Annotated in this window: 411 protein-coding genes, 1 tRNA gene, 1 pseudogene and 3 riboswitches (2 of these 416 running past the window's edge); of the genes and pseudogenes, 172 read left to right on the top strand and 241 right to left on the bottom strand. The window is 72.1% G+C overall.

What is annotated here, in order from left to right; translation table 11 throughout:
• The 6 genes from OG534_RS28230 to OG534_RS28205 all read right to left on the bottom strand — a co-directional run.
• A protein-coding gene (locus OG534_RS28230; RefSeq protein WP_326591699.1) for a hypothetical protein crosses the window boundary here: on the bottom strand, nt 1-123 show its start. It extends 291 nt beyond the left edge of the window; the window shows 123 of its 414 coding nt (coding positions 1-123); it begins with the start codon at nt 121-123; its stop codon lies off the left edge, out of view.
• A gap of 7 nt (nt 124-130) precedes the next feature.
• Nucleotides 131-316 carry a hypothetical protein gene (locus OG534_RS28225; protein ID WP_326591698.1) on the bottom strand — a complete coding sequence of 62 codons (186 nt, stop codon included), beginning with the start codon at nt 314-316 and terminating at the stop codon, nt 131-133.
• 16 nt (nt 317-332) lie between these two features.
• Nucleotides 333-767, bottom strand: coding sequence for an Asp23/Gls24 family envelope stress response protein (locus OG534_RS28220; protein ID WP_326591697.1), 435 nt, complete (start codon nt 765-767; stop codon nt 333-335).
• Nucleotides 768-975: 208 nt separating this feature from the next.
• On the bottom strand, nt 976-1,755 hold the full coding sequence (locus OG534_RS28215; RefSeq protein ID WP_326591696.1) for an enoyl-CoA hydratase/isomerase family protein: 780 nt from the start codon (nt 1,753-1,755) through the stop codon (nt 976-978).
• 157 nt (nt 1,756-1,912) lie between these two features.
• Entirely contained in the window at nt 1,913-2,134 is a 222-nt protein-coding gene (locus OG534_RS28210) for a helix-turn-helix domain-containing protein (RefSeq protein WP_030010789.1), read from the bottom strand.
• A gap of 395 nt (nt 2,135-2,529) precedes the next feature.
• On the bottom strand, nt 2,530-4,128 hold the full coding sequence (locus tag OG534_RS28205) for an ABC-F family ATP-binding cassette domain-containing protein (protein ID WP_326591693.1): 1,599 nt from the start codon (nt 4,126-4,128) through the stop codon (nt 2,530-2,532).
• 285 nt (nt 4,129-4,413) lie between these two features.
• Here OG534_RS28205 and ypfJ point away from each other — a divergent pair, with 285 nt between their 5' ends.
• Together ypfJ and OG534_RS28195 are read left to right on the top strand one after the other, a co-directional pair.
• The gene (ypfJ, locus tag OG534_RS28200; RefSeq protein ID WP_326591691.1) at nt 4,414-5,304 is read left to right on the top strand and encodes a KPN_02809 family neutral zinc metallopeptidase; all 891 of its coding nucleotides are present in this window, start codon (nt 4,414-4,416) and stop codon (nt 5,302-5,304) included.
• A 63-nt stretch (nt 5,305-5,367) separates the two neighbouring features.
• The gene (locus tag OG534_RS28195; protein ID WP_326591690.1) at nt 5,368-5,763 is read left to right on the top strand and encodes a VOC family protein; all 396 of its coding nucleotides are present in this window, start codon (nt 5,368-5,370) and stop codon (nt 5,761-5,763) included.
• A 33-nt stretch (nt 5,764-5,796) separates the two neighbouring features.
• Here the strand turns inward: OG534_RS28195 and OG534_RS28190 are convergent, their stop codons facing one another.
• Both OG534_RS28190 and OG534_RS28185 read right to left on the bottom strand, forming a co-directional pair.
• Nucleotides 5,797-7,320 (bottom strand): hypothetical protein, encoded by a 1,524-nt coding sequence (locus OG534_RS28190; protein WP_442807160.1) that lies wholly within the window; start codon nt 7,318-7,320, stop codon nt 5,797-5,799.
• Nucleotides 7,321-7,463: 143 nt separating this feature from the next.
• A complete protein-coding gene (locus tag OG534_RS28185; protein WP_326591689.1) occupies nt 7,464-8,594 on the bottom strand; it encodes an alpha/beta hydrolase in 1,131 nt (376 codons plus the stop codon).
• Between the two features lie 309 nt (nt 8,595-8,903).
• Here OG534_RS28185 and OG534_RS28180 point away from each other — a divergent pair, with 309 nt between their 5' ends.
• The 7 genes from OG534_RS28180 (at nt 8,904) to OG534_RS28150 (ending at nt 17,665) form a co-directional block, all read left to right on the top strand.
• Nucleotides 8,904-10,193 carry an inorganic phosphate transporter gene (locus tag OG534_RS28180; RefSeq protein WP_326591687.1) on the top strand — a complete coding sequence of 430 codons (1,290 nt, stop codon included), beginning with the start codon at nt 8,904-8,906 and terminating at the stop codon, nt 10,191-10,193.
• 26 nt (nt 10,194-10,219) lie between these two features.
• Complete coding sequence (locus OG534_RS28175) at nt 10,220-10,441, top strand: hypothetical protein (protein ID WP_326591686.1); 222 nt, start codon at nt 10,220-10,222, stop codon at nt 10,439-10,441.
• Between the two features lie 111 nt (nt 10,442-10,552).
• Nucleotides 10,553-10,706, top strand: a riboswitch (cobalamin riboswitch).
• A gap of 37 nt (nt 10,707-10,743) precedes the next feature.
• Complete coding sequence (locus tag OG534_RS28170) at nt 10,744-11,721, top strand: cobalamin biosynthesis protein (RefSeq protein ID WP_326591685.1); 978 nt, start codon at nt 10,744-10,746, stop codon at nt 11,719-11,721.
• A complete protein-coding gene (locus tag OG534_RS28165) occupies nt 11,718-13,238 on the top strand; it encodes a cobyric acid synthase (protein WP_326591684.1) in 1,521 nt (506 codons plus the stop codon). The genes OG534_RS28170 and OG534_RS28165 overlap by 4 nt, the downstream gene beginning before the upstream one ends.
• Before the next feature lie 274 nt (nt 13,239-13,512).
• Entirely contained in the window at nt 13,513-15,657 is a 2,145-nt protein-coding gene (locus OG534_RS28160; protein ID WP_326591682.1) for a putative cobaltochelatase, read from the top strand.
• Nucleotides 15,657-16,256 (top strand): cob(I)yrinic acid a,c-diamide adenosyltransferase, encoded by a 600-nt coding sequence (gene cobO, locus OG534_RS28155; RefSeq protein ID WP_326591681.1) that lies wholly within the window; start codon nt 15,657-15,659, stop codon nt 16,254-16,256. The genes OG534_RS28160 and cobO overlap by 1 nt, the downstream gene beginning before the upstream one ends.
• Nucleotides 16,250-17,665, top strand: a complete 1,416-nt coding sequence (locus tag OG534_RS28150) for a cobyrinate a,c-diamide synthase (protein ID WP_326591679.1) — start codon at nt 16,250-16,252, stop codon at nt 17,663-17,665. The genes cobO and OG534_RS28150 overlap by 7 nt, the downstream gene beginning before the upstream one ends.
• A 20-nt stretch (nt 17,666-17,685) precedes the next feature.
• Here the strand turns inward: OG534_RS28150 and OG534_RS28145 are convergent, their stop codons facing one another.
• Nucleotides 17,686-18,411: a ZIP family metal transporter gene (locus OG534_RS28145; protein WP_326591677.1), complete on the bottom strand. Its 726-nt coding sequence runs from the start codon at nt 18,409-18,411 to the stop codon at nt 17,686-17,688.
• A gap of 127 nt (nt 18,412-18,538) precedes the next feature.
• On the opposite strand from OG534_RS28145, the gene cobC reads away from it, so the two are divergent.
• Nucleotides 18,539-19,960 (top strand): Rv2231c family pyridoxal phosphate-dependent protein CobC, encoded by a 1,422-nt coding sequence (gene cobC, locus OG534_RS28140; protein ID WP_326591675.1) that lies wholly within the window; start codon nt 18,539-18,541, stop codon nt 19,958-19,960.
• Between the two features lie 132 nt (nt 19,961-20,092).
• On the top strand, nt 20,093-21,322 hold the full coding sequence (locus tag OG534_RS28135; RefSeq protein WP_326591674.1) for a CapA family protein: 1,230 nt from the start codon (nt 20,093-20,095) through the stop codon (nt 21,320-21,322).
• A 64-nt stretch (nt 21,323-21,386) separates the two neighbouring features.
• Here the strand turns inward: OG534_RS28135 and OG534_RS28130 are convergent, their stop codons facing one another.
• The 11 genes and pseudogenes from OG534_RS28130 to OG534_RS28080 all read right to left on the bottom strand — a co-directional run bounded on the left by OG534_RS28130 (nt 21,387) and on the right by OG534_RS28080 (nt 32,205).
• Nucleotides 21,387-22,346, bottom strand: a complete 960-nt coding sequence (locus OG534_RS28130) for an SCO1860 family LAETG-anchored protein (protein WP_326591673.1) — start codon at nt 22,344-22,346, stop codon at nt 21,387-21,389.
• A 283-nt stretch (nt 22,347-22,629) separates the two neighbouring features.
• A complete protein-coding gene (locus OG534_RS28125) occupies nt 22,630-23,715 on the bottom strand; it encodes an amidohydrolase family protein (protein ID WP_326591671.1) in 1,086 nt (361 codons plus the stop codon).
• 178 nt (nt 23,716-23,893) lie between these two features.
• On the bottom strand, nt 23,894-24,955 hold the full coding sequence (locus OG534_RS28120) for an aminotransferase class V-fold PLP-dependent enzyme (RefSeq protein WP_326591670.1): 1,062 nt from the start codon (nt 24,953-24,955) through the stop codon (nt 23,894-23,896).
• 70 nt (nt 24,956-25,025) lie between these two features.
• Nucleotides 25,026-25,733, bottom strand: a complete 708-nt coding sequence (locus OG534_RS28115) for a DsbA family oxidoreductase (RefSeq protein ID WP_326591668.1) — start codon at nt 25,731-25,733, stop codon at nt 25,026-25,028.
• A gap of 176 nt (nt 25,734-25,909) precedes the next feature.
• Nucleotides 25,910-26,116, bottom strand: coding sequence for an antitoxin (locus OG534_RS28110; RefSeq protein ID WP_326593903.1), 207 nt, complete (start codon nt 26,114-26,116; stop codon nt 25,910-25,912).
• Nucleotides 26,117-26,302: 186 nt separating this feature from the next.
• Nucleotides 26,303-26,713 (bottom strand): annotated as a pseudogene (locus OG534_RS28105) (GNAT family N-acetyltransferase); the annotation flags it as partial.
• Nucleotides 26,714-26,805: 92 nt separating this feature from the next.
• Nucleotides 26,806-28,254: a peptidoglycan D,D-transpeptidase FtsI family protein gene (locus OG534_RS28100; protein ID WP_326591666.1), complete on the bottom strand. Its 1,449-nt coding sequence runs from the start codon at nt 28,252-28,254 to the stop codon at nt 26,806-26,808.
• A gap of 62 nt (nt 28,255-28,316) precedes the next feature.
• On the bottom strand, nt 28,317-29,000 hold the full coding sequence (locus OG534_RS28095) for a response regulator transcription factor (RefSeq protein WP_326591665.1): 684 nt from the start codon (nt 28,998-29,000) through the stop codon (nt 28,317-28,319).
• The gene (locus tag OG534_RS28090; RefSeq protein WP_326591663.1) at nt 28,997-30,319 is read right to left on the bottom strand and encodes a sensor histidine kinase; all 1,323 of its coding nucleotides are present in this window, start codon (nt 30,317-30,319) and stop codon (nt 28,997-28,999) included. The genes OG534_RS28095 and OG534_RS28090 overlap by 4 nt, the downstream gene beginning before the upstream one ends.
• Nucleotides 30,319-31,302, bottom strand: coding sequence for a hypothetical protein (locus tag OG534_RS28085; RefSeq protein ID WP_326591661.1), 984 nt, complete (start codon nt 31,300-31,302; stop codon nt 30,319-30,321). The genes OG534_RS28090 and OG534_RS28085 overlap by 1 nt, the downstream gene beginning before the upstream one ends.
• A 120-nt stretch (nt 31,303-31,422) precedes the next feature.
• Entirely contained in the window at nt 31,423-32,205 is a 783-nt protein-coding gene (locus OG534_RS28080) for an IclR family transcriptional regulator (protein WP_326591660.1), read from the bottom strand.
• Between the two features lie 127 nt (nt 32,206-32,332).
• Here OG534_RS28080 and OG534_RS28075 point away from each other — a divergent pair, with 127 nt between their 5' ends.
• From OG534_RS28075 to OG534_RS28065, 3 genes are all read left to right on the top strand, one after another.
• Nucleotides 32,333-33,856 (top strand): aldehyde dehydrogenase (NADP(+)), encoded by a 1,524-nt coding sequence (locus OG534_RS28075; RefSeq protein WP_326591658.1) that lies wholly within the window; start codon nt 32,333-32,335, stop codon nt 33,854-33,856.
• A 199-nt stretch (nt 33,857-34,055) separates the two neighbouring features.
• Nucleotides 34,056-35,315: a TerD family protein gene (locus OG534_RS28070; protein WP_326591656.1), complete on the top strand. Its 1,260-nt coding sequence runs from the start codon at nt 34,056-34,058 to the stop codon at nt 35,313-35,315.
• Between the two features lie 102 nt (nt 35,316-35,417).
• Entirely contained in the window at nt 35,418-35,594 is a 177-nt protein-coding gene (locus tag OG534_RS28065) for a hypothetical protein (RefSeq protein WP_326591654.1), read from the top strand.
• 47 nt (nt 35,595-35,641) lie between these two features.
• Here the strand turns inward: OG534_RS28065 and OG534_RS28060 are convergent, their stop codons facing one another.
• Nucleotides 35,642-37,081, bottom strand: coding sequence for an alkaline phosphatase PhoX (locus tag OG534_RS28060; protein ID WP_326591652.1), 1,440 nt, complete (start codon nt 37,079-37,081; stop codon nt 35,642-35,644).
• Nucleotides 37,082-37,265: 184 nt separating this feature from the next.
• Nucleotides 37,266-38,825, bottom strand: coding sequence for a hypothetical protein (locus OG534_RS28055; RefSeq protein WP_326591650.1), 1,560 nt, complete (start codon nt 38,823-38,825; stop codon nt 37,266-37,268).
• A gap of 373 nt (nt 38,826-39,198) precedes the next feature.
• Here OG534_RS28055 and OG534_RS28050 point away from each other — a divergent pair, with 373 nt between their 5' ends.
• The 4 genes from OG534_RS28050 to OG534_RS28035 all read left to right on the top strand — a co-directional run bounded on the left by OG534_RS28050 (nt 39,199) and on the right by OG534_RS28035 (nt 42,520).
• Entirely contained in the window at nt 39,199-41,040 is a 1,842-nt protein-coding gene (locus tag OG534_RS28050) for an endonuclease/exonuclease/phosphatase family protein (protein ID WP_326591649.1), read from the top strand.
• Nucleotides 41,041-41,107: 67 nt separating this feature from the next.
• Nucleotides 41,108-41,581 (top strand): GNAT family N-acetyltransferase, encoded by a 474-nt coding sequence (locus OG534_RS28045; protein ID WP_326591648.1) that lies wholly within the window; start codon nt 41,108-41,110, stop codon nt 41,579-41,581.
• Between the two features lie 144 nt (nt 41,582-41,725).
• On the top strand, nt 41,726-41,980 hold the full coding sequence (locus OG534_RS28040) for a hypothetical protein (protein ID WP_326591646.1): 255 nt from the start codon (nt 41,726-41,728) through the stop codon (nt 41,978-41,980).
• Between the two features lie 81 nt (nt 41,981-42,061).
• Nucleotides 42,062-42,520 (top strand): hypothetical protein, encoded by a 459-nt coding sequence (locus OG534_RS28035; RefSeq protein ID WP_326591645.1) that lies wholly within the window; start codon nt 42,062-42,064, stop codon nt 42,518-42,520.
• A gap of 251 nt (nt 42,521-42,771) precedes the next feature.
• Here OG534_RS28035 and dapD read toward each other — a convergent pair whose 3' ends face one another.
• Both dapD and OG534_RS28025 read right to left on the bottom strand, forming a co-directional pair.
• Nucleotides 42,772-43,752 carry a 2,3,4,5-tetrahydropyridine-2,6-dicarboxylate N-succinyltransferase gene (gene dapD / locus OG534_RS28030; RefSeq protein WP_326591644.1) on the bottom strand — a complete coding sequence of 327 codons (981 nt, stop codon included), beginning with the start codon at nt 43,750-43,752 and terminating at the stop codon, nt 42,772-42,774.
• 9 nt (nt 43,753-43,761) lie between these two features.
• A complete protein-coding gene (locus OG534_RS28025) occupies nt 43,762-45,021 on the bottom strand; it encodes an MFS transporter (RefSeq protein ID WP_326591643.1) in 1,260 nt (419 codons plus the stop codon).
• A gap of 76 nt (nt 45,022-45,097) precedes the next feature.
• On the opposite strand from OG534_RS28025, the gene OG534_RS28020 reads away from it, so the two are divergent.
• Nucleotides 45,098-45,973, top strand: coding sequence for a winged helix-turn-helix transcriptional regulator (locus OG534_RS28020; protein WP_326591641.1), 876 nt, complete (start codon nt 45,098-45,100; stop codon nt 45,971-45,973).
• A gap of 327 nt (nt 45,974-46,300) precedes the next feature.
• Here OG534_RS28020 and OG534_RS28015 read toward each other — a convergent pair whose 3' ends face one another.
• Both OG534_RS28015 and OG534_RS28010 read right to left on the bottom strand, forming a co-directional pair.
• Nucleotides 46,301-46,852: a TetR/AcrR family transcriptional regulator gene (locus OG534_RS28015; protein ID WP_326591640.1), complete on the bottom strand. Its 552-nt coding sequence runs from the start codon at nt 46,850-46,852 to the stop codon at nt 46,301-46,303.
• Nucleotides 46,852-47,172, bottom strand: a complete 321-nt coding sequence (locus tag OG534_RS28010; RefSeq protein WP_326591639.1) for a DMT family transporter — start codon at nt 47,170-47,172, stop codon at nt 46,852-46,854. The genes OG534_RS28015 and OG534_RS28010 overlap by 1 nt, the downstream gene beginning before the upstream one ends.
• A gap of 147 nt (nt 47,173-47,319) precedes the next feature.
• Here OG534_RS28010 and OG534_RS28005 point away from each other — a divergent pair, with 147 nt between their 5' ends.
• Complete coding sequence (locus tag OG534_RS28005) at nt 47,320-48,174, top strand: hypothetical protein (protein ID WP_326591637.1); 855 nt, start codon at nt 47,320-47,322, stop codon at nt 48,172-48,174.
• 151 nt (nt 48,175-48,325) lie between these two features.
• Here the strand turns inward: OG534_RS28005 and OG534_RS28000 are convergent, their stop codons facing one another.
• The 8 genes from OG534_RS28000 to OG534_RS27965 all read right to left on the bottom strand — a co-directional run bounded on the left by OG534_RS28000 (nt 48,326) and on the right by OG534_RS27965 (nt 54,928).
• Entirely contained in the window at nt 48,326-48,670 is a 345-nt protein-coding gene (locus OG534_RS28000; RefSeq protein ID WP_215020285.1) for a metal-sulfur cluster assembly factor, read from the bottom strand.
• Nucleotides 48,667-49,128: a Fe-S cluster assembly sulfur transfer protein SufU gene (gene sufU, locus OG534_RS27995; protein ID WP_326591635.1), complete on the bottom strand. Its 462-nt coding sequence runs from the start codon at nt 49,126-49,128 to the stop codon at nt 48,667-48,669. Before sufU ends, OG534_RS28000 begins: the two co-directional genes overlap by 4 nt.
• A gap of 26 nt (nt 49,129-49,154) precedes the next feature.
• A complete protein-coding gene (locus OG534_RS27990; protein ID WP_326591634.1) occupies nt 49,155-50,411 on the bottom strand; it encodes a cysteine desulfurase in 1,257 nt (418 codons plus the stop codon).
• Nucleotides 50,408-51,172, bottom strand: a complete 765-nt coding sequence (sufC, locus tag OG534_RS27985; protein WP_326591633.1) for a Fe-S cluster assembly ATPase SufC — start codon at nt 51,170-51,172, stop codon at nt 50,408-50,410. Before sufC ends, OG534_RS27990 begins: the two co-directional genes overlap by 4 nt.
• A 7-nt stretch (nt 51,173-51,179) precedes the next feature.
• Complete coding sequence (locus OG534_RS27980) at nt 51,180-51,497, bottom strand: bifunctional 3-phenylpropionate/cinnamic acid dioxygenase ferredoxin subunit (RefSeq protein ID WP_326591632.1); 318 nt, start codon at nt 51,495-51,497, stop codon at nt 51,180-51,182.
• On the bottom strand, nt 51,497-52,675 hold the full coding sequence (gene sufD, locus OG534_RS27975) for a Fe-S cluster assembly protein SufD (RefSeq protein ID WP_326591630.1): 1,179 nt from the start codon (nt 52,673-52,675) through the stop codon (nt 51,497-51,499). The genes OG534_RS27980 and sufD overlap by 1 nt, the downstream gene beginning before the upstream one ends.
• 79 nt (nt 52,676-52,754) lie before the next feature.
• Entirely contained in the window at nt 52,755-54,170 is a 1,416-nt protein-coding gene (sufB, locus tag OG534_RS27970; protein ID WP_326591628.1) for a Fe-S cluster assembly protein SufB, read from the bottom strand.
• Entirely contained in the window at nt 54,167-54,928 is a 762-nt protein-coding gene (locus OG534_RS27965; RefSeq protein WP_326591627.1) for a helix-turn-helix transcriptional regulator, read from the bottom strand. The genes sufB and OG534_RS27965 overlap by 4 nt, the downstream gene beginning before the upstream one ends.
• A gap of 409 nt (nt 54,929-55,337) precedes the next feature.
• Between OG534_RS27965 and OG534_RS27960 the strand changes: the two genes are divergently transcribed.
• The 4 genes from OG534_RS27960 (at nt 55,338) to OG534_RS27945 (ending at nt 59,224) form a co-directional block, all read left to right on the top strand.
• Nucleotides 55,338-56,264, top strand: a complete 927-nt coding sequence (locus tag OG534_RS27960; protein WP_326591626.1) for an ABC transporter ATP-binding protein — start codon at nt 55,338-55,340, stop codon at nt 56,262-56,264.
• Nucleotides 56,261-57,028, top strand: coding sequence for an ABC transporter permease (locus tag OG534_RS27955; protein ID WP_326591624.1), 768 nt, complete (start codon nt 56,261-56,263; stop codon nt 57,026-57,028). The genes OG534_RS27960 and OG534_RS27955 overlap by 4 nt, the downstream gene beginning before the upstream one ends.
• 68 nt (nt 57,029-57,096) lie before the next feature.
• The gene (locus OG534_RS27950) at nt 57,097-58,230 is read left to right on the top strand and encodes a hypothetical protein (RefSeq protein WP_326591622.1); all 1,134 of its coding nucleotides are present in this window, start codon (nt 57,097-57,099) and stop codon (nt 58,228-58,230) included.
• 4 nt (nt 58,231-58,234) lie between these two features.
• Complete coding sequence (locus tag OG534_RS27945; RefSeq protein ID WP_326591620.1) at nt 58,235-59,224, top strand: COX15/CtaA family protein; 990 nt, start codon at nt 58,235-58,237, stop codon at nt 59,222-59,224.
• A 28-nt stretch (nt 59,225-59,252) separates the two neighbouring features.
• Here the strand turns inward: OG534_RS27945 and OG534_RS27940 are convergent, their stop codons facing one another.
• From OG534_RS27940 to OG534_RS27930, 3 genes are all read right to left on the bottom strand, one after another.
• Nucleotides 59,253-60,365: an amidohydrolase family protein gene (locus OG534_RS27940; protein ID WP_326591619.1), complete on the bottom strand. Its 1,113-nt coding sequence runs from the start codon at nt 60,363-60,365 to the stop codon at nt 59,253-59,255.
• A 151-nt stretch (nt 60,366-60,516) separates the two neighbouring features.
• The gene (locus OG534_RS27935; protein ID WP_326591617.1) at nt 60,517-60,876 is read right to left on the bottom strand and encodes a hypothetical protein; all 360 of its coding nucleotides are present in this window, start codon (nt 60,874-60,876) and stop codon (nt 60,517-60,519) included.
• 24 nt (nt 60,877-60,900) lie between these two features.
• Complete coding sequence (locus OG534_RS27930) at nt 60,901-61,848, bottom strand: heme o synthase (protein ID WP_326593901.1); 948 nt, start codon at nt 61,846-61,848, stop codon at nt 60,901-60,903.
• A gap of 327 nt (nt 61,849-62,175) precedes the next feature.
• On the opposite strand from OG534_RS27930, the gene tkt reads away from it, so the two are divergent.
• From tkt to pgl, 5 genes are all read left to right on the top strand, one after another.
• On the top strand, nt 62,176-64,263 hold the full coding sequence (gene tkt / locus OG534_RS27925) for a transketolase (RefSeq protein ID WP_326591616.1): 2,088 nt from the start codon (nt 62,176-62,178) through the stop codon (nt 64,261-64,263).
• A 36-nt stretch (nt 64,264-64,299) separates the two neighbouring features.
• Nucleotides 64,300-65,418: a transaldolase gene (gene tal / locus OG534_RS27920; protein WP_326591615.1), complete on the top strand. Its 1,119-nt coding sequence runs from the start codon at nt 64,300-64,302 to the stop codon at nt 65,416-65,418.
• Nucleotides 65,419-65,423: 5 nt separating this feature from the next.
• Nucleotides 65,424-66,950, top strand: coding sequence for a glucose-6-phosphate dehydrogenase (gene zwf / locus OG534_RS27915; protein WP_326591614.1), 1,527 nt, complete (start codon nt 65,424-65,426; stop codon nt 66,948-66,950).
• Complete coding sequence (gene opcA / locus OG534_RS27910) at nt 66,947-68,014, top strand: glucose-6-phosphate dehydrogenase assembly protein OpcA (RefSeq protein ID WP_326591613.1); 1,068 nt, start codon at nt 66,947-66,949, stop codon at nt 68,012-68,014. The genes zwf and opcA overlap by 4 nt, the downstream gene beginning before the upstream one ends.
• Before the next feature lie 210 nt (nt 68,015-68,224).
• Nucleotides 68,225-69,004 carry a 6-phosphogluconolactonase gene (pgl, locus tag OG534_RS27905; protein ID WP_326591611.1) on the top strand — a complete coding sequence of 260 codons (780 nt, stop codon included), beginning with the start codon at nt 68,225-68,227 and terminating at the stop codon, nt 69,002-69,004.
• Between the two features lie 63 nt (nt 69,005-69,067).
• Here pgl and pgi read toward each other — a convergent pair whose 3' ends face one another.
• From pgi to OG534_RS27840, 13 genes are all read right to left on the bottom strand, one after another.
• The gene (pgi, locus tag OG534_RS27900; RefSeq protein ID WP_326593899.1) at nt 69,068-70,723 is read right to left on the bottom strand and encodes a glucose-6-phosphate isomerase; all 1,656 of its coding nucleotides are present in this window, start codon (nt 70,721-70,723) and stop codon (nt 69,068-69,070) included.
• A 150-nt stretch (nt 70,724-70,873) separates the two neighbouring features.
• Nucleotides 70,874-71,209, bottom strand: coding sequence for an RNA polymerase-binding protein RbpA (locus OG534_RS27895; protein WP_010352468.1), 336 nt, complete (start codon nt 71,207-71,209; stop codon nt 70,874-70,876).
• 181 nt (nt 71,210-71,390) lie between these two features.
• The gene (secG, locus tag OG534_RS27890; protein WP_069919772.1) at nt 71,391-71,621 is read right to left on the bottom strand and encodes a preprotein translocase subunit SecG; all 231 of its coding nucleotides are present in this window, start codon (nt 71,619-71,621) and stop codon (nt 71,391-71,393) included.
• Between the two features lie 128 nt (nt 71,622-71,749).
• Nucleotides 71,750-72,526, bottom strand: coding sequence for a triose-phosphate isomerase (tpiA, locus tag OG534_RS27885; protein ID WP_326593897.1), 777 nt, complete (start codon nt 72,524-72,526; stop codon nt 71,750-71,752).
• A gap of 18 nt (nt 72,527-72,544) precedes the next feature.
• The gene (locus OG534_RS27880) at nt 72,545-73,759 is read right to left on the bottom strand and encodes a phosphoglycerate kinase (protein WP_326591609.1); all 1,215 of its coding nucleotides are present in this window, start codon (nt 73,757-73,759) and stop codon (nt 72,545-72,547) included.
• Nucleotides 73,760-73,891: 132 nt separating this feature from the next.
• Nucleotides 73,892-74,899, bottom strand: coding sequence for a type I glyceraldehyde-3-phosphate dehydrogenase (gap, locus tag OG534_RS27875; protein WP_326591608.1), 1,008 nt, complete (start codon nt 74,897-74,899; stop codon nt 73,892-73,894).
• A gap of 209 nt (nt 74,900-75,108) precedes the next feature.
• The gene (locus OG534_RS27870; RefSeq protein ID WP_326591607.1) at nt 75,109-78,066 is read right to left on the bottom strand and encodes a M14 family metallopeptidase; all 2,958 of its coding nucleotides are present in this window, start codon (nt 78,064-78,066) and stop codon (nt 75,109-75,111) included.
• 138 nt (nt 78,067-78,204) lie between these two features.
• A complete protein-coding gene (gene whiA, locus OG534_RS27865) occupies nt 78,205-79,200 on the bottom strand; it encodes a DNA-binding protein WhiA (protein WP_030009075.1) in 996 nt (331 codons plus the stop codon).
• A complete protein-coding gene (locus OG534_RS27860; protein WP_326591596.1) occupies nt 79,191-80,255 on the bottom strand; it encodes a gluconeogenesis factor YvcK family protein in 1,065 nt (354 codons plus the stop codon). The genes whiA and OG534_RS27860 overlap by 10 nt, the downstream gene beginning before the upstream one ends.
• Nucleotides 80,252-81,199, bottom strand: a complete 948-nt coding sequence (gene rapZ, locus OG534_RS27855) for an RNase adapter RapZ (RefSeq protein ID WP_030720410.1) — start codon at nt 81,197-81,199, stop codon at nt 80,252-80,254. The genes OG534_RS27860 and rapZ overlap by 4 nt, the downstream gene beginning before the upstream one ends.
• A complete protein-coding gene (uvrC, locus tag OG534_RS27850; RefSeq protein WP_326591595.1) occupies nt 81,196-83,202 on the bottom strand; it encodes an excinuclease ABC subunit UvrC in 2,007 nt (668 codons plus the stop codon). The genes rapZ and uvrC overlap by 4 nt, the downstream gene beginning before the upstream one ends.
• A 303-nt stretch (nt 83,203-83,505) precedes the next feature.
• Nucleotides 83,506-84,279, bottom strand: a complete 774-nt coding sequence (locus OG534_RS27845; RefSeq protein WP_326593895.1) for a hypothetical protein — start codon at nt 84,277-84,279, stop codon at nt 83,506-83,508.
• A 5-nt stretch (nt 84,280-84,284) separates the two neighbouring features.
• Nucleotides 84,285-84,884, bottom strand: a complete 600-nt coding sequence (locus OG534_RS27840; protein WP_326591594.1) for a papain-like cysteine protease family protein — start codon at nt 84,882-84,884, stop codon at nt 84,285-84,287.
• A 237-nt stretch (nt 84,885-85,121) separates the two neighbouring features.
• Between OG534_RS27840 and OG534_RS27835 the strand changes: the two genes are divergently transcribed.
• On the top strand, nt 85,122-86,054 hold the full coding sequence (locus tag OG534_RS27835; protein WP_326591593.1) for a hypothetical protein: 933 nt from the start codon (nt 85,122-85,124) through the stop codon (nt 86,052-86,054).
• An 88-nt stretch (nt 86,055-86,142) separates the two neighbouring features.
• On the opposite strand, the gene OG534_RS27830 is transcribed toward OG534_RS27835, so the two are convergent.
• The gene (locus tag OG534_RS27830) at nt 86,143-86,574 is read right to left on the bottom strand and encodes a Rieske (2Fe-2S) protein (protein WP_326591591.1); all 432 of its coding nucleotides are present in this window, start codon (nt 86,572-86,574) and stop codon (nt 86,143-86,145) included.
• Between the two features lie 123 nt (nt 86,575-86,697).
• Here OG534_RS27830 and OG534_RS27825 point away from each other — a divergent pair, with 123 nt between their 5' ends.
• The gene (locus OG534_RS27825; RefSeq protein ID WP_326591590.1) at nt 86,698-87,582 is read left to right on the top strand and encodes a carbohydrate kinase family protein; all 885 of its coding nucleotides are present in this window, start codon (nt 86,698-86,700) and stop codon (nt 87,580-87,582) included.
• A 4-nt stretch (nt 87,583-87,586) separates the two neighbouring features.
• Here OG534_RS27825 and OG534_RS27820 read toward each other — a convergent pair whose 3' ends face one another.
• Nucleotides 87,587-88,192 carry a TetR/AcrR family transcriptional regulator gene (locus OG534_RS27820; RefSeq protein ID WP_326591588.1) on the bottom strand — a complete coding sequence of 202 codons (606 nt, stop codon included), beginning with the start codon at nt 88,190-88,192 and terminating at the stop codon, nt 87,587-87,589.
• 91 nt (nt 88,193-88,283) lie between these two features.
• Here OG534_RS27820 and OG534_RS27815 point away from each other — a divergent pair, with 91 nt between their 5' ends.
• On the top strand, nt 88,284-88,934 hold the full coding sequence (locus OG534_RS27815) for an NAD(P)-dependent oxidoreductase (RefSeq protein WP_326591587.1): 651 nt from the start codon (nt 88,284-88,286) through the stop codon (nt 88,932-88,934).
• A gap of 140 nt (nt 88,935-89,074) precedes the next feature.
• Here the strand turns inward: OG534_RS27815 and uvrA are convergent, their stop codons facing one another.
• Nucleotides 89,075-92,083: an excinuclease ABC subunit UvrA gene (gene uvrA / locus OG534_RS27810; protein WP_442807159.1), complete on the bottom strand. Its 3,009-nt coding sequence runs from the start codon at nt 92,081-92,083 to the stop codon at nt 89,075-89,077.
• 173 nt (nt 92,084-92,256) lie between these two features.
• On the opposite strand from uvrA, the gene OG534_RS27805 reads away from it, so the two are divergent.
• From OG534_RS27805 to OG534_RS27795, 3 genes are all read left to right on the top strand, one after another.
• Nucleotides 92,257-92,952, top strand: coding sequence for a maleylpyruvate isomerase family mycothiol-dependent enzyme (locus OG534_RS27805; RefSeq protein ID WP_326591585.1), 696 nt, complete (start codon nt 92,257-92,259; stop codon nt 92,950-92,952).
• A 9-nt stretch (nt 92,953-92,961) separates the two neighbouring features.
• Nucleotides 92,962-93,618, top strand: a complete 657-nt coding sequence (locus OG534_RS27800; RefSeq protein ID WP_326591583.1) for an MBL fold metallo-hydrolase — start codon at nt 92,962-92,964, stop codon at nt 93,616-93,618.
• 222 nt (nt 93,619-93,840) lie between these two features.
• Nucleotides 93,841-95,157 carry an MFS transporter gene (locus OG534_RS27795; protein WP_326593893.1) on the top strand — a complete coding sequence of 439 codons (1,317 nt, stop codon included), beginning with the start codon at nt 93,841-93,843 and terminating at the stop codon, nt 95,155-95,157.
• Nucleotides 95,158-95,171: 14 nt separating this feature from the next.
• Here the strand turns inward: OG534_RS27795 and OG534_RS27790 are convergent, their stop codons facing one another.
• From OG534_RS27790 to uvrB, 4 genes are all read right to left on the bottom strand, one after another.
• On the bottom strand, nt 95,172-96,155 hold the full coding sequence (locus tag OG534_RS27790; protein ID WP_326591582.1) for a TerC family protein: 984 nt from the start codon (nt 96,153-96,155) through the stop codon (nt 95,172-95,174).
• A gap of 235 nt (nt 96,156-96,390) precedes the next feature.
• Entirely contained in the window at nt 96,391-98,370 is a 1,980-nt protein-coding gene (locus tag OG534_RS27785) for a TerD family protein (protein ID WP_326591581.1), read from the bottom strand.
• 45 nt (nt 98,371-98,415) lie between these two features.
• Complete coding sequence (locus OG534_RS27780) at nt 98,416-98,994, bottom strand: TerD family protein (RefSeq protein WP_030762430.1); 579 nt, start codon at nt 98,992-98,994, stop codon at nt 98,416-98,418.
• 90 nt (nt 98,995-99,084) lie between these two features.
• Nucleotides 99,085-101,229, bottom strand: coding sequence for an excinuclease ABC subunit UvrB (uvrB, locus tag OG534_RS27775; protein ID WP_326591580.1), 2,145 nt, complete (start codon nt 101,227-101,229; stop codon nt 99,085-99,087).
• A 245-nt stretch (nt 101,230-101,474) separates the two neighbouring features.
• Here uvrB and OG534_RS27770 point away from each other — a divergent pair, with 245 nt between their 5' ends.
• From OG534_RS27770 to OG534_RS27760, 3 genes are all read left to right on the top strand, one after another.
• Nucleotides 101,475-102,377 (top strand): glycerophosphodiester phosphodiesterase, encoded by a 903-nt coding sequence (locus OG534_RS27770; protein ID WP_326591579.1) that lies wholly within the window; start codon nt 101,475-101,477, stop codon nt 102,375-102,377.
• Nucleotides 102,378-102,517: 140 nt separating this feature from the next.
• Entirely contained in the window at nt 102,518-103,081 is a 564-nt protein-coding gene (locus tag OG534_RS27765; RefSeq protein WP_326591578.1) for a methylated-DNA--[protein]-cysteine S-methyltransferase, read from the top strand.
• 216 nt (nt 103,082-103,297) lie between these two features.
• Complete coding sequence (locus tag OG534_RS27760) at nt 103,298-104,626, top strand: MFS transporter (RefSeq protein ID WP_442807158.1); 1,329 nt, start codon at nt 103,298-103,300, stop codon at nt 104,624-104,626.
• On the opposite strand, the gene OG534_RS27755 is transcribed toward OG534_RS27760, so the two are convergent.
• Both OG534_RS27755 and OG534_RS27750 read right to left on the bottom strand, forming a co-directional pair.
• Entirely contained in the window at nt 104,616-105,014 is a 399-nt protein-coding gene (locus OG534_RS27755) for a cupin domain-containing protein (protein WP_326591577.1), read from the bottom strand. The genes OG534_RS27760 and OG534_RS27755 overlap by 11 nt on opposite strands.
• Before the next feature lie 73 nt (nt 105,015-105,087).
• Nucleotides 105,088-105,873, bottom strand: a complete 786-nt coding sequence (locus OG534_RS27750) for a class I SAM-dependent methyltransferase (protein ID WP_326591576.1) — start codon at nt 105,871-105,873, stop codon at nt 105,088-105,090.
• Nucleotides 105,874-105,955: 82 nt separating this feature from the next.
• On the opposite strand from OG534_RS27750, the gene OG534_RS27745 reads away from it, so the two are divergent.
• The gene (locus OG534_RS27745) at nt 105,956-106,888 is read left to right on the top strand and encodes a pseudouridine-5'-phosphate glycosidase (RefSeq protein ID WP_326591575.1); all 933 of its coding nucleotides are present in this window, start codon (nt 105,956-105,958) and stop codon (nt 106,886-106,888) included.
• On the top strand, nt 106,885-107,784 hold the full coding sequence (locus OG534_RS27740; protein ID WP_326591574.1) for a carbohydrate kinase family protein: 900 nt from the start codon (nt 106,885-106,887) through the stop codon (nt 107,782-107,784). Before OG534_RS27745 ends, OG534_RS27740 begins: the two co-directional genes overlap by 4 nt.
• Before the next feature lie 263 nt (nt 107,785-108,047).
• Here OG534_RS27740 and OG534_RS27735 read toward each other — a convergent pair whose 3' ends face one another.
• Nucleotides 108,048-108,698: a uridine kinase gene (locus OG534_RS27735; protein ID WP_326591573.1), complete on the bottom strand. Its 651-nt coding sequence runs from the start codon at nt 108,696-108,698 to the stop codon at nt 108,048-108,050.
• A gap of 94 nt (nt 108,699-108,792) precedes the next feature.
• Here OG534_RS27735 and OG534_RS27730 point away from each other — a divergent pair, with 94 nt between their 5' ends.
• A complete protein-coding gene (locus OG534_RS27730) occupies nt 108,793-110,238 on the top strand; it encodes a WGR domain-containing protein (protein WP_326591571.1) in 1,446 nt (481 codons plus the stop codon).
• Between the two features lie 30 nt (nt 110,239-110,268).
• On the opposite strand, the gene OG534_RS27725 is transcribed toward OG534_RS27730, so the two are convergent.
• Nucleotides 110,269-110,640 (bottom strand): cupin domain-containing protein, encoded by a 372-nt coding sequence (locus OG534_RS27725; protein ID WP_326591570.1) that lies wholly within the window; start codon nt 110,638-110,640, stop codon nt 110,269-110,271.
• 139 nt (nt 110,641-110,779) lie between these two features.
• Here OG534_RS27725 and OG534_RS27720 point away from each other — a divergent pair, with 139 nt between their 5' ends.
• Together OG534_RS27720 and OG534_RS27715 are read left to right on the top strand one after the other, a co-directional pair.
• Nucleotides 110,780-111,439, top strand: coding sequence for a DUF2293 domain-containing protein (locus OG534_RS27720; RefSeq protein WP_326591569.1), 660 nt, complete (start codon nt 110,780-110,782; stop codon nt 111,437-111,439).
• A 137-nt stretch (nt 111,440-111,576) separates the two neighbouring features.
• Nucleotides 111,577-112,644, top strand: coding sequence for a S1C family serine protease (locus OG534_RS27715; protein ID WP_326591568.1), 1,068 nt, complete (start codon nt 111,577-111,579; stop codon nt 112,642-112,644).
• A 91-nt stretch (nt 112,645-112,735) separates the two neighbouring features.
• On the opposite strand, the gene OG534_RS27710 is transcribed toward OG534_RS27715, so the two are convergent.
• A complete protein-coding gene (locus OG534_RS27710) occupies nt 112,736-113,401 on the bottom strand; it encodes a chaplin (protein ID WP_326591566.1) in 666 nt (221 codons plus the stop codon).
• A 197-nt stretch (nt 113,402-113,598) separates the two neighbouring features.
• On the opposite strand from OG534_RS27710, the gene OG534_RS27705 reads away from it, so the two are divergent.
• Complete coding sequence (locus OG534_RS27705; protein ID WP_326591565.1) at nt 113,599-114,147, top strand: hypothetical protein; 549 nt, start codon at nt 113,599-113,601, stop codon at nt 114,145-114,147.
• Here the strand turns inward: OG534_RS27705 and OG534_RS27700 are convergent.
• The 3 genes from OG534_RS27700 to OG534_RS27690 form a co-directional block, all read right to left on the bottom strand.
• Nucleotides 114,128-115,333 (bottom strand): SWIM zinc finger family protein, encoded by a 1,206-nt coding sequence (locus OG534_RS27700; RefSeq protein ID WP_326591563.1) that lies wholly within the window; start codon nt 115,331-115,333, stop codon nt 114,128-114,130. The genes OG534_RS27705 and OG534_RS27700 overlap by 20 nt on opposite strands.
• Nucleotides 115,330-118,146: a DEAD/DEAH box helicase gene (locus tag OG534_RS27695; RefSeq protein ID WP_326593889.1), complete on the bottom strand. Its 2,817-nt coding sequence runs from the start codon at nt 118,144-118,146 to the stop codon at nt 115,330-115,332. Before OG534_RS27695 ends, OG534_RS27700 begins: the two co-directional genes overlap by 4 nt.
• A 170-nt stretch (nt 118,147-118,316) precedes the next feature.
• The gene (locus OG534_RS27690; protein WP_326591561.1) at nt 118,317-119,642 is read right to left on the bottom strand and encodes a helix-turn-helix domain-containing protein; all 1,326 of its coding nucleotides are present in this window, start codon (nt 119,640-119,642) and stop codon (nt 118,317-118,319) included.
• Between the two features lie 200 nt (nt 119,643-119,842).
• On the opposite strand from OG534_RS27690, the gene OG534_RS27685 reads away from it, so the two are divergent.
• Together OG534_RS27685 and OG534_RS27680 are read left to right on the top strand one after the other, a co-directional pair.
• Nucleotides 119,843-120,460, top strand: a complete 618-nt coding sequence (locus OG534_RS27685; RefSeq protein WP_326591560.1) for a hypothetical protein — start codon at nt 119,843-119,845, stop codon at nt 120,458-120,460.
• A gap of 46 nt (nt 120,461-120,506) precedes the next feature.
• The gene (locus OG534_RS27680; RefSeq protein WP_326591558.1) at nt 120,507-120,767 is read left to right on the top strand and encodes a DUF6343 family protein; all 261 of its coding nucleotides are present in this window, start codon (nt 120,507-120,509) and stop codon (nt 120,765-120,767) included.
• Between the two features lie 25 nt (nt 120,768-120,792).
• On the opposite strand, the gene OG534_RS27675 is transcribed toward OG534_RS27680, so the two are convergent.
• The 4 genes from OG534_RS27675 to rpsA form a co-directional block, all read right to left on the bottom strand.
• Nucleotides 120,793-121,179: a tetratricopeptide repeat protein gene (locus OG534_RS27675; protein ID WP_326591557.1), complete on the bottom strand. Its 387-nt coding sequence runs from the start codon at nt 121,177-121,179 to the stop codon at nt 120,793-120,795.
• Between the two features lie 192 nt (nt 121,180-121,371).
• Entirely contained in the window at nt 121,372-121,980 is a 609-nt protein-coding gene (coaE, locus tag OG534_RS27670; protein WP_326591556.1) for a dephospho-CoA kinase, read from the bottom strand.
• A 76-nt stretch (nt 121,981-122,056) separates the two neighbouring features.
• Nucleotides 122,057-122,995, bottom strand: a complete 939-nt coding sequence (locus OG534_RS27665) for a PAC2 family protein (RefSeq protein ID WP_326591555.1) — start codon at nt 122,993-122,995, stop codon at nt 122,057-122,059.
• A 277-nt stretch (nt 122,996-123,272) separates the two neighbouring features.
• The gene (rpsA, locus tag OG534_RS27660; protein WP_326591553.1) at nt 123,273-124,784 is read right to left on the bottom strand and encodes a 30S ribosomal protein S1; all 1,512 of its coding nucleotides are present in this window, start codon (nt 124,782-124,784) and stop codon (nt 123,273-123,275) included.
• 350 nt (nt 124,785-125,134) lie between these two features.
• On the opposite strand from rpsA, the gene OG534_RS27655 reads away from it, so the two are divergent.
• Both OG534_RS27655 and OG534_RS27650 read left to right on the top strand, forming a co-directional pair.
• Nucleotides 125,135-125,983 carry a class I SAM-dependent methyltransferase gene (locus OG534_RS27655; RefSeq protein WP_326591551.1) on the top strand — a complete coding sequence of 283 codons (849 nt, stop codon included), beginning with the start codon at nt 125,135-125,137 and terminating at the stop codon, nt 125,981-125,983.
• A 4-nt stretch (nt 125,984-125,987) separates the two neighbouring features.
• Nucleotides 125,988-128,699: an ATP-dependent RNA helicase gene (locus OG534_RS27650; RefSeq protein WP_326591549.1), complete on the top strand. Its 2,712-nt coding sequence runs from the start codon at nt 125,988-125,990 to the stop codon at nt 128,697-128,699.
• Here OG534_RS27650 and OG534_RS27645 read toward each other — a convergent pair.
• Together OG534_RS27645 and OG534_RS27640 are read right to left on the bottom strand one after the other, a co-directional pair.
• A complete protein-coding gene (locus OG534_RS27645) occupies nt 128,689-129,681 on the bottom strand; it encodes a DUF3068 domain-containing protein (RefSeq protein ID WP_326591548.1) in 993 nt (330 codons plus the stop codon). The two genes, OG534_RS27650 and OG534_RS27645, sit on opposite strands and share 11 nt — an antisense overlap.
• Before the next feature lie 13 nt (nt 129,682-129,694).
• The gene (locus OG534_RS27640; RefSeq protein ID WP_150256957.1) at nt 129,695-129,835 is read right to left on the bottom strand and encodes an SPW_0924 family protein; all 141 of its coding nucleotides are present in this window, start codon (nt 129,833-129,835) and stop codon (nt 129,695-129,697) included.
• 209 nt (nt 129,836-130,044) lie between these two features.
• Here OG534_RS27640 and OG534_RS27635 point away from each other — a divergent pair, with 209 nt between their 5' ends.
• Nucleotides 130,045-131,046 (top strand): hypothetical protein, encoded by a 1,002-nt coding sequence (locus tag OG534_RS27635; protein ID WP_326591545.1) that lies wholly within the window; start codon nt 130,045-130,047, stop codon nt 131,044-131,046.
• 44 nt (nt 131,047-131,090) lie between these two features.
• On the opposite strand, the gene OG534_RS27630 is transcribed toward OG534_RS27635, so the two are convergent.
• Nucleotides 131,091-132,419 carry a lytic transglycosylase domain-containing protein gene (locus OG534_RS27630; protein WP_326591543.1) on the bottom strand — a complete coding sequence of 443 codons (1,329 nt, stop codon included), beginning with the start codon at nt 132,417-132,419 and terminating at the stop codon, nt 131,091-131,093.
• A 193-nt stretch (nt 132,420-132,612) separates the two neighbouring features.
• On the opposite strand from OG534_RS27630, the gene OG534_RS27625 reads away from it, so the two are divergent.
• Nucleotides 132,613-133,473: a DUF4184 family protein gene (locus OG534_RS27625; protein ID WP_326591542.1), complete on the top strand. Its 861-nt coding sequence runs from the start codon at nt 132,613-132,615 to the stop codon at nt 133,471-133,473.
• Between the two features lie 33 nt (nt 133,474-133,506).
• Here the strand turns inward: OG534_RS27625 and polA are convergent, their stop codons facing one another.
• Nucleotides 133,507-136,227, bottom strand: coding sequence for a DNA polymerase I (polA, locus tag OG534_RS27620; RefSeq protein ID WP_326591541.1), 2,721 nt, complete (start codon nt 136,225-136,227; stop codon nt 133,507-133,509).
• A 198-nt stretch (nt 136,228-136,425) separates the two neighbouring features.
• Between polA and OG534_RS27615 the strand changes: the two genes are divergently transcribed.
• The 8 genes from OG534_RS27615 to OG534_RS27580 all read left to right on the top strand — a co-directional run bounded on the left by OG534_RS27615 (nt 136,426) and on the right by OG534_RS27580 (nt 146,189).
• Complete coding sequence (locus tag OG534_RS27615) at nt 136,426-138,696, top strand: FdhF/YdeP family oxidoreductase (protein WP_326591540.1); 2,271 nt, start codon at nt 136,426-136,428, stop codon at nt 138,694-138,696.
• Between the two features lie 54 nt (nt 138,697-138,750).
• Nucleotides 138,751-139,263 (top strand): hotdog fold thioesterase, encoded by a 513-nt coding sequence (locus OG534_RS27610; RefSeq protein ID WP_326591539.1) that lies wholly within the window; start codon nt 138,751-138,753, stop codon nt 139,261-139,263.
• A gap of 177 nt (nt 139,264-139,440) precedes the next feature.
• A complete protein-coding gene (locus OG534_RS27605; RefSeq protein ID WP_326591537.1) occupies nt 139,441-139,839 on the top strand; it encodes a hypothetical protein in 399 nt (132 codons plus the stop codon).
• Between the two features lie 539 nt (nt 139,840-140,378).
• Entirely contained in the window at nt 140,379-141,611 is a 1,233-nt protein-coding gene (locus tag OG534_RS27600; protein WP_326591536.1) for a branched-chain amino acid ABC transporter substrate-binding protein, read from the top strand.
• A gap of 108 nt (nt 141,612-141,719) precedes the next feature.
• Entirely contained in the window at nt 141,720-142,652 is a 933-nt protein-coding gene (locus OG534_RS27595) for a branched-chain amino acid ABC transporter permease (protein WP_326591535.1), read from the top strand.
• 5 nt (nt 142,653-142,657) lie between these two features.
• The gene (locus OG534_RS27590) at nt 142,658-144,382 is read left to right on the top strand and encodes a branched-chain amino acid ABC transporter permease (protein WP_326593887.1); all 1,725 of its coding nucleotides are present in this window, start codon (nt 142,658-142,660) and stop codon (nt 144,380-144,382) included.
• A gap of 5 nt (nt 144,383-144,387) precedes the next feature.
• Complete coding sequence (locus tag OG534_RS27585; protein WP_326591534.1) at nt 144,388-145,476, top strand: ABC transporter ATP-binding protein; 1,089 nt, start codon at nt 144,388-144,390, stop codon at nt 145,474-145,476.
• Nucleotides 145,473-146,189, top strand: coding sequence for an ABC transporter ATP-binding protein (locus tag OG534_RS27580; protein ID WP_326591533.1), 717 nt, complete (start codon nt 145,473-145,475; stop codon nt 146,187-146,189). The genes OG534_RS27585 and OG534_RS27580 overlap by 4 nt, the downstream gene beginning before the upstream one ends.
• Nucleotides 146,190-146,260: 71 nt before the next feature.
• On the opposite strand, the gene OG534_RS27575 is transcribed toward OG534_RS27580, so the two are convergent.
• Entirely contained in the window at nt 146,261-146,914 is a 654-nt protein-coding gene (locus tag OG534_RS27575; protein WP_326591531.1) for an ANTAR domain-containing response regulator, read from the bottom strand.
• Between the two features lie 99 nt (nt 146,915-147,013).
• Between OG534_RS27575 and OG534_RS27570 the strand changes: the two genes are divergently transcribed.
• The 3 genes from OG534_RS27570 (at nt 147,014) to OG534_RS27560 (ending at nt 148,558) form a co-directional block, all read left to right on the top strand.
• Nucleotides 147,014-147,086, top strand: a tRNA-Leu gene (locus OG534_RS27570).
• Nucleotides 147,087-147,215: 129 nt separating this feature from the next.
• Complete coding sequence (locus OG534_RS27565) at nt 147,216-147,962, top strand: helix-turn-helix domain-containing protein (protein ID WP_326593886.1); 747 nt, start codon at nt 147,216-147,218, stop codon at nt 147,960-147,962.
• Nucleotides 147,963-147,991: 29 nt separating this feature from the next.
• Nucleotides 147,992-148,558 (top strand): GNAT family N-acetyltransferase, encoded by a 567-nt coding sequence (locus tag OG534_RS27560; protein ID WP_326591529.1) that lies wholly within the window; start codon nt 147,992-147,994, stop codon nt 148,556-148,558.
• Nucleotides 148,559-148,783: 225 nt separating this feature from the next.
• On the opposite strand, the gene OG534_RS27555 is transcribed toward OG534_RS27560, so the two are convergent.
• Nucleotides 148,784-149,272, bottom strand: a complete 489-nt coding sequence (locus OG534_RS27555) for an SCO4225 family membrane protein (protein ID WP_326591528.1) — start codon at nt 149,270-149,272, stop codon at nt 148,784-148,786.
• Between the two features lie 96 nt (nt 149,273-149,368).
• Nucleotides 149,369-149,824: a MarR family transcriptional regulator gene (locus tag OG534_RS27550; protein WP_326591527.1), complete on the bottom strand. Its 456-nt coding sequence runs from the start codon at nt 149,822-149,824 to the stop codon at nt 149,369-149,371.
• A 62-nt stretch (nt 149,825-149,886) separates the two neighbouring features.
• On the opposite strand from OG534_RS27550, the gene OG534_RS27545 reads away from it, so the two are divergent.
• On the top strand, nt 149,887-150,138 hold the full coding sequence (locus tag OG534_RS27545; protein ID WP_326591526.1) for an EF-hand domain-containing protein: 252 nt from the start codon (nt 149,887-149,889) through the stop codon (nt 150,136-150,138).
• A 323-nt stretch (nt 150,139-150,461) separates the two neighbouring features.
• On the opposite strand, the gene pyk is transcribed toward OG534_RS27545, so the two are convergent.
• On the bottom strand, nt 150,462-151,889 hold the full coding sequence (gene pyk, locus OG534_RS27540; RefSeq protein ID WP_326591525.1) for a pyruvate kinase: 1,428 nt from the start codon (nt 151,887-151,889) through the stop codon (nt 150,462-150,464).
• 171 nt (nt 151,890-152,060) lie between these two features.
• A complete protein-coding gene (locus tag OG534_RS27535; protein ID WP_326591524.1) occupies nt 152,061-152,762 on the bottom strand; it encodes an SIMPL domain-containing protein in 702 nt (233 codons plus the stop codon).
• A gap of 128 nt (nt 152,763-152,890) precedes the next feature.
• Here OG534_RS27535 and OG534_RS27530 point away from each other — a divergent pair, with 128 nt between their 5' ends.
• Nucleotides 152,891-154,690 (top strand): bifunctional metallophosphatase/5'-nucleotidase, encoded by a 1,800-nt coding sequence (locus OG534_RS27530; RefSeq protein ID WP_326593884.1) that lies wholly within the window; start codon nt 152,891-152,893, stop codon nt 154,688-154,690.
• A gap of 109 nt (nt 154,691-154,799) precedes the next feature.
• On the opposite strand, the gene OG534_RS27525 is transcribed toward OG534_RS27530, so the two are convergent.
• The 5 genes from OG534_RS27525 to OG534_RS27505 form a co-directional block, all read right to left on the bottom strand.
• Nucleotides 154,800-155,387, bottom strand: a complete 588-nt coding sequence (locus OG534_RS27525) for a DUF1963 domain-containing protein (protein ID WP_326591522.1) — start codon at nt 155,385-155,387, stop codon at nt 154,800-154,802.
• An 82-nt stretch (nt 155,388-155,469) separates the two neighbouring features.
• On the bottom strand, nt 155,470-156,879 hold the full coding sequence (locus OG534_RS27520) for a lysine N(6)-hydroxylase/L-ornithine N(5)-oxygenase family protein (protein ID WP_326591520.1): 1,410 nt from the start codon (nt 156,877-156,879) through the stop codon (nt 155,470-155,472).
• The gene (locus OG534_RS27515; protein WP_326591519.1) at nt 156,876-158,264 is read right to left on the bottom strand and encodes a pyridoxal phosphate-dependent decarboxylase family protein; all 1,389 of its coding nucleotides are present in this window, start codon (nt 158,262-158,264) and stop codon (nt 156,876-156,878) included. The genes OG534_RS27520 and OG534_RS27515 overlap by 4 nt, the downstream gene beginning before the upstream one ends.
• 307 nt (nt 158,265-158,571) lie before the next feature.
• A complete protein-coding gene (gene pepN, locus OG534_RS27510; protein WP_326591517.1) occupies nt 158,572-161,157 on the bottom strand; it encodes an aminopeptidase N in 2,586 nt (861 codons plus the stop codon).
• Between the two features lie 37 nt (nt 161,158-161,194).
• Nucleotides 161,195-161,548 carry a chorismate mutase gene (locus OG534_RS27505; RefSeq protein WP_326591515.1) on the bottom strand — a complete coding sequence of 118 codons (354 nt, stop codon included), beginning with the start codon at nt 161,546-161,548 and terminating at the stop codon, nt 161,195-161,197.
• 181 nt (nt 161,549-161,729) lie between these two features.
• Here OG534_RS27505 and OG534_RS27500 point away from each other — a divergent pair, with 181 nt between their 5' ends.
• Nucleotides 161,730-162,149 carry a hypothetical protein gene (locus OG534_RS27500; protein ID WP_326591513.1) on the top strand — a complete coding sequence of 140 codons (420 nt, stop codon included), beginning with the start codon at nt 161,730-161,732 and terminating at the stop codon, nt 162,147-162,149.
• On the top strand, nt 162,146-162,571 hold the full coding sequence (locus OG534_RS27495; RefSeq protein WP_326591511.1) for a transcriptional regulator: 426 nt from the start codon (nt 162,146-162,148) through the stop codon (nt 162,569-162,571). Before OG534_RS27500 ends, OG534_RS27495 begins: the two co-directional genes overlap by 4 nt.
• Before the next feature lie 63 nt (nt 162,572-162,634).
• Here the strand turns inward: OG534_RS27495 and OG534_RS27490 are convergent, their stop codons facing one another.
• The 3 genes from OG534_RS27490 to OG534_RS27480 form a co-directional block, all read right to left on the bottom strand.
• Nucleotides 162,635-163,783, bottom strand: coding sequence for a sensor histidine kinase (locus tag OG534_RS27490; RefSeq protein ID WP_326591510.1), 1,149 nt, complete (start codon nt 163,781-163,783; stop codon nt 162,635-162,637).
• A 346-nt stretch (nt 163,784-164,129) separates the two neighbouring features.
• Nucleotides 164,130-164,783, bottom strand: coding sequence for a response regulator transcription factor (locus tag OG534_RS27485; RefSeq protein WP_326591508.1), 654 nt, complete (start codon nt 164,781-164,783; stop codon nt 164,130-164,132).
• Nucleotides 164,784-165,021: 238 nt separating this feature from the next.
• Nucleotides 165,022-165,777, bottom strand: coding sequence for a serine protease (locus OG534_RS27480; RefSeq protein ID WP_374778253.1), 756 nt, complete (start codon nt 165,775-165,777; stop codon nt 165,022-165,024).
• 173 nt (nt 165,778-165,950) lie between these two features.
• Here OG534_RS27480 and OG534_RS27475 point away from each other — a divergent pair, with 173 nt between their 5' ends.
• Together OG534_RS27475 and OG534_RS27470 are read left to right on the top strand one after the other, a co-directional pair.
• Complete coding sequence (locus tag OG534_RS27475; protein WP_326591504.1) at nt 165,951-166,895, top strand: hypothetical protein; 945 nt, start codon at nt 165,951-165,953, stop codon at nt 166,893-166,895.
• A 113-nt stretch (nt 166,896-167,008) separates the two neighbouring features.
• Nucleotides 167,009-167,695: an HAD family acid phosphatase gene (locus OG534_RS27470; protein ID WP_326591503.1), complete on the top strand. Its 687-nt coding sequence runs from the start codon at nt 167,009-167,011 to the stop codon at nt 167,693-167,695.
• Nucleotides 167,696-167,996: 301 nt separating this feature from the next.
• Here the strand turns inward: OG534_RS27470 and OG534_RS27465 are convergent, their stop codons facing one another.
• The 3 genes from OG534_RS27465 to OG534_RS27455 form a co-directional block, all read right to left on the bottom strand.
• The gene (locus tag OG534_RS27465; protein WP_326591502.1) at nt 167,997-168,440 is read right to left on the bottom strand and encodes a VOC family protein; all 444 of its coding nucleotides are present in this window, start codon (nt 168,438-168,440) and stop codon (nt 167,997-167,999) included.
• Nucleotides 168,441-168,657: 217 nt separating this feature from the next.
• Entirely contained in the window at nt 168,658-169,569 is a 912-nt protein-coding gene (locus tag OG534_RS27460) for an SDR family oxidoreductase (protein ID WP_326591500.1), read from the bottom strand.
• A gap of 1 nt (nt 169,570) precedes the next feature.
• Nucleotides 169,571-170,335 (bottom strand): SDR family oxidoreductase, encoded by a 765-nt coding sequence (locus OG534_RS27455; protein WP_326591499.1) that lies wholly within the window; start codon nt 170,333-170,335, stop codon nt 169,571-169,573.
• Nucleotides 170,336-170,391: 56 nt separating this feature from the next.
• Here OG534_RS27455 and OG534_RS27450 point away from each other — a divergent pair, with 56 nt between their 5' ends.
• Genes OG534_RS27450 through OG534_RS27430 form a run of 5 tightly spaced genes read left to right on the top strand, consistent with a single transcriptional unit; the run spans nt 170,392 to nt 174,803 of the window.
• Nucleotides 170,392-171,141 carry an enoyl-CoA hydratase family protein gene (locus OG534_RS27450; RefSeq protein ID WP_326591498.1) on the top strand — a complete coding sequence of 250 codons (750 nt, stop codon included), beginning with the start codon at nt 170,392-170,394 and terminating at the stop codon, nt 171,139-171,141.
• Nucleotides 171,138-172,007: a CoA transferase subunit A gene (locus OG534_RS27445; RefSeq protein ID WP_326591497.1), complete on the top strand. Its 870-nt coding sequence runs from the start codon at nt 171,138-171,140 to the stop codon at nt 172,005-172,007. Before OG534_RS27450 ends, OG534_RS27445 begins: the two co-directional genes overlap by 4 nt.
• On the top strand, nt 172,004-172,744 hold the full coding sequence (locus tag OG534_RS27440; protein WP_326591495.1) for a CoA-transferase subunit beta: 741 nt from the start codon (nt 172,004-172,006) through the stop codon (nt 172,742-172,744). Before OG534_RS27445 ends, OG534_RS27440 begins: the two co-directional genes overlap by 4 nt.
• A 4-nt stretch (nt 172,745-172,748) precedes the next feature.
• Complete coding sequence (locus OG534_RS27435) at nt 172,749-173,840, top strand: NAD(P)H-dependent flavin oxidoreductase (RefSeq protein ID WP_326591494.1); 1,092 nt, start codon at nt 172,749-172,751, stop codon at nt 173,838-173,840.
• 27 nt (nt 173,841-173,867) lie between these two features.
• Entirely contained in the window at nt 173,868-174,803 is a 936-nt protein-coding gene (locus OG534_RS27430; RefSeq protein ID WP_326591491.1) for a tyrosine-protein phosphatase, read from the top strand.
• A 128-nt stretch (nt 174,804-174,931) separates the two neighbouring features.
• On the opposite strand, the gene OG534_RS27425 is transcribed toward OG534_RS27430, so the two are convergent.
• From OG534_RS27425 to OG534_RS27405, 5 genes are all read right to left on the bottom strand, one after another.
• On the bottom strand, nt 174,932-176,626 hold the full coding sequence (locus OG534_RS27425; RefSeq protein ID WP_326591490.1) for a DEAD/DEAH box helicase: 1,695 nt from the start codon (nt 176,624-176,626) through the stop codon (nt 174,932-174,934).
• 102 nt (nt 176,627-176,728) lie between these two features.
• Nucleotides 176,729-176,935 (bottom strand): cold-shock protein, encoded by a 207-nt coding sequence (locus tag OG534_RS27420; RefSeq protein WP_030707191.1) that lies wholly within the window; start codon nt 176,933-176,935, stop codon nt 176,729-176,731.
• A gap of 309 nt (nt 176,936-177,244) precedes the next feature.
• Nucleotides 177,245-178,402 (bottom strand): acetyl-CoA C-acetyltransferase, encoded by a 1,158-nt coding sequence (locus OG534_RS27415; protein WP_326591486.1) that lies wholly within the window; start codon nt 178,400-178,402, stop codon nt 177,245-177,247.
• A 27-nt stretch (nt 178,403-178,429) separates the two neighbouring features.
• The gene (locus OG534_RS27410; RefSeq protein ID WP_326591485.1) at nt 178,430-179,056 is read right to left on the bottom strand and encodes a TetR/AcrR family transcriptional regulator; all 627 of its coding nucleotides are present in this window, start codon (nt 179,054-179,056) and stop codon (nt 178,430-178,432) included.
• 15 nt (nt 179,057-179,071) lie between these two features.
• A complete protein-coding gene (locus tag OG534_RS27405; protein ID WP_326591484.1) occupies nt 179,072-179,854 on the bottom strand; it encodes an SDR family oxidoreductase in 783 nt (260 codons plus the stop codon).
• A gap of 260 nt (nt 179,855-180,114) precedes the next feature.
• Here OG534_RS27405 and OG534_RS27400 point away from each other — a divergent pair, with 260 nt between their 5' ends.
• Together OG534_RS27400 and OG534_RS27395 are read left to right on the top strand one after the other, a co-directional pair.
• Complete coding sequence (locus OG534_RS27400) at nt 180,115-181,260, top strand: acyl-CoA dehydrogenase family protein (protein ID WP_326593882.1); 1,146 nt, start codon at nt 180,115-180,117, stop codon at nt 181,258-181,260.
• Nucleotides 181,260-182,276: an acyl-CoA dehydrogenase family protein gene (locus OG534_RS27395; RefSeq protein WP_326591483.1), complete on the top strand. Its 1,017-nt coding sequence runs from the start codon at nt 181,260-181,262 to the stop codon at nt 182,274-182,276. The genes OG534_RS27400 and OG534_RS27395 overlap by 1 nt, the downstream gene beginning before the upstream one ends.
• 58 nt (nt 182,277-182,334) lie before the next feature.
• Here the strand turns inward: OG534_RS27395 and OG534_RS27390 are convergent, their stop codons facing one another.
• Entirely contained in the window at nt 182,335-183,060 is a 726-nt protein-coding gene (locus OG534_RS27390) for a class I SAM-dependent methyltransferase (RefSeq protein WP_326591482.1), read from the bottom strand.
• 72 nt (nt 183,061-183,132) lie between these two features.
• Here OG534_RS27390 and OG534_RS27385 point away from each other — a divergent pair, with 72 nt between their 5' ends.
• A complete protein-coding gene (locus tag OG534_RS27385; protein ID WP_326591481.1) occupies nt 183,133-183,567 on the top strand; it encodes a hypothetical protein in 435 nt (144 codons plus the stop codon).
• A 171-nt stretch (nt 183,568-183,738) separates the two neighbouring features.
• On the opposite strand, the gene OG534_RS27380 is transcribed toward OG534_RS27385, so the two are convergent.
• The 3 genes from OG534_RS27380 to OG534_RS27370 are packed head-to-tail and all read right to left on the bottom strand — an operon-like array spanning nt 183,739 to nt 186,086.
• A complete protein-coding gene (locus tag OG534_RS27380; RefSeq protein WP_326591480.1) occupies nt 183,739-184,290 on the bottom strand; it encodes a hypothetical protein in 552 nt (183 codons plus the stop codon).
• Between the two features lie 7 nt (nt 184,291-184,297).
• Nucleotides 184,298-185,335, bottom strand: a complete 1,038-nt coding sequence (locus OG534_RS27375; RefSeq protein ID WP_326591478.1) for an alpha/beta hydrolase — start codon at nt 185,333-185,335, stop codon at nt 184,298-184,300.
• 7 nt (nt 185,336-185,342) lie between these two features.
• Nucleotides 185,343-186,086: a glucose 1-dehydrogenase gene (locus OG534_RS27370; protein WP_326591476.1), complete on the bottom strand. Its 744-nt coding sequence runs from the start codon at nt 186,084-186,086 to the stop codon at nt 185,343-185,345.
• 110 nt (nt 186,087-186,196) lie between these two features.
• Between OG534_RS27370 and OG534_RS27365 the strand changes: the two genes are divergently transcribed.
• From OG534_RS27365 to OG534_RS27330, 8 genes are all read left to right on the top strand, one after another.
• A complete protein-coding gene (locus tag OG534_RS27365; RefSeq protein WP_326591474.1) occupies nt 186,197-186,802 on the top strand; it encodes a PadR family transcriptional regulator in 606 nt (201 codons plus the stop codon).
• Between the two features lie 191 nt (nt 186,803-186,993).
• Nucleotides 186,994-187,722 (top strand): vWA domain-containing protein, encoded by a 729-nt coding sequence (locus OG534_RS27360; RefSeq protein ID WP_326591472.1) that lies wholly within the window; start codon nt 186,994-186,996, stop codon nt 187,720-187,722.
• A 35-nt stretch (nt 187,723-187,757) separates the two neighbouring features.
• Nucleotides 187,758-188,297, top strand: coding sequence for a pyridoxamine 5'-phosphate oxidase family protein (locus OG534_RS27355; RefSeq protein WP_326591470.1), 540 nt, complete (start codon nt 187,758-187,760; stop codon nt 188,295-188,297).
• A 95-nt stretch (nt 188,298-188,392) separates the two neighbouring features.
• Nucleotides 188,393-188,965, top strand: coding sequence for a hypothetical protein (locus OG534_RS27350; RefSeq protein WP_326591469.1), 573 nt, complete (start codon nt 188,393-188,395; stop codon nt 188,963-188,965).
• A 25-nt stretch (nt 188,966-188,990) separates the two neighbouring features.
• Nucleotides 188,991-189,566, top strand: coding sequence for a hypothetical protein (locus OG534_RS27345; protein WP_326591468.1), 576 nt, complete (start codon nt 188,991-188,993; stop codon nt 189,564-189,566).
• A gap of 245 nt (nt 189,567-189,811) precedes the next feature.
• Nucleotides 189,812-190,027: a DUF6243 family protein gene (locus tag OG534_RS27340; protein WP_326591467.1), complete on the top strand. Its 216-nt coding sequence runs from the start codon at nt 189,812-189,814 to the stop codon at nt 190,025-190,027.
• 209 nt (nt 190,028-190,236) lie between these two features.
• The gene (locus OG534_RS27335) at nt 190,237-190,527 is read left to right on the top strand and encodes a hypothetical protein (RefSeq protein WP_326591465.1); all 291 of its coding nucleotides are present in this window, start codon (nt 190,237-190,239) and stop codon (nt 190,525-190,527) included.
• A 118-nt stretch (nt 190,528-190,645) separates the two neighbouring features.
• Nucleotides 190,646-191,080 carry a hypothetical protein gene (locus OG534_RS27330; protein ID WP_326591463.1) on the top strand — a complete coding sequence of 145 codons (435 nt, stop codon included), beginning with the start codon at nt 190,646-190,648 and terminating at the stop codon, nt 191,078-191,080.
• Nucleotides 191,081-191,093: 13 nt separating this feature from the next.
• On the opposite strand, the gene OG534_RS27325 is transcribed toward OG534_RS27330, so the two are convergent.
• The 5 genes from OG534_RS27325 to OG534_RS27305 all read right to left on the bottom strand — a co-directional run bounded on the left by OG534_RS27325 (nt 191,094) and on the right by OG534_RS27305 (nt 199,434).
• Nucleotides 191,094-191,294, bottom strand: a complete 201-nt coding sequence (locus OG534_RS27325) for a DUF397 domain-containing protein (RefSeq protein WP_326591461.1) — start codon at nt 191,292-191,294, stop codon at nt 191,094-191,096.
• The gene (locus OG534_RS27320) at nt 191,279-192,118 is read right to left on the bottom strand and encodes a helix-turn-helix domain-containing protein (protein ID WP_326591459.1); all 840 of its coding nucleotides are present in this window, start codon (nt 192,116-192,118) and stop codon (nt 191,279-191,281) included. Before OG534_RS27320 ends, OG534_RS27325 begins: the two co-directional genes overlap by 16 nt.
• Nucleotides 192,119-192,336: 218 nt before the next feature.
• Nucleotides 192,337-193,797 carry a glutamate synthase subunit beta gene (locus OG534_RS27315; RefSeq protein WP_326591457.1) on the bottom strand — a complete coding sequence of 487 codons (1,461 nt, stop codon included), beginning with the start codon at nt 193,795-193,797 and terminating at the stop codon, nt 192,337-192,339.
• Nucleotides 193,790-198,331: a glutamate synthase large subunit gene (gene gltB, locus OG534_RS27310; RefSeq protein WP_326593880.1), complete on the bottom strand. Its 4,542-nt coding sequence runs from the start codon at nt 198,329-198,331 to the stop codon at nt 193,790-193,792. The genes OG534_RS27315 and gltB overlap by 8 nt, the downstream gene beginning before the upstream one ends.
• 371 nt (nt 198,332-198,702) lie before the next feature.
• Nucleotides 198,703-199,434 carry a VIT1/CCC1 transporter family protein gene (locus OG534_RS27305; RefSeq protein WP_326591455.1) on the bottom strand — a complete coding sequence of 244 codons (732 nt, stop codon included), beginning with the start codon at nt 199,432-199,434 and terminating at the stop codon, nt 198,703-198,705.
• A gap of 247 nt (nt 199,435-199,681) precedes the next feature.
• Between OG534_RS27305 and OG534_RS27300 the strand changes: the two genes are divergently transcribed.
• From OG534_RS27300 to OG534_RS27270, 7 genes are read left to right on the top strand one after another with little or no spacing between them, the layout of a single operon-like run.
• Nucleotides 199,682-200,668: an ADP-ribosylglycohydrolase family protein gene (locus tag OG534_RS27300; RefSeq protein ID WP_326591453.1), complete on the top strand. Its 987-nt coding sequence runs from the start codon at nt 199,682-199,684 to the stop codon at nt 200,666-200,668.
• A complete protein-coding gene (locus OG534_RS27295; protein ID WP_442807157.1) occupies nt 200,665-202,689 on the top strand; it encodes an ADP-ribosylglycohydrolase family protein in 2,025 nt (674 codons plus the stop codon). Before OG534_RS27300 ends, OG534_RS27295 begins: the two co-directional genes overlap by 4 nt.
• A complete protein-coding gene (locus OG534_RS27290; protein ID WP_326591451.1) occupies nt 202,686-203,831 on the top strand; it encodes an ADP-ribosylglycohydrolase family protein in 1,146 nt (381 codons plus the stop codon). The genes OG534_RS27295 and OG534_RS27290 overlap by 4 nt, the downstream gene beginning before the upstream one ends.
• Nucleotides 203,828-205,543, top strand: coding sequence for an ADP-ribosylglycohydrolase family protein (locus OG534_RS27285; RefSeq protein ID WP_326591449.1), 1,716 nt, complete (start codon nt 203,828-203,830; stop codon nt 205,541-205,543). Before OG534_RS27290 ends, OG534_RS27285 begins: the two co-directional genes overlap by 4 nt.
• On the top strand, nt 205,540-206,451 hold the full coding sequence (gene rbsK, locus OG534_RS27280; RefSeq protein ID WP_326591447.1) for a ribokinase: 912 nt from the start codon (nt 205,540-205,542) through the stop codon (nt 206,449-206,451). Before OG534_RS27285 ends, rbsK begins: the two co-directional genes overlap by 4 nt.
• Nucleotides 206,451-207,641, top strand: coding sequence for a CaiB/BaiF CoA transferase family protein (locus OG534_RS27275; protein ID WP_326591445.1), 1,191 nt, complete (start codon nt 206,451-206,453; stop codon nt 207,639-207,641). Before rbsK ends, OG534_RS27275 begins: the two co-directional genes overlap by 1 nt.
• Nucleotides 207,638-208,453, top strand: a complete 816-nt coding sequence (locus tag OG534_RS27270; RefSeq protein ID WP_326591443.1) for an HpcH/HpaI aldolase/citrate lyase family protein — start codon at nt 207,638-207,640, stop codon at nt 208,451-208,453. The genes OG534_RS27275 and OG534_RS27270 overlap by 4 nt, the downstream gene beginning before the upstream one ends.
• A gap of 218 nt (nt 208,454-208,671) precedes the next feature.
• Here the strand turns inward: OG534_RS27270 and lgt are convergent, their stop codons facing one another.
• From lgt to hisI, 11 genes are all read right to left on the bottom strand, one after another.
• On the bottom strand, nt 208,672-209,673 hold the full coding sequence (lgt, locus tag OG534_RS27265) for a prolipoprotein diacylglyceryl transferase (protein WP_326591441.1): 1,002 nt from the start codon (nt 209,671-209,673) through the stop codon (nt 208,672-208,674).
• An 87-nt stretch (nt 209,674-209,760) separates the two neighbouring features.
• The gene (locus OG534_RS27260) at nt 209,761-210,753 is read right to left on the bottom strand and encodes a DsbA family protein (protein WP_326591439.1); all 993 of its coding nucleotides are present in this window, start codon (nt 210,751-210,753) and stop codon (nt 209,761-209,763) included.
• 110 nt (nt 210,754-210,863) lie between these two features.
• A complete protein-coding gene (gene trpA / locus OG534_RS27255) occupies nt 210,864-211,694 on the bottom strand; it encodes a tryptophan synthase subunit alpha (protein ID WP_326591437.1) in 831 nt (276 codons plus the stop codon).
• Nucleotides 211,691-212,938 (bottom strand): tryptophan synthase subunit beta, encoded by a 1,248-nt coding sequence (trpB, locus tag OG534_RS27250; protein ID WP_326591435.1) that lies wholly within the window; start codon nt 212,936-212,938, stop codon nt 211,691-211,693. Before trpB ends, trpA begins: the two co-directional genes overlap by 4 nt.
• A 205-nt stretch (nt 212,939-213,143) precedes the next feature.
• Nucleotides 213,144-213,368 carry a tryptophan biosynthesis modulator TrpM gene (trpM, locus tag OG534_RS27245; protein WP_326591433.1) on the bottom strand — a complete coding sequence of 75 codons (225 nt, stop codon included), beginning with the start codon at nt 213,366-213,368 and terminating at the stop codon, nt 213,144-213,146.
• A gap of 9 nt (nt 213,369-213,377) precedes the next feature.
• On the bottom strand, nt 213,378-214,187 hold the full coding sequence (gene trpC, locus OG534_RS27240) for an indole-3-glycerol phosphate synthase TrpC (protein WP_326591432.1): 810 nt from the start codon (nt 214,185-214,187) through the stop codon (nt 213,378-213,380).
• 172 nt (nt 214,188-214,359) lie between these two features.
• A complete protein-coding gene (locus OG534_RS27235) occupies nt 214,360-214,830 on the bottom strand; it encodes a DUF2752 domain-containing protein (RefSeq protein ID WP_326591430.1) in 471 nt (156 codons plus the stop codon).
• Between the two features lie 67 nt (nt 214,831-214,897).
• The gene (locus OG534_RS27230; RefSeq protein WP_326591429.1) at nt 214,898-215,149 is read right to left on the bottom strand and encodes an HGxxPAAW family protein; all 252 of its coding nucleotides are present in this window, start codon (nt 215,147-215,149) and stop codon (nt 214,898-214,900) included.
• Between the two features lie 112 nt (nt 215,150-215,261).
• Nucleotides 215,262-215,984 (bottom strand): TIGR02234 family membrane protein, encoded by a 723-nt coding sequence (locus tag OG534_RS27225; protein ID WP_326591428.1) that lies wholly within the window; start codon nt 215,982-215,984, stop codon nt 215,262-215,264.
• 14 nt (nt 215,985-215,998) lie between these two features.
• A complete protein-coding gene (locus OG534_RS27220) occupies nt 215,999-217,489 on the bottom strand; it encodes an anthranilate synthase component I (RefSeq protein WP_326591427.1) in 1,491 nt (496 codons plus the stop codon).
• Between the two features lie 15 nt (nt 217,490-217,504).
• Entirely contained in the window at nt 217,505-217,873 is a 369-nt protein-coding gene (hisI, locus tag OG534_RS27215) for a phosphoribosyl-AMP cyclohydrolase (RefSeq protein ID WP_326591426.1), read from the bottom strand.
• Between the two features lie 91 nt (nt 217,874-217,964).
• On the opposite strand from hisI, the gene OG534_RS27210 reads away from it, so the two are divergent.
• A complete protein-coding gene (locus tag OG534_RS27210; RefSeq protein ID WP_326591424.1) occupies nt 217,965-218,597 on the top strand; it encodes a TIGR03085 family metal-binding protein in 633 nt (210 codons plus the stop codon).
• Between the two features lie 542 nt (nt 218,598-219,139).
• Here OG534_RS27210 and hisF read toward each other — a convergent pair.
• Genes hisF through hisD form a run of 8 tightly spaced genes read right to left on the bottom strand, consistent with a single transcriptional unit; the run spans nt 219,140 to nt 224,856 of the window.
• Nucleotides 219,140-219,895, bottom strand: a complete 756-nt coding sequence (gene hisF, locus OG534_RS27205) for an imidazole glycerol phosphate synthase subunit HisF (protein ID WP_326591423.1) — start codon at nt 219,893-219,895, stop codon at nt 219,140-219,142.
• Nucleotides 219,892-220,281, bottom strand: coding sequence for a RidA family protein (locus OG534_RS27200; protein WP_326591421.1), 390 nt, complete (start codon nt 220,279-220,281; stop codon nt 219,892-219,894). The genes hisF and OG534_RS27200 overlap by 4 nt, the downstream gene beginning before the upstream one ends.
• Nucleotides 220,278-221,015, bottom strand: coding sequence for a bifunctional 1-(5-phosphoribosyl)-5-((5-phosphoribosylamino)methylideneamino)imidazole-4-carboxamide isomerase/phosphoribosylanthranilate isomerase PriA (gene priA / locus OG534_RS27195; protein ID WP_326591419.1), 738 nt, complete (start codon nt 221,013-221,015; stop codon nt 220,278-220,280). The genes OG534_RS27200 and priA overlap by 4 nt, the downstream gene beginning before the upstream one ends.
• Nucleotides 221,015-221,665, bottom strand: coding sequence for an imidazole glycerol phosphate synthase subunit HisH (gene hisH / locus OG534_RS27190; RefSeq protein ID WP_326591417.1), 651 nt, complete (start codon nt 221,663-221,665; stop codon nt 221,015-221,017). Before hisH ends, priA begins: the two co-directional genes overlap by 1 nt.
• A complete protein-coding gene (locus OG534_RS27185; RefSeq protein ID WP_326591416.1) occupies nt 221,662-221,829 on the bottom strand; it encodes a hypothetical protein in 168 nt (55 codons plus the stop codon). The genes hisH and OG534_RS27185 overlap by 4 nt, the downstream gene beginning before the upstream one ends.
• 2 nt (nt 221,830-221,831) lie before the next feature.
• A complete protein-coding gene (hisB, locus tag OG534_RS27180; protein ID WP_326591415.1) occupies nt 221,832-222,425 on the bottom strand; it encodes an imidazoleglycerol-phosphate dehydratase HisB in 594 nt (197 codons plus the stop codon).
• Nucleotides 222,422-223,537 (bottom strand): histidinol-phosphate transaminase, encoded by a 1,116-nt coding sequence (locus OG534_RS27175; RefSeq protein ID WP_326591414.1) that lies wholly within the window; start codon nt 223,535-223,537, stop codon nt 222,422-222,424. The genes hisB and OG534_RS27175 overlap by 4 nt, the downstream gene beginning before the upstream one ends.
• A complete protein-coding gene (gene hisD / locus OG534_RS27170; RefSeq protein WP_326591413.1) occupies nt 223,534-224,856 on the bottom strand; it encodes a histidinol dehydrogenase in 1,323 nt (440 codons plus the stop codon). Before hisD ends, OG534_RS27175 begins: the two co-directional genes overlap by 4 nt.
• 147 nt (nt 224,857-225,003) lie before the next feature.
• Here hisD and OG534_RS27165 point away from each other — a divergent pair, with 147 nt between their 5' ends.
• From OG534_RS27165 to ybaK, 3 genes are read left to right on the top strand one after another with little or no spacing between them, the layout of a single operon-like run.
• Nucleotides 225,004-226,599, top strand: a complete 1,596-nt coding sequence (locus OG534_RS27165; protein ID WP_326591412.1) for an oxidoreductase — start codon at nt 225,004-225,006, stop codon at nt 226,597-226,599.
• 31 nt (nt 226,600-226,630) lie between these two features.
• Nucleotides 226,631-227,368, top strand: a complete 738-nt coding sequence (locus OG534_RS27160; RefSeq protein WP_326591411.1) for an LON peptidase substrate-binding domain-containing protein — start codon at nt 226,631-226,633, stop codon at nt 227,366-227,368.
• Nucleotides 227,369-227,402: 34 nt separating this feature from the next.
• Nucleotides 227,403-227,897 carry a Cys-tRNA(Pro) deacylase gene (gene ybaK / locus OG534_RS27155; RefSeq protein WP_326591410.1) on the top strand — a complete coding sequence of 165 codons (495 nt, stop codon included), beginning with the start codon at nt 227,403-227,405 and terminating at the stop codon, nt 227,895-227,897.
• Between the two features lie 423 nt (nt 227,898-228,320).
• On the opposite strand, the gene OG534_RS27150 is transcribed toward ybaK, so the two are convergent.
• The 4 genes from OG534_RS27150 to OG534_RS27135 are packed head-to-tail and all read right to left on the bottom strand — an operon-like array spanning nt 228,321 to nt 232,177.
• A complete protein-coding gene (locus tag OG534_RS27150) occupies nt 228,321-228,974 on the bottom strand; it encodes a hypothetical protein (RefSeq protein WP_326591409.1) in 654 nt (217 codons plus the stop codon).
• Between the two features lie 47 nt (nt 228,975-229,021).
• Nucleotides 229,022-229,807, bottom strand: coding sequence for an ABC transporter permease (locus OG534_RS27145; RefSeq protein WP_326591408.1), 786 nt, complete (start codon nt 229,805-229,807; stop codon nt 229,022-229,024).
• The gene (locus OG534_RS27140) at nt 229,804-230,841 is read right to left on the bottom strand and encodes an ABC transporter ATP-binding protein (protein WP_326591407.1); all 1,038 of its coding nucleotides are present in this window, start codon (nt 230,839-230,841) and stop codon (nt 229,804-229,806) included. Before OG534_RS27140 ends, OG534_RS27145 begins: the two co-directional genes overlap by 4 nt.
• Nucleotides 230,842-230,869: 28 nt before the next feature.
• On the bottom strand, nt 230,870-232,177 hold the full coding sequence (locus OG534_RS27135) for an NYN domain-containing protein (protein ID WP_326591406.1): 1,308 nt from the start codon (nt 232,175-232,177) through the stop codon (nt 230,870-230,872).
• Between the two features lie 222 nt (nt 232,178-232,399).
• Between OG534_RS27135 and OG534_RS27130 the strand changes: the two genes are divergently transcribed.
• Nucleotides 232,400-232,561 carry a hypothetical protein gene (locus tag OG534_RS27130; RefSeq protein WP_326591405.1) on the top strand — a complete coding sequence of 54 codons (162 nt, stop codon included), beginning with the start codon at nt 232,400-232,402 and terminating at the stop codon, nt 232,559-232,561.
• A 76-nt stretch (nt 232,562-232,637) separates the two neighbouring features.
• On the opposite strand, the gene dnaE is transcribed toward OG534_RS27130, so the two are convergent.
• Nucleotides 232,638-236,183, bottom strand: a complete 3,546-nt coding sequence (gene dnaE, locus OG534_RS27125; RefSeq protein ID WP_326591404.1) for a DNA polymerase III subunit alpha — start codon at nt 236,181-236,183, stop codon at nt 232,638-232,640.
• 195 nt (nt 236,184-236,378) lie between these two features.
• On the opposite strand from dnaE, the gene OG534_RS27120 reads away from it, so the two are divergent.
• The 5 genes from OG534_RS27120 (at nt 236,379) to OG534_RS27100 (ending at nt 242,319) form a co-directional block, all read left to right on the top strand.
• Complete coding sequence (locus OG534_RS27120) at nt 236,379-237,704, top strand: DUF2252 domain-containing protein (protein ID WP_326591403.1); 1,326 nt, start codon at nt 236,379-236,381, stop codon at nt 237,702-237,704.
• A gap of 99 nt (nt 237,705-237,803) precedes the next feature.
• Nucleotides 237,804-238,493 carry a hypothetical protein gene (locus OG534_RS27115; protein ID WP_326591402.1) on the top strand — a complete coding sequence of 230 codons (690 nt, stop codon included), beginning with the start codon at nt 237,804-237,806 and terminating at the stop codon, nt 238,491-238,493.
• Nucleotides 238,494-238,541: 48 nt separating this feature from the next.
• The gene (locus OG534_RS27110) at nt 238,542-239,336 is read left to right on the top strand and encodes a DsbA family protein (RefSeq protein WP_326591401.1); all 795 of its coding nucleotides are present in this window, start codon (nt 238,542-238,544) and stop codon (nt 239,334-239,336) included.
• A gap of 130 nt (nt 239,337-239,466) precedes the next feature.
• A complete protein-coding gene (locus OG534_RS27105) occupies nt 239,467-241,134 on the top strand; it encodes an alkaline phosphatase D family protein (RefSeq protein WP_326591400.1) in 1,668 nt (555 codons plus the stop codon).
• 234 nt (nt 241,135-241,368) lie between these two features.
• Nucleotides 241,369-242,319, top strand: a complete 951-nt coding sequence (locus tag OG534_RS27100) for a zinc metalloprotease (RefSeq protein ID WP_326593878.1) — start codon at nt 241,369-241,371, stop codon at nt 242,317-242,319.
• Nucleotides 242,320-242,420: 101 nt separating this feature from the next.
• Here OG534_RS27100 and OG534_RS27095 read toward each other — a convergent pair whose 3' ends face one another.
• Nucleotides 242,421-242,990 (bottom strand): dienelactone hydrolase family protein, encoded by a 570-nt coding sequence (locus OG534_RS27095; protein WP_326591399.1) that lies wholly within the window; start codon nt 242,988-242,990, stop codon nt 242,421-242,423.
• A 36-nt stretch (nt 242,991-243,026) separates the two neighbouring features.
• On the opposite strand from OG534_RS27095, the gene OG534_RS27090 reads away from it, so the two are divergent.
• Complete coding sequence (locus OG534_RS27090; protein ID WP_326593877.1) at nt 243,027-244,070, top strand: mechanosensitive ion channel family protein; 1,044 nt, start codon at nt 243,027-243,029, stop codon at nt 244,068-244,070.
• A 271-nt stretch (nt 244,071-244,341) separates the two neighbouring features.
• Here the strand turns inward: OG534_RS27090 and OG534_RS27085 are convergent, their stop codons facing one another.
• Complete coding sequence (locus OG534_RS27085; RefSeq protein ID WP_326591398.1) at nt 244,342-244,932, bottom strand: TetR/AcrR family transcriptional regulator; 591 nt, start codon at nt 244,930-244,932, stop codon at nt 244,342-244,344.
• 63 nt (nt 244,933-244,995) lie between these two features.
• Between OG534_RS27085 and OG534_RS27080 the strand changes: the two genes are divergently transcribed.
• Nucleotides 244,996-245,490, top strand: a complete 495-nt coding sequence (locus tag OG534_RS27080) for an SRPBCC family protein (RefSeq protein ID WP_326591397.1) — start codon at nt 244,996-244,998, stop codon at nt 245,488-245,490.
• Here the strand turns inward: OG534_RS27080 and OG534_RS27075 are convergent.
• The 5 genes from OG534_RS27075 to OG534_RS27055 all read right to left on the bottom strand — a co-directional run bounded on the left by OG534_RS27075 (nt 245,487) and on the right by OG534_RS27055 (nt 250,220).
• Entirely contained in the window at nt 245,487-247,079 is a 1,593-nt protein-coding gene (locus OG534_RS27075; RefSeq protein ID WP_326591396.1) for a Na+/H+ antiporter, read from the bottom strand. The genes OG534_RS27080 and OG534_RS27075 overlap by 4 nt on opposite strands.
• Before the next feature lie 131 nt (nt 247,080-247,210).
• A complete protein-coding gene (locus OG534_RS27070; RefSeq protein WP_326591395.1) occupies nt 247,211-247,687 on the bottom strand; it encodes a GNAT family N-acetyltransferase in 477 nt (158 codons plus the stop codon).
• Complete coding sequence (locus tag OG534_RS27065) at nt 247,684-248,625, bottom strand: RluA family pseudouridine synthase (protein WP_326591394.1); 942 nt, start codon at nt 248,623-248,625, stop codon at nt 247,684-247,686. Before OG534_RS27065 ends, OG534_RS27070 begins: the two co-directional genes overlap by 4 nt.
• 41 nt (nt 248,626-248,666) lie before the next feature.
• Complete coding sequence (lspA, locus tag OG534_RS27060) at nt 248,667-249,227, bottom strand: signal peptidase II (RefSeq protein ID WP_398565775.1); 561 nt, start codon at nt 249,225-249,227, stop codon at nt 248,667-248,669.
• Nucleotides 249,228-249,392: 165 nt separating this feature from the next.
• Nucleotides 249,393-250,220, bottom strand: a complete 828-nt coding sequence (locus OG534_RS27055) for a TraR/DksA family transcriptional regulator (protein ID WP_326591393.1) — start codon at nt 250,218-250,220, stop codon at nt 249,393-249,395.
• A 606-nt stretch (nt 250,221-250,826) separates the two neighbouring features.
• Between OG534_RS27055 and ileS the strand changes: the two genes are divergently transcribed.
• A complete protein-coding gene (ileS, locus tag OG534_RS27050; protein WP_326591392.1) occupies nt 250,827-253,973 on the top strand; it encodes an isoleucine--tRNA ligase in 3,147 nt (1,048 codons plus the stop codon).
• A 461-nt stretch (nt 253,974-254,434) separates the two neighbouring features.
• On the opposite strand, the gene OG534_RS27045 is transcribed toward ileS, so the two are convergent.
• The 16 genes from OG534_RS27045 to rsmH all read right to left on the bottom strand — a co-directional run bounded on the left by OG534_RS27045 (nt 254,435) and on the right by rsmH (nt 272,708).
• Nucleotides 254,435-255,652, bottom strand: a complete 1,218-nt coding sequence (locus OG534_RS27045) for a DivIVA domain-containing protein (protein ID WP_326591391.1) — start codon at nt 255,650-255,652, stop codon at nt 254,435-254,437.
• An 82-nt stretch (nt 255,653-255,734) separates the two neighbouring features.
• Nucleotides 255,735-256,031 (bottom strand): YggT family protein, encoded by a 297-nt coding sequence (locus OG534_RS27040; protein WP_326591389.1) that lies wholly within the window; start codon nt 256,029-256,031, stop codon nt 255,735-255,737.
• Between the two features lie 60 nt (nt 256,032-256,091).
• Nucleotides 256,092-256,709 carry a cell division protein SepF gene (locus tag OG534_RS27035; protein WP_326591387.1) on the bottom strand — a complete coding sequence of 206 codons (618 nt, stop codon included), beginning with the start codon at nt 256,707-256,709 and terminating at the stop codon, nt 256,092-256,094.
• A gap of 149 nt (nt 256,710-256,858) precedes the next feature.
• A complete protein-coding gene (locus OG534_RS27030) occupies nt 256,859-257,578 on the bottom strand; it encodes a YggS family pyridoxal phosphate-dependent enzyme (protein WP_326591386.1) in 720 nt (239 codons plus the stop codon).
• Nucleotides 257,579-257,581: 3 nt separating this feature from the next.
• Nucleotides 257,582-258,313, bottom strand: a complete 732-nt coding sequence (pgeF, locus tag OG534_RS27025; RefSeq protein ID WP_326591384.1) for a peptidoglycan editing factor PgeF — start codon at nt 258,311-258,313, stop codon at nt 257,582-257,584.
• Nucleotides 258,310-259,515, bottom strand: coding sequence for a cell division protein FtsZ (gene ftsZ / locus OG534_RS27020; protein ID WP_326591382.1), 1,206 nt, complete (start codon nt 259,513-259,515; stop codon nt 258,310-258,312). Before ftsZ ends, pgeF begins: the two co-directional genes overlap by 4 nt.
• A 279-nt stretch (nt 259,516-259,794) precedes the next feature.
• Nucleotides 259,795-260,694: a cell division protein FtsQ/DivIB gene (locus OG534_RS27015; RefSeq protein ID WP_442807156.1), complete on the bottom strand. Its 900-nt coding sequence runs from the start codon at nt 260,692-260,694 to the stop codon at nt 259,795-259,797.
• A gap of 32 nt (nt 260,695-260,726) precedes the next feature.
• The gene (gene murG, locus OG534_RS27010; protein ID WP_326591380.1) at nt 260,727-261,821 is read right to left on the bottom strand and encodes an undecaprenyldiphospho-muramoylpentapeptide beta-N-acetylglucosaminyltransferase; all 1,095 of its coding nucleotides are present in this window, start codon (nt 261,819-261,821) and stop codon (nt 260,727-260,729) included.
• Nucleotides 261,822-261,827: 6 nt separating this feature from the next.
• On the bottom strand, nt 261,828-263,189 hold the full coding sequence (gene ftsW / locus OG534_RS27005) for a putative lipid II flippase FtsW (RefSeq protein ID WP_326591379.1): 1,362 nt from the start codon (nt 263,187-263,189) through the stop codon (nt 261,828-261,830).
• A gap of 70 nt (nt 263,190-263,259) precedes the next feature.
• Complete coding sequence (murD, locus tag OG534_RS27000; RefSeq protein WP_326591378.1) at nt 263,260-264,699, bottom strand: UDP-N-acetylmuramoyl-L-alanine--D-glutamate ligase; 1,440 nt, start codon at nt 264,697-264,699, stop codon at nt 263,260-263,262.
• Nucleotides 264,681-265,751 (bottom strand): phospho-N-acetylmuramoyl-pentapeptide-transferase, encoded by a 1,071-nt coding sequence (mraY, locus tag OG534_RS26995; protein ID WP_326591376.1) that lies wholly within the window; start codon nt 265,749-265,751, stop codon nt 264,681-264,683. Before mraY ends, murD begins: the two co-directional genes overlap by 19 nt.
• Nucleotides 265,748-267,178, bottom strand: a complete 1,431-nt coding sequence (locus OG534_RS26990) for a UDP-N-acetylmuramoyl-tripeptide--D-alanyl-D-alanine ligase (protein ID WP_326591374.1) — start codon at nt 267,176-267,178, stop codon at nt 265,748-265,750. Before OG534_RS26990 ends, mraY begins: the two co-directional genes overlap by 4 nt.
• Nucleotides 267,175-268,920 carry a UDP-N-acetylmuramoyl-L-alanyl-D-glutamate--2,6-diaminopimelate ligase gene (locus OG534_RS26985; RefSeq protein WP_326591373.1) on the bottom strand — a complete coding sequence of 582 codons (1,746 nt, stop codon included), beginning with the start codon at nt 268,918-268,920 and terminating at the stop codon, nt 267,175-267,177. The genes OG534_RS26990 and OG534_RS26985 overlap by 4 nt, the downstream gene beginning before the upstream one ends.
• A gap of 45 nt (nt 268,921-268,965) precedes the next feature.
• On the bottom strand, nt 268,966-270,975 hold the full coding sequence (locus tag OG534_RS26980; protein WP_326591371.1) for a peptidoglycan D,D-transpeptidase FtsI family protein: 2,010 nt from the start codon (nt 270,973-270,975) through the stop codon (nt 268,966-268,968).
• A 282-nt stretch (nt 270,976-271,257) separates the two neighbouring features.
• Nucleotides 271,258-271,782, bottom strand: coding sequence for a hypothetical protein (locus OG534_RS26975; RefSeq protein ID WP_326591370.1), 525 nt, complete (start codon nt 271,780-271,782; stop codon nt 271,258-271,260).
• Nucleotides 271,779-272,708: a 16S rRNA (cytosine(1402)-N(4))-methyltransferase RsmH gene (gene rsmH / locus OG534_RS26970; RefSeq protein ID WP_398565796.1), complete on the bottom strand. Its 930-nt coding sequence runs from the start codon at nt 272,706-272,708 to the stop codon at nt 271,779-271,781. The genes OG534_RS26975 and rsmH overlap by 4 nt, the downstream gene beginning before the upstream one ends.
• 365 nt (nt 272,709-273,073) lie before the next feature.
• Between rsmH and OG534_RS26965 the strand changes: the two genes are divergently transcribed.
• The 4 genes from OG534_RS26965 (at nt 273,074) to OG534_RS26950 (ending at nt 278,619) form a co-directional block, all read left to right on the top strand.
• Nucleotides 273,074-273,688 carry a beta-class carbonic anhydrase gene (locus OG534_RS26965; RefSeq protein WP_374773579.1) on the top strand — a complete coding sequence of 205 codons (615 nt, stop codon included), beginning with the start codon at nt 273,074-273,076 and terminating at the stop codon, nt 273,686-273,688.
• Between the two features lie 136 nt (nt 273,689-273,824).
• Nucleotides 273,825-274,835, top strand: a complete 1,011-nt coding sequence (locus tag OG534_RS26960; protein WP_326591366.1) for an AAA family ATPase — start codon at nt 273,825-273,827, stop codon at nt 274,833-274,835.
• Nucleotides 274,835-276,208: a DUF58 domain-containing protein gene (locus OG534_RS26955; protein ID WP_326591364.1), complete on the top strand. Its 1,374-nt coding sequence runs from the start codon at nt 274,835-274,837 to the stop codon at nt 276,206-276,208. Before OG534_RS26960 ends, OG534_RS26955 begins: the two co-directional genes overlap by 1 nt.
• Nucleotides 276,205-278,619 (top strand): transglutaminase family protein, encoded by a 2,415-nt coding sequence (locus OG534_RS26950; RefSeq protein ID WP_326591363.1) that lies wholly within the window; start codon nt 276,205-276,207, stop codon nt 278,617-278,619. The genes OG534_RS26955 and OG534_RS26950 overlap by 4 nt, the downstream gene beginning before the upstream one ends.
• A 430-nt stretch (nt 278,620-279,049) precedes the next feature.
• Here OG534_RS26950 and OG534_RS26945 read toward each other — a convergent pair whose 3' ends face one another.
• The 3 genes from OG534_RS26945 to OG534_RS26935 are packed head-to-tail and all read right to left on the bottom strand — an operon-like array spanning nt 279,050 to nt 282,802.
• Complete coding sequence (locus OG534_RS26945) at nt 279,050-279,682, bottom strand: TetR/AcrR family transcriptional regulator (RefSeq protein ID WP_326591362.1); 633 nt, start codon at nt 279,680-279,682, stop codon at nt 279,050-279,052.
• Between the two features lie 29 nt (nt 279,683-279,711).
• Nucleotides 279,712-281,805, bottom strand: a complete 2,094-nt coding sequence (locus OG534_RS26940; RefSeq protein WP_326591360.1) for a YhgE/Pip domain-containing protein — start codon at nt 281,803-281,805, stop codon at nt 279,712-279,714.
• The gene (locus OG534_RS26935; RefSeq protein WP_326591358.1) at nt 281,777-282,802 is read right to left on the bottom strand and encodes an ATP-binding cassette domain-containing protein; all 1,026 of its coding nucleotides are present in this window, start codon (nt 282,800-282,802) and stop codon (nt 281,777-281,779) included. Before OG534_RS26935 ends, OG534_RS26940 begins: the two co-directional genes overlap by 29 nt.
• Before the next feature lie 172 nt (nt 282,803-282,974).
• Here OG534_RS26935 and OG534_RS26930 point away from each other — a divergent pair, with 172 nt between their 5' ends.
• The 5 genes from OG534_RS26930 to OG534_RS26910 all read left to right on the top strand — a co-directional run bounded on the left by OG534_RS26930 (nt 282,975) and on the right by OG534_RS26910 (nt 287,159).
• Complete coding sequence (locus OG534_RS26930; protein ID WP_326591357.1) at nt 282,975-283,466, top strand: SAV_6107 family HEPN domain-containing protein; 492 nt, start codon at nt 282,975-282,977, stop codon at nt 283,464-283,466.
• Between the two features lie 73 nt (nt 283,467-283,539).
• Nucleotides 283,540-284,298 (top strand): methyltransferase, encoded by a 759-nt coding sequence (locus OG534_RS26925; protein WP_326591356.1) that lies wholly within the window; start codon nt 283,540-283,542, stop codon nt 284,296-284,298.
• 291 nt (nt 284,299-284,589) lie between these two features.
• Nucleotides 284,590-284,991, top strand: a complete 402-nt coding sequence (locus OG534_RS26920; protein ID WP_030663992.1) for a DUF3040 domain-containing protein — start codon at nt 284,590-284,592, stop codon at nt 284,989-284,991.
• 85 nt (nt 284,992-285,076) lie between these two features.
• Nucleotides 285,077-285,703 (top strand): DUF4126 domain-containing protein, encoded by a 627-nt coding sequence (locus tag OG534_RS26915; RefSeq protein ID WP_326591352.1) that lies wholly within the window; start codon nt 285,077-285,079, stop codon nt 285,701-285,703.
• A gap of 37 nt (nt 285,704-285,740) precedes the next feature.
• Nucleotides 285,741-287,159: a phytoene desaturase family protein gene (locus OG534_RS26910; RefSeq protein ID WP_326591350.1), complete on the top strand. Its 1,419-nt coding sequence runs from the start codon at nt 285,741-285,743 to the stop codon at nt 287,157-287,159.
• A 26-nt stretch (nt 287,160-287,185) separates the two neighbouring features.
• Here the strand turns inward: OG534_RS26910 and OG534_RS26905 are convergent, their stop codons facing one another.
• The 5 genes from OG534_RS26905 to OG534_RS26885 all read right to left on the bottom strand — a co-directional run bounded on the left by OG534_RS26905 (nt 287,186) and on the right by OG534_RS26885 (nt 291,668).
• Nucleotides 287,186-288,046 carry a hypothetical protein gene (locus OG534_RS26905; RefSeq protein WP_326591348.1) on the bottom strand — a complete coding sequence of 287 codons (861 nt, stop codon included), beginning with the start codon at nt 288,044-288,046 and terminating at the stop codon, nt 287,186-287,188.
• 50 nt (nt 288,047-288,096) lie between these two features.
• Complete coding sequence (metF, locus tag OG534_RS26900; RefSeq protein WP_326591346.1) at nt 288,097-289,011, bottom strand: methylenetetrahydrofolate reductase [NAD(P)H]; 915 nt, start codon at nt 289,009-289,011, stop codon at nt 288,097-288,099.
• Between the two features lie 170 nt (nt 289,012-289,181).
• Complete coding sequence (thiE, locus tag OG534_RS26895) at nt 289,182-289,817, bottom strand: thiamine phosphate synthase (RefSeq protein WP_326591344.1); 636 nt, start codon at nt 289,815-289,817, stop codon at nt 289,182-289,184.
• A 74-nt stretch (nt 289,818-289,891) separates the two neighbouring features.
• Nucleotides 289,892-290,257 (bottom strand): Rv2175c family DNA-binding protein, encoded by a 366-nt coding sequence (locus tag OG534_RS26890; RefSeq protein WP_326591343.1) that lies wholly within the window; start codon nt 290,255-290,257, stop codon nt 289,892-289,894.
• Between the two features lie 190 nt (nt 290,258-290,447).
• Nucleotides 290,448-291,668 carry an NAD(P)/FAD-dependent oxidoreductase gene (locus OG534_RS26885; protein ID WP_326591341.1) on the bottom strand — a complete coding sequence of 407 codons (1,221 nt, stop codon included), beginning with the start codon at nt 291,666-291,668 and terminating at the stop codon, nt 290,448-290,450.
• An 81-nt stretch (nt 291,669-291,749) separates the two neighbouring features.
• Nucleotides 291,750-291,861, top strand: a riboswitch (TPP riboswitch).
• On the opposite strand from OG534_RS26885, the gene thiO reads away from it, so the two are divergent.
• The 6 genes from thiO (at nt 291,859) to OG534_RS26855 (ending at nt 297,705) form a co-directional block, all read left to right on the top strand.
• Entirely contained in the window at nt 291,859-293,037 is a 1,179-nt protein-coding gene (thiO, locus tag OG534_RS26880) for a glycine oxidase ThiO (protein WP_326591339.1), read from the top strand. Its footprint overlaps the riboswitch before it by 3 nt.
• Nucleotides 293,034-293,234, top strand: a complete 201-nt coding sequence (thiS, locus tag OG534_RS26875; RefSeq protein WP_326591336.1) for a sulfur carrier protein ThiS — start codon at nt 293,034-293,036, stop codon at nt 293,232-293,234. Before thiO ends, thiS begins: the two co-directional genes overlap by 4 nt.
• A 5-nt stretch (nt 293,235-293,239) precedes the next feature.
• Nucleotides 293,240-294,034 (top strand): thiazole synthase, encoded by a 795-nt coding sequence (locus OG534_RS26870; RefSeq protein ID WP_326591334.1) that lies wholly within the window; start codon nt 293,240-293,242, stop codon nt 294,032-294,034.
• 248 nt (nt 294,035-294,282) lie between these two features.
• Nucleotides 294,283-296,208 (top strand): Stk1 family PASTA domain-containing Ser/Thr kinase, encoded by a 1,926-nt coding sequence (gene pknB / locus OG534_RS26865; RefSeq protein WP_326591333.1) that lies wholly within the window; start codon nt 294,283-294,285, stop codon nt 296,206-296,208.
• Nucleotides 296,209-296,214: 6 nt separating this feature from the next.
• Nucleotides 296,215-297,075, top strand: a complete 861-nt coding sequence (locus OG534_RS26860) for a deoxyribonuclease IV (RefSeq protein WP_326591332.1) — start codon at nt 296,215-296,217, stop codon at nt 297,073-297,075.
• Nucleotides 297,076-297,165: 90 nt separating this feature from the next.
• Nucleotides 297,166-297,705 (top strand): DUF4396 domain-containing protein, encoded by a 540-nt coding sequence (locus OG534_RS26855; RefSeq protein ID WP_326591330.1) that lies wholly within the window; start codon nt 297,166-297,168, stop codon nt 297,703-297,705.
• 7 nt (nt 297,706-297,712) lie between these two features.
• Here the strand turns inward: OG534_RS26855 and OG534_RS26850 are convergent, their stop codons facing one another.
• A complete protein-coding gene (locus OG534_RS26850; protein ID WP_326591328.1) occupies nt 297,713-298,345 on the bottom strand; it encodes a sulfite oxidase-like oxidoreductase in 633 nt (210 codons plus the stop codon).
• A gap of 173 nt (nt 298,346-298,518) precedes the next feature.
• On the opposite strand from OG534_RS26850, the gene bfr reads away from it, so the two are divergent.
• Nucleotides 298,519-298,995 carry a bacterioferritin gene (gene bfr / locus OG534_RS26845; protein ID WP_030010525.1) on the top strand — a complete coding sequence of 159 codons (477 nt, stop codon included), beginning with the start codon at nt 298,519-298,521 and terminating at the stop codon, nt 298,993-298,995.
• 61 nt (nt 298,996-299,056) lie between these two features.
• On the opposite strand, the gene OG534_RS26840 is transcribed toward bfr, so the two are convergent.
• The gene (locus tag OG534_RS26840; protein WP_326591325.1) at nt 299,057-299,314 is read right to left on the bottom strand and encodes a (2Fe-2S)-binding protein; all 258 of its coding nucleotides are present in this window, start codon (nt 299,312-299,314) and stop codon (nt 299,057-299,059) included.
• A 165-nt stretch (nt 299,315-299,479) separates the two neighbouring features.
• A complete protein-coding gene (locus tag OG534_RS26835; protein WP_326591324.1) occupies nt 299,480-300,835 on the bottom strand; it encodes a class II 3-deoxy-7-phosphoheptulonate synthase in 1,356 nt (451 codons plus the stop codon).
• Nucleotides 300,836-301,175: 340 nt separating this feature from the next.
• Here OG534_RS26835 and OG534_RS26830 point away from each other — a divergent pair, with 340 nt between their 5' ends.
• Entirely contained in the window at nt 301,176-303,080 is a 1,905-nt protein-coding gene (locus tag OG534_RS26830; RefSeq protein WP_326591323.1) for a chorismate-binding protein, read from the top strand.
• Nucleotides 303,081-303,086: 6 nt separating this feature from the next.
• Here the strand turns inward: OG534_RS26830 and OG534_RS26825 are convergent, their stop codons facing one another.
• The 6 genes from OG534_RS26825 to OG534_RS26800 form a co-directional block, all read right to left on the bottom strand.
• Complete coding sequence (locus OG534_RS26825; RefSeq protein WP_326591322.1) at nt 303,087-303,395, bottom strand: hypothetical protein; 309 nt, start codon at nt 303,393-303,395, stop codon at nt 303,087-303,089.
• Nucleotides 303,396-303,493: 98 nt separating this feature from the next.
• Complete coding sequence (locus tag OG534_RS26820; RefSeq protein WP_326591321.1) at nt 303,494-304,492, bottom strand: 2-hydroxyacid dehydrogenase; 999 nt, start codon at nt 304,490-304,492, stop codon at nt 303,494-303,496.
• A gap of 66 nt (nt 304,493-304,558) precedes the next feature.
• Complete coding sequence (locus tag OG534_RS26815) at nt 304,559-305,587, bottom strand: 6-phosphofructokinase (protein ID WP_326591320.1); 1,029 nt, start codon at nt 305,585-305,587, stop codon at nt 304,559-304,561.
• Nucleotides 305,588-305,743: 156 nt separating this feature from the next.
• A complete protein-coding gene (locus OG534_RS26810; RefSeq protein WP_326593873.1) occupies nt 305,744-306,388 on the bottom strand; it encodes a response regulator transcription factor in 645 nt (214 codons plus the stop codon).
• 50 nt (nt 306,389-306,438) lie between these two features.
• A complete protein-coding gene (gene macS, locus OG534_RS26805; protein ID WP_326591319.1) occupies nt 306,439-307,656 on the bottom strand; it encodes a MacS family sensor histidine kinase in 1,218 nt (405 codons plus the stop codon).
• Between the two features lie 34 nt (nt 307,657-307,690).
• Nucleotides 307,691-308,440, bottom strand: coding sequence for a lysophospholipid acyltransferase family protein (locus tag OG534_RS26800; protein ID WP_326593872.1), 750 nt, complete (start codon nt 308,438-308,440; stop codon nt 307,691-307,693).
• A 170-nt stretch (nt 308,441-308,610) separates the two neighbouring features.
• On the opposite strand from OG534_RS26800, the gene OG534_RS26795 reads away from it, so the two are divergent.
• The gene (locus tag OG534_RS26795) at nt 308,611-309,390 is read left to right on the top strand and encodes an alpha/beta hydrolase (RefSeq protein WP_326593870.1); all 780 of its coding nucleotides are present in this window, start codon (nt 308,611-308,613) and stop codon (nt 309,388-309,390) included.
• The gene (locus tag OG534_RS26790; RefSeq protein ID WP_326591317.1) at nt 309,383-309,991 is read left to right on the top strand and encodes a hypothetical protein; all 609 of its coding nucleotides are present in this window, start codon (nt 309,383-309,385) and stop codon (nt 309,989-309,991) included. The genes OG534_RS26795 and OG534_RS26790 overlap by 8 nt, the downstream gene beginning before the upstream one ends.
• Before the next feature lie 115 nt (nt 309,992-310,106).
• On the opposite strand, the gene OG534_RS26785 is transcribed toward OG534_RS26790, so the two are convergent.
• The 6 genes from OG534_RS26785 to OG534_RS26760 all read right to left on the bottom strand — a co-directional run bounded on the left by OG534_RS26785 (nt 310,107) and on the right by OG534_RS26760 (nt 315,127).
• Complete coding sequence (locus OG534_RS26785) at nt 310,107-310,856, bottom strand: endonuclease/exonuclease/phosphatase family protein (RefSeq protein WP_326591315.1); 750 nt, start codon at nt 310,854-310,856, stop codon at nt 310,107-310,109.
• Between the two features lie 70 nt (nt 310,857-310,926).
• On the bottom strand, nt 310,927-311,868 hold the full coding sequence (locus tag OG534_RS26780; protein ID WP_326591314.1) for an ROK family glucokinase: 942 nt from the start codon (nt 311,866-311,868) through the stop codon (nt 310,927-310,929).
• A gap of 61 nt (nt 311,869-311,929) precedes the next feature.
• Nucleotides 311,930-312,394, bottom strand: coding sequence for a DUF5304 domain-containing protein (locus OG534_RS26775; protein ID WP_326591313.1), 465 nt, complete (start codon nt 312,392-312,394; stop codon nt 311,930-311,932).
• 76 nt (nt 312,395-312,470) lie between these two features.
• Nucleotides 312,471-313,610, bottom strand: a complete 1,140-nt coding sequence (locus OG534_RS26770; RefSeq protein WP_326591312.1) for an ArsA family ATPase — start codon at nt 313,608-313,610, stop codon at nt 312,471-312,473.
• A 98-nt stretch (nt 313,611-313,708) separates the two neighbouring features.
• Nucleotides 313,709-314,149 (bottom strand): SRPBCC family protein, encoded by a 441-nt coding sequence (locus OG534_RS26765; RefSeq protein ID WP_326591310.1) that lies wholly within the window; start codon nt 314,147-314,149, stop codon nt 313,709-313,711.
• 162 nt (nt 314,150-314,311) lie between these two features.
• Nucleotides 314,312-315,127, bottom strand: coding sequence for a metallophosphoesterase family protein (locus OG534_RS26760; protein WP_326591308.1), 816 nt, complete (start codon nt 315,125-315,127; stop codon nt 314,312-314,314).
• Nucleotides 315,128-315,369: 242 nt separating this feature from the next.
• Between OG534_RS26760 and OG534_RS26755 the strand changes: the two genes are divergently transcribed.
• Complete coding sequence (locus OG534_RS26755) at nt 315,370-317,169, top strand: AMP-dependent synthetase/ligase (RefSeq protein WP_326591306.1); 1,800 nt, start codon at nt 315,370-315,372, stop codon at nt 317,167-317,169.
• A 9-nt stretch (nt 317,170-317,178) separates the two neighbouring features.
• On the opposite strand, the gene OG534_RS26750 is transcribed toward OG534_RS26755, so the two are convergent.
• The 7 genes from OG534_RS26750 to OG534_RS26720 all read right to left on the bottom strand — a co-directional run bounded on the left by OG534_RS26750 (nt 317,179) and on the right by OG534_RS26720 (nt 325,658).
• Nucleotides 317,179-318,795 (bottom strand): GMC oxidoreductase, encoded by a 1,617-nt coding sequence (locus tag OG534_RS26750; protein ID WP_326591305.1) that lies wholly within the window; start codon nt 318,793-318,795, stop codon nt 317,179-317,181.
• A gap of 302 nt (nt 318,796-319,097) precedes the next feature.
• The gene (locus OG534_RS26745; RefSeq protein ID WP_326591303.1) at nt 319,098-320,240 is read right to left on the bottom strand and encodes a glycosyltransferase family 4 protein; all 1,143 of its coding nucleotides are present in this window, start codon (nt 320,238-320,240) and stop codon (nt 319,098-319,100) included.
• A gap of 20 nt (nt 320,241-320,260) precedes the next feature.
• A complete protein-coding gene (locus tag OG534_RS26740) occupies nt 320,261-321,397 on the bottom strand; it encodes a hypothetical protein (RefSeq protein ID WP_326591302.1) in 1,137 nt (378 codons plus the stop codon).
• Between the two features lie 30 nt (nt 321,398-321,427).
• Nucleotides 321,428-322,489, bottom strand: a complete 1,062-nt coding sequence (locus OG534_RS26735; RefSeq protein ID WP_326591301.1) for a C40 family peptidase — start codon at nt 322,487-322,489, stop codon at nt 321,428-321,430.
• Between the two features lie 246 nt (nt 322,490-322,735).
• Nucleotides 322,736-323,761 (bottom strand): C40 family peptidase, encoded by a 1,026-nt coding sequence (locus tag OG534_RS26730; protein WP_326591300.1) that lies wholly within the window; start codon nt 323,759-323,761, stop codon nt 322,736-322,738.
• 252 nt (nt 323,762-324,013) lie between these two features.
• Nucleotides 324,014-325,378: an NYN domain-containing protein gene (locus OG534_RS26725; RefSeq protein WP_326593868.1), complete on the bottom strand. Its 1,365-nt coding sequence runs from the start codon at nt 325,376-325,378 to the stop codon at nt 324,014-324,016.
• Nucleotides 325,379-325,418: 40 nt separating this feature from the next.
• Complete coding sequence (locus tag OG534_RS26720) at nt 325,419-325,658, bottom strand: hypothetical protein (RefSeq protein ID WP_008738811.1); 240 nt, start codon at nt 325,656-325,658, stop codon at nt 325,419-325,421.
• A gap of 136 nt (nt 325,659-325,794) precedes the next feature.
• Here OG534_RS26720 and OG534_RS26715 point away from each other — a divergent pair, with 136 nt between their 5' ends.
• Nucleotides 325,795-326,520: a rhomboid family intramembrane serine protease gene (locus OG534_RS26715; RefSeq protein WP_326591297.1), complete on the top strand. Its 726-nt coding sequence runs from the start codon at nt 325,795-325,797 to the stop codon at nt 326,518-326,520.
• The gene (locus OG534_RS26710; protein ID WP_008738815.1) at nt 326,517-326,798 is read left to right on the top strand and encodes an Lrp/AsnC family transcriptional regulator; all 282 of its coding nucleotides are present in this window, start codon (nt 326,517-326,519) and stop codon (nt 326,796-326,798) included. The genes OG534_RS26715 and OG534_RS26710 overlap by 4 nt, the downstream gene beginning before the upstream one ends.
• Nucleotides 326,799-327,564: 766 nt before the next feature.
• Here the strand turns inward: OG534_RS26710 and OG534_RS26705 are convergent.
• The 7 genes from OG534_RS26705 to ctaE form a co-directional block, all read right to left on the bottom strand.
• Nucleotides 327,565-328,146, bottom strand: a complete 582-nt coding sequence (locus OG534_RS26705) for a ferredoxin (RefSeq protein ID WP_326591295.1) — start codon at nt 328,144-328,146, stop codon at nt 327,565-327,567.
• A 13-nt stretch (nt 328,147-328,159) separates the two neighbouring features.
• Complete coding sequence (locus OG534_RS26700; RefSeq protein WP_326591294.1) at nt 328,160-329,551, bottom strand: aminotransferase class V-fold PLP-dependent enzyme; 1,392 nt, start codon at nt 329,549-329,551, stop codon at nt 328,160-328,162.
• 224 nt (nt 329,552-329,775) lie between these two features.
• Nucleotides 329,776-329,892, bottom strand: a riboswitch (SAM riboswitch).
• A gap of 97 nt (nt 329,893-329,989) precedes the next feature.
• Nucleotides 329,990-331,054: an anthranilate phosphoribosyltransferase gene (gene trpD / locus OG534_RS26695; RefSeq protein ID WP_326591292.1), complete on the bottom strand. Its 1,065-nt coding sequence runs from the start codon at nt 331,052-331,054 to the stop codon at nt 329,990-329,992.
• Between the two features lie 177 nt (nt 331,055-331,231).
• Nucleotides 331,232-332,857 carry a cytochrome bc1 complex cytochrome b subunit gene (gene qcrB / locus OG534_RS26690; protein ID WP_326591291.1) on the bottom strand — a complete coding sequence of 542 codons (1,626 nt, stop codon included), beginning with the start codon at nt 332,855-332,857 and terminating at the stop codon, nt 331,232-331,234.
• On the bottom strand, nt 332,854-333,912 hold the full coding sequence (gene qcrA, locus OG534_RS26685; RefSeq protein WP_326591289.1) for a cytochrome bc1 complex Rieske iron-sulfur subunit: 1,059 nt from the start codon (nt 333,910-333,912) through the stop codon (nt 332,854-332,856). The genes qcrB and qcrA overlap by 4 nt, the downstream gene beginning before the upstream one ends.
• Nucleotides 333,909-334,718: a cytochrome bc1 complex diheme cytochrome c subunit gene (gene qcrC / locus OG534_RS26680; RefSeq protein WP_326591287.1), complete on the bottom strand. Its 810-nt coding sequence runs from the start codon at nt 334,716-334,718 to the stop codon at nt 333,909-333,911. Before qcrC ends, qcrA begins: the two co-directional genes overlap by 4 nt.
• Nucleotides 334,719-334,794: 76 nt before the next feature.
• Complete coding sequence (gene ctaE / locus OG534_RS26675; RefSeq protein WP_326591285.1) at nt 334,795-335,415, bottom strand: aa3-type cytochrome oxidase subunit III; 621 nt, start codon at nt 335,413-335,415, stop codon at nt 334,795-334,797.
• Between the two features lie 199 nt (nt 335,416-335,614).
• Between ctaE and OG534_RS26670 the strand changes: the two genes are divergently transcribed.
• A complete protein-coding gene (locus OG534_RS26670) occupies nt 335,615-336,019 on the top strand; it encodes a hypothetical protein (RefSeq protein ID WP_326591283.1) in 405 nt (134 codons plus the stop codon).
• A gap of 69 nt (nt 336,020-336,088) precedes the next feature.
• On the opposite strand, the gene OG534_RS26665 is transcribed toward OG534_RS26670, so the two are convergent.
• From OG534_RS26665 to ctaC, 4 genes are all read right to left on the bottom strand, one after another.
• On the bottom strand, nt 336,089-337,333 hold the full coding sequence (locus OG534_RS26665; protein ID WP_326591282.1) for a L,D-transpeptidase: 1,245 nt from the start codon (nt 337,331-337,333) through the stop codon (nt 336,089-336,091).
• Nucleotides 337,334-337,456: 123 nt separating this feature from the next.
• The gene (locus tag OG534_RS26660; protein ID WP_326591281.1) at nt 337,457-337,855 is read right to left on the bottom strand and encodes a cytochrome c oxidase subunit 4; all 399 of its coding nucleotides are present in this window, start codon (nt 337,853-337,855) and stop codon (nt 337,457-337,459) included.
• Nucleotides 337,852-339,585 carry an aa3-type cytochrome oxidase subunit I gene (ctaD, locus tag OG534_RS26655; protein WP_326591280.1) on the bottom strand — a complete coding sequence of 578 codons (1,734 nt, stop codon included), beginning with the start codon at nt 339,583-339,585 and terminating at the stop codon, nt 337,852-337,854. Before ctaD ends, OG534_RS26660 begins: the two co-directional genes overlap by 4 nt.
• On the bottom strand, nt 339,582-340,553 hold the full coding sequence (gene ctaC, locus OG534_RS26650) for an aa3-type cytochrome oxidase subunit II (protein ID WP_326591279.1): 972 nt from the start codon (nt 340,551-340,553) through the stop codon (nt 339,582-339,584). Before ctaC ends, ctaD begins: the two co-directional genes overlap by 4 nt.
• Before the next feature lie 283 nt (nt 340,554-340,836).
• Here ctaC and OG534_RS26645 point away from each other — a divergent pair, with 283 nt between their 5' ends.
• A complete protein-coding gene (locus OG534_RS26645; RefSeq protein WP_326591278.1) occupies nt 340,837-342,216 on the top strand; it encodes a cysteine desulfurase/sulfurtransferase TusA family protein in 1,380 nt (459 codons plus the stop codon).
• Nucleotides 342,217-342,394: 178 nt separating this feature from the next.
• On the opposite strand, the gene OG534_RS26640 is transcribed toward OG534_RS26645, so the two are convergent.
• Complete coding sequence (locus tag OG534_RS26640) at nt 342,395-343,369, bottom strand: carbohydrate kinase family protein (protein WP_326591277.1); 975 nt, start codon at nt 343,367-343,369, stop codon at nt 342,395-342,397.
• A 131-nt stretch (nt 343,370-343,500) separates the two neighbouring features.
• Between OG534_RS26640 and OG534_RS26635 the strand changes: the two genes are divergently transcribed.
• Both OG534_RS26635 and OG534_RS26630 read left to right on the top strand, forming a co-directional pair.
• Nucleotides 343,501-343,740, top strand: coding sequence for a hypothetical protein (locus OG534_RS26635; RefSeq protein WP_326591276.1), 240 nt, complete (start codon nt 343,501-343,503; stop codon nt 343,738-343,740).
• Nucleotides 343,741-343,811: 71 nt separating this feature from the next.
• A complete protein-coding gene (locus tag OG534_RS26630; RefSeq protein ID WP_326591275.1) occupies nt 343,812-345,257 on the top strand; it encodes a hypothetical protein in 1,446 nt (481 codons plus the stop codon).
• Nucleotides 345,258-345,351: 94 nt separating this feature from the next.
• On the opposite strand, the gene erpA is transcribed toward OG534_RS26630, so the two are convergent.
• Nucleotides 345,352-345,708: an iron-sulfur cluster insertion protein ErpA gene (gene erpA, locus OG534_RS26625; protein WP_008738845.1), complete on the bottom strand. Its 357-nt coding sequence runs from the start codon at nt 345,706-345,708 to the stop codon at nt 345,352-345,354.
• Between the two features lie 293 nt (nt 345,709-346,001).
• Between erpA and nadA the strand changes: the two genes are divergently transcribed.
• Entirely contained in the window at nt 346,002-347,189 is a 1,188-nt protein-coding gene (gene nadA, locus OG534_RS26620; protein WP_326591272.1) for a quinolinate synthase NadA, read from the top strand.
• Nucleotides 347,190-347,293: 104 nt separating this feature from the next.
• Here nadA and OG534_RS26615 read toward each other — a convergent pair whose 3' ends face one another.
• From OG534_RS26615 to cobS, 3 genes are all read right to left on the bottom strand, one after another.
• Complete coding sequence (locus OG534_RS26615) at nt 347,294-350,443, bottom strand: efflux RND transporter permease subunit (protein WP_326591271.1); 3,150 nt, start codon at nt 350,441-350,443, stop codon at nt 347,294-347,296.
• A gap of 137 nt (nt 350,444-350,580) precedes the next feature.
• Complete coding sequence (locus OG534_RS26610; protein ID WP_374778264.1) at nt 350,581-351,264, bottom strand: response regulator; 684 nt, start codon at nt 351,262-351,264, stop codon at nt 350,581-350,583.
• A gap of 103 nt (nt 351,265-351,367) precedes the next feature.
• Nucleotides 351,368-352,189 (bottom strand): adenosylcobinamide-GDP ribazoletransferase, encoded by an 822-nt coding sequence (gene cobS, locus OG534_RS26605; RefSeq protein ID WP_326591268.1) that lies wholly within the window; start codon nt 352,187-352,189, stop codon nt 351,368-351,370.
• 70 nt (nt 352,190-352,259) lie between these two features.
• Here cobS and OG534_RS26600 point away from each other — a divergent pair, with 70 nt between their 5' ends.
• Nucleotides 352,260-353,033 carry a hypothetical protein gene (locus OG534_RS26600; protein ID WP_326591267.1) on the top strand — a complete coding sequence of 258 codons (774 nt, stop codon included), beginning with the start codon at nt 352,260-352,262 and terminating at the stop codon, nt 353,031-353,033.
• A gap of 132 nt (nt 353,034-353,165) precedes the next feature.
• Here the strand turns inward: OG534_RS26600 and pspAA are convergent, their stop codons facing one another.
• Nucleotides 353,166-353,444, bottom strand: a complete 279-nt coding sequence (gene pspAA, locus OG534_RS26595; RefSeq protein ID WP_326591265.1) for a PspA-associated protein PspAA — start codon at nt 353,442-353,444, stop codon at nt 353,166-353,168.
• A 13-nt stretch (nt 353,445-353,457) separates the two neighbouring features.
• Entirely contained in the window at nt 353,458-354,252 is a 795-nt protein-coding gene (locus OG534_RS26590; RefSeq protein ID WP_078658699.1) for a PspA/IM30 family protein, read from the bottom strand.
• Between the two features lie 262 nt (nt 354,253-354,514).
• Between OG534_RS26590 and OG534_RS26585 the strand changes: the two genes are divergently transcribed.
• Both OG534_RS26585 and OG534_RS26580 read left to right on the top strand, forming a co-directional pair.
• Complete coding sequence (locus OG534_RS26585; RefSeq protein WP_326591259.1) at nt 354,515-355,123, top strand: DUF3043 domain-containing protein; 609 nt, start codon at nt 354,515-354,517, stop codon at nt 355,121-355,123.
• A gap of 65 nt (nt 355,124-355,188) precedes the next feature.
• Nucleotides 355,189-355,932 (top strand): class I SAM-dependent methyltransferase, encoded by a 744-nt coding sequence (locus tag OG534_RS26580; RefSeq protein WP_442807246.1) that lies wholly within the window; start codon nt 355,189-355,191, stop codon nt 355,930-355,932.
• Between the two features lie 112 nt (nt 355,933-356,044).
• On the opposite strand, the gene OG534_RS26575 is transcribed toward OG534_RS26580, so the two are convergent.
• Nucleotides 356,045-356,257, bottom strand: a complete 213-nt coding sequence (locus OG534_RS26575) for a hypothetical protein (RefSeq protein WP_326591256.1) — start codon at nt 356,255-356,257, stop codon at nt 356,045-356,047.
• A 104-nt stretch (nt 356,258-356,361) separates the two neighbouring features.
• Between OG534_RS26575 and OG534_RS26570 the strand changes: the two genes are divergently transcribed.
• The 6 genes from OG534_RS26570 to OG534_RS26545 all read left to right on the top strand — a co-directional run bounded on the left by OG534_RS26570 (nt 356,362) and on the right by OG534_RS26545 (nt 363,556).
• Nucleotides 356,362-357,567: a bifunctional adenosylcobinamide kinase/adenosylcobinamide-phosphate guanylyltransferase gene (locus tag OG534_RS26570; protein ID WP_326591255.1), complete on the top strand. Its 1,206-nt coding sequence runs from the start codon at nt 356,362-356,364 to the stop codon at nt 357,565-357,567.
• A gap of 13 nt (nt 357,568-357,580) precedes the next feature.
• The gene (locus OG534_RS26565; protein ID WP_326591254.1) at nt 357,581-358,519 is read left to right on the top strand and encodes a DMT family transporter; all 939 of its coding nucleotides are present in this window, start codon (nt 357,581-357,583) and stop codon (nt 358,517-358,519) included.
• A 76-nt stretch (nt 358,520-358,595) separates the two neighbouring features.
• The gene (gene cobT / locus OG534_RS26560; protein ID WP_326591253.1) at nt 358,596-359,660 is read left to right on the top strand and encodes a nicotinate-nucleotide--dimethylbenzimidazole phosphoribosyltransferase; all 1,065 of its coding nucleotides are present in this window, start codon (nt 358,596-358,598) and stop codon (nt 359,658-359,660) included.
• 84 nt (nt 359,661-359,744) lie between these two features.
• Nucleotides 359,745-361,610, top strand: a complete 1,866-nt coding sequence (locus OG534_RS26555; protein ID WP_326591252.1) for a phosphatidylglycerol lysyltransferase domain-containing protein — start codon at nt 359,745-359,747, stop codon at nt 361,608-361,610.
• A gap of 53 nt (nt 361,611-361,663) precedes the next feature.
• Nucleotides 361,664-362,308, top strand: a complete 645-nt coding sequence (locus OG534_RS26550; RefSeq protein WP_326591251.1) for a hypothetical protein — start codon at nt 361,664-361,666, stop codon at nt 362,306-362,308.
• A gap of 72 nt (nt 362,309-362,380) precedes the next feature.
• Nucleotides 362,381-363,556: a sensor histidine kinase gene (locus tag OG534_RS26545; protein WP_326593866.1), complete on the top strand. Its 1,176-nt coding sequence runs from the start codon at nt 362,381-362,383 to the stop codon at nt 363,554-363,556.
• Nucleotides 363,557-363,858: 302 nt separating this feature from the next.
• On the opposite strand, the gene OG534_RS26540 is transcribed toward OG534_RS26545, so the two are convergent.
• From OG534_RS26540 to OG534_RS26500, 9 genes are all read right to left on the bottom strand, one after another.
• Nucleotides 363,859-364,854, bottom strand: coding sequence for an aldo/keto reductase (locus OG534_RS26540; protein WP_326591250.1), 996 nt, complete (start codon nt 364,852-364,854; stop codon nt 363,859-363,861).
• 118 nt (nt 364,855-364,972) lie between these two features.
• Nucleotides 364,973-366,232 (bottom strand): MFS transporter, encoded by a 1,260-nt coding sequence (locus OG534_RS26535; RefSeq protein WP_326591249.1) that lies wholly within the window; start codon nt 366,230-366,232, stop codon nt 364,973-364,975.
• 241 nt (nt 366,233-366,473) lie between these two features.
• On the bottom strand, nt 366,474-367,553 hold the full coding sequence (locus OG534_RS26530) for a 3-oxoacyl-ACP synthase III family protein (protein ID WP_326591248.1): 1,080 nt from the start codon (nt 367,551-367,553) through the stop codon (nt 366,474-366,476).
• The gene (locus OG534_RS26525) at nt 367,550-368,254 is read right to left on the bottom strand and encodes an HAD family hydrolase (RefSeq protein WP_326591247.1); all 705 of its coding nucleotides are present in this window, start codon (nt 368,252-368,254) and stop codon (nt 367,550-367,552) included. The genes OG534_RS26530 and OG534_RS26525 overlap by 4 nt, the downstream gene beginning before the upstream one ends.
• A gap of 77 nt (nt 368,255-368,331) precedes the next feature.
• On the bottom strand, nt 368,332-369,126 hold the full coding sequence (locus OG534_RS26520) for a carboxymuconolactone decarboxylase family protein (protein WP_326591246.1): 795 nt from the start codon (nt 369,124-369,126) through the stop codon (nt 368,332-368,334).
• Between the two features lie 103 nt (nt 369,127-369,229).
• On the bottom strand, nt 369,230-369,448 hold the full coding sequence (locus tag OG534_RS26515; RefSeq protein ID WP_326591245.1) for a tautomerase family protein: 219 nt from the start codon (nt 369,446-369,448) through the stop codon (nt 369,230-369,232).
• Between the two features lie 17 nt (nt 369,449-369,465).
• Entirely contained in the window at nt 369,466-370,317 is an 852-nt protein-coding gene (locus OG534_RS26510; RefSeq protein ID WP_326591244.1) for a hypothetical protein, read from the bottom strand.
• A 76-nt stretch (nt 370,318-370,393) separates the two neighbouring features.
• Nucleotides 370,394-371,011, bottom strand: coding sequence for a hypothetical protein (locus OG534_RS26505; protein ID WP_326591242.1), 618 nt, complete (start codon nt 371,009-371,011; stop codon nt 370,394-370,396).
• Between the two features lie 92 nt (nt 371,012-371,103).
• Nucleotides 371,104-371,712 carry an AfsA-related hotdog domain-containing protein gene (locus tag OG534_RS26500; protein WP_326591241.1) on the bottom strand — a complete coding sequence of 203 codons (609 nt, stop codon included), beginning with the start codon at nt 371,710-371,712 and terminating at the stop codon, nt 371,104-371,106.
• A 433-nt stretch (nt 371,713-372,145) separates the two neighbouring features.
• On the opposite strand from OG534_RS26500, the gene OG534_RS26495 reads away from it, so the two are divergent.
• The gene (locus tag OG534_RS26495) at nt 372,146-372,763 is read left to right on the top strand and encodes a TetR/AcrR family transcriptional regulator (RefSeq protein WP_326591239.1); all 618 of its coding nucleotides are present in this window, start codon (nt 372,146-372,148) and stop codon (nt 372,761-372,763) included.
• A gap of 100 nt (nt 372,764-372,863) precedes the next feature.
• Here the strand turns inward: OG534_RS26495 and OG534_RS26490 are convergent, their stop codons facing one another.
• From OG534_RS26490 to OG534_RS26470, 5 genes are all read right to left on the bottom strand, one after another.
• Nucleotides 372,864-373,700, bottom strand: coding sequence for an endo alpha-1,4 polygalactosaminidase (locus OG534_RS26490; RefSeq protein WP_326591238.1), 837 nt, complete (start codon nt 373,698-373,700; stop codon nt 372,864-372,866).
• On the bottom strand, nt 373,697-374,395 hold the full coding sequence (locus tag OG534_RS26485) for a spherulation-specific family 4 protein (protein WP_326591237.1): 699 nt from the start codon (nt 374,393-374,395) through the stop codon (nt 373,697-373,699). Before OG534_RS26485 ends, OG534_RS26490 begins: the two co-directional genes overlap by 4 nt.
• Nucleotides 374,392-375,954: a hypothetical protein gene (locus OG534_RS26480; protein WP_326591236.1), complete on the bottom strand. Its 1,563-nt coding sequence runs from the start codon at nt 375,952-375,954 to the stop codon at nt 374,392-374,394. Before OG534_RS26480 ends, OG534_RS26485 begins: the two co-directional genes overlap by 4 nt.
• Entirely contained in the window at nt 375,951-377,477 is a 1,527-nt protein-coding gene (gene pelF, locus OG534_RS26475) for a GT4 family glycosyltransferase PelF (protein WP_326591235.1), read from the bottom strand. Before pelF ends, OG534_RS26480 begins: the two co-directional genes overlap by 4 nt.
• Before the next feature lie 93 nt (nt 377,478-377,570).
• A complete protein-coding gene (locus OG534_RS26470; RefSeq protein ID WP_326591234.1) occupies nt 377,571-379,598 on the bottom strand; it encodes a hypothetical protein in 2,028 nt (675 codons plus the stop codon).
• Nucleotides 379,599-379,943: 345 nt separating this feature from the next.
• Here OG534_RS26470 and OG534_RS26465 point away from each other — a divergent pair, with 345 nt between their 5' ends.
• The 6 genes from OG534_RS26465 to OG534_RS26440 all read left to right on the top strand — a co-directional run bounded on the left by OG534_RS26465 (nt 379,944) and on the right by OG534_RS26440 (nt 389,292).
• On the top strand, nt 379,944-381,482 hold the full coding sequence (locus OG534_RS26465; RefSeq protein ID WP_326591233.1) for a leucyl aminopeptidase: 1,539 nt from the start codon (nt 379,944-379,946) through the stop codon (nt 381,480-381,482).
• 286 nt (nt 381,483-381,768) lie between these two features.
• Entirely contained in the window at nt 381,769-383,157 is a 1,389-nt protein-coding gene (gene lpdA, locus OG534_RS26460; protein ID WP_326591231.1) for a dihydrolipoyl dehydrogenase, read from the top strand.
• A 53-nt stretch (nt 383,158-383,210) separates the two neighbouring features.
• Nucleotides 383,211-384,986 (top strand): 2-oxoglutarate dehydrogenase, E2 component, dihydrolipoamide succinyltransferase, encoded by a 1,776-nt coding sequence (sucB, locus tag OG534_RS26455; protein WP_326591230.1) that lies wholly within the window; start codon nt 383,211-383,213, stop codon nt 384,984-384,986.
• A gap of 133 nt (nt 384,987-385,119) precedes the next feature.
• Nucleotides 385,120-385,743 (top strand): GntR family transcriptional regulator, encoded by a 624-nt coding sequence (locus OG534_RS26450; RefSeq protein ID WP_326593864.1) that lies wholly within the window; start codon nt 385,120-385,122, stop codon nt 385,741-385,743.
• A 220-nt stretch (nt 385,744-385,963) separates the two neighbouring features.
• Nucleotides 385,964-388,660 (top strand): pyruvate dehydrogenase (acetyl-transferring), homodimeric type, encoded by a 2,697-nt coding sequence (aceE, locus tag OG534_RS26445; RefSeq protein ID WP_326591228.1) that lies wholly within the window; start codon nt 385,964-385,966, stop codon nt 388,658-388,660.
• 113 nt (nt 388,661-388,773) lie between these two features.
• Nucleotides 388,774-389,292 (top strand): DUF4240 domain-containing protein, encoded by a 519-nt coding sequence (locus OG534_RS26440; RefSeq protein WP_326591226.1) that lies wholly within the window; start codon nt 388,774-388,776, stop codon nt 389,290-389,292.
• On the opposite strand, the gene OG534_RS26435 is transcribed toward OG534_RS26440, so the two are convergent.
• Entirely contained in the window at nt 389,293-390,063 is a 771-nt protein-coding gene (locus tag OG534_RS26435; protein ID WP_326591225.1) for an SDR family NAD(P)-dependent oxidoreductase, read from the bottom strand.
• Nucleotides 390,064-390,150: 87 nt separating this feature from the next.
• On the opposite strand from OG534_RS26435, the gene OG534_RS26430 reads away from it, so the two are divergent.
• A complete protein-coding gene (locus OG534_RS26430; protein WP_326591223.1) occupies nt 390,151-390,804 on the top strand; it encodes a TetR/AcrR family transcriptional regulator in 654 nt (217 codons plus the stop codon).
• Between the two features lie 58 nt (nt 390,805-390,862).
• Here OG534_RS26430 and OG534_RS26425 read toward each other — a convergent pair whose 3' ends face one another.
• Nucleotides 390,863-391,501 carry a hypothetical protein gene (locus OG534_RS26425; RefSeq protein ID WP_326591221.1) on the bottom strand — a complete coding sequence of 213 codons (639 nt, stop codon included), beginning with the start codon at nt 391,499-391,501 and terminating at the stop codon, nt 390,863-390,865.
• 189 nt (nt 391,502-391,690) lie between these two features.
• Nucleotides 391,691-393,100: a type I glutamate--ammonia ligase gene (gene glnA, locus OG534_RS26420; RefSeq protein ID WP_326591219.1), complete on the bottom strand. Its 1,410-nt coding sequence runs from the start codon at nt 393,098-393,100 to the stop codon at nt 391,691-391,693.
• 184 nt (nt 393,101-393,284) lie between these two features.
• Between glnA and OG534_RS26415 the strand changes: the two genes are divergently transcribed.
• On the top strand, nt 393,285-393,752 hold the full coding sequence (locus OG534_RS26415; RefSeq protein WP_326591217.1) for an RDD family protein: 468 nt from the start codon (nt 393,285-393,287) through the stop codon (nt 393,750-393,752).
• Nucleotides 393,753-393,848: 96 nt separating this feature from the next.
• Here the strand turns inward: OG534_RS26415 and OG534_RS26410 are convergent, their stop codons facing one another.
• The 5 genes from OG534_RS26410 to OG534_RS26390 form a co-directional block, all read right to left on the bottom strand.
• Entirely contained in the window at nt 393,849-394,547 is a 699-nt protein-coding gene (locus tag OG534_RS26410) for a DUF4191 domain-containing protein (protein WP_326591216.1), read from the bottom strand.
• 10 nt (nt 394,548-394,557) lie between these two features.
• The gene (locus tag OG534_RS26405; RefSeq protein ID WP_030707544.1) at nt 394,558-394,755 is read right to left on the bottom strand and encodes an SCO2195 family GlnR-regulated protein; all 198 of its coding nucleotides are present in this window, start codon (nt 394,753-394,755) and stop codon (nt 394,558-394,560) included.
• Nucleotides 394,756-394,964: 209 nt separating this feature from the next.
• Nucleotides 394,965-395,912 carry a lipoyl synthase gene (gene lipA / locus OG534_RS26400; protein WP_326591214.1) on the bottom strand — a complete coding sequence of 316 codons (948 nt, stop codon included), beginning with the start codon at nt 395,910-395,912 and terminating at the stop codon, nt 394,965-394,967.
• Nucleotides 395,913-396,022: 110 nt separating this feature from the next.
• Nucleotides 396,023-396,823: a lipoyl(octanoyl) transferase LipB gene (lipB, locus tag OG534_RS26395; protein ID WP_326591213.1), complete on the bottom strand. Its 801-nt coding sequence runs from the start codon at nt 396,821-396,823 to the stop codon at nt 396,023-396,025.
• 110 nt (nt 396,824-396,933) lie between these two features.
• Nucleotides 396,934-397,230, bottom strand: a complete 297-nt coding sequence (locus tag OG534_RS26390) for a hypothetical protein (protein WP_326591211.1) — start codon at nt 397,228-397,230, stop codon at nt 396,934-396,936.
• Between the two features lie 173 nt (nt 397,231-397,403).
• On the opposite strand from OG534_RS26390, the gene OG534_RS26385 reads away from it, so the two are divergent.
• A complete protein-coding gene (locus OG534_RS26385; RefSeq protein WP_326591210.1) occupies nt 397,404-398,843 on the top strand; it encodes a regulator in 1,440 nt (479 codons plus the stop codon).
• Nucleotides 398,844-398,940: 97 nt separating this feature from the next.
• Nucleotides 398,941-399,342, top strand: coding sequence for a hypothetical protein (locus OG534_RS26380; protein WP_326591208.1), 402 nt, complete (start codon nt 398,941-398,943; stop codon nt 399,340-399,342).
• A 123-nt stretch (nt 399,343-399,465) separates the two neighbouring features.
• Here the strand turns inward: OG534_RS26380 and OG534_RS26375 are convergent, their stop codons facing one another.
• The 3 genes from OG534_RS26375 to OG534_RS26365 form a co-directional block, all read right to left on the bottom strand.
• A complete protein-coding gene (locus tag OG534_RS26375; protein WP_326591207.1) occupies nt 399,466-400,737 on the bottom strand; it encodes an NAD(P)/FAD-dependent oxidoreductase in 1,272 nt (423 codons plus the stop codon).
• Nucleotides 400,738-400,893: 156 nt separating this feature from the next.
• Nucleotides 400,894-401,781 (bottom strand): TIGR01777 family oxidoreductase, encoded by an 888-nt coding sequence (locus tag OG534_RS26370; RefSeq protein ID WP_326591206.1) that lies wholly within the window; start codon nt 401,779-401,781, stop codon nt 400,894-400,896.
• Between the two features lie 259 nt (nt 401,782-402,040).
• Entirely contained in the window at nt 402,041-402,760 is a 720-nt protein-coding gene (locus OG534_RS26365) for a VIT1/CCC1 transporter family protein (protein ID WP_442807245.1), read from the bottom strand.
• 137 nt (nt 402,761-402,897) lie between these two features.
• Here OG534_RS26365 and OG534_RS26360 point away from each other — a divergent pair, with 137 nt between their 5' ends.
• Nucleotides 402,898-403,983: a PP2C family protein-serine/threonine phosphatase gene (locus OG534_RS26360; protein ID WP_326591205.1), complete on the top strand. Its 1,086-nt coding sequence runs from the start codon at nt 402,898-402,900 to the stop codon at nt 403,981-403,983.
• A gap of 115 nt (nt 403,984-404,098) precedes the next feature.
• Here OG534_RS26360 and OG534_RS26355 read toward each other — a convergent pair whose 3' ends face one another.
• Nucleotides 404,099-404,350 carry a hypothetical protein gene (locus OG534_RS26355; RefSeq protein WP_326591204.1) on the bottom strand — a complete coding sequence of 84 codons (252 nt, stop codon included), beginning with the start codon at nt 404,348-404,350 and terminating at the stop codon, nt 404,099-404,101.
• 106 nt (nt 404,351-404,456) lie between these two features.
• Here OG534_RS26355 and OG534_RS26350 point away from each other — a divergent pair, with 106 nt between their 5' ends.
• Nucleotides 404,457-404,840 carry an ArsC/Spx/MgsR family protein gene (locus OG534_RS26350; protein WP_326591203.1) on the top strand — a complete coding sequence of 128 codons (384 nt, stop codon included), beginning with the start codon at nt 404,457-404,459 and terminating at the stop codon, nt 404,838-404,840.
• A gap of 46 nt (nt 404,841-404,886) precedes the next feature.
• Here the strand turns inward: OG534_RS26350 and OG534_RS26345 are convergent, their stop codons facing one another.
• The gene (locus tag OG534_RS26345; protein WP_326591202.1) at nt 404,887-405,753 is read right to left on the bottom strand and encodes a class I SAM-dependent methyltransferase; all 867 of its coding nucleotides are present in this window, start codon (nt 405,751-405,753) and stop codon (nt 404,887-404,889) included.
• 208 nt (nt 405,754-405,961) lie between these two features.
• On the opposite strand from OG534_RS26345, the gene OG534_RS26340 reads away from it, so the two are divergent.
• The 3 genes from OG534_RS26340 to OG534_RS26330 all read left to right on the top strand — a co-directional run bounded on the left by OG534_RS26340 (nt 405,962) and on the right by OG534_RS26330 (nt 408,576).
• Nucleotides 405,962-406,396, top strand: a complete 435-nt coding sequence (locus OG534_RS26340; RefSeq protein ID WP_326591200.1) for a MarR family winged helix-turn-helix transcriptional regulator — start codon at nt 405,962-405,964, stop codon at nt 406,394-406,396.
• Between the two features lie 77 nt (nt 406,397-406,473).
• Nucleotides 406,474-407,829, top strand: a complete 1,356-nt coding sequence (gene pdxR / locus OG534_RS26335) for a MocR-like pyridoxine biosynthesis transcription factor PdxR (protein WP_442807244.1) — start codon at nt 406,474-406,476, stop codon at nt 407,827-407,829.
• A gap of 216 nt (nt 407,830-408,045) precedes the next feature.
• Nucleotides 408,046-408,576 carry a hypothetical protein gene (locus OG534_RS26330; protein ID WP_326591198.1) on the top strand — a complete coding sequence of 177 codons (531 nt, stop codon included), beginning with the start codon at nt 408,046-408,048 and terminating at the stop codon, nt 408,574-408,576.
• A 64-nt stretch (nt 408,577-408,640) separates the two neighbouring features.
• Here the strand turns inward: OG534_RS26330 and OG534_RS26325 are convergent, their stop codons facing one another.
• Complete coding sequence (locus OG534_RS26325; protein WP_326593856.1) at nt 408,641-409,558, bottom strand: Gfo/Idh/MocA family protein; 918 nt, start codon at nt 409,556-409,558, stop codon at nt 408,641-408,643.
• Nucleotides 409,559-409,770: 212 nt separating this feature from the next.
• On the opposite strand from OG534_RS26325, the gene glnII reads away from it, so the two are divergent.
• Together glnII and OG534_RS26315 are read left to right on the top strand one after the other, a co-directional pair.
• On the top strand, nt 409,771-410,790 hold the full coding sequence (gene glnII, locus OG534_RS26320; RefSeq protein ID WP_326591197.1) for a glutamine synthetase: 1,020 nt from the start codon (nt 409,771-409,773) through the stop codon (nt 410,788-410,790).
• Between the two features lie 471 nt (nt 410,791-411,261).
• Complete coding sequence (locus OG534_RS26315) at nt 411,262-411,858, top strand: winged helix-turn-helix domain-containing protein (protein ID WP_326591196.1); 597 nt, start codon at nt 411,262-411,264, stop codon at nt 411,856-411,858.
• Nucleotides 411,859-411,956: 98 nt separating this feature from the next.
• Here the strand turns inward: OG534_RS26315 and OG534_RS26310 are convergent, their stop codons facing one another.
• Together OG534_RS26310 and OG534_RS26305 are read right to left on the bottom strand one after the other, a co-directional pair.
• Nucleotides 411,957-413,495, bottom strand: a complete 1,539-nt coding sequence (locus OG534_RS26310; protein ID WP_326591194.1) for a PepSY-associated TM helix domain-containing protein — start codon at nt 413,493-413,495, stop codon at nt 411,957-411,959.
• A 64-nt stretch (nt 413,496-413,559) separates the two neighbouring features.
• The gene (locus tag OG534_RS26305; protein WP_326591193.1) at nt 413,560-414,198 is read right to left on the bottom strand and encodes a hypothetical protein; all 639 of its coding nucleotides are present in this window, start codon (nt 414,196-414,198) and stop codon (nt 413,560-413,562) included.
• A gap of 203 nt (nt 414,199-414,401) precedes the next feature.
• Between OG534_RS26305 and OG534_RS26300 the strand changes: the two genes are divergently transcribed.
• The 8 genes from OG534_RS26300 to OG534_RS26265 all read left to right on the top strand — a co-directional run bounded on the left by OG534_RS26300 (nt 414,402) and on the right by OG534_RS26265 (nt 422,999).
• Nucleotides 414,402-414,989, top strand: a complete 588-nt coding sequence (locus OG534_RS26300; protein ID WP_326591192.1) for a rhomboid-like protein — start codon at nt 414,402-414,404, stop codon at nt 414,987-414,989.
• 143 nt (nt 414,990-415,132) lie between these two features.
• A complete protein-coding gene (locus OG534_RS26295; RefSeq protein ID WP_326591190.1) occupies nt 415,133-415,930 on the top strand; it encodes a tyrosine-protein phosphatase in 798 nt (265 codons plus the stop codon).
• Nucleotides 415,931-416,001: 71 nt separating this feature from the next.
• Nucleotides 416,002-417,942: a hypothetical protein gene (locus tag OG534_RS26290; RefSeq protein ID WP_326593854.1), complete on the top strand. Its 1,941-nt coding sequence runs from the start codon at nt 416,002-416,004 to the stop codon at nt 417,940-417,942.
• Nucleotides 417,943-418,122: 180 nt separating this feature from the next.
• Nucleotides 418,123-419,547 (top strand): hypothetical protein, encoded by a 1,425-nt coding sequence (locus OG534_RS26285; RefSeq protein WP_326591188.1) that lies wholly within the window; start codon nt 418,123-418,125, stop codon nt 419,545-419,547.
• A 180-nt stretch (nt 419,548-419,727) separates the two neighbouring features.
• Complete coding sequence (locus OG534_RS26280) at nt 419,728-420,624, top strand: metal-dependent hydrolase (protein ID WP_326591186.1); 897 nt, start codon at nt 419,728-419,730, stop codon at nt 420,622-420,624.
• Nucleotides 420,621-421,667, top strand: a complete 1,047-nt coding sequence (locus OG534_RS26275; RefSeq protein ID WP_326591184.1) for a PDR/VanB family oxidoreductase — start codon at nt 420,621-420,623, stop codon at nt 421,665-421,667. Before OG534_RS26280 ends, OG534_RS26275 begins: the two co-directional genes overlap by 4 nt.
• Before the next feature lie 23 nt (nt 421,668-421,690).
• Entirely contained in the window at nt 421,691-422,407 is a 717-nt protein-coding gene (locus tag OG534_RS26270; protein ID WP_326591183.1) for a TetR/AcrR family transcriptional regulator, read from the top strand.
• A 55-nt stretch (nt 422,408-422,462) separates the two neighbouring features.
• A complete protein-coding gene (locus OG534_RS26265; RefSeq protein ID WP_326591182.1) occupies nt 422,463-422,999 on the top strand; it encodes a GNAT family N-acetyltransferase in 537 nt (178 codons plus the stop codon).
• Here the strand turns inward: OG534_RS26265 and pulA are convergent.
• Together pulA and OG534_RS26255 are read right to left on the bottom strand one after the other, a co-directional pair.
• A complete protein-coding gene (pulA, locus tag OG534_RS26260) occupies nt 422,986-428,331 on the bottom strand; it encodes a pullulanase-type alpha-1,6-glucosidase (protein ID WP_326591180.1) in 5,346 nt (1,781 codons plus the stop codon). The genes OG534_RS26265 and pulA overlap by 14 nt on opposite strands.
• Before the next feature lie 134 nt (nt 428,332-428,465).
• Nucleotides 428,466-430,223 (bottom strand): carbohydrate-binding module family 20 domain-containing protein, encoded by a 1,758-nt coding sequence (locus OG534_RS26255; RefSeq protein WP_326591178.1) that lies wholly within the window; start codon nt 430,221-430,223, stop codon nt 428,466-428,468.
• A gap of 197 nt (nt 430,224-430,420) precedes the next feature.
• On the opposite strand from OG534_RS26255, the gene cutA reads away from it, so the two are divergent.
• The gene (gene cutA / locus OG534_RS26250; RefSeq protein WP_326591177.1) at nt 430,421-430,729 is read left to right on the top strand and encodes a divalent-cation tolerance protein CutA; all 309 of its coding nucleotides are present in this window, start codon (nt 430,421-430,423) and stop codon (nt 430,727-430,729) included.
• Between the two features lie 1,160 nt (nt 430,730-431,889).
• Here cutA and OG534_RS26245 read toward each other — a convergent pair.
• The 5 genes from OG534_RS26245 to OG534_RS26225 are packed head-to-tail and all read right to left on the bottom strand — an operon-like array spanning nt 431,890 to nt 437,744.
• A complete protein-coding gene (locus tag OG534_RS26245) occupies nt 431,890-432,891 on the bottom strand; it encodes a LacI family DNA-binding transcriptional regulator (RefSeq protein WP_326591176.1) in 1,002 nt (333 codons plus the stop codon).
• Nucleotides 432,888-434,537 carry a glycoside hydrolase family 13 protein gene (locus OG534_RS26240; RefSeq protein WP_326593852.1) on the bottom strand — a complete coding sequence of 550 codons (1,650 nt, stop codon included), beginning with the start codon at nt 434,535-434,537 and terminating at the stop codon, nt 432,888-432,890. The genes OG534_RS26245 and OG534_RS26240 overlap by 4 nt, the downstream gene beginning before the upstream one ends.
• Before the next feature lie 51 nt (nt 434,538-434,588).
• Nucleotides 434,589-435,431, bottom strand: a complete 843-nt coding sequence (locus tag OG534_RS26235) for a sugar ABC transporter permease (protein WP_326591175.1) — start codon at nt 435,429-435,431, stop codon at nt 434,589-434,591.
• Between the two features lie 2 nt (nt 435,432-435,433).
• The gene (locus OG534_RS26230) at nt 435,434-436,462 is read right to left on the bottom strand and encodes a carbohydrate ABC transporter permease (protein WP_326591174.1); all 1,029 of its coding nucleotides are present in this window, start codon (nt 436,460-436,462) and stop codon (nt 435,434-435,436) included.
• Nucleotides 436,463-436,469: 7 nt separating this feature from the next.
• Complete coding sequence (locus OG534_RS26225) at nt 436,470-437,744, bottom strand: extracellular solute-binding protein (RefSeq protein WP_326591173.1); 1,275 nt, start codon at nt 437,742-437,744, stop codon at nt 436,470-436,472.
• A 222-nt stretch (nt 437,745-437,966) separates the two neighbouring features.
• Between OG534_RS26225 and OG534_RS26220 the strand changes: the two genes are divergently transcribed.
• The 3 genes from OG534_RS26220 (at nt 437,967) to OG534_RS26210 (ending at nt 442,485) form a co-directional block, all read left to right on the top strand.
• Nucleotides 437,967-440,423, top strand: a complete 2,457-nt coding sequence (locus OG534_RS26220; protein ID WP_326591172.1) for an alpha-amylase family glycosyl hydrolase — start codon at nt 437,967-437,969, stop codon at nt 440,421-440,423.
• Nucleotides 440,424-440,449: 26 nt separating this feature from the next.
• Nucleotides 440,450-441,481 (top strand): LacI family DNA-binding transcriptional regulator, encoded by a 1,032-nt coding sequence (locus OG534_RS26215; protein WP_326591171.1) that lies wholly within the window; start codon nt 440,450-440,452, stop codon nt 441,479-441,481.
• A 113-nt stretch (nt 441,482-441,594) separates the two neighbouring features.
• Nucleotides 441,595-442,485 carry a phosphatase PAP2 family protein gene (locus tag OG534_RS26210; RefSeq protein WP_326591170.1) on the top strand — a complete coding sequence of 297 codons (891 nt, stop codon included), beginning with the start codon at nt 441,595-441,597 and terminating at the stop codon, nt 442,483-442,485.
• A gap of 20 nt (nt 442,486-442,505) precedes the next feature.
• Here OG534_RS26210 and OG534_RS26205 read toward each other — a convergent pair whose 3' ends face one another.
• Together OG534_RS26205 and OG534_RS26200 are read right to left on the bottom strand one after the other, a co-directional pair.
• Complete coding sequence (locus OG534_RS26205; protein ID WP_326591169.1) at nt 442,506-442,937, bottom strand: GNAT family N-acetyltransferase; 432 nt, start codon at nt 442,935-442,937, stop codon at nt 442,506-442,508.
• Between the two features lie 73 nt (nt 442,938-443,010).
• Nucleotides 443,011-443,508: a GNAT family N-acetyltransferase gene (locus OG534_RS26200; RefSeq protein WP_326591167.1), complete on the bottom strand. Its 498-nt coding sequence runs from the start codon at nt 443,506-443,508 to the stop codon at nt 443,011-443,013.
• A gap of 483 nt (nt 443,509-443,991) precedes the next feature.
• Between OG534_RS26200 and OG534_RS26195 the strand changes: the two genes are divergently transcribed.
• Entirely contained in the window at nt 443,992-444,759 is a 768-nt protein-coding gene (locus OG534_RS26195) for a CAP domain-containing protein (protein WP_326591165.1), read from the top strand.
• A 34-nt stretch (nt 444,760-444,793) separates the two neighbouring features.
• Here the strand turns inward: OG534_RS26195 and OG534_RS26190 are convergent, their stop codons facing one another.
• Entirely contained in the window at nt 444,794-447,826 is a 3,033-nt protein-coding gene (locus tag OG534_RS26190) for a bifunctional [glutamine synthetase] adenylyltransferase/[glutamine synthetase]-adenylyl-L-tyrosine phosphorylase (protein ID WP_326591163.1), read from the bottom strand.
• A gap of 471 nt (nt 447,827-448,297) precedes the next feature.
• On the opposite strand from OG534_RS26190, the gene OG534_RS26185 reads away from it, so the two are divergent.
• Entirely contained in the window at nt 448,298-450,385 is a 2,088-nt protein-coding gene (locus OG534_RS26185) for a PIG-L family deacetylase (RefSeq protein ID WP_326591162.1), read from the top strand.
• 38 nt (nt 450,386-450,423) lie between these two features.
• Here the strand turns inward: OG534_RS26185 and OG534_RS26180 are convergent, their stop codons facing one another.
• Nucleotides 450,424-451,206 carry a hypothetical protein gene (locus tag OG534_RS26180; RefSeq protein WP_326591161.1) on the bottom strand — a complete coding sequence of 261 codons (783 nt, stop codon included), beginning with the start codon at nt 451,204-451,206 and terminating at the stop codon, nt 450,424-450,426.
• Nucleotides 451,207-451,550: 344 nt separating this feature from the next.
• Between OG534_RS26180 and OG534_RS26175 the strand changes: the two genes are divergently transcribed.
• On the top strand, nt 451,551-452,534 hold the full coding sequence (locus OG534_RS26175) for an alpha/beta fold hydrolase (RefSeq protein ID WP_326593850.1): 984 nt from the start codon (nt 451,551-451,553) through the stop codon (nt 452,532-452,534).
• Between the two features lie 119 nt (nt 452,535-452,653).
• On the opposite strand, the gene OG534_RS26170 is transcribed toward OG534_RS26175, so the two are convergent.
• A protein-coding gene (locus OG534_RS26170) for a glutamine synthetase family protein (RefSeq protein ID WP_326591159.1) crosses the window boundary here: on the bottom strand, nt 452,654-453,069 show its 3' portion. It continues 946 nt past the right edge of the window; only the last 416 of its 1,362 coding nucleotides appear in the window; the start codon falls outside the window, past its right edge — the gene reads right to left on this strand; it ends in the stop codon at nt 452,654-452,656.

Raw genomic sequence — 453,069 nt, 5'->3', positions numbered from 1 at the left:
CCGGTCGGCGATGCGGGTGGCCCCGCGGTCCGCGGCGGCCACCCGGGGCGCGACGGCCCGGGGCGGCGGGGGGACCCCGGGCGGGGTCGCCGGTGGCGGGGTGGCCGGTGGCGGGGTGTTCATCGGCGCCTCACCCGCGCCGGTCGTCGCGGCGGCGGAACAGGTCCCCGGCTTCCAGGTCCCCGTCGAGGAAGCGCCCGGCGACGAACCCGATCGTGCCGAGGGCCGCCACCAGGAGGAAGGCTCCGAACCCGCCGAAGTAACCGGCGAACGCCAGGGCCATGCCGGCGAAGAGGCCGGCGATCGCCATGCTCATTGCGGGCTCCTCTCGGCTACTGGAGACGGGACTCCGGCTCCTCGTCGGGCTCGTCGGGCAGCTTGACGTCGCCGACGGCGATGTTGACCTCGACGACCTCCAGGCCGGTCATCCGCTCCACCGCCGAGATGACGTTCTCACGGACCGCACGGGCCACGTCGCGGATCGACACGCCGTAGTCGACGACGATCTCCAGGTCGAGGGCCGTCTGTACCTCGCCGACCTCGGCCTTGACCCCGCGGCTGACACCGGCCTTGCCGCCGCCGGGCACCCGGTCGCGGACGGCCCCGAACGTACGGGAGAGCCCGCTGCCGCTGCCCATGGCGTGGACGCCGACCACCTCGCGGGCGGCCAGTCCGGCGATCTTCTCGACCACCCCGTCGGCGATGGTGGTGCGCCCCCGCTCGGCGGGCTCCCTGGCGGAGCCGCCGCCTGCGCTGGATTCGGTCATGGCGTGTCCCTTCCCTGCGTGCGGACTCACTCGACACCACGGTAAGCGCGGAAGGGCGGCCACGCGTGAGGACTACGCCGGTCGGCACAAATCCACCCCTCAGGCGTTTGAGGAGCGGAGGTCCGGGGGCCGGCCCCCGCAGCGGCGCCGCCGCCGGGCTCGGACAGTTCGCCCGACGGAGCCCCGGCGACGGCGGCGCGGCCGCGGGTCAGTCCGAGAGGCCCGCCAGGTCCCGCAGGCGGCGGGCCTGGGCGGCGCGCTCGGCGGTGCGCTGGTCGTCGTACGGACGGGACGGCGCGGCGCGCAGCAGCGCCTTGGTCTCGATCACGGCGTCGCGCGGCGGAGCCAGCAGGGCGCTGGTGAGGTCCTGCACGGCGGCGTCGAGCTCGTCCGCCGCGACCACCAGGTTCGCGAGGCCGACCCGCTCCGCCTCCTCGGCATGCACGAAGCGGCCCGTCGCGCAGATCTCGAGCGCGCGGGCGTAACCGACCAGGGAGGTCAGGGGCTGGGTACCGGCCAGGTCGGGGACCAGGCCCAGGCTGGTCTCGCGCATGGCGAACTGCACGTCGTCCGCGACCACGCGCAGGTCGCACGCGAGCGCGAGCTGGAAGCCGGCGCCGATCGCGTGCCCCTGCACGGCGGCGACGGAGATGATGTCGTTGCGCCTCCACCAGGTGAATGCCTCCTGGTACTCGGCGATCGTGGAGTCGAGCAGTTCGTCCGAACCGCGTGCCAGATCGAGGAAGGACGGCTCGCCCTCGAAACCTTCGGGGGTGAACGCCTGCCGGTCGAGCCCTGCGGAGAAGGACTTGCCCTCACCGCGCAGCACGACGACCCGAACGGTGCCCGGCAACAACCTCCCGGCCTCGGCCAAAGCCCGCCAGAGCGCGGGGGATTGGGCATTTCGCTTGGCCGGATTGGTCAGTGTCACCGTGGCGACCGTGTCGTCGACGGTGAGTCGTACGCCGTCCTTGTCGAGCAGAGCCATCCGTATGCCTCCGGTGTGCAGTCGGCCGCAAGCTCGGCCTAAGTGACTGCACAGTAACCACCCAGTCGACCAAAGGGCCGACCGGGGGTCACCGAAGGAAACGTCGGATCATGTGAGCCTTGGAGCCGTTGACGCGTTGGAACCGATGGGACCGGGGTCAGGCCGTAGCCGCCTTCTTGCCACGTGTCGCGCCTCCGCGGCCACGCAGTGAAACCCCGGACTCACTGAGCATCCGGTGGACGAATCCATAGGACCGGCCGGTCTCTTCGGCCAGCGCCCGGATACTCGCACCGGAGTCGTACTTCTTCTTCAGGTCTGCCGCGAGCTTGTCGCGCGCGGCGCCGGTTACCCGGCTGCCCTTCTTCAGAGTCTCGGCCACCCGTGCCTCCTCATGGGAAGTGCGCTCTGGACTTCTCATGATCACCCCTCCCACGCTTCCTGGCCACCCATTCAGCAAGGTCGGTACGGCGGCATTTCTCGAGCAGTGGACGGCCGAGCAGAACGGAATCTTCTCTTCCGCCGCATGACTTCCGTCACACTCCACCGCTCGCGCCGGGAATCGCCAGGTCAGAGGCCGGACGGTGGAAAACGAAAGGCCCCGGCCGCGCACCTTCACTGGTGCGGCCGGGGCCCTCGAACGACGTGCAACGGTACGAGACCGTCTCACTCAGATGATGGATCACCCCTGAGCCGAATGATCCATAAGGAATTGGATCAGGGCCGCGGCGCAGCCGCAGGGCGGCCGGAGCGGGGACCGGCCGGGCCCCGCCGGGGTCAGGCGAGGGCGACCAGGTCCCGGTAGTCCGGTCCCCACAGGTCCTCGACACCGTCCGGGAGCAGGATGATCCGCTCCGGCTCCAGCGCCTCGACGGCGCCCTCGTCGTGCGTGACGAGGATGACCGCGCCCTTGTACGTGCGCAGCGCGCCCAGGATCTCCTCGCGGCTGGCCGGGTCGAGGTTGTTCGTGGGCTCGTCGAGGAGCAGCACGTTGGCCGAGGAGACGACCAGCGTGGCGAGGGCGAGACGGGTCTTCTCGCCACCGGAGAGCACCCCGGCGGGCTTGTCCACGTCGTCGCCGGAGAAGAGGAAGGAGCCGAGCGTCTTGCGGACGGCGACCAGGTCCAGGTCGGGCGCGGAGGAGCGCATGTTCTCCAGGACCGTGCGCTCCGGGTCCAGGGTCTCGTGCTCCTGGGCGTAGTAGCCGAGCTTGAGGCCGTGTCCCGGGGTGACCTGGCCGGTGTCGGGCTTCTCCGTGCCCGACAGCAGGCGCAGCAGGGTGGTCTTGCCGGCGCCGTTGAGGCCGAGGATGACGACGCGGGAGCCCTTGTCGATGGCCAGGTCGACGTCGGTGAAGATCTCCAGCGAGCCGTACGACTTGGAGAGGCCCTCGGCGGTCAGCGGGGTCTTGCCGCAGGGCGCCGGGTCGGGGAAGCGCAGCTTGGCGACCTTGTCGGAGATGCGGACGGCGTCCAGGCCCGCGAGCAGCCGGTCGGCACGCTTGGCCATGTTCTGCGCGGCGACGGTCTTGGTCGCCTTGGCACGCATCTTGTCGGCCTGCGAGTTCAGGGCCGCGGCCTTCTTCTCCGCGTTCTGGCGCTCGCGCTTGCGGCGCTTCTCGTCGGCCTCGCGCTGCTGCTGGTAAAGCTTCCAGCCCATGTTGTAGACGTCGATCTGGGCGCGGTTGGCGTCCAGGTAGAAGACCTTGTTGACGACGGTCTCGACCAGGTCGACATCGTGGGAGATCACGATGAAGCCGCCGCGGTAGTTCTTCAGGTAGTCGCGCAGCCAGACGATGGAGTCGGCGTCGAGGTGGTTCGTCGGCTCGTCGAGGAGCAGGGTGTCGGCGTCCGAGAAGAGGATCCGGGCCAGCTCGACGCGGCGGCGCTGGCCGCCGGAGAGGGTGTGCAGCGGCTGGCCGAGCACCCGGTCGGGCAGGCCGAGGGCGGCGGAGATGGTCGCGGCCTCGGACTCGGCGGCGTACCCGCCCTTGGTGAGGAACTCGGTCTCCTGGCGCTCGTACTGGCGCAGCGCCTTCTCCCGGGTGCCGCCGCTGCCGTTGGCGATGCGCTCCTCGTTCATGCGCATCTTCTTGATCAGGACGTCGAGGCCGCGGGCGGACAGGATCCGGTCGCTGGCGAGGACCTCGAGGTCGCCGGTCCGCGGGTCCTGCGGGAGGTAGCCGACCTCGCCCGAGCGGGCGATGGAGCCGGCGGCGGGCTGGCCCTCGCCCGCGAGGCACTTGGTGAGGGTGGTCTTGCCCGCTCCGTTGCGGCCGACCAGGCCGATGCGGTCGCCCTTGGCGACACGGAAGGAGGCGGACTCGATGAGGATGCGGGCGCCGGCGCGCAGCTCGATGCCGGTGGCGGTGATCACGGAAATACTCCAGGGCGGGTCGGGACGGCGGAAGAGGGGGCAGGACGCGAAGCTTCGACGCCGCTAATCCGCGAGGAGATTTGCCATGAGAGACATTCTACCGGGGGTGCGCAACTACTTTCCGGGCCGCCGGTCCGCCCTCGCGACACCCGGGGGCGGTCGCGCGTGTCCCTCGTTCGGCTCAGGGATCCCCCCGGAGGGCCGGGGCGCAGATCGTAATGAATGGGTTGATACTCGCCGCAGGGGACGTGGCTCCTTGGTTCCACGGATGGACGGCGGTGCGGGATGCAGTTCGACGACGACGCCAATCTGGACACGTCCGAGGTCAAGGATCTGCGCGGCAGCCGCATCCCCGGCGGGCGGGCCACGATCGGCGGCGGCATCGTCGGGCTGATCGCGCTGGTCATGGGCCTGCTGTTCGGTGTGGGACCGGAGCAGCTGGGGCTGTCCCCCGGCGACCCGGAGCCGGCGCCCGTCTCGTCCTCCCTCAACCAGGTGGAGCAGGCCTGCAAGAAGGGGAGGGACGCGAACGCCCGGGAGGACTGCCGGCTGGTGGCGGTGGTCAACAGCACCCAGGACTTCTGGCGGCAGGAGTTCACCCGGCGCGGAGGCACCTACAGCCCGGCGACGACGCTCTTCTTCCAGAACCGCGTGAACACCGGCTGCGGGGCGGCCACCTCGGCGGTCGGGCCCTTCTACTGTCCCGCCGACCGGCGGGTCTACCTGGACCTGGCGTTCTACGACGACCTGCGCACGAAGTTCGGCGCGACCGGCGGCCCCTTCGCCCAGGCCTACGTCATCGCCCATGAGTACGGGCACCACATCCAGAACCTGACCGGGACGCTCCAGCGGGCCCAGGACGGGCGGCAGGGCGCGGCCAGCAACGCCGTCAAGGTCGAACTGCAGGCGGACTGCTACGCCGGGGTGTGGGCGCACCACGCGACGAGGACCCCCGACGAGTCCACCGGCTGGCCGCTGATCACCTCGCTCACCGACGAGGACATCAGGGACGGGCTGGACGCGGCGGCCGCGGTCGGCGACGACCGGATCCAGGAGAAGATCCAGGGCCGGGTCAACCCGGAGTCCTGGACGCACGGTTCGGCCGAGCAGCGCCAGCAGTGGTTCTACCAGGGCTACCGGACCGGCGACATGGCCCAGTGCAACACCTTCCGCTGACTGTCGGCGGCGCCTGCCATGCTGGTGTGACGCGGGTCACCGTCACGAGAGGGAGTGATCGTCATGGCAGGCGTTCCGTCCATCTGCCCCACCCTGGTCTACCGCGACGCGAAGGCGGCCATCAAGCTGCTGACCGAGGCCTTCGGGTTCAGCCAGGTCGCGGTGTACGAGGGCGAGAACGGCTCGGTGACGCACGCGGAGCTGGCGTACGGCAACGGCATGGTGATGCTGGGCAGCAAGGGCACCGGCGGGGTCTTCGACAAGGCCATGGAGGGCGCGGGCCCCTCGGGGGTCTATGTCGTGGTCGACGACGTGGACGCCCACCACCGGCGGGCCGTGGAGCACGGCGTGGAGATCCTGATGGAGCCCACCGACCAGGACTACGGCTCCCGCGACTACATGGCCCGGGACGGCGAGGGCAACATCTGGAGCTTCGGGACGTACGCGCCGCAGGTCTGAAGACCCGCGGCGCGTACGCGCGTAGCGCGGGCGTCAGGCGCCGCCGGTGTGGACCTGGAAGGCGGCCCGGCGGACCGCCTTGGCCAGGGCCGGGTCGGGGTGGGCCGCGGCCAGTGCGACCAGGACCTGCACGGTGCGCGGATGACCGACCGCGCGGACCTCGTCCAGCAGCCGGGGGACGGTCGTCCGCACGGCCGAGTCCAGGTGGCGGGCCAGCAGGTCGGCCTCGCCGTGGTCGGCGATGGCGGCCGCGGTGTCCACCCAGAGCCAGGTCGACTCCTCCGCGGTGAGCACGTCCTGCGCCTCGTCGGGGTCGATCCCGTCGTGCTCGGCGAGCCAGAGCAGGGCGTAGGGGCGCAGGGCGGGCTCGCGTACGGCGGCGCGCACCTCGGGCTCGGCGGGGGCGCCGACCACGCGCAGCGCCTCGAAGGCGAGGCCGCGCAGCAGGGCGTCCTCGCCGCGGGCCGCCTGCAGGAGCTCGGCCACGGCGTGGCCGACGGGCCGGGCGGCGAGCCAGGCCTGGTACTCGGCGCGGGCCGGACCGGGGGTGAGCCGCGCGCAGCCGTGCAGCATGGCGGCGGCGGACTGCTCGATGTTCCCGGCGGGGCTCTGCGCCGCGACGCAGATCTGCTCCAGCTTGACCCAGACGGCCCAGCTGCCGAGCGGGGTGAGCGTGGCCCGGGCTGGGCCGAGGGTGACGGCGTCCACGGCGGCGAGACCGCCGAGGGCCCAGCGCAGCAGCCGGGCGAGCGGGACGGGACGGGCCTCGGCGGAACCGGGGACCGCGGACGGTTCGGCGAGGGCTCCCTGCTCGGCGGGAGCCGGGTTTTCGGGTTCGGCCGGGTCTTCCGGTTCGGCCGGGGCTCCCGGTTCGGCGTCGGGGGCCGTTCCCTCGGCCGCGGGCTCCGCGTCGTAGGGGATCTCGCACCGCTCGTCGCGCAGCTCGGTGACGCGCTGGCCCAGCAGGTCGAGCAGGTCGGGGACGGTCACCGCGCCCGCGGAGAGCTGGAGCAGGGAGAGGAGCTGGGGCATCGCCTCGACGACCTCGGCGACGGCCGCGGGGGCGATGTCGGCGGGGGCGGGGTGGACCAGCGACCAGGCGTCGAAGAGGGCGACCCAGCCGCGCAGGACGGCGGTGTCGTCGCGGTCCCATGCGCGCAGCCGCCAGCCCGGCCGGGCGTGGCCGCCGTGCACCTCGACCAGGCCGGCGAGGCGGGCCCGGTCCCAGCCGACCCGGATCTGGCCGTGCGTCAGGCCCAGTTCCGCGGCGGCGCGTTCGACGTCGGAGGGCGCCAGGGCGCCCGTGGGGGCGGGCCGGCCGCCGTCTCCGGCGCCGAGGTTGCGCTCGGCCCAGCGGGTCAGGCGTACGGCATCGGCGAGCGAGGCCCGGGCCCGGTTCGCGAGGTCGGCCGTGGCGGGCGTGCCCGCCGGGGGGCGCGGGGCGGGACGGGTACGCCGGTCGGTCACCGCCTTGCGGGCCGCGGCGACCGACCGCGGGGAGACGAGTCGGAGTCTGGAGTCGCGAGCCAACTGCTCATCAGGCTTTCGGGACGTCACGGAAGCAGTCTCGCCCGTCACTGGCCGAAAGCCCAAACGGAATGAACGCTTGCCGCCGATCGCCCGTGGTGCAGACCGGGACAACACGCCCGCAGGACCCGGTCCGTCACACGGCCTTCACATGACGGGCGCTCACATGAGGCTCACATGAGGGGGGTGAGGAAGCGGCGCAGGGCCTCCTCGTATCCGGCCGGGCCGGCGTTCCACATCGCACCGTGCCCGGCTCCGGGCACGGTGTGCAGGGTGACGAGATCGGGGCGGGCCGCGGCCAGCCTGCGGGAGGGGCCCCAGGGGGCGAGCGAGTCGTCCGGGCCGTGGAAGATCAGTACGGGGACGCGCAGCGCGCCGGGGTCCGCGCCCGGCGGCCGGTGGTCGGCGCGCAGTCCCGCGCGGCCCTCGGCGGCCCGGACCGCCAGCGGCAGCACCACGGCCGGGGTACGGCGGGCCGCGGCGAGCCCGCGCAGGGTGGTGTGCCAGTCGAGTACCGGCGAGTCCAGCACCAGCCCGGAGATCCGGTCGGCCAGCGCCGAGCGCTCGGCGGCGTGCAGGGCCATGGCGGCGCCGGTGGACCAGCCGTGCAGGACCACGCGCCGGGCGCCGTAGCGCACGGCGTAGCGGATGGCGGCGTCCAGGTCCCGCCACTCCGATTCGCCGAGGTGGCCGAGGCCGTCCGGGGAGGCGGGGGCGCCGAGGTCGCCGCGGTAGCCGAGGTCCAGGACGGGCAGCCGGTGGCGGTGCAGGAAGGGCATGACCACCATCGGGTGCTCGCGGCTGCCGCCGAGCCCGTGCACGGTGATCACCCAGGTGTCCCGGACCCCGGGCAGGAACCAGGCGGGGAGCGCGCCGAGCTCTCCGGGGACGTCCACGTCGGCGTGGTCGAGCCCGAGGGCGGTGCGGGGGTCGCCGACGTACACCTGGGGGGTGAGGGTGACCCGGGTCCCGGGGGCGAGGGTGCCGTGGGTGACGGAGAGGAGCTCCCGTACGACGGTGTCCGGGTCGTGCTCGGCGTCCGGGAGCACGGGCCCGACGACGGCGTGCACGCCCGGCGCGACCAGGCCGTACGTACCGGGGCGCAGGGAGGTGAGCGAGCGGGTCAGCGCGACCCGGCCGGGGGCGGTGGAGTGGATGCTCAGCCGCGGCCCGCCGGGGAGCGGACGGCCGGGTTCGGGCCGCAGGGCCGCGTCGGCGGCGTACCGGCCGACCGCGACGGCGGCCGCGCCGGCGCCCAGGAGAGCGGTGGTGACGGCTGCTGCCGTCGCTGTCGCGGTTCGCACCGCTCCAGTGTCTGCGCCCGGGCTCGGGCGGGCCACCGGAGGGGATCCCTCCGCCAGCGCCGGGAGAGGGGTGATCTAGGTCTCTTCAGGGGCTCCGGGCGCAGGGCCGGATGCGGCGCCGGGCCACCCGGAGGGGTTCATTCACCCGGCTTTGACGTGCATTAATGCTGATTTCTACGACAGAATCAGGACGAATGTCGCGATGGGGCCCCGTGCCCGTACACCGCTCCGCCCGCGCCAGTTCACCTTCCGTTCACCCAGGTTGCCTACGGTCGCCGAGCCACTGACGTCAAACAGAAGCCTGGGTAAATGGAGCACATAACGCTTCTCCTCGGGATCGTGATCATCACCGCTCTCGTGTTCGACTTCACGAACGGTTTTCACGACACGGCCAACGCGATGGCCACCACCATCTCGACCGGCGCCCTCAAGCCCAAGACGGCGGTGGCCATGTCCGCCGTGCTCAACCTCGTCGGCGCGTTCATGTCCGTGGAGGTCGCCAAGACGATCTCCAAGGGCCTGGTCAACGAGGACGGCATCCAGCCAGAAGTGATCTTCGCGGCCCTCGTCGGCGCGATCCTCTGGAACCTCGTCACCTGGCTGGTCGGCCTCCCCTCCAGCTCCTCGCACGCCCTGATGGGCGGCCTCATCGGCGCCGCGGTCGCCTCCGCCGGCATCGGCGCGGTCAACGGCAGCGTCATCGTCACCAAGGTGCTCATCCCCGCGATCGCCGCCCCGCTGGTGGCCGGCATCGCCGCGTACCTGGCCGCCAAGGTCACCTACAAGATGGGCGGCAAGGTCGGCGACAAGACCTCCGCCAAGGGCTACCGCGCCGGTCAGATCGCCTCGGCCGGCCTCGTCTCCCTCGCGCACGGAACCAACGACGCGCAGAAGACGATGGGCATCATCACCCTGGCCCTCATCGCCGGCGGTGCGATCGCCCCCGACTCGAACCCGCCGGTGTGGGTCATCGTCTCGGCCGGTGTGGCCATCGCGATGGGCACCTACCTGGGCGGCTGGCGCATCATCCGCACCATGGGCAAGGGCCTGACCGACCTGCAGCCGCAGCAGGGCTTCGCCGCCCAGACCTCGGCCGCGTCCGTCATCCTCGCCTCCTCCACCCTGGGCTTCTCGCTCTCCACCACCCACTCGTGCTCCGGTGCGGTCATGGGTGCGGGCCTGGGCCGCAAGGGCGGTGTGGTCCGCTGGTCCACCGCGACCCGCATGTTCGTCGCCTGGGGCCTGACCCTGCCGGCCGCCGCGCTGGTCTCGGCCGGTGCCGAGCTGGTCATGCGCACGGGTGACATCGGCATCGCCGCCGTCACCGTCTTCCTGGTCGGCTCCTGCCTCGCCATCTGGCTCATCTCGCGCCGCCAGGTCGTCGACCACAGCAACGTCAACGACGTGGAGCCGGTCGACGCCCACGAGCCGGGTGTCGTCACCACGGCGATCGCGGCCGTCACCGTCCCGCCGACCGTCGCCGCGGCCGGCACGACGGTCGCAGCCGCCGGTACGACCGCCGCGGTCACGGACGACGCCCTCAAGGCCACCATCCCGGCCGCGACGACGACCCCGGCGGCTCCGGCCGCCGCGGTCTGACCGAGACACACAGAGGAAACGGCAGTATGAAGATCGACTGGGAAGCGCTCGGCTCCGTCTTCGGGGTCAGCCTCTTCGCCACCGTCGCCCTCGTGGCCCTGTTCACGCTGGGCCTGATGGGCCTGTCCAAGCACGAGGCCGCGACCGAGCAGGGCGGCGCCGCCACCCTGGCCCGCAGCGGCGCGTACCTCTGCTTCACGCTCGTCGCGGCCGCCGTGACGTACGGGATCTACCTGATCGTCGCCTGATCCCCCGCCGTACGGCGGGCCGGGCGCGAAGGCTCCCTCCGGGTTTCTCCCGGGGGGAGCTTTCGCATCTCCCGCCCCTGCAGCGCCGCAGGTCAACGGCGAGTTGACGGGCGTTCTCGGTGCGTGGTGGACTGCCCGAGCCAATACGGCGGCATGGAGAGGAAGTCCGGTGCGAATCCGGCGCGGTCCCGCCACTGTCACCGGGGAGCGCACGCCGCGCGTGCGTCCCGGGAGCCAGGAACTCTCGCCGCCGGACACGTCGAACCAGGGCGCGGACCCTGAGTGAGGACATACCTGCCACCATGCGTGCCGATCGCGTGTTCGCGTACGGCGCCACGGCGGGCCTGATCGGCGACCGGATCCTCGGTGATCCCCGCCGAGGGCACCCCGTGGCCGCCTTCGGGCGGGCCGCCGCCGCCGTCGAGCGCTCCCTGTGGCGCGACGACCGCGCCCGGGGCCTCCTGCACACCCTGGTGTGCGCCGGGGGCGCGGCCGCCGTCGGTGCGCTGGGCGCCCGCGCCGTGCGCTCCCGGCCCGCTGCCGCCCGTATCACCCTGACCGCCGCCGCCACCTGGGCCGTCGTGGGCGGCACCTCGCTGGGCCGCGAGGCCCGCGCCATCGGCGGGGCGCTCGCCGCAGGGGACACCGAGGTGGCCCGGGAGCGGCTGCCCCACCTGTGCGGGCGCGACCCGCAAGCCCTGGACGGGCAGCAGATGGCCCGCGCGGTCGTGGAGTCCGTCGCCGAGAACACCTCCGACGCGGTCGTCGGGGCCCTGGTGTGGGGCGCCGTCGCCGGCGTCCCGGGCCTGCTGGCCTTCCGCGCCGTGAACACCCTGGACGCGATGGTCGGCCACAAGTCCCCCCGCTACCTGCGCTACGGCTGGGCCTCCGCCCGGCTCGACGACCTGGCGGGCTGGCCTGGGGCCCGGCTGACGGCGGCCGCCGCCGTACTGGCCGGACCCGACCGGCGGGGAGCCGTACGGGCCTGGCGCTCGGACGCCGCCGCGCACCCCAGCCCGAACGCCGGACCCGTCGAGGCCTCCTTCGCCGGGGCGCTCGGCGTCAGACTGGGCGGGACCCTGGCGTACGGCGGCCGGGTCGAGCACCGTGCCGTGCTGAACGGCGAGAAGGGGCGGCCGGTGGAGGTCGCGGACATCGAGCGGGCGGTCCGGCTGTCGCAGCAGGTGACCTGGCTGGCCCTGGGGACCTGTGTGGCCGCCCGGCTGCTGGTCTCCCGACTGCTGATCCCCCGTACGACCAAGAGAGGGCGGCGCGCATGAGCGGCGCGAAGCGCGGCGGCGGTCTGCTGGTCGCGGGCACCACGTCGGACGCCGGCAAGAGCGTGGTCACGGCGGGCATCTGCCGCTGGCTGAGCCGCCAAGGCGTGAAGGTGGCGCCCTTCAAGGCGCAGAACATGTCGCTGAACTCGTTCGTCACGCGGGAGGGCGCCGAGATCGGGCGCGCCCAGGCGATGCAGGCCCAGGCGGCCCGCGTGGAGCCGACGGCGCTGATGAACCCGGTGCTGCTCAAGCCCGGCAGCGACCGCAGCAGCCAGGTGGTGCTGCTGGGAAAGCCCGTGGGCGAGATGAGCGCGCGCGGCTACCACGGCGGGCGCCAGGAGCAGCTGCTCGGCATCGTCACGGACTGCCTGGAGCAGCTGCGGGGCACGTATGACGCCGTGATCTGCGAGGGAGCGGGGAGTCCGGCCGAGATCAACCTGCGCCGGACCGACATCGTGAACATGGGGATCGCGCGGGCCGCGCGGTTCCCGGTGGTCGTGGTGGGCGACATCGACCGGGGCGGGGTCTTCGCGTCCTTCTTCGGGACGACCGCACTGCTCTCCCCCGAGGACCAGTCGCTGATCGCGGGGTACATGGTCAACAAGTTCCGCGGCGACGTGTCGCTGCTGGAGCCGGGCATGGAGATGCTGCGCGGCCTGACCGGGCGGGCGACCTACGGGGTGCTGCCGTTCCGGCACGGGCTGGGCATCGACGAAGAGGACGGCCTGCGGGTCTCCCTGCGGGGCGCGGTACGGGAATCCGTGGTGGCGCCGCCCGTGGGCGAGGACGTGCTGCGGGTCGCCGTGTGCGCGGTGCCGCTGATGTCGAACTTCACGGACGTCGACGCGCTCGCGGCGGAGCCGGGGGTCGTGGTGCGGTTCGTGGACCGGGCCGAGGAACTGGCCGACGCGGACCTGGTCGTCGTCCCCGGCACCCGGGGCACGGTGAAGGCACTGGCGTGGCTGCGCGAACGCGGACTCGCGGACGCGCTGGCGCGGCGGGCCTCCGAGGGGCGGCCGGTCCTGGGTATCTGCGGCGGGTTCCAGGTTCTGGGCGAGCACATCGAGGACGAGGTCGAATCGCGGGCCGGGGCGGTGGACGGCCTCGGGCTGCTGCCCGTACGGGTGCGCTTCGCGCCGGAGAAGACCCTGGCCCGGCCGGTGGGCTCGGCGCTGGGCGAGGCCGTGACGGGCTACGAGATCCACCACGGGGTCGCGCAGGTCCTGGGCGGGGAGCCCTTCCTCGACGGCTGCCGCGTCGGATCGGTGTGGGGCACCCACTGGCACGGCTCGCTGGAGTCGGACGGCTTCCGCCGGGCGTTCCTGCGGGAGGTCGCGGCGGCGGCGGGGCGGCGGTTCGTGCCGGCGCCGGACACGTCGTTCGAGGCGCTGCGCGAGCAGCAGCTCGACCTGCTGGGCGACCTGATCGAGGAGCACGCGGACACGGATGCGCTGCTGCGGCTGATCGAGGCCGGCGCCCCGTCGGGCCTCCCCTTCCTCCCACCGGGCGCGCCGTGAGGGGCCGCGCCCTGCGGGGCTGTTCCCCTACCCGCCCTTTCTCCGTTTCCCGGGCCCTGCCCGGACCCGCGCCTCAATCGCCGGCGGGGCTCGACAACCAGCCTCGCCTGAGGCGCGGGGCGCGGGGCGGAGCCCCGGTCTTCCAGCCTCGCCGGCGTTTGAGGCGCGGGGTCCGGGACGGGGCCCCGGCGACGGCGCCGCACTCGCCCACGGCTCCGCGCAGAGCATCCGGCCAGGCCCCTGCCACGGTCCGCATCCAAGGAGTGAGCAACACATGAGCACGCCCTATCCGTTCACCGCAGTGGTCGGCCAGACCGACCTGCGGCTGGCGCTCCTGCTCAACGCCGTGAGCCCCGCGGTCGGTGGTGTGCTCGTGCGCGGCGAGAAGGGGACCGCCAAGTCCACCGCCGTGCGCGCGCTGTCGACCCTGCTGCCGCAGGTCGACGTCGTACCCGGGTGCCGGTTCTCCTGCGCGCCCGGCGCGCCGGACCCGGCCTGCCCGGACGGCCCGCACGAGCCCGGCCCCGGCGGCGCCCGGCCCGCCCGCATGGTGGAGCTGCCCGTCGGCGCCTCCGAGGACCGCCTCGTCGGCGCCCTCGACATCGAACGGGCCCTCGCCGAAGGCGTGAAGGCCTTCGAGCCCGGGCTGCTCGCGGACGCCCACCGCGGGATCCTCTACGTCGACGAGGTCAACCTCCTCCACGACCACCTGATCGACCTGCTGCTCGACGCCGCGGCGATGGGCGCCTCGTACGTGGAGCGCGAGGGCGTCTCCGTACGCCACGCCGCCCGCTTCCTGCTCGTCGGCACGATGAACCCCGAGGAGGGCGAGCTGCGGCCGCAGCTGCTCGACCGCTTCGGGCTGACCGTCGAGGTCGCCGCCTCCCGCGAGCCCGCCCTGCGGGTCGAGGTGGTGCGCCGCCGGCTCGCGTACGAGGACGATCCCGCGGGCTTCGCCGACCGCTGGGCCGGTGACGAGAACGAGGTCCGTGCCCGGGTGGTGGCCGCGCGGGCGCTGCTCCCGCAGGTCCGGCTCGGGGACACCGCGCTGCTGCAGATCGCCGCGACCTGCGCCGGCTTCGAGGTCGACGGCATGCGGGCCGACATCGTGATGGCGCGGACCGCGACCGCCCTGGCCGCCTGGGCCGGGCGGAGCGCCGTGCTGAAGGAGGACGTGCGGCAGGCCGCGCTGCTGGCCCTCCCCCACCGCCGGCGCCGCAATCCCTTCGACGCGCCGGGCCTGGACGAGGACCGGCTGGACGAGATCCTCGACCAGTTCCCCGACGAGGAGCCGGAGCGCGAGCCCGACCCGGAGCCGGAGCCCGACCCGGACCCGAACCCGGACCCCGAGGGCCCGGATGGTGACGGCGACGGCGACGGCGACGGCCCCGACGGCGGCGGCGGGGTGCCCCCGCAGGGCGGCGGCCCGCAGGACGCGAACGCCCCGGCCGAGCCCGCCGAGACCACCGAGGCCCCCTCGGACGCCCCCGAGGCCCCGCAGCCCTCCGCGCAGGAGGCCGGCGGGCCCGAACAGGCCGCCGTACGGGCCGCCGAGCCGTTCCGTACCAAGATGCTGAGCGTGCCGGGGCTCGGCGAGGGCGCGGCCGGACGGCGTTCGCGCGCCCGCACCGCCCACGGCCGGACCACCGGCGCCCAGCGCCCCCGCGGCCACCTCACGAAGCTGCACCTGGCGGCCACCGTGCACGCGGCCGCCCCGCACCAGAAGGCGCGCGGCCGCAACGGGCGCGGTCTGGTGATCCGCAAGGACGACCTGCGCCAGGCCCGGCGGGAGGGCCGCGAGGGCAACCTCGTCCTCTTCGTCGTCGACGCCTCCGGCTCGATGGCCGCCCGGCAGCGCATGAGCGCGGTCAAGGGCGCCGTGCTGTCGCTGCTCCTGGACGCCTACCAGCGCCGGGACAAGGTCGGCCTGATCACCTTCCGGGGTGCCACGGCCGAGCTGGCGCTGCCGCCGACGTCCTCGGTGGACGCGGCCGCGGCCCGGCTGGAGCAGCTGCCGACGGGCGGCCGCACCCCGCTGGCCGCCGGGCTGCTGAAGGCCCACGAGGTGCTGCGGATCGAGCGGCTGCGGGATCCCTCGCGCCGGCCGCTGCTCGTGGTCGTCACCGACGGGCGGGCCACCTCGGCCGGGACCGCGACGGGCCGGTCGGACGGCACCCCGCGGGAGCTCGCGGGGCGCAGCGCGCGGCTGCTGCAGGCCGGGGGCGTCGCCTCCGTGGTCGTGGACTGCGAATCGGGGCCGGTCCGGCTGGGGCTGGCCGGGGTCCTGGCCGCCGATCTCGGCGGGCCCGCCGTCTCGCTCGACGGGCTGCGGGCCGACTCGCTGGCCGGACTCGTGAAGAACGTACGTACCGCCGTGACATCCAGTGCATCACCCCACAGCAACAGGAGGGCCGCGTAATGCCGCAGGGACAGCCGTCCGTCGTTCCGGACGACGGACTCACGACGCGCCAGCGCCGCAACCGTCCGCTCGTCTTCGTCCACACCGGTCCCGGCAAGGGCAAGTCCACGGCGGCCTTCGGGCTGGCGCTGCGCGCCTGGAACCAGGGCTGGTCGATCGGGGTGTTCCAGTTCGTCAAGTCGGCGAAGTGGAAAGTCGGCGAGGAGAACGCGCTCAAGGTGCTCGGCGCCTCCGGCGAGGGCGGCGCGGTCGCCTGGCACAAGATGGGCGAGGGCTGGTCCTGGGTGCAGAGGGACGCGCAGCTCGACAACGAGCAGGCGGCCAAGGAGGGCTGGGAGCAGGTCAAGCGCGATCTGGCCGCCGAGACGCACAAGCTGTACGTGCTCGACGAGTTCGCCTACCCGATGCACTGGGGCTGGATCGACGTCGACGAGGTCATCGAGGTGCTGCGGAGCCGTCCCGGCACCCAGCACGTGGTGATCACGGGCCGCAACGCGCCGGAGAAGCTGGTGGAGTTCGCGGACCTCGTCACCGAGATGACCAAGGTCAAGCACCCGATGGACACCGGCCAGAAGGGCCAGAAGGGCATCGAGTGGTGACCTCGTTCAACGTTCCCCGGCTGGTCATCGCCGCGCCGTCGTCCGGCAGCGGCAAGACCACCGTGGCCACGGGCCTGATGGCGGCCTTCGCGGAGCGCGGCCTCGCCGTGTCCCCGCACAAGGCCGGGCCCGACTACATCGACCCCGGCTACCACGCGCTGGCCACCGGCCGGCCGGGGCGCAACCTCGACGCCTTCATGTGCGGGCCGGAGCTGGTCGCTCCGCTGTTCGCGCACGGGGCGGCCGGGTGCGACCTCGCCGTGGTCGAGGGTGTGATGGGGCTCTACGACGGGGCCGCGGGCCGGGGTGAACTGGCGTCGACGGCGCAGGTCGCGAAGTTGCTGCGGGCGCCGGTGGTGCTGGTGGTCGACGCCTCCTCGCAGTCGCGGTCGGTGGCGGCGCTGGTGCACGGCTTCGCGTCCTTCGACCCGCAGGTGCGGCTGGGGGGCGTGATCCTGAACAAGGTCGGCTCCGACCGGCACGAGGTGATGCTGCGGGAGGCCCTGGAGGAAGCGGGGATGCCGGTGCTCGGCGTCCTGCGGCGGGCTCCGCAGGTGGCCACGCCGTCGCGGCACCTGGGGCTGGTTCCGGTGGCCGAGCGGCGTGCGGATGCGCTGGCCGCGGTGTCGGCGCTGGCCGATCAGGTCCGCCGCGGGTGCGACCTTGACGCGCTCATGGCGCTGGCCCGCACGGCCCCGGCGCTGGCCTGTGAGGTCTGGTCTGCGACGACTGCGCTGACGCGCGGCCGGGGCGCCGCCCCGGACCCCGCTCCTCAAACGCCGGAGGGGCTGAACTCTTCAGCCTCACCGGTCATCGCCGTCGCCGGCGGGCCCGCGTTCACGTTCTCCTACGCCGAGCACGCGGAGCTGCTCACCGCCGCCGGGGCCGAGGTCGTCACCTTCGACCCGCTCGGGGACGAGTCGCTCCCCGACGGCACCACCGGCCTGGTGATCGGCGGCGGCTTCCCCGAGGTGTACGCGCCCGAGCTGTCCGCCAACGAACCGCTCCGCAAGGCCGTCGCCGACTTCGCCGCGGCCGGCGGCCCGGTGGCCGCCGAGTGCGCCGGGCTGCTGTACCTCGGGCGGTCGCTCGACGGGAAGCCCATGTGCGGGGTGCTCGACGCCGACGCGCGGATGTCGGAGCGCCTCACCCTGGGCTACCGCGAGGCGGTGGCGGTGTCCGACAGCGCGCTCGCGCGGGCCGGGACCCGGCTGCGCGGGCACGAGTTCCACCGGACGGTGATCGAGCCGGGCGCCGGTGTCACGCCGGCCTGGGGGTTCACGCACCCGGAACGCCGGGTCGAGGGCTTCGTCCAGCAGGGTGTGCACGCCAGTTACCTGCACACGCACTGGGCGGCCGAGCCGTCCGTCGCCCGCCGTTTCACGGAAGCCGCGGCAGCACGGCGGTGACCCCCGTCCGCCGGCCGCGGTCATTCCGCGATGCCCACCACCAGCCAGATCCCGGCCACCCCGCCCACCGTGCACATCAGCGTGGACAGGGCGGGGTGCTTGTGGTGCGCCTCGGGCAGGATCTCGGCGGCCGCGAGGTACAGCAGGGCGCCGCCGAAGAAGGCCAGGTAGGCGCCGAGGGGTTCCTCCGGAAGGGTGAACAGCAAAGTGGACGCCGCGCCCACGACCGGGGCGACGGCGTCCGCGAAGAGCATCATCACGGCCTTGCGGCGGTCGTTCCCGTAGAGGCGGGTGAGCGTGTACGTGTTGAACCCGTCGGCGAAGTCGTGGGTGATGACGGCCAGCGCCACGGCCACGCCCATCCCGCCGCCGATCTGGAAGGCCGCGCCCAGGGCCACGCCGTCGGCGAGGCTGTGGCCGACCATCGCCGCGGCGGCGGTGAGTCCGACCTGGGGGACGCGGACGCCGTCCTCGGCGCCGTGTGCGGCCTGGCGGACGGCCAGCAGCCGTTCCACGACGTGCGCGACCAGGAATCCGGCCACGAAGAGCAGCAGGGCGAGCGGGACGCCGAAGATCTCGTCGCCCGCCGCGTGGAGCGCCTCCGGGAGCAGGTCGAGGCCGACGACGCCGAGCATCAGCCCGCCGGCCAGGCCCAGCACGAGGTGGCGGCGGTCGGTGACGCGCTGCGCCGTCCATCCGCCCGCCAGGGTCATCAGGAACGCGCCCAACGCCACGATCACGGCCATGTGCCCCTGAATACAGACTCCTCGCTCCGCGCGCACATCCCCACGCGGGCGGCGGGCGTCGCATCGTTGACGACAGACCGGTGCCGGTGACGTGCCGGTGGCCGTGACTACGGAGGGAGGCCCCCCGGTGGGCGAGTACACGACACAGCTGGTGGTCGGGGTCGGCGGACGCGCGGGGGTTTCCGTCGCGGAGGTCTGCGCCCTGGTCGAGGAGACGCTGCGGGGGGCCGGGCTGGCCGCGGAGGCGGTGACGGCGCTGGCCACCGTGGACGCGAAGACGGGAGAGCCGGGGATCGCGGGCGCGGCGAAACGATTCGGCGTGCCCCTGCTCGGCTACTCCCCCGAAGAGTTGGCCGCCGTCACCGTGCCGCACCCCTCGGAGGCGGCGCGCGCCGCGGCCGGGACCCCCTCGGTGGCGGAGGCCGCGGCCCTCGCGGGCGGCGGGGAACTCCTCGTGCCCAAGCGCCGGTCGGTGTCGGCGACCTGCGCGGTGGCCGTGGCGCAGGCCCACGACCTGCGCCACCACGGGGACGTGGAAGTGATCGACACGGGCTCCGCGCTGGTGGACCTCGCGGTCAACGTCCGTGCGGGCACGCCCCCGGAGTGGCTCAAGCAGCGGATCGCCGCCTCCCTCGGGGATCTCGCCGCGTACCCCGACGGGCGACGGGCCCGGGCGGCGGTGGCGGCCCGGCACGGGCTGCCGGTCGAGCGGGTGCTGCTGACCGCCGGGGCCGCGGAGGCCTTCGTACTGATCGCGCGGGCGCTGGGCGCCGTACGGCCGGTCGTGGTCCACCCGCAGTTCACCGAGCCGGAGGCGGCGCTGCGGGACGCGGGGCACCGGGTGGAGCGGGTGGTGCTGCGGGCGGCGGACGGGTTCCGGCTGGACCCGGCGGACGTGCCCGAGGACGCGGACCTCGTGGTGATCGGCAACCCGACCAACCCGACGTCCGTCCTGCACCCGGCGGCAGCGCTGGCGGCGCTGGCCCGGCCGGGCCGGATCCTGGTGGTGGACGAGGCGTTCATGGACGCCGTTCCGGGCGAGCGGGAGGCGCTGGCCGGGCGGATGGACCTGCCGGGGCTGGTGGTGCTGCGGAGCCTGACGAAGACCTGGGGGCTGGCGGGGCTGCGGATCGGCTACGTGCTGGCCGAGCCCGAGGTGATCGCGAAGCTGGCGGCCGCGCAGCCGCTGTGGCCGGTGTCGACCCCGGCGCTGGTGGCGGCCGAGGCCTGTGTGGCTCCGGAGGCGCTGGCCGAGGCGGAGGAGGCGGCGCGGCGGATCGCCGTGGACCGGGCGCACCTGCTGGCCGGGCTCACGGAGTTCGACGAGGTGACGGTCGCCGGAGTGGCGCAGGGGCCGTTCGTCCTGATCCGGGTGACGGGCGCCGCGGAGGTCCGTACCCGGCTGCGCGCCCTCGGCTTCGCCGTCCGCCGCGGGGACACCTTCCCCGGGCTGGACCGCTCCTGGCTCCGGCTGGCGGTGCGCGACCGGGCGACGACGGGCCGGCTGCTCCAGGCCTTGGACCACGCCCTCGCCCTGGGGGCGCGCTGACCTGCACAACTGCGGCCTGACCTGCGCATTTTCCGCTGACTGGGGTCGCCGCCCCGGGCGGGCCCGCCTACCATGGCCACGGGGCGGGCCGTTGGGGATCCCCGCACCAGTGCTCGGCATCGGGGGTTGGGAATGAAGGCATCCGCCAAAATCGGCGCGTCGCTGGCCGGGCTGGCCGTCGTGGGCGGTGGGATCTACGCCGCGCCGCAGCTGTTCGACCGCGGCTCCGCGCCGGCCGCGGAGCAGCGGCTCCGGGCCAAGCCGGAGCAGAGCACGTCCGCCCCTCCGGCGAGCGCCGCCCCCGCCGGGCAGCCCTTCACCCTGGTGGCGACCGGCGACATCATCCCGTACCCCTCGATCATCCAGCGGTCGGCGGACGACGCCGACGAGGCCGGTGCGTACGACTTCCGGAAGATACTCGCCGGGGTCAAACCCCTGGTCTCCGCCGCCGACCTGGCGATATGCCACCACGAGATACCGTACGGGCGCCCCGGCGGCCCCTACACCGGCTATCCCCTGTTCAAGGCCCCGCACCAGCTCGCGGACGCCCTCAAGGACGCCGGGTACGACGGCTGTTCCACCGCCTCGAACCACACCCTGGACGACGGCTACGAGGGTCTCGCCCGCACCCTGGAGCACCTCGACCGGGTCGGCATCCCGCACGTGGGCTCGGCCCGCAGCGCGGAGGAGGCCAAGGCCCCGGCCCTGCTCGCGGCCGGCGGTGCGAAGGTCGCCCAGCTGTCGTACACGTACGGCACGAACGGCATCCCGCTCCCCCAGGACAAGCCGTGGGCCGTCAACCTGATCGACAAGGACCGGATCATCGCCGACGCCCGCGCCGCCCGGGCCGGCGGCGCGAACGTGGTGGTGCTCAGCGTCCACTGGGGCACCGAGTGGCAGACGGCGCCCGACGAGCAGCAGAAGGAACTGGCGCAGGCGCTGACCGCCTCCCGCTCCGCCGACGGCCTCCCCGACATCGATCTGATCATCGGCACGCACAACCACGTGCCGCAGCCCTACGAGAAGATCAACGGCACCTGGGTGGTCTTCGGCATGGGCGACCAGGTCGCCAGCTTCGTACCAGCCGACAAACTGCGCGGCAACCAGTCCTCGGTCCCCCGCTTCACCTTCGCCCCGGCGGCGGACCGTCCGGGCCGCTGGGAGGTGGTGAAGGCCGAATACCTCACGCAGTACTCGGACATGGGGCCGCCGTTCCGCGTCGTCTGCGCCTCCTGCGCGGCCTCCGACACCACGCTCCCGGCCGGCAGGCGCAGCGAGTACGCCCGGATCGACCAGCAGGTCACCGAGGCCGTGATGTCACGTGGTGCGGGCGGGCAGGGGCTGCAGCACGCCACCCGTTGAGCACTCCCCTCCGTGTGCTCGCTGGGCGGCCGTGCCGACGGCGGCCCGGGTGCGCCCGTCGGCCCTACGAGGCCCGGCCCCGGCGGGTCAGGAGGAGCGCGGCCCCGCCGATGCCGAGCAGGGTCAGTGCCCCGCCCGCGATGTAGGCGGACATCGAACCGCCGCCGGTCTCGGCCAGGTTGGCGTCGGCGGTGATGCCGGATCCGGTGCCGGTGCTGGTACCGGTACCGGCCCCCGTGCCCGTCTCGGTACCGGTCGCGGTCTGGGGCTTGACGTCCGGCTTCGCGGGCGCGGTCGCGCTCGGCGCCGGACCGGCCGGGGACTCGCAGTGCGCCTCGGCGAGCACGATCTCGCCCTCCACCTCCGCCACGTTCAGCTTCAGCGGGTTGACCGACACCTTCAGGCGGAGCGCGGCCGCGGCGGCCGTGGCGGAGGTGGTCTGGGTACCGGACAGCTCCAGGCTGACCAGGCCCACGCCCGGGACCTCGACCTTGGTGGGGCCGCCGGCCGACAGGGTGACCTTCTTGCCGAGCGCCGTCACCTTCCCGAGGACGTTCGCGCTGGCCACCGGCTTCTTGCCCGCCTCGCAGACGGCCTTGGAGGTGACCTTCTCCACCTCGACGAGGGAGAGCAGCGGCAGCCCGGGCACGTGGACGGAGGCCTTGGCGAGGTTCGCCTCGGCCTCGGCACGGGTCTTGTCCGCGGTCGCCCTGGAGGTGGCCACGTCGGCGCGCAGGATGCTGACCGGCTTGTTTCCCTCGACCCCGTCCAGGGTGACGGTCAGCGCCGTCTTCTCGGCCGTCGCCGGGGCGCTGACCTCGTTGAGGGTCGCCTTCAGCGGGACGTCCACGGTCTTGTTGAGCAGGCCCACGTCCAGTCCGGCGCGCAGGACGACGGCGCCCGCCTTGCCCTCGCCCCCGGACCCGCCGCCTCCCGTGGCGAGGGCGGGCGGGGCGGTGAGCAGGGCGACCGCTCCCGTCGCGAGCAGGATGGCCGCGGGCATGCGGAAGGTGTTGCTGTTCAAGGTGGTGGAACCCCCGGGGAGATGGGTGCCGTCGCGCCGCCAATGGGGGACATTGCGCGCGCCGACGGCCTCGACCCCGGAATCTTTACGCACTGTGGGTGAAGGGGTGGCAACCTGACGTGAGTTCACCCCAAAGGGTGGTTTCCACGCACATATTCGAATCATCGCGCCTCACAAAGAACGCGAGTTCTCTCCTTTCACGAACAACCGGCCCGCGCGGTCGTTCTCAACGACCGACGGGCCGCCGATGTCACGCGCCGTCAACAGGACGCCGGTGCGCGGCTCAGGCCCGGACCGCGCCGTTCACGACGACCCGCAGCGGCTGCGCCAGCGCGCGTACGTCGGCCCGCGGATCGGAGCCGTAGACCACGAGGTCCGCGGGCGCCCCCTCGGTCAGCCCGGGCCTGCCGAGCCATTCACGGGCCGCCCAGGCCGTCGCCGAGAGGGCCTGGAGCGGCGGGATCCCGGCCTTCACCAGCTCCTCGACCTCCGCCGCGACCAGGCCGTGCGGCAGGGAACCGCCCGCGTCGGTGCCGACGTAGACCGGGACGCCCGCGTCGTAGGCGGACCGGACGGTGTCGTAGCGCCTCTCGTGGAGTCGTCGCATGTGCGCCGACCAGCGCGGGAACTTCGCCTCGCCGCCCGCCGCCAGCTTCGGGAACGTCGCGATGTTGACGAGCGTGGGGACGATCGCGACCCCGCGCTCGGCGAACAGCGGGATGGTGTCCTCGGTGAGGCCGGTGGCGTGTTCGACGCAGTCGATGCCCGCCTCGACCAGGTCGCGCAGCGAGTCCTCGGCGAAGCAGTGCGCCGTGACCCGGGCCCCGAGCCGGTGCGCCTCGGCGATGGCCGCCTCCACCTCGGCGCGCGGCCAGCAGGCCGTCAGGTCGCCGGCGTCGCGGTCGATCCAGTCGCCGACCAGCTTCACCCAGCCGTCGCCGCGCCGCGCCTCGCGGCCGACGTACTCGACGAGGTCCGCGGGCTCGATCTCGTGGGCGTAGTTGCGGATGTAGCGGCGGATGCGCGCGATGTGCCGGCCGGCCCGGATGATCTTCGGCAGGTCCTCGCGGTCGTCGATCCAGCGGGTGTCGGAGGGCGACCCGGCGTCGCGGATGAGGAGGGTGCCGGCGTCGCGGTCGGTGAGGGCCTGGCGCTCGGCGGTCGCGGCGTCGACCGGCCCGTGGGCGTCCAGCCCCACGTGGCAGTGCGCGTCGACCAGACCCGGCAGGGCCCACCCGGTCACCGTGGTGACCTCGCGGGCGCCGGGCGGACGCTCGTAGGAGACCCTCCCGCCGACCACCCAGAGCTCGTCGCGGACCTCGTCGGGCCCGACCAGCACCCGCCCCTTCACGTGCAGCACATCGCTCATGTCGGCACTGTACGTGCGGGCGCGGGCGGCGCCCCGGGGCGGGGCGCCGCCCGCGCGCGAGGGGGGTCCTGGTCGGGCGCGAGGGGCGGGCCGGATCGAGCGCGAGGGGGGCCGGGGGCCGGGTCGGGGGTGCGGCCCCCTCGGTCGGGGGCCGGGTCGGGCCCGCGGCCCGGTCGGGTCAGGGCGTGGACAGGGCGTCGAGCAGCCGGTCCACGTCCGCCTCGGTGGTGTAGAGGTGGAACGAGGCCCGCAGGAGGCCCGCGCGGGCCGAGGTGGCGATGCCCGCGGCCTGCAGGGCGGGCTGGCGGTCGGCAAGGCCGGGCACCGAGACGATGGCGGCCTCGCCGGGCACGGGCTCGTGGCCGAGGCGGGCGAGCCCGGCCCGGTAGCGGGCGGCCAGGGCGGTGTCGTGGGCGTGGACGGTCTCGATGCCGATGCGCTCCAGGAGCCGCAGCGAGGCCTCGGCCGCGTGGTAGGCGAGGAAGGCCGGGGACTCGTCGAACCGCCGGGCCCCGTGGGCCAGTTCCGGCATGGGGCCGTAGGTGGCGTCCCACATGGACTGCGCCGCCACCCATCCGGCGTGCAGCGGGGTCAGCGTGTGCTGGGCCTCCTGCGACACGGTCAGGTACGAGGCCCCGCGGGCGCCGAGCAGCCACTTGTAGCCCGCGGTGACCGTGTACTCGTACGGCGACGCGTCGAAGGGGAGCCAGCCCGCCGCCTGGGTCGCGTCCACCAGCATCCGGGCCCCGTGCGCGGTGGTCGCCGCACGCACCGCGGACAGGTCGGCCATCCGTCCGTCCGCGGACTGCACGGCGCTCAGCGAGACGAGGGCGGTGTCCGGACCGACGGCCTCGGCGACGGATTCGAGCGGCGCGAAGCGGACCTTGAGGTCGCCCCGCACCACGAACGGGTTGATCACGGAGGCGAAGTCGCCCTCCGGGCAGAGCACTTCGGCGCCGGGCGGGAGCGACGCCGCGATCAGGCCGACGTGGGTGGAGACGGCCGAGCCGACGGCCACCCGGTCGGTGTCGACCCCGACCAGGCGGGCGAAGGCGGCCCGGGCGCCGGTCACCCGGTCGAAGTCGCCGAATCCGGCGGGGATCCCGGCCCCCGCCGCCTCGGCCAGCTCCCGTACGGCGGCGACGGCGGCACGCGGGAGCACCCCGCAGTTGGCGGTGTTGAGGTAGGTGGTGGAGTGGGCGAACTCGGCACGGGTCGCATCGGCGAGCGGAAGATCCATGCGTTCAACTCTGCGCCAGGAACGACCCAAAGTCCATTGCCTGGTTTTGCGCGCCCACTCCAAGTCATCCTTATGCCTGCGGGACGGCGCACGCCCCGTCGGGCTCGCACGCCTCGGCGGCGGCGGCCGGTTCCTCGACTTCGCGCCCGGCCCACGCCTGCTCCAGGGCCCGGGTGAACACCTCGGCCGGCTGGCCGCCGGAGATGCCGTAGCGGCGGTCGAGGACGAAGAACGGCACGGCGTTCGCGCCCAGCTCGGCGGCCTCGCGCTCGTCGGCCCGGACCTGGCCGGCGTAGGCGGAGTCGTCGGCGAGGACGGCGCGGGCCTCGGCCTCGTCCAGCCCTGCCTCGACGGCGAGGGCGACCAGCACCTCCGGGTCGAAGACGGAGCGCTCCTCGCCGAAGTTGGCCCGGTAGGCGAGGTCGAGCAGCTCCTCCTGCCGCCCGCGGGCGTCGGCGAGGTGCAGCAGCCGGTGGATGTCGAAGGTGTTGCCGTGGTCGCGGCCCTCGGTCCGGTACTCCAGCCCCTCCGCGCGGGCACTGGCGGCGACGTGCTCCTCCATGCCGCGCGCCTCGTCGAGGGTCCGGCCGTACTTCTTGGCAAGCATCTCCAGGACCGGGGCGGTGACGCCCTTGGCGCTGCCCGGGTCGAGCTCGAAGGACCGGAAGACGACCTCCACCTCGTCGCGGTGCGCGAAGTCGGCCAGCCCCTTGGTGAAGCGGGCCTTGCCGATGTAGCACCAGGGGCAGGCGATGTCGCTCCAGATCTCGACGCGCATGATCCTTCTTCTCTCCGGGTTCGGGGGGATAAAACGGTTTGTGGTTCAACCTTCCCCGGCCCCGTCTCATTCCCCGGACTCATGCCCCGGACGCGGCAGGCGGGGACCGCACCACACCTCGGCAATCGTCCTGAAGCGCGTTGCGGTCCCCGCAGGGCCACCCGAGGCCGGGCCGTCTACGGCTGGGGCGGGCGCTCGCCTCCGGTGGGGGGCGGGGGCTGGTTCCCGATCTGCTCGTTGAGCTTCTGTTGCGCCGTGTCCACCTGGCTCTGGTACTTGTTCTGGGTCTTCGCGTCGAAGGCGTCTCCGGCCTTCTCGACGCCTTGGCGGGCCTGGTCCGGGTGTCCCTTGATCAGGCCTTTGAGCTTGTCGAGCATGGACATGAACGGTCCTTTCCCGGGATTGCCTGTCGCTCCCAGCTTCACCGCGAACGGCCGTGCGTGCACCCGGAGAGGCCGCGCGCCCGCGTGGGCGCCTCGTTCCGCCCCGGACGCGGCGGGCGTGGGGCCGACCTGGAGCCAGAGGGTGCGGTGGGTGCCCGAGCGGGGGGTGGCAGGGTCGGGGCGCCAGCCGTGGGTGGCGTAGAAGGCCTGGGCGCGGAGGTTGTGCTCGTAGACCTCCAGGCGGACCCGGCGGATTCCGGCGCGGCGCCAGGCGTCCAGGCAGGCGGCGTGCAGGGCGGCGCCTGTGCCGCGGCGCCAGTGGACCGGGTCGACGTGGAGCTGGGTGAGGGTGGTCTCGCCGTCCTGCGTGCGGAAGGCGGCGACCCCGGTGATCTCGCCTTCCTGCTCCGCGCAGAGCACCCCGCCCTCGGCGGCGTCGCGGGCGACGGCCCGGGACCAGCCCTCGCGGGTCCGGTGGAGTTCGGCCCCACCCGCGTAGGCCTGCTCGGGGATGTGGCCCGTGTAGTAGGTGGCGCGGGCCCGGGCGTGAAGGGCGGCGATGGCGTCGAGATCGGCGGGGTGCGCGGTCCTGATCACGGGAGGGGGAACGCGCCGGGAGCCTCGCCGGTTCCCGGCGCGTGGGGCGCGGCGCGTGGGGCGCGGCGCGTGGGGCGCGGCGCCTGGCGCGGCTACCTCTTCAGCCACGCCTCCATCATCTTCTGGGCGATGGGGGCGGCCAGCTTGCCGCCGCCGATCTCGGAGCGGTCGGTGTCGGAGTTCTCGATCACCACGGCGACGGCGATCTGCTTGCCGTTCAGCTTGCCGTACGAGGTGAACCAGGCCAGCGGCGCAAGGCTGTTGTTCACACCGCGCTGGGCCGTACCGGTCTTGCCGCCCACCTCGGCGCCCGGCACCTGGGCCGGCTTGCCGCCGCCCTCGGTGGCGACCGTGCGCATCGCGTCCCGGATCATCGAGGCGGTCTTGTCGCTCATGACCTGCTGGGACTTCGGGTTCTTGAAGCTCTCCAGCACGTCGCCGTTGGCGTCGGTGACCTCGGAGACCATGTGCGGGGCGACGAGCTTGCCGCCGTTCTGGATCGCGGCCGTCACCATCGCCATCTGGAGCGGGGTGGCCTGCACGTCGAACTGGCCGATGCCCGTCTGCGCGACCTGGTCGATCGACATCTTCTTCGACGGGTACTTGCTCGGCGGGTTGGTGCGGACCGGCGTGTCGATCTGCACGTTGAAGCCGAGCTTCTCGGCCGTCGCACGCATCTTGTCCTGGCCGAGCTTGGACGCGAGTTCCGCGAACACGTTGTTGCAGGACAGCCGCAGGGCGGTGCGCACCGAGACGTTGTTGCAGGCCGCGGAGCCCGCCTCGCTGGGCAGCGGGGTGCGGGTGCCGGGGATCGTGTACGGGTCGGCGATGCCGGTCTGCCGGTCGATGTCGGTGACAAGGCCGTTCTCGATCGCCGCGGCGAGGGTGACCAGCTTGAAGGTGGAGCCGGGTGCCTGGGGCTTGCGCAGGGCCACGTTCTCCATGGCCTTGCCCTTGTCGGCGGAGAGCTGGGTCCAGGCCTCCAGGTCGTTGGCTCCGGCGATGGTGCCCGGGTCGAAGGAGGGGTTGTTCACCACGGCGAGGATCTCGCCGGTCACGGGGTCGAGGGCCACGGCGGCGCCCTGCTTGCCCTGCAGGGCGTCGTAGGCGGCCTTCTGCACGTCCTTGTCGATGGTGGTCAGGACGTTGCCGGGGTCGGCCCGCTTGTTGGTGAGCATGTCCATCACGGTCTTCAGCCGGCTGTCTGAGCCGTTGAGGACGTTCTTGTAGATGCCCTCCAGCAGGGTGGTGCCGTACGCCTGGGAGCTGTACCCGGTGATGGGTGCGTAGAGCGGGCCGTCGACATAGGTCCGCTTGTAGCCGAAGTCCTTGCCGCCCGTCTTCACCGAGCCGGTGATCGCCTCCCCGCCCACGATGATGTTGCCCAGCGGGTTCTCGTACTGCCCGATGAGGTTCCGGCGGTTGTGCTTGTCGTCTGCGAGGGCCTGGCCTTGGTATGCCTGCACCCAGGTGACGCGGACCAGCAGGGCCAGCACCAGGAGCAGACAGAAGACCGACGCACGCCTGATCGTTTTGTTCATCCCCCAGAAGGACGCCCCAGCGGCCCCGGCCGTTCCGCTCTGCCCCGATTGTGGCCGGGTTCTCAGCCTTTTTTCATGACGAAGCCCCCCTCGTAGGCCGCGATGACGGCCTGGGTGCGGTCGCGGGAACCGGTCTTGGTGAGGACCGCCGCGACATGGGTCTTGACCGTCTGCGGTCCGACGCCGAGACGCTCGCTCATCTCGTGGTTCGACAGTCCGGTGGCCATCAGGCGCAGTACGTCGGCCTCGCGGTCGGTGAGCCGGCGCACCCAGGGTGCCGTGGCGGGCGCGGAGGCGGCCGCGTGCGCGGCGGCGAGGGAGCGGACGGCGGCCGGGAAGAGCAGGGAGTCACCGCGGGCGACGAGCCGGACGGCGCCGATCAGCTCGTCGGGGTCGGCCCGCTTGAGGAGGAAGCCCGCGGCTCCCGCGCGCAGTGCGTCGTAGATGTAGGAGTCGTTCTCGAAGGTGGTGACGACCACGATCCGGGGCGGGTCGGCCATGGTGGCGAGGATCTGCTCGGTGGCCCGGATGCCGTCGATCTCGGGCATCCGGACGTCCATCAGCACCACGTCGGGGGCCAGCGAGCGGACCAGCGGGACCGCCTCGGCCCCGGTGGCCGCCTCACCGACGACCTCCAGATCGGCTTCGGCCTCCAGGATGACCCGCAGGGCGGTGCGGACCATCCGCTCGTCGTCGCAGAGCACGATGCGCAGCGGCCGGCGGCCGGCCGGGGCGGGCCCGGTCATCGGTCACCTCCGGCGAGCGGGAGGACGGCCCGCAGCCGCCACCGGTCCTCGTGCGGACCGGCCTCGACGCTCCCGCCGAGCAGTGCGGCCCGTTCCGCGGAGCCGCGCAGCCCGCGGCCCCCGGTGGTGCGCGGCTCCCGGTCCTCGGGGGCGGCGGGCGGATTGGTCATGGTGATCTCCAGTTCACGGGGTTGGTCACAGGGTCGGTCACGGAGTCGGTCACGGTCTGTGCTGTCGTGGCCGGCCCGGACGCGGATCCGCAGGTCCACCGGGCCGGTGCCGTGGCGCAGGGCGTTGCTCAGGCCCTCCTGGACGATCCGGTACGCCTCGCGGGAGACGATCGCCGGGAGTGCTGCCCAGTCCCCGACGGCTCCGGGCTCCTGGTGCACGGTGATGGCGGTGCCGGCGGCCCGGGTGCGGGCCAGCAGCCCGTCGAGGTCGGCAGCGAGGGTCGGCGCGGGCGCGGCGTCCGGCCGGGCCGGGTCCCCGTCCCGCAGCAGCCCCAGTACGGCGTCCAGCTCGCCCACCGTCCGTCGGGTGGTGTCCTCGATCGCGGCCAGCGCCTCCCGTACGAAGTCGGGGTCGCGCTCCACCATCCGCCGGGCGGCGGCCGCCTGCAGGGTGACGGCGCTCAGGGCGTGCCCGACCGCGTCGTGCAGCTCCCGGGCCAGCCGGTTGCGCACGGCCAGGTCGGCGGCCCGCTCCTCGGCCGCGGCCAGCCGGTCCGCCGCCGTCGGCCCGAGCAGGACGGGCGCCGTCCGGGCCAGCAGCACCCCGGCCCCGGCGGCGCACAGGGCGAGCGCGGCCAGCAGACCGATCCCGAGCACGGGGGCCACATACGGCTCGGCCCTGGTGGAGAACCAGCCCAGGCCGAGCTCGGTGGCCCGCGGTCCGCTCACGAACGGCAGCGCGATCAGCACCACCGCCATGGGCGGGACCGCCAGGGTCATCCCGCTGACCAGCGCACCGACCCCCAGGTGCAGGGTCCACCAGGCGGAGGTCCTCCCCCGGGCGGCCCAGGACAGCGCGGGCCCTTCGGCGAGCCGCTCCCCCGGTACCCCGCACAGGGCCCGGACCGCGCTCACCGACAGCGGCCGGACCAGCCCGAACACCGCGGTGGCCGCGGCGAGGGGCAGGGCCGCCGCGTAGGCGGCGAGGGTCAGCGGGAAGGAGCTGAAGGCATTGGCCCCGCCGGCCGCCACCCCGACCCCCACCTGGGCGAGCAGGAAGTACGGCATCAGCAGCGCCCCGCCGAGGATCAGGTGGATCCAGCGCAGCCGGGCCCGCGCCCCCAGCAGCCTGGCCGGAGCGTCGCGCATCAGCCCTCTCGGCGGGATATGAGGTAGCGGGTGAGGACGGCGGCGGCGAGAGCTCCGGTGATCACCTGGCCAGCGTAGATCAACACGACCGTCGCGGAGGGCCCGTCGCCGCGGTCCAACTGCGGGCCCAGCGAGGCCAAGAGCAGCCAGAGGCCCCACGTCAGCGTCGCCCCCGCTCCGACCCAGGCGAGGCCGAGCGGCCATCGCGCCCGGAGCGTCCCGCCGCGGGCCAGGGACAGGACTCCGGCTCCGGCGGCCAGCGCGCACATCCCGTGGGCCGCGGACACCACGCCGGTCTCCGCGGAGTACGCGGCCACCTGCTCGGCACCCACCCCGGCGGTGCCGCCGAAGGCCCAGTACGCGTACACCGCGGCCATGACCGCCGAGGCCGAGGCCGCGGCTGCCGCCACCACCCCCGTGGACGACGGCAGCCGCTCTCCCAGCACGCCCTGCCACCGCCGGCCCCAGCGCTCCCGCGCATAGGGCACGAACAGTCCGGCCAGGGCGAGTCCTTGGACCGTGAAGCCCGTGTACACGACGATGAAGACCCAGGAGTCCAGGAAGGGCTCCCGCGCGGCCGACGCTTCCGGGCCGGACCCGAAGCCCAGTGCCCGTACGAGCAGTTGGCCCGGGAACCCGAGCAGGATCGGGGTCAGCAGGCCGGTGGCGGTGAACACCGGGACGGTCAGCAGCAGGGCCGGCACCCGCATGCCCCAGGGTCTGGTGAGCACCAGCACGAGCAGGATCACGCAGGCGTCCATGGCCAGCGTGACGGCATTGGCCACCGTGAGGAACAGGCCCGGCTCGCTCAGCACGCTGCCGGCCGGTATTCCGATCTGACGCCCGGCCAGCCAGGCGGTCTTGAGCGCCAGATAGGGCGCGGTGGCGGCCAGGGCCACCGCAGACAGGATCCGCTGCCCGGTCCCCGGCCCGGAGCTCTGGGAGGGCGGCGCGTACGTCGTGTGAACGGCTCGTGTGGTCATGACCCAACGGTCCCGTGCGCGCCGCCCCGCCACCTCCCCCTCACAGGGGAACCCGCTCCCCCGGCCGGGGGAGGAACCGCTCCCTCCGCCGATCCGCATGCGGCACCCGCACGCGCATGCTCACATCCGGCGCGTCACCACAGACAGCCGGTCCCGCGCCTCGAACAGCGCCGCCTTGATGACCTGTTCGTGCCCCGCCGTCAGCCGGGCCACCGGCACCGAGCAGCTCACCGCGTCCCGGGCCGGCGTCCGGTACGGCACGGCCACCCCGAAGCAGCGCAGCCCGAGCGTGTTCTCCTCCCGGTCCACCGCGTAGCCCTGCTCCCGCACCAGCGCGAGCTCCTCGATGAGCACCTCCCGGTCGGTGAGGGTGTGTTCGGTGACCGCCTCCAGCCGCCGCGGCAGCAGCCTGCGCACCTCTTCGTCCGTGTGCGTGGCCAGCAGCGCCTTGCCGAGCGCCGTCGAGTGCACGGGCAGCCGCCGCCCGACCCGGGTGAAGGGCCGCAGGTAGTGCTGGGACTGCCGGGTGGCGAGGTAGACCACGCTCGTGCCGTCCATCCGGGCCAGGTGGATGGTCTCCGTCGTGTCGTCCGAGAGCCGGTCCAGGGTGGGCCGGGCGGCGGCGACGACCTCGTCGCCGTCGATGTACGAACTGCCGACCAGCAGGGCCCGTACGCCGATGCCGTAGCGCGTGCCCGTCGCGTCCGTCTCCACCCACCCCAGGTTCACCAGCGTGCGCAGCAGCATGTAGAGGCTGGACTTGGGCAGGGAGAGGTCGTTCTGGATGTCGGCCAGGCTGTGCAGCCCCGGCCGCGCGGCGAAGTGCTCCAGCAGCAGCACGGTCCGCACCGCCGATTTGACCGGCGCCGCCGCAACCGGGATCCCCGACTCGGTCGTCGTCATACGCCTGCTTCCCCTCTGGTCGCCTCTTGTCACGCGCAGGACGCGGAAATAGAGTCCGCAGCAGATGTGATCATTCATCCACCGGAACCGCGTTCAGAATACTGAACGATCCAGGAGGCAGTGGGCCATGACAACGACACCAGTCTGGAGTGTGGACCCCCGCACCGGGAAGCAGCGCGAACAGGTTGCGGTGGAGGCCACATCCCTGGAGGTGGACGAAGCCGTACGGGCGGCCCACGCCACCCGCGGCCCGCTCGCCGACGCCACCGCCCGCGCCGCCTTCCTGCGCGCCGCGGCCACCCTGCTGGACGAGGCCGCCGCCCACGTCATCGAGGCCGCCGACGCCGAGACCGCGCTCGGCCCGGGCCGGCTCACGGGCGAACTGGCCCGCACCACCGGCCAGCTGCGCGCCTTCGCCGACGCCGTGGACGAGGGGGCCTACCTCGACGTCCGGATCGACCGCGCCGACCCCTCCCTCAGCCCGCCCCGCCCCGAACTGCGCCGCTACAAGGTCCCGCTCGGCGTGGTCGCGGTCTACGCCGCCTCCAACTTCCCGCTCGCCTTCTCCGTCCCGGGCGGGGACACCGCGAGCGCGCTGGCCGCCGGCTGTCCGGTGGTCGTCAAGGCGCACCCCGACCACCCCGCCACCTCCGAGCTGTGCGTCTCGCTGCTGCGCCGTGCGGCGGTGAGCGTCGGGCTCCCGGCCGAAGTCGTCGGCGTGGTGCACGGGTTCGACGCCGGTCTGGAGCTGATCCGCCACCCGCTGGTGGCCGCCGCCGGATTCACCGGTTCCATCCGGGGCGGGCGGGCCCTGTTCGACGCGGCCGCCGCCCGGCCCGTCCCCATCCCCTTCCACGGCGAACTGGGCTCGCTCAACCCCGTCGTGGTCACCCCGGCCGCGGCCGCCGAGCGCGCCGAGGAGATCGGCAGCGGGCTCGCGGGCTCGGTCACCCTCGGCGTCGGCCAGTTCTGCGTGAAGCCCGGCCTGGTGCTGGTCCCCGTGGGCGCGGACGGCGACCGGGTCACCGGCGCGCTCACCAAGGCGCTCGGGGAGACCGAGCCGGGGGTGCTGCTCGACCACCGGATGCGGGAGAACTTCGTCTCCGGCGTGCGCGAGCGGGCCGCGCTGCCCGGCGTCGAGGCGCCCGTCACCCCGGGTTCCGGCGGCGAGCACACCGTCGGCGCGGGCTACCTGACCGTGCCCGCCGGGAGCCTCCTCGACGGCGGCGCGTACGACCTCCTCCTGGAGGAGTGCTTCGGCCCGGTGACCGTCGTCGTGCGGTACGCCGACCAGGGCGAGGCCGGCGCGGTCCTCGGGCGGCTGGGCGGGAACCTGAGCGCCACCCTCCAGTTGTCGGCCGCCGAGAGCGACGGCGCGCCGGGCCCGGCCGCCGAGTTGATCGGGCAGGTCACGGAGCTGGCGGGGCGGATCGTGGTCAACGGCTGGCCGACCGGGGTCGCGGTGGCGCCGGCCCAGCACCACGGCGGCCCGTACCCGGCGGCGACCTCGCACTCCACCTCGGTGGGCGGGACCGCGATCGAGCGCTGGCTGCGGCCGGTGGCGTACCAGTCGGTGCCGGACGCGCTCCTTCCGGCGGAGCTTCGGGAGGCCAACCCGCTGGGGCTGCCGCGGCGCGTGACGGGCGGCTGAGCGCGGCCCGCACGCCGCGCGGCCGGGAGCCCCGGGCCGGGAGAACGGCCGGGAGCCCGGGCCGCGCGGGCCGGGCAGGCCGGGCAGGCCGGGCAGGCCGGGCAGGCCGGGCGGAGCCGAACGGGTGCACGTACGCCCGGTGCATAAATCTCCGGCGAGGGTAAGGGAACGGCAAAGCCCCTCCGCTCGTTCTCCGGGCATGACCGCTATGACCCCTGGATCCAACCTGCCGCTCAATGCCGTCCGCGTGACGGTGGACGTGGCTGCGCCGGTGCGACTCGACGTATCGGCCCTGCTCCTCACGGCGGACGGCAAGGTGCGTTCCGACGCCGACTTCATCTTCTTCAACCAGCCCTCCGGTCCCGGTGTCGGTTACCGGTCCGGCGGGGGTTCGGCACCGGACTCGATCACCGTGGACACCGGCGCGCTGCCCCCGGGCATCGAGCGGATCGTGGTCACGGCCAGCCCCGACGCCGCCGGGCAGTCGTTCCAGGGCATCGAGCCCACCGGCACCGTGCGCAACGCCGACGGCGGCGCGGTGATCGCCTCCTTCACCCCGCCGCAGCTGGGCGCCGAGACCGCGCTCGTCATCGTCGAGATCTACCAGCGCGGCGGCGTGTGGAAGGTGCGCGCGGTCGGCCAGGGGTACGCCAACGGCCTCGCGGGCATCGCCACCGACTTCGGGGTCTCCGTCGAGGAGGAGGCGGCTCCCGCGGCCGCCCCCGTCGCCCCGCCCGCACCTCAGGCCCCGCCCGCGCCCCCGGCCCCGCCGGTCTCCTACCCGGCCTCCCCCTGGCTCGGCGGCGCGACGACGCCCACCCCGGCCGCACCGGTCCCCGCCGCGGCACCCGCCGCGCCCGCCGCCGCAGCAGCCGGCACCGGGAAGATCAACCTCGACAAGGGCCGGGTCACCCTCCAGAAGAACCAGACCGTCTCCCTGGTCAAGGGCGGCCGCCCGCTGCTCTCCCAGGTCAAGATGGGCCTGGGCTGGGAGCCCGCGTTCCGCGGCCGCGACATCGACCTCGACGCCTCCGTCATCGCGTACGGCCCCAACCGCAACCACATCGACAGCTGCTACTTCGGCAAGCTGTCGATCCTGGGCGGCGCCGTCAAGCACTCGGGGGACAACCTCACCGGTGAGGGCGCGGGCGACGACGAGGTGATCGTCGTGGACCTCGGCCGGATCCCCGCCGACGCCACTGGCCTGGTCTTCACGGTCAACTCCTTCTCCGGCCAGAAGTTCACCGAGGTGGCCAAGGCCTACTGCCGTCTGATCGACGCGGCGAGCGGCGAGGAGCTGGTGCGCTTCGACCTCACCTCCGCCGAGCCCCAGACCGGCGTGATGATGGCGAAGCTGATCAAACAGTTCTCCGGCGAGTGGGAGATGACCGCCATGGGCGACTTTGTGAAGTCGCGCACAGTGCGCGGCATGGTCAAGCCGGCCTCGCAGGCACTCTGAGCAGGTGGGCGGGCACGTCCAGCCACCGGGGCGGATCGCGGGTGATGGATGCCACGCGTAATCCGTAGGTGGCTGTCAGTGCCCGCCCGTAGCCTTGGAGGCATGTACGAGACGCTCACACCCGCCGGGCCCGCCCGCCCGTCCGCCGCCGAGGCGAACGAGGCGATACGGCACCTGGTCGAGACCCGGGTGGACGGCGAGTGGCCGTCGCAGGCGTATGAGTTCCTGCTGGCGGAGTGGGCCGAGGCCTCGCGCGCGGAGGTCTCCCCGGCCCAGTGACGGCGTGAGGGCGCGTCTGCGGCGTCCGTGCGCGCGCCTCGGCGGCGTCAGTGTCCGCGCCGCCACGGCCCGGTGACGGCCAGCATGATGCCCGGGTCCTGGATGTTGACATACAGCGTGCGCCCGTCCGGGGAGAAGCAGACACCCGTGAACTCGGAGTACTCCGGCTCCTGCGGCGACCCCACGTTCAGCTCGTTGCGCGCCAGCGGATAGGTACGGCCCGAAGCGGTCGCGCCGAACAGGTGCTGCAGCCCCGAGCCGTCCTCCGCGAGGATCAGCCCGCCGTACGGGGACACGGTGATGTTGTCGGGGCCGTCGTAGCCGCCGCCCGTCGACGGGTCCGCGTTGACCCCGATGAGGACGGTCAGCCGGATGGTGCGCCGCTTGGGGTCGTAGAACCAGACCTGGCCGTCGTGCGCCGCGCCCGGGCTCTCCTCACGGGCGAAGGAGGAGACGAAGTACGCGCCGCCGTCCGCCCACCACATGCCCTCCAGCTTGCGCCCCCGCGTCACCACGCCGTCCGCGAACTGCTTGCGCACCGGCACGGTCCGGGCGTCGCGGTCGGCCACGTCCACCCAGTCGACCCCGTAGACGGTGCCGATCTTCGTCGCGCGCGAGAGGTCGTCGACGAACCGGCCCAGGCGGTCGGTGCACTTGGCGGCCTGGAGCACGCCGGCGTCGGCGGCGAGCGTACGGAGCCTGCCGCGCCCGTGGCGGAAGCCGCGGGGCGGGGTCCAGCGGTAGAGCAGCCCGTTGGGGCCGGAGGCGTCCTCGGTCAGGTACGCGTGGCCCTGCCGCGGGTCGATGACCACGGCTTCGTGGTCGTAGCGCCCGAACGCCTTGACGGGCCGCGGGTCGCGGTTGGCGCGGCGGTCGTGCGGGTCGACCTCGAAGACGTAGCCGTGGTCCTTGGTCATGCCGTTCTTGCCGGCGAGGTCGGAGTTCTCCTCGCAGGTCAGCCAGGTGTCCCAGGGGGTGGCGCCGCCCGCGCAGTTGGTCGACGTACCGGCGATGCCCACCCATTCGGCGACCTCGCCGCCGCGCCGGACCTCGACGACCGTGCAGCCGCCGGCCGCGGCCGGGTCGTAGACGAGGCCCTCGGTGAGCGGGACGGGGTGGGCCCAGCCCTCCCGCTTGCCCTTGAGCTCGTGGTTGTTGACGAGGAGCGTGACCCCGCGGTGGCCCTCGAAGGCGGCGGTCCCGTCGTGGTTGGAGGGGGTGCTCTCGCCGGACACGAGCTTGGTGACACCGCTGTGCGTGATCACGCGGTACGTGAATCCGGCCGGGAGGGCCAGGATTCCGGCCGGGTCGGGGACGAGGGGGCCGTAGCCGGGCTCGCAGGGCCGCCCGTGCTCGTCGCGGGCCGTACCGTCGTCGGCCGCCAGCGCCCCCGGGGCGGTGGCGAGGGCGCCGACCGTCCCGGTGAGCGCGACGCCCGCGCCGGCGAGGACGGTACGGGCGGTGAAGTCTCTACGGCTGAGCGGCATCGGGTCTCCAGGGGTGGGGAGGTGGTGCGCCTGTCGTGCGGTCGTCGGCGCACACGCTCTCGCCCGCACGTGAACGGCGGCTGAACTACCCACCACGAGGAACCGGCCCCTTGCCCGTGGCCGGAATGGCCAACTCCGGCCCAGGAAACGGCGCATTGTCGCCACCCGCCCGGGGCCGCTCCGCTCACGGCCGGCGGGAGCGCGCCTTGAACGCGGCCTTGCGGGCCTCCTTCGCCGCCTTCCGGTCCGGGTGCAATCGGCCCATCGCCTCCAGGACGTGGGCCGTCGCCGGGTGCTCCACGCGCCACACCTGGTCGAAGAACCCCGCGTGATGAGCGGTCAGGGTCTCCATCAGGAGCGGCAGCTCCTGCGTCTCCCCGTCGGCGGCGAGCTGCGCCGCGATCGTGTCGACGGTCAGCCAGAACACCATCTCCGGGTCCGGCGCCGGTACGTCGCGCAGACCGCGCTCCGCCAGCCAGACCCGGGCGAGCCCGCCGAGCTCCGGGTCGTCCAGCACCGAGCGGACCGCCGGCTCGGCCTCCGGCCCGGCCGACGCCAGGGCCTGCTGGCACCGCAGCCGGCGCAGCGGGCCGCCCTCGTCGTCCCCGCGGGCGGCGGCCAGCAGTTCCGCGGCCGCGGCGGGCAGTTCACGGCCGGCCAGCCACTGTTCGATCTCGGCCTGCGCCGCGCCCTCGGAGTAGAAGGCGACCGCGTCGAGCAGGGCGTCGGCGCCCTTGCCGGCCAGTTCACCGACGGCGGGCGCGTCGACGCCGGCCTCCAGCATCCGGGCCCGGACCCCGTACAGGCCGAGCGGGGTCAGACGGACCATGCCGTAGCGGGAGACGTCCTCGTCGTCCCGGGCGTCCCCGCCGTCGCGGCCGGCCGAGCCGCCGGCGGTGGCCTCCTCGTCGGCGGCCTCCGCCATCAGCTCCTCGTCGACCGGCCGGAATTCGACCAGTCCGATCGGCTCCAGCTGCCGGAACTGGTCGTCGAGGCGCATCATCGCATCCGAGATCTGCTCCAGCACGGCGTCGGTCGGCTCGCCCATGCCGTCGGGCACGACCATCGAGGCGGCGAGCACCGGTAGCGGAACCGGTCCGTCCGCAGCCCTGCCCTCGGAGACGGTGAGCAGGTAGAGGTTGGCGAGGACCTCGTCGAGGAAGTCCGCCTCGCGGCCCGGGTTCCAGTCCAGCCGGCCGAAGTCGATCTCGCCCCCCGCGTCCAGGGCGTCGACGAGTCCGTCGAGGTCGGGGACCGCCGCGTCGGCGAGCACCGCGTCCAGGGCCGCGAGCCAGAGGTCGAGCACGTCGCCGGGCGCACCGCGCGTCACCAGCGCCAGGTCCTCACCGGGCGCGGCCGTGCCGAACTGCTCCTCGCCGCCCTCCCCGCCGCCCTCCCCGTCGGACGTGCCGTCGGCCGCCCCGCCGTCCGTCCGACCGGCCACCCCGCCGTCCTCCTCCGGCTCGGTCACATCGACCAGGCCGGTGTCCACCGCCACCCGCCAGGCCTGGCTCGCGTACCCGGCGGATTCCGCGTCGGCGGCGTCGAGGCCGAGCACCGCGGCGGCCTCGGGCAGCTGGGCGGCGACCAGTTCGCCGCCGATGCCGACGCGGGTGTCGGGTCCGGCCCAGCGGGCGAGTCGTACGGCGCGCGCGAACAGCGGGGCGCCGAGGGCGTCGCGGGCGAGTTCCGCGTCGGAGTGCAGCCGTACCGGCGGCAGTGTGGGATGCGACTCAGCGGACATGGGGCGGTTCTCCTCGCGGACGCGGTAGGGGCATGCCGGCACGGACCGGCCGGCCGGCCGACGGGCCCGTCAGAAGCGCCCGGATTCCGGCGACATGGCCGACATGACGGGCAGGGCGGGCATGCCAGATGTGGCGCAGACGACAGGTGTGGCCGTTGTACGGCGTCCCAGCGTAGACGCATATCGGGCGCCTCCGGCGGGGCATCTCCTTTGGTTCATCCCACAGTCGTCTGCCGTATTCCCTGGAGGGCTTGACAACTTTGCGGGCCACACAGGAAATTGACGCGCGTAGATGTCTCGGGGGCGGCACGCCACCCGCAGATCTCGCTGCCACACCCCCACCTTCCTCTCTCCCACACCGGAGTCACTGACCATGCGCTCCTCGCATCCCCGTTCCGCCGCCGTCGCGGCCCTCGTCGCCACTGCTCTGGCCACCGGCCTGCTCGCGGGCTCCGCCGACGCGGCCGAGGGCGACGCGTCCGCCGGTTCGGTACGCATCCACGACATCCAGGGCACCACCCGGATATCCCCGCTCAACGGCAAGCAGGTCACCGATGTCGAGGGCATCGTGACGGGCGTGCGCACCTACGGCTCGCGCGGCTTCTGGATCCAGGACCCGGACGCCGACGACAGCGACGCCACGAGCGAAGGCGTGTTCGTCTTCACCAACTCGGTCCCGACCGTCGCCGTGGGCGACGCGGTCAAGGTCTCCGGCACGGTCGGCGAGTACATCCCCGGCGGCCTGACCTCCGGCAACCAGTCGGTGACCCAGATCTCCAAGCCGACGGTGACCGTGGCCTCCTCCGGCAACGCACTGCCCGAGGCCGCCGCGATCAACGAGTACACGGTGCCCGCCGAGTACGCCCCGGCCGGCGACCCGGCCGCCGCCGGCAGCATCAACGGCCTCGCCCTGGAGCCCTCGCGCTACGCCCTGGACTTCTACGAGTCCCTGGAGGGCATGAACGTCCGCATCGGCACCTCGCGCGTGGTCGGCGCCACCGACCCGTACTCGGAGCTGTGGGTCACGGTGAAGGGCTGGGAGAACGCCGCCAAGCGCGGCGGCACGGTCTACGGCTCCTACGAGTCCCAGAACACCGGCCGCCTGCAGATCCAGCAGCTCGCGCCCATCGCGCAGCAGCCCTTCCCGGTGGCCAACGTCGGCGACAAGCTGACCGGCACCACCGAGGGCCCGCTGGACTTCAACCAGTTCGGCGGCTACACGCTGGTGGCCCGGACCCTCGGCACCGTCAAGGCGGGCACCCTCGCCCCCGAGAAGACCAAGCCGCAGGCCGAGCAGGAGCTCGCGGTGGCCACGTACAACGTCGAGAACCTCGACCCGACCGACCCGCAGGAGAAGTTCGACGCGCTGGCCAAGGCCGTCGTCGAGAACCTGGCCTCCCCCGACGTCCTCGCCCTGGAGGAGATCCAGGACGACAACGGCGCCAAGAACGACGGCACCGTCTCGGCGGAGCAGACGCTGACGAAGTTCACCACGGCGATCACGGCGGCGGGCGGCCCGGCCTACCAGTGGCGGACCATCAACCCCGAGGACAAGAAGGACGGCGGCGAGCCCGGCGGCAACATCCGCCAGGTGTTCCTCTTCAACCCGGCGCGCGTCTCCTTCACCGAGCGCGCCCCGGGTGACGCGGTGACGGCGACCGGTGTGGTCAAGGAGAACGGCAAGACCCACCTGACCCGCTCCCCCGGCCGCATCGACCCCGCGAACCCGGCGTGGGCGGACAGCCGCAAGCCCCTCGCGGGCGAGTTCGTCTTCCGCGGCAAGACGGTCTTCGTGATCGCCAACCACTTCGGCTCCAAGGGCGGCGACGAGGGCCTGACCTCGCACCACCAGCCGCCGGTGCGCAAGTCGGAGGAGAAGCGACTGCTCCAGGCGCAGGCCGTGAACGGCTTCGTGAAGGAGATCCTGGCGGCGGACAAGAACGCCAACGTCCTGGTCCTCGGCGACATCAACGACTTCGAGTTCTCGGCGACGACGGACGCGCTGGCGGACGGCGGGGCGCTGTACCCGGCGATCAAGTCGCTGCCGAAGTCGGAGCGTTACTCGTACGTCTTCCAGGGCAACGCGCAGGTGCTGGACCAGATCCTGACCAGCCCGGCGATCAAGAAGTTCACGTACGACAGCGTGCACATCAACGCGGAGTTCGCGGACCAGAACAGCGACCACGACCCGCAGGTGCTGCGCTTCCGCCCGTAGTCCCCGGGTCCGGAGCAGCAGGGGGTCCGGCCGCCGTCCCGGCCGGGCCCCCTGCCACAATTTCGCCATGATCTTCCGCGTCGCCACACGCCGGGACCTGCCGGCCGTACTCGCCCTGCTCGCCGACGAGGACCCGGTCCTCGACCCGGCCTCGATGCCAGTCGGCGAGGAGCACGAGCGGGCCTTCGCCGCGATCGAGTCGGACGCCCGCAACGAGATGCTGGTCCTCACGGACGGGTCCGGGGACGCTGCTGCGGGCGGGGGCGTCCTCGGCTGCCTCCAGCTCACGTACATCCCGGGCCTGGGCCAGAACGGCCAGGAGCGGGCGCTGGTGGAGGCCGTACGGGTCCGCGCGGACCGGCGGGGCGAGGGGCTCGGCGCGGAACTCATGCGGCTGGCCGTCGAGCGGGCCCGCGGCCGCGGCTGCGGCCTGGTCCAGCTGACCAGCAGCAAGCGCCGCACGGCGGCCCACCGCTTCTACGAGCGCCTGGGCTTCGCACGCAGCCACGAGGGCTTCAAGCTGCCGCTGGAGCGGCCGTGACGGGCCGGCACCGGGCAAGATGGGGACTTTGGACCCTGGCGTGACGCTCGCCACATCTCTACCGAATCGACCGGTTGTGGTGTTGAGTGTCTGCACGCCCGATCTTGCCCCGGCTCGCACCACCCGCATCCCTGGAGGATCCTGGTGTTCCCCTCGATCTCCCTCGCCCAGGAAATCGGCCTCGCCGTCCTGTTCGTGGCAGCGCTCGTCTGGGTGGCCGGTCTGGGCCACATGCTGTGGGACAGCCGCTTCCCCCAGCCGGAGCCCGGCACCCACGAGGGCCTGCCGATGATCCCGGCCCAGCGCACCTCCGCCGCGCACCCGATGGAGTCGGTACAGCTGACCGAGGCGGAGGAACAGGCCTTCGCGGGCCTGATCCGCACGATCCCCCTCCACTGAGCGTCTGCCCGGCGCACGGGTCCGAGCCGGCGGCCGAAGCGCAGCCCCGGGCGACAACGGCCGGGGAAGCGAGGTGCCCTGATGACGGTCTTCCAGTGCCGTGCCTGCCACCGCGCGGTGACTCCGCCCGTCACCGAGCGGTCCCTGCCGGACCCGGACAGGGACGAAGAGTGGTACCGGCCGAAGGCGTCTGCCACGGACGCGGACGGCCACACCGACGAACCGATCGTGCGCATGACTCCCGGGACCTTCGCGGTCGACCCCGAGCCGTCCGGCCCCCCGTACGTTCTGGACGGTTCGTCCGGCCTGCTCGTCGAGTCCGGGCCGAGCGGCACCATCGTGCTCAACCCCGGCGACGGCATCGGCCTGGAGGCGCACCCGGACCTCGCGATGCGCCGCGGCTACTGCTGCGGGATGGACGGCGAATGGGGCCCCAACCTGGTGTGCACGTGCGGCGCGGTCATCGCCACCGTCTACTCGGACTGCTACCAGGTCCAGGAGCTGAGGCTGCAACCCGACGCCGTCGAGCGCTGCGACTGACGGCCCGCAAATCCCGCGCCCGGACCGGCTGACCATCCGGGTCCGGCTCCGCGGCGAGACGGTCGTCTGGTCCGACCTCGTGTACCCCGGCGCCGGCAACGCGGTGGTCGAGGAGGTCCGCTTCCGCCGGGACCAGTACCCGGGCGAAGTCGAGCGGGCCTACGCGGCGCTGCACAGCCCGCCCTGACCGCACCCGAGCGCCCTCCCGGGCCACGGCGGGTCCGGGGGGCGCTCGGAGACGGATCCGACCGTCAGTTGTTGCTGTGCAGGACCTCGTTCAGGCCGCCCCAGGTCGCCTTGTACGGGCGGGCCTCGACGGTGCCGGTGACCGAGTTGCGGCGGAAGAGGATGTTGTTGGCGCCGGAGAGCTCCAGGGCCTTGACGATCTGGCCGTCCGGGAGGGTGACGCGGGTGCCCGCGGTCACGTACAGGCCAGCCTCGACGACGCACTCGTCGCCCAGCGCGATGCCGACGCCCGCCTCGGCCCCGACCAGGGTGCGCTCGCCGATCGAGATGATCTGCTTGCCGCCGCCCGAGAGGGTGCCCATGGTGGAGGCGCCGCCGCCGATGTCCGAGCCGTCGCCGACCACGACGCCCGCGGAGATGCGGCCCTCGACCATAGAGGTGCCGAGGGTGCCGGCGTTGAAGTTGACGAAGCCCTCGTGCATGACGGTGGTGCCCTCGGCGAGGTGCGCGCCGAGGCGGACGCGGTCCGCGTCGGCGATGCGCACGCCCTTGGGGGCGACGTAGTCCGTCATCCGCGGGAACTTGTCGATCGAGGTGACCTGGAGGTGCAGGCCCTCGGCGCGCGCGTTGAGGCGGACGGTCTCGACCTGGTCGACCGCGACCGGGCCCAGAGAGGTCCAGGCGACGTTGGTCAGCAGGCCGAAGACGCCGTCGAGGTTCTGGCCGTGCGGCTTGACCAGGCGGTGGCTGAGCAGGTGCAGGCGCAGGTACGCGTCGTGCGCGTCCAGCGGCTTGTCCTCCAGGGAGGCGATGACCGTGCGGACGGCTACGACCTCGACGCCGCGGACCCCGTCCGTGCGGATCGCCTTGGCCGCGGCGGCGCCGAGGAGCTCCACGGCCTGCTCGGCGGTGAGGCGCTCGGTGCCGGCCGGGCCGGGCTCGGCGACCAGCTCGGGGGCGGGGAACCAGGTGTCGAGGACGGTGCCGTCGGCGGTGAGGGTGGCAAGTCCGGCGGCGACGGCGCCGGTGGTACGCGTAGCAGTCATATCCGAAACCTAACCGGCGACGGCCTTCGGTTGCGAACCGGTCTCATGTGCCGGCGCGCGCCGGCCCTGCCGGGCGTGCGCCCACAGGACGGCCCCGCCCGCCCCCGCCGCCAGCACCGCGCACAGCGGCCACAGCAGCCCCGGCGCGGCGGAGTACAGCGCTCCGCCCAGCGACGGGCCGAGGACGACCCCGCTGACCGAGACCCCCGCGTACAGGCTCTGGAACCGCCCGATGGCGTGCTCCGGCGCCTCGTCGGCCACGTAGGCGGTGGCGGTGGTCTTGTAGAGGATCTCCCCGAGGCTCAGCAGCACCATCATCACCACGGCGGTCGCGATCCCGGCCCCGAGCAGCAGCGCCCCGTACGCGGCCCCGACCAGCACCAGCCCGGTGCCGACGACCGCCAACGCCGGCCGCTTGCGCAGCGCGACGGCGGCGGGCAGCTCCAGCAGCAGGATCACCCCTCCGTTGAGCGCGATGACGAGCCCGAAGGCACGCGCGTCCAGGCCGTGGTCGGCGAGGAAGACGGGGAAGGTCGAGTACTGCTGGCGGTAGACGACGTCGGCCACCAGGATCGCGCCGAGCAGCACCAACAGGGCGGGCCGGGCCCGCAGTTCGCGCCAGACGCCGTGTCCGCCGCGGCCCCGACCCCCGTCCGGGGCCGAGGCGGGCACGGCGGTCTTGCGGGTGGCGCCGCGTGCCGGGACGACCCGAGCGGTCCAGAAGGCGAAGAAGAGGGTGCCGATGCCGTCGCCGACGAAGAGCCAGTCGTAGGAGAAGCCGGTGGCGACGAGTGCGCCCAGCGGCGGCCCGAGGGTGAATCCGCCGTTGGAGGCGCAGCGTACGACGGCGAAGGCCTGGCGGCGGGCCCCCTCCGGGACGGTGACCGCGATCAGTGCGGAGTTGGCGGCCCGGATCACGCCGGCGGTGTACTCGGCCACCGGCAGGGCCGCGCAGAGCAGCGGGGTGGGCAGCAGCGGGAGCGCCATCAGGGCGAGGCCGCCCAGCGTGGCGGCTGCGAGGAGCACGCGGCGGTGGCCGAAGCGGTCGCCGTACCAGCCGCCGGTGAAGTTGCCGACGACCAGGCCGATTCCGGCGATTCCGCTGACGAGGCCCGCCTCGGCGGCGCTGAGGCCGCGCGGGCCGGTCAGGTAGAGGAAGACGAAGACGAAGGTGAAGCTGACGACGGCATTGACGAAGACCCCCGCAGCCAGCAGCCACACGACCCTCGGTATGTCCTTGAACCCCTGCAGCACACCCGTGTCCCCCACATCCGATGAGTAAGTTCCTTTTGGGAACGGACTATGTCAGCATGACAGCCTTGGGTCAACGGACAAAGGAGCTCCCATGGCCCAGCGCACACACCTCGGCGACGCGGACTGCGCCATCGCCCAGGCCCTCGACGTGGTGGGCGACTGGTGGACGCTGCTGATCGTGCGCGACGCCGCGCGCGGCCTGCACCGCTTCGACGAGCTCCAGCGCGAGCTGGGCATGTCCCGCAAGGTGCTGGCGGAGCGGCTGAAGCTGCTCGTCGAGGCCGGAGTGCTGTCGCGCGAGCCGTACCAGGAGCGCCCGGTGCGGCACGAGTACCGGCTGACCCCGCGCGGGCGGGGGCTGCTCCCCGTCCTGGTCGCCCTCCAGGACTGGGGAGACACCTGGATCCTGGGAGAGGGAGAGATGACCGCGACGACGGACGAGGCCTCGCGGGAGGCGGAACGGGTGCACGCGCTGCGGGGCACGCGGGTGCCGCGGCTGCTGCTGCCGGACCGTTTCGGCGAGCTGAGCGACCCGGTGGCGCAGACCCCGTTCACGGTCCTGTACTGCTTCCCGGGCGCGTACGCGCGGGCCGAGTCCTACCCGCCCGGCTGGGCCGGGATCCCGGGCGCCAAGGGCTGTACGTTCGAGTCGTGCACGTACCGCGATCAGCTCGCGGAGTTCACCGCGGCCGGCGCCACCGTGCACGGGGTGTCGACCCAGCGGCCGGACGAGCAGCGGGAGTTCGCGGAGCACGAGCGGTTGCGGTTCCCGCTGCTCTCGGACGCGGATCTGGCGCTGACGGCGGCGCTGCGGTTGCCGACGTTCCGTGCGGCGGGGGTGAGCCGGATCAAGCGGCTGACCCTGGTCATCGACCGTGAGCGCACGGTGCGCGAGGTGATCTATCCGATCCGGGACATCGAGGCGAGTGTGCGGGGGGCTTTGGCGGCCGTGCGCTCCGCGGGTTAGCGGGGCGCGGGCCGCAGGCCGCAGGCCGCCGCTGCGCGGAGCCTCCTCCCCGCCCCGCCCTTTCCCCATCCCCCGGACTCCGTCCGGGGGGACCCCCAGCCGGGCTCCGCCCGGACCCGGTCCTCAAACGCCGGACGGCTCAAAGAACGGGCCCTGCCCGGACCCGGTCCTCAAACGCCGGACGGCTGGAAGAGCGGGCCCTGGCCCTCGGACGCCCAACGGCTGGAAGAGCAGGCCCTGGCCCTCGGGCGCCCGACGGCTAAAAGAGCGGGCCCTGGCCCTCGGGTGCCCGACAGCTGGAAGAGTGGGCGCCGGGCGGGGTGGAGGTCAGCACGGCCGCAGTACCCGTCCCAGGATCTCGCGGGCGTGCGGCTCGTCGTAGGTGGCGTCCGTCAGCAGGACCTGGAGGCTGATGCCGTCCATGACCGCCACCAGCGCCCGCGCCGTCACCGGGTCGGTCCGCGGGGTGAGCGCCGCGGCCATGGCCTCGCACCATTCCGCCGCCACCGGCCGCAGCGCCGGGCGGCGCAGTGCCGCGAGGTAGAGCTCGTACTCCAGCTCCACCCGGCCGCGGTCCGCCGCCAGGAACTCCCCCAGCAGGCGGGCCAGCGCCCCCGCGAGGTCCGCCTCCGGATCCGCCAGTGCCGCCGACTCGACCACCGCCTGCGCGAAGCCCTCGTTGGCCTGCCGCAGCGCCGCGACCAGCAGGTCGTCCAGCGTCTTGAAGTGGTAGGTCGTCGAACCCAGCGGTACGTCGGCCTCCGCGGCCGCGCTGCGGTGGCTCAGCCCCGCGATGCCCTTGGCGCCCACCACCCGGATCGCCGCGTCGATGATCCGCTGGCGCCGGTCCGGGTCGTAGCGCCGCACACCGGGGGGCATCAGTGCGCGCCGCCGAGGTTCAGCAGGACCACTCCGCCGATCACCAGGGCGATCCCGGCGATCTTCGCGGCCGTCGCCGCCTCCCCCATGAACACGATGCCTATGGCGGCGATCGCCGCGGTGCCGACGCCCGCCCATATCGCGTACGCCGTGCCGACCGACATCGACTTCAGCGTCTGGGCGAGCAGCGTGAAGGCGATGACGTAGCCCAGCAGGGTGCCCAGCGAGGGCCACAGCTTCGTGAAACCGTCGCTGTACTTCATCGCGGTGGTTCCGGCGACCTCGGCGGCGATGGCCGCGGCAAGCAGTACGTAAGGCATGCGTACAAGAGTACACATCGATGCGTACACCCGTACACAAGCCGTTCCCACCCCGTGCCACACGCCGACACCCGCACGACCCGGGACTCCTGCGCTCCGCGCCGCTACCCTGTCCGCCTCCTCGGGAGACGAAGGGGCGGCCCGCGCATGGCGCAGCATTGGACCCACCAGGGCGGCGGCTGGCTGCCGCCGCCCGCTCCGCGTCCGGGCGTGGTGCCGCTGCGCCCCCTCGGGCCGGGGGAGATCCTCGGCGGCACCCTCACCGCCCTGCGCCGCTACGGCGGCCGACTGCTCGGCGCACTGCTCCTCGGCCAGGTCGGCGCACTGCTGGGCACCCTGCTCCTGATCGCCGCGGCCGCCGGGGCAGCCGCCCTCGCCTCCCCCACCCCTACGGCCGGCAGCCGGGCCTTCGTCCACGCCCTCGTCCCGGCCACGGCCCTGTTCCTGCTGGTCTGCTGGGCGCTGGCCGGCGCACTGGCCGCGGCCCTGCTCCGGCCCGCCGTCCTCGGGCGCCGCGTCACCGCGCTCGGGCTGCTGCGCGCCGCGCTGCCCCGCACCCCGGCCGTGCTCGGCGCCCACCTGCTGGGCCTGCTCGCCGCCGCGGGCCCGGCCTGCGGCGCCCTCGCCGCGGGACTTCCGCCGCTCGCGGCGCTGCCGCTCGCCCCGGTCGCCCTCTGGCTCGGCGTGCTCTTCGCCCTGGCACCCACGGCCGCCGGGTACGAGGGGCTCGGCCCCGTCGCGGCCCTGCGCCGGTCGGCCGGGCTGGTGCGCGGGGCCTGGTGGCGGACCCTGGGGGTCACGGTTCCGGCGGGGGCGCTCGCGGTGGGGGCCGCGTACGCCCTCCAGCAGTGGTTCGGCATCCTCGGCGCCCTGCTCGCGCCGGCGCTGCTGCTGACCTTCCCCCAGCTGAGCGCCGGCCTGCTCTACGCCGACCGGCGGCTCCGCCGTGAGCACCCCGCCGGGCCCCTCTCGGCGGATCCCCTGATCACAGGTTGCCCTTGATCAAAGGTTGCCCCTGATCACGGGTCACCCCTGACCGCGGCCTCCGCCCCGGCGATCCCGTCCCGACGTTCCCGTCCCGGCGGTCCCGCGGCGGAAAACGCCGAGGGCCCCCGGCACACATGTGCCGGGGGCCCTCGCAAGCAGGCGGTGATCAGACGTTGAAGCCGAGCGCGCGGAGCTGCTCACGGCCGTCGTCCGTGATCTTGTCCGGGCCCCACGGCGGCATCCAGACCCAGTTGATGCGCAGTTCGTTGACGATGCCGTCCGTCGCCGACTTCGCCTGGTCCTCGATGACGTCCGTCAGCGGGCAGGCCGCCGAGGTGAGCGTCATGTCGAGGGTGGCGATGTTCGCATCGTCGACGTGGATGCCGTAGATCAGGCCCAGGTTGACGACGTCGATGCCCAGCTCGGGGTCGACCACGTCGTAGAGGGCCTCGCGGACCTCTTCCTCGGTGGCCGGCTTGATCGACGCCTCGGGCGTCGCGTTCTCGGTCATGCCGTCTTCCTCTCCGCGTCGCCCAGAGCCTGGGCGGTCGCGTCCTTCCACGCCATCCAACTCAGCAGAGCACACTTCACGCGGGCCGGGTACTTGGAGACGCCGACGAACGCGACCGCGTCCTCCAGCACCTCCTCCATGGCCTCGTCGGGCTCGATCTTGCCCTTGGACTGCATCATCTCCAAGAACACGCCCTGGATCTTCTGCGCCTCGGCCAGGTTCTTGCCGACCAGCAGCTCGTTCAGTACGGACGCGCTGGCCTGGCTGATGGAGCAGCCCTGGCCCTCGTACGAGACATCGGTCAGCGTCTCGCCGTCGTACTTCACGCGCAGCGTGATCTCGTCGCCGCACGTCGGATTGACGTGGTGCACCTCGGCATCGCCGTCGCGCAGGCCACGCCCGTGCGGGTGCTTGTAGTGGTCCAGGATCAGTTCCTGGTACATCGAATCCAGCTTCACTGCGTCCCTCGTCCTCGTCGCCCTGGTCAGCCGAAGAAGTTCCGTACGTGCTCCAGCCCGTCGACGAGTGCGTCGACCTCGGCGGGAGAGGAGTACAGGTAGAAAGACGCTCGCGTCGTCGCGGGAATTCCGTACCGCAGGCAGACCGGGCGCGCGCAGTGGTGTCCCACGCGGACCGCGATGCCCTGCTCGTCCAGCACCTGGCCGACGTCGTGCGGGTGGATGTCGCCGAGCACGAAGGAGATCGCGGCGCCGCGGTCCTCGGCCGTCGTCGGGCCGATGATGCGCAGGTCGGGCACCTCGAGGAGGCGCTTGACCGCGTACTCGGTGATCGCGTGCTCGTGCGCGGCGATCTTGTCCATGCCGATCGCGGACAGGTAGTCCACGGCCGCGCCGAGGCCGACGGCCTGGGCGATCGGGGGCGTACCCGCCTCGAACTTGTGGGGCGCCGGGGCGTAGGTCGAGGCGTGCATCGACACGGTCTCGATCATCTCGCCGCCACCGAGGAACGGAGGCAGGTCTTCCAGGAGCTCCTGGCGGCCCCAGAGGACGCCGATGCCGGTCGGGCCGCACATCTTGTGGCCGGTGAAGGCCACGAAGTCGGCGCCGAGCGCCTGCACGTCGAGCGGCATGTGCGGAGCGGCCTGGGAGGCGTCGATCAGCACCAGGGCGCCGACGTCCTGGGCGCGCCGGACGATCGCCTCGACCGGGTTGATCGTGCCCATGATGTTGGAGACCAGCGTGAAGGAGACGATCTTCGTCTTCTCCGTGATGACCTCTTCGATGTTGGACAGGTCGAGCCGGCCGTCGTCGGTGAGGCCGAACCACTTCAGCTTCGCGCCGGTGCGCTGCGAGAGCAGCTGCCACGGCACGATGTTGGAGTGGTGCTCCATCTCCGTGATGGCGATCTCGGTCTCACGGTCGACCCGGTAGGGCTCGTCCGCCCAGCCGAGCATGTTCGCGACCAGGTTGAGCGACTCCGAGGCGTTCTTGGTGAAGATCACCTCGTCGCGGCTCGGCGCGTTGATGAAGGCGGCGACCTTGTCGCGAGCGCCCTCGTACAGCGCCGTGGCCTCCTCGGCGAGCACGTGCACGCCACGGTGGACGTTGGCGTTGTGCTGCTCGTAGTACTCGTTCAGCGCGTCGAGTACCTGGCGCGGCTTCTGCGAAGTCGCCGCGTTGTCCAGGTAAACGATCTTCTTCCCGTCGTGGACCACACGATCCAGCAGGGGGAAGTCCTTGCGGATCGCCTCGATGTCGAGGAGGCCAGGCAGCTGTGTCACGCGGTCGCGCCACCCTTCACATACTTGTCGTAACCCTCGGCCTCCAGCTGGTCGGCGAGCTCGGCGCCACCGGACTCGGCGATACGGCCGTTCGCGAACACGTGCACGAAGTCGGGCTTGATGTAGCGCAGGATGCGCGTGTAGTGGGTGATCAGCAGGGTGCCGACCTCACCGGTCTCGCGGACGCGGTTGACGCCCTCCGAGACGACGCGCAGCGCGTCGACGTCGAGACCGGAGTCGGTCTCGTCGAGGATCGCGATCTTCGGCTTGAGAAGCTCCAGCTGCAGGATCTCGTGGCGCTTCTTCTCACCGCCGGAGAAGCCCTCGTTGACGTTGCGCTCGGCGAAGGCCGGGTCCATCTGGAGCTGCTCCATCGCGGACTTGACCTCCTTCACCCAGGTGCGCAGCTTCGGAGCCTCACCGCGGATGGCGGTGGCCGAGGTGCGCAGGAAGTTGGAGACCGAGACGCCGGGGACCTCGACCGGGTACTGCATGGCGAGGAACAGGCCGGCGCGGGCACGCTCGTCGACGGACATCTCCAGGACGTCTTCGCCGTCGAGGGTCACGGTGCCACCGGTGATGGTGTACTTCGGGTGACCGGCGAGCGAGTACGCCAGGGTGGACTTGCCGGAGCCGTTCGGACCCATGATGGCGTGCGTCTCACCCTGCTTGACGGTGAGGTCGACGCCCTTGAGGATCTCGCGGGCGCCGTTCTCGGCCTCGACGGAGACGTGCAGGTCGTGGATTTCAAGCGTTGCCATGGATACCTCAGGACTCCTGGGTGAGGGAGACGAGCACGTCGTCCCCTTCGATCTTTACGGGGTATACGGGGACGGGGCGCGTCGCGGGCAGGCCCGAGGGCTTGCCGGTGCGCAGGTCGAAGGCCGACCCGTGCAGCCAGCACTCGATCATGCAGTCGTCGACCTCGCCCTCCGAGAGCGAGACGTTCGCGTGCGAGCAGATGTCGTTGATCGCGAACACCTCCCCCTCGGTGGAGACGATGGACACCGGCGTGCCGTCGAGTTCCACCCGCTTCGGGGTGTTCTCCTCCAGCTCGCTCAGCGCGCAGACCTTGACGTAATTCATCAGACGGAACCCTGGAGCTCGGTCTCGATCTTGGTGAGCAGGCGCTCCTCGATGTCCGGGACACCGATCTGCTGGACGAGCTCGGCGAAGAAGCCGCGGACGACCAGGCGGCGGGCCTCGCCGGCCGGGATGCCGCGGGCCTGCAGGTAGAAGAGCTGCTCGTCGTCGAAGCGGCCGGTCGCCGAGGCGTGGCCGGCGCCGACGATCTCGCCGGTCTCGATCTCCAGGTTCGGCACCGAGTCGACCCGCGCGCCGTCCGTCAGGACGAGGTTGCGGTTCATCTCGTAGGTGTCGGTGCCCTCGGCGGTCTTCTCGATGAGCACGTCACCGATCCACACCGCGTGGGCGTCCTGGCCCTGCAGGGCGCCCTTGTAGACCACGTTCGACTTGCAGTGCGGGGCACTGTGGTCGACCAGGAGGCGGTGCTCCTGGTGCTGGCCGGCGTCGGTGAAGTACAGGCCGAAGAGCTCGGCCTCGCCGCCGGGGCCCGCGTAGGTCACGCGGGGGTGCAGGCGGACGAGGTCGCCGCCGAAGGTGACCACGATCGACTTGAAGGTCGCGTCACGGCCGACCAGCGCGTTGTGCTGGGAGACGTGGACGGCGGTGTCGTCCCAGTCCTGCACCGACACGACGGTGAGCTTGGCGCCGTCGCCGACCAGGAAGTCGACGTTGGCGGCGCGCACGCCGTCACCGGTGTGGTCGATGACGACGACGGCCTCGGCGAAGGCCTGCACGTCGAAGACGGTGTGGCCGAAGGTGGTGCCGCCCTCACCGTGCAGCGTGACGCGCACCGGCTCGGTCAGGACCGCCTCCTTGGGCACGGTGACGACCGTGGCCTTGGCGAAGGACGAGAACGCCTGGGCGGCGACCCGGTCCACCGGGGTGCCGGCCTTGCCGATGCGCGCGTCGCCGCGCTCCACCGACTCGACCGTGACGCCCTCGGGCGCGTCGATCTGGGCCTTCATGGTGCCGTTGGCGACCGCGGTGCCGTCGTGCAGGCCCTTCAGGCGGGCGAGCGGGGTGAACCGCCACTCCTCCTCGCGCCCGTGGGGCACGGGGAAGTCCGCCACGTCGAAGGACGGGGGTGCACTCATCCGGGTGGCGACGGTGGACTCGGCGGCCACCGCGATCGCGCCGGCGGTGGTCGAACCCGCCGGAATGTTCTGAGCCTCAGCCATGGCTGTCGTCTTGCTCGCTCTCTTAGAAGAACACGGTCTACGTCAATGAATGTGCTGCGGGACGGGCAGCCGGCCGGGACTAGCCGACCGAGCCCTCCATCTGCAGCTCGATCAGCCGGTTCAGCTCCAGGGCGTACTCCATGGGCAGCTCGCGCGCGATGGGCTCGACGAAGCCGCGCACGATCATGGCCATGGCCTCGAACTCCGTCAGACCGCGGCTCATCAGGTAGAAGAGCTGGTCGTCGGAGACCTTGGAGACCGTGGCCTCGTGGCCCATGGAGACGTCGTCCTCGCGCACGTCCACGTACGGGTACGTGTCCGAGCGGGAGATGGTGTCGACCAGGAGCGCGTCACACAGCACGTTGGACTTCGAGCCGTGCGCGCCCTCGCCGATCTCGACCAGGCCGCGGTACGAGGTGCGGCCTCCGCCTCGTGCCACCGACTTGGAGACGATGTTCGAGGAGGTGTTCGGCGCCATGTGGACCATCTTGGAGCCGGCGTCCTGGTGCTGGCCCTCGCCCGCGAAGGCGATGGACAGGGTCTCGCCCTTGGCGTGCTCGCCCATCAGGTAGACGGCCGGGTACTTCATGGTGACCTTCGAACCGATGTTGCCGTCGACCCACTCCATGGTCGCGCCCTCGTACGCCACGGCGCGCTTGGTGACCAGGTTGTAGACGTTGTTCGACCAGTTCTGGATCGTCGTGTAGCGGCAGCGGCCGCCCTTCTTCACGATGATCTCGACCACGGCGCTGTGCAGCGAGTCCGAGGAGTAGATCGGGGCGGTGCAGCCCTCGACGTAGTGGACGTAGGCGTCCTCGTCGACGATGATCAGCGTCCGCTCGAACTGGCCCATGTTCTCCGTGTTGATACGGAAGTAGGCCTGGAGCGGGATGTCGACCTTCACGCCCTTGGGGACGTAGATGAAGGAGCCGCCGGACCACACCGCGGTGTTCAGCGACGCGAACTTGTTGTCGCCGACCGGGATGACCGTGCCGAAGTACTCCTGGAAGAGCTCCGGGTGCTCCTTGAGCGCGGTGTCCGTGTCGAGGAAGATGACGCCCTGCTCCTCCAGGTCCTCACGGATCTGGTGGTAGACGACCTCGGACTCGTACTGGGCCGCGACACCGGCGACGAGGCGCTGCTTCTCCGCCTCGGGGATGCCGAGCTTGTCGTACGTGTTCTTGATGTCCTCGGGCAGGTCCTCCCACGAAGCGGCCTGCTTCTCGGTGGAACGCACGAAGTACTTGATGTTGTCGAAGTCGATGCCCGAGAGGTCGGAGCCCCAGTTCGGCATGGGCTTCTTGTCGAACAGCTTGAGGCCCTTGAGACGGAGCTTCAGCATCCACTCCGGCTCGGACTTCTTCGACGAGATGTCGCGGACGACATCCTCGGACAGGCCCCGCTTGGCGGCGGCACCCGCCGCGTCGGAGTCGGCCCAGCCGTATTCGTAGGTGCCCAGGCCATCGAGCTCAGGGTGAGCAGTCTCCGTGGTCATGCGGGGTTCCTCCCGGCCGTACTTGCAGATACTGATGTGTCGGTCTGTGTGGTGCTCGCGCTTCGCGGAATGAACGTCGTGCACACCCCGTCGCCGTGGGCGATCGTGGCGAGGCGCTGCACGTGCGTCCCGAGCAGGCGTGAGAAGACCTCGGTCTCCGCCTCGCAGAGCTGCGGGAACTGTTCGGCCACGTGCGCGACCGGACAGTGGTGCTGGCAGAGCTGTTCACCGCTGTGCGGACCGGGAGCGCTCTTCGCCGTAGCAGCGTACCCGTCGACGGTCAACGCCTTGGCCAGGGCCTCCGCACGGCCTTCGGGCGCGGCCGCGTCGACCGCTTCCCGGTAGGCCCGCGCCTGCGTCTCCATCCGTGACCGGGCGAAGGCGGCGACCGCCGCCTCGCCCTGGGCGCCGCCGCCGACGGACTGCGCGATCCAGCGCAGGGCGTCCGCGGCGAGCGTGTCGTAGGACTGATCGAAGGCGTCGCGGCCGCAGTCGGTGAGCGCGAAGACCTTGGCGGGCCGACCCCGGGTCCGTGCGCCGTACACACGCTGCTCACGGGCTTCGACCACGTCGTCGGTGACGAGCGTGTCGAGGTGGCGGCGGACGGCGGCCTGGGTGAGGCCGAGGCGCTGGGCGAGGTCGGCGACGGTGGACGGACCGTGGTCCAGGATCGAGCGCGCCACTCGGTTGCGGGTTGACCGCTCCCCGGTGGCGAGCTCCCCCTGGGGGGTCTCGTTGTGCCGTTCGCCGTATTTCACAACGCCATTGTTGCGTAATTAACCGAGCAGCGACAAGCCGTGATGGACGCCACTCCTGGTGGCCTCCATCACTAAGGGTTACCTAATTTATCGACGCAGAGTTATTCGGAGGGGTGTGCTCCGCTATCTCACCGAGCACCTCCGGGGAACCGTTTCACGGCTCCCACCAGCACCGTTTCACGCTCGGCCTTTCCCTGCGGGCCGGCCGTCGAGTTCCGAAAAGGATCACGGAAACCGAACGGCCCACACAGGGCCACCGGACTGAAAAGAGTCATATTCTCGTCGCGGTGTTCGAATCCGACGGTGATCCCGCCCCTCCGGGCGGTACGAAAAGCAAGAGCGAACCGGCCGGTAACCCCGCGACCCCGGGACCCGCACCCCCTCCCCCGGCTCCGTAGACTCACCCCCCATGAGCAACGACCCCGCCGTGGAGATCCGCGGACTGGTGAAGCGGTACGGCACCAAGACAGCGGTGGACGGCCTGGACCTCACCGTCCCCACGGCATCCGTCACGGCCGTCCTCGGTCCCAACGGCGCGGGCAAGACGACCACGGTGGAGACCTGCGAGGGCTACCGCCGCCCCGACGCCGGCACCGTCCGCGTCCTCGGCCTCGACCCGGTGGCCCGGGCCGAGGCCCTGCGCCCGCGGATCGGCGTGATGCTCCAGTCCGGAGGCGTCTACTCCGGAGCCCGCGCCGTCGAGATGCTGCGCCACATGGCCAAGCTGTACGCCGACCCGCTCGACGTCGGCACCCTGGTGGAACGCCTCGGACTCGGCGGCTGCGGCCGCACCCCCTACCGCCGGCTCTCCGGCGGCCAGCAGCAGCGCCTGGCCCTGGCCATGGCCGTGGTGGGCCGCCCCGAGCTGGTCTTCCTTGACGAGCCCACCGCCGGCCTGGACCCGCAGGCCCGCCGCGCGACCTGGGACCTCGTACGGGAGCTGCGCACCGACGGGGTCACCGTCGTCCTCACCACGCACCACATGGACGAGGCCGAGCAGCTCGCGGACGAGGTCGCCATCGTGGACGCGGGCCGGGTCATCGTCCACGGCAGCCCCGAGCAGCTGTGCCGGGGCGGCGCCGAGAACACCCTGCGCTTCACCGGCCGCCCCTCCCTCGACCTGGCCTCACTGCTGAAGGCGCTGCCCGACGGCACCCAGGCCGCCGAGCTCACCGCGGGCGTCTACCGGCTCACCGGCGACGTGGACCCGCAGCTGCTGGCCACCGTCGCCTCCTGGTGCGCGCAGCACGGGGTGATGCCGGACAGCCTCTCGGTGGAGCGGCACACCCTCGAAGACGTCTTTCTGGAACTCACGGGCAAGGAGCTGCGCGCATGAGCGCCGGTACGTTCACCCCCAGCCCGGGGGCCGCGCCCGTGTCCCGCATGATCCTCGCGCAGACGGCGCTGGAAACCCGGATGCTGCTGCGCAACGGGGAGCAGCTGCTGCTGACCGTGATCATCCCGGCGCTGCTGCTGACCCTCTTCTCCGCGGTCGACATCATCGACACGGGGGCGGAGAAGTCCGTGGACTTCCTCGCGCCGGGCATCCTGGCGCTCGCCGTGATGTCCACCGCGTTCACCGGCCAGGCCATCGCCACCGGCTTCGACCGCCGCTACGGGGTCCTCAAGCGGCTCGGCGCCTCCCCGCTGCCGCGCTGGGCACTGATGGCCGCCAAGACCCTGTCCGTGCTGGTCACCGAGGTGCTGCAGATCGCGCTGCTGACGGTGATCGCCTTCGCGCTCGGCTGGTCCCCGCAGGGGAACCCGCTGTCGGTCGCCGCGCTGATCCTGCTGGGCACCGCCGCGTTCTCGGGGCTGGGGCTGCTGATGGCGGGCACCCTGAAGGCCGAGATGACCCTGGCCGCCGCCAACCTGGTGTTCCTGCTGCTGCTGGTCGGCGGCGGGGTGATCGTGCCGCTGGAGAAGTTCCCGGGCGCCGTGCAGTCAGTCCTGGGAATCCTGCCCATCTCGGCCCTCTCCGACGGGCTGCGCGAGGTGCTCCAGCACGGGGCCGCGCTGCCGTGGGGCGACGTGGCCGTCCTGGCGGGCTGGGCCGCACTCGGCCTGGGCGCCGCCGCACGGCTCTTCCGCTGGGAATGAAACCCTTTCCCTTGCGGTGACCTTGCCGCGAGGATGGGCGCCTCCACACATGAAGCCGGGGGGCGGACATGGTGCAGCGGGAGGCCGTTCTACGGCTGGACGACCAATGGGCGCGGGTGCGGGCGGGGGACGCGCACGCGGCGCCGGAGGAGCGCGATCAGCTCCTCGACGAGCTGATCGGCGCCCTGCGCGCCCTCACGGACGACCCGCGGTGCACCGCGCTGCTCGGGCTGCGCCTCGCCGACCGGGCCGCCCTGCGCTTCGCGGCGGGGGACCGCGCGAGCGCCCTCGCCACGATCGAGGAGGGGCTGCGCAGCTCCGAGCGCGCGGCCGTGCACTCTCCCGAGTTCGCCCGCTGGTACGCCCGCGGGCTGATCAACCACGGGGTGTGGCTGGCCTGGCCGCTGAGCGACGGGACCCGGCTGCCGAAGCACCCGCTGGGCCCGGCCGCCGGCGACGGGCCGAGCGCCATGGAACGGGCGGCCGGCGAGCGGGCCCGTGATCTGACCCGGACCGCGGTGGAGGTGTGGGCGGGCCTGGACCAGCAGGATCCGGTCAACCGGCGGGGCCTCGCCCAGGCCAAGGTGTTCCTCGGGGACCGCCTCGCCGAACTGGGGTTCGCCGAGGACGCGGTGGCCTGGGCCGTGGACGCCGAGGCCGACTTCCGGCAGCTGCTGCTCGCGTACCCCGGCGCACAGGAGTCGGAGGAGGCCGAGGAGGCCCTCGACCACATCGGCCGTCAGCTGGAACTGCGCCTGCGCTTCCTGGCCTTCGACTCGCTGGTCAGCCTGCGCACTCGGGGGCTGCTGCCCGAACGGCTGCTGCCGCAGGCCGTGGTGGCCGCCCGCATCCAGGGGGTGGAGGAGGCCGACATCGCGGCCCGGCTGCGCCTCGGCGCCGAGCAGGTGGGGACGATGCTGGAGGTCACGCCCTGGCTCGCGGTGTGGCGCTTCGAGGTGCGCGGTCCTGACGGACTGTGGAACGTACTCCAGCATCCCTGGCACAGCGCCACAGAAGTGAGAAACAGGACAGCCGAGGACGTAGCGGGCGAATTGATCCGCGGGTTCGTCGGCTCGGCGGACTGCCCGGGCGAGGGCGGCCCTTGGCGCGTCTTCCTGTGGTGGCACGCCGAGGGCGATCCCGAGGGGGCCAGGTTCCGGTGGGTCGCGGGCCCCGACGCCCCCGTGGCCACCCCCTCGTGAAACTTTGCACAAGGGGCCGCCTACCATAGGGGCCGTGTTGAACCCCCTCGCCTTCATCGCCAGCCGCTGGACTCCGTCACCCCGGATCGTCCGGCGGGCCGCGCTCGCCGCGCTCGTCATGAGCGTGGCCATCGTCGTCACCGGCGGCGCGGTGCGGCTGACCGGATCCGGTCTCGGCTGCGACACCTGGCCCAAGTGCACCGACGACAGCCTGATCGCGACGCAGGCCCAGGGCTTCCACGGCGCCATCGAGTTCGGCAACCGGATGCTGACGTACGTGCTCAGCGCGGCCGTCGGCTGGGTCATCCTCGCGGCGCGCTCGGCCGACCCGTGGCGGCACGCGCTGACGAAGCTCGGCTGGCTCCAGTTCGTCATCGTGATGGCCAACGCCGTGCTCGGCGGCATCACCGTCATGACGGGCCTCAACCCGTACAGCGTCGCCGGGCACTTCCTGCTCGCCACCGCGCTGATCGCGGTGACGACCGTCACCTGGCAGCGCACCGGCGAGGGCGACACCGCCCCCCGCCCGCGCGTACCGGGCCCGGTCCGCAAGCTCTCGTGGGCACTGGTCGCCACCACCCTCGTGCTGATCGCGGCGGGCACGGTGGTCACCGGCGCCGGACCGCACGCCGGCGACAGCAGCGAGATCAAGCGGATGCCGCTCGACTGGGCGGCCACCGCACATGTGCACGCCATCGCCGCCTGGCTCGTGTGTGCGCTGGCCGTCGCGATGTGGCTGGTGCTGCGCGTGGTCGACGCCCCCGTCGACACCCGGGCGCGCGCCCGCGATCTGCTGATCGTGCTGCTCGCCCAGGGCGGCATCGGCTACGTGCAGTTCTTCTCCGACCTGCCCGAGGTCCTGGTCGCCGCGCACATGCTGGGCTCCTGCCTGGTGTGGATCGCCGTGCTCCGGGTCGCGCTGAGCCTGCGCGAGCGGCCGGCCCAGCAGGCGGGGATCCCGGCCCAGGGCGACCCGCAGCTCTCCACGGTCTGAGCCTCCCGACCCGCCTGGGCGGTCCGCCCTAGGGCCTGTCCAGGCGGTAGACGCGGCGGGCGTTGCCCGCCGCGACCATGGCGGCCACGCGCTCCGCGTCCCGCCAGGACCAGGACCCCTCGGCGACCCAGCCGCCCAGCACCCGGCCCAGCGCCTCCCGGAACACCAGTGCGCCCACCGCGTGCAGTTCCGGCAGCCGCCGGCCGCCGCTGGAGAACAGCAGCTTCCCGAACGGCGCGAGCTCCAGCAGCTCGGCCAGCACCGCCGCGGCTCCCGCCCCGGTGCGCCCGAGGGCCGCTCCGGTGTCGGCGTAGACGTGCGGGAAGGCCGCCGCGAGCTGCGCCGCGTGCCGGTGCCGGTGCGGATGTCCGCCGAGCAGCACCAGTCGCGTGCCCAGGCCCGCGGTGGCCCGTACGAACTCCGTCAGCGGGGCGGGATCCCCCGCGCCCGTGTGCAGCTGGAGCGGCAGCCCGGACGCCACCGCGCTCCACAGCAGGTGCCGCAGGAGTACGGGGTCCCGCACGGCCCCGCCCCTCGCCCTCCCGGCCAGCCACCGTCCGGCCGCCCCGCGCACCTCACCGGGGCCGGGCGGTTCGGGCGAGGTGGCCGGACCGTCCGGATGGTCGAAGGGCGTGGTGCGGTCGAAGGCCGTGGCGCACGTGAAGGCCGCGGCTCCGGCGGCGGCGTGGTGGACGGCCTCGGCGAGATTGGCGAGGAACGCGGCCACCGTCCCGGAGGTGTCGGCGACCTGCTCGGCCAGCAACTCCAGCCGGACCGTCTCAAAGGCCTCGGCGTCCCCGGCGAGCGCCAGCTCCTTGGGGCCGGTGAGGTCCCCGGCCACCCCGGTGTCGACCAGGTAGGCGGCGACGCGGGATCCCCTCAGCAGCCGCCGCGCGGTCTCGGCCGCGCCCAGCTCGCGCCGCCGGGCCAGATAGCGCACGGGCGTGGCGTGCGGCTCCAGCCCCAGCAGCGGCGGGCACCAGCGGCGCACCGCGAAACCGGTCTGGGTGTCGAAGAAGGTGGTGCCCGCGGCGGGCGGGCCGGCGGAGCGGACCAGCTGGGCCTCGAAGGTGCCCAGGCCCAGCTCCGTACGGAGTACTCCGTGGCAGTACTGGTCCACCAGGGGCGGCGTTTCGATCATCCGGGCATCCCGTTTGCGGACGTGAGGAAGGGGCTTCCACACGTCCTAACGGGTGAGCGGGGTGTGAGGTGTTGCTCGCGCTGTTGACCGAGACGGCACCCCGGGTCCCCCGGGGCGCCTCGAGCACCAACGAAACGGCTCCCGGAGGAGGTCAGGCCGCCGGGTTCGCGGTGCCGCCGAGCTGGATGCCGGCCATCCGCGACCACTCGTACGGGCCGGTCCGCACGCGCGCGGCGAACTCCCCGTCGAACTCCTCGTGGAGGGTCAGCCCGGCCTTCTCCGCGGCCAGCTGCGCCACCGCGAAGGTGGGGGCCACCAGGTCGCCCCAGCCGCCGTCCGTGCCCACGAGCACGATCCGGGTGCCGGCCTGGCCGATGTGGGCGAGCTGGCCCTCGGCGCCGCCGTGCTCCTTGGCGAACGCGCCGATCTGCTTGGCCAGCTTGGCCGCCGTACGGTCCTGCTTCTTGTCCGCGGCGCCTGCGGCGGCCGCGGTCTCTGCGGTGTCTCCCATGGAAGCCATGCTACCGGCGAGTAATCAACGGAGGAAGGGATCCACGGCCACCGCCACGAACAGCAGCGACACATAGGTGATCGACCAGTGGAACAGCCGCATCTCCTTGAGCTTCGCGCCCGTCAGGCCCGCCTTGGCCCGTGCGTGCAGCGCGTGCGCCTCCCACAGCCACCAGCCGCCCGAGACCAGCGCGACCGTGGTGTAGAACCAGCCGGTGTACCCGAGCGGGGTCAGCAGCAGCGAGACCGCCACCATCACCCAGCTGTAGAGGACGATCTGGCGCGCCACGGGCCGGTTGCCGGCCACGACCGGGAGCATCGGCACGCCGGCCCGCGCGTAGTCGTCCTTCACCTTCATCGACAGCGGCCAGTAGTGCGGCGGCGTCCAGAAGAAGATGACGAGGAAGAGGATGACCGCGGCCCAGGAGAGCTCGTTGGTGACCGACGACCAGCCGATGAGCACCGGCATGCAGCCCGCGATGCCGCCCCAGACGATGTTCTGGGCGGTGCGCCGCTTCAACAGCATCGTGTAGACCACGACGTAGAAGAGGAGTGCACCGAGCGACAGCGCCGCCGACAGCCAGTTGACCAGCAGTCCGAAGAACAGGGTGGAGACCACCGCGAGGGTCAGGCCGAAGGCCAGGCACTCCCCCGGGCTGACCATGCCGGTCACCAGCGGACGCTGCGAGGTGCGGTCCATCAGTGCGTCGATGTCGCGGTCGATGTACATGTTCAGCGCGTTGGCGCCGCCCGCGGACAAGTAACCGCCGAAGCAGGTCACGAGGACCAGCCACAGCGACGGCACGCCCTGTTCGGCGAGGAACATCACCGGCACTGTGGTGATCAGCAGAAGTTCGATGATCCGCGGCTTGGTCAATGCCACGAAAGCCATGACGCGGGTCCCGAACGGCCGGTGACCGGGGCTCGTCCCGAGCACCCCCGCTGGACGGGATTCGACGGCCGTCACGCACACCCCTGAGAGAGAATCCAGCAAGCTCCGACTCGGACCACCCAGAACATGAAGGCCCGGTTAAGGCTTGCGCGTACCACGCCACTCTAGACGTTGCACTTGCGTCGCCCCGCGCCGGGGTCGCTTCGTGTTGGGCCGATCGGACCGTGCATACATACGGGGGACCGCTCCCGCCGGGCCCGCGTGAGCGGGTGAACAGGCATCGGCGGCGCGGTGACGGACTGGCTGCACTCGAATAGCTGCACGCCGTTGCAGGGGTAGGCTCGGAATCGCCGGTGCACCGTTCGTCACCGGGATACAAAAACATGTGGAGAGGAGCCCTGACCCACGGTGAGCACCAAGCCGACCACCACAGAGCTCGAGTGGACCGAACTGGACCAGCGGGCCGTCGACACCGCCCGCATCCTGGCCGCTGACGCGGTCCAGAAGGTCGGAAACGGCCACCCCGGTACGGCGATGAGCCTGGCCCCCGCCGCGTACACCCTCTTCCAGAAGGTGATGCGGCACGACCCGGCGGACCCCGAGTGGGTGGGCCGCGACCGTTTCGTGCTCTCTGCGGGGCACTCGTCCCTGACGCTCTACACCCAGCTCTACCTCGGCGGGTTCGGGCTCGAGCTGGACGACCTGAAGGCCTTCCGCACCTGGGGCTCCAAGACCCCGGGTCACCCGGAGTACGGCCACACCGCCGGCGTGGAGACCACGACCGGCCCCCTCGGCCAGGGCATCGCCAACGCGGTGGGCATGGCCATGGCCGCCCGCTACGAGCGCGGCCTGTTCGACCCGGAGGCCGCCACCGGCGCCTCCCCGTTCGACCACATGATCTACGCGATCGCGGGCGACGGCTGCCTCCAGGAGGGCATTTCCCACGAGGCGTCCGCGCTGGCCGGCCACCAGAAGCTCGGCAACCTGGTGCTGCTGTGGGACGACAACCACATCTCCATCGAGGGTGACACGGAGACGGCAGTCTCCGAGGACACCCTGAAGCGCTACGAGGCGTACGGCTGGCACGTCCAGCGCGTCGAGCAGCAGGAGAACGGCGACCTCGACCCGAAGGCGCTGTTCGCCGCCCTCCAGGCCGCCAAGGCCGAGACGGGACGCCCGTCCTTCATCGCGGCCCGCTCGATCATCGCCTGGCCGGCCCCGCACGCCCAGAACACCGAGGCCGCGCACGGTTCCGCGCTCGGCGACGACGAGGTCGCGGCCACCAAGCGCGTCCTCGGCTTCGACCCGGAGCAGACCTTCGAGGTCTCCGACGAGGTCATCGCGCACACCCGCAAGGCGCTCGACCGCGGCCGCGAGGCCAAGGCCGCCTGGGAGAAGGACTACTCCGCCTGGCGCACCGCCAACCCGGAGCGCGCCGCCGAGTTCGACCGCATCAACGCCAACGAGCTGCCCGCGGGCTGGGAGGACAAGCTCCCCGTCTTCGAGGCCGGCAAGGGTGTCGCCACCCGCGCCGCCTCCGGCAAGGTGCTCTCGGCGCTCGGCGCGGTCATCCCGGAGCTGTGGGGCGGCTCGGCCGACCTGGCCGGCTCCAACAACACCACCATCGACAAGGACTCCTCGTTCCTGCCGGTGGGCAACCCGCTGCCGGAGGCCGACCCGTACGGCCGCACCATCCACTTCGGCATCCGCGAGCACGCCATGGCCGCGACCATGAACGGCATCGCCCTGCACGGCCACACCCGCATCTACGGCGGCACCTTCCTGGTGTTCTCCGACTACATGCGCAACGCCGTCCGCCTCTCCGCGCTGATGCACGTGCCGGTCACCTACGTGTGGACGCACGACTCCATCGGTCTCGGCGAGGACGGCCCGACCCACCAGCCGGTCGAGCACCTGGCCTCGCTGCGCGCCATCCCGGGCCTGAACGTCGTCCGCCCGGCCGACGCGAACGAGACCGCCGTCGCCTGGCGCGAGATCCTGCGCCGCCACACCAGGGTCTTCGGCAAGGGTGCCCCGCACGGTCTGGCCCTCACCCGCCAGGGCGTGCCGACCTACGAGCGCAACGAGGACGCCGCCAAGGGCGGGTACGTGCTCTTCGAGGCCGAGGGCGGTCCCGCCCAGGTCGTGCTCATCGGCACCGGCTCCGAGGTGCACCTCGCCGTCGAGGCCCGCGAGCAGCTGCAGGCCGAGGGCGTCCCCACCCGCGTCGTCTCCATGCCGTCCGTCGAGTGGTTCGAGGAGCAGTCCCAGGAGTACAAGGACAGCGTCCTGCCCTCCTCGGTGAAGGCCCGCGTCGCGGTCGAGGCCGGCATCGGCCTGACCTGGCACCGGTACGTCGGCGACGCCGGCCGGATCGTGTCGCTGGAGCACTTCGGCGCCTCCGCCGACGCCAAGGTGCTGTTCCGCGAGTTCGGCTTCACCGCCGAGGCCGTGGCCGCCGCCGCCAAGGACTCCCTCGCCGCCGCCGCGCGCTGACGCCGGTCCGGAACCACAAGTAGGAGATGTAATCCCATGACAGACGCACTCAAGCGCCTCTCCGACGAAGGCGTGGCGATCTGGCTGGACGACCTGTCCCGCAAGCGCATCACGTCCGGCAACCTGGCCGAGCTCATCGACCAGTCGCACGTGGTCGGTGTCACCACCAACCCGGCGATCTTCCAGAAGGCGATCAGCGGCGGCGAGGGCTACGAGCAGCAGCTCACCGACCTCGCGACCCGCAAGGTCACCGTCGAAGAGGCCCTGCGCATGATCACCACGGCGGACGTCCGCGACGCCGCCGACATCCTGCGCCCGGTCTACGACCGCACCGACGGCCAGGACGGCCGCGTGTCGATCGAGGTCGACCCGCGCCTGGCGCACAACACGCCGGCGACCATCGCCGAGGCCAAGCAGCTGGCCTGGCTGGTGGACCGCCCGAACACGCTCATCAAGATCCCGGCGACCAAGGCCGGCCTGCCGGCGATCACCGAGGTCATCGGCCGGGGCATCAGCGTCAACGTCACGCTGATCTTCTCGCTGGAGCGCTACCGCGAGGTCATGGACGCGTACCTGGCGGGTCTGGAGAAGGCCAAGGCCGCCGGCCTGGACCTCTCCCTGATCCACTCGGTCGCCTCCTTCTTCGTGTCCCGCGTGGACAGCGAGATCGACAAGCGCCTGGACGCGGTCGGCACCGACGAGGCCAAGGCCCTCAAGGGCAAGGCGGCGCTCGCGAACGCCCGTCTGGCCTACGAGGCGTACGAGGAGGTCTTCTCCTCGGACCGCTGGACCGCCCTGGAGCGGGTCGGAGCCAACAAGCAGCGTGCGCTGTGGGCCTCGACGGGCGTCAAGGACCCGGCGTACAAGGACACCCTGTACGTGGACGACCTGGTCGCCCCGAACACGGTGAACACCATGCCGGAGGCCACGCTGGAGGCCGCCGCGGACCACGGTCAGATCACCGGTGACACCGTGCGCGGCACCTACGAGCAGGCCCGCGCCGAGCTCGACGCGGTCGCGAAGCTGGGCATTTCGTACGACGATGTCGTGCAGCTGCTCGAAGACGAGGGCGTCGAGAAGTTCGCGGCGTCCTGGAACGACCTGCTGAAGTCGACCGAGGCGGAGCTTGAGCGCCTTGCCCCCACGGAGGCCTGAACACTTTGTCTGTTAACGGAGCGAACCCGCTTCGTGACGCACAGGACCGGCGGCTCCCGCGCATCGCGGGGCCGTCCGGCCTGGTCATTTTCGGCGTTACGGGTGACCTGTCGCGCAAGAAGCTGATGCCTGCCGTCTACGACCTGGCCAACCGCGGCCTGCTGCCACCGGGCTTCTCCCTGATCGGCTTCGCCCGCCGGGAGTGGGAGCACGAGGACTTCGCGACGGAGGTGTACGAGGCCGTCAAGCAGCACTCGCGCACGCCGTTCCGCGAGGAGGTCTGGCAGCAGCTGGTGCAGGGCTGCCGGTTCGTCCAGGGCGACTTCGACGACGACGCGGCCTTCGAGACCCTGAAGGCCACCATCGAGGAGCTGGACAAGGCACAGGGCACGGGCGGCAACTTCGCCTTCTACCTGTCGGTCCCGCCCAAGTTCTTCCCCAAGGTGGTCCAGCAGCTCAAGGACCACGGGCTGGCGCAGAAGGAGGGCTCCTGGCGGCGTGCCGTCATCGAGAAGCCCTTCGGACACGACCTGAAGAGCGCCGAGGAACTCAACAAGGTCGTCCACGAGGTCTTCCCGCGTGACGAGGTCTTCCGGATCGACCACTACCTCGGCAAGGAGACCGTCCAGAACATCCTGGCGCTCCGCTTCGCCAACACCATGTTCGAGCCGATCTGGAACCGGTCGTACGTCGACCACGTGCAGATCACCATGGCCGAGGACATCGGCATCGGCGGCCGGGCCGGGTACTACGACGGCATCGGCGCGGCCCGTGACGTGATCCAGAACCACCTGCTGCAGCTGCTCGCGCTCACCGCGATGGAGGAGCCCGGCTCCTTCCACCCGAAGGCGCTGGTGGCGGAGAAGCTGAAGGTCCTGACGGCGGTGCAGCTGCCGGAGGACCTGGGCAAGCACACCGTGCGCGGCCAGTACGCGGCGGCGTGGCAGGGCGGCGAGAAGGTCGTCGGGTACCTCGAAGAGGACGGCATCGACCCCAAGTCGAAGACCGACACCTACGCGGCCGTCCGGCTGGAGATCAACAACCGCCGCTGGGCGGGCGTCCCGTTCTACCTGCGGACCGGCAAGCGCCTGGGCCGCCGGGTGACCGAGATCGCCGTGGTCTTCAAGCGGGCGCCGTACCTGCCGTTCGAGTCGGGCGCGACCGAGGAGCTGGGGCAGAACGCCCTGGTCATCCGGGTCCAGCCGGACGAGGGCGTGACGGTGCGCTTCGGTTCCAAGGTTCCGGGCACCTCCATGGAGGTCCGGGACGTCACGATGGACTTCGCCTACGGCGAGTCCTTCACGGAGTCGAGCCCCGAGGCGTACGAGCGGCTCATCCTCGACGTGCTCCTCGGCGACGCGAACCTCTTCCCGCGTCACCAGGAGGTCGAGCTGTCCTGGAACATCCTCGACCCGATCGAGGAGTACTGGGACAAGCACGGCAAGCCCGCTCAGTACCCGTCGGGCACCTGGGGGCCGGTCGAGGCGGACGAGATGCTCGCACGAGACGGACGGAGCTGGCGCCGGCCATGAAGATCGACCTCACGGAGACCAACTCCAGCAAGATCAATGCCGCGATGGTGCAGGCACGCCGGGACATCGGCACGCCGGCCATCGGCATGGTCCTCACGCTGGTGATCGTGACCGACGAGGAGAACGCGTACGACGCGCTCAAGTCGGCGAACGACGCGTCCCACGAACACCCCTCGCGGATCGTCGTCGTCATCAAGCGGGCCAGCCGCTCGCCGCGCAGCCGCCGCGAGGCCCGGCTCGACGCGGAAGTCCGCGTCGGGGCGGACTCCGGCAGCGGTGAGACGGTCGTGCTCCGCCTTCACGGCGAGCTGGTCGACCACGCCCAGTCGGTGGTTCTCCCGCTGCTCCTGCCGGACGCCCCCGTGGTCGTCTGGTGGCCGGGCGGTCCGCCCACGGACCTGGCGGGCGATCCGCTGGGCACGCTGGGTCAGCGCCGGATCACGGACACGTACTCCTGCGAGGAACCGATCGGGACGCTCGCCTCGCGGGCGGCGGCGTACGCCCCCGGGGACACCGACCTGGCGTGGACCCGGATCACCCCGTGGCGCTCGATGCTGGCGGCCGCGCTCGACCAGCAGTCCCTGTCGGTCGCCTCGGCGACCGTCGAGGGCGAGGACGAGAACCCGAGCTGCGAACTGCTGGCCATGTGGCTCGCGGACCGGCTGGGGGTCCCCGTCGAGCGCACGCTGTCGTCGGGTCCCGGCCTGACGGCCGTACGTCTGGTCACCAAGGACGGCGACATCGTCCTGGACCGGGCGGACGGGGCGCTGGCCACGCTGTGCATGCCGGGTCAGCCCGACCGTGCGGTGGCGCTCAAGCGGCGCGACACGGCCGAGCTGCTGGCGGAGGAGCTGCGCCGGCTGGACCCGGACAACACGTACGAGTCCGCGCTGAAGTTCGGCGTGGCGAGGCTGGAGCAGTCGTCGGCCCAGGCTCCGGCCCCGGCTTCGGCCAAGGCTCCGAAGCCGGCCAAGGAGTCCCCGGCCGCGGCCGCGGAGGCTCCGGCTCCGGCTCCGGCCGCGAAGCCGGCGCCCAAGCCGGCGAAGAAGTCCGCGGCCAAGTAACGGGACCCTGCGGGGCTCAAACGCCGGACGGGCTGAAAGACCAGCCTCGCCGGCGTTTGAGGCCCGGGGTCCGGGGCGGAGCCCCGCTCTTTCAGCCTCGCCGGCGTTTGAGGCGCGGGTCCGGGCAGCGCCCGGGAGAGGCTCCGCGCAGCGGCACCCGCACCCGCAGCACCGCACCCCGAACTACACAGAAGGCGGCAGCACATGGGTATGACGACTCCCCAGGTCGTCGTCCACCGGGACAAGGAACTGATGGCCCAGGCCACCGCGGCCCGGCTCATCACCAAGATCGTGGACGCGCAGGCGGCCCGCGGCAGCGCGTCCGTGGTCCTCACCGGCGGACGCAACGGCAACGGCCTCCTCGCGGCCCTGGCCACCGCCCCGGCGCGCGACGCGATCGACTGGCCCCGCCTCGACCTGTGGTGGGGCGACGAGCGGTACGTCCCCGCCGACGACCCCGACCGCAACCACACCCAGGCCCGCGAGGCCCTCCTGGACTCGGTCCCGGTGGACCCCGCCCGCGTCCACGTGATGCCGGCCTCGGACGGCCCGTACGGGGCCGACGTGGACGCAGCCGCGGCGGCCTACGCGGCCGAGCTGGCGAAGGCGGCCGGCCCCGAGGATCACGGCCCGGTCCCCACCTTCGACGTGCTGATGCTGGGCGTCGGCCCGGACACGCACGTGGCCTCGCTCTTCCCGGAGCACCCGGCGGCCCGCGAGACCGATCGGACGGTGGTGGGCGTCCACGGCGCCCCGAAGCCCCCGCCCACGCGGATCTCGCTGACTCTCCCGGCGATCCGGGCGGCCCGTGAGGTCTGGCTCCTGGCCGCGGGCGAGGACAAGGCCGGCGCGGTGTCCCTCGCCCTCGGGGGCGCGGGCGAGGTCCAGGCCCCTGCGGCGGCCGCCTACGGCCGCTCCCGCACCCTGTGGCTCCTGGACCGCGCTGCGGCGGCCAAGCTCCCGTCCGGGATGTATCCCCCGGCCTCCTGACCACTGCGACGCGAAGGGCCCGCCCTCCCCCGGGGAGAGCGGGCCCTTCGCGTTCCCGCGAGGTCAGCTCCGGCCGCGCAGCCCCCGGTAGGTGGCGACGAGGGCCTTCGTCGAGGCGTCCAGGCCCGGCACGTCCGCGCCCTCGGTCAGCGCGGGCTCGATGCGCTTGGCGAGCACCTTGCCGAGTTCGACGCCCCACTGGTCGAAGGAGTCGATGTTCCACACCGCGCCCTGGACGAACACCTTGTGCTCGTACAGTGCGATCAGCTGGCCCAGCACGCCCGGGGTGAGCTCGGTCGCCAGGATGGTGGTCGTCGGGTGGTTCCCGTGGAAGGTCTTGTGCGGGACCAGCGACTCCGGGGCCCCCTCGGCGCGCACCTCGTCCGCAGTCTTGCCGAAGGCCAGCGCCTGGGTCTGGGCGAAGAAGTTGGCCATCAGCAGGTCGTGCTGGGCCGCCGGAGCCGCTTCCAGCTCGGCCACCGGCCGGGCGAAGCCGATGAAGTCCGCGGGGATCACCTTCGTCCCCTGGTGGATCAGCTGGTAGTAGGCGTGCTGCCCGTTGGTGCCGGGCGTGCCCCAGACCACCGGACCGGTCTGCCACTCCACCGGATCGCCGTCCCGGTCCACGGACTTGCCGTTCGACTCCATGTCCAGCTGCTGCAAGTACGCCGTGAAACGCGAGAGGTAGTGGCTGTACGGGAGCACCGCGTGCGACTGCGCGTCGAAGAAGGCGCCGTACCAGACCCCCAACAGGCCCAGCAGCAGCGGCGCGTTCTCCTCCGCGGGCGCCCTGCGGAAGTGCTCGTCCATCAGGTGGAAGCCGTCCAGCATCTGCCGGAAGGCCTCCGGACCGATCGCGATCATGAGCGAGAGACCGATGGCCGAGTCGAAGGAGTAGCGTCCGCCGACCCAGTCCCAGAACTCGAACATGTTGGCCGGATCGATGCCGAAGTCGGTGACCTTCTCGGCGTTCGTCGACAGCGCCACGAAGTGCCGTGCCACGGCGGCCTGTTCGCCGCCCAGCCCGGCGAGCAGCCAGCCGCGCGCCGAGGTGGCGTTGGTGATGGTCTCGATGGTGGTGAACGTCTTGGAGGCGATGATGAACAGCGTCTCGGCCGGGTCCAGGTCCCGTACGGCCTCGTGCAGGTCCGCGCCGTCGACGTTGGACACGAAGCGCACGGTCAGGGCGCGGTCGGCGAAGGCGCGCAGGGCCTCGTACGCCATGGCCGGACCCAGGTCGGAGCCGCCGATGCCGATGTTGACGACGTTCTTGATGCGCTTGCCGGTGAAGCCGGTCCACTCCCCCGACCTGATCCGGTCGGAGAAGGCCGCCATCGTGTCGAGGACGGCGTGCACGCCGGGGACGACGTCCTCGCCGTCCACCTCGACCACGGTCCCGCTCGGCGCGCGCAGGGCGGTGTGCAGGACCGCCCGGTCCTCGGTCGTGTTGATCTTCTCGCCGCGGAACATCGCCTCGCGCAGCTCGGCCACGCCGGTGGCGGCGGCCAGCTCGCGCAGCAGTGCGAGCGTCTCGTCGGTCACGAGCTGCTTCGAGTAGTCGATGTGCAGGTCCCCGACCCGCAGGGTGTAGCCGGCGCCGCGCCCGGGGTTCTCCTCGAACAGCTCCCGCAGATGCGTCTGCCCGAACTGCTCCCGGTGCTTCCCGAGTGCCAGCCACTCGGGCGTCCGGTTGAGCTTCGTACCGCTGCCTGCCTTCATCTCGGCCATCAACCCACTTCTTCCGTCCTGTCGTGCCCCGCCGTTCTCCAACTTAAGGGATCACAAGCGGCACAACGCGCACAAAGAGGCCCGGCCCCACAGGAGAACCTCCTGTGGGGCCGGGCCTCACGTCACACACGTCGGGTGGCGTCAGATCTCGCCGCGGAGCTTGGCGAGCGCCTCTGCGAGGATCGCCTCGCCGTCGGCGTCCGAGCGCCGTTCCCGTACGTACGCCAGGTGCGTCTTGTACGGCTCGGTGCGCGGCGGCGCGGGCGGGTTGTCCCGGTCCTGGCCGGCCGGGAACCCGCAGCGCGGGCAGTCCCAGGTGTCCGGCACCTGCGCGTCGCTGGCGAAGCTCGGCTGCGTCTCGTGCCCGTTCGAGCACCAGAAGGAGATGCGCAGGCGGGGCGCGGACTCGCCGCGCTCCGCCTCACCCATCGGCCCCGCTCCGACCCGGCTACCACGGATCGCGTTGCCACTTGCCACGGTCGTAACTCCCTGCGTGATGGTGCCGCGGAGTATGAGTGGATATTCCGCCGCGGAGCGCCCAAGTCTACGTAAGGCCCAACGCACGTCCAGTGAGCGGAGTTACTGATTCCACGCCTGAACGCCGGACCTCATGATAGGCCGGGCAGTGCCGACCGGACTGCCGGAATGGCGAGAACGGTCAGCTGCTCGACTTCATCATCAGGCCGAGCGCGACGATGCACGCGAACCAGAGCAGACCGACGACGACGGTGATGCGGTCCAGGTTGCGCTCCGCGACGGAGGAGCCGCCGACCGACGACTGCATGCCGCCGCCGAACATGTCGGAAAGGCCGCCGCCCTTGCCCTTGTGCATCAGCACGAGCAGCATCAGCAGGGCGCTGAAGACGATCAGGGCGATCGAGAACCCCATAATCACGGCTGATTCCTACTTTCTGGCTTTTCAGGCTTTCCGGCTTTGCGAGATGGCGCGGGGGCCAGCGGCTGGTGGTCCAGCCTCTGGCCCCCGCAAGGGTACGACGGATCCGCCCTACCGCATACTCACTGGTCGCGGAAGCGGACGATCTTGACGAACTCGTCCGCGTCCAGCGCCGCGCCGCCGATCAGGGCGCCGTCGACGTCGGGCTGGGCCATGATCGCCGCGATGTTCCCGGACTTCACGGAGCCGCCGTACTGGATGCGGACCTTGTCGGCCAGCTCCTGGGAGTACAGCTCCGCGAGACGGCCGCGGATCGCCCCGCAGACCTCCTGGGCGTCGTCGGGGGTGGCGACCTCGCCGGTCCCGATGGCCCACACGGGCTCGTACGCGATCACGATGGACTCGACCTGCTCGGCCGGGACATCCTTGAGGCCGCCGTCGAGCTGGGCCAGCGTGTACGGGACCTGCTCGCCGGCCTTGCGGACGTCCAGGCCCTCGCCGACGCACAGGATCGGGGTGAGCCCGTGCTTGAAGGCGGCCTTGACCTTGGTGTTGCAGATCTCGTCGTTCTCAGCGTGGTACTGGCGGCGCTCGCTGTGGCCGACGGCCACGTACGTGCACTTCAGCTTCGACAGCATCGGGCCGGAGATCTCGCCGGTGTAGGCACCGGAATCGTGCGCCGAGATGTCCTGGGCGCCGTACTTGATCTTCAGCTTGTCGCCGTCGACCAGGGTCTGGACCGAGCGCAGGTCGACGAAGGGCGGCAGGACCGCGACCTCGACGGCGTCGTAGTCCTTGTCGGCGAGGGCGAAGGCGAGCTTCTGGACGTGGGCGATGGCCTCGAGGTGGTTGAGGTTCATCTTCCAGTTGCCCGCCATCAGCGGGGTACGGCCGTTCACGGCATCAGTCATCGGGGTTCAGCCCTCCAGGGCGGCGAGGCCGGGGAGCGTCTTGCCCTCGAGGTATTCGAGGGAGGCGCCGCCACCGGTCGAGATGTGGCCGAATGCATTCTCGTCGAAGCCCAGGATGCGGACCGCGGCGGCGCTGTCGCCACCGCCGACGACGGTGAAGGCGCTGCTGTCGAGCAGGCCCCGCGCGATGGCCGAGGTGCCTCCGGCGTAGTCGGGGTGCTCGAAGACGCCGACCGGGCCGTTCCAGAAGACGGTCTTGGCATCGGCGATCTTCGACGCGTACAGCTCGCGCGTCCTGGGGCCGATGTCCAGACCCTCCTTGTCGGCGGGGATCTTGTCCGCGTCGACGGTGTCGGGGTTCGCCGGGGTCTTGCCCTTGAGGTCCGGGAACTCCGCGGAGACCAGCACGTCGACCGGCAGGACCAGCTCGACGCCGGTGTCCTCGGCGCGCTTCATGTACTCCTTGACGACCTCCACCTGGTCCTTCTGGAGCAGGGAGATGCCGACCTCGTAGCCCTTGGCGTGGAGGAAGGTGTAGGCCATGCCGCCGCCGATGAGGATGCGGTCGGCCTTGCCGAGCAGCTCGTCGATGACGGCCAGTTTGTCGGAGACCTTGGCGCCGCCGAGGACGACGACGTACGGGCGCTCGACCTCGGCGGTGAGCTTCTTCAGGACGCCGACCTCGGTGGCGATGAGGCCGCCGGCCGCGTGCGGCAGGCGGGCGGGGAGGTCGAAGACGGAGGCGTGCTTGCGGTGGACGGCTCCGAAACCGTCGCCGACGTAGACGTCGGCGAGCTCCGCGAGCTGGTCCGCGAAGGCGCCGCGCTCGGCGTCGTCCTTCGAGGTCTCACCGGCGTTGAAGCGAAGGTTCTCGATGACGGCGACCTTGCCGTCGGTGAGGGCCGCGACGGTCTCCTTGGCGGAGGCCCCGACGGTGTCGGTGGCGAACGCGACGTCCGTACCGAGCAGTTCGCCGAGGCGGGCGGCGGCCGGGGCGAGCGAGAAGGCCGGCTCCGCGCCGGTCCCCTTGGGGCGGCCCAGGTGCGAGGCCACGATGACGCGGGCGCCGGCGGCGGCGAGCTTCGCGATCGTGGGCTGGACGGCGCGGATGCGGCCGTCGTCGGTGATGGTGCCCTCGTCCAGCGGGACGTTCAGGTCCGCGCGGACGAAGACCCGCTTGCCCTTGACGCCTTCGGCGAGCAGTTCATCGATCGTCTTCATGTGTTCCTGCTCCTTTGTGTCCTTCACTCGAAGGGCGAGGAAGGGAGAACGAGGCAAGCAACAGGGCCCGTGCGGCGCATCGTCGCGCTGCTCGGACCCTGTGCTCACATCGTGGTGCCTTGCCCTGCGTGCTTAGAGCTGACCGCCGACGAAGACGGTGAGGTCGACGAGACGGTTGGAGTAGCCCCACTCGTTGTCGTACCAGCCGACGACCTTGACCTGCGTTCCGTCCTGAACCATGGTCAGGGAGGAGTCGAAGGTGCAGGACGCGGGCCAGTTCACGATGTCGGAAGAGACGATCGCGTCCTCGGTGTAGTCGAGGATGCCCTTGAGCTGACCCTCGGAGGCCTTCTGGAAGGCCGCGTTGATCTCTTCCACGGTGGTTTCGCGGGAGAGCTCCAGCACGAGGTCGGTGACCGAGCCGGTCGGGACCGGGACGCGCATCGCGATGCCGTCCAGCTTGCCCTTGAGCTGCGGAAGAACCAGCGCGGTGGCCTTGGCGGCACCGGTGGAGGTCGGGATGATGTTCTCGGCGGCGGCGCGGGCGCGACGCAGGTCCGAGTGCGGGAAGTCCAGGATGCGCTGGTCGTTCGTGTACGCGTGGACCGTCGTCATCATGCCCTTGACGATGCCGAAGTTCTCGTCCAGGACCTTGGCCATCGGCGCCACGCAGTTGGTGGTGCAGGAGGCGTTGGAGATGACGTGGTGGTTGGCCGCGTCGTACTTGTCGTGGTTGACGCCCATCACGATGGTGATGTCCTCGTCCTTGGCCGGAGCCGAGATGAGGACCTTCTTCGCGCCGGCGGCGATGTGCTTGGCGGCGTCGGCCTTCTTCGTGAAGATGCCGGTCGACTCGATGACGATGTCGGCGCCCAGCTCACCCCAGGGGAGGTTCGCGGGGTCGCGCTCGGCGAAGGTCTTGAACGTCTGGCCGCCGACGGTGATGCTGTTGTCGGTGTGGCTGACCTCGTGCTTCAGGCGGCCCAGAATGGTGTCGTACTTGAGCAGATGCACCAGGGTCGCGTTGTCAGTCAGGTCGTTGACACCGACGATCTCGATGTCCGCTCCCTGCTCCAGGAGCGCCCGGAAATAGTTACGGCCAATTCGGCCAAAACCGTTGATGCCTACGCGGATCGTCACGAACCGATCTCCTCGTTGGTGCGCCGGTAAGAGCGCCGGCGAGCTGTATGGGATGTCCCCGACCGCTTACGACCCTACCTCTCCGTGAGCTTCTGGGTGACATCGGTCGGGGCCTGACACGCCCCGGGGTCCCGTTCCTGACGCTCCGGAACCGGACCCCGGGGACCTTGGCCCCCGTCACTCAGGGTGAGTGACGGAGGGGCCTCTGATCAGCGGTTCAGCGTGCGGAGCGCCTTACCGACGAGTAGGTTGCGGTCCGCCGCCGCGGGCATGTGCTCGAGGCCGAAGCCCAGGAGCACCGTGTCACGCGTAGTGACCGCCGCATAGGACTTGAACAACTCCCCGGAACGGGACCAGTCGCCGGGAACATCAGGGCTTCCGGCAGGTGACCCCTGGGCCGCCCAGACCCCGAGGGAGGTTTCGAACCCCTCGACGGCCTGGTCCGCGCCGCCGACGGACAGGCGCGCCTCGTCCGCGAAGACGCCGCGGCCGCCCGAGCCCGGGTCGGTGATGTAGGAGAGCGAGACCTCGACGGTCTTGCCCGCGTACGCGCTCAGGTCGAAGGAGACCTGCTTCCAGCCGCCGGAGGAACCGGTGAAGCTGTTCCACGCGCCGCTGGTGCCCTGCGGGGTGCAGCCGCCGCTGTCCAGGGTGAGGTAGCGGCGCAGGAACGGGTGGCCGTTCATGAAGAATCCGGCCGCGCACTCCTCCGGAACCGTGGTGCTGCTCAGGCCGCCCGTGTCGGGCAGGGTGGTCCAGTCGTCGCCGCCCGCCGTACGGGCTTCCAGCGCGGCGTGGTCGTAGCCCTCCTCGGTGTTCCAGTTGAGCGCGAGCTTGAGCTTCGGCTGGTCGGCCGCGGTGACACCGGTGAGGTCGAGGGTGCGGACCAGCCGCTTCCAGTCGTCGTCGGTGTGCAGCGCCGAGGCCATCTGGGCCCCGGCGTAGGGGGCGTACGGGTTCACGACCCCGCTGAACCGGCCGCCCTGGGCGCTCTTGAACTGCGGGAACTGCGCGGGCGCCAGGGTCTCCGAGGTCACGGTGTACCCGCCGGGGGCGTTGAGCGGGTTGCCCGCGGCGTCGCCGATGCCGCCCGTCGCCCCGTTCAGGGCGCCGGCGCCGGTGAAGCCGGTGGCTCCGGGCGTGCTCGTGCGACCGTACGCGCCGAGCCAGTACTGGCTGAAGTCGTTGGTCACGGCGCGGCCGACCTGGGCGTTGCCGCCCGCCAGCTCACCGGCCTCGATCAACTTGCCGCCCTCGTTGAGGAAGTCGCGCACCGCCAGCTGCGTGTCGCCGCCGGGGGTCTTGGCGCCGGTGTAGTGGACGGCCGTACGGAAGTGGGAGAGCACCCCGAGGTGGTGCGGGGCGCCCTGGACGGCGACGTCCCAGACCGCCGCGGACCTGCCGTTGGCGCGCAGGGCGTCGACGTAGGTCCGTGCGTGCTGGGCCGGGGCCCCCTCCTCCGCGATCACCAGCACGTCCGCGCGCGGCCGCTCGGCCACCGTGTACGTGAAGCGCTCGCTGGAGACCTGCCTGCCGGAGCGGTCGCGGCCGGTGAACCAGACCTCGACCTTGTCGCCCGGCTTCGCGCCCTCGACCTCGGCGCGGTACTCGTCGAACCAGTTGTTGTCCTCGCCGCCGTAGACGTCGCCGCCCTTCCAGGCTTCGAGGTCCTCGTCGTGCGTGCGGCCGCCGTTGATCCTGTAGTTGAGCTCCTTGTCCTTCAGCGCCTTGCGGGCCGTGACGGAAACCCTCTGGTCCTCGCCGCGGGCCGCGTAGGAGGTGGTGAAGGAGTCCGGGGTGAAGTCGGCGGCGCTCAGGCCCACGGAGGACGCCGGGCGGTCCGGGTGCGCGGCACTCTCGCCGACCGCGAGGGCGAAGGGGACGTTCTTGGCGAACTCCGCCTGGATGAGCTTCTCGTCGTCCGGGAAGTTGAAGCCGGAGGCGCAGTCCTCGGGCCTCCACGGGTCGTTCGGGTCGATCGCCGAGGCGGTCTGACAGGTGGTCATCTCCGGCGTGAACATCATGATGCCGTTGACGTTGGCGCCGTGGCCGTCGGCCTCGCCGTTGGTGGTGTAGAGCTCCGAGGAGACCTGCGGGTAGTAGCCCGGGATGGCGGGGTTCTCCGGGGTGCCGGCGAGCGCCTTGTAGGCGACGTCGTCGGGGGTGGGGGTGGCCACCTGCCAGCCGACGCCGTAGAGGATCAGCTCGGCGGCCGAGTGGTAGTTGATCGCGTACTCGAAGCCGATGCGCTTCTGGAAGGCGTCGAGGGCGCGGGTCTCGGGCTCGGAGGAGGCGCTCGGGCCGCGGTAGGTCTCGCTCGCCTGGTTCGGCGAGGAACCCTCGTTGTCGTAGCCCCACTTGTAGGCGAAGTTCCGGTTGAGGTCGACGCCGTCGCCGGGGCCGGACGTGCCGTCGCCGTTGTTGTCGCGCAGGTTCTTGCGCCACAGCCGCTGCCCGTCGGAGGCGTGCGTGTAGTCGTACCCGTCCGGGTTGGCGGAGAGCAGGAACCACAGCTCGCTGGAGTCCACCAGCTTGGTGACCCGCGGGTCCTTGCCGTAGTTGTCGAGCGTGTGGTGCATCAGCCGCCGGGTCATCTCGGGGGTGATCCACTCACGGGCGTGCTGGTTGGACATGTAGAGGACGGACGGCTTGTCGCCGTCCCGGGTCTTCTTGGCGTTCTTGGTGACCTTGAGGGCGAGGATGTCCTTGCCGTGGACGGTCTTGCCGATGGAGACGACCTTGGTGAGCCCCGGGTTCTCCTGGGCGGTCCGCAGGATCTCCTCCTGGAGTCCGCCCTTGCCGCTGTACGGGCGGAACACCCCGTCGCCGGCGGCCTTGGCACGGGCCAGGCCCTGGGCCGGGACCTTGCGCTCGGCGAGCTTCACGCCCTGGGCGGCGAGGTCCGCCGCCTGGCCGCCGGTGAGGAAGAGCTCGACGCGTGCGGTCCCCGTCTCCGGGGCGCGCTCGGTGAGCTCGTGGGCGTCCTGGCCGGCGGCGAGAACGAGCGGGACCTGTTCCCGGGTGATGTCGGCGTCGTAGACCCGTACCTCGTCCGCCGCGGGTGCTGCGGGGCCGGGCCGGGCCTGGGCCGCCGCGGGTAGGGCGGCGAGTGTGGTTGCGAAGACGAGTGCGCTTGCGGCGAGGATCGATCTCGCGCGGTGCCTCATATGCCCCCCTGGGCGTCGTCTGCCACGAAAGCCTTCGGACGCCAGACTCAAGACCGGCCCATGCTCATGTCAATGGGGCGTACGGCGAAGGGGCCCTCACGAGTGATCGTGGGGGCCCCTTTGCCGTACAGGGATCGGCTATCCGGCCATGTTGTCGGCCATCTCCTCGCTGAGGTCGAGGTTCGACTCGGTGCCCGGGATGCCGAGGTCCTGGGCCCGCTTGTCGGCCATCGCCAGCAGGCGGCGGATCCGGCCCGCGACCGCGTCCTTGGTCAGCGGCGGGTCGGCGAGCGCGCCCAGCTCCTCCAGCGAGGCCTGCTTGTGCTCCATGCGCAGCCGGCCGGCCGCGGCGAGGTGCTCGGGGACCTCCTCGCCGAGGATCTCCAGCGCGCGCTGCACTCGGGCTCCGGCGGCCACCGCGGCCCGCGCCGAGCGGCGCAGGTTGGCGTCGTCGAAGTTGGCGAGGCGGTTGGCGGTGGCGCGCACCTCGCGCCGCATCCGCCGCTCCTCCCAGGCCAGCACCGACTCGTGCGCGCCGAGCCGGGTCAGCAGGGCGCCGATCGCGTCGCCGTCGCGGACCACGACCCGGTCGACGCCGCGCACCTCGCGCGCCTTCGCGGCGATGGAGAGCCTGCGGGCGGCGCCCACCAGGGCCAGGGCGGCCTCCGGGCCGGGGCAGGTGACCTCCAGGGAGGACGACCGGCCCGGCTCGGTGAGCGAGCCGTGGGCCAGGAAGGCGCCGCGCCACGCCGCCTCGGCGTCACAGGTGGCCCCGGAGACCACCTGCGGGGGAAGACCCCGGATGGGCCGTCCGCGGCCGTCCACGAGGCCCGTCTGGCGCGCCAGCTGATCACCGCCGGCCACGACGCGGACCACGTAGCGGCTGCCGCGGCGCAGTCCGCCGGGGGCCATCACCACCAGGTCCGAGGAATGGCCGAAGATCTCCAGGATGTCCTTGCGCAGACGTCTGGCGGCGATCCCGGTGTCCAGCTCCGCCTCGATGACGATGCGGCCGCTCACCAGGTGCAGCCCGCCGGCGAACCGAAGGATCGCCGAGACCTCCGCCTTCCTGCAGCAGGTCCGGGTGACGGGCAGGCGGGAGATCTCATCCTTCACCGCAGGCGTCATCGCCATGGGCCGATCCTTCCATGCATCCGAAAAATACGGTCGTACGCGGCGGCCAGCAGCTCCGGATCGTGCTTCGGAGAGCCGTCCTGCCTGGCCACGGGCGCCAGCTCGACCGCGGCACCGAACCGTTTCGCGGCATCGGCGAGGGACTCGCGGTCGGGCACGGCGGCCTCGTCGGCCAGCACCACGTCCAGGGCGAGTTTAGGGGCGTGTCGGGCCAAAACCTCCAAATGACGCTGCGGAGAGAAGCCCTCTGTTTCTCCGGGCTGCGGCGCGAGGTTCAGCGAGAGGACCCGCCGGGCCTTCGTCTCGACCAGCGCGTCCAGCAGTTCCGGCACCAGCAGGTGCGGGATGACGGAGGAGAACCAGGACCCCGGGCCGAGGACCACCCAGTCGGCGTCCAGGACCGCCGCGACGGCCTCCGGCACGGCCGGCGGGTCGCCCGGCACGACCTGCACGGAGAGCACCTCGCCCGGGGTCAGCGCCACCGTGGCCTGCCCGCGGACGGTGTCCACGTCCTCGGGGCGGGCCGGGTCGTGCCCCCTGACCAGGGCCTGGAGCTCCAGGGGCACCGCCGACATCGGCAGGACGCGGCCTTGTGCCCCGAGCAGCCTGCCGACCAGGTCGAGGGCCTGGACGGGGTCGCCGAGCTGTTCCCACAGGGCGACGATCAGCAGGTTGCCGACGGCGTGCCCGTGCAGGTCGCCCTCGGACTGGAAGCGGTGCTGGATGACCCGGGCCCAGGTCTGGCCCCAGTCGTCGTCCCCGCACAGCGCGGCCAGCGCCTTGCGCAGATCGCCGGGCGGCAGCACGCCGAGCTCCTCCCGGAGCCGGCCGCTGGAGCCGCCGTCGTCGGCGACGGTGACCACGGCGGTGAGGTCACCGGTGATCCGGCGCAGGGCGGCGAGGGAGGCCGACAGGCCCTGGCCGCCGCCGAGCGCCACCACCTTGGGCGTGGCGCCGCGCCGGCGGCCGGAGCGGCCGGAGCGGCCCACTCCGTCCTCGCCCCGTCCCGGGGTGAGGCGGCGCAGGCGGCTCAGCCGCGGGGTCCGTGCGGTCACTCGCGCCCCATGTCCCGGTGGACTACGACGGTCTCGACTCCCTCGGAGGCGAGGCGGGCGGCGAGCTTCTCGGACATGGCCACGCTGCGGTGCTTGCCGCCCGTGCACCCGACCGCGATGGTCACGTACCGCTTGCCCTCGCGGCGGTAGCCGGTGGCGATGAGCTGGAGCAGCTCGGTGTAGCGGTCGAGGAACTCCTTGGCGCCGGGCTGGCTGAAGACGTACCCCGACACCTCCTCGTTGAGCCCGGTGAAGGGGCGCAGCTCCGGCACCCAGTGCGGGTTGGGGATGAAGCGGCAGTCGACGACGAGGTCGGCGTCGACGGGGAGGCCGTACTTGTAGCCGAAGGACATGACGGTGGCCCGCAGCTCGGGCTCCTCGTCCCCGGCGAACTGGGCGTCCATCTTCGCGCGCAGCTCGTGCACGTTCAGGCTGGAGGTGTCGATCACCAGGTCGGCGTCGCCGCGCAGCTCGCGCAGCAGGTCGCGCTCGGCGGCGATGCCGTCGGTGATGCGCCCGTCGCCCTGGAGCGGGTGCGGGCGGCGGACCGACTCGAAGCGGCGGACCAGCGCGTCGTCGGAGGACTCCAGGAAGACGATGCGGCGGGTGACGCCCTTGCTGTCGAGGTCGGCGAGCGACTCGCGCAGGGCATCGAAGAACTGCCGGCCGCGGACGTCGACGACGACGGCGATGCGCGCCACGTTGCCCTGGGAGCGGGCGCCGAGCTCCACCATGGTCGGGATCAGGGCCGGCGGGAGGTTGTCGACGACGAACCAGCCGAGGTCCTCCAGACACTTGGCCGCCGTACTGCGGCCGGCCCCGGACATACCGGAGATGATCACCAGCTCGGGGATGGCCGCCTCGGCGGTCTCGCCGGGCTCCACTGTCGTGCCCGTACTCACCTGTGCTCCGTCTCGGTCGTGCGTGGTCTCGTGCTCGGTCATTGCTCGGTCCCCCGTTCGGACGATGCTCCCGCGGGCGCGGGGGTCTCATCCTCAATGATCTCTCCTGTCGCCGTGTTGACGGCAGGACCAGCGGGAACCGCCTGGGCGAGGGCCGCGGCCACCGTCTCGGCCGTCTTCCGGCCTATGCCCGGGACCTCGCAGATCTGGTCGATTGTCGCCTGTCTCAGCTTCTTCACCGAACCGAAGTGCTTGATCAGGGCCTGCTTGCGGCTCTCGCCGAGGCCGGGCACCACGTCCAGCGGGCCGGACTTCAAGCGCTTGCCGCGCTTGTTGCGCTGGTACTGGATGGCGAACCGGTGGGCTTCGTCACGCACCCGCTGGAGCAGGTAGAGGCCCTCGCTGGTGCGGGGCAGCACGACGGGGTCGTCCTCGCCGGGCAGCCAGACCTCCTCCAGGCGCTTGGCCAGGCCGCACACGGCGACGTCGTCGACCCCGAGCTCCTCCAGGGCGCGCTTGGCGGCGGCGACCTGCGGCTGCCCGCCGTCGACCACGATGAGCTGGGGCGGGTACGCGAAGCGCTTGGGGCGCCCGTCGTCCTCCTCCGGGGCCTGGCCGTCCTCGGCCTCCCACTCGCCCGTCTTCAGCTTCTCCTGGAGGTAGCGGCGGAAGCGCCGGGAGACCACCTCGTGCATGGAGCGGACGTCGTCCTGCCCCTCGAAGGACTTGATCTGGAAGCGCCGGTACTCGCCCTTGCGGGCCAGCCCGTCCTCGAAGACCACCATCGAGGCGACGACGTCGTCGCCCTGGAGGTGGGAGATGTCGAAGCACTCGATGCGCAGCGGGGCGCTGTCGAGCTCCAGGGCCTGTGCGATCTCCTCCAGGGCCCGCGAGCGGGTGGTGAGGTCGCTGGCGCGCCTGGTCTTGTGCAGGGCGAGGGACTGCAGCGCGTTGCGGTGGACGGTCTCCATCAGGGCCTTCTTGTCGCCGCGCTGCGGTATCCGCAGGCTGACCTGGGACCCCCGGCGGTCGGCGAGCCACTGGTTCAGCGCGGGCGTGTCCTCGGGGAGCGCCGGGACCAGCACCTCCTTGGGGACCGCCTCGCCCTTCTCCTCGCCGTACAGCTGCTGGAGGGCGTGCTCGACGAGCCCGGCCGTGTCGACGGCCTCGACCTTGTCGGTGACCCAGCCGCGCTGGCCGCGGACCCGGCCGCCGCGGACGTGGAAGATCTGCACCGCGGCCTCGAGCTCGTCCTCGGCGACCGCGATCAGGTCGGCGTCGGTGGCGTCGGCGAGCACCACGGCGTTCTTCTCCATGGCCCGGCGCAGCGCCCCGATGTCGTCGCGCAGCCGGGCGGCCTTCTCGTACTCCATGTCCTCGGCCGCGATGTGCATCTCCTTCTCCAGCCGGGAGAGGTAGGTGCCGGTGCGGCCGGCCATGAAGTCGCAGAAGTCCTCGGCCAGTTCGCGGTGCTCCTCGGGGGTGACCCGGCCGACGCAGGGCGCGGAGCACTTGCCGATGTAGCCGAGCAGGCAAGGCCGGCCGATCTGGGCGGAGCGCTTGAACACTCCCGCGGAGCACGTCCGTACCGGGAACACCCGCAGCATCAGGTCGACGGTCTCGCGGATGGCCCAGGCGTGCCCGTACGGACCGAAGTAGCGCACGCCCTTCTTCTTGGGCCCGCGCATGACCTGGACCCGCGGGTACTCCTCATTGAGGGTGACGGCGAGCGAGGGGTAGCTCTTGTCGTCCCGGTACTTGACGTTGAACCGGGGGTCGAACTCCTTGATCCACGAGTACTCCAGCTGGAGCGCCTCGACCTCGGTGGAGACCACGGTCCACTCGACGGAGGCGGCCGTGGTCACCATGGTGGCGGTACGGGGATGCAGGCCGGCGACGTCCTGGAAGTAGCTGGCCAGGCGCTGGCGCAGGCTCTTGGCCTTCCCGACGTAGATCACCCGGCGGTGCTCGTCACGGAACTTGTAGACCCCCGGGGAGTCGGGGATCTGTCCCGGCTTGGGGCGGTAACTGGAAGGGTCGGCCATGCCAACCACCCTACTTGCGCGGGCTGACAACGGACCGTACGCCTCCGGCGCGGTGTGCGGGCTTGCCGGGGACCCCCCTACGGCGCTCCGCGCCCCGCCTCAAGCGCCGGCGGGGCTGGGATTCAGCCCCGCCGGCGCTTGAGGCGCGGGGTCCGGGCAGGGCGGAGCCCCCCAACCAGCCCCGCCGGCGTTTGAGGCGCGGGGTCCGGGGCGGAGCCCCGGGAAACGGTGAAAGGGCGGGGTGGGGGAAGGCCCTGCAGGGCCCGGCACCTGGCGGGGAGCCGGGCCCTGCGGGGGCAATGGCTACGCGACGGCGGGCCGGCGGCGCCGCAGGGCCGACACCCCGGCAGCACCCAGCGCGAGCGCCACACCGACGGCCGCCATGGCCACCGGAGCCCCGGAGTCCTGCGGGCCGGGCTCCGCGTAACCACCCGCCACGCCCCCTTCGGCATAGGCGGAGCCGGGAAGCTTGTCCCCGTACGCCGCCCCGACCCGGGCCCGGTAGGCGTTCAGCGTGGTGCCCCCGGCGCCGACGGCCCGCACCGCGTCCTCGTCCAGCGGCAGCACCCGGCTCGGCCCGGCCACGTACCAGGCGTCGATCTGCGGTTCCCGGAAGACCGTCCCGCCGGGCAGTCTCTCGGCGCCCAGCCGCGCGTAACGGAATTCGTCGTCGCCGGTGGCGATGTTCACGACCTGCCAGCCGGCCTCCGTCTTCGCCGTCCACAGGGCGGCCTGCTGCCCGTCGGAGGAGACCGCCTTGCTGGCGAGGAACTCCAGGCGGGCGACGGACGCGCCCGCCTTGCCCGCGACGAAGTCCGGGGAGAGGTGGTGGACCGGTATCGCCTCGCCCTCGATGCGGGGCCGCGCGGCGGCCGGGGAGAGCCGGCCCTCCCGGGCGAAGAAGCGGGAGAGGGTGGCCAGGGTGTCGGGGGCGGCAGCCGCCTGCGCGGCGGCGGCCCTGGTCTCGGCGGTGGCGGCCTGGGGCTGGGGCACGGGGGCCGCGGACGCCTGCGGGGCGAGCCCGAGGAGGGCGGTGGCGGCGAGGACCGCGCCGGCGGTGGTGGCGCGCAGCGTCATGGCGGTCACGCCCCGATCCGGTAGAGCGAGTGGGTCCAGGAGAAGGTGTTGTTGTTGACGTACCAGGCGTGCGAGGCCCAGTTGTAGCGGTCGCTGGAGGGCCAGGGGTCTCCCCAGTAGACCCAGTTGCTCGCGGTGTCGTAGCCGTAGACGACGTGCATGTGGCCGCCGCCGCCCGACCACTGGATCCGGGTCTCGATCGGGCGGTTGGCGTTGATCTCGGTCTGGACGGTGGAGTACTGGAGCCAGCCGTTCACGTACGAGCCGGGGTTGATGCCCGCCCAGCGCAGCCCGGTCTGGACGTTGCCGAGAGTGGCCTGGTTGTTGGGGCAGTCGGTGCCCTGCTGGCGGTTGAAGGCGGCGTTGCAGAACTGGTTCTGGCTGTAGGTGCGGCCGAACCAGGTGGCGATGGTGTTGCCGCCCGCGGCCCAGCACCAGTTGGTCTTGGCCTGCGCCTGCATGGTGATGTTCAGCCGCTTGGAGGCGAGGGCTGCGCTCGCGGTGTCCGAGCCGGCATCGGCGGCGGTGGCGGTGCCGGCGGACAGGGCGAGGAGCAGGACGGTGAGGAGGGCGGCCGGGGAAAGCCGCCGGTTTCGGTTGCGCATCGCGTTCCTCCCGAGGTGGGGAGTGGGGGGGTGGAGGAGCGCGTCCGGACGCTGTGGAGGAGCATCGGGGAGTTGTCGCGATCAGGTCAACACGCTTCAATACGCGGTGACATCGCAGTGTGAACGGTGGGGCTGTGGTGTGAACGGTTGCTGCCGTTTCACCTGGTCCCCCGGAACCGCCGCCGCGATCCTCCGCGCCGGCGCGTGGCGCGTGTGAACGTTCACAGAGGAGTCGCCATGCGGCCGACGGGGGACACGGCGGAACTCGGCCGTCTGCTGCGCGGCGGCCCCTTCCACCTCGCCCTGCGCGCCGCCCTCGCCGCGCGCGGACTCCCCCTGCACCGGGTGCAGCACCGGCTCGCGGCCCAGGGCATCAAGGTCGGTGTCACCAGCCTCAGTTACTGGCAGCAGGGCGCCCGACGGCCGCGCAAGGCGGAGTCGCTGAGGGCCGTCACCGCCCTGGAGCAGATCCTGGAGCTGCCCGGCGGCGCCCTCGTGCGCCTGCTGGCCGCCCCGGAGCCGGACTCCGGGCCCGCCCGTCCGGCCACCCGCCCGTACCGGGCCCTGTTCAGCATGGGCGGGACGGTGGAGCGGCTGCTGGACGGGATGGAGCTCCCGCCGGACGGCGGACTGCACTCGGTCGGGCACCACGAGCGGGTCCGCATCGGACCGGCGGGCGAGATGCGGGTCCGCGAGTCGCAGCAGATCGTCCGGGCGCACCGCGACGGGGTCGACCGCTACCTCGCCGTCCACCACGGCGACCCGGGCTGCGACGTGTCCCGGATGCGCGTGACGGCGTACGAGAACTGCCGCACGGGCCGGGTGCGGTGCCATCCGGAGGGCGGGGTGGTGGTCGCGGAGCTGCTCTTCGACGCACGGCTGCGGCGCGGGGACACGTACGTCTTCGGCTACGGCATCGAGGACGGCACCGGCGCCCGCAGCAGCGAGTACGTGCGCGGCTTCAGCTACGCGGGCGGCCAGTACATGCTCCAGGTCCGCTTCGACGAGGCGGCCCTGCCGGTGCGCTGCCGGCGCTTCGCCCGCACCGGTCCCGAGGCCCCGCGCACCGCCGTCGCGGACCTGACGCCGAGCGGCCGGCACCGGGCGGTGCACCTGGTGGAGCAGGCGGTCCGGCGCGGGATCCTCGGGATCGCCTGGGACTGGGACTGAGTCCCGGGAGGGCGGTCGGTCGGGGGCGGGCGGTCGGGCGGTCGGGCGGTCGGGGGCGGGCGGTCGGGCCGCCCGCCGGTCGGGCGGGTCAGCCCGCGACGAGCCTGCCGTTCTCCGCCTTGACCGGGACGGCGGGCAGCGGGTCGGTGGCGGGCCCCTTGAGGACCTTGCCGGTGGTCACGTCGAAGCGGCTGCCGTGGCAGGGGCAGTTGCCCTCGCCTTCGACGATCTTGTCCAGGACGCAGCCGGCGTGCGTGCACTGGGCGCTGAACGCCGCGTACCGGCCCTCCGCCGGGCAGCTGACGATCAGCTTCTTCTCCCGGTAGAGCTTCGCGCCGCCCACCGGGACGTCGGCCGCGGCGCCCAGGTCCACCGGTGCGGTCGGGGTCGCGGGGGTGTTGCCCCCGCTGTTGGTCGCCGTGGAGCAGGCCGCGAGCGTCACCGCGCCGCCGGCGGCCCCGGCGAGCGCGGCGGCGCCCTTGAGGACGGTACGGCGGGCGGCTGACTGCGGCGCGGGCATGCGGTTCTCCTGAGGTGCGGGCACGGTGGGGCGGGGGCGCGGGCGGGCGGGCGCGGGCCGGAGCCCGGCCGGGTCACCGGCCCACCCGACGATACCGCCGTCGCATGGGGTAGCTTCCCCCGCGTGATCGTCGTCGGCGGAGAAGCCCTCATCGACCTGGTGCCCGTGGACCGGCCGCCCGGCGCCCTGCTGCCCCGGCCGGGCGGAGGACCGTACAACACCGCGCTCGCCCTCGGGCGGCTCGGCGCGCAGGTGGCCTTCTGCTCCCGGGTGTCGGCGGACGGCTTCGGGGAGAGCCTGCTGGCCGGGCTGCGGGCGGCCGGGGTGGACGTGTCCATGGTCCAGCGCGGACCGGAGCCGACCACCCTCGCCGTGCCCTCGCTGGCCCCGGACGGCTCGGCCTCGTACGGCTTCTACGTCGAGGGCACGGCGGACCGGCTGTTCACCCTGCCGCCCGCCCTCCCGGACGGCGTACGGGCCCTCGCGCTCGGCACCTGCTCCCTGGTCCTGGAACCGGGCGCGAGCGCGTACGAGGCCCTGCTGCGCCGGGAGTCACGGCGCGGGCTGCTGACCCTCCTGGACCCCAACATCCGGCCGGCGCTGATCGCGGACCCGGCGGCGTACCGCGCGCGCTTCCTGGACCGGCTGCTGCCGCACACGAGCATCCTCAAGCTGTCTGAGGAGGACGCGGCCTGGCTGGGCGGCCGGGTCTCCGACTGGCTGGCGGCCGGGCCGTCGGCGGTGGTGCTGACCCGGGGCGCGGCGGGCCTGACGGTCTGGACGCGGGAGGGCGCGGAGTACTCGGCGGCGGCCCGCCCGGTCGTGGTGGCCGACACGATCGGGGCGGGCGACACCGTCAACGCCGCCCTGCTGCACCGGCTCGCCGACGGCCCGGACGGGCCGGGCGGGCCGGTGGACTGGCCGGACGTCTTGGCCTACGCCGCCCGCGCGGCGGCCCTGACCTGCACCCGGGCGGGCGCGGAGCCGCCGTACGCGGCGGAGCTCTGACGCTTCAGCGCAGCGCGGCCCAGACGGTCCGGGCCACGGCCGGGGCGAACTCCTCGACCGGCTGGACCACTTGGGCGCCGGAGAAGTGCAGGAAGAAGGCCCGCTGGAAGCAGGCGCCGAGCAGCAGGGCCGCGGCGGCCCGCGGATCGGCGTCGGGCCGCAGCCGGCCGGCGTCGCGCTCGCGCCGCAGCCGCCCGGCGAGCGCGTCGAGGACCAGATGCGGGCCGGCCCCGATCTCCTGGACACCCTCGCGGTGGCGGGTGAGCAGGGCGGGCTCGGCAAAGAGCGAGGCGGCCATGGGCATGGCGTCGGCGTAGAAGAGCGAGGCGTGCAGGGCGACGGCGGCGAGCCCCTCCTCGACCCCCAGCTCCCCCGGTTCGGCCTGCAGGGCCGCCATGAGCGGGCCCGCGTTGGGGGTGCGCTCCATCAGCACGCGGACGAACAGCTCCTCCTTGTTCGCGAAGTGCTTGTAGAGCGCCGCCTCCGAGCAGCCGGCCTCGCGGGCGATGGCCTTGGTGGTGGCGTTGGCCAGGCCGCTGGTGCGCATCAGCTTCTCGGCGGCGTCGAGCAGACGCTCCGGGGTGGGGCGGCTTGACTTCGAGGTGAGCATTCACTCACCCTAGCGCGAGAAGGGGGTGAGTAAACACTCACCCACCTCACCCACCTCTCGTTCCGCTTCTTCTTCGGCCCTGGGGGCAACCATGAAGATCACGGTGTTCGGAGCCACGGGCGGCGTCGGCCGCGAAGTCGTGCGGCAGGCACTCGACGCGGGGCACGAGGTGACCGCGGTGGTACGGAACCCGGCGCGGCTGGACGTCCCGGCCCACGACCGCCTGCAGGTGGCCGTCATCGCCGACCTGACGGACGTGGACGCGCTCGTCCCCGTCCTGGCGGGCCGGTCGGCGGTGATCTCCGCCCTCGGCGCGGCCGGCAACAAGCAGGCCAAGGCGGCTCCGGTCACGGGCCCGGCGGTACGGGCCATCCTCGCGGCGATGGACCGGGCGGGCGTGTCCCGCCTCTCGGCGGTCAGCGCGGCCCCGGTCGGCCCGTTGCCGGACGGCGAGAGCCTGGTCACCCGCGCGGTGGTCTACCCGCTGCTGCGCAGGTTCCTGCGCGACCTCTACGCGGACCTCGCGGTCATGGAGGCGGAGATGGGCGCGAGCGGGGCCCAGTGGACGGTCATCCGCCCGCCGATGCTCCGCAACAAGCCCCGCACCGGCACCTACCGCCGCGCGATCGACGCCAATGTCCGCGGCGGCCACGCCATCCCCCGCGCGGACGTCGCGGACGCCCTCCTGACCACCCTGACCGACCCGGCCTACACCGGCCGCGCGGTGGGGGTGGCCTCCTAACGCGCTCCGCGCCCGCGCCTCAAACGCCGGCGGGGCTGAATGTTCAGCCCCGCCGGCGTTTGAGGCGCGGGAGTCCGGGGGCAGAGCCCCCGGCAGCGGCGCCGCAGACGAACACGGCACCGCCCCGCCCAGCGCAGCGATCACGCCTTGCGGGCCCGCGTCGCCTTCTTCGCCGGTGCGGCAGCCTTCTTCGCAGCGGCCGCGGCCTTCTTCGCCGGAGCCGCAGCGGCGGCCTTCTTCGCCGCGCCCGCCTTCTTGGCCGGCGTCCGCGCCGCCGGCGTCCCGTCGGAGACACGGTCCGCGCCCAGGATGTCCCGCAGGAACTTGCCCGTGTGGCTCGCGCCCACCGACGCGACCTGCTCGGGCGTGCCCTCGGCCACCACCAGGCCGCCGCCGTAACCACCCTCGGGGCCCATGTCGATGACCCAGTCCGCGGTCTTGATGACGTCGAGGTTGTGCTCGATGACGATCACCGAGTTCCCCTTGTCCACCAGCCCCGACAGCACCTTGATCAGCTTCGAGATGTCCTCGAAGTGCAGACCCGTCGTCGGCTCGTCCAGCACGTACACCGTCCGGCCCGTCGACCGCTTCTGGAGCTCGGAGGCGAGCTTCACGCGCTGCGCCTCACCGCCCGACAGGGTCGGCGCGGACTGCCCGAGGCGGACGTAGCCCAGCCCGACCTCGTTCAGCGTCTTCAGGTGGCGCGCGATCGTCGGCACCGCCTCGAAGAAGCCCAGCGCCTCCTCGATCGGCATGTTCAGGACTTCCGCGATGGACTTGCCCTTGTAGTGGACCTCCAGCGTCTCCCGGTTGTACCGGGCGCCGTGGCACACCTCGCACGGGACGTAGACGTCCGGCAGGAAGTTCATCTCGATCTTGATCGTGCCGTCGCCGGAGCAGTTCTCGCACCGGCCGCCCTTCACGTTGAAGGAGAAGCGGCCCGGCAGGTAGCCGCGCACCTTCGCCTCCATCGTCTCCGCGAAGAGCCTGCGGACGTGGTCGAAGACGCCGGTGTACGTCGCCGGGTTGGACCGGGGGGTCCGGCCGATCGGCGACTGGTCGACGTGCACGACCTTGTCGACGAGCTCGTCCCCCTCCACCCGCGTGTGCCGCCCCGGCACCGAGCGGGCGCCGTTCAGCTCGCGCGCCAGGTGCGTGTAGAGGATGTCGTTGACCAGCGTCGACTTGCCCGAGCCCGACACACCGGTCACGGCCGTGAGCACGCCCAGCGGGAAGGACACGTCGATGTCCCGCAGGTTGTTCTCCTTGGCGCCGTGGACGGTGAGCCTGCGCTCCCCGTTCACGGGCCGGCGGACGTCCGGCAGCGCGATGGACTTCTTGCCGGACAGGTACTGCCCGGTCACCGACTCGGGGTTGTTCAGCAGGTCCTTCAGCGAACCGCTGTGCACCACCTTGCCGCCGTGCTCGCCCGCGCCCGGGCCGATGTCCACGACCCAGTCGGCGACCTTGATGGTGTCCTCGTCGTGCTCGACGACGATGAGCGTGTTGCCCATGTCCCGCAGCCGCACCAGCGTCTCGATCAGCCGGTGGTTGTCGCGCTGGTGCAGGCCGATGGAGGGCTCGTCCAGCACGTACAGCACGCCGACCAGGCCGGAGCCGATCTGCGTGGCGAGCCGGATGCGCTGGGCCTCGCCGCCCGACAGGGTGCCGGCGGCGCGGTTGAGCGAGAGGTAGTCGAGGCCGACGTCCACGAGGAAGCGGAGCCGCTCGTTGACCTCCTTGAGGACCCGCTCGGCGATCTTCTTGTCGCGGGCGTCGAGGCGCATCCGCCCAAGGAAGTCCGCGCACTCGCTGATCGACATGGCGGCGACCTCGGCGATGGACTTCTCCATCACCGTCACGGCGAGCACGATCGGCTTGAGCCGCGTGCCCTGACAGGTCGGGCAGGGCACTTCGCGCATGTAGCCCTCGAAGCGCTCGCGGCTGGCGTCGCTCTCCGACTCCGCGTGCCGCCGCTTGACGAACGGCACGGCGCCCTCGAAGGCCGTCGTGTACGCCCGCTCCCGCCCGTACCGGTTGCGGTAGCGGACCTCGATCTGCGTCTTGTGCCCGTGGAGCAGGGCCTTCTTCGCGCGCACCGGCAGCCCGGCCCACGGGATGTCGGTCCGGAAGCCGAGTTCCCCGGCGAGCGCGCCGATCAGCCGCTGGAAGTAGTCCTTGGTGTGGCCGAGCGACCACGGCGAGACGGCGCCCTCGTCGAGGGACTTCTCCTCGTCCGGGACGATCAGGTCGGGGTCGACCTCCATGCGCGTGCCGATGCCGGTGCACTCGGGGCAGGCGCCGAAGGGCGAGTTGAAGGAGAAGGAGCGCGGCTCCAGCTCCTCGAAGGAGAGGTCGTCATAGGGGCAGTAGAGGTGCTCGGAGTACATCCGCTCACGCTCGGGGTCGTCCTCGGCGAGGTCGACGAAGTCCAGGATCACCATGCCGCCGGAGAGGCCGAGGGCCGTCTCCACGGAGTCGGTGAGCCGGCGCTTGGCGCTGTCCTTGACGGTGAGGCGGTCGATGACCACCTCGATGGTGTGCTTCTCCTGCTTCTTCAGCGTGGGCGGCTCGGAGAGCTGGATGGTCTCCCCGTCCACCCGCGCCCGGCTGTAGCCCTTGGTCTGGAGGTCGGAGAAGAGGTCGACGAACTCGCCCTTGCGCTCGCGCACCAGCGGCGAGAGCACCTGGAAGCGGCTGCCCTCGGGGAGCGCGAGCACCTTGTCGACGATCGCCTGCGGCGACTGGCGCGAGATGGGGCGGCGGCACTCGGGGCAGTGCGGCTTGCCGATGCGGGCGAAGAGGAGGCGGAGGTAGTCGTAGACCTCGGTGATGGTGCCCACGGTCGAGCGCGGGTTGCGCGAGGTCGACTTCTGGTCGATCGAGACGGCCGGGGAAAGGCCCTCGATGAAGTCGACGTCGGGCTTGTCCATCTGCCCGAGGAACTGGCGGGCGTACGACGAGAGCGACTCGACGTAGCGGCGCTGGCCCTCGGCGAAGATCGTGTCGAAGGCCAGGGAGGACTTGCCCGACCCGGAGAGTCCGGTGAAGACGATGAGCGAATCGCGGGGCAGGTCGAGCGAGACATTCTTGAGGTTGTGCTCGCGAGCGCCACGAACGATGAGACGGTCGGTCACGCCGGTCCGCACCTTTCTTGAGAGAGCGGGGGCACGGGCCCCCGTCCCAGGGTATGGGGGGCGCCACTGCAGTGGAGATGAGTCTGAACTTCGAGCGTATAGCACGCACATTCGATTTACGGCACTCCGCAGACCTCTTCACCCGATCGTGTGGCCGGAGGCCCGAAACCACTAGGCTCGGCGTCATGACTGATCATGTGCACGACCTGCGATCTGTACGTGAAGCCACGGACCGGCTGCTGACCGCGGTCGCGAAACTGGACAACGCGAGCCTGTCCGAGGAGTCACACCTCCCCGGCTGGAGCCGTGGCCACATCCTGGCCCACCTCGCGCGCAACGCGGACGCCCTCGTGAACGTCTTCGAGGCGCGCCCGATGTACGAGAGCGCCTCCGCGCGCGACGCGGACATCGCACGCGACGCCGGCCGGCCTCTGGAAGAACACCTGACGGACCTCCGTGATTCCGCGACCCGCTTCCTCGCCACCACCGAGCCCGACCAGGACTGGTCACGCACCGTGGAGCTGCGCAACGGCGTCACCGACCTCGCCGCCAACGTGCCCTTCCGCCGCTGGGTCGAGGTCGACCTGCACCACGTCGACCTGGACATCGGTTACGAGCTCTCCGACCTCCCCGAGGAGTTCACCGACCGCGAGATCGCCTTCCTCGCCGACCGCTGGTCCGGGCGTCCGGAGGTGCCGCCGGTGACCCTGAACGCCTCCTACGGCGGCCAGGTCTGGCACACCGGCGGCACCGAGGGCACCCCCGTGGTCCTCGAGGGCCCCAAGGACGAACTGCTCGGCTGGCTGGCCGGACGCGGTCTCAAGGGCGCCCACCTCGCCGTCATGGCCGGCGACGGCCTGCCCGAGCTCCCCCCGCTCTAGGATCAAGACATGACGTACACCGGAGAGGTCAAGGTCGGCGGTCCGGCCGACGTGCACGAGCTCGCGGACCTGATGATTTCCAAGGTCGCGGTGGGTTCCATGAACAACAACGCGTACCTGCTGCGCTGCCGCGCGACCGACGAGCAGCTGCTCATCGACGCCGCCGCCGAGGCGGGCACCCTGCTGAGCCTGATCGGGGACGACGGCATCGCCTCCGTCGTCACCACCCACCGGCACGGCGACCACTGGGGCGCCCTCGCCGAGGTGGTCGCGGCGACCGGCGCGCGGACCTACGCCGGCGCCCTCGACGCCGAGGGCATCCCGGTGGCGACCGACGTCCCGGTCGCGGACGGGGACACCGTGCGCGTCGGACGGGTCGAGCTGACCGCGCGGCACCTGGTCGGCCACACCCCCGGCTCGATCGCCCTGATCTACGACGACCCGCACGGCCACGCGCACGTGTTCACGGGCGACTGCCTCTTCCCGGGCGGCGTCGGCAACACCTCGGGCGACGCGAAGGCCTTCACGAGCCTGCTCGACGACGTCGAGCACAAGCTCTTCGGACAGCTGTCGGACGAGACCTGGGTCTACCCGGGCCACGGCGACGACACCACGCTCGGCGCCGAGCGTCCGCACCTCGCCGAATGGCGCGAGCGCGGCTGGTAGGCACCACAACGCGTCAACATGGGTACGCGGCGCACTCCTTCCGGTCGTTGACGGCCGAACGCACGTCCCCGGGGCCGGGGAGCGGGTATTTGGTGCAGCATGCACCAGGACCCCTCCCCGCCCCTCGCGTCCTCCCCCACGCCTTCCCCCACCCCCCTCACCCCCCTCCTCCCCGACTCCGCCGCCCGGCCCGGCGAGGACGGCGGCGGCGCCCGCCCCGGCATGCTGCGGCTGGCCTCGGCCTCGCTCGCCGGGACCGCCATCGAGTTCTACGACTTCTTCGTCTACGGAACGGCCGCGGCCCTCGTCCTCGGCCCGCTCTTCTTCCCCTCCTTCTCCCCGCTCGCCGGAACGCTCGCCGCCTTCGGCACCTTCGGCGTCGGCTTCCTGGCCCGCCCGCTGGGCTCGGCGGTGTTCGGCCACATCGGCGACCGCTACGGCCGGCGCCCGGTCCTGCTCGGCTCCCTGCTGCTGACCGGCCTCGCCACGGTCGCCATCGGCTTCGTCCCGACGTACGCGTCGATCGGCACGGCCGCGCCGGTCCTGCTGCTCCTGTTGCGCTTCCTGCAGGGTCTCGGGCTCGGCGGCGAGTGGGGCGGCGCGGTGCTGCTGACCGCGGAGCACGCCCCCGAGGGGCGCCGCGGGCTGTGGTCGAGCTTCCCGCAGATCGGCCCGGCGGTGGGTTTCCTGCTGGCCAACGGCCTGGTGCTGGCGCTGTCCGCGTCGCTGACCGACGCCCAGTTCACCTCGTGGGGGTGGAGGGTGCCGTTCTGGGCGGCCGGGCTGCTGGCGCTGGCCGGGCTGTGGCTGCGCCGCTCGGTGGAGGAGACCCCGCAGTTCCGGGCGCTCGCCGAGACCGGGCGTCGGGCCGAGGCCCCGCTGGCCGAGGTGATCCGGGGCCACTGGCGGCTGCTCCTGCTGACCGGCGGGGCGCTCGCCGTGGGGTACGCCGTCTTCTACGCGGTCACCACCTGGTCCCTCGCGTACGCCACCGAGCACCTCGGGGTGGGCCGCACGACGATGCTGGCCTGCATCATGGCCGCGGTCGCGCTCAAGGGCCTGGTGACCCCGCTGATGGCGGTGCTCGGCGACCGCTACGGGCGCCGGCCGCTGTGCCTGGCCGGCTGCGCGATCTGCGTCGTGTGGATGTTCCCGCTGGTGGCGCTGTTGCGGACGGCCGACCCGCTGCTGATGACGCTGGGCTTCACCGGGGCGCTGCTGGGCATGGTGACGATGTTCTCGGTGGTGGGCGCGTACCTGCCGGAGCTGTACGCCCCGCGGATCCGCTGCACGGGCGCGGCCGTCGGCTACAACCTCGGCGGTGTGCTGGGCGGGGCGCTGACCCCGATCGTGGCGACGGCGCTGGCGGACGGCTCCGGTCCGCCGTGGGGCGTCGCGCTGTACCTGAGTGGGATCGCCCTGGTCAGCCTGGGCTGTTTCGCCCTGCTGCCGGAAACCAATCCGCTGGTCGTGCGCAAGCGGGCGGACGCGGTCCGGGCAACGGAGACGGGGGCGGCCGAAGCGGCCGCCCCCGTGTAGATCCGTAGCCGGGGTTACGCGTCGATGCGCTCCGGGCGGGCGGCGGCCTCGGCCGCCGCCTGCTTCTTCGAGGCGATCAGGCTGGTGATCGTGGTGATGACCAGGACACCGCAGATGACGCCGAGGGAGACCGGGATCGAGATCACCGGGACGTGCATGCCGGTCTCGTGCAGGGCGTGCAGCACCAGCTTGACGCCGATGAAGCCGAGGATGACCGACAGGCCGTAGCTGAGGTGGACCAGCTTCTTCAGCAGGCCGCCGATGAGGAAGTACAGCTGGCGCAGACCCATCAGGGCGAAGGCGTTGGCCGTGAAGACGATGTAGGGGTCCTGGGTGAGGCCGAAGATCGCGGGGATCGAGTCCAGGGCGAACAGGACGTCGGTGGTGCCGATGGCGAGCATGACGACCATCAGCGGGGTCAGCACGCGCTTGCCGTTGTTCTGGATGAAGAGCTTGGTGCCGTGGTACTTGTCGGCGACGCCGAACTTCTTCTCGACGGACTTGAGGAGGCGGTTCTCCTCGAACTCCTCTTCCTCCTCGTCCTTGCGGGCCTCCTGGACCAGCTTCCACGCGGTGTAGATCAGGAAGGCGCCGAAGATGAAGAAGACCCAGGAGAAGCTGGCGATGATCGCGGCGCCGGCGGCGATGAAGACCGCGCGGAGCACGAGGGCTATCAGCACGCCGACGAGCAGCACCCGCTGCTGGAGGTGGGAGGGCACCGCGAACTTCGCCATGATGAGGACGAAGACGAAGAGGTTGTCGACGCTCAGGGACTTCTCGGTGATGAAGCCGGCGAAGAACTCCTGGGAGGCCTGGCCGTTGCCGAAGAACCACAGGCCGAGCCCGAAGAGCGCGGCGAGGACGATCCAGACGACCGTCCAGATGCCCGCTTCCTTGATCGATACGTCGTGCGGTTTGCGGCCGATGAAGAAATCGGCGCCGATGAGCAGGGACAGACCAAGAATGGTCGCGACCCACAGGGCCCAGGAAACTTCCATGGTGAACACGCCTCCGGCGGATGGCTCAGCACTTCGTCAGCGTCATCGCTGCCGGAGGTCTCTTCCACCCGGGCGGCCTGGAGGCCGTGGGCCGACGCCCCGGGACCACTGCGCTCTTGACCGCAGTGGTCCGTATTGACGGGTACGCCGTAGCAGGAAAGCAGGAATACTCCCCTCCGCACACATGAGCATACCCGTCCAGGGCCCACAAGGTAAAGAGAGTCCCAAAGAATGGTCACGGGCGGGTAGTGCGCCGGGCCTCCGCCACCCGGTCCAGTGCCTGGTCGAGGACCCTGCTGCCCTGCGGCGGCAGGTCCGGTTCGAAGGTCCAGGCGTGGTGCACCCAGGGGTCGGCGAGGTGGTTGTCCGCCACCGGCGACAGCCGCATCAGGGAACGCCACAGCGGGTCGAGGAGCGGCCCGTAGGCCGAGGCCTCGTCGCGGTCCGCGACCATCAGCAGGTGCACGCCGACCGCCGCGCCCTCGTCGGCGAGGTAGCGCAGCTGGGTCACGGCACGGTCGTCGAAGCCGTGCGGGAAATCGTGCACGATCAGCAGCTGCTCGGCCGTGTCCACGTCCGGGGGCAGGTCCTCGGGAGCGCCGGCCCGCAGCGCCATCTGTACGAGGTCCACCCGCCGGGTCAGCCGCGCGAGGGTCTGGGTGACCCCCGCGGCCCCTGCGGCGGGCGGCCCGGCCAGCACCCCGGCGCGCACGAGGGGCGCCAGGGAGGCGGATCCGGCGCCGGCGGCGTCGATGACGTGGACGGAGAACCGGTCGGCGGGGTGGACCGCGAGCAGCCGCACCGCGTACGCGACGGCCATGTCCATGGCGGCCCGGCGCAGCTTGTCGGTGTCCATGGCCATCGCGGCCTCGGAACCGGTGCGGCCGTTGTCGATCCACAGTCCGCGCTCCAGCGGGACCCGGACCAGCATGGGGATGCGCAGATCGGGCCGCTCGGGCAGGTGCAGGTCTCCCAGGCGCAGCGCGAGCGGGCTCTCCTCCGGCATGCGGTGACCGTGCCAGACGGGATTGTCCCAGCGGGCGTACGAGGCTGGCAGCGCCGGCTCGACGACCTGCGACTCGGCGATCAGCTGGACGAGGTCCCGGTCCAGGACGGCCTGGGCCTGCGCGACGAGCTCCTCGCGGCGGGCCCGTGCGGTGTCGCGGGCGGCGTTCCCGGAACCGCCGAGGCGGTGGCGCGGGTCGGAGAGGGCCTCGTCGAGCTCGCGGTCCATGCGGGCGTCGGCGAACTCGACGGCGCTGCGGTAGGCGGCGACCGTGCGGGCCAGGTCCTCGAACATGCCCCAGACCTGGTTGTAGAGCCGCTCCTCCATGGACCAGCCGCTGGCGTCCCCCGCGACGGGCCGCGGGGGCTGTCCGGGCTCCTGGGCCGCGGCCGCCCGCGGTGCGGGCTCGGGCGGCTCGGTGCTGGTGCGGCGGCGCCGCGGGTGGGCGTAGCTGATGGTGGGCGACGCGTCCGGCGAGTCGCCGCCGGGCGGGGACGCGGGTACGGGTGCGGGCCCGGGCGTGCCGGCGTACGGAACCCCGGAGACCGGGACCTGGTCCGGCGGCTCGGGAGTGGGGGCGGGGGCCTGGGCCGGGGTCTGCGGGGCGCGCAGGTCGCCGACCAGGCTCGGCATGGCCGCGGGCGTGCCGACGGCCGCGCCGGCTCCGGCGACCGTGCGCAGGGCGTCGGCGGCCAGCGCCGCGGCGGCCGGTGCGGCCAGCCCGCCGTCGGTCAGCAGGGCGCCGAGGCCCTCGGCGTAGCCCTGGCCCACGGCGCGGACCTTCCAGGCACCCTGGCGCCGGTACAGCTCCAGGGCGACCACGGCGGTCTCGACGTCGAGTCCGGTCAGGGTGTACCCGGCGAGCTCGGCGCCCTCCGGGTCGGCCACGGCCACGTAGGAGGCCGGGACCGCGCCGAAGCGCACCGGTCCGCCGGGCGGCAGGACGAGCAGCACGCCGACCCGGTGGACGTCCGCGGCGACCGCGTCGAGGTCGACGGCGAAGGTGTGCCGGTCGGCGAGCTCCCCCGGCGAGCGGACGCCGGGGAGGGACCTGGCGCCGGGGTGGGCCAGGATCCCGTCGCCGGAGAACCGGCCCTGTTCGTCGGCGAGCGAGGCCAGGGCGAGCACGGGTGTGCCCGCCGAGACCCTGATCTCCACCCGGCTCTGGGACACGGGGTGGTTCTGCCCCCGGACCAGTTCGGCCGTCATCGTGCAGCCCCTCCCCGTGCCTTCTTCTTCTCTTTTCCGGTACTGCTACAGGTGCGGCAGGATCGCCGGCATGAGGTCCTGGAAGGTGCGGCCGTTGGCCGGGTTCCCGAGGGCCGTCATCTGCCAGCCGGCGCCCGCGCGGGACACCTTCGCCATGATCTGCGCGGTGTACTGACCGCCGCCGTCGAGGGTGTAGCGGGCCAGCTCCTGGCCGTTGGTCTCGTCGACGATGCGGCAGAACGCGTTCTGCACTTCCTGGAACGTCTGGCCGGTGAAGGAGTTCACCGTGAAGACGATCTGGTCGATGTGCACCGGCACGCGCTGGAGGTCGACGAGGATCGCCTCGTCGTCCCCGCCCTGGCCGACGCCGCCGACGAGGTTGTCGCCGGTGTGGCGCACCGAGCCGTCGTCGCTCTGCAGGTGCCGGAAGAAGACGACGTCCACGGGCTGCTTGTCGGCGAAGAGCACCGCCGACGCGTCGAGGTCGATCTCCCGCGTCCGGGAGCCGAACAGTCCGCGGCGCTTCGCCGCCTGCCAGCCGAGGCCCATCCGGACCGCGGTCAGCGTGCCCCCGTCCGCCTTCTGCAGACTGATGGCCTGACCCTTGGTCATGTTGACCGTCACGAGCTGTCCCCTCTCCATGGCCCGCCCCATTAACGGGCGCGCAGCGTGTACCTGCGGCGCTGTGACCCAACCCTACTGACAGGCTTCGGCTCAGGCGAGGCCCGCTTCCTTCATCTGCCGCAACTCCTTCTTCAGCTCGCCCACCTCGTCCCGGATCCGGGCCGCGACCTCGAACTGGAGCTCCGCGGCCGCCCCGCGCATGCGCTCGGTCATCTGCTCGATGAGCGCGGCCAGTTCTGCGGCGGGCCGGTCGGTGAGCACCTCGGCCGCCTTGGCGCCCTTGGCACCCCTGGCCGCCTTGGCCCCGGACGCCTTGCCGCCCAGCGCCGGCACCGGCGCCTTGAGGGCCTTGCCGTCCTTCGTCTGCCGATAGCCCGTGCCGAGGAGCTGCTCGGTGTCCAGCTCCTCGCGGGCGATGGTCGCGACGATGTCGTTGATCTTCTTGCGCAGCGGCTGCGGGTCGATCCCGTGCGCGGTGTTGTAGGCGACCTGCTTCTCCCGGCGGCGGTTGGTCTCGTCGATCGCCTGGGCCATCGCCGGGGTGATGGTGTCCGCGTACATGTGGACCTGGCCCGAGACGTTGCGCGCCGCGCGGCCGATGGTCTGGATGAGCGAGGTCCCGGAGCGCAGGAAGCCCTGCTTGTCGGCGTCGAGGATCGCCACCAGGGACACCTCGGGCAGGTCGAGGCCCTCGCGCAGCAGGTTGATGCCGACCAGGACGTCGTACTCGCCGGAGCGCAGCTCGCGCAGCAGCTCGATGCGGCGCAGGGTGTCCACGTCGCTGTGCAGGTAGCGGACCTGGATGCCGAGCTCCAGGAAGTAGTCCGTCAGGTCCTCGGACATCTTCTTGGTGAGGGTGGTGACCAGGACGCGCTCGTCCTTCTCCACCCGCTCCCGGATCTCGTGCACCAGGTCGTCGATCTGGCCCTCGGTGGGCTTGACCACGACCTCGGGGTCGATGAGGCCGGTGGGGCGGATGATCTGCTCGACGAAGCCGTCGCCGCGCGAGAGCTCGTACTTGCCCGGGGTCGCCGACAGGTAGACGGTCTGGCCGATCCGCTGCTGGAACTCCTCCCACTTCAGCGGCCGGTTGTCGAGGGCCGACGGCAGCCGGAAGCCGTGGTCGACGAGGGTCCGCTTGCGGGAGGCGTCGCCCTCGTACATGGCGCCGATCTGCGGCACGGTGACGTGCGACTCGTCGATGACCAGGAGGAAGTCCTCCGGGAAGTAGTCGATGAGGGTGTTGGGCGCGGAACCGCGCTCGCGGTCGTCCATGTGCAGCGAGTAGTTCTCGATGCCGGAGCAGGACCCGATCTGCCGCATCATCTCCAGGTCGTACGTGGTGCGCATGCGCAGACGCTGCGCCTCCAGCATCTTGCCCTGCTTCTCCAGCTCGGCGAGGCGCCCGGCCAGCTCGGCCTCGATGCCGGTGATCGCCTTCTCCATGCGCTCCGGACCGGCGACGTAGTGGCTGGCGGGGAAGACGTACAGATCGCGGTCCTGGCTGATGACCTCGCCGGTCAGCGGGTGCAGGGTGGAGAGGGCCTCGATCTCGTCGCCGAACATCTCGATGCGGACGGCCAGTTCCTCGTAGACCGGGAAGATCTCGATGGTGTCGCCGCGCACCCGGAAGGTGCCCCGGGTGAAGGCCACGTCGTTGCGGGTGTACTGGATGTCCACGAAGCGGCGCAGCAGCTGGTCCCGGTCGATCTCCTCGCCGATCTTGAGGGAGACCATCCGGTCGACGTATTCCTGCGGGGTGCCGAGGCCGTAGATGCAGGACACGGAGGCGACGACGATCACGTCCCGCCGGGTCAGCAGCGAGTTGGTCGCGGAGTGGCGCAGCCGCTCCACCTCCTCGTTGATCGAGGAGTCCTTCTCGATGTACGTGTCCGACTGCGGTACGTACGCCTCGGGCTGGTAGTAGTCGTAGTACGAGACGAAGTACTCGACGGCGTTGTTCGGCAGGAGCTCGCGGAACTCGTTCGCCAGCTGGGCGGCGAGGGTCTTGTTCGGCGCCATGACCAGGGTGGGGCGCTGAAGCTTCTCGATCATCCAGGCAGTGGTCGCCGACTTGCCGGTGCCGGTCGCACCCAGCAGGACGACATCCTTCTCACCTGCGCGGATGCGCTTCTCCAGGTCGGCGATGGCCGCCGGCTGGTCGCCGCTGGGCTGGTAGGGGCTGACGACCTCGAAAGGCGCCACCGTGCGTTCGATCTTCGATACGGGCCGCATGAGTCAACCGTACGACCCCCCACTGACACTCACGCACCGCGCGCCTCCTCGGCGTGCTCCCGGCCCGCGCAGGGGCTCCCGCCGGGCTCGGGGCCGCCGTCATTCGTTCTGGTCCGTTTGTCGTAGTTCGGTGGCGGCTCGGTGATCTTCAACCCCATGATCGCCGTGAAGTGCATCGCCACAACGTCTGCCGCTCCGCACCCGTCTGACGCAGGAACAGGGCTCACGACCCGAGGAGAACGCACATGTACGTCCGACCCGCCGCCGCGGCCGCCGCCGCATTCCTGGGCTTCACACTCACCCTGCTGGGCGGAACGGCCTCGTACGCCGCCACCGGTCCCGGGTCCACCACCGGATCGGCGGCCCTGGGGAGCCCCGTCGTGTACGCCCACCGGGGGGCCTCGGCGTACGCCCCGGAGAACACCCTCGAGGCCGTCGACCTGGCGATGCGGCTGGGCTTCGACTGGGTCGAGAACGACGTGCAGCGCACCAAGGACGGCGAGCTGGTGGTGATCCACGACGACACCCTGGCCCGCACCACCGACGTCGAGGAGCTCTTCCCCGACCGCAAGCCCTGGAAGGTCCAGGACTTCACGGCGGCCGAGATCGCCCGGCTGGACGCGGGCAGCTGGTTCGGCGAGGAGTACGCGGGCGCCTTCGTGCCGACCCTGCGGGAGTACCTCGACCGGGTGCAGCGCAACCAGCAGCGGCTGCTGCTGGAGATCAAGAAGCCGGAGCTCTACCCGGGGATCGAGGAGCAGACCCTGAAGGTGCTGGGCGAGGCGGGCTGGCTCGACGAGCGCCGCGTGACGCAGCGCCTGGTGGTGCAGAGCTTCAGCGCCGACTGCGTGCGCATCGTGCACAGGCTGCGCCCGGACCTGGTGACGGCCTTCCTGGGCACCCCGACCGTGGCGGACCTGCCGCGGTACGCGGAGTTCACCGACCGGATCAACCCGTGGCACACCACGATCTCGGCCGACTGGGTCGCGGCGGTGCACGGTCTGCTCGGCGCCCACGGCAAGGCCATGGAGGTGGACACCTGGATCGTGGACGACGCGGCGACCGCCCGGAAGGTGCAGGCCATGGGGGTGGACGGGATCATCACCAACGCCCCGGACGTGGTCCAGGAGGCAGTCGGCGGCTTCTGAGCCGGCCGCGGGCGCCGCCGGTGTCGTGGGCACGGCCGGCGGGACCGGCTGCGGCCAGCTCGATCGGGGCGATCGGGGCGATCGGGGCGATCGGGGCGATCGGCGGCGGGGTTGTCAGGGGGGAGCCGTACGGTGGGGGCGTGGACAGCACCGAGCGGCCCCGCGGGCCGCACCTCGAATGGACCGTCGTCGCCAGCGACATCGGTCCCCTCCTCCTGGCCGCGACCCCGGACGGCCTGGTCCGGGTCGAGTTCCATGCCGAGCCGGACCGGGTCGACCGGATGATCGGCCCGCTCGTCTCGCGGCTCGGCGCCGACGCCCTGCGGCCCGCGCCGGGCGAGGAAGTGCTCCTCGCCGAGCCGATACGCCAGCTCGCCGCGTACTTCGCCGGTTCGCTGCGGCGCTTCGAGCTGCCGCTGGACTGGCGCCTCAGCTCCGGTTTCAACCGGCAGGTGCTCCAGGAGCTCGACCGGTCCGTGCCGTACGGCTCGGTCGTCGGCTACGGGGAACTGGCCGCCCGGGCCGGACAGCCCGGCGCCGCCCAGGCCGTGGGCAACGCGATGGGGTCGAATCCGCTGCCGCTGGTGGTGGCCTGCCACCGGGTCGTGGAGAACGACGGGGGCATCGGCGGGTTCGGCGGGGGCGTGGAGACGAAGCGACAGCTGCTCGCACTGGAGGGCGTGCTGCCGCAGCCGCTGTTCTGAACAGCGCCCGTGTGCTGAACGGTGCCCCTGTGCCGAACCGTGGCCCTGTGCCGAACGGCGGCCTGACCTGCGGTCACCGCCGGGACACCGTCACCTTCCGCCGGGCAGTAAGGGGTGGCACACTGCGGCGGTGACTACTGCTGCCGCCGCACCCGGCCTCACCGCGTCCGCGTCCCCCGCGCCCCGTGTCACGCACCCGCGCGAGCGGGGCACGGCGTGACCGCCTCGCCCGGCAAGGACCGGCCGGCGGCGCCGCTCGGCCTTCCGGAACTGGCCCGGCTGCAGCGGCGCACCTCCCGGGTCCTCATCGCCGGCCAGGTCCTCGGCGGCCTGGGCGTGCCCATCAGCATCGCCCTGGCCCCCGTGCTCGCCACCGAGGTCAGCGGCACCGAGGCCATGTCCGGCCTCGCCTCCACCGCCTCGGTGATCGGCACCGCCGTGGTCTCGCTGCCGCTCGCCGCCCTGATGACCGCGCGCGGCCGACGCCCCGGGCTGGTCCTGGCCTACGCGATCGGGGCCGCCGGAGCGGGCCTCGTCGTGCTCGCCGCCACGATCGGGAACTTCCCGCTGCTGCTGCTCGGCATGGCCGCCTTCGGCGCCGCCTCCTCCGCCAACCTGCAGGCCCGGTTCGCCGCCGCGGACCTCGCCGCCCCGGACCGCCGGGCCCGGGCGATCTCCGTCGTCGTGTGGGCGTCCACCATCGGCGCGGTGCTCGGCCCCAACCTGTCCGCCCCGGCCAGCCGCAGCTTCGCCGGGACCTCCATACCCGAGACGGCGGGCCCCTTCGTATGGGCCGCTGCCGTCTTCCTGCTCACCGGCACGCTGATCGCCGTACTCCTGCGCCCGGACCCGCTGCTGACGGCCCGGGCACTCGCCGCACCCGAGGAGCAGACCCGCGAGAGCCGCTCGATGCGCGCCGGATTCACCGCCGTTAAGGCCTCGCCGCGGGCCCGGCTCGCCCTCGTCACCGTCGCCGTGTCCCACACCACCATGGTCTCGATCATGGTGATGACCCCGATGGACCTGGACCACCACGGGGCCGGCCTGGAGCTCATCGGGCTCGTGATCAGCGGTCACATCGCGGGCATGTTCGCCTTCTCGCCCGTGATGGGGTGGCTCGCCGACCGGCTCGGACGGCTGTCCGTGATCGGCCTGGCCGCGGGACTGCTGTCGGTCGCCGCGCTGCTCGCCGGGACGGCCGGGCCCAGCCACGGGCAGAGCACGCTCGGCCTCTTCCTCCTCGGCCTCGGCTGGTCCGCCGGGATGGTGTCCGGCTCGGCGCTGCTGACCGACTCGGTGCCGCAGCCCGCACGGGCCGCCGTACAGGGCCTGAGCGACCTCACGATGAACACGGCCGCGGGCGTGGGCGGCGCGGCCGCCGGCCTGATCATGGCCCAAGCGGGCTACGGCTGGCTGAACGCCGTCGGCGCCGCGCTGCTGCTGCCGATGGCCGCGCTCGCACTGTTCACGGCGCGCCGCCATCCCGTGCCCGCCCCGGCCGCCGCCGTGGTCGCCGCGCCTGCCACGAAGGGCGTCAGTAGCTGATGTGGTAGGCCTTGCGCAGCGTCTCGTGCACGGTCCAGGTCGTCTTGTCGCCCTCCCGGAGCACGCACGCCGAGCCGGGCCCCAGCTCCAGGGTCCCGCCGCCCTCGACCTCGACGGTGGCGCGGCCGCTGACCACGACGAACAGCTCGTTGGCCTCGATGTCGGTGACCACGCCGGGGGTGATCTGCCAGATCCCGCGCACCTGCTTGCCGTCGGCCGACTCCCAGAGCACCTTGCCCGTCACGACGGGGTCGCCGGAGACGATCTGCTCGGGGGCGAGGTCGTCGGCCTCCAGCTCGACGTCCGCGACGGAGAAGGAGAAGGAGGCGGGGCCGAGGTCGGGGGCGGGGGCGGGGGCTGGGACGGCGGAGTGATCGCTGGTGCTCATGGCGCGCCAGCCTAGTGCGGCCCGCCCGCGCGGCGCGGTGACCACAGCGTCCAGGAACGGCCCGGCGGACGAGTCACCCTGTCCAGCGCCCGGGTCCGGCCGGGCGCCTGGCGGCGAGGACCGGCTGGTGGAATCCGGTGTCGGCCGGTGCGTGCCAGAGCGGGTCAGCGAAGCCGGCCTGTCCGGCGTACTGCGCCGTCTCCTCCTCCGCGAGCGCCCAGTACGTCGCGGTCGACGTCCGCGTGGTCCAGGTGTCGCCGGTCGGCAGCAGCTGGAAGAGCTCCAGGTCGTACCGCTCCCCGTCGGGGTGCCAGTGCCACAGCTGGAAGGTGACGGTCCGGCCCTCGGGGCCCGTGCGGACGTGCGGGGCCTCGCTCTGCGGCCTGGCCCGGCGCAGTTCCCCGTACGGGCGGGTGGAGAGCAGCAGCAGGCCGCCGGGGCGCAGCACCCGCAGGGTTTCGGCCAGCGCCGCGCGCACGTCCCGGGCGGTCAGCAGGTGCGGCAGGGCGTTGTCGGCGCAGACCACGGCGGCGAAGGAGGCGTCCGCGAAGGGCAGGGCCCGCATGTCCGCGGCGGCGACGGGCAGGGCGATCCCCCGCGCCTCGGCCTCGCGGGCGGCGCGGGCGGCGGAGACGGGGCTGAGGTCGGTCCCGGTGACCCGGTGGCCCAGCAGGGCGAGGCCCAGCGCCTGGGTGCCGATGCCGCAGGCGTTGTCGAGGACCGTGTGCGGCCCCGGGCCCAGCGCGGCCGTGAGCAGGGCGTCGAGGGCCCGCCCCTGACGGCGGATGCTCGCGTCCCAGTCGGCGTACATGAGGTCGTAGCGCTCGGCCAGCTCGTCGTAGAAGCCCCGCGTGTCCATGAGGGAACGCTACTCGGACAGGTTGGGACGGGTGTGGCGGGAGTGCGTTTGGGGGCGTCAATCCCGTGCCATGGATGGGGACATGTCACAGCACACAACATCTGAGGTCCCGGTCCTGTCGGACGAGGTACGCGAGGCACTCGCCCGGGGCAAGCCCGTGGTGGCCCTGGAGTCGACGATCCTCGCGCACGGCCTGCCCCGCCCCCGCAACCTGGAGGTGGGCCTGGAACTGGAGGCGCTGGTCCGCGCGGAGGGTGCTGTTCCGGCGACGATCGCGGTCGTGGACGGGGTGGCGTACGCGGGCCTGGACAAGTCGCGGCTGGAGCGGATCGCGGGCGGCGACGGCGTGCGCAAGCTCGGCCACCGGGATCTGGCACCCGCGCTGGCGGCAGGGGCGACCGGGGCGACGACGGTGTCCGCGACGGCCTTCCTGGCCGCCCGGGCGGGCCTGCGGGTCTTCGCCACGGGCGGGCTGGGCGGCGTACACCGGGAGTGGGCGCAGACGCAGGACGAGTCGGCGGACCTCTCGCTGCTGGCGCGGACGCGGATCACCGTGGTGTGCGCGGGGGTGAAGTCGATCCTGGACGTACCGGCCACGCTGCAGCGGCTGGAGACGCTGGGGGTGGGGGTGCTCGGGTACGGGACGGGGCGCTTCCCCGGGTTCTACCTGGCCGATTCCGGTGAGCCGGTGGACTGGACCGTGCACCGGCCCGAGGAGGTGGCGGCGGTGATGGCGGCCCAGGACGCGCTGGGCGGACCGGAGTCGGCGCTGCTGGTGGCCAATCCGGTGGCGCAGGACCTGCAGCTGGATCCGGAACTGCACGACCGGGTGCTGGCCGAGGCGCTCACCGCATGCCGCGAGCAGGGGATCACGGGGCAGGCGGTGACCCCGTTCCTGCTGGGGTTCCTGGTACGGGCGACGGACGGGGCCTCGCTGGAGGCGAACCTGGCGGCGGTGCGCGGCAACGTACGGCTCGGAGCCCGGATCGCGGGGGCCTGGGCGGCGCGCGCATGACCGCGGCCGGCGCGCTGCTCGTCGTCGGGGACGTGGTGACGGACGTGGTGGCGATACATCCGGAGCCACTCGCTCCGGCCACCGACACCGCAGCCCGCATCCGGACCCTGCCGGGCGGCGCCGGGGCCAACGCGGCGTGCTGGGCGGCCCGTACGGGGACGGCGGAGGTACGCCTCCTGGCGCGGGTGGGCGCCGAATCGGCGCGGTGGCACGAACGGGCGCTGGTGGACGCGGGGGTGCGGCCGCGGCTGGTGATCGACCCGGAGGAGCCGACCGGGACGGTGGTCGCGCTGGTCGGCAAGGACGCGGAACGGACCTTCCTGACGGACAGCGGGGCCTCGTTGCGGCTGTGCCCCGCCGACTGGGCCCCCTCCCTGCTGGACGGGGCGGCTCACCTCCACCTGTCGGGCTACCTGTTCTTCGCCGACAGCAGCCGGGAGCTGGCCATGGTCGCGCTGCGGGCGGCCCGGACGCGGGGCGTGCCGGTGAGCGTGGACCCCGCCTCGGCCGGATTCCTGGTCACGCTGGGGCCGCAGCGCTTCCTCGACGCCGTGGCGGGGGCGTCCGTCCTGCTGCCCAATGAGGACGAGGCCCGGCTGCTGGCCGGGCTGCCGGAGCCGGCGGGGGTGGCCCGGGCGGCGGCGGAGCTGAGCCGGCGGGTGCCGCTGGTGGTGGTCACCCTGGGCGCGGGCGGGGCGCTGGTCGCCGAACGGGGCCGGATCACCGCCGAGGTCGAGGCGGAGCCGGTCGAAGCGGTGGACTCCACGGGCGCCGGCGACGCCTTCACCGGCGCCTTCCTGGCGGCCCGCCTGGACGGCGCAACCCCCGCGGAAGCCACCCGCACGGGCTGCCAAGCCGCAGCCCAGGCCATAACCCACCCGGGCGGCCGCCCATAACCCCACCCCACCGGCCCACCCAACACAACCTCCAGCCCCACCGGCCCTCCTCCAGCCCCGGCGGCGCTTGAGGCGCGGGTCCGGGCAACGCCCCAACCTCTCAGCCCCGCCGGCGTTTGAGGCGCGGGGTCCGGGGCGGAGCCCCGATCTTCAAGCCTCGCCGGCGTTTGAGGCGCGGGTCCGGGCAGCGCCCGGGAAACGGAGAAAGGGCGGGGCGGGGACCAGCTCCGCGCAGCGGCACCCGCACCCCGCACAAGTGATCCTCACCGCCCCCGGATCCCGGTCCAGGCGGGATGCCTGGGATCGTCGGCCCGCACCACCACATCCGCGACCGCCCCCGGATCCACCTCGGCCTCGTAGCGCGCGAACGCCGGCACCGTCCACCCCGCAGCCTCCTCAGTCCTCCGCACCAACGCCCCCTCCGACAGCCGGATGTGAACGCTCAAGTCAAAGGGAAACCACTGCCCCAGCAGCAACGGCCCGTGCACGAGCAGCACACCTCCGGCCGGAAGTTCGACGTACGGGCTGCGGGTCGCCCGGTCGGTCACCGGGTCCCAGAGGTCCGGCAGCACCCGCCCGCTGCCACCGGGATCCGTCGGCCCGAACACCTCCCGCCAGAGCGCGGCCGTGTCGTACCAGCCGCCCAGGTACGTGTCCACGTCCTCGCGGCCGAACTCGAAGCGGAGGGAGGCCGGCCGCAGAAAGCCGTCGGCCGGCACCACCAGGACCGGGCGCCCGCGCAGCCGCAGCGCCTCGGCGAGCCGCCCGGCGAGCACGCCGGTGCCGGCGGCGGGCGCTCCGTCCACGCCGACACGCTGCCAACCGCCCTGCCCGGCGGCGGCGTTCCCGGGGTCGCCGAGGTGACCGGCGAGCCGCTCGGCCATCCGCTGCCATGTGATCGCTTCCCACTGCACCGGCCCATTGTCAGTGGTCGGCCCTAACGTTTTTCACGAGGGATCACCGGCGGAAAGGGAGCCGGCGGCCCTGCCTTTTGGGGAGGGGTTTGTCATGGCTCGGGAGACGACGTACCTGGAGCTGTCGCAGGATGGCGGCGGGGCGCACAAGTTCTACGAGGTGACCGTGGACGGCACGGCCGTCTCCGTGCGGTACGGACGCATCGGCGCGGACGGCCAGCTGACGGTCTCCTCGTTCCCGACCGCCGAGAAGGCCCGGGCGGCCGCCGCCAAGAAGGTCGGGGAGAAGGTACGCAAGGGGTACGCCCCGGCCGTGCAGGGGCAGCGCGCCGCCCGGTCGGTGACCCGCCGCCAGGTGACCTCGGCGCCGTCGACGGCCCGCGCGGTGGCTCCGGTGCTGTGGCGTTTCCGTACCGGCTCCGCGGCCTTCGGGATCCATGTGGACGAGGACCGCTGCTGGGTCGGCAACCAGGCCGGCGACGTCTACACGCTGAGCCACGGCGGCGAGGTGCTGGCCCGGTATTCGCTGCCGGACGGGGTGAAGTGCCTGGTGGCGGACGACTTCTGGATATACGCGGGCTGTGACGACGGCACGGTGTACGACCTGTCGTCGAAGGTTCCCTTCGGGGCCTACACGATCGCGGCGGATGTGGACATCTACTGGCTCGACATCCACGAGGGCGTTCTGAATGTCTCCGACGCGGGTGGCGGCCTGACCGTCATCGACCACGAGGACGAGCACCAGTGGTCGCGCAAGTCCGGCGGAACGGGCGCCTGGATGGTCCGGGCGGACGAGCGCGCCGTCTTCCACGGGCACAGCGGCGGTGTGACGGCCTATGCCGCGGACGGCACCGGGCAGTTGTGGCACACCAGGACCCCCGGCGGGGTGCTGTTCGGCTGGCAGGAGGACCACGCGGTGTATGCGGGCACGGTCCGCAACTCCGTGCAGCGGCTGTCGAAGGCCACCGGCGCGATAGAGGTCTCCTACGCGTGTGACGCCGCGGTGTACTCGTGCGCGACCTCGCCCGACGGACGGCACGTCTTCGCCGCGGACTCCTCCTCCTCGGTCTACTGCTTCGACGCCGACGGGCGGCGGCTGTGGAAGCTGGGGACCGGCGGCGGGTCGGCGCTGTCCATGCAGTACCTGGACGAGCGGCTGTACCTCGTCACCACCGACGGTTCGCTGGTCTGCGTGGATGCGAGCGAGCAGGCGATCGCGTCGGCCCAGCAGGGCTCGGTCCCGGCGCCGGTGGACGTGAAGTCGGCCGCGGCGCTGCCGGTGTTCACCCCGGCCGCGTCGGCCGCGGCGGTGGCGACGGTTTCGATGGCCTCGGCGCCGGCGGGCGGTGTGGTGGTGGAGTGCGTCCAGCAGGGCGGCCGGATGCGGGTCCACGTGGTGTCGGGCGGCTTCGAGCCCTCGTGGAACGTGCAGTTCCCGCGCGGGATCCGGGAGGCGGGCGCCCGGTACGTGGTCGACGGTCTGCACGCCGCCTCAGGGGGCTTCTACCGGGTCCGCGGGGAAATACGCCGACTGGTGTGAGCAGGCAGGGCCGGCCTCCCCGGCCGGGGCTCAGTGGGTGTGCTCCTCGCAGATCTCCGAGGTGACACCGGGCGGGGCGGGGGCCGGTATGGAGAAGGGGATTCCGTCGGGGAGTTCGGGGGTCACGTGCAGCACGACCGGCTCGGTGCCGAGGTTGTGGCCCAGGTGGATGTGCCGGATACCCGCGGGTTCCACGAAGGTGGTCCCGGCCGTGTGCACCTCGACGGTGCGGTCGTGCAGCACCCGGGTGAGGGTCCCCGCCAGGACGACGGCCTCCAGCCGGACCCGGTGGAAGTGCCATCCGGTACAGCCGCCCGGCGGGATGACTATCTCCCTGCCCGACGGAACCATGACGAAGCACGCCCCTGCGGGCCGTGCCGTCGTCGCCTGCCGTCCACCCATGTGCCCTCCTCGGTGGACCGGCGCCCGGTCCATCGCCCCACCGTAGAAGGGTGACAGGACATCCCGGAAGAGTCGATGAAACATCAACCTCCCTTCCCCACCAGGTGATATGAGGCCCATACAGCGGTATCACACCTGTATGAGCCTGGTGGTGTTCGCATCTCTGAAGCAGATCCACTGCGCGGAGTGCCGGCAGGGCCCGCTCCGGCACCTCGTGCGCGAGTCCGGTGTGCCGCGCTGTCTCGACTGCGCGGATCTCGGACATCTGGTCTACCTCCCGCGCGGGGATGCCGCGCTCACCCGCCGTTCCCGCGAGGCCAGTTCGCTCTCCGCGGTCGTCGTCCACTTCAACAGGCGCCGCCGCCGCTACGAACGCCTGGGGCTCCTCGTCGAGGACGCCGCCCTGGCCCACGCGGAGCGCGCCTGTCTCGCGGACTCCGAGGCGCGGGCGCGCCGCCGGGAGCGCGACCGGCTGCGGCGCGCGGCCGAGGACACCCGGTTCACGGCTGCCTTCGCCGCCGAGATAGTGCGGCTGTTCCCCGGGTGTCCCGCCGACCGGGCCGTGGCGATCGCCACCCATGCCTCGGTGCGCGGCAGCGGCCGGGTGGGCCGCACCGCGGCCGGCCGGGCCCTGGACGAACTGGCGGTCTCGGTCGCGGTCCGGGCGGCGGTGCGGCACACCGACACCGAGTACGACGCGCTGCTGATGGCGGGAGTCCCCCGGTTCGCGGCCCGCGCCCGGCTGGCCGCGCGGATCGACGCCATCCTCGACGAGTGGCGTACGACGCCCCGCTCCTAGACCCCGGGGCTCTTTCCGATCAGGCGTCGCCAGGACACCCGGGGGCCTCGGGGCTACGGTGAAAAGAGAGGCGCACCAGCGCCGAGAAGAGATCTGCGTCAGGAGGGGGACCCGGCCCGTCCTGAAGGGGGTCCGCCATGCGTGCGCACATCAGTCTCCTCGCAGCGTCGGCCCTCCTCGTCTCGGTGTGCGGGGCCACCGGTGCGACAGCGAGCGAGCCCGCTCCGGGCGACGCCGAGCAGGCCAAGTCCGCCGTGGTCCGGGTCATGAGCAACTCCGCGTCCGGCACCGGCTTTGTCTACGACGCCGGCGGCGGACTGATCGCCACCACCGCATACGTCATCGCGGGGGAAGGCGGTCTGAAAGTGGCCGTGGCCGGCGGGGCTCCCGTCTCCGCCCGGTTGCTGGGCAGTGACCTGTGCCAGGACCTGGCCGTACTCAAACTGACCCCTCCGCAAACGGGCCTGAAGGGCTTGCGGCTCGGGGACAGTGATCTGCTGTTCGGCGGTGACCCCATCACCTCGCTCGGCTACCCGGATGCGGGCACCCCCGGAGCGGATGCGGTCGCCGTCTCCGGTGCGGCGTACGAGACCGCCGCCGATGTCGGTCACCTGTCCACCCCCGACTACCCTGCCCTGATCCACCATTCCGTGGCCACGAAACCCGGAGACACCGGAGGGCCGGTGCTGAACAAGGACGGCGAAGTGGTCGGCGTCAACACGGGGACATGGATAGACGAGCAGCACCCCACGGGTGAAAAACGCCGCGTGGCCGAGGCCATCAGCAGCAACCAGGTGAAGTCCGAACTGCCGGGCCTGGCGGCCGGCTCGACGAAGAACGATCCCGGATGGTGGCTCGGAGCGGTGTCGGATCCGAGCCTTCCACAGCAGGCCGTGTCCGCCGAGATCGACAAGAGCGCGCTGCAGGCCGCGCACAAGCGGCTTCAGAGCGAGGGGACGGACGGCCTGTTCGTCTTCGATGTCCGCAAGGGCTCTCCGGCCGAGAAGGCCGGGGTCCGGCAAGGGGCCGTGATCACGACGGTGAACGGGGAGGGCGTTTCCACCGTCCCCGAGCTGTGCGAGATCCTCGAACCCGCCTCGCCCGGCGAGCGGCTGAGCCTTCAGGGGGTGTACTCAGGAGTCGGCGCGGGTGACCACCGTTTCGGTGACGCGTGGACCGCCGACGTGCAGCTGGCAGGCTCGTAGCGCGATCGTGCTCGGCCCACACCTGCCCCCCCGTCCGCCCCGGACGAGCCCGTGTGGGCCGCGACCCTGCCGCCATGTGCGCCCTGACGCCTCAGTTGAGACGGAAGCGGCGGTAGAGGAGAGCTCCGCCGAGCAGCAGCGCTCCGCCGCCGGGCAGGAGGTAGCCGATGCCGTCGGCCCCGGTGTGGGCGAGGGCCTCGGTGTGCCGGGGCGGGGCCGGCCGCGCCTGCGGAGCCACGGGCTGCTCCACGACGGGCGGCTCGACCACGGGCGGCTTGACCACGGGCGGCTCGACGACGGGCGGCTCGACGACGGGCGGCTGGACGGGCTTGGGACCGCTGGGCTCCTCACCGTTGACGGACGTGTTGCCGTGGGAGGAGTTCCCGACGCCGACGACGCTCACGGCATTGCCGCTGATGTTCAGCGGAAGTTCGACCGGAAGCTGCAGCCCGTTGCCGGACAGCACCCCGGGGGAATCCTTTCCGTGTGCGTCCGCCACGGCGCCTCCGCCGTTTCTGGCTCCTGACGTCGACGGACCCGTGGACTTCTTTCCGGAATGCCCGCCGCCACCCCCCGGCGCCTCGTTGACACAGCGGTTGCCGGCGGCGGAGTTGAGTACGCCGATCACGCTCACGGTGTTCCCGCACGCGTTCACCGGGACGTGCACGGGCAGCTGCACCAGGTTCCCGGACAGCAGCCCCGGCGAGCGTTCGGCCCGGCCATCCGCGTCCGCGTCGGCGTGGGCGAATCCGCTCACACCCGCGACCGCCAGTCCACCTCCCGCAACCACCGCCGCGATCAAGCCATTCCGACGACTGTGACGCATCACAGCTTCCCTGCCTTCCGGAGGAGTATGCGGGCGCTGCACCCGCACCGGAGATAACGCGGTAAACCCATTCGGGTTATAGGGCCGGTGGACATTTCACTCAATCGTGTACGGGGTACTGCTACTTCATGACTGATCGCCCTCTGCTCCTCCTCGACGTGGACGGCCCCCTCAATCCCTTCCGGTCTCCCCTCGCCGGCCTGCGCGGGTACCGGAGCCACCGGATGCGACCGGACATCTGGCTCTCCTACCGCGACCCGGAGTCCCGCAGCGCCCGGCGCGGCACGCGGGTCCGCCTCCATCCGTCCCACGGGGCCCGGCTGCTGGCCCTGCCCTTCGAACTCGCCTGGGCCACCGCCTGGACGCACCAGGCCAACACGTTGATCGCCCCGCACATCGGGCTGCCCGGCGACCTGTCCGTCGTCGAATGGCCGGAACTCTTCGCCGAAGACCCCGAGGGCCTCTCGTGGAAGACCCGCCACCTCCACCACTGGGCGGCCGGCCGCCCCTTCGCCTGGGTCGACGACATGATCACCCCCCGCGACCGGGCCTGGGTCGCCGCCCACCACCCGGCCCCTGCCCTCCTCCTGCGCATCCACCCGCGCCACGGCCTGCGCGACCGCGACTTCACGACATTGACCCGCTGGGCCTCCGGGCTCAGCGCAGCAGGGCGGTGACCGGGTCCGGGGAGGGGCGGCCCGTGGGCCACCAGTCCTCGTCGTCCGGGCGGGACTCGTAGGCGTACCAGAGCGCGTCGCGGCCGAGCCGGAGCTGGCGGGTGTGTGCCGTGAGGCGGTTGCGTTCGGGGCGGAAGGAGCCCTGGGCGGCGGCCAGGAGCAGCGGGCGGGCCCGGTCGAAGGGGCCCGCCGGGGGATCCCAGGGCTCTTCCAGGGCGGCCAGGGCGGGGCGGCCGCCCTGGCGCCAGGCCGCGGCGGCCCGGGCGAGGTCGGTGGTGGTGCGGCCGGTGGCGCGGGCCAGATCCCGGTAGAGGGTGCGGGCCGCGCCCGTCAGGCCTGCCGTGGCGTGCGCGGACGCCAGCCGGACGGCGTCCTGCCAGACGGTGAGCCCGGCGATCGGGTCCTCGCCGGTGGTGAGGAGCGCGAGGGCGCGGGCGGCCGCGTCGGAGGCGAGCTGGTCGAGGGCGAGCGGGTCCGGGGCCGCCGGGTCGGCCGGGTAGGCGGGCGGCAGGCCCGCGGCGGCGGGCGCGGGGAGCGGCGCGGGCAGCAGCGGCAGACCGGTGCGGGCGAGCGCCGCCCGGGCCGGGACGCCGGGGAAGTCCTGCGCCGCGTCGGGCTGTTCGCGCGCGGCGTGGGCGGCATTGCGGCGGGTGAGCTCGTCCAGGAGCTCCCGCTCCCCCCGGCCGCGCAGGAGCAGCAGGACGAAGGGGTCCTCGTCGAGGAGGCGGGCCGCCCGGTAGCAGAGGGCCGCCGCGTGCTTGCACGGCGGACGCCCGACGTCCGGGCAGGAGCAGTGCGGGACGAGCTCGCCCGCGCCGGGCAGGACGTTCTGCGCGAGCGACTGCGGAACCTCCCGCTCCAGCAGGGCGGCGAGCGCCGCGGGGTCGGCCGCCACCGCCTCCAGCAGTTCGCTCCACTCCGCGTCCGCGAAGACGGGCAGGGTCAGCTCGGTGCGGTACGGGCGGGGCCGGCTGCCCCGGACGTACGCCACGATCCGGCCCGGGGTGACGGTCACCGCGTCGACGTGCCCCTGCTCGGCATACGCACGGCCCCGGGCCAGGCGGGCCGTGTCGTGGGAGACCTCCTCCAAGGCCGACACCCAGGCCCGGCCCCACCAGCTCACCGCCGCGACCCCGGCGGGCACCGTCTCGAAGGTGCGGCGGCGGTCGTCCCGCGCGGTGATCACGCGGGCCTCCGCAGGGAGACGAGGTCGGCCAGCTCGCGGTCGGTCAGCTCGGTCAGCGCCGACTCGCCGGAGCCGAGGACGGCGTCGGCCAGGGCCCGCTTCGCCTCCAGCATCTCCGCGATCCGGTCCTCGACGGTGCCCTCGGCGATGATCCGGTGGACCTGCACGGGCTGGGTCTGGCCGATCCGGTAGGCGCGGTCGGTGGCCTGCTCCTCGACGGCGGGGTTCCACCAGCGGTCGAAGTGGATGACGTGGCCGGCCCGGGTGAGGTTCAGCCCGGTGCCCGCCGCCTTCAGGGACAGCAGGAAGACCGGGACCTCACCGGCCTGGAAGCGGTCGACGAGCTCCTCGCGGCGCGGCACGGGCGTCCCGCCGTGCAGCAGCTGGTGGGAGATGCCCCGGGCCGACAGGTGGCGTTCGATGAGGCGGGCCATCGTCACGTACTGGGTGAAGACCAGCACCGAGCCGCCCTCGGCCAGGATCGTGTCGAGCAGCTCGTCCAGCAGGGCGAGCTTCCCCGAGCGGTGCGCGATCCGGGGCTGCTCCTCCTTCAGGTACTGCGCCGGGTGGTTGCAGATCTGCTTGAGCGAGGCCAGCAGCTTCATGATCATGCCGCGGCGTTCCATGCCCTCGCTCGACTCGATCACGGCCATCGCCTCGTCCACCGCGGCCTGGTAGAGCGAGACCTGCTCCCGGGTGAGCGAGACCGGGTGGTCGGTCTCCGTCTTCGGCGGCAGCTCGGGCGCGATGCCGGGGTCGGACTTCTTGCGGCGCAGCAGGAACGGCCGGACGAGCGCGGACAGCCGGGCGACCGCCGCCTCATTGCCTCCGTCCTCCTCCTGCTGGTGTTCCACCGGGCGGGCGTGGCGGGCCCGGAACGCGGTGAGCGGACCGAGCAGCCCCGGCGTGGTCCAGTCGAGCAGCGCCCACAGCTCGGAGAGGTTGTTCTCCACCGGGGTACCGGTCAGCGCCACCCGGGCCGGCGCCGGAACCGTGCGCAGCGCCTTCGCGGTCGCCGAATGCGGGTTCTTGACGTGCTGTGCCTCGTCGGCGACGACCATGCCCCAGCTCTGTTCGGCGAGCAGGGGGGCGCTGGCGCGCATCGTCCCGTACGTGGTGAGGACGAAACCGCCCGCGCTGGACGTCAGGTCCTCGATGCTGCGGCTGCCGCCGTGGAAGCGGCGCACGGGCGTGCCGGGGGCGAACTTCTCGATCTCCCGCTGCCAGTTGCCGAGGAGGGACGCGGGACACACCACGAGCGTCGGCTCGGGCCGGTCCCGGTGCAGGTGCAGCGCGATCAGCGTGACGGTCTTGCCCAGGCCCATGTCGTCGGCGAGGCAGCCGCCGAGGCCGAGGGAGGTCATCAGATCCAGCCAGGCCAGGCCGCGCGCCTGGTAGTCGCGCAGGGTGGCCTTGAGCGCGGCGGGCTGCGGCAGCGGGGCCAGCTCCCCCGTCAGCCGCTCCCGCAGGGCGGCCAGCGCCCCCACCGGCACCACCTCGACGGGCAGGCCGTCGACCTCGGCCGTCCCCGACAGCGCGGTCGCCAGCGCGTCCACCGGATCCAGCACGCCCAGCTCCCGCTTGCGCGCCTTGCGCACCAGCTCCGGGTCGACCCGCACCCACTGGTCCCGCAGCCGTACGACGGGCCGGTGGGCCTGGGCCAGCGCGTCCATCTCCCCCGGGGTGAGCCGGTCGCCGCCCAGCGCCAGCTCCCAGGAGAAGGCGAAGAGGTGCTCGGCGTCGAAGAAGGCGGTCCCGTCGGTCGCCGAACCGGGCGCGGTGGACCGTACGACGGCGGTCGCGGACAGCGTACGGGCGAGCTCGCGCGGCCAGTGGACCAGGACCCCGGCGGCCGCCAGCCGGCTCGCGACCACCCCCAGCAGGTCTTCGAGCTCCGGGTCGGACAGGGCGAGGGCGTCGGGCACGGGCTGGTCCAGCAGGCGCAGCAGGGGCGGCCAGACCCGCGCGGCCCGGCGCAGCGCGAGCACGGCGTCGATCCGGGCGCGCGGGCCGAACCCGGCCGCTGCCGTGCCCGCCCACAGCTGCCCGGCATCGGTGACCAGGGTCGGATCGGCCAGGCTGTGCACCTGGACGACGGCGGCCCCGGCCCGCCGAGTGTCCTCCCCCTCGGCCTCGTCGAAGAGGCGGAAGGAGGACAGGTCGAGCCGCAGCGATATCCCCACGCCGGTGTCGGAGCCGGCCGCGACCTGCGCGGCCCAGGCCTCCATCCCGGGCACCCGCTGCGCCTCCCGCGCGGCGAACGGCCGCCCGGCGGCCACGGCCGCGGCCGGGGTGCGGGGCAGTCCGTCGGCGACGGCGTCGAGGAACGCGCGGACCAGCGCCTCCGGTTCGGGCAGCTGGAGCGGACGGCGGCCGGCCAGGGGCGTCGCGTACCCCTCGTACGGCAGCGCGGCGGCGACCGCGCGCAGGTGGTCGATGTCGGTGGCGTCGAGCGGCCCGGCGCGCCAGGCGTCGACGCCCTCCGGGGTGAGGCCGGGGAGCAGCCGGCCGCGGGCGGCCAGGGTCAGCGCCTGCACGGCGGCGGTGCCCCAGGCGCGGGTGGCGCCGTGCGCGGCGGGGCTGCGGGGCGCCTGCGCGAGCAGGGTCAGGGCGGAGGCGACGGAGAAGCTCACCGCGGGCACGGTCCGGCTGCGGACCCCGTCGCCGTGCGGTCCTACGACGGTGAGCGGTCCCGGCGTGCCGATGTCGGGCAGGGCATCGCCGTCGGGGGCCCAGAAGGCGACGCGCCCCTCGCGGGGCACGGCGGCGGGCAGGAAGACGGCGGCATGGCGCAGCAGTGCGGATGCCTGCAGCGGTGGCTGCGGCCATGGCCGCGGCCGTGGCTGCGACTGTCCCGTCACGGTGTCCCCCTCCCCCGTCGATGTCCCTGATGTTCCTGATGTCCCTGCGGATCCGTCGGTCCTCTCTGCCGACGAGTCTAGGCGGGGCCACCGACAACGCCGCTGACCTGCGGATCAACGGATCAGCGGGCCCAGCGGCCCTGTTCCAGCGCGTAGCCGTACACGGGCCGGCCGGTGGCCGCGCTCGTGCGCAACGGCCGGCCGCCGTCGTCGATGCGGAGGGTGCCCGAGCCGGACGGCCCGGTCCAGCGCAGGTCGAGGGACCAGTCGCAGTCGCAGCCCGTGGTGACCGCCTCCACCCGCAGGACGACCGGCTCGGCCGCCGAGACCCTCAGCGGGAACGAGGGGGCCGGCAGCGCCTTCCCGGCGTCGTTCCCGGCGACGGGGCGGGCCAGCGGGCGCGGCGCGTCCAGGTTGACGGCGAACACGGCCGGGGTGAGCCCGCCGCCGCAGCCCTGCGACATCTGGTAGACGTTCCAGGCCGGCGGGGTGCGGCGCGCGGCCACGCGGACCTCCATGTCCTCCAGGACCACGGCGCCCCCGCCCGTGCCGTGCAGGGTGACCTCCACGATCTGGGTCCCGGCGTGCACGGCGCGCTGGGCCGACGCCCAGGCGGGCGCGTCCGCCTCCACGGGCGGCGGGGGCACCGAGCCGGGGCCCCGCTCGGCCAGGTACGCGTGATCGCAGCCCGCGGCCCACACGTGTGTCCGTACCGCAGCCTTCAGGGGCACCACCGGAGCGGCATGCGGAGCCGAGGCCGTGGCAGTGGCCGTGACCGGCGGCGACGCGGCGGGCGGGACGGGCCCCGGGGCCGATCCGCCGCCCGGCGCCGTCGGTTGCGGCGCACCCGTCGCCGTCGCTACCGGGGCGGAGGCCGGTCCGGATCCCGGCGCCGACGGGGCCGTCGGGCCCGCCCCGGCCCCCGCTCCGGTGCGCGGCGCACGGAGCTCCGGGCCGGCCACCGCCAGCAGCGCCACGGCGACCGCGCCCGCCGTCGCTCCCGCGGCGGCTACGACGACCGCGCGCCGCCGGTACCAGGGCCCGCGGGGCAGCGGGCCGGGCCCGGGCCGGGACCCCACGGCAGCGGCAGGCTCCGGCGCCGGCGCCACGACCACGACCGGCTCCGGCTCTGGCTCCGGCTCCGGCTCCGGCTCCAACACCGCCTGCGTCTCAAGTGCCGGCGCTGGCGCGGGCTCACCCCCCGCGCGCCGCCGGGCATCCGCCAGCAGCCACGCCCGGTGCAGGTCCACCGCCTCCGCCGGCGACCCCCCACAGGCCCGCGCGAAGCGGTCCACCACCGCGAACTCCGCCGGCAGCGCGTCCCCGTTGCAGTACCGGTGCAGCGTCGACGTGCTCGTGTGCAACCGACGCGCCAGCGCGCCGTAACTCAGCCCGGCCCGCTCCTTCAGCTCCCGCATCAGCCGTGCGAAATTCTCGGCCTCGCCCACGGCGTCCCCCGTCCCGCGTTCCGTGACTGCGTTCCATGCATGAGGTGTTCCCCCAGGTGACAGCGCGTACGGCCGTTCCAGTGTCCCGGATTCGCCGCAATCCGTGGCCCGCCGCACCGTCCGGGGAACAGGCTGAGGGAGCTCACCGAGCCGAACGCGCTCGTCAGGCACACCACAGCATCCAACGGGGAGAACCGACCATGTTCCGACGCTCCGACACCGCCGCCACCCTCGCCACCGCCCTCGTCGCGACGGCCACCGCCCTCGTCCTCACCACCTCGACCTCCGCCGCGGCCGCCACCGCGCCGGGGTTCCTCAGCGGCACCGACCTGCCGCCGCACCCCAGCTCGCCCTGGTACGCCGGCGCGGTCACCAAGGGGCTGCCCGAGTTCGCGCCGTTCTGCCTGGAGGGCGCGCTTCCGGCGACGGGCAGCTGGCACCGCGACTTCGGCACCGAGTTCGACACCGGCGCCGTGCAGGTCTCCGTACGGTCCGCCTCGCCCTCCGCGGCCGCCAAGCTCGTCGGCACCCTGGAGCGCAAGGTCGCGGCGTGCGCCGCCGACTGGCTGCGGACGACCCCGGGCGGTACGGCCTCCTGGCAGGACTACGGGACGCTCCCCGTCGAGGAGGGCGCGCACGTCTACGGGGTCCACACCTCGATTCCCGACTCCGAACCCGGCGTGCACCTCTTCGGCATCGGGCGCGACGGCGCCACCGTGACCGTCGTGAAGTGGGGCGAGATGGGCAACCTGTCCCACGCTCCGGTCGCCGACTTCAAGAAGACGACCACGAAGGCCGTGAACAAGCTCAACCCGTGACCTGCCGGAGTGGGACCATGGACGTGAGACGTGAGAGGCGATGTCCATGCGTTCGGGGAACGAGCCGGTGACCGCGCGAAGCCCGCTGCGGCTGCGGTTCTGGCTGGGCGTCTGGGGGCTGATCTGGGCCGTCGGCGGGACGGCCGTCTTCTCACTGGCGGGCCGTCCCGGATGGGCGGCCGCCTGCGGGGCACTGGCGGTCGTCGTGACCGTGGACCTGTTCATGGTCCTGCGCCACATCCACCAGGGGCCGCACTACCAGCCCGGCCCGGACGTCCCGCCGTACGAACCGCCGCGCCCCCATTGAGCCGGTGGGCTGGTAGGCGCGTCGATCAGGCCTGGTCGTCGAAGCGGGCCGCCGCCAGGTAGTCCGGCTGCGGATCGAGGGCGGCGGCCAGGCGGAAGTGCTTGCGGGCCTGCTCGGGCCGGCCCGCGCGCTCATGGGTGCGGGCCAGCGCGAAGTGGGCGAAGGCATTGTCCGGCTCGCGCTCCAGCACCAGCTCGAACTCCAGCTCCGCCGGGCGCAGTTGGGCCGAGGCGAAGAAGGCCCGGGCCCGCAGCAGCCGCGCCGCCGTGTTCTCCGGGTGGGCGGCTATGACGGAGTCGAGCAGCTTGACCGCGCCGCGCGGGTCACGTGCGGCGAGCAGGTGCTCGGCGGCCCGGTAGTCGATGACGTGTGTTTCCGGGCTGGCCGGGGTGGGGCGCGTGGTCTCGGACACGGTCGAAATCCTTCCCTCTACGGGCGCGTTCAACGCCCCCGCCCCACCCCCTATTCCGTGCACACGTCAGACGTCGAGCGCGAGACGCGAAACGCGGGACGTCGGACACCAGACGTCAGACGTCAGGCGTCAGGCGTCAGGCGTCAGGCGTCAGGCGTCAGGCGTCAGGCGTCAGGCGTCAGGCGTCAGGCGTCAGGCGGCGCCGCCCGCCGCCCGCGCGGTGAGTTCCTCCCACACCTTGCGCACCTGCGGCTCCAGCGCCTCCAGCGGCCCGTCGTTGTCGATCACGAGGGTCGCCACCGCGAGCCGCTGCTCGCGCGAGGCCTGCGCGGCCATCCGCGCCCGCGCCTCCTCCTCGGCCATCCCGCGCAGCGCGGTCAGTCGCGCCAGCTGCGTCTGCGGTGCCGCGTCCACCACGACCACCAGGTCGTACAGCGGCGCCAGGCCGTTCTCGGTGAGCAGCGGTACGTCGTGCACCACGATCGCGCCGGCCCCCGCGGCGGCTTCCAGCTCGGCCGACCGGGCCCCGACCAGCGGGTGCACGATCGCGTTGAGCGTCTGGAGCTTCGCCGGGTCCGCGAACACGATGGACCCCAGCTTTGGCCGGTCCAGCGTCCCCTCGGCGGTCAGCACCGACTCGCCGAAGGCCGCCATGATGGCCGCGAGCCCCGGCGTACCGGGCTCCACGACCTCGCGCGCGATCCGATCGGCGTCGACGACGATCGCCCCGTACCCCGCCAGCAGTCGCGAGACCTCGCTCTTGCCGGCACCGATTCCGCCCGTCAGGCCTACTTTCAGCATGCCCCACAGCTTAGGCCCCCGAGCCCGACCTTTGGCCCTGGGTTCCACCCCGAGACCCGAGGCCTGAGACCGGACCTCAGCCCTCGCCCTCACGCTCCGCGAGGAAGCGCTCGAACTCGCGCCCCAGCTCGTCCGCCGACGGAAGCTCCGCCGGCTCGGCGATCATGTTGCCCCGCGTCTCGGCTCCGGCGACCGCGTCGTACTGGTGCTCCAGCCCCTGCACCAGGCCGATCAGCTCCTCGTCGCCCTCCCGGATCTGCCGGTCGATCTCCGTCTGCGTGCGGTGCGCCTCGGTGCGCAGCGCGTGCGCCACGGCCGGCAGCACCAGCCCGGTCGCCGCGGTGATCGCCTCCAGCACCGTCAGCGCGGCGTCCGGGTACGGGGAACGCGCGACGTAGTGCGGTACGTGTGCGGCGACGCCCAGCACGTCGTGCCCGGCCTGCCCCAGCCGGAACTCCACCAGGGACTCCGCGCTGCCCGGCACCTGCGCCTCGTCGAAGGGGCTGCGGTGGCCCGGCATGAGGTCGGTCCGGTTGCCGTGCGGGGTGATGCCCACGGGGCGGGTGTGCGGGACGCCCATCGGGATGCCGTGGAAGTTGACCGAGAGCCGGACCCCGAGGCGCTCGACGATCTGCCGGACGGCAACGGAGAAGCGCTCCCACTCCACATCCGGCTCCGGGCCGGACAGCAGCAGGAAGGGCGCTCCGGTGGCGTCCTGGACGAGCCGGACCTCCAGCCTCGGCTCCTCGAACTCCGTCCACCGGTCGCGCTGGAAGGTCAGCAGCGGGCGGCGCGCCCGGTAGTCCACCAGCCGGTCCGCGTCGAAGCGCGCGACCACCTGGTGGGGCAGGGTGTCCAGGAGCCGTTCGACGATCTGCTCCCCGGCCTCACCCGCGTCGATGTACCCCTCGAAGTGGTACAGCATGACCAGCCCGGCCGAGTCCTGGGCAACCGCCAGATCGGCCACCGCCAGGCCCTTGGCGTCCCATTCGTACAAACCCTGTGGATCAAGCACCGACACCACTCCTCCTCGCCGTGTTCTCTGCCAAGAACGTCCAAGGCCACGCCGCCATTCCCCAGTTGGCCGCATTCACCGGAATCAACGGATCAAGGGACAAACACAGCATCACGGGACGCTGCGGCATCACGGGACAACCCAGGGCCCGAGGCGCGACGGCGCGGCATCGGTGGTGACAAAACGCGGTAAGGCCCGCCCCCCGAAGGGGACGGGCCTTACCGTTCAACGCAGTTCAGCTCTGCTCACACCGGAGTGCGATGCGCGCTGCGATCGATCAGCTCTGGCCGCCGGCCAGCTTCTCGCGGAGCGCGGCCAGGGCCTCGTCCGACGCCAGGGCGCCAGAGGTCTCGTCCGACTCCGAGGAGTAGGAACCACCCGAGATGCCCGCACCGGCGTTGCCACCACTGGCGGCCGGGGCGGCAGCACCCTCGGCAGCAGCGGCCTCGTCGGCCTCGCGGCTCTTGATGACCTGAGCCTGGTGCTGCTCGAAGCGCTGCTGCGCCTCGGCGTACTGGGTCTCCCAGGCCTCGCGCTGCTTGTCGAAGCCCTCGAGCCAGTCGTTGGTCTCGGGGTCGAAGCCCTCGGGGTAGATGTAGTTGCCCTGGTCGTCGTAAGACGCGGCCATGCCGTACAGGGTCGGGTCGAACTCGACCGACGCCGGGTCGGCACCGAAGGACTCGTTGGCCTGCTTCAGCGACAGCGAGATCCGGCGACGCTCAAGGTCGATGTCGATGACCTTGACGAAGATCTCGTCGTTGACCTGGACGACCTGCTCCGGGATCTCCACGTGGCGCTCGGCCAGCTCGGAGATGTGGACCAGACCCTCGATGCCCTCGTCCACGCGGACGAACGCACCGAACGGAACCAGCTTGGTGACCTTACCCGGGACGACCTGACCGATCTGGTGGGTCCGGGCGAACTGCTGCCACGGGTCCTCCTGCGTCGCCTTCAGCGACAGGGAGACACGCTCGCGGTCCATGTCAACGTCGAGAACCTCGACGGTGACCTCCTGGCCGACCTCGACAACCTCGGACGGGTGGTCGATGTGCTTCCAGGACAGCTCGGAGACGTGCACGAGACCGTCGACGCCGCCCAGGTCCACGAAGGCACCGAAGTTGACGATCGAGGAAACGACGCCGGAGCGGACCTGACCCTTCTGCAGGGTGGTGAGGAACGTCTGGCGAACCTCGGACTGGGTCTGCTCGAGCCAGGCGCGGCGGGACAGGACCACGTTGTTGCGGTTCTTGTCCAGCTCGATGATCTTCGCCTCGAGCTCCTTGCCCACGTAGGGCTGGAGGTCGCGGACGCGACGCATCTCGACGAGAGAGGCCGGCAGGAAGCCGCGGAGGCCGATGTCGAGGATGAGACCACCCTTGACGACCTCGATGACGGTACCGGTGACGATGCCGTCTTCTTCCTTGATCTTCTCGATGGTGCCCCAGGCACGCTCGTACTGAGCGCGCTTCTTCGAGAGGATCAGGCGGCCTTCCTTGTCCTCCTTCTGGAGAACCAGGGCCTCGATCTCGTCGCCGACCTTGACGACCTCGTTCGGGTCGACGTCGTGCTTGATCGAGAGCTCGCGGCTCGGGATGACACCTTCGGTCTTGTAACCGATGTCGAGGAGAACCTCGTCCCGGTCAACCTTGACGATGACGCCGTCGACGATGTCGCCATCGTTGAAGTACTTGATCGTCTCGTCGATGGCCGCGAGGAACGCGTCCGCGTCGCCGATGTCGTTGACCGCAACCTGCGGAGTGGTGGCGGTGGTCTCGGTGCTGCTCGTCATGTGGGAAAGGGCTCCGGTTACGGACAGAAAGTCGTAGGTACTGCTACGCCGGGAGCCCTTATCGGCATCTGCCGAAGCCGGACAGCCAAGGAGACCCCCATTCCGCAGATGCGGAGGGGCCTCGAAAACCGAGGGGACCTCAACAAATACAAGCGCAGCCTGCTAGGTCTGAGGAGCACAGGCTCGCAGCGCAACTTGTAGCATACGGGGGCAGCCGGACAGGGTCAATGCGCGAAGGCGCACACCCCGGGCGGATCGCCGCATAACCGGCACAATTTCTGGGCGGGAGCACCTTCATGACGCTTCCTGCCACATTCCGAAGACACTCGCAGACTACGACGACGGGCCCCATGAACCAAGAGGACTACGCCTCCGAAGACGCAAACGGAGCCGATCCGGGCTCCGTGGAAGACGCCCAGGCCACACGGCGTGACGCGGGGGAAGCGGAGAGCAGCCGGGCGAGCCGCGGATGGTGGGACCGCAACGCCGACGAGTACCAGAGCGAGCACGGCGCCTTCCTCGGCGACGACCGCTTCGTCTGGGGCCCCGAAGGACTGGACGAGGCGGACGCGGCCCTCCTCGGCCCCGCCGCCTCCCTCAAGGACAAGGACGTCCTGGAGATCGGCGCCGGCGCCGCCCAGTGCTCGCGCTGGCTGGCCGCCCGGGGCGCCCGCCCGGTCGCCCTCGACCTCTCCCACCGCCAGCTCCAGCACGCCCTGCGCATCGGCGACGACGTCCCCCTGGTCGAGGCCGACGCCGGGCGGCTCCCCTTCCGGGACGGCTCCTTCGACCTCGCCTGCTCCGCCTACGGCGCCGTCCCCTTCGTCGCCGACCCCGTCACCGTCATGCGCGAGGTGCACCGCGTCCTGCGCCCCGGCGGCCGCTGGGTCTTCTCCGTCACCCACCCCGTCCGCTGGGCCTTCCCCGACGAGCCCGGCCCCGAGGGGCTGTCCGTCGCCGCCTCCTACTTCGACCGCACCCCGTACGTGGAGCAGGACGAGGAGGGGCGCGCGGTGTACGTCGAGCACCACCGCACCCTCGGCGACCGGGTCCGCGACGTGGTGGCGGGCGGATTCCGCCTGCTCGACCTGGTCGAGCCGGAGTGGCCCGAGTGGAACCACCAGGAGTGGGGCGGCTGGTCCCCGCTGCGCGGCAACCTGATCCCCGGTACGGCGATCTTCGTGTGCGAGAGGGACTGATCCCTTGATACGCCAGGCCGCCCTCGACTCCCTTCCCGTACGGGAGGCCGTGCCCGCGCTCGTCTCCGCACTGGACGACCACGGCACCGCGGTGCTCTGCGCCCCGCCCGGCACCGGCAAGACCACCCTGGTGCCGCTGGTGCTCGCGGGTCTCGTGGGCGGCGGGCCGCGCCGCCGGGTCGTCGTCGCCGAGCCCCGGCGGATCGCCGCCCGGGCCGCCGCGCGGCGGATGGCCTGGCTGCTGGGCGAGCAGGTCGGCGGCTCGGTGGGCTTCACGGTGCGCGGCGAGCGGGTGGCCGGCCCCGGCACGGTGGTGGAGGTGGTGACCACCGGAGTGCTGCTCCAGCGGCTCCAGCGCGACCAGGAGCTGGCCGGCGTGGACGTGGTCGTCCTGGACGAGTGCCACGAGCGGCACCTGGACGCGGACACGGTCGCCGCCTTCCTCCTCGACGTACGGGAGAACCTGCGCCCCGAGCTGCGGCTCGTGGCGGCCTCGGCGACGACCGACGCCGCCGCGTGGGCCCGGGTCCTGGGTCACGGGGGCCCGGGTGACGCGCCGGTGGTGGAGGCCGCGGGGGTCTCGTACCCGGTGGAGACCGTCTGGGCCCCGCCGGCCCGCCCGGTGCGGCCCCCGCACGGGATGCGGGTCGATCCGGCGCAGCTGACCCACGTGGCCTCGGTCGTGCGGCGGGCCCTGGCGGAGCGCGAGGGCGACGTCCTGTGCTTCCTGCCCGGAGTCGGGGAGATCGCCCGGGTCGCCGGGCAGCTGGGCGGGGTGGACGCGGAGGTGCTCCAGGTCCACGGCCGGGCCCCGGCCGCCGTGCAGGACGCGGCGCTGACGGCCTCGGACCACCGCCGGGTGATCCTCGCGACGGCCGTCGCGGAGTCGAGCCTGACCGTCCCCGGGGTGCGCGTGGTGGTGGACTCGGGGCTGGCCCGCGAGCCGCGCGTGGACCATGCGCGGGGGCTGGGCGCGCTGGCGACCGTACGGGCGTCCCGCGCGGCCGGGCGCCAGCGGGCGGGACGGGCCGGGCGCGAGGCGCCCGGCGCGGTGTACCGCTGCTGGACGGAGGCGGAGGACGGCCGGCTGCCCGCGTTCCCGTCGCCGGAGATCCGCATCGCCGACCTGGCGCAGTTCGCCCTGCAGGCCGCGTGCTGGGGCGACCCGGACGCGGCCGGGCTGGCGCTGCCGGACCCGCCGCCGGCGGGAGCCATGGCGGCGGCGCGCGAGGTGCTGGTGGCCGTCGGCGCGGTGGACGCGGCCGGGCGGCCCACCGCGCGGGGGCTGCGGATGGCCCGGCTGGGGCTGCACCCGCGGCTGGCGCGTGCGCTGCTGGACGGCACGGCCGCGCTCGGTGCCCGCCGGGCGGCGGAGGTGGTGGCCCTGCTGAGCGAGGAGCCGCCGCGGGAGTACGGGGACGACCTGGCCGCGGCCTGGCGCCGGGCCCGCGCGGGGGGCGACGGCTACGTGTCCCGCTGGCGGGCGGAGGCCAGGCGCTTGGAGCGCGCCGCCGCGGAACGAAACCCTGCTGGGCTCTCCCCCACCCCGCCCCTTCCCGAAACTGTGGGCTCCGCCCCCAGCCCCCCGTCCCGGGGCTCCGCCCCGGACCCGGCGGGGGCTGTCTTTTCAGCCTCGCCGGCGTTTGAGGCGCGGGGTCCGGGGCGGAGCCCCGGTCTTTCAGCCTCGCCGGCGTTTGAGGCGCGGGGTCCGGGGCGGAGCCCCGGCAGCGGCGCGGCACCCGACGATGGCGCCGCCGGGCTGATCGCGGCCCTCGCGTTCCCCGAGCGGGTCGCCAAGGCCAAGGGCGAGGGGGCCTTCCTCATGGCCTCCGGCACCGCGGCCGAGCTCGGCGACGGCTCGGGCCTGCGCCGCGCACCCTGGCTGGCCGTCGCCGTCGCCGACCGCGCCCCCCACTCCGCCTCCGCACGGGTCCGGCTGGCCGCCGTCATCGACGAGGAGACCGCCCGGGCCGCCGCCGCACACCTCCGCACGGACACCGAGGAGGTGCACTGGGAGGACGGCGACGTGGTCGCCCGCGCGGCGCAGCGGCTCGGGGCGATCGAGCTGGCCGTACGGCCCCTGCGCACCCCCGACCCGGCGCTCGTGCGGGCCGCCCTGCTCGACGGGCTGCGCGACGAGGGCCTCGGCCTGCTGCGCTGGTCCCCGGACGCGCAGGCGCTGCGGGCCCGGCTGGGCTTCCTGCACCGGACGCTCGGCGGCGCGTGGCCCGCCGTGGAAGAGGACGGCACGCTGCTGGACCGGGCCGACGACTGGCTGGAGCCCGAGCTGTCGCGGGCCCGGCGTCGCGCGGACCTCGGGCGGATCGACGCCGGGCAGGCCCTGAACCGGCTGCTGCCGTGGGCGACCGGTGAGGCCGCCCGGCTGGACGAGCTGGCTCCGGAGCGCCTCGAAGTGCCCAGCGGATCCCGGATCCGGGTGGACTACTCCGCCGAGCAGCCGGTGCTCGCGGTGAAGCTCCAGGAGCTGTTCGGGCTGGCCGAGACACCGCGCGTGGCGGGCGTACCGGTGCTGGTGCACCTGCTGTCGCCCGCCGGCAGGCCCGCGGCCGTCACCGCCGACCTGGCCTCCTTCTGGCAGGGCGGCTACCGCGCCGTCCGCGCCGAGCTGCGCGGCCGCTACCCCAAACACCCCTGGCCGGAGGACCCGGCGACCGCCGAGCCCACCCGCCACACCAACGCCCGGCTCAGACGCTGATCCCTTCCCCCTGCCCTTGCCCTTCCTCCCGCACGCGGCGGCCGCGGGCCTCCAGCCACAGCGCCAGCCCCAGCAGCGCGAGCCCGCCGGTCCCCAGGCCGATCGGCGCGTAGGTGTGCAGCGCGAGGACCTTCATGCGGTTCGACTTGACCAGCTCGACCGTGTAGTCGGAGTAGTCCTCGCGCATCGTCACGTGCCCGGCGAAGGCGGTCAGCTTGCCGTCGGGGCCGCCCGCCGCGATGCCGCCGCGCATCTCCTGCTGGATGTCCTGCTCGGCGTTGACCGGCGCCCCCGTCACCGGGTCGACCCAGAACCTCACCTTGGCGGTGTACCAGAGGGTGGTGCCGGTGGCCGCCTCGATCGTCGCCGGGTCGATGCCCTCGATCGGCATCTTCTTCGGCATCGCGACCTTGGTCCACGGGATGGTCTGCTCAAAGTAGTAGACGTCCATGCCCTTGAACGTGCGCGGCCCGACGTAGTGGATCGGCGAGGAGGTGCGGGTCTGCGCGTCGAAGTACAGGTAGTCGCGCGGCTCGGTGAAGAACGGCCACTTGAACTCGATGCCCTCGCGCTTGACCGGGTCCCCGTCGACCATCTCCCCGGTGGCGTGCACCGGGTCCTGGGTGTGCGCGTCGAAGATGTAGCGCTCGGGGATCTGGGAGACCATCTTGCCGTCGGGGCCGATGATGTAGGACAGCGTGTCCCAGACCACGACGTCCTTGCCGGCGCTCGACTCGATCTCCTTCGACGCCTCCACGTTGCCCTTGAGGGTCTGGACGATCGTGACCTTGTCGACCTTCTTCGGCTGCATGCCGCCGGTGTAGTCGAGGAGGGTCGCGTCCTTCGCCTCCAGGACCATCTCCTGGTACTGGCTCGGCGGGATCTTGGCGAGACGGGGGTACGCGTACCAGCGCAGCAGCGGTGCGAGGGCCGCGCAGAACACGGCGAGGGCAAGCAGGACGAGGCTCGCTCTGCGTCGCATGGCCGGGCCTCCTCTACTTTCCGGGCGCGGGGGGCGCGGTGGTGAGCAGGGGCTTGGGTGAGGTCTCGCCTTCGGGCACCCCGAACGCCGTGATGGCGAACACGAGGGCCAGCGCGGCCGCGAGGCCGATGGCGGCGGCGACGAATGCGCGCATGCCGGGGCTCCGAAATCTGATGAGGCGTCAGAGATGGGGCACCGTAGCAACGCGGGGGCGAGATGAGAACCGTTCGAGCCGCAGATCACCGCTGGGCCGCCTGGGGGGACCTCGGCGTCCGCCGGCACACCCACCGTCGCGTTGCGCACGGCGGGACGCCCACCCCATGGAACACTGATCAGCAACAGACTGTAATCAAATGATTACACATGGCGATCGGAGAAGTGATGCACAGACGTCAGCTCAAGGCCGTGGCCCTGGCTGTGCCGTTCGTGGCCGCGCTCAGTCTCGGCAGCACCGCGGGCGCGACCTCCCTGGCGGCCATTCCGTGCGACGTCACCGCCCTCAACAACGCGATCATCGCCGCGAACAACAACACCGGACCGCACACCATCCGGCTCGCACCCAAATGCGTCTACAACGTCCTCACTCCCGCGTCGACCGGCGGTCTCGGCCCCAACGCCCTGCCCCTGATCACGGGCACCGTCACGCTGCTGGGGAACAAGACCACCATCCGACGGGATCCCGACGCGACCGAGGGCTTCCGCATCGCTCAGATCGACGGCCCCGGCGGGCGCCTGACCGTCGAGGGTGTCACCGCGACCGGCGGCGGCTATCTCGACTACGCCGGCACCTACCTGCCCACGGACGGAGGGACGCTCATCCTCAAGCACAGCACCGTGACCAACAGCACGGCGAACCAGGGGGGCGCCATCTTCGTGAACCAGAGCAGCACCCTTGAGATGTACAACAGCGTCGTGCGGGACAGTGCTGCCCAGCGGGGTGGTGCCATCTACAACGGGCCGGGAAGCACCACCCTGCTGCAGAAGACCAAACTGGTGCGAAACCAGGCCACGGAGCTGGGGGGCGGCCTCTTCACCGCCGGGGTCTCCACGACCATCAAGAACTCGCACATCGACGACAACCGCGCCTTCCAGCAGGGCGGCGGAATCTACAACGACCGCGCTCCGCTGAACATCTCCTCGACGACCATCGCGGACAACCGCGCGGGCCAAACGGGTGGCGGCATCGCCAATGACGGCACCACCACGCTGACGGACACAAAGGTGCGGCGCAACATCGCGCTCAACGGCGGCGGCGTCTGGCAAGGACCCTCTGGCGGCTCCCTGACCCTCGTCAGGAGCCGGATCGTCGAGAACACGCCCAACAACTGCCGGCCCGTCGGGTCGATTCCCGGCTGCACGAACTGACCCCAGCCTCGATCCGCGAGCCGGCTTGATCCACAAGACACGGCTTAGGTGTGCTGCCCGGGGGTCGGCCGGGGCACCGCCGGGGTGGAGGACGGCGACGCGGCAGGCTTCGGCGTGCGTGACGAGCCAGGCGTCGGGGTCGGCGTGGGTGTGAGCGTGGGCGTCGGGGTCGGCGAGGGCTTCGGGTCCGGCGTCGGGGTCGACGTAGGGGTCGGGGTCGGGGTCGGGGTCGGCGTAGGCGTCGGGGTCGGCGTAGGCGTAGGCGTAGGCGTCGGGGTGGGCTTCGGGTCCGGCGTAGGCGTAGGCGTCGGGGTGGGCTTCGGGTCCGGCGTCGGCGTGGGCGTCGGGGTCGGGTCCGGCGTAGGCGTAGGCGTCGGGGTGGGCTTCGGGTCCGGCGTAGGCGTAGGCGTCGGAGTCGGCTCCGGCGTCGGGGTTGGCTTCGGAGTCGGCTCCGGCGTCGGGGTTGGCTTCGGGGTGGAACTCGGGGGCTGCGGCGTGGGTGTGCCCGGTCCCGTACCGGGCCGGTCCGGGATCTCGTGCGTCCCCTTCAGGTAGTACGTGAACCAGGACCGCACCGTGCGCAGGTACTCGGCCGATCGGTTGTAGGAGAGCACGGCCCGGTCCAGGTCCGCGTCCACCCGCAGGTCGCGGCTGCCCGCGCACAGGTAACGCCCGGCCGCGAGGGCCGCGTCGTACACGTTGTTGGGGTTGCGCCGCCCGTCGCCGTCCGCGTCCTGGCCCCACGCCGCCCACGTGGAGGGGATGAACTGCATCGGCCCGACCGCCCGGTCGTAGCTGGTGTCGCCGTCGTAGGCGCCGCCGTCCGTGTCCGAGATGTTCGCGAAGCCGTTGCCGTCGAGGACGGGCCCCAGGATCGGCCGCAGGGTGGTCCCGGCCGCGTCGACCCGGCCGCCGCGCGCCTGCCCGGACTCCACCTTGCCGATCGCCGCGAGGAGTTGCCAGCGCAGGCCGCAGCCGGGGTCGCTCTGCCCCACCGTCCGCTCCGCGCGCAGGTACGCCGCGAGCACGGTCGCCGGTATCCCCTGCGCGCCTTCCACCGGTGCGGTCCCGGCCGCGGCCGGCGCCACGTCCGGCGTCGCCGGGGCCTGTGGCGGCGTCGGCTGCGCCTCGTCCGGCAGCACGGCCGGCGGCTGCGGGCTCACGAGCGGCGGGAGTTCGGTGAAGTAGGCGGAGTCCCCGCCGGGCGCGTCCGCCGGGACGGGCTGCGGACCGGCCTCGCCGGCCGTGGCCGCCCGGTCGGTGTGCCCACCCGCCGGACCCTGCGAGGCGGTCACCGCGGCGACCACCAGTGCGGAGATCACGGCGGCCGTCGCTCCCCTGCGCAGCCTGCGTCCGATTATTCGAGCCGACATGAGCCGGACCCCTCCCCCTCGACGTCCGCGTGACCCTATGTCAACTCCCTGCAAGGGGCACGGACGATGGGCCGGAATTCACCACATCGCCACGTCCGCGCGCAGGTCACGCATACTGTCGGGACCCTTCGGGCGCATTGGCCCGAAGTAAGGAACATCCACGGGAACGTCCACGGAAACCAGGAGAGGTGCCATGCCGTTCACTCTCAGCCATGCGGCTGCCGTACTTCCGGCCGTCCGCCGGACGGGGCGCGCACGGGGCCCCCTGGTCGCCTCCGCACTGGTCCTCGGCTCGTTCGCGCCGGACACCTTCTACTTCACTGACGCGATCGTCGAGGGCGTCATGGCGTACGGGAGCTTCACGCACTCCCTGGCGGGGGTGTTCACGCTGGACGCCGTGCTCACCGCCGTCCTCGTGGGGTGCTGGCTGCTGCTGCGCGAGCCGCTGATCGCGCTCCTGCCGCGCGGCCGGCAGGGCAGGGTCCACGCCTTCGTACGGGGCGAGGAGTGGCGCGGGCGTCGCCGACTGCCCGCGCTCGCCGCCTGGTTCTACGTATCGGCGGTCGCCGGTTCCCTCACCCACGTGGTGTGGGACAGCTTCACGCACATCGACCGCTGGGGAACGAACGCGCTGCCGGAGCTCGGCGAGCCGCTCGCCTTCGGCCTGCCCCTCTACTCGTACCTCCAGTACGGCAGTTCGGCGGTCGCGGCCTGCGCGCTGCTCTGGTTCACGGCGACCGCGCTGCGCCGCCTTCCCGACTCCGCGGCCCCCGCCTCGGTGCCGGTGCTCGGCCGCGCGGAGGTCTGGGGCGCGATCGCCCTCGTCGCGGTGTGCGTGGCGGCCGGGGTCACGATGCGCGTGATCCGCTTCTACACCTTCTTCGACCGGATCCGTACGCCGTTCGACATCATCCCGACGGTCTGCTTCGGCGCGGGCGCCGGCCTCGCCGTGGCCCTGCTTCTGTACGGGGTCCTCGTACGCCTGCTCCACCGCCGCGACCGCGACCGTGACCGCACGGACGAGGAAACGCGAACGCCCGTCCCCACCGCCTGACTTACGGCGGGGACGGGCGTGCGCGTACGCGGGTCAGTGCGCGGCGGACTCCCAGTCCGGGCCGACGCCCACGGACACGTCCAGCGCGGCCCGGAGCTCGACGGCGGCGCCCATCTCGCGGCGCACCAGCTCCTCGACCCGCTCGCGCTCGCCCGGGGCGATCTCCAGCACGATTTCGTCGTGGACCTGGAGCAGCATCCGCGACCGCAGGCCGGCCTCGGCGATCGCCTTGTCCACGCGCAGCATCGCGACCTTGACGATGTCGGCGGCGGTGCCCTGGATCGGGGCGTTGAGCGCCATCCGCTCGGCGGCCTCGCGGCGCTGGCGGTTGTCGCTGTTGAGGTCGGGCAGGTACCGGCGGCGGCCGAAGACCGTCGCCGTGTATCCGGTGGCCCGGGCCTCGTCCACGACGCGCTGCAGGTACTCGCGGACCCCGCCGAACCGCTCGAAGAACGTCTCCATCAGGCCGCGCGCCTCGGCGGGCTCGATGTTCAGCTGCTGGGCGAGGCCGAAGGCGGAGAGCCCGTACGCGAGGCCGTACGACATGGCCTTGATCTTGCGGCGCATCTCGGCGTCGACCGCGGACCGCTCCACCCCGAACACCTGGGAGGCGACGGTGGTGTGCAGGTCCTCGCCGGTCGCGAACGCCTCGATCAGACCCTCGTCCTCGGAGAGGTGGGCCATGACGCGCAGCTCGATCTGGCTGTAGTCGGCCGTCATGAGGGACTCGAAGCCCTCGCCGACGACGAAGCCGCGGCGGATGGCGCGCCCCTCGTCGGTGCGCACCGGCACGTTCTGCAGGTTGGGGTCGGTGGAGGACAGCCGGCCGGTCGCGGCGACGGTCTGGCTGAAGCTGGTGTGCACCCGGCCGTCGGCGGCGATGGTCTTGACCAGACCCTCGACGGTGACGCGCAGCTTGGCCTGCTCACGGTGGCGGAGCATGATCACCGGCAGTTCGTGGTCCGTCTGCGTGGCCAGCCAGGCCAGCGCGTCCGCGTCCGTGGTGTAGCCGGTCTTGGTCTTCTTCGTCTTCGGCAGGTCCAGCTCGCCGAAGAAGACCTCCTGCAGCTGCTTGGGCGAACCGAGGTTGAACTCGTGGCCGACCGCCGCGTGCGCCTCCTTCACCGCCTGCTGCACGGCGCCGGCGAACTGCTGCTCCATGGCCTCCAGGTGGTCGCGGTCGGCGGCGATGCCCGACCGCTCCATCCGGGCGAGGAGCTCGGACGTCGGCAGCTCCATGTCGTGCAGCAGCTCCGCGGCACCGACCTCGGCGAGCTTGTCGGTGAAGGCGTCGCCCAGGTCCAGCACCGCGCGGGCCTGCCCCATCAGCGCCTCGGCCTCGGCCGTGTCGTCGGCGCCGAAGGCCAGCTGGCCGTCGGCGGCGGCGGGCGCCAGCTCCCGGTGCAGGTACTCCATGGACAGGGCGTCCAGGTCGAAGGACCGGCGGCCCGGCTTGACCAGGTAGGCGGCGAGCGCGGTGTCCATGGCGACACCCGCGAGGCTCCAGCCGTGCTCGGGGAAGACCCGCATCAGGCCCTTGGCGTTGTGCACCACCTTGGGCTTGGCCGGGTCGGCGGCCCAGGCCGCGAAGGCCCGCTCGTCGGCCTCGTCCAGCTCGGCGGGCGTGAACCATGCGGCGGCGCCAGCGGCCGCAGCGAGCCCGATCTCGCTGATGCTGCCCTGGCCCAGGGCCCAGCTGTCGACGGTCGCGATGCCCAGCGGCCCGCCCGCGTGGCTCTCCAGCCACGGCGCCAGCTCGCCCGTGCCCAGCACGGACCCGTCCAGCTCGACACTGGCCGCGGGAGCCGGGGCGGGCTCCTCGGCGGCGCCCGGGTCCACGGCGAGCAGCCGCTCGCGCAGCGAGGCGTTGCGGATCTCCAGCACGTCGAGCACACCGAGCATGGCGGTCCGGTCGTACGCGACGCGGGCCAGGTCGGCGGGGGCCTTGGGCAGTTCCACGTCCTTGACCATCTCGGTCAGGACCCGGTTGAGCTTGACGGCCTCCAGGTGGTCCCGGAAGTTCTGCCCGGCCTTGCCCTTGACCTCCTCGGCACGCTCCACGAGCTCCGCGAACGACCCGAACTGGGTGATCCACTTGGCTGCGGTCTTCTCGCCGACGCCCGGGATGCCCGGCAGATTGTCGGACGGGTCGCCGCGCAGCGCCGCGAAGTCCGGGTACTGCTGCGGGGTGAGCCCGTACTTCTCCTCGACCTTCTCCGGCGTGAACCGGGTGAGCTCGGAGACGCCCTTCGTCGGATACAGCACGGTGGTGTGCTCGGACACCAGCTGGAAGGAGTCCCGGTCGCCGGTGACGATCAGCACGTCGAAGCCGGCGGCCTCCGCCTGCGTCGCCAGCGTCGCGATCACGTCGTCGGCCTCGAAGCCGTCGACGGCGAACCGCGGCACGTGCATCGTGTCGAGCAGCTCGCCGATCAGCTCCACCTGCCCCTTGAACTCGTCGGGGGTCTTGGAGCGGTTCGCCTTGTACTCGGGGAACTCGGTCGACCGCCACGTCTTGCGGGACACGTCGAACGCCACCGCGAAGTGCGTGGGCGCCTCGTCGCGCAGCGTGTTCGCCAGCATCGACGCGAAGCCGTAGATGGCGTTGGTCGGCTGGCCCGTCGCGGTCGTGAAGTTCTCCGCGGGCAGCGCGAAGAACGCCCGGTACGCCAGGGAGTGCCCGTCCATGAGCATCAGGCGGGGGCGGTCCGCTGCGGTCGTCTGGTCGGTCTTCTTCGATGCTGAATCTGCCACGCCCCGATCCTAGGCGCCCCCACCGACAATTCCGGCCCGTCGCCTCCCCCGGCGCATCCACCCCATCGGACGCCCCCGGCGCACCCGCCCAGGGCCGGTGAGCCCCGGACCGCTCTCCCCTCGTTCCGTGGTCCGTGCAAGGATCGAAGGACGCGGCCACACGTGCTGCATACGTACGCACGCTCGAAGGGGAGCGCGATGGCGACCAAGCCGCCCACAGGCGATCCGATACAGGACGCACCGCAGGTCACACCGCCCAAGCACGCGGCCGCCGGCCTGCCGGCGATCGGGCACACCCTGCGGATCGCCCAGCAGCAGATGGGCGTGGCCCGCACCGCCCGCACGCTCCTCAAGGTCAACCAGAAGGACGGCTTCGACTGCCCCGGCTGCGCCTGGCCCGAGGGCGACAAGCGGCACACCGCCGAATTCTGCGAGAACGGCGCCAAGGCCGTCGCCGAGGAGGCCACGCTGCGCCGGGTCACCCCGGAGTTCTTCGCCGCGCACCCCCTCGCCGACCTGGCCACGCGCTCCGGGTACTGGCTGGGCCAGCAGGGCCGCATCACCCAGCCCGTGTATCTGGCGGAAGGCGCCGACCGGTACGAGGCGGTCAGCTGGGAGCGGGCCTTCTCGATCATCGCCGAGGAGCTGACCGCCCTCGCCTCCCCCGACGAGGCCCTCTTCTACACCTCGGGCCGTACCAGCAACGAGGCCGCGTTCCTCTTCCAGCTCTTCGCCCGCGAGTTCGGCACCAACAACCTGCCCGACTGCTCCAACATGTGCCACGAGTCCTCGGGCTCCGCGCTGAACGAGACCATCGGCATCGGCAAGGGCAGCGTCTCCCTCGAAGACCTCCACCAGGCCGACCTGATCATCGTCGCCGGGCAGAACCCGGGCACCAACCACCCGCGCATGCTCTCCGCCCTGGAACAGGCCAAGTCCGCCGGCGCGAAGATCATCTCGGTGAATCCGCTGCCCGAGGCCGGCATGGAGCGCTTCAAGAACCCGCAGACCCCCCTCGGCATGCTCAGGGGCACCGCCCTCAACGACCTGTTCCTGCAGATCCGCATCGGCGGCGACCAGGCCCTCTTCCGCCTCCTGAACAAGCTGGTCATCGAGGCGGGCGGCGCCACCGACGAGGCCTTCATCCGCGAGCACACCCACGGCTACGAGGAATTCGCGGCCACCGCCGAGGAAGCCGGCTGGGAGGAGACCCTCACCGCGACGGGCCTGACCCGGCCCGAGATCGAGCGCGCCCTCGCCCTGATCCTGGCCTCCGAGCGCACCATCGTCTGCTGGGCCATGGGCCTCACCCAGCACAAGCACGCCGTCGCCACCATCCGCGAGGTCGTCAACCTCCTCCTGCTGCGCGGCAACATCGGCCGCCCCGGCGCCGGCGTCTGCCCGGTCCGCGGCCACTCCAACGTGCAGGGCGACCGCACCATGGGGATCTTCGAACGCCCCGCGCCCGCCTTCCTCGACGCCCTCGACAAGGAATTCGGGATCACCTCGCCGCGCGGGCACGGCTACGACGTGGTCCGCTCCATCCAGGCGATGCGCGACGGCAAGGCCAAGGTCCTCTTCGCCATGGGCGGCAACTTCGTCGGCGCCACCCCCGACACCGAGGTCACCGAGGCCGCGATCCGCCGCACTGCCCTGACCGTGCACGTGTCCACCAAGCTGAACCGCTCCCACGCGGTCACCGGCCGGCGCGCCCTGATCCTGCCCACCCTCGGCCGCACCGACAAGGACGTGCAGGCGGGCGGCAAGCAGTTCGTGACCGTCGAGGACTCCATGGGCATGGTCCACGCCTCCCGCGGCAACCTCGCCCCCGCGAGCCCCCACCTGCTCTCCGAGCCCGCGATCGTGGCCCGGCTGGCCCGCGCCGTCCTCGGCCCCGCCTCCACCACCCCGTGGGAGGACTTCGAGCGCGACTACGCCTCGATCCGCGACCGGATCGCCCGCGTGATCCCCGGTTTCGAGGACTTCAACACCAAGGTGGCCCGGCCCGGCGGCTTCCAGCTCCCGCACGCCCCGCGCGACGAGCGCCGCTTCCCCACGAAGACCGGCAAGGCCAACTTCACCGCCGCACCCGTGGAGTACCCCCGCGTGCCGCAGGGACGGCTGCTCCTGCAGACCCTGCGCAGCCACGACCAGTACAACACCACGATCTACGGCCTCGACGACCGCTACCGCGGCATCACCGGCGGCCGCCGCGTCGTCATGGTCAACCCCGCGGACGCCGCGGAGCTGGGCCTGGCCGACGGCTCGTACACGGACCTGGTCAGCGAGTGGAAGGACGGCGTGGAGCGGCGGGCGCCCGGCTTCCGCGTCGTGCACTACCCGACCGCCCGCGGCTGCGCGGCCGCGTACTACCCCGAGACCAACGTGCTGGTCCCGCTGGACTCCACCGCCGACACCAGCAACACCCCCGCGAGCAAGTCCGTCGTCGTGCGGTTCGAGCCCGCCTGATAGAACGACCTCAGCACAAGCAGGTTAACGAGCGTTGACGAACGGAGCCGGCCCATGGGTCAGCAGCACGCTGTGAAGTTTCCGCAGGACGTACTCGACGAGTACGCGGCCCTGGGCATCGACCTGCCCGCGCTGTTCTCGGCGGGCGACCTCGGCGAGCGGATGGACATCCGCATACTGGAAGCCTCGGCCGAGCGGGTCGTGGCCACCATGCCGGTCATGGGCAACACCCAGCCCTACGGACTGCTCCACGGCGGCGCCTCCGCCGTACTGGCCGAGACCCTCGGCTCCATCGGCGCGATGATGCACGGCGGCATCACCAAGATCGCCGTCGGCGTCGACCTGAACTGCACCCACCACCGGGGCGTGCGCTCCGGCACGGTGACCGGCGTCGCCACCCCCGTGCACCGCGGCCGCTCCACCACCACCTACGAGATCGTGGTCAGCGACGAGCAGGACCGGCGCGTGTGCACCGCCCGCCTGACCTGCCTGCTGCGCGACGTCGACCAGGTGGCCGGCGCCCCCGCCGGGGCCTCCGAGGCCCCTGAGGGCCCCGCGGGAGCCTGACGCGGGCCGCGACGCCCCCCACCCGACAGGCCCGGATCCCGCCCCCAGGGCGGCGGATCCGGGCCTGCGCCCGTTCTCGGACCGGTCCGTACCCGGCAACCGCCCGGAATCCGCCAGTCCGCACGCTTCCCCGCGCCATCTGTTGTGTCACCGATGGTGACCGCCTACCGTCCCCCCATGGGGACCATGCCTCGCACGGCCCGGTACGCCGCCCACATCCTCCTCGCGGCGCTCGCCCTGACCGGATGCTCGTCCTCCGCGCCACCCTCCGCGGCGGACTCCGGGACCCCTTCCGCCACCCCCTCGTCGCCCGCGCAGATCTGCACGGCCCTCGTGTCCTACTGGGCGAAGGAGACCCTCAAGGGCTCCCGGTGGGCCGGTCTCGACTGGGAGCAGAAGGGTCTGTCGAACGGCCAGTACGCGATCCACGAGGACGCCGTCGCCGCGGGACGCGCCGAGGAGCGAACTGGCGGGCGGGACAAGGCACTTGAGCTGATCGACCGGTTCACGGCCCGGCGCTGCGCCGAAGAGGCCGGTGCGACCGGGAACGCAGAGATCCAGCCACCCCCGACGTGACCCGGGTCACCGCATTCCCGTGCGCACTGTCCGCCTTCCGGGCAGACCCGCCCGTCCGGCCGAAGCGCAGGTCGGAGGCCATGTCGGCCCCACCACAAGATCCATCTGGCGAGAACACACCGCCCCGAACATTACTTAAAGTAATGGCGATGTCGTATGGAATCCGCCTTTTCCCTCGAGAAGGGCAACCCGGAGGATTCCTTCGGATACACAGGGCCACATTCGGCTCAATTTGATCTAAGACAGGTGCATGGAGGCTTCAAGCCCCTTAGGCGAACAGGTAATTCTCAGGATGCGGACACTATTCGCCGTCACAAATGTCCGGCTTGTCCACACTCCCGCCACACATTCTTGGCCTTGGCATAACAAGAGCGTCACATCATCCATTTGCCGCTCCCCGTGCTCGCCACCTCGGGCCTAGAGTCACGGCCAGTCACCGCGCCTCAGAGCGCAATCAGCACGGCCGTGGACCTCCCAGTGCGGCCCGGCGACTTAACGGCACCTCGACAGAGGGAGCCGCGCCAGGGAAAGGAAGAATCGTGCGACACCGTTCTTTGCTCGTCCTCACCACCGTGATCACCACGGGAGCACTGACCCTCACCGCTTGCGGATCGCGCGACGGAGGCACCAAGGACAACGGCGGCGGCAAGAAGACCGTCGTCGTCATCGGCGTCGACGCCCCGCTCACCGGTTCGCTCTCCGCGCTCGGTCAGGGCATCAAGAACTCCGTCGACCTCGCGGCCAAGACGGCCAACAAGAACAACGAGGTCCCGGGCATAGAGTTCAAGGTCGAGGCCCTCGACGACCAGGCGGTCCCCGCCTCCGGTCAGGCCAACGCCACCAAGCTCGTCGGCAACAAGGACGTCATCGGCGTCGTCGGCCCGCTGAACTCCGGCGTCGCCCAGCAGATGCAGGGCGTCTTCGCCTCCGCCAAGCTGGCGCAGGTCTCGCCCGCCAACACCAACCCCTCGCTCAGCCAGGGCGACAACTGGGGCAAGGGCGAGTTCAAGCGGCCCTTCGACACCTACTTCCGCACCGCCGCCACCGACGTGGTCCAGGGCAAGTTCGCCGCCCAGTACCTCTTCAGGGACGCCGGCAAGAAGAAGGTCTTCATCGTCGACGACAAGCAGACCTACGGCGCCGGCCTCGCCGCGATCTTCGCCGACGAGTTCAAGAAGCTCGGCGGCGAGGTCGCCGGCACCGACCACGTCACCGTGAAGGAGACCGACTTCTCCTCCACCGCCGACAAGGTCAAGTCCTCCGGCGCCGACTCCGTCTACTTCGGCGGCCAGTACCCCGAGGGCGGCCTGCTCGCCGACCAGATCAAGAAGACCGGCGCCACCATCCCCCTCATGGGCGGCGACGGCATCCAGGACCCCGCCTTCATCAGCGCCTCCGGTGAGGCCAACGAGGGCGACCTGGCCACCTCCATCGGCTACCCGGTCGAGAAGCTCGACACCGCCAAGAAGTTCATCGAGGACTACAAGGCCGAGGGCTACAAGGACCCGTACGCCGCCTACGGTGGCTACTCCTACGACGCCGGCTGGGCCGTCATCCAGGCCGTCAAGGCCGTCGCCGCCGCCAACGGCGGCAAGCTCCCCGACAACGGCCGCGCCGCGGTCGTCGAGGCGCTCGCCAAGGTCTCCTTCGATGGCGTGACCGGCAAGGTCGCCTTCGACCAGTACGGCGACACCACCAACAAGCAGCTCACGGTCTACAAGGTCGAGGGCGGCAAGTGGATCGACGTCAAGAGCGACACCTTCAACCAGTAAGCCCGTAGCACCCAGCACCACCCGTAACACCTGAACCAACGCCGCGCGAGGGCGCAAACAGCGCCCTCGCGCGGAGTCTTATCCGACACGCTCATCGGAGGCCCTGCGGTGCACGAACTGCCGCAACAGCTGGCCAACGGCCTGGCCCTCGGTGCTCTCTATGGCCTCATCGCCATCGGGTACACCATGGTCTACGGCATCGTCCAGCTCATCAACTTCGCCCACGGCGAGATCTTCATGATCGGCGGCTTCGGCGCGCTCACCGCCTACGCCATCCTCCCGACCGGCACCTCCCTGCTGATCGCGATACCCGTCATGATCGTCGGAGGTGCAATAACCTCCGTCGCCGTGGCCTGCGCAGCCGAACGCTTCGCCTACCGCCCCCTGCGCAGCGCCCCCCGGCTCGCACCCCTCATCACCGCAATCGGCCTCTCGATCGCGCTCCAGCAGCTCGTCTGGCAGTTCTACCCGGACGCCAAGAAGGCCGTCAGCTTCCCCGAGTTCACGGGCCCGGCCTTCAAGATCAGCGACACCCTGGCGATCCAGCGCGCGGACCTCTTCGTCCTCATCCTCGCCCCGCTCTGCATGCTCGCCCTCGGCGTCTTCGTCCAGAAGAGCCGCAGCGGCCGCGCCATGCAGGCCACCGCGCAGGACCCCGACACCGCAAAGCTGATGGGCATCAACACCGACCGCATCATCGTCATGGCCTTCGCCATCGGTGCCGCGTTCGCCGCCGTCGCAGCCGTCGCCTACGGCGTCGACAAGGGCCAGATCAACTTCGAGATGGGCTTCATCCTCGGCCTCAAGGCCTTCACCGCAGCCGTCCTCGGCGGCATCGGCAACATCTACGGAGCCATGGTCGGCGGCGTCGTCCTCGGACTCGCCGAAGCCCTCTCGATCGCCTACATCGAAGAGATCCCCGGCATGTCGCAGCTCGGCGGTGGAGCCTGGTCCAACGTCTGGGCGTTCGTCCTCCTCATCGTCGTCCTCCTCGTGCGGCCCCAAGGCCTGCTCGGCCAGCGCGTCACGGATCGGGCGTGAGAACCATGACCACCAACACCACCCCGCAGACCGACACGGTGAAGCAGGGCCCCGCCCCCACCACGCTCCTCTACGCGGTCATCGCCGGCAGCCTCCTGGCCATCGTCAGCGCCTACCTCGCGTGGACCTGGACCGCCGACTTCCCCGGCGACCTGACCTACTACGGCAGCCCCGCCGGCCTCCAGATGATCACCCTCGTCGGAGCCGCCCTCACCGCCGCCCACGCGCTCTCCGCGCTCGGCGTCAAGGGCTTCCGCTGGCTCACCCCCGCCGGCTCCCGCAAGGCCATCTGGTTCCTGGCCCTCGGCAACCTCGCCGCCACCTGGTTCACGGTCCTCGCGATCTGCGTCGTCCTCGGCGGAGTCGTCAACCTCGAACCCGGCGCCTACGTCGCCCTCGTCGGCTCGCTCATCCCGGCACTCGCCGCGTACAAGCTCCCCGACGACACCCGCAAGGCCGCGGCCCCCGCCAAGGAGCTCCCCTCCTGGGCCGAAATCCTCATCATCACCGCCGTCTTCGCCCTCGGCCTCTTCGTCATCACCTTCGGCATCGACACCGATGACAAGGAACCGCAGCTCTTCGTCGCCTACCTGATCACCGTCGGCTTCGCAGCCCTCGCCCTGACCAAGTCCGGCCTCAAGGACCGCCTCGGCCTCATCACCGCGAAGAACCGCCAGGTCACCCTCATCGGGACCGCGGCCGCGGCGATCGCCTTCCCCTTCATCCAGCAGAGCGGCGACACCTACACGCTCATCGCGGTCAACATCCTGATCTTCGCGACCGTCGCCCTCGGCCTCAACATCGTCGTCGGCCTCGCCGGCCTCCTCGACCTCGGTTACGTCGCCTTCCTCGGCGTCGGCGCCTACGCCGCCGCCCTGGTCTCCGGCAGCACCGCCTCCGCCTTCGGCATCCACCTCCCCTTCTGGGCAGCGGTCATCGTCGGCGCCGTCGTCTCGCTCGTCTTCGGCGTCGTCATCGGCGCGCCGACCCTCCGCCTGCGCGGCGACTACCTCGCCATCGTCACCCTCGGCTTCGGAGAAATCTTCCGCATCGCCATGGGCAACCTCGACGGCACCTCCGGCCCCGACATCACCAACGGCCCCAACGGCATCCCCAACATCCCCCACCTCGAAATCCTCGGGTGGAACTTCGGGGAATCCCACGTGGTCCTCGGTGTCACCCTCGGCGCCTACGCCAACTACTACTTCCTGATGCTGCTCGTCATGGCACTGGTCGTCGTGGTCTTCGCCCGTGCCGGCAACAGCCGCATCGGCCGCGCCTGGGTCGCCATCCGCGAGGACGAGACCGCCGCCGAAGCCATGGGCATCAACGGCTTCAAGGTCAAGCTCATCGCCTTCGCCCTCGGCGCCACCCTCGCCGGCCTCGCCGGCACCGTCCAGGCACACGTCAACACCACGGTCGTCCCCGAGAACTACGTCTTCGCCGGGCCCGTCCCGCCGAACTCCGCGTTCCTCCTCGCCGCCGTCATCCTCGGCGGCATGGGCACCATCCGCGGCCCCATCCTCGGCGCCGCACTCCTCTTCCTGATCCCGGCGAAGCTGGCCTTCCTCCAGGACTACCAGCTCCTCGCCTTCGGCATCGCCCTCATCCTGCTCATGCGCTTCCGCCCCGAAGGCCTCATCGCCAACAAGCGCGCGCAGCTCGAGTACCACGACGACACCGCTGACCAGGCCCCCGCGGACCTGGCCACCGCCAAGGCGGGGGCGTGAACATCATGACGACCACCACAGACACCACCACGAAGACCACGGTTCTCGAAGCCAAGGGCGTCACCATGCGCTTCGGCGGCCTCACCGCCGTCAAGGGCGTCGACCTCCAGGTCAACGCGGGCGAGATCGTCGGACTCATCGGCCCCAACGGCGCCGGCAAGACGACCTTCTTCAACTGCCTCACCGGGCTGTACGTCCCCACCGAGGGATCCGTCAGCTACAAGGGCACGGTCCTGCCGCCGAAGCCCCACAAGGTCACCGAGGCCGGCATCGCCCGCACCTTCCAGAACATCCGGCTCTTCCACAACATGACCGTGCTGGAGAACGTCCTCGTCGGACGCCACACCCGCACCAAGGAAGGCCTCTGGTCCGCCCTGCTGCGCGGCCCCGGCTTCAAGAAGGCCGAAGCCGCCAGCGAAGCGCGCGCCATGGAACTCCTCGAGTTCATCGGGCTGGAGAACAAGGCCCAGCACCTGGCCAAGAACCTCCCCTACGGCGAACAGCGCAAGCTGGAGATCGCCCGCGCCCTCGCCAGCGACCCCGGCCTCATCCTCCTGGACGAGCCCACCGCCGGCATGAACCCGCAGGAAACCCGCGCTGCCGAAGAACTCATCTTCGCCATCCGCGACATGGGCATCGCCGTACTCGTCATCGAGCACGACATGCGCTTCATCTTCAACCTCTGCGACCGCGTCGCCTGCCTCGTCCAGGGCGAGAAGCTCATCGAGGGCACCGCGTCCGAGGTCCAGGGCGACGAGCGCGTCATCGCCGCCTACCTGGGCGAGCCCTTCGAGGGCGACCCGGGCGCCGCCGAGGACGCCGAGGTCGTGGCCGCGGAAGTCGCCGCGGCTGCCACGTCCACCGCCGCGGACGCCGAGGCTGAGGTCGAGACTGAGGCCGAGGCTGAGGCCGAGGCCGAGGCTGAGGCCGAGGCTGAGGCGGACGCCGAGGCCGACGCGGACGCCGAGCCCGAGGCGGACGCCGACACCCCGGCCGACGCCGACGCGGACACGGACGCCGACACGGACGCCGACGCCGACGCGGACACGGACAGCACCACCAGCACCACCAGCACGGAAGGAGAGGCCAAGTGACCGCACTGCTCAAGGTCGAGGACCTCAAGGTCGCCTACGGCAAGATCGAAGCCGTCAAGGGAATCTCCTTCGAAGTCAACGAAGGCGAAATCGTCTGCCTCGTCGGCACCAACGGCGCCGGCAAGACGACCACCCTGCGCACCCTCTCCGGGCTCCTCAAGCCCAAGAGCGGCAGCATCACCTTCGACGGCCAGCCCCTCGCCGCCGTCCCCGCCCACAAGATCGTCTCCCTGGGCCTCGCCCACTCCCCCGAGGGACGGCACATCTTCCCCCGGCTGACGATCGCCGAAAACCTCCAGCTCGGCGCCTTCCTGCGCACCGACAAGGAGGGCATCGAGAAGGACGTCCAGCGCGCCTACGAGATGTTCCCCATCCTGGGCGAACGCCGCAAGCAGGCCGCCGGCACCCTCTCGGGCGGTGAGCAGCAGATGCTCGCCATGGGCCGCGCGCTCATGTCCCAGCCCAAGCTGCTCATGCTGGACGAGCCCTCCATGGGCCTCTCGCCGCTGATGATGCAGAAGATCATGGCGACCATCAAGGAGCTCAAGGCCGCGGGCATGACGATCCTGCTCGTCGAGCAGAACGCCCAGGCGGCGCTCTCGCTCTCCGACACGGCGCACGTCATGGAGATCGGCAAGATCGTCCTCTCCGGCACCGGCCGGGACCTCCTCCACAACGAGGACGTCCGCAAGGCCTACCTCGGCGAAGACTGATCCGAAAACGTGTGAGGCCCGCCTCCCCTCGGGGGGAGGCGGGCCTCACGCATGTCCTGGCCTGCTTGCCGCTACTTGCCGCTGTCCTTCTTCTTCGCCTCGGCGTCCTCGATGACCACCTCGGCGACCTGCTGCATGGACATCCGACGGTCCATGGACGACTTCTGGATCCAGCGGAACGCGGCCGGCTCCGTCAGCCCGTACTGCGTCTGCAGGATGCTCTTCGCCCGGTCCACCAGCTTGCGGGTCTCCAGCCGCTGGGACAGGTCCGCGACCTCCTGCTCCAGCGCACGCAGCTCGGCGAAGCGGGAGACGGCCATCTCGATGGCGGGCACCACGTCGCTCTTGCTGAACGGCTTCACGAGGTACGCCATGGCCCCGGCGTCCCGGGCCCGCTCGACGAGGTCGCGCTGCGAGAACGCGGTGAGCATGAGCACGGGGGCGATGGACTCCTCCGCGATCTTCTCGGCCGCGGAGATCCCGTCCAGGACCGGCATCTTCACGTCGAGGATGACCAGGTCGGGCCGGTGCTCACGCGCGAGCTCCACGGCCGTCTGGCCGTCACCGGCCTCGCCGACGACGGAGTAGCCCTCTTCTTCGAGCATCTCTTTGAGGTCGAGACGGATGAGCGCCTCGTCCTCGGCGATGACGACGCGGGTCGTCAGCGGCGGAACGTGCGGCTGGTCGGCGTCGGGCGTGGGCGTCGACTCGTGCTCGGCGGTCACGGGGGCTCCTTGTTGCAAGGCGATTCAGCTCCCCCGAGCCTACCTAGCTCCTGTATGTTTGTGACACGGAGGGTCTTCGGTATCCTTCGTTTCGAAGGGGCCCCGGTAGCCCAGCGGTAGAGGCAATGGATTCAAAACCCATTCAGCGTCGGTTCGAATCCGACCCGGGGTACTTCTCCTTCAATTTCAAGGTCGCAAAGCGAATTCTGCGATCTTCACTCGTCACGGTGAACGAAGCTTCGAATTGCGGCCAACCGGACGAACGACCGCGAGGCTCCCGGGTGTGGAGCACAATCCTTCGATACGCGAAGAAGCAGTCCTGCTGTTACGCCGAGGCGTGACCAACAGAGTCGTGGCCGAGCATTTGGGCGTCCCCCGGGGCACTGTGGGCTGGTGGCGACATCAGGACCGGAAGCACCGGGGCGAGATCTACGAGCAGCCGACCGACTGTCCGAGGTGTACGGGCCGGGAACCCGATCAGCCTGCGTATGCCTACCTCCTGGGCCTCTACCTCGGCGACGGCCACATCATCTCGAAGTACAAGCAGCACCACCTGTCCATCTTCTGCGACGCCTCACGGCCAGGACTCATCGACGCCGCCGAGGAAGCGATGCATCTCGTCATGCCCCAGCCCAAAGTGGGCCGACGCCACCGACAGGGCTGCGTGGAGGTCAAGTCGTACACGTGGCACTGGACGTGCCTGTTCCCGCAGCACGGGCCGGGCAAGAAGCACGAGCGGCGCATCACCCTGGAGGACTGGCAGCGGGTGATCGTCGATGCCCACCCCTGGGAGTTCCTCCGCGGGCTCATCCACTCCGACGGGTGCCGGACCATCAACTGGACCGTCCGCAACGGCAAGCGGTACGAGTACCCCCGGTACTTCTTCACCAACAAGTCGGACGACATCCGGAAACTGTGCACGGACACGCTCACCAAGGTCGGCGTCCGGTGGACGATCCTGGCGCGGGGCAGCGACCCGTTCAACGTCTCCATCGCCCGACGGGAGTCCGTCGCGCTGATGGACGCCCACATCGGGCCCAAGTACTAGGCAGGTTCCGGCCTGCCTAAGCTGCCACCGTGAACGAGACGACACACGACATACGGATCAGGCCGGGCGGCCCGGACGACGCGGCGGCGATTCTGGGGATGCTCGACTCCGCGGTGGCCTGGATGAACGCGCGCGGCAATACCGAGCAGTGGGGCACGGTTCCGTATTCGGAGAGGCCCGGTGGGGTGGAGCGGGTCGGGCGGTACACGACCGAGAACGCCCCGTACATCGCGGAGTTGGACGGGGTGCCGGTCGGCGCGCTGGTGCTGGATTCCGGGCCGAGCCCCCAGATGCCGATCGCGCCGGCCGGGGAGCCGGAGCGGTACGTGCGGCTGCTGGTGTCCGATCGGCGGTACGCGGGTCTGGGCGTCGGGGCGGCGCTGCTGGTTCACGCGGCCGAGGAGACCCGGCGGGCCGGGGTGGGGCTGTTGCGGGTGGATTGCTGGGCGGGTGGTGGCGGCGGCCTGGTCGCGTTCTACGAGCGCAACGGGTTCGCCCCCACCGAGGCGTTCCTGGACGGGGAGTGGCCGGGTCAGGTGCTGGCCCGGCGGGTCGGCCAGGGATTGTCCGGCACCCCGTACGCGAGCCGGTGCTGAACCAGTCACGTGATCCGCCGGGCAGGACCTGGCGGGTCGTCTGCCGGGCTGCAGGGGCGGTCCAGGATGCGTTGATGCAGCCCTCCGGTCCCGGCCGACGGTGAACGCCGCCCTGCGCTCCGAAGGAGCTGATCCCGCCACTGGTGGGGGGATGGCCGTGTACGGCCGCGCGACGTGGTGGACAAGGTCCTCAAGGGCGCGCGCAGGCACCCTGAGCTATGCCTGTCAGGGGGCCTGCCGGCGGTGTGCGAGGAGGCCGGTCAGGCCGCGTACCAGCGCCCAGAGCGCCGTGGCGTTGACCAGGGCGCAGGCCAGGATGACACCGTAGAACCCGAACCCCAGCCACATGTCGGACAGTTCGGCGCCGGGCAGGTCGTACGCTCCCGAGTCGGTCGGGAGCGGCCCCTCGGGCACGGGCACGGGCTCGGGTGTCTCCCCGGGCAGGGGCTCGGGCGCGGGCTCGGGCTCGGGCGGCGGCACGGGGCCCGTGTGGGCGGGCGGGGTGATCTCCGGCGTCCCGACCGTTTCGGGATCGGGCACGACCAGGCTCAGGGCCAGGAGGCTGAGGGGTGCGGTGGCCAGCATCGGCCAGATGCCGGCGAATCCGGCGTCCCCGGTCCGGACGAGCACGTCCACCCAGACCAACAGCCCGATCACCACGGCCAGGTAGACAGCCGGAATCCACACTTCAAGTCTTGACCGACGTCGTCTCACGACTTCTCCCCGTTCGTCCGACAGCCAGTATCGGAACGGTGGGGCCGGCGCGCCTGAGTACGACTACTCAGGCTTCGGGCGGGCCGGGCGGGGGGTCTAGGGGAGGTCGCCGGAGCCGCCGAGGTTGGCTACGAGGCGGCGTAGGACGTCGATGGTGGTGGCGTACTCGGCGTCGGAGATGCCCTGTCGCATGCGTGTGTGGATGTGGGCGTTGCGGTCGTGGGCGCGGGTGCGGCCGGCTTCGCCTGCTTCGGTGAGGGTGAGGCGGTTGTCGGTCTCGGTGATCCAGCCGCGGGTGGTGAGGTCGTCGTAGAGGGCTTCGAAGTCGGTGTTCTGGTCGTCGAAGGGGGCGAGTTTGGTGGTGAGGGTGGTGCGGGTCCAGGTGCCGGGGGTGGCGGCGATGTGGTTGAGGGTCCACCAGTGGGGCTGGGTGAGGGTTTCTTCGGCGAGGGCGGTGCGGAGGCCGCCGATGGCGAGGTTGGCGGCTTCGCGGGTCCAGTAGCCGATGGGCTGGGCGGCGAGCTGCTCTTGGGAGTATTCCTTGATCGTCATGTGGTGACCGTATGACCTCGAGTTAGGTTGAGGTCAAGGCTGAACGATGAAGGGTTTCCGTGATGAGTGAGAAGGCTCGCAAGCTGTTCGAGGCGCTGGATCTGAACGACGACGGTGAGCTGACCCGTGTGGAGGTGATTACGGCTCTGCGGTCGAAGGGGCCGACGTTGGCCGCGCAGGGTGATCTGCCGTATTGGGGGCTGGGGGATGCGGATGCGTCGTCGGCGCTGTTCGATGCGGCGGATGCGAACGGGGATGCGGTGTTGACGTTCGAGGAGTTCGCCGCTGTCGTCGATCGCCGTTTCGGCTGGTAGTCGATCCGGCCGGCCTGGTTGGTTCGCGGTGGGCTGCGTGGGTGCGGTGACCGCGTCGGGCGGGGCGCTTCCCCGGTGGTGTGGGGTGAGGGCCGGTGGGGTGCCCGACGCGGTGCGTTGCGTGCGTGTGGTGCCGGGGCCGCGGCTGCCGCGGCGGGCGGTCTAGTGCTGTGGCCGGAGAGGTTTGCCGGGGCGCGGCGTCCGGTGCGGTGCATCGCAAGGCGGAGGGCCGCAGCTCGTACTGGACGTGCGTGCGCGGTCCGACAACGCGGCGAGGTGCCGTGCCGGGGGCCGTGACGCGGTGAACCTTGCCGGTGACGGCACTAGCGGACTGCGTCGCCGATGTGGTGGATGCGGACGAGGTTGGTGGATCCGGTGACGCCGGGGGGTGAGCCGGCGGTGATGACGACGGTGTCGCCGGGTACGCAGCGGCCGATGCGGAGGAGTTCTTCTTCGACCTGGGCGACCATGGCGTCGGTGGAGTCGACGTGGGGGCCGAGGAAGGTTTCGACGCCCCAGGTGAGGTTGAGCTGGGAGCGGGTGGCGGGGTCGGGGGTGAAGGCGAGGAGGGGGATGGGTGAGCGGTAGCGGGAGAGCCGGCGGACGGTGTCTCCGCTCTGGGTGAAGGCGACGAGGAATTTGGCGTCGAGGAAGTCGCCCATTTCGGCGGCGGCGCGGGCGACGGCTCCGCCTTGGGTGCGGGGCTTGTTGCGTTCGGTGAGCGGCGGCAGGCCCTTGGCGAGGATGTCTTCTTCGGCTGCTTCGACGATGCGGGACATGGTGCGTACGGTTTCGACGGGGTATTTGCCGACGCTGGTTTCGCCGGAGAGCATGACGGCGTCGGTGCCGTCGATGACGGCGTTGGCGACGTCGGAGGCTTCGGCGCGGGTGGGCCGGGAGTTGTCGATCATCGAGTCGAGCATCTGGGTGGCGACGATGACGGGCTTGGCGTTGCGCTTGGCGAGTTTGACGGCGCGCTTCTGGACGATCGGGACCTGTTCCAGGGGCATTTCGACGCCGAGGTCGCCGCGGGCGACCATGATGCCGTCGAAGGCGGCGACGATGTCGTCGACGTTGTCGACGGCCTGGGGCTTTTCGATCTTGGCGATGACGGGGAGGCGTCGGTCTTCTTCGTCCATGATGCGGTGGACGTCCTGGATGTCGCGGCCGCTGCGGACGAAGGAGAGGGCGATGACGTCGGCGCCGATGCGCAGGGCCCAGCGGAGGTCTTCGATGTCTTTTTCGGAGAGGGCGGGGACGGAGACGGCTACGCCGGGGAGGTTGAGGCCCTTGTGGTCGGAGACCATGCCGCCTTCGATGACGCGGGTGTGGACGCGGGGGCCGTCGACCTCGGTGACTTCGAGGGTGACGCGGCCGTCGTCGACGAGGATGCGTTCGCCGGTGGTGACGTCGGCGGCGAGTCCTTTGTAGGTGGTGCCGCAGGTGTGGCGGTCGCCTTCGTGGTCTTCGACGGTGATGGTGAATTCGTCACCGCGTTCAAGGAGTACGGGTCCTTCGCGGAAGCGGCCGAGGCGGATCTTCGGGCCTTGAAGGTCGGCGAGGATGCCGACGCTGCGGCCGGTCTCGTCGGAGGCCTTGCGTACGCGCTGGTAACGCTCCTCGTGTTCGGCGTAGGTGCCGTGGCTGAGGTTGAAGCGGGCGATGTCCATTCCGGCTTCGACCAGGGCTTTGATCTGGTCGTATGAGTCGGTTGCGGGGCCCAGGGTACATACGATTTTCGCTCGGCGCATGAGGCGAGCGTATTCCCCTACCAGGGAGTAGGTAATCGCTTCCGGGTGTCCACTCAACAACCTTTGAGCAAAAGGTTGTTGACAACTGTTGAATGTGCGTGGGGGTGCTCTGATGAGCACCCCCCGGGGCGTCGTTTGCGGGTTCTTCAGAGTGCTTTCGGAGTGGGTTCTTCAGAGTTGTGGCGGGGTCATGGTGAAGCGGGCGTTCACCTGTGCGTAGACGGTCTGGCGCTGGGGTTCGAGGTCGAGCGGCGGGGGGCCGGCGTCCTCTGCGGCGCTGAAGGCCATGGTGCGCATGCCGGAGCCGGGGGCGGCGGCGAAGGGGGCGGCGTTCTCGGCGCCGAGGTCGGCGAGTTCGACGAGGGCGGCGAGGCGGGCGCCGAGGGCTTCGGCGTATTCGCGGGCGCGCTGGACGGCTTCGAGCACGGCTTGGCGGCGGGCCTGGCCGTGGGCGGGTGAGGTGGGGCGCAGGGCCCACCAGGGGCCGTCGACCTGGGTGAGTTCGAGGTCGGCGAGGCGGGTGGTGAGTTCGCCGAGGGTGGTGAAGTCGCTGAGTTCGGCGGTGATGTGGACGCGGCCGTGGTAGGCGCGGATGCGTTCGGCGCGGCCGTGGCGGGTGAGTTCGGGGGTGATGGAGAAGGCGCCGGTTTCGAGTTTTTCGACGGGGTCGCCGTAGCTCTTGACGAGGTCGAGGACGGCGTTGTTGCGTCGGGTGAGGTCTTCGAGGGCGGTGCGCCGGTCGGTGCCGCGGGCGCTGACGGTGATGCCGATCCGGGCGATCTCGGGGTCGACTTCGAGGCGGGCTTCGCCGCGGACTGCGACGCGGGGGACTTCGGGGGTTCCGTAGGGCTGGTGCGATGCGTCCTGGGTCATGGCTTCACTGTCGCACTGCCGCTCGGACGGGTGTGGTCATCGGATCGAAACCTGGTGGGGGTGTTGCTGCTTGTTACCGGTGGGTCAGAATCTACGCGCGTTGTTCAGGCCTCAAAAGGGGAGATGGCATGGCGTTCGACCGCAGGACGTTTCTGGGGACCACGGCTGCGACCGGTGCGGCCGTGGCGTTGACGGGGGCCACGAGCACCCCGGCTGCCGCCGCACAGGATGTGAAGGGGCCGCGGCCCCGGACGTACGCGTTCACGGTGATGGGCACGACCGACTTGCACGGGAATGTCTTCAACTGGGACTACTTCACGGACAAGGAGTTCGACGACAAGGCGCACAACGACGTCGGTCTGGCGAAGATCTCGACGCTGGTGGATCAGGTGCGGGCGGAGAAGGGGCGATGCAACACGCTGCTCATCGACGCGGGTGACACGATCCAGGGCACGCAGTTGTCGTACTACTACGCGAAGGTGGATCCGATCACGGCGCGGCGGGGTCCGGTGCACCCGATGGCGCAGGCGATGAACGCGATCGGGTACGACGCGGCGGCGCTGGGGAACCACGAGTTCAATTACGGCATTCCGGTGTTGCGGAAGTTCGAGGAGCAGTGCGACTTCCCGTTGCTGGGGGCGAACGCGCTGGATGCGAAGACGCTGCGGCCGGCGTTCGCGCCGTACAGCATGCACCGGTTGCGGACTCCGCACGGGCCGGATGTGAAGGTGGCGGTGCTGGGGCTGACGAACCCGGGGATCGCGCTGTGGGACAAGGCGAACGTGCAGGGGAAGATGACGTTCCCGGGGCTGGAGGAGCAGGCGGCGAAGTACGTGCCGCGGCTGCGTTCCATGGGTGCGGACGTGGTGATCGTGTCGGCGCATTCCGGGTCGAGCGGGACGTCGTCGTACGGGGACCAGCTGCCGTACGTGGAGAACGCGGCGGCGCTGGTGGCGGAGCAGGTGCCGGGGATCGACGCGATCCTGGTGGGGCACGCGCACACGGAGATCGCCGAGTACCGGGTGCAGAACAAGGTGACCGGCAAGGACGTCGTGCTGTCGGAGCCGCTGAAGTGGGGGCAGCGGCTGACGTTGTTCGACTTCGAGCTGACGTGGGCGAAGGGCCGCTGGTCGGTGGCGAAGGTCGCGGCGAAGGTGTTGAACTCGAACACGGTGGCGGAGGACCGGAAGATCACGCGGCTGCTGTCGGACGAGCACCGCAAGGTCGTGGCCTACGTGAACCAGGTGATCGGTACCTCGACGCAGGCGATGTCCTCGGCGGAGGGGCCGGTCAAGGACGTGGCGATCATCGATCTGATCAACCATGTCCAGGCGGACACGGTGAGGGCGGCGCTGGCGGGTACGGAGTGGGCGGCGCTGCCGGTGCTGTCGCAGGCGTCGTGTTTCTCGCGGACGGCGGCGATCCCGGCCGGGCAGGTGACGATCAGGGATGCGGCGGGTCTGTACCCGTTCGAGAACACGATGGAGGCGCGGCTGCTGACGGGTGCGCAGCTGAAGGACTACCTCGAGTATTCGGCGCGGTACTTCGTGCGGACGGCTCCGGGTGATGCGGTGGATCCGGCGAAGCTGACGAATGCCGAGGGCATCCCGGACTACAACTACGACGCGGTGTACGGGCTGACGTACGACATCGACATAGCGCAGCCGGCGGGTTCGCGGATCTCGGGGTTGTCGTTCCAGGGGAAGCCGGTGGATCCGGCGGGGCAGTTCGTGTTCGCGGTGAACAACTACCGGGCCTCGGGTGGCGGGAACTTCCCGCACGTGCCGCAGGCCAGGCAGCTGTGGGCGAATTCGGATGAGATCCGTAACACGATCATCCAGTGGGTGAAGGCGAAGGGGACGGTCGATCCGGCGCAGTTCGCGTCGGTGGACTGGCGGCTGACGCGGGCGGGCGTGCCGGTGTTCTAGTCCGGTCCGTTCGCGGGTGTGTGCGGCCGGGGCCTGCTGTGGCGGGCTCCGGCCGTCTGCGTGAGGGGCCGCGGGGTGGGCTGCGGGGTTGGGGGCTGCGGGTGGGCGGTCAGCACTGCCAGAGGAGTGTCGCGCGGCCGCAGGGGGTGCAGGTGTGTGCGTAGGCCCGGCCGGAGCCGAAGTTCATGGCGGTGACGGGGTCGGGGCCTTCGGCCAGTTCTGCGGTGAAGTCCATGGGCCGCGCGCAGGCGGGGCAGTGGGGTGTTTCGTCGTACTGGAGCCATGCGGGGGTGCCGCCGAGTCGGCCCAGGACCGTCGCGGAGGTGGGTGCCGTGGCGGCGGGTACCGCGGCGCGGACGGCTCCGAGTCCGAGCAGGTCCTCGTCCGCGTCGGGGGCCGGTACGGGTTCCAGGCGGTCGGCGGGCAGCAGGAGGGCGAGGTTGCCGCCTGCGGTGGGGCTCCATTGTTCGCACTGTCCGGGCCGGTTCGCGCACATGAACAGGGCGAGGACGCCCGGGGTGGGGGCGGTGGTGCCGGGGAGGTCGCCGAGGAGGATCTGGGCGAGGAACTGCAGGGGTCCGGCGCACGCCGCGCAGGCCGGCCATGCGGTTCCGGCGGGGGCCAGGGGCACGCCGCCGGTGCGGGTGACCGGGGCGTCCGGGGCGACCGGCCCGCCGTCGAGGAGGAGCGTCGTCATGCCGGGAATGTATGCGGGGGCGGGGTGCTGCCGGGAGCCGCCCCCTTCTGGCCGGGTGGGGGCGGGTGGGGTTCCGGGACGGTCAGGGGTGTTCGACGAGGGGGAGCAGTTCGCCGGCCGGGCGGGGGCGGGTGTGCTCGCGCTGTTCGAGGCCGAAGGTGGTGAAGGCGGTGCGCTCGGGCTGGGGGTAGGGGTTCTTGCCGGTGAGGGTGTTGAGGATCGCGGCGCTGCGCCAGGCGGCGAGGCCGAGGTCGGGGGCTCCGACGCCGTGGGTGTGGCGTTCGCCGTTCTGGACGAAGACGGTGCCGGTGACGGCGGGGTCGGTGACCATCCGGTAGTGGTCGTCGATGCGGGGGCGGCCGGAGGAGTCCTTGCGCAGGTAGGGGTCGAGGCCCGCGAGGAGGCCGTCGAGGGGGCGTTCCCGGTAGCCGGTGGCGAGGACGACGGCGTCGGTGGTGAGGCGGGAGCGGGCGCCCTGTTCGACGTGTTCGAGGTGGAGTTCGACCTTGGTGGTGGCGACGCGGCCGGCGGTGCGGACGCTGACTCCGGGGGTGAGGACGGCGTCGGGCCAGCCTCCGTGGAGGGTGCGGCGGTAGAGCTCGTCGTGGATGGCGGCGATGGTGTCGGCGTCGATGCCCTTGTGGAGTTGCCATTGGGCGGGGACGAGCCGGTCGCGTACGGGTTCGGGAAGGGAGTGGAAGTAGCGGGTGTAGTCGGGGGTGAAGTGTTCGAGGCCGAGCTTGGAGTACTCCATGGGGGCGAAGGAGGGGGTCCGGGCGAGCCAGGTGAGGCGTTCGCGGCCGGCGGGGCGGGCGCGGAGCAGGTCGAGGAAGACTTCGGCGCCCGACTGGCCGGATCCGATGACGGTGACGTGTTCGGCGCCGAGGATGCGCTGCCGGTTGTCGAGGTAGTCGGCGGAGTGGATGACGGGGACGGTGGGGGCTTGGGCGAGGGGGCGCAGGGGTTCGGGGATGTAGGGGGCGGTGCCGATGCCGAGGGCGAGGTTGCGGGTGTGGGTGCGGCCGAGGGCTTCGACTTCGCCGGCGGCGTCGAGTTGGGTGAAGTCGACTTCGAAGAGGTCGCGTTCGGGGTTCCAGCGGACGGCGTCGACTTGGTGGCCGAAGTGGAGTCCGGGGACGCGGCCGGCGACCCAGCGGCAGTAGGCGTCGTATTCGGCGCGGTGGATGTGGAACTGCTCGGCGAAGTAGAAGGGGAAGAGCCTTTCCTTGTGCCTGAGGTAGCTGAGGAAGCTCCAGGGGCTGGCCGGGTCGGCGAGGGTGACCAGGTCGGCGAGGAAGGGCACTTGGAGGGTGGCTCCGTCGATGAGGAGCCCGGGGTGCCAGCGGAAGTCGCGGCGCTGGTCGTAGAAGGCGGTGGCGAGTTCGCCTGCTCCTTGCTGCGGGAGGCCGTGGGCGAGGGCCGCGAGGGACAGGTTGAACGGGCCGATGCCGATTCCGACGAGGTCGTGGGGTGCATCGAGCTGGGCGGTCATCGGTGGGTTCTGCCTTCCAGGAGGGCGATCAGGGTGTCCAGGTCCCCCGCCGTGGTGTGCGGGTTGAGCAGGGTGGCTTTGAGCCACAGGCGGCCGTCGGCGTGGGTGCGGCCGAGGACGGCGCGGCCTTCGTGCAGGAGGGTGCGGCGCAGGGTGGCGAGCTGTTCGTCGTCGGCGTGGGTGGGCCGGAAGAGGACGGTGCTGATGGTGGGTGCCGCGTGGAGTTCGAAGCCGGGGTGGGCGTCGAGGAGCCGGGCGAGTCGGTGGGCGGTGTCGATGGTGCGGTCGACGAGTGCGGCGAGGCCGTCGCGGCCGAGGGCGCGCAGGGTGGTGGCGATCTTGAGGGCGTCGGGGCGTCGGGTGGTGCGCAGGGAGCGGCCGAGGAGGTCGGGCAGGCCGGCTTCGGTGTCGTCGGTGGCGTTGAGGTAGTCGGCCTGGTGGGCGAGGGGGGCCAGCAGGGCGGTGTCGGGGACGGCGAGGAGTCCGGCGGCGACGGGCTGCCAGCCGAGTTTGTGCAGGTCGATGGTGAGGGAGTGGGCGCGGCCGAGTCCGGCGAGTTTGTCGCGGTGGCGGGGGCTGAGGGCGAGGAGGCCGCCGTATGCGGCGTCGACGTGGAGGTCGGCGCCGTAGCGGTCGCAGAGGTCGGCGATGCGGTGGAGGGGGTCGATGAGTCCGGCGTCGGTGGTGCCGGCGGTGGCGGTGACGAGGGTGGGGCCGGGGGTGGCGGCGAGGGCCTGGGCGAGGGCGGCGGGGTCGAGGGTGCCGGTGGGGGTGGGGAGGGCGGTGGTGGGCGGGAGGCCGAGGAGCCAGGCGGCGCGCGGGACGGAGTGGTGGGCGTTGGCTCCGTGCAGGACGGTGAGGCGGGGGCCGTGGCGTTCGCGGGCGAGGAGCAGCGCGAGTTGGTTGGCTTCGGTGCCGCCGGTGGTGACGAGGGCGTCGGCGTGGGGGGTGTCGTAGAACTCGGCGGCGAGGGTGCGGGTGAGGAGGGCTTCGACGGCGGAGGCGGCGGGGGCCTGGTCCCAGGAGTCGAGGGAGGGGTTGAGGGCGCTGGCGGCGAGGTCGGCGGCGGCCGCGACGGCGAGCGGTGGGCAGTGCAGGTGGGCTGCGCAGAGGGGGTCGGCGGGGTCGGCGGCGCCGGCGGCCAGGATGTGGACGAGGGTGCGCAGGGCTTCGTGGTCGCCGGTTCCGTGGGCGGGCAGTACGTCGCCCAGTGCGGCCCGGACGCGCGCGGTCTGGGCGGCGGGGCCGCCGGCGGGGAGGGGGCCGCCGCGTTCGGCGGCGCCGGTGTGGAGGGCGTCGAGGACGGTGTCGAGGAGGGGCCGCAGGGCCGTGGGGCCGTTGGCTCCGCCGGCGAGGGGGGGCGGTGGGCCGGGCGGCGCGGTCATCGGGTCCTCCGGGGGGTGGCCGGGTGCGGGGCGGAGCACCCGGCCAGTACAACGATCCGACCCGAATGGGGTAACCGCCGGGGTTTGTCCGTGATCTGCGGCCGTCTCCCCGGCGGTTGGCCGGCTGTGGGGTGCGGGGCCCGGGCGGTCTCTGCCCGGGCCCGCGCCTCAATCACCGGCGGGGCTCCCGGATCGGGGCTCCGCCCCGGACCCGCGCCTCAAACGCCGGCGGGGCTGGATGGTGCGGCGGGTCCGGCGCACGCCCGAGCCAGGTGCGTGCGGTGGGTGCGCCGGCCCTGCCGGGGGGTCAGGCCGTGCGGACGCGCAGGGCGCGGGACAGGTCGTCGAGTTGGTCGACGAGCTTGCGGCGCAGGAGCGGGAGGATGTCCGGGGTGGCGAGGCAGGCGTGGCCGGCCTGGAGGTTGGCCTCGTCGACGGCGTAGGCGGGGAAGGCCCAGCGGCCGGCCGCTTCGCCGATGGCCGGGCCGCGGCGGGCGCCGAGGGCGACGGCGTCCGGGTAGTAGCGGGGCACGTACTCCTTCACCAGGTCGGTCTGTTCGGGCTGCCAGAAGCCCTGGGCGGTGGCGCTGAAGAGGTAGTTGGACAGGCTGTCGTCGTGGAAGAGCCGGTCCCAGGCGGCGGCCTTGGCCTGTGGCGTGGGGAGTGCGGCGCGGCAGCGGGCCGCGCCTTCCTCGCCGGTGGCGCTGGGGTCGGCGGCGAGGGCGGCGTCGATGTCGGCCTCTTCGACGGTGCCGAGGACGGCGAGGCGGGCGAGGATGCGCCAGCGCAGTTCGGGGTCGAGCGTGGGGCCGCCGGGGACGGCGCCCTCGGCGAGCCAGGAGTCGATGGTGTCGGGCTGGGTGGCGCTGTCGATGAGGGTGCGTACGGCGGTCAGCCGCAGGCCGGGGTCCGAGCCGTCCTCGGTGGTGCGCAGCAGGTCGCGGGCGAGGGTGGTGATGGTGGCGAGGGCGGCGTGCCGCTCCTCGGGGGCGACGTAGCGGTCCGCGACCTGGGTGCGGGCGAAGGAGAGGACGCCCTGGACGACGGCCAGGTCGTGTTCGTGGGGCAGGTGGGCCTCGGCGGTCAGCAGGTAGTCCTGCGGGGCGAGTTCGCCGTCGCGGACCATGTCGCGCAGGGCGTTCCAGACGACGGCGCGGGTGAGGGCGTCGGGGATGCCGGAGAGGCTGCGCAGGACCGTCTGGACGGAGATCTCGTCGAGGCGGATCTTGGCGTAGGTGAGGTCCCCGTCGTTGAGGAGGAGGAGTGCGGGGCGGGTTCCGCCGGCCGAGACGACCTCGTCGGTGGGGACGTCGAGGTCGAGGTGTTCGCGCAGTTCCAGGTTCCGGCCGTCCCCGGGGACGCGGTCGTAGATGCCGACGGTGATGTGGTGCGGGCGGCTGCCCTGGCGGTCGACGGTGAGGGTCCAGCCGGCGGCGCCGTCATGGGCGGCGGTGGTCTCCTCGATCCGTGGGGTGAGGGTGTCGGCGCCGGTGGTGCGCAGCCAGATGTCGGCCCAGGCGCGGACGTCGCGTTCGGTGTGGGCGGCGAGGGACTCGATGAAGTCGGCGAGGGAGGCGTTGGCGAACTTGTGGCGGGCGAAGTGGGTGTTGATGCCGGCCAGGAAGTCCTTCTCGCCGAGCCAGGCGACGAGTTGGCGCAGGGCGGAGGCGCCCTTGGCGTAGGAGATGCCGTCGAAGTTGAGGAGGGCGGAGGCGGTGTCGGGGACGTCGTCGGGGGCGGGGGCGACGGGGTGGGTGGAGGGGCGCTGGTCGGCGTCGTAGCCCCAGGGCTTGCGGGTGACGCCGAAGTCGGTCCAGGTGTCGGTGAAGCGGGTGGCTTCGGTGAGGGTCTGGTAGCCCATGTACTCGGCGAAGGACTCGTTGAGCCAGATGTCGTCGAACCAGGCGAGGGTGACGAGGTCGCCGAACCACATGTGGGCCATCTCGTGGGCGATGACCATGGCGCGGGACTGGCGTTCGGTGTCGGTGACGGCGGAGCGGTAGATGAACTCGTCGCGGAAGGTGACCAGTCCCGGGTTCTCCATGGCGCCGGCGTTGAACTCGGGTACGAAGGCCTGGTCGTAGGAGTCGAAGGGGTAGGGCTCGGTGAACTTCTCCTGGTACCGGTCGAAGCAGTCCTTGGTGACGGAGAGGATCTCCTCGGCGTCGACGTCCATGTGGGGGGCGAGGGACTGGCGGCAGTGGATGCCGAAGGGCAGTCCGGCGTGTTCGGTGCGGATGCTGTGCCAGGGGCCGGCGGCGACGGCGGCGAGGTAGGTGGAGATGGGGGGTGTCGGCGCGGACCGCCAGACGGCGCTGTCGCCGGTGCTTCCGTCGCCGGTGTTCCCGTCGCCCGTGTTCCCGTCGCCCGTGTTGCCGTCGTCCGTGTTGCCGTCGTCGGTGCGGGTGGTGATGCCGTTGGCGAGGACGGTCCAGTGGGCGGGGGCGGTGACGGTGAATTCGAAGACGGCCTTGAGGTCGGGCTGGTCGAAGGCCGGGAAGACCCGCTGGACGTCGTCCATGAACATCTGGCTGTAGACGTACGTCCGGCCGTCCGCGGGGTCGGTGAAGCGGTGCAGGCCCTCGCCGGTGCGGGAGTAGCGCATGCGGGTGTCGAGGTGCAGCTCGTGGTGGCCCTCGGTGAGGCCGGTGAGCGGGAGGCGGTTGTCTTCGAGGGCCGCCACGTCGACGGGCTGGCCGTCGAGGGTGGCGGAGCGCAGTTCGACCGGCTTCAGTTCGACGAAGGTGTCTCCGGCGGTGCGGGCGGTGAACCGGATGACGGTGGTGGAGTCGAAGGTGTCGTCGTCGCCGGTGAGGTCGAGGGTGACGGCGTAGTGGTGGACGTCGATGAGCCGGGCTCGGAGCTGCGCTTCGTTGCGCGTCAGTGCGGACATGGGGCCATGCTGCCCCAGCGAGCGGCCGGACCCCGAGCTACTGCTCTTCGCCCGCAGCGATCGTCTCGTGGTGGCGGATGACCTCGGCGATGATGAAGTTGAGGAGCTTCTCGGCGAAGGCGGGGTCGAGCTTGGCGTTCTCGGCGAGCTGGCGCAGCCGGGCGATCTGGCTGGCCTCGCGGCCCGGGTCGGCGGGGGGCAGCTGGTGCCTGGCCTTGAGGTGGCCGACCTGCTGGGTGCACTTGAAGCGCTCGGCGAGCATGTGGACCACGGCCGCGTCGATGTTGTCGATGCTGTCCCGCAGGCGGGCGAGTTCGGCGCTGACGTTCTCGTCGATGTCGCCGGGGCCTTTGCCCGTGCCTGTGCCGTTGTCGAGGTCGCTGATGTTCATGGTTCCCGAGAATACGTGGCCGCGGCCGGTGTTTCCTCGGGCAGTCGGCCTGTGAGACGGGAACGCTTCGTGGGACCCCTCGTGCGTTTCCATTCGCGCCAGTACTTGCCAGAATGGAAAGTATTCGCCACAGTGGAAAACGACCGATGAACTGATCATCCGTGGGCGACGAGGGGGAACCATGCACGAGGCGGCGGAGGCGGCCGGGGCGTTGGGCCGGGCGGCCGGTCTGGAGAAGGCCGCGCGGGAGCGCAGTGGCTGGTACGCGCGTTATCTGTGGGCGTTCGCCGCCGGGCAGCTGGTGCTCGTGCCGATGGCCGTGCTGTGGCACGGCCTCACCTCAGCGCTGGTGTTCGCGGCGGCCAACACGGCCCTCGTGACCGGGCTGAGCGTGTACGCGGCGCGGCAGCGCGTGGTGCGGCGGGGGTTCGGCGTGAAGCACGGGGTGCTGCTGGGGTCGTGGGCGGTGCTCTTCGCCCTGACGGTGACGCTCGGCAGCACGGCCTTCGGCAGCAGCGTGCCGTTCGCGGCGGTGGCGGCGGTGGGGTGTGCGCTGCCGCTCGCCGTCGGTGCCTGGTCCGAGACGCGGAGCGCGGCATGACGGACGAGGAGGTCCCCGGCGCCGCAGAGGCGGCAGCGGGGGCGGGAGCAGAGGCGGCAGCGGAGGCGGGAGCAGAGGCGGGAGCAGAGGCGGCAGCGGAGGCGGAAGGCGCCGCGGGCGCGAAGCGCGGCCCCCACCCGCGGCACGACCTCGCACCGCTGCTCAACGCGCCCGTACGGCTGTCGGTGGTGGCGGCGCTGGCTCCGCTGGACAAAGCCGAGTTCGGTTTCGTACGGGACCTGGTCGAGGTCACCGACTCGGCGCTGTCCAAGCAGGTGGCGGCACTGGAGGAGGCGGGCTGGGTGACGGTGCGCAAGGGCCGGGTCGGGCGCCGCGTGCGCACCTGGATCTCGCTGACGCCCGAGGGGCGCGCCGTCTACCAGCGGCACCTGGCGGCCCTGCGGGCCATCGCACTGGGCTAGCGGGGGGCCGGGTACGGGCTGCGTTCATGGCCCTGGCCGGGTTTCCCGCGGGCCCGCGGCGGTTCACAGCGGCAGGATCGCGGTGACGAGCCAGCCGCCCTCGGGGGTGGGCCCTGCGGCGAGGGAGCCGCCGAGGGCCTCCGCGCGTTCGGCCATGCCGGCGAGGCCGTAGCCGCCACCGCGGGCGCTCTCGGAGAGTTTGGCGGGGTGGCCGCCGTCGTCGGCGATGCGGACCTCCAGGCCGGCCGGGACGGTGCGCAGACCGACCCGGACCGCGGTCGCGGTGGAGGCGTGCTTGCCGATGTTGGTGAGGGCTTCGAGGACGATGCGGTGGGCGGTGGCCGCGACGTGGGCGGGGAGCCGTTCCTCCAGCCCGTTCTCGACGAACAGCACGACCGGCGGCCCGGTCACGGAGAAGCGCTCGGTGAGCCCTCGGATGTCGGCGAGGCCGGCGACGGGGGTGGTGGCGGCCGTGACGCCGTCGCCCTCGCGCAGGATCGTGACGAGGCGGCGCATCGAGCCGAGGGCCTCGTCCCCGGCGGTCTCGATCCGGCCGAAGATCTCGCCCGCGCGTTCCGCGGAGACCTTGGTGAAACGGGCGGCCCGCGCCTCGACCACGATGCCGGTGACGTGGTGGGCGACGAGGTCGTGGAGCTCGCGGGCGAGTTCCAGGCGTTCGGCGGTGCGGACGGCGCGCAGGTCGAGTACGCGCTGGGCCGACTGCATGCGCAGGAGGAGCGAGTACGCGCCGACGACGACGGCCAGGACGGAGAAGAGCAGCGTGAACCGGCCGGGGTCGGTGTCCCGGGCCGGTACGGCCATGCAGCCCAGACCGAGGAGCGGGCCGAGGACGGCGGCGGTCCGGGCGGGGGCGCGGATCAGGACCTGGGAGAGCAGGACGAGGAGGGCGAGGGCCTCGCCGCCGCCCCAGACGACGAGGGGGTGGTTGCCGAAGATCAGCAGGAAGGTGACGGTCCAGGTCACGGCGGCGGCGAACCAGGCGCGGGTGAGGAGGGGGATCGCTGGCCAGGGCGCGGCGCTGACGCAGACGAGGATGCCGGACGCCCATACGGCGGCGTGCGGGAGGCTGGGCTGGCGGGCGAGGACGACGCCCTCGAAGGTGACGAGGGCGAGGAGGACGAGGGAGAGGGAGAGACGGAGCCAGCGGGCGGTGTGGGGGTGGTGGCGGGCCCAGCCGGACAGGGGGCTCATCGAGTGGCCCCGGGGCGGTGGGGTGTGGCGGTGGGGGTGGGGGTGCGCGTGGGGGTGCGCGTGGGGGTACGGGGGGACGTGCGGGTGCGGCTGCGCGGGTGCGGGGCGGCTGCGCCGGAGCTCCCTGGGGCTCCGCCCCAGACCCCGCGCCTCAAACGCCGGCGAGGCTGAATTTGCCGGGCCTCGACCGCAGCGCGCGGCTGGAATTGCCCGGGCCCGAGCGCGGCAGGAGGCTGGATTTGCCCGGCCCCCTCGGCAACGCACGGCTGGAATTGCCCGGCCCCGGACGCAGCGCGCGGCTGGGATCGCCCGGGAGGGGGCGGGGCGGGAGGGTGGAGGGGGTGGGTCACGCCGAGGTGGCGGCCAGGCCGCTTTCCCAGGCCCAGGCGGCGATCTCGACGCGGTTGCGGGCGTCGAGTTTGGCCTGGACGTTGGCCAGGTGGGTTTTGACGGTGGACAGGGAGACGAAGAGTTCCGCGGCGATCTCGGCGTTGGTCAGCCCGCGTGCGAGGCAGCGGACGACCTCGCGCTCCCGCTCCGTCAGGGGCTCCGCGGGGCGGCGGGCCTGCGAGGCCGGGGTCCGGGGGGCCATGTCGCGCAGCAGCCGCACGGTGATGGCGGGCGAGACGAGGGAGTCGCCGACGGCCGCCGCCCGGACGGCTTCAACCAGCATGGCCGGGCTGGCGTCCTTCAGGAGGAAGCCGGACGCTCCGCCGTGGAGCGCCGCGTGGACGTACTCGTCGAGGTCGAAGGTGGTGACGATGACGATGCGCGTCGTGTCCTGCCCGGCCAGGCGCCGGGTGACTTCGAGGCCGTCGATCTTGGGCATCCGGATGTCGAGGAGCAGGACGTCGGGCCGGTGCTCGGCGACCGCGGCGAGGGCGGCCTCGCCGTCGACCACGTCGGCGACGACCTCGATGTCCGGCTGGCTTTCGAGGATCATCCGGAAGCCGGTTCTGACCATCTCCTGGTCGTCCGCGATGACCACTCTGATCGCCATGCGCCACCTGCCCCACTGTCGCCCGCTGCCGCCGCCGGTTGCTTCCCATGGGAGCGGTGCGCGCGTCGGCCCGCAACCGCACAGCCGGCCGGAAGGCACCGCTCCGGCCGACCCTACGGGCGTGGGGGGCGCGGCGCCTCGTCCTTCAGGCCGGTTCGCGACCGGCCGGAAGAACGAGGCGGTGGGGGTGCGAGTGCGGGTGCGAGTGCGGGTGCGGGTGCGGGTGCGGGTGCGGGTGCTACATGCTTGCCGCGGCGCTCTTGATCTGGGCGGCGAAGGTGGAGACCTCGGTGTAGACGCCCGGGTAGTCGGGGCGGGCGCAGCCTATGCCCCAGCTGACGATGCCGACCTGGATCCAGGCGCCGGCGTTGTCGCGGCGGAACATCGGACCGCCGGAGTCGCCCTGGCAGGTGTCGACGCCGCCCTGGTCCAGGAGGCCGGCGCAGATTTCCTCGCCGGGGACGAGGTCGCCGCCGTACGCGGCCTGACAGTCGGCGTCGGAGACGAAGGGGACGGTGGCCTTCATGAGGTAGCGCTGCTGACCGCCGCCCTCGCGGGTGGCGCCCCAGCCGGCGACGGTGAAGGTGCCGTTGTCGTAGGCCTTGGTCTCGGCGATCTTGAGGGTGGGCAGGTTGATGGGCTTGGCGAGCTTGATCAGGGCCCAGTCCTTGCCCGTGCCGTTGTAGCCGGGGGCCCGCAGGACCTTGGTGGACTTGACCTTGATGGCGCTGGAGCTGTTGAGGTCGACGACTCCGGCGGTGGCGGTGATGGAGGTGTTGTTGCCGGAGCCGTTCACGCAGTGGGCGGCGGTGAGGACGATCTGCTGGGTGTACAGGGCGCCGCCGCAGCCCATGGAGAGGCGCACCATGAAGGGGAACTCTCCCTGGGCGGCGCGGGTGCCGCCTACGACGGGTGCCGGGCCGGCGCTGGCGGTGCCGGGCTGGAGGCTGACGGCCGCGAGGGCGACCGCGCCGACGGCGAGGGTGCGCTTCATGAACCGCTCAAGGGTGCTCACAGTCAACACACTGCCTTTCGTGGGGGGTTGGGCCGTGCGCGTCATCGGGTGAATGACGGGTCCATGACACATCAGGCGTATGGCGGGCATCAAGAACGCAATTTCGGCCAACTCCCGGCCCGGGCGCCAGGGATTGCGGCGAGGGGGACGCGATGACGCACAACGGCGGGCCGGGCGGCCCGATCGAGCACGGATTTCCACACCTGGCGACGGTGCGGGCCTCGATCACGGCGCTCTTCCGGCGGCTCTCGGCCGACGGGATCCGCGCCTACGACGCGAGTTTCACCCCCGCCGACGCCGCCTTCGACGCCGCCGACGACCTGCACCTGGGCGCGCAGCGGGTGGCCTCCGCGATGGTGCGCACGCTCCGGCTGCCCGACGCGCGCATGGTCGTCGCCTTCCGGCCGATGGATGAGGCGGCCACGGTGGAACTGGCCGCGGGGCCCGAGTACTTCATCGAGGTCAACGACCGCTTCCGCACCCACCGCCGGGACCTGGCGGCAGCCCTGTCCCACGAGGTGGCCCACGTCCTGCTGCACCGGCTGGACCTCGGCTTCCCCGACTCCGCGGCGAACGAGATCCTCACCGACACCGCCGCCGCGTACCTGGGGGCGGGCTGGCTGCTGCTCGACGCCTACCGCGAGGACGAGCTCACGCACCAGAAGTTCGGTTACCTGACGCCGGAGGAGTTCGGCTACGTCCTCGCCAAACGGGCCGCGCTGTTCGGCGAGGACCCGTCCACCTGGTTCACCAGCCCCCAGGCGTACGAGGCCTACGCGCGCGGGCGCGCCCTGGCCGAGCGGGACCACCGCCGGGCCCCGCTGACGGCCGCCGGCCCGCTCGCGCGGCGGCGGTACGCGAAGGCGCGCCGCGCCGGGGCGTCGATCCCTGCGGACGGGTCGGCAGGCGGGGCGATGGACAGGGCGGCAGCCGGCCCCGCGGACGGGGCGGCGTACCGCTTCGAACAGGGCGGCGACTCCGGCTTGCGCGTGAGCTTCCCGTGCCCGGTGTGCCGGCAGCGGCTGCGGTTGCCGGTGCGCGGGCGGTTGCGGGCGCGGTGCGGTCTGTGCCACACGGTCCTCGACTGCACCACCTGAAACCGTTCACCGCCCGGCCGTGAAAAGTTTCCTACCGGCCAGTAGACATGCATGCGATTCTCGCCAACTCTGGTCACGTACATGCCAATTCGTGACCGAGGGAGCGCCCCCACATGCGCAGTACCCGCCGCACCCGTATGCCCCGTACCGCCGCCGGCGTCGCCGCAGCGACCGCCGTCCTGACGCTGGTTCCGGCCACCGCCGCCCACGCGGCCCCCGCCGCCGCGCCGGCGCCCGCGTCCGCGTCCGCGACCGCGTTCTCGACCGCCTCCGCACCCGGCGGCAACGCGGCCATCCTCGGCATCGACTACGCGACCTGGCAGCGGGAGGTAGCCGCCGTCATCGACGCGGCCCGTCCCGCCATCGAGCAGCGCATCGCCGCCTCGCCCCCGGGCGAGAAGCCGGCGCTCGTCCTCGACATCGACAACACCTCGCTGGAGACGGACTTCCACTGGTTCTGGACCTTCCCGACCCCCGCGATCACCAAGGTCCGCGCGCTGACCCAGTACGCGCACGCGCGCGGCGTCGCCGTCTTCTTCGTCACCGCCCGCCCGGGGATCATCCACTCCCTCACCGAGCACAACCTCAAGGCCGTCGGCTACCCGATCACCGGGCTCTACGTCCGCGACCTGCCCGACCTGTTCGACGAGGTCAGCGCGTACAAGACGGGCAAGCGCGCGGAGATCGAGGCGCGCGGCTACACGATCATCGCCAACATCGGCAACAGCCCGACCGACCTGGTCGGCGGCCACGCCGAACGCACCGTCAAGCTCCCGGACTACAACGGCAAGCTCTCCTGACCCGCAAAGCCGGGAACATGATGGGCCCGCCGCGGTTCAGCGCGTGGACCTAGCGGGTAGTCATATCCCACCGCACCGAAAAAGACCCGGACCCGACCCCTCGCCAGGGGGCCGGGCCCGCTTCGTTTCAGGCCCCCGACCGGGAGGGGCGGCGCGTCATGGAGCGGGCGGCGGGCCACGACGATCTGACCCAGGTCATCGACCAGGCCCTCAAGGGACTCTCCCGCACCGACTGACGCCCCGATCCCCAGGAGTCGACCCATCCCGCCGCCCTGATCGACCGTCAATGCCAGGGTCAGGGTCACTGGCCGGCGGACGGCGGCGCCGCCACGTTCAGCTGCCAGGAGACGCCGAAGCGGTCGTTCACCCAGCCGAACCTGGGGCTGAATCCGTACGAGCCCAGCGGCATCAGCTCCTGGCCCTCCTCGGCGAGGGCGGCGTAGAGGCGCTCGATCTCGGCCTCGTCCGCACACTGGACGTACAGCGACATCGCGGGCGTGAAGCCGAACTCGTGGTGGACCGAGCTGTCGATGCACATGAACTGCTGCCCGGCCAGGGAGAAGGTCGCGTGCTGCACGGTTCCCTCGGCTCCGGCCCCGGGTCCGGTCTCATCGGGGCCGTAGCGGCTGATGGACAGCACCTCGGCGTCGTCGAAGAGCGAGAGGTAGAAGCTCATCGCTTCCTCGGCTCGCCCCTCGAACATCAGAAACGTGGTGATCTTCTGCGGGGTCGGCGTGACGGCCATCGTCGCATCAGGTCCCTTCTGCTCATGTCCCGGAGCAGGAACCCTAGCCGCCGGGACGGCCCTGACCGGCGGAGCGAAACCGGGTCCGACCGCGATTCCCCGCGCGGCCGGACCCGGCCCGCCCGCTGCTCGCGGCCCGCCGTCCGCCCGCCGCCTGACCGCCCACCGCCCGCCGCCCGACGCCCGACGCCCGACGCCCGACGCCCGACGGCAGGGGTTACCGCGCGCCGTACACCGGCAGGGGGGCCGGTGCCGCGGCGAGGAGCTTCAGCGTGGTCTCGCCCGCCTCCGCCGGCGTCCACCGCGCGCCCCGGTCCGCCGTCGGGCCGGGCCGCCAGCCCTCCATCACCGTGATCCGGCCGCCCTCCGCCTCGAAGACCCGCCCGGTGACCCCGGCCGAGGCGTCCGCGCCCAGCCACACCACCAGCGGGGACACGTTCTCCGGGGCCATCGCGTCGAAGCCGCCCGCCTCCGGCGCGGCCATGGTCTCGGCGAAGGTCCCTTCGGTCATCCGGGTCCGCGCCGCCGGGGCGATCGCGTTGACCTGGACCCCGTACGGGCCCATCTCCTGCGCCGCGACCATCGTGAGGCCGAGGATCCCCGCCTTGGCCGCGCTGTAGTTGCCCTGGCCGACCGAGCCGAGCAGCCCGGCGCCCGAGGAGGTGTTGACCACCCGGGCGGCCACCTGCCGGCCGGCCTTCGCCTCCGCCCGCCACCACACGGCCGCCGCCCGCAGCGGCAGGAAGTGCCCCTTCAGGTGCACCCGCACGACCGCGTCCCAGTCGTCCTCGTCCAGGTTGACGAGCATCCGGTCCCGCAGGAACCCCGCGTTGTTGACCAGGGTGTCGAGGCGGCCAAAGGCGCCGAGCGCCGTCTCCACCAGGGAGGTCGCACCCTGCGACGTGGCGATGTCCCGGCCGTGCGCCACGGCTTCCCCGCCCAGTGCCTCGATCTCCCGGACGACCTGCGCCGCCGGGCCGTCCGGCCCCGGCAGTCCGTCCAGCCCCACCCCCAGGTCGTTCACGACGACCTTCGCCCCCTCGGCCGCGAAGGCCAGCGCATGGGCCCGCCCCAGCCCCCGCCCCGCGCCCGTCACGATCACGACCCGGCCTTCGCACAGTCCCGCCATCTCAGCTCTCCTTGTTCACAGTTGCCGCATCCAGAAACGCCGGGCGCTCTCCGCCCCCGTGCACCAGCAGGCTCGCCCCGCTCACGTACGCCGCCCGGTCGGAGGCGAGGAACACCGCCGCCTGCCCCACGTCCGAGGGCTCCGCCAGCCGTCCCAGCGGGACGGTCGCGCCGACCGCGGCGACGCCGGCCTCGTCCCCGTAGTGCAGGTGCGCCAGCTCGGTCCGCACCATGCCCAGGACCAGCGAGTTCACGCGTACCTCGGGCGCCCACTCCACGGCCATGGACCGGGCCAGGTTCTCCAGCCCGGCCTTCGCCGCCCCGTACGCCGCCGTCCCCGGCGAGGGCCGGGTCCCGCTGACGCTGCCGATCATCACCACCGAGCCGCGTGCCTCCCGCAGCCACGGACGGGCGGCCAGCGAGGCCGTCATCGGCGCCAGCAGGTTGAGCTCGACGACCCGCGCGTGGCGTTGGGCCTCCCCCTCCCCCAGCAGCCGGTACGGGGTGCCGCCCGCGTTGTTGACCAGGCAGTCGAGGCGTCCGTAGCGCCCCGCGACCGCGCCGAAGAAGTCGTGCACGGCGGCGGGATCGCGCAGGTCGACGGCGGTGAAGCTGGCCGTGCGGCCGCCCGCCGCGACCGGTTCCTCCGGGGGCCGCCGGGCGCAGACGACGACCTGCGCGCCCGCCGCGAGGAACGACCGGGCGATCCCGGCGCCGACGCCCCGGGTTCCGCCGGTGACGACGACAACCCTCCCGTCGAGCTCCATAGGCTGCTACCTTCCTCACCTAACAAATGTTTGGTGGAAAGGTAGCTGATCCTCTCATGGGTGTCTCCACCTCCAGCCCGGACAAGGGCATCGCACTCGTCACAGTCGACTTCCCCCCCGTCAACGCACTGCCCGTGCAGGGCTGGTACGACCTCGCCGACGCGCTGCGCGCCGCGGGCCGCGACCCCGAGGTCCGGTGCGTCGTCCTGGCCGCCGAGGGCCGCGGTTTCAACGCCGGCGTCGACATCAAGGAGATGCAGCGCGACACCGGGCACGCCGCCCTCATCGGCGCCAACCGGGGCTGCTACGAGGCCTTCGCCGCGGTGTACGAGTGCGAGGTGCCGGTCGTCGCGGCCGTGAACGGGTTCTGTCTGGGCGGCGGCATCGGCCTGGTCGGCAACGCCGACGCGATCGTCGCCTCCGACGACGCGACCTTCGGGCTGCCGGAGCTGGACCGGGGCGCGCTCGGCGCCGCCACCCACCTGGCGCGGCTGGTCCCGCAGCACCTGATGCGCGCGCTGTACTACACCTCGCGCACGGCGACCGCCGCCGAACTGCACGCGCACGGCTCGGTGTGGAAGGTGGTCCCGCGCGCGGAACTGCGCGGCGCCGCCCTGGAACTGGCCGCCGAGATCGCGAAGAAGGACGGCTACCTGATCCGGCTGGCCAAGGCGGCCATCAACGGGATCGACCCCGTGGACGTGCGCCGCAGCTACCGCTTCGAACAGGGCTTCACCTTCGAGGCCAACCTCAGCGGGGTCGCCGACCGGGTCCGCGACGCCTTCGGGAAGGGAGAGCGCGCATGAGCGGCAGGACGGACAGGACAGACAAGGTACTGACCCCCGAAGAGGTGGTCGGGCAGTTGCGCAGCGGGATGACCATCGGCATCGGCGGCTGGGGGTCCCGGCGCAAGCCCATGGCCCTGGTGCGAGCGCTGCTCCGGTCCGAGATCACCGATCTCACCGTGATCTCGTACGGCGGCCCCGACGTCGGCCTGCTGGCCGCCGCCGGCCGCATCCGCAGACTCGTCGCCCCCTTCGCCACCCTCGACTCCATCCCGCTGGAGCCCCATTTCCGGGCCGCCCGCGAGCGCGCCGCCTTCACGCTCACCGAGCTCGACGAGGCCATGTTCATGTGGGGCCTGCACGCCGCCGCCAACCGGCTGCCCTTCCTCCCCGTCCGCGCCGGCCTCGGCTCCGACGTGATGCGGGTCAACCCGGAGCTGCGCACGGTCACCTCCCCCTACGCCGACGGCGAGGAGCTCGTCGCCGTCCCCGCCTTGCGCATGGACGCCGCCCTGGTCCACCTGAACCGCGCCGACCGCCTCGGCAACGCCCAGTACCTGGGCCCGGACCCGTACTTCGACGACCTGTTCTGCGAGGCCGCCGACGCCGCCTACGTCTCCTGCGAACGGCTCGTCGAGACCGCCGAGCTCGCCAAGGCCGGCCCCCCGCAGTCCCTCCTCGTCAGCCGCCACTCCGTCACCGGGGTCGTCGAGACGCCGAACGGCGCGCACTTCACCTCCTGCGTCCCCGACCACGACCGCGACGAGGCCTTCCAGAAGTTCTACGCGACCACCCCCTGGGCCGAGTTCGCCGCGCGCTTCCTCTCGGGGGCGAGCGAACACGACTACCAGTCCGCCGTCCGGACCTGGCACGAGGAGCAGAAGTGAGCACCGCGACCGTCACCCGCGCCGAATACTGTGTGATCGCCTGCGCCGAGGCCTGGCGCGACAACGGCGAGGTGCTCGCCAGCCCGATGGGCCTGATCCCCTCCTTCGGGGCCCGGCTCGCGAAGCGGACCTTCTCCCCCGACCTGCTCCTGACCGACGGCGAGGCCATGCTCGTCGGACTCGACGGCACGGCCGAGGGCTGGCTCCCGTACCGGCGCCACCTGACGATGGTCACCGGCGGCCGCCGGCACGTGATGATGGGCGCCAGCCAGATCGACCGGTACGGCAACCAGAACATCTCCTGCATCGGCGACTGGGAGCGGCCGGCCCGCCAGCTCCTCGGGGTGCGGGGCGCGCCCGTCAACACCCTGAACAACCCGGTGAGCTACTGGGTCCCCAAGCACTCCCCGCGGGTCTTCGTCGAACGCGTCGACATGGTCAGCGGCGTCGGCTACGACCGCGCCGAGGCGGCCGGGGTGACCCGCTACCACCGCCTGCCCCGCGTCGTCAGCGACCTCGGCGTCTTCGACTTCGCCGGGCCCGGCCACTCGATGCGCCTGGCCTCCGTCCACCCCGGGGTCACCACCGACCAGGTCCGGGCGGCCACCGGCTTCGAGCTGGCGCTCTCCGGTGAGGGTGAGGTCCCCTGCACGCGGGAGCCGACCGAGCACGAGCTGCGGCTGATCCGCGAGGTGATCGATCCCAAGGGTCTGCGCGACCGGGAAGTACGGGGCTGATCCGATGCGGACGGCATTCACCGAGCTGGTCGGGGTCGAGCACCCCATCGTGCAGACGGGCATGGGCTGGGTCGCCGGCCCCCGCCTGGTGTCGGGCGCCGCCAACGCGGGGGCCCTGGGGATCCTCGCCTCGGCGACGATGACCGTGGACCAGCTGCGGGCGGCGGTCCGCGAGGTCAAGTCCCGCGTCCCGGACGGGACCCCCTTCGGGGTCAATCTGCGCGCGGACGCCGGGGACGCGGCCGAGCGCGCCCAGTTGATCATCGACGAGGGGGTGCGGGTCGCCTCGTTCGCCCTCGCGCCCTCCAAGGAGCTGATCGGGCGGCTCAAGGACGCGGGCGTGGTCGTCGTTCCGTCGATCGGGGCCCGGCGGCACGCCGAGAAGGTGGCCGCCTGGGGCGCCGACGCGGTGATCGTGCAGGGCGGCGAGGGCGGCGGCCACACCGGGGACGTGGCCACGACGGTGCTGCTGCCGCAGGTCGTGGACGCCGTGGACATCCCGGTGGTCGCGGCGGGCGGCTTCTGCGACGGGCGCGGCCTGGTCGCGGCCCTGTCGTACGGGGCGGCGGGCATCGCCATGGGCACCCGTTTCCTGCTGACCTCGGACTCCACCGTCCCGGACGCCGTGAAGGCCCGGTACCTGCGGGCCACGGTCAAGGACGTCACCGTCACCACGGCCGTCGACGGCCTGCCGCACCGGATGCTGCGCACCGCGCTGGTCGACTCCCTGGAGCGGGCGGGCCGCACCCGGGCGCTGGCCCGGGCGGTCCGGCACGCGGCCGGCTTCCGGAAGCTGTCCGGTCTGAGCTGGCCGCAGATGGTCCGCGACGGCCTCGCGATGAAACACGGCAAGGACCTGTCCTGGAGCCAGGTCCTGCTCGCCGCGAACACCCCCATGCTCCTCAAGGCGTCCATGGTCGAGGGCCGTACGGACCTCGGCGTCATGGCATCGGGCCAGGTCGCGGGGGTGATCGATGATCTCCCGTCCTGTGCGGAGCTCGTCTCCCGCGTCATGGCCGAGGCACACACCGTGCTGGACCGTCTGCATGAGTCGAACGGGCAGCACTCGCTCCGCACCCTGCCACCACCAGGGTGATCCCCCTTCTCCGTCACAGGAGTTGCCATGAGCCGTGCCCGAATCCGCCTGGCGACGGCGGCGGTCGCCGCCGCACTCGCCATCGGGACCCTGCCCGCCTCCGCGTACGCGGCGGCGGCACCCGGCGCCGGGGTCAGTGCCCGGCACCACCAGCACCAACAGCAAGATGAAACGATTCGCCAGATCCCCCTCCAGGGCGCCGTCAACGTCCGCGACATCGGCGGCTACCGCACCTGGACCGGCGGCAAGGTCCGCCAGGGACTCGTCTACCGCTCCGACGCACTGAGCAAGCTGACCGACGCCGACGTCACCACCGTCTCCGGTCTCGGCCTCACGAAGGTCGTCGATTTCCGCATCCCGATGGAGCTCCAGTACGACGGCGCCGACCGGCTGCCCACCGGACTCTCCCCCACCGCGCGCCCGGTCAGCGACCTCGGCCTGTACGGGACCCTCGTCGGCGCGATCTCCAGCGGCGACCCCGTCACGCAGGAGCAGATGCTCGGCGGCGGCCGCGCCGAGGCCTACATGCGCGACATCTACCGCACCTTCGTGAGCAGCCCCGAGAACCGGGCGCAGTTCGCGGCGACCCTGCGGGAGATCGCGAACGGCCGGCAGGGCCCGGTCCTGTACCACTGCACGTCCGGCAAGGACCGCACCGGCTGGATGAGCTACGTACTGCTGCGCGCCCTGGCCGTCCCCGAGGAGACCGCCGAGGGCGACTACCTGGCGTCGAACACCTTCCGCGCCGCCTACGACGCCCGGCTGCGGGCGGGCCTCAAGCAGTCGGGCCGCATGCAGAACCCCGACCTGCTGATCCCGCTGCAGGAGGTCCGCCAGGACTACCTGGACGCGGCGACGGCGCAGATGGAGGCCGACTACGGCAGCTTCTACGGCTACCTGACACAGGGCCTCGGCCTGGACCTGCGGACGCTGGCGAAGCTGCAGGACAAGATGGTCCGCTGACGCCCGGCGGACAGCACGACGCCGGGCAGTGCGCGAAGCACTGCCCGGCGTCGTCGTACGTCATGCGTGACGCGTCATGCCTGACGCGTCACGTGTCGTGGTGGTACGTCCCGCGTCGCCCTCCCGGGTCAGACCGCGCGGCGGCGGCCCTGCCCCGCGGAGCCGACCCGGCTGCGCGCGGAGGCCGCGGCCGCACCACCGGTGGCGCCGCCACCGGTACGCCGGCCGCGCTCGCCGGAGCCGGTGGCCCCGGCGCCGCTGCCCTGGCCACCGCGACGGGCCTGGCCCGACCCGGAGGCCGCCGGGGCCTGGCCGGTGGCGCCGCCACCGGAACGGCGGCCGCGGCCGCCGGCCGCCGGGGCGCCGCCCGTGGCCGAACCGGTACGCGGGCCTCCGCCCGAGCGGCGGCGCGCGCCGGAGCCCGAACCGGAACCCGAGCCGGACCCGTTGCGGGGCTTCGGCGCGGTCGGCTGCGGCACGTCCAGCACCACCGGGATGCCCGAGGGCTCCTTGGCGCCGGTCAGCCGGGACAGCTCCTCGTCGGAGGACTTGATCTGCGCGGTGCGCGGGGAGATCCCGGCGTCCGACATCAGCCGGGTCATGTCCCGCTTCTGGTCGGGCAGCACCAGGGTGACCACGCTGCCGGACTCGCCGGCGCGGGCGGTACGGCCGCCGCGGTGCAGGTAGTCCTTGTGGTCGGCGGGCGGGTCCACGTTGACGACGAGGTCGAGGTCGTCGATGTGGATGCCGCGCGCGGCGACGTTCGTCGCCACCAGCGCGGTGACCTCGCCCGTCTTGAACCAGTCCAGGGTGCGGTTGCGCTGCGGCTGCGAGCGGCCGCCGTGCAGGCCGGAGGCGCGCACGCCGTCCGCCAGGAGCTTCTTGACCATGCGGTCCACGCCGCGCTTGGTGTCCACGAACATGATCACCCGGCCGTCGCGAGCGGCTATACGCGTCGCCACGGCCTTCTTGTCGGTCTCGTCCATGACGTACAGGACGTGGTGCTCCATGGTGGTGACCGCACCGGCCGACGGGTCGACGGAGTGGCCGACCGGGTCGGTCAGGAACATCTTGACGAGCTTGTCGATGTTCTTGTCGAGCGTCGCGGAGAACAGCATGCGCTGGCCGCCGGACTCGACCTGCTTGAGCAGCGCCGTGACCTGCGGCATGAAGCCCATGTCGGTCATCTGGTCGGCCTCGTCGAGGACGGTGATCGAGACCTGCGAGAGGTCCGCGTCACCGCGGTCGATGAGGTCCTTCAGACGGCCGGGGGTGGCGACGAGCACCTCGGAGCCGCGGCGCAGGGCGCCCGACTGCCGGTTGATCGACATGCCGCCGACGACGGTCGCGATGCGCAGGTTGACGGCCGTGGCGTACGGGGACAGGGCGTCGGTGACCTGCTGCGCGAGCTCGCGCGTCGGTACGAGGACCAGGGCGAGCGGCTGCTTCGGCTGCGCGCGGCGGCCGGCGGTACGGGCCAGCAGCGCCAGGCCGAAGGCCAGCGTCTTGCCGGAGCCGGTACGGCCGCGGCCGAGCAGGTCACGGCCGGCGAGCGAGTTCGGCAGCGTCGCGGCCTGGATCGGGAACGGCTCGGTGACGCCCTGGGCGGCGAGGGTCTTCAGCAGCGCCTCGGGCATGTCCATGTCCTCGAACGCGGACACCGGCGGGAGGGCCGGGGCGATCGGCTCGGGCATGGTGAATTCTTGGGGCCTGGCCACGGGGGCGGACTTCTGCCGTCCCGCGCCAGCCTTCGGACGTCCCTGGGCCGCACCTCGGCCCCGGGTGGGGCGGCGGCTGGGTCGTGCGGAGCTGGAGCTGGTCATGCGGAAATGCCCTCCTGAAACCGGCAGGTAAAACAAAGGTCGAAACAGCAGACAAGCCGGGGCCCGCACCTTCACGGTGCGGACCCCGGCAAGCTGACGTACTTAGTTGGCGGGGAGGATGTTCTCCGCCTGGGGGCCCTTCTGGCCCTGGGTGACGTCGAAGGACACGCGCTGGCCCTCCTGGAGCTCACGGAAGCCCTGGGTGGCGATGTTCGAGTAGTGGGCGAAGACGTCCGGGCCGCCACCGTCCTGCTCGATGAAGCCGAAGCCCTTTTCCGAGTTGAACCACTTCACGGTGCCAAGTGCCATTTTGAATCTCCTGAATAGGCGGCAAAGGGCCCCATCCGGAGATTCCGGCAAAACAATAAAAGCGCCTGAGGATCATTCCCGTCAGGCGCACATAAAGTTCATGGGTACCACAACTGCAACGAGCTCTAAGCTAGCACATCTCGCGGCGGGTGTGGCGCCACAGGGATGTGACCTGCACCCTTCCCGCAATCGGCCCCCTGCCGAGCACCCCTCGGCGGGTCCGGCCCCCGCGCTCCGGCCCGGCGCTCCCGCCCCGCACTGCGGCCCCCGTACTCGGGGGCCGGGCGGGCGCGGGCAAGGGGCTCCGGGCTACAGCCGTTCGATGATCGTCACGTTGGCCTGGCCGCCGCCCTCGCACATCGTCTGGAGGCCGAAGCGGCCCCCCGTGCGTTCCAGCTCGTGGAGCAGGGTGGTCATCAGCTTGACCCCCGTCGCGCCCAGCGGGTGGCCCAGGGCGATCGCGCCGCCGTTGACGTTGACCCGCTCGGGATCGGCTCCGGTCTCCTTGAGCCAGGCCAGCACCACCGGGGCGAAGGCCTCGTTGATCTCCACCAGGTCGATGTCGGCCAGGGACATGCCGGTCTTCTTCAGCGCGTACGCCGTCGCCGGGATCGGCGCGGACAGCATGCGGATCGGGTCCTCGCCCCGCACCGAGAGGTGGTGGATGCGGGCCCGCGGCCGCAGGCCGTGTTCGCGTACGGCCCGCTCGGAGGCGATCAGCATCGCCGCCGCGCCGTCCGAGACCTGGGAGGAGACCGCCGCCGTGATGGTGCCGCCCTCGACCACCGGCTTCAGCGTCGCCATCTTCTCCAGTGACGTGTCCCGGCGCGGGCCCTCGTCCACTGTCACGTCCCCGTACGCCACCGTCTCGCGGTCGAAGCGGCCCTCGTCGATCGCGCGCAGCGCCCGCCGGTGGGAGCGCAGCGCGAACTCCTCCATGTCCCGTCGGGTGATGCCCCACTTCTGCGCGATCAGCTGGGCGCCGTGGAACTGGTTGACCGGGGCGTCGCCGTACCGGGCCCGCCAGCCGGCCGATCCCGCGTACGGGCCCTCGGTGAGGCCCAGCGGCTCCGCCGCCTGCCGCGAGGCGAAGGCGATCGGGATCATCGACATGTTCTGGGTGCCGCCCGCGACCACCAGGTCCTGGGTGCCGGAGAGGACGCCCTGCGCCGCGAAGTGCACCGCCTGCTGCGAGGAGCCGCACTGGCGGTCGACGGTGACGCCCGGCACCTCCTCCGGCAGGCCCGCCGCCAGCCACGCCGTGCGCGCGATGTCCCCGGCCTGCGGCCCCACGGTGTCGAGGCAGCCGAACACCACGTCCTCCACGGCGGCCGGGTCCACCCCGGACCGCTCGACGAGCGCCTTCAGGACGTGTGCCCCCAGGTCGGCCGGGTGGACGGCGGACAGGCCGCCGTTCCTGCGCCCCACCGGGGTGCGTACGGCTTCGACTATGTAGGCCTCGGGCATCGGGACTCCTCTGATCGGGTCATCGGGTCAGGTGCGTAGGGCGATCCCGTCCAGCACCATCGACAGGTACTGGCGGGCGATCTCCTCGGGGCTGTGCTGTCCGCCCGGCCGGTACCAGGACGCCGCCACCCACACCGTGTCGCGCACGAAGCGGTAGGTGAGGCGGATGTCGAGGTCGGCGCGGAAGACCTTGGCGGCGACCCCCCGCTCGAGCGTCCCCAGCCAGGCCTTCTCGAACTTCTGCTGCGAGTCGGACAGGTAGTGGAAGCGGGGCTGCGCGGAGAGGGTGCGGGACTCCTTCTGGTAGATCGCGACGGCGGCGCGGTGCCGGTCGATCTCCCGGAAGGACTCGGTGACGAGGGCCTCGATGGTCTCCCGGGGGCCGAGACCGGCGGCGAGGACGGTGTCGTAGCCCTCCCACAGTTCGGTCAGGAAGGCGGAGAGGATCTCGTCGAGCATCGATTCCTTGGAATCGAAGTGGTAGTAGAGGCTGCCGGCGAGCATGCCGGCGGCGTCGGCGATCTTGCGGACGGTGGTGGCGTTGTAGCCCTGCGCGGCGAAGACCTCGGCGGCGGTGTCGAGGAGTTCGCGGCGCCGTTCGGGCGTAGCCGTCACCTGCGGCTTCTTCTTGGCTGTCGGCTTGTTCGTTGGCACGCGTCCATTCTCGGCCTACGCGTGCTGGCTGCTGACCGAGACGGTCTCGCCCGTCATGTACGACGAGTAGCCGCTGGCCAGGAAGACGACGACGTTGGCGACCTCCCAGGGCTCGGCGTACCGGCCGAAGGCCTCGCGGGCGGTGAGTTCGGCGAGCAGCTCCTCGCTGGTGACCTTCACCAGGTGCGGGTGCATGGCCAGGCTCGGGGCGACCGCGTTGATCCGTACGCCGAACTCGGCGGCCTCCAGGGCCGCGCAGCGGGTCAGCGCCATCACGCCGGCCTTGGCGGCGGCGTAGTGGGCCTGGCCGGTCTGGGCGCGCCAGCCGATGACGGAGGCGTTGTTGACGACGACCCCGCCGGTGCCGGCGGCCTTGAAGGAGCGAAGTGCGGCGCGCGTGCAGCGGAAGGTGCCGTTCAGGGTGACGTCGAGGACCTTGCCCCACTGTTCGTCGGTCATGTCGACGAGGGCGGCGGTGCCGCCGAGGCCGGCGTTGTTGACGACGACGTCGAGGCGGCCGTGGGTCTGCTCGGCGTGTGCGAAGAGGGCCCGCACCTGGTCCTCGTCGGTGACGTCGCAGGGCAGGGAGGTGACGCGGTCCGCCCCGAACTCGGCGGCGAGCGCGTCCTCGGTCTCCTTCAGGCGGCGGGCGTGGGCGTCGCCGATGACGATGCGGGCGCCCTCCTCGAGGAAGCGGCGGGCGGTGGCCCCGCCGATCCCGGCCCCGGCGGCGGCGGTGATGACGGCGGTGCGGTCCTTCAGCAGTCCGTGCCCGGGGACATAGTCGGGGGTTTTCACGCCCGTACCTCCTTGGGAAGGCCGAGGATCCGCCCGTTCCGAACCTCGGTGTGGAACTCCTCGACGCCGCTCATGCGCGTACGTTAACCTACCAAACACTTGTTAGGGAAGCGCTCGTTCCTGCCCGTCCTTGCTCGTCGTCGCTCCTCTATTGCTCCTCTCGCCTATTGCTCCTCTCGCTCCTCATTGCTCGGCACGTGCCCGGCGGCACGGAGACCCGTCGCCGCCACGAAGGAGGCGAACACCGGATGGACCCCACGATGAACCTGACCCAGACGGCGGAGGTGGAGGCCTTCCGGGCCGAGGCGCGCGGCTGGCTGGCCGACCGGGTCCCCGCCTCCCCGCTCCCCTCCCTGGAGACGCGGGAGGGCTTCGCGGCGCACCGGGAGTGGGAGGCGGTGCTGCACGCGGGCCGCTGGTCGGTGGTGTCCTGGCCCGAGGAGTACGGGGGCCGGGGCGTGGACCTCGTGAAGTGGCTGGTCTTCGAGGAGGAGTACTGGGCCGCGGGCGCGCCCGGCCGGGTCTCGCAGAACGGCATCAACCTCCTCGCGCCGACCCTCTTCGACCACGCGACGGCCGAGCAGCGGGCGCGGGTGTTGCCGTCGATGGCGAGCGGCGAGGTGATCTGGGCACAGGCCTGGTCGGAGCCGGAGTCGGGATCCGATCTGGCCTCGCTGACGTCGCGGGCCGAGCGGACGGAGGGCGGCTGGCTGCTGTCCGGGCAGAAGACCTGGTCCTCGCGGGCGGCCTTCGCGGACCGCGCCTTCGGCATCTTCCGCACCGACCCGCACACCCCGAAACCGCACCAGGGGCTCACGTACCTGATGTTCGACCTGCGGGCGCCGGGGGTGACGGTACGGCCCATCGGCCGCCTCGACGGCAAGCCGGCCTTCGCGGAGCTCTTCCTGGACCGGGTCTTCGTGCCGGACGAGGACGTGATCGGGGAGCCCGGGCAGGGCTGGCGGATCGCGATGTCGACGACGGGCAACGAGCGGGGGCTGACCCTGCGCTCCCCCGGCCGGTTCCTGGCGGCGGCGGACCGGCTGGTGGGGCTGTGGCGCGCGCAGGGGGATCCGTCCGCCACCGCGCTGCGCGACCGGGTGGCGGACGCGGTGGTCGGGGCGCGCGCGTACGAACTGTTCACCTGGTCCAGCGCCTCCCGGTTCGCGGCGGGCGAGACGATCGGCGCCGAGTCCAGCCTGAACAAGGTGTTCTGGTCGGAGTACGACATCGCCCTGCACGAGACCGCGCTGGACCTGCTGGGCGCGGACGCGGAGCTCGCGGACGGCGAGTGGGCCGAGCCGTGGGTCTTCTCCCTGGCCGGACCGATCTACGCGGGGACGAACGAGATCCAGCGCGACATCATCGCCGAGCGGCTGCTCGGCCTGCCGAAGGGCCGCCGCTGATGCGCTTCCTGCTGACCGACGAGCAGTCGGACTTCGCCCGTACGCTGCGCGCCCTGCTGGGCTCGGCGGACGTGCCGGCGACGGTACGGGCCTGGGCGGACGGCGAGCACGGGCCCGGGCGGGCGCTCTGGTCCCGGCTCGCGGGGACGGGCCTGTTCGCGCTGGCCGCGCCGGAGGCCCACGAGGGCGCGGGCCTGCTCCCGCTGGAGCTGTCCCTCGGCTTCGTGGAGCTGGGCCGGGCGGGGGTGGCGGGGCCGGTGGTGGAGACGGCGGCCGCGTCGGTGCTGCTGTCGGAGCTGGCGGAGGGAGGGTTGGCGAAACGCTTCCTCCCGGGGCTGGTCGCGGGCGAGACCTCGGCCACGCTGACGCTGCCGGGCGCCGGCCCGTACGCCCTGGACGCGGACGCGGCGACGTACTGCTTCACGGTGTCGGAGGCGGGCGTGCTGCGGCTGGCGACTGGGACTGGGACCGGGACCGGGACCGGGACCGCCCGGGCGTCGACGGACCCGACGCGGCGGCTGTCGGTCCCCTCGGCGGGCGGCGGCGAACTGCTGGCGGCGGGCCCGGCGGTGGCGCGGGCGGCGGCGGTGGCCGGGCGCTGGGCGCGGCTGCTGACGGCGGCCCAGTGCCTGGGCGTCGGCGAGGCACTGCTGGCCAGGACGGTGGAGTACGTGAAGCAGCGCACCCAGTTCGGGACGCCGATCGGGTCCTTCCAGGCGGTCAAGCACCGGCTGGCGGACACCCTCATCGCCCTGGAGTTCGCCCGGCCGCTGGTGTGGGCGGCGGCGCTGTCGCTGACCCCGGGCGACGTGGCGGCGGCGAAACTGTCGGCGGGCGAGGCGTCCTACCGGGCGGCGATGACGGCGCTCCAGCTCCACGGCGCGGTCGGCTACACGGAGGAACTGGACCTGTCCCTGTGGCTGCGCAAGGCCCGCCCGCTGCGCGACGCGTGGGGCACGCCGTCGGCCTGCCGGGCGGAGGTGCTGCGACCCTTCGCTCGCGAGAGCGGTCGTTGACGACCTCGTGCTGCCAGACGCTCAACAGCACGAGGTCGGGGCGGCGTCCGGGTTCGCGTCACACCACCGCGACGCTCAGGGACACGACGTACTGCTCCTCCACCGTGCCGTCCGGGAAGAGCGGGGCCAGTACCTCGCGCTCCCCGGCGAAGTACGCACGGGTGCCGGCCTCGCCCAGCATCAGGAAGGCGGAGTGACTGGCGAGGTTGGCGAGGTGGGCGTCCAGCGTGACGCGCCGGGACCACCGCACGGTGCGCGTGGTGAACTCGCCGAGCCCCTGGGGCAGGGTGCGGAAGCTCTCCCCCTGGGCCCCGAAGAAGACGCGCAGCCGTTCCTCCTGCTCGGCGATCCACGGGACGGTGGAGTCCGTGTCGTTCCACCAGATGGCGAGCGCGCCGCCGGGCCGGAGCACGCGGCGGGCCTCGGGGACGGAACGCGCCGGGTCGGTCCAGTGCCAGGCCTGGGCGTACGTGAGGAGGTCGAACGCGCCGCTCGCCAGCGGAAGCCGGTCCCCGTCCCCGCGCACGACCGGGATCCCGGGGTTCGCCCGGCGGAACTCCGCGGCCATGCCGTCCCCGGGCTCCACGGCGACGACGTCGGCTCCGCGGCCGTGCAGCAGCGTCGTGGCGATCCCGGTGCCCGCCCCCACGTCGGCCACCCGCGCCCCGGCGAGCGGCCGTCCGGCGAGCTCCTCGACGGCGTCGAACAGGGCCGGGGGATAGCCGGGCCGGGCCGCGGCGTAGAGAGCGGCTGCGGAATCGAAGGAACGGGCACGTGTCGTCATGCGTCCATTGTTTTCGATCACGCAACACGCAACAAGCAACAAGATCGAGGTAACAGGAACATGCGAAGGACGATGACCGGGATGACGCTGTGCGCCGCGGTGGCGGTGCTGCTCACCGGCTGCGGAAGCGAGGATCCCAAGCCGGCCGCGGACAACGCCAAGCCCGCGGCCTCGCAGAGCCCCTCGTCCGCGCCGGCCACGTCCGGCGGCGGGACCCACCAGGTGACCCTGGAGGTCGGGGGCACCGGCAGTACCGCGGTCATGTTCAGCGGCATAGGAAGCGGCTTCGAGCAGCAGACCCTGCCGTGGTCGAAGTCGGGCACCGCCGAACTCACCGCCATGGAGCGGAAGGTGGGCTACCTGGTGAATGTCGTTCCGGGCTTGATCAAGGGCGCCGACGGCAAGCTGCAGCAGGCTCCCTGCAGCATCAAGATCGACGGCAAGCAGGTCGCGCAGAGCGACGGCGTCACGACCACGAAGGGCTGCTCCTACATCATCAAGGACTAGGGCGCGTCTTTCGGATCTTGCCGGGCCCGCGTTGCCCGGCACCGCACCTCGCCGCGTTGTCGGGGCCCCCGAGTACGTCCAGTACGAGCGGAGCACCTCCGCCTTGCGATGCACGGCACCGGACAACGCGGGCTCGGCCGACAAGATCCGAAAGACACGCCCAGCGGTCGTTCAGGTCCGGGGGCGGCGCAGGGAGAGCCATCCCAGGGTGGCGGTCTGGAGCACGAGCAGGGCCCCGGTGCCGGCCGCCTGCCAGAGCGGCCGGTCCGGGCGTCCGCCCGGGGACCACGCCGGGCCGTCGGGGTCCGTCGTGACCGTCAGGCGGGCGCCGACCGGAAGGTCCAGCGTCACCGGACCGGGCAGGTCGCGGCCGGCCTCCGTGCGCAGCCGCAGGGAGGGGGTGGAGACGGAGCCGTCCTGCACCACGGCCCTTTCCGCGACCACCGCCACCTCCTCCCGGCCGCGGTCGTGGAGCGTGTACCGGTCCCACGCGATCCAGCCGAGCGCCGCGATCCCGACCGCGAAGAGCGCGACGGCGGTGCGGGCCACGAACTCCGCACCGGTGCCGTGGGGTACGGCCGCGCCGAGGACGAAGACGGCCAGCAGCACCGGGACCCAGAGTCCCTCGGGGCCCCGGAGCAGCCAGATCGCCCCGAACTCCGCCGCCAGGAGAAGGCAGTTGCGCAGGATCGCCCCCGGCACTCTCCGTATCAGTTCAGCCATGGACACATCATGCCCGGAGCGCCGGCGGATCCCCTCGGTCCGGATCACCTAGTCCCGGATCCACTCGGTCCGGATCACCTGGGCCCGGATCACCTCGGCCCGGATCCGGCCGTCCCGCCACCCCCTGCGCCGCCACCCACCGAGCCGCCGCACGCAGTGCGGCGGCGCCCGCCGGCAGCGGCAGGCCCAGGAAGCCGTGGAAGACGCCCGGGTGGAGCTGGACCGTGCAGTCGACGCCCGCCGCCGCGAGCCGGCGCCCGTACGCGAGGCCCTCGTCGCGCAGGACGTCGCAGTCCGCGAGGACGATCAGCGCGGGCGGCAGGCCCGAGAGGTCGGCGGCGCGCAGCGGCGAGACGTGCGGGTGCGCCGGGTCGCCGCCGTACTGGTCCCAGTACCAGGCCATGTGGGCGGCGGTGTGGAAGTAGCCCTCCGCGTACGTGTCCGCCGACGCGGAGTCCATCGAGGCATCGAGCGGCGGATAGAACATCAGCTGTCCCGCGAGGAGTTCGGGCGCGCGCAGGGCGGTCACCGCCGCGAGGTTGCCGCCGCTGGAGTCCCCCGCGACCACCAGCCGGCCCGGGTCGCAGCCCAGGGCGAGGGCCTGCGCGCGGGCCCAGAGCAGGACCGTCAGCGCGTCGTCCGGCGCCGCCGGCCAGGGGTTTTCCGGGGCGAGCCGGTAGTCCGCCGAGACGACGACCGCGCCCGAGGCGGACGCCAGCGAGCGGCACGTCGCGTCGTGGGTGTCCAGGCCGCACATCACCCAGCCGCCGCCGTGGAGGAAGACGACCAGGGGGCGGCCGCCGGAGCCAGGCGCGGGATCGTAGATCCGGACCGGGACCCCGGCCGCCACCGCGTCGGACACCGAGGCCACGGGCGGGCCCGGCCGGCCGGGCACCGCCGCCGCCCGCAGGGCCGCCGCGTCGCCGGGCCGGGGGAAGCCGGCCGTCATCGCGTCGCACAGCCGCCGCGCCGCCGGCGACAGGAGATCGCCCCCGCCCACGCCATGCCCACCCATGCCGTCGCCGCCCATGCCGTCCCCCCTCATCCCGTCGTCATCCCGCGGTCATCCCCGCGGTCATCCCGCCGTCCACCGTGAACTCCGCGCCCGTCACGTACGAGGACGCGTCCGAGCAGAGGAAGAGGACGAGCTCCCCGACCTCCTCCGGCCGGCCCATCCGCCCGAGCGGTACGTGCGACCAGTCCCGGCCCGCGACCACCTCGGCCACCATCGGGGTGTCGACGGCCCCCGGGTGCACCGAGTTGACCCGGATCCGGTCCGCGGCCAGGTCGAGCGCCGCCGACCGGGTCAGTCCGCGCAGCCCGAACTTGGTGGACCCGTACGCCGCGTGGCCGGGTATCCCGACCAGTCCGGCGGTGGACGAGATGTTGACGACCGAGCCGCCCCCGCCCGCCCGCAGGACCGGGGCCACCGCCTGGATGCCGAGGAACGGCCCGAGCAGGTTGACCCGCAGCAGGGCCTCGAAATCGTCGAGCCGCTGCTGTTCCACGTGGGCCGTGCGCCACAGGGCCGCGTTGTTGACCAGGGCCGAGACCGTTCCGAAGGCGCGGAGCGACTCCGCCACCACCGTCGCCCAGCTCGCCGCGTCGGCCACGTCGTGGCGTACGTACAGCCCCTGGTCGCCGAGTTCCGCGGCCACCGCCCGGCCCTCGTCCTCCCGTACGTCCGTGACCACGACCCGCGCGCCGGCCCGCGCGAACAGCCGGGCCCCGGCCGCGCCCTGGCCGCGCCCGGCCCCGGTGACGACGACGACCTTCCCGTCGAGGGAGACGCCCACGGTTCAGCCTCCCTCCGCCTCGATGGTTCGAATAGGAATACTTCTAGCAGGCATGCCGCGCAGGGGGAAGAACACCGGGAGGACCGGTCGCCGGTCGTAGACTGCGCTGCGTGGCAGACGAGACGAGCAAGCGCACGCTCCCCGCGACCAGCTGGGCGGTGCTCGGGCTGCTCTCCTTCGGCGAGGAGCTCTCCGGTTACGACCTGAAGAAGTGGTCGGACCGGTCGCTGCGGTTCTTCTACTGGAGCCCGTCCTTCAGCCAGATCTACAGCGAGCTCAAGCGCCTGGAGAAGGCGGGCCACGCCTCCTCGCGGACGGTCGCCCAGGAGACCGGCACGCGCGACAAGCGGGTGTACCGGATCACCGACGCGGGCATGGCGGCCGTACGGGAATGGGCCCGCGAGGCCCCCGTCGACCCGCCCGTCCTCAAGCACGGGCCGATGCTGCGGCTGTGGCTGGGCCACCTGCTGGAGCCGGAGCAGATGCGGGAAGTCCTCGGCCGGCACCAGGAGTTCGCGGAGCAGATGCGCCTGCACGCGGTGGCCGACGCGCAGAGCGCGCAGGACGAGCCGGCGTGGGCGTACCCGACGCTCACCCTCAAGTGGGCCGAGCGGTACTACGCCTCCGAGCGCGACCTCGCGGCCGCCATGATCGACGACATCGAGGCACTGGCCGCGGGGCGGGCCGAACGGGCTGCTGACGAGACGCTCAACTAGGGCGTGTCTTTCGGATCGTGTCGGCCGAGCCCGCGTTGTCCGGTGCCGTGCATCGCAAGGCGGAGGCGCTCCGCTCGTACCGGACGTACGTGGGAGCCCCGACAACGCGGCGAGGTGCGGTGCGCGGGCAGCGCGGGCCCGGCACGAAAGACACCCCCTAGGGACCCGGCGGACCGGCGTACCCTCACCCCATGACGGGCAGTGCGATCAGCCTCCGCAAGGTCGAAGAGTCGGCTCCGGCTCTCGTGAGCCTCTACAAGAGCGCCGGGATATCTCTGCGCAAGTACGGTCTGGAGGGCGGGCGGGCCGCGGTCTACCTGGTCCTGGACTACTCCGGGTCGATGCGCCCGTACTACGAGGACGGCAGCGTGCAGGCCCTCGCGGACCGGGTGCTGGGGCTGTCCGCGCACCTGGACGACGACGGCCGGGTGCCGCTGGTGTTCTTCTCCACCGAGGTCGACGCGGTGGAGGAGGTCTCCCTGGCCGGGCACGAGGGCCGGGTCAACGAGATCGCCTCCCGCCTCGGCCACATGGGCAAGACGGCCTACCACGCGGCGATGGACGCGGTGATCGACCACTACCTGGACTCGGGGTCGACCCGGCCGGCCCTCGTGGTCTTCCAGACCGACGGCGGGCCGATCAACAAGCTCGCGGCGGAGAGGTACCTGTGCAAGGCGGCCCGGATGCCGCTCTTCTGGCAGTTCGTCGGCTTCGGCAACACGCGCAGCACGCAGTTCGACTTCCTGCGCCGCCTCGACGAGCTGCCCGTGCCGGCGAAGCGGGTCGTGGACAACGCGGGCTACTTCCACGCGGGCCTGGACCCGCGCACCGTCCCGGACGGCGAACTGTACGACCGCCTGGTCGGGGAATTCCCGGCCTGGCTGGCGGCGGCACGCGGCGCGGGCATCGTGCGCGCCTGACCTGCGGCCGCCGGTCCCCGCGCTTTCATGGACGTATGACGCACACCAGCTGGGCAGCCTTCGAGAAGGCGGAACCGGAGTTCGCGGCGACCGTCCAGGCCCGTTTCGCGCAGTACCCGCACCACGTCCTGGCCACCCTCCGCAAGGACGGCTCTCCCCGGGTGGCCGGGCTGAACGTCGACATCCGGGGCGGGGAGCTGTGGCTCGGCATGATGGCGGGCTCGATGAAGGCCAGGGACCTGCAGCGCGACCCCCGCTTCGCCCTGCACACCAATCCGGGCGAGGGCGAGGAGATGCCGGACGGGGACGTACGGATCTCCGGGCGCGCGGTGGAACTCGTGGACCCGCCCGAGCTGCACCGGTACGCGGAGGAGACGGAGACCCCGCACCCGTTCCACCTCTTCCACGCCGACCTGACGGAGGTCGTCCACATCAGCGTGGAGGGCGACGACCTGGTGGTGCGAACGTGGACCCCGACCCACGGCACGCACACCCTGCGCCGCGGCAACGACGACGAACCACCCCGCGAGGACCCGACCCCGGGCGACGCCACCCCGGACGACCCGACCGCCTGACGGGGCTCGCCCGGCCGGCAGCCCGGCAGCCCGGCAGCCCGGCAGCCCGGCAGCCCGGCAGCCCGGCAGCCGTAGCCTCAGTAGTGGAACGGAAAATGGAACCCCTGACTTCGGAAACCTGGGCGGACGCCCTCGACCTGTACGAGTCGAGCTACACCTTCGTCTCCGTCGCACCCCGCGTCCACGGGAGGTGGTGGCTCGACTTCACCTCGATCGTCCGGCTGGAGGCCCGCGACCCTCGCGGGTGGCGGTCGATCGATCCGGACGAGGAGGAGTTCGACCTCCGGGTGGATCCGATCTACCCGTGGCTGGATCCCCCGGCGACGATGGAGGAAGCAGAGCGTTTCCAGGGCCGGGTGAAGCAACTCCCCCGCGCCTCGGTCCGATCACTGCTGGTGCTGCTCGGCATCCTCGGCATGGACGTGTCGAAGGCATCGAACTGGGAACGACGCCGCCCCGGGATGGAGCACCGGGCCGAGGCGATCATGTCGCGCTTCCCGGCCGGCACACACTTCTATTCGAACCTCGGATGGAAAGGCGACCACCCGGCCTTCTACGAGCAGCCCGTGACCGGGATGGACCCGTTCAGCCAGTTCGGCTGGGACGCCGGACTCATCGCCGTGAACGACGACGAAGTCGCCGTGTTCTGGACCTTCGAGCCCATATGACTTGACCCCGACCGACAGGAAGCTGATGCGCCAGGATCTGGATGCGGAAGCATGGGCCGACGCGCTCAAGCTGTACGAGCGGCTCTCCACGTTCGTCGGCGTCGCTCCGCGCGAGCACGACGAGTGGTGGCTCGACGTCGGGGCGATCATGCGCCTGGAGACGCGGGACCCGCGAGCCTGGGAATCCATCGACCCCTACGAGGGCGAGGAGGAGCGCCGGGAGGACCCGCTGTTCCCGTGGCTGGAGACACCCTCCACACCCGCGGACGCAGAACGCCACCTGCCAAGGGTGAGGGAACTCCCCCCGTCCTCGGTGCGGTCGCTGGTCGTGCTGCTGGGAGTACTCGGTCTGGACGTCGCCAAGACCTGGCGCTGGGAGGAACGCAGACCGGAGATGGAACGCCGGGCTGACGTGATCCTGTCGCGCTTCCCGGACGGCACCCGCTTCCACACCAACCTCGGCTGGAGAGGCGACCGACCCGATTTCTACAGGCAATCCTCCCGGAGCCATCACCCCTTCAGCCAGTACGACTGGGACGCCGGGCTGATCGCCGTGAACGACGACGAAGTCGCCGTGCTCTGGAACTTCCAGTCCCGCTGATCGCAGCGGCCCGGTAGCGCCCCTCTGGACCTGCCCCGGGCGCTCGCCGAAGGCCGGCCGGCGCCGGGGCGGCGAAAGGGGTGGTGTGCGGGGCCGACGGAACCGGGTAACGTCTTTGTCATGTTCTTCCAGGCGCCGATTTACGAGTGAGAGCGTGATGGGCCCCTGCTGACGTCTTTCGACGTCGCCGCCCGTCCCCCACCGATGAATCCGTAGATCACTTCACATCATTACCGGGAGAACCCGTGACCGTAAGCAAGAACATCAACAATCCCGTGGGCCAGGGCGGCGGCCAGCGCAAGAAGCTGTCCCGCGCCGAACGGCAGAACAACGGCCCGCACCGCAACCTCGACCGCCAGGGTGCCGCCGACCAGAAGGCGGAGCTGGTGCGCAAGATGCGCGAGAAGGCAGGCGTGGCCGAGGGCGCGGGGCAGGCGGGCGACGACGCCGCGCAGAGCTGACGCACCGCCGCCGCAGGGCGGCACCGCACGGGGGCAGGGCCCGGACCGCAACGCGCGGTCCGGGCCCTGCTGCCGTACCGGGCGCGGCCGGTCGGGCATGGGCTGCTTGAAGGTAGCCGTGCCGGCGTGGGCGGATGCGGATACTGTGGCGCGGCCATCGGGGTAGCGGTCTTGGGGGGGGGGGACGAGTGGGACGCAACAGGCTGCCTGTGGAGAATGCAGGCGAAAGTGACTTCTGTCTCTTCATCGAGCCGTACGGTGAGGACTTCTATCTGAAACCGGGTGAGGTCTTCACGGTCGCGCCCGAAGCCGAGGGGATCGATGTCTGGTTCTCCACCCTCGTCTGGGAGGGAGGCATCACGGTGTGGCCCTACGAGGACGGCGACCCGACGAAGCTCGTCCTCGAGTACACAGTGACCGACGCCGACGGAACCCGGCTGGAGTGCGGCCACCAGCGGCCCCCGAAGCCGGCCGGCTCAGACATGGCCGAACCGGGTTGACCCTGGACAGCAGGGGAACGACGGCCTTCCGGAGCAGGGCTGTTGTCAGTGGCCCCGGTTAGCGTGGACGGAGTCGGATTCGGGTTCGGATTCGCTCAACGCATCCATGGGGGAACGCATGAAGCACGTCGTCAGCCGGGGCAGGACCCTCGCGCTCGCAACGGTCACAGCGGTCGCGGCGGCGCTCGCTGTGGGTGTGGGGGCGGGGCAGGCCTCGGCGCAGGAGGAGTTGATCGGCTACCCGGGGCCCGACGGGCTGATCTGGGTACAGGAGCAGACCGGCAACGGGGGCTTCGTCTCGGGCGGCCTCGCCTCGTCACTGGACACCTTCACCACCTTCGCGTGCGAGGGCGGCGGCAGCATCGAGGTGGCGTTCCGCCTGGACAACCACCCGGACCGGGACCCGGCGCCGTTCACCCTGGACTGCCCGGCGGGCAGCCCGTCCCGCGTCACCGTCCCCCTCGGCACGGGCCTCCACGGCGGCTTCGGAGCCACCGTGACGGCATCGTCCCCGTCCATACGCTGGGGCGCCACGGTCGTCCAGCCCGAGTAGCCACCCACGGGCATCAGCCCCGGCCGGTCACGTCCCGGATGAAGGAGGCCCAGGCCGCGGCAGCAAAGGCGAGCACCGGACCGTTGCCCGCCAGCTTGCTGTCGCGGACGGGGACCAGGCCGGGGAGGTCGTCGGACACCTCGACGCAACTCGCGCCGTCGGAGTTGCTGTAGGAGGACTTCCGCCAGGACAGGTTGTTCACATCTGCGCGCATATCGCGTGTTCCTCCGCCACCGACTCGATCAAGGCCAAGGACGCCGCCGGAGCCAGCGCGGCGGCCCTCGCCAGATCGTAGAGCTTCCAGTGCCGCTGAACCAGGGCCGGATAGTCGATCAAGTGCCCCACTCGGGGCCCTTCCGTATAGACCACGTCAGGCGCGTCGGCGAACTGCATGATGGTGACCAACGAGCCCAGGGTGCCTTGGGCTCCGGCGGAGAAGGGCACCACTTGCAGGGTGATCCGGTGGGCGTGGACATAGGCGGCGATGCGCCCTAGCTGAGCGGCCATCACACCGTGCCCGCCGACCACCGTCCGCAGCACTGCCTCGTGCAGGACGACCCACAGCTCGGGAGTCGCTGGATCGTCGAGGAGCCGTTGGCGCCCTATGCGGGACGCGACCAGTGATTCGACGTAGGCATCGAGCGCGGTGGGATTGCCGCCGCGGATCACCGCCCGCGCGTAGTCCTCAGTCTGGAGCAGCCCAAGAACCAGGCTGGAACAGTACTCGTAGATCGCCGTTGCCTGGACTTCCAGCTCCGCCGCGACCGCGAAGTACTCCACGTGCTTGGACTTGAACGCCTTGGAGAGGCGGGTGAAGTAGTCCCCGGTGCCGAGCTCCTTGTCGATCAGGACGGCGATCTCAGGACGCAGCCGACGCTGGCCGCACTCCATCTGTCCGACGTAAGAACCGGTGGTGAAGATCCGCTCGCCCAGACCTTCCTGGGTCAGGCCGGCTCCCTCGCGGTGCCGCCGCAGTTCCTCGCGGGCGAACTCCTCCGGCGTCTGCGCCGCGCCACCCTCGCCCTTCGGCTTGGCCATGCGACAACTCCCCGCTTCCGCAGTCCCCTTGCTCAGCGAAAAGCGTAGTCCTCACCATGCCACCGCGACAGCGGAACGCATTGGTATGACTACATAACGCCACAGCGCCCGCCACCCCTGGTCGGGGACGTGGCGGGCGCGGTGTCGGAGTTCCGTACGCCGTTGTACGGACCGTATGAGGGGTCCCGCCCCTCGCGGGGCGGGGGGTACTGCCGGTGTTACACCGTCAGGGAGCGGTCCGTCGGCTTGACCGGGTACGGGAGGGCGCTGCTGCCGGTCAGGAAGCGGTCCACGCCGCGGGCGGCCGAGCGGCCCTCCGCGATGGCCCACACGATGAGCGACTGGCCGCGGCCCGCGTCGCCGGCGACGAAGACGCCGTCGACGTTGGTCGCGTAGGAGGCGTCGCGCTCGATGTTGCCGCGGGCGTCCATCCCCAGGCCGAACTGCTGGACCAGGCCGTTCTCCTGGTCCGTGCCCGTGAAGCCCATCGCCAGGGTGACCAGCTGCGCCGGGAGGACGCGCGCGGTACCGGGCTTCTGGGTGAGCTTGCCGTCGACGAACTCGACCTCGACCAGGTGCAGGGCCTTGACGTTGCCGTCCTCGTCGCCCTCGAAGTGGGTGGTGGAGACGGAGTAGACCCGCTCGCCGCCCTCCTCGTGCGCGGAGGTGACCTTGTACAGCATGGGGAACGTCGGCCAGGGCTGGTTCGCGTTGCGGTCCTCGCCCGGCTTCGGCATGATCTCCAGCTGCGTGACCGAGGCCGCGCCCTGGCGGTGGGCGGTGCCCACGCAGTCCGCGCCGGTGTCGCCGCCGCCGATGACGACCACGTGCTTGCCCTCGGCCGTGATGGGGGGCGCCATGAAGTCGCCCTCCTGGACCTTGTTCGCGAGCGGCAGGTACTCCATGGCGAAGTGGATGCCGTTCAGCTCACGGCCCGGGACCGGGAGGTCGCGGGAGACCGTGGCGCCCGCCGCGATGACCACGGCGTCGAACCGCTTGCGCAGGTCGGTGGCCGTGATGTCGCGCCCGACCTCGATGCCGGTGCGGAACTTGGTGCCCTCCGCGCGCATCTGCTCGATGCGGCGGTTGATGTGCACCTTCTCCATCTTGAACTCGGGGATGCCGTAGCGCAGCAGGCCGCCGACGCGGTCGGCGCGCTCGTACACCACCACCGTGTGCCCGGCCCGGGTCAGCTGCTGGGCCGCGGCGAGACCCGCCGGGCCGGAGCCGATGACGGCGGCCGTCTTGCCGGACAGGCGCTCCGGCGGCTGCGGGGTGACGTTCCCGTTGTCCCAGGCCTTGTCGATGATCGAGACTTCGACGTTCTTGATCGTGACGGCCGGCTGGTTGATGCCGAGGACGCACGCCGACTCGCACGGGGCCGGGCACAGGCGGCCCGTGAACTCCGGGAAGTTGTTCGTGGCGTGCAGGCGCTCGGACGCCGCCGACCAGTCCTCGCGGTACGCGAAGTCGTTCCACTCGGGGATCAGGTTCCCGAGCGGGCACCCGTTGTGGCAGAACGGGATGCCGCAGTCCATGCAGCGGCCGGCCTGCTTGCTGATGATCGGGAGCAGCGAGCCCGGGACGTAGACCTCGTTCCAGTCCTTCAGCCGGTCGGCGACGGGACGGGAGCAGGCGGTCTCGCGCGGGGTGGTGAGGAAGCCCTTCGGGTCAGCCATGGGTCGCCGCCTCCATCATCTTCTCCGTGGTCTCGGATTCCGAGAGTCCGGCGAGCTCAGCGGCGTCCTTGGCGGCGAGCACTGCCTTGTACGTGGTCGGGATGATCTTGCTGAAGCGGTCCGCCGCGACGGACCAGTCGGCGAGGAGCTTCGCGGCCACGGTCGAGCCGGTCTCCTCCTCGTGGCGGCGCACCACATCGTGCAGCCACTGCTTGTCGGTGTCGGACGGGGCCTCGACGGCGCCCGCGTTGCCGACGTTGACGTTGTGCGGGTCGAGGTCGATGACGTACGCGACGCCGCCCGACATGCCGGCCGCGAAGTTGCGGCCCGTCTCGCCCAGGACGACCGCCGTACCGCCGGTCATGTACTCGCAGCCGTGGTCGCCCACGCCCTCCGAGACGACCAGGGCGCCGGAGTTGCGGACGCAGAAGCGCTCGCCGGTGCGGCCGCGCAGGAACATCTCGCCGCCGGTGGCTCCGTAGCCGATGGTGTTGCCGGCGATGGTGGAGTACTCGGCGAGGTGGTCGGCGCCGCGGTCCGGGCGGACCACGATCCGGCCGCCGGAGAGGCCCTTGCCGACGTAGTCGTTGGCGTCGCCCTCCAGGCGGAGGGTGACGCCCTTCGGCACGAAGGCGCCGAAGGACTGGCCGGCGCTGCCGGTGAAGGTCAGGTCGATCGTGTTGTCGGGCAGGCCCGCGCCACCGAACTTCTTGGTGACGTGGTGGCCGAGCATGGTGCCGACGGTCCGGTTGATGTTGCGGATCGCGACCTGGGCGCGGACCGGCTGGGCCGTCTCGGCGGACTCGGCGTTCAGCGCGTCGGCGGCGAGCTCGACGAGCTCGTTGTCGAGTGCCTTCTCCAGACCGTGGTCCTGCTCGATCAGGGCGTGGCGGACCGCGCCCTCGGGCAGCTCGGGCACGTAGAAGAGGGGCTCCAGGTTGAGGCCCTGGGCCTTCCAGTGCGTGACGGCCTTGGTGGTGTCGAGCAGCTCGGCGTGGCCGACGGCCTCCTCGATCGTACGGAAGCCCAGCTCGGCGAGGAGCTCGCGCACCTCCTCCGCGATGAACTCGAAGAAGTTGACGACGAACTCGGGCTTGCCGGAGAAGCGCTCGCGCAGGACCGGGTTCTGCGTGGCGATGCCGACCGGGCAGGTGTCCAGGTGGCAGACGCGCATCATGACGCAGCCGGAGACGACGAGCGGCGCGGTCGCGAAACCGAACTCCTCGGCGCCGAGCAGCGCGGCGATGATCACGTCGCGGCCGGTCTTGAGCTGGCCGTCCGTCTGGACGACGATCCGGTCGCGCAGCCCGTTGAGCAGCAGGGTCTGCTGGGTCTCGGCGAGGCCGAGCTCCCAGGGACCGCCCGCGTGCTTGAGCGAGGTGAGCGGGGAGGCGCCCGTACCGCCGTCGTGGCCGGAGATCAGGACGACGTCCGCGTGGGCCTTGGAGACACCCGCGGCAACCGTGCCCACGCCGACCTCGGAGACCAGCTTCACGTGGATGCGGGCGACCGGGTTGGCGTTCTTGAGGTCGTGGATCAGCTGAGCCAGGTCCTCGATGGAGTAGATGTCGTGGTGCGGCGGCGGGGAGATCAGGCCGACGCCCGGGGTGGAGTGCCGGGTCTTGGCGACCCACGGGTAGACCTTGTGGCCGGGCAGCTGGCCGCCCTCGCCGGGCTTGGCACCCTGCGCCATCTTGATCTGGATGTCGTCCGCGTTGACCAGGTACTCGCTCGTCACGCCGAAGCGGCCGGAGGCGACCTGCTTGATCGACGAACGCCGCGCCGGGTCGTACAGGCGGTCCGGGTCCTCGCCGCCCTCACCGGTGTTGGACTTGGCGCCCAGCTGGTTCATGGCGATGGCGAGGGTCTCGTGCGCCTCCTTGGAGATGGAGCCGTACGACATGGCGCCGGTGGAGAAGCGCTTGACGATGTCGGCCACCGACTCGACCTCGTCGATGGAGATGGAGGGGCGGTCGCTCTTGAAGCCGAACAGGCCGCGCAGCGTCATCAGGCGCTCGGACTGCTCGTTCACCCGGTCCGTGTACTGCTTGAAGATGTCGTACCGGCGGCCGCGCGTCGCGTGCTGGAGGCGGAAGACCGTCTCCGGATCGAACAGGTGCGGCTCGCCCTCGCGGCGCCACTGGTACTCGCCGCCGATCTCCAGCGCACGGTGCGTGGCCGCGATGCCGGAGGCCGGGTACGCCTTGGTGTGGCGCGCGGCCACCTCCTTGGCGATGACGTCCAGGCCGGCGCCGCCGATCTTGGTGGCGGTGCCGTTGAAGTAGGTGTCGACGAACTCGTCGTTCAGGCCGACGGCCTCGAAGACCTGGGCGCCTCGGTAGGAGGCGACGGTGGAGATGCCCATCTTGGACATGACCTTCAGGACGCCCTTGCCGAGCGCGTAGATCAGGTTCTTGATGGCCTGCTCCGGCTCCAGGCCGGACAGGAAGGTACCGGCGCGCAGCAGGTCCTCGACGGACTCCATGGCGAGGTACGGGTTGACCGCGGCGGCGCCGTAGCCGATGAGCAGGGCGACGTGGTGGACCTCGCGGACGTCACCGGCCTCGACCAGCAGACCCACCTGGGTGCGCTGCTTGGTGGCGATGAGGTGGTGGTGCACGGCGGAGGTGAGCAGCAGCGAGGGGATCGGTGCGTGCTCGGCGTCCGAGTGGCGGTCCGAGAGGACGATCAGGCGGGCGCCGTTGGCGATGGCCGCGTCGGCCTCGGCTCGGATCTCCGCGATCCGCGCGGCCAGCGCCTCGCCGCCACCGGAGACCCGGTAGAGGCCGGAGAGCGTGGCGGCCTTCATGCCCGGCATGTCGCCGTCGGCGTTGATGTGGATGAGCTTGGCCAGCTCGTCGTTGTCGATCACCGGGAACGGCAGCGTGACGCTGCGGCAGGACACGGCGGTCGGCTCCAGCAGGTTGGACTGCGGGCCGATCGAGGACAGCAGCGAGGTGACGAGCTCCTCGCGGATGGCGTCCAGCGGCGGGTTGGTGACCTGCGCGAAGAGCTGTGTGAAGTAGTCGAAGAGCAGCCGGGGACGCTCGGACAGGGCCGCGATCGGGGAGTCCGTGCCCATGGAGCCGAGCGGCTCGCCGGCGGTACGGGCCATCGGCGCGAGGATGACGCGCAGCTCTTCCTCGGTGTAGCCGAAGGTCTGCTGGCGGCGGGTGACCGAGGCGTGGGTGTGCACGATGTGCTCGCGCTCGGGCAGGTCCGTCAGCTCGATCTCGCCGGTCTCCAGCCACTCCGCGTACGGGGCGGCCGAGGCGAGCTCGTTCTTGATCTCATCGTCCTCGACGATCCGCTTCTGGGCGGTGTCGACGAGGAACATCTTGCCGGGCTGCAGGCGGCCCTTGCGGACGACCTTGGCCGGGTCGATGTCGAGGACGCCGACCTCGGAGCCGAGGACGACGAGGCCGTCGTCGGTGACCCAGTAGCGGCCGGGGCGCAGACCGTTGCGGTCGAGGACGGCGCCGACCTGGGTGCCGTCGGTGAAGGTGACGCAGGCCGGGCCGTCCCAGGGCTCCATCAGCGTGGAGTGGTACTGGTAGAACGCGCGGCGGGCCGGGGCCATGGAGGTGTGGTTCTCCCACGCCTCCGGGATCATCATCAGCACGCTGTGCGGCAGCGACCGGCCGCCGAGGTGGAGCAGCTCCAGGACCTCGTCGAAGGAGGCGGAGTCGGAGGCGTCGGGGGTGCAGATCGGGAAGATCCGGTCCAGCACGCCGTCACCGAAGGCTTCCGACGCCAGCTGGGACTCGCGGGCCTTCATCCAGTTCCGGTTGCCCTTGACCGTGTTGATCTCGCCGTTGTGCGCGACGAAGCGGTACGGGTGGGCGAGCGGCCAGGACGGGAAGGTGTTCGTCGAGAACCGGGAGTGGACCAGGGCGAGCGCCGACGCGAAGCGGCGGTCGGAGAGGTCCGGGAAGAAGGGCTCCAGCTGGCCGGTGGTCAGCATGCCCTTGTAGACGATGGTGCGGGCGGAGAGCGACGGGAAGTACACGCCGGCCTCGCGCTCGGCGCGCTTGCGCAGCACGAACGCCTTGCGGTCCAGCTCGATGCCCGTGCTGCCGCCCCCGGTGACGAACAGCTGCGAGAAGGCCGGCATGGTGGCGCGGGCGCCGTTGCCGAGCAGGTCGGGGGTGACCGGGACCTCGCGCCAGCCGAGGACCGTGAGGTCCTCCTGGGCGGCGATGGCCTCGATCTGCTCCACGGCGACGGCCTGTGCGGTGCCGTCGGCGGGGAGGAAGGCGATGCCGACGGCGTACGCGCCGGCCTCGGGGAGCTCGATGCCGGCGACCTCGCGCAGGAACGCGTCCGGGACCTGGCAGAGGATTCCGGCGCCGTCGCCCGAGTCCGGCTCGGAGCCGGTCGCGCCGCGGTGCTCGAGGTTCCGCAATACGGTCAGTGCCTGCTCAACAAGGGTGTGGGTGGCCTCGCCGGTGAGGTTCGCCACGAATCCGACGCCACAGGCGTCCTTCTCGTTGCGCGGGTCGTACATGCCCTGCTGGGCGGGGCGACCGTCCATGGGCGACCAGGCGGTGGTGCTGGGGCCGGTCGCGGAGTGCGTGGATGCGGAACGCATCGGCTCTCCCGTCGTCGTCGTGGCATATGTGCATAGCCGAGGGACGACGTTGGCCCTCTGCGAAATTTCGTGCAGATTACATGATGACGACAATCCCGAGAAGCGGATATGCCATTCCAGCATGCGGACACGCACGAGGCAGGAAGAGGGGACTTTCGCGGCGCTGACGTGTGGATGGCGAGGCGAAGGTCCCGGTGCAGGACGGGCATCGTTGCCCGGAGTCCTGGTGTGATGCCCGGTGGACACGGAATCGAAACCGCCGGGTAACGGACTACTTATGTTGCAGTCTGCATAGTGTCTCACTCCCAGGCCGGTCAGCCTATGGCCCCGCCGATCCAGGTTCCCAGGATGTACGTCACACCGGCGGCCGCGCCACCGAGGACCAGCTGGCGCAGTCCGCTGTACCACCAGGACCGGGCGGTGACCCGGGAGACGACCGCGCCACAGGCGAAGAGCCCGGCCAGGGCCAGCAGCACGGCGGGCCACAGGGACGTGGCGCCGAGCAGGTACGGCAGTACGGGGAGCAGCGCGCCCAGCGCGAAGGAGCCGAAGGACGAGACGGCGGCGACCATCGGCGAGGGCAGGTCGTCGGGGTCGATCCCGAGCTCCTCGCGGGCGTGGATCTCCAGCGCCTGCTCGGGGTCGCGGGACAGCTGCATGGCGACCTCGCGGGCGAGCGGCGGCTCGACGCCGCGGGAGACGTAGAGCTCGGCGAGCTCCTCCATCTCGTCGACCGGGTGCTTGCGCAACTGCTGACGCTCGATGTCGAGTTCGGCGAGGACCAGTTCGCGCTGCGAGGCGACGGAGGTGTATTCGCCGGCCGCCATCGAGAAGGCGCCTGCCGCGAGACCCGCCAGGCCGGTGATCACGATGGTCTGCGGGGCGACGGCGCCGCCCGCCACGCCGGTCATCAGCGCGAGGTTGGAGACGAGCCCGTCCATCGCACCGAACACGGCCGGCCGCAGCCATCCACCGTTGACGTCGCGGTGGGTGTGGTTGTCGCGGTGGGCGGTGTGCAGTGGTGCTTCGATGTCAATGATGGACATGCGGCGTATCTCCCCATTTGTGCCAACGGGCGCCGTGACGCGCCCCGCTCCCCCTGAACACCTCGAAACTACGCACGATTTCTGCCGCCCGCCAGCAAGGAAGGCCGTACTTACCTGCGGTTTTGCGGGTCGGCGACCGGGTGACGACGGGGCGCGCGGGGTGTTTCGCGACGAGCGACAAACCACATGCCATGGCACAAATCCCCCAAGGGCTCATCATGAGTCCCATCAAGTGGAGAGGCGCGCCATGGAGCTGATTGCATGCAATCCGCAGGTCCTCCTCGAACGGGCCAGGGGCGCTCTTCTGGGCCTCGCGGTGGGCGACGCGCTGGGCGCCCCGGCGGAGAACATGAAGCCGTCGGAGATCCGGGCGAAATGGGGCCGCATCGAAGGCTTCGTGTCGGACGACCCGGCGGGCACGGACGACACCGAGTACGCGATCTTCTCGGGGCTGCTGCTGGCCCGCCACGGCTCGGCGCTCACCGTCTCCCACGTGGAGCGGGCCTGGCACCACTGGATCGCGGACCTCGACGAGGGCCCGTTCCGCGGCGCGGGCTTCTCGGAGCGCGGCACCCTGGAGAACCTCCGCCGGGGGCTGGCGGCCCCCATCTCCGCGCAGCACCGGCACGCGTGGTCGGACGGCCTGGCGATGCGGGCGGCGCCGTTCGGAGTCTTCGCGGCGGGCCGGCCCGCGGAGGCGGCCCGGCTCGTCGCCATCGACGGCACGGTCAGCCACGACGGCGAGGGCATCTACGGCGGCCAGGCGGTGGCGGCGGGCGTGGCCGCGGCGATGGCCGGCGGCAGCCCGGCCTCCGTCGTCTCCGCGGCCCTGTCCGTGATCCCCTCGGACTCCTGGACGGCCCGCTCGCTGCGCCGGGCGGTCACCGCCGCCCCGCGCGGCGAACGGGCGGTGCGCTCGGCGGTGGTCATCGGCGGCTACCCGTGGACGGACCTGGCCCCCGAAGCCGTCGGCCTCGCCTTCGGCGCGTTCGCGGCGTGCCGGGGCGACTTCCCGTCCTCGGTCCTGACCGCGGTCAACATGGGCCGCGACGCGGACACCACGGCGGCGGTGGCGGGCGCGCTGGCCGGCGCGATGTCGGGCGCCGCCGCGATCCCCGCCGCCTGGTCCTCGGCCATCGGCCCGGTCCGCGGCAGCTGCCTCCCCTCGATGCGGGGCTACCACGTCCTGGACATCGCGGACCTCCTCACCCCCGAATACGAGGCCCCCCGATGACCCCGGAGGCCCCCGCCAACCCCCCGACCGAACACACACACACCACCCTCGCCACCCTCCCGCCGACCCCGGCCCCCGCCCCCGCCCGGGCAGCCCCGGCAGCCCCGGCAGCCCCGGCCACCCTCCCGCCGGACCCGGCCGCCGCCGTGGCGAGCCGCGCCCCCGTCCCGGCCCGTCCCGGACTGCCCTCGGCCGGGACGGCCGCGGGCGGGCGGGGCCCGGTCGATCCGATGCCACCCACGGCCCTCGCCACCCTTCCGACGGACCCCGCCCCCGCCCCGGCAGGCATGAGGCTCGTCGTGGCAGGCTCGACCACCCTGCCGCCGGACCCGGCTGCCGACCAGGCAGGCGTGCCCGCCCTCCCGGCAGGCACGGCCACCCCGGCCCGCTTCGGCCTGCCGCCGGTCGGGCCCTCTGCGGGCGGGCACGCCCCGGCCGAACCCGGCCCACGCGCCACCCGCGCCGCCCGCGCCGCCCTCCCGGCAGACCCGGCCGCCGGCCCGGCACGCTCCACCACCCTCCCGCCGGACCCGGCCTCCGCCGCCCCGGCAGGACCGGCTGCCTTCCCGGTGGACATGGCTCCCGTTCCGGCCCTCCCCGGCCTGTCGGTGGCGGGGCCGACGGTGGACCGGCCGGTCCCGGCGGCCCCGGCCGAAGCGGGACCGGCCGCGGGCCCGGCGGAACCGGGGTCCGGGCCACCGGTGGACCCGGGGTCCAGGGGCCTGCCCCTGCTTTCGGGAAGGGGCGGGGTGGGGGAGATCGCCGTGGTGCGGGCCGCCGGAGCCCCCGGCGGCGGGGTCGGGGTCCTGCGCGCGGAACCCCGTACGGGCCCGGCCGACGCACGGACCGTCCAGCCCGCCCAGCCCGCCGCCGGCCAACGCCGCATCGAGGGACTCCTCCTCGGGCTCGCCGCAGGCGACGCCGCCGGCTGGCCCGCCGCCCGCCACCGCGCCAGCCGGATGCCCGAGTGGACCCGCCGCCTCACCCGCGAGCTCGACACCTTCGCCGAGCAGAACGCCACCACCACCCTCCCCGTCCCCATCGCCCTCAACCAGCCCCCCGAACCCCTGCGCCTCGGCCCGTCCGACGACGCCGAATGGGCCGCGTTCGTCGCCGAGTCCGTGCTCACCGCCGCCGGCGTCCTGCTCTCCGACCTCAGCCGGTCCAGAAGAATGCGCGCCGCCATCGACCTCGCGTGGAACGCCCTCGCCTCCGAGGTCGCCGCGGCGGCGGAACGCGCGCCCGAGGTCGAGTCCGCCGTCCTCCCCCTCCGCGCCCGGATCTCCGTCCGCGCCGGCCTCGGCAACCTCGCCGCCGGCCTGCGCCCGCCCGCCACCGGCCACGACAACCCGCACTACTTCGACGACGCCGCCTGCATCCGCGCCTGCGTCCTCGCCGTCGTCCATCCCGGCGACGCCGCGGCGGCGGCCGACCTCGCCGAGTTCGACGCCCGCTACACGCAGGACGGCGACGGCGTCCACGGCGCCCGCGCCATGGCCGCCGCCATCGCCACCGCCCTCACCACCGGGAACGTCGACGCCGCCGTGGACGCCGCCCTCGCCCAGCTCCCCGAGGCCACCGAGATCGGCCGCAACGCCCGCCACGCCGTCGGACTCGCCCGCACCCACCTCCGTACGCACGCCGACGGCGGCGCCTTCGCCATCGTCCCCACCCTCGAACACGAGATCGTGGACCACGTCTACAGCTACGGGATCGCCGCCGCCGAGACCGTCCCCGTGGCCCTCGCCCTCGCGACCGCCGCCCGCGGCAGGGTGACCGAGGCCGTCCCGGCCGCCGCCTGCCTGTCCCGCGTCGCGGACTCCGCCCCCGCCCTCGCCGGAGCGCTCACCGGTGTGCTCGGCGGCGGCGACTCGATCCCCGCCGCCTGGCGCGAGGCCTGCCGCACCCTCTCCGGCTGCGCCCTGCCCCGCCTCGCCGGCACCGACCTCGTCGAACTCGCCGCGCTCCTCGCGCGCACGGAACTCACCTCACCCAAACCTCAGGGGATGATTCGGACATGACGCTCACGTTGGAGGACCGGGCCGCAGGCGCCCTCGTCGGAGCGGCCGTCGGCGACGCGCTCGGCGGCCCGGTGGAGGGCTGGACCCCGGACCAGATCGTGGAACGGCACGGCGGCCGCGTGCACGGCATCGTCGGCCCCTGGTACGAGAACTGGCGCACGGCCCGCCCCATCGCGCCGTACCACAAGGGCGACGGACACGTCACGGACGACACCTTGATGACGCACGCGCTGGTGCGGGTCTACGAGGCCGTACGGGACCACCTCGACGCCTACGCGATCGCCGAGCACCTGGTCCCGGACCTCATGTCCACCCCGCGCTGGATCCCCGAACTGGAGGCCGAGGCCCTGCCGTTGCAGCGGGTCTTCCTGGCGGAGAAGTGGATCGTCACCCGCCTCCACTACGCGCACGTCGACCCGCGCGAGGCCGGCAGCGGCAACATCGTCAACTGCGGTGCGGCGATGTACATGGCGCCGGCGGGCATCGCCAACGCGGGCAACCCGGCGGGCGCGTACGCCGAGGCGCTGGACATCGCCGGCGCGCACCAGTCCTCGTACGGGCGGGAGGCGGCGGGCGTGTTCGCGGCGGCGGTGGCGGCCGCGTGCGTGCCCGGGGCGACGGCGGCCTCGGTCGTGGACACGGCCCTGGCCCTGGCCAAGGACGGCACGCGCACCGCGATCGCGGCCGTGTGCGAAGTGGCCGCCGCCCACCGGGACTTCGAGTCGGCGCTGACCCCGCTGCGGGCGGCGGTGGCCCCGTACGACTCGGTCGGGCCGGACTACCGCAACCCCTCGCTCGACGCCCGCCGCCCCTCCCGGCTCCAGGCCATCGAGGAACTGCCGATCGCCCTCGGCATGCTGCTGATCGCGGACGGAGGGTACGAGGGCTCGGTCCTCGGCGCCGTCAACTACGGCCGGGACTGCGACTCCATCGCCACCATGGCGGGGGCGATCGCGGGGGCCCTGGGCGGCGAGGCGGTGATCCCTGCGGCCTGGGCCAAGCAGGTCGCCGAGGCCAGCCGCCTCGACCTGCACGCCCCGGCCCGGTCGCTGGCCGCCGTGGCCCGCGAGATCTTCGCCTTGGACCGCACCCGCCGCCGGGCCCACGAGTCGGCCTTCACCGCGATCGCGGACCCCCGGTGAGCGGTGCTGCCTGCGGGAACGGAACCGGGCGTACGGAGGGACCCGCGCCCGGTCCCCCCGTACGCCTGACCTGGGCGCAGCCCGAGGACCTGATCGGGCACGAGCTGCGGCAGGCCGCCGAGGACGGCCGGGACGCCGGATCCGCCCGGCGGGCCTGGCCGGCGGCGGGCGGCCACCCGGCGCCCGAACGGGCCGGAGCCTCCCCCACCCCGGCGCCCCCGGAACTCCGCGCCCTCGCGTCCCGCCTCCTGGACGAGCTGGCCTCCCTTCCCCGCCCGCTCTCCGCCGACGAACCGGACTCCTGGGAGTCCATCCGCGCCGCCTGGCCCGAGGTCCCGCCCTGGCGCGGCGAAGCCGCGACCGCACCCACGGCCCGGACCTCGCGGGCGGCGCCCGACACCCGCGCGCAGCCCCCCACCGCCGCGGCGGGCGCGGGCGCCGGGGAAGCCGGGGCCCTCCGCCCGGCAGTCGACGCGCTGCCCACCGGGCCCGTCCAGCCCGTCCAGCCCGTCCAACCTGCCGGAGGCCTGGATCGGGGCACCCGCCCCGATCCAGGCCCCCGGGGCCTGCCCCGGACGACAGGGGGCCGGGAGCCCGCCCTCGGAGCGGGGCCCCGGGACACGGCCCCGGCTTCGCGGGTCCCGGGGGCCGGCACCGGTCTGCGGACCCGGCTGGAGGCCGCCTGGCTCGGGCGGGCCGTCGGGTGTCTGCTCGGCAAGCCCGTCGAGAAGCTGCCGCTGGAGGGGATCCGCGCCCTCGCCCGCGCCGCCGGCAACTGGCCGCTGGACGACTGGTTCACCGCCCGCGGCGTCCCGCCGGAGCTGCTGGCCGCGTACCCGTGGAACCGCCGCTCCGCCCCCACCTCGCTCGCCGAGAACATCGACGGCATGCCCGAGGACGACGACCTGAACTACCCCCTCCTCGGCCTGCTCCTGCTCCAGCGGCACGGCAAGGGCTTCACCACCGCCGACGTCGCCCGCCTGTGGCTCGACGAGCTGCCCGCCGGGCGGACCTTCACCGCCGAGCGCATCGCCTACCGCAACCTCCTCCTCGGGCTGGAGCCGCCCGCCACCGCCACCCACCACAACCCCTTCCGCGAGTGGATCGGCGCCCTCATCCGCGCCGACGTCCACGGCTGGACCAACCCCGGGGACCCGGCCGCCGCCGCGGCCCAGGCGTACCGGGACGCCGCACTGACCCACACCGGCAACGGCGTCTACGCCGCCCTGTTCGTCGCCGCCGCCACCGCCGAGGCGGCGACCGGCCGCGCCGACGTGCACGCCGCGCTCCGGGCCGGACTGGCCGTCGTACCGCCCCGCTCCCGCCTCGCCGAGGCCGTCCGCTTCGCGATCGGCGCCGCACGGGACACGGCCGGCTTCGACCTGGTCGTCGACCGGCTGCACGCGCGCTACGGGCACTACCACTGGGTCCACGCCGTGCCCAACACCGCCCTGATCACCGCCGCCCTCACCCACGCCGACGGGGACTTCACCCGCTCCGTCTGCCGCGCCGTGTCCGGCGGCTGGGACACCGACTCCAACGGGGCCACCGCCGGCGCGCTCGCCGGACTGGTCGCCGGCTCCCCGGACGCCCTCCCGGACCGCTGGACCACCCCCCTCAAGAACCGCCTCGCCACCACCGTCCCCGGCTTCGACGGCATCGGCTTCGACACCCTCGCCCACCTCACCGCACAGGAGGCAGCACGCTCATGACGGCCATCGCCGTGCTCGGCAGTACGAACATGGACCTCGTCGCCTACGTCCCCAAGGCCCCCCGCCTCGGGGAGACCGTCACCGGCCGGGCCTTCCGCACGGTCCCCGGCGGCAAGGGCGCCAACCAGGCCGTCGCCGCCGCCCGCTCCGGCGGGGAGGTGGTGATGATCGGCGCGGTCGGAGCCGACGAGTTCGGCGTACGGCTGCGCTCCGCGCTCACCGCGGCCGGGGTCGAGACGGCGGCCCTGCGCACCGTCGAGGGCGCCAGCGGCACCGCCCACATCACCGTGGACGACGAGGGCGGCAACAGCATCATCGTCATCCCCGGCGCCAACGCCCACGTCACCGGGCTGGAGGCGGGCGACGACGCCCGGATCGCCGCCGCCGGCTCCCTCCTCCTCCAGCTCGAACTGCCCCTCCCCGCCGTCCTCGCCGGCGCCCGCGCCGCCCGCGCGCACGGCGTCCGTACGGTGCTCACCCCGGCCCCCGCCCAGCCGCTGCCCGCCGAGCTCCTCGCCGCCACCGACCTCCTGGTGCCCAACGAGCACGAGGCCGCCACCCTGACCGGGCTCACCGACCCCCGCCAGGCCGCCGAGGCCCTGCTGGACGACGTGCCCGAGGTGGTGATCACCCTCGGCGCGGCCGGCGTCCTGTACGCCGCCCGCGGCCGGGAGCCCCTCTCCGTGCCCGCGCCCCGGGTCCGGGCCGTGGACACCACCGCCGCCGGGGACACCTTCGTCGGCGCCCTGGCCGTGGCCCTCGGCGAGGGCCGGCCGATGCCCGTCGCCCTGCGCTGGGCCTCGGCGGCGGCCGCGCTGTCCGTCCAGCGCCCCGGTGCCCAGGACTCGATGCCCGCCCGCGCCGAAACCGACGCCTTCGCCGCGACGCAGCCCGGAGCCGCCTCGTGATGACCGCCGGGCCCCTGCAGGGGCTCCGCGTGCTCGACCTCGCCACCCTCTTCGCCGGGCCCCTCGCCGCCACCCTGCTCGGCGACTTCGGAGCCGAGGTCGTCAAGGTCGAGCACCCCGACCGTCCCGACCCCTCCCGCGGCCACGGCCCGGCCAAGGACGGCATCGGCCTGTGGTGGAAGCTGCTCGGCCGGAACAAGCGGACGATGACCCTCGACCTGTCCACGCCCGGTGGCCGGGACACCCTGCTGCGGCTCGCCGCCACGGCCGACGTGGTCATCGAGAACTTCCGCCCCGGCACCCTGGAGAGGTGGGGGCTGGGCTGGCCCGAGCTGTCCGCCGCCAACCCGCGCCTGGTCCTGGCCCGCGTGACGGCCTTCGGCCAGCACGGCCCGTACGCCCACCGCCCGGGCTTCGGCACGCTCGCCGAGGCGATGAGCGGGTTCGCCGCGATCACCGGCGAGCCGGAGGGTCCGCCGACGCTGCCGCCCTTCGGGCTCGCCGACTCGATCGCCGCGCTGACCACCGCGTACGCCGTCATGACGGCCCTCGCCGGCCGGGACCGCACCGGGCACGGACAGGTCGTGGACCTGGCCATCATCGAGCCGATGCTGACCGTGCTCGGCCCGCACCCGCTCTGGTACGACCAGCTCGGCTACGTCCAGCCCCGCACCGGCAACCGCTCCGCCAACAACGCCCCCCGCAACACCTACCGCAGCGCCGACGGCCGCTGGCTGGCGGTCTCCGCCTCCGCCCAGTCCATCGCCGAGCGGGTGGTGCGGCTGGTCGGGCGGCCCGAGCTGATCGGCGAGCCGTGGTTCGCGACCGGCGCCGGGCGGGCCCGGCACGCGGACGTCCTGGACGACGCGGTCGGCGGCTGGATCGCCCGCCACAAGGCGGAGGAGGTCGTCGCCGCCTTCGAGGAGGCCGAGGCGGCCGTCGCCCAGGTCTACGACGTCCGGGACGTGATGGAGGACCCCCAGTTCGCGGCCCTCGACACGGTCACCGAGATCGAGGACCCGGAGCTGGGACCACTGCGGATGCAGAACATCCTCTTCCGGCTCTCCGAGACCCCCGGCGGGATCCGCTGGGCGGGCCGCCCGCACGGGGCGGACACCCGGGAGGTCCTGACCGAACTCGGCCTGACCGAGGCCGAGATCACCGCGCTGCGGAGCGGGGGAGCCCTGTGATCCTGACCTGGCTGTACGCGCCCGGCGACCGCCCCGAGGTGGTCGCCAAGGCCCTCGGCTGCGGGGCGGACGCCGTCATCGTCGATCTGGAGGACGCGGTACCGGCCTCCCGCAAGGAGTACGCCCGCGCCGCCACCGCCGACCTGCTCGGCGAGCGGCCACCGGTGCCCGTCCACGTCCGCGTCAACGCCCTCGACTCCCCCTGGGGCGGCGCCGACCTCACCGCGCTCGGCGGGCTGCACGGCCTCGCGGGGCTGCGGCTGCCCAAGATCAGCGCCCCGGAGCAGATCGCCGCCGTCGCCGTCCGCACCGGCGGAGTGAGCCTGCACGCGCTGCTGGAGTCGGCGGTGGGCGTGGAGCGCGCGTACGAGATCGCCCGCGCGCACCCCGCCCTGCGCGGGCTCTCCCTCGGCGAGGCGGACCTGCGGGCCGACCTGGCCGTCAGCGCGGAGGCGGGCCTGGACTGGTGCCGCTCGCGGGTGGTGGTGGCCGCGCGGGCGGCGGGGCTGGCGCCCCCCGCCCAATCCGTCTTCCCGGACATCCGGGACCTGGAGGCGCTGGCCGTCTCCTGCGTCCGCGGTCGCGCCCTCGGGTTCCTCGGCCGGGCGGCGATCCACCCGCGGCAGCTCCCGGTGATCGAGCGTGCCTATCTGCCGGCGCCGGAGGAGGTGAACGCCGCGGTGGAGGTCCTGAGCGCGGCCCGGGCTACGCCGGGGGCGCTGGCGCTGCCCGACGGGCGGTTCGTGGATCCGGCCGTGGTGGCGGCTGCGCACCGCACCCTTGCGCTCGCCGCGCGGGTCCCGGCGCGCTGAGCGGAGCCCGTGCTCCCGCGGAGCCGAGCGCGGCGCGGCTTCCCTGGGCTCCGCCCCGGACCCCGCGCCTCAATCGCCGGCGAGGCTCAAAGATCGGGGCTCCGCCCCGGACCCCGCGCCTCAAACGCCGGCGGGGCTGATAGCGGCTCCCGCTGATATCGGAACGCGCAAGAGGGGTGCCGCGGCGTGTGCGGCACCCCTCTTGCAGAGCGTTCGGGTCAGGGTGTGTCGGACTCCGCGGTGGTGTCGTCCTCGGTCCGCCGCGGCTTGCGCAGGTCGGCCTTGGCGAGCTCGCCCTTCGTCAGCACGGACGCCTCGACCTTGGCCTCCGACATGTCCGAGGGCTCGTCCCCGGCCTCGGCCTCGGTGGCCTCCGCGTCCCCGCCCTTGCCGCCCTTGCCGCCGGAGGCGTCCGGCTCGACGACCGTCTCGCGGCCCGGCCGCAGCTTCGCCGAGAGCACGAAGTAGACGACCGCCAGAATGAAGACGACGATCGAGGTCCAGACGTTCAGCCGCAGGCCCAGGATGTGGTGCGCCTCGTCGACGCGCATGTACTCGATCCAGCCGCGGCCGACGCAGTACGCGGCGACGTACAGGGCGAAGGCCCGCCCGTGGCCGAGCGTGAAGCGGCGGTCGGCCCAGATCACCAGGAAGGCGACGCCGACGCACCACAGCGACTCGTACAGGAAGGTCGGGTGGTAGGTCCCGGCGTCCCGGTTCGGGCCCGCGGTGATCTCCACCGCCCACGGCAGGTCGGTGGCCCGGCCGTACAGCTCCTGGTTGAACCAGTTGCCCCAGCGTCCGCAGGCCTGGGCCAGCGCGATACCGGGGGCCAGGGCGTCCGCCCAGGCCGGCAGCGGGATGCCGCGCAGCCGGCAGCCGATCCAGGCACCCACCGCGCCCAGCGCGATCGCTCCCCAGATGCCGAGGCCGCCCTCCCAGATCTTGAAGGCGTCGACCCAGTTGCGGCCCTCGCCGAAGTAGAGCTGGTAGTCGGTGATCACGTGGTAGAGGCGACCGCCGACCAGGCCGAACGGCACCGCCCACACGGCGATGTCCGCGACCGTGCCCGGCTTTCCGCCGCGCGCGATCCAGCGCCGGTTGCCGAGCCAGACGGCGACGAAGACGCCGATGATGATGCAGAACGCGTAGCCGCGGAGCGGGATCGGTCCGAGATGGATCACGCCGGTCGACGGACTGGGGATGTAAGCAATGTCCATGGCAGAGCTGACGCTACCCTGCCGGGCGGTGCTGAGGGCAACCGCCCGGCAAGACGAAACCAAATCCAGACATGGACCGGGCGGCGCTCAGTTCTCCGAGGAGCCGTTCGAGCGACCGTTCGAGGAGCTGTTCGACGAGCTGCCCGAGGAGCCGTTCGACGTGGTCCTGGTGGGTGAGGGCGACGGCGAGGGCGAGGCCTTCGCCCCGGACTTCGTCGACGGGGAGGCCTTCGCCTCCCCCTCCCCCTTCCCGTTCCCGGCTCCCGCTCCGGCCTCGGAACCGCCGGAGGCCTTGCCCGCGGCCTCCACCTGCTCCTTCAGCTTCTGCGGGGTCAGCGGGTTGGCCTGGTCGGCGAAGATGTCCTTGCCGTTCAGCAGCACGCTCGGTGTGCCCCGGAAGTTCCCGGCGCCGAAGGCCTCGTACGACTTGGTCACCCAGCTGTTGTACGTGCCGTCCTCCACGCACTTGCGGAACGCGGGAGTGTCCAGCCCGTCCACCTTGCCGGCCAGCTCCAGCAGCTTGGCGTTCTTGCCGTAGGCGTCGTCGATCTCCTGCGGCTGGTTCTGGAACAGGACGTCGTGGTACGCCGTGAACTTGCCGGCGTCCTGCGCGCAGGCCGCCGCGTTCGCCGCCTTCAGCGAGCCGCTGCCGCCCATCTTCGCGTCGATGAGGGTGACCAGGTGGTAGTCGACCTTGAGCAGCCCCTTGGCCTCCAGGTCGTGGATGACGTCCCGGTACTGGTCCTCGAAGACCTTGCAGGCGGGGCAGCGGAAGTCCTCCCAGACGGTGAGGGAGGACTTGGCCTCGGCCTTGCCGGTCTGGATGGCGAGGGCGTCCTTGCCGGTGGCCCCCGAGGGCGCGACCACCGGGCCCGCCTTGGAGGAGCCGTCCTTGCCGGTGTTGGCCGCGATCACGCCGACGACGGCCGCCAGGCCCAGCACGCCGACCACCGCCGCCGTCACGATGAGGGTCCGCCGGCGCTTGTCCCGGGTCTTCTGCCGCTCGCGCTCCACGAGGAGTCGCTCCCGGGCCGATCGTTTCGTCGCATCGCGGTTCGCACCGTCGTTCTTCTCGCTCACGTTCGGCCAAACGAAGCGGGGAGGCACTCGCGTGCCTCCCCGCTCCCACTTCCACCCGATCGGGCTACAGAACCCGTTCAGACGTCCGCGCCTTCGATCGAACGCGCACGTCAGCTCCTGCGCACGCCTTCCGCGAGCTCGCCAGCGAGCGACCGTACGGCGTCCAGTCCGGCCGGCAGGTCCGGCGCGTCCAGCAGCAGCTTCACGAAGGCCGAGCCGACGATCACGCCGTCGGCGAAGCCCGCGACCTCCTTGGCCTGGACGGCGTTGGAGACGCCCAGACCGACGCAGACCGGCAGGTCGCTGGTGGCGCGGGTGCGGCGCACCAGGTCGGCGGCCTGGTTGCCGACCGATTCGCGGGTACCGGTGACCCCCATCAGGGAGGCGGCGTAGACGAAGCCGGAGCCGGCCGCCGTGATGGTGGCCAGGCGCGCGTCCTTGCTGCTCGGGGCCACGACGAAGACGGTCGCCAGACCGTGCTTCTCGGCGTGCTCGCGCCACAGCGCGGACTCCTGCACCGGCAGGTCGGGCAGGATGCAGCCGGCGCCGCCCGCCGCCGCCAGCTCGGCCGTGAACCGCTCGACGCCGTAGCGGTCGATGGGGTTCCAGTACGTCATCACCAGGACCGGGGCCCCGGTCGCCTCGTGCGCCTCGCGGACCGTACGGATCACGTCGGCGATCTTCACGCCACCGCGCAGGGCGATGTCGTCGGCGGTCTGGATGATCGCGCCGTCCAGCACCGGGTCGCTGTGCGGGAGGCCGATCTCGACGATGTCCGCGCCGCCCTCGATGACGGCCTTGACGGCCTCGATGGCGCCGTCGACGGTCGGGAAGCCCGCCGGGAGGTAGGCGACGAGGGCCGCGCGGTCCTCGGACTTCGCCTTGGCGAGGGTGTCGCTCAGCAGCTGGATGCGACCGGTCTTCTCACTGGCGGTGGTCACTTCGACTCCCCCTCGGTCCCGTTGTCGTACAGCCCGAAGTAGCGGGCGGCCGTGTCCATGTCCTTGTCGCCGCGGCCGGACAGGTTGACCACCAGCAGGCCGTCCTTGCCCAGCTCCCTGCCCAGGTCCAGGGCGCCCGCCAGCGCGTGCGCGGACTCGATGGCCGGGATGATGCCCTCGGTGCGGGAGAGCAGCCGCAGGGCCTGCATCGCCGCGTCGTCGGTGACCGCGCGGTACTCGCCGCGGCCGGTGTCCTTGAGGTAGGAGTGCTCCGGGCCGATGCCCGGGTAGTCCAGACCGGCCGAGATGGAGTAGGGCTCGGTGATCTGGCCCTCCTCGTCCTGGAGGACGTAGGAGCGGGAGCCGTGCAGGATCCCGGGCTCGCCCGCGGTCAGCGTGGCCGCGTGCTCGCCGGTCTCGACGCCGTGCCCGGCGGGCTCGAAGCCGACCAGGCGGACGCCGGCGTCCGGGATGAAGGCGTGGAAGAGGCCGATGGCGTTCGAGCCGCCGCCGACGCAGGCCGCGACGGCGTCGGGCAGCCGGCCGGCGCGCTCCAGGATCTGGCGGCGGGCCTCGACGCCGATGACCCGGTGGAAGTCGCGGACCATGGCGGGGAAGGGGTGCGGGCCGGCGACCGTGCCGAAGAGGTAGTGGGTCCGGTCCACGTTGGCGACCCAGTCGCGGAACGCCTCGTTGATCGCGTCCTTCAGAGTCCGGGAGCCGGACTTCACGGCGATGACCTCGGCGCCCAGCATGCGCATCCGGGCCACGTTGAGGGCCTGGCGCTGGGTGTCGATCTCGCCCATGTAGACGGTGCAGTCGAGGCCGAAGAGCGCGCACGCGGTGGCGGTGGCCACGCCGTGCTGGCCGGCGCCGGTCTCGGCGATGACCCGGGTCTTGCCCATGCGCTTGGTGAGCAGCGCCTGGCCCAGCACGTTGTTGATCTTGTGCGAGCCGGTGTGGTTCAGGTCCTCGCGCTTGAGGAAGATCCGCGCCCCGCCGGCGTGCTCGGCGAAGCGGGGCACCTCGGTGAGGGCGCTGGGGCGGCCGGTGTAGTTGACCATGAGGTCGTTGAGCTCGGCCGCGAAGGCCGGGTCGCCCTTGGCCTTCTCGTACTCGACGGCGACCTCGTCCACGGCGGCGACGAGCGCCTCCGGGATGAACTTGCCGCCGAAGTCGCCGAAGTAGCCCTCGGCGTTCGGAACGTGACCCTCCGGGTCCGGGATGAAGAACTCGCTGGACATGTCCAGTGCTCCTACGGGTGCGAGATGCGGCGGGGTGGATTCACCGTATTGCGCCGCCCGCCCGCGCCGCGCACACCCCGCTGGGGGATGTGGTGCGGACGGTACGGGGCGGCCCGCGCCCGGAGCCGGTCGGCCCGGGCGGCAGGCCGTACGGGACCCCCTCGCGGCGCGGTACGTCTCGCGTACCGGGCCGCGGCGGCCCTCGTTACAGCGCGCCTCCGCGGCGCCATCGCATGCCGTTGACCTGACCGGGCTCGGAGCCGATCACGTAGCGGACCCGTCGCCCGTGCACGCGCCGGGCCGGGGCACGGCAGCCGCGGGGGCGGCAGCCGCGCGCCAGGGGCGCGTGCGCCGTCGGCACGCCGACCCTGCCGCGGCGAGCTGCCGGCGGCGCGGACTGCGTACGGACGGAGGGGCGGTCGTGGGTCATGGGAACGGGTCAGCTCCGCCCGTGGCGCAGGGCGGGGTGGGCGCCGGCGGCGACGAGGTCGGCCACGGCCGACTTCGGGTCGCGGCCGGTCACCAGGGACTCCCCGACGAGGACGGCGTCGGCGCCCTCGTTCGCGTAGGCGATCAGGTCGTGCGGCCCGCGGATGCCGGACTCGGCAATCTTGACGATGTGGGCCGGGATCTCGCCGACGACGCGCTCGAAGGTGGAGCGGTCGACCTTGAGGTCCTTGAGGTTGCGGGCGTTGACGCCGATGATCTTGGCGCCTGCGGCGACCGCGCGCTCCACTTCGTCCTCGTCGTGGACCTCGACGAGCGGGGTCAGGCCGATGGACTCGGCCCGCTCGATGAGGGAGACGAGGGCCTCCTGCTCCAGGGCCGCGACGATCAGCAGGACGAGGTCGGCGCCGTAGGCGCGGGCCTCCCAGAGCTGGTACGCCGTGACGATGAAGTCCTTGCGCAGGATCGGGATGTCCACGCGGGCGCGGACGGCCTCCAGGTCGGCCAGCGAGCCGCCGAATCGGCGCTGCTCGGTGAGGACGGAGATGACCGCCGCACCGCCCGCCTCGTAGTCGGCGGCGAGCCCGGCCGGATCCGCGATCGCGGCCAGCGCGCCCTTGGAGGGGCTGGAGCGCTTGACCTCGCAGATCACCTTGACGCTGTCGCCGCGCAGGGCAGCGACGCCGTCCTTGGCCTGGGGCGCCTTGGCGGCACGCTCCTTGAGCTCGTCGAGGCTCACGCGGGCCTGCCGTTCGGCAAGGTCTTCGCGGACCCCTTCGATGATCTCGTCGAGCACACTCACGCGAGCGGCCCCCTTCCGGGTCGATGACGGTCGGCCGCCTTGCAGACACGTACAACTGCAAGGTCAGCAATCAAATGGTATCCGCAGGAGGCGTTGCACTCCGCACGCGGTTGACGGCGTCCCAGTAACTGGACAGTCGGAATCCGGGCTTCATCCGGGCTGCCGGGCGGGCTCAGGGGGCCAGCGCCGAGCCGAAAGAAAGATTTCGGACGACGACGAACACCAGGGCCACCGCGCCCAGCGCCCACCAGTACGGCGGCCGCAGGACGATCCTCGGAACCGGCCCGCCGCGGCAGGCGCGAACCAGCCACAGGGCCATGAACCCCGCGAAGGCGAAGTAGGCCACGACGGCGAGGGCATTCGCCCCGAAAGCGGTGATCAGATCGCCGTGGGCGAACGCGTGCGCGCTGCGCAGGCCGCCGCAGCCGGGGCACAGGATTCCGGTCAGCCGCAGCAGCGGGCAGACCGGATAGTGGCCGGGCTCGTTGGGGTCCACGGTGCCCACGTATGCAAAGGCCGAGGCGGCCGCGGCCAGGTAGAGCGCCGGGACGGCGAGCCGCCGGGCCCGTGATGCCGGGGGCGTCGGCGACGGCCGGACATCGGGGCTGTGTGAGGCGTCCACCCGCTGATTCTCTCCGGTCATGACGAAAGGCGCAGCCCGGCGGGGCCGCGCCTTTCGGCTGGGTTGCCGGTGACGGCGTGGGTCACGCTCAGACCTTGGCGGGAACCTTGGCCGCGGCGATGACGTCGGCGAGGTCCTTGTGGGCGGCCTTCGGCGCACCCATGCCCGCGGCCCGCATCGCCAGGCCGACGACACCACCGATCGCGACGACGACGAGACCGGCCCAGAAGCCCAGCGGGTTCGCGAGCACCATGAAGGCGCCGGAGATGCAGAAACCGATGAAGGCGATGATGACACCGGTCCAGGCGGCCGGGGTGTGTCCGTGGTCTGTGCCCGCCATGAGTTGCTCCTCGTTGCTCTGTCGCGGTGCTGTGTGGAAAGCGCGGTCTGTGTCGAACGGCTCGGGGCCCATTGTCCCGCACCGGGCGCGTTCGCCGTCCACGGGGGTCGGGTCAGCGTGCCTGGTCGGCGGGCGGGTCCGCAGGGGGATTCGTGGCCGGATCCGTGGCCGGATCCGTGGCCGGATCCGTGGTGGGATCCTCGCCGCGGTCCAGAGCCTTCCACAGATCTTCCGGCCGGTCCGGATCCACCGCCGCGACCCTGCGCGGACGGGCGCTGCCGTCACGCTCGTAGCGGCCTCCCATCGAGGGCCAGCCCCGGCCGAAGCGCAGCGCCAGCAGGCCCGCGGCGAGGATCAGGAGGGCGCCGGCGGCCGTGACGTACGGCCAGGTCGTCTGGGTCAGCCCGGCCGCGTGCGCCGCGGTGTCCGCGGTCGTACGGGCGGCCTGCGCGTCCAGGGCCCGACGGCCGTCCGCGCCGAAGAGGGCGGACAGGGCCGCACCCAGGCCGCTGAGCGCCAGCAGCGCCGAGACCAGCAGCCGGCTCTTGCCGCGTACGGCGAAGACGGCGACGAGCGCGGCGAGGCCCACGATGGCCAGGGCGGCGGGGAGGCCGGTGACGGCCCGCCCGTCCGCGGCCAGCTGGAGCGCGTCGCCGTCGATGGCGGTGGTGCCCCGGGCCCAGGTCCGGCCGGAGGCGAGCAGGACGACGGTGGCGCCGAGCGTGCCGAGCAGCAGGGCCGCGGCCACGCTGCGCCGGGCGCTGCGGTGGCCGGGAGCCTCGGGCTCGGAGTCGGCATCGGATCGGGGCGGGGGTACGGCACTCACGTACCCCACTATCCCCTACGCCTTCAAGAGCCGTGGAGGCGGTTCGCCGCTCCCACCGCGCGCAGCACGGCGGCCGCCTTGTTGCGGCACTCGTTGTCCTCCAGTTCGGGCACCGAGTCGGCGACCACACCGGCGCCGGCCTGCACGTACGCCGTGCCGTCGCGCAGCAGCGCGGTGCGGATGGCGATGGCCGTGTCGGAGTCCCCGGCGAAGTCCAGGTAGCCCACGCAGCCGCCGTAGAGGCCGCGGCGGGAGGGTTCCAGCTCCTCGATGATCTGCATGGCGCGGGGCTTGGGCGCGCCGGAGAGGGTGCCGGCCGGGAAGCAGGCGGTGAGCACGTCGAAGGCGGTCTTCCCCTCGGCGACCCGCCCGGTGACGGTGGACACGATGTGCATGACGTGCGAGTACCGCTCGATCTTCATGAAGTCGACGACCTCGACGGAGCCCGGCTCGCAGACCCGGCCGAGGTCGTTGCGGCCCAGGTCGACGAGCATCAGGTGCTCGGCGCGCTCCTTGGGGTCGGCCAGCAGCTCCTCGGCGAGGTCGTGGTCCTCCTGCGGGGTCGCACCGCGGTGACGGGTGCCGGCGATGGGGTGGACCATGGCCCGCCCGTCCTCGACCTTGACCAGCGCCTCCGGGCTCGACCCGACCACGTCGAAGCCGTTCTCGAAGCGGAAGAGGTACATGTACGGGGACGGGTTCGTGGCCCGCAGCACCCGGTAGACGTCCAGCGCGGAGGCCCGGCAGGGGGTCTCGAACCGCTGCGAGGGGACCACCTGGAAGGCCTCGCCGGCCCGGATCCGCTCCTTGATGTCCTCGACGGCCGCCTGGTACTTCTCGCCGCCCCAGAGGGCGGAGAACTCGGGCAGCTCGGAGTCGGGCAGCGGGGCGGGCACGTAGGGGGCGGGCCGCGCGAGGTCGGCCTCCATGGCGTCGAGGCGGGCCACGGCGTCCGCGTACGCCTCGTCCACGCCCGAGTCGAGGTCGTTGTGGTTGATGGCGTTGGCGATGAGCTGGACGGTGCCGTCCCAGTGGTCCATGACCGCCAGGTCGGAGGTGAGCAGCATGGTCAGCTCGGGCAGCTTCAGGTCGTCGCCGCCGTGCTCGCCGATGCGCTCCAGGCGGCGCACGATGTCGTAGCCGAGGTAGCCGACCATGCCGCCGGTGAAGGGGGGCATGCCGCCCGCCAGGTCGCGGGGGGTGTGCAGGGCCTCGACGGTGGCGCGCAGGGCGTCGAGGGGGTCGCCGTCGACGGGGACGCCGACGGGCGGGGTGCCGATCCAGTGTGCGCGGCCGTCGCGGGCGGTCAGGGTGGCGTCGCTGCGGACCCCGACGAAGGAGTAGCGGGACCAGGAGCGGCCGTTCTCGGCGGACTCCAGCAGGAAGGTGCCGGGGCGTTCGGCGGCCAGCTTGCGGTAGAGCCCGACGGGGGTGTCCCCGTCGGCCAGCAGCTTGCGGCTCACGGGGATGACGCGGCGGTCGGCCGCAAGCTTGCGGAACGTCTCAAGATCCATGGCGTGGGACCCTACCTAGTCGGCTGCGCGGAGGAGGACATCGTCGTCGAAGCAGGTACGGGTGCCGGTGTGACAGGCGGCTCCGACCTGGTCGACCTTGACGAGCACGGTGTCGGCATCGCAGTCGAGGGCGACGGACTTCACGTGCTGGAAGTGGCCGGATGTGTCGCCCTTCACCCAGTACTCCTGGCGGCTGCGGGACCAGTAGGTGCAGCGGCCGGTGGTCAGGGTGCGGTGCAGGGCCTCGTCGTCCATCCAGCCGAGCATGAGCACCTCACCGGTGTCGTACTGCTGGGCGATGGCCGGTACCAGGCCGTCGGCGGAGCGCTTGAGGCGCGCGGCGATGGCGGGATCGAGGTTGCCGGGGCGGGGGGACGTACTCATGTGGCCATTGTGCCGGGCCGGGATGGGAGCAATGATCCTTGTCCGCCTGATGGGCGGGCGCGCGGCGTGTTCCGGCCTTAGGCTGGCCCGCATGTCTACCCATGCGAAGCGTGAACGACTGCTGCTGGCGGACCTGTTGGAGGCGGCCGGTCCGGAGGCCCCCACGCTGTGCGCCGGCTGGACCTGCCGGGATCTGGCCGCGCACGTCGTCGTCCGGGAGCGGCGGCCGGACGCGGCGGGCGGGATCCTGCTGAACGTCCTGAAGGCCCGCCTGGACAAGGCGATGGAGGAGTACACGGCCAAGCCGTACGAGGAACTGGTCCGGCTGATCCGCACCGGCCCGCCGAAGATGTCGGTGTACGCGCTGAAGCAGCTGGACGAGGCGGCGAACGCGGTCGAGTTCTACGTCCACGCGGAGGACGTCCGCCGGGCGCAGCCGGACTGGTCCCCGCGGGAGCTGGACCCGGTGTTCTCGGACTCGCTGTGGTCGCGCCTGGAGAAGCTGGCCCGCCTCACGGGCCGCCGGTCGCCGGTGGGCCTGGTGCTGCGCCGGCCGAACGGGCAGACGGCGGTGGCGCACAAGGGGGCGCCGGTGGTGACGGTGACGGGCGAGCCGGGTGAGCTGACGCTGTTCTGCTTCGGCCGCCAGGACGCTGCCGCTGTGACGCTGGACGGGGAGAAGGAGGCCGTCGCCAAGCTGACGGTGGCCGAGCTGGGCATCTGACCTGCGGGCCGTCCTCCGGGGGCCAGCCCCCGGACCCCCGCGCCTCAAACGCCGGCGGGGCTGGGGATGTGTGCCCTGGACGGGGTCGGACCGGGGGTGGGGGTGCGGTGCCGCCGGGGGGTGTCTCCTCGGCTCGCGCCTGCGGGCATGTCCCGGCCGTACGGGGTGGTTGCGCGCTCGTCCTGCGGGGACACCCCCCACCGTCCCCACACCCCCACCCGGCGGATCCGCGCCCCGTCTCGGACGAAGCGGGGCCGTGGGGCGGGGACACTCCGGGGGCTCCCCGCAGGACGAGCGCGCAACCCAGGCCGCACGGCAGAACCACGGCCGCAGGCGCGAGCCGAGGAGAGCCCCCGGAGGGGCACCGCCCCACCCGAAGCTGTCGGCATGCTCGACCCGAGGGCCACGCCTCCGGCCAGGGGCACGAACCCAGCCCCGCCGGCGATTGAGGCGCGGCCACCGGGGCCGCAGCCGGGGGACCGACACGCACCGCCCGGCCAGGGCAGGGGCGTGGCCACCGGGGCCGCACCCGGGAGGGACGGTCAGCGGACGGGGTGGCCCGCTTCGCGGAGGGCGGACTTGACCTCGGAGATCCGCAGGTCGCCGAAGTGGAACACCGACGCCGCGAGCACCGCGTCCGCGCCCGCCTCGATCGCCGGGGCGAAGTGCGCGAGCCGGCCCGCACCGCCGGAGGCGATCACCGGGACCGTGACGTGCTTGCGCACGGCCGCGATCATCTCGGTGTCGTAGCCGTCCTTGGTGCCGTCCGCGTCCATCGAGTTCAGCAGGATCTCCCCGGCGCCCAGCTCGGCCGCCCGGTGGGCCCACTCGACGGCGTCGATGCCGGTGCCCTTGCGACCGCCGTGCGTGGTGACCTCGAAGGTGCCCGCTTCGGTGCGGCGCGCGTCCACGGACAGCACGAGGACCTGCCGTCCGAAGCGCTCCGCGATCTCCTCGATGAGCTCGGGACGCGCGATGGCGGCCGTGTTCACGCCCACCTTGTCCGCGCCGGCCCGCAGCAGCTTGTCCACGTCGTCGGCGGTGCGGACGCCGCCGCCCACGGTCAGCGGGATGAAGACCTGCTCGGCGGTCCTGCGCACCACGTCGTACGTGGTCTCGCGGTTGCCGGAGGACGCGGTGATGTCGAGGAAGGTCAGCTCGTCGGCGCCTTCGGCGTCGTACAGCTTGGCCATCTCCACCGGGTCACCGGCGTCGCGCAGGTTCTGGAAGTTGACGCCCTTGACGACCCGGCCGTTGTCCACGTCCAGGCAGGGGATCACGCGTACGGCGAGGCTCATCCGGACACCGCCTTGTACGCCTCGACCTCCACCTCGACGACCATCGAGGGGTCGACGAAGCCGGAGACGATGAGCATCGTCGCGGCCGGGCGGACCGCGTCGAAGAGTTCCTTGTGCGCGCGGCCCACCTCGTCCACGTCGCGGGCGTGCGTCAGGTACATGCGGGTGCGGACCACGTCCTCGGGGCCGAGACCGGCCTGGGCGAGGGCCTTGAAGGCGACGCCGAAGGCCGCGACCGCCTGGTCGTACGGGCCTCCCGCGTCGGCCGCGGTGCAGCCGGAGACGAGGACCAAGCCGTTCGGGAGCTGGACGGCACGGGAGTACGCGATGACGTCCTCGTAGGGGCCGCCGGAGGAGATGCGGCGTACGTCGGAGGAGCTGCTCATGCGGAGACCACCTTCAGTGCTTCTTCCAGGGTGAACGCCTTGGCGTACAGGGCCTTGCCGACGATCGCGCCCTCGACGCCCAGCGGCACCAGCTCGGCCAGGGCCCGCAGGTCGTCCAGGGAGGAGATGCCGCCCGAGGCCACGACGGGCCGGTCGGTGGCGGCGCAGACGTTCTTCAGCAGCTCCAGGTTGGGGCCGGTGAGGGTGCCGTCCTTGCCGATGTCGGTGACGACGTACCGGGCGCAGCCCTCGGAGTCCAGGCGCGCGAGGGTCTCGTACAGGTCGCCGCCCTCGCTGGTCCAGCCGCGGCCCTTGAGGGTGGTGCCGCGGACGTCGAGGCCGACCGCGATCCTGTCGCCGTGCTCGGCGATGGCCTTGGCGGCCCACTCGGGGGTCTCCAGGGCGGCGGTGCCCAGGTTGACGCGGGTGCAGCCGGTGGCGAGGGCCGCGGCGAGCGAGGCGTCGTCGCGGATGCCGCCGGAGAGCTCGACCTTGATGTCCATGGCGCCGGTGATCTCGGCGACCAGGGCGCGGTTGTCGCCGGTGCCGAAGGCGGCGTCCAGGTCGACCAGGTGCAGCCATTCGGCGCCGGAGCGCTGCCAGGCGAGGGCCGCCTCCAGGGGGGAGCCGTAGGAGGTCTCGCTGCCGGACACCCCGTGCACGAGGCGGACGGCCTGGCCGTCACGGACGTCGACCGCGGGCAGGAGCTCCAGCTTGGCTGAGGACACGGTCATCACAGGGTCTCGATCCAGTTGGTGAGGAGCTGGGCGCCGGCGTCGCCGGACTTCTCGGGGTGGAACTGGGTGGCCCACAGGGCACCGTTCTCCACCGCCGCGACGAAGCGCTCGCCGTGGGTGGCCCAGGTGACCTTGGGGGCGCGGATCAGCGGGTTGGTGACCTCCAGGCTCCAGTCGCGCGCCGCGTAGGAGTGCACGAAGTAGAACCGGGCGTCGGCGTCCAGGCCGGCGAAGGCCTGGCTGTCGGCCGGGGCCTCGACGGTGTTCCAGCCCATGTGGGGGACGACGGCGGCCTTGAGCGGGCCGACGGTGCCGGGCCACTCGTCCAGGCCCTCGGTCTCGACGCCGTGCTCGATGCCGCGCTCGAAGAGGATCTGCATGCCGACGCAGATGCCCATGACCGGGCGGCCGCCGGAGAGCCGGCGGCCGATGATCCAGTCGCCGCGGGCGTCCTTGAGGCCCCGCATGCAGGCGGCGAAGGCGCCGACGCCGGGGACGAGGAGTCCGTCGGCGTCCATGGCCTTGTCGTAGTCGCGGGTGATCTCGACGTCGGCGCCGACGCGGGCGAGGGCGCGCTCGGCGGACCGGATGTTGCCGAAGCCGTAGTCGAAGACCACGACCTTCTTGGTGGGACGTGCTGTGCTCATTCCCAAATTCCCTGGATCCGCAGGACTCCGGCGGCGAGACACATCGCGGAGCCGATGGCGAGCAGCACGACGACCGACTTGGGCATCTGCTGCTTCTGGAAGGAGTAGACGCCGCCGGCCAGGAAGAGGCCGAGGACGATCAGGATGGTGTTGAGGCCGTTCACGGCTAGAGGGCGCCCTTCGTGGAGGGCAGGATGCCGGCCGCGCGCGGGTCGAACTCCGCTGCGTACCGCAGGGCCCGGGCGAGGGCCTTGAACTGGCACTCCACGATGTGGTGGGCGTTGCGGCCGTACGGGACGTGGATGTGCAGGGCGATCTGGGCCTGCGCGACGAAGGACTCGAAGATGTGCCGGGTCATCGTCGTGTCGTACGTGCCGATCATCGGCGCCATGTTCTCGGGCTCGGTGTGCACGAGGTAGGGGCGGCCCGACAGGTCGACGGTCACCTGGGCGAGGGACTCGTCGAGCGGGACGGTGCAGTTGCCGAAGCGGTAGATGCCCACCTTGTCGCCGAGGGCCTGCTTGAAGGCGGCGCCCAGCGCGAGGGCGGTGTCCTCGATGGTGTGGTGGGTGTCGATGTGCAGGTCGCCGTCGGTCTTGACCGTGAGGTCGAAGAGGCCGTGGCGGCCGAGCTGGTCCAGCATGTGGTCGTAGAAGCCCACGCCCGTCGAGACGTCGACCTGGCCGGTGCCGTCGAGGTTTATCTCGACGACGACGGAGGTCTCCTTGGTGGTCCGTTCGACCCGTCCGATGCGGCTCATGCGTGCTGCTCCTTCTTCAGTGCGCGAACCGCTTCCAGGAACGCGTCGTTCTCTGCCGGGGTGCCGGCGGTGACCCTCAGCCGGCCGGGTACGCCGTTGTCCCGGACCAGGACGCCCTGGTCGAGGATCTTCTGCCAGGCGGTGTGCGCGTCGTCGAACTTCCCGAACTGGATGAAGTTCGCGTCGGACTCGGTGACCTCGTAGCCGATGGCCCGCAGTTCGACGACCAGGCGGTCGCGCTCGGCCTTGAGCTGCTCGACGTAGCCGAGCAGGGTGTCGGTGTGCTCCAGGGCGGCCAGCGCGGTGGCCTGGGTGACGGCCGACAGGTGGTACGGCAGGCGGACCAGCTGGACGGCGTCCACGACGGCGGGGTGCGCGGCCAGGTAGCCCAGGCGCAGTCCCGCGGCGCCGAAGGCCTTGGACATGGTCCGGGAGACCACCATGTTCGGGCGGCCCTCGATGAGGGGCAGCAGCGAGTCGCGGTGGCTGAACTCCACGTACGCCTCGTCCACGATGACGAGGGAGGGCTTGGCCGCCTGCGCGGCCTCGTAGAGGGCGAGGACCGTCTCGGCCTCGACGGCGGTGCCCGTGGGGTTGTTGGGCGAGGTGATGAAGACGACGTCGGGGGCGTTCTCGGCGATCGCCTGCTCCGCCGCCTCCACGTCGATCGTGAAGTCCTCGCGGCGGGGGCCGGAGATCCACCCGGTGCCGGTGCCGCGGGAGATCAGCGCGTGCATCGAGTACGAGGGCTCGAAGCCGATCGCGGTGCGGCCGGGTCCGCCGAAGGTCTGCAGCAGCTGCTGGATGACCTCGTTGGAGCCGTTGGCGGCCCAGACGTTCTCGCGCGCGACCGGGTGCCTGCCCGTACGGGTGAGGTAGGCGGCGAGCTGGGTGCGCAGCTCGACCGCGTCCCGGTCGGGGTAGCGGTTGAGGGTGCGGGCGGCCTCGGCGACGCGCTCGGCGATGCGCCGTACGAGCTCCTCGGGCAGCTCGTACGGGTTCTCGTTGGTGTTCAGCTGGACGGGCACGTCGAGCTGCGGGGCGCCGTACGGGGTCTTGCCGCGCAGCTCGTCCCGGATGGGGAGGTCGTCGATCCCGATGTTCGACGTCATGCGGTCGGCACCTTCCATCCGAAGCGCGCCTTCAGGGCGGCGCCGTGCGCGGGCAGGTCCTCGGCCTCGGCCAGCGTCACCACGTGGTGGGTGACCTCGGCGAGGGCGTCCCGCGTGTAGTCGACGATGTGGATGCCGCGCAGGAAGGACTGTACGGACAGGCCCGAGGAGTGGCAGGCGCAGCCGCCGGTGGGCAGCACGTGGTTCGACCCGGCGCAGTAGTCGCCGAGCGAGACCGGGGCCCACGGGCCCACGAAGATCGCGCCGGCGTTGCGCACGCGGGCGGCCCAGGCGGCGGCGTCGGCGGTCTGGATCTCCAGGTGCTCGGCGCCGTACGCGTCGACGACCTTGAGGCCGTCCTCCAGGCTGTCGACGAGCACGATCGCGGACTGCCTGCCGGCGAGGGCGGGCTTGATCCGGTCCTCGACGTGCTTGGTCGCGGCGACCTGCGGCTCCAGCTCCCGCTCGACGGCGTCCGCGAGCTCCGCGGAGTCCGTGACGAGGACGGCCGCGGCCAGCGGGTCGTGCTCGGCCTGGCTGATCAGGTCGGCGGCGACGTGCACCGGGTCGGCCGTGGAGTCCGCGAGGACCGCGATCTCGGTGGGGCCGGCCTCGGTGTCGATGCCGATCCGCCCTGTGAAGTAGCGCTTGGCGGCGGCGACCCAGATGTTGCCGGGGCCGGTCACCATGTTGACCGGCAGGCAGTCCTCGGTGCCGTACGCGAACATCGCGACGGCGACGGCGCCGCCGGCCGCGTACACCTCGTCCACGCCGAGCAGCGCGCACGCGGCGAGGATCGTGGGGTGCGGCAGGCCGCCGAAATCCTTCTGCGGCGGGGACGCGAGCGCGATGGACTCGACGCCCGCCTCCTGGGCCGGCACGACGTTCATCACGACGGAGGAGGGGTACACCGAGCGGCCGCCCGGGGCGTACAGCCCCACGCGCTCCACCGGAACCCACTTCTCTGTCACGGTGCCGCCGGGGACCACCTGGGTGGTGTGCTCGGTGCGGCGCTGGTTCCGGTGCACGATCCGGGCGCGCCGGATCGACTCCTCCAGGGCGGCGCGGACGGCCGGGTCCAGTTCTTCCAGGGCGGCCTTGAGGGCCTCCGCGGGTACCCGGACCTGCGAGAGCTCGACCCCGTCGAACTTCTGCGCGTACTCGATCAGCGCCGCCGTGCCACGATGATGGACGTCCTCGCAGATGGGCCGCACCTTCTCCAGGGCAGCTTCTACGTCGAACTCGGCACGGGGCAGCAGATCGCGCAGGGCGCCGCCCTCGGGGAGGGCGTCACCGCGCAGGTCGATACGAGAGATCACCCCACAATTCTCTCAGACCGCTTCGCGCCACCGGTCGCCCGTATCACTGGCTGATACACGCCCCGGATGTCACAGGCCCCCGCTAGCGTTCCCCGTAGATCTTTTTCACACGCGTGTGCGTGTGGGGGACAGCGGAGGGGGGCCGCCTTGACCGAGGCGCGCGCGGGCGAGGAACCGGCGGATCTCACCGCCGCCGAGCGCCGCATGTGGGACGCGTTCCGCACGGGCAGCATCTGCGACCTCAGTGCGCGCGCCGCCGACCAGGACGATCCGCACGCCGACCGCGTGTGGGGTCCCGGGCGCAGCGTCCGCGCCGGGGTGGTCGCCCTTCTGCTGCTGCACGGGCCGCCACCCGTGCCGGGCCGGGTGGCCTCCCTCAAGCTGCGCGGCGTGCGGATCAGCGGGCGGCTCGATCTGTCCGGGGGCACGGTGGCCCCGTACGTGGAGCTCCAGTCCTGCCGCTTCGACAGCGAGATCCAGCTGTCCGAGGCCCGCTTCGGCACGCTCCGCATGATCAACTGTGCGGTTCCCCGGCTGGAGGCGGCCCGCCTGCACACCGAGGGCGACCTGCACCTGCCGCGCTGCCGGGTGGCCCGCGGGATCCGGCTGACCGACGCGCAGATCGGCACCGACCTGCTGGTCAGCCAGGCCGTGGTGCAGCGGGACAACAAGGGCCGGGCGATCGCCGCCGACGGGCTGTCGGTCGCGCAGGACTTCCAGGGCGAGCTGCTGGAGACGTACGGGGAGGTGAGCCTGCGCGGCGCGAAGGTCGGCGTGTCGATGAACCTGCGCGGGGCCCGCCTGCGCAACCCGTCCGGGCGGTACGCGCTGAACGCCCCGCAGCTGACCGTCGAGCGGACCCTCTACCTGACCTCGATCGCGCGGGACTACGTACCGGGCGGGGGCTCCTCCACTCCCCCGTACGGGGTGGGGGCGACCCCAGTGCGCGGTCAGCGGGCGCAGCGCTTCGAGTGCCGGGGCGGGCTGCGGCTGGACGACGGCCGGTTCGGGGACGCCATCGACTTCTACGGCGCGCGGTTCGTGCTCACCGAGGAGCAGGAGATATCCCTGCGCCGGATCCAGACCCCCGAGTTCCGCTTCGTCGGCGAGCGGCCCGAGCACGGGCGGGTGGTGGTGTCCGGGGCCAAGGTGGTCAAGCTCGTCGACACCTCCACGAGCTGGCCGGGCCCGGGCGGGGTGTCCATCGAGGGATTCGTCTACGAGAACCTCGCGCCCCGCGGCCACTTCCCGCTCTCCCGCCGGCTGGCGTGGGTGGCGGCGGCCACGCCCGAGTACTCGCCGGAGCCGTACGAGCGGCTGGCCGCCGTACTGCGGGCCAGCGGGGAGGACGCCGACGCCCGCGAGGTGCTGCTGGCCAAGCAGCGCCGGCGCCGGGCCACGCTGCCGCCGGGGCCCAAGGCGTGGGGGTACCTCCAGGACTGGACGGTGGTCTACGGGTACCGGCCGGGCCGGGCCGCGCTGTGGATGGCGGTGCTGTGGGCGGCGGGCGCGCTGCTCTTCTCCCAGCTCGACCCACCGGCGATCAAGGAGAACGAGCACCCGCAGTGGAGCGCCGCCCTGTACGCGCTGGATCTGCTGCTGCCCGTCATCGACCTCGGCCAGCAGGGCCAGTGGAAGCTGGAGGGCGGCTGGCAGTGGGGGGCCGCGGGCCTCGTCATCATGGGCTGGATCCTGGCCACGACGGTGGCGGCGGGCGCCTCCCGGCTGCTGAGGCGGGGGTGACGGGGCCTGTCAGGCCATTACCCTGTGCCTCGTGACCACCGTTCGCCTGCCCCTCTTCCCGCTGAACTCGGTGCTGTTCCCGGGACTCGTCCTCCCGCTGAACATCTTCGAGGAGCGTTATCGCGCCATGATGCGCGAGCTGCTGAAGACGGGCGAGGACGAGCCGCGCCGTTTCGCCGTCGTCGCGATCCGTGACGGCCGGGAGGTCGCGCCGACCGCGCCCGGCCTGCCGGACCAGACGGCCCTGCCGGAGCGGGGCCCCGCCGCGGGCTTCGGCTCCGACCCGATCCAGGCCTTCCACCGGGTGGGCTGCATCGCGGACGCGGCGACGATCCGCGAGCGGGAGGACGGCAGCTTCGAGGTCCTGGCGACCGGCACCACGCGGGTCCGCCTGCTCTCGGTGGACTCCTCGGGCCCCTTCCTGACGGCGGAGCTGGAAGAGATCGCGGAGGACGCGGGCGACGGCGCGGGCGCCCTGGCCGAGGGGGTGCTGCGGGCCTTCCGCAACTACCAGAAGCGGCTGGCCGGAGCCCGCGAGCGGTCCCTGACGGGTGCGGACCTCCCCGACGAGCCGTCGGTGGTCTCGTACCTGGTGGCAGCGGCGGCGGTGCTGGACATCCCGGCGAAGCAGCGGCTGCTGCAGGCCCCGGACACGGCGACCCGGCTGGCGGAGGAACTGAAACTGCTGCGCGCGGAGACGGCGGTGATCCGCCACCTCCCGTCCCTGCCGGCGGTGGACCTGACCCGTACCCCGACGAGCCCGAACTGACGGACAGACGGACAGACGAACAGACGGATCACCGATGGCGAAGAAGACGAAGCAGGCGGCCGGCACCCCGGCGATCGTCGCCCTGACGGCGGCCGGGGTCCCGTTCACCACGCACGCGTACGAGCACGACCCGGCGCACCCCTCGTACGGCCAGGAGGCGGCCGAGGCGATGGGCGTCTCACCGACCCAGGTCTTCAAGACCCTCGTCGCCGACGTGGACGGCGTCCTGACGGTGGCGGTGGTCCCGGTCTCGGGGTCGCTGGACCTGAAGGCGCTCGCGTCAGCGGTCGGCGGGAAGCGGGCGGCGATGGCGGATCCCGCGCTGGCGGAGCGCACGACGGGCTACGTCCTGGGCGGCATCTCCCCGCTGGGGCAGCGCAAGCGGCTGCGTACGGTGATCGACGCGTCGGCTTCGGCGCAGGCCACGATCTGCTGCTCGGCGGGTCGGCGCGGCCTGGAGATCGAACTGTCCCCCACCGACCTGACCGCCCTCACGAGGGCCACCCTGGCCCCGATCGCCCGCCCGTAGCCCACCGGGCGCGCCGCCGCCGCACCGGGGGCCGCCCGCAGTCCGCCGGGCTCGCCGCCGCCGCACCGGGGGCCGCCCGCAGTCCGCCGGGCTCGCCGCCGCCGCACCGGGGGCCGCCCGCAGTCCGCCGGGCTCGCCGCCGCTGTCAGGGGCTCCGCCCCCGAACCCCCGCGCCTCAATCGCCGGCGAGGCTGGATGATGCGGCCCCGCCCACCTGCACAGCCGAATTCCCGCAGGCCATTTCAGCCCCGCCGGCGTTTGAGACGCTCTTTCAGCCCGCCGGCGTTTGAGACGCTCTTTCAGCCCGCCGGCGTTTGAGGCGCTCTTTCAGCCTCGCCGGCGTTTGAGGCGCGGGGTCCGGGGCGGAGCCCCGATCCTTGAGCCCCGCCGGCGATTGAGGCGGCGCGGGCGGGCGGTGAACCGTCAGGTGCGCGGGGGCTCCGGCGGGGCGGCCGCGTCGGCCGGCGCGGCCTGGTAGTAGCCGGTCCAGCCGGCCAGCGGGGACGGCTCCGGATCCCGCGGCGACCACAGCGCCGTCAGGCCCAGGTGCAGCAGGACCGCGGTCATCGGCCACGCCAGCAGCGCCCCGTGCGCCAGCAACTGCAGCGGCGCGTCGAACGGCACCCCCTTGCCCGCCTTCGCCGCCGCGGCGACCAGGTCCGGCGACGGCCCCAGCCACAGCCCGAACCGCCACCCCACCAGCGCGGCGAAGCCGGAGCCGACCGCGAGCCCGATCACCAGCGGCACGCCACCGCGCCGCCGCCACAGGAACGTGCCGACGGCGCTCAGCACGCCCAGCCCCACCGACAGCAGGAAGAAGGTCCCGTCGGACGCGATCCGCGCCTCGCTCTCGCTGTTGCGCAGGAACACGGACTCGCCGTTGGAGACGTACTGCACGCGCGGCGCCAGCCACACCCACAGCAGTCCGAGGAGCAGTCCGGCCACGCCGATCGCCAGGGCCACGACGGCCGCGTCCCGGACGTCCTCCGGGGTGACGGCGCCGGAGGACCCACCGGGCTTCTCGGGCGGGAGCGACGGCGGGTCGAACGGGGACGGCGGGGTCACGGCTTCGGTCACCCCCACATCGTGCCAGGTGCGCCCGGAGACGACATCGGCGGACCGTGTCAGCGGACCGCGGCCCGCCGGTACGCCCACGTGGCGAGGGCCAGCGAGAGGACCCCGACCGCCCCGCACACGCCGAGGTCGAAGGCGACGGCCGCCCAGTCGGGCTCGGGTGCGAAGGTCTGCGCGAACGCCTCCACGCCGTACGTTGAGGGCAGCAGGTCCCGGGCCCACACGATCATGTCCGGCATCCGCTCGGGCGGCAGCACGCCCAGCAGCAGCGCCGCCGACATCCCGAGCTGCCCGGCGAGGGTGGCCAGCTCCTGCCGCGGCGCCAGCAGCCCCAGCGCCGCGCCCAGCCCGGCCAGCGCGGCCCCGGCCAGCGGGACCACCGCGGCCAGGATCCACAGCCCGCCCATCGGCAGGCCGAAGAGCAGGCACCCGAAGACGGCGGTGACCAGCGTCCCCGGCAGCGTGAAGGAGGCGTACGCGGCGGCCGCGCCCAGCACCACGGACGCGGGCGGCACCGGCAGGGTGGCGTAGTGGTCGAGCCCGCCGCCGGCCCGCAGCTGTCCGAAGTACTGCGCGAGCAGGTTCAGTGCGACGAAGGCGACGACGAGCACCGAGGACCCGGCGACGACGGCCCGGGCCTCCGAGCCCCCGTCGACCACCCCGCGCATCAGGATCATGATCCCGACGGACTGGAAGGTGGCCACGAACAGCAGCGGGATCCGGGCGACCCGCGCCCGGGACAGCTGCGCCCGGTACACGGCGGCCAGCGAGGGGAAGAACCGCGCCTTCGGCGCGAGCACGCCCACGACGGTGTCCACAGCAGTGGTGGTGGTCACGACTTCACCAGCCCCTTCATCCGCCCGCCGAGCGCCAGGTAGACGTCCTCCAGGCTCGGTGTCGCCAGCGTGAAGTCGTCGAGGGCGGCGAAGGCCGGGCCTCCGGTGACCGCGGCCACCGCGGCCCGCGCCTCGTCCGGCGCCAGCCGCAGCACCCAGCGGCGACCCGACTCGGCGGCCAGCGGCGCGAGCGATGCGACTTCCGGGACCTCCAGCGGCGGGGCGGACCGCCACACGAGCTCCAGCCGGACCTCGCCCGGGACACTGGCCTTCAGTCCTGCCGGGGTGTCACAGGCGATGACCCTGCCCTGGTCGATGACGGCGACCCGGTCGAGGACGGTCTCGGCCTCGATGACGTTGTGGGTGACGAGCAGGACGGTCGCGCCGTGCTGGGCGCGCCGCCGGTCCACGGCCGACCACACGGCCCGCCGGGCCACCGGGTCCATGCCGGTGGTGGGCTCGTCGAGGACCAGTAGGGGCCGCTCCCCCACCAGCGCGGAGGCGAAGCAGGCCAGGCGGCGCTGGCCGCCGGAAAGTTTCTTCAGGGGCCGTCCGGCGATCGCGGTCAGCCCGAGTTCCTCCAGTACGGCGTCGCGCTCGGCCCGCGCGGCCCGTGCGTCGAGCCCGCGCAGCCGCCCGGTGGTCTCGGCGGCGAGCGCCACCGTGAGCTCGTCCAAGGCGGTGGACTCCTGCCCCAGGTAGGCGAGCAGCCGCGCCGCCCGCCGGGGGTGGCGTACGAGGTCGTGGCCGAGCAGGGTCACGGAGCCGGCGTCGGGCCGCATCAGGCCGGTCAGCTGGCGGACCAGGGTGGACTTGCCGGCGCCGTTGGGGCCGAGCAGGCCGAAGATCTCGCCGCGCCGGACGTCCAGGGAGATCCCGTCGTTGGCGCGGGTCTCGGGCAGGGCCGGGGCCCCGCGCCGTCCGCGTACCGCGGGATACGTCTTGACGAGGTCACGCACCGCGCAGATCACGTCCGACGCCGCCCCCGCGGCTGCCGCCGTGCCGTTGTGCGCCTGTGCTGTGCCCGTACTCACGAGGGAGCAGCCTACGGGGTTCCCGCCCCTACTCGGCCGCCGGGGTCAGCGGGGCGGCGACGTCGACGGGGCCCGTTCCCGGTGCGGCGGCCGGTACGGCGGCCACGTGCTCGGCGGCCGCACGCACATCGATCTCCCGCCAGAACCCGGCGCGGATGGCGTACCGGTCGTGCTCGTCGATCTGGTCGTCCTTGTGCGCGAGCAGGCCGAACCGGGCGGCGTAGCGCAGCAGCTCGCCGTCGATCCGGTGCGGGATGCGCGGGTACATCGTGGCCAGCTTCTGCAGGTGCACGGTCTCCGGGAGCCGTTCCATCCAGCGCCGGGCGAACACCTGTCCCACCTCGAACGGGTCCCCGCCGACGGTGGTGATGTCCTCCTCCCGGTCCGCCCAGCGCTGCTCAGCGCTGGTGAGCTGGGCGAGGGTGGGCAGGGAGGCGGTCTCGGCGGGTTCGCCGAGCGGTCCTGCCCGGTCGATCCAGCCCTTGTCGGAGGACCAGCGCAGGGCGCTGGACGGGGCGGGCGCGGCGCTCGGCCCGCCCTGCGCGCCGGCCTGGTGTCCGGGGGCCCGCAGGGCGCCGGCGAGGTCCTTGGGCGTGGGGACCGGCTTGCCCCCGGGGGTGGTCGGCGCCGGTACGGGGACTCCCTCCCGGTCGTCGTCGCCGGTGGCGGCGGTGCCGTTGCGGGCGGCCTCGGCGAGCGCCGCCTCGGGCAGCGGGGCGGAGAGGATGGCGGCGATGTCGGGGCGCGGCGCGGGCGGCGGGGAGCACAGTCCGGTGAGGTCCTTGGCGCGGACGGCCCGGGTGATCCAGGCACGGTCCAGGACGCGGCGTTCGTCGGCCTCGGCGACGAGGTCCTCGGACTGGTTGTAGTCCCCGTCGGCGGCCTGGACGGCCCACAGGTGGACGGCGACGCCGTGTTCCTTGGCGGACATCAGGCCGGGCAGCAGGTCGCCGTCGCCGGTCACCAGGACCACGTCGGAGCAGGCGCGGTTGCGGGCGAGCTCGGTGAGCTCGGCGTGCATGGCGGCGTCGACGCCCTTCTGCGCCCAGCGGCCGTCGCTGCGGGTCAGGGCGCCGAGCCGGACGGTGACGCGGGGCATGACGCGCAGCCGCCGGTGTTCGGGCTGCGGCACCCGGTCGGGCGCGCCGTCGAACCAGTAGATGCGCAGCAGGGGCTGCTCGGTGTCGGCCTCGGCCCGCTCGCGCAGGCCCTGGATGAGGGCGGCATGGTCGACGGTGATCCGGGAGCGGGAGGGCTCCCCGGCGAGAAGGCTGGCGGCGGCACCCAGCAGGTAGCCGGCGTCCACCAGGACGACGCAGCGGTCCACGCGTTCCACCCTCTTCCCTGGGGGTTCCTCTGTGTTTTTCGGCGGGTGCCCCGAGTCTGCCCGACCTCAAGGGTGTTGAAGGCCGGAACTCGATCATCGGCGTGGCGGATCTCACGGTGCACGGGGAGAGGGGGCATTGCTACGCGCAGTAATGATCCAAAATGCGCGGTTTCCGGGCCTGTGTGAGTGTGAAGGCGGTCCTGGCCCCTAGACCCTCACGGAGGCTCCACCATGGCCAAGAACAAGCAGCAGAAGCAGCCGAAGCAGCAGGCCCGCTCGTCGCAGGATCCGTCGAAGACCTCGACCGAGTCCTCGACCGAGTCGATGAATCCGTCGCCGAGTCCGATGGATCTGGCCCACAAGAGCAAGCAGAAGAAGTTCGGCCACAACTGACGCCCGCACTCTGTGACGGGAAGGGCCTGCCCGGCATCGCCGGGCAGGCCCTTCGGTACGTGCGGGGGGGGCGGCGCTATCCGGCCAGGCAGGACGGGCCGAGCAGCACCTTGAGATCGCCGAAGAGGGCCGGGTCGGGCTGGACGCGGTGCTTGTCGAGGCGCAGCACGGTGGTGGTCCGCGGCCCCTGGAGCTTGATCCGCACCTCGGTGTTGCCCTTGTGGTGGCGCAGGATCTCCCCCAGACGGGTCACCATCGGCGGCGTGACCTTGACGGTGGGGATGGTGAGGACCACCGGGGCGTTGGTGCCGGCCGAGGTGAGGTCGGGGACCATCATCTCCATGGCGACGAGGCGGGGGACGTCCTCGCGCTTGTCGAGGCGGCCCTTGACGAAGACCACGGTGTCCTCGACCAGCTGGGTGGAGACGAGCTGGTAGGTCGCCGGGAAGAACATGCACTCGATGGAGCCGGCCAGGTCCTCGACGGTGGCGATGGCCCAGGCGTTGCCCTGCTTGGTCATCTTGCGCTGGAGGCCGGAGATGATGCCGCCGATGGTGACGACGGCGCCGTCGGAGTGCTCGCCGCCGGTCAGCTGGGAGATGCCGGCGTCCGTCTTGTCGGACAGCACGTGCTCCAGGCCGAAGAGCGGGTGGTCGGAGACGTAGAGGCCGAGCATCTCGCGCTCTTGGGCGAGCAGGTAGGACTTCTCCCACTCGACGTCGGAGAACTCCACGTCGAGGCCGAAGCCCGGCTCGTCGCCCGCGTCCTCGTCGCCCATTCCGCCGAAGAGGTCGAACTGCCCCTCGGCCTCCTTGCGCTTGACCGCGACCACGTTGTCGATCATCGGCTCGTGGTGGGCGACCAGGCCCTTGCGGGTGTGGCCCATCTCGTCGAAGGCGCCGGCCTTGATCAGCGACTCGACGGTCCGCTTGTTGCAGACGACGGCCTCGACCTTGTCCAGGAAGTCGGGGAAGGAGGAGAACTTCCCCTTGGCCTTCCTGCTCTTGATGATCGACTCGACGACGTTGCTGCCGACGTTGCGCACCGCGGTGAGGCCGAAGAGGATCACGTCGTCGCCCTGGGCGGCGAAGTTCGACTCCGACTCGTTCACGTTCGGCGGGAGCACCTTGATGCCCATGCGGCGGCACTCGTTCAGGTAGATCGCGGACTTGTCCTTGTCGTCCTTGACCGAGGTGAGGAGACCCGCCATGTACTCGGCCGGGAAGTTGGCCTTGAGGTAGGCGGTCCAGTAGGAGACCAGGCCGTACGCGGCGGAGTGGGCCTTGTTGAAGGCGTAGCCGGCGAAGGGGACCAGGACGTCCCACAGGGCCTTGATCGCCTGGTCGCTGAAGCCCTTCTCCTTGGCGCCCGCCTCGAAGATGACGAAGTTCTTCGCCAGTTCCTCGGGCTTCTTCTTGCCCATCACGCGGCGCAGGATGTCGGCCTCGCCGAGCGAGTAGCCGGCGATGATCTGGGCGGCCTTCTGCACCTGCTCCTGGTAGACGATGAGGCCGTAGGTGACGCCGAGGATCTCCTTGAGGGGCTCCTCCAGCTCCGGGTGGATCGGGGTGATCTCCTGCTGCTTGTTCTTGCGCAGGGCATAGTTCGTGTGCGAGTTCATGCCCATCGGGCCCGGCCGGTACAGGGCCGAGACGGCGGAGATGTCCTCGAAGTTGTCGGGCTTCATCAGGCGCAGCAGGGAGCGCATGGGCCCGCCGTCGAACTGGAAGACGCCGAGCGTGTCACCGCGGCAGAGCAGTTCGTACGTCTTGGGGTCGTCGAGCGGCAGACCGAGGAGATCGAGGTCGATCCCCTTGTTGGCCTTCACCATCTTGACGGCGTCGTCCATGATCGTGAGGTTGCGCAGGCCCAGGAAGTCCATCTTGATCAGGCCGAGCGACTCGCACTGGGGGTAGTCCCACTGCGTGATGGTCACGCCGTCCGTGTGCCGCACCCAGACGGGGGCGTGGTCGACGATCGGCTCGCTGGACATGATCACGCCGGCGGCGTGCACGCCCATCTGGCGGACCAGGCCCTCGACGCCGCGGGCGGTGTCGATGACCTTCTTGACGTCCGGCTCGTTCTCGTACATCGCGCGGATCTCGCCGGCCTCGCCGTAGCGCGGGTGCGAGGGGTCGGTGATGCCGTTGAGGTCGATGCCCTTGCCGAGGACGTCGGCGGGCATCGCCTTGGTCAGCCGGTCGCCCATGGCGTACGGGTAGCCGAGGACGCGCGCGGAGTCCTTGATGGCGTTCTTCGCCTTGATCTTTCCGTACGTGCCGATCATGGCGACCTTGTCGTCGCCGTACTTCTCGGTCACGTACCGGATCACCTCGACGCGCCTGCGCTCGTCGAAGTCGATGTCGACATCGGGCATGGAGACGCGCTCGGGGTTGAGGAACCGCTCGAAGATCAGGCCGTGCGTGATCGGGTCGAGGTCGGTGATGCCCATGGCGTAGGCGACGATCGAGCCGGCCGCGGAGCCACGGCCGGGGCCCACCGCGATGCCCTGGTTCTTGGCCCACATGATGAAGTCGGCGACGACGAGGAAGTAGCCCGGGAACCCCATCTCGATGATGACGTCGATCTCGTACTCGGCCTGCTTCTGCCGATCCTCGGGGACGCCTCCCGGATAGCGGCGGATCATGCCGCGCCGCACTTCCTCCTTGAACCAGGTGGTGTCGGTGTAGCCCTCTTCCGGGATGTCGAACTTCGGCATGAGGTTCCGGGCCTGGAACATGCCGGTGGTGTCGATCTGCTCGGCCACCAGGAGGGTGTTGCGGCAGCCCTCCTGCCAGGCGTCCGAGGCGTCGACGGCGTACATCTCGTCCGTGGACTTGAGGTAGTAGCCGGTGCCGTCGAAGCGGAAGCGGTCCGGGTCCGAGAGGTTCTTGCCGGTCTGGATGCACAGCAGGGCGTCGTGCGCGGCCGACTCGTGCGCGTACGTGTAGTGCGAGTCGTTGGTCACCAGCGGCGGGATGCCGAGCTTCTTGCCGATCTCCAGCAGCCCGTCGCGGACCCGGCGCTCGATCTCGATGCCGTGGTCCATCAGCTCCAGGAAGTAGCGGTCCTTGCCGAAGATGTCCTGGTACTCGGAGGCCGCCTTCAGGGCCTCGTCGAACTGGCCGAGGCGCAGTCGGGTCTGGAGTTCTCCGGAGGGGCAGCCGGTGGAGGCGATCAGGCCCTCCGACCACTGGGAGATGGTCTCCTTGTCCATGCGCGGCCACTTGGTGAGCCAGCCCTCGGCGTACGCGTCGGAGGACAGCCGGAAGAGGTTGTGCAGACCGGTCGCGTTCGCCGCCCAGATCGTCTTGTGGGTGTAACCGCCGGAACCGGAGACGTCGTCGCGCTTCTGGTGCGGCTGGCCCCACTGGATGCGCCGCTTGTTGCGCCGGGACTCGGGGGCGACGTACGCCTCGATGCCGATGATCGGCGTGACTCCGGCCTTCTTCGCGGTGTGGAAGAAGTCGTAGGCCCCGTGCAGGTTGCCGTGGTCGGACATGGCGATGTGCGTCATGCCCATCTCATTGCACGCGTTGAACATGTCCTTCAGCCGCGCGGCACCGTCCAGCAGCGAGTACTGGGTGTGGACGTGCAGGTGCGTGAACGGCGGCTTGGTCACGGTGAGAGTCCTCCGGAGGGGAGAGATGTGGCAGCCTCGAAGTCTACGTCGCCGGACCGACACACAAGGGTCGCCCCGAGCCTCCCGTGGCGCGGGCACTCACGGGTACGGTCGGGCGTTGCAGAACCAGGATCACCGGACCGGCGTCCCGTCGGGCAGGACCTGTACCACCCCGTGCACCAGGAGGCATCCGCCATGGCGGTTCCCGAGACGACCGACGAGCAGCGCGCCGAAGAGATCCTCGACGTGTTCGACACCGCGTTCGGTGAGCTGCTCGCCGCCGACCCCGCTGCCTTCCAGGTCAAATTCCGCAAGATGGCCGCCTCGGCCTTCGCCTTCTACCGCGGCACGGCCTGCCTCTTCTACTCCGACCTGGAGCGGGACCGGCACGGCGGCCCGTACCTGGACGAGCGGACCGGCCGGGTCTGGATCCACGGCGATCTGCACGCCGAGAACTTCGGCACGTACATGGACTCCAACGGCCGGCTGATCTTCAACGTCAACGACTTCGACGAGGCCTACGTCGGCCCCTTCACCTGGGACCTGAAGCGGTTCGCCGCCTCCGTCGCCCTGATCGGCTACACCAAGGCGCTCAGCGACGACCAGATAAGCGAACTGGTGCGGATCTACGCCGGCGCCTACCGGGAGCGGATCCACCGCCTGGCCGCCGGGGCCAAATACGAAGAGGTGCCCTCCTTCAACCTGGACACCGCCGAGGGCCCGCTGCTGGCGGCGCTGCGCTCGGCCCGCTCCCGCACCCGCTTCGCCCTCCTGGAGTCGATGACGGAGATACGGGACTACGAGCGCCGCTTCTCCTCCGGCGGCGGCTCCATCGAGCTGGACGCCGCCACCCGCTACAAGGTCCTGGCCGCCTTCGACGGGTACCTGGAGACGCTCCCCGACGAGTCGCTCGTCCGGCCCGACTCCTACCGGGTCAAGGACGTGGTGGGACGCCGGGGCGTCGGGATCGGCTCGGCGGGCCTGCCCTCCTACAACATCCTGCTGGAGGGGCACAGCGACGCCCTGGAGAACGACGTCGTGATCTACCTCAAGCAGGCGCAGACCCCGGCCGCCTCCCGGCACATCACGGACCGGGCGGTGCGGGAGTACTTCCGGCACGAGGGGCACCGCACGGTGATCTCGCAGCGCGCCCTGCAGGCGCACGCCGACCCGTGGCTGGGCTGGACGGAGCTGGACGGGGCGGGCCAGCTGGTGGCGGAGGTCTCCCCGTACGCGGTGGACCTGGACTGGTCGGACCTGGACGACCCGGAGGAGATCGCGGCCGTGGTCGCGGACCTGGGCCGGGCCACGGCGACCATGCACGCGTCGGCCGACGAGGCCGAGAGCGGGCAGTCCCTGGTGCCGTTCTCCACCGAGCGGGCCATCGACGCGGCGATCGCGGCCGACGAGGAGGGCTTCGCGGAGCTGCTGGTGGACTTCGCCCACGCGTACGGCGCCCGGGCCCGCGCCGACCACCAGATCTTCGTGGACCTCTTCCGCAACGGCCGCATCACGCCGTAGCGCCGGACCCCGGGGAGTGTCGTGCCGGTCGTGCGGGGTGACCGGCAAGACACCCCCTGAGGGCCCGCTTCCACAGGTACGCATGGGACACTCGCGGCGATGGACATTTCAGGAATGGGGCTTCGAGGGCTGCGGGCCGCGCTGTTCAGCGCGCTCGTCGTGCTGCTCTCGGCCGGCTCGCACGTCCTCATGTCCCAGGTTCCGCTGCCGCCCGCGCTGGTGGGCGGGGCCTTCGCCGCCGTGTTCGTGATCGCCTACGCGCTCGCGGGCCGCGAACGGGGCTTCGGCCCCATCGCCGGGCTCCTCGTGCCCCTGGAGCTGGCCGCCGACACCGTCTTCACCACCGGGCAGCACCTCTGCTACGGCCCGGCCGGCGGCCCCGTCTCGGGTCCGCTGCGCGCGATGGGCCTGGACGCCCTGTGCGGCGGCACGCCGGTGGGCGGCCCGCTGGCCGAGGTCGCCGGGCCCGCCGCCGACCCCGCCGCACTGCTGGCCGCCCCCGGGCCGTGGTCGCCCTGGCTGCTGCTCGGCGTCCACGTCTCGGTCGGACTGCTCGCCGCCGCGTGGCTGCGCCACGGCGAGCGGGCGCTGGGCCGGCTGCTGCGCGCGGTGGCCGCCTTCGCCTTCCGGCCGCTGCTGCTCGCGGTGGCCGCGGTCGCCGTGACCTGCGGGTCGGCCGGGCGGGCGCTGCGGTCGGCGCTCCCGGGCACGGGGGCCCGTACGCGATTCCCCGCACACTCCGTGAGACGGCGGGGACCCCCCGTGCTCGGCGCGCTCGCCCGCGCCTGACGCACGTACGGCAGTCCCTTTCACACGTCACACCCCACGGAGATCACGATGAGTTCACGCAACAGCCAGGCGAACAAGGCAGCGGCCCGCGAGCGTCTGCGCGCCGAGCGCGAGGCGCAGGCGAAGAAGGACAAGGTGCGCCGCCAGGTGATCGTGGCGGGCGGGGTCCTGGCCGCGCTCGGCCTGGTCGGCGCCGTCGGCTACGCGGTCGTGCAGGCCAACCAGCCCGACCACTGGGAGAAGGCCGCCACGGCCGCCCTGGTCAAGCCGAAGAACACCGAGGGCGAGGACGGCACCACGGTGGTCGTCGGCAAGCCCGAGGCGAAGAAGACCCTGGAGCTGTACGAGGACTCGCGCTGCCCGGCCTGCGCCGGCTTCGAGCAGGCGGCCGGCGAGCAGATCAAGAAGGACGTGGACGCGGGCAAGTACAAGCTCCAGTACATCGGCGCCACGTTCATCGACAACGCCGTCAAGGGCGAGGGTTCGAAGAACGCGCTGAGCGCGCTGGGCGCGGCGCTGAACGTCAGCCCGCAGGCCTTCCTCGACTTCAAGGGCGCGCTGTACTCCAAGGAGCTGCACCCCGAGGAGACCGTCGACAGCTTCGGCAAGGACGACTACCTGCTGAAGGTCGCGGACACCGTCCCCGCGCTCAAGGGGAACGCCGAGTTCAAGAAGGCCGTCGAGGACGGCACGTACGACCGGTGGGCGCTGGAGATGTCGAAGTCCTTCGACAAGTCGGGCGTGAAGGGCACCCCGACGCTGAAGATGGACGGCAAGAAGATAGACACCCCGCAGACGGCGGAGCAGTTCACGGCGGCGATCGACAAGGCCCTGCAGGGCTGATCGCCGGACAATCCGGGAAGCTCTTTCCGGACAGGCCGCGCCAACGGGCGGGCGAACTCCCAGAGTTCGCCCGCCCGTTGCATTCCGACGCCTGTTCCATCGGGTGTACCCGTCGGTAATATGATCATCCGTGACCAGTCAACTCATCCCTTCTCAGACCGCGGCAACTCCCCGTCGCCGTACGGTCGTCCTCGCCGCCGCGGCCACGGCCGCGCTGGCCCCCCTCACCTCACTGGGCGCCTCGGCCGCCCACGCGGCGGGCAGCAGCACCGCGCCCGCCTTCCTGCACGGCGTCGCCTCGGGCGACCCGCTGCCCGACGGGGTCCTGCTGTGGACCCGCGTCACCCCCACCACCGAGGCCGTGCCCGGCTCCGGGCTCGGCCCGGCCGTCCAGGTGGGCTGGGAGGTGGCCTCCGACCAGGCCTTCTCCCGCATCGTCGCCGGGGGAACCGTCACCGCGAGCGCCGCCACCGACCACACGGTCAAGGTGGACGTGCGCGGACTGCAGCCGCAGACGCCGTACTGGTACCGGTTCACCGCCGGCTCGGCCGTCTCCCCCTCCGGGCGCACCCTGACCACCCCGGGCCACGACGTGACGACCTCGGGGGTCCGTTTCGGTGTGGTCTCCTGCGCCAACTGGGAGTCCGGCTACTTCTCCGCGTACCGCCACCTGGCCGCCCGCACCGATCTGCACGCGGTCCTGCACCTGGGCGACTACATCTACGAGTACCAGACCGGGGGATATCCGGAGGCGAAGTACGTCGTACGCCAGCACGAGCCGAAGCACGAGATCGTCTCGCTGGCCGACTACCGCGCCCGGCACGGCAAGTACAAGACGGACACCGACCTCCAGGCGCTGCACCGCGCGCACCCGGTCATCGCCATCTGGGACGACCACGAGTTCGCCGACGACACCTGGTCCGGCGGCGCCGACAACCACACGCCCGGCGCCGAGGGCGAGTGGGCGGCCCGCGCGGCCGCCGCCAAGCAGGCGTACTTCGAGTGGATGCCCGTACGCACCTCCACGGCGGGCACGGTCTACCGGCGGCTGCGCTTCGGCACCCTCGCCGACCTGCACCTGCTGGACCTGCGCTCCTTCCGTTCGCAGCAGGTCAAGACGGGCAGCGGCTCGGTGGACGACCCGGAGCGGACCATCACCGGCCGCGCCCAGCTGGACTGGCTCAAGTCGGGCCTCGCGGGCTCGAACGCGACCTGGAAGCTGGTCGGCACCTCGGTGATGATCTCGCCGGTGGCCTTCGCCTCGCTGCCCGCGCACCTGATGAAGCCGCTGGCCAAGCTGCTCGGGCTACCCGAAGGCGGCATAGCGGTCAACGTCGACCAGTGGGACGGGTACACGGACGACCGCAAGGAGCTGCTGGGCCACCTGAAGGACCGCAACGTCAAGAACACCGTGTTCCTGACCGGTGACATCCACATGGCCTGGGCGAACGAGGTCCCGGTGAACATGGCGACGTACCCGAGCTCGGGCACGACGGCGACCGAGTTCGTCGTCACCTCGGTGACCTCGGACAACCTCGACGACATCCTGCACGTGCCGGCGGACACCGCCTCGCTGGTCGCCGAGTCGGCCGTCAGGGCCGCCAACTGGCACGTGAAGTGGCTGGACATGGACGCGCACGGCTACGGCGTGCTGGACGTGACGGCGGAGCGCTCGCAGATGGACTACTACGTCGTGTCCGACAAGCGGCAGCAGGCCGCGACGTCCGCGTGGACCCGCTCCTACCGGACCCTGAACGGGACCCAGAAGGTGGAGCGGTCCTACCAGCCGGTCGGCTGATTGACCGTCAATTCTCCCGCCACAAGGGGCGCCTGGTACATACCAGGCGCCCCTTGTGCGTTTGTGGCAACAAATCTTTTACGTAAGACCCTTGACCTGAATATGTCATGCACACATAAGCTTCGCGCCAGCTGAAGAAGATCCTTCAGGCCACCACCCCCCACCACCCCCCACCCGCAAGGAGCACACGTGCGCGCAATTGCTCGCATATCCCCCCTTCTTCGCCGCCGCCTGATGGGCACGGCGGTTCTGGCCGGAACCCTGGCTTTCACCCCGCTCGCGTCCCCCACGACGCTCGCGGCCGCCAAGACCCCCGCCGAGGTGTGCGCCGAGGAGTCCACCACCGGCGCGGCCAACGCCCGTGTGACCCGCGCCCACGACGAGCACGCGGACGAGCCCAACAAGCTCACCGACGCGCAGGCGAAGGCCATGGACGCCGACCTCAAGGCGAAGCTGGACAAGGCCCTCAAGAACCAACCGCAGCGCAGCCTCAGTGCCGCCGAGGCCACCGTGAACATCCCCGTGTACTTCCACGTCGTGCACTCCGGCACCACCGGAAAGCTGTCGGCCACGGCCGTCAACAACCAGCTGGCGGTCCTCAACGCGGCCTACGGCGGCCAGGGCACCGGCAATGTCAACACGAACTTCCAGTTCACCCTCGCGTCCACCGATTACACGGACAACGCCTCCTGGTACAACCTGGCCTCCGGCTCCCAGGCCGAGAAGGACATGAAGAACACCCTGCGCAAGGGCGGCCCGGGCGCGCTCAACTTCTACACGGCCAAGCTCTCCGGCGGCCTGCTGGGCTGGGCGACCTTCCCGACCTCCTACGCCTCCAGCCCCAAGATGGACGGCGTGGTCGTGCTCGACAGCTCGCTGCCCGGCGGCACCGCGGCCAACTACAACGAGGGCGACACCGCGACCCACGAGGTCGGCCACTGGCTGGGGCTCTACCACACCTTCCAGGGCGGCTGTAACGGCAACGGCGACTACGTCTCCGACACCCCGGCCGAGAAGAGCGCCGCGTACGAGTGCCCGACCGGGCGCGACAGCTGCGCCAGCAAGCCCGGCGCGGACCCGATCCGCAACTTCATGGACTACACGTACGACTCGTGCATGTACCAGTTCACCGCGGGCCAGGTGGCCCGCATGTCGAGCAGCTGGACGGCCTACCGGGCCGGCTGACCTCCTGCCGCACTCGAACGGAAAAGGGCCCGGTCCGGCATCCGCCGGCCCGGGCCCCTCGGCCTTCGGCCTTTGACCTCCGGCCTTTGACCACAGGCCGGTTAGAGGGTGTCGAGGAAGCCGATCGCGACCTTCCACGCCTGCTCGGCGGCCTCGGCGTCGTAGTCGTCCAGCTCCGGGTCGGTGAACAGGTGCCCGGCACCCGGGTAGCTGTGGACCTCCACGTCCGCCCCGGCGCGCTGCATCCGCAGGTACCAGGCGGTCAGCCAGTCGTGCGGCTCGAACGGGTCCGGGTCCGCGATGTGCAGCTGCACCGGCAGTTCGTCCACGGAGGCGTCGTCGTCCAGGTCCGCCGTCCCGTGCAGGAGCAGCAGCCCGCGCGCCTTCTGGTCGGCCAGCGCCAGGTGCTGGGCGATCGAGCCGCCGAAGGAGAAGCCCGCGTAGACCAGGCCCTGGTCGGAGTACGGGGCGGAGGCCAGCACCGCGCGCTTCAGCAGTTCGTCACGGCCGATCTCGTCCTGGTGGGCCATGCCCTCTTCGACGGTCCCGAAAGTGCGTCCCCCGAAGAGATCCGGCACCTGGACCTGGTGCCCGGCCGCGCGCAGCCGGTCGGCCGCCGCGTGCACCGCGGGCCGCAGCCCGTACGTCGAATGGAAAAGCATGATGTTCATGCCTCCATCGTGCCAGCTACGTTCATCCCCATGGAGATGGAGAACGTCCTGCGCCCCGTGACGGTCATCGGCGGCTCGCTGGTCGCCACCCTGATCGCGGGCTGGCTGCTGGACCTGCTGCTGCGCCGGGCCGACGCCCGGCACACCGAGACCCCGCTCTGGGGCCTCCTGCGCCGCTGCCGGCTGCCCTTCCAGGTGGTGCTCTGCACCTCGCTGCTCAGAGCCTCGTACCGGCAGGCGGGGATCCTGCCCGACCACGCCTTCGGCGTCGGCCGGTTCCTCACCCTGGTGCTGATCGGCTCCGCCGCCTGGCTGGCGGTGCGCATCGCGACGGCCGCGGTCGACTCCACGTACGCGCGCTACGCCGCCGTGACCGAGGACGACGCCCGGGTCCGCCGGGTCCGCACGCAGGTCACGCTGATCCAGCGGGTGGTCACGGCGCTGGTGGTCGTGGTCGCGGCGGCGGCGATGCTGCTGACCTTCCCGCCGATGCGTGCGGTCGGCGCCTCGCTGCTCGCCTCCGCGGGCGTCCTCGGAATCGTGGCGGGCATCGCCGCCCAGGCCGCGCTGGGCAACCTCTTCGCCGGCCTCCAGATCGCCTTCGGCGACACCGTCCGCATCGGAGACACGGTGGTCGTCGACAAGGAGTGGGGCAGGGTCGAGGAGATCACCCTGACCTTCCTGACCGTCCGCACCTGGGACGAGCGCCGCATCACGATGCCTGTGTCGTACTTCACGAGCAAGCCGTACGAGAACTGGTCGCGCGGCGGCGCGCAGATGACCGGCACGGTCTTCTGGCACCTGGACCACAGCGCGCCGCTCGACCTGATGCGGGAGCAGCTCCAGGAGATCCTGAAGGAACTCCCGGAGTGGGACGGCCGCGGCGGCGGCCTCGCCGTGACGGACACCACTCCGCACACGGTCCAGGTCCGCGCGGTGGTCACGGCGAAGGACGCGGACGACTTGTGGACGCTGCGGTGCGCGGTCCGCGAACGCCTGATCACCTGGCTGGTGACCCACCACCCCCACGCCTTGCCCCACATCGCCACCACGGAGGCCAGCCCCCGCCCGGGCGCCTGAGGAAAATCCAGCCCCGCCGGCGTTTGAGGCACGGGGGTCCGAGGCGGAGCCCCGATCTTTCACCCCCGCCCGGCAATCCCAGCCCCGCCGGCGTTTGAGGCACGGGGGTCCGAGGCGGAGCCCCGATCTTTCACCCCCGCCCGGCAATCCCAGCCCCGCCGGCGTTTGAGGCGCGGGGGTCCGGGGCGGAGCCCCGTTCTTTTCAGCCTCGCCGGCGTTTGAGGCGCGGGGGTCCGGGGGCAGCGCCCCCGGCAGCCGACCCGCAGACGGGTCAGGACGTCAGCAGCGACACCGCGCACTCCTCGGCGAGATCCTCGGCGTGCGCCGGCAACGCCGCACCCGCACGCACGTACCGGCGGACGACCGACAGCGGCAGGTCGATCAGCGCCAGGACGACCCGGTCGCGCCCCTGCGCATCCGTCACCGTCACCCCGAGAGACGCCGCGAGCCCGCCGATCGCCGCGTACACGCGCTCGTTGCCGGAGTCGGCCCGCCGGATGTGCTCCTCGGCCCAGTCGCCGCGGCCGAACTCCGCAGGGCCGTGGAGCAGCAGGGCCGCCTCCTGCGGATGGGCCCGGCTCCACGCCACGACGTGCCGGGCGGCCGCACGGGCGGCCCGGCGGGGGTCGGCGTCGCTGTGGAGGGCGGCGAAGTACCCCTCCTGGAAGCGCTCGACGGTCCGCAGCCACACCTCGGCGAGCAGCGCCGTGCGCCCGGAGAAGCGGTGGTACATGGACCCGCTCGGTGCGCCGATGGCCTGGGCCACGGCGGACACGGTCACGCCGCCCGGTCCGGCGGAGGCGGCCAGCCGGACGGCGGCGTCGAGGATCTGGTCGGTGTCGAAGCGGGGTGGTCTCGCCATGAATCAGAGAGTACCCTCCAGATTATTAGAGACTCCTCTCTAATAACGCGAAGGGGAGGGCGCATGGGCGTCTACAACGTGCACGAACGGCTGCTGGCGGCAAAGGCGAGCGAGGTGGGCGCACTCGTCGACACGCTGTCCGCCGGGGACGCCGACCGACTGTGGCCGGGCCGCGTGTGGGAGCCGATGGAGTTCGACCGTCCGCTGTCGGTCGGCGCGGTGGGCGGCCACGGGCCGGTCCGGTACACGGTGGCCTCGTACGTGCCCGGCACCTGGGTCCGCTTCACCTTCACCGGGCCGCGCGGCTTCCACGGCTTCCACGAGTTCGCCGTCCTGCCCGTCGACGCCGAGCGCACCGTGCTGCGCCACACCCTCGCGATGTCCACCAGCGGCCTGGCCCGCGTCACCTGGCCGCTGGCCTGGCGCCCGGTGCACGACGCCTGCCTGGAGGACAGCCTGGACCGCGCCGAACGCGCCTGCACGGGCACGGTCGCCCGCCGCGCCCGCTGGTCCCCGTACGTCCGCTTCCTCCTCGCCCTGGAGCGTCTCGCCTCCTAGGGCGAGCGCAGGCTCCGTACGTCGAGGTGCCGCAGCACCCGGTCCACGATCTCCGGGTCGGAGCCGGGTTCGCTGCGGGCGGCCAGCACCTCGTGGCGGGCGGCCGACATCATCTCCCGCTGGATCCGCTGGATGTCGTGGAGCCGCTGCACCCGCTGCGCGTACGCCTCGCGCCGTTCCTCGTCCACCATGTCGGGGCTGATCCTGGCCCCCACGTCGTACGCCCGCCGGTGCAGTTGCTCGACCAGGTCCTCCGCCAGGTCCTCGGCCTGCTCGATCTCCTTCAGCCGCCGCTTCGCGGCCTGGGCGGCGCGGATCGCCAGCCGCCGCTCGGCGTCCCGCCCGGCGTCCGTGTCGGCCTCCACCCCCAGCCGCCGCACCAGCCACGGCAGGGTCAGCCCCTGGCACACCAGGGTCGCCATGATCACCGCGAACGCGATGAAAATGATCTGGTCCCGCCCCGGGAAGGGCTCACCGGCATCCGTCCGCAGGGGAATCGCCAGCGCCAGGGCCACCGAGGCCACCCCCCGCATCCCGGCCCACCACATCACCACGCTCTCCCGCCAGCTCAGCGGGATCTCCTCGTCGTAGTCGCGCCGCCGGTGCAGCTTCTTGGCGAGCCAGCCGGCCGGCAGCAGCCACGCCAGCCGTACGCCGACCACCACCGCGACCACGACGGCCGCCCATCCGGCCATCTCCCACGCGCGGCCCTCCGCCGTCCCGAAGACGTTGTGCAGCTCCAGCCCGATCAGCCCGAAGGCCACCCCGGTGACAAGCATGTCGACGACTTCCCAGAAGGTGTGCCCGGCGAGGCGCCCCAGCACGTCGTCGGCGTCGGAGGCGTACTCGGCCAGGAACAGGGCCGTCGTCAGCACGGCCAGCACCCCCGACCCCTGGAGCTCCTCCGCGACCACGTAGGCCACAAACGGCACCAGCAGCGTCAGCCCGATCTGCAGCGTGGCGTCACCGAGCCGTCCCATCAGCCGGTGGGTGATCCAGCCGAGCGCGAGGCCCACGGCCACGGCCACCACGGCCGAGAGCACGAACTCCCCGAGCGCGTCCGGCCAGGAGAAACTGCCGCTGACGACCGCGGCGACGGCCACGTGATAGAGCACGATCGCCGTCACGTCATTGAAGAGCCCCTCGCCCTCCAGGATCGAGATCATCCGGCGGGGCAGCCCGAGCGATCCGGCGACGGCGGTGGCCGCGACCGGATCGGGCGGGGCGACGAGCGCGCCGAGCGCGACGGCCGCGGCGATCGGCAGCCCGGGCACGACGGCGTTGGCGACGGCGGCCACGGCGGCGGTCGTCACGAACACCAGGGCCACGGCCAGCAGGAGGATGGGCCGGACGTTGGCGGCGAACTGCCGCCAGGAGGTGCGCTGCACGGAGGCGTACAGCAGCGGGGGCAGCACCAGCGGCAGGATGAACTCGGGCGGGACCTCGACGTTCGGCACGGCCGGGACCAGCGCGAGGATCACCCCGCCGATGGTCATGAGCACGGGCGCGGGCAGTCCCAGCCGATCCCCGAGCGGCACCGTGACCACGGCCCCGAGCAGGAGCACGAACAGCAGAGCAAGCTGATCCACTCCCCCACCCTGCCAGTCCGCTGCGCTTGGCTCGGGCGGTGACGGGCCTGCACCTCCGTGTCGGGCTGCACCCGAACCCCTACGGCGCTCCGCGCCCGCGCCTCAAAAGCCGGCGGGGCTGGATGGCAGGGCTACGGCAGGGGGCGTCGCATGGCTCGGTGCGGGATGCCCGCGTCCTCGAACTCCGGGCCGTAGGCCACGTACCCGAGCCGCTCGTAGAAGCCGAGCGCATGCGTCTGCGCGCCCAGGTCCACGGCCGTCAGGCCGAGCCGGACCCCCTCGGCCTCGATCGCCCGCACCAGCGCGACGCCCACGCCCAGCCCGCGCGCGGCCTTGGCGACGGCGAGGCGCCCGAGCGAGCCGACGCCGACGGCCCCGGGCCCGATCTTGCCCAGTGCGGCGGCGCCGTGCAGCAGCCGGCCCGTGCCCAGCGCCGCCCCGTCCGCTCCCACGGCCAGCACGTGGACCGCGCCCGCGTCGTACGCGTCGTACTCGATCGATTCCGGCACGCACTGCTCGACCACGAACACCTCGTGCCGTACGGCGAAGCACGCCGCCCTGTCGGCCTCGGAGTCGGCGACCCGTACCTCGAACCCGACGGCGGTCACTCGCTCTCCGCCCGGATGACGTCCAGCGCGTGCTGGAGGTCCGCCGGGTAGGTGCTCTCGAACTCCACCCACTGCCCGTCGGACGGGTGCTCGAAGCCGAGCCGCACCGCGTGCAGCCACTGCCGGGTGAGGCCGAGCCGCTTCGCGACGGTCGGGTCGGCGCCGTAGGTCAGGTCGCCGACGCAGGGGTGCCGGTGCGCGGACATGTGCACGCGGATCTGGTGCGTACGCCCGGTCTCCAGCTTGATGTCCAGCAGCGAGGCGGCGCGGAAGGCCTCGATCAGGTCGTAGTGGGTGACCGAGTCCTTGCCGTCCTGCGTCACGGCCCACTTGTAGTCCGCGCTCGGGTGGCGGCCGATCGGCGCGTCGATCGTGCCGCTCATCGGGTCCGGGTGGCCCTGCACCAGCGCGTGGTAGCGCTTGTCCACGATCCGCTCGCGGAACTGGTTCTTCAGCGAGGTGTACGCGCGCTCCGACTTCGCGACGGCCATCAGGCCGGACGTGCCGACGTCGAGGCGGTGCACGATGCCCTGGCGCTCGGACGCGCCGGAGGTGGAGATGCGGTATCCCGCCGCGGCGAGACCGCCGATGACGGTGGTGCCGGTCCAGCCGGGGCTCGGGTGGGCGGCGACGCCCACCGGCTTCATGATGACGACGATGTCGTCGTCGTCATGGACGATCTCCATGCCGGGGACGGGCTCGGCGACGACCTCGACCGGTCGTGGCGGCTCGGGCATCTCGACTTCGAGCCAGGCGCCACCGTGTACACGCTCGGACTTCCCGACGACACTGCCGTCGACCGACACCTTCCCCGCGGCCGCGAGATCGGCCGCCTTCGTCCGGGAGAAACCGAACATACGGGCGATGGCGGCGTCGACGCGCTCGCCCTCGAGGCCATCGGGAACGGGCAGGGTGCGGATCTCGGGAATCGTACTCACCCGTCGAGTATGCAGGACTCGACGGTCGTACCGTCCCGCGATCAGTCCTTGTGGACGGTGCCGTCCGGGTCCAGGCCCTTGAAGGACAGGAGCACGATGAGGATGCCGCCGCACACGATCGCCGAGTCGGCGAGGTTGAAGACGGCGAAATGGGCCGGCGCGATGAAGTCGACGACCGCGCCCCGGAACACACCCGGCGAACGGAAGATCCGGTCGGTCAGGTTGCCCAGCGCACCGCCCAGCAGCAGGCCCAGCGCGATCGCCCACGGCAGGCTGTAGAGCTTGCGGGCCAGCCGCACGATCACCACGATCACGGAGGCCGCGATGCAGGTGAAGATGATGGTGAAGGCCTCGCCGAAGCCGAAGGCCGCGCCCGGGTTGCGGACCGCCTCGAACTTCAGCAGGTCACCGATGATCTCGATCGGCGGCTGGTGCTCCAGCTTCGCCACGACCAGCATCTTGGTGCCGAGGTCCAGCACGTAGGCGAGCAACGCCACGACGAGCAGCGCGACGATCCGCCGGTGCCCCTTGGGCACGACGGACTCCGGCTGGGCGTCGTCCCCGACCTCCGGCGTACCGATGATGCGCTCCGCCTCTGCCACGTGAGTCCCTCGAACTAGCTCGAACCAGGCTCCTCCTGGACCCTGACGAGACACGAGGGTACGTCAGGGCCCCCGCACACCGCCTGCCCCACCTCCCACCTCGTGCCCTCTCTGTGCTCTAGCCGTGCCCTCGCCGTGCCCTCGCCGTGGCCTCTCCGCGCCCGGCTAGTGCCGCCGCTCCTGCTTCTGCTTGCAGTCCACGCACAGCGTGGCCCTCGGGAAGGCCTGCATCCTGGCCTTGCCGATCGGCTTCCCGCAGTTCTCGCAGAGCCCGTACGTGCCCGCCTCCAGCCGTTCCAGGGCCCGCTCGGACTGCTCCAGCATCGAGCTGGCGTTCGCCGCGAGCGCCAGCTCGGACTCCCGGGTGATGTTCTTTGTGCCGGTGTCGGCCTGGTCGTCGCCCGCGCCGTCGCCCGAGTCCCGCATCAGGCCCGAGATGGCCACCTCGGAGGCGTCGAGCTCGGCGCGCAGCCGCAGCACCTCCGACAGCAGCTCCGTACGGGCGTCCTCGACCTCCTTGGCGGTCCAGGGGTCCTCCCCGGGCCGTACGGCCAGCTCGCCGGGGCTCAGGGCCGCCGTGGCCCGTGTCTTGGGCAGCCCGCTCGTGGCGGCCTCGGCCGCCTTCCTCGCCGTACCGGTGCTCTTCTTGGCAACCACTTTCCGGACTCCCGTCTCCTTCGCGGCGTGCGCCGCCCCCTCGGCCCCGGCCTTCTTGGCCGTGGCCGTCCGCTTCCCGACGGCGGTCGTCTTCGCGACGGCGGTCGCCTTCTCGGCCGGGGCCTTGCCGGCCGCGGCCTTCCGGGCCGGAGCCTTCTTTGCCGGAGCCCTGTCGACCGGGGCCCTGTCCGCGGCAGCGGTCTTCCGGGCGGCGGCCGCCTTCTCGGCGGGAGCCGCGTCCTCGGAGACCGCCGCCTTCCCGACAGCCTTCTTGGCAGTACTCCCGGCGGTCTTCTTCGCCACCATGGCCGCGGCCCCTTCACATACTGTGATCATTGCTCGCGAATCGTGCCGGAACGATAAATCGACTCCAGCCCCGCGGCAACGGGGCACGCATCCATCGAGGTCAACCTGCATCCGTTGTGCCCATCCGGAGGCCCGGTAATCCGCCACTCCCGCCCCACCCGCGTCCGGACCGGCGCGTCAGGCCCATTCGGGTCACCCGCGGACCCGTCCCGTGCCCCGGCCGCACCCCTCCTCACCCCCCGGCCGCGCCCCCGGGAACACCCCCGCCACGCCGGGCCCGCGAGCCGCGCACGGGCCCCCGTAAACCGGTCTGCCGCGCGCCCCCTCGGCCCGTACACTGGGCCCAGCGAAAGGCATGGACGGGGACGAGTAGCGTCGGACGCAGCCAGGAGCGACCCGGGGACGGTGAGAGCCCGGGGGCGAGCGCGATGTGAAGGATCACCCCTGAGCCGCCGGAAGAAAGCCGTACGGATCCCGCCCGGATCCCGTACGGCGAGTAGAACCGGCTTCGCACCCCAATGAGGGGGCCACCGGGATTCCGTCCGGCGGCCAAGGAGGGTGGTACCGCGGGAGCAGCAGTCGGCTCTCGTCCCTCCGGACGGAAGTGACACCCCGCCGGAGGAAGAGTTCAGCCTCATGACCACACCGCCGCAGTACCGCCCGGTACCCGCCCAGGTCGACCTGCCTGCCCTCGAGCACGCGGTCCTCGACTTCTGGCGCGAGAGCAAGACCTTCGCCACGACCCTGGAGCAGTCCGAGGGCCGCCCCGAGTGGGTCTTCTACGAGGGCCCGCCCACCGCGAACGGCATGCCCGGCGCGCACCACATCGAGGCCCGCGTCTTCAAGGACGTCTTCCCCCGGTTCCGCACCATGCGCGGCTACCACGTGGCCCGCAAGGCCGGCTGGGACTGCCACGGCCTGCCCGTCGAGCTCGCCGTCGAGAAGGAACTGGGCTTCAACGGCAAGCAGGACATCGAGGCGTACGGCATCGCCGAGTTCAACGCCAAGTGCCGCGAGTCCGTGACCCGCCACACCGACGCGTTCACCGAGCTCACGACCCGGATGGGCTACTGGGTCGACCTGGACGACGCCTACCGGACCATGGACCCCGAGTACGTCGAGTCCGTGTGGTGGTCGCTGAAGGAGATCTTCAACAAGGGTCTGCTCACCCAGGACCACCGCGTCGCCCCCTGGTGCCCGCGCTGCGGCACCGGCCTCTCCGACCACGAGCTGGCCCAGGGCTACGAGACGGTCGTCGACCCCTCGGTCTTCGTCCGCTTCCCGCTGACCTCCGGCCCGCTGGCCGGCCAGGCCGCGCTGCTGGTCTGGACGACGACCCCCTGGACCCTGGTCTCCAACACCGCCGTGGCCGCGCACCCGGAGGTCACGTACGTCGTGGCCACCAACGGCGAGGAGAAGCTGGTCGTCGCCCAGCCGCTGCTGGAGAAGTCCCTCGGCGAGGGCTGGGAGGCCACCGGCGAGACCTTCACGGGCAAGGAGATGGAGCGCTGGACCTACCAGCGCCCCTTCGAGCTCGTGGAATTCCCGGCCGAGGCCCACTACGTCGTGAACGCCGAGTACGTCACGACCGAGGACGGCACCGGTCTGGTCCACCAGTCCCCCGCCTTCGGCGCCGACGACCTCGCGGTCTGCCGCGCGTACGGCCTGCCCGTCGTGAACCCGGTCCGCCCCGACGGCACCTTCGAGGAGGAGGTCCCGCTGGTCGGCGGCATCTTCTTCAAGAAGGCCGACGAGAAGCTGACCGCCGACCTCGACGCGCGCGGCCTGCTCTTCAAGCACATCGCCTACGAGCACAGCTACCCGCACTGCTGGCGCTGCCACACGGCCCTGCTCTACTACGCGCAGCCGTCCTGGTACATCCGCACCACCGCCGTCAAGGACGCGATGCTGCGGGAGAACGAGAAGACCAACTGGTTCCCGGACTCCGTCAAGCAGGGCCGCTTCGGCGACTGGCTGAACAACAACATCGACTGGGCGCTGTCCCGCAACCGCTACTGGGGCACCCCGCTGCCGATCTGGCGGTGTGAGGAAAACCACCTCACCTGCGTCGGCTCGCGCGCGGAGCTGACGGAGCTGTCCGGGACGGACCAGTCCGCCCTGGACCCGCACCGCCCCTACATCGACGACGTCACCTTCCCCTGCACGGCCGAGGGCTGCGAGCTGACCGCCGTCCGCGTGCCCGAGGTCATCGACGCCTGGTACGACTCGGGCTCGATGCCGTTCGCGCAGTGGGGCTACCCGCACAAGAACAAGGAGATCTTCGAGAAGCGCTACCCGGCGCAGTTCATCTCGGAGGCCATCGACCAGACGCGCGGGTGGTTCTACACGCTGATGGCGGTCGGCACCCTCGTCTTCGACAAGTCCTCCTACGAGAACGTGGTCTGCCTGGGCCACATCCTCGCCGAGGACGGCCGCAAGATGTCCAAGCACCTGGGCAACACCCTCGAGCCGATCCAGCTCATGGACCAGCACGGCGCGGACGCGGTGCGCTGGTTCATGGCGGCCGGCGGCTCCCCGTGGGCGGCGCGCCGCGTCGGCCACGGCACGATCCAGGAGGTCGTCCGCAAGACCCTCCTCACGTACTGGAACACGGTCGCCTTCCAGGCCCTGTACGCCCGTACGTCGAGCTGGGCGCCGTCCGCGGCCGACCCGGCCCCGGCCGACCGCACGGTCCTCGACCGCTGGCTGCTCTCCGAGCTGCACGCCCTGGTCGGCGAGGTCACCGAGGCGATGGAGTCGTACGACACCCAGCGCGCCGGCAAGCTCCTCTCCGCGTTCGTCGACGACCTCTCCAACTGGTACGTCCGCCGCTCGCGCCGCCGCTTCTGGCAGGGCGACGCGGCCGCGCTGCGCACCCTGCACGACGTGGTCGAGACGGTCACCCGCCTGATGGCCCCGCTGACCCCCTTCATCACGGAGCGGGTCTGGCAGGACATGATCGTCCCGGTCACCCCGGACGCCCCGGAGTCGGTGCACCTCTCGACGTGGCCGGTGGCGGACGCGTCCCAGGTGGACCGGACCCTGTCCCAGCAGATGCTGCTGGTCCGGCGCCTGGTCGAGCTGGGCCGCGCCACGCGCGCCGAGTCGGGCGTCAAGACCCGCCAGCCGCTCTCCCGGGCCCTGGTCGGCGCGGTGGGCTTCGACGCGCTCTCCCCCGAGCTGCGGTCGCAGATCACCGAGGAGCTGAACGTCTCCTCCCTGGCCTCGCTCTCCGAGGTCGGCGGGTCCCTGGTGGACACCACGGCGAAGGCGAACTTCCGCGCGCTGGGCAAGCGCTTCGGCAAGGGCGTCCAGGACGTGGCGAAGGCGGTGGCCGCGGCCGACGCGGCGGCGCTGTCGCTGGCCCTGCGCTCGGGCACCGCGGTCGTGTCGGTGAACGGCGAGGAGGTGTCCCTCTCCCCGGAGGAGGTCATCATCACGGAGACCCCGCGCGAGGGCTGGTCGGTGGCGTCCGACTCGGGCGCGACGGTCGCCCTGGACCTGGAGATCACCCCGGAGCTGCGGCTGGCGGGCCTGGCGCGTGACGCGATCCGCCTGATCCAGGAGGCCCGGAAGAACTCCGGCCTGGACGTCGCGGACCGGATCGCGCTGCGGTGGTCCTCCGCGGACCCGGAGGTCGTCACGGCCCTGACGGACCACGCGACGCTCATCGCGGACGAGGTCCTGGCCACGGACTTCGCGGACGGCTCGGCCGACGCGGCGTACGGCGACCCGTTCACGGACGAGCCCCTGTCCCTGACCTTCCGCCTCCGCAAGGCGTAACCCCGGCCCAGAGCGGCCCGCACCTCCCGGTAGGGGGTGCGGGCCGCTCTGCTTTCCCCACCGGGCTCTCTCACCGTTTCCCGGGGCTCCGCCGCACCACCCAGCCCCGCCGCACCACCCAGCCCCGCCGGCGTTTGAGGCGCGGGGGTCCGGGGCGGAGCCCCGATCTTTCAGCCCCGCCGCACCACCCAGCCCCGCCGGCGTTTCAGGCGCGGGGGTCCGGGGCGGAGCCCCGATCTTTCAGCCCCGCCGCACCACCCAGCCCCGCCGGCGTTTGAGGCGCGGGGTCCGGGGCGGAGCCCCGTTCTTTCAGCCCCGCCGGCGTTTGAGGCGCGGGGGTCGGGGGCCGGCCCCCGCAACGGTGGCGCGCCCGGGCACGCAAACGGGCCGGGCCCGAGGTTCCGTGGAACCTCGGGCCCGGCCCGTAGAGCGGCTGCCGACCGCAGAAACGGCGGCGGCGCCTAGTTGTCGTCCTCGTCGATCAGAAAGCCCCGCATCGGCGACGGCGCCTGCATCGGCTGCGGCGCAACCGGCCGCACCGGAGCCATCGGCTGGGTCATCGCCGGGGACATCTGCTGCTGGCCGCCGTAGGACGGGCCCGCACCCATCGAGGGGCCGCCCATGGGGGACGGACCGCCCATGGAGGGGCCGCCCATCGACGGACCGCCCATCGAGTGGCCCATCGCACCGGCCGGAGCCATCGAAGGCGACGGCGACGGCGGCAGCGACGGGGCGCCCGGGTTGCGCGGCGGGGCCAGGGAGTCGTCGGCCTGGGTCTCCAGCTGGCGCAGCTGCGACTCCAGGTAGGACTTCAGACGCGTACGGTACTCACGCTCGAAGCCCCGCAGGTCCTCGACCTTGCGCTCCAGCGTGGCGCGGGCGGACTCCAGGGAGCCCATCGCGACACGGTGCTTCTCCTGGGCGTCCCGCTCCAGCGCGTCGGCCTTGGCGCGGGCGTCCCGCTCCAGGCCCTCGGCGCGCGACCGGGCCTCGCCGACGATCTTGTTGGCCTCGGAGCGGGCCTCCGCGATCGCCTGGTCGGCGGTCTGCTGCGCCAGCGAGAGGACGCGGGCGGCGCTGTCGCCACCAGGGCCCTGCTGCGGGAGCTGCGGCTGCTGCATCTGCTGCATCTGCTGGCCCATCGGCTGCATCTGCTGGCCCATCGGCTGCATCTGCTGGCCCATGGGCTGCATCTGCTGGCCGAGCGGGTTCTGGCCGCCCATCGACTGCTGCTGCATCTGCTGCTGGCCCATGCCCTGCGGTCCACCCATGGGGTGCTGCTGCATGGGACCGCCCATGGGGCCGCCCATCGGGCCGGGGCCCTGCTGGCCCTGGCCGCCGGGGCCCGGCGGAAGCTGCGGCTGGCCGCCCGGCAGCTGGGGCGGGCCCATCTGCTGCTGCTGCTGCGGCGGGCCGGATATGGCCGCGGGCACGGGGGCGCCGGGGCCGCGCTGGTCCTGGGGTTCCGGCTTGCGCATGCCCTGCTGCTGCTGGTTCTGCGCAGCGGCACGCGTGGCCGCGGCCAGCTTGGCGCGCAGGTCCTCGTTCTCGCGCAGCAGGCGCGTCAGTTCGGACTCGACCTCGTCGAGGAAGGCGTCGACCTCGTCCTCGTCATAGCCTTCTCGCAGGCGGACGGTCGTGAACTGCTTGTTCCGCACGTCCTCGGGAGTCAGCGGCATGTCTTCTTCACCTCTACGTAGTCGTCGGCAGTCGGCAAGACCGTATCGGGACTGTCCCCGCGCGCGCGGAGAAGTTCATCGCTCACACGCTTCTCGCAGCGCTGCTCACGAAGCTGATGAGGATGTAAACGATGATCATCAGAACGAAGAAGGACAGGTCGAGTGCCACGCCCCCGAGACGCAACGGCGGGATGAACCGCCGAAGAAGCTTGAGCGGTGGATCGGTAAGAGTGTAGGTGGCCTCCAGAACGACCACCATCGCCTTGCCGGGTGTCCATGAACGTGCGAACTGGAACACGTAGTCCATGACCAGTCGGAAGATCAGCACGATGAGGAAGCACATCAGCACGATGTAGACCACCTGTAGTGCGACGCCCATCCCGCGCTTCCCTCTCCCCGTTTCCCGCTCTCATCCCGGTCCCGTATCTGACGGATCGGTCTAGCTTTGGTTGAAGAACCCGCCCTCCGCGATGCGAGCCTTGTCCTCCGCCGTGACATCGACGTTAGCAGGCGACAGCAGGAACACCTTCTGTGTCACGCGTTCAATGCTGCCGTGCAGGCCGAAGACGAGACCGGCGGCGAAGTCCACGAGACGCTTCGCATCCGTGTCGTCCATCTCCGTGAGATTCATGATCACCGGAGTGCCCTCACGGAAGTGTTCCCCGATGGTACGGGCCTCGTTGTAGGTCCGGGGGTGCAGCGTCGTGATGCGGTACGGCTCCCGCTCGGAGACGACCTTGGGCATGATCACGGGGGCGTTCTTCTCCAGGTTCGTGCGATCAGGTGTGATGGATGCCACGGGGGCAATTCGCGCAGGACGTCCGTTTTCCACCGGAATTGGGATGGGTTCCCGCTGAGCCGGCGGCTGTACCACTCGTACCGGTTCGTCCGATACGGGCGCTTGGTGCACGGGCTGCTGTCGGCGATCCCGGTCCCGAGCTCGCTCCATCTCGGGCTCGGGCTCGAACTCGTCGTCGGGGTCGTACCCCGGGTTGTCGTACCGGTCGTCCTCCACGAGGCCGAGGTAGACCGCCATCTTGCGCATCGCGCCGGCCATTCTCCGAGTCCTCCGCTCTGTGGTGGATCGCCCTGTCGCAGGTGCCGCCGTGTCACGAATGTCACCAACTGCCCGCGATCCACGTGGTCTGCCCGCTCATCGTCGGGAATGACCATATTTTCTGCTGTGGTCCGACTTTCTTCGCGACGTTACCCGAGCCGGGGTCTCGCGCCGAGTACCGCAGTGCCGACGCGTACATGTGTCGCACCGGCCGCAACGGCCTGTTCCAGGTCTGCGCTCATCCCAGCCGACACCATCGTGGCAGCCGGATGGTCCGCGCGCATGCGGGATGACAATTCCACCAGCCGCTCGAAGGCGGCCTGTTCGCGCCCCGCGTAGGGGCCGGACAGCGGAGCGACGGTCATCAGACCGTCGATGCGCAGTCCCGGCGCCCCGGCGACGAGGTCCGCCAACTCCGCGAGCTGCTCCGGCGCCGCGCCGCCGCGGGTCCCGCGCGCCCCCGACTCGGCGTCGAGGGCGATCTGCACGAGGCAGCCGATCTCCCGCCCGGCGGCGGAGGCGGCGGCCGAGAGGGCGGTCACGAGCCTGGGGCGGTCGACCGACTGCACCACATGCGCGTATCCCGCCACGGAACGGACTTTGTTCGTCTGCAACTGACCGACGAAGTGCCAGCTGAGGGGCAGATCCGCGCAGGCCGCGGCCTTGGGGGCGGCATCCTGGTCGCGATTCTCCGCAACATGACGGACACCCAGCTCCGCCAGCAGTCGTACGTCGCTCGCGGGATAGGTCTTGGTGACCACGATGAGCGTCACCTCTTCCCGCTTGCGGCCCGCCGCCGCGCAGGCGGACGAGATACGTTCCTCCACCCGCGCCAGGTTCTCGGCGAGCTCCGGCTTACGATCCGTCATTCCTCAGTCCAACCAGACATATCCGGCAAGCCGCCCGGTCACCCGGTCGCGGCGGTACGAGAAGTGGTCCCGCGACTCCAGTGTGCAGACCGGGGAGCGGAGGCTGTCCACCACCCCCGCCTCCGCGAGCTGGGCGTGCACCCCGGCGACCACGTCGACCGCCGGTGTCCCCCAGCTGGTCTCGGCCCGCGCGTCGGGAACCACTTCTGCCACCGCATCCCGCATCTCGGCGGGCACCTCGTAGCAGCGCCCGCACACCGCGGGTCCGGTCCGGGCGACGATCCGCCCCGGCTCGGCCCCGAGGGCGACCATCGCCTCGACGGCCGCGGGCACCACCCCGGCGACCAGTCCAGGCCGCCCGGCGTGGGCGGCCCCCGCGACCCCGGCGACGGGGTCCGCCAGCAGGACCGGGGTGCAGTCGGCGGTGAGCACCGCGAGGGCGAGCCCCCGGCGGGCGGTCACCACCGCGTCCACCGCGGGGACGGCGACGTCCGGACCCCAGGGCCCGTCCACCACCGCCACGTCCCGGCCGTGCACCTGGTTCATCCAGACCACCCGGTCCGGGGCGAGACCCAGGGACCGCGCCGCCAGTGCCCGGTTCGCGAGAACGGCGGCCGGGTCGTCACCGACCGCGCCGCCGAGGTTGAGCTCTTCGTACGGAACGGCGCTCACTCCGCCCCACCGGTCGGTGAAGGCGAAGTGGGCGCCGCCCACGTGATGCTGCTCGGGTGTCACTTCAAGAAGTCCGGGACATCCAGTTCCTCGGCCGGGCTGTCCTGGTACGGCCGGGCCGTGGGGACCTGCGGCGCGGGGGCCTGGGCCTCGACCGGGGCCGCCTCTACGGGGGCCGGGGGGTCCTCGCGCGGGGTGACCGAGCCGAGTCCGCCGAAGGCCGGGCGGGCCGGCTCGGCGGCGCGGACCGGAGCCGGGGCCGGCTCCTCGCGCTTGGTGGACGCGGCGCCGATGACGTTGTCCCGGCGGGCCGGGGGCTGTCCGCCGTCGAACCCGGCCGCGATGACGGTGACCCGTACCTCGTCGCCGAGCGCGTCGTCGATGACGGCGCCGAAGATGATGTTCGCCTCGGGGTGCGCGGCCTCGCTCACCAGCTGCGCGGCCTCGTTGATCTCGAAGAGACCGAGGTCCGAGCCGCCGGAGATGGAGAGCAGCACGCCGCGGGCGCCGTCGATGGACGCCTCCAGCAGCGGCGAGGAGATCGCCATCTCGGCCGCGGCCACCGCGCGGTCGTCGCCGCGGGCCGAGCCGATGCCCATCAGGGCCGAGCCGGCCTCGGACATCACGGACTTGACGTCGGCGAAGTCGAGGTTGATCAGACCCGGGGTGGTGATGAGGTCGGTGATGCCCTGGACGCCCGAGAGCAGGACCTGGTCGGCCGACTTGAAGGCGTCGAGCACGCTGACCTGGCGGTCCGAGATGGACAGCAGCCGGTCGTTGGGGATGACGATGAGGGTGTCGACCTCTTCGCGGAGCTCGGCGATGCCGTCCTCCGCCTGGTTCGCGCGGCGCCGGCCCTCGAAGGTGAACGGCCGGGTGACCACACCGATCGTCAGGGCGCCCAGCGAGCGCGCGATGTTGGCGACGACGGGTGCGCCGCCGGTGCCGGTGCCGCCGCCTTCACCGGCGGTGACGAAGACCATGTCGGCCCCCTTGAGGACCTCCTCGATCTCCTCGCGGTGGTCCTCTGCCGCCTTGCGGCCGACGGCCGGGTTGGCGCCGGCGCCGAGGCCCCGGGTGAGTTCGCGGCCGACGTCGAGCTTGACGTCGGCGTCGCTCATCAACAGCGCCTGGGCGTCCGTGTTGATGGCGATGAACTCGACGCCCTTGAGACCGACCTCGATCATTCGGTTGATGGCATTGACACCACCGCCGCCGACACCGATGACCTTGATGACTGCGAGGTAGTTCTGCGGTGCTGCCACGTCGAAGGCCTCTCGCCTCGAGTTACGTGTCGCCGCCTCGCGGGCCTGCGTTGCGACGACTGATGCCGAAATAGGGACGGTCCGAACGCGCCGACCCGAACCCTCACCCTGAAGTTTAGGGTTAGGGGTGTGTCTGTTCCTTGGACTCTTCCGAACAGGACACTAAGTCGACAAGTAGCGCGTGTTCAACGAACACGCCGAACCTCCCGTTTTTCTTTTCACCCTATGTGATCACCCGTATCGCTGGCCAACCAGGGTGCGCCGCTGTTCGACTCGACGTCAACTCCCGGCCGCGGCAGGGGCGGTGGGGACGCTCACGTCGAAGTGGCGGGACCCGGGCGCGGCTTTCAACAGAGCGGTCAGCGCCCGCCCCTTCGCATCGCTCTGTTCACCGCTCCCCCACGTCACGGACCGGCCACCGGTGAGCTCCAGCACGACCGAATCGTAGGAACCCACCTTGACCTGCACGGTTTCCCGCGCGATCGGCCCCGGGAGGGATCCCGCGACGCTCACGGCCTCGTGCAGCAGCCGTTCCTCGTCGAAGCGGCGGGCGCTCGGGGAGCGCCCCGCGTTCAATTCGAGGACCGGAACACCAGCGGGTGCTTTCGGAACCGTGTCGAATCGCACACCCGAAGCGTCCACTTCCACGAAGTTCGCGTCCTTCTTGATGAGCAGGACGGGTTTGCGTTCCGTCACTTTCAGCCCGATCCCGTGCGGCCAGGCCCGCACCACGTCGACCGAATCGATGCGGGGCAGCCGGCCGCGGACCCGGCCCTCGATCTCGTCGGTGTCGACGCTCACCAGGGGTGCGCCGACGGGCACCGCCGCCGCGGCGAGGACCTGCTCGGGGGTGAGCACCTCCGTGCCGGCCGCGGTGACCTTCTCGACGCGGAGCCAGGAGGAGCCGTAGAGCACCCAGGTCCCGCCTGCGGCGAGGAGCACCGCGGCGGCCAGGGAGGCCAGCACGGGGGCCCCGCGCAGGCGCCTGACGGGACCCTGGGGGCCGGACCTCTGCTCGGACTTCGCGGACTTGGCCGACTTGGCCGACTTCGGAGGCTTGGGCGGTTTGGGTCGCCTGGGTGGCTTGGGCGGCTTGGGAGAGCCGCCGCCCTTGCGGGCGGAGCGGCCGGACCGATCAGAAAACGGTGACCCGCGCTGTGCGGTCGTCGCTCCGGCCACTCCTGTGCCTCCTGCGTCTGTGCTGTCCCGCCTCAGCGGGACCGGTGGGCCGCGATCGCCTCGTACACCATGGCGACCAGCAGGTCGTCGGCGTCCCGGCGGCCGAACTCGCCGGCGGCGCGGGACATCTCGTACAGGCGGTGCGGGTCGGACAGCACCGGGAGGACCTGGCTGAGCACCCACTCGGGCGTCAGTTCCGCGTCGTCGACGAGCAGGCCGCCGCCGGCCTTGACCACCGGCTGGGCGTTCAGCCGCTGTTCGCCGTTGCCGATCGGCAGCGGGACGTAGGCGGCCGGGAGCCCGACGGCGGAGAGTTCGGCGACGGTCATCGCGCCCGCGCGGCACAGCATCATGTCGGCGGCGGCGTACGCGAGATCCATCCGGTCCACGTACGGTACCGGCACATACGGCGGCATCCCGGGCATGTTGTCGACACGCGGCAGTTCGTTCTTCGGCCCGACGGCGTGCAGGATCTGGACCCCGGAGCGCTGGAGGGTCGGAGCGACCTGCTGGATCGTCTCGTTGAGGCGCCGGGCGCCCTGCGAGCCGCCGGAGACCAGCAGCGTGGGCAGGTTGGGGTCCAGGCCGAAGGCGGCGCGCGCCTCCGGGCGCACCGCGGCCCGGTCGAGGGTGGAGATCGAGCGCCGCAGCGGAATGCCGATGTAGCGGGCGCCCCGCAGCTTGCTGTCGGGGGTGGAGACCGCGACGGCATGCGCGTACCGGGAGCCGATCTTGTTGGCCAGTCCGGGCCGGGCGTTGGCCTCGTGGACGATGATCGGCACCCCGAGCCGCTTGGCCGCGAGGTAGCCGGGCAGGGCCACGTAACCGCCGAAACCGACGACGCAGTCGGCCTTCGTGCGCAGCAGGATCTCCTCTGCCGCCTTGATGGTGCCGCGCAGCCGCCCGGGGACGGTGATCAGCTCCGGGGTGGGCTTGCGGGGCAGCGGCACGGCCGGGATCAGGCCCAGTTCGTAACCGCGTTCCGGCACCAGGCGGGTCTCAAGTCCGCGCTCCGTGCCGAGGGCGGTGATGCCCACTGAAGGGTCCTGCCTGCGCAGGGCGTCCGCGAGGGCGAGCGCCGGCTCGATGTGGCCGGCGGTCCCCCCACCGGCGAGTACGACATGCACCGAAATTCACCGCTCTCCGGACGGACGCTTCTTGACGCGCCGTCTCATCGACTTCCATCTCACCACGGTCCGCATCCAGCCGGTCTTCGGCTGGCGCATCGCGAGGGCCGCGCGCGCCGCCGGCTCCTCACGCGCGAAGGCGATGAGCAGTCCGACCGCGAACATCGTCGGCAGCAGGGCCGATCCCCCGTAGGAGAACAGCGGGAGCGGGACTCCGGCGATCGGCAGCAGGCCGAGCACCGCACCGATGTTGATCACGGCCTGGGCCGTGATCCAGGTGGTCACGCCTCCCGCGGCAAACCGTACGAAGGAATCCTCCGTGCGTCCGGCCACGCGGATACCCGCATAGCCTAGAGCCGCGAACAGGGCGAGCACCGACAGCGTCCCCGCCAGACCCAGTTCCTCCCCGGTGATGGCGAAGATGAAGTCGGTGTGGGCTTCGGGTAGTTGCCCCCATTTTTCCACACTTGCACCCAAGCCGGAACCGAACCATCCGCCCGAGGCGAGGGCGTAGATCCCGTGGACGGCCTGCCAGCAAAGGTCGTTCTTGCCCGGTTCTGTCGCGCCGAGGCACTCCAGCCGGTCCATCCGGTGCGGACTGGTCTTGATGAGCAGTGCGACGATCGCACCCGCGAAGGCCAGCACCCCGACGAACATCCGGGTCGGGGCGCCCGCCAGCCAGAGCAGGCCGAAGAGGATGGCACCGAGGATCATCGCGGTGCCCATGTCGCCGCCCAGCATGATCAGCCCGAGCAGCAGGAAGGCCACCGGGACCAGCGGCACCAGCAGGTGCTTCCACTGGCTCAGCAGCCCCTTGTCGCCCTTGCGTGCCAGCAGGTCGGCGCCCCACAGGATCAGTGCCAGTTTGCCGAACTCACTGGGCTGCAACATGAACGGACCGCCAAGGGAGATCCAATTCTGGTTGCCGTTGATCGAGACCCCTATCCCGGGGACCTGGACCAGGACCATCAGGAACAGCGTGCCGGCGAGCACCGGATACGACAGCGCCCGGTGCAGTTTGACGGGCATCCGGGAGGCGAGCAGCAAGAGTCCGGTGCCGATGAGGGCGGCCAGGAACTGCTTCTTGAAGAAGTAGGCGTCGCCGAGGCCGAGCTGGAGCGCCTTGATCATGGACGCCGAGTACACCATCACCAGACCGAGCACGGTGATGAGCAGCGAGCTGCCGAAGATCAGGTAATAGGCCGTGAGCGGGCGGTCCCAGGCCTTGTGCAACTGCCGCTGCGTACGCCGCAGCCGGGTCAGCGGCCCGCGCCCCGCGGGCCGCTTCACGCGCGCCACAGGGCGCTTGCGGCCCTGCGCCTTCACGGCGGAAGGCCGGCGCCCCGGCAGCATCTGCTTGGCCGGCATCTGTGATCTTCCCCTCCACTCGTACGAGGCGAGCAGCCGACCGGAGGGAACCTGTCCCGGAGCCCCCGGCCTAGGCCGTGTCCGCAGCGTTCTCGGCGGCCAGTTCGCGCACCGCGTCGGCGAATGCGTCCCCACGCTTGTTGTAGTTCGCGAACATGTCCATCGAGGCGCAGGCAGGTGCCAGCAGGACCGTGTCGCCGGGCTCGGCGAGCGCGGCCGCTTCCCGGACCGCTGCGAGCATCGCCCCAGTGTCGGTCCGGTCGAGGTCGACGACCGGGACCTCGGGGGCGTGTCGCGCCAGCGCCTCGGCGATCAGCGCCCGGTCGGCGCCGATCAGCACCGCGCCGCGCAGCCCCTTCGCCGACTTCCGCACGAGCTCGTCGAAGGTCGCGCCCTTGGCGAGGCCGCCGGCGATCCAGACGACCGGCTCGAAGGCCGCGAGCGAGGCCTCGGCCGCGTGCGTGTTGGTGGCCTTGGAGTCGTCGATGTAGGTGACCGAGCCGACCTCGTCCACGTACGCGACCCGGTGGGCGTCGGGGCGGAAGTTGCGCAGCCCGTCGCGGACCGCGCGCGGCTCCACGCCGAAGGCGCGGGCCAGGGCCGCCGCGGCGAGCGCGTTGGCGATGTTGTGCGGGGCCGGCGGGGTGACGTCCTTGACCTCGGCGAGCTCCTGGGCGTTCTTCTGCCGGTTCTCCACGAAGGCCCGGTCGACGAGGATGCCGTCGACGACGCCGAGCATGGAGGGGCCGGGGGCGCCGAGGGTGAAGCCGATCGCCCGGCAGCCCTCCTCGACGTCGGCGTCCTCGACCAGCTTCTCGGTGGCCGGGTCGGCGACGTTGTAGACGCAGGCCACCGTGTTGCCCTCGTAGATCCGGCCCTTGTCGGCGGCGTAGGCCTGCATCGAGCCGTGCCAGTCGAGGTGGTCCGGGGCGAGGTTGAGCACGGCCCCCGAGTGGACGCGCAGCGAGGGCGCCCAGTGCAGCTGGTAGCTGGAGAGTTCGACGGCGAGGACGTCGTACGCGCCCTTGTCGAGCACCACGTCGATGATCGGGGTGCCGATGTTGCCGACGGCGGCGGTCCGCAGACCGGCGGCCTTCAGGATCGACGCCAGCATCTGGGTGGTGGTGGTCTTGCCGTTGGTCCCGGTGATCGCGAGCCAGGGGGCGGCGTTCTCGCCGCGCAGCCGCCAGGCGATCTCGACGTCCCCGACCACGTCGACGCCGGCCTTCGCGGCGGCCGCGAAGAGCGGGCTGTCGGGCTTCCAGCCGGGCGAGGTGACGACCAGGTCCGTGCCCTCGGGCAGGGTCTCGGCGTCCCCCAGGCGTACGGCGATCCCCAGGGCGCCGAGTTCGGCGGCGCGGGCGCGGTGGCCCTCGCTGTCGCCGCCGTCGACCACGGTCACCGATGCGCCGAGGCCGGCCAGGGCGCGGGCGGCACTGATGCCGCTCACGCCGAGACCGGCGACGGTGATGTTCTTGTCGTGCCAGGAGGTCACTTGTCGGCTGCCCATCCCGCGTAGAAGAGACCGAGACCCACGATCACGCACATGCCCTGGATGATCCAGAAGCGGACCACGACGAGGACCTCGGACCAGCCCTTGAGCTCGAAGTGGTGCTGGAGCGGCGCCATCCGGAAGACGCGCTTGCCGGTCATCTTGAAGGAGCCGACCTGGATGACGACCGACATCGTGATGAGCACGAAGAGGCCGCCGAGGAGCGCCATCAGGAACTCCGTGCGGGAGCAGATGGCGAGGCCCGCGAGCGCACCGCCGAGGGCGAGGGAGCCGGTGTCACCCATGAAGATCTTGGCGGGCGAGGTGTTCCACCACAGGAAGCCGAAGCAGGCGCCCATGAGGGCGGAGGCGACGACGGCGAGGTCGAGCGGGTCGCGCACCTCGAAGCAGGCGTTCGGGTTGGTGAGGTCGGCCGCCATGGCGCAGGACTCCTGGAACTGCCAGACGCCGATGAAGGTGTAGGCACCGAAGACCATCACGGCGGCGCCGGTCGCGAGACCGTCGAGACCGTCGGTGAGGTTCACGCCGTTGGACATCGCCAGGATCATGAACAGCGCCCAGAAGACGAACAGCACCGGGCCGATCGACCAGCCGAAGTCCGTGACGAACGACAGCTTGGTGGAGGCCGGGGTCAGGCCGCGCGAGTCCTTGAACTGGAGGGCCAGCACCGCGAAGGCGACGCCGACGATCAGCTGGCCGGACATCTTCGCCTTGGCCCGCAGACCCAGCGAACGCCGCTTGACGATCTTGATGTAGTCGTCCAGGTACCCGACGAGGCCCATGCCCGCCATCAGGAACAGCACGAGCAGGCCCGAGAAGCTCGGCTCCGACCCGGTGAGGACCTTCGTCAGGGCGTACGCGATGAGCGTGGCCAGGATGAAGGAGATGCCGCCCATGGTGGGCGTGCCCTTCTTCCCGGCGTGGCCGCGGGGGCCGTCGTCGCGGATGAACTGGCCGTAGCCCTTGCGGGCGAGCAGCTTGATCAGCAGCGGAGTACCGGTGACGGTGAGGAACATGCCGATGACGCCGGCGAACAGGATCTGCCTCATCGGCCGGAGACCTCGCCCTCGACAGCGCCCTCGAGGAGGGCCTGGGCCACCCGCTCCAGACCGGCCGACCTGGAAGCCTTCACCAGCACGACGTCACCTGGGCGCAGTTCACTGCGCAACAGGTCGACCGCCGCCTGCGCGTCGGACACGAGCACCGACTCCTCACCCCACGAACCCTCGTTATATGCGCCCAGTTGCAGCCAGGAGGCTTCCCTGCCCCCGACTGCGACGAGCTTGCTCACGTTGAGCCGGACGACAAGTCGTCCGACCGCGTCGTGCTCGGCGAGCGCGTCGTCTCCGAGCTCGGCCATCGGGCCGAGCACCGCCCACGTGCGTCCCCCGTTCGCCCTGCCGGCACCGCCCATTGCGGCGAGCGCGCGCAGTGCGGCCCGCATGGACTCGGGGTTCGCGTTGTAGGCGTCGTTGACGATCGTCACACCGTCCGCCCGTTCGGTGACCTCCATCCGCCACCGCGACAGCGTGCCCGCCCCGGAGAGCGCTGTGGCGATCTCCTCGACGGACATGCCCAGGACATGGGCGACGGCGGCCGCGGCGAGCGCGTTCGACACGTGGTGCTCACCGTACAGCCGCAAGGTCACGTCACTGCACCCGGTCGGTGTGTGCAGTGTGAAGGAAGCCTGTCCCCTGTCCGTCATCCGGACTTCGGTGGCCCGGATTTCGGCGTCCTCGGCCTCACCGAACAGCACCGTACGGGCCTTCGTGCGCCCGGCCATGGCACGAACCAGCAGGTCATCGGCGTTGAGGACGGCGACACCGCCCTCCGCCTCGGCCGGCAGCGCCTCGACCAGCTCCCCCTTGGCCTGCGCGATCTGCTCACGGCCGCCGAACTCGCCGATGTGCGCGGTCCCGACGTTGAGCACCAGACCGATCCGCGGGGGCGTCAGTCCGGTGAGGTAGGCGATGTGGCCGATGCCGCGGGCACCCATCTCCAGGACCAGGTGCTGCGTGTCCTCGGTGACGCGCAGCGTCGTGATCGGCAGGCCGATCTCGTTGTTGAGGTTCCCGGGGGTCCACACGGTCGGCGCGTGGTGCTGCAGCACCTGTGCGATGAGGTCTTTGGTGGAGGTCTTGCCGGCGGACCCGGTGAGGGCCACGACGTCGGTGCCGAGGCGGGCGACGACGGCCCGGGCGAGGGCTCCCAGGGCGGCCACCACGTCGGGGACGACGATGGCCGGGACACCGACGGGACGGGTCGCGAGGACGCCCACGGCGCCTGCGGCGAGCGCGCGTTCGGCGTAGTCGTGGCCGTCGACCCGCTCGCCGAGGAAGGCGGCGAACAGGCTGCCCGGCCGGACCTCGCGGGAGTCGTAGACCACGGGACCGGTGACCTGGACGGACGGATCCGGTATGTCGTGGGGCCGCCCGCCGGTGATGTCGGCGATCTCGGCGAGGGAAAGGGCGATCACTGGTTCACCTCGGCCTGTCGGACCTTAGTCGTTTGATCGAGCACGGCCGTTTGATCGGGCCCGGCCGTCCGATCGAGCACCGTTTGGCGTTCGATCGCGGCGCGGAGCACCGTGCGGTCGTCGAAGGGCCGTACGACACCGGCGGTGTCCTGGCCCTGCTCGTGGCCCTTGCCCGCCACCAGCACGGTGTCACCGGGCCCGGCGAGCGCGACGGCGGCGGCGATGGCCGAGGCGCGGTCGGCGTCGACCAGGACGGTGCCCCGATCGGCGGGCGGCACGGACACGGCGCCTTCGAACATCGCGGCGAGGATCGCGAGCGGGTCCTCGGAGCGCGGGTTGTCCGAGGTCAGGACGGCCACGTCGGCGTAGCGGGCGGCGGCGGCGCCCATCGGGGCGCGCTTGGTGGTGTCGCGGTCGCCGCCGCAGCCCAGCACGATGTGCAGTCGGCCGGTGGTGACCTCGCGCAGGGCGCGCAGGACCGATTCCACGGCGTCCGTCTTGTGGGCGTAGTCGACGACGGCGAGGTACGGCTGCCCCGCGTCCACCCGCTCCAGCCGGCCGGGGACCCCGGGGACCGCGGCGACGCCGTCGGCGGCGGTCTGCGGGTCGAGGCCGGCGGCGGCGAGGGTGACGATCGCGGCGACGGTGTTGGCGACGTTGAACGGGCCGGGCAGCGGGGCCTCGGCCCGTACGCGCTGTCCTTCGGGGCCCAGCAGGGTCAGGGTGGAGCCGGCCGGTCCGAACACCACGTCCTCGGCGCGCCAGTCGGCGGCCGGGTCGCCCGCGGCGGAGAAGGTGACGACCGGGACGGTCGCCTCCTTGGCCAGCCGGCGGCCGTACTCGTCGTCGAGGTTGACCACGCCCAGGCGGGCCCTGCGGGGGGTGAAGAGCCCCGCCTTCGCCCGGAAGTAGTCGTCCATGTCGGAGTGGAACTCCATGTGCTCCGGGCTCAGGTTGTTGAAGACGGCGACGTCGAAGACGCAGCCGTCGACGCGGCCGAGCACCAGTGCGTGGCTGGACACCTCCATGGCCACGGCCTCGACCCCGCGTTCGCGCATGACCGCGAAGAGGGCCTGGAGGTCGGTGGCCTCGGGGGTGGTCCGCTCCGACTTGATGCGCTCGTCGCCGATGCGCATCTCGACGGTGCCGACCAGTCCGGTGCTGCGGCCCGCCGCGCGCAGGCCGCCCTCGACGAGGTACGCCGTGGTGGTCTTGCCGGAGGTGCCGGTGATGCCGATCTGGAGCAGGTCCTCGCCGGGGCGGCCGTAGATCGCGGCGGCGAGCTCGCCCATCCGGCCGCGCGGATCCGCGACGGTCAGGACGGGCAGACCGGTCGCCGCGGCGCGGTCCGCCCCCGCGGGGTCGGTCAGCACGGCGGCGGCGCCGAGGCCGGCCGCCTGGGCGGCGAAGTCGGCGCCGTGCGTCCTGGCTCCCGGCAGGGCCGCGTACAGGTCTCCCGGGCGGACCGCACGGGAGTCGTGCGTGATCCCGGTGATCTGCGCCGCGCCTGGCGCGGGGACGCCCAGCAGGGTGGCCAGCCCGCCCAGCGGGGTCGGGCTGACGGACACGGGCCGGGGCGCTCCCGGCGGCGTTGCCGGGGCGTCTTTCTGGGCGGTTCTGGGCTGATCAGCGTGGGGCACGGCGGTGAGCGTACCGGGCGCGGCGGGCCGCCCGCGAAGTGAGGGCCCGCCCTCGGCGTCGGCGGCCGACTGGTTCCCGGGTTTCGGGGTGATCGTTGTCACTGATGGTGCCTCACGCTTTTCTGGCGGGCCGGCCGGGCGGTGGGGTCACCGACCGGACTGCGGACTGGGCTGCGGGGCGGGCTGCGGGCCGGGTTCGTAGGTGACCGGGAGCCCGGCGGGGGCGGTCCCGGTGGGGGCGATCTGAAGGGTCTTGAGGGCGAACTCCATGACCTTCTTGTAGATGGGGCCGCAGATCTGGCCGCCGAAGTAACTGCCCTTCGTGGGGTTCTGGATGGCGCAGTAGACGGTGATGCGCGGGTTGTCCGCGGGCGCGAAACCGGCGAAGGAGGCGGTGTAGCCCTTGTAGCGGCCGGTGGCCGGATCCACCCGGTTGGAGGTGCCGGTCTTGCCGCCCACCCGGTAGCCGGGGATCCGGGCCTTGGTGCCGGTGCCCTCCGTGTCGTCGACCACGGATTCGAGCATCTCGGCGAGGGTCTTGGCGGTCTCCGGGCTGACCACGTGGCTCCGCTCCGGGGCCGGGGCCGGGGTGAAGCGGCCGTCGGGGCCCTTGGTGCCGCGGACCAGCGTCGGCTCGATCCGGACCCCGCCGTTGGCGATGGTCGAGTACACGGACGCCGCCTGCATGGCGTTGAGGGAGAGTCCCTGGCCGAACGGGATCGTGTACTGCTGGGAGGTCGACCAGTCCTCGGGCTGGGCGAGGATGCCGCGGGACTCGCCGGGGTAGCCGAGGCCGGTGGGCCGGCCGATGCCGAACTTGGTCAGGTAGGAGTGCAGGACCTTGTTGGCCTCGGGCTGGGTGGGTCCGAGCTGGCCGGTGGCCAGGATGGTGCCGATGTTGGAGGACTTGGCGAGGACCCCGTTGAGGGTCAGGTACCAGGTCGGGTGGTCGATGTCGTCCTTGAACAGCCGGTCGCCGCGGTGCAGCCGGTTGGGGACCTCGACCCGGGTGTCGGGGGTGGCCTTCTTCTCCTCCAGCACGGCGGCCATCGACATCACCTTGGCCGTGGAACCGGGCTCGTACACGTCCTGGAGCGCGGCGTTGCCCATGGCGGTGGAGCGGGCCCGGGTCAGGTCGTTGGGGTCGAAGCCGGGGGCGTTGGCCATGGCCAGTACCTCGCCGGTGCGGGTGTCCTGGACGATGACGTAGCCGCGGTCGGCCTCGGACTTCTGGACCTGCTCGGCGATCGCGCTCTGCGCCGCCCACTGGATGTCCCGGTCGATGGTCAGTTCGATGTCCTCGCCGGGCACGGCGGGCTTCTCGCTGGAACCCGCGGTGGGGACCTGACGGCCGCCGGACTGGGCATAGGTGATCTCGCCGTCCTTGCCGGACAGCTTCTTGTCGAGGGCGGACTCCAGGCCGCCGCCGCCCTTGCCCTCGGCGTTGACGTAACCCAGTATCCCGGCGGCCAGGTCGCCGCCCGGGTACACGCGCTTGCTGCTGTCCTCCTTGAACACGCCGGCCAGGACGTTGGCGCCGGGGCCGTTGTTGCGCTTGTCGGCGTTGGCCTTGTCCGCGAAGACCCGCTTGAGGTCCTTGATCTGGTTCCAGACCTGGGGGGTCTGGCGGTGGGCCAGGACCACGTAGCGGGAGTTCTTGGTCTTCAGCTTGGCGGCGAGCTTCGTGGCGTCCTCGCCGAGGATGGGGGCGAGGAGGGCGGCGGCCTGTTCGGGGGCGTCCGGGGCCTTGCTGTCCTGCGGGGTGAACATCTTCGGGTCGGCGGTGATGTCGTACGCGTCGACGCTGGTGGCGAGGGCCACGCCCTTGCGGTCGGTGATCTCACCGCGTTCGGCGGCCAGCTTGACCCTGGTGTAGCGGTTCTTGGAGGCCTCGGCGGAGAAGGCCGAGGCGTCGACGGCCTGCACCTGGAGCAGGCGCACGACGAAGGCGAGCATGACGAGGGTCAGGCCGACGCTGACCAGGCGCAGCCGGGGCCGCGGGCTGCCGAGCCGGATGGTGTGGGGGGTGCGGGGGCCGGCGGGGCGGCGGGTCGCCGGGCGCGAGGCCGGGCGGGCGGTGGCCCGGGCCCGGTCGCCGGGCCGCGGTGGCCTGGCCGGCCCGGGCACCCGCCGCCGCGGCGGCTCCTGCGGGCTCACGCGGCCACCGCCTGCGGCGTGCCGGTGCGGCCGCCGGGGTGCTGGGCCGCGGGCCCGCCGGTGCGGCGCCGCTGCGCGAGCGTCCCCGGGCTCCGCCCGAGCCTCCTGGGGCTCCGCCCCAGACCCCGCGCCTCAAACGCCGGCGGGGCTGGATCTTCAGCCCGTCCAGGGGGCACCTCCCAGCGGTAGCTGGGGGAGATTGAGGACCGGGTCCGGGCGGAGCCCGGGGAACGGGGGAAGGGCGGGGTGGGGGAAGGCCCCGCAGGGATCCGCGTCACGACGTCACCGACCTGGGTTGGGGGTGGGCTGCTGCTGCGAAGGCTGTGCCGCGGGCGGGGCCGAGGCCGTTGCCGACGCCGAAGGCGAGACCGGAGCCGGGGCGGCCGGGCTCGGCGTCACCGACGGGGCAGGCGGCTCGGCCGGCGCGGCACTGCCGGTGACCTTGCCGTCCGGGCCGAGGAAGACCGGGCTGCCGCCCGGGACCAGGCCCAGCTGCTGCGCCCGCCGCTGGAGCGCGTCGGGGGCCGAGTAGGCGTCCACGTCGCGCTGCAGGGCCTGCTCCTCGTCGGTGAGGGCGGTGGTCTCCTTCCTCAGCTTGCTGAGCTGGAACGAGCCCTCGTTGAGCGCCGAGTTCAGCAGCAGCAGGCTGATCAGGCCGCCCGCGAGCAGGGCCACGACCAGCAGGACGAACGGCATCCGCGCCGCCTGCCCGCCGGGACGCGGGCGGGCCGGGCGGCCGCCGAGCGCCCGGCCGAGGCGGGCCGCCTGCCCGCGGGTCAGCGTGGCGACCTTCCCGGCCTTGGTCACAGTCGCGCCTCCCGGATGCGTTCGACTCCGCGGAACCTCGCCGGGGCGGCCCGCCGGTTCTCGGCGATCTCCTCCTCGGTCGGCAGCTCCGCGCCGCGTGTCAGCAGCTTCAGCTTCGGCTGGTACTTCTCGGGGACCACCGGCAGCCCGGGCGGGGCCGTGGAGGTCGCGCCCGCCGCGAAGACCTGCTTGACCAGGCGGTCCTCCAGCGAGTGGTACGAGAGCACCGCGATCCGGCCGCCGACCGCGATCCGGTCCACCGCCGCCGGGATGGCGCGCTCCAGCCCGGACAGCTCGCCGTTGACCTCGATGCGCAGGGCCTGGAAGGTCCGCTTGGCCGGGTTGCCGCCGGTCCGCTTGGCGGCCTGCGGCAGGGAGTCGCGGATCAGCTCGACGAGCCGGGCGCTGTTGGTGAAGGGCTCCTTGTCGCGCTCCCGGACGACCGCGGACACGATCCGCTTGGCCTGCTTCTCCTCGCCGTACTGGCGCAGGATCCGTACGAGCTCGCCGGGCGCGTAGGTGTTCAGCACCTCGGCGGCGCTGATGCCCGTCGTCTGGTCCATCCGCATGTCCAGCGGCGCGTCCTGCGCGTACGCGAACCCGCGGTCGGCCTCGTCCAGCTGCATGGAGGAGACGCCCAGGTCGAAGAGGATGCCCTGGACGGACGGGATGCCCAGCCCGTCCAGGACCTCGGCGAGGTCGGCGTAGATCGCGTGGACGAGGGTGGCCCGGTCGCCGAAGGGCGCGAGTCGCTCCCCGGAGAGCCGCAGGGCCTCCTTGTCGCGGTCGAGGCCGATCAGGTGGGCCTCGGGGAACCGGGTCAGCAGGGCCTCGCTGTGGCCGCCGAGGCCGAGGGTGCAGTCGACGACGACGGCCCCGGGCCTCTCCAGCGCCGGGGCCAACAGGTCCAGGCACCGCTGGAGCATCACCGGGACATGTCGGGACTCGCTAGTCAAAGCGCCCTCTCAGATAACGGCGCGGCAGGCGTACGCACCACCGGGTCCCCGCCCTGCCCGGCCGACGCCGGGGATGTGGCGCCGGCCGGCCGGTGAGACGGGAGAGGGCCGGGCCGTACGTACGCGCCGCGCACGCGGAGTGTTCATCGGGGGCCGGGCGGCCGGTCAGGGCCGGGCTCCGGCCGGTTCGCGTCACTTTAGTGCAACGGTCGCCGCGGTCAACGAACCGCCCGCGCGCGCCGTGCTCGGCTCTCGGATCCAACCGGCAAAAGGCTCGAATCACCCGGACGGCCGCCTCACCCCCACCCCTGTGGGTTAGCTCACAACAAGCCTCGTTGACGTTCTTTGTCCGACCTCACGCGAGGCCTTTACCGGCCGTGACCACTAACGTCGTACCCATGACGACTTCCGCATCCCTGCCTGCCGAGTCCGCCCCGAAGGCATCCGCCGGCGGATCCGTCACCGACCGGCTCGTCCAGGCGAACCAGCGCTACGCCGCGAAGTTCTCCGACCCCGGCATGGACGCCCGCCCCGTCCTGCAGGTGGCCGTCGTCGCGTGCATGGACGCCCGGCTCGACCTGCACGCCGCTCTCGGTCTGGAGCTGGGCGACTGCCACACGATCCGCAACGCGGGCGGCGTGGTCACCGACGACACCATCCGCTCCCTCACCATCAGCCAGCGGGCGCTGGGCACCCGCACGGTGATACTCATCCACCACACCGGCTGCGGTCTCGAAAGCCTGACCGAGGACTTCCGGCACGAGCTGGAGGACGAGGTCGGCCAGCGTCCCGCCTGGGCCGTCGAGGCCTTCCGGGACGTGGACCAGGACGTCCGCCAGTCGATGCAGCGGGTTCGCACGAACCCCTTCCTTCCCTTCAAGGACGATGTGCGAGGCTTCGTCTTCGATGTGCACACCGGGCTCCTGCGGGAGATCGATCCCAGCTCTTGAGTGACACAAGGCCGTAACGCCGTCAAGAATGCGGGATGGCACCACCCGGGTTCCCCCGGAACGGTGTCCGTGTTTCGGGGTGGGCCGGTCATGCGCCAAGGGCGTCGGCCCTGGGAAAGGGCCGAGGAGAACCAAGGTGACGACGTACGACGACCGAGCGAGCCTCGCGGATCTGACCAGCACGGCGGAGCGGGTGCGCCACTCGGTCGAGAGCGTGATCGAGGGCAAGCCCGAGGTCGTACGCCTCGCGCTGACCGTGCTGCTCGCCGAGGGGCACCTGCTGATCGAGGACGTGCCCGGCGTCGGCAAGACGATGCTCGCGAAGACGCTCGCGAAGTCCATCGACTGCTCGGTGCAGCGCATCCAGTTCACGCCTGACCTGCTGCCCTCCGACATCACCGGTGTCAGCATCTACGACCAGCAGCGCCGCGAGTTCGAGTTCAAGCCGGGCGCGATCTTCGCGCAGATCGTCATCGGCGACGAGATCAACCGTGCCTCGCCGAAGACCCAGTCCGCGCTGCTGGAGTCGATGGAGGAGCGCCAGGTCACCATCGACGGCACGACGTACACGCTGCCGAGCCCCTTCATGGTCGTCGCCACCCAGAACCCGGTGGAGATGGAGGGCACGTACCCGCTGCCCGAGGCCCAGCGCGACCGCTTCATGGCCCGCGTCTCCGTCGGCTACCCCAGCCCCGAGGCCGAGCTCCAGATGCTCGACGTGCACGGCGGGGTCTCCCCGCTCGACGACCTGACGGCCGTCGCGCACGCCCACGAGATCATCAAGCTGATAGAGGCGGTCCGCGAGGTGTACGTGGCCGAGCCGGTCCGGCGTTACGTCGTCGACCTGGTCTCCGCCACGCGCAGCCACCCCGACCTGCGGCTCGGCGCCTCTCCCCGGGCCACCCTGCACCTGCTGCGCGCCGTGAAGGCCTCCGCCGCGCTCGCCGGCCGGGACTACGTCCTGCCCGACGACGTGCAGGCGCTGGCCGCCCCGGTCCTCGCGCACCGGCTGCTGCCCACCGCGCAGGCCCAGCTCAACCGGCGCACCTCCGAGCAGGTCGTCGCCGAGATCCTCCAGCGCACCCCCGTCCCGGCCGCGCACGCCCGCGGCGAGATGCCGCCCGGCGCGGGCATCCGGGGCTACTGATGAGCGCCGCTGCCCCGCGCGGCGCCGGCGGCGCGGGGGACGGCGGCGGGCTGCGTGCCTCGCTGTCGGGACTGACCACCCGCGGCCGCTCGTTCCTGGCCGCCGGGATAGCCGCCGCCGCGTGCGCGTACGTCCTGGGCCAGGGCGAACTGCTGCGGGTCGGCCTGCTGCTCATCCTCCTGCCGCTGATCTGCGTCTACGCCCTGCACCGCACCCGCTACCGGGTCTCCGGCAGCCGCCGGCTGAGCCCGGATCGGGTGCCCGCGGGCGCCGAGGCCCGGGTGCAGCTGCGCATGGACAACGTCTCCCGGCTGCCCACCGGCCTGCTGATGCTCCAGGACCGGGTGCCCTACGTACTGGGCCCGCGCCCGCGCTTCGTACTGGACCGGGTCGAGCCCGGCGGGCGCCGCGAGGTGTCCTACCGGGTCCGCTCCGACCTGCGCGGCCGCTATCCGCTGGGCCCGCTCCAGCTGCGGCTGACCGACCCCTTCGGGCTGGTCGAGCTGACCCGCTCCTTCAGCACCTACGACACCCTCACCGTCATCCCGCGCACCGAGCCGCTGCCGCCGGTCCGCCTCACGGGCGAGTCCAACGGCTACGGCGACGGCAGCCGCCGCTCGCTGGCCCTGGCCGGCGACGACGACGTGATCCCTCGCGGCTACCGGCGCGGCGACGACCTGCGCCGGGTGCACTGGCGCTCCACCGCCCGCTACGGCGAGCTGATGGTCCGCCGCGAGGAGCAGCCGCAGCGCAGCAGGGCCACCGTCCTGCTGGACACCCGGCGCCTGGCCTACGACGGCGCCGGCCCCGACTCCGCCTTCGAGTGGGCCGTCTCGGCGGCCGCGTCCAGCCTGGTGCACGTACTGGAACAGGGCTTCTCGGTGCGGCTGTTGACGGACACCGGCAACTCGGTGCCCGGCGAGGGCGGCGGCGGATTCTCCTCCGGCGGGCAGGAGTCCGCGGAGGCCGCCGGGCTGATGATGGACACCCTCGCGGTGGTCGGACACTCCGACGGCGCCGGACTCTCGCGGGCCTACGACGCGGTGCGCGGCAGCGGCGGCGGCTTCGACACGGGCGGCGGTGACGGGCTCCTCGTCGCGTTCTTCGGCGACCTGGACGACGTACAGACGGAGCTGGCGGCCAAGATGCGCCAGCGCACCTCGGGCGCGGTGGCCTTCGTCCTGGACACCGCGGCCTGGGGCGGACAACCCGCGCCGGGCCATGCCGTGGCCCCGCTGGCGGAGCGGCTGCACAGACTGCGCGACGCGGGCTGGACGGCGCTGGCCGCCCCGCCCGGGGTGGCCTTCGGCGAGCTGTGGCGACAGGCCGGGACCGCTCGCGTCGGTACGGGAACCACCGGAGGTCGGGAATGAGCGGGCGCGCGAAACTGACGGTCTTCGCGGCGCTGGCGACGCTGCTCACCTCGTGGTCGCTGAGCCCCCTGGTGGAGTCGACGGCCTGGCTGCTCCACGCGGCGGTGCTGCTGATCGTGCAGAGCGCGGTCGGGGCCGGCTGCCGGCGGGTGCCGCTGGCCCGGTCGCTGACCGTGGCCGCGCAGCTGCTGGTGTCGCTGCTGCTGCTCGTGTTCCTCTTCGCCGGCAAGGGCGAGTCCGACGGGGACGGGCCGCTGGCCTACCTGGTGACGGACTTCGGAGCGCTGTTCGGGCAGGGCGTCAAGGACGTGGGCGAGTTCGCGATCCCCGCCCCGCTGACGGACGGCATCCGGCTGCTGCTGGTGTCCGGGGTCCTGCTGATCGGGCTGCTGGTGGACACCCTGGCGGTGACGGCACGGACGGCCGCGGCGGCCGGACTGCCGCTGCTCGCCCTGTACTCGGTGGCCGCGGGCCTGTCGGGCGGCGGGAAGGCCTCCTGGGTCTCCTTCCTGCTGGCGGGCTGCGGCTACCTGATGATGCTGCTGGCCGAAGGACGGGACCGGCTCGCGCAGTGGGGCCGGGTCTTCGGCGCGGCCCCGCGCGGCCGGGGCGCGGCCGACTCCGGCCTCAGCAGCGGCGGCGGGCAGGCGACGGCCCCGGTGCGGTTCGGCCGGCGGATCGGCGCGATCACGCTGGGCCTGGCGCTGGCCGTGCCGATGGCGCTGCCGGCGCTCGGCGGCGGCCTGCTGGGCGGCAACCAGGAGGACGCCGAGAGCGGCGCCGCGGGCGGGACGATCTCGGCGGTCAACCCGCTGGTCTCCCTGCAGAGCAACCTGAACGCGCAGGACAACCGCGTCGTGTTGAAGTACCGGACGGACAACCCGCAGCAGAGCGAGCAGTACCTGCGGATCGTGGCGCTGGACGAGTTCAACGGCGTCAAGTGGGAGGCGTCCGGGCGGGCCCTGGTCGACGTGCCGAAGCGGATGCCCGAGCCGCCCGGGCTCGGCGGCCCGGTCCGCGGCAGCGCCTCGGAGGTGCGCACCAACATCACGGCGGCGGACACCTTCACCCAGCGCTACCTCCCCATGCCGTACCCGGCGACGTCGGTGGAGATCGGCGGGAAGTGGCGGTTCGAGCCCGTCGGCCGGACGCTGGTCGGCGACCAGCTGGGCAGGGACAGGTTCCAGAACGTCCAGGGCTCGGCGTACACCGTGCGGAGCCTGCTGCTGAACCCGACGGCGCAGCAGCTGCAGAGCGCGCCGGCGCCGGACCCGCAGATCCGGGACGAGTACACGAAGGTCCCGGACAATCTGCCGCAGGTGGTCGCCGAGACGGCCCGCCGGGTGACGCAGGGGTCGAAGGACGACTACACGCGAGCGGTGAAGCTGCAGGACTTCTTCGCCGTGAGCGGCGGCTTCCGCTACAACACGAGGACGGCCTCGGGTACGGGTTCGCAGGCGGTCGCCCGGTTCCTCGAGGACAAGGAGGGCTTCTGCGTCCACTTCGCGTTCTCGATGGCGGCGATGTCCCGCACGCTGGGCATCCCGGCGCGGGTGGCCGTGGGCTTCACGCCCGGCGAGAAGCAGTCGGACGGCAGCGTGAACGTCTCGATGCGGGACGCGCACGCCTGGCCCGAGCTGTACTTCGAGGGCGTGGGCTGGACGCGGTTCGAGCCGACGCCCCGGTCCGGCATCAACGTGCCGGACTACTCGCGGGCGCAGACGCCGACGGCCCAGCCGTCCGCGCCGGCCCCGCTGCCCTCGCAGGGTGCGGCGCAGCCGTCGGCGGCGCCGTCGTCGACGGCCGACGAGTGCCCGCCGTCGATGAAGAAGCTCGGCGAGTGCGGGGCGGCCGCGCCCACGCAGAGCACGCCGCACGACGACGGGCCGTCGGTGACGGCGGTCCTCGGCTGGGCGGCGGCCGTGATGGCGGTGCTGGGCGTGCCGCTGCTGCCGCTGCTGTGGCGTACCCGGCTGCGGGCTCGCCGCCTGGGGACCGGGGAGGTCCTGACGGCCTGGCGGGAACTGGGCGACACCGCCTGGGACGTGGGCGTGGTCCCGGACGAGGCGCTGTCCCCGCGCCGGGCGGCGAGCCGGGTCGTCGACCTGGGCGGCCTGGAGCTGGACGCCACGGAGGCGGTGCACCGGGTCGCGGGTGCGGTGGAACGGGCCCTGTACGCGCCTCAGGGTGCGGAGGTCTCGTACGCGGGGCTGGCGGACGACGTGCTGCTGGCCCGCGCGGGGCTGCTGGCCGCGGTGGGCCGTCCGGCCCGGCTGCGGGCGCTGCTGCTGCCGCGCTCGGCGGCCCGTCTCGCCTGGGCGGCGGCGGCCCGGTGGTCGGCACTGGCCTCGACGGTCTCCACCCGCCTGACCACCCTCCGCCTGCGCCTCCCCCTGCGAAACCGCGGCTGAGGTCCGCCGGGCCCGGTGTCCAGCCCGGCAAAACCAGCCTCGCCGGCGTTTGAGGCGCGGGGTCTGGGGCGGAGCCCCGGTCTTGAAGCCTCGCCGGCGTTTGAGGCGCGGGGTACCGGCAACGGCAGCGGACCCGCATGCGAAACGGCGAGGCTCGATCCCCCCGAGCCCCGCCGTTTCGCCGTTCCCCCGTCCGGTCACGGAAGGAGGTACCCGGTCCGCTCCGCAGCCCCGTGTCGGCGGTGCGGACCAGGCCCCCTGTCCGTTGCTCCCATTCTGGCGTCCGCGCAGGTGGGAGCCCATCCGCGAACGTACTCATCTCCGCGCCTAGGTACGGATACTCAGCCGCCGCGGCAGGCCCCACCAGTTGTACGGCCTGCCGCGCCCCCGCGGCACCGCCGACTGGGGGTGATCGCCGCGGCGGAAGGGCTCAGCGGTTGCCGCTGACCCGGCCCCGCAGCAGCAGCGACAGCGCCGAGTGGACGTCGTCCAGGGACCGCTCGCTCTGGAAGGACTGCCAGTCCAGCGCGGCCACCAGCACCATCCCGACCATCGCGGCCGCGGTGAGCGGCACGTCGATCTCCGCGCTCAGCTCACCGCGCTCGACGCCCTCGCGCAGCACCTTCTCCACGACGGCCACCGCCTCCTGGCGGACCACCATCAGCGTGGACTGCCATGCACGGTTGGTCCGCCACAGCTCGGCGACGTAGAGCTGGGTGAAGGCCGGGTACCGGTCGATGAAGACGAGCCCCGCGCGGATCATCGCGTCGAGGGCCTCGACGCGGCTGCCGCCGCGCGCCTCCGTCTCCTCCGCCGCCGTCCGCAGCGAGACCGTGAGCAGCCCCACGCCGTGCCGCAGGAGCTCCTCGAAGAGGTCGTTCTTGCTCGCGAAGTTGTAGTAGACGGTGCCCTTCGCGACGCCCGCCCGCTCGGCGATCTCCTCGACCGTGGTCGCGGAGAAGCCCTGTTCGGCGATGAGGGTCACGGCCGCTTCGTAGAGCTTCTGCCGAGTGGCCTGGCGGCGACCCCCGCCGGCACCCGTACCGGTGCTGCTGCTTTCCATGGCGCTGATTGTCACAGGTCAACACGTCCCTACAGGCTCAGTTCCGGGTGCAGTCGGTCCATGGTCCACACCTGCTTGCCGCGGGCGGCGAGCGCGGTCAGGGCGAGGGCTCCGACCGTGAAGGCCGTCAGGACCGCGAAGCCCTCCCACACCGGGCCGAGGTCACCGCCGGTGATGAGGCGGCGCAGGCTCTCGACCACGTACGACATCGGCAGGTAGGGGTGGATGGCGTTGAAGAAGTCCGGGCTGGTCTGCACGGGGTAGGTGCCGCCCGCCGAGGTCAGCTGGAGCATCAGGACGGCGAGGACCAGGATCCGCCCGGCCGCCCCGAACTTGGCGTTGAGCCACTGGATGATCGCCGCGAAGCAGGCGGTGACCAGCAGCAGGAAGCCGATGGTGAGGGCCGGGTGGGCCAGCTCCAGGCCGAGGTCCGGAGCCCAGTGGAGCACGGACATCAGCAGGGCGACCTGGGCGGTGCCGATCCCCACCACGGGCAGCCAGCCGGCGAGGGCGATCCGCCAGGGCGAGGCGCCCGCGGACAGGGCACGCCGGTTCATGGGCGCGATCAGCATGTAGGCGACCATCGCGCCGACCCACAGGGACAGCGGGATGAAGTACGGGGCGAAGCCGGTGCCGTAGTTGGGCGCCTTGTGCAGGGACTGGTTGGCGAGCTTGATCGGGTCGGCCATGACCTCGGTGCGCGTGTCGCGCTGCTGCTGGTCGTAGTCGGGGATCTTCCCGGCGCCCTCGTGCAGGCCGCCGGCGAGCTCGCCGCTGCCGTCGACGAGCTTGTACATGCCGCTGTCGAGGCGGTGGGCGCCGTCGCCGAGCTTGCCGACGCCGTCGCTGAGGGCGCCGGAGCCGCTGGCGGCGGAGCCGAGGCCGGTGTGCAGCTGGGCCATGCCGGTGGCGACCTTGTGGGCACCGGTGTTGAGGGCGTTGACCTTGGCGACGGCCGCGTCGAGGTCGCCTGCGAGCTGGGGGGCCTTGTCGACGAGCTCGCGGGCCTTCTTCTCCAGGTCGGTCAGCTGGGTGCGGAGCCTGGCGACGTCGCCGCTCGCGCTCTTGGCCAGGGTGCTGACCTCCCCGGCGAGTTCGGCGGCCTTGGCCGCGTCGTCCTTGACCGTCTTCAGGTCGGGGCAGGAGGCGAGGTGCGGTTCGGCGCCGGGGGTGACGCAGTGCCTGGTGTAGTACGCGTCCGCGCCGGTGGAGGCCTTCTTGGCGACGGAGGCGGCGGCCGGGGCCTTCTCGACGAACGCGGCGAGGTGGTCGTTGACCACCTTCGCGCTGTCGGCGACCAGTCCGGCGGTGTCCGCCAGGTTCTTGGGGTCCTTGACGAAGGGACGGGCCTTGTCTGCGGCCCCGTTGACCTTGTCGGCGAGGGCCTGGGTGCCGTCCGCGACGTCCTTCGAGCCGGTCTCCAGCTTGGCCGCGGCCGAGTTGAGCTTCTTCAGGCCGCTGTTGAGCTCGCCGGACTTCTCCTCGGCGGTGTCGAGGCCGTCGGCGAGTTCCTTCGCGCCGTCCTTGGCCTTGCCCGCGCCGTCCTTGAGCTTGTCGGCGCCGTCGGCGGCCTCGGCCGTCTTGTCGTGCAGGTCGGAGAAGTTGACGAAGATCTTGTCGAGGAAGCCGCGGGAGGCGTTGGCGGACGCCGCGGAGCGGACCTCGGAGAAGACGGAGCGCGAGATGGAGCCGACGACGTAGTTGTTGGCGTCGTTGGTGCGCACCTGGAGGGCCCCGGTGGTGGGGTCGTCGCCCGAGCTGGAGGTGATCTTCTCGCTGAAGTCCGCCGGCATGGTCAGGGTCAGGTAGTACGTGCCGTTCTCCAGGCCCTTGGCCGCCTGCTTGGCGCTCACCTCGTGCCACTCGAAGGCCTTGCTGTCGCGGAGCTTCTCGGTGATCTCACCCCCCGCGTCCACCTGCTTGCCGTCGACGGTCGCGCCGCGGTCGGCGTTGACGAGGGCGACGGGCACCTTGTCCAGACGGCTGTACGGGTCCCAGAAGGACCAGAGGTACAGGGCTCCGTAGAGCAGCGGCAGCAGGAGCAGCGCGACGAGAGCGGCCCGGGGCAGCTTCCCCCGCCCGAACCGCTTCAGCTCAAGCGCGGCCAGCTTCGGCGAGCGCATCGTCCGCCCCCTTCGTGTCGTCGTTCTCGGTGTCGGTGTCGGTGTCGGTGCTGGTGTCCTCGGCGTCGGCGTCGGCGTCGTCCGTGCCGGTGTCACCTTCGGTGCCGGTGACGTCCTCGCCGTCAGCGTCCGCGTCCGCGTCGTCGTCCGGACCCTGGTCCGCATCCGCATCCGCATCCGCGTCCGCGTCCACGTCCGGGTCGCTCTTCGTGGAGGTCCCCCACGTGACCTTCCGGGCGTCGGCCGCGTCGCCCCGCGGGGCCGGCGGCGCCGTGGCGGGCTCGTCCGGGCCGTCCGACTCCTTGAGGCAGGTCCGCAGGACCACCGCGTCGGCGGGCGCCTCGCTGCACACCGCGAGGACGGTGGTCCCGCCGGCGGCGATCGAGCGGAGCAGCGTCCAGGCCTCGGTGCGTTCGGTGTCCGAGAGCTTGAGGTCGAGGTCGTCGAGGGCCAGCAGCCGCGGTGAGCCCAGCAGGGCGATGGCCACGGACAGCCGTACGGCCTCCAGGCGTTCCAGGTCCCGTACGGAGGTACGCGCCCCCTTGGGCAGCGTGTCGAGGTCCAGTCCGGCGGCGGCCAGGGCGGCGTCGATCCGGGCCGCGGCGCCGGCGCGGCGCTCGGCCCGCGGCTTCAGCAGGGCGCGGACCGGGGCGTCGTAGCGGCGCTGGAGCAGGGCGCCCTCGCGCAGCTGTTCGGCGACCGTGAGGGACTGGTCGAGGTCGTTGACCCCGGGGACCGGGCCGAGGGCGGCAATCCGGCGTACGGCGGCCATCCTCTTCGGCAGCCGGTGGCCGCCGATCTCGGCGTGCCCCCGGGTGGCCTTCATCCGCCCGGTGAGAGCAAGGAGCAGACAGGTCCGGCCGCTGCCGGAGGGGCCTTCGACCGCGATGAGCGAGCCGGGCGCCGCGTCGATGCCGACTCCTCGGAAGGCCCAGCCGCGCGGGCCCTTGAGTCCGAAGTCCTCGGCTTTGACGGCCGCGCCGTGCGGGCTGTCCACGCCGTCCCCCTTCATTTTGAACTGACCGGTCAGTTCAAAAACTAGCATCCTTCGGAGCACCAGGTGCGCAGGAGGGGGCAGTTGTCGGGTAATCGACCGAAAAAGTGCAGGTCAGCGTGATTGTCAGTGGGCCGCGTCACGATGGGGGCAACGCATCGACAGGAGGTTCGTCATGGCCACACCGTCCCCGTCCCCTGTCCACCCCGTCCTGCGCAAGTCGACGGCCCCACCGGCCGCCCTCGACCTGCTCGCGAAGGCCCGCAGCGGCCTGGCCGAGGCCGCCCGGCTGACCCGCCCCAACGAGCGCTACGCCACCGCCCACCTCGCCGCGCTGCGCACCGCCGCGGCCGTGCTCGCCGCGCGCGGGCGGCCCGAACCGGTGAGCCCGCGGCGGCCGCGGATCCGCAGCGCGTGGGAGGTGCTGCCGGAGATAGCGCCGGAGCTGGCCGAGTGGAGCGCGCTGTTCGCCTCCGGCGCCGACCGCCGGGCGCGGGCGGAGGCGGGCATAGCGGACGCGGCAACCTGCCGTGACGCGGACGATCTGGTGCGCGCCGTCGCCATGTTCCTGCGCCTGGTGGAGCGGATGCTCGCCGTCCGGACGCCGTCCCCGCACCTGCCGCAGGCCCTGCCGGAGCCGCGGGCGGAGCGCCCGGACGTGGGATGACCTGCCCGGCTGCCGGAGGCCATAGGGTGGGGCACTGACCGCTCTCCCTTATCGCGCCGAGGAGCCATCAGCCGTGTCGGACACTTCCCGCCCCCGCGCCTCCCTTCGCACCGCCGTGGTGTGGGAGGTCCTCAAGGAGGCACTCGACCGCCGGGTGAAGGCGACCGGGCGGGACGTGCTCGACGTACTGGACACCGGCGGCGGCACCGGCAAGTTCGCCGTCCCGGTGGCCCGCCTGGGCCACCGCGTCACCGTGGTCGACCCCAGCCCGAACGCCCTGTTCGGGCTGGAGCGCCGGATCGCCGAGGCGGGCGTCGCGGACCTGGTCCGCGGCGTCCAGGGCGACGCGCAGGGCCTGTTGGAGGTCGTCGAGCGCGACGCCTACGACATCGTGCTCTGCCACGGCGTGCTGGAGTACGTGGACGACCCGGCCGAGGGCGTGGCCAACACGGTGGCGGCCCTGCGCCCCGGCGGCACGCTCAGCCTGCTGGCCGCCGGCCTCGGCGGGGCCGTGCTCGCCCGCGCGCTGGCCGGGCACTTCACGGAGGCCCGTACGGCCCTCACCGACCCGGCCGGCCGCTGGGGCTCCGGCGACCCGGTGCCGCGCCGCTTCACCGCCGAACAGCTCTCCGAGCTGGTCGGCGGAGCCGGCCTGGAGGTCGGCGCGGTGCACGGCGTGCGGATCTTCGCCGACCTCGTCCCCGGAGTCCTGGTGGACACCGAGCCGGGCGCGGTGGAGGCGCTGCTGCGTCTGGAGGAGGCCGCCGCGGAGCTGCCGGCCTTCCACGCGGTCGCCACGCAGCTGCATGTCCTGGGCGAGAAGCAGGCCTGAACTGGGATCTTCCGCGCACGGAGTCGGCCACTCGCCCTCCGTTCCGGCGGTCGGCCCCGTATGATCGGGGGCAGTGACCGGCATGGTGAACGAGCCATTGGGGAATAAGGGCCTCAGTGACCGCTCCCGCGGCGGTACGGTTTCGCGCAGTGGCTTTGCAAGCTGTGTTTTTCTGGGCCGTGTCTTTTGAACGTGGCGTAGAGGGCGGGTATCACGGGGGCGATTCCCCGCCTATCCTGAAGGGGACCCCTGGTCGCTACCCCCCGCGACCGACGGATGAGGAGGACTCCCGTGCCGCTCTCGGAGCACGAGCAGCGAATGCTCGAGCAGATGGAGCGAGCGCTGTACGCCGAAGATCCCAAGTTCGCGACAGCGCTTGAGGGAAGCGGACTGCGTACGTACACCCGGCGACGGGTCTACCAGGCAGTCGCAGGCATTGTGGTGGGTATCGCGCTCCTCATGACCGGTGTGATCATTCCGAACGTGCTCTGGATCAGCGTGGTGGGATTCCTCGTCATGCTGGGATGTACGGTCCTGGTGGTCACCGGTTGGCGCAAGGCACCCAAGCCTGGCGAGCAGCCCGTCTCCGGAAGTACCGGTGGTTCGGCCCGCGGCCACAACCGGCAGCGTCGGTCGATGATGAACCGCATCGAGGATCGGTGGCAGCGCCGCCGTGACGAGCAGGGGCAGTAGCCCCGGACGACGTGAGTGAGGGGACGGTCGCCGCTGTGCGACCGTCCCCTCACTTTTCCATGCCGCCGTACGGCATGATGATCCAATGAGTGTGCTCCCCCTGGTCTTCACCAGCGGCTGGGCCAGTGGGATCAACGCTTACGCCGTGGTCCTCCTGCTCGGCCTCTTCGGCCGCACCGGCCTGACCGACGAGATCCCCGCTTCCCTGCAGCGCACGGACGTGCTGATCGTCGCGACGGTGCTGTTCCTCTGCGAGGCGGTCGCCGACAAGATCCCGTACGTCGACTCGATATGGGACACCGTCCACACCGTGATCCGCCCGGTGTCCGGTGCGGTGATCGGCGCACTGCTGGCCGGGCAGAGCGGCTCGCTCCCCGACATCACCGCCGGTGCCATCGGCGGCTCCACCGCTCTGGCCAGCCATTTCGTCAAGGCCGGCACCCGGATGGCGATCAATACCTCGCCCGAGCCGTTCACCAACGTGGCGATGAGCATCGCCGAGGACCTCGGCGTGGCCGGTCTGATCACGTTCGCGATGTTCAACCCGCAGGCCGCCGCGATCATCGCGGCCGTCCTGCTGGCCGCGGGCCTGGCCATACTGTTCTTCCTCTGGTCCCGGATCCGCCGCTTCCTGCGCCGCCGCGCCCAGCGCCGCGAGGAGAGGCGGCTGGCCGCCGAGGCCCGCGAGACCACCGGGGCCCCACCCCACTGACCGCGTCGGCCCCGAGGGGGTCGATAGGCTCGGCCGCATGGCACGAATTGCGGTGATCGGCGCCGGCATGGGCGCGATGGCGACAGCGGCCCGGCTGGCCGTGGCGGGGCACCAGGTGACGGTGTACGAGCGCGGGGCGACCTACGGCGGAGCGGTCGGGCGCTACGAGCGCGACGGCTTCGCCTTCGACACCGGCCCCGGGCTGCTGCACCTGCCCGCCGTCTACCGCGACCTGTTCGTGAAGACCGGCAAGCGGTCCCTGGAGGACTGCGTCGACATGGTGCAGGCGGACCCGGCCGTCCGGCACGTCCTCCCCCGCCACGGCATTGACGTCACCCTGCCGGGCGCCTCGCGCGGCGGTGTCGCCGCCGCCCTCGACACCTCCTTCGGCCCGGGCGCGGGCGAGCGCTGGAACGGGATGCTGGGCCGCGCCCGGGACGCCTGGGACGCCACCCGGCGCCCGCTGCTGGAGGAGCCGCTGCGCCCCGGCGCCCGGCAGTCGCTCGGCGGCGACCCGTACCCGGCGGTGCGCAAGAGCGGCCTGCTCCGCCGCCGGACGCCGACCCTGGCCGAGGTGGCCGACCGGGAGCTGGGCGGCGGCCTCGCGGAGGTGCTGACCGGCCTGGTGCGCACCTACGGGATCGATCCCGCCACCGCACCCGGCTCGGCGACCGTTCTCCCGTACATGGAGCAGACCTTCGGCAGCTGGTACGTGCGCGGCGGGATGCGGGCGCTGGCCACCGCCGTGTACGAGCGCTGCCTGGAGCGGAAGGTCGTCTTCGTCTTCGGCGCGCAGGTGCGGGAGGTCCTGGTCCGCGGCGGCCGGGCGGCCGGGCTGCTGCTGGCCGACGGCAGTGAGGCCGCCGCCGACCGGGTGGTCTGCGGGATCGACCCCCGGCAGCTGCCGGCCGGTTCGCTGCCGTGGCCGCCGGACGCGGTTCCCGCCCGCGGGGACGGCGTACCCGGCCGGACCACGCTCCTGCTCGCGCTGCGCGGCGCCCGCCCCGCCACCGCCGTCCACCGCACCCTGGTGCACTCCGCGGGGGCGCAGGTCACCGTCATGCGTCCGGACGATCCGGCCACGCGGCCCGACGCGGAGCACGAGGCGGTCACGGTGAGCGCCGTGCACGGGCCCGGGACCGCGGAGCCCGCCGAGCTGCTGGACCTCGCGGAGAAGGCCGTACAGGGGCTGCGGGAGCGGTTGTTGTGGCACGAGGTGCGCACCGTGGCCGACGTCGAGGCGGCGACCGGTGCGGTCGGCGGCGCGGTGCCGGCGCCCGCCCTCGCGGGGGCCGGGGGCCGGCTGCTGTACCCGGCCAACACCACGGCCGTGCCCGGGCTGTACCTGGCGGGCGGCTGGGCCCATCCCGGCGGCGGGCTGGCGCACGCCGGGATGACCGGGGCCCTGGTGGCCGGGCTGATCGTCGAGGGCGCGGAGTTCCGCGGCTCGCAGTGATCAGCGGCGGTGATCGGTGGCAGTGATCAGTAGCGGTACTGCTCGTACTCGCCCTGCTGGGGGTACGGGTACTGCTGCGGCGGCTCCGCCTGCTCCTCCGGCGCGTAGGACTGGCCGGCCCCGTCGGTGGACCGCTGCTGCGGGACCCACACCCCGCCGGGCGGGGTGTCCGTGGAGTACTGCTGCCCGTAGTCGGCGTACGGGGTGTAGTCGTACGGCTGGGACGGGGCGACGCCGCCGCCGATGTACGGGTCCGAGTAGGCGGCATAGACCTGCTGCTGCCCACCCGTCGCGTAGCCGCCGGTGTAGTCGTACCCGCCGGCGCCGCCCTGGTTCTGCTGGTCGTAGTACGCCGCGTACTGGTGGGCGTCCTGCTCCGCCGTGGTGAACGGGGAGGCGAAGGCCGCCGTCTGGCCCGCGTCGGGGGTCTGCGTGAAGCTCTGTATCCCGTAGGACCCGGTGTCCTCGGGCACCGGCTCCGGGTGGTAGACCTCCTCGGCCGCGGACGTGAACTGCCGCTCGTCCGGGGCTCCCTGCGCGTCCTCGTACTCGAGCGCGGTGACCTGGAGCGCCGGTTCCGGCTGCGCGGAGCCGCCGGAGCGGCGGCGTCTGGACTGCCGTACGGGTTCCCCGCCGCGGCGCAGCGCCCAGCCGGCGACGAAGCCCTTGCGGAAGGACAGCGTCACCAGGGTCTGGCCGACGGCGAACGCGGCCGCGCCGGCGCCGATGACCGGCACCGACGGCAGGACCACCCCGGCGACCACGCCGAGGAAGCCGGCGAAGGCGAGCAGGCGCCAGCGGAGCCGGGCCTTGTACTGCATAAGGACCTCGGCAAGCAGCCACAGCGCGACGAAGCCGAACGCGATGTAGAGGACCGTCATTCCCATGCATGGCCCCTCTCGGTACGGCCGCCCGCACGGGAACGGGGTATGGCCGCTCAGGCCCGCTGGTGCAGGCCCAGGTTCTCGTAGATTTCGAGAGTCGCCGTGGAATTGTTCAGCGTGATGAAGTGCAGCCCCGGGACACCCTCGGACAGCAGCCGCGCGCAGAACTCCGTGGCGAACTCGATGCCAATGGAGCGTACAGCGGCCGCGTCGTCCTTGACGGCGAGCATGCGCTCTTTCACGTCCGCGGGGAAGACTGCGTTGCTGAGTTGGGGCAGCCGGTCGAGCTGCTTGATGCCCACAACAGGCATGACCTCGGGGATGATCGGGGTCTCGCAGCCCGCCTTCTCGACGCTGTCGCGCAGCCTCAGATAATTCTCCGGATCGAAGAACATCTGGGTGATCGCATAGTCCGCACCGGTGCGGCACTTGTCCACGAAGTGCCGGATGTCCGTGTCCCAGTCGGTCGAACGCGGGTGCATCTCGGGGAAGGCCGCGACGCCGACGCAGAAGTCTCCGGACTCCTTGACGAGCCGGACCAGGTCGGCGGCGTAGTGCACGCCCTCGGGGTGCGCCACCCACTCGCCCATCGGGTCGCCCGGCGGGTCTCCGCGCACGACGAGCATGTTCCGGATCCCGGCGTCGGCGAACTGTCCGATGACATTGCGCAGCTCAGCGACCGAGTGGTCCACCGCGGTGAGGTGTGCGACCGGGGTCAGGGTGGTGTCCGCGGCGATCTCCTGGGTGGCCTTGACCGTGCCGCCGCGGGTGGAGCCGCCGGCTCCGTAGGTCACGGAGACGAAGCTGGGGGATACCGCCTCGACCCGGCGCAGGGCGTTCCAGAGGTTGCGTTCGCCCTTCTCCGTCTTCGGGGCCCAGAACTCGAAGGAGTACGAGCGCCCGGACGCGAGGAGGTCGCGGACCGTGTGTGCACGGTCCGACCAGGTGGAAGCGGTACCAGAGGCCATGTGGGCAGGTTAGACGCGGCCCGGCGGACACCGAAGTACCGTCCGCCTTTTGGACACGTTTTTGGACACCTGGGCGCGCGGCTCGGCCGGGCCGTCGCGAATCCGCAAGGGCGCGCTACGGCTGTCCGGGCACGCGCTACGGCTGACCGGGTGTCCGGGCGGACGGGATTTCAGCCGAGCCGGGCCCGCACGCGCTTGGCGAGCTCCGCGGCGGCCGCCCCGGGGTCGTCGGCCTCGGTGAGGGCGCGGACGACCACGACGCGGGTGGCGCCGGCGTCCAGCACCTCGTCCAGATTCGTGCGGTCGATGCCGCCGATGGCGAACCAGGGGCGGTCCTGCTCCAGGGAGGCCGCGTACCGGACGAGGTCCAGGCCGGGGGCGTGCCGGCCGGGCTTGGTGGGGGTGGGCCAGCAGGGGCCGGTGCAGAAGTAGTCGACGCCGGCTTCGGCGACGGCCGCGTCGACCTCGTCCTCGGCGTGGCAGGACCGGCCGATCAGCACCTGCTCGCCGAGGATGGCGCGGGCCGCGGGGACGGGGATGTCGCCCTGGCCGAGGTGCAGGACATCGGAGGCGATGGCGTGGGCGACGTCGGCGCGGTCGTTCACGGCGAGGAGCTTGCCGTGGCGCCGGGCGGCGTCGGCGAACACCTGGAGGTGTTCGAGCTCCTCCCCCGCCTCCATGCCCTTGTCGCGGAGCTGGACGATGTCCACGCCTCCGGCCAGGACGGCGTCGAGGAACTCGGGGAGGTCACCCTGGCGCTTGCGGGCGTCCGTGCAGAGGTAGAGCCGGGCGTCGGACAGCTGCATGGGTGTACCCCCCGTGATGGAAGCGGTGTACGGGCACGGGCCCGTACACCGCGGTGGAGCGAATGCGGATCAGGTCAGAGGGCGAGCGCCTGAGCGCGGCGCTTCACCTCCGTGCCGCGATTCTCGCTCAGCGCCTGCACGGGGGTGCCGGGCAGGGTCGGATCCTCGGTGAAGAGCCATTCCAGGATCTCTTCGTCGGTGAAGCGGTCGTCGCGCAGCACGGTCAGCAGGCCGACCAGGCCCTTGACGACCTTGTCGCCGTCGATGAAGGGGGCCGGAACCTGCAGGGAGCGGTTCTCACCCCGGCGTACGGCGATGAGCTGCCCTTCCTTGACCATCTGGCGGACCCGGGTCACCTCGATGTGGAGCATCTCCGCGATGTCGGGAAGGTACAGCCAGGCGGGGACAAGGGAATCGATCTTTGCGTCAATCTCGGTCACAACCCCAAGCCTGCCATCTCGGCTCCTCCGCCGGTACCTGAGCGACCCCGTCCGGGTCGCGGGCCCCATTCCCGGGGCCCCCGCCCCGGGCTCCCGCGCCCAGGACGCGGGCGGGGCTGAAAGACCGGGGCTCCGCCCCGAACCCCGCGCCTCAAACGCCGGCGGGGCTGGAATAAGCCGGCCCGGACCGTCAGGCGGTGGCCGACTTCAGCGGGGTCGCGGGGTCCGCGACCTTGGACGGGTCCACGGGAACGGCGGCCTCGATCAGCTTGCGGCCCTGCGCCAGGTCCCGCGGCCGCCCCACGGCCAGGACCGCGACCAGGACGCCGCCCCGCAGCCAGCACACCGACCACGCCGCCCCGCCCGGGTCCCCGCGCCACAGCAGGGTGTCGGCCCCGCCGTGGTGCCCGGCGTACTGCACGAAGCGCCCGAACTGCTCCGACCAGAAGTACGGCACCGGGTCGTAGACCTCGGCCGGCTCCCCGGCCAGGATGTTCGCCGCGACCGCCCGCGGCCCCTGGAGCGCGTTGTCCCAGTGGTGCACGAGCAGCCGCGTCCCGTACCGCCCGGACGGGAAGGAGGCGCAGTCGCCGACCGCGTACACCCCGGGCAGGGAGGTCCGCAGGTACGCGTCCGCGGTGACGGACCCGTCGGGGCCCAGCTCCACCCCGGTCCCGGCCAGCCATCCGGTGGCGGGGCGCGCGCCGATGCCCACCACGACCGCGCCGGCGGGCAGCGCGCGCCCGTCCGCGAGCAGGACCTTCCCCTCCTCGATCCCGGCGACCTTCGCGCCGGTGATCAGCTCGGCGCCCGCCTCCCCGTACCAGCGCGCCATCGGCTCGGCGACCTCGGCGGGCAGCGCCCCCGCGAGCACCCGGTCGGCCGCCTCGACCACGGTCACCTCGCAGCCCGCCTCCCGGGCGGCGGTGGCGAACTCGGCGCCGATCCAGCCCGCCCCGACGACCACGGCCCGGGGGGCCGCCGCCAGGACCGGGCGCAGCCGCGCCGCGTCGTCCAGCGTGCGCAGGAGGTGGACGCCCGGGACGCCCTCGGTCCCGGGCAGGGTCAGGGGCTGCGCGCCGGTCGCCAGCACGAGGACCCCGTACGGGACCGGTCCCGCCTCGGTGTCCAGCTCGCGGTCGGCGGCCCGCAGTCCGGTGACCTCCGTCCCGAGCCTGAGCTCGATGCCGAGCCCTTCGAAGTCCACGTCGAAGGCGGAGTCCTCGGCTTTGCCGAGCAGCACCGCCTTGGACAGCGGCGGCCGGTCGTAGGGCTGGTGGGGTTCGGCTCCCAGCAGGGTCACGGAGCCCGTGAAGCCCTGCTCGCGCAGGGCGACAGCGGTCTGCACCCCGGCCATTCCGGCGCCGACGATCACGACGCCGCGCTCATTGTTTTCCGTCTGCTCGCTCACGCGGCCACCCTAATCATCTGACGCTCCGTCAGGAATAGGTGCCGCCTTACCCGCCGTCCGCGGCCGGGTTAGTCTGGCCACCGTACCTATCGCGGGAGTCCGGCGCACCGGGCTGAGAGGGAGGCTGGCCGGCCTCCGACCGTACGAACCTGATCCGGGTCATGCCGGCGAAGGGAGGGGCTGGACGCCCATGCACTCATCCCGAACATCTCGGAAGGGATCCGACGTCCTCGTCATCGGGGGCGGGATCATCGGCCTGGTCACCGCCTGGCGGGCCGCGGCGCGCGGACTGCGCACCGTACTCGCCGACCCCGCGCCCGGTGGCGGCGCCGCCCAGGTCGCGGCCGGCATGCTCGCCCCCGTCACCGAACTGCACTACGGCGAGGAAGCCCTGCTGGGCCTCGGCCTCGCCTCCGCCGCGCGCTATCCGCAGTTCGCCGGCGAGCTCGCCGACGCGAGCGGCGGCATGGACATCGGCTACCGCGCCTGCGGCACCCTGGCCGTCGCCCTCGACTCCGACGACCGCCTCCACCTGCGCGAACTGCACGCCCTGCAGCGCCGCTGCGGCCTGGAATCCGAGTGGCTCACCGGCCGCGAGTGCCGCCGCCTGGAGCCCATGCTCGCCCCGGGCGTCCGCGGCGGCCTGCGCGTCGACGGCGACCACCAGGTCGACCCGCGCCGGCTCGCGGCCGCCCTGCTGGCCGCCTGTGAGCGGGCCGGGGTGACCGTCCACCGGGCGAGTGCGCAACGGCTGCTCACCACCACCGACCGGGCGACCGGCGCCCTCCTCGACGACGGTACGGAGCTGCGCGCCGGCCAGGTGGTCCTGGCGGCGGGCTCGCTCAGCGGCCGGCTGGCGGGCGTCCCGCCGGAGGTCGTGGCCCCCGTACGGCCGGTCAAGGGACAGGTGCTGCGGCTCACGGTGCCGCCGGCGTACGCGCCGTTCCTCTCGCGGACCGTACGGGCGGTGGTGCGCGGCAGCCACGTCTACCTCGTGCCCCGCGAGAACGGCGAACTCGTCGTCGGCGCCACCAGCGAGGAACTCGGCTGGGACACCACGGTCACCGCGGGCGGGGTCTACGAACTCCTGCGCGACGCCCACGAGCTGGTGCCCGGCATCACCGAACTCCCGCTCACCGAGACCCGGGCGGGACTGCGTCCCGGTTCGCCCGACAACGCCCCCCTGCTCGGCCCGACCGACCTGCCGGGCCTGCACCTGGCCACCGGGCACTACCGCAACGGGGTGCTGCTGACCCCGCTCACCGGCGACGTGCTCGCCGATCTGCTGGCCACCGGCGAACTGCCGGAGATCGCGCGCCCCTTCACCCCCCGCCGGTTCTCCGCCGCACCTCAGGAGTCGTACGCATGACCATCTCCGTCAACGGTGAGCCGCGCGAGGTCGCGGCCGGCACCACCCTCGACACGGTGGTCGCCGCCCTGACCGCGGCCCCCTCCGGCGTCGCCGCCGCACTCAACGAGACCGTGGTCCCGCGCGGACAGTGGCCGGCCACGCCGGTGGGCGACGGCGACCGGGTCGAAATCCTCACCGCGGTCCAGGGAGGCTGAGCGGCATGGCGGACGACGTCTTCACGCTGGGCGGCCGGACCTTCTCCTCCCGCCTGATCATGGGCACGGGCGGCGCCCCGAGCCTGGACGTGCTGGAACGCGCCCTGGTCGCGTCCGGCACCGAACTCACGACGGTCGCGATGCGGCGCCTGGACCCCACGGTCCAGGGCTCCGTCCTGTCCGTGCTGTCCAAGCTGGGCATCGCGGTCCTCCCGAACACGGCGGGCTGCTTCACCGCGGGCGAGGCCGTGCTCACCGCCCGGCTGGCCCGGGAGGCGCTGGGCACGGACTGGATCAAGCTGGAGGTGGTCGCCGACGAGCGGACCCTCCTGCCCGACGGCGTCGAGCTGCTGGACGCCGCCGAGATCCTGGTGGACGAGGGCTTCACGGTCCTGCCGTACACAAACGACGATCCGGTGCTCGCGCGGAAGCTGGAGGACGTGGGCTGCGCGGCGATCATGCCGCTCGGCTCCCCCATCGGCTCGGGGATGGGGATCCGCAACCCGCACAACTTCGAGCTGATCACGGAACGGGCGTCCGTGCCGGTCATCCTGGACGCGGGGGCGGGCACGGCGTCCGACGCCGCGCTGGCGATGGAGCTGGGGTGCGCGGCCGTCATGCTGGCCTCGGCGGTGACCCGGGCGCAGGAGCCGGTCCTGATGGCGTCCGCCATGCGGGACGCCGTATCGGCGGGGCGCCTCGCGTTCCGTGCGGGGCGCATCCCGCAGCGGCGCTTCGCCGAAGCCTCCTCTCCTGCGGAGGGCCGCGCCGCCCTGGACCCGGAGCGCCCGGCGTTCTGACCTGCGGCCCGCCTTCCCGGGGCTCCGCCCCAGACCCCGCGCCTCAAACGCCGGCGAGGCTGAAAGACCGGGGCTCCGTCCCGCACCCCGTGCCTCAAACGCCGGCCGGGCTGTACTTCAGCCCCGCCGGCGTTTGAGGCGTGGGGGCAGGCCCCCGCAACGGTGCCGCAGCCGTGCCGGACGTCACAGCTGCGCTGCAAGTGACCCGCCCAAGCCGAGCCCCTCCCACCGGCTCGTAGAATCGCCGGGTGGATACGACCCTGGAAGACCCTCTCGTCGGGCGCGTGCTCGACGGCCGCTACCGCGTCGACTCCCGCATCGCGGCCGGCGGCATGGCCACGGTCTACCGGGCCGTCGACACCCGCCTCGACCGGATCCTCGCCCTGAAGGTGATGCACCCGGCCCTGGCCTCCGATGCCGCCTTCGTCGACCGGTTCATCCGCGAGGCGAAGTCCGTGGCCCGGCTCGCGCACCCCAACGTCGTCGCCGTCTTCGACCAGGGCACGGACGGGCCGTACGTCTACCTCGCCATGGAGTACGTCTCCGGCTGCACCCTGCGCGACGTGCTCCGCGAGCGCGGCGCGCTCCAGCCCCGGGCCTCCCTCGACATCCTCGAACCGGTGCTCGCCGCCCTCGGCGCCGCCCACCGGGCCGGCTTCGTCCACCGCGACATGAAGCCCGAGAACGTCCTGATCGGTGACGACGGCCGGGTGAAGGTCGCCGACTTCGGGCTGGTCCGGTCCGTCGACTCGGTCACCAACACCACCGGCTCCGTCCTCGGCACGGTCTCCTACCTGGCTCCCGAGCAGATCGCGAACGGCGTCACCGACACCCGCGTGGACGTCTACGCCTGCGGCGTCGTGCTGTACGAGATGCTCACCGGCGCCAAGCCCCACCTCGGCGGCACCGCCGCGCAGGTGCTCTACCAGCACCTCCACGAGGACGTCCCGCCGCCCTCCGCCTCGGTCCCCGGGCTCCCCGTCGGCCTCGACGAGCTCGTCGCGCACGCCACCGCCCGCAACCCCGAGCTGCGCCCCTACGACGCCGCCGCCCTGCTCGGCCTCGCCCGCGAGGCCCGCGCCGTGCTCAGCGACGCCGAACTGGACGCCGTACCGCCGCAGGCGCACGCCGAGGAGCGCTCGTCCGCCGAGGACCGCACCGGCGTGATCCCGCGCCCGGTGGCCGCGCAGCAGCCCGTGCAGCGCACCTCCCGCCTGGAGACGCCGCCCCCGCCGCCGCCCGCTCCGCCCGCGCCGCCCGCGCACCGGACGGCCCCCGCCCGGCGGCCGCGCCGCAGCACGCTCCTGGTCATCGTCGGCGTCCTGCTCTCGCTCGGGCTGGGCACCGGCGTCTGGTACATCAACTCCGGCCAGTTCACGAAGGTCCCGAACCTGCTCGGCAAGAGCGAGGCGCAGGCCCGCTCGCAGCTGTCCGCGGCCGGGCTCGGGGTGAAGGGGGTCGAGCGGAAGTTCAGCGAATCGTTCGACCGCGGCACGGTGATGGACTCCGATCCCCCGGGCGGCCGCCGGATCCGCGGCAACGGCGCGGTGACCATCGTCATCTCCCGCGGCCCCGAGGTCGTGGCCGTGCCCATCGTGAAGGGCAGGCCGCTGGAGGAGGCCCAGGCCGAGCTGACGAAGGCCGGGCTGGCTCCCGGCATCGTCACGCAGGCCTTCAGCCAGGAGGTCGCCCAGGGCTCGGTGATCAGCACCAACCCTGCGGGCGGCGAGAAGCGGGCGCCGGACACGGCGGTCTCGCTCGTCGTCAGCAAGGGCCGCCCCGTGCCGGTCCCGAGCGTGACCGGGTTCCCCGCCGACCAGGCGAAGGCGACGCTGGAGGGTCTGGGCTTCAAGGTCCTGACGGCCCCCGAGCAGGTCAACGCCCCTTCGGCGGCCGGTACGGTCGCCAACCAGTCGATCGGCGCCGGCACCCAGGCCGCGGCCGGGGACACGATCACGCTCACGGTCTCCAAGGGCCCCCGCCAGCTCCCGGTCCCGAACGTGACCGGCCAGGACGTGGACACGGCCCGCAAGACCCTGGAGGCCGCGGGCTTCAAGGTGAAGGTGGACCGGCCGTTGATCTCGTTCAGCAACACGGTGGACAGCCAGTCGGTGCTGGCCGGACTGAACGCCCCCGAGGGCAGCACGATCACCATCAGGACCAAGGGGCTGTAAGGCACAGTGACACGCAATCCAGTGGGCGGGCACGTCCCCGTCGCCGGCGGGCTCGCCTCGGTCGGTCTGACCTACGCCCGGGAGATGGGCGCCGAGGCCGTCCAGGTCTTCGTCGCCAACCCGCGCGGCTGGGCCACCCCGGTCGGCAATCCGGTACAGGACGAGCGGTTCCGGGAGGAGTGCGCGGCCGGGTCCATCCCGGCCTACGTGCACGCCCCGTACCTGATCAACTTCGGCTCGCACACCGAGGCCACGGTGGAGAAGTCGGTGGAGTCGCTGCGCCACTCGCTGCGCCGCGCCCGGCAGATCGGCGCGCTCGGCGTGGTCGTGCACACCGGCTCGGCCACTGGCGGCCGCCCGCGCGAGGCGGCGTACGCGCAGGTCAGGGAGCACATGCTGCCGCTGCTGGATGAGCTGACGCACGACGACGACCCCTTCCTGCTGCTGGAGTCGACGGCCGGGCAGGGCTCCTCGCTGTGCTCGCTCGCCGAGGACTTCGGCCCGTACTTCGACGCGCTCGACCGCCATCCGAAGCTGGGCATCTGCCTGGACACCTGCCACATCTTCGCGGCCGGTCACGACCTGGCGGAGCCGGGCGGGACGAAGCTGACGCTGGACCTGCTGGTGGACACGGTCGGCGAGGGGCGGCTGAAGCTGGTCCACGCGAACGACTCCAAGGAGGGCGTCGGCGCCCACAAGGACCGGCACGCCAACATCGGCCAGGGGCACATCGGCCGGGAGGCCTTCGCCGAGCTGTGCACGCACCCCGCGATGGACGGCGTACCGCTGATCATCGAGACGCCCGGCGGCAAGGAAGGGCACGCGGCGGACGTGGCGCTGCTGAAGGAGCTGCGCGGCCCGCAGTGATCCACCGACTCCTTGAGGAATACCCCAGGGGGGTATACGGTTCCGTCATGTCGACGGACCCGCTACCCGGCTTTCCCATGAGGGGTTGTCATGGAGCAGATGCACGAGGGACACGAAGGACACCAGGGACACCAGCACCACGGGCACGCGCACGCGTCGCACGGCGGCGACGGTGACGGCGGCGTCCACGGCGAGGTCAGCTGGGCCATGGCGGCCCGGGCCACCCTGCACTGCCTCACCGGATGCGCCATCGGCGAGGTGCTCGGCATGGTCATCGGCACTGCACTGGACTGGGGCAACGTCCAGACGATGGTCCTGGCGATCGCCCTCGCGTTCTTCTTCGGCTACGCGCTCACCCTGCGCGGGGTCCTCGCCACGGGCGTGGGCCTGCGTACGGCCGTCCGGGTGGCCCTGGCCGCCGACACCCTCTCGATCGCCGTCATGGAGCTGATCGACAACGGGGTGATCGCCCTGTGGCCGGGCGCGATGGACGCGCACCTGTCGGATCCGATGTTCTGGATCGTCCTGGCGATCGCGCTGGTGGCCGCGTTCGTGATCACGACCCCGGTCAACAAGTGGATGATCGGCCGCGGCAAGGGGCACGCGGTGGTGCACCGGTACCACCACTGAGCCGGCCCTACAGCTCGGGGCCTTCCCCGGGCTCCTCCTGGTACGAGTAGCGCTGCTCGCGCCAGGGGTCGCCGATGTTGTGGTAGCCGCGCTCCTCCCAGAAGCCCCGGCGGTCGGCCGTCATGTACTCGACGCCGCGGACCCACTTGGGACCCTTCCAGGCGTACAGGTGCGGGACGACGAGCCGCAGCGGGAACCCGTGTTCCGCGGTGAGCAGTTCACCGCCCTGGTGGGTGGCGAAGACGGTCCGCTCGGAGGCGAAGTCGGCCAGCCGCATGTTGGAGCTGAAGCCGTACTCGGCCCACACCATCACGTGCGTGACCTGCGGCGCCGGCGGCGCCAGGGCCAGGATGTTGCGGGCGAGCACACCGCCCCATTCGGCGCCCTGCATGCTGAACTTCGTGACGCAGTGCAGGTCCGCCACGACGGAGTCGAACGGCAGGGCCGTGAACTCCTCGTGGTTCCAGCAGTGCTTGTCCCCGTCGGCCGTCGCGCCGAAGACGCGGAACTCCCAGCGGTCCGGTTTGAACTTGGGTACGGGCCCGTAATGGGTGACCGGCCAGCCCCTCTGCAGCCGCTGTCCCGGGGGAAGCTCCAGCTGCTCTGCTTCCGGAGATTCCCGGCTTTCCGGCTGACCCATGACTCCATGGTGACAGACTGGGCGGGGTGGTCCTGACCAGGTCTGAGCCGATTCGGGCAAGTCGCGGTAACTCCCACTAAGGAGGCACTTACTGGACGGCCTCCGGCGGCGGTGCAAGGATGCGCGCAACTGCCCCGTCACATAGCTGACATTGCCTGGAAGGAGCCTCTGCGATGCAGGGCGACCCCGAGGTCCTTGAGTTTCTGAACGAGCAGCTGACCGGCGAGCTGACGGCCATCAACCAGTACTGGCTGCACTACCGCATCCAGGACAACAAGGGCTGGACCAAGCTCGCCAAGTACACGCGTGAAGAATCCATCGACGAGATGAAGCACGCGGACAAGATCACCGAGCGCATCCTGATGCTCGACGGGCTGCCGAACTACCAGCGCCTCTTCCACGTGCGCGTCGGGCAGACGCTCACGGAGATGTTCCAGGCCGACCGGCAGGTCGAGGTCGAGGCCATCGACCGGCTGAAGCGGGGCATCGAGGTCATGCGCGGCAAGGGCGACATCACCTCCGCGCGCCTCTTCGAGGAGATCCTGGAGGACGAGGAGCACCACATCGACTACCTCGACACCCAGCTCGAACTCATCGAGTCCCTGGGCGAGCCGCTCTACATCGCGCAGCTGATCGAGCAGCCGAGCTGACGAGCCAGAGCAGCGGGGCCGCGGATCCGGGCAACGGAGCGAGCAGCCGAGCCGACCGGCTCTAGGCCACTTCCGCCAGCTCGGTCGAACGCGCCGACCCCGGCTCGACGGCGAGCACGGACGCCGCGTCGCCCTTCTCCAGCAGCTCCCGGCGCGGGCACGCCCCACGGCCGAGGATCCCCTGAATGGTGCGCACGCAGGAGCCACAGTCGGTACCGGCCTTGGTGGCCGAGGCGATCTGACGCGGGGTGCAGGCCCCGGCAGCCGCGTGGTCCTTGACCTGCTTGTCGGTGATCCCGAAGCAAGAGCAGACGTACACGCGGTTCACCTCCCTGGGCGGAATGGTTCGTAGAGCCATCCCCTATTCGGTGAGGCTTACCTAACCGTACCCAAAGTTAGGGTCGCCTAAAAGCCCTGGATACGACAGTGGGGCGCGGATCACACGATCCGCGCCCCACTGTCGTACGAAGGTACTGATTGATCCTTACTGGTCGCGGTACATCTCGGCGACCAGGAACGCCAGGTCCAGGGACTGGCTGCGGTTGAGCCGCGGGTCGCAGGCCGTCTCGTAGCGCTGGTGCAGGTCGTCGACGAAGATCTCGTCGCCGCCGCCCACGCACTCGGTGACGTCGTCACCGGTGAGCTCGACGTGGATGCCGCCCGGGTGGGTGCCCAGCGCCTTGTGGACCTCGAAGAAGCCCTTGACCTCGTCCAGCACGTCGTCGAAGCGGCGCGTCTTGTGGCCGGAGGCCGCCTCGAAGGTGTTGCCGTGCATCGGGTCGGTGACCCAGGCCACGGTGGCGCCGGAGGCGGTGACCTTCTCGACCAGCTCGGGAAGCTTGTCGCGGACCTTGTCGGCGCCCATGCGGACGACGAAGGTCAGCCGGCCCGGCTCGCGGTCCGGGTCGAGGCGGTCGATGTACGTCAGCGCCTCGTCCACCGTGGTGGTGGGGCCGAGCTTGATGCCGATCGGGTTGGCGATCTGCGAGCAGAACTCGATGTGCGCGTGGTCCAGCTGGCGCGTGCGCTCACCGATCCAGACCATGTGGCCGGAGGTGTCGTACAGCTTGCCGGTCCGCGAGTCGGTGCGGGTCAGCGCGCCCTCGTAGTCGAGGAGCAGCGCCTCGTGCGAGGCGTAGAACTCGACGGCCTTGAACTCGGCCGGGTCGGTGCCGCACGCCTTCATGAAGTTCAGCGCGTTGTCGATCTCCCGCGCGAGCTGCTCGTAGCGCTGGCCGGACGGGGAGGACTTCACGAAGTCCTGGTTCCAGGCGTGCACCTGGCGCAGGTCGGCGTAACCACCGGTGGTGAAGGCGCGCACCAGGTTGAGCGTGGAGGCGGAGGCGTTGTACATGCGCTTCAGCCGCTCGGGGTCCGGGATCCGGGCCTCTTCGGTGAAGGCGAAGCCGTTGACGGAGTCACCGCGGTAGGTCGGCAGGGTGACGCCGTCGCGGGTCTCGGTGTCCTTGGAGCGCGGCTTGGAGTACTGGCCCGCGATGCGGCCCACCTTGACGACGGGCACCGAGGCCGCGTACGTCAGGACGGCACTCATCTGGAGCAGCGTCTTCAGCTTGGCGCGGATGTGGTCGGCGGACACGCCGTCGAAGGCCTCGGCGCAGTCGCCGCCCTGAAGCAGGAACGCCTCGCCCTTGGCGACGGCTCCCAGACGGGCACGCAGCTGGTCACACTCACCCGCGAAAACGAGGGGAGGATACGACTCGAGGTCCGCGACGACAGCGCGCAGAGCCTCGGCATCGGGGTACGAAGGCTGCTGCGCCGCGGGAAGGTCTCGCCAGGTCGCCTTGGCGGCGGGGGCTTGGGTTTCAGCGTTCACGGTCACCTCGTACACATTACGGCGTCATACGTCCCATCCAGGACGCAGACCACAACGTGAGACGGCCCGCCTCGGAGGTTCCGGGCGCCCACCGGAACGGAATCCATGGTTCAGCCCACGTCGTGAGACGGATCCGGTGCCGGAGGACCGATCTGGGCTAAGCTGCACCACATGTACGCGTACTCGAACCAGAACTGGTGGTGGCCCGCTCCCGGCGGCCCACTTCTCTCGCGTACCTGAAGACACGCACGACGCGAAGGCCGCCCCGAGGGGCGGCCTTCCGCGTTTTCGACGGTGACGTCGGGCACCAGGGGCCGCTCCTCCCACCGGAAGGACGCTCCGCCCCATGGACCACAGCCGCCAGAACCCACTGAGCCCACTGAGCCGACTGCTCGACGACTCCTGCCCGCCGTTCGCCCTGCTGCGCCGCCGGACCCCCGGCCGCGACCACGACACCGTCGAGGTGCTGATCGGCGCGGTCCACGAGGCCGAGCGCCTCGCCGACCTGCCCGTCGGACCGCAGCCCACCCTCGCCCTGGTGCCCTTCCGGCAGATCCGGGAGCGCGGGTTCGACGTCCGCGACGACGGCACGCCGCTGAGCGTGCTGGTCGCCGACGAGGTGTACGAGATCCCGCTCGCGCAGGCGCTGGCCGCGCTGCCCGCGCACGAGGTACGGGTCGAGGACGGCGGCTTCGACGTCCCCGACGCGCAGTACGCGGCGACCGTCGAGCGCGTCCTGCGGGACGAGATCGGCCGCGGGGAGGGCGCGAACTTCGTCATCCGGCGCACCTACGAGGGCCGCATCGAGGGCTTCGGCCGGGCCGACGCGCTGGCGCTGTTCCGGCGGCTGCTGCTGGGCGAGCGGGGCGCGTACTGGACGTACGTCGTCCACACCGGGGAGCGCACCCTGGTCGGGGCCAGCCCGGAGGTGCACGTGCGGATGTCCGGGGGCACGGTCGTGATGAACCCGATCAGCGGGACGTACCGCTATCCGGCCGGGGGCCCCACCGTGGAATCCCTCCTCTCCTTCCTCGGGGACCGCAAGGAGACCGAGGAGCTGTCGATGGTGGTCGACGAGGAACTGAAGATGATGTGCACCGTCGGCGACCGGGGCGGGGTCGTCATCGGACCGCGGCTGAAGGAGATGGCCCACCTCGCGCACACCGAGTACGAACTGCGCGGGCGCTCCTCGCTGGACGTGCGGGAGGTGCTGCGGGAGACGATGTTCGCCGCGACGGTCACCGGCTCGCCGGTGGAGAACGCCTGCCGCGTGATCGAGCGGTACGAAACCGGGGGCCGCGGCTACTACGCGGGCGCGCTCGCCCTGCTGGGCCTGGACTCCGCGGGGGCGCAGACCCTCGACTCGCCCATCCTGATCCGCACGGCCGACATCGCCCCGGACGGCGCGCTGCGGGTGCCGGTCGGCGCCACCCTCGTCCGGCACTCGGACCCGGCGGGCGAGGTGGCCGAGACGCACGCGAAGGCGGCGGGGGTGCTGGCGGCGCTCGGGGTCCGGGCGGCCGCTCCGCGCCCGGCCTTCGAGGGGGCGCGGCTGGCGGAGGACCCGCGCGTGCAGGCGGCTCTGGCGGCCCGGCGGGCGGACCTGGCCCCCTTCTGGCTCCGGATGCAGGAGCAGCCCCCGGCGCCGGCCGGGCACGCGCTGGTCGTGGACGGAGAGGACACCTTCACGGCGATGCTGGCGCACGTGCTGCGGGTGGCCGGGCTGGAGGTGACCGTACGCCGCTACGACGACCCGGGGCTGCGGGAGGCGGCGCTGGCCTGGGAGGGCCCGATCGTGCTGGGCCCCGGCCCGGGCGATCCGGCGCAGTCCTCGGACCCCAGGATGCGGATGCTGCGCGGGCTGGCCGCCGAGCTGCTGGCCCGGCACCGGCACGGCCTGGTCGGGGTCTGTCTGGGGCACGAGCTGCTGGCGGCCGAGCTGGGCCTCCCGCTGGTCCGCAAGGCGGAGCCGGCCCAGGGGGCGCAGACCCGGATCGACCTGTTCGGGGCCGAGGAGGTGGTCGGCTTCTACAACACGTACACCGCGCACTGCGACGTCGCCCTGGCCGGCCGGCTGGCGGCCGAGGGCGTGGAGGTGGCCCGCGACCCCGCCACGGGCGAGGTGCACGCCCTGCGCTCCCCCGGCGGCGGCTTCGCCGGCGTCCAGTTCCACCCGGAGTCGGTCCTCACCCTGCGCGGCGCGGACCTGGTGCGCGAGCTGGTGGCCGGGGTGAGGGCGGGCGCCGCCTAGGCCGCCCTAGGCCTGGCCGTCAGGGGCCGTCGGGGCCGTCGGGGCCGGCTTGCCGCGGCTGCGGATCCACCGGATCAGCTTCACCGCGCCTGTCGACAGCTGCACGGCCGCCGCGCACGCGGCCACGGCGAACTGGCCGAAGGCCAGGCCGGTGAGCAACACGACGCCGGCGAGCGCGTCGACGAGGTCGAGCTTGGCTTCCGTGCGCCGGGCGCCCTCCTGGCTCCGGACGCGGCGCAGGGCGGCGTAGGCGCCGAGGATCTGCAGGACCGCGAGGCCCAGGACGGCCCAGCGGGCCCAGAGGGGTATGTTCACGGGCCGAATCTAGGCCACCCGGCCCGGTGTCCCGTATGGCCACCGGGCCAACACCGGGCGAAGTCTGGGTGCCGTCCGACCGGGCGGTGCGCGGGCTCTCAGGAGGAGGCGGGGACGAGGGTGTTCTCGGAGCGGCGGTCCGCCAGGTAGTCCGCCACGTTGGCGACCGTGGTGTCGATGATCTGGGCCACCGCGTCGCCCGTGTAGTACGCCTGGTGGGAGGTCACCAGGACGTTCGGGAACGTGACCAGCCGGGCCAGGGTGTCGTCCTCGACGGCCTCCAGGGACTTGTCCAGGAAGAAGACGCCGGCCTCCGCCTCGTACACGTCCAGACCGACCCCCGTGAACCGGCCCTCCCGCAGCTGCGCGACCAGCGCGTCGGTGTCGATCAGCCCGCCGCGGCTGGAGTTCACCAGGATCGCGTCGTCCCGCATCAGCCGCAGCGCCGCCTCGTCGACGACGTGGTGGGTGGACTCCAGCAGCGGCACGTGCAGGCTGATCAGGTCCGAGGAGGCGAAGAGCTCGTCCTTGTCCACGTACTGCATGCCGAGCTCCAGGCACGCCGGGTTGTGCTCCACGTCCCAGCCCAGCAGGTTCATGCCGAAGCCGTGCGCGATCCGGGTGAACGCCTCGCCGATCCTGCCGGTGCCGAGCACGCCCGCCGTGCGGCCGTGCATGTCCCGGCCCATCAGTCCGTTCAGCCGGAAGTCGAAGTCCCGGGTCCGGATCGAGGCCCGGACGATCCGCCGGTTCACGGCCAGCGCGAGGGCCCAGGCGAATTCGGCGACCGAGTACGGCGAGTAGGCGGAGACCCGGCTGACCGTCATGCCCAGCTGCCGGGCGACGTCCAGGTCGATGTTGTTGAAGCCGGTCGACCGCTGGGCGATCAGCTTCGTCCCGCCCGCCGCCAGGATCCGCAGCACGCGGCCGCTCAGGTCGGCGTTCACGCTCGACGAGACGACCTCGTACCCGGCCGCGATGGGCGCGGTGTCCTCGCTCAGGAAGACGTCGAGGCAGCGGACCTCGTGCTGCTCCGCGAAGGCCCGCTCCAGGAGCGGCTTCTCGTCGGTCGTCACACCGAATGCCAGGATCTCCACGCTTGCTCCCGTACGTCGAACCATGGGCCGTTCGTCACGATACGACCCATGGTTCCGGGTCGCCGCTCAGCCGAAGAAGACCCCGACCTCCTTGTACAGCGCGGGATCCACCGTCTTCAGCTTCGACGTCGCCTCGGCGATCGGCACCCGGACGATGTCCGTCCCGCGCAGCGCGACCATCTTGCCGAAGTCCCCGTCCTGCACCGCGTCGATCGCGTGCAGCCCGAACCGCGTCGCCAGCCACCGGTCGAAGGCGCTCGGGGTGCCGCCCCGCTGGATGTGGCCGAGCACCGTCGTACGGGCCTCCTTGCCGGTCCGCGCCTCGATCTCCTTGGCCAGCCACTCGCCCACGCCCGACAGCCGCACGTGCCCGAAGGAGTCCTTGGTGCCGTCCTTCAGCACCAGGTCCCCGTCCTTGGGCATCGCGCCCTCCGCGACCACGACGATCGGCGCGTAGCTCGCCTTGAACCGGGAGGTCACCCAGGCGCACACCTCGTCCATGTCGAAGCGCTGCTCCGGGATGAGGATGACGTTGGCGCCGCCCGCGAGGCCCGAGTGCAGGGCGATCCAGCCGGCGTGCCGGCCCATGACCTCGACGACCAGGACCCGCATGTGCGACTCGGCCGTGGTGTGCAGCCGGTCGATGGCCTCGGTCGCGATGCCGACGGCGGTGTCGAAGCCGAAGGTGTAGTCCGTGGCGGACAGGTCGTTGTCGATGGTCTTCGGCACGCCGACGCAGGGGATGCCGTACTCCTCGTACAGCTTGGCGGCGACCCCGAGCGTGTCCTCGCCGCCGATCGCGACGAGCGCGTCCACCTCGTACTTGGCGAGGTTGTCCTTGATGTCGCGCACCCCGTTCTCCGTCTTGAACGGATTGGTGCGCGAGGAGCCGAGGATGGTGCCGCCGCGGGGCAGGATCCCGCGGACGGCGGGAATGCCGAGCGGAACCGTCCTCCCCTCGATCGCGCCCCGCCAGCCGTCCTTGAACCCGATGAACTCGCGGCCGTACTCCTGGGTGCCCTTGCGGACGACGGCCCTGATCACCGCGTTGAGCCCGGGGCAGTCGCCGCCACCGGTCAGCACTCCGACCTTCATTGCATCTCCCTTCGCCATAACGGCCACGCTAGTGGTGACCCAGGTCACAACAAGGGTGCTGGAGAGTGCAATTCCGGTGGAATCGCGGGGCGTTGCGTACACGCGTTCACTCGGACGAGGCGAAAGTACGATCGACGGCGGCCCGGTGGGCCGTCACTACGCGTCGTCGAGGCCCCGCTCTATCGCGTACCGGACGAGCTCCACCCGGTTGTGCAGCTGCAGCTTGCCCAGGGTGTTCTGGACGTGGTTCTGCACCGTGCGGTGGGAGATGACCAGGCGCTCCGCGATCTGCTTGTACGACAGCCCCTTGGCCACCAGCCGCAGCACCTCGGTCTCCCGGTCGGTCAGCTGCGGCACCTTCGGCTCGTCGGAGGCGGTCGGCGCCGGGTCGGTGGCCAGCCGCCGGTACTCGCCGAGCACCAGCCCGGCCAGGCCCGGGGTGAAGACCGGGTCGCCGGCCGCGGTGCGGCGGACCGCGTCGATCAGCTCCTGGGCGCCGGCGGACTTCAGCAGGTAGCCGGTCGCACCGGACTTCACCGCCTCCAGGACGTCCGCGTGCTCGCCGCTGGCCGACAGGACCAGGACCCGCAGCGCCGGGTTGGCGCCGACCAGCTCCTTGCAGACCTGCACCCCCGGCATGTTGGGCAGGTTGAGGTCGAGGACCAGGACGTCGGGGGTGACGGCGCGGGCCCGGCGGACCGCCTCGGGGCCGTCGCCGGCGGTGGCCACGACGTCGAAGCCCGCGGCGGCCAGGTCGCGGGCGACCGCGTCCCGCCACATCGGGTGGTCGTCGACGACCATCACCCTGATCTCGTTCAGCTCGTGCGGCTGGTTCACGTCGGTGCGCTCGCTCACTTCTTGTCCGTCCTGCCCCTGGGTACCTTCAGTTCCACTTCGGTGCCCTGCCCGGGTACGGACACCAGATCGGCGCTGCCGCCGAGGTCGCGCAGCCTGCCGCGGATGGACAGGGCCACCCCCATCCGGCCCTCGCCCTCCGCCTGGTCGAGCCGGCCCGCCGCAATGCCGGGGCCGTCGTCCCTGACGGTCACGATCACCTCGTCGCCCCAGTCCTCGACCAGGATCCAGGCCCTGGCCCCGTCCCCGGCGTGCTTGCGCACGTTGTCCAGGGCGGCGCCGACCGCCGCGGCCAGCTCCTTCGCCGCGGGTGCCGGCAGCGGCACCGGGGTGCCCGGCTCGGCGAAGCTCACCCGGGACCCGGCGTGCGGGGCGAGGAGCGTGCGCAGGTCCAGCTCGGCGTCGGCGGCGCCCGGCTCCTCCACCTCGTACGAGTCCACCAGCGCGCCGCGCGACTCGTCGCGGGAGACCCGGGAGGGCTGCACCAGCCCGGAGGAGACCAGCGTGCGCAGCGCCACCTCCTGTTCCCCCGCCATCCGGCCGAGCTCCTCGGCCTCGCCGCCCAGTTCGGTGCCGCGCCGCTGGACCATGGCGAGGACCTGGAGGACCCCGTCGTGGATGTCGCGGGCGAGGCGCTCGCGCTCGCGGGTGGCCGCCTCGATCTCCAGGGCACGGGCGAGGGTGTTCTCACTGGCCCGGGCGACCTCGACCACGTAGCCGATGGCCACGGAGGCGACCCAGACGAGCAGGACGTTGTGCAGGGTGTCCCGGGTGGGCTGGCCGGTGTGTATGGCCAGGTTGGCAGCGGCCACGATGGTGGAGGCGAAGCAGGCCCAGCGCCAGCCGCCCTTGATGGCGAAGGCGAGGACCGCGCCCGCCGTCCAGATGGTGGGGAGGGTGCTGCCGCCCTCGGCGATCCGCGCCTGGGTGTCGGCGACCGGTGTGAGCACGATGCCCACGATCGCGACGGTGAGGTCGGCGACGAGGAAACCCTTGGTGCAGCTGGCGGCGTTCGCCACCTTGCGGGAGGTGGCGAGGGTCCAGACGGCGAGGAAGGCGAGGTAGCCGACCGCGACCCCGGGGCGTGGGAACTCCTTGTGCGCGGCGGCGAACAGCAGCGCCGCGTAGACCATGGTCAGCAGTCGGTAGGCGGTCAGGGCACGCCACAGCGGCTGCTCGACCGACATGCGTACGACGCGTTCGCGTTTCGCCATCTCCCCCACCCCCCGCGGGCCGTACCGCTCGCCGCTACTCCGGCTTGCCGTCGCCCTTGTCGTCCTTGTCGTCCTTCTCCGCCTTCTCCGCCTTGTCGGCCTTGGCGGCCTTCTCCGCGTCGGCGATCTGGCGCTTGGCGGCCGTCGCGTAGATGTCGACGTACTCCTGGCCCGACAGCTTCATGATCTCGTACATGACCTCGTCGGTCACCGAGCGGAGGATGAAGCGGTCGCTGTCCATGCCGTGGTAGCGGCTGAAGTCGAGCGGCTTGCCGATCCGGATGCCGGGGCGCATCAGCTTGGGGACCACCTTGCCGGGCGGCTGGATCTTCTCCGTGTCGATCATCGCCACGGGGATCACGGGCGCACCGGTGGCCAATGCCACCCGGGCCAGCCCGCCGGGCTTGCCGCGGTAGAGGCGCCCGTCGGGTGAACGCGTCCCCTCGGGGTAGATACCGAACAGCTCCCCGCGCTCGATGACGTCGATGCCGCTCTTGATCGCGGCCTCGCCGGCCCCGCGGGCACCGGAGCGGTCCACCGGGAGCTGGCCGACGCCCTTGAAGAAGGCGGCCGTCAGCTTGCCCTTGACGCCCGGGGAGGTGAAGTACTCCGCCTTCGCGATGAAGGTGACCTTCCGGTCCAGCACCGCCGGCAGGAAGAAGGAGTCGGAGAAGGACAGGTGGTTGCTCGCGAGGATCGCCGGCCCCTCCGCGGGAATGTTCTCGAGGCCCTCCACCCACGGCCTGAAAGCGAGTTTCAGTGAACCGCCGATGGAGAACTTCATTGCGCCGTAGATCAACTCGAAAGCCTTCCTGTGTCTGTCGAACAGACCATATCCCGTGCCTACACCGGCAGGCGCCCGACGACCCTGGCCGGTGCCACCCCGGTCGCGTACGGTGAAGTCACACAGAGCAACGCACCCACCCGACGTACCTCATGACCAAGGAGACCCTGGTGCCCGTCCTCCCTGGAGCCGAGCCGTTCCGCCACGAGGGCGGAGAGGTCGGCGTCCTCCTCTGCCACGGCTTCACCGGTTCCCCGCAGTCGCTGCGTCCCTGGGCCGAGTATCTCGCCGGGCGGGGCCTGACGGTGTCGCTGCCGCTGCTGCCCGGACACGGGACGCGCTGGCAGGACATGCAGCTCACGGGCTGGCAGGACTGGTACGCCGAGGTGGACCGCGCCCTGCGGGAACTGCTCGACCGGTGCGAGCAGGTGTTCGTCTTCGGGCTGTCTATGGGCGGCGCGCTGACCCTGCGGCTGGCGGCCAGGCACGGGGACGCGATCAGCGGCATCGTGCTCGTCAACCCGGCCAACAAGGTCCACGACCCGCTGGCCTTCGCCCTCCCGGTGGCCCAGCACTTCATCCGCTCCACCCCCGGGATCGCCAGCGACATCGCGAAGCCGGGCTCGGAGGAGGTCGGCTACGACCGGGTCCCGACCCGCGCCGCGCACTCGCTGCGGAAGTTCCTGCAGCTGGTGGACGCCGAGCTGCCGCAGGTCACGCAGCCGCTGCTGCTGCTGCACAGCCCGCAGGACCACGTCGTACCGCCCGTCGACTCGGCGCGGGTGCTGGCCCGGGTCTCGTCGACGGACGTCACCGAGACCCTGCTGGAACAGAGCTACCACGTCGCGACGTTGGACCATGATGCGGAGCGGATCTTCGCGGACAGTTATGCGTTCGTCGGCCGACTGGCGGAGAGCGTGGGCAGGGAGGGGGCGGAGGCCGGTGGCTGAGCACGAGGAGCAGTCGGGCGGCGTCCCGCCGCTGGACGAGGAAGCGGCGTGGGCGGCGATCGTCGCCGGGTACGGGCAGGAGCCGCCGGACCCGCCGGGGGCCCGGCCGTTCAAGCCGATCGAGAACCTCCTCCTGCCGGAGGAGGACGTCAAGCCGCTGCCGCCGGAACCGGAGCCGCGCCCGAAGAAGGACGCCGGGCCCAAGCCCGCGCCCGAGGCCGAGCCCGAGCCGCCTGCCGCGGCGCCGGCGCCGGCGCTGGGCAGCTCGGTGGTCTTCGCCCCGGGCGTGGGCATGGCGGGCCCGCGGGACCACTCGCTGGCGGAGCCGAAGGAAGACGACCTGACTCCGGCGGAGGAGGGTCACTTCGTCCAGCCGGAGCCGGAGCTGCCGCAGGCGGACACGACGACGAAGTTCGCGTGGCTCGCGGTGGTCGGCGGGCCGGTGCTGCTGTTGCTGGCGGTGCTGCTGCGGTGGGACATGACCTGGTGGCTGACGACGCTGGGCATCGGCGGGTTCCTGGGCGGTTTCGCGACGCTGGTCGCACGCATGCAGCACGACGACGAGGACGACGACGACCCGGGCCGCGGCGCGGTGGTCTAGGCCCGGCCTCCGCCCAGCCCCCTGGGGCTCCGCCCCAGACCCCGCGCCTCAAACGCCGGCGGGGCTGTATTTCAGCCCCGCCGGCGTTTGAGGCGCGGGGGTCCGGACCCCCGAGCTACGGCGCAGCCGGGAGGCGGAGGGTTGCCAGGACCGGCAGGTGGTCCGTCGCCGACCGCAGGTCGGTGGACGAGACCCCCGCCAGCCCCGCCGGGACACCGCACGCCAGCACCTCCACCCCCGCACTCGCGAAGACCGCGTCGATCCGACGGTCCGGCGCCGACGCCGGAAAGGTGTGCTCCCCGCCCCAGGGCGACCGCGTCCAGCAGTCCTGCAAGGCCTGCGCCAGCCGCCCGAAGGCCGCCCCGCCCGGAGTCTCGTTCACGTCGCCCGCGGCGATCGCGTAGGGCACCTCCATCCCGGCCACCCGGTCCAGCAGCATCCCCGCCTGGGCCAGGCGCTCCGTCCGGTCCAGCGACAGGTGGGCGCTGACCAGGCCGACCCGCACGCCGCCGATCCGGACCACCGCCGTGGCGAAGCCCCTCCGGTGCAGCCCGGCCGTGCGCGGCAGCAGGACGTCCTGCGTCCGCTCCGCGAAGACCCGTAGCGAGCACAGCAGCAGCGGCCCGGCCGCCGTCGCTCCCCCGCCCAGCACCACCAGGTCGCACTTCGCGGCCAGCCGCGCCGCGTGCTTTCGCCACCGGAAGAACCGCGGCGCCTCCTGGACGAAGACCAGGTCCGGCTCGCAGGCCCGGATGACCCGGGCCAGCGCCTCCTCGTCGTCGCGCAGGGAGCGGATGTTGTAGCTGAGGACCCGGATCACGGCAGAACCGTCGGGCTCCGTACGAGACTTCGGCAGCTGCTCCATGTCCCGCAAGATACGCAGACGCCCGCCGCTCCCCCAAGGGGCGCGGCGGGCGGTCCGGGTGGAACGGGGGTCAGCCCTGGCGGGCCAGGTCGGCCGCGCCAACGAGTCCGGCCTTGCCTCCGAGCTGCGCGGCGAGCACCTGCGCGTGCGGACGCCAGGCGCCGCCGACCAGCCAGCGCTTGAAGGACTTGCGGATCGGGTCGAGGACGAGGTCGCCCTCGTCGGAGACGCCGCCGCCGACGATGAAGGCCGACGGGTCGAAGAGGGACGCCAGGTCGGCCAGGCCGGCGCCGGCCCAGCGGGCCAGCTCGCGGAAGGCGTCGATGGCCACCAGGTCGCCCTGGCGGGCGGCCGCGCTGATGTGCTTGCCCTCGATGCCCTCGGCGGTGCCGTCGCCGAGCGCGAGCAGGATCGCCGCGTGCTCGGGGGTGGCGTTGGCGCGCTGCTTCGCGTAGCGCACGAGCGCGCGTCCGGAGGCGTACTGCTCCCAGCAGCCCTGGCTGCCGCAGCCGCACAGCAGACCGTCGGGGACGACCCGGATGTGCCCGAACTCGGCGGCGACGCCGAAGCGTCCGCGCCGCAGCTTGTTGCCGATGATGATGCCGCCGCCCAGGCCGGTGCCGAGCGTGATGCAGATGACGTCCTCGTGGCCCTGGCCGGCGCCGAAGCGGTACTCGCCCCAGGCCGCGCAGTTCGCGTCGTTCTCGACGACCACGGGCAGGCCGATGCGCTGCTCGACCTTGTCCTTGAGGGGCTCGTGGCGCCAGTTGATGTTCGGCGCGAAGAGCACGGTCGCGCGCTTGTCGTCCACGTACCCGGCGGCGCCGATGCCGACGGCGTCGATGGTGTGGTTGCTGCTGACCTCGGAAACGGCGGCGCAGATGGCCTCCGTCACTCCGTCCGCGGTCGGCGGGGTGGGCACCTTGTACGTCTCAAGGATCGTGCCCTCTTCGTCGACCACGCCAGCCGCGATCTTCGTGCCGCCGATGTCGACGCCGATGGTGAGTCCCATTAGTCCCTCGGTTTCCGGTCAAACCCCGCCAGGGCCCACGGTACCCGAGGGTGCCGAAGGTTCAGTCGAGATCGATCCGCTCGGTCGGGCCCGCATCGGGGCCGTCGTCGCGGGGGTCGTGGTCGTGGGACGCCTCCCGGGGACCGGGGGTGTCGCCCCGCGTCCAGCGGCGCTCGTGGCCCTCGACGGCGGAGCGGTAGGCGGCGAGCAGCTCGGAGCCCGCGGCCGCGAGGTGGTCGAAGACCTCGGGGTTGCGCTCGATGACGGGCTTGGCGGCGGTTTTGGCCTGATCCACGATCTGGCGCACCGCGCCTTGGGCGGCGGCGCCGAACAGCGGGTTGTTCATCCCGGAGACCTTGTCGGCGACGGCCTCGAAGAGCTTGAACAGCTCTTCGGCGGGGGTCCCGGTGGATCCGGCGCCCGCCTGCCCCTGTCCGCGCAGGCGCTCCTTCTCCGCGGCGAGGTCCTCGGCGCAGGCCTTGGCCCAGGCGTCGTCGTCGGTGGGGCGGTCGGTGGCCTCGCTCATGGCGGACTCTCCTGCGGCAGCTGCTGTGCGTGCGGTACGGGCTACCTTCGACGGTACCCGAACGGGGGTACGCGGTTCATCGCGTGCGGGGCCAGAGTCCCGGGTCGGGCGTGAAGCGGATGCGCAGCCGCCCGTCCGCCAGGGCGGCGCCGGAGACGGTACAGCGGCGCAGGGCCGCGGGGAGCGGAACGATCCTGCGGTACGGACCGGCCGTGAGCAGCAGCTCGTCGCCGCGGCGGATGAGGTCGAGGTCGCTCTTCTGCGCGCCGGGCAGCGGCACCACCCAGACGAGCACCCCGTCCTCGGCGAGCCGGTCCTCGACGGGCCAGGCCCGGCGGGGCGCGGGCGCGGCGGGCACGAGCCCGTCCGTGGCGGCGAGCAGGTCCAGGTCCTGCTGGTCGCGCGGGTCCCGGCCGAGGTGGGCGAGCGGGACCACGGGGATCTCCCCGGCCCACTCGGCGGCGTACTTCTCCTGCTGGGCGGCGAGCCCGGCGAGCCAGGGGTCGGCGGAGTCCTGCGGGACCATCCGGTTGGCGACGACGGCGGAGACGGGCAGCTGCTGGAGGGCGAGCCCGAGGCGTCCCGGGCGCAGGGCGTCGTCGGCGGCCGGGCCCGGCTCGGCGACCAGGCGCAGCTCGGTGGTGTCGGCCTCGACGACGGCCTGGACGGCGGCGAGCTCCTCGTCCCAGCGGGCGGCGGCCTCGTAGAGCCACTGCGCGGGCATGGGCACGCCGGCCAGCTGGGCCAGGACGGGCCGCAGGGCGCGGGCGGCCTGCCTCTCGGAGGGGAGCAGGCGGGCGAGGTAGCGGCGCAGCTGGGCGGGGAGGCCGAGGGTGGCCACGGTCTGGTGGAGCGGGGGCATGTCGACGACGACGAGGTCGGTGGCGGGCGCGGCGGCGGCCCGCCGCAGGGCGCGCAGCAGCGCGAACTGCTCGGCGCCGGGCAGCTCGGTCAGCTCCTCGGCCCCGAGCGGCCGGGCCCCGACCATCCCGAGCAGCGCGGATCCGCGTTCCTGCAGGGCGACGAGCTCGTCGCGGAACTCCTCGCCGGAGTCGACGCGGGCCACCCGCAGCCGCTCGCCCTCCCGGACGAGGGGGTCACCGTCTCCGGTCACCAGCAGCACCCGCCGTCCGTCGCGCGCCGCGGCGAGTGCGGTGGCCGCGGCCACGGTGGTGCGCCCGGCCCCGCCGGGGCCGGTGATCAGCAGGATGTGCATGTACGGGTGCTCCGGATCGCAGATGGGCCCCTCCGGCGTGCGAGGAGCCGGGTCCGGAGCGGGCCCCGGCAGCGGCGCCGCACCGTTCCCTCGGGGGCTCAGACGGATTCGACGCGCTTCTTCAGGCCCGCCAGCGCACGGTCGATGATGACCTTCTCGGCCTTGCGCTTGATCATGCCGAGCATGGGGATCTTGACGTCCACGGTCAGCTGGTAGGTGACCTCGGTGCGCTTGCCGCCGTCCACCGGGGTCAGCCGGTAGGAGCCGTCGAGCTGGCGCAGCATCTGGGACTTGTCCAGGGTCCAGCTGACCTCGTCCGTACCCTTCCACGTGTAGGCGAGGGTGTGGTCGTCCTTGATCGCGCCCGCGTCGAGCAGCAGCCGGACCTTCTCGGCGCGGCCGTCGGCGTCGGTGGCCAGGACCTCGGCCTCCTTCACCTCGCCGGTCCACTCGGGGTAACGGGCGAAGTCGGCGATCACGGCCATCACGTCGCCGGGCGCGGCCTCGATCGTGATGCTTGAGCTGGTGTGTTCCGCCATCGCGGTCGCTCCTCCGGGTTGGGGGAACCTCCCAGCAGAAGCTGGGGGAGTTCGAGGATGTGTGCGGCCTCCGGCCGCCGCGTGAAGGCTACCGCGCGTGCGGACTCCGACACTCCAGCGCCTCCCGCACCCCGGTGGGACCCGCCGCGAAGCGGCCGGTTCTCACCATTCCAGGACCCACGGGCGGCCGGTCGCCGCGAAGTGGCCGACGTTCACGCACTCCGTGCTCCCGATCCGCATCCGGCGCGCCAGCGGCTGGTGCACGTGCCCGAAGAGCGCGTACCGGGGGCGGGCGCGGCGGATGGCGGCCAGCAGGGCCTCGCTGCCGCGTTCGAACCGGCGCGCGACCGTGTCGTAGCAGAGCTCGGGCACCTCCGGCGGGATGTGCGAGCACAGCACGTCCACCTCGCCGAGCGCCTCGACCTTGGCGGCGTACTCCTCCACGTCCACCTCGTACGGGGTCCTCATGGGCGAGGGCAGGCCGCCGCCGACGAAGCCGAAGACGCGGCCGCCGATCTCCACCCGCTGCCCGTCGAGCACGGTGAGGCCGTCGCGGTCGGCGTACTCCGGCCACAGTGCCGGGATGTCGACGTTGCCGTAGGTGGCGTACGTGGGGTTGGGGAGGACGGCGAACATCTCGGCGTACTGGCGGCGCACCGCGCCCTCGATCATCCGGTCCCGGTCCAGCCCGGCCCACAGCTGCCGGCCGAGGGCGTGGGCCTCCTCGAAGCGGCGTGCGGTGCGCAGCTCGACGATCCGGTGGGCGTTCTCGACGCCGAACAGGTCGGGGAAGATCCCGCGCGAGTGGTCGGCGTAGTCGAGGAAGAGGACGAGGTCACCGAGGCAGATCAGGGCGTCGGCGCCGTCGCCCGCCCGGGCGAGGGCCTCGGTGTTGCCGTGCACGTCGCTCACGACGTGGACCCGTGTGCGGCCAGAACCGCTCGTGCCGCGCTTCCCGCCCTGCATGCTGCCAGCCATGCGGCCAACCCTAGGGGGGCCCGCCGGGTCCTGGTAGAGGGGGTGGGAGAGGTGTCCGGACCTGCGGTTACTTCCGGGTCGCGGGTGGGGTCGACTACTGTCGCCACGTTATGGCCAGGTGCGTGCGTACAGAATGTGACGCACGGAACATCTGGCCGGTTCCCTCTATCGGGAACCCACTACTGGTGGGTAACGTCCGGTCGGTCCACATGGTGGCGATGGCGCCCAGAGGAGCAGCAGTCTTGCGCGAGTTCAGCCTTCCGGCCCTGTACGAGGTCCCGTCGGACGGGAACCTGACGGATCTCATCCGCCGCAACGCCGCTCAGCATCCCGACACCGCCGTCATGAGCCGCAAGGCCGCCGACGGCCGGTGGCAGGACGTGACGGCGACCGAGTTCCTCGCAGAGGTCCGCGCCACGGCCAAGGGTCTGATCGCGGCCGGTGTCCGCCCCGGCGACCGGGTCGCCCTGATCTCCCGCACCCGCTACGAGTGGGTGCTGATCGACTTCGCGATCTGGACCGCGGGCGGCGTCACCGTCCCCGTGTACGAGACCAGCTCGCCCGAGCAGATCCAGTGGATCCTCGGCGACTCCGGCGCCACCGCCGTGGTCGTGGAGAGCGCCGCGCACGGCGCGGCCGTGGCCTCGCTGCGCGACCGGCTGCCGGAGCTGCGCGAGGTCTGGGAGATCGAGCAGGGGGCGCTGGACGCGCTGAAGGCCGCCGGCGCGGAGATCACCGACGCCGAGGTCGAGGAGCGCAGCACGGTCGCCAACGCCGACGACCCGGCCACGATCGTCTACACCTCGGGCACCACCGGCCGCCCCAAGGGCTGCGTGCTGACCCACCGCAACTTCTTCGCCGAGTGCGGCAACGTGGTGGAGCGCCTCAGCCCGCTCTTCCGCACCGGCGAGTGCTCCGTGCTGCTCTTCCTCCCGGCCGCGCACGTCTTCGGGCGCCTGGTGGAGGTGGCGGCCGTGCTGGCGCCGATCCGCCTGGGCTGCGTACCGGACATCCAGAACCTGACCGACGAGCTCCAGTCCTTCCGGCCCACCCTGATCCTCGGTGTGCCGCGCGTCTTCGAGAAGGTCTACAACTCGGCGCGCGCCAAGGCCCAGGCCGACGGCAAGGGCAAGATCTTCGACGCCGCCGCCGAGACGGCGATCGCCTACAGCCGGGCGCTCGACGCCCCGGGCGGTCCGTCCTTCGGCCTGAAGCTCAAGCACAAGCTCTTCTCCAAGCTGGTCTACAGCAAGCTGCACACGGTCCTCGGCGGACGCGGCGAGTACGCGATCTCCGGCGGCGCCCCGCTGGGCGAGCGGCTCGGCCACTTCTTCCGCGGCATCGGCTTCACGGTGCTGGAGGGCTACGGCCTGACGGAGTCCTGTGCGGCCACGGCGTTCAACCCGTGGGACAAGACCAAGATCGGTACGGTCGGCCAGCCGCTGCCGGGCTCCGTGGTGCGCATCGCGGACGACGGCGAGGTGCTGCTGCACGGCGAGCACATCTTCAAGGAGTACTGGAAGAACGAGGCGGCGACCGCCGAGGCGCTGACCGACGGCTGGTTCCACACCGGCGACGTCGGCACCCTCGACGAGGACGGCTACCTCGCGATCACCGGGCGCAAGAAGGAACTCATCGTCACCGCGGGCGGCAAGAACGTCGCGCCGGCCGTGATCGAGGACCGGATCCGGGCGCACGCGCTGGTCGCGGAGTGCATGGTGGTGGGCGACGCCCGGCCGTTCGTGGCCGCGCTGGTCACCATCGACGAGGAGTTCCTCGGCCGGTGGGCCGCGGAGAACGGCAAGCCGGCCGGTGTGACGGCGGCGGAGCTGCGCGAGGACGCGGAGCTGATCGCCGCCGTCCAGAAGGCCGTCGACGACGGCAACGCGGCGGTTTCCAAGGCGGAATCGGTGCGGAAATTCCGCATTCTGCCCTCCCAGTTCACGGAGGAGTCGGGTCACATCACGCCGTCGCTGAAGCTCAAGCGCAACGTGGTGGCGAAGGACTTCGCGGACGAGATCGAGGCGCTGTACCGCGGCTAGTCCGGGGCTCTAGCGGGGGTCCTCGGCGAGGATCCGGGCCATGTTCCGCTCCGCGAGGGCGGTGATGGTCACGAAGGGGTTCACGCCGAGCGATCCGGGGATCAGGGAGCCGTCGACCACGTACAGCCCCTGGTACCCCTTCGCCCGCCCGTAGGCGTCGGTGGCGTCCCCGAGGACGCAGCCGCCGAGCGGGTGGTAGGTGAAGTCGTCGGCGAAGGCCCTGTTGCCGCCGAAGAGGTCGTACCGGTAGATCGTGAAGTTCCGCCGGTTGATGCGGTCGAAGAGGTTCTTCGCCGCGTTGACCGAGGGCGTGTTCTGGTCCCGGCGCCAGTTGAGGCGGGCCGAGTCGGTGGCCGCGTCGTAGGTGAAGTGCCCGCGCTCCGGGTTCTTCGTGATGGCCAGGTACATCGAGATCCAGTGCTCCAGGCCCATGGGCAGCGGGGCGATCTCGGCGAAGACCGGGTTCGAGGCGTTGTCCCAGTCGTCGATGCCCATCGCGGGCATGGTGGCCTGGTGGGCGCCGACCGTGTCCCACAGGTGGTTGGCACGGGCGGTCATCACGTTGCCGTTGGGGCCCCAGCCGAGCCCGACCCGGTCGCTGAGCGCGGGCAGCGCCCCGGTCTCGCGGGCCCGCAGCAGGATCTCGGTGGTCCCCAGGCTCCCCGCCCCCAGGAACAGCTGCCGGCAGCCGAGTTCGCGGACCTGGGTGACCCGCCCGGTCAGGTCGCTGGTCCGCACCGTCAGGACGTACCCCCCGGCCGGGTCGGGCCGTACGCCGACCACGCGCTGCATGGTCTCGATGGTGACGTTGCCGGTACCGAGGGCCGCGGCGAGGTAGGTCTTGTCGACGCTCTTCTTCCCGTGGTTGTTGCCGTAGATGACCTCGCCGGCCAGCGCCGACCGGGGGGCGGTGCCGGCCGCCTCGCGCTTCATGTACCCGAAGTCGTAGACGTTGGGGACGAAGACGGTCTTCAGGCCGGTGTGGTGGGCGTGCTTGCGGGAGATCCGGGCGAAGCGGTACCACTCGGTGGACTCGAACCAGGCCGGGTCGATCTCGTTGACGCCGAGCATGGCGCGGGCGCGGGGGTAGTAGGTGCCGTACATCTCGTCGGCGTCGACCTGGGGCAGTACCTCGGAGAAGTACGAGCGCCGGGGCGTCGGAGCCATGCCGCCGTTGACGAGCGACCCTCCCCCGACCCCCCGGCCGACGTACACGGACATGCCGCCGTAGTTCACGCGGTCGAGGACACCGGGGTACGGGCTGATGTTGCGGTTGACGACGTCGAGCCAGAGGAACTGGGCGAGCGGGGCCTCGGTGCGGGTGCGGAACCACATGGAACGGTGGTCGGGCGCGGAGGTGGAGGGGAAGACCTTTCCGTCGGGCCCGGGGGTGTCCCAGAGCCGGCCCATTTCGAGGACGACGGTACGCACGCCCGCCTGCCCCAGGCGCAGGGCGGCGACGGCGGAACCGTAGCCGGAGCCGACGACGATCGCGGGCGCGTACGAGGCGGCGGCGGGCTCCACGGCGGCGGCGGAGGCCGCCCCGATCCGGGTGAAGCCGAGCGCGGAGGCGGTCGAGAGTGCGCCGAGCCCCAGGAGGTGACGGCGCGTCAGATTGGGTGTCATGGCCGCATCATGGGCGGAATCCAGCCTTCCGGCCAGACGCCGTCTTGACAGGCATCTGAGAGACAGTCAGGCGTGGCGGAGCAGTCCGCCGGCGTCGGCTCCGCTGATGGGGCGCTGCCCCAGACCCCGCGCCTCAAACGCCGGCGGGGCTGGATTGGCCGCTGCCGTCTGCCAGGCAAGCCGGATTGCCGTCCGGGCAATTTCAGCCCCGCCGGCGTTTGAGGCGATCTTTCAGCCTCGCCGGCGTTTGAGGCGCGGGGGTCCGGGGGCAGGGCCCCCGGCAGCGGCGGCGCGCCCAGCGGCTAGAGCAGCTCGCGCAGGTGGTCCGCCAGCAGGTCCCAGCGCCACTTCTCCTCGACCCACGCGCGCCCGCGTTCACCCATGCGCGCCCGCAGGGCCGGGTCCCGCAGCAGGGCGACGATCCGGTCCGCCGCGTCCTCGGCGGAGCCGCCCCGCACGACCCAGCCCGTCTCACCGTCCAGCACCGCGTCCGGCGCCCCGCCCGAGTCGCCCGCGATCACCGGCAGGCCCGTGGCCGAGGCCTCCAGGTAGACGATGCCGAGCCCCTCCACGTCCAGCCCGCCCCGCCGGGTCCGGCACGGCATCGCGAAGACGTCCCCCGCGCCGTAGTGGGCGGGGAGTTCCGCCCACGGGACGGCCCCCGTGAAGACCACCGCGTCCGCGACCCCCGTCGAGACGGCCAGCGCCCGCAGGTCCGCCTCGTAGGGCCCGCCGCCCACGATCAGCAGCACCGCGTCCGGCACGGCCGCCCGGATCCGCGGCATCGCCCGGATCAGCGTGTCCTGCCCCTTGCGCGGCACCAGCCGGGAGACGCAGACGACGACCGGCCGGTCCGTCAGCCCGAGCCGGGCGCGGACCTCCGCACCCCCCGACTCCGGGTGGAAGGTCTTCTCGTCCACGCCCGGCGGGAGTTGGACCATCCGGGCCGCCGCCCGCTCCGTCAGCGCCGAGGCGATCCGCGAGCGGGTGTACTCCCCCAGGTAGGTCAGCGTGTCCGTGCCCTCGCCGATCCGCCGCAGCAGCTGCCGCGCGGCCGGCAGCTGGGCCCAGCCCGCCTCGTGCCCGTGGGTGGTCGCCACGATCCGCCGCGCACCCGCCCGCCGCAGCGCCGGGCCCATCAGGCCGAGCGGGGCCGCCGCCCCGAACCACACGGACTCACAGCCGTGTTCGCGCAGCAGTCCGACCGCCCGCCGCGTCACGCGCGGGGTCGGCAGCAGCATCGTCGTACGGTCGCGGACCACCTGGAACGGCTGCTCCGCGTCGAAGGCGGCGGTGGCCTCGCGGCCCTCCTCACCGCGCTTCCACGTGGAGGCGTAGACGACGATCCGGTCGGGATCCAGCCTCAGTGCCATGTTGTGCAGGAAGGCCTGGATGCCGCCCGGTCGCGGCGGGAAGTCGTTGGTCACGATCAGCGTCTTGTGCATGGCCCGTCGACAGTACCCGTTCAGCCCAGGTCGGCGCGCAGGGACTCCTGCCAGGCCCGGGTGAGCGTGGGGACGTCGGTGCCGAGGGCCTGGCCCAGTGCGACGGGCAGCGGGTCGCGGCCCGCCGCCTCGTACAGCCGGACCAGCCCCGCGTCCCCCCATGTCCGCGCGATGAGCCGGCAGGCCAGCCACGCGCCCTCGTACGCGCGGGCCAGCGCCTCCGGGTCGCCGCCGAAGGCGAAGGCCTCGTTCGCGGGAAGTCCGGCCGGCAGCTCGCCCCGCCGCACGGCCCGGGCCAGCGCCGGTGCGGCCTGGGCCGGGGTGCTGTCGCCGCCGCGGTACGCAGCCCAGTCCGCGAAGCCCTCGGAGAGCCACAGCGGGGTCGTGGCGGTGGTCGCGGCGCGCGTGGCCACATGGGTGGCCTCGTGGGTCAGGATGACCCCGCGGCCCCGTTCCGTCAGCTGCGGGTACGCCTCCGGGTTGACCACCACGCGATCGGCCGGGGCCGGTCCGGCGCCCACCTGGCCCGTGGTGACGGCGCCCATGCCCCGGTAGTCGGCGGCGGGCCGGCCGAGCAGTTCGGCCATCCGCTCCAGGGATCCGGGGACGAGGACCACCACCCGCCCCGCCCAGGGCTTCGGCCAGGCGGCGCTCACCGCGGGGACGGCCCGGTCGGCCTCGGCGGCGATCCCGGAGAGCGTCGCGGGCGGCTGCCCTTCACCGCCCAGCACCAGGGAGTGCGCGCCCTCGACCACTGTCACCGGCCCCTGGTCCCAGAGCTGGGGCAGGGTGCCGGGTGCGGGCCGGTCGGCGGTGACCCGCCACTGCCCGTCCGCCTCGGCGAGGGTGAGTTCGCGCGCCGAGCCGCCCGGGGAGCTGTCGTAGCCGGCCAGCCGGTAGCGCAGTTCGGCCCTGACGGTGGCCCGCGCGCCGTCCCGCCGGACCGAGCCGACCTCGTACGACCAGTCCTCCAGCGGGATGTCGGCCAGCCGCTGCGGGGGCACCCTCGACCACGCGGCCACGGCCCGCCGGACGTCCTGCTCGCCGGTGTCCCGGGGTGCGGCCGGCCCGCCGCACCCGGTCAGCAGCAGGCACAGCAGGAGCCACAGGACAGGAACAACGGGGAGGACGGGACGGACGGAGCGGGCCGGGGGCATCCGCCGATCGTACGCGCGTGCCCTGTGGGGTCAGGGGCGGGTCACCGAGGACACCGGCATCATCCCGACGGGGTCGTAGCGGACCCTGGCCCCCGGGTACGGGGCGTGCACCACCTGGCCGTTGCCGACGTACATGCCGACGTGGCTGGCGTCCGACCGGTACGTCACCAGGTCTCCGGGGCGCGCCTGCGAGAGCGGGACCTGGCGGCCGGCGTGCCGCTGGGCCTGCGAGGTGCGCGGCAGCGAGACGCCCGCCTGCCGGTACGACCAGACCATCAGCCCGGAGCAGTCGAAGCCGGAGGGGCCGGTGGAGCCCCACACGTACGGGCGGCCGACGGCGGCCCGGGCCGCCATCACGGCGGTCGCGGCGCGGCCCGACCCGGGGCCGAGGGAGGACAGCTCGGGCAGCGCGTCGGGCCGGTCGCCGGAGCGCGAGGAGCGCTCGAAGTCGGCCCGCTCCTGCGACGGCATCGCGTTGAGCAGCCGCCGGGCGGCCGCGAGCTTCGCGGTGACGGAGCGCTTGTGCCGGGCCACGTCGGAGCGCAGGGCGTCGAGTTCGGCGAGTTTGCGGGAGGCCTCCTGACGCTCCTGGCCGAGCCGGCGCTGCTCCTCGCGGAGTTCGTCGAGCTGCCGGGCCTGGCGGCCGGTCAGCCGGTCCAGGGCGGCCGCCTGTTCCAGGTACGCGTCGGGGTCCTCGGCCAGCATCAGGCCGACGGCGGGATCGATGCCGCCGCTGCGGTACTGGGCCCCGGCGAAGGTGCCGAGGACGCCCCGCATGGTGTTGATGCGCTCCTGGCCGCGGGCCACCGCGTCCTGGGCCCGGTCGACCTCGACGCGGAGCCGGTCGGCCTTCTCGCCGGCCTCGTTGAAGCGCTCGGTGGCCTGTTCGGCCTCCTCGAAGAGCCGGTCGACCTGGGCGCTGATGCCGGTTCTCGCCGCGCCACCGGGCTCGTACGGCAGGCCGGGGGCCGCGCTCGCGGGCGCGCCCGTCATGGCGGCCGCGGCCGTGGCCGCGGCGGCGGCGGCGGCGAGGACGGTGACCTTCGTGTTCCGGTCGAGGCTGCCGAGCCCGGGCCGGCGATGGGACGCCACGTGAAACCGCTCCCTTCCGCTGTGCGGGGCCCGGGTCCGCCCCCCGTGGACGGCCGTGTGCCGGGGTTCCGCGCTGGCAGACAGTAGCGGCGCGACCACACACCGGCCAACGACCGCCGGAGGGCGCACACGACGACGCCCCGCAGGAGACGCAGGTCACCGGCGGGGCGTGCGGTCAGGGCGGGGCCGCGGAATTCGCCCGGATGGGCGGCGTACGGCACGTCCTGGACGACGGGGCGGAGCGGATCAGATGCGGACGCCGAACTGGAACGGCATGTTGTCCAGCGATTCGTACTTGACGCCGCCGCGCGGGTTGGACGCGTGCAGGGTCATGTTGTTGCCCGCGTACAGGCCGACGTGGTGCAGGTCCCCGTAGAAGAAGACCAGGTCACCGGGCTGGAGCTGGCTCTTGCTGATGCGCGTGCCATCGTTGGCCTGGGTGTAGGTGACGCGGCTGATGCTGACGCCGGCCTGCTTGTACGCCCACTGGGTCAGGCCCGAGCAGTCGAAGGCGTTGGGGCCCTCTTCGCCGGAAATGTACGCACTGCCCACCTTGGTCTTGGCGGCGGCGAGGGCGGCGCCCGCGCGGCCCGAGGCGCTGACGTTGCCGAGGTCGACGCGCTGGCCGTCGGCGCGGCTGGCGCGCGTCTCCTCGTCCTTGAGCGCCGCGCGCTCCTGCGCGGTCAGGGTGTTGAGGAGGGCCCGGGCCTCGGCGAGCTTGTCCTGCGAGGCCTTCTTCTTCTCGCCGAGCTCCTTGCGGGTGGCGTCGAGGTCGGCGAGCTTGCCGGCGGCCTCCTGGCGCTGCTGCGCGAGGGTCCGCTGCTTGGTCTGGATCCGCTGGACCGACTCGACCTGCTTGCCGCTCAAGTGCTCCAGGGAGGAGGCCTTGTCGAGGTAGCCGTCGGGGTCCTCGGAGAGGAGGAGCGCGAGGGAGGGGTCTATGCCGCCGGTGCGGTACTGGGCGCTCGCCATCGAACCGAGCGCGTTGCGCATGTCGTTGAGCTCGCTCTGGCCGCGCGCGACCTGGTCCTGGATCTGCCCGATTTCCTTTTCGAGCTTCTCCTGGCGCTCCTTGGCCCCGTTGAACTTCTCGGTGGCCTGCTCCGCCTCTTCGTAGAGGGCGTCGACCTGGGTCTTGACCTCGTCCTTGCTCGGCTTCGCCGGAGCGGCGGAGGCACCCTGGGAGGAGAACGCGACGGCCGCGGCCGCGGCGGCGGTGATCACGGTCACACGAGCGCGGGTCGGCTGCTTGGGTCGACGGTGGGACGCCACGAAGGCGAGCTCCTTCTTCCTCGAGCCGCCGAAGAACGCAACTCGGCAGCACCTCCGCCGACACCCCGAATGAGTGATCTACCGCACGAAGGTTTGAGCAGACCCTAGTGACCCAGCTGTGATCAGTTCAAATCCTGTCGGGCAAAAACTCGGCGTTCGACCAGGTTCTTTACCTACAGCGCACGCTCTGTGCAGGGCACTTGACGGTACGTTCCCTACGACCCCTACCAATTCCGGCATTCGGGCGAGGAGTTACGAAACGCGCGAAAGCCGCTTCAGCAACAAAGCGGACGTCACGGGCCTCGCCCCCGCCTTGGCCACCCCGTCGGCGACCTCCCGGTCCGTGGAGACCACGACCACGGGCCGGCCGGGGGGCTCCGCACGCACCAGCTGGCGGATCAGCTCGTCCGCCGTCACCCCGGCCTTGGAGAACAGCACCCGCACCCCGCGCGGCGGCGCGAGCAGCACCGGGGCCGCCAGCTCCGCCCCGTCGAAGACACAGGTCATCTCCGCGCCCGTCTGCGCGGCCAGCATCGACAGCCCGCCCAGCAGCCGCAGCCGCTGCTTCTCCAGCGGCATCGTCGGATAGCCGGTCTTCGTCACGTTGTAGCCGTCGACCACCAGATGCGCCTGAGGCAGCGCCAACAGCTGGTCCAGCAGCGCCGGATCGGTCTCCGACAGGGCGCGCGCCGCGATGTCCTTCGGTGTCATCCGGCCCGGCTCCACCGCCTCCACGGTGTCGGCCGGCCGCGTCGAGACGGGCGGCAGGGCCAGCTCGCGGCGCAGCCCCTGGGCGGCGTCCAGCACGGTGTCCAGCAGCAGCCGCAGCCGCATGTCCTCAATGCTGCGCCCCTCGCGGGTGGCCCGGCGCGAGGTCTCCAGCGCCGTCTCCACCTCCGCGAGGCGCGACTTGAGCCGCCGGGTCTCGCTCTCGGCGCTGGCCACCCGCGTGGCCGCGTCGCCGCGGATCCCGTCGATCTCGGCGTTCACCTTGCGCAGGGCCGCCTCGCCGCGCTTGACGTCGCTCAGCGCGCTGCGCAGCTTGCGCTGAAGCGATTCGGCTTCCTTGCGGGCCGTTTCCAGCTCGGCCCGCACCTGCTCGCCGCCCGTGCGGTGCAGTTCCCGTACGTGGGCCAGCTCCTCGCGCAGGCGCTCCAGCTCGCGCCGGGTCTCCTCGCCGACCCGCTCGGCGTCGGCGCGCTGCGCCTCCTCGCCCGCAGCGGCCACCAGCTTGACCCAGCCGGCCGGCCGCAGCACGAACGCGGCGGCGGCCACGTCCAGCGGATCCGCGGCGGCCGGCGGCGCGCCGGCCTCCAGCGCCCCGGCCAGGTCCGCCTGCGCCTCACGCAGCTTCTCGGCGACCCGGCTGCGGAACACGCCGTCGGTCTCGACCGCCGCGGCCATCGCGTTGCCCGCGAACTTGGCGCGCCGGGTGGGGGTGAAACGGGCGTACTGGCGCAACTGCGCCGGGAGGTCCGCGACCGTCAGACCGCCGAAGGCGTCCGATACGAGTGCGACGACCCGGCGCCGCACGCCTTCCGGCAGCGGGCGGTCGAGTGCCTCGGCGGCGTCGCCGGCCGCGTCGGCCGGCTCAGCGCCGCTTGCTGGCTCCACAATCCGTCACCCCTACCGTGATCTTCCTGTGGGTGCGGCTCCGTCAGGAGTCCGCGCCCGGCCTGTCCACGAGTTCGATCTGGTCCACCGCGTTGCACCACCGGCAGCGGACCGACTCGATGGTCTCATTGACCACCTCGCGCTCCTCGACCTTGGGCTCCCCGGCGAGGTCCAGGTGGACGTATTCCACGACCTTCGACGAACGGGTGACGTCGAAGCGCGTGAGGTTGCCGCACAGGGTGCAGCGCCACCGGGTGGTGTCGGTCGGCAGGGGAACCGTCATCAGGCCGCTCTCTCCTTCGTAGCTGATTCAATTAAAGCCGTCCGCGCGGCCGGATGCGTCGGCAGGCGGACCGCAGCTCGTAACCCTACGGCCTGCCACCGCTTCAGGTGGGTTCCGTTGCGTCATGCTCTGTCACATGATCGTAAGGTGGCGGGCCGTACGCGAGGCAGCCCGGGGACCGGTGGTCACCCATGCGCTGATCGCGGGCTGCGGCGTGGTGTTCGTGCTCGGCCCGGCGTCGGGCCTCAACCCGGTCTACGGGACGGGCGGCGACGAGCTGCTGAGCGCCGGGACGGCGTACTTCCGGCGCTGGGGCGTGGTCCCGGACGAGCTCTTCACGGGCACCCCGCGCGCCTGGCTGACCCCGCTGACCGCGCTCTTCGTCCACGGCAGCTGGCTGCACCTGCTCGGGAACATGCTCTTCCTGTACGTCTTCGGCGCGATGGCGGAGGAGCGGATGGGCCGCCCGGCGTTCCTCGTCTTCTACCTCTGCACGGGGTACCTGGCGCTGGCGGCGTACGCGGCGGCCAACGCGCATTCCGCGCAGACCCTGGTGGGGGCGTCCGGCGCGATCTCGGCCGTCCTGGGCGCCTTCCTCTACCTCCTCCCGCGGGCGAGGGTGACGAGCCTGTTCCCGTTCCTCTTCTTCCTGCCGCTGCGCTTCCCGGCGTGGCTCGTGCTGTTGTTCTGGTTCGCCCTCCAATGGGTGGCGGCGCACCGGGCGGAGAGCGGGCCGGGGGTCGCCTATCTGGCCCACCTGGTGGGCTTCTCGCTCGGCTTCCTCTACGCGTGGGGCCGGTACCGGCGTACGACTAGAGTGGAGCGACCAGCGACGGCCACCGAGGGAGACAGTCAGCCGTGATCACCGCGATCGTGCTCATCAAGACCAGCGTGGACCGCATCCCCGAGATCGCCGAGTCCATCGCCGCGCTGGACAGCGTCAGCGAGGTCTACTCCGTCACGGGGACGTACGACCTGATCGCACTGGTCCGCGTGGCCCGCCACGAGAACCTGGCCGACATCATCCCGGGCCGCATCAGCAAGATCCCGGGCGTCGAGGCGACGGACACCCACGTGGCGTTCCGCACGTACTCCCAGCACGACCTGGAAGCGGCGTTCGCGATCGGCCTCGACGCGTAACGCCTCCGGCGCGGCTTGCGGTACGGCTCGGGCTCCGCGCCCCTGCCCTTCGGCCGCGCGGCCCCGGCACGGCTTGCCCTGCGCCCGGCTCGGCGCTGTCTCCTCGGCTCACGCCGTGCCGGGCTCCGCCCGGACCCGCGCCTCAAACGCCGGCGAGGCTGAATTTGCCTGCGCTGAGCTTCCGGGTGCTGCCCGGACCCGCGCCTCAAACGCCGGCGGGGCTGGATGGTGCGGGCCTGTCGGCGCAGGTCGGTCCGTGGGGCCGTGCCGGGGTGTCTCCTCGGCTCGCGCCTGCGGGCATGTCCCGGCCATCGGCCTGGGTTGCGCGCTCGTCCTGCGGGGACACCCCGGCACGTCCCCACTCCCCTCCGCCCCAGCCACGCGAAGGAACTCCCCCGCACTGCCGAAGCCGGCCGGTGGGGCGGGGACACGCAGGAGGGTCCCCGCAGGACGAGCGCGCAACCCAGGCCGCAGGGGCGCAGCCACTGCCAAGTGCGCGAGCCGAGGAGATCCTCGTGCGGGGCACCGACCCACCCCCACACACCGCCAAAGCCCCGCAGGGGAACCGCGCGAGCCGAGGAGATCCTCGTGCGGGGCCCCGACCCACCCCCGGACTAGGCCAGCCGTACACCGCTGAGCACCCCGCAGGGCAACCCGCACCACTCAGCCCCGCCGGCGATTGAGGCGCGGGTCCGGGCAGCGCCCGGCACGGCGTGAGCCGAGGAGACAGCGCCGAGCCGCCCGCAGGGGACCCGTCCCAGCCCAGTCAGAGGCTCGGCAGGGTCTCGTCCGGGGCCGCCGGGCGGGCCTCCGTCAGCCAGAAGACGTACCCGCGCAGGTACTCGGCCAGGCCGTCCTCGATGTACGCGGCGTACGCTCGCGCGCCGCCCGCCGCCTCGCGCTCGCCCGCCCGCTCCGACACCGACCAGCTCTGGTCCAGGGCCACGGCCCACTCCCGCACCCGGCCCCGGTCGCGCCACCAGTCGCGGACGAGCTCCGGCGTCCAGAGAGCGTCCCCGTCGCACTGGAAGCCCCCCATCGGGTCCTGCCAGGCCGCGGCCATGACCCGGTGCGTCTCCTCGGGCGTGCGCGGCTGACGGTAGACGAACTCCTGGCCGCAGTCGTCGTCGTAGAGGATGTGGTCGGGTGCGACATCCCGGCCCACCCAGCAGGTGTCGGTCGTCGCCCCGTAGAACGGCCCCGGCACGTTGCGCCAGTTGCGCTCCTGCCACGTGTCGGGCCAGCGGCTCCATGCGTCGCCGTACGCGGGCACCCACTCGGCCAGGCCGGGGAGCGGCTCACCCTCCACGCAGGCGCGGACGGTCGGTATCGGATCCCAGTACGTCATGATCCCCAGCCTGTCAGACGGCGGGAACGCAGCGGCCCTCCTCCGTGCGGTACTGCCACTTGGCGCCGTCCGCGACGAGTTCCTTCACCGCCCGCACGAACCGCTCCACGTGCTCGTCCGGGGTGCCGGCGCCGAAGCTGACGCGGATCGCGTTCAGCGAGCGCTCCCCGGGGGCCGCCTCCGGCGCACCGCATTCGCCCTGGGCCTGCGGCTCGCTGCCCAGCAGGGTGCGGACCAGCGGGTGGGCGCAGAACAGGCCGTCGCGGACGCCGATCCCGTACTCCGCGGACAGGGCCGCCGCGAAGTGGGAGCTGTTCCAGCCGTCCACCACGAAGGAGATGACGCCGACCCGCGGCGCGTCGTCCCCGAACAGGGAGAGGACACGGACGGCCGGGACCTCCGCGAGGCCCTCGCGGACCTTCGCGATGAGGTGGCGCTCCCGGGCGACCAGGTTCTCGAAGCCCGCCTCGGTCAGGGCCTTGCAGGCCGAGGCGATGGAGTAGACGCCGATGACGTTCGGGGAGCCGGCCTCGTGGCGGGCGGCCGTGGTGTGCCACTCGACGTCCACGCCGCCGTCCTCGCGCCGGGCCACCGTGCGGGAGGCCCCGCCGCCGGCCAGGTAGGGCTGCGCCTCCTGCAGCCAGTCCGCGCGGCCGGCGAGCACGCCCGAGCCGAACGGCGCGTAGAGCTTGTGCCCGGAGAAGGCGACCCAGTCCACGTCCAGGTCCTGCACGGAGACGGCGTGGTGCGGGGCGAGTTGGGCGGCGTCCAGGACGATCCGCGCGCCGTGGGCGTGCGCGGCGGCCGCGAGCTCCTTCACCGGCCACAGCTCACCGGTGACGTTGGACGCGCCCGTGACGCACACGAGTGCCGGGCCGTAGGGCTCGCGGCCGGCCAGTGCCCGCTCCAGGGTGGCGACGGCCTCGTCCGGGGTGCGCGGGGCGTTGAGGTAGGTGACCTGCGCGTTCGTCCACGGCAGCAGCGAGGCGTGGTGCTCGGTCTCGAAGACGAAGACCTGGCAGTCGGCGGGGAGCACGGCGGCGAGCAGGTTCAGGGAGTCGGTGGTGGACCGGGTGAAGACCACCTGGTCGGAGGGGCGGCAGTCGAGGAACTCGGCGACGGTGGCCCGGCTCTGCTCGAAGAGGTCGGTGGAGAGCTGCGAGAGGTAGCCGGCGCCGCGGTGGACGCTGCCGTAGTACGGGGCGTAGGCGGCCACGTCGTCCCAGACCCGCTGCAGGGCGGGGGCGCTGGCGGCGTAGTCGAGGGCCGCGTAGGTGACCTCGCCCCCGGTGACGAGCGGGACGGTGACGTCCCGGCCGAGGACCGGCAGCGGCTCGGCACAGCCGGGGTCACAGGCGGTGGCGGTGGTGGCGGTGGCTACGGCGGCGTTCAGGGATGCGGACATGGCGGTATCTCCCGGCAGGCAGGGCTGAATGGCTTCGGTGTGCCCGTACGCGGGTACGGCTCGGCGGCCGTCCGGGGTACGGGAGGTCCCTCGGACCGGTCTGCACGCGGGTACGCGGAAGTGACCCTGATCCGAGGGGTGAAGGTGGGGCGGAGTCGCCCTATCGCATTCGCTTGCTCACGGAAAAAAGCTCCTCGAGAAGACCAGGACCCCTGGTTTCGAGGGATCCGCGCTTGCCGTAGGCCTTGCTGCCTACGACCTGGTCATCACCCGGGGCACCCCGCCACGGAAGGAGGGTTGCCGGACAGCAAGCCGGGGCCTAAACGCTGTCACTCGTGACCTGGTCAGCATCCTGCCACAAGATCCCCCGAGCACAAGACCCCGGTCCGCATGGCGGAACGGGGCCTTGGCTCGAAACGATCGACCGGTCGACCGGGATCAGGCGTTGCTGGCGGCCACCCACCGCTCCAGGGCCGCCCGCGCCGCACCCGAGTCGACCGACTCCGCCGCACGGGTGATGCCGGCCGCGAGCTGCTCCTCCAGGGTGCCCGTACCGGGGTCCAGGGCCACCAGGGCCGCCGCCGAGTTCAGCAGCACCGCGTCGCGGACCGGGCCCGTCTCGCCCGCCAGCAGGCGGCGGGCCACGTCCGCGTTGTACGAGGGGTCCCCGCCGGCCAGGGCCGAGACGTCGACCAGGCCGATGCCGACGTCGCGCGGGTCGAAGCCCTGCTCCACGACCTTGCCGTCGCGCACCCACCAGACGCGCGAGGTCGACGTCGTGGTCAGTTCGTCCAGGCCGTCGTCCCCGCGGAAGACCAGCGCGGACGAGCCGCGCTCGGCGAGCACGCCCGCCACGATCGGGGCCATCCGGGGGTCGGCGACGCCCGTCGCCTGGGCCCGTACCCGGGCCGGGTTGGTCAGCGGGCCGAGGATGTTGAACGTGGTGCGGATGCCCAGTTCCCTGCGCGCCCCCGCCACGTGCCGCAGCGCCGGGTGGAACTTCACGGCGAAGCAGAAGGTGATGCCGGCCTCCTCGGCGACCTCGACCACCCGCGCCGTGCTGAGGTCGAGGTTGACGCCGAGCTTCTCCAGGACGTCCGAGGACCCGCTCGCGGAGGACGCGGCCCGGTTCCCGTGCTTGACCACCTTGGCGCCGGTACCGGCCACCACAACCGCCGACATCGTCGAGATGTTCACCGTCTTGGCCCCGTCGCCGCCGGTGCCGACGATGTCCACCGTCCGGCCCGGCACCTCGATCAGGTTGGCGTGCGCGTACATGGCCCGCACGAGGCCGTTGATCTCCGCGACCGTCTCCCCCTTGGCCCGCAGCGCGACCGTGAAGCCGGCGATCTGGGCGTCGGTGGCCTCCCCGCGCATGATCCGGTCCATGGCCCAGGCGGTGTCGTCGGCGCTCAGGTCCTGGCCGGTCAGCAGGGCGTCGAGAAGGCCCGGCCAGCCACGGGCCGCCACGCTGTCGCCGCCTGCCGGGGTCACAACGTTCATGGTCCGCTCCTGTGCTAGTGGGCCGCCCCCGTACCGCCGCCCACGTCGAATGGGAAGGGCTTCAGCCTATCCAGCCCCGGAGACGGCAAAGAGCCCCGTCCAGACACTGGACGGGGCTCTCGCCGTGGCGACACCAGGACTGACCGAAATCAGTCCCTCATGCAGTGGTGCAGGGGATCAGTGGTGGCCGTGGCCGGCCTGGATCTCCTTGTACTCCTCCACCGTGGGCTTCGGAATCTGGTTGTTCTCAGCGTAGAAGCCCTTGCTGAGCTTCGCGCGCAGCTTCTCCATCGCCTTCACCTTGCGCTCGACACCGTTCTCGTCGACCGTCGGGCCGATCTCGATCGGCTTGTACTGCTCGTGCGCGGTGAGGACGTGCAGGCGGCCCTGCGGGAGCGGCTCGTGAACCTCGACGAACTCACCGTGCGGCAGACGCTTGATGATGCCGGTCTCGCGACCGTGCAGCACCTTGTCGTGGTCCCGGCGCTGGAGGCCGAGGCAGATCCGCTTGGTGACGATGAAGGCGAGGACCGGGACGACGAAGAAGCCGATCCGGACGAACCAGGTGATCGCGTTGATCGAGAGGTGGAAGTACTGCGCGAACAGGTCGTTTCCACCGCCGATCAGGAGCACGACGTACTCCGCGAGCCAGGCGACACCGAAGGCCGTACGGGTCGGGACGTTGCGCGGGCGGTCCAGGATGTGGTGCTCGCGCTTGTCCCCGGTGACCCAGGACTCGATGAAGGGCCAGACGGCGATCGCACCCAGCACCAGCGGGAAGAGCAGCAGCGGGATGAACACGCCCAGGACGAGCGTGTGGCCCCACAGGTTGATCTCCCAGCCGGGCATGGCACGGATCAGGCCTTCCGGCATGCCCATGTACCAGTCGGGCTGCGCACCGGTGGACACGTGGTCCGGGCGGTACGGGCCGAGCGCCCAGATCGGGTTGATCGTGGCGATCGCGGCGACGGCCGAGATGACACCGAAGACCAGGAAGAAGAAGCCTCCGGCCTTGGCCATGTAGACCGGCAGCAGCGGCATGCCGACGACGTTGTTGTTCGTCTTGCCGGGACCCGCGAACTGGGTGTGCTTGTGGTAGAAGACCAGGATCAGGTGGGCCACGAGCAGGCCCATCATGATGCCGGGCAGCAGCAGGATGTGCACCGAGTAGAACCGCGCGACGAAGTCGCCGCCGGGGAACTCTCCGCCGAACAGGAACATCGACAGGTACGTGCCGACGACCGGGACGGACAGGATGGCGCCCTGCATGAAGCGGACACCGGTACCCGAGAGCAGGTCGTCCGGCAGCGAGTAACCGGTGAAGCCGGTGAACATGCCGAGGACCAGCAGCAGGAAGCCGAAGATCCAGTTGACCTCACGCGGCTTGCGGAACGCGCCGGTGAAGAAGACGCGCATCATGTGCACGATCATCGCCGCGACGAAGATCAGCGCGGCCCAGTGGTGGATCTGACGGATCAGCAGGCCACCGCGGACGTCGAAGCTGATGTCCAGGGTCGAGGCGAAGGCCTCGGACATCAGGACGCCCTGCATCGGCACGTACGAGCCGTGGTACTCCACCTCGTTCATGCTCGGGTGGAAGAACAGCGTCAGGTACACACCCGTGAGGATGATGATGATGAAGCTGTAGAGGCAGATCTCACCCAGCATGAAGGACCAGTGGTCCGGGAAGATCTTGCGCATGTTGGCCTTGGCCAGCCCGTAGATGCCCAGGCGGCCGTCCGCCCAGTCCGCTACGCGCTCGCCGGCCGGCGCCTTGCGCTTGTTGTTGTCGGGGGTGCTCATCCGCGCTCCCAGAAGGCAGGACCGACGGGCTCTTCGAAGTCGCCGAGCGCTTCGAGGAAGCCTTCGTCATTCACGCCGATCCGCAGCTGCGGAAGCGCGTGACCGGCCGGGCCGAAGATGACTCGGGCGCCGTCGGAGAGGTCGAAGGTGGACTGGTGGCACGGGCAGAGCACGTGGTGCGTCTGCTGCTCGTACAGGCTGATCGGGCAACCGACGTGGGTGCAGATCTTGGAGTAGGCGACGATCCCGTCGTGGGACCACTCCAGCTCCTGCTTGTCCTTGATGTCGTCCGGCTGAATGCGGACGATCATCAGGGCGGCCTTGGCGATCTGGACCTGGAAGTCGTGCTGGTGCTCGTCCAGGCCTTCCGGCATGGCGAAGGTCAGCGAACCGACGAGGACGTCCTCGGGACGCAGCGGCTCCATCGTGTTCTGGTTGATGAGCAGCTTGCCCTTGGCCCACAGGGTCGTGCGCAGCTTCTTCTCGGGCAGCGGGCCCAGGTCGCGCATGATCACGACGGCGGAGAGCGGCAGCATGGCCAGCGCGCCCAGCATCGTGTTGCGGATCAGCGGGCGGCGGGCGATGCCGGACTCGTTCGCACCGTCGGCGAAGTCCTGCAGGACCTGCGCCTTGACCTCCGGCGGAGCGGCGATCTCGTGGCGGTCCGCGGCGACCTCGACGTCGGACATCAGGGTGCGGGCCCAGTGGACCGCACCCGCGCCGATGCAGAAGAGCGCCGTGCCCAGGGTCATGCCCAGCGAGAAGTTGAGCGCGCTGATCTTCCCGAGCGGGAAGATGTACACGATCTTGTCGACCGGGAAGATCACGTAGGACGCGATGAAGCCGATCGTGGCCAGCATCGAGATCGTGAACAGCATCGCGACGGTGCGCTCGGAGCGCTTCGCCGCCCGCTCGTCGATGTCCTGGATGCGGGGCTTGTGGACCGGCAGGCCCGGGTCGGCGAACGGGTCGTCCGCCACTGCTACGCCACCGTGGTGGTCGTCGCCCTGCTCGCTCGGCAGGTGCTTCTCTTCGGGAATCTCTTGGCTACTCATGACTTCTTGGCCTTAGCGGTGTGGGCCGCGACCCAGACGGCGACAGCGATCAACGCACCCAGGGCGAAGATCCAGCCGAACAGACCCTCGGAGACGGGGCCGAGGCCACCGAGCTTCAGGCCACCGGGGCTGGTCGACTTCTCGCCGTTCACGTTCTCCAGGTACGCGATGATGTCCTTCTTCTGCTTCTCCGGCATGGTGCTGTCGGGGAAGGAGGGCATGTTCTGCGGGCCGGTCTGCATGGCCTCGTAGATGTGCTTCGGCGAGACGTCCTCAAGGTTGGGGGCGTACTTGCCGTTCGTCAGTGCGCCGCCCTCGCCGGTGAAGTTGTGGCACTGCGCGCAGTTGTTGCGGAACAGCTCACCACCGTTGGCGATGTCGGCACCCGCCGGGTCGTACTGCTTCTCGGTCGGCGTGATCGGGCCGGCGCCGAGGGACGCGATGTAGGCGGCCAGCTGGTCGATCTGCGCCTGGGTGTAGATGGCGGGCTTCTTCGGCACCTGGGCGCCGGGCTGCTGGGCGGGCATGCGGCCCGTGCTCACCTGGAAGTCGACGGCCGCGGAGCCGACGCCGACCAGGCTCGGGCCGTCAGAGGAACCCTGACCGCCGGTTCCGTGGCAGCTTGCGCAACCCACGGCGTAGAGCTTCTTGCCCTCCTCGATGGCGAGGGACTGGGCGGTTTCATCGGCCTGCGCCTTGCCCGCGGGAGCAAAGGCGGCGTACAGCCCCCCAGTGGCCGCCAGCGCGAGGAGTAGAACGACGACCGCCGCCAGCGGATGGCGTCGTCGTGCGGAGAGCTTTTTCACGGATTACCCCGGTGTCAGGATCTTCTGCGTCGGTGTGTCTGGATGGAGTGCCGGGTCTTGCCCGGTGACGTGTTCGCTACTTGATCAGGTAGATCGTGGCGAAGAGGCCGATCCAGACGACATCGACGAAGTGCCAGTAGTAGGACACGACGATGGCCGACGTGGCCTGTTCGTGGGTGAACCTCTTGGCCGCGTACGTCCGGCCGAGGACCAGCAGGAAGGCGATGAGGCCGCCCGTCACGTGCAGACCGTGGAAGCCGGTGGTCAGGTAGAAGACCGAGCCGTACGGACCGGACGAGAGGCTCATGCCCTCGTGCTTGACCAGCTCGGTGTACTCGAACACCTGGCCGCCAATGAAGATCGCACCCATGACGAACGTGATGATGAACCACGTCCGGAGCTTCTTCACGTCACCGCGCTCGGCTGCGAATACGCCGAGCTGGCAGGTGAGCGAGGAAAGCACCAGGATCGTCGTGTTCGTCGCCGAGAAGGGCAGGTTCAAGGCCTCGGCCTCGGCTGTCCAGTACTCGGGTCCTGTCACGGATCGCAGGGTGAAGTACATCGCGAAGAGGGCCGCGAAGAACATCAGCTCGGAACTCAACCAGATGATGGTTCCGACGCTGACGAGGTTCGGCCGGTTGACCGTCGGGTGCGCGTGCCCGGTATCTACTGTCGTTGCTGTCGCCACGACCGACATTATGTCGGTCGCTTATCCCGCCCTCACCCCGGGGGGTGCCGTTCGGAGTGTCAGGGGCGTGTGCAAGGCCCGAACGGCCCATCAGATGAGCCAATGAGCGTCTCGCGCGAGGGTGTCGGAACCGATGTTGACAGCGCATCGGGAGGAGTAGCATCCCGCGCAACATCAACGTGATTCACGGGACACGTGGAGGAACGAAATGCGGGCGACTGCGCGGGTTCTGGTCTACAGCGACGACGCGGGCACCCGGGAGCAGGTGCGGCTGGCGGCAGGGCGCAGGCCGGCCGCGGATCTGCCGCCGGTGGAGTTCCTGGAGTGCGCGACGCTTCCTGCGGTGCTGACGGCGCTGGACGCGGGCGGCATCGACGTGTGCGTGCTGGACGGCGAGGCGGTTCCGGCCGGGGGCATGGGTGTGTGCCGGCAGATCAAGGACGAGATCTTCCGGTGTCCGCCGGTGCTGCTGCTGATGGGGCGCCCCCAGGACGCCTGGCTGGCCACGTGGAGCCGCGCGGACGCCGCCCTGACCCTTCCGGTGGATCCGGTCGAGTTCGCGGACGCCCTGGCGGGTCTGCTGCGCACCAGGCTGTCCTCCTCGGCCGCCTGACGGAGCGCCCGCGGGGCCTGTGGATCGCCGTAGGCCCCGCGGGGTCCTCGCCCCCGCGGGGTCCTCGCGTCAGACCGTGGGCCGCAGGCGGGCCTGGTCCATCGGACTGCGGCCTTCCTTGGTGCCCTTGAGCAGGGCGCTGCCCTCGCGCCAGTCCTTCCAGTCCATGTTCCAGTCGCCGAAGCCGTTGCCGAAGATGTCCATGTCGTCGCCGATGCTGTTGATCACCTGAACGATGTCGCCCTCGGTGATGTTCTCGTAGAACCAGGCGGCGTTGCCGGTGCTCATGCCCGTGCAGCCGTGGCTGACGTTGGCGTAGCCGTGCGAGCCGATGGACCACGGCGCGGCGTGGACGTATTCACCACTCCAGGTGACACGGGTGGCCCAGTAGACGGGCAGGTTGTAGTACTCGCTGCCGCCGATGCCGACGGTGTCACCGCGCATCTGTACGTAGTACTGCTTCCCGAGCACCACCTTGATGCCGTTGCGGGTGGAGAAGCCGGGCTTGCCGGTGGTGACCGGGATGGAATTGATCACTTCTCCGTTGCGCCGGAACGTGAGCCAGTGCGAGGAGGCGTCGGTGGTGACCTCGACGCGGTCGCCGATCTCCAGCTTCACCGGCTTGGAGACGGACCCGTGGAGCTCGTCGGTGATCTTGATCCCTTCGAGGTTGCTCCGCACGGAGACCTCGGTGTTGGCGGGCCAGTAGTCCTTGGGCCGGTAGTGGATCCTCTTGTCGTCCACCCAGTGCCAGGCGCCCTCGACGCCGGGCGGGGCGTCGACGATCAGGCCCCGTTCCACGACCGCGCGGGCGGCCTTGTCCTTGACCGGCTCGTTGAGGTCGGCGGTGAGGGGCTGTCCGACGCCGTACTTGCCCTCCTCCGGGCCGAATTCGACCTTGAGGACCCCCTTGGACGGGGTGGTGTCGAAGGTCAGCGTGCGCTGCCCCGGGGCGCCCCGCTCGTCCTCGGTGCTCACGGTGACCGTGTAGCGGACGCCTGCCGCCATCGGGACTGTGTTGTGCCAGCGGTCGCCCTTGGCACTCAGCTCGCCCGCCAGGCGGCGCCCGTGGGTGTCCACGGCCGTCACGTCGGTGATCCTGCCGCCGCCGGCCTTGGCGGTGATTTCGAGGGGCCGTTCGGGGTCCACGGGGCGGCTGCCGGAGGTCCGGTTGAAGGCGACCTGATCGCCCGCGTCGTACGGGCGGGCGGACAGCGGGTTGTCGCCGGACCCGCATGCGGTGGCGCCGGCCCCGAGGGACGCGACCAGCAGGGAGCAGCTGAGTACCGTCCAAAGACGCGGTGAGTGCTTCATGGATCCAACGCTATGAAAGTATGACAATTACGGCGCGCGGGATGACTGCAAACGAGGGGCCCGGACTCCTCCGAAGAGGTGTCCGGGCCCCGGGTACCGCGCGGCCGGGCCGCGAGGGTGCTGCTACTGGTTCTGGTTCTCACCGCGGTAGTACTCGTACACCCAGCCCCACAGACCGATCAGGATCAGGGGAGCGGAGAAGTACATCAGCCACCAGCCGAAGACGACGCCCATGAAGGCGAAGGCGCCACCGACGGCCAGCGAGAGCGGCTGCCAGCTGTGCGGGGAGAAGAACCCCAGCTCGCCCGCCTCGTCGGCGACGTCGGCCTCCAGGTTGTCCTGGGCCATCTCGTCGACGCGCTTGGCCGTGAAGGCCAGGTAGTAGCCGATCATGACGCTCAGGCCGAAGGCCAGGAAGAGCGCGGTGGTACCGACGGGCTCCTTCGACCACACGCCATACACGATGGCCATGACCAGGATGAAGAAGGAGAGCCAGAGGAACATCTTGCCCTGGATCTTCACTTGCCGGCCTCCTTGCCACCGGTGACGGCCGCGGTGGCGACGCTGTGGTCCTCAAGGTGGTCGAGGGCCGCGATCTCCGGGTGGTGCAGGTCGAACGCCGGGGACTCGGAACGGATCCGCGGCAGGGTGAGGAAGTTGTGCCGCGGCGGCGGGCAGGACGTCGCCCACTCGAGCGAACGGCCGTAACCCCACGGGTCGTCGACCTCGATCTTCTTGCCGTACTTGGCCGTCTTCCAGACGTTGTACATGAACGGCAGCATCGACAGGCCGAGCACGAACGAGCTGATCGTCGAGATCGTGTTCAGCAGCGTGAAGCCGTCGGCGGCGAGGTAGTCGGCGTAACGACGCGGCATGCCCTCGGCACCGAGCCAGTGCTGCACCAGGAAGGTGCCGTGGAAGCCGATGAACAGCGTCCAGAAGGTGATCTTGCCCAGGCGCTCGTCCAGCATCTTGCCCGTGAACTTCGGCCACCAGAAGTGGAAGCCGGCGAACATCGCGAAGACCACGGTGCCGAAGACGACGTAGTGGAAGTGCGCGACGACGAAGTACGAGTCGGAGACGTGGAAGTCCATCGGGGGCGAGGCCAGGATGACGCCGGTCAGACCGCCGAAGGTGAAGGTGACCAGGAAGCCGATCGTCCAGAGCATCGGTGTCTCGAAGGACAGTGAGCCCTTCCACATGGTGCCGATCCAGTTGAAGAACTTCACACCGGTCGGTACCGCGATCAGGAAGGTCATGAAGGAGAAGAACGGCAGCAATACACCACCGGTGACGTACATGTGGTGGGCCCACACGGTCACCGAGAGGCCGGCGATCGCGATCGTCGCGGCGATCAGACCGATGTAACCGAACATCGGCTTGCGCGAGAAGACCGGAATGATCTCGGAAACGATTCCGAAGAACGGCAGCGCGATGATGTACACCTCTGGGTGCCCGAAGAACCAGAAGAGGTGCTGCCACAGCAATGCGCCGCCGTTGGCCGCGTCGAAGATGTGCGAACCGAACTTGCGGTCGGCCTCCAGCGCGAACAGCGCGGCGGCCAGCACCGGGAAGGCGAGCAGGACCAGGACACCGGTCAGCAGCACGTTCCAGGTGAAGATCGGCATGCGGAACATCGTCATGCCGGGCGCGCGCATGCAGATGATCGTGGTGATGAAGTTGACCGAGCCGAGGATCGTACCGAAGCCCGAGAAGGCCAGACCCATGATCCACATGTCGGCGCCGATGCCCGGCGAGCGGACCGCGTCCGACAGCGGGGAGTAGGCGAACCAGCCGAAGTCGGCGGCGCCGTTCGGCGTCACGAAGCCGGCCACCGCGATGGTCGAGCCGAAGAGGTACAGCCAGTACGCGAACATGTTCAGCCGCGGGAACGCCACGTCGGGCGCGCCGATCTGCAGCGGCATGATCCAGTTCGCGAAACCGGCGAACAGCGGCGTCGCGAACATCAGCAGCATGATCGTGCCGTGCATCGTGAACGCCTGGTTGAACTGCTCGTTCGACATGATCTGCGTACCCGGACGGGCCAGCTCGGCGCGCATGAAGAGCGCGAGGAGGCCGCCGATGAGGAAGAACACGAACGACGTGAGCAGGTACATCGTGCCGATGGTCTTGTGGTCGGTGGTGGTGAGCCACTTCACGACCACGTTGCCCGGCTGCTTGCGCCGTACCGGCAGCTCGTTCTCGTACGAGTCAGCTGCGGCGGCACCCTGGGATTCGTTGAGGATGCTCACAGTTGGTTCACTTCCGCATTCCGGGCCGGGTCCGTCTGCTTGATGCCGGCGGGCAGGAAGCCGGTCTGGCCCTTCTCCGCCAGCTCCTTCAGGTACGCCCGGTACTCCTCGGGCGAGACCACCTTGACGTTGAAGAGCATCCGGGAGTGGTCGACGCCGCAGAGCTCGGCGCACTTGCCCATGAAGGTGCCCTCTTGGCTCGGGGTGACCTCGAAGACGTTGGTGTGGCCCGGGATGACGTCCTGCTTGAACAGGAAGGGGACCACCCAGAAGGAGTGGATGACGTCGTTGGACGACAGGATGAAGCGGACCTTCTCACCCTTGGGGAGGACCAGGGTCGGACCCGGGTTGCCCGTCTGGGGGTTCCGGTCGCCCGGGACGCCCTTCTCGTAGACGCCCTCGGCTCCCGCCTGGAAGTCCTTGGTGAAGCGGTCCGGGATCGCGGCGAGCTCCTTGGGAACCGCACCGGCCTTCGGGGTCGCCGCGTCGCCGTCGACGTCCTCGATGTAGTTGAAGCCCCAGCTCCACTGGAAGCCGATCACGTTGATCGTGTGCGCCGGCTTCGAGAGGGCGAGCAGCTTCGACTCGTCACGCGCGGTGAAGTAGAAGAGCACCGAGACGATGATGAGCGGGACCACGGTGTACAGCGCCTCGATGGGCATGTTGTACCGGGTCTGCGGGGGGACCTCCACCTTCGTCCGGCTGCGCCGGTGGAAGATGACGCTCCAGATGATCAGGCCCCAGACCAGGATGCCCGTGACGAGCGCGGCCGCCCAGGATCCCTGCCACAGGGAGAGGATGCGCGGCGCCTCCTCGGTTACCGGAGTCGGCATTCCGAGGCGGGGAAAGTTTTGCCATGTATACGAGCAACCAGTGGCGGTCGCCAGGACCACGCCCGCAGTCAGCGCCTGCAGCAGCTTCCGCCGCATCGGGCGCCGCGGCGAGCGGTCGGAGCCGTAGGGACTCACGTAGCGCCTTCCCGAGAGTCTCGGCCCGCGCGGCCGGCCGCGGCCGTGTTCGGGTCGGTCGCCGGCCCTGACGCAGGCAGGGGTTTGGATGTTTATGCGGACCAAACCCTACTGGACGCTATTTGGGGTCGCGCGGGGAGGGTGCCCAACGCGCCGCTACTGCCCCCGAAGGGATGGATCCGCCGTACGGGGGACGGGGCGAATGGCCCTGAATGGTGGGCTCCGGAACGCATCTGACGGCCCCTGACCTCGAACGCTCCCGGCCCCGGGTTAGCGTGACCGGATGCCCTACTTCGACAGCGCGTCCGCCGCTCCCCTGCACCCCGTGGCCCGGCAGGCGTTGCAGGCCTCCCTGGACGAGGGCTGGGCGGATCCGGCCCGGCTGTACCGGGAGGGCAGGCGTGCCCGGCTGCTGCTGGACGCGGCGCGGGAGGCCGCCGCGGAGGCGGTGGGATGTCGCGCCGACGAGCTCGTGTTCACTCCTTCGGGGACGCACGCGGTTCACACGGGGGTCGCGGGGGTCCTCGCCGGGCGCCGGCGCGTGGGAGGCCATCTGGTCGTATCGGCGGTCGAACACAGTTCTGTACTGCACGCGGCCGCGGCGCACGAGGCGCACGGCGGGACGGTGACCGAGGTACCGGTGGACCGGTGGGGCGCGGTGACCCCCGCCGGGTACGCGGACGCGCTCTCCCCGGCGACCGCCCTCGCCTGCCTCCAGTCGGCCAACCACGAGGTGGGCACGGTCCAGCCGGTGCGCGAGGTGGCCGAGGTCTGCGGGGCGGCCGGGGTGCCGCTGCTGGTGGACGCGGCCCAGTCGCTGGGCTGGGGCCCGGTGCAGGGCGCCTGGTCCGTCCTGGCCGCGAGCGCGCACAAGTGGGGCGGCCCGCCCGGGGTCGGCCTGCTGGCGGTCCGCAAGGGAGTCCGCTTCTCCCCTCAAGGGCCCGCGGACGAAAGGGAGTCGGGGCGCTCCCCCGGTTTCGCGAACCTCCCCGCGATCGTGGCGGCGGCGGCGTCCCTGCGCGCGGTGCGGGCCGAGGCGGACGCGGAGGCGGCCCGGCTGCGGATCCTGGTGGACCGCATCCGGCGGCGGGTGGTGCGGCTGGTCCCGGACGTGGAGGTGGTCGGCGATCCGGATCGGCGGCTGCCGCACCTGGTCACCTTCTCCTGCCTGTACGTCGACGGGGAGACGCTGCTGCACGAACTGGACCGGGCCGGCTTCTCGGTCTCCTCGGGCTCCTCGTGCACGAGCTCCACGCTGACCCCCAGTCACGTGCTGCGGGCCATGGGCGTGCTGTCGGAGGGGAACGTACGGGTGTCCCTGCCGCCGGGGACCACGGCGGAGGAGGTCAACGCGTTCCTGGAGGTGCTGCCGGGTGCGGTGGCGGGCGTACGGGAGCGGCTCGGCGTGTCCGAGCCGCCGGAGGTGGCGCCGGTGGCGGACTCGCTGGAACTCGACGCGCTCGGGCTGCGGTGCCCCCAGCCGGTGATCGAACTGGCCCGGGCCATCGTGACGGTCCCGGTGGGCGGCACGGTCACGGTCGTCTCCGACGACGAGGTGGCCCGCCTGGACATCCCGGCGTGGTGCGCGATGCGGGGGCACGCGTACGTGGGCGAAGCCCCGCGCGAAGTCGGCACCGCCTATACGGTCCGCCGCCAGGTCTGAGCCTCGCCCGGGCTCAAGATCAGCCTCGCCGGCGTTTGAGGCGCGGGGGTCCGGGGGCAGCGGCGCCGCACCCGGGGCCGGGCAGGACCACCGGCTCCGCCGGCGCACCGGGCTCCGCCCGGACCCGCTCCTCAAACGCCGGAGGGGCTGGATTGGGCCCGGGCTCAGCAGGAAGGGGTCAGGCGAGGTGGGACTTTACTTCCGCCGCCGCCTCGTCGCCGTACGCCTTCGTGAAGCGCTCCATGAAGTGCGCCCGCGCCAGGGTGTACTCCTGGGTGCCGAGCGTCTCGATGACCAGCGTCGCGAGCATGCAGCCCAGCTGCGCCGCCCGCTCCAGGCCGACCCCCCAGCCCAGCCCGGTCAGGAACCCGGCGCGGAACGCGTCGCCGACACCCGTCGGGTCGACCTTCGCGTTCTCCTCGGGGCAGCCGACCACGATCGGCGCCTCGCCGACCCGCTCGATCTTGACGCCGTTGGAGCCCAGCGTGGTCACGCGGGTGCCGACCTTCGCCAGGATCTCCGCGTCCGACCAGCCCGACTTCGACTCGATGAGCCCCTTCTCGTACTCGTTCGAGAAGAGGTACGTCGCGCCCTCCATCAGGGTGCGGATGTTGTCGCCGTCCATGCGGGCGATCTGCTGCGAGAAGTCGGCGGCGAAGGGGATCCCCCGCGTCCGGCACTCCTCCGTGTGGCGCAGCATCGCCTCGGGGTCGTCCGCGCCGATGAGGACCAGGTCCAGCCCGCCCACCCGGTCGGACACGGACTTCAGCTCGATCAGCCGGGCCTCGCTCATCGCGCCCGTGTAGAAGGAGCCGATCTGGTTGTGGTCGGCGTCCGTGGTGCACACGAAGCGCGCGGTGTGCAGCACCTCGGAGATCCGGACGGACTCGGTGTCGACGCCGTGCCGGTCCAGCCAGGCGCGGTACTCGTCGAAGTCGGAGCCGGCGGCCCCGACCAGGATCGGGCGGCTGCCGAGCTGCCCCATGCCGAAGCAGATGTTCGGGCCGACACCGCCCCGCCGGACGTCGAGGTTGTCGACGAGGAAGGAGAGGGAGACCGTGTGCAGCTGGTCCGCGACCAGCTGGTCGGCGAAACGGCCCGGGAAGGTCATGAGGTGGTCGGTGGCGATGGAGCCGGTGACTGCGATGCGCACGGCGTGGACGCTCCTGCTGAGGACGGCGAGGGACAGTCAAAACTACCCGGTAAGCGGCCCCGGGCCGAACACGCGAAACTACCTCTTAGTAGCTCTTTCTTCGCACGAGCTCCGATGCCTACGGTGCCCTCATGACCTATACCGACGGTTTCGGCTCCACCGAGTACACCGCCGACAAGCGCGGCACGGAAGGTCCACGTCAGCCAGGTTTCGACCGGCTGCTGGGAGACTGCGCCCGAATGGCCCCGCACTGGGCGGTCCCGGCGGGCCCCCGGCCGGCCCGGGTGGCGCCCTCGCAGATCCACGGGATCAGCGTCCCGCCGGCCTCGGCGCGGCTGATCGCCTCCACTGCCGCGTACGGGGACCAGTAGGAGGGAACCGGTTGCCCGTCGGCTTCGTCACACCCGCATCAGACAGGCGGAACAGGTGAAGGAGCGATGCGGTGACCAGCGAACAGCCCGAGACATCACGCGGCACACGACGGCGGCCCGCCTGGGCCGTCGGCTCGATCGCGGCCGCCGTCCTGCTCGCGGGCGGCGGTACCGCCTACTGGGCGTCCACCGCTCACGGCGACGGCACGTCGGGCCGCCGTACGGGTGACAGCGCGGCCTCGGCGCCCCGTGACGCGGGGGACCCCTCGGGGCCGGGGATCGCACCCGGGGAGCCCGATCCGTCCGGCGAGGGCGTGGTCTACCGGGCCGACGTGAAGCTTCCGGAGGCGCCGGCCACCGCGCCCGCCTTCGCCGCGTCCGGCGAGGTCACCTCGGCGGAGGTGGCCCGGCTCGCCGCGGCCCTCGGCATTCCGGGCACCCCGCGGCTCAACGGGGACGTGTGGCTGGCCGGGGAGGCCGCCGACGGCTCCGGCCCCCGGCTCACGGTGGCCCGTACGGCCCCGGGTACCTGGAACTTCACCCGCTTCCAGGCGACGGGCAACGGCACCGGGGACGACTGCGTGCGCGGCAAGGACACCTGCGGCCCGGCCACCCTCCCGAAGGACGCCGGCGGGACCGGGGCGGGGGCGGGGGCGGGCCAGGGCAAGCCGGTGTCGGAGGAGGCCGCCAAGGCCGCCGCCGCGCCCGTACTGGCCGCCGCGGGGCAGGACGGGGCGAAGCTGGACGCCCGGCTCGCCCAGGACGCGGTGCGGGTGGTGAGCGCCGACCCGGTGATCGGCGGGCTGCCCACGCAGGGCTGGTCCACGAAGGTGAGCGTGGGCGCCGACGCCTCGGTGGTCGGGGGCAGCGGCGAGCTGAAGGCTCCCGTACGGGCGGCCGAGCAGCCGGTGGTCGGGGCCGTGGAGGCGCTGGCGCGGCTGAACGCGAAGTCGGGCGGCCGGGAGGGCAGCCCCGAGCCGAGTGGCTGCGCGACCTCGGTCCCGCTGACGCCGGACACCCCGGTGGGGGCCACCGACACGGTGCCGTGCAATCCGGAGCCCCGGCCGATGAAGCCCCCGCGGACGGAGACCGTACGGGGCGCCGCGCTCGGGCTGGTCCCCGGGACGGTGGACGGCTCGCGCGGTCTGGTCCCGGCCTGGCTGTTCGAGGTGGCGGGCCAGGGCGGCGCGCCCGGCCACACGGTGGCCCAGCCGGCCGCAGCCCAGGAGAGCACGCCCGGCCCGAAGGACGGTCGTACCGTGCCCGGATTCTCGTACGCGGAGGCGGACCGGAAGCTGACCGTGAACTTCTGGGGCAGTGTGTGCAGCACCTACGCCGTGGAGGCGCGGGAGCAGGCGGAATCGGTCATGGTGAAGATCACGGACACGCCGAACAAGCCGGGTCAGGCCTGCATCATGCTCGCGCAGGAGATGTCCCTGACGGTGACGCTGCAGCAGCCGCTCGGCGACCGGAAGGTGCTCGACGCGACGACGGGCAAGCCGCTCCCCCGGCAGTAGCCGACGCCCGGGCCCCGGGCCCGGGCATGCGGCGAGGGCCCGCCTCCGGTCGATGCGACCGGAGGCGGGCCCTCGTCGTGCGGGCGGTCCAGGCTTAGCTGAACGAGTCGCCGCAGGCGCAGGAGCCCGTGGCGTTGGGGTTGTCGATCGTGAAGCCCTGCTTCTCGATGGTGTCGACGAAGTCGATCGAGGCGCCGTGCAGGTAGGGGGAGCTCATCCGGTCCGTGACGACCTTCACGCCGTCGAAGTCCTTCACGACGTCGCCGTCGAGGGAGCGCTCGTCGAAGAAGAGCTGGTAGCGCAGGCCGGAGCAGCCACCGGGCTGGACAGCGACGCGGAGCGCCAGGTCTTCGCGGCCTTCCTGCTCCAGCAGGGTCCTGACCTTTTCGGCGGCGGCGTCGGACAGGAGGATGCCGTCGCTCACGGTGGTCTTGTCGTCCTGTACGGACATCTGCATTCACTCCCGAAGTGGGCGGCTCCCCGCCGTGGCGGGGAAACGTCGGACTCTTGCCGTCGGTGGCAACGAGCGGGACCGCGGATTCATTCCGGGACCCGACGCTTGTTTCAGATATTCCATGCTCGCACACCGCGCGCGGGGGTGGGCCCGACCGATCGAGGGCTGATGCGTCACATTGACACTATCGGGCATCGTCAAACTGACGTGAAGCAGTTATGATAGATAGCGTCAAGTAGACGAGAAGTCGAAGCGATGATCCAGAAGTCCCTAGTCGCAGAACAGAAAGGGTGCGTGTCGTGACCACCGCCCAGCCTTTGGACGTCCAGCCGACGCCCCTTGCCCTGCTGCTGCTCGGCCGCGAGGCCGACCCCAAGAGCGAGCGCGGGGTGGAGTGCCCCGGCGACCTGCCCTCGCCCTCGGACCCGAACCTCGTGGAGCGCGCCCGCGCGGCCAAGGAGAAGCTCGGGGACAAGGTGTTCATCCTCGGCCACCACTACCAGCGCGACGAGGTCATCGAGTTCGCGGACGTCACCGGCGACTCGTTCAAGCTGGCCAAGGACGCGGCCGCCAAGCCGGAGGCCGAGTACATCGTCTTCTGCGGCGTGCACTTCATGGCCGAGTCCGCGGACATCCTGACCTCGGACGACCAGAGGGTGGTCCTGCCGGACCTGGCCGCCGGCTGCTCGATGGCCGACATGGCCACCGCGGAGCAGGTCGCGGAGTGCTGGGACGTGCTGACCGAGGCCGGCGTCGCCGGCGCCACGGTGCCCGTCTCGTACATGAACTCCTCCGCCGACATCAAGGCCTTCACCGGCAAGCACGGCGGCACGATCTGTACCTCGTCCAACGCGAAGAAGGCCCTGGAGTGGGCCTTCGAGCAGGGCGAGAAGGTGCTCTTCCTCCCGGACCAGCACCTGGGCCGCAACACCGCCGTCCGCGACATGGGCATGTCCCTGGACGACTGCGTGCTCTACAACCCGCACAAGCCGAACGGCGGCCTGACCGCCGAGCAGCTGCGGAACGCCAAGATGATCCTGTGGCGCGGGCACTGCTCGGTCCACGGCCGGTTCTCGGTCGACTCGGTCAACGACGTGCGCGCCCGCATCCCCGGCGTGAACGTCCTGGTCCACCCCGAGTGCAAGCACGAGGTCGTGGCGGCCGCGGACTACGTCGGCTCGACGGAGTACATCATCAAGGCGCTGGAGGCGGCCCCGGCCGGCTCCAAGTGGGCCATCGGCACCGAGCTGAACCTGGTCCGCCGCCTGGCGAATCGATTCGCCGCCGAGGACAAGGAAGTCGTCTTCCTCGACAAGACGGTCTGCTTCTGCTCGACGATGAACCGCATCGACCTCCCGCACCTCGTGTGGACCCTGGAGTCCCTGGCCGAGGGCACCCTCGTCAACCAGATCCAGGTCGACAAGGAGACGGAGAGCTTCGCGAAGCTCGCGCTGGAGCGGATGCTGGCGCTGCCGTAGCCGATCGGGCCCGAACGCCGAAGGGGCGCCCCCCTGGGGGGCGCCCCTTCGGCGTTCCACCGGGCGGTGGACGGGGAGCCTCCCCGTCCACCGCCCGGCCGAGGTCAGACCTTGACCTCGGCTCCGTCGACGTCGGCCTCGTCCCCGGCCTTCGACGGGACCACCGTCAGACGGGCCTCGCGCTTCGCGGAGCGCTTCGCGCGGCGGCGCTCCTTGCGGAGCTCCACCATCGTGTAGAGGGTCGGCACCAGCAGCAGCGTCAGCAGGGTCGAGCTGACCAGGCCGCCGATCACCACGACCGCGAGCGGCTGCGAGATGAAGCCGCCCTCGCCGGTGACGCCCAGCGCCATCGGGAGCAGCGCGAAGATCGTCGCCAGGGCCGTCATCAGGATCGGGCGCAGGCGGTGCCGGCCGCCCTCGACGACCGCTTCGACGACGCCCAGGCCCTGGGCGCGGTACTGGTTGACCAGGTCGATCAGGACGATCGCGTTGGTCACGACGATGCCGATGAGCATCAGCATGCCGATCATCGCCGGGACGCCCATCGGGGTGCCGGTGACGATGAGCAGACCGAGTGCGCCGGTCGCCGCGAACGGGATGGAGACCAGCAGGATCAGCGGCTGGATCAGCGAGCGGAAGGTCGCGACCAGCAGCATGAACACGATCGCGATGGCCGCGAGCATGGCCAGGGCGAGCGAGCCGAAGGCCTCGTCCTGGTCCTCGGAGACGCCGCCGATGGAGGCGGTGGCACCCTCCGGCAGGTCCAGGGCCTTGAGCTTCGTCTGGAGCTCGGCGCTGACCGCGCCCGTGTTGTCGCCCTGCGGGCGCGCGGTGACGGTCGCCGCGCGGGCGCCGTCGATGCGGGTCATCGCGACCGGGCCGGGGACCTCCTTGACCTCGGCGATGTCGCCGAGCTTGACCGGGCCGACCGGGAGCGCCTGCAGTTCGGCCAGAGTGGTGGCCGGCTGCGCGGACTTGATGACGATGTCCCGCTCGGTGTCGTCCAGTACGGCCTTGCCCGCCGGGTTGCCCCGTACGGCCTGGGCGACGATCGCGCCGAGCGCGGCCTGGTTCAGGCCCGCCTCCGCGGCCTTGGGGGTGGCGGTCACCGAGATGCGGGGCACGGACTGGGACAGGTCGCTCTGCACGTCGGTGACGTTGTCCAGCTTGGCCACCTCGGCGCGGACCTGCTCGGCGGCCTTGGCGAGGACCTCGCCGTCGCCGGCCTTGACGACCACGCTGAGGTTCTGGCTGCCGAAGGCGTCGCCCGTCGAGATGCGGGTCTCGCCGATGCCGTCGAGCGCGGCCAGCTTGTCCTCGATCTGCTTCTTCACGGACGCGCCGTCACCGGCGTCCTTCAGGGACACCTGGTACGAGGCCTGGTTGGAGCCCGTGCCGCCGCCGAAGGCCGCGAGGAAGCCGGAGGAGCCGACGGTGACCTGGTAGCTCTTGACGCCCTCGACCGAGCCCAGCACCTTCTCGATCTTGCGGCTCGCCTCGTCGGAGGCGGCCAGCGAGGTGCCGGGGGCGAGTTCCTGCTTGACCGTCAGGACGTCCTGCTCGCCCGGGTCGAAGAAGTTGGTCTTCAGCAGCGGGGTCATCCCGAAGGTGCCGACGAGCACGACCACCGCGATGGCCACACTGGTCAGACGGCGCCGGGTGGCGAAGCCGAGCACGCGGACGTAGAAGCGCTGCAGGCGGCTGCGCGCCTCCTTCTCCTCCGCCTCGCGCCGGGCCTTCGCCGCGCTCTCGGCGTCCCCGGGCTCGATGCCCTTGGGCGCGCTCAGGAACCAGTACGAGAGCACCGGCACGACCGTCAGCGAGACGAGCAGCGAGGCCAGCAGGGCCGCGGTGACGGTGAGCGAGAACGAGCCGAAGAGCTCGCCGATCATGCCGCCGACGAGGCCGATCGGCAGGAAGACGGCGACGGTGGTGAGCGTGGAGGAGGTGACCGCGCCGGCGACCTCCTTGACCGCGGTGATGATGGCGGCCTCGCGCTCCTCGCCGTAGCCGAGGTGGCGCTTGATGTTCTCCAGGACCACGATCGAGTCGTCGACGACGCGGCCGATGGCGATGGTGAGCGCGCCCAGGGTCAGCATGTTGAGCGACAGGTCGCGGGTCCACAGCACGATCAGCGCGAGGACGACGGACAGCGGGATGGAGACCGCGGTGACCAGCGTCGAGCGCAGCGAGGCCAGGAAGACCAGGATCACGATCACCGCGAAGAGCAGGCCGAGCAGGCCCTCGGTGGTGAGGCTGGAGATGGACTTGGCGACGGCCGGGCCCTGGTCGCTGACGACGGTCAGGTCGGCGCCGGCGCCGAGCGTGGAACGCAGCTCGGGCAGCTTGTCCTTGACGGCGTCGGAGATGGCGACGGCGCTGCCGTCCTTGTCCATCGTCAGGACGAGGGCGAGGCTGGGCTTGCCGTTGGTGCGGGTGATGGAGACGGCCTTGGCCGCCTCCTGCTTCACGACGGCGACGTCACCGAGGCGCACGGCGGGCTTGCCGGGGCCGGGGCTCAGGCGCAGGTCCTCCACCTGGGCGAGGGTGGTGTAGCCGGCGCCGACGCGCACGGTCCGGTTCTTGCCCGCCTCGTCGAAGGAGCCGGCGGGAACGGTCGCGCCGCCCGCCTGGAGGCCCTGGGCGAGGGCGGCGCCGTCGAGGCCGGCGGCCGCGAGCTTGGCGTTGTCGGGGGTGACGGTGACCTGGAGGTCCTGGACGCCGTCGACGCTGACCTGTCCGACGCCCTCGATGTCCGACAGGACGGGGACGACGGACCGCTCCAGCTGGTCGGCGAGCGCCTGCTGGTCCTTGTCGGAGGTGACGGCCAGGATGACCGTCGGGATGTCGTCGGTGGAACCGGCCACCACCTGCGGGTCCACCTCGGCGGGCAGCCGGACGCGGGCCCGGTTGACGGCCTGCTGGACGTCGGCGACGAGCTGCTTGGTGCCGCTGTCGCCGTAGTCGAAGGTGGCCATGATGAGGGCGTTGCCCTCGCTGGCGGTGGAGGTGATGCCGGTGATGCCGTCGACGCCCTTGAGCATGGACTCGATCGGTTCGACGACCTGCTTCTCCACCACGTCGGGCGAGGCGCCCTGGTACGGCGCGAGCACGGACACCATCGGCAGTTCGATGGAGGGCAGCAGCTGCTGCTTGAGCTGCGGGATGGCTATGGCGCCGAAGAGGAGCGCGACGATCGACACGAGGCCGACCAACGCCCTTTGGGCAAGGCTGAAGCGGGACAGCCACGACATGGTTATGAGATCTCTCTGCAGTGACGAACGCGAGGGCACTCCCACCCTGTCCCATGTCCCGGGCGCGTTTCGTCGCTCGCAGGTCCCGTCCTTATGTGCGGCATACCGCGTCTGTAGTACGCCGCACTACTCCTTCCCTACTCCGCACGCGGGCGGACAAGTCCCGATTCGTAGGCAATGACCACCAATTGGGCCCGGTCGCGGGCCCCGAGCTTGGCCATGGCCCGGTTCACGTGGGTCTTGACGGTGAGCGGGCTGACCTCCAGCCGGCCGGCGATCCCGTCGTTGGACAGCCCCGCGGCGACGTGTACGAGGACCTCGCGCTCCCGGACGGTCAGCGCGGCGAGCCGCTGCGCGTGCAGGCCGGCCGAGGCGCCGGCGGCGGCCGGGTCGGCGCCGCCGCCCTGGGCGAGGAAGGTGGCGATGAGTCCCTTGGTGGCGGCCGGGGAGAGCAGGGCCTCGCCGGCGGCGGCGACGCGGATGGCGTTGAGCAGCTCATCGGGCTCGGCGCCCTTGCCGAGGAAGCCGGAGGCACCGGCCCGCAGGGCCGAGACCACGTACTCGTCGACCTCGAAGGTCGTCAGCATCACCACGCGCACGGCGGCGAGTTCCGGGTCGGCGCTGATCATGCGGGTGGCGGCGAGCCCGTCGGTGCCGGGCATCCGGATGTCCATCAGCACGACGTCGGCGCGCGTCCGGCGGGCCAGCTCGAAGGCCTGCGCCCCGTCCGAGGCCTCCCCTACGACCTCCATGTCGGGCTCGGAGTCGACGAGCACCTTGAAGGCGCTGCGCAGCAGCGCCTGGTCGTCGGCGAGCAGCACCCGGATGGGCGGGGCGGAGGGCTGGTCGGGCTGGTCGGGCTGGTCCGTCGTCGTGTCGTCCACGGGGTGAGGGTACGCGGACCCGCCGGACGGCCTCACAGCACTAGCCCAGGGCGAGGACGATCAGGGCGGTGGTCGCCGAGACCTCGGCCAGGGCGCCGAAGACGTCGCCGGTGACCCCGCCGAAGCGGCGTACGCAGCGGCGGAGCAGCAGTTCGGCGGCGAGCAGGCCGGCCAGGACCGCCACCGCGTTGCGGGCGGCGGCCGGCAGGCCCAGCGGGAGGGCGGTGGCCGCGGCCGCGGCGACGGTGAGGACGGCGATCGCGGCGGCCGCGGGCCGCGGGACCACCCCGGCGACGGCGGCGCCGAGCCCTCCCGGGCGGGCCGGCGGGACGCCCTCGCGGGAGGCCAGGGTCATGGCGAGACGGGCGGTCACGGCGGCGACCACGGCGGCGAGGGCGCCGCGGACCCAGCTGTCGGCGTACGCCTGCGAGAGGGCGGCCACCTGCACCAGCATCACGATCACCAGGGCCACGACGCCGAAGGGGCCGATGTCGGACTGCTTCATGATGCGCAGCGCCGCGTCGGCCGGTTGGGCGCTGCCGAGGCCGTCGGCGGTGTCGGCGAGTCCGTCGAGGTGGAGCCCGCGGGTCAGCGCGGCCGGTACGGCGACGGTGACGGCCGCGGCGAGCAGCGGGCCCCCGCCGAGCAGCAGCAGGAGCACCCCGGGGACGGCCGCGAGCAGGCCCACGACCAGCCCGGCGAGCGGGGCGCAGGCCATGCCGGTGCGGGCGGCGGGGCGGTCCCAGCGGGTGATGCGTGCGGGCAGCACGGTGAGCGTGCCGAAGGCGAAGCGGACGCCGTCGAGGAACGAGGCGCGTTCCGGGGGCGGCGTCAGGGGCGGACCGTCGAACGAATCTGTCATCGGCGGGAACGCTACCCGCTCGGAGTGAGCGGTAAATTACCCATTACGTTACAAATAGGGAGTCAGTGGGATGGGTCACTGGTGGTATCGGAACATCATCGAGCCCGGGAAGCTGCCCATGCTGCTCGCCCTGGTCTCCTTCGTGATGTCGTTCCTGGTCACCCGTGTGATCACCCGGACGATCCGGGCCGGCCGGGGGCCCTTCAAGAACGTCACCCCGGGGGGTCTGCACATCCACCACGTGGTGCCGGGCGTGATCCTGGTGATCATCGGCGGGTTCGGTGCGATCGGCAGCGCCGGACACAGCTTCGGCGCGGGGCTCTCGGCCGTCATCTTCGGGCTGGGCGCGGGCCTGGTCCTGGACGAGTTCGCGCTGATCCTGCACCTCGACGACGTCTACTGGAGCGAGCAGGGCCGCAAGAGCGTGGAGATCGTGGTCGTGACGGCCGCGGTGGTGGCGCTGGTCCTGGGCGGGTTCGTGCCCTTCGGGGTGAACGACCTGACCCCGGAGGAGCGCCAGAGCCGCGGGCTGGTCGTCATGAACGCGGCCGGCAACTTCTGCCTCGCCCTGCTCGCCCTGTGGAAGGGCAAGGCGCGCACCGCCATCTTCGGCGTGATCATCCCGTTCGTGGCGCTGATCGGCGCGATCCGGCTGGCCCGGCCCGGGTCCCCGTACGCGAAGAGGTTCTACGCGAACCGTCCGCGCGCCCGCGCCAAGGCCGGGCTGCGCGCGTTCCACCACGACCGGCGCTGGGCGGGGCCGCGCCGCAGGTTCGAGAACTTCATCGGAGGGACCCCCGACCCGGAGCGGCCCGCCTCCCTGGAGAAGCCGCCCGGGCCCTGAGACCGGACACCGGCACCGGCACCGCACCCCGGCAACGGACGCCGGACACCGGACACGGCACCGGGAACGACGGCGAGCCCTCCCCCCGGGAAGGGGGAGGGCTCGTCCGGTGTCGGTGGTCCGGGTCCGGTCTCAGCCCGGGATCAGGCCGTCGTCCCTGAGCAGCGCCTTGACCTCGTCGAGGCTCGCGTCGGGTCCGGGCAGGATCAGCTCGGACGGCTCCAGCGCGTCGTCCGGCAGCGGCGCGCCGAGCCGCCGTACGGCTTCGAGCAGCGCGCCCAGCGTGCGCCGGAAGCCCTGCGAGTCACCGCGCTCCATCTCCGCGAGCAGTTCGTCGTCCAGCTTGTTGAGCTCGGCGAAGTGACTGTCCGCCAGCTCCACCTGACCTTCCCCCATGATGCGGACAATCATGACGGGCCCCGTCCTACTGCTTGTCGAACCGGTGCTGGGTCTGCGGCTGCTGGGCGTTGCCCTGGGCACCGCCCTCGATGGCCTGCTGCTGCGCGGACGGGCCGCCCGCCAGCTCGGCCTTCATGCGCTGCAGCTCCAGTTCCACGTCCGTACCGCCCGACAGGCGGTCCAGCTCGGCCTGGATGTCGTCCTTGGAACCGAGGCCGCTCTGGTCGTCGAGCGCGCCGGAGGCCAGCAGCTCGTCGATCGCACCGGCGCGGGCCTGCAGCTGGGCTGTCTTGTCCTCGGCCCGCTGGATGGCCAGGCCGACGTCGCTCATCTCCTCGGAGATGCCGGAGAAGGACTCCGCGATCCGGGTCTGCGCCTGGGCCGCGGTGTAGGTGGCCTTGATGGTCTCCTTCTTCGTGCGGAAGGCGTCCACCTTGGCCTGCAGCCGCTGGGCGGCGAGGGTCAGCTTCTCCTCCTCGCCCTGCAGGGTCTGGTGCTGCACCTCCAGGTCGCTGACCTGCTGCTGGAGCGAGGCGCGGCGGGACAGGGCCTCGCGGGCCAGGTCCTCGCGGCCCAGGGCGAGGGCCTTGCGGCCCTGGTCCTCCAGCTTGGCGGACTGTCCCTGCAGCTGGTTGAGCTGCAGCTCCAGTCGCTTGCGCGAGGTCGCCACGTCGGCGACTCCGCGGCGCACCTTCTGCAGCAGTTCGAGCTGCTTCTGGTACGAGTAGTCGAGGGTCTCGCGCGGGTCCTCGGCCCGGTCAAGGGCCTTGTTCGCCTTCGCGCGGAAGATCATCCCCATACGCTTCATGACACCGCTCATGGGCTTCGCGCGCCCCCTTCTAGACGGACTGTGTTCCAGGTCACCGACAGGACCCACAGTACGGGCCCTCACTCCATTACCGCACTGTTCGAGTACGGATGCGCTCCTCCTCCAGGACGACTCCCCCTTCGCCGTATCAGGCGTAAGGAGTAGGGCATCCCAGGAGGCCGGGCCCACCGCACGCACCGTGCAATGGGAAGACGCCCGCCGTTGCCGGATCGTTCCCCACCGGGGTGGGGCCCGTGCCCGCAACCACGTAGGCTTGGGTTTTGTGTTTGGTAGCCGCTCCTCCAAGGAAGAGAAGGCCGCCGCCACCGACAAGGTGAGCGCCGACCTCTCGCAGCCCCGTGACCCGCAGGCCCCGAAGGGCCGCCCTACGCCGAAGCGTGCTGTGGCCCAGTCGCAGCGCAAGGCCGTGGTGGCCTCGACCGGCAACCGCAAGGAGGACGCCAAGCGAGCCCGTGAACGTCGCCGTACAGAGATGGCCAAGCAGCGCGAGGCGCTGGCCAGTGGCGACGAGCGTTACCTGCCCACCCGTGACAAGGGCCCCGTCCGCAGGTACGTCCGCGACTTCGTGGACTCCCGCTTCTCGGTCGCCGAGATGTTCCTGCCCCTGGCCGTGGTCATCCTGGTGCTCAGCATGATCCGCCAGCCGGCGATCCAGAACATCGCGCTGCTGCTGTGGCTCGGTGTGATCGCCCTGATCATCCTCGACTCCGTCGGCCTGGTGTTCCGCCTGCGCAAGGCACTGACCGAGCGCTTCCCGGACGAGCCCCGCCGCGGCGCCGTCGCGTACGGTCTCATGCGCACCCTCCAGATGCGCCGCCTGCGCCTGCCGAAGCCGCAGGTCAAGCGCGGGGAACGGCCCTGAGCCGAGCAACGCCCGGCACGTCGGGGGAGGGCTTCGCCGAAGGAGCCCGACTCTGGCTCGAAGGCCTGGGCGGACTGCGCAACGCCGTCCGGCAGGAACTCGTGGGCCGGCAGGTCGACGAGCAGATCGCGCAGCGCTTCCCGGTCGGGCAGCGGCTGCGCGTCCTCGACGTCGGCATGGGCCAGGGCACCCAGGCACTGAGGCTGGCCCGCGCCGGACACAAGGTGACGGGCCTGGAACAGGACCCCGGCATGCTCGCCGTCGCCCGTGACGTGCTGGCCGCGGAGCCCGCCGGGATCCGCGACCGGGTCCGCCTCATGGAGGGCGACGGCCGCGAGACCGGAGCCCACTTCCTGCCGGGCAGCTTCGACGTGGTGCTGTGCCACGGGGTGCTGATGTACGTGGCCGAGCCGGACGCCATGCTCGCCGGGCTGGCCCGGATGCTGGCCCCGGGCGGGCTGCTGTCCCTGCTCGTGCGCAACGGCGACGCGCTCGCCATGCGGCCCGGGCTGGACGGCGACTGGAAGGCCGCGCTGTCGGCCTTCGACAGCATCGACTACACGAACCGGCTGGGGCTGGACGTACGCGCCGACCGGCTGACCGGGCTGACGGCAACGCTGTCCGGGATCGGTGCGCCGCTGCAGTCCTGGTACGGCGTACGCGTCTTCACGGACGGCACCGAGGCCGGCGAGGTCCTGCCGCCCGACGACGAGCTGGAGCGGCTGCTGGCCGCCGAGGACCGCGCGGGGCGGACCGACCCCTACCGGGGGGTCGCCGCACTGCTGCACCTGTGCGGGGTCCGGGGCTGACGCTTCGCCCCGCTGCACGGGGCTCTGCGGGGGCTCCGCCCCCACACCCCCGCGCCTCAAACGCCGGCGGGGCTGGAATTGCCCTGCGGGCAACCCAGCCCCTCGGCCGCCGTCAGGCGCCCAGAGCCTCGCGCAGGCTCATCGTGTACAGCTCGGTGCCGCTGTCGTCGGACAGTTTCACCTGCTCGGTGCCGCCTTCCAGCAGGTCCTTCCAGTACTCACCGATCCAGGACTCCGCGTCCCCCTGCGTGGTGAACTCCTCGGGTACCACCGACGGGCTCGTCTCGGTGCCGTCGGCCGTCTCGAACCGCCACGTCCACGCCATGTCCGCCTCCGTTGCTCGTCCGCTGCTCGCACGCTTCTCGCCTTGAGTCTGCCCGCAGAGTAACCGGGCGCGCAGCAGTCTCGGCGACGCGGGAGGATCATCCTGTGGAACTCACTCTGCTCGGCACCGGCACACCCGAGGGCCTGCCCCGCCCCGGCTGCCCCTGTGCGGCCTGCGCGGTCTCCGTCGGCCACCGGTCGCGCGCCGCCACGGCCCTCCTGGTCGACGGGGCGCTGCTGCTCGACCTGACCCCCGGTGCGGTGCTGGCCGGGGCCCGGGCCGGGCATTCGCTCACCGGTGTGCGGCAGGTCCTGCTGACTCACCCGCACGACGGACCCGCGATGGAGCTGCCGCCGGGACTGCCGGCCGCCGGGCGGGTGCCGGACGGGCGCGAACTCGCGGTGATCTCCGGGCACCGGGTGCGGGCGGTGCCGATGGACGCGCCGGGCACCGGGTACGAGGTGACCGGCCCGGACGGCGGCCGGCTGCTGTACCTGCCGCCCGGCGGGGCCCCGGCCGGCGCCGACCGCCGGGCCGGGCACCGCCCGTACGACATGGTGCTGGCCGACGTCCTGGGCCGCCCCGAGGCGCTGGCGCGGCTGCGGGCGAGCGGCGCCGTCGGCCCGGCGACCGACGTGATCGCCGTCCACCTGGACCACGACGTCCCGCCGGGCAGGGAGCTGGCCCGGCGGTGCGCGGCCGCCGGGGCCCGGGCCGTGCCGGACGGGACCACGCTGATCGTCGGGGAGTACCACGCGGTGCCGGACCTGCCGCGCCGCATCCTGGTGCTCGGCGGGGCCCGTTCGGGCAAGTCCGTGGAGGCGGAACGGCGGCTGGAGTCCTTCCCCGAGGTGGTCTACGTGGCCACCGGCGGCACCCGTGACGGGGACGCGGAATGGGCCCAGCGGGTCGGCCTGCACCGGGAGCGCCGGCCGGGCAGCTGGCGGACGCTGGAGACCTGTGACCTGGTCCCGCTGCTGGCCGCCGACGGGCCGCCGCTGCTGATCGACTGCCTGGCGCTGTGGCTGACGGACGCCATGGACCGGGCCGGGGCCTGGGACGACTCCGTCTGGGCCAAGGGCGGACAGCAGCAGCTCGGCGAGCGGACCGCCGAACTGGTGGCGGCCGTGCGCGCGACCCGCCGTCCGGTGGTGCTGGTCAGCAACGAGGTCGGCTCGGGCGTCGTCCCGGCGACCGCCTCGGGCCGCCGCTTCCGCGACGAGCTGGGACGGCTGAACGCGAGGGTCGCGGGCGAGTGCGAGCACGTGCTCCTCGTCGTCGCGGGGCAGGCGACCGTACTCAAGGAATAGCCGGGGTGATCCCGTGGAGCGGTCGGGCGGTACCGGGGAGCGGTCGGGCGGGAGCGGTACCGGGGAGCGGTCCGGGCTGACCGCCTTCGTCTGCTGCTGCCTGTCGGGCGGCGGCAACGCGGTCGGGGTCAGGTTCAGCAACCGCGAGCTGGATCCGCTGTGGGGAGCCGCGGTGCGGTTCGGCGCCGCGGCGCTGGTGCTGCTGGCCGTCATGGCGCTGATGCGGCTGCGGCTGCCCCGCGGGCGGGCGCTGGCCGGGGCGGCGCTGTACGGGGTGCTCAACTTCGGGGTGACCTTCGCGCTGGCCTACTACGCCCTGGTCCGCGTCCACGCCGGGCTGGGTCAGACCGTGCTGGCGCTGGTCCCGCTGGCGGCGCTGCTGCTGGTGGTGGCACAACGCCAGGAACGCTTCCGGATGTCCGCGCTGGCGGGCACGCTCGTCGCGGCCGCCGGGGTCGCCCTGGCCTCGCGGGCACCGCTGCAGGCGGATGTGCCCCTGCTGTCGCTGCTGGCGGTGCTGGGCGCCGTCGTCTCCCTCGCCGAGGCGGCCGTCCTCGTGCACCGCCTGCCGCCGGTCCACCCGGTGACGATGAACGCGGTGGGCATGACGGCCGGTGCGGCGCTGCTGTTCGCGGGCTCGTTCGCCGCGGGCGACACCTGGCGGCTGCCGCGGCTGGCGGCGACCTGGTGGGCGCTCGCGTACATGGTCCTGGTGGGCTCGGTGCTGACCTTCGTCCTCTACCTGGTGGTGGTGCGCCGGTGGGGCGCGTCGCGGGCGTCCTACGTCTTCGTCGTCATCCCGGTGATCACGATCCTGCTGTCGGCGTGGCTCGACGACGAGGAGCTGACGGCCGGTCTGCTGCTGGGCGCTCCGCTCGTCCTGCTGGGCGTCCATCTCGGCGCCCTGAGACCGGGCCGGAAGCCGCCGCCCGAGGGCGTGTCGTCAAAGTAGCCCCGCCGGCCAGACGGGACTTTGACGACACAACCAAGGCCTGAGGGAGGGCCTTACCGGCTGTACGCTCTGGCAGATGAGCACGCTGAATCTCGACGACTTCTCCGATCTGATCGAGCGCCCCGACGGGGGCGTCCGGCGTGATGCCGAGGAACGCCGTGAGCGCCTCGCCGTGCCGCCCGGCGCGCTGGGCCGGCTCGACGAACTCGCCGAGTGGCTCGCCGCCGCGCAGGGGCGTGTTCCGGTCAAACCGATCGAGCACCCGCGCGTGGTGCTGTTCGCCGCCGACCACGGGATCGCCTCCCGGGGCGTCTCCGCCCGGGCCGCCTCCACCGGCCACGAGCTGGTGCGTGCCGTGCTCGACGGGGCCAGCCCCGTCGCCGTGCTGGCCGGCCGGCTCGGCGCCACCATACGGATCGTCGACGCCGGCCTCGACTGCGACCCCGGGCTGCTCCCCGAGGACGTGACCGGCCACCGGGTGCGGCGCGGCAGCGGCCGGATCGACGTGGAGGACGCGCTGACGGCCGAGGAGGCCGAGGCGGCGCTGCGGCTCGGGATGCGGATCGCCGACGAGGAGGCCGACTCCGGGACGGACCTGGTCGTCCTCGGCGACCTCAGCGTCGGCGGGACCACCGTCGCCGCGACCCTGGTCGCCGCCCTGTGCGGCACCGACGCCTCGGTGGTCACCGGCCGCGGCGGCCTGCCCATCGACGACCTGGCCTGGATGCGCAAGTGCGCGGCGATCCGCGACGCGCTGCGCCGGGCCCGCCCGGTCCTGGGCGACCAGGTCGCGCTGCTGGCCGCGGTCGGCGGCGCGGACGTGGCCGCCATCACCGGTTTCCTGCTCCAGTGCGCGGTACGCCGTACGCCCGTCATCCTCGACGGTGTGGTTTCGGCCGCGTGCGGGCTGGTGGCGCAGCGCGCCGCGTTCCGGGCTCCCGACTGGTGGCTGGCCGGGCAGGCGAGCGGCGAGCCGGGGCAGGCGAAGGCACTTGACCGAATGGCGCTCAACCCCGTGCTCGATCACGGCGTCACAGTAGGTGAAGGTACCGGGGCATTGCTGGCTCTCCCCCTCGTCCAGGCGGCCGCCGCACTCGCGGCGGAACTCCCTGAGCGGGCGGTGGCGGAGCCGGCGGAATGAGCCGCCGGGGCCCGCGGTCCTGACCAGGCCGTGGTCCCCGACTCGCCCGATCAAGGACGGCGGCGCCCCATATGATCGCTTTTTATGGGAGAGGTCCGCTTGACCAGCGCACAGACCGACCGCACCGCCGTACCGGCGACCGGTCCGTCATCCGGAAGGAAAGAGACCGGCGGCGATCCCGCCGGCAGGGCGGCAGGGGGCGGCCGGGAGACCGGCCGGGGGAGCACCCGATCACGGCGCGGCGCCGCGTTCGCGGTCTGGTACCTGCGCGCCGTCACGTTCATCAACTTCCTCAGCGCGGTGTGGGTTTCGCTCGGGCAGGACCTGCGGCGCCACAACATCGAGGACTTCTACACCCCGTACATGCTCACCGCGGGCTTCGCCTCCGGGCTCTTCACGCTGCTGCTCGCCGTCACCCTCGGCCGCCGCAAGCGCGCCTCCTGGATCCTCAACCTCGTGCTCAGCGGCCTGCTGGCCCTGCTGCTCGCCTACGCGCTCTTCGCGTACGAGGAGATCCGCGAGCACCCGCAGAACTGGGTCTCCCTGGCCCTGACCGCCGCCTTCACCGGCGCCCTGCTGCTGGGCCGACGCGAGTTCTACGCCAAGGGCGACCGCTCCAACCCGGCACTCGCCACCGCCGTCGCCGCCGTCGGCCTGCTGGTCACCTCGCTGGTCGCGGCCCTGCTCGTCGGCGCCGCCAACACCGCTCCGCTCAGCGCCGAGTCCTCCTTCCTGGCGCGCTGGAAGTACGGCGTGATGCGGCTGATCACCCTGGCCCCGGACGACCGGGCCTACGCGGCGATCACCACCCCCGGCTGGGTGGACGTGGTCATCAACGTCATGTCGATGCTGCTGCTGCTCGCCGTGCTGTTCGCCGCCTTCCGCTCGCGCCGCGCCGTCGACCCGATCAGCGAGGAGGACGAGGAGCGGCTGCGGGCGCTGCTGGCCCGGCAGGGCGACCGCGACTCGCTCGGCTACTTCGCGCTGCGCCGCGAGAAGTCCGTCATCTGGTCCCCCACCGGCAAGGCGGCCGTCACCTACCGCGTCGTCGGCGGCGTCTCGCTGGCCTCCGGCGACCCGATCGGTGACCCCGAGGCGTGGCCCGGCGCCATCGATCCGTGGCTGGCCGAGGCCCGCGAGCACGGCTGGGTGCCGGCCGTGATGGGAGCCAGTGAGGAAGCCGGCCAGATCTACGCCCGGCACGGCCTGGACGCGCTGGAGCTCGGTGACGAGGCGATCGTCGAGACCGCCGAGTTCACCCTGGAGGGCCGCGCCATGCGGACCGTCCGGCAGGCCTTCAACCGCGTCAAGCGGGCCGGGTACACGGTCCGCATCCGCCGCCACGCCGACATCCCGGCCGACGAGATGGCCGAGCTGGTGCGCCGCGCCGACGACTGGCGCGACGGCGCGACCGAGCGCGGCTTCTCCATGGCGCTCGGCCGGCTGGGTGATCCGGCCGACGGCCAGTGCGTGATGCTGGAGTGCACCGACGGCAACGGCGATCTGCGGGCCCTGCTGTCCTTCGTGCCGTGGGGACCCAAGGGTCTGTCGCTGGACCTGATGCGCCGTGACCGGGACTCCGAGAACGGCCTGATGGAGTTCATGGTCATCGAACTCCTGGAGCGCTCCAAGGAGATCGGGGTCACCCAGGTCTCGCTGAACTTCGCGATGTTCCGGTCCGTCTTCGAGCGCGGGTCCCGGCTCGGCGCGGGTCCGGTGCTGCGGATGTGGCGCTCGCTGCTGAGCTTCTTCTCGCGCTGGTGGCAGATCGAGTCCCTCTACCGGGCCAATGCCAAATACCGGCCGATCTGGGAACCGCGGTTCATGCTCTTCGAGAAGAGTTCGGACCTGCTGCGGATCGGTGTCGCGGCCGGCCGGGCCGAAGGCTTCCTGGAGGCCCCCGGCCTTCCGAAGTGGCTGCACCGCAGACACCTGGAGACCCGCCGTTGACAGCGTGGAACGCCTCCTCACTCGGGCGGTTCGCCCACCGTGAGTGGGGGCCCATGTTCCGGACCGTCCGGGACGCGCTCGTCCGCGAGAAGTGGCGGGCGATCCCGATGACCCTCGGCGCGGTCTGCCTGACCTCGCTCTTCCAGATCGTGCAGAACACCTCCTGGGGCTTCCAGGTGGTCCAGGACCTCGGGTCGGTCAAAGCCGCCGACCCGTTCTCGCTCGCCCTGCTGCGCACCCCCCTGTCGCTGTTCGTCCCGGCCCTGGACCTGCCGGTGTGGGGGGCGCTCGCGCAGATCCTGCTCGTCTTCGGGATCGCGGAGATCTGCATCGGCTGGTGGCGCACGCTGGTGATCGGCTACGTCGCCACCCTCGCGGGGACCACGTACGCGCGGATCGGGCTCGCGCTGGGTCCGGAGCACCCCTTCGGCCTGCCGGTGTCCGACCGGGTCATCAACGACACCGGGCCCTCGGCGGCGGTGGTGGGGCTCGCCATCTACGTCTGCTGGCGCTACCGGGCGTACCTGACGGGCGCGCTGGTGATCCTGGTGATGATCGGCGAGGTGATGGTCAAGAACAACCTGGCGGGCAAGGAGCACCTGGCGGCCATCGCCGCGGTCATGGCGGTGTGCGTGGTCCGCGCGCAGTGGGCTGCGGCGCGCGCCCCCGTCCCGCTGGGGCAGCGCCCTCCGCCGTAGGCGGCGGCGGGCAGGCCGTACCGTATCGGGGTGACGACAGACCTCGGGCCCTTCGCCCCCACCCGGCAGTGGATGCGGGCCCATCCGCTCGCCACCGACGCCGTGCTGGCCTTCGGGGCGTTCGTCGCCATGGTCGTCGGCTCCTTCGCCGACCCGCACGGGCCGCACGGGCCCACCTTCGGGACGCGCACCCCCGAGCCGTTCTCCCTGCTGCTGATGCTGTTCGGCGCGGCCGCCCTGGTGTTCCGGCGCCGGCAGCCGCGCGCCGTGCTCGCCGTCACCTGCGGGCTCTGCCTGCTGGAGCTGACCACCGGGGAGCCGAGGGCGCCCGTCGCCATGTGCACGGTGATCGCCCTGTACACGGTGGCGGCCCTCACCGACCGGCCGACGACCTGGCGGATCGGGCTGCTCACGATGGCGGGCCTGACGGGCGTGGCGATGCTCGCCGGGCCGCTGCCCTGGTACGCGCAGGAGAACCTCGGGATCTTCGCCTGGACCGGGATGGCCGCGGCCGCCGGGGACGCCGTGCGCAGCCGGCGGGCCTTCGTCGACGCCATCCGGGAGCGGGCCGAGCGGGCCGAGCGGACCCGGGACGAGGAGGCCCGGCGGCGGGTCGCCGAGGAGCGGCTGCGGATCGCCCGGGATCTGCACGACGTGGTGGCCCACCACATCGCCCTGGTCAACGTGCAGGCGGGGGTGGCCGCGCACGTCATGGACAAGCGCCCGGACCAGGCCAAGGAGGCCCTGGCCCACGTACGGGACGCCAGCCGGTCTGCGCTGAACGAGCTGCGGGCCACGGTCGGGCTGTTGCGGCAGTCCGGTGACCCGGAGGCGCCGACCGAGCCCGCGCCCGGGCTGAGCGTGCTGGACGAGCTGGTGGACACCTTCCGGCACGCCGGGCTGCCGGTGGAGGTGATCGTCCAGCTGGACCGCGAGGCGGGGCCGCTGCCGGCGGCGGTGGACCTGGCGGCGTACCGGGTGATCCAGGAGGCGCTGACGAACGTACGCAAGCACGCGGGGCCGGGGGCCAAGGCCGAGGTCAGCGTGGTGCGGGTGGGGCCGTCGGTGGAGGTGACGGTGCTCGACGACGGCGGCGGCGGCGGCGCGGAGCCTCCCGACGCGGAGCCCGGCGGCGGGCACGGGCTGCTCGGCATGCGCGAACGCACGGGCGCCCTGGGCGGCTCCTGCTTCGCCGGGCCGCGCTACGGGGGCGGCTACCGGGTCCACGCCACCCTGCCGGTGTCGTAGCCGGGGCCCATTTCGGCCCCGCCGGCGCTTGATCCACCCGGGCACATCCAGCCTCGCCGGCGCTTGACATCCGCCCGGGCAACCTCAGCCCCGCCGTCGTTTGAGGCGCGGGGTCTGGGGCGGCGCCCCGGGGAACCCGGCTCCGCCGGGCACCGGGCTCCGCGCCCCCACCCGCTGGACGTCGGTCGCGCCCGGGGCGTCGGGAAGCAGTACGGCACGCAGGGAACCATGCTCGCAGCGGGCGGGTGAGGGTAAAACGCAGGGGTGACGTGCGCACGCCCCGAGTGGAGCGGGGCGGAATGTCAGGTGTTGAGCAGGCGCAGCGCCGCCGGGGCGTAGCGCTCGCCGGCGACCGCGGTCGCCGGGACGGCCTGCTCCAGCTCGTCCAGCTGTGCGGCGGTGAGCGTCAGGTCGGCCGCTCCGGCGTTCTCCTCCAGGCGGGTGATGCGCCGGGTGCCGGGAATCGGGGCGACCTCCGGCCCACGGGTCAGCAGCCAGGCCAGGGCAAGCTGCACCGGGGTGCAGCCGATCCGGCCGGCCAGGGCCCGGACCCGTTCGACCAGGGCGAGGTTGCGCGTGAGGTTCTCGCCCTGGAAGCGCGGGTCGGTGCGGCGGTAGTCGTCCGCGTCCAGCTGGTCGAGTGAGGTGAGGGCTCCCGTGAGCAAACCCCGGCCGACCGGTGAGTAGGGCACGAGTCCGATGCCCAACTCCCGTGCTGTGGGTGCGATGTGGGTCTCCACGTCACGCTCCCACAGCGAGTACTCGGTCTGCAGGGCGGTGATGGGGTGGACGGCGTGGGCACGGCGCAGGGTGTCCGCGTTGACCTCCGACAGCCCCAGATGCCGGACCTTTCCGGCCGTGACGAGTTCGGCCATGGCCCCGACGGTCTCCTCGATCGGTGTGTCGGGGTTGCGGCGGTGCACGTAGTAGAGGTCGATGGTGTCCACGCCCAGCCGGGCCAGCGACGCGTCGCAGGCCTGCCGGGCGTAGGCGGGACTGGAGTCGATGACGGCGCCGCCGGCCGTGCCACCGGGCCCGACGCCGCGGATGCCGAACTTGGTCGCCACCACCGCCTCGTCGCGGCGGCCCTTGAGGGCCCGGCCGAGCAGTGCCTCGTTCCGGCCGGCCGCGTAGGCGTCGGCGGTGTCGAAGAACGTCACCCCGATGTCGAGGGCGCGCCGGATCGTGGCGACCGACTCGGTGTCGTCGCTCGTGCCGTAGAAGGCCGACATGCCCATGCAGCCGAGGCCGATCGCCGAGACCTGGAGTCCTGAGGTGCCGAGGGTGCGCTGGTGCATGAGGTGCCACTCCTTCGTTCCGGCCGCGCGTTCCGGCCGGGTCGTGGGTCGGGTGTTCGTGAATCGGTCAGAGGTCGTGAGCCGGCCGGCGTGCGTCGCGGTGCTCGCGATGGTGCGGTCAGGCGTTCGTACGGGTCCTGGCGGGTGCGGGGTTGTGGGTGCGCGCGCTGCGGGCGGAGAGCAGCAGGGTGAGCAGGGCGCAGGCGGTCAGCACGGCGGCGACGGCGGTCACGGCGCGCGGTCCGGCGGCGGAGTCCACAAGGAGGCCGCCGGCCAGGGCCCCCACGGCAATGGCGCCGTTGAAGGCGGCCACGTACAGCGACGAGGCGGCGTCGGACTCCTCCTTGGCGAGCTGCAGCACCCAGGTCTGCAGGCCCACGGGCAGGGCCGCGAAGGCCAGGCCCCACAGGACGAGCAGGGTGATCGCCGCGGGCCGCGAGTCACCGAAGGCCCACAGCAGGGCGAGCGAGCCGGTCATCAGGACGAGCGCGCCGACCAGGGTGCCGTGCACCGAGCGGCCGACGACGGCGCCCGCGACGAAGTTGCCGGCGAATCCGGCGGCTCCGAAGACCAGCAGCAGCACACCGACCATGCCTTCGCTGATGCCGGTGACCTGCTCCAGGTACGGGGCGATGTAAGTGAAGGCGAGGAAATGGCCGATCATCACCAGCGCGGTGACCGCGACGGCGGCGCGCAGCCGGCTGTTGCGCAGGACGCGCGGCAGGGCGGCCAGGCTCCCCGTGCCCTGGGCGGGCAGGCTGGGCAGCAGGAAAAGCACGGCGACCAGTACGACGAAGCCGATCGCGGCGACGGCGGCGAACGCGGTGTGCCAGCCGGACCGCTGGCCGATCATGGTGCCCAGCGGGACGCCGAGCACCGAGGCCAGCGAGATTCCGCCGAGGACGAGGGCGGTGGCCCGCACGGCGTGCCGCTCGGGGACCAGACGGACCGCGATGGCCGCGGCGATCGACCAGAAGACGCCATGGGCGAGCGCCACCAGCACCCGGGCGCCCAGGAGCACCCCGTAGGAGGTGGCGATCACGGCCAGCAGGTTGCCCGCGACGTACAGCACCAGGAGTCCGGCAAGCAGCCATTTGCGGTCGATGCGCCCGCACAGGGTGGTCAGCGGCGCCGCGGTGATCGCGGCGACGGCGGCGAAGCCGGTGACGAGGAAGCCGGCGGTGCCCACGGAGACGTCCAGGCCCGCGCCGATGGACGGCAGCAGCCCGATGGGAAGTGTCTCGGTGGTGACGAAGGAGAACGTGCCCAGCCCGAGGGCGATCACGGCCAGCCAGGCGCGCAGCGGTGAGGCGCCGGGATTATCGGGTGCGACGGTGCGCTGTCCGTTCTGGGCGGGAGTGGTTGAGGTCTGTGTCATGACTTTCGGTCTCCCTGGGGTGAAGCATCGGTGGGGCCGTCGGGGCCGGTTCGGGTGAGGACAAGGGCGGAGGTGTCGCGGTCGGGCCGGGCGCGGGGACTCCAGCCGTGCGGGCACGGGCCGGCGTCCAGGACGTCAGGTCCCATCGACCAGTGGGCGATCGCGCATCCGGGCACGACGCACAGCGCGTCGGACACGGGGGCGGAGCGGAAGGCGTGGGCGGGGCCGAGGGGGAATCCGTTCACCGGGCGACGCTCCCGACGAGCTGCGCCGCGCGCTCGCGTGGCAGGTGCTTGGGGGACTCGGCGTCCCAGCGGATCAGGGCCGTGCCGACCCCCATGCCACCGCCGAAGCCGGCCAGCAGCACCAGATGGCCGTCCAGCAGCGCGCCGGACCGGTTGGCCTGGTCGAGCGCGAGCGGTATCGAGGCGGCGCCGGTGTTGCCGTGCAGGTCGACCGGAAGGTGGGCCTGGGCGTTGGGCAGCCCGAGGCTGGGGATGACCTCGCCGACCATCACGCCGTTGGCCTGGTGCGGAACGAAGTGCCTGACCGCGGCCGGATCCACGTCGTGCGCGGCCAGCACCCCTTGGACGGCCGATGGCAGGCGCTCGTTGACGAAGTCGCGGACCTCACGCCCCTGCATCTTGAAGAAGTGCTGGCCGTTGGCGAGGGTGCCGGCCGAGGCGGGGTGGCGGCTGCCGCCCGCCTGGACCCCGATCAGCGCGTGGAGGCTGCCGTCGGTGCTGGTACCGGTACCGACGATGCCGAATCCGGGGCGGGCCGGGCCGAGTACGACGGCTCCCGCACCGTCCCCGAACAGCACCGCGGTCTTGCGGTCGCTGTGGTCCAGGATCCGCGAGTAGACGTCCGCGCCCACGACCAGTGCGTACTTGGCCTCGCTGTGCTCGCTGATCCCGGCCAGCAGCTGCGCACCGGTCTGCAGGGCGAAGACGAAGCCGGCGCAGACGGCGTTGATGTCGAAGGCGGCGGCCTGCGTCGCGCCGATCCGGTCCTGCACCAGACAGGCGGTGGCCGGCTGCGGGTAGTCGGGGGTGGAGGTCGCCACGATCACCCAGGCGATGTCGCGTTCGCAGATCCCGGCGTCGTCCATCGCGGCCCGCGCGGCGGCGGTGGCCAGGTCAGAGGTCGCTTCGTGCGGCGCGGCGCGGCGGCGCTCGCGAATGCCGGTCTTGCGGACGATCCACTCGGAGGTGACCCCGGCCCGTTCGGCGACCTCGGAGTTGGGCACGATGTCGCTCGGGAGGTACGAGCCGGTTCCGACGATGCCGACGGTTGACGTTGCTGGTGAGTACACGGTCACGGCTGGTGCTCCAAAGGAGTGGGGGAGGGCCGGGCGTCGAGCAGGGCTCGCAGCGCGGGGTCGTCGCCGACCGCGACCGGGTGGCCGACGCATTCGAGCATCGGCAGGTCGGATGGGTGATCGCCGTACGCGTAGCAATCCCGCGGGTCGATCTCCGGCCGGGCGGCGAGGAACCGACGGACCGCGACCGCCTTCTGCGCACCGATCATCGGGGTCTCGATCAGCCCCGTGTACGTACCGCCACCACCCGGGCCGGCCGGGCCGTCCGCCTCGACGACGGGGCGGCTGCACAGCAGGTGCCCGGCGCCGACGGCCCGCGCGACGGGGTCCAGGCAGGCGGGGAACGAACCCGAGACCAGGACGAGTTCGGCACCGGCCTCGCGGTGGGCGCGCAGCGCGTCGCGGGTCGTGTCGATGAACAGACCGTCCGCGGCGCGGTCCGCGAACCAGCGCTCGCCCCAGGCGGCGATGGTGGCAACGGATTCACCCGCGTAGGCGGCGTAGTAGGCGCGGTTGATCTGCTCGCGCGGCGTGCCGGCGTCGGCGGCCCGCCGGAAGCCGGCGAGGAGCCGGTCGTGCTCGGCCGTCCCCGCGGCGCCGTGCCGGCCGGTCAGGTGGTACCGCAGGAAGTCGAACATGCTCTTGCAGTGGATCAGGGTCTCGTCCACGTCGGCGAAGACAAGGTAGGAACGAGAGGTCATGACGGGTCCCTCCTTCTGATGCGGGATCGGGCTCCGGGGCCGCCGCGCGACGGTGGCGGGCACGGTGGCAGCGTCGGTCATCGCGTGCGGAAGACGTCGCGCGCCGCGTTGAGGCCGTTCACGGCCGCCGGGACACCGGCGTACACGGCCATCTGCAGGATCGTCTCGACGGCGTCCTGCGGTGTGCCGCCGGCGTCGAGAATCGCGTGCACCTGTGCCGTGAGCTGCGGCCGGAGCGTGCCCAGGGCGGTGCAGGCGGCCACGGCGACGATTGCGCGGGTGAGCGGGTCGAGACCGCCGCGCGACGTGACGGGGTCGAGGTGGCCGAAGGCACTCTCGACGAGATCGTCCGCGAGGTCCGGGTCGAGGGCGCGCACGGAGGCCAGCACCTGCTCGCAGACACCGCCGTCGCCGTCGAGGGCCCGCAGCGTTCGCAGCCCGCGCTCGGACCGTTCGGCGGACGGCACGCCCGCGCCCTCGGCGGCGAAGACGGACCGGACGACGCCCAGCGCCTCCAGCGTCGCGGGGAAACCGGCGTAGCCGCTCAGCCGCAGGACCGTTTCGACGATCTCGCGGCGGTCGCACCCGACGTTGCGTGCGCCCCGTACGTGGAACTCCAGCTGCGGGGCGGCGTTGCCCAGCGCGGTGAGTGCCGCGACGGTGACGAGCTGGCGGGTAGGCAGCTCCAGGCCCGGGCGGGAGCAGATGTCGCCGAAGGCGAAGCCGACGACCAGCTCACCAAAGCCGGGGGCCACGTCCTGGAAACCGTCGAGGATGCCGGGCCGCTCGGCGGCCTCGATCCGGCGCAGCGTCCGCAGCCCGCGCTCCATGCGGTCGTTGTCGTGCTCGGTGCCGGGGCAGGGGGTGCTCATGCCGGGGTTCCTTCCTGGTGCGGTGCGGTGTGGTGCCGGGCGTCGTGCCCGGTGCCGGTGCCGGCACCGGAACCGGCACCGGTGGTGCCGGGAGCGGGCCGTGTCAGACGCCGCCGGCCCGGCTGAGCCGCGCGAAATCCGGGTCGGACCCCATCGCGCCGCCTTCGGACCAGCGGTTTCGCGGCACCTCCTGGACGTAGACGGTGATCCGGTCCCGCGGCGCTCCGGTGACCCGGTGTACGGTCTCCGTCAGCTCTTCCACGAGCTCGCGGCACTTGTCGTCGTCCTCGCTGGGCCAGGTCGTCACGGAAATGATCGGCATGGTGGTGGTTCCTCTCGTCAGCCGGTGGTGATGAATTCGTCGAAGCTCGGTCCCTGCAGCTTCAGTTGCGCGTGGATGTCCCCGCCCAGGCCGAACCGGCCGATCGCCCCGCCGTAGTTCTGCTGGTAGCTCATCCACAGCACAACGACGTTCACGATGCGATTGCCGCCGGCGCTGGGCGCCGGGAAGGGGTCGGGCAGCACCGCCCGATAGCGGCCCCTGCCGTCCCGGTCGGTGACGAAGACGTTGGGCACCCCGAGCGGTCCGGGCCGGGTCGGCCCGGCCGGGTCCAGGTCGTGCTCGCGCAGCGACATCACCGTGTACAGGCTGTTCGGCAGCATCCCGGAGAACTCGAAGCCGAACTCGCCGGATTTCCTGTCGTCGCTCAGCCGTACCTCGAGCTCGCCGCGCGCCCGGCCCCAGGTGCCGAGTGTCACCGGTTCGGTCACCTTCGGCCCGTCCTGCGCCCGCAGGTCCGGCACGGCGACCTGGTGGAACGGATAGCTGGGGCGGACGACCTCGGACGCGTTCGGGAACTGCTCGGGGGCGAACACCATCGGGTAGTTGCTGCACGGCAGCGGCAGCGGCAGCGTGTGGAGCACGATCTCGTTGTCAGCGGGGCTGAACTGGCCAGGGTGGTCCGGCAGTTCGCGAATGATGCGGTACGGCTCGTTCCCGCCGAACTCCGGAAGGGGGCTGTCGGCGGCGACGATCGCGCACCCCCAGCCGTTCGAGACGCCGCCCGCCCCGTCGTCACGGTTGATGCGGCCGATCACGACGAAGTCGCCGTTCGCGTCCATCACTTCGCTGGGCGGGTAGGCCGGTCCCTGGGTGGTGAGACTCAGTTGGTAGGTGCGCGACGGTCCCATCCGCTTCTCCTCATCTGGCTCCTCGTTTCTGCGACCGGTCGGGTTTCTGGTTCTGCGACAGGTCGGCGTGCGGCACCTACGCGACGCGGGCGTAGATCGTGGTGTAGAGACCGCGCTCGCCGCCCGCGATGAAGCGGTCACCGGCCTGGCGGACGATCTCCTGGTAACGCGGGGAGGTGAACACCGCGTTGTACTCGGCCGGGTCGCAGTTGAACCCGGAGACGAACATGACACCGGGTTCGGTGCTCAGCACCGAGTGGTACGCCTCGAAGGCTTCGACCTCGTCGGCGCCGCGCACCACGTCGTAGATGGTCTCCTCACGCCAGGCGCGGTACGCGCTGTACACCCGCGGCGGCACCTCGATGTGGCGCATCTGCACGTAGGCCGTCTGCGGCAGCGGGGTGTCGACCGGCTTGGGCGCGTCGACGAAGCCCAGCACCTGACGGCGGAAGTCGCCCTCGGCCGCCGGGGCCAGCGTCTCCCACAGCTGGTCCCAGTCGGCGCGCAGAGCGCCGAGCTGCTCCCAGCCGGCGACCGGGGCCAGCTCCAGGAGGGTGGAACCCTCCAGGCTGCGGAACAGTGCACGGCCTTCGAACGCCGACGCGGCGTGGTGGGCCTTCCATGCGGTGGCGGCGGCATCGACCTGGTCGGGCTTGACCGACAGTTCCACGGCGGTGATGAGTGATGCGGACATGACTGTGCTCCTCGGGGGATCTGTGAAAGGGAGAATCGGGCGACGCCCGGGGTGCGGTGGCGGCCGGGGGAACGGCCGGGGGCCGGGGTCTGTCAGACGCCGGAGAGGGCGTCGGCCGGGGCCCGGAGCGTGTGCTCGACGGCCCGGCGGGCGCGCCGGTCCTCCTTGGCCTCGATCACGTCGGTGTCGAAGGCGGTGAAGGCCAGCTGGGTGAAGGCGGCGCGGCGGCCGGCCTGGTGGATGCCGACCTCAGCGCTGAAGGAGAGCCGGGACGGGTCCTGCGTGCGGGACTCGGTGATCCGGTACTCGATGGTCGAACACAGCGGGAACAGAAAGTTCTCGAAGGCGGTGTTCATGTGCTCGATGACGAAGTAGTACTTGCGCTGCGGCCACTGGGCGGCGAAGAACCGCTCGGTCACGGCGAGGAACATCTGTCTGGACGCCTCGATGGCGACCATGCCCTGCACATGCTGGCCGGTCTGGTGGTCGAGCAGGAGCTCATTGTCGTTGTGCAGCCGCAGTCCGGCGCCGAAGAGCGAGTCGTCCACCTGGTGCAGATCCGCGATCAGGGCGTTGGCGACCTGGTGTTTGTGGACCTCGCCGGCTCCGCTGAGGGTGGAGGGCTGAAGCCGGATGTGTATGCGGTCCAGGCCGCGATGACGCAGTTCCTCGACGATGGGGAACACATCGGCCTCGGACACGCCCTGGGCGCTTTCGACAAGGACCGGGACGCCCTCCTTGGCGTAGACGCCGCGCCGGATGTCGTCGGCTAACTGCGAGACGGTGAAGACGTTCTCCTGGACGGCGAACCCGCTGAACCGGTCCCCGACCAGGACGATGCTCTGGATCGACTGATTGATAGGAACTCCTCGGTAGTGGAGCCGTACGGCGTGGAACTGCCACGACGGGCGACCAGAGTGATGAGTGTGCGAAGCGCGGAGACCCTCGCGGCTCCGAGCGCCGTGCGGTCCCCGGCCCAGGCTGTGTGCCGGGCTGCACCCAGGCCCCGGCGGCTCTGTCGGAGGTGCCTGCCGGGCTGACGTCACCGACACTAAGCGATCACCCGAAAGGGTGCAACCAACTAGATGGTTTCCTGAACTATCCAGTTGGTTGGCCATGTTCTAAACTGAGTCCATGACCAAGGACTCAACCCGCGACACGCCGACCCGTCTCCTGGACGCGGCCCGTGCGGAGTTCGCCAAGTTCGGCATCGCAGGCGCCAGGGTGGACCGCATCGCTGAGCAGGCTGCGGCGAACAAGCAGCGCCTGTACTCGTACTTCGGCAGCAAGGAGCAGTTGTTCTCCACCGTCCTGGCGCACGCCTACCGGGAACTGGGCGAGCAGGTTCCGATGCCGACGACGCGGGAGGATCTCGAGCACTACGTCGGCCAGATCTTCGACTACCACCGCCGTGACACCAGTCTCGTGCGGCTCCTGGCCTGGGAGGGCCTGCACTACGGAGACGCCGAGATTCCCGGCGAGGAGGAGCGCCAGGCGTACTACCTGAGCAAGAACGAGACCCTCGGCAAGGCACTGTCCCTCACCTCGCCCCAAGAGGTCGGTCATCTGCTGATGACCCTGATCGGGATCGCCTCCTGGCCCTTCGTGGTGGAGCAGCAGCGCCGGCTGATGGCAGGTCTCGTGACCGGCTCCGAAGAAGGCTGGGACCAATTGCGCGCCAGCCTTACCTCGTACGCTTGCGCGGTCATCAACAGCCGCGCGCCGGCACCCGGCCTCGATGCTTCACCGTGACTTCCAAGGGTTGTGACGTTCCCTCACGGCATGCAAGCTGAAGTGGCCCGGCTGAGGCCGAGGGTGTCCCTCGCGCAAGCTGTCGAAACTGCCGGCGAGGCTAACGGCAGGCACGCCGCCAGGCGCCCAGTTCGTACTTCTTCTCCAGGGAGCTCAGTTTCAGTTCCCGCGAGCGTGCGCAGAAGCGGCCCGTCGGCAGTTCGTACTCCGCGTGGAAGACGGCCTTCCCCGCCGCGATGAACGGCGTCAGCCGCTCGCACTCGTCGTACTGCGCGCACTGCTCGTTCACCGCGAAGTCGAAGTCGCCGACCAGCTCCGGGATCTGGTCGAGGTCGTTCTTCAGGCCCACCGCCAGCCCCCGGTCGTGGGCGAGCTTCGCGATCAGCCGGTTGTAGCGCAGCTGGTCGTCCGCCGTGAGCGGGAAGCCGGAGGTGTTGCGGTAGGCGTCCATGTTGTCCGGCTCCACCGCGTCGAAGCCCTTGTCCCGGCACATGTCGAACCGCTTGGCCATCAGCGGCTCCAGCTCGGCCACGCGCCGGATGTCCACCCAGCGCTCGCCCGTCCAGCCGTTGCCCTTGCCGAGCAGGTCCTTCGGGAACGCGTCGGCGTCCGGCCGGAAGTCCTCCCAGGCGCCGGTGGACAGGTAGCAGATGGTCTTGCGTCCGGCCTTCTTCAGCGCGGCGACCTGCTCCTTGGTGGTGGTGAACCCGTCGACGTCGTACACCGGCGCCTTCACCGAGGTGTCGAGCCTGCCGGTGAGCTGCCACTGCCAGCCGACCCCGGGCGGGGGCTGCCAGCGCTCCCCCGGTGCCTGTTCGGGCCACGGGTACGTGCCGTCCCCGTCGTCCCCCTCGTCGTCCTGCGGCGTGGCCGTACAGGCGGCGAGCAGCAGGAGCGGTACGGCCAGCAGCAGTCCCAGGCGTCGCGGCCGTCTCATCCCGCCGCCTCCAGCGCGTACGGGAGGGTCCCCCACGGGTGCGCGCCGCTCCCCGGGACGGCGCAGTGCACGCCCGCGCCCCGTTCGGCCGCGAGCTCCTCCGCGAGCCGGGCGGCGAGCGCGCCCGGCGGGACGGCGTACACGAGGTGGCAGAAGCGCTGGGCGGGGTGGTCCGCGGTCCAGGGGGGCGGTACGGCGGCCGCGTCCCGGTAGGCGTCCCACGGGCCCTCGAAGGTGACGAGCAGGTCGGCGAGTTCGGCGTAGCCGGGGTGCGGGTGGACCCCGTGGTTGAGGACGAGCGTACGGGCGCCCGCCGCCCGGGCGGCGACCGCGAGCCGCCCGTAGTGCGGGAGCAGTTCCGGGTCGGCGGAGGCCTGGTCGAGGAAGGCCCCGTCGGTGGCGTACCAGTCGCGGTGGCGCAGCAGGTCCTGCACCACCGCGGCGTGCGGGCGCCGCCCGTAGTCGGTGTCGGCGTAGCCGAGGACCGGCACGCCCGCCTCCCGGAGCCGCTCGGCGACGACCGCGAACCGCTCGTCGGGCGCGGCGCCCGGCCCGCTGTCGGGGTTGAGCACCACCGAGTGCAGCCGGCCCGCGGAGCGGATGAGCCGCTCCCAGGCCTCGGGCCGTTCGGCGGGGTGCTCGTAGAGGGGCACCAGCAGCATGGGGTCCTTCTCCTCGTGCGTGTCGTACATCATCGGTGGGCGGTCGCGCGGCCGAGGAGCAGGCAGACCAGCGCGGCCAGGGCGGCGGCGGCCGTGCCCGCCACCACCAACTGGACCACACGCGGCTGGCCCAGTCCGGTCAGCAGGGCCAGGCTCTGGGCGACGGCGGCGGAAGCGCAGACCACGGCCGCGGGCCGGACCGCCCCGAAGGACTGGAGGAGCAGCCCCGTCCACATGACGGCCCCGAGCAGCAGCAGGGTGGCGACCCGGACCGCGGTGAGGCCGGGGGCGTCGGGCCAGAGCATCGTGCCGGTCACGCCCAGAGCGAGCAGGACCGTCAGGTAGACGGCGAGGCACCGGGTCAGCGTGCCGAGCATCCGCCGCCGGAAGGCCCGCGGCGAGCGAGCCCCCTGGAGCCCGGTGAGGCTGCCGCTGCGGAACCGGTGGAGCAGCCATTCGGCGGGGCCCATGCTGAGGGTGAGGGCCACCGCCGAGGGGGCGGCGACCGCTTCGGCGGGGCCGCCGGCGAGCACCTCGCCCAGGGCGGCGTACAGCACGAGCAGGCCGGTGCCGAGGCCGAAGACCCCGTAGGGCACGGAGTCCCCGAGCCGGGGTCCGCGCGGCGCGAACTCCTCCTCGGCGCCGCGCAGCATCCGCCAGCGCACCGGGCCCTTGCCGGGGCGGCGCACCGCCCAGCCGCGGATCCGCAGCACGGCGGCCCGGATCCCGTCGGCCAGCGGGAGTTCCCGTACGGCCAGGGTGCAGGCGGCCAGCAGGGACACCACGAGCAGGGCCACCCGGACCTGCACGGGCAGGTCGACGACGAGCACGAGCAGCGCACCCGCGGCCATCGGGCCGAGGGCGGCGAGCAGCATCCGCTCCCGGCCGAGGACGAGCAGGACGGTGGCGGCCCCGACGTAGAGGGCCTGTCCGGCGGCGAAGGCGTAGGAGAACGGCGGCCCGCCGGGCACGGCCATCGCGGCGGCGGTGCCCAGCAGGGATCCGGCGGGGGCGCCGACGAGCAGGGTGCGCCCGGCGGCGGGCCGGTCGCCGAGGCCGAGCCAGGAGTAGGCCCGGTGGGACAGGGTCTGGTCCCAGACCCAGCCGATGAGCGCTCCGGCGAGCAGGGTCAGCGTCCCGGCCGGCAGGCCGAGGCGGTCCGGCGGGCCGTCGAGGAGCGGCGCGCCGAGGAGGTAGGCCAGGCCGGGCAGGGCGAAGATCACCCCGCGCAGCAGGCAGGCGGTGAGGGACACCTTCCAGGGGTCGGGGGCGGCGCCCGGCTCCGGGTAGGAGCGGGGCACGCGGGCGTAGAGCTCCTCGGCGAGGCCGAAGGAGTCGTGGCGGCCGTAGGTGAGCCGGATGTACTCGTCCGTCATGCCGTCGGATTCGAGGATGGCGGCGATCTCGTCGGGGTGGACGGCGGCGCCGATGAACACGTCGAGGCGCTCGGCGAGTTCGTCCATCGGGTCGGCGGCGGGGCCGGCGTCGGCGGCGGGGCCCGTGTCGCCGGGGCCGTCGCGGCGCGGCCGGGGGATGGCCGGGAGCGTGTCGGCGGCGGCGCCGGGCGGCTTGAGCCAGAGGGATCCGCTCACCACAGGCTCCCGTCGGCCGCGAGTTCGCGGTACCAGGGGTCGGCGAGCCGCTGGGTCCACTGGTCGCCCGCGTGGACGGGCAGGACGGGCTGGCCGGCGAGTTCCCGGTAGATGTGCCGGAAGCCGTCCACGGACTGGTGGAGGGTGAACTTCTCCACCACCCGCCTGCGGGACATCCGGCCCAGCTCGGCCCGGCGCTCGTCGTCGCGGAGCAGGGCGAGGGTGGCGCGGGCCATGGTCTCGGGCTCGCGCGGCGGGACGACCAGGCCGGTGTCCCCGACGGCCTCGCGGACTCCGCCGACGTCGGTGGAGACGGTGGTGCGGCCGCAGGACATGGCCTCGATGATGCTGAAGGGGAAGCCCTCGCTGATGCTGGAGAGCATCACGATGGAGCCGGCCGCGTAGGCCCGGGCCACCTGCTCGATGCGGCCCTCGTAGGTGATGCCGTCGGTCACGCCGAGTTCGGCGGCGAGCTTCTCCAGCCGGAGCTTGTACTCCTCGCAACCGGCCGGGACCGGGCCGAAGAGGCGCAGCCGCAGGGCGGGCAGCTCCTCGCGCATGAAGGCGTAGGCCCGGATGAGGGTTTCGAGGTCCTTGATGGGGTCGATGCGGCCGCACCAGCTGAGGGTGGGCACTTCCGGTTCGGGGCCGGCCTCGGGGAAGGCGAGCGGGTCGACGCCGTTGTAGACGGTGCGGATGCGCTCGGACTCGGCGCCTCCGCGCTCCTCCCAGCGGCGGTTGTACTGGTTGCACGGGGTGATCAGGTCGGCCTGCCGGTAGCCCTCGGTGTTGAGCTCGCGGTAGAAGCCGAGCATGAGCGCCTTGACGGGCCAGCGCTGGCCCGCGCTGCGGTAGCCGAGGTAGCGCTCGCGCAGGTAGATGCCGTGCTCGGTGAGCAGGAAGGGCACGCCGTCGAGGTACTTGGCGGCGAGGGCGGGAAGGGTGGCGAGGCCGCTGCTGACGGCGTGCGCGACGCTGTCGGGCGGGATCCGCACGCCGAGCGGGCGCAGTGCGTGTTCCAGCAGGTCGGTGGCGGTGAGCGCGTCGTGGATGGTGGGCGCGGCCTCGGCGGTGGTGAGGCCGGGGCGGGTCCATACGGTCATCAGGAGGCGTAGAACCGATTCGGAGCGCAGGGCCGGTGCGAGTTTTCCGGCCCGGGCCAGGACGGCCAGTTCGCGCAGGGCCGCGGAGAATCCGCGGCGGGCCGGGTCGGACGCGGGATCGAGCAGGGAGAGCAGGAAGCTCTCGTAGACCTCGGTGAAACGGCGGTGGGCCTTGCCGCGCAGGGCCGAACGCCGGCCGCGTCCGGGGGGCGGACCCCAGAGCGGAACGGCGGTGTGCCGGTAGACGTTGCGCGGAAGTTCCCAGGTGACCGGCTCGCGTCCGGAGCCGGTGAGGGCTATGACGTTGAAGTCGACCTCCGGCATACCGCGTACCAGTTGGTCGCACCAGGTGCTGACGCCCCCGTGGACGTGCGGATAGGTGCCTTCGGTGAGCATGGTGACGTGACGCCCATGACTCATACGGTGTGTCCCCCCAGGACGGAAAAGGGGCCGGCGCCCGTGGGTGTGCGGAGCGCCGGCGCTAGGTGGTACTGGTGACGGCTTGCGGGACGGTCAGCTGGGCAGCTTGAGCGTGACGGCGCTCTGGAGCAGCTCCGGTGCGGTCCAGGCGGAGCGGGTACCCGCGTACGCGGCACCGAAGTCGGTGGTGCCGAGCAGCATCTGCTTCTTGGTGCCGGTGGGGGCGGTGACCGGGGCGACGACTCCGGAGGGCGCCTTGACCGTCACGGCGGTGCCGATGCGGTAGGCCGTCACCTTGCCGTCCGCAAGCGCCTTGTCCCAGGCGGCGCGGCGGCTCAGCTCGACGCCGGTCTCCTTCTGGGTCTGGTTCACGATCGGCGCGCTGGTGGCGTAGAGCGAGCGGTAGGTGTCGAGGACCTGGTTCAGCACCGGGTACAGGGTGCGGTCCTCGGCGAGGTTGGACTGGTGGACGTAGTGCGGGCGCGGGTCGTTGGCCAGCACGTGCCGCATGGCGGTCCGGGCCTCCTGCGGGACGATGTGCTGGAGGTAGCCGGTGTTGACGTCGAGCGGGGCCGGCAGGCAGGTGGAGGTCGCCGGGTTGTCCTCGCAGACGCCGCTGCCGCCGTGGGCGCGGCTGGCGTAGATCCAGTTGTACTCGTCGGCCATCTCCGCGTTGGTGCCCGTGTTGTAGTACACGTTCATCGGGTGGCGCGGGACGGTCAGGGCGGAGCCGACCGCCCGCTGCGCCGGTTCGCGCGAGTTGTCGCTCGCGATCCACTTGACGCCGTTGTCGGCGAGCGCGCCCGCCAGGTTGGGGTTGTCCTGGGCCTGCTGCGGGCTGGTCTTGAGACCCGAGTGCTCACCGGTGACGAGCTCGGACCGGTCGAGGGTGATGCCCTTGGCGGCCGCCCAGTTGTTGTTGTCGCGGATCTGCGCCGAGATGTCGGCGCGGCTCATCCACTGGATGGCGCCCTGGGCGTTCTTCGTGCAGCTCCAGGGAACGGTGGCGGTGTTCTGGACGCAGCCGAGGAAGGGGTGCGTGAACGTGTGGTTGATCCAGCGGTACTTGGCCCGGTCCGCGACCAGCTGCGCGGTCATGGCGTCGGTGCCACTGTTCTCCGCCTTCCACTCCTCCCCCGCGCCGGCGTTGAAGACCATGTCGAGCTTGAAGGCCTTGCTCTGCTGCCACTGCGCCAGGTACTGGGCGTCGGCGGCGGTCATCCGGATGGTGCTCTCCTGGCCCTCGCCGCCGGGGCAGGCGTAGTCGCCGGGCGTGCAGTTGAGCTCCTTGCTCCAGCGGGCGTCCGGCGCGAAGACGTCGTCGACGTGGACCGCGAAGTAGTTGCGGCTCTGGCCGAGGTGGACTCCCTGGGTGAGCCACTCGACGATGCCGCGGGCCAGCAGCCGGAACTGCTGCTGGAACTGGTTGTAGCCGAAGGTGACGACCAGTTCGCTGCGCCCGTCGTGGGTGTACTCGCCGACGAGCGAGGCCCGTCCGGCGCCGACGGGAGCGTCGAGGTAACTGGTGTAGCCGGGCCGCGGCTTGCCCATGAAGCCGAAGCTCTCCGGGACGAGGGCGGAGTTGTCCTCGAAGGCGACCTGCCCGCCGAGGTAGGCGAAGGGCCCCGTCTTGCCGGCCGCGGTGACCGCGGCCTGGGTCCCGTCGAGCTGCCCGCTGTAGCCGCCGTTGTCGGTGTACTCGAGTCCGACGCCCGGGTGCGCCCAGGTGTAGGCGTCGACCTGGCGGACCCCGTACGTCGTCTCGTACGCGGCGAGCGCGGCCATCTCGGCCGAGCCCTCCCCGAAGGGGTTCTCGTTCGGCAGGACGACGCCCTGGTACTTGGCGCGCGGCCGTCCGTCGACGGTGTCGCTGAGGAACGACGCGTTGATGACCGGGCGGCTTCCGCTGCCCAGTTCGACGCGGGTGAACGGCACTCCGGTGTCCCGGAGCTCCGCAGTGATCGCCTGGACCGAGCTGCCGCCGTCGTCGACAACCAGCACCTTCAGGTCGATCCGCGGTTCCACGGCCGCCTGGGCGGTCGCAGCGGGTACTGCCACGGACACCAGAGCTGCCGCGGCCATGACGGCGGCGACCCTGTTCATCCGATTCTTGTTGACCATTTCGGCCTTTCCCCCCGCAGGCATCCCTCGACTCGGCCCTTGGCGGTCAGCCGGGCCGGGGAGGCTCTGTGGAAATCATGCAAAGGAACCCCGCGTCCCCTTGCGAGAGTGGACCGAGTCTCTCGGACCTCGTCAGGTCTACGAGGCAAACCTGGAGCAGAGTCCACGGATGGGTGAACCTGACGGCCCCTTGATCGAACAACTTGCCAAACCTTCGAGTGCCGTGCGGGCGAGCGCGTACGCGTAGGCTCATTTCTGGCGGCCGTCGGGCCCGAATACGATCGCTACGGATGGCCGTCCACCCACTCGGCCCACACACACAAACGGAAGCGAGACTTCACCACCGTGACTGCTCTGACTCTCAGCACTGCCGGCGCAGCGACGCTTCGCGCCGACGCCCTCGTCGTCGGCGTCGCGAAGGGCCCCAAGGGCCCGGTCGTCGCCGCGGGCGCCGAGGCCGTGGACAAGGCGTACGACGGTAAGCTCGCCGGCGTCCTCGACGCGCTCGGCGCCTCGGGTGCCGAAGGCGAGATCACCAAGCTGCCGGCCCCGGCGGGCCTCAAGGTCCCGGTCGTGCTGGCGGTGGGGCTCGGCTCCGTCCCCGAGAAGGACGAGTCGTTCGACGAGGAGGTGCTGCGCCGCGCCGCCGGCGCCGCCGCCCGCGCGCTGCACGGCACCAAGAAGGCCGCCTTCGCCCTCCCCCTGGACGACGCCTCCGCCGTCACCGCCGTCGCCGAGGGCGCGCTGCTGGGCGCGTACGCCTTCACCGCCTACCAGGGCGGCGAGAAGAAGCCCGGGAACGGCAACAAGCCCGCCGGCCCCAAGCTGCCGCTCGCCGAGGTCGCCCTGCTGGGCGCCAAGCCGCGCGACAAGGAGCACAAGGCCGCGGCCGAGCGCGCCACCGTCGTCGCGACCGAGGTCAACGTCGCCCGTGACCTGGTCAACACCCCGCCGAACGACCTCACCCCCGAGGCCTTCGCCGCCGTCGCGTCCGCGACCGCGAAGGAGAACGGCATCAAGGTCCAGATCCTGGACGAGAAGGCCCTGATCAAGGGCGGCTACGGCGGCATCATGGGCGTCGGCAAGGGCTCCGAGAACCCGCCGCGCCTGGTGAAGCTCTCCTACACCCACGCCAAGGCGGAGAAGACCCTGGCCTTCGTCGGCAAGGGCATCACCTACGACTCCGGCGGCATCTCCCTGAAGCCGGCCGGCCACAACGAGACGATGAAGTGCGACATGGCCGGCGCCGCCGCCGTCTTCGCCGCCGTCGTCGCGGCCGCGAAGCTGGGCCTTCAGGTCAACGTCACCGGCTGGCTCGCGCTCGCCGAGAACATGCCGTCGGGCTCCGCCACCAAGCCGGGCGACGTGCTGCGCATGTACAGCGGCAAGACCGTCGAGGTCCTCAACACGGACGCCGAGGGCCGCCTGGTCCTGGGTGACGCGCTGACCAGGGCCTCCGAGGAGAACCCGGACGCGATCGTCGACGTCGCCACCCTGACCGGCGCCATGGTGCTGGCCCTGGGCAACCGGATGTTCGCGGTCATGGGCAACGACGACGCCTTCCGCACGTCGGTCCACGAGATCGCCGAGGAGGTCGGCGAGGCCTCGTGGCCGATGCCGCTCCCCGCGGACCTGCGCAAGGCCATGGACTCCCCCACCGCCGACATCGCCAACATGGGCGAGCGCATGGGCGGCGGCCTGGCGGCCGGTCTCTTCCTGCAGGAGTTCGTCGGCGAGGGCATCACCTGGGCCCACCTCGACATCGCCGGCCCGGCCTTCCACGAGGGTGCCCCGTTCGGCTACACCCCCAAGGGCGGCACCGGCTCGGCCGTGCGCACCCTGGTGCGGCTGGCCGAGCGCACGGCCACGGGCGACCTCGGCTGACGAACCCCGTGTGACACGCGACGCACCCCGTGCCCAGGTCAGGGCCCGGGGTGCGTTCGGCTCACGACGAAATCCGTAGGTTTCTACGCAGCGGTAACCACGACTTCGGGCAGAACGCCCTGTCACAGAGTGGGCCCGGCGTCCCGCGTTCCCCCGACAAATGCGAAGATGGGTTCTCGGCAGGACAGGGCCCCCACCACAGGGCCGAAGAAGCAAGCGGCCGATTACCAGCCGCCGCCCGGTCACAGAGGACCGGTGCCCGGCGCACATGCATGGAGGACGTGACGTGGCGAACGACGCCAGCACCGTTTTCGACCTAGTGATCCTCGGCGGTGGCAGTGGCGGTTACGCCGCGGCGCTGCGCGCATCCCAGCTGGGTCTGGACGTTGCCCTGATCGAGAAGAACAAGCTCGGCGGCACCTGCCTGCACAACGGCTGCATCCCCACGAAGGCTCTGCTGCACGCGGGCGAGATCGCGGACCAGGCTCGTGAAGCCGCCCAGTTCGGTGTCAAGGCCTCCTTCGAGGGGATCGACATCGCGGGTGTCCACAAGTACAAGGACGAGGTCATCTCGGGCCTGTACAAGGGCCTGCAGGGCCTGGTCGCCTCCCGCAAGGTGACCTACATCGAGGGCGAGGGCCGCCTCTCCTCCCCGACTTCCGTCGACGTGAACGGCCGGCGCATCCAGGGCCGCCACATCCTGCTGGCGACCGGCTCCGTGCCGAAGTCGCTGCCGGGCCTGAACATCGACGGCAACCGCATCATCTCCTCGGACCACGCGCTGGTCCTGGACCGCGTGCCCGAGTCCGCCATCGTGCTGGGCGGCGGCGTCATCGGCGTCGAGTTCGCCTCCGCGTGGAAGTCCTTCGGCTCCGACATCACCGTCATCGAGGGCCTCAAGCACCTCGTGCCGGTCGAGGACGAGAACAGCTCGAAGCTGCTGGAGCGCGCGTTCCGCAAGCGCGGCATCAAGTTCAACCTCGGCACCTTCTTCGACAAGGCCGAGTACACGGAGAACGGCGTCCGCGTCACGCTGGCCGACGGCAAGACCTTCGAGGCCGAGGTGCTGCTGGTCGCGGTCGGCCGCGGTCCGGTCTCGCAGGGCCTGGGCTACGAGGAGCAGGGCGTCGCGATGGACCGCGGCTACGTCCTGGTCGACGAGTACATGCAGACCAACGTGCCGACCATCTCGGCCGTCGGTGACCTCGTCCCGACCCTCCAGCTCGCGCACGTCGGTTTCGCAGAGGGCATCCTGGTCGCGGAGCGTCTGGCCGGCCTCAAGGCCGTCCCGATCGACTACGACGGTGTCCCGCGCGTCACCTACTGCCACCCCGAGGTCGCTTCCGTCGGCATCACCGAGGCCAAGGCCAAGGAGATCTACGGTGCGGACAAGGTCGTGGCCCTGAAGTACAACCTGGCGGGCAACGGCAAGAGCAAGATCCTGAAGACCGCGGGCGAGATCAAGCTCGTCCAGGTCAAGGACGGTGCCGTGGTCGGCGTCCACATGGTCGGTGACCGGATGGGCGAGCAGGTCGGCGAGGCCCAGCTGATCTACAACTGGGAGGCCCTGCCGGCCGAGGTCGCGCAGCTCATCCACGCGCACCCGACCCAGAACGAGGCGCTCGGCGAGGCCCACCTGGCCCTGGCCGGCAAGCCGCTTCACTCCCACGACTAATCGTCTCGGGCGCGACGACCACTTCCGCACATTCGTTAGGAGCAACTGAAACCATGTCGGTTTCCGTAACCCTTCCGGCGCTCGGCGAGAGCGTCACCGAGGGCACTGTCACCCGCTGGCTGAAGGCCGAGGGCGAGCGCGTCGAGGCCGACGAGCCGCTGCTCGAGGTCTCGACCGACAAGGTCGACACCGAGATCCCGTCGCCCGTCGCCGGCATCCTGGCCTCCATCAAGGTCGCCGAGGACGAGACCGTCGAGGTCGGCGCCGAGCTGGCCGTCATCGACGACGGCTCCGGCGCGCCGGCCGCTGCTGCGGCTCCGGCCGCCGAGCCGGCCGCCGCCGAGGCCCCGGCCGCCCCGGCCCCCGTCGCCGAGGCCCCCGCGGCTCCGGCTCCGGTCGCCGAGGCACCCGCCGCCGCTGCCGCTCCGGCCACCGCCGGTACCGATGTCGTGCTCCCCGCCCTGGGCGAGTCCGTCACCGAGGGCACCGTCACCCGCTGGCTGAAGCAGGTCGGCGAGTCGGTCGAGGCCGACGAGCCGCTGCTCGAGGTTTCCACCGACAAGGTCGACACCGAGATCCCCGCGCCGGTCTCCGGCACGCTGCTGGAGATCCGGATCGGCGAGGACGAGACCGCCGAGGTCGGCGCCGTTCTGGCCGTCATCGGCGCCGCCGGTGCCGCCCCCGCGGCTGCCCCGGCCGCTGCCGCCCCGGCTCCGGTCCAGGCTGCCGCTCCGGTCGCCGCCCCGGCTCCGGTCGCTGCTGCCCCGGTCGCCGCTCCGGCTCCCGTGGCCGCCCCGGCTCCGGTTGCCGCTCCGGCCCCCGTCGCCCCGGCTCCGGTTGCCGCTCCGGCCCCCGTGGCCGCTCCGGCTCCGGTCACCCCGGCCGCCGCCCCGGCGTCCGCCGGTGACGAGGCCGCGTACGTGACCCCGCTGGTGCGCAAGCTCGCCTCGGAGTCCGGCGTGAACCTGTCCGCGGTCTCGGGCACCGGTGTCGGTGGCCGCATCCGCAAGCAGGACGTCCTGGCCGCCGCCGAGGCCGCCAAGGCCGCTGCCGCCGCCCCGGCCGCTGCCGCTCCCGCCGCGAAGGCCCCGGCCGCCGCGGTGTCCGAGCTGCGCGGTCAGACGGTCAAGATGACCCGCATGCGCAAGGTCATCGGCGACAACATGATGAAGGCCCTGCACTCGCAGGCGCAGCTCAGCTCCGTTGTCGAGGTGGACATCACCAAGATCATGAAGCTGCGCGAGAAGGCCAAGGGCGCGTTCCTGGCCCGCGAGGGCGTCAAGCTCTCGCCGATGCCGTTCTTCGTCAAGGCCGCTGCCCAGGCACTGAAGGCCCACGCGGTCGTCAACGCCCGGATCAACGAGGACGAGGGCACCATCACCTACTTCGACTCGGAGAACATCGGCATCGCCGTGGACTCCGAGAAGGGCCTGATGACCCCGGTCATCAAGGGTGCCGGTGACCTCAACCTGGCGGGCATCTCCAAGGCGACCGCCGACCTGGCCGCCAAGGTCCGCGGCAACAAGATCACGCCGGACGAGCTGTCGGGCGCGACCTTCACCATCAGCAACACCGGCTCGCGCGGTGCGCTGTTCGACACGGTCATCGTGCCCCCGAACCAGGTCGCCATCCTGGGCATCGGTGCCACGGTGAAGCGCCCGGTGGTCATCGAGACCGCCGAGGGCACCAACATCGGCATCCGCGACATGACGTACCTGACCCTGTCCTACGACCACCGCCTGGTGGACGGCGCGGACGCGGCCCGGTACCTCTCGGCCGTCAAGGCGATCCTCGAGGCCGGCGAGTTCGAGGTCGAGCTCGGTCTCTGAGCCGAACGGCTTGTAACCAGCCTCACTGTCGGCGCCCCCGTCCGGGATACTCCCGGGCGGGGGCGCCGCCGTATTGTCTACGCATCAGGCCCCGCATGACCCTGCACAGCCACCAGGAGATGAAGCCCCGATGATCACCCCACCCATCGTGCACTCGCTGCGCGAGCAGATCCGCGAGCACATCGTGGAGGGGATCGTCAGCGGGCGCTGGAAGCCCGGCGAGCGGATCGTCGAGCGCCGCATCGCCGTGGAGCTGGAGGTCAGCCAGACCCCCGTACGGGAGGCCCTGCGCGAGCTGGAGACGCTGCGGCTGATCGAGTCGGCGCCGAACAAGGGCGTGCGCGTACGGAACCTGTCCGCGGCCGACCTGGAGGAGATCTACCCGGTCCGGGCCGGTCTGGAGCAGATTGCGGCCGAACTGGCCGCCCCCCGGCTGGCGACGGACTGCTCGGCGCTGGAGCCGCACGTGGCGGCGCTGTGGGAGGCCGACCGGACCGAGGACGGGACCGCGCAGGTGCGGCACACCGTCGGGTTCCACCGGGAGATGGTGCGGGCGGCCGGGAACAGCGTGCTGCTGCACACCTGGGAGAGCCTGGGCATCGAGGTGTTCACGGCCCTGTCCATCCGCTGGCTGGGTACCGTCCAGAAGTCCTACGCCGAGGAGCACGAGGCCCTCGTCGAGGCGTTCCGCAGTCAGGATCCGGACATCGGCCTCCTTGTGAAGCGTCACGTTTTGGGGTGCGCTCCGAGGGCATGAGCGCCCGTATTGCCCCTCTTTGCTCGGCACCGCGTGCCCTTTTTACTGGCACGCGGTGCCGACTTTCGTCAGCTAGACGTTTCTTCGTCACTTTTATTTGATCGATCATCGATCAGCGATTTACAGTCGTCACGGACCTCAACCAGGTTCAACGACCCTGTCCTGCCCGTCAGGGATTTTCTTCACCACCTCTCCTTTGTCCGGAAGGCGGCGCACACCGATGTCCGACCCCGTAGGAAAGCTTCCGAGCGAGCTCGACCAGCTCCCGGACCGCGACACCGAGGAGACCGCCGAATGGGCGGCCTCCCTCGACGCCGTCGCCAAGGCCGCCGGTACGCGCCGCGCCGAATACCTGCTCCGCCGCACGCTGCAGCACGCCGAGGCCGCCGGCCTCGCCCTGCCGAAGCTGCTGGAGACGGATTACGTCAACACCATCCCCACCGCCGCGGAGCCCGAGTTCCCCGGTGACGAGGCGATGGAAGCCCGGATCACCGCGTGGAACCGCTGGAACGCGGCCGCCATGGTGACCCGCGGCTCCAAGTACGGCGTCGGCGGCCACATCGCCACCTTCGCCTCGGCCGCGTGGCTGTACGAGACCGGCTTCCAGCACTTCTTCCGCGGGAAGGAGGACGACGGATCGGGCGACCAGCTCTACATCCAGGGCCACGCCTCCCCCGGCATCTACGCCCGCGCCTTCCTCGACGGACGCATCTCCGAGCAGCAGCTCGACAACTTCCGCCAGGAGTCCGGCGGCAACGGCCTGCCGTCCTACCCGCACCCGCGGCGCCTGCCGTGGCTGTGGGAGTTCCCGACGGTGTCCATGGGCCTCGGCCCGCTCTCCGCGATCTACCAGGCGCGCTTCAACCGCTACCTGCAGAACCGGAGCATCAAGGACACCGCCAACTCGCACGTCTGGGCCTTCCTGGGCGACGGCGAGATGGACGAGCCCGAGTCGACCGCCGCCCTGGCCCTCGCCTCCCGCGAGCAGCTCGACAACCTGACCTTCGTCATCAACTGCAACCTGCAGCGCCTCGACGGTCCGGTCCGCGCGAACTTCCGCGTCGTGCAGGAGCTGGAAGCCCAGTTCCGCGGCGCCGGCTGGAACGTCATCAAGTCCCTGTGGGGCTCCGCCTGGGACGAGCTGTTCCAGCTCGACACCACGGGCGCCCTGGTACGCCGCCTGCGCGAGGTACCGGACGCGCAGTTCCAGACGTACGCGACCCGCGACGTGGCCTACATCCGCCAGCACTTCTTCGGCGCCAACGCCGAGCTCGTGCAGCTGGCGGGCGTCCTGTCCGACGCGAAGATCGCCGAGTGCTTCCACACCTCCCGCGGCGGCCACGAGCCCCGCAAGGTCTATGCCGCGTACAAGGCCGCCCTGGAGCACAAGGGCGCGCCGACGGTCATCCTGGCGCAGACCGTCAAGGGCTACACGCTGGGTGCCGGGTTCGAGTCGAAGAACGCGAACCACCAGATGAAGAAGCTGACGATCGACGAGTTCAAGGACATGCGTGACCGCCTTGGCCTCCCGATCCCGGACAGCGCCTTCGCCGACGGCGTCGTCCCCTACGGCCACCCGGGCGCGAACAGCCCCGAGGTGCGGTACCTGAACGAGCGCCGCGCGGCGCTCGGCGGTCCGGCCCCGGCCCGCAAGGTCAAGCAGGTCGCCCTGCCGGCTCCGGCCGACCGTTCCTTCGCCCCGCTGCTCAAGGGCTCCGGCAAGCAGGAGATGGCCACCACCATGGCCTTCGTCCGGCTCGTCAAGGACCTGATGCGGGACAAGGAGACCGGCAAGCGCTGGGTGCCGATCGTCCCCGACGAGGCCCGTACCTTCGGTATGGAGTCCCTCTTCCCGTCGGCCGGCATCTACTCGCCGCTGGGCCAGACGTACGAGCCGGTCGACCGCGACCAGCTCATGTACTACAAGGAGGCCAAGGACGGCCAGATCCTCAACGAGGGGATCACCGAGGCCGGCGCCATGGCCGACTTCATCGCCGCCTGCACGTCGTACGCGACGCACGGCGAGCCGATGATCCCGTTCTACATCTTCTACTCGATGTTCGGCTGGCAGCGCACCGCCGACCAGATGTGGCAGCTCGCCGACCAGCTCGGCAAGGGCTTCATCGTCGGCGCGACCGCCGGCCGCACCACGCTGACCGGTGAGGGCCTGCAGCACGCGGACGGCCACTCGCACCTGATCGCGTCCACGAACCCGGCGTCGCTCAACTACGACCCGGCCTTCGCGTACGAGATCGCGGTGATCGTCAAGGACGGTCTGCGCCGCATGTACGGCGAGACCGTCCCAGGTGAGGACTCGAACGTCTTCTACTACCTGACGGTCTACAACGAGCCGAAGGTGCAGCCCGCGATGCCCGAGGGCGTCGAGGAGGGCATCCTCAAGGGTCTGTACCGCTTCAACACGGCGGCCGACCTGGCGGAGCAGGCCCCGGCCGCCGACGCCCCCAAGATCCAGCTGATGGCCTCGGGTACGGCGATCCACTGGGTGCTGGAGGCGCAGAGGCTGCTGGCCGCCGACTGGAACGTGGCCGCCGACGTCTGGTCCGCCCCCTCCTGGGGCGAGCTGCGGCGCGACGCGCTGGAGTGCGACGAGGCGCTGCTGCGCGGCGAGGTGCGCACCCCGTACGTCACCCGCGCGCTGGAGGGCGTCACCAGCCCGGTCCTGGCCGTCTCCGACTGGATGCGCCAGGTCCCGGACCAGATCAGCCAGTGGGTCGAGCAGGACTACACCTCGCTGGGCACGGACGGCTTCGGTCTGTCCGACACCCGTGAGGGCGCCCGCCGCCACTTCGGTGTCGACGCCCAGTCGATCGTGGTGGCCGCGCTGGCCCAGCTCGCGCGTCGCGGCGAGGTACCGGCGTCCTCCGTCAAGGAGGCCCGGGAGCGCTACGGCCTCTGAGGCTCCGTGTGACCGGTGAAAGGCCGGTGTCCACCCCAGCGGGGGTCGGACACCGGCCTTTCGCCGTATGAGCGGTGGCGGCGCCGGGGCGGACCCGTGATGCTGGAGCGGTGATGGACGAGACGGAGTTCTGGGAGATCGTCGACCGTACCCGCGAGGCCGCCGACGGCGACCCCGAGGAACACGCCGAGCTGCTCGTGGAGCGGCTGGCCCAGCTCGACCCGGACTCCGTCCTGGACTTCGCCCGTCACTTCGAGTCCCGGTACAACCGGGCGTACACCTGGGACCTGTGGGGCGCGGCGTGGGTGCTGCTCGACGGGGCGAGCGACGACGCGTTCGACTACTTCCGCTGCTGGCTGATCGGCCAGGGGCGGGAGGTGTTCGAGGGCGGCGTGCACGATCCGGACCACCTGGCGGAGCTGCTCGGCGAGTTCGACGAGGAGATCGATGGCGACGGCGAGGAACTGGGGTACGCGGCCGACGAGGCCTACGAGCAGCTGACCGGGGCGGTGGCGCCGGATCTGGGGATCCCGCTGCAGGCGGCGGAGCCGGAGGGCGCCCCGCTGGACTTCGAGAACGAAGCCGTGCTCGCGGAGCGCTTCCCCCGGCTGTGGGACCGGTTCCGCGGCTGATCAGTAGTGCGTGCCGCCGTCGATGCGGATCTCCGTACCGGTGATGAACGCGCCGTCCTCGGAGCCCAGCATGGCGACGACGCCGGCGACGGTCTGCGGGCCGGCGAAGCCCTGGCCGATGGCCGGGGCGAGCTTGGCGAAGAGCGACCAGTCGGTGTCCTCGGGCAGGCCGGGGCCGGTGCCGGTGGTCATGCCGGACTCGATGGAGCCGGGCGCGACCGAGACGAAGCGCAGGCCCTGCTTGCTGTACTCGGCGGCCAGCGCGTGGGTCATGGACTGGATGCCGCCCTTGCTGGCCGCGTAGGCGGACATGTAGGGGTGCGCGAAGGACGCCGAGGTGGAGCTGAAGTTCACGACGACCGGCTGGTCGCCCTCCAGCAGAGCCGGCAGCGAGGCGCGGATCATCAGGAAGGTGCCGGTCAGGTTGACCCCGATGACCTTGTTCCAGAGGTCGAGCGTGGTCTCGTGGGTGTGCGCGGAACGCAGGATGCCCGCGGCGTTGACGAGTACGTCGAGTCCGCCGAGGGCGCGGGTCGCGGCGGCCACGCCCTCCTCGACCGCGGTCTCGTGGGATATGTCGAGGAGCGCGGTGGTGAGGCGGGCCTCGTGGCCCGCGGCGGAGGCCTGCTCGGCGGTGGCCTTCAGGCCGGCCTCGTCGACGTCCACCGTGTGGACCCGGCCGCCCTCGGCGAGGATGCGGTGGACGGTGGCGCGGCCGATGCCGGAGCCGCCGCCGGTGATGAGGACACGACGTCCTTCGTAACGGTTCATGGCGTGAGCGTACCGAAGGTATGACACGTTTTGCCATGGTGACAATGAATGCAGTTGCCGAGGCGTACGGAAGGTACGCTTCACCTCGTGAGATCCCCTCGCCCGTACTCTCCCCAGGCCGGCCCCGGAGCCCAGTCGCTGACCGAGCGCCGCAAGGCCGCCACCCAGCTCGACATCGCCCGCGCGGCCTGTGAACTGTTCGCCGAACACGGCCCCGACGGCACCACCGCCGAGGACATCGCCCACCGGGCGGGGGTGGCGCTGCGCACCTTCTACCGCTACTTCCGCAACAAGCAGGAGGCGGTGGCCCCGCTGCTGGCGGGCGGCGGTGACGCCTGGCGCGCGCTGCTCGCCGAGGAGGATCCCGGCACTCCCCTGACCGAGGCCCTGGAACGTGCCGTCACGCGGTCGCTGAGCGGCCCGCAGGCGGTCGAGGAGGGCCTGGAGGTGACCCGCGGCCTGCTGCGCGCGGCGGCGGGGGACCATGCGCTGCGGGCGGTCTGGTACTGCGTGAACCAGGACTCCGAGGAGCACCTGGTCCCGGTGCTCGCCCGGCTGGCGGGGCCGGACGCCGACCCGCTGGAGGTACGTCTGCTCGCCGCGGCCGCCACGGACGCGATTCGCGTCGCGCTGGAGCTGTGGTCGACCACGGACGCCCCGGTCTCGGGCCCCGGCTCGCCCGCCGAACTCGCGGTCAGGTGCCTGCGCGACCTCACCGGCGCGATGCCCCTGCTGCGCTGACCTCAGCGCAGCAGGGGCGTCGCCCAAGGCCCGTGGCCCTGCGTCTTACCGACCGGTGTCAGCGGCCACCGCCGCCGCCCCAGTCACCGTTGCCGCCGCCACCGCCGCCCCAGTCACCGTTGCCGCCGCCACCGCCGCCGCCCCAGTCACCGTTGCCGCCGCCACCGCCGCCGCCCCAGTCACCATTGCCGCCGCCACCGCCGCCGCCCCAGTCACCATTGCCGCCGCCACCGCCGCCGCCCCAGTCACCATTGCCGCCACCGCCGCCGCCCCAGTCACCGTTACCGCCACGGCCGTTGCCCCAGTCGTTGTTGCCCCAGTCGCCGTTACCGCCGCGACCGTTGCCCCAGTCGTTGTTGCCCCAGTCGCCGTTACCGCCACGGCCGTTGCCCCAGTCCCAGTCGCCGTTGCCGCCTCGGCCGGAGTCGTTCCAGTTCGAGTGCCAGTTGGCGTCGCGCCAGTTGTTGTCGCGCCAGTTGTCGTTGTATCCGCCGACTCCGCCCTGGTCCCCGCACCAGCTCGGCCGGTCGCGCCAGTCACGGTCGCAGCAGTAGCCCCACCGGGCGTCGGAACGGTTCGAGGGGTACCGGTAGCAGTCGTAGCCGCCGTTCCCGCCCCCGCCACCACTGGTGACGACCGAAGCCGAGGCACTGGCCACGGGCAGCAGACCTATCGCGACTCCCGCGGCGCCTGCCATGGCTGCCGCAACGATCCTACGGCGCATTTTCATGCACCTCCGCACATGTCTCGCTTATTCGGCCTTTAGGACATTTCTACCCTCACCCGAGCGCGACCCGCTGTCAAAGCAGAAGGCCCCCCGCCGCTCTCCGTGGAGAGTGGCGGGGGGCCTCCCATCAGGCATGACGCTCGTTCCGAGCGGGTTCGACTAGAGGTCGAAGTAGAGCTCGAACTCGTGCGGGTGCGGACGCTGCGCGATCGGGGCGATCTCGTGCGTGCGCTTGTAGTCGATCCAGGTCTCGATCAGGTCGGGGGTGAAGACGCCGCCGGCCAGGAGGTACTCGTGGTCCGCCTCCAGCGCCTTCAGCACGTCCTCGAGGCTGGTCGGGACCTGCGGGACGCTCGCGTGCTCGTCGGGCGAGAGCTCGTAGAGGTCCTTGTCGATCGGCTCCATCGGCTCGATCTTGTTCTTGACACCGTCGAGGCCCGCGAGCAGCAGCGCCGCGAAGGCGAGGTACGGGTTGGACGACGGGTCCGGGGCGCGGAACTCGACGCGCTTGGCCTTCGGGTTCGAGCCGGTGATCGGGATGCGCATGGCGGCGGAGCGGTTGCGCTGCGAGTACACCATGTTGACCGGCGCCTCGAAGCCCGGCACCAGGCGGTGGTAGGAGTTCACCGTCGGGTTGGTGAACGCCAGCAGCGACGGGGCGTGCTTGAGGATGCCGCCGATGTAGTAGCGCGCGGTGTCCGACAGGCCCGCGTAGCCGGCCTCGTCGTAGAACAGCGGGTCGCCGTTCGCCCACAGCGACTGGTGCACGTGCATGCCCGAGCCGTTGTCACCGAAGATCGGCTTCGGCATGAAGGTCGCGGTCTTGCCGTTGCGCCAGGCGACGTTCTTCACGATGTACTTGAAGAGCATCAGGTCGTCGGCCGCGGCGAGCAGCGTGTTGAACTTGTAGTTGATCTCGGCCTGGCCACCGGTGCCGACCTCGTGGTGCTGGCGCTCGACCTGGAGGCCCTGGGCGTCCAGCTCGAGGGAGATCTCGGCGCGCAGGTCGGCGAAGTGGTCGACCGGGGCTACGGGGAAGTACCCACCCTTGTAGCGGACCTTGTAACCACGGTTGTTCTCCTCGGAGCCCGTGTTCCAGGCACCGGCCTCGGAGTCGATGTGGTAGAAGCTCTCGTTCGCGGTGGTCGCGAAGCGCACGCTGTCGAACACGTAGAACTCGGCCTCGGGGCCGAAGTACGCGGTGTCGGCGATGCCGGTGGAGGCGAGGTACGCCTCGGCCTTCTTCGCGATGTTGCGCGGGTCGCGGCTGTAGGCCTCACCCGTGATCGGGTCGTGGATGAAGAAGTTGATGTTGAGCGTCTTGTCCTTGCGGAACGGGTCCAGGCGCGCGGTGCTGATGTCGGCACGCAGCGCCATGTCGGACTCGTGGATCGCCTGGAAGCCGCGGATCGACGAGCCGTCGAAGGCCAGCTCCTCGTTCGGGTCGAACGCGCGCCCCGGGATGGTGAAGTGCTGCATCACACCAGGCAGGTCGCAGAAGCGGACGTCGACGAACTTGACGTCGTTCTCCTCGATGTACTGCTTCACTTCGTCGGCGTTCTGGAACATCCAACTCCTCCTACTCCCGGCCCCGGGGCAGGGCGGGCTTTATAGCTCGTGGTGCGTCAGTGCGGTGCCGCACGCTGACCCGACCATAAGCAGGCGGGATTTCTCAAGCATGACCCATTTGTTTCGCACAAGTTAACCAGGGTCCCGCCGGAGTGACGTGCAGCGCCACCGGTACCGTGGTCGGGTGGACAACAGACAGGCAATCGGATCCTGGCTCTCCGGCCCCCGCGCGGCCGCCGAGGACATGGGCGTCGACTTCGGCTATCCGGGCCAGCGGCTCGGCCTGCCGCAGCAGGGGCCCGGCTCGTCGGCACGGTTCGGGCGCCGGCTCGGCGCCGTCGCCCTCGACTGGATCGGCTGCCAGCTGATTGCGTACGGGCTGATCACGGGCGGCAACCTGGCCGCGGCGGGCAACTGGACCCTCGGGCTCTTCGTGGCCCTGACCGTCCTGACGGTCGGCACCGTGGGCTCCACGCCCGGCAAGCGGGCCCTGGGCATCCGGGTGATCTCGGAGTCCGGCGGCCGCCTCGGCTTCGTCCGGGTGTGCGTGCGCACGCTGCTGCTGGCCCTGGTCGTCCCGGCGCTGATCTGGGACCGCGACGGCCGCGGTCTGCACGATCGCCTCGCGCGCGCCGTCCAGGTCCGCATCTGAGTTTTCCGTACGTTCTCCGTACGAAGCAGGGGCGCCTCCCGAACCGGTCGGTTCGGGAGGCGCCCCTGTCTCGTATACGAAAATCGGCTGAGCGGGTCAGCGCATCTTTCCGCCGCGCGGCATCTTCATGCCCTTGGGCATCGGGCCCTTCGGCAGCGGCATGTTGCTCATGAGGTCACCCATGGCCCGCAGCTTGTCGTTGACCTGGGTGATCTGCGGTCCGGTCAGCACGCGCGGGAGCTTGAGCAGGGTGGTGCGCACCTTCTTGAGCGGCACCTCGCCCTCGCCCGTGCCCACGATGAAGTCGTGCACCGGCACGTCCGGCATGATCCGGGCCAGCTTCTTCTTCTCGTTGCCGAGCAGCGGCTTCACACGGTTCGGGTTGCCCTCGGCGATCAGCACGACGCCGGCCTTGCCGACGGCCCGGTGGACGATGTCCTGCTGTCGGGTCATCGCGACGGCCGGGGTGGTCGTCCAGCCCCGTCCCACGTTGTCCAGCACGGCAGCGGCCGCACCCGGCTGTCCTTCCATCTGCCCGAAGGCAGCCCGCTCGGCCCGTCGTCCGAAGACGATCGCCATCGCGAGGAACGCCACGAGGAAGCCCAGGATGCCCAGGTAGATCTCGTGGCCGATCAGGAAGCCGATCGCAAGAAAGACACCGAAGGTGACGATTCCCACGCCCGCGACGATCAGACCGACCTTCGGGTCGGCCTTGCGCGTCATCTTGTACGTCAGGGCGATCTGCTTCAGTCGCCCGGGGTTCGCAGCAGTCTCTGCGTTTGACTTCCTCGCCATGAAAAGAAGTTTACGTGGCCTGCGGGGTTCGGGTAGCCGCGGCCTCAAGTACATGTTCGGTTTCGACCCGGTCCTTGGCCCTGCGGCGGTCCTCGAGGACCGCCGTCCAGGCGTTGCGGCGGGCTCCGCTCATCAGCAGCGACTCGATGCCCCGGAAGGCGTCGGAGACGGACGGGATGGCGATGGCGCGTACGGGCGCGGCCTGCATGATGTCGATCCCTTTCACGGTGCCGATGAGTGCGGTGCGTGGAGCAATCGTCACTGACTGGTGTTACTACCGCATGACCGGCCGGTCAAACGTGATGAAACATTGACGCGGCCCGCCGGGCTCTTACTCCAAGAGCCTAGGGGCCGCGCCGATGCGGTGTTACTGCCTAGTAAGGTTTTGTGCGCGAGTTCACACGGTCGCGCCTGCGCTCAGACTCGGCTGCGCTTCTCCATCGCCTGCTGGTAGAGGCGCCCCGCGCGGTACGAGGAGCGGACCAGCGGACCGGACATCACACCGGAGAAGCCGATGTCCTCGGCCTCCTTCGCCAGCTCCACGAACTCGGCCGGCTTCACCCAGCGCTCGACGGGGTGGTGGCGCGGCGAGGGCCGCAGGTACTGGGTGATGGTGATGAGCTCGCAGCCGGCCTCGTGCAGCTCCCGCAGGGCCTGCGAGACCTCCTCGCGCTCCTCGCCCATGCCCAGGATCAGGTTGGACTTGGTGATCAGGCCGTAGGCGCGGGCCTGTCGGATCACGTCCAGCGAGCGCTCGTACCGGAAGCCGGGGCGGATCCGCTTGAAGATCCGCGGCACCGTCTCGACGTTGTGCGCGAAGACCTCGGGGCGGGAGGCGAAGACCTCCTCCAGCAGCTCCGGGACCGCGTTGAAGTCGGGGGCCAGCAGCTCGACCTTGGTGTGGCCGGCCTCGCGGCCCGCCGTCTGCTGGTGGATCTGGCGCACGGTCTCCGCGTACAGCCAGGCGCCGCCGTCGGCCAGGTCGTCGCGCGCGACGCCGGTGATGGTGGCGTAGTTCAGGTCCATGGTGACCACGGACTCGCCGACACGGCGCGGCTCGTCCCGGTCCAGGGCCTCGGGCTTGCCCGTGTCGATCTGGCAGAAGTCACAGCGCCGGGTGCACTGGTCGCCACCGATGAGGAAGGTCGCCTCGCGGTCCTCCCAGCATTCGTAGATGTTCGGACAGCCCGCTTCCTGGCACACCGTGTGCAGTCCTTCGCCCTTCACCAGGGCCTGCATCTTGGTGTACTCGGGACCCATCTTCGCCCGGGTCTTGATCCACTCGGGCTTGCGCTCGATGGGCGTCTGGGCGTTACGGACCTCCAGGCGCAGCATCTTGCGTCCGTCGGGTGCGACTGCGGACACGACCGGCTCCCTGTGACTTCGATTGTTCGGGCGCCCACCAGGGTACGCCCGTAATTTCGTACGCTCTTACGTCGGCCAACCTGCGAGGGGCCGACCGCATTCCCTCGGTGTCAGACGCCCGCCGCCGGTTCTGTTTCGCGGGGCCGCAGCTCCGCCTGCTCCAGTACGTCCTTCAGGTGCCGTTCGACGACGGGCAGCACCTCGGCGATGGCGATCTCGCGGCCCAGCTCGTAAGAGAGCGAGGTCACACCGGCGTCGCGGATGCCGCAGGGCACGATCCGGTCGAACCAGGTGTTGTCCGGGTTCACGTTGATCGCGAAGCCGTGCATCGTGACGCCCTTGGCGACCCGGATGCCGATGGCGGCCAGCTTGCGGTCCTCGCGGCGCTGGCCGGCGTTGGACGGCGCGTACTCGGGGCCGTTCAGGCGCGCGTCGAACTCCTCGTCGTGCAGCCGCGGATCGAGGTCGAGCGAGAGCCCGCCGATCGTGGGGCGGTCCTCGACGGGGTCGCCGAGCACCCAGACGCCACTGCGGCCCTCGACCCGGGTGGTCTCCAGACCGAACTCGGCGGCGGTGCGGATCAGCGCCTCCTCCAGGCGGCGGACGTGGGCGACCACGTCCACCGGGCGGGGCAGCTTCATGATCGGGTAGCCGACCAGCTGGCCCGGGCCGTGCCAGGTGATCTTGCCGCCGCGGTCCACGTCGACCACGGGCGTGCCGTCGAGCGGGCGCTCGCTGGGGTCGGTGCGCCGGCCCGCGGTGTAGACCGGCAGGTGCTCCAGCAGGAGGCAGGTGTCCTCGATCTCGTCCGCGAAGCGGGCCGCGTGCACCCTGCGCTGCTCTTCCCAGGCCCGGGTGTACTCGACGGATTCCGGCCCGAAGCCCAGATGGACAAACCCAAGCTCAGCCACCGCAGCGCCTCCTCATTGAACCTGCTGTGTGCACGTACTTCACTGAGCAAGGGTACGGCGACCCGTGCGGCCCCCTTCAGGGCCCCGGCCAGGCTCCGCCCCGGGGCAGGTCAGGGGGCCGGCCGGTCGCCCTGCACCGGCTCCGCCGGGGGCCCCGGCAGCTGCTTCGGCCGGCGCCGGCCCTTCGGCGGCCGGTCCGGGTCCTCGTCCGCGCGCGGCAGCCGGCGGTGGCCCTCCGAGTGGTCGTTGACCCAGCCGCACACCCCGCACGCGTACCGCCCGTCGAGCCCCGCGATGTAGGTGCCGCAGCGCCGGCACTCCGCCTCGGTCAGTTCGGGCGGGGGCAGCGGGGCGGTGGATTCGGTTCGCTCCTCGGGGAGGTGCGCCCTGTGGGGCCGAGGGGTCATGAGCCGCAGCCTATGCGGGCGGAGGGGGACCGTCCGTAAAGGGCCCCACTCATTCTGCACACGATCGGATGAATGTGGGGCAGAGAGGGCGGCATGAGCGGAGTTCGCCGCTACATTCACGCCGTTCACAGGGCCGGGACTCCGGTCCGTCACGTCAGGAGACCGTGGAGCCGATGACGGAACGACCTGCCCAGCGCGTCCCCAACCGGCAGCTCGCGGCGCTGATCGCGGAAGCCGGGTTCTCCAACGCCGGGCTCGCCCGCCGCGTCGATCAGCTCGGCCTGGAACACGGTCTCGATCTGCGGTACGACAAAACCTCCGTGACCCGGTGGCTGCGCGGGCAGCAGCCGCGCGGGACCACCCCCGCACTGATCGCCGAGGTCTTCACCCGGCGCCTCGGGCGCCGGCTCTCCGCGCAGGACCTGGGCCTGGACGCCTGCGCGCCCGTGTACGCGGGGCTGGAGTTCGCGGCCACCCCGGAGGAGGCCGTGGACATCGCGAGCGGCCTGTGGCGCAAGGACTCCGGCTCCCACGCGGAGCTGCGGAAGATCGCCTTCACCCCGGCCGGGCTGGTCGTGCCCAGCCGGGACTGGCTGATCGGGCGGGCCGACGAACGGGTGGGCCGGGGCGCGGAGCCGGCCGCGGCCCGCGTCCCCCTGCAGGGCCGGGCCTCGGTGCCCCGGCAGCGGCAGATCGACCGGGGGCCCGGGCAGCGGGTGACCGGCGGCGACATCGCGGCGCTGAGATCCGTGAGCGAGCTGTTCCGGACCCTGGACCAGGCCTATGGCGGCGGGCACGCCCGCCAGGCGCTGGTGCGCTACCTGGAGCACGAGGCCGAGCCGATGCTCCGCGGGACCTACGGGGAGACCACCGGGCGGCGGCTGTTCTCGGCCGCCGCCGATCTGACCCGGCTCGCGGGCTGGACCTCGTACGACATCGCCGCGCACGGCCTCGCCCAGCGGTACTTCGTGCAGGCCCTGCGGCTCGCGCAGGCGGCCGCGGACCGCCCCTACGGCTCGTACGTGCTGGTCACCATGAGCCGCCAGGCGGTCTACCTCGGCCACGGCCGCGAGGCGGTGCAGCTGGCCCGGGTGGCCCAGCAGGGCGTCGGCTCCGGCCCGCCGCCGGTGGTGCAGGCGCTGCTGCACTCGGCGGAGGCGCGCGGGCACGCCGTCCTCGGCGAGGTCCGGGCCTCGACGGCGTCCCTGGTAAGGGCCGAGCGCGCCCTGGGCGCGGCCCGGCCGGGAGACGACGTACCGCACTGGGCCCGGTTCTACGACGAGGCGCAGCTGGCGGACGAGTTCGGGCACTGCCACCGGGACCTCCAGCAGTACCGGGCCTCGGCGCAGCACGCGGAGCGGTCCCTGCAGCTGAGGGCGCCGGGGTACGCGCGGTCGCGGCTGTTCTGCCGGGTGGTGCTGGCCACGGCCCGCCTCGGGCTGGGCGAGCTGGACCAGGCGTGCGCGCTGGGCGCGGAGGCGGCGCAGCAGGCGATGGAGATGCGATCGGTGCGTGCGGTGGAGTACGTACGGGACTTCGAGCGGCGGCTGGAGCCCTACCGGGACGCCTCGGCCGTGCGGACGTACCGGGACCGGGTGGCGGCCCTGTCCTGAGCCGGGCGGAGTCCGCCACCGGGGGCCGTGGCCGTCCCCGCGGCGGAATTTCCGCCTCCTCTGGCGGGAAGATCATCCGGGAGGCGACCGTCCCCGCATGAGAGATCCGACGCGACGCAAACTCGGCACCATCGCCGGCGTCTACCTGGCCATCGCTCTGCTACCCGGCATCACGGTCGACGGAGAGGGCTCCGACGTGGCCCTGGCGGGGATCATGGCCGCCTTCGTGCTGGTCATCGTCGGGCAGATCATCCTGATCAGCCCGAGCTCGGACTGGCGCGGCCATCCCCGGCAGGCGCTGCTCGTCCTCGCCGCGCTGGGCTTCGTCCAGGACTTCCTGCTGTGGCTGCTGCTCTCCTGGGCGTTCCCGCAGACGGGCTTCCCGATGGAGGTGACCGGGCTCGGCACGATGGCGTTGGCGGCGCTGCTCACCCGGGGCCTGAGCCTGGCGCTGCTGTTGCTGCTGCCGCCGAGCCCGGAGCACCTCGTGGAGGCGTAGGGCCCGGCTTCCGGACCGGCCCGGCCTGACCGGCGACCGGCAGGACGGGCCCCGGGGCCCTCCGGCGCGCGGCAGGGGCCCGGTTCCACGACGCGGACCGGACCCCTGTGTCGTGCGTGGTTCTCAGGCCGCCACCGGAAGCGCCGGCTCCGGGGCGACCGGGAGCGGGATGCCGAAGTCGCGCAGGACGGCGCCGCACGCGCGGCGGGCCGAGTGCAGGGCCCCCTGGACGGTGTTGGTGTCGCGGTGGTCCCCGCACACGTACAGCCCGGCCAGTACCCGCACCGGGCGCCGCAGGTCGTAGGGCGGGGGCATGGCGGGGACGGCCTCCGGGGTGTGGTGGACGGCCAGCAGCTCCCATTCCCTGGTGGTGGTGTCGTAGAGCCGGGCGAGGCGCGAGGCGACCGTGCGCAGCGGTGGTGGCGGGCCGAGCACGGTGGTGGTCACCAGGCTCCGGCCGGCCGGAGCCCGCGTCGGGTCGACCGCGCTCATCACGGCGGTGTGGGAGACGGGCCACTTGGGGTCCCCGTCCAGGATCAGCGAGCCGTCCCGGAACAGGGGCGTGGCGGTGGCGTGGTGCAGGACGGTGACCTCGTGGAAGGCGGGCACGCGCAGGCCGGGCAGGAGCTCGGCGGCGGCGCGGGCGCCGGTGGCCAGGAGGACGGAGCGGCAGCTGAAGTCGCCGTGCTCCCCGGTGGTGACCAGGTTGGTGGCCACCGACCGGACCCGGACCCCGGTACGGACGGTGCCGGGCGGCAGGGTGGCGGCGAGCAGGTCGGGCAGGGCCGCCGCACCGCCTTCGGGCACGGCGAGGCGGCCGCGGGCGAAGGTGCGCAGGGCGAGGTCGGCGACCCGGCTGGAGGTGGTGAGTTCCGGGTCGCGGAGCAGGGCGGCGAGCAGCGGCCGGAGCACGCCGTTGAGGGTGCGCGGCGGCAGCCCCCGGGAGCGCAGGGCGGCGTGCGCGGTGCGTTCGGGACGGGCGAGCAGCCTGTCCTCGGGCAGGGCGGCGAGCCGGCCGAGGGCGGCGCTGAGCCGGGCCTGGTCGAGCGAGCCGCTGGCCAGGGCCCGGGCCGGGGTCAGGGCCCCGGCCCGCAGCTGTTTGCCGTCGGTGTGGACCAGGACGCCTGCGGTGAAGGGGCGCAGGGTCAGGGTCTGCAGACCGGGGGTGTGTTCGAGCTCCGTGTACGAGGTGTTGAGCAACTGGCCGATCCGGTCCAGGCGGAATCCGTCCGCCGACTCGGTGGCCATCCGACCGCCGGGGTCGTCCGCGGCCTCCAGAACGGTGACCGTGACACCCGCTGCGATCAGGTGGTGCGCGGCCGCGAGTCCTGAGACTCCGGCTCCTACGATGACGACGTCCGCATGGTGTGCGGCATGGTGTGCGCTGCTGAGCACGTGCCCCTCCCCGAGGTCGGCGCGGCTGTGTGGGGATCCTCCTTCCCCCAACCGGCTCCAGGGGAACCCGAGTTCGGTCGGGTATTACGGTCAACTCCGGTCGCACGACGGTCGCATCCGGGTCACGAACGGTCGCACGGTGGTCGCACGCGGACCTCAGAGCGCGGCGCGGATCGCCTGCTCGATGCCGGGATCGCGGAAGGCGAAGCCGGACGCCAGCAGCCGGGCGGGCAGCGCCCGCTGACTGCCCAGCACGTCCTCGGAGAACTGCCCGAGGTAGACGCGCAGCGCCACGGCCGGCACGGGCAGCAGCGCGGGCCGCCGCAGCACCCGGGACATGGCCGCGGTGACCTGGCGGTTGGTCAGCGGCTCGGGGGCGGTGAGGTTGACCGGGCCGGACAGGCCGGGGGTGTCGATGATGTGGCGCAGGGCCGCGACCTCGTCCCGGAGGGAGATGTACGACCAGTACTGGCGGCCGTTGCCGAGCCGGCCGCCGACGCCGGCCCGGAAGAGGGGGAACATCCGGCCCCAGGCCCCGCCCTCCCGGGCGACGACCAGACCGGTACGGGCGAACGCGGTACGGATCCCGGCCTGCCGGGCGGGGGCGGCGGCCGCCTCCCACTCCACGCAGACCGAGGGCAGGAAGCCCGACCCGGCGGGGGCGTCCTCGTCCACGGCCCGGTCGCCGGTGTCCCCGTAGTAGCCGACCGCCGAACCGCTGACGAGCACGGCGGGCGGTTCGTCGAGCGCGGCGAGGGCCCGGGCGAGGGCGGCGGTGCCGAGCACCCGGCTGTCCCGGATCTCCCTCTTGTACGCGGCGGTCCACCGGTGGTCCCCGACCCCGGCCCCGGCCAGGTGCACGACGGCCCCGCAGCCGGCCAGCCCGGCGGGGTCGACGAACCCGCGCGCGGGATCCCACCGCGCCTGGTCGGCCCCGACGGGCTCACGCCGCACGAACCGCACCACCTCGTGGCCGTCCGCGCGCAGGGACCGCACGAGTGCGCTGCCGATGAGTCCGGTCGAACCGGTGACTGCGATACGCATGGCCCCATCCTGCCGGGTCGCTGCGCGGGCTCGGCGGGTTCGGGGGGTGTGCCGTCCGCATTCCGCGCGTGCGTGTGCCCTGGCGGGCGTCACTACACGGCGCTCCGCGCCCGCGCCTCAAACGCCGGCGGGGCTGGATCATTCAGCCCTGCCGCGCACACTCCAGCCTCGCCGGGCCATTCCAGCCTCGCCAGGGGGCACCTCCCAGCGGTGGCTGGGGGAGTTTGAGGCGCGGGGGCCGGGGCGGAGCCCCGGTCTTTCAGGTGGTGGCGAGCCAGGTGCCCACCGCGTAGGTGACGGCCATCGCCAGCGCGCCCCCGGCAACGTTCCGCAGCACCGCCCGCCCCACCGGCGCACCCCCCAGCCGCGCACTCACCACCCCGCACAGCGTGAGCGCGGCCAGCACCGCCCCCACCGTCACCGGCACCCGCACCGACGCCCCCGGCAGGACGATCGCCAGCAGCGGCAGCAGCGCCCCCACCGTGAAGGCGACGAAGCTGGCGAAGGCCGCGTGCCACGGGTTGGCCAGCTCGTCGGGGTTGATCCCGAGCTCCACCCGGGCGTGGGCCCGCAGCGCGTCCCGCGCCGTCAGCTGCTCGGCGGCCTCCCGGGCCACCGTCCGGCTCAGGCCCCGCGCGGCCAGCAGCTCGGTGAGCTCGTCGAGCTCCGCCTCCGGCTCCTCGGCCAGCTCCCGGCGTTCCAGGTCGAGCGCGGCCCGTTCGGAGTCCCGCTGGGAGCTGACGGAGACGTACTCCCCGGCCGCCATCGACAGCGAGCCCGCCAGCAGCCCGGCGACACCCGCCGCCAGGATCGCCGGGCGGGACGTGGTGGCCCCGGCCACGCCGACCACCAGGCCCGCGGTGGAGATGATCCCGTCGTTGGCGCCGAGCACGCCCGCACGCAGCCAGTTGAGCCGTGTGCTGATCTCCGCGCTCTGCGAGCCGTCGCCCGCGCCGCCGGCCGTGCCGTGGGCCTCGATGTGCGCCCGGCCGGGCTTCCGCGCGCCTTCGTTTCCCGTCACGCCACCACTCTCGGGGCCGCAGCCGTACGTGGCCACCCGGCGGGCCGGTCCGGGTCCGGGGTGCGCGGGTCCGGCCCCCGTACCAGGGTGGAAGGGTGAGACGCGGACGCGAGGAGCCGGGCTGGCTGCGCGGGGAGCCGCCACCGCGCTGGGCCCGGATCGCTCCCGCGGTGGCGCTGGTGGCGCTGGTCCTCGCGCAGGCGCTGACCCCGGGCGATGTGGAGCTCGGGTACTTCCTGGCGGCTCTGCCGGCGGTGGCCGCCTTCGCCTACGGGGCGGTCGGGACCGCGGTCTTCGCCGCCCTCGTCCTGCTGCTGCTGGGGGTGCACCAGCTCGGCGTCGCCCACGCCCGGGGGACGGACCTGGCCACGGTGGCCGTGGTCGGGCTGCTGAGCGTGGTGATCGCCTGGGTCCGCCAGCGCCGGGACGCGCAGCTGGTCAGCGTGCGGACGGTGGCGGAGGCGGCCCAGCTGGCGGTGCTCCCGCCACTCCCGGAACGGGTGGGTCCGGTGCGCTGCTCGGGCCTCTACCGGGCGGCGCAGCGCGGCACCCTGGTCGGCGGCGACCTGTACGACGTACGGGCCGGGCCGTTCGGGGTGCGGGCGCTGGTCGCGGACGTGCAGGGCCACGGCCTGGCGGCGGTGGCCACGGTGGGGGCCCTCCTCGGGGCCTTCCGCGAGGGCGTGCTCGACGACGCCGGGCTGGCGGCGGTCGCGGCCCGGCTGGACCGGCGGCTGCTGGCGGACTCGGCGGCCGCCTCCGTCGAGCATCCGGAGCTGTTCGCGACGGCGGTGCTGCTGGAGTTCCCGCCCGGGCTGGAGCTCGTACGGATCGTGTCGTGCGGGCATCCGCCGGCCTTGCGGCTGCGCGGGTCGGCGGTGGAGGAGGTGTGTGCGGAGCCGGGTCCTCCGCTGGGCCTGGGGCTCGCGGGGCCGACCCCGCCGGTGGTGGCGGAACTGGCGGTGCGGCCCGGGGACCAGCTGCTGCTGCACACCGACGGTGTGACGGAGGCCCGCGACGCGACGGGGCACTTCTACCCCCTGGCCGCCCGGGTCCCCGTACTGACCCGGGACCCGGGGGGCCTGGTCGGGGCGGTGTGGCGGGACCTCGCCGCCTTCACGGACGGCGGTCCGCGCGACGACGTGGCCCTGCTGCTGCTGTCCCTGGACGGACCGGGATGACCCGGCCGTCCGCACTCCCCCGCCCCGGCAGCCCCCGCAGCCCTGGCCGCCCAGGCAGCCCCGACCGCTCACGGTCGGCCGGGGCCCCCGGGCATGCGGTGACGAGCCGCTACGACTACGACTCGTCGATGAACGCGCGCACCATCTTGCAGGTGACGTTGGACGGCCGGTGGATCCCCGTCCGGACGGCCATCGTCCGGATCTTCCGGTTGGTGGCGCGCCGAGCGTCATACGTCCCCGAGTCGAGCAGGGATATCGCCAGCCGCATCGCCTTCAGACGGCGGTTGTGGCTCTCGTACCACTCGCGGGGCAGCCCCGCCGGCAGCGGCTTCTTCTTGACGGGCTGGACGGTGGTGGCAGTGGCCATCTACAGCCTCCCAAACGGTAGTTGGCTTCCTGTCGTTCTTCCTCGATTTTACCGGGGACCACTGACAAAAGCCCTGGCCGGACGGGCCCTGAGTAGGCTGGGCCGCATGGAGATCTGGATCAATCCCGCCTGTTCCAAGTGCCGCAGCGCGCTGACCCTGCTGGACGCGGAGGGCGCCGACTACACCGTGCGCCGCTACCTGGAGGACGTGCCCTCCGAAGACGAGATCCGCGAGGTGCTCGGCCGCCTCGGGCTGGAGCCGTGGGACATCACGCGCACGTCGGACCCGCTGGCCAGGGAGACCGCCGTACGGGAGCTGCCGCGCGAGGAGACCGACGCGGCGCGCGGGCTCTGGATCGCCCACCTGGCCGCGCACCCGAAGCTCATCCAGCGCCCGATCATCACCGCCGAGGACGGCACGGCCGTGGTCGCCCGCTCCGAGGAGGCCGTCCGCGAGGCACTGTCCCGCGGGGGCGGCGCCGGGGCCTGAACCGCGCCGCCCCGGCGGCCGGGACCCTCTGGACGCGGCGCGCGGTCTAAACGCGGCGCGCGATCACTTCCATGCAGGCCCGGTAGCGCTCGCTGACCGAGTAGTGCAGGGGCTCGAAGCCGTGCTCTTCCAGCAGGTCGTAGAGGCGCCGGCGGCTGAAGTTGTGGAAGTGCTCCAGCTCCCCCCAGTAGGGGTTGGCGTCGGTCGCGTCCAGCAGCCGCCAGACCGCGCAGTCGTAGTTGGGCATCGACGCGAAGACCACGCCGTCCTCCCGCAGCAACCGGTGCGCGGCGGCCAGCCCCTGACCGGGATACGGCATGTGCTCCAGCACGTCGGCCAGGCTGATCACGGAGTACCGGCCGGGCGCGTCGAGCGTCGTGAGATCGGCGCAGTGCGCCTCGACGCCGAGCCGGCGCAGGCCCTCGGCGGTCGAAGGCCGCAGGTCGAGGCCCTGCGGCTCGAACCCCCACTCCTCCGCGGTGAACAGCAGCGATCCGTTGCCGAAGCCGACGTCGAGCCAGCAGCCGTCGGAGACGTACCGGGCGACGCGCTCCACGATGCGCGCCGAGAGGTAGCGGTTCTTCTCGAAGGCCGCGCCCGGCTGCTGGTTCGGGTTGGTCGCGGAGAAGATCTCAGCCGAGGCCTCGTCCGTGAAGTAGCCGTCGGTGAAGACGTGTCCGCAGGCGGCGCAGCGCATCCAGGCCATGGTCGGGGCGATCACCGGCTTGTAGAGGGGGTGCCGCGAGCAGTCACCGGTCCTCAGTGCGGAGATCTCGGGGGCGGAGCAGAGCGGGCAGGCGTCGTACAGCAGACGCGACGGGTGCGGCGTGGGGTCGGGCGCGGGCGCGGGCGCGGGTGCGGGTACGGGCGGCGACGCGACGGGGGCGGCCGAGGCCGCTGGGCTGGCGGACATGCCAGGAAAATACAGGCGATTCAGGTCGATACCGCGGTGACGCGCTGGGCACCGTCCCCGCCCCCACCCCGTGCCACGCCGCGCCGTGCCAGGCCGCGCCGCGCCACCGACTCCGATGTCTCGCCAGGCGATAATCTCGGTCGGCGAGAGACATGAGCGCGGGGGCAGGGGCGGGGGCGATGTGGACGACGGCCGGGGACCCGGAAACATGGAAATGGTGCATCTGCTGCGGGCGGTGACCGTCGAGTTCGGTTTGCGCCAGGCGGAGTTCGCCGCCCGCAACGGCATGCACCCCACCGACGTACGGGCCCTGATCTGCCTGCTGGACGCGGCCCGCGCGGCCGAGCCGGCCACGGTGGGCCTGCTCGGCGCCCGGCTCGGCCTCAACTCGGCCGGCGCCACCGCCGTGATCGACCGCCTCGAACGGCTCGGCCACGTGGCGCGGATCCGCGACGGCCACGACCGGCGCCGCGTCCTGCTGCGCGTGGAGCCGGAGGCGATCCGTCTGGGCCGGGAGTTCTTCGGGCCCCTGACCGACGGGGTGCTCGACGTGCTGGACTCCTTCGACCCCGCCGAACGGGACACCGTCCACCGCTTCCTGACGGCCGCCCACGCCGTCTTCACACCGGAGCCGCGCCCGTGACCGCCTCCGTGACCGCCTCCGTGACCGCCCCCGTGAGCGCTCCCGTGACCGCCCCCGGCTCGGGCGCCGACCTGCACCTGGAACTCCCCGCCGGGGGCGCCCGGCGCACCGCCCTCGCCCAGGCCCTGCGGGACGCCGTGCGCAGCGGGCGGCTCGCCGGCGGGACGCGGCTGCCGCCGTACCGGACGCTGGCCGCCGACCTCGGGCTGGCCCGCAACGCCGTCGCCGACGCGTACGCCGAGCTGGTCGCCGAGGGCTGGTTCACCGCCCGGCAGGGCTCCGGCACCCGGGTCGCCGAGGGGGTGGCCACCGCGCACGGACCGGCCGCCACGGCCGGACCCGCGCCCGAGCGGCCCCGCCACGACCTGCTGCAGGGCAAGCCCGACCCGGCCTCCTTCCCACGGGGCCCCTGGGCCGTCAGTGCCCGGCGGGCCCTCGCCGAGGCGCCCACCGAGGCGTTCGGGCCCGGCGACCCGCGGGGCCGCCCCGAGCTGCGCCGCGCCCTGGCCGGCTACCTGTCCCGGGCGCGGGGCGTGCGCACCGGCCCGGAGAACATCGTCGTCTGCTCCGGCTTCGCCAACGGCCTGCGGCTCCTGGCGTCCGTCCGGCCCCGCGACTGGGCCGTGGAGGCGTACGGACTCCCCTTCCACCACGGCATCCTGCAGACCGCCGGGGTCCGCCCGCACCCGGTCGCGGTCGACGAGGACGGCGCCCGGACGGCGGAACTCCCCTCCCGGGCCCGTACGTTGCTGCTCACACCGGCGCACCAGTTCCCGACCGGCGGCCGCCTGCTGCCCGCACGGCGCGCCGCCGCCGTGGAGTGGGCCCGCGCCACGGGCGGCCTGATCGTGGAGGACGACTACGACGGGGAGTTCCGCTACGACCGCAAGCCGGTCGGCGCGGTGCAGGGGCTGGCCCCCGAACACGTGGTGTACGCGGGCTCGCTGAGCAAGAGCCTCTCCCCCGCCCTCCGCCTCGGCTGGCTGGTCCTCCCGGACGGCCTGATCGACCGGATCCTGGCGGCGAAGGGCCTGCGGGAGTCCTGGGCGAGCACGCTGGACCAGCTGGCGCTGGCCGACTTCATCGACTGCGGGGCGTACGACCGCCACGTCCGCCGCATGCGCCTGCGCTACCGCAGCCGCCGCGACCAGCTGGTCTCCGTCCTGGCCGCACGCGCCCCCGAGGCCCGGGTGACGGGCATCTCGGCGGGCCTGCACGCCGTGCTGGAACTCCCGCCGGGCCGCGAAGCCCCGGCCCTCGCGGCGGCCCGAGCCGCCGGCCTGGCCCTGGACGGCCTCTCGTCCTACCAACACCCCGCCGACCCGGCCCCACCCCGCGAAGGCGTGGTCGTCGGCTACGCGGCACCCCCGGACACGGCCTTCGCCCAGGCCCTGAACGCCCTGGCGGAACTGACCCACCGGGCGACGCGGTAGACGGCCCCGGCGCTGCATCCGGGCTCCCGCCCCCCGCAGCCCCGCCCGCACACCCCAGCCCGCCCGCCGACTCCGCCCCTACCCCCGGGTCACCACCCACCAGCCTGGCGTGGTCGGCCGTGGGGGTCGAGGGGCTGTTCTTCACGTCCGTCCCATCTGTCACCTCGTAGGGTGACCGGAGTATCAAAGAGGACGTATCGCACCAAAGGACCCGTCGTGAACGAGCAGCAGCAGCCACAGGCCGACCCCTGCGGGCGTCCGGTCGCGCCCTCCCGGCGGGGGGCCGACTGGATGTTCGGCGGGGTGTACGGGACGGTCCTGGCCAGTGCGTTGCTGGCCGCGCTGGATCAGAAGGGCGATGAGTTCACCCCGTTCTACGACGCCAGCTGGGTGCTCGTGACGGCGGCCACGGCCGGGCTCGCGCACGGCTACTCGCACCACATGGCCGCCCATCACGGCTCCGCCGCTCACCGGTGGCGGCTGCTGGCCCGGGCGCTGTGGAACGAGTGGCCGGTGATCGTGGCCGCTCTTCCCACCGTCCTGCTGCTGGTCGTCGCGGGGCTCGTCGGCTGGGACTCCTACGGGGTGACCGCCGTCGGGCTCGGCCTGAACACCGCCCTGCTGTTCGCCTGGGGGTCGCTCGTGGCGCTGCGCGTGGGCTACCGGCTCGGCTCGGCCCTGCTGATCGGCATGGCGGACGCCACGATCGGCCTGGCCATCATCGTGGCGAACGCCGTCATCAAGTAGCGCCGTGGCCCAGCGGAGCCGTGGCCCGGCGGCCCGGCGGCCCCGCCTCCGCGCAGCGTCGTCGTCACGTGGGGAGCTGGGCCTCCGCCTCCGCCAGGATCTCCGTCAGCCGGGCGCCGAACTCCACGCCGCGGGGATCCGGAACGCCGGTCCGGGCCGCGCTGAGCAGTGCGTCCAGGGCGCGGCCGTAGGCGCCCGGCACGTCGCTCCAGCCGGGGAGTTCGTACACGCCCTCGGTGCCCCGCAGTTCCAGACCCACCCCGGCGGCCGCGCGCGGCGCGCCCAGGCTGAGTACGGCGGTGCTGGCCGCGCCGGAGGCGTGCCGCAGGGCCAGCTGGACCACATCGGAGGGGCCCCGGGTGGCGCTGACCTCGGTGACCTCGCCGAGGATCGGGATCAGTACGGAGAGCGCGTGCGGGCCGACGTCCCACAGCCCGCCCTTGGACCTGCGCCAGGGCGAGGCGGCGTAGTCGCTCGGCGAGCCGTCGGGCGGGAAGACCGCGCCGAGCCAGTGCGCGGCCGCGGTGAACCAGCCCGGACGCGCGGCCTGTTCCTCGACCCAGCCCGCGGTGGGCTCGGCGAAGCGCAGGGTGAGGAAGACGACGGAGGCGACGTTGTGCCGCGCCACCGCGTCGGCGACGGCCCGGGCGTCCCGGGGCGTCGTCGCGACCGGCTTGTCGAGCAGCAGGTGGCAGCCGGCGGCGGCCGCGCGCACGGCGAGCGGGGCCTGGACGTCGGGCGGCAGGGAGAAGGCGACGGCGTCACACTCGGCGAACAGCTCGTCGACGTCTTCGTACACCTTCACGCCGTGCGCGCGGGCCAGCTCGGCCGCGGCCTCGGGCCGGCGGCCCCACACGCCGGCGAAGTCGGAGCCGGTGTGTGCGGCGAGGGCGGGGGCGTGGGTGCGGTGTGCCCAGGGACCGGTGCCCAGCAGCCCCACCCTGGGGCGGGAATCTCCGGCAGGGTTCAAATCAGACGAAATGCTCACGGGGTCAGTCTGCCCCACCCGGACGGGCGTGCGGTCACCAACCCGCCACCGTCCCGCACAACCCACCCGACCTGCGGTGCAAACCTCGGTAACACGGGGTTCACACACGGGCAACGGAAGAGAAATCGCGGGCGGGCACGCTGCGGTCATCACCGCAGCGATGAAGCAGCGACCAGCAGCACCCGCAGAGTCTGAGGATGGGGCCCGTGAGCTACAAGGCTGAGTACATCTGGATCGACGGCACCGAGCCGACGGCGAAGCTTCGTTCCAAGACGAAGATCATGGCCGACGGCGACGCGCTGCCGATCTGGGGCTTCGACGGTTCGAGCACCAACCAGGCCGAGGGCCACGCCTCCGACCGCGTGCTCAACCCGGTGTTCTCCTGCCCGGACCCGATCCGCGGCGGCGAGAACGTCCTCGTGATGTGCGAGGTCCTGAACATCGACATGACCCCGCACGAGTCGAACACCCGCGCGCTGCTGCGCCCGGTCGCCGAGAAGTTCGCGGCCCAGGAGCCGATCTTCGGCATCGAGCAGGAGTACACCTTCTTCGACGGCACCCGGCCGCTCGGCTTCCCGGTCAACGGCTTCCCGGCCGCGCAGGGCGGCTACTACTGCGGCGTCGGCTCGGACGAGATCTTCGGCCGCGAGATCGTCGAGAAGCACCTGGACCACTGCCTCGCGGCGGGTCTGAGCATCTCCGGCATCAACGCCGAGGTCATGCCCGGCCAGTGGGAGTTCCAGGTCGGCCCCGTCGGCCCGCTGGAGGTCTCCGACCAGCTGTGGATCGCGCGCTGGCTGCTCTACCGCACCGCCGAGGACTTCAACGTCTCCGCGACGCTGAACCCGAAGCCGGTCAAGGGCGACTGGAACGGCGCGGGCGCGCACACCAACTTCTCCACGAAGGCGATGCGCGAGCAGTACCCCGCGATCATCTCCGCGTGCGAGGCACTGGGCGAGGGCAGCAAGCCGCTCGACCACGTGAAGAACTACGGCGCCGGCATCGACGAGCGCCTGACGGGCCTGCACGAGACCGCCCCCTGGAACGAGTTCAGCTACGGGGTCTCGGACCGCGGCGCCTCCGTCCGCATCCCGTGGCAGGTGGAGAAGGACGGCAAGGGCTACATCGAGGACCGCCGCCCGAACGCGAACGTGGACCCGTACGTGGTGACCCGCCTCATCACGGACACCTGCTGCACGGGCCTGGAGAAGGACGGCCTGGTCTAGTTCCGGCACCGGCGCCCACCACCGGCGCCGCCATCGCGCCACTACCGGCGCCATCGACGCCACCAACGCCACCGACGCCCGTCGAGCCCCCAAGGGGCCGGCGGGCGTTGGCGTCTCTGCCGAGGCGTTGCCTTTTGTCCCGGATTGCTGGAGGACTGGTGGAGGAATATGAGATTCCGATCCACGACGTGAGACGCGGCCTGCCCCGGAGAGATGACATCTGCTTGAATGGGACCATGGCCAGCCACCCGCACACCTCGTCAGGTCGCAGCGACCTCGAGCCGTTCTGGCCCTCCCGTCAGCATCATGATTTCGACCGGAAGTGTTGCCGCGCGAAGAACGCGCCGGCCCTCTAAAGCCTCCGGGACCATTCGAACGACCTGCCCCGAGGCCTTCGGTCTGCGCGGTATCGACATCGACGACGTACGTACGTCTCCTGCCGACCACTCCGCGTGAAAGAGCTGACCACTCATGGCGAACACCCGCTCCCTCTCCTCCGCCGCCTCCGCTGCGACCTCTCCCCTGACCTATCCGCCCAGTCCGCGTCACCGGCTGCGTTCCGTGGACCGGGACGAGGTGGCCCGGGTCGTGGACTTCCTCCCGCCCGGGGCCACCTGGCTGCCCGCGCCCCAGCACACGCTTCCGGCGCTGCCGGGCCAGCCCCCGATGGTCGGCTACCTGGTCCTCGTACCGGCCGACCAGCACCCTCCGATCGCCTTCGCCCCGCAGGCGGTGACCACCGCGGTCCCGTCGGCCCCGACCCCCGCCAACCCGACCGCCCCGTCCGACGGGCTGGTCCGCATCGACGCGGCCCAGCGCACGGCCGAGGTCGACGGCCGCGTGCTCGACCTGACGTACCTGGAGTTCGAGCTGCTGGCCCATCTGGTGCAGCACCCGCACCGGGTGCACACCCGGGACCAGCTCGTCACCACGGTCTGGGGCTACGGCCACGTCGGCGACGGCCGCACCGTGGACGTGCACGTCGCCCGCCTGCGCCGCAAGCTGGGCGCGTCCCACCGCGGAGCGATCCAGACGGTGCGCCGGGTGGGCTACAAGTACGCCCCCTGACCGGCCGGTCGACCCGACGACGGTGGGCCCGTACTCCCTGGGGAGTACGGGCCCACCGCGTTCACCACGACTACGGGCTACGGACTACGGGTTACGGGCTACGCGGCCGGAGTCCCGGCTGCCTCGGCAGCCTCGGCCCGACGGCCCGCGACGAAGCCCAGCAGCACGTCGACCGCGAGGAAGGCGACCAGGCTGATCCCGAGCAGCGGGACGAACCAGCCGACGACGACGGTCACCGCGGCCAGCGGCAGGACCATGGTCACCGGCAGCTTCCGCCAGGCACCGCGCGGCTGCGCGCGGCCCGCGGACAGCCTGCGGTCCTTCGTCGGCCGGCGCAGCCACCACATCCGGTAGCCCCAGAAGACGAGGAACATCACGGCGACGGCGAGCGCGGCCAGGGCGATCTGGTTGGCGATCCCGAAGGTCTTGCCCATGTGCAGGTCGATGCCGAAGCGCGTCATCTTGGCGAGCAGGGGGTGCTCGGCGAAGCGCAGTTCGTCGATGACCCGGCCGTCGGCGGGGTCGATGGCGACCGCGTCCAGGTGCACCGGAACCTGCTTGTCCTGCTCCTTGATCACGTAGCCCTTGCCCTTGGCGGGCAGGGTCACGCGCAGTTCCTCGGTGACCCCGGCGACGCGGGCGGCGGCCACCGCCTTGTCGAGGCCGATGTCGGTGCCGGCCGGCGCGGGAGCCATCTCCTCGCCGTCCGGCATGGTGTGGCCGGCGTGCTCGTCCGCGCCGGCGTCCGCGCCGCCGGGCTTCAGCGCGGCGGAGACGCTCGGCGTGGCCCCGCCGAGGCTGTCCTGGAGCTGCCCGATGTTCTCGCCGGCGTACTTCGACCAGGTCAGGCCAGTGGCGGAGAGGGCGACGAGCCCGACGACCGACCAGATGCCGACGACTCCGTGCCAGGAGAGGGTGCGGCGACGGCCGGTGGCCTTGCGGTCCGGGACGACGAGCTGCGACTTCCGCTTGCGGCGGCGGCCGATCCACAGGGCGAGGCCGCCGAGCGCGACCACCCACATCCAGCTCGCGGCGAGCTCGCTGTAGTTCCGGCCGAACTCTCCGAGCTGGAGGCTGGAGTGGAACTCGCTCAGCCAGGCCCGCAGCGGCAGCGCGTCACCGGCGGTGGTGAGCTGCCCGCGCACCTCGGCCGTATACGGGTCGACGAACACGGTGAGGGTCTCGCCCTCCGCGAGGCCCTCGCGCTCCATGATCACTCGGGTGGTGGCCTCGGCGTCGGGGGCGAGCCACACGGACACGACCTCGCCCTCGGGCGCGACCTTCTTGGCGGCCTCGACCTGGGCGCTGAGCGGCACCAGGCTCTCGCCGACGCGGGCGACGGTCAGCTCGTCGGAGTAGACGATCTTCTCGGCCTGCCAGGAGCCCGCGTAGAGCAGCCCGGTGGCGGCGGCGAGGAACAGCAGCGGGGCGATCAGCAGGCCCGCGTAGAAGTGCATGCGCAGGAGCAGCGGCCGCAGGGCGGCCCAGCTGCCGCCGCGGCTCTTGGCCGTCTCGGCTGATCCGGCCGTCTCGGCTGCTTCAGCCGTCTCGGTTATCTCGGTTACCTCGGCGGGGGCGGATTTTCCGGCCGGGTCGGCGTCCGCGGTGCGGACGTCCTGAACCTCGTCAAGAGACATGAGTGTCCTAGGTGTTGGCGAAGACGTGGGGAATGCGGCCCCAGGTCTCGCCCCCTCGCCGACGTCAGGCGGGGACAGGACGGCCGAGGGCCGTGATGCGGTGGACCGGACCGCGTCCGGGCGGCCCGCGGCGCACCACGGCGTGGGCGTGCACGGCCCCGCGCAGGCGGCGCGGCCGTTCGTACGGGGCGGGGAAGGCGGGCGGAGCCGGTACGCCGGCCACCCGCGCCCGCACCAGGGCGAGCGCGCGGGAGAGCGGCCGGGCCGCGTGCAGCGCGGCGGCTCCCAGTACCCGGGCCAGCCGGAAGACGGCGGCCTCGCCCCGCGCCAGCCAGGCGGCGCAGAGCAGCGCGGCGAGCACGTGCGCGGCGATCATCCCGGCGCCGCCGTGACCGGCCATGCCGGCCGCGCCGGCCATGTCCGTCCCGCTCGCCGTGTTCGTGATGCCGGCCATGTCTGCCATGTCGGCCATGTGCGGCAGGCTCGCGAGGCCGGGGGCATCGGCGGCCATCGCGCCCGTGTCCGCGCCCGCTGCGGGCATGTGGTGGTGGCCCGACATCGCCGCGGGACCTGCGACGGGCTGCGCCGCCCGGCTCCCGGAGAAGGCGAGGTGCAGCACCCCTTGTACGGAGAGCACCGCCGCGGTGATGCCCGCGGGGCCCCGGCGCCGCCCGGCGGCGAGCCATGCGAGCGCGCAGGTCACCCCGAAAGCACCCAGAAGGCCGGAGAGAGGGACATCAGTTCCGGACATGTACGAATGCCCCACCGAACCCAAAGCGACACACATCGCCGCGAATATCGCGGCCCGCGTGGCGCGCATCGGCGCGGGATTTTCGGACATGGCCGGGACATGTTCGCACGGGGCCCGGTGGTGTCCGCCAGAGGGCCGTATCCGATCATGGGGTGGTGAAGGCAATTCCACTGGGGGCGGTGTACGCCGGCGGCGTCCAGCTCGGGGCGTACGCCCTGGAGCGGATGGGGGCGGCCGAACGGGAACGGCTGCTCCGGGACTGCTCGACGAATGTCGACAATCTCGCCGCCGGACGCTGGGAGACGCTGCTGAGCAGCGCTTTCGTCGTCGAGGAGCCCATGCCGCTGCCGTACGCGCTGCTGCTGGTCGCGGTCCTCGGATACGCCGAATACGCGTACGGCGCCTGGTGGACGGCCACGGTGTTCCTGTTCGGGCACGCCACGGCGACCCTCCTCGTGTACGGCGCCCTGCGCAGGACAACCGATCCGCGGACCCGCGGCGCCCTGGACGTGGGGACGAGCTACGGGTTCAACGCCGTGCTCGGCGCGCTGACCTCTGTCCTGCCGGGCGGTGCGGTCCGTACCGCCGCCCGGGCTGGGCTGCTGGCGCTCGTCGCGGCGCCGGTGGTCAAGCGCGGGCGGACCTTCACGGACGCCGGACACCTGGCGGCGCTCGGGATCGGCGTCGGGCTCTCGCTGGCCCTCGATTGTCTTTCCCGGGCGAAACACCCGAAAATTGCATGAATCGCCACACCATCGCATGACTGCACGACCGCAACGCCGCACGACCGCACCGCCGCACGAACCGCACGACCGCACCGCCGCAAGACCGCGCCACCACACCATCGCCTGACACGAGTAACTCGCACCCCGCTGGAGCCGCCACGATGACCGCCCTCCCCTCCACCACCGTCGCCAACTTCCGCGACCTCGGCGGCACCCCGCTCCCCGGCGGCCGCACCGTGCGCCCCGGCCTGGTCCTGCGCTCCGGCCAGCTCGACCGGCTCGACCTCGACGCCGACCCGGTGGTGGCCGCGCTCGGCCTGCGGACCGTCATCGACTTCCGTACCGAAGCCGAGCGGGCCGACCACCCGGACCGGATACCCGCCGGCGCCCGGCTCCTGGTCGGCGACGTCCTCGCGGACAAGCTGAGGGCCGCCGGCAAGAAGCCCGCCGCGGCGCAGCTCAAGGACCTGCTGTCCGACCCGGCGGTGGCCGAGGAGCACCTGGGCGGCGGCAAGGCGCAGGCCCTGTTCGCCGACACCTACCGCTCCTTCGTGAACTCCGGCTCCGCGCAGGCCGCGTACCGGGTGCTGCTCACCGAGGCCGCCGACCCCGAGGCGGGCCCGCTGCTCTTCCACTGCACGGCCGGCAAGGACCGCACCGGCTGGGGCGCGACGGTCATCCTGGCGCTGCTCGGCGCGGACGACGAGACGCTGATGACCGAGTACCTCTCCGTCAACCCCGCGGTCAGGCAGGCGTTCGCCCCGATGATCGAGGGCTTCACGGCGGCCGGCGGCGACCCGGAGATCGCGCTCGCGCTGATCGGCGTCTTCCCCTCCTACCTGGAGGCGGCCCTGGACGAGGTGGAGACGCGCTACGGCTCCATGGAGAAGTACGTGCGCGAGGGGCTCGGCGTCCCCGACGAGACGGTCGAGGCGCTGCGCGCCCGCCTGGTGGCCTGACCCCGCACCGGGGGATCTTGCACTCGAAGGAGACCGCCGGGCACGGGTGACCATCCGACGATTCGCTCGTTCTGCTGAACGTGACTGCGCCGGATACCGCCACCCGCTCCCTTCCTCCCGTGCCGCCGGACGTCGAGCAGGCCGAGGCCGCCATCGTCGAGCACTACCCGCGGCTGGTGCGGCTGGCCTATCTGGTGCTGCCCCCGTCCCTCGGCCGCAACCGGCGGGTGCTCACCGCCCACTCGCTGGTCCAGCGGGCGCTGCCGCGCGGGCGGCGGGACGCGGCGGCGGCCGCGGCGGCCGTGCAGGGCGGGGTTCCGGGGCAGCGCGGCGGCCCGGACGACTCCGGGTACGCGTACGTCCGGCTGCGCGTGCTGCGCGCCGCCCTGGAGGCGGGGATCCCGCTGACCTTCCGGGCCCTGCCGCGGCGCGCGCAGCTCCCGCCGGTGCTCCCCCAGGTGTGGGGGCTGCGGCTGTTCCCCCGCGCGGGTGGGGCCGAGGAGCTCGCCCTCGACCAGTGGCTGACCACCCTCGCCGGGCCCGGCCGGGCCGCCTGCGTGCTGCGGGCCCTGGAGCGGCTGCCCGAGCCGGAGGTGCTCCGGGTGCTCGACGAGGCCGGGGTCCCGGATCCGGCCGCCGCGGTCGCGGAGTCCGGGGATCCGGCGAACGACGCCCTGTTCGCCTCGCCCGAGTTCGACCCGTGCGTGCTCCAGGCCCGGCCGACCGACCTGCTGCGGCGGCGCCGTCTGGGACGGGCCGCCCTGGCCGCCGCGGCCGCCCTCGCCGTGTGCGGGGCGCTGCTCGCGCTGCCCGGCGGGGGCTGGGGCGCGGACGGGGCGGCCGCCCCGCCGTACTCCCGCAACGCCGCCGCCGAGCTGGCGCTGGATCCCGCGAAGCTGGTCCGGGCCGCGCCCACGCTCTGGCGCACGTCCTCCCGTACGGACTTCTCCACCTGGCCCGCCCGCGGCGACCGGGCCGACGACACCGCGCTGCTGCGCCGGGCGCTGGCCGTCTGGGCCCGGCCCGGCACCTCCGTGGTCGTCTCGGCCACCCCGGGGACCCCCGCCGGGCCGCCGATGGGGCCGGCGCAGCTGCTGTTCGCGGGCGCCGTCGACCAGGCCGTGGTGGTCCTGCTGCACGACGGCCTGCGCGTGGTGCGCTACGCCGAGCCGCGCACCGGGACGGGAGGCGCCGCCCTGGACTTCGCCCGGACCGACGGCGCCTCGGCGGACACCGCCTCGGCGCTGGTGCTCAGCCGGGTCGACGGCAACGTCCGCTACCTCACCGCGCCCTGGGTCACCGGCGCGACCCTGCGGGACCTGCTCAAGCCGGGCGGTCCCACGGCGGTGTTGAAGCCGACCCCGGAGGGGGTGACCCCGCCGGTGGCGAGCCCGGCCCCGACGGGCAGTTGCAGCAGCTGGAACGCGCTGGCCCTGACGGGCGACGGCGCCACCCGGCTCATCACCGACCTGGGCGAGCTGACCCCGGCCCGGCTGACCTCGGGCGCGCCGGGCGCCGAGCGCAACGTGACGGAGGCCGCGGAGCTCGGGGACTGGTCGAGGATCGCCTGCCTGCTGCCGTCGGTCCGCTCGCACGGGGTCCGTACGGTCAACGCCTGGACGTACGCGAAGCAGCCGCTGCCGGAGGGCGACGGCACGGCGACCTGGCTCTGTACGCGGGCCGAGACCTGGCAGGGCGCGGCGGACCGGGTGCAGGCGCAGTTCCTGGCCCCGGGCTCGGCGATGGCGGCGCAGGCGGCGACGTCGGAGGGGTCCGCGGCGTGCGGGCCGAGGGAGCCGCGGGTGCTCGCGGGCGTGCTGTGGAAGTCGCGGGCGGGCCAGTGGTACGTCCTGGCGGCGGGCAGTGCGCAGTTCGCCTCGCTGTCGGTGTCGGGCGGCGGGGTGAGCGGGGCGGCGAACGGCAACCGGCTGGCCGTCAAGGCACCGGCCGGTGCGCAGGTCGACCTGTCGGGCAAACTGACGGACGGCACGAAGGCGGGGGTGCTGCGCTAGGGGGTGGCAGGGAGGGGCTCTGACTGCCACCGGCGAGTGGATGAAGCTTCAACAGTCAAACAGCGTCGGGGAGTTGGCGGGATCCGGGCATGACGACCGCCGTGCGTACATGGCATGATCGGATTCCGGTTACCAAGCGGTAACTCCCCACACCCCTCCCCCATCCGAAGGTCACCCCACGTGCGCACGCTCGCCCGACGCCTCCTCATACCCGGCCTGACCGCCCTCGCACTCACCGCCACCGGCTGCTCCTCTTCCCCCCACACCGGCGCCGCCGAACCGGCCACCCCCGCCACCCTCACCCCCTCGGCCGACGCCACGTCCCAGTCGCTCGACGTGGCCGCGGCCCCACAGGGAACCCCCACACCGGCGGCCGTCGCCCGGGCCGACGGGAAGGGCAAAACCGAGAAGTCCGCGCTGAAGGTCGCCTCCTACGACCGGGCCAGCGGTCGGGCCGTCATAGCCAAGGCCTCGCAGGGGACCGACCGTTCGCCTTCGCCGGGCAAGTCGCCCGGCAAATCGCCCGGCAAGTCGCCCGAGGCCGACAAGCCCGTAGCGGTGGGCGACGTCATCGCCAGCGCACCGGCGCCCGGCGCCCCGGCCGGCCTGCTCGCCAAGGTCACCGAGGTCGTCGGCCAGACCGACAGCGGCACCGAGGTCAAGACCGCCGCCACCACGCTGGCCTCCGTCCTGGGTGACGACAAGGCCGACGGCAAGGTCCCCGTCGACCCGGCGGCGGTCACCGTCGAGCCCCTGATGAAGGGCGTCACCTTCTCCTGGGCCAAGGGTCAGGGCCTGACGTTCGGCCCCGAGGGCGCGAAGCTGCCCCTGGGCAACCTGCGGCTCGACGTGAACGCCGCCGTCGACACCGCCCCGGGTGCCCCCGCCTCGGCGGGCGCCTCGGTGTCCGGGTTCGTCCAGCTCGCCCCTCAGGTCGAGTTCGCGTACGACGGCAGCCCGGGCGGCTCCCCCGGTCCGCGCGGCGCCTTCCTCGGCATGAGCGGCGACTGGTCCTCGCAGTGGAAGCTCCAGGGGCGCGCCGCCGCAAGCACCGGAGCACCCAAGCGGATCCCCTTCGCCAAGCTGCACAGCTCCCCGGTCATCCAGGTCGGCCCGGTGCCGGTCGTCGTCAACCTGGACCTGACCTGCTACATCCAGGTGGAGGCCGACGGCAGCGTGACCCTCGACGTCCAGCAGGACGTCAAGGGCGACTTCAAGGTCGGCGGCAGCTACGCCGCGGGCAAGGGCTGGACCCCGGTGAGCACCTCGAACGTGCAGAGCACGCCGGTCCGGGCGAGCGTCACCGCCTCCGGGCGGGTCAAGGGGGCGCTCGGCGCCGAAGCCTCCGTCGGCCTCTACGGAGCCGTCGGCGTCACGGCGGACTTCGCCCCGTACCTGCGCGGCGAGGGCGACCTCAAGGCGGCCGCGTCCAGCGACGGCAAGGCCTCCGTCAGCGGCGCCTGGGCGCTGTACGGCGGCTTCGACCTGAGCGGAAACCTCCAGCTCCAGCTGTCCCTGTTCGGCACGCCCGTCTTCGAGCGCCGCATCCCGCTGGGCACCCTCAACCGCGAATGGGCGCTCTCGACGGGCCACACCGCGCGGTAGCCGGCACTCCGCACCACGCGACAGCCTCACCGGACAGCCGCACACAACCGCGGCACACAACCGCGGCACGCGACAGCGGACCGAAGACTGCCCGGGCGCGGATGCGCCCGGGCAGGGGCGTGTCGGAGAAGTCCGCGCAGGGGTCTTCTCCTCCCCCCTACCCATCAGTACATTGACGCCATGTCTAATACGCCGCTCGCGCCCGCCCCCGTGGCGTCGGAACACGTGGACCTGAGGCCCCGGAACGTGTCCTTCGGCTGGGAGGACACCCCGCTGCACTGGCTGCCCGGCGACCCCTTCGCCGGGCACATGATCAATGTGCTGCACCTGCTGCTCCCCGCGGGTGAGCGCTGGTTCGTGCACGTCTACAAGCAGGTGCTCCCGTACATCGAGGACGAGCAACTGCGTACGGACGTGGTCGGCTTCATCGGCCAGGAGGCCATGCACGCCGCCGCGCACGACGACGTGCTCCCCCACCTCAAGCGGCTGGGGCTGGACCCGACCCCGTACACCGCGCAGGTGGACTGGATGTTCGAGAAGCTGCTCGGCGACCGGACCCTGCCGCCGGGCCGGGCACGGCACTGGTGGCTGATGGAGCGGGTCGCGATGATCGCGGCGATCGAGCACTACACGGCGTTCCTGGGCGACTGGGTGCTCAACGCCGACGCCCTGGACCGGCGGGGCGCCGACCCCACCATGCTGGACCTGCTGCGCTGGCACGGGGCGGAGGAGGTCGAGCACCGCTCGGTGGCCTTCGACCTCTTCATGCACGTGGACGGCTCCTACCGCCGCCGGACCCGGACGTGGGCGACCGGATTCGCGGCCCTGGTCTTCCTGTGGCAGCGCGGCATCCGCTTCTTCATGGAGAACGACCCGCACCTGGTGGACGGCAAGGCCTCCTTCGGCCGGTTCTTCCTGGCCGGGCAGCAGGGCGTGCTCCCCTCGACGGGCTCCATGCTGAAGTCCATACCGAAGTACCTCTCCCGTACCTACCACCCCTCGCAGGAGGGCTCGACGGCCCAGGCAGTGGCCTATCTGGCCTCCTCCCCCGGCGCGAACGGCGGGGTGCGGGCATGAGGCGCGCCCTCGCGGTCACGGCGGTGGCGGGTGCGGCCTGGCTCACCCGGCGCACCCTGAACCGCCGCATCGCCGCCTCCCCGCTCTGGCCCCTGCCGGCCCTGGAGACCCCGGTCTCGGGCCACTCCCCGCGCCGCCGGCTGCGCGCGCCGATCGTCTCCCGTACGGAGCCGGCGCAGGGCGTGCTGCTACTGACCCTGGAATCACCGGACCTCCCGGCGTGGACCCCCGGCGCGCACGTGGACGTCACCCTGCCCTCGGGCCTGGTCCGGCAGTACTCCCTGTGCGGCGACCCGGCGGACGCCGGCCGGTACACGATCGCGATCCGCCTGATCGAGGACGGCCGCGGCGGATCGCGCGAGGCGCACGCCCGGCTGGTCGAGGGCGCCGAGCTGGAACTGCGCCCGCCGCGCAACCGCTTCGAGCTGGTCCCGGCGCCGTCGTACGCCTTCGTCGCGGGCGGCATCGGCATCACGCCGATCCTGCCGATGCTCCGGGCCGCCACGGCGGCGGGCGCCGACTGGACCCTGCTGTACGGGGGCCGCTCGCGCGCCTCGATGCCCTTCCTGGCGGAACTCGCGGCGTACGGCGACCGGGTCACGGTCCTGGTGCAGGACGAGGCGGGCCTCCCCGACCTGGCCCCGCTCGCCGGCACCGCGCCGGGCACGCTGGTCTACTGCTGCGGCCCGGACGCCCTGATGCGGGCCGTCACGGCCGCGGTCCCCGACCCCGCGGCGGTGCGCCTGGAGCGTTTCGCGCCGGCGGAAGCGACCGGTCCGGCGCGGGCCTTCACCGTCGAACTGCGCCGCTCGGGCCGGGTCGTCGAGGTCGGGGCGGACGAGAGCACGCTGGCCGCGGTGCGCCGGGAACTGCCCGACACCCCGTACTCCTGCGGACAGGGCTTCTGCGGGACCTGCCAACACCGCGTCCTGGCGGGCGAGGTGGAGCACCGCGACGAGCTTCTCACGGACCAGGAGCGCGCGGACTCGATGCTGCTGTGCGTCTCCCGCGCGAAGGAGGACCGCCTCGTCCTGGACCTGTGAGCGCTCCTCGGTAGGGTGTCCGCATGACAACCGGGGTGCGACGCAGGATGGGTGTCGAGGAGCGGCGGCAGCAGCTGATCGGGGTTGCCCTGGAGCTGTTCAGCCACCGGTCGCCCGACGACGTGTCGATCGACGAGATCGCGGCGGCCGCGGGGATATCCCGGCCGCTCGTCTACCACTACTTTCCCGGCAAGCTGAGCCTGTACGAGGCGGCGCTGCGGCGGGCGGCCGACGAGCTGGCGCTGCGGTTCGTGGAGCCCCGGGAGGGGCCGCTCGGGGCGCGGTTGCTGCGGGTGATGGGGCGGTTCTTCGCCTTCGTCGAGGATCACGGGCCGGGCTTCTCGGCGCTGATGCGGGGCGGTCCGGCGGCCGGCAGCAGCCGGGCCAACGCGATGATCGACGAGGTCCGGCAGGCGGCGTACGAGCAGATCCTCACGCACCTGGGCATCAGCCTGGAGGATCCCCCGGCGCGCCTGGAGCTCGTGGTGCGTTCCTGGGTCTCGCTCGCCGAGTCCACCGCGCTGATCTGGCTGGACGGGCGCAGGATCCCGCGGGCCGAGCTGGAACTGCAGCTGGTGCACGACTTCGCCGCGCTGGCCGCCGTGAGCGCGGCGTACGACGCGGAGATGGCGGGGATCCTCGTACGGATCCTGGCCGACGAACCCGCCGACGGTCCCTTCGGGGTGCTGGTCGGGCGGCTCGGCGCGCTCGTTCCGGGCGGGGCGCCCCAGCCGGGCTGACCGGCCGCCCGACGGCCATGATCACCGCCGGGTTCGGATAACCGATAATGCCCGCGTGATCATTGACGACGGGATCGTGTTCCGGCCGGCCGAGGAGAAGGACGCCGGCACCCTGGTGCAGCTGTACGACCAGGCTGCCCGCTGGATGCGGAAGCACGGGATCGAGCAGTGGAAGCCCGGCGACAAGGACGCCGCGCACTTCCGGTCGAAGATGCGCGAGGGTGAGGTGTGGATCGCGCGCGACGCCGACGGCCGCGTCTGCGGGGCCTACGAGTTGTGGTGGTCCGACGAGGAGGCCTGGGGGATCCAGCCCCCCGTGGCGGGCTACGTGCACCGGCTGATGGTGGCGCGCGAGGTCGCCCCCGCCGGAGCCGGCCGGCGCATGCTCGAACATGCCGAGCGGCGCACGGCCGGGACCGGGCGGGAGCGGGCGCGGCTGGACTGCGTCTCCACCAACCCCCGGCTGCTCGCGTACTACCGTGGCGCGGGCTACCGGGTGGTCGGCGAACTCCCCGACAAGCAGGGGAAGGACGGCAGGACCTACGGGGTGATCCTGCTGGAGAAGCGGCTGGACCGGCTCACCGTCGTGTGAAGACCGAGACGGTGCGGGCCGGGACGGTGAACTCTCCCGTCCGGGCGTCGTACGCGGACTGCCTGACCGTGGCGTCGGAGCCCGATGCCTGGACCGGGTGCAGGCGGTGGGCGGTGCCCGCGAGGGCGGCGACGCGCTGCGCCTGGGCGGTGGGGGTGGCGTTGAAGACCACCACCAGGTCGCCCAGGGTCATCGTGATCACGCCCGGGGTCTCGTCCTTGCCCGAGAGGGGGAAGGCCAGCCGGGACTGGACCGCCTCCGTCGTGGTGAGGGCGAAGTCCGCCTCGGTGGTGCGGATCTTCAGCAGGTCGCGGTAGGCCGCCGAGGTGGCCGTGATGTCCGCGCAGGCGGGGGCCGGTCCGGTCAGCAGCGGCTTCGCGTAGAGCCACTTCGGGCCGTTGTCGGCGGCCGGGGGCAGGCCCCGGCCGAAGCCGTTGCCGTCGCGGCAGTCCCAGTGGATCGCGTTGAACCAGTCCCCGCTGTCGTAGGAGTTGCGGTCCAGGGACTTGGAGCGGAGCAGGTCCGTGCCCGCCTGGGAGAGGGCCGGACCCTGGGAGAGGGTGGCCGTCGCCATGGCCAGGACCTGCATGCGGGCCTGGTCGCGGGGGCTGGTGCCGGCCGGGAGCTTGAAGGTCAGCGCGTCGGCGAGGGTCTCGTTGTCGTGGGCGTCCGCGTAGGCGAGGGCGTCGCCGGGGGCGGCCGCGTAGCCGGCCGGGGAGCCGTTGTAGTCCACCTCGGAGCCCTTGACGCGGCGGCCCGCGGTGTCGGTGAAGGCGTACGAGGCGAGGTTGCCGGAGAGGCCGACCTTGATCAGGTCCTGGGCGTGCAGGAGGCGGGCCTTCTGCTGCTCCGGGGTGCCGTTGGCGGGCGAGGAGTTCGGGGTGGTGAACAGGCCCGACGCGAAGCCCTGCACGCGCGGGTCCTCGTCGAAGGGACCGCCGCCGCGGACCGCGTCGCGCGCCCGGTCGGAGAAGGTGGCGATGCCGGTGCCGGCCATGTTCTTCTGCGTGGCCTGCACGAAGCGGGCGTCGTCGGCGATCTCGCCGAAGTTCCAGCCCTCCCCGTAGAGGACGATCTTCTTGCCGTCCACCCCGTCCTTGGCGGGGGTGAGCTCGTCGAGGGCCTTGCGGACGGCCAGGATGTTGGCCTTCGGGTGGTGGCCCATCAGGTCGAAGCGGAAGCCGTCGACCTTGTACTCCTTCGCCCAGGTGACGATCGAGTCCACGACGAGGCGGCCCATCATGGTGTTCTCGGGAGCGGTGTTGGCGCAGCAGGTGGAGGTGGCGACCGTGCCGTCGGCCAGCAGGCGCTGGTAGTAGCCGGGGACGATCCGGTCGAGGACGGACTTGTCCGACTGCCCGGCGGCGACGGTGTGGTTGTAGACCACGTCCATCACCGTGCGCAACCCGGCCCCGTTCAGCGACTGGACCATCCTGCGGAACTCGACGGTGCGGGCCGTGCCGTTCGGGTCGCTCGCGTAGCTGCCCTCGGGGACGGTGTAGTGCAGCGGGTCGTAGCCCCAGTTGTACGCGTCCTTCGCGGCCGCGGCCGCCACGCACGCCTGCTGCTCCTGCGAGTCCGGCGCGTACACCTTGAGGTCGCAGGCGGGCTCGGTGCGGTCGGCCGGCTTCTCGGGGATGGTGCCGATGTCGAAGGCGGGCAGGAGGTGGACGTACGAGGTGCCGGCGCCGGCCAGGTCGCGCAGGTGCCGCATGCCCGTCGAGGCGGTGTCGGTGAAGGCGAGGTACTGGCCGGGGTGGGCGCTGGTTCGGTCCGCGACCGAGAAGTCGCGGATGTGCAGCTCCTGGATCTGCGCGGAGGTGAAGGGCACGGGCGCGGGCTTGCGCAGGGCCTTCCAGCCGGGCGGGGCCAGCTTGGGGTCGGCCAGGTCCACGGCCAGGCTGTGGGTGGAGTCCGCGGTCAGGGCGGTGGAGTAGGGGTCGGTGACGAGGTTGCGGACCACCTGGCCGGTGCTCGGGGCCCAGACGGTCACGTCGAAGCGGTACGGCTTCCCGGTCCAGGAGCGCTCGCCGCGCACCGACCAGACGCCGGTGGCGTCGTCGCGGCGCATGGCGACGGTGCGGCCGTCGAGTTCGAGGGAGACCTGCCGGGCGGTGGGCGCCCAGACGGAGAGGGTGGGGCGGCCGTCCTTGAAGACCGGGCCCAGGGACGCGGTGGTCGCGTACAGGTCGTCGAGGACGCCGGCGAGCTGGACGCCGGTGGCGGCCAGGACGGCGCCGTTCGCGGCGCGGGCGCTCGCGACGAGCTGGCCGCGCAGGGCCGCGCGGACGCGGTCCCGGTCGCGCGGGTCGACGGTGAACGCGGCGTACGCGGCCAGGTGCGGGAACTTCTGCTTCTGGGCGGCGGTCAGCTCGGTCCTGGACAGCCGCAGCCACTCGGCGGGGCCGGTCAGGGCGCCGTTCTCGGCCTTGACGGCGCCTTCGCGGGAGGCGAGGAGCTGGACGGAGGCGGCGGCCGCGGGGGCGTTCCAGGCGACGGTGTCGCGGTCGATCCAGACCGCGTGGGACTTGGTGAGGTCCAGGGCGGCGGAGGAGCCGGCGGGCTGCGGGAGGAGGTACTTCTCCTTGCCGCCCAGCATCCACACCTCGTGGCCGTTGGCCTTGAGGTCCAGGGACTGGTCGGAGGGGAGGTCCTTCTCGTCGCCCTTGTGGAGGATGTAGCTGAGGCTGGTGGCGCCCGCGGCGAGCGGGACCTCGTAGACCGCGCCGTAGGAGTCGGTGCGGGCGGGGAGCACGGGCTTGGACCAGTCGGTGGGGGTCGCGGCCCCGGTCCAGACGTGCAGGCCCCAGCCGTCGTAGGCGCCGTCGGGGCGCTGGTAGTGCAAGACGGCCTTGGCCTGGTCCTGCGGCGGGTAGGCGGGGCGTTCGGTGCGGGCGGGCTCCTTGCCCTGCTCCAGCCAGATCTCGCCGGTCTTCGTCACGTCGATGGTGCGGTCGGCGGCGACGTCCTTGTTGCCGTCCTTGTCGATCACAAGGTAACCGACGGAGGAGGCACCGGGCTTGAGCCTGACGTACGCGAACGCGCCGTAGGCGTCGCGGCCGGTGAAGTCGTGGCCGGCCGGCCACGGAGTGGCCTCGCCTTCGGCGAGGTCGCCCCAGGCGTAGAGGCGCCAGTTGGTGTAGTCGCCGTCGGGGCGGTTGTAGTGGACGACCGCGTAGTCCCGCTGGGTGGCGGTGGGGACCTCGGCGGGCGGGGCCGCTCCGGCCACGGTCTCGGCGAGGGCGCTCGCGGTGCGGCCGGCGGAGTCGACGACCACGGCCTTGTAGCGCAGGGCGGTGCCGGCCGGGGCGGTGACGTGCTGGGTCACCTTGTAGGGGGCGTGGTCGGCGGAACCGAGGACCTCCCACGTGCCGTTTCCGCTCTGCGCGGCGAAGACGACCCGGTTCAGGCCGCCGCCGGTGACGTCGGCGGAGAGTTCGACGGTGCCGGCGGCGCCGGGGGCCGGGGCCTTCAGGGTCAGGGCGGGCTTGGCCGTGGGGGCCGCGAGCGGGGCCGTGTTCTGGAGGACCACCGAGCCGAAGGCGGGGACGACGACGGTGAGCTTGCCGGCCGCCGAGGCGCGGATCAGCGCGGAGCCGCCGTACAGGGTGCGGTACTGGGCGCCGGCCGGGGCGTCGATCTCCACGGTGCGGGACTCGGCCCCGTTGTTGGCGGCGACCAGGTACTCGGTGCGGCTGCGGGTGTCGGTGCGGGCGAAGGCGTAGACGGAGCCGTCGGCGAGGCGCTCGCTCTGGACGCCGTCGCGCAGGGCCGGGTGGGCCTTGGTCAGCTTCGAGAGAGCACTGATCTCCTTGTAGAGGGGGTGCTCCGGATCGTAAGCATCGCTCGCATGCGTGCGCGCCGTTCCGAGCTGGTCGTCGTCGAGGTAGTCGGCGGTCTGCGAGGCGAAGAGCGGCTGGCGGGCGTCCTTGTCGCCGCCGGCGCCGGTGAAGCCCTGCTCGTCGCCGGAGTAGATCACCGGGTTGCCCCGGGAGAGGAACATCAGCTCGTTGGCGAGCCGGTAGCGGTTCAGGAGCTCCTGCTCGCCCGCGCCCGGCCGGTCCTGCTTCAGGAAGGTGGCGAAGCGGCCCATGTCGTGGTTGCCGAGGAAGGTCACCTGCTCGTAGGCGTTGGCCTTGCCGGAGGTGTACCGGTAGTCGTCGCCCAGGACGGACGCCAGCCGGCCGGCCCCCGCGCCCTGGGAGGCGTACGCGCGGATCGCGTCCTGGAGCGGGAAGTCGAGAGTGGCGTCGAGGCGCCCGCGCGTCACGTACGGGGAGGTGACGGCGGTGTCGGCGGAGTACACCTCGCCGAACATGAAGAAGTCGTCGCGGCCGCGCTTGGCGGCGTACGTGTCGAGGGCGGTCGCCCACTGGCTCCAGAACTCGGTGTTGACGTGCTTGACCGTGTCGATGCGGAAGCCGTCAATACGGAAGTCCTTGACCCACTTCTCATAGATCTTCTCCATCCCGCTGACGACCTCGGGGCGCTCCGTCCACAGGTCGTCGAGGCCGAAGAAGTCGCCCTGGTCGGAGGATTCGCCGGCGAAGGTGGAGTCCCCGCGGTTGTGGTACATCGTGGGGTCGTTGAGCCAGGCGGGGACCTTGAGGTTCTTCTTCGCGTCCGGCACGAAGGGGGTCCTCGGGAAGGACTCGCCGTCCGTCTTCGGGAACTTCGCCTTCCCGTCCGCATAGTCCTTGTCGTCGAACGGCACGCCGTCCTTCGTCAGGTACGGGAACGCCCCCTTCGACAGGTACGAGTAGGACGCCTCGCGGTAGTCGACGACGTCGGCGGTGTGGTTGGTGATGACGTCGAAGAAGACCTTCATCCCCTTCCCGTGCGCCTTGTCGATCAGCCGCTCCAGGTCGGCGTTGGTGCCGAAGTGCGGGTCGACCTGGGTGAAGTCGGTGATCCAGTAGCCGTGGTAGCCAGCGGAGACGTCGGTCCCCTTGCCCTGCACCGGCTGGTTCTTGAAGATCGGCGCCATCCAGATGGCCGTGGTGCCGAGACCCTTGATGTAGTCGAGCCGGTCGGTGAGCCCCTTGAGGTCACCGCCCTGGTAGAAGCCCTTGTCCGTCGGGTCCAGGCCGGTCTCCAGACGGGAGCCGGTCAGGCCGCCCCGGTCGTTGGCGGGGTCGCCGTTCGCGAAGCGGTCCGGGAGCACGAAGTAGAACTGCTCCCGGGTCAGGTCGTGCCGGGCCGGTTCGGCGGCCAGTTTCGCGTCCGAGGGCGGGGCCGGCGGCTTCGCGGCGGCCGCGGCCACCGCGGGGAGGGCAGGCAGGAGCGTCACGGCCAGGGCGGCGGCGAGGACTCCTGCGGCAGGGCGTATCAAGGCGGATCTCCTTGGGTACGGGTCGCGTGTCGCGTGTCTCGTGGATGAGGGCCGCCCGGCCGGGGGTTCCCCCGGACGGAGTCTGGGGGAGGCGGGGAGAAGGTGCCGGGCGGCCCTGTCGGTGGAGCGGCGGCTCAGTTGCGCCAGGTGTCGGTCAGCATGACCTTGCCGCTCGCGGGGACGGTGGCGGTGCGGTTGGCCCCGCCCTCCCAGGTGACGTTGCCGGCGGCGTCCTTGCGGACGTACTTGTACGCGAAGGACGCGCCGGCCGGGAGGGCGACGTCGAGCTTCCAGACGGGGTAGGCCGCCGGGTCGAGCTTGGGGGCGGTGGCCGGGTTCCAGGCGCCGAGCTCGGCGCGGTCGCCGACGACGTGGACGTTCTGGCCGGGGACGGTCGTGGCGTTGACGGCGAAGGAAGCGCCGGAGGTGCCCGACGGCGGCGGGGTCGCACCGCCGGAGCAGGTACGGGCGCCCGTGTGCAGGGCGAGGGCCGTACCCGCGGGGAGGGTGGCGGTGACCTGGCCGGCGGAGTTCACGGTGACCGTGCGGTTGTTCTGCACGTCGCAGTAGTCGCCGGCCGCGAGGGAGGTCTGGAAGGTGCGGGTCAGGGCCGATCCCTCGTGGTTGATCGCCACGTACGCCTTGGAACCGCGGCCGAAGGCGATCTGGTCGCCGCCGTTGTCCCACCAGTTCGTGACGGACTGCCCGCGGGCCGCGTTGCGGAAGGCGACCATGGAGGAGATCTCCCGCCAGGCGTGCTGGCACTTCCAGCCGTCGGCGTAACAGGCGCTGACCGCGCCGCCGTTCGGCGGGCCGGCGTCCTTGTCGGTCCACTCGTAGCCGGAGTGCACGTCCGGAGAGCCGTAGGGCCAGGCCAGCATGAAGACGTTGGCGAGGGTGTAGGCGGAGCCGTCCTTGTAGCTGAGGGTGTCGCCGCCGCGCTCGGTGTCGTGGTTGTCGACGAAGACCCCGGACTGGCCACTGGGCATGTGGCCCCAGGCCTCGCCGAAGTTCTTCAGGTAGGCCAGGTTCTCGTTCTGGAAGACCCGCTTCAGGTCCCGGGCGTAACGGAACTCCTGCACGTCGCCGTTGCCGAGGTATTCGCTCGGCGAGACGGCCTCGCCGGCTCCGTGGATCGCCTCCTGCTTCCAGTAGACGCCGGGGTTCGTCATGCGGGACTTGATGTTGGCGAGGTCGGCGGCGGGCATGTGCTTGGCGGCGTCGATGCGGAAACCGTCCACGCCCAGCGACAGCAGGTCGTTGAGGTAGGCGGCGATCCGGCCCCGCACGTAGTCCTCGCCCGTGTCGAGGTCCGCGAGCTGCACGAGCTCGCAGTTCTGGACGTTGCCCCGGTCCTGGTAGTTCGAGATGGTCGCCCGGCAGTCGTCCATGTCGGAGCCGGAGTAGATGCCGGGGTAGTTGTACTTCGTGTACGAACTCCCGCCGGTGCCGACGCCGTCGGCGGCGGCCATGTGGTTGATGACGGAGTCGGCGACGACCTTCACCCCGGCGGCGTGGCAGGTGTCGACCATGTTCTTGAAGGCGGTCCGGTCACCGAGCCGACCGGCGATCTTGTAACTGACGGGCTGGTACGAGGTCCACCACTGGGGGCCCTGGATGTGCTCCTGGGGAGGCGAGACCTGAACGTACCCGTAGCCGGCCGGACCGAGGGTGCCGGTGCAGGCCACGGCCACCGAGTCGAACTTCCACTCGAAGAGGACGGCGGTGACGTCCTTGGAGCCGGGGGGCGCGGCCTGGGCCTGCGGCGCCTGCGCGGTGAGGCTCGCGGCGGCGAGCAGCGCGGCGGCGGCGAGGGCGCCGGCGACTCCGGGGGCCCGTACGGACGTTGCGGCCCTGGCGGCTCTTGCGGGTCTGGCGGCTCTGACAGACATGTGGGGGGCCTCCTGGCGGGAGAGGTGGGGATTGTTCGCGACCGTAGGGGGGCACCCCGGAGTGTTGCAAGACCTTGCGCAAGAGATTGCAGAATTGTTTCCTGCGCGTACCCTGGCGCGGCTACGGGCGGGAGCCGCCCTCAAGGAGCCCGCTGGGTAGCGTCCGTTGAGACGAACCGGCACAGGAGGAGGAGCCCATGGCGACGACCGACATCGTGATCGCCCAGACCACCGTCGACGACGAGGGCAGGGCGAGGCAGCTGGCCCGGGGCGCGGTGGAGGCCCGCCTGGCCGCCTGCGCCCACATCGACGCACCGCTCACCGCCGTCTACCGCTGGAAGGGCGCCGTGGAAACGGCCACCGAGTGGCGCATCTCGTACAAGACGACCCGAGACCGCCTGCCGGCCCTCGGCGCATGGGTCCACCGGGAACACACCTACGACGTACCGGAGTGGATCGTCCTCCCCCTGGAATCCACGTCAGCCGCGTACGGGGGGGGTGGGTGACGGAGGAGACGGCTGGGGGGTAGTGGAGGGTAGTGGGGGGCGGGGCTTCGGGGGCGGGAGCCGGTCGGGCGGGATCCGGACCGGGGGCGGTGGCTTCGGGGGCCTGATTCCCTCACTCAGCATCAGGGATGGTTTGGGGGGTTCCCGTCAGTCTCATCGTCTCTCCGTGTCGGGCCGGTCCCTCAAGGGCGCTCCCTTCGGTCGCGTCGCTGCGCGATGGCCTTCGGCCACCCTTGACCGACCGACCCGCCACGGAAATCCGAAGACCGACGGGAACCCCCCAAAGGAACGGGCCGGCCATTGCAAATTCAGGAGCGGGGCGGTCAGCGACCCCCGGGCGGAGCCCGGGGTGCACCAAATCGCTACGCGCTCCGCCCTCATGGCGGCTGCAGTCCGCCTGTGGCCGGACATAAGCCGCCACAGATCGCTACGCGCTTCGCGAAGAGGGCGACTGACGGCCGTCCGGGGCTGATGAGGGCTGTTGAAGGGGGGTGGAGGGGCGAATGCTCGGCTCAGCCGAGGTGTACCCCGGTCAGCGCGGGGGTGGCATCACAAATGGACGTCCAGACCAGGGCAATTGGCACATTCCGCCGGTCTTCTTGACCCTCCACGCCGCCAGACCCGGGTACACATCGGAATAGCCGTCGTCCGGCGCTTTTCCTCCCCCAAGCGGCTGGCAGACGCCCCGATTGCTCACGCCCAAGGGCCGTGGGCGGCCTATGTCCAGCCCCAGACGGTCGGCGGACGCCGAGACATGAGGAGCGCGTAGCGATTTGGTGCGCGACCCCCGACCTGCCCGGGGGTCGCTGATCGGGCCGTCTTGGCTCAGCAATCGCCGGCCCGTTCCTTTGGGGGGTTCCCGTCGGTCTTCGGATTTCCGTGGCGGGACGGTCGGTCAAGGGTGGCCGCAGGCCATCGCGCAGCGACGCGACGAAGGAGCGCCCTTGAGGGACCGGCCCGACACGGAGAGACGATGAGACTGACGGGAACCCCCCAAACCATCCCTGATGCTGAGTGAGGGAATCAGGCCACCCGAAGCCACCGCCGCACCATCCGATCCCGCCGCACCGGCCCCCGCCCCCGAAGCCCCTCCCGCACGACGCAACCCCCGCCCCACCAGCCCCCGCCCCACCAGCCCCCGCCCCACCAGCCCCCGCCCCCTACGGCGCCTGCGCCGTAGAGCCTCTGACCACCAGTTCCGGCTGGAAGATGTATTCCGTGCGCTGGACCGGCGTGCCGGAGACCGCCTCCAGGAGGGCGCCCACCGCTGCCGTCGCCATCGCCCGTACCGGCTGGCGGACCGTCGTCAGCGGCGGGTCCGTGAACGCGATCAGCGGGGAGTCGTCGAAGCCGACCACCGACACGTCCTCCGGCACCCGCAGCCCGCGCTCGCGCGCCGCGCGGATGACGCCCAGTGCCATCGGGTCGCTGCCGCACACGATGCCCGTGCAGCCGCGGTCCAGCAGGGCCATGCCGGCCGCGTGGCCGCCCTCCACCGTGAACAGGGTCCGCTGGATCAGCCCCTCGGACTCGGCCGACGGCACCGCGGCGAGGAACCCCTGTTCCTTGCGGGCCGACGGCACGTACCGCGTCGGGCCGATCGCCAGGCCGATCCTCCGGTGGCCGAGGTCCTCCAGGTGCCGTACCGCCATGTCCGCCGCCGCACGGTCGTCCGGGGAGACGAAGGGCGCGCTGATCTGCTCGTTGAAGCCGTTGATCAGGACGAAGGGAACGCCGCGGGCGGCGAGCCGCTGGTAGCGGGCGGGGTCGGCCGCCGCGTCGGCGTGCAGGCCCGACAGGAACACGATCCCCGTGACCCCGCGCTCCTCCAGCTGCTCGACCAGCTCGTCCTCGGTGGCCCCACCCGGCGTCTGCGTGCACAGCACCGGCGTGTACCCGTGTCCGGCGAGCGCCTGCTCTATGACCTGGGCGAACGCCGGGAAGATCGGGTTGGTGAGCTCCGGGATGAGCAGCCCGACCAGGCCGTTGCTGCGGCGCTTGAGCCGTACGGGCCGCTCGTAGCCCAGCAGGTCGAGCGCGGCCAGCACCTTGTGCCGGGTGCCGGCCGCGACACCCGGTTTGCCGTTGAGCACGCGGCTGACGGTCGCCTCGCTGACCTGGGCCTGCGCGGCGATGTCCGTCAGCCGGAGGGGGGAGGTCACCCCGCCGTCACCTGCCACCACACCGTGGTGTCGGCCGGCAGCACGCCGTCCTCGACCGTTGCGCCGCTGGACAGCAGGGCCTCGCCGGCGACGGGGAACCGTACCGCCGTGCCGGTGGTGTTGGCGGTGCAGAGGAAGTCCCCGCGACGGAAGACCAGGACGCCCGCGGGAGCCTCCTGCCAGTCCACCGACTCGCCCGCGCCCAGGTCGTCGTGCTCGCGGCGCAGCCGCAGGGCGGCCCGGTACAGCTCCAGGGTGGAGGACGGGTCGCCGGTCTGTGCCTCCACGCTCAGCTCCGCCCAGGAGTCCGGCTGCGGGAGCCAGCTGCCGCCGGTGCCGAAGCCGTACGGGGCCTCCGTACCCGACCACGGGATGGGGACCCGGCAGCCGTCGCGGAAGCCGTCCTGTCCCGCCGCGCGGAAGAACGACGGGTCCTGGCGGACCTCGTCCGGCAGGTCGGTGACGTCGGGCAGGCCGAGCTCCTCGCCCTGGTAGACGTACGCCGAACCGGGCAGCGCCAGCATCAGCAGGCTCGCCGCGCGGGCCCGCCGCAGACCGAGCTCGCGGTCGCCGGGCTCGCGCAGCTGGGTGCCGAGGCCGGCGGGGTTGGCGAAGCGGGTGGCGTGTCGGGTGACGTCGTGGTTGGACAGCACCCAGGTGGTGGGGGCGCCAACGGGGCGCATCGCGGCCAGCGATTCGTCGATGACGTCGCGGAGTGCCGTCGCCTCCCAGTCGCTGGTCAGGTACTGGAAGTTGAACGCCTGCTGCATCTCGTCGGGGCGGACGTAGCGGGCCGTGCGTTCGACGGTCGGGGTCCAGGCCTCGGCGACCAGGACGCGGTTGCCCTCGTACTCGTCGAGGATCCGGCGCCAGGAGCGGTATATCTCGTGGACGCCGTCCTGGTCGAAGAAGGGCATGACGTCGTTGCCGAGCAGCTTGAGCTGGTCCCTGGCACCGAGGTCGGGCAGGCCGGGCGCCTTGACCAGGCCGTGGGCCACGTCGACGCGGAAGCCGTCGGCGCCGAGGTCGAGCCAGAACCGCAGGATGGAGCGGAACTCGTCCTGGACCGCGGGGTGTTCCCAGTTGAAGTCGGGCTGCTCGGGGGCGAAGAGGTGCAGGTACCACTCGCCGTCCGCGACCCGGGTCCAGGCGGGTCCGCCGAAGATGGACTCCCAGTCGTTGGGCGGGAGTTCGCCGTTCTCGCCCTGGCCGGGGCGGAAGTGGAAGCGCTCGCGCAGCGGGGTGCCCGGGCCTTCGCGCAGGGCCTGCTTGAACCATTCGTGCTGGTCGGAGCAGTGGTTCGGGACCAGGTCGACGATGATGCGCAGGCCCAGTTCGTGGGCTTCGCGGATCACGGCGTCGGCGTCGTGCAGGGTGCCGAACATGGGGTCGATGGCCCGGTAGTCGGCGACGTCGTAGCCGGCGTCGGCCTGCGGGGAGGCGTAGAAGGGGCTGAGCCAGACGGCGTCGACCCCCAGCTCCTTGAGGTAGGGCAGGCGGCTGCGGACGCCTTCGAGGTCCCCCATGCCGTCCCCGTTGGAGTCGGCGAAACTGCGCGGATAGACCTGGTAGATCACCGCTTCTCTCCACCAGCCGGGCTGGGTGCCGGTGGAGGTGGGAAGTGCGTCGGCGAGGTGCTGGGTCATGTCGTCCTTGGAGAGGTCGGGCCGGGGGTGAGAGGGGGCAGGCACGGGTGGTCAGCCCTTGGTGGCGCCTGCCGTCATCCCGGCGACGAGGTGACGCTGGGCGAAAACGAAGAAGATCGCCGCGGGAATGGCGATGAGGACCGAGGCGGCGCTCATCGCACCCCAGTTGGAGGTGTACTGCGTGACGAAGGTCTGCAGGCCTCCGGCCAGGGTGAGGTTCTCGTCACCGACCATGAAGGCGGAGGCGTACGCGACTTCGCCCCAGGCGGTGATGAAGGAGTAGAAGCCGGTGACGGCGAGGCCGGGCTTGGCCAGCGGCAGGATGAGCCGCCAGAAGGTGCCGAAGGGGTTGAGCCCGTCGACACGGCCGGACTCGTCGATCTCCACCGGGATGGTGTCGAAGAAGCCCTTCATCATCCAGGCGCAGAACGGCACGGCGATGGTGAGGTAGGTGATGATCAGGCCGACCGGCTGGTTGAGCAGGCCGAGGTCGCCCATCAGGTTGTAGAGCGGGACGATGAGGATCGCCATCGGGAACATCTGCGTGATGAGCAGGGTCCACATGAGCGGCTTCATGCCGGGGAACTTGAACCGGCTGACCGCGTACCCGGTGGTGGCGGCGATGAACACACCGAGGACGGTGGTGACGCCGGCGACCAGGACGGAGTTCGCGAACCAGCTGAGGAAGTGGCTCGACTCCAGCAGGTACGTGTAGTTGCCGAGGGTCGGTTCCTTGACGAAGTCCGTGGTGATCGCGTGCTGCTGCGGCTTGAGCGAGGTCAGCAGGATCCACAGGACCGGGAAGACGGCGATCACGCCGGCGATGATCAGGGTGGCGTGCAGGCCGACGGAGGCGAGCGGGGAACGGCCGCCCCGCGTACGAGTGGAGGACATGGTCACCACACCTCTCCCTGCTTGCGCAGCGAGCGCCGGTAGACCAGCGCGAAGATCATGAGCAGCAGGAGGATCAGCACGCCCCACGTCGCGGAGACGGCGAAGTCGCGCGGGCTGGTGATGAAGGCCTCGCGGAAGGCCTGGGTCACCAGGATCTCGGTGGAGTCTCCTGGTCCGCCCCGGGTGAGCAGGAAGATCACCGGGAACATGTTGAAGGTCCAGATGGTGGAGAGCAGGATCACCGTCATGCTCACCGCGCGCAGTCCGGGCAGCGTGATGTGCCGGAACCGCTGCCAGGGGGTCGCACCGTCCATCTCGGCGGCCTCGTACAGCTCGCCGGGGATCGACTGCAGTCCGCCGAGCAGGGCGACCATCATGAAGGGGACGCCGAGCCAGACGTTGACGGCGATGACCGAGAACTTGGCCCAGGTCGGGTCGTCGAGCCACGGGATCGCGGCGATGCCGCCACCGTCGAGGATCTTGTTGAGGATGCCGTTGTCGCGGTTGAAGAGGAACCGCCAGGCGAAGACGGAGACGAAGCCGGGGACGGCCCAGGGCAGGATGAGCGCCATCCGGTAGGCGGCGCGGCCCTTGAAGTCCCGGTTGAGCATGTTGGCCAGGACCAGGCCGAGCGTGAAGGTGATGGACACGCACGCGACGGTCCACACCACCGTCCACACCAGCCGCTGCAGGAACACCGGGTCGCTGATGACGTCCACGTAGTTGTCGAGGCCGACGAACTCGTACGTGGCCTCGATGTGGCGGACGCCGATGGTGCGCGAGACGTTGCGCTCGTTCGCGTCGGTCAGCGACAGGTAGATGCCCCGGACCAGCGGCCAGCCGATGATCACGCCGAGGACGAGTACCACCGGGGTGATCATCGCCCAGGCGTACCAGTGGGTGGCGAGGGCGCGCCTCAGTCCACCGGGATTCCTGCTGTCAGTCCTGCGGCTCCGGCCGCGGGCGGCGACGTCGTTCTCGACGTCGTCGCCCGCGGCCTTCGCCACCGACTGGCTGGTGTGAGCAGCCATGGTTTCGTTACTTCCAGCCCTTGAGGATCTTGCGGAACTCGATGCCGGCCGCCTTGGCCGCGTCCTCGGGGCTCGACGCCCCGGTGATCGCCTTGGTGTATTCGACCTTCAGCGGCTCGAAGAGGGAGCCGTTCTCCGGGATCCAGGCGCGCTCGACGGCCTTGTCCACGGCCGGCTTGAAGAACTGCACCATCTCGCTGCCCTTGACGTCCGGCTGCTCGTAGGCGGCGGTACGGGTCGGGAGCAGGCTCAGCTCCTTGGCGGACTGCACCTGGACCTCCTGCGAGGTCATGTACTCGACGAAGGCGTGGGCCGCGTCGCGGTTCTTCGAACCGGCGTAGACGCCGAGGTCGTGACCGCCCTGCGGGGCACCCGCCTTGGCCGAACCGGCCGGGACGGCGGCGACGCCGAGGTTGGCCTTGTCCTTGAACTGGTCACCGGCGTAGGTGTCGGCGACCGCCCACGGACCGTTGATCATCATGGCGGCCTCGCCGGACTTGAAGGCCGTCTGCATGTTGGTCCAGCCGTCGGTGGCGTTGGTGACCGCCGCGCCCGAGGTGACCAGGTCGCGGGCGGTCTTGAAGGCCTTGACGCCCGCCTCGTTGTCGACGGTGACCGTCTTGGTCTTCGCGTCGACGAGGTCGCCGCCCTCGCCGTAGATCAGCGGGAGGAACCAGTAGGAGTCGTCGCCGCGCAGGTAGAGACCGGCCTTGCCGCTCTTCGCCTTGATGGCGGCGGCGGCCGTCTTCAGCTCTTCCAGCGTCTTGGGGGGCTGGACGCCGGCGTCGGCGAGCATCTTCTTGTTGTAGAAGAGGCCGAGGGTGTCGATGACCTGCGGAACCGCGTAGGTCTTGCCCTCGTACTTGCCGCTGGCCGCGGCCTGCGGCAGGAACTCGGCGTCGACCTTCTTCGCCGTCTCGGCCGGGACCTCGTCGAGGTAGCCCAGCGAGGCGAAGTCCGCGACCCAGCCGACGTCGGCGCGGATCACGTCAGGCGCGTCGGAGCCGCTGCTGAAGGCGTTCTTGACCTTGTTCTGCGCGTCGCCGTACGGAACGTTGACGTACTTGACGGTGACCTTCGGGTGCTTCGCGGTGAACGCCTCGGCGATCTTCTGGAAGCTGGCCTTCTCGGCGTCGTTCGAGGTGTCCCACCACGTGACCGTGCCGGAAAGCTCGCCGCCCGCCTTGGTGCCGCCCGCTGCGTCCTTGTCGTCCCCACCGCAAGCCGTCGCCGCGAGCGCCAAAGCCGCGACCAGCGCGGTGGCCGCTATGCCACGCCGCATATGAACTCCTTCGATGATCCCGGCCGCGCCCTCGCGGTCCCGAGTTGCCAGGAACGTAACAAGACTGAAAGAGGACCGAAAGACCTTGCGGCAATTTTCTGCAAGAGACGCTGATCGTTACATCCGTGTGTCCGGACGGTTGCCGCAGCTTGCTGTTAGTTCGAGTCACCTTCGACTGTCCGGGCCCGCAACCAGGGGGCATGTACCCGCGTTGACCCCGATATGACCCACGACTCGACGGCCGTCCAGCTTGCAAGCTCTTCCAGCAACGCGACCGCGAGCGGTGGCTGGTGGCGCGATGCCGTCATCTATCAGGTGTACGTGCGCTCCTTCGCCGACAGTGACGGCGACGGCATCGGGGACCTGCGGGGGGTCCGCTCGCGCCTCCCCCACCTCGCCCGCCTCGGGGTCGACGCCGTGTGGCTCACCCCCTTCTACGTCTCCCCGCAGGCGGACGGCGGCTACGACGTCGCCGACTACCGGGCCGTCGATCCGCGCTTCGGGGACCTCTCCGACGCCGACGAGCTCGTCCGGGCGGCGCACGCGCTGGGGCTGCGGGTCATCATCGACGTGGTGCCGAACCACACCTCCGAGCAGCACCCGTGGTTCCGCGCCGCCCTCGCCGGCGACCCGGAGGCCCGGGCGCGCTACCACTTCCGCCCGGGGCGGGGGCCCGGCGGCGCGCAGCCCCCCAACGACTGGGAGTCGATCTTCGGGGGCCCGGCCTGGACCCGCACCCCGGACGGCCAGTGGTACCTGCACCTCTTCGCCCCCGAGCAGCCGGACCTCGACTGGGAGCATCCGGAGGTCGCCGCCGAGTTCGCCTCCGTGCTGCGGTTCTGGCTCGACCTGGGCGTCGACGGCTTCCGCATCGACGTCGCCCACGGCATGGTCAAGGCCCCGGGCCTGCCGGACATCGGGCGCGGCGCCCAGGCCACCCTCATCGGCACCGAACCGCTCCCCTTCTTCGACCAGGACGCGGTCCACGCCATCCACCGCTCCTGGCGCCGCCTCCTCGACTCCTACGAGGGCCCGCGCATCGGGGTCGCCGAGGCGTGGGCGCCGACGTCGGAGCGGCTCGCCTTGTACGTGCGGCCCGACGAACTGCACCAGGCCTTCAACTTCCGCTTCCTGAACTGCCCGTGGGACCCGGCCGCGATGCGCACCGTCATCGACGAGTCCCTGGCGGCCACCACCTCGGTCGGCGCCCCGACGACGTGGGTGCTGTCCAACCACGACGTCGTCCGCCATGTGACCCGGTACGGGGGCGGGGCCCGGGGCCTGGCCCGGGCGCGGGCCGCCGCGCTGCTGATGCTGGCCCTGCCCGGGTCGGCGTACCTCTACCAGGGGGAGGAGCTCGGCCTCCCGGAGGTGGTGGACCTGCCGGACGAGGTCCGCCAGGACCCGGCCTTCCGCCGCGGGCGCCGCCAGCAGAACCCCGCGTGCGCCGCCCAGCCCACCGGCCCGCAGACCGAGGCCGGGGCCGAGGCGGTGGCCGGGGGCGGGGCTTTGGCCGGGGCCGGGGACGAGGCGGTGGCCGGGGCCTTGGCCTTGGCCGGGGCCGGGACGGTGGCCGGGGCCGGGGCCTTGGCCGGGGACGAGCTCGCAGCCTTGGCCGGGGGCGGGAGCGTCGCCAGGGGCGAGGCCACCGCCCCACGGGCGGTGCCCGATCTCGCCGTCGTAACCGGCGCTCCGGCCGGGCCTCAGGCCGGACCGGGCACCTGCCCGGCCGCTGCCGCGCAAGCGGCCACGAGCACGAACCGGACCGCGTCCGTGTCCGCACCCGTGCCACAGGCACAGCCCCCCGCCGGGCCGGCCGCCCACCCCCGCGCGATGCCCGGCACCCCCGCCGGGCCGGGGGCCGGGCCAAGTACCGGGGCGGAGGCCGGAGCAGGCGCCGGGCCGGGAGCCGGGCCAGGTACCGGGCCGCAGGCCGAAGCAGGCACCGGGCCGGAGGCCAGGACGGGTACCGGGCCGGGGGCCGGGCCGGGGGCCGGGCCGGGGGCCGGGCCGGGGGCCGGGCCGGGGGCCGGGCCGGGGGCCGGGCCGGGGGCCGGAGCAGCCGCCAGGACGGGGGCCGGGCACAGTGCCGGGCCGGAGGCCAGGACGGGGGCCGGGCCGGAGGCCGGGGCAGGCGCCGGGCCGGGAGCCGGTTCGCAGGCCGCGCCGCAGGTGAATCCGCAGACCGCGCCGGAGGCGGATCCGCAGACCGCGCCGGAGGCGGCCGGGCAGGACGGGTTGCGCGACGGGTGCCGGGTGCCGATCCCCTGGTCCGGTTCGGAGCCGCCGTACGACTTCGGCCCGGCCGGGAGCTGGCTCCCGCAGCCCGCCGGCTGGCGCGACCTCAGCGTCGCCGCCCAGACCGGCGACCCGCACTCCACGCTGGAGCTCTACCGCGCCGCCCTGGAGCTGCGCCGGGCGATGCCCGGTCTGGGCGCCCCGGAAGCGGGGGCCGATCCCGCGGCCGAAGCCCCGTACTCCTCCGGGATGCGCTGGCAGCCCGCGCCCGAAGGTGTCCTCCTCTTCACCCGCCCCGGCTTCGCCTGCACCCTCAACAGCCGGTCCTCCCCGGTCGAACTTCCCGCGCCCGGGCGTCCCGTCCTCTCCAGCTCCCCCGTGGAGACGGACGGCCGCACCGTCCGGCTTCCCCCGGATTCGTGCACGTGGTGGTCATGGTGAACGTCCGACCGGTACAGTCCAATCCCGTGACCGCACGGCTAGCCGACATCGCAGCCCAGGCGGGGGTCAGCGAAGCCACAGTCAGCCGCGTGCTCAACGGCAAGCCCGGCGTGGCCGCAGGCACCCGTGAATCCGTGCTGGCCGCGCTCGACGTGCTCGGCTACGAGCGGCCCGTGAAACTGCGCCAGCGCAGCGCGGGGCTCGTCGGCCTGATAACTCCCGAACTGGACAACCCGATCTTCCCGGCGCTCGCCCAGGTCATCGGCCAGGCCCTGACCCGGCAGGGGTACACGCCGGTGCTGGCCACGCAGACGCCCGGCGGGTCCACCGAGGACGAGCTGACCGAGATGCTGGTCGACCGCGGGGTCTCCGGGATCATCTTCGTCTCCGGCCTGCACGCCGACACCACGGCCGACATGGGCCGCTACGACCAACTCCGCGGGCAGGGCGTTCCCTACGTCCTCATCAACGGGTTCTCCGACAAGGTGCAGGCCCCCTTCGTCTCCCCCGACGACCGGGCCGCGATGCAGCTCGCCGTCACCCACCTCACCGCGCTCGGGCACACCCGGATCGGGCTCGCGGTCGGACCGAAGCGCTTCGTGCCGGTCCTGCGCAAGATCGAGGGCTTCCGGCTCGGGATGAAGGACCGGCTCGGACTCGGCGAGGCCGAGATCGAGGAGCTGATCCAGCACTCCCTCTACTCGCTGGAGGGCGGCCAGGCCGCCGCGGCCGCGCTGATCGCGCGCGGCTGCACGGCGGTGGTGTGCGCGAGCGACATGATGGCGCTCGGCGCGATCCGCGCGGCCCGGCAGCAGGGGCTGAAGGTGCCGCAGGACGTGTCGGTGGTCGGCTTCGACGACTCCCCGCTCATAGCGTTCACCGACCCGCCGCTGACGACCATCCGCCAGCCCGTGCTGGCGATGGGGCAGGCGGCCGTCCGGACCCTGCTGGAGGAGATCGGCGGGACGCCGGCCCCGCACAGCGAGTTCGTCTTCCTGCCCGAACTGGTCGTGCGCGGCTCCACGGCCTCCGGCCCCGGGCAGCGGCGCAGGCCGTAAGGGCCGCGTCCTCCCCAAGGCTGAGCGTGTCCTCCCCAAGGCGGATCGGCTGCGGCGAAGACCGTCCCGAGGGATGATCGGAGACGAGGACGCATCTGGCAGACTCTCTCCCCATGGGTGAATCGAGCGTGAAGACACTGGAAACCCGGACGGATGTCTCGACACCCACCGTGGCCGAGACGGAGACCCGCCCGGGGTCCGACCGCGCCCTGCTCTCCCGGCTGCGCGCCCCCCGCAGGCCTCGGATCTGGTTCGAGGTCCTGCTCATCGCGGTCAGCTACTGGACGTACTCGCTGATCCGCAACGCGGTGCCCGAGCAGAAGGCGGACGCCCTCGCGAACGCCGACTGGATCTGGAACTTCGAGCGGACCCTCGGCATCGCCGTCGAGGAGTCGGTCAACCACGCGGTCAACTCCGTGACGTGGCTGATCGTCGGCATGAACTACTACTACGCCACGCTCCACTTCGTGGTGACCATCGGCGTGCTCGTGTGGATCTACCGTTTCCATCCGGGGCGCTACGCCGCCACCCGCCTCGTCCTCTTCGCCACCACCGGCGTCGCCCTGGTCGGCTACTACCTCTACCCGCTCGCGCCGCCCCGGCTGATGAACGGGCAGAACTTCATCGACACCGTGCTGGTCCACCACACCTGGGGCTCCATGGCCTCCGGCAACCTCAAGCAGATGTCGAACCAGTACGCGGCCATGCCCTCCATGCACATAGGGTGGTCGCTCTGGTGCGGGCTGACGATCTTCGCGGTCGCCTCGGCCCCCTGGGCCCGGATCCTGGGCCTGCTCTACCCGACGGTGACCCTCGTCGTCATCGTGGCCACCGCCAACCACTTCTGGCTCGACGCCGTGGGCGGCCTGCTCTGCCTGGCCTTCGGCTACGCCGTCTCGCGCTCCTGGTACGGCTCGATGCCCCACAGCCTGCCGCGCCACCCCGAGCACGCGGGTCCGCACCCGGCGTCGGAACTGCTGAACCGCGTCCGCGGGCGGGCGTAGGTCCCGCCGCCCGGGGACGGCTACTGCTCCCCGAGAGCCATCCACTTCTCGGGCGTGGCCAGCGGCTCGAAGCCGGACCGGGCGTAGACGGCGTGCGCATCGGCGGTGGCGAGCAGGACCCGGCGCAGCCCGTACGGGTCCAGGTGCGCGCACACCGCGTCGACGAGGGCCCCGCCGAGCCCCTTGCCGCGGGCGCCCGGATCGACGTACACGTCGCAGAGCCAGGCGAAGGTGGCCAGGTCGGTGACGACTCGGGCGTACGCGAGCTGCGCGCCGGAGGCCTGGTCGTAGAGGCCGAAGTTCAAGGAGCCCGCGATGGCGTCCTCCTGCTTCTGCCGGCTGCGCCCGAGGGCCCAGTACGCGTCCTCGGACAGCCACCGGTGGAGGAGCCCGACGTCCAGTCGGGCGGCGTCGGTGGAGATCTCGTAACCGTCGGGAAGGTCTTGGCTCATCCCGGCATCCAACCAGCGCCCGCCCGCCCCGCGCCAGGTCCGGCCCCCTCGAGAACCGTGTTCTTCGCGGGTGTCAGCATGCGCGCTCGTATTCGACTTGGACGAGGGGGTTTCCGTCGCCGAAGTCGTGGGGGCGTGCGGTGCCGCGGTCGGTGAAGCCGCACTTGGTGTAGAAGCGACGGGACTGTGCGGTGTCGCGCAGGGTCCACAGGTGTGCCCGGGTGAACCCGTCGTCGCGCAGGTGGTCCAGGGTCTCGGTCATCAGGGCGGCGGCGACGCCGCTGCCCCAGCTGTCGGGGTGACAGTAGAAAGAGAGGATCTCGGCGAGACCCGGCCGGGTCGATGACGGGCCGAAGGCGGACAGCGCCAGAGGACGGCCCGCGTGCTCGGCCACCAGGATCGTGGGGCCCGGCCGCCCGACCCTTTCGTGCCATCGCGTTCGCCTGCTCTCGACCCCTCGTGCGGCGAACTCCGGGTCGAAGAAGGGGGCATAGGCCGCCTCCCAGGCCGCGGCGTGGATCTCGCCGAGGGCGTCCCCGTCGTACTGGCCGGCGCGACGAACTGTGAACATCCGAGCACCCTATCCACGGCCCGCGGGCGGCGTGGCGGTTCCGCCGGCAGCCGGGCATGGCCGGATGGTCGTCCGACGGGCGCGTTCACGGCAAAGACGAGCGGGAAACAGTGACATGCGTCACGTCGCGTCTGTTGGTCGAAGGCGTTCTTGACGGAGCATTAACCCTCCGACATTTCGATATTTGTCCCTTTTGGAATTGACATTCCCCTCTCCGCCGGAAACGGAATCCGCGGCACCGATGGGTCCGATCCCGACCGGCCAGGTCACAGCTGTTTCTGATTACCCATCAGACGGTTGCGGGAGTGACCAAATCGTGATGATGCACGATCGCGGTCCTGATTCAAGCCGCTTGCCGACCGCCCCGGGCTCGTGATCAGCGGAAACTTGCCAGGCCATTCAGGCGCTTTTAAGAATGGCGGCCTCTCCGGCGTCCTGCGATTCCGGCGCCGGAAGCTTCGCGATCACTGAATGAGGTCAGGCATGCAGAAGCATCGGAAGAAGTCGTCCTACAAGAAAATAGTCATCGGCGTCGGCGCGCTCGCCATCGTGGGTGTTCCCACCGCCGCCATGGCCTGCTTCGACACGCAGGACAACGGCAACAGCCGGACGCGGACCGCGAGCCACCAGCAGCAGCGCCCGTGGCAGTTCGCGCCCTCGGCCACTCCGAGCAGCCCGGCGCCCGTGGACGCCCCGCTCCCGGCCGCGTCGCCGAGCAGCAGCCCCGCCGAGGCCTCCCCGAGCAGCCCCGAGGCGCCCGCGCAGCCGGTCGCACCGACCTCCCCGCCCTCCCAGCCCAAGCCGGAGAAGCCGCCGGTGGCCACCGAGAAGCCGCAGGCGCCGCAGCCGTCGGCGACCGCCGCCCCGCCGGCCAGCGGCGCCGTCGCGCAGGTCCTCGCCCTCGTGAACCAGGAGCGCGCCACCGCCGGATGTTCGGCCGTGGCCCTCAACGCGAAGCTCACGAAGGCCGCGCAGGACCACAGTGCGGACATGGCCTCCCACAGCAACATGTCCCACACCGGCTCCGACGGCTCGGACCCGGGCACGCGCATCACCCGCGCCGGGTACACGTGGAGGACGTACGGCGAGAACGTCGCCTACGGCTACAGCACTCCCGAGAAGGTCATGGAGGGCTGGATGAACAGCCAGGGCCACCGGGAGAACATCCTGAACTGCGCCTTCAAGGAGATCGGTATCGGCCTGGCGCAGCCCGGCAACTACTGGACGCAGGCCTTCGGTACGGCGCGCTGACACCCGGCGGCCGGGAGAAGCCGGCCCCCGTGGATCAGCCCCCGTAGAACAGTTCCTCCACCACCGCCCGGGCACGGCGGGTGATGCGACGGTAGTCGTCCAGCATCTCCCCGGCCGTGCCCTCGGCGTATCCGAGGTAGCGGCTCACCGCCCCGAGTTCGCGGGCCTCGGCCGGGAAGGTGTCCCCGGCGCGGCCGCGGACCAGCATCACGGCGTTGCGGACCCGGGTCGCCAGCACCCAGGCCTCGTCCAGGATCTGCGCCTCCTCGGTCGGGATCAGCCCGGCCGCGTGGGCGGCCGCGAGGGCCTGGCGGGTACGGGTGGTGCGCAGGCCCGGTTCGACCCACGCGTGCCGCATCTGGATCAGCTGGACGGTCCACTCGACGTCGCTGAGGCCGCCGCGGCCGAGTTTGGTGTGCAGGGTCGGGTCGGCGCCGCGGGGCAGCCGCTCCGACTCCATCCGGGCCTTGAGCCGGCGGATCTCCCGTACGGCGTCCTCGCCGGGCCCTTCCATGGGGTAGCGCAGCGGGTCGATCAGCTCGATGAAGCGGCGGCCCAGCTCCTCGTCCCCGGCGACCGGCTCGGCGCGCAGCAGGGCCTGGCTCTCCCAGGTCAGGGACCAGCGCCGGTAGTAGGCGGCGTAGGAGGCGAGCGTGCGCACCAGCGGGCCGGAGCGGCCTTCGGGGCGCAGGTCGGCGTCGATGAGCAGCGGCGGGTCGGTCGTGGGCAGCTGGAGCAGCCTGCGCATTTCGGCGATGACGGTCTGGGCGGCCTTGGCGGCTTCCTGTTCGTCGACGCCCTCGCGGGGTTCGTGGACGAACAGGACGTCGGCGTCGGAGCCGTAGGCGAGTTCGTGTCCGCCGAAGCGGCCGACGCCGATGACGGCGAAGCGGGTGGGCAGCGTGTCGCCGTAGTGGCTGTGGACGGCGGCGCGCAGGGCGCCGGCGAGGGTGGCGGCGGTGAGGTCGGAGACGGCTCCGCCGACCCGGTCGACGAGGGCGCCGTGGTCCTCCTCGGCCGGGTTGTCCTCCGTGCCGTAGGAGCCGATGATGTCGGCCGCGGTCGTACGGAAGAGCTCGCGGCGGCGCACGCCGCGGGCCGCGGCGACGGCGGCCTCGGGGTTCTCGGCGCGGCCGACTGCGGCGAGGACCTCCTGCTGGAGCGCCTCGTGCGTACGGGGCTGCAGGCCTTCGGGGTCGCCGAGCAGGGCGACGGCCTCCGGGGCGCGCATCAGCAGGTCGGGGGCGAGGCGTCCGGCGGACAGGACGCGGGCGAGGTTCTCGGCGGCGGCGCCCTCGTCGCGCAGCAGGCGCAGGTACCAGGGGGTCTTGCCGAGGGCGTCGGAGACCTTGCGGAAGTTCAGCAGGCCGGCGTCCGGGTCGGCGGAGTCGGCGAACCAGCCGAGCATCACGGGCAGCAGGGTGCGCTGGATGGCGGCCTTGCGGGTGACGCCGGAGGCGAGGGCTTCGAGGTGGCGCAGGGCCGAGGCCGGGTCGGCGTACCCGAGGGCTTCGAGGCGCTGGCCGGCGGCGCGCGGGGAGAGCCGGGTCTCGCCGGGGGTGAGCTGGGCGACGGCGTCGAGCAGCGGCCGGTAGAAGAGCTTCTCGTGCAGGCGGCGGACCACGGAGGCGTGCCGGCGCCAGGCCTTGTTGAGTTCGGCGACGGGTTCGGTGCGCAGGCCCATGGAGCGGCCGAGGCGCCGCAGGTCGGTCTCGTCCTCGGGGACGAGGTGGGTGCGGCGCAGCCGGTAGAGCTGGATGCGGTGCTCCATGGCGCGCAGGAAGCGGTACGCGTCGTGCAGCTGGGCGGCGTCGGCGCGGCCGACGTAGCCTCCGGCGGCGAGGGCGTGGAGGGCGTCGAGGGTGGTGCCGGAGTGCAGGGTGGCGTCGCTGCGGCCGTGCACGAGCTGGAGCAGCTGGACGGCGAACTCGACGTCGCGCAGGCCGCCGGGGCCGAGTTTCAGCTCGCGGTCGACCTGGGCGGCGGGGATGTTGTCGACGACGCGGCGGCGCATCTTCTGGACGTCGGCGACGAAGTTCTCGCGTTCGGCGGCCTGCCAGACCAGGGGCGTTATGGCGTCGATGTACTCGGACCCGAGGGCCGCGTCACCGGCCACGGCGCGGGCTTTGAGGAGTGCCTGGAACTCCCAGGTCTTGGCCCAGCGCTGGTAGTAGGCCAGGTGGGAGGAGAGGGTGCGGACGAGGGGCCCGTTGCGGCCCTCGGGGCGCAGGTTGGCGTCGACGGGCCAGATGGTGCCCTCGACGGTGGTCTCGGAGCAGATCCGCATGAGGTGGGAGGCCAGGCGGGTGGCGGCCTGGAGGGCCTTGCCCTCGTCGACGCCGTCCGCGCCGTTGCCTCCGTTGCCTCCGTTGCCTCCGTTGGCACCGTTGGCGCTGTCGCCGACGAAGATCACGTCCACGTCGGAGACGTAGTTGAGCTCGTTGCCGCCGCACTTGCCCATCGCGATGACGGCGAGGCGGCAGATCGCCGCGTCCTCGGGGGCGGCGGCGGAGGCGATCCGCAGGGCCGCGCGCAGGGTGGCGGTGGCGAGGTCGGCGAGCTCGGCGGCGGTCTGGGCGACGTCGATGGTGCCGCAGACGTCGCGGGCCGCGATGGAGAGCAGGCAGCGGCGGTAGGCGACGCGCAGGGCGACGGGATCGTGGGCGTCCGCGAGGCCGCGCTCGAACTCGGGGAGTCCGGGGTGCAGGTCTGCGGCCTCGTACGTGACGAGGCTGAGCCAGTCGCGGGGGTGGCGGGCGAGGTGGTCGCCGAGGGCCTCGGAGGCGCCGAGCACACCGAGGAGCCGGTCCCGGAGGGGTTTGGCGCTGACGAGGGTGTCGAGGAGCCCGGGCAGTTCGTCGGGCGGCTGCGCCTCGGCGAGCCGTACGAGCCCGAGGAGGGCGAGGTCGGGGTCGGCGGTCGCCCCGAGGGCGTCGAGCAGCACCGGATCGGTGCGTACGGCGGCCAGCGCGTCGGCGTCGAGCAGCCGGGCGGCGGCGGAGGGGTCGGTGAAACCGCTGCGGAGCAGCCGGATGAAGGTGCTGCTCCTGCGTCCCGGGACTGTCATCCCGCCGCCTCCTGCGGTCGTCGCTGCCACTGCCCTGGCGTGCTCTGGGGTGAGCCTAGCCGGAGCAGGCGTTCGACTCACCGGCATGCACCATGACCTGGATTTTCGGAGCAACCGAAGACGTGTGGCGTGATGGGGCCGGGTCCCCCGCCGACCGGCCACGAGGAGCCCCCTGCCCGACGGACTCCCCGGCCCCTCAGGCCAGGCCCCGGAGCCCTGGAACGGCCGGGCGGCCGACCCGTGGGAGCTGTCCCCGCTGATGTCCGCGGGCGCGCCCTCGTCGTTCAGATCCGGGCCACTTGTGGGTCATCTCGCATAACGGGACCAACGGCTCCATCCCGCGCATTCACGTCCGGTCGTGTGCAGAAGGCAGGAGTGATCGGCGGAATCGGTGAACCAACTCCACTGATTCCGCCTCTCTTTGACTGCTCAGCGGTTTCTCCCGCCCGGAACGAACCGAAGGCATGACCGATGCCCGTGACCCGCCGCCGCTTCGCGGCTCTGCTCACCGTGCTGACCGCCGGCGCCACCGGCGTGCTCTCCGTGGCCACCGGCCAGCAGACCTCGGCCGAGGCCACCCAGGAGAAGAACGCGGCCACCGTCCTGCCCGCGAGCGTCACCTCCGGGTCCGTCGTCCAGGTCGTCGCGCACCCCGACGACGACCTGTTCTTCATGAACCCCGACCTCAGCCGTTCCCTGCTGTCCGGCACCCAGGTCACCACCGCGTTCCTCACCTCCGGCGAGTCCGACGGCCGCAACGAGGCCCACGGCGGCGCGGCCAGGGACCCCGAGCAGCCCGCCGACCGCACCCACTACGCGGAGGCCAGGCAGAACGGCATCCGGGCCGCCTACGCCCAGATGGCCACCGGCGACCGCACCAGCGCGTGGCGGCGCACCGTCATCCCCACGGCGGGCGGGGGCCGGGCCGAGGTCGACGTCCTCATGGCCAAGCCGCAGGTCCACCTGGTGTGGCTGATGCTGCGCGAGGCACGCAGCACCGGCGGGGACAACCCCGCGAGCCTGCGCGGCCTGTGGAACGGCCGGATACCCGCGCTGGACGCCCAGCTGACCTCCGGTACCCCGGTCAAGGAGCCGTTCTCGTACACGAAGGACCAGCTGATACAGGCGATAGCCGGGGTGCTGGAGCAGTACCGGCCGACGACGATACGGATGCAGGATCCGACGCCGGGCCGCTACGGGGAGAACGGCCGCTTCACCGACCACCAGGACCACATGTACGGCGCCCGCTTCGCGCAGGCGGCCGCCGCCGCCTACGCCGGCCAGGTCCACCGCCGCCCGCACTTCACGGTCCAGAGCTACCTCGGCTACCACAACAGCACCCTCCCGCACTCGCTGGACCCGCAGACGGCCGAGACGAAGACCGGCTTCCTGCGGACCTACGCCTGGCAGGACCGCCAGGACTACTGCGGCAGCCCCTCGGGCTGCGGCGACCGCAAGGTCGCGGGCAGCCCGACCGGGCGCAACTGGGCCCAGTCGCTGCGCTACACGCGCGCCGACAGCACCTCCTGGCTGACGGAGGGAACGCCCGGCCGGCTGTGGGCGTTCGCCGCGCTGGACGGCCGGATGGCGTACTGGACGCGGGGCACCGACGGCGCCTGGGCCGGACCGGCCCTCCTCCCGGGCACGGGCATCGACCCGGGGGCGACCACCGCCCGCCTCCCCGACGGCCGCGTCGCCGTCCTCGCCACCCGCACCCTGTTCGGCTCCGTGCCCGCGCAGTACCGGCGCGAGGTCGTGTACGCCGTCCAGTCCGCGCCCGACGGGCCGTTCGGCCCGTGGCAGTCGCTCGGCACCCCCGAGAAGACCGACGACGAAGGCACCTCGGCGATCAGCTCCCCCGCGGCTGCCGTGGACCCGCAGGGCCGCCTCACGGTCTACCTGCGCGACTCCCGCCGCACCCTGCGCGCCACCGTGCAGCAGCCGGACGGCGACTTCTCGCCCTGGCAGCGCCTGGGCGGCGAGGACCTGCAGAGCGACCCCGTGACGGCGGTCGACGCCGCAGGGCGGCGCCACGTGTACGCCACGACCACGACGTCGGTCCTGGCGTGGACCCAGCCCACCCCGGACGCCCCGCTGCTCGGGCCGTCGCCCACGGGCCTGCCCGCGACGACGGTCCCGCTGACGGCAGCCCCGGACGGCGCGGGCGTCCGCCTGTACTTCCGCCGCCCGGACTCGGGGGTGGTGCGTACCGCCCTGGTCACGGCGGGCGCCGCGGCCAGGCCCCGGGCCTCCAGCGTCACGGAGGCGGGCGGCCGGGCCGGCTACGGCGCGGTCGGCGCGGCGGGCCGGCTCGTGGCGGGCCGGGCGGACAGCGGCACGATCAGCACCACGACCCTCGGCGGCCCACCCGCCTGGGCGGAGTCCCGCATGCTCTTCGCGGGCGCCCCGTCGGCGGTCCTCGAACCCACGGGCACCATCACGACGGCCGTCCTGGGCCTGGACGCCGAACTCCACACGTCCACCAGCCCCGCCACCCCGACCCGCCCCACCTGGCACCGGGCGGGCCGGCTGACGCAGGCCGCCGACACAGGCCGCTGATGCAGGCCGCCGACGCAGGCCGCCGACACCCTCACATGTCAGACGATGCCGGTGATGATCTTCCAGTTCGGCCCCAGGCGTCCGTCGGCGAGGCCCGTGAAGGTGCCGTTGGTGTCGATGCGGCCGGTGGCGATGACGCCGTTGTCGAAGCGGTAGTACAGGAGCTCACGGCCGAGGGCGACGATGTGGGTCCACCCCGGACTGAGCCGTCCGTCCGCGAGCTGGGTGAAGATGCCGTTGGTGTCGATGCGACCGGTGGCGATGACGCCGTTGTCCGAGCGGTAGTACTGCAGCTCGCGGCCGAGGGTGTCGATGTGGGTCCATCCCGGGCTGAGCCGTCCGTCGGCGAGCTGGGTGAAGATGCCGTTGGTGTCGATGCGGCCGGTGGCGATGACGCCGTTGTCCGAGCGGTAGAACTGCAGCTCGCGGCCAAGGGCGTTGATACGGGTCCAGTCCTCGCCCAGCCGTCCGTCGGCGAGGCCGGTGAAGATGCCGTTGCTGTCGAGCCGGCCGGTGGCGATGCCGCCGTTGTCGGCCCGGTAGAACAGGAGCTCGCGGCCGAGGGGGACGATGTGGGTCCAGCCGTCGCTGAGCTTTCCGTCCGCGAGCTGGGTGAAGATGCCGTCGCTGCCCAGGCGGCCGGTGGCGATGACGCCGTTGTCCGAGCGGTAGAAGAGGAGTTCCCGCCCCACCGCCACAATTCGGGTCCAGTCCTCGCCGAGCCGTCCGTCCGCGAGCTGGGTGAAGATGCCGTCGCTCCCCAGGCGACCGGTGGCTATGACGCCGTTGTCATCTCTGTAGAAGAGCAGTTCCCCGGACACGATGACTCCTCGGGTTGTCGGGAAGGTGTCGCTCTCCCGCACCCCCGGAAATTGCGCCGACTCGGCTGCCGTCACGGGAGAAGGAGACGCCCGCTGCCATCCGCACACGGGCGGGATTCAGCACGGCTGTCTCACCTACGACGCTACTCCCCTTCGCCGCCCCCGGCGATGGCGTTCCGGAGCCCTTCGGCGGGCGGGATGTTCCCCCTTCAACAGGAGAACCTTCAACTGTGCCCGCACCGTTGGAACGGAACTGACAGCGGATCAGCAACCGTGGGGAGCGGCTGGCGCACGGGCCTGACCACCCCGTGTCATTCGACATGCATAGTTGAAGGATGATCATCATGGCGAACGGCGCCACCCCCGAGCCCGTCCACCGCACCGTCGAGGGCCCCGCGGGCCGGATCCACCTGGTCGAGCAGGGCGCCGGCCCGCTGGTCCTGCTGCTGCACGGCTTTCCGGAGTCCTGGTACTCCTGGCGCCACCAGCTCCCGGTACTGGCCGCGGCCGGATACCGGGCCGTCGCGATCGACGTGCGCGGCTACGGCCGCTCCTCCAAGCCCGCCGACGTGTCCGCCTACCGGATCGGCGACCTGGTCGCCGACAACGTCGCCGTGGTCAAGGCCCTCGGCGAGGAGCAGGCCGTGATCGTGGGCCACGACTGGGGCTCGGTCATCGCCGCGAACTCCGCCCTCCTCGCCCCGGACACCTTCCGCGCGGTCGCCCTGCTGTCCGTCCCCTACGCACCGGCGGGCGGACAGAAGCCGAGTGAGGTGTTCGCTCACATGGCACCCCCGGAGCACGAGTTCTACGTGTCCTACTTCCAGGAGCCCGGCCGCGCCGAGGCGGAGATCGAACCCGACGTACGGGGCTGGCTGCGCGGCTTCTACGCCTCCATGTCCCCCGACACCATGGCCGGCCCGACCGAGCCCCCGGCGGTGCTGGTCCCCACCGGCCACCAGATGCGCGAGCGCTTCCCCCAGGCGCAGCCCGCATGGCTCTCCGACGCCGACCTCGACGTGTACGCGGGCGAGTTCGAGCGCACCGGCCTGGTCGGCGCGCTGAACCGCTACCGCAACTTCGACCAGGACTGGGAGGACCTCCAGCCGCACGCGGGGGCCCCGATCACCCAGCCGTCACTGTTCATCGGCGGCGCCCTGGACGGCAGCGTCGTCATGCTGGGCGAGGTCATCAAGGCCTTCGAGCACACCCTGCCGAACATCCACGCCACCCACATCCTGGACGGCGCCGGCCACTGGCTCCAGCAGGAACGCCCCGAGGAGGTAGGCAACCTCCTGACCGAATGGCTCGCGACCGTAGACGACTGACCCCCACCCCCGCTCCGACGGCCCGGGGGAATGAGACGGCTCCGGGCCGGTGGTCGATGACCACCGGCCCGGAGGGTCGCGCATGCCCCGATGAGGCTCTGACCTGCTCTGACCTGCCCTTACAGGACCGGGAGGTTCTTGCGGAGTTCGAAGGCCGTGACCTCCGAGCGGTACTCCTCCCACTCTTGCTTCTTGTTGCGGAGGAAGAAGTCGAAGACGTGCTCGCCGAGGGTTTCGGCGACCAGTTCGCTGCGTTCCATCAGGGAGATGGCCTCGCCGAGGTTCTGCGGGAGGGGTTCGATGCCCATCGCGCGGCGTTCGGCGTCGGAGAGGGCCCAGACGTCGTCGTCGGCGCCCGCCGGGAGTTCGTAGCCCTCCTCGATGCCCTTGAGGCCGGCCGCGAGGAGGACGGCGTACGTGAGGTAGGGGTTGGCGCCCGAGTCGATCGAGCGGACCTCGACGCGGGAGGAGCCCGTCTTGCCCGGCTTGTACATCGGGACGCGGATCAGGGCCGAGCGGTTGTTGTGGCCCCAGC

Origin of the sequence: Streptomyces sp. NBC_01294 (assembly GCF_035917235.1) — a bacterium.
Classification (GTDB): Bacteria; Actinomycetota; Actinomycetes; order Streptomycetales; family Streptomycetaceae; genus Streptomyces; species Streptomyces caledonius.
This window is presented reverse-complemented; position numbering and strand designations above follow the sequence as displayed.

Coding starts and splice junctions, on each gene's coding strand:
- OG534_RS26590 (WP_078658699.1), bottom strand. CDS start 354,252: ATGAGCGGTGTCATGAAGCGTATGGGGATGATCTTCCGCGCGAAGGCG.
- OG534_RS27315 (WP_326591457.1), bottom strand. CDS start 193,797: ATGGCTGACCCGAAGGGCTTCCTCACCACCCCGCGCGAGACCGCCTGC.
- OG534_RS27475 (WP_326591504.1), top strand. CDS start 165,951: ATGACGCACAACGGCGGGCCGGGCGGCCCGATCGAGCACGGATTTCCA.
- OG534_RS27535 (WP_326591524.1), bottom strand. CDS start 152,762: ATGACCCAGGACGCATCGCACCAGCCCTACGGAACCCCCGAAGTCCCC.
- OG534_RS26505 (WP_326591242.1), bottom strand. CDS start 371,011: ATGTCCGCATCACTCATCACCGCCGTGGAACTGTCGGTCAAGCCCGAC.
- OG534_RS27295 (WP_442807157.1), top strand. CDS start 200,665: ATGACCCCGGAGGCCCCCGCCAACCCCCCGACCGAACACACACACACC.
- OG534_RS26405 (WP_030707544.1), bottom strand. CDS start 394,755: ATGCAGGCCGCGCCCGTACGCGCCATCGCCATCCCGTCCGTCTCCGAC.
- OG534_RS26915 (WP_326591352.1), top strand. CDS start 285,077: ATGAGTGTGCTCCCCCTGGTCTTCACCAGCGGCTGGGCCAGTGGGATC.
- OG534_RS26540 (WP_326591250.1), bottom strand. CDS start 364,854: ATGCACCAGCGCACCCTCGGCACCTCAGGACTCCAGGTCTCGGCGATC.
- coaE (WP_326591556.1), bottom strand. CDS start 121,980: ATGCTGAAAGTAGGCCTGACGGGCGGAATCGGTGCCGGCAAGAGCGAG.
- OG534_RS26230 (WP_326591174.1), bottom strand. CDS start 436,462: ATGGCTGCTCACACCAGCCAGTCGGTGGCGAAGGCCGCGGGCGACGAC.
- OG534_RS27320 (WP_326591459.1), bottom strand. CDS start 192,118: ATGGCCAAGCCGAAGGGCGAGGGTGGCGCGGCGCAGACGCCGGAGGAG.
- OG534_RS26945 (WP_326591362.1), bottom strand. CDS start 279,682: ATGGAAAGCAGCAGCACCGGTACGGGTGCCGGCGGGGGTCGCCGCCAG.
- OG534_RS26370 (WP_326591206.1), bottom strand. CDS start 401,781: ATGCGTATCGCAGTCACCGGTTCGACCGGACTCATCGGCAGCGCACTC.
- sufD (WP_326591630.1), bottom strand. CDS start 52,675: ATGGCTGAGGCTCAGAACATTCCGGCGGGTTCGACCACCGCCGGCGCG.
- qcrA (WP_326591289.1), bottom strand. CDS start 333,912: ATGAGTAGCCAAGAGATTCCCGAAGAGAAGCACCTGCCGAGCGAGCAG.
- OG534_RS27115 (WP_326591402.1), top strand. CDS start 237,804: ATGGACATTTCAGGAATGGGGCTTCGAGGGCTGCGGGCCGCGCTGTTC.
- OG534_RS28015 (WP_326591640.1), bottom strand. CDS start 46,852: ATGCCCCCCGGTGTGCGGCGCTACGACCCGGACCGGCGCCAGCGGATC.
- OG534_RS28000 (WP_215020285.1), bottom strand. CDS start 48,670: ATGACCGAGAACGCGACGCCCGAGGCGTCGATCAAGCCGGCCACCGAG.
- pgi (WP_326593899.1), bottom strand. CDS start 70,723: ATGAAGGCAGGCAGCGGTACGAAGCTCAACCGGACGCCCGAGTGGCTG.
- OG534_RS27645 (WP_326591548.1), bottom strand. CDS start 129,681: ATGCGACGCAGAGCGAGCCTCGTCCTGCTTGCCCTCGCCGTGTTCTGC.
- whiA (WP_030009075.1), bottom strand. CDS start 79,200: ATGGCGATGACGCCTGCGGTGAAGGATGAGATCTCCCGCCTGCCCGTC.
- metF (WP_326591346.1), bottom strand. CDS start 289,011: ATGGCCTCTGGTACCGCTTCCACCTGGTCGGACCGTGCACACACGGTC.
- OG534_RS26425 (WP_326591221.1), bottom strand. CDS start 391,501: ATGGCAGGCGCCGCGGGAGTCGCGATAGGTCTGCTGCCCGTGGCCAGT.
- OG534_RS27325 (WP_326591461.1), bottom strand. CDS start 191,294: ATGCGCGCAGATGTGAACAACCTGTCCTGGCGGAAGTCCTCCTACAGC.
- OG534_RS28215 (WP_326591696.1), bottom strand. CDS start 1,755: ATGGCTCTGCTCGACAAGGACGGCGTACGACTCACCGTCGACGACACG.
- OG534_RS27815 (WP_326591587.1), top strand. CDS start 88,284: ATGAAGATCACGGTGTTCGGAGCCACGGGCGGCGTCGGCCGCGAAGTC.
- OG534_RS27550 (WP_326591527.1), bottom strand. CDS start 149,824: ATGACGATCAAGGAATACTCCCAAGAGCAGCTCGCCGCCCAGCCCATC.
- OG534_RS27505 (WP_326591515.1), bottom strand. CDS start 161,548: ATGAACATCAGCGACCTCGACAACGGCACAGGCACGGGCAAAGGCCCC.
- opcA (WP_326591613.1), top strand. CDS start 66,947: ATGAAGATCGACCTCACGGAGACCAACTCCAGCAAGATCAATGCCGCG.
- OG534_RS27470 (WP_326591503.1), top strand. CDS start 167,009: ATGCGCAGTACCCGCCGCACCCGTATGCCCCGTACCGCCGCCGGCGTC.
- OG534_RS26665 (WP_326591282.1), bottom strand. CDS start 337,333: ATGAAGCACTCACCGCGTCTTTGGACGGTACTCAGCTGCTCCCTGCTG.
- OG534_RS27715 (WP_326591568.1), top strand. CDS start 111,577: ATGCGTGCGCACATCAGTCTCCTCGCAGCGTCGGCCCTCCTCGTCTCG.
- OG534_RS28195 (WP_326591690.1), top strand. CDS start 5,368: ATGGCAGGCGTTCCGTCCATCTGCCCCACCCTGGTCTACCGCGACGCG.
- OG534_RS26700 (WP_326591294.1), bottom strand. CDS start 329,551: ATGTCCGCATCCCTGAACGCCGCCGTAGCCACCGCCACCACCGCCACC.
- OG534_RS27940 (WP_326591619.1), bottom strand. CDS start 60,365: ATGATCGAAACGCCGCCCCTGGTGGACCAGTACTGCCACGGAGTACTC.
- OG534_RS28070 (WP_326591656.1), top strand. CDS start 34,056: ATGACCGCTATGACCCCTGGATCCAACCTGCCGCTCAATGCCGTCCGC.
- OG534_RS26575 (WP_326591256.1), bottom strand. CDS start 356,257: ATGGCGTGGACGTGGCGGTTCGAGACGGCCGACGGCACCGAGACGAGC.
- cobS (WP_326591268.1), bottom strand. CDS start 352,189: ATGACAGATTCGTTCGACGGTCCGCCCCTGACGCCGCCCCCGGAACGC.
- OG534_RS26340 (WP_326591200.1), top strand. CDS start 405,962: ATGGAAATGGTGCATCTGCTGCGGGCGGTGACCGTCGAGTTCGGTTTG.
- macS (WP_326591319.1), bottom strand. CDS start 307,656: ATGGCGAAACGCGAACGCGTCGTACGCATGTCGGTCGAGCAGCCGCTG.
- OG534_RS27520 (WP_326591520.1), bottom strand. CDS start 156,879: ATGACCGCCCAGCTCGATGCACCCCACGACCTCGTCGGAATCGGCATC.
- OG534_RS27395 (WP_326591483.1), top strand. CDS start 181,260: ATGCGCTTCCTGCTGACCGACGAGCAGTCGGACTTCGCCCGTACGCTG.
- OG534_RS28060 (WP_326591652.1), bottom strand. CDS start 37,081: ATGCCGCTCAGCCGTAGAGACTTCACCGCCCGTACCGTCCTCGCCGGC.
- rbsK (WP_326591447.1), top strand. CDS start 205,540: ATGACGGCCATCGCCGTGCTCGGCAGTACGAACATGGACCTCGTCGCC.
- OG534_RS27805 (WP_326591585.1), top strand. CDS start 92,257: ATGACTGATCATGTGCACGACCTGCGATCTGTACGTGAAGCCACGGAC.
- OG534_RS27375 (WP_326591478.1), bottom strand. CDS start 185,335: ATGAGGGGGGACGGCATGGGCGGCGACGGCATGGGTGGGCATGGCGTG.
- OG534_RS27355 (WP_326591470.1), top strand. CDS start 187,758: ATGACGCACACCAGCTGGGCAGCCTTCGAGAAGGCGGAACCGGAGTTC.
- OG534_RS26220 (WP_326591172.1), top strand. CDS start 437,967: ATGACCCACGACTCGACGGCCGTCCAGCTTGCAAGCTCTTCCAGCAAC.
- OG534_RS26310 (WP_326591194.1), bottom strand. CDS start 413,495: ATGTCTCTTGACGAGGTTCAGGACGTCCGCACCGCGGACGCCGACCCG.
- OG534_RS27040 (WP_326591389.1), bottom strand. CDS start 256,031: ATGGGCGTCGCACTACAGGTGGTCTACATCGTGCTGATGTGCTTCCTC.
- OG534_RS26645 (WP_326591278.1), top strand. CDS start 340,837: ATGCCCTACTTCGACAGCGCGTCCGCCGCTCCCCTGCACCCCGTGGCC.
- OG534_RS28135 (WP_326591674.1), top strand. CDS start 20,093: ATGAAGGCATCCGCCAAAATCGGCGCGTCGCTGGCCGGGCTGGCCGTC.
- OG534_RS27950 (WP_326591622.1), top strand. CDS start 57,097: ATGGTGCAGCGGGAGGCCGTTCTACGGCTGGACGACCAATGGGCGCGG.
- OG534_RS28075 (WP_326591658.1), top strand. CDS start 32,333: ATGACAACGACACCAGTCTGGAGTGTGGACCCCCGCACCGGGAAGCAG.
- OG534_RS26545 (WP_326593866.1), top strand. CDS start 362,381: ATGCGGGCCCATCCGCTCGCCACCGACGCCGTGCTGGCCTTCGGGGCG.
- OG534_RS26770 (WP_326591312.1), bottom strand. CDS start 313,610: ATGCACATCCTGCTGATCACCGGCCCCGGCGGGGCCGGGCGCACCACC.
- OG534_RS28110 (WP_326593903.1), bottom strand. CDS start 26,116: ATGTCCATGCTCGACAAGCTCAAAGGCCTGATCAAGGGACACCCGGAC.
- OG534_RS27380 (WP_326591480.1), bottom strand. CDS start 184,290: ATGGCTGAACTGATACGGAGAGTGCCGGGGGCGATCCTGCGCAACTGC.
- ftsW (WP_326591379.1), bottom strand. CDS start 263,189: ATGCCGGCCAAGCAGATGCTGCCGGGGCGCCGGCCTTCCGCCGTGAAG.
- OG534_RS28125 (WP_326591671.1), bottom strand. CDS start 23,715: ATGAGCGATGTGCTGCACGTGAAGGGGCGGGTGCTGGTCGGGCCCGAC.
- OG534_RS26380 (WP_326591208.1), top strand. CDS start 398,941: ATGAGAGATCCGACGCGACGCAAACTCGGCACCATCGCCGGCGTCTAC.
- OG534_RS28160 (WP_326591682.1), top strand. CDS start 13,513: ATGAGCACGCCCTATCCGTTCACCGCAGTGGTCGGCCAGACCGACCTG.
- sucB (WP_326591230.1), top strand. CDS start 383,211: ATGTCGGTTTCCGTAACCCTTCCGGCGCTCGGCGAGAGCGTCACCGAG.
- OG534_RS28115 (WP_326591668.1), bottom strand. CDS start 25,733: ATGCGCGTCGAGATCTGGAGCGACATCGCCTGCCCCTGGTGCTACATC.
- OG534_RS27530 (WP_326593884.1), top strand. CDS start 152,891: ATGGCGTTCGACCGCAGGACGTTTCTGGGGACCACGGCTGCGACCGGT.
- OG534_RS27095 (WP_326591399.1), bottom strand. CDS start 242,990: ATGAACATCATGCTTTTCCATTCGACGTACGGGCTGCGGCCCGCGGTG.
- OG534_RS27455 (WP_326591499.1), bottom strand. CDS start 170,335: ATGGAGCTCGACGGGAGGGTTGTCGTCGTCACCGGCGGAACCCGGGGC.
- OG534_RS26390 (WP_326591211.1), bottom strand. CDS start 397,230: ATGACCCCTCGGCCCCACAGGGCGCACCTCCCCGAGGAGCGAACCGAA.
- pelF (WP_326591235.1), bottom strand. CDS start 377,477: ATGAGTCATGGGCGTCACGTCACCATGCTCACCGAAGGCACCTATCCG.
- OG534_RS27880 (WP_326591609.1), bottom strand. CDS start 73,759: ATGAAGACGATCGATGAACTGCTCGCCGAAGGCGTCAAGGGCAAGCGG.
- OG534_RS28080 (WP_326591660.1), bottom strand. CDS start 32,205: ATGACGACGACCGAGTCGGGGATCCCGGTTGCGGCGGCGCCGGTCAAA.
- OG534_RS28225 (WP_326591698.1), bottom strand. CDS start 316: ATGAGCATGGCGATCGCCGGCCTCTTCGCCGGCATGGCCCTGGCGTTC.
- OG534_RS27625 (WP_326591542.1), top strand. CDS start 132,613: ATGCCGTTCACTCTCAGCCATGCGGCTGCCGTACTTCCGGCCGTCCGC.
- rpsA (WP_326591553.1), bottom strand. CDS start 124,784: ATGACGAGCAGCACCGAGACCACCGCCACCACTCCGCAGGTTGCGGTC.
- ybaK (WP_326591410.1), top strand. CDS start 227,403: ATGGCGAAGAAGACGAAGCAGGCGGCCGGCACCCCGGCGATCGTCGCC.
- cutA (WP_326591177.1), top strand. CDS start 430,421: ATGGCGACGACCGACATCGTGATCGCCCAGACCACCGTCGACGACGAG.
- hisF (WP_326591423.1), bottom strand. CDS start 219,895: ATGAGCCTCGCCGTACGCGTGATCCCCTGCCTGGACGTGGACAACGGC.
- sufC (WP_326591633.1), bottom strand. CDS start 51,172: ATGGCAACGCTTGAAATCCACGACCTGCACGTCTCCGTCGAGGCCGAG.
- uvrC (WP_326591595.1), bottom strand. CDS start 83,202: ATGGCCGACCCTTCCAGTTACCGCCCCAAGCCGGGACAGATCCCCGAC.
- OG534_RS27495 (WP_326591511.1), top strand. CDS start 162,146: ATGACGGACGAGGAGGTCCCCGGCGCCGCAGAGGCGGCAGCGGGGGCG.
- OG534_RS26490 (WP_326591238.1), bottom strand. CDS start 373,700: ATGAGACGGCCGCGACGCCTGGGACTGCTGCTGGCCGTACCGCTCCTG.
- OG534_RS27615 (WP_326591540.1), top strand. CDS start 136,426: ATGGCGACCAAGCCGCCCACAGGCGATCCGATACAGGACGCACCGCAG.
- rsmH (WP_398565796.1), bottom strand. CDS start 272,708: ATGCTCCAGCGGTGCCTGGACCTGTTGGCCCCGGCGCTGGAGAGGCCC.
- OG534_RS26555 (WP_326591252.1), top strand. CDS start 359,745: ATGGGAGAGGTCCGCTTGACCAGCGCACAGACCGACCGCACCGCCGTA.
- trpM (WP_326591433.1), bottom strand. CDS start 213,368: ATGACCCACGACCGCCCCTCCGTCCGTACGCAGTCCGCGCCGCCGGCA.
- OG534_RS27030 (WP_326591386.1), bottom strand. CDS start 257,578: ATGACGGATCGTAAGCCGGAGCTCGCCGAGAACCTGGCGCGGGTGGAG.
- OG534_RS26205 (WP_326591169.1), bottom strand. CDS start 442,937: ATGAGCCAAGACCTTCCCGACGGTTACGAGATCTCCACCGACGCCGCC.
- priA (WP_326591419.1), bottom strand. CDS start 221,015: ATGACCGTGTCCTCAGCCAAGCTGGAGCTCCTGCCCGCGGTCGACGTC.
- OG534_RS26670 (WP_326591283.1), top strand. CDS start 335,615: ATGCGGGCGACTGCGCGGGTTCTGGTCTACAGCGACGACGCGGGCACC.
- OG534_RS26760 (WP_326591308.1), bottom strand. CDS start 315,127: ATGGCTGGCAGCATGCAGGGCGGGAAGCGCGGCACGAGCGGTTCTGGC.
- lgt (WP_326591441.1), bottom strand. CDS start 209,673: ATGGACATTGCTTACATCCCCAGTCCGTCGACCGGCGTGATCCATCTC.
- OG534_RS28220 (WP_326591697.1), bottom strand. CDS start 767: ATGACCGAATCCAGCGCAGGCGGCGGCTCCGCCAGGGAGCCCGCCGAG.
- dapD (WP_326591644.1), bottom strand. CDS start 43,752: ATGACTGCTACGCGTACCACCGGCGCCGTCGCCGCCGGACTTGCCACC.
- OG534_RS28045 (WP_326591648.1), top strand. CDS start 41,108: ATGATCTTCCGCGTCGCCACACGCCGGGACCTGCCGGCCGTACTCGCC.
- OG534_RS27345 (WP_326591468.1), top strand. CDS start 188,991: ATGCGCCAGGATCTGGATGCGGAAGCATGGGCCGACGCGCTCAAGCTG.
- OG534_RS26775 (WP_326591313.1), bottom strand. CDS start 312,394: ATGAGCGAGGCCACCGACCGCCCCACCGACGACGACGCCTGGGCCAAG.
- OG534_RS26720 (WP_008738811.1), bottom strand. CDS start 325,658: ATGACGGTTCCCCTGCCGACCGACACCACCCGGTGGCGCTGCACCCTG.
- murD (WP_326591378.1), bottom strand. CDS start 264,699: ATGGGCAGCCGACAAGTGACCTCCTGGCACGACAAGAACATCACCGTC.
- cobO (WP_326591681.1), top strand. CDS start 15,657: ATGCCGCAGGGACAGCCGTCCGTCGTTCCGGACGACGGACTCACGACG.
- OG534_RS26190 (WP_326591163.1), bottom strand. CDS start 447,826: ATGACAGTCCCGGGACGCAGGAGCAGCACCTTCATCCGGCTGCTCCGC.
- OG534_RS26955 (WP_326591364.1), top strand. CDS start 274,835: ATGAGCGCCGCTGCCCCGCGCGGCGCCGGCGGCGCGGGGGACGGCGGC.
- OG534_RS27720 (WP_326591569.1), top strand. CDS start 110,780: ATGAGCCTGGTGGTGTTCGCATCTCTGAAGCAGATCCACTGCGCGGAG.
- OG534_RS28010 (WP_326591639.1), bottom strand. CDS start 47,172: ATGCCTTACGTACTGCTTGCCGCGGCCATCGCCGCCGAGGTCGCCGGA.
- OG534_RS28175 (WP_326591686.1), top strand. CDS start 10,220: ATGAAGATCGACTGGGAAGCGCTCGGCTCCGTCTTCGGGGTCAGCCTC.
- pgl (WP_326591611.1), top strand. CDS start 68,225: ATGACGACTCCCCAGGTCGTCGTCCACCGGGACAAGGAACTGATGGCC.
- OG534_RS26195 (WP_326591165.1), top strand. CDS start 443,992: ATGCAGAAGCATCGGAAGAAGTCGTCCTACAAGAAAATAGTCATCGGC.
- OG534_RS27610 (WP_326591539.1), top strand. CDS start 138,751: ATGGGTCAGCAGCACGCTGTGAAGTTTCCGCAGGACGTACTCGACGAG.
- rapZ (WP_030720410.1), bottom strand. CDS start 81,199: ATGACCGAGCACGAGACCACGCACGACCGAGACGGAGCACAGGTGAGT.
- OG534_RS26275 (WP_326591184.1), top strand. CDS start 420,621: ATGAGGCGCGCCCTCGCGGTCACGGCGGTGGCGGGTGCGGCCTGGCTC.
- OG534_RS27770 (WP_326591579.1), top strand. CDS start 101,475: ATGTACGTCCGACCCGCCGCCGCGGCCGCCGCCGCATTCCTGGGCTTC.
- ileS (WP_326591392.1), top strand. CDS start 250,827: ATGACCACACCGCCGCAGTACCGCCCGGTACCCGCCCAGGTCGACCTG.
- OG534_RS26240 (WP_326593852.1), bottom strand. CDS start 434,537: ATGACCCAGCACCTCGCCGACGCACTTCCCACCTCCACCGGCACCCAG.
- OG534_RS26715 (WP_326591297.1), top strand. CDS start 325,795: ATGATCGTAAGGTGGCGGGCCGTACGCGAGGCAGCCCGGGGACCGGTG.
- OG534_RS26270 (WP_326591183.1), top strand. CDS start 421,691: ATGACAACCGGGGTGCGACGCAGGATGGGTGTCGAGGAGCGGCGGCAG.
- OG534_RS27450 (WP_326591498.1), top strand. CDS start 170,392: ATGGGTGTCTCCACCTCCAGCCCGGACAAGGGCATCGCACTCGTCACA.
- OG534_RS26765 (WP_326591310.1), bottom strand. CDS start 314,149: ATGGCGGAACACACCAGCTCAAGCATCACGATCGAGGCCGCGCCCGGC.
- OG534_RS26235 (WP_326591175.1), bottom strand. CDS start 435,431: ATGTCCTCCACTCGTACGCGGGGCGGCCGTTCCCCGCTCGCCTCCGTC.
- OG534_RS28005 (WP_326591637.1), top strand. CDS start 47,320: ATGGCGCAGCATTGGACCCACCAGGGCGGCGGCTGGCTGCCGCCGCCC.
- OG534_RS27420 (WP_030707191.1), bottom strand. CDS start 176,935: ATGGCACTTGGCACCGTGAAGTGGTTCAACTCGGAAAAGGGCTTCGGC.
- OG534_RS27200 (WP_326591421.1), bottom strand. CDS start 220,281: ATGAGCAGCTCCTCCGACGTACGCCGCATCTCCTCCGGCGGCCCCTAC.
- cobT (WP_326591253.1), top strand. CDS start 358,596: ATGAGCACGCTGAATCTCGACGACTTCTCCGATCTGATCGAGCGCCCC.
- OG534_RS26855 (WP_326591330.1), top strand. CDS start 297,166: ATGGAGCAGATGCACGAGGGACACGAAGGACACCAGGGACACCAGCAC.
- tal (WP_326591615.1), top strand. CDS start 64,300: ATGACAGACGCACTCAAGCGCCTCTCCGACGAAGGCGTGGCGATCTGG.
- OG534_RS27515 (WP_326591519.1), bottom strand. CDS start 158,264: ATGACCGCGCCGCCCGGCCCACCGCCCCCCCTCGCCGGCGGAGCCAAC.
- OG534_RS27425 (WP_326591490.1), bottom strand. CDS start 176,626: ATGACCAGCTCCAGCTCCGCACGACCCAGCCGCCGCCCCACCCGGGGC.
- OG534_RS26520 (WP_326591246.1), bottom strand. CDS start 369,126: ATGAGCACCCCCTGCCCCGGCACCGAGCACGACAACGACCGCATGGAG.
- OG534_RS26350 (WP_326591203.1), top strand. CDS start 404,457: ATGGAGATCTGGATCAATCCCGCCTGTTCCAAGTGCCGCAGCGCGCTG.
- OG534_RS27640 (WP_150256957.1), bottom strand. CDS start 129,835: ATGCGCGCATTCGTCGCCGCCGCCATCGGCCTCGCGGCCGCGCTGGCC.
- OG534_RS27630 (WP_326591543.1), bottom strand. CDS start 132,419: ATGTCGGCTCGAATAATCGGACGCAGGCTGCGCAGGGGAGCGACGGCC.
- OG534_RS28090 (WP_326591663.1), bottom strand. CDS start 30,319: ATGCGCGACGCTCCGGCCAGGCTGCTGGGGGCGCGGGCCCGGCTGCGC.
- OG534_RS27525 (WP_326591522.1), bottom strand. CDS start 155,387: ATGACGACGCTCCTCCTCGACGGCGGGCCGGTCGCCCCGGACGCCCCG.
- OG534_RS27350 (WP_326591469.1), top strand. CDS start 188,393: ATGGAACCCCTGACTTCGGAAACCTGGGCGGACGCCCTCGACCTGTAC.
- OG534_RS27385 (WP_326591481.1), top strand. CDS start 183,133: ATGACCGGGATGACGCTGTGCGCCGCGGTGGCGGTGCTGCTCACCGGC.
- trpD (WP_326591292.1), bottom strand. CDS start 331,054: ATGAACGTTGTGACCCCGGCAGGCGGCGACAGCGTGGCGGCCCGTGGC.
- OG534_RS28050 (WP_326591649.1), top strand. CDS start 39,199: ATGCGCTCCTCGCATCCCCGTTCCGCCGCCGTCGCGGCCCTCGTCGCC.
- OG534_RS26435 (WP_326591225.1), bottom strand. CDS start 390,063: ATGAACCGTTACGAAGGACGTCGTGTCCTCATCACCGGCGGCGGCTCC.
- OG534_RS26210 (WP_326591170.1), top strand. CDS start 441,595: ATGGGTGAATCGAGCGTGAAGACACTGGAAACCCGGACGGATGTCTCG.
- ypfJ (WP_326591691.1), top strand. CDS start 4,414: ATGCAGTTCGACGACGACGCCAATCTGGACACGTCCGAGGTCAAGGAT.
- OG534_RS27685 (WP_326591560.1), top strand. CDS start 119,843: ATGTTCCGACGCTCCGACACCGCCGCCACCCTCGCCACCGCCCTCGTC.
- OG534_RS27545 (WP_326591526.1), top strand. CDS start 149,887: ATGAGTGAGAAGGCTCGCAAGCTGTTCGAGGCGCTGGATCTGAACGAC.
- aceE (WP_326591228.1), top strand. CDS start 385,964: ATGTCCGACCCCGTAGGAAAGCTTCCGAGCGAGCTCGACCAGCTCCCG.
- uvrB (WP_326591580.1), bottom strand. CDS start 101,229: ATGCGGCCCGTATCGAAGATCGAACGCACGGTGGCGCCTTTCGAGGTC.
- OG534_RS27585 (WP_326591534.1), top strand. CDS start 144,388: ATGACGACCACCACAGACACCACCACGAAGACCACGGTTCTCGAAGCC.
- gltB (WP_326593880.1), bottom strand. CDS start 198,331: ATGGACGGTCGCCCCGCCCAGCAGGGCATGTACGACCCGCGCAACGAG.
- OG534_RS27110 (WP_326591401.1), top strand. CDS start 238,542: ATGAGTTCACGCAACAGCCAGGCGAACAAGGCAGCGGCCCGCGAGCGT.
- OG534_RS26385 (WP_326591210.1), top strand. CDS start 397,404: ATGACGGAACGACCTGCCCAGCGCGTCCCCAACCGGCAGCTCGCGGCG.
- OG534_RS27130 (WP_326591405.1), top strand. CDS start 232,400: ATGGCCAAGAACAAGCAGCAGAAGCAGCCGAAGCAGCAGGCCCGCTCG.
- OG534_RS27090 (WP_326593877.1), top strand. CDS start 243,027: ATGGAGAACGTCCTGCGCCCCGTGACGGTCATCGGCGGCTCGCTGGTC.
- OG534_RS26225 (WP_326591173.1), bottom strand. CDS start 437,744: ATGCGGCGTGGCATAGCGGCCACCGCGCTGGTCGCGGCTTTGGCGCTC.
- OG534_RS28165 (WP_326591684.1), top strand. CDS start 11,718: ATGAGCGGCGCGAAGCGCGGCGGCGGTCTGCTGGTCGCGGGCACCACG.
- OG534_RS27655 (WP_326591551.1), top strand. CDS start 125,135: ATGAACCAAGAGGACTACGCCTCCGAAGACGCAAACGGAGCCGATCCG.
- erpA (WP_008738845.1), bottom strand. CDS start 345,708: ATGTCCGTACAGGACGACAAGACCACCGTGAGCGACGGCATCCTCCTG.
- OG534_RS27830 (WP_326591591.1), bottom strand. CDS start 86,574: ATGCCCGCGCCGCAGTCAGCCGCCCGCCGTACCGTCCTCAAGGGCGCC.
- OG534_RS28085 (WP_326591661.1), bottom strand. CDS start 31,302: ATGACCACACGAGCCGTTCACACGACGTACGCGCCGCCCTCCCAGAGC.
- OG534_RS26785 (WP_326591315.1), bottom strand. CDS start 310,856: ATGGAGCAGCTGCCGAAGTCTCGTACGGAGCCCGACGGTTCTGCCGTG.
- hisI (WP_326591426.1), bottom strand. CDS start 217,873: ATGAGTACGTCCCCCCGCCCCGGCAACCTCGATCCCGCCATCGCCGCG.
- OG534_RS27740 (WP_326591574.1), top strand. CDS start 106,885: ATGACCGCGGCCGGCGCGCTGCTCGTCGTCGGGGACGTGGTGACGGAC.
- OG534_RS27960 (WP_326591626.1), top strand. CDS start 55,338: ATGAGCAACGACCCCGCCGTGGAGATCCGCGGACTGGTGAAGCGGTAC.
- sufB (WP_326591628.1), bottom strand. CDS start 54,170: ATGACCACGGAGACTGCTCACCCTGAGCTCGATGGCCTGGGCACCTAC.
- OG534_RS26200 (WP_326591167.1), bottom strand. CDS start 443,508: ATGTTCACAGTTCGTCGCGCCGGCCAGTACGACGGGGACGCCCTCGGC.
- OG534_RS27835 (WP_326591593.1), top strand. CDS start 85,122: ATGCGGCCGACGGGGGACACGGCGGAACTCGGCCGTCTGCTGCGCGGC.
- OG534_RS27435 (WP_326591494.1), top strand. CDS start 172,749: ATGCGGACGGCATTCACCGAGCTGGTCGGGGTCGAGCACCCCATCGTG.
- OG534_RS26930 (WP_326591357.1), top strand. CDS start 282,975: ATGGCCACACCGTCCCCGTCCCCTGTCCACCCCGTCCTGCGCAAGTCG.
- OG534_RS27745 (WP_326591575.1), top strand. CDS start 105,956: ATGTCACAGCACACAACATCTGAGGTCCCGGTCCTGTCGGACGAGGTA.
- OG534_RS26485 (WP_326591237.1), bottom strand. CDS start 374,395: ATGATGTACGACACGCACGAGGAGAAGGACCCCATGCTGCTGGTGCCC.
- OG534_RS27800 (WP_326591583.1), top strand. CDS start 92,962: ATGACGTACACCGGAGAGGTCAAGGTCGGCGGTCCGGCCGACGTGCAC.
- OG534_RS27235 (WP_326591430.1), bottom strand. CDS start 214,830: ATGACCGGAGAGAATCAGCGGGTGGACGCCTCACACAGCCCCGATGTC.
- OG534_RS26440 (WP_326591226.1), top strand. CDS start 388,774: ATGGACGAGACGGAGTTCTGGGAGATCGTCGACCGTACCCGCGAGGCC.
- OG534_RS27750 (WP_326591576.1), bottom strand. CDS start 105,873: ATGGACACGCGGGGCTTCTACGACGAGCTGGCCGAGCGCTACGACCTC.
- OG534_RS26940 (WP_326591360.1), bottom strand. CDS start 281,805: ATGCGCTCGCCGAAGCTGGCCGCGCTTGAGCTGAAGCGGTTCGGGCGG.
- trpB (WP_326591435.1), bottom strand. CDS start 212,938: ATGTCCAGCGAGTTCTTCATCCCGGACCCGGAGGGTCACGTTCCGAAC.
- OG534_RS26745 (WP_326591303.1), bottom strand. CDS start 320,240: ATGCACAAGACGCTGATCGTGACCAACGACTTCCCGCCGCGACCGGGC.
- OG534_RS28065 (WP_326591654.1), top strand. CDS start 35,418: ATGTACGAGACGCTCACACCCGCCGGGCCCGCCCGCCCGTCCGCCGCC.
- thiE (WP_326591344.1), bottom strand. CDS start 289,817: ATGCAGCTGTCCGACGCCCGGCTCTACCTCTGCACGGACGCCCGCAAG.
- OG534_RS26810 (WP_326593873.1), bottom strand. CDS start 306,388: ATGGTCGTCGACGACCACCCGATGTGGCGGGACGCGGTCGCCCGCGAC.
- OG534_RS26910 (WP_326591350.1), top strand. CDS start 285,741: ATGGCACGAATTGCGGTGATCGGCGCCGGCATGGGCGCGATGGCGACA.
- OG534_RS26950 (WP_326591363.1), top strand. CDS start 276,205: ATGAGCGGGCGCGCGAAACTGACGGTCTTCGCGGCGCTGGCGACGCTG.
- OG534_RS26510 (WP_326591244.1), bottom strand. CDS start 370,317: ATGGGACCGTCGCGCACCTACCAACTGAGTCTCACCACCCAGGGACCG.
- OG534_RS26355 (WP_326591204.1), bottom strand. CDS start 404,350: ATGGCCACTGCCACCACCGTCCAGCCCGTCAAGAAGAAGCCGCTGCCG.
- OG534_RS26780 (WP_326591314.1), bottom strand. CDS start 311,868: ATGGGACTCACCATCGGCGTCGACATCGGCGGCACGAAGATCGCGGCT.
- secG (WP_069919772.1), bottom strand. CDS start 71,621: ATGGGGTTCTCGATCGCCCTGATCGTCTTCAGCGCCCTGCTGATGCTG.
- OG534_RS27400 (WP_326593882.1), top strand. CDS start 180,115: ATGAACCTGACCCAGACGGCGGAGGTGGAGGCCTTCCGGGCCGAGGCG.
- OG534_RS27705 (WP_326591565.1), top strand. CDS start 113,599: ATGACTGATCGCCCTCTGCTCCTCCTCGACGTGGACGGCCCCCTCAAT.
- OG534_RS28170 (WP_326591685.1), top strand. CDS start 10,744: ATGCGTGCCGATCGCGTGTTCGCGTACGGCGCCACGGCGGGCCTGATC.
- OG534_RS26185 (WP_326591162.1), top strand. CDS start 448,298: ATGCCCGTGACCCGCCGCCGCTTCGCGGCTCTGCTCACCGTGCTGACC.
- OG534_RS26830 (WP_326591323.1), top strand. CDS start 301,176: ATGGACCACAGCCGCCAGAACCCACTGAGCCCACTGAGCCGACTGCTC.
- OG534_RS28095 (WP_326591665.1), bottom strand. CDS start 29,000: ATGACCGGGCCCGCCCCGGCCGGCCGCCGGCCGCTGCGCATCGTGCTC.
- OG534_RS27480 (WP_374778253.1), bottom strand. CDS start 165,777: ATGAAGCGCACCCTCGCCGTCGGCGCGGTCGCCCTCGCGGCCGTCAGC.
- OG534_RS26410 (WP_326591216.1), bottom strand. CDS start 394,547: ATGGCGAGGAAGTCAAACGCAGAGACTGCTGCGAACCCCGGGCGACTG.
- OG534_RS27490 (WP_326591510.1), bottom strand. CDS start 163,783: ATGAGCCCCCTGTCCGGCTGGGCCCGCCACCACCCCCACACCGCCCGC.
- OG534_RS26705 (WP_326591295.1), bottom strand. CDS start 328,146: ATGACGTACTGGGATCCGATACCGACCGTCCGCGCCTGCGTGGAGGGT.
- OG534_RS27305 (WP_326591455.1), bottom strand. CDS start 199,434: ATGTCCATCATTGACATCGAAGCACCACTGCACACCGCCCACCGCGAC.
- ctaE (WP_326591285.1), bottom strand. CDS start 335,415: ATGTCGGTCGTGGCGACAGCAACGACAGTAGATACCGGGCACGCGCAC.
- OG534_RS27220 (WP_326591427.1), bottom strand. CDS start 217,489: ATGGATCTTGAGACGTTCCGCAAGCTTGCGGCCGACCGCCGCGTCATC.
- OG534_RS27415 (WP_326591486.1), bottom strand. CDS start 178,402: ATGCCCGAGGCCTACATAGTCGAAGCCGTACGCACCCCGGTGGGGCGC.
- hisH (WP_326591417.1), bottom strand. CDS start 221,665: ATGAGCACAGCACGTCCCACCAAGAAGGTCGTGGTCTTCGACTACGGC.
- OG534_RS26740 (WP_326591302.1), bottom strand. CDS start 321,397: ATGCCCCCGGCCCGCTCCGTCCGTCCCGTCCTCCCCGTTGTTCCTGTC.
- OG534_RS27870 (WP_326591607.1), bottom strand. CDS start 78,066: ATGAGGCACCGCGCGAGATCGATCCTCGCCGCAAGCGCACTCGTCTTC.
- OG534_RS27100 (WP_326593878.1), top strand. CDS start 241,369: ATGGGCACGGCGGTTCTGGCCGGAACCCTGGCTTTCACCCCGCTCGCG.
- OG534_RS26635 (WP_326591276.1), top strand. CDS start 343,501: ATGACCTATACCGACGGTTTCGGCTCCACCGAGTACACCGCCGACAAG.
- mraY (WP_326591376.1), bottom strand. CDS start 265,751: ATGAGGCAGATCCTGTTCGCCGGCGTCATCGGCATGTTCCTCACCGTC.
- OG534_RS27500 (WP_326591513.1), top strand. CDS start 161,730: ATGCACGAGGCGGCGGAGGCGGCCGGGGCGTTGGGCCGGGCGGCCGGT.
- OG534_RS27275 (WP_326591445.1), top strand. CDS start 206,451: ATGACCGCCGGGCCCCTGCAGGGGCTCCGCGTGCTCGACCTCGCCACC.
- hisB (WP_326591415.1), bottom strand. CDS start 222,425: ATGAGCCGCATCGGACGGGTCGAACGGACCACCAAGGAGACCTCCGTC.
- OG534_RS26175 (WP_326593850.1), top strand. CDS start 451,551: ATGGCGAACGGCGCCACCCCCGAGCCCGTCCACCGCACCGTCGAGGGC.
- OG534_RS27980 (WP_326591632.1), bottom strand. CDS start 51,497: ATGAATTACGTCAAGGTCTGCGCGCTGAGCGAGCTGGAGGAGAACACC.
- OG534_RS26470 (WP_326591234.1), bottom strand. CDS start 379,598: ATGGTCAACAAGAATCGGATGAACAGGGTCGCCGCCGTCATGGCCGCG.
- OG534_RS27680 (WP_326591558.1), top strand. CDS start 120,507: ATGCGTTCGGGGAACGAGCCGGTGACCGCGCGAAGCCCGCTGCGGCTG.
- OG534_RS27635 (WP_326591545.1), top strand. CDS start 130,045: ATGGCGATCGGAGAAGTGATGCACAGACGTCAGCTCAAGGCCGTGGCC.
- OG534_RS27460 (WP_326591500.1), bottom strand. CDS start 169,569: ATGGCGGGACTGTGCGAAGGCCGGGTCGTGATCGTGACGGGCGCGGGG.
- OG534_RS27330 (WP_326591463.1), top strand. CDS start 190,646: ATGAAGCACGTCGTCAGCCGGGGCAGGACCCTCGCGCTCGCAACGGTC.
- bfr (WP_030010525.1), top strand. CDS start 298,519: ATGCAGGGCGACCCCGAGGTCCTTGAGTTTCTGAACGAGCAGCTGACC.
- OG534_RS27430 (WP_326591491.1), top strand. CDS start 173,868: ATGAGCCGTGCCCGAATCCGCCTGGCGACGGCGGCGGTCGCCGCCGCA.
- OG534_RS28180 (WP_326591687.1), top strand. CDS start 8,904: ATGGAGCACATAACGCTTCTCCTCGGGATCGTGATCATCACCGCTCTC.
- OG534_RS26800 (WP_326593872.1), bottom strand. CDS start 308,440: ATGAAGTTCTCCATCGGCGGTTCACTGAAACTCGCTTTCAGGCCGTGG.
- OG534_RS26750 (WP_326591305.1), bottom strand. CDS start 318,795: ATGACACCCAATCTGACGCGCCGTCACCTCCTGGGGCTCGGCGCACTC.
- OG534_RS28100 (WP_326591666.1), bottom strand. CDS start 28,254: ATGAACAAAACGATCAGGCGTGCGTCGGTCTTCTGTCTGCTCCTGGTG.
- OG534_RS26295 (WP_326591190.1), top strand. CDS start 415,133: ATGACCGCCCTCCCCTCCACCACCGTCGCCAACTTCCGCGACCTCGGC.
- OG534_RS27445 (WP_326591497.1), top strand. CDS start 171,138: ATGAGCGGCAGGACGGACAGGACAGACAAGGTACTGACCCCCGAAGAG.
- OG534_RS27120 (WP_326591403.1), top strand. CDS start 236,379: ATGGCGGTTCCCGAGACGACCGACGAGCAGCGCGCCGAAGAGATCCTC.
- OG534_RS26905 (WP_326591348.1), bottom strand. CDS start 288,046: ATGGGAATGACGGTCCTCTACATCGCGTTCGGCTTCGTCGCGCTGTGG.
- OG534_RS27820 (WP_326591588.1), bottom strand. CDS start 88,192: ATGCTCACCTCGAAGTCAAGCCGCCCCACCCCGGAGCGTCTGCTCGAC.
- OG534_RS26315 (WP_326591196.1), top strand. CDS start 411,262: ATGGCGAACACCCGCTCCCTCTCCTCCGCCGCCTCCGCTGCGACCTCT.
- OG534_RS26550 (WP_326591251.1), top strand. CDS start 361,664: ATGTTCCGGACCGTCCGGGACGCGCTCGTCCGCGAGAAGTGGCGGGCG.
- OG534_RS27840 (WP_326591594.1), bottom strand. CDS start 84,884: ATGCGCAACCGAAACCGGCGGCTTTCCCCGGCCGCCCTCCTCACCGTC.
- OG534_RS27465 (WP_326591502.1), bottom strand. CDS start 168,440: ATGGCCGTCACGCCGACCCCGCAGAAGATCACCACGTTTCTGATGTTC.
- OG534_RS27080 (WP_326591397.1), top strand. CDS start 244,996: ATGGGCGTCTACAACGTGCACGAACGGCTGCTGGCGGCAAAGGCGAGC.
- OG534_RS26280 (WP_326591186.1), top strand. CDS start 419,728: ATGTCTAATACGCCGCTCGCGCCCGCCCCCGTGGCGTCGGAACACGTG.
- OG534_RS27175 (WP_326591414.1), bottom strand. CDS start 223,537: ATGACGTCGAACATCGGGATCGACGACCTCCCCATCCGGGACGAGCTG.
- OG534_RS27230 (WP_326591429.1), bottom strand. CDS start 215,149: ATGGCGGGCACAGACCACGGACACACCCCGGCCGCCTGGACCGGTGTC.
- OG534_RS28120 (WP_326591670.1), bottom strand. CDS start 24,955: ATGGATCTTCCGCTCGCCGATGCGACCCGTGCCGAGTTCGCCCACTCC.
- OG534_RS28145 (WP_326591677.1), bottom strand. CDS start 18,411: ATGGCCGTGATCGTGGCGTTGGGCGCGTTCCTGATGACCCTGGCGGGC.
- OG534_RS26815 (WP_326591320.1), bottom strand. CDS start 305,587: ATGAAGGTCGGAGTGCTGACCGGTGGCGGCGACTGCCCCGGGCTCAAC.
- OG534_RS27955 (WP_326591624.1), top strand. CDS start 56,261: ATGAGCGCCGGTACGTTCACCCCCAGCCCGGGGGCCGCGCCCGTGTCC.
- thiO (WP_326591339.1), top strand. CDS start 291,859: ATGCACTCATCCCGAACATCTCGGAAGGGATCCGACGTCCTCGTCATC.
- OG534_RS26850 (WP_326591328.1), bottom strand. CDS start 298,345: ATGGGTCAGCCGGAAAGCCGGGAATCTCCGGAAGCAGAGCAGCTGGAG.
- OG534_RS26525 (WP_326591247.1), bottom strand. CDS start 368,254: ATGACCTCTCGTTCCTACCTTGTCTTCGCCGACGTGGACGAGACCCTG.
- glnA (WP_326591219.1), bottom strand. CDS start 393,100: ATGTTCCAGAACGCCGACGAAGTGAAGCAGTACATCGAGGAGAACGAC.
- OG534_RS27845 (WP_326593895.1), bottom strand. CDS start 84,279: ATGACGCTGCGCGCCACCACCGCCGGCGCGGTCCTCGCCGCCACCGCC.
- OG534_RS28055 (WP_326591650.1), bottom strand. CDS start 38,825: ATGTCCGCTGAGTCGCATCCCACACTGCCGCCGGTACGGCTGCACTCC.
- OG534_RS27755 (WP_326591577.1), bottom strand. CDS start 105,014: ATGAGCACCAGCGATCACTCCGCCGTCCCAGCCCCCGCCCCCGCCCCC.
- qcrB (WP_326591291.1), bottom strand. CDS start 332,857: ATGAGCACCCCCGACAACAACAAGCGCAAGGCGCCGGCCGGCGAGCGC.
- OG534_RS27390 (WP_326591482.1), bottom strand. CDS start 183,060: ATGACGACACGTGCCCGTTCCTTCGATTCCGCAGCCGCTCTCTACGCC.
- OG534_RS27485 (WP_326591508.1), bottom strand. CDS start 164,783: ATGGCGATCAGAGTGGTCATCGCGGACGACCAGGAGATGGTCAGAACC.
- OG534_RS27290 (WP_326591451.1), top strand. CDS start 202,686: ATGACGCTCACGTTGGAGGACCGGGCCGCAGGCGCCCTCGTCGGAGCG.
- OG534_RS27730 (WP_326591571.1), top strand. CDS start 108,793: ATGGCTCGGGAGACGACGTACCTGGAGCTGTCGCAGGATGGCGGCGGG.
- OG534_RS27045 (WP_326591391.1), bottom strand. CDS start 255,652: ATGCCGCTGACTCCCGAGGACGTGCGGAACAAGCAGTTCACGACCGTC.
- OG534_RS26535 (WP_326591249.1), bottom strand. CDS start 366,232: ATGACACAGACCTCAACCACTCCCGCCCAGAACGGACAGCGCACCGTC.
- OG534_RS28020 (WP_326591641.1), top strand. CDS start 45,098: ATGGCCCAGCGCACACACCTCGGCGACGCGGACTGCGCCATCGCCCAG.
- OG534_RS27085 (WP_326591398.1), bottom strand. CDS start 244,932: ATGGCGAGACCACCCCGCTTCGACACCGACCAGATCCTCGACGCCGCC.
- OG534_RS26515 (WP_326591245.1), bottom strand. CDS start 369,448: ATGCCGATCATTTCCGTGACGACCTGGCCCAGCGAGGACGACGACAAG.
- OG534_RS27935 (WP_326591617.1), bottom strand. CDS start 60,876: ATGGGAGACACCGCAGAGACCGCGGCCGCCGCAGGCGCCGCGGACAAG.
- OG534_RS28035 (WP_326591645.1), top strand. CDS start 42,062: ATGACGGTCTTCCAGTGCCGTGCCTGCCACCGCGCGGTGACTCCGCCC.
- OG534_RS27785 (WP_326591581.1), bottom strand. CDS start 98,370: ATGACGGCCGAACTGGTCCGGGGGCAGAACCACCCCGTGTCCCAGAGC.
- OG534_RS27790 (WP_326591582.1), bottom strand. CDS start 96,155: ATGGAAGTTTCCTGGGCCCTGTGGGTCGCGACCATTCTTGGTCTGTCC.
- thiS (WP_326591336.1), top strand. CDS start 293,034: ATGACCATCTCCGTCAACGGTGAGCCGCGCGAGGTCGCGGCCGGCACC.
- OG534_RS27590 (WP_326593887.1), top strand. CDS start 142,658: ATGACCACCAACACCACCCCGCAGACCGACACGGTGAAGCAGGGCCCC.
- OG534_RS26345 (WP_326591202.1), bottom strand. CDS start 405,753: ATGTCCGCCAGCCCAGCGGCCTCGGCCGCCCCCGTCGCGTCGCCGCCC.
- OG534_RS26600 (WP_326591267.1), top strand. CDS start 352,260: ATGGGTCACTGGTGGTATCGGAACATCATCGAGCCCGGGAAGCTGCCC.
- OG534_RS27360 (WP_326591472.1), top strand. CDS start 186,994: ATGACGGGCAGTGCGATCAGCCTCCGCAAGGTCGAAGAGTCGGCTCCG.
- pspAA (WP_326591265.1), bottom strand. CDS start 353,444: ATGATTGTCCGCATCATGGGGGAAGGTCAGGTGGAGCTGGCGGACAGT.
- pepN (WP_326591517.1), bottom strand. CDS start 161,157: ATGTCCGCACTGACGCGCAACGAAGCGCAGCTCCGAGCCCGGCTCATC.
- OG534_RS27210 (WP_326591424.1), top strand. CDS start 217,965: ATGTCTACCCATGCGAAGCGTGAACGACTGCTGCTGGCGGACCTGTTG.
- OG534_RS27605 (WP_326591537.1), top strand. CDS start 139,441: ATGGGGACCATGCCTCGCACGGCCCGGTACGCCGCCCACATCCTCCTC.
- OG534_RS27795 (WP_326593893.1), top strand. CDS start 93,841: ATGCTGCGGCTGGCCTCGGCCTCGCTCGCCGGGACCGCCATCGAGTTC.
- OG534_RS26870 (WP_326591334.1), top strand. CDS start 293,240: ATGGCGGACGACGTCTTCACGCTGGGCGGCCGGACCTTCTCCTCCCGC.
- pyk (WP_326591525.1), bottom strand. CDS start 151,889: ATGCGCCGAGCGAAAATCGTATGTACCCTGGGCCCCGCAACCGACTCA.
- OG534_RS27300 (WP_326591453.1), top strand. CDS start 199,682: ATGGAGCTGATTGCATGCAATCCGCAGGTCCTCCTCGAACGGGCCAGG.
- OG534_RS26615 (WP_326591271.1), bottom strand. CDS start 350,443: ATGTCGTGGCTGTCCCGCTTCAGCCTTGCCCAAAGGGCGTTGGTCGGC.
- OG534_RS26255 (WP_326591178.1), bottom strand. CDS start 430,223: ATGTCTGTCAGAGCCGCCAGACCCGCAAGAGCCGCCAGGGCCGCAACG.
- OG534_RS26495 (WP_326591239.1), top strand. CDS start 372,146: ATGACCAAGGACTCAACCCGCGACACGCCGACCCGTCTCCTGGACGCG.
- OG534_RS27035 (WP_326591387.1), bottom strand. CDS start 256,709: ATGGCCGGCGCGATGCGCAAGATGGCGGTCTACCTCGGCCTCGTGGAG.
- OG534_RS27725 (WP_326591570.1), bottom strand. CDS start 110,640: ATGGGTGGACGGCAGGCGACGACGGCACGGCCCGCAGGGGCGTGCTTC.
- OG534_RS27055 (WP_326591393.1), bottom strand. CDS start 250,220: ATGATCACAGTATGTGAAGGGGCCGCGGCCATGGTGGCGAAGAAGACC.